The organism is Phaeobacter inhibens DSM 16374 (assembly GCF_000473105.1).
GTDB classification, from domain to species: Bacteria; Pseudomonadota; Alphaproteobacteria; order Rhodobacterales; family Rhodobacteraceae; genus Phaeobacter; species Phaeobacter inhibens.
Map to the genome: position 1 here is coordinate 1651790 of NZ_KI421498.1, position 456500 is coordinate 2108289.

A 456500-nucleotide genomic window follows, 5' to 3' on the forward strand; every position below is an offset into this window, starting at 1 on the left:
GCACAGGTGGCCTTGGTAACCGAACAATCCGCCACCGGCGTCTACTGGCAGGCCCAGCTGGCACCGCGTGTGCCCTACCGGCTGTGCAACCATCAGTTCAATGCGGTGCATCCCCTGATGCGCGAACCGGTGCCTGATGCCATCGTGATCGAACTGGGACGCAACACATTGGCGCAGGGCCTGCGTCTGCTGGCGGATCTGCGCGCCCGCGCGACCACCCGCAAATCCGTGGTCATTGCCGTCGTCCACCCCGCCGACCCCGCCATCGCCGCTGAGGCGCTGGACCGGGGGGCGCATGATGTGCTTCAGTCCGGCTTCGACGTCGCCGAGCTGGCGCTCCGGCTTGATAGCCAGCTGCGCAACAAGGCACGCATTGATCAGCTGCGCGACACCGTCCGCAACGGGCTGCGCGCCGCCGTTGAGGATCCGATGACCGGCCTCTTCAACCGCCGCTATGCCAAACCCTTCCTTGAGCGGGTCGCCAGCACCTCTGCCAAGACCGGCGAAACATTTGCAGTGATGCTGGCCGACCTTGACCATTTCAAACAGATCAATGACCTCTACGGCCACCCGGTCGGCGATGCTGTGCTGATCGAAGCAGCCAAACGCCTGCAAACCGCACTGCGCCCGGTCGATCTGCTGGCCCGCGTCGGTGGCGAAGAATTCATGATCGTGATGCCCGCAATTGGTGAGGCGATGGCCGAAGCCGCTGCCAGTGATCTCTGCAACCGGATCAACAGCAAACCGTTCCATATCCCCGGCGTTGACGCGCCGATCTATGTGACCATCAGCATTGGCGTTGTCATCGGCGGACGCGCCTCGGCTGTGGATCAGCGCGACGGCACCGATCTCGCGCCGCAGGATCACGACAGCGCCGTCAGCGCCCTGATCACCAATGCCGACCGCGCGCTCTATTCGGCCAAACATGCCGGACGCAATCAAGTCTCGCTGGCAGACCTCGCAGCCTGACAGCGACAACGCGGCCCGCGCCGCCAACGGCGCGGACAAAGACCACCAGACACGGGACAGTGTCACTGGGCGCCAGTTGCCACAGACCGGGACAACCCGGCAGACAACTGGCGCAAATACAGGCAGGACCGGCCGAGCAGCCATATGGTCCAGAAACATGAAACGGGGCAGCGATCCTCTCACTGCCCCGTTCGGTATTCCAGATAGCCATCGCCCCAGCTGACCGGTGATCAAAAACGGGTCGGTTCGACTTCCCTGCTCAGTGCCGCCAGTTGCGCCGTTTCGGGTGCTGGATACGCTGCTCAAGCTGGTCAGCATAGGCCGCCCGCTCGCCCGCAGTCATCGCAACGATCTGATCCAGCCAGGCCGTCTGAACGGAGCGCTGGAATTCATGCCGCCGTGTGGCCTGCGCCTCCAGCATCCCCCCCAGCGCCATCGCATCAAAAGGGCTGGCCCGCAGCAGCTCAACCACCTTGCCCCCTTCCGCACGCCGCCGCCCCTTGTAGCTGCCATGCTCGCCCTCAGCCGTGCTGCGAAGGCTGCGCCGGGTTTCAGCATCCAGATCCCGAAACAGCATGGCCCCGACCGGAGGCGGCATTCCGGCGCCTCTTTTGTGGTCGCTAAACCGCCAGGCCGCCCCGGCAACGACGCCAACCACCGCAAGGTTCAGCGCCAGCGACGCCATCAGCAGCCAGCGCAGGCGGCGGCTGGGTTTGGATTTGCGGGTCTCGTTGGTCATTCCATCTCCTCGCTCAGCACCACGGCCAGGTCGTAGCTATCATAGGGAAGGCTGTCATCAACCTGCTCCAGCCCCGCCAGGCTTACCGGGTCGGGCAGAAACGCAGGCGGCGCCAACCCGATCCACAGCCCGGCAGCACTGGCCGTGACCAATCCGCCAAGGGCAGGCCATCCACCAAGCCCGACCAACAAGTCCCGCAACCCGGCAAAAACTCCGCTGCCCGCAGCGCCCGGCTGCGCGGTCAGATCTGATCCCATTGCCTGACGCTCCAGGATCGCCGCCTGTGTCGCCGCAGCCTCGCTCAGGATCGCCTGCTCCAGCACCTCAGGGAGGGCGGCCGGGGCAGCGGTCCGCGCGCTGGCAAAAAGATCATCAAGCGCCAGCTCAGCCGCCACAAGATCCGCCGGGCCCAACCCGTCCCCGGCATCAGCGCCCGTCGGTGTGGGCGCGGTTTTTCCAGTTTTATCAACCATCACTATACCCCAGTTCGGCCCGGCGCCCGACCAGGATTGCCGCCAGCGCCCGCTTGCCCCGCGCGGTCAGACTTTCAACCGCCTCGACGCTGATGTCCATGATCCCGGCAATCTCCGGATTCGCCAGATCTTCGATGTGACGCAGCACCACCGCCTGCCGCTGACGCTCCGGCAAATGCATGAGTGCATCCTGCAACGCGTCCTGCCGCGCCCCGTCCTGCATCTGCTCCGCCGCGGATTTCGCAGGGTCCGGCGGGTCGGGAATGGCGTCCAGACCCAAATGTCCGCCCCGCAATCGGCGCTTATGATCAATACAGAGGTTCATCACCACCCGGTAGAGCCAAGTCGAAAGCCGCGCCCGCCCCGGCTCCCAATGTTCCGCCTGCCGCCACAGCCGTACCATCGCCTCCTGGGTGATGTCTTCGGCCTCTGCGCGATTGCCAAGCACCCGCAGTGCCACGCCTAGCGCCCGGGGGGCCAGCCGCGCCGTCAGCACAGCTGCGGCCTCCGGATCCCCAGCAGCAAAGCGGATCAGCAATGCCCCGTCCGGATCATCCACGCCCTCCGCCTTTGGCGTCGGCGGGCTTTCAGGCGGCGGCATCAGCGGGCCCTGCTCCGGGGCCCGCTCCGCAGTATTGGCAGATATATGCACCTGTCGTATCGGATCAGTTCTGCTCCACTTCGCCGCCCTGCATATCCCCACGTGGTTTATGACCGGCCCCATGGCGGCCCCGGAATTTTGCCCGCGCGCTCTCGAATTCTTCCTTGCTGATAGCACCATCGTCATTGGCGTCCACGCGGTCAAACATCTTTTCCATCCGGCGCGGCTTGGGCAGCTCATCAAGGCTGAGTGCGCCATCTTTGTCCACGTCCATCCGCTCCAGCATCGCAGCGGCGCGTGTTTTGGCACGGGCCTGTGCAGCGGCTTCCATTTCCGCCAGTGTCAGTTGACCATCACCATCGGTATCCGCCGCCGCGAAACGGGCCTCACGCAGCCCTTCCATCTCGGCCTTGGTCACCTGACCGTCGCCATTGATGTCCATCTCTTCAAAGCTCATGCGCGGACCATGACCCCCCTTGCCGCCAAAGCCCGGCTTCGCAATCGCACCCGTAGCTCCGATGACAGCTCCGACAGCGATAACGGCGGCGATAAACTTGGTATGTTTCATGTCTGCGGTTCCTTTTGCAGCAGGCAGCCCGTTGCTGCCGATCACAGAAACAAAACGCAGCCCCGGCAGAGTTCCGTCGCAAAAAAATCAAAAGCTCAGAAGAAATTTCCGGCAGCGCATTGCACCAAAGGTGCGGGCAGCGCACTCTTGCGGCATGCCGACGCACTACAGCGGACTGCCCCTTTAAACTTGCGGCCAATGCGCTCAAATATGCGGGCAAAAGATAGGATTTGTTATGACCGAGTCATCTGCGGCACTTTCAGCCGATCTCAAAACTGATACTCCGGAAGACCGCCCCACCATGCCCGCTGTGCTGCGCGGCTGGCGGTGCAAATGCCCCAATTGCGGCGAAGGCAAACTGTTGCATTCATATCTGAAGGTCAACGACAACTGCTCCAATTGCGGGCTCGACCTCACCAGCGCCCGCGCTGATGACGGCCCGGCGTATCTGACCATTCTGCTGGTCGGTCACATTATGGCGCCGCTGCTCCATGTGGTCTATTTCACCTGGCGGCCTGAGCCTATGGTTACTTTCACCGTGTTTTCGCTTGGCTGCCTGCTGTCATCGCTGTTTCTCCTGCCCCGGATGAAGGGTATCGTGATCGCCTATCAATGGGCGCGTCGGATGCACGGCTTCGGCAAGGAGAGCTGACTCGCCAGAGTTAAGGAAGACGCAGACATGAGCAAATCGCCCACCCCGGCCAAGGCGACCATCGACAACGGTTATGCCGATGCCGCCGCCGCGCGCCGGGACACCACTCCGATCCGCAATGCCGCGACAATTATCGCGGTGCGCGATCGGATGGGCGATGATCCTCAGGTCCTGATGGGCCAGCGCGGCGCCAAAGCTGCCTTTATGCCCAACAAAGTGGTGTTTCCCGGCGGCGCTGTCGATCCCGGGGACGCCCATGTGCCGCTCGCCAACCCGCTGCCGCAGCTCTGCCGGGACCGCCTGTCCGAACAATCCCCGGCGGGTCTGCATCACGCCCTCGCCGTCGCCGCCATTCGCGAACTGTGGGAGGAAACCGGCCTCATCCTCGGACAGCCCGGCACATGGGCCGCCACGCCTGAGGCAGACTGGATCGACTTCGCCGCCACCGACCACCTGCCTGCCGCCGAGACGCTGCAATTTGTCTTCCGCGCCATCACACCACCCGGCCGCCCGCGCCGGTTCGACGCCCGGTTTTTTCTGGTGGATGCGGCGCATATCAACAGCGATATCGACGATTTCTCCCGCGCCTCGGATGAGCTGTCGCATCTGCAATGGATCCCACTCAGCCAGGTCCGCACCTATGATCTGCCGTTCATCACCGAGGTGGTGCTGGCGGAGGTCACCCGACGCATCCGTCAGGATGGCCCACCCGAAAGCGTGCCATTCTTTCGCAACGATGATGAATCAAGCCATTTTCTGAGGCTGAAGGGCTATCCGATGCCCACGGACGACTGACCTGTCACCAAAGGCCGCAACACAGGCCGCTCAGATTGCCAGCAGCAGCGCCAGAATCGACAGGATCAGCAAACCCATGCCGACAATCTCGCGCCGGGTGATCTGCTCCTTGAAGAACAACACCGACGCCAGCAGTGACAGCAGCAATTCAATCTGCCCCAGAGCCTTCACATAGGCGGCGTTCTGCAAAGTGAAGGCCCAGAACCAGCAGAAGGATCCCGCCATGCTGGTCAGCCCGACCCAGATCGCCACCCGCCGCGCCGCCCAGACCCGCGCGATCTCTCCCGGCTCCCGCCACTTCAGCCAAACCAGCATGAACAGCGTCTGCAGGCTCACGACGATGGCCAGCGTCACACCGGCGCGAAACGCGGGTGCCAGCGCATCCAGTTCCAGCGAGGCCGCGCGATAACTCACCGCCGAGAAGGCAAACAGCACCCCCGACCCAAGCCCCAGCAGCGACGCCGGGCTGGACAGATGCCGCCACCACGGCCCCTTGCTCTGCGGTGTCTTCGACAGCACCAGCACCGCGCAAAGGCCGATCACAATCGCCACCCAGCCCAAGGGCGTGATCTGATCTCCCAGAACCACCAGCCCGACCAGCGCGGTCTGGATCACCTCGGTTTTCTTGAAGGTAATCCCGACAGCAAAATTGCGCTGCCGGAACAGGGCCACCACGCAGACTGTCGCAAGGATCTGCGCAGTGCCACCGATGGTGGCAAACATCCAGAACGTCGCAGACAGCGCTGGTATCTTCTGCCCTGACACCGCCAGATAGGCCAGCAGCCCGGCCCAGATCAGCGGCGCGGAATAGACAAATCTCGAAAACGTCGCCCCCGCCGTCGACAGCGTGACGCTGCTCAACACTTTTTGCAGCATAAAGCGGACGGTCTGAAAACTGGCAGCCGCGATGGCGATGGGGATCCACAATGTCATGTGCCCCTTATGGGCGCCTATTGCGGCTCTGACCAGATGGGATGTGCGACCGGGTCCTTTGCCCGCAGCGCATAGCGGCGCATGACCACACCATAGGAAGGGTAGGCATAGCCGTCATTCCGGGCCAGAAACTGCGCCCGCCGCCCCTGGTAGAGGCGCGGCAACTCATGCCAGGGCACCCCCGGATGGCAGTGATGCACCACATGCAGGTGATTGTTCAGAAACAGAAATCCAAGCACGCCGCCGCGCTCGATAATCACCGTACGCGCCGCCGGATCAAGATGCGCGCGATGCTCCAGGAAGGTGCGGATCTTCAAGATCGCCAGCCCCAGATAGGCCGCCAGAAGATAGGCCCAGAACGGCAGCGCGCTCTGCGCCACCAGCCACAGTGTCAGCCCCGCGCCGAGGAGATGCAGCAGCCAATCGCGCAGAACCGCTTCATCGCCGCGCCGGATCAATCGCCAGTCTTCGGCCATAAATCGGATCTGCCCCAGCATAGGCCCCAGCAACACCCGCCCCGCCAGCGTATTGTTGAGCCAGAGCAAGCCGCGCTGCGCGCCTCCCAACCGCCGCCACTGCGCCGGATCCAGATAATTGGTCTCCGGGTCATCATATGGATCGGTCAACCGCTCATCATGGTGATGGGCCAGATGGGTGTCGCGAAACCGCCCATAAGGAATCGCCAGATTGAGCGGCAGAAACATCAGCGCCTCATTCAACACCCGCAGGCGGAACGGATGGCCATGCAACGCCTCATGGCTGAGCGAGGACTGCAACGTGATCAGGCAGGCCAGAACCGGCACCGCCAGCCAGACCGATACCAGCGGCAGCCAAGCCAGCGCCGCCCCCCAGGCCGCATAACATCCCAGCATCAGCGCCAGCGTGCCCCATTCGACACGCCCCAATTGCACCTGCACCCGTTCCAGCGCGGCGCGCTCGCTCGGCACCGGAGGGCTGATCTGCAGATCAGACATGCCGCCGCCCCCAGCGCACCCCGGCCCAGATCCGTTCATACAGCAGGTAACACAGGAAGCCGACGCAGGTGTTGACCAGCGCCAGCGTCCCGCCAAGCGCAAGTGAACCGGTCAGCAGCCAGCCAACCCCCGCCATCATCGCCAGCCCCAGCAGATTCCAGATCACCGCTTTCACCACTGATCGTGCCCGTGTGTCCATCCGCAGCCTCCTGTTTTTCTTACCTTTCCTCTGGTCTACAGGGATGCCGGGCGATGCAGAATTCCGAATATGATTAACAAAATTCAGCAATCGTGATAAAATTCATCACATGATTGATATTATGGACAAACGCTTGCGCGCCGAGCAGTTTCGCCTACGACTCAACCGGGCGCTCCGCGACAGCGGTCTCAGCCAAAGCGCGCTCGCCCGCGCCATCGGGGTGGATCGCTCGACCATATCGCAGCTTCTGACCGATGCCGGGGCGCGGCTGCCCAATGCCCATGTGGTCGGTGCCTGTGCAGGCGCACTTGGGGTTTCTGCCGACTGGCTCCTCAGCCTGTCGGATCGCCCGGAAAACGCCGCAGATCTGGTCGCAGCCAGCCTGTCGATGGCCAAGGCTCCGCGCGCCTTGGTGGATGAACGCATCTTTGAATGGCACCAAGAGGCGCAGGGGTACAAGATCCGCCATGTCCCTGCCGCCCTGCCCGACATGCTCAAGACGCGGGCGCTGCTGGAATGGGAATATGCCCCGCATCTGGGGCGCACGGCCGATCAGGCCATCGGCGCCTCTGAGGATCGACTGACATGGATGCGGCAATCGGCCTCCGACTATGAAATCGCCATGCCAATCTATGAGTTGGACAGCTTTGCCCATGCGGTTGGATATTATGAAGGCCTGCCGCTGGACATCCGGCTACAGCAGCTCGACCATTTCGAACAGCTCTGCACCCAGCTTTATCCGCGCCTGCGGATCTATCTCTTTGATGCCAAGCGGCTCTATTCAGCGCCACTCACCGTCTTTGGCCCGCTGCTGTGCGTGTTTTACGCAGGCAGCCATTATCTCGCCTTCCGCGACAAGGAGCGGGTCGAGACCTTTAGCAGCCATTTCGACGATCTGGTGCGCGAGGCCGATATCACCGCGCGGCAATTGCCGGGGCGGCTCAGGGCGCTCAGGGCGGCGATCAGCAGTTAAACCTGTTTCGCCCGCCCTATCGGTTCTGCGACAGGTTTCATCAAACCGCAGGCCTTCCCCCCCCGCCGTCACATCATCACAGCTTCGGGTCCGGGTTCTCCGTATGGCCATCCACTGCGATCACCTGCCCTGACACCAGTCGCGCCGCATCGGACCCCAGAAACACCGCCATATTGGCAATATCCTGTGCTTCGACAAAGGACCGCATCGAGGTCCCAGAGGCATAGCCCTCATAGATCTGATCGCGGGTCATGCCCTTGGCCGCTGCCTCGCGCTCCAGCACGCCCTCCATCCGCGGGCCCTCGACTGCACCGGGACAGATCACATTGGCCCGGATGCCAAAAGGGCCCAGCTCCATCGCCAAGGTCTTCATCAGCCCGATCACCGCCCATTTCGCCGAAGCATAAGGCGCCCGGTTGGGATAGCCGTACAGCCCAGCGGTCGAAGACGTCACGATGATCGACCCGGCCCTCGCTGCCTTCATCAAAGGAGCCGCATATTTCGCCGCCAGAAAGCAGCCCTCCAGGTTGACGCTGACGCATTTGCGCCAATCCTCCAGCGCGATATCCTCAATCAGCGCGGTCGGCCCGGCAACACCTGCATTGGCGCACAACACATCCAGCCCGCCCCAGACCTCAGCGATCTCTGCGAACAGCACCTTCACGCCCGCCTCATCGGTGGCATCCACCACCGTTGTCCGCCACCCCTCAGGCACGTCAGCCAGCGCCACCGCGCTGACATCCGTGACCCAGACCTGATGCCCGGCGGCGGCGAATCCTTCCGCCATCGCCCGGCCAATCCCTGACCCGCCGGCGGTCACCAGAACACGGCGCATCCCTTCAGCGCTCACCGCGGCGCACCAATCGCGCGGCCCAGCCCCTCTGGCGCTGCCAGCGAAGCATGGGCTTCGGCCAGCTTCACCAGGTTGGCCTCGATATGCGCCGCAGGCGGAGCCGAACGGCGGGTCGCAAGATCCACATGCAGCAGCATATGCTCCCCCGTCGCCAGTAGCCGCTCGCCGGAATACATCTCGTGCCACAAATGCATTTTCTTGCCCGCGCCCATGATCACCCGCGTCCGCACCTGGATCGGATCTCCCGCATGCACCTCGTCGATGTGGCGGATATGGGTCTCGGCGGTGAAATAGCTGCCGCCACTGGCGATATACTCCGCATCGCAGCCGATGATCATCATCAGCCTGTCGGTGGACTGGGCAAAGGCATCCAGATAGCGGCTCTCGGTCATATGGCCGTTGTAGTCGGTCCAATCCAGCGGCACGATCCGGCTCTGCGTCAGCACCGGCTGGCTCAGGTCCTCCAGACCGTCCATCGACCGCACCAACCCAGCCTCCCCCTCGCGCTCCGCGTCATGGGCGTTCTGCAGCGCGCCTGCACCCCAGTCATTGGCGCCCAGCGCCCGCATCATACCCACAAGGTTATCGTCGCGAATACGCTCCAACGCGCGGATCGAGTGATGGCCAGACTGGTCATCCGACTGGCCCGCAATCAGATCGACCAGCTCATCCGTGAACTCCGGCACATCCATCAGCTTGGTCCAGGGCCATTTCAGTGCCGGGCCAAACTGCGCCATGAAATGCTTCATGCCCGCTTCACCGCCCGCCACGCGGTAGGTTTCAAACAGGCCCATCTGCGCCCAGCGGATACCAAAACCATAGCGGATCGCATTGTCGATCTCCTCGGTGGTGGCAATGCCGTCCTTGACCAGCCACAGTGCCTCGCGCCAGACCGCCTCAAGGAAGCGGTCGGCCACATGCGCGTCGATCTCTTTCTTCAGATGCAGCGGGTACATCCCGATCTCGGTGACAATAGCCTTGGCGCTGTCGATCACGCTGGCAGTGTTGGCCTCGGTTGTGACCAGTTCCACCAGCGGCATCAGATAGACCGGGTTGAACGGATGCGCGACCAAGATCTGGGCGGCATTGCTGAACCCATCCTGCAATTGCGACGGTTTGTAACCAGAGGTGGACGAACCGATGACAGCATCCGCCGCGACATGTGCCTGCAACGCGCCGTAGACTTTCTGTTTCAGTTCCAACCGCTCTGGCACGCTTTCCTGGATCCAGATCGCCCCGGCCACCGCCTCTTCAATGGTCGCATGGTAGCTGAGACCGCCCTCTGCAGGCAGCGCAACATTACCAAGGCCCGGCAAAGAGCGCCGCGCATTGGCAAGAACTTCGCCAATCTTGCGCTCTGCCTCCGGGTCCGGGTCGAACACCCGCACATCCCAGCCATTCAGCAGGAACCGCGCGGCCCAGCCGCCGCCAATAACCCCGCCACCGATGATTGCTGCTGTTTTTGTCATGACATTGTTCTCCAAAAGACATTGGCCCATGAACCACACGAGCACGTCACGCGGGTTAAGCGCGCATGGCTTCCTTGCCCGCTGGCAAGCAGGCAGTTTTCATTTTCATTGAATTCAAATGCGCTGGCAGCGCGAAACTTGTGATCTGCTTTAGATGAGGAAAGGCAGAACACTGAAGAACGCAAAACCGCCAAGGAAGGCGGTCCCGGCGATCCGGCCCGGGGACAGGGACTTTCGCAAAATCAGAGCAAGAACTGCTCCCAGACCGATAACCCCGGCACCAAGCCACGCCCCGGCTGCGATCCCCATGGCAGGTGGGGCAATGCTGTTTTCCACTACAGCGTCGGGCAGACCGACCGCGACCCCAAACCCGGCCAAAAACAGCACGAGCGCCGCAAGCGGCCCTTTCCACCAAGCGGCCTCGGACTGAAGGAAAGCGGTGAGGGACAGCATCGAGGCAGCGAAGAATGGAAGGAATATCATTCAACCAAGTAATCCAGTTCCTTTTTGAGCTTCAACCCTGAATTGTCGCCGCCCTGTGTCAGGGGGCACGTTTGCCCCCCTTTTTTTTGAAACCCGTATTACTTCGTCACCGGTGCGCGTTTCACCAGACCCAGCTGGGCGCGCACTTCATCGGGTCCCATCAAGGACGCGCCCATGTTTTCGATAATGGTGCCTGCACGTTCAACAAGCTGCCAGTTTTCCGCCAGCTGCCCCTTGCCGAGCCACAGGTTATCCTCCAATCCGACACGGACATTGCCGCCCGCCAGCACGGAGGCCGCCACATAGGCCATCTGATCGCGCCCAAGCGAAAACGCCGACCAGTCCCAGTCGTCCGGCACATTGTTCACCATCGCCATGAAGGTGTTGAGGTCATTGGGCGCGCCCCAAGGGACCCCCATGCACAGCTGGACCAAAGCGGGACTGTTCAGCACGCCTTCCTTCACCAGTTCTTTGGCGAACCACAGATGACCGGTGTCAAAGGCTTCGATCTCCGGCTTCACCCCCAGATCGGTCATCATCTGCCCCATTGCCCGCAACATGCCCGGCGTGTTGGTCATCACGTAATCGGCCTCGGCGAAATTCATCGTGCCGCAATCCAGCGTGCAGATCTCCGGCAGGCATTCGGCCACATGCGCCATCCGGGCGGTGGCGCCAATCATATCGGTGCCCGCCTCATTCAGCGGCAGCGGGTTTTCGGTATCGCCAAACACCATGTCACCGCCCATACCTGCGGTGAGGTTCAGCACCACATCGGTGTCGCTTTCACGGATCCGGTCAGTCACTTCGCGGTAAAGCGCCAGATCGCGCGAGGGCGCGCCGGTTTCCGGATCACGCACGTGGCAATGCACGATCGCCGCCCCGGCCTTGGCCGCCGCAATGGCGCTTTCAGCAATCGCCTCGGGCGATCTGGGCACATGCGGGCTGCGATCCTGAGTGCTGCCAGAGCCGGTGACGGCGCAGGTGATGAAGACGTCTTTGGCCATATTCAGAGGCATTTTGGTTTTCCCCTCGATGTACAGGGTTGTGCCCGAGTTATCCCCAAGCCTGCCCCCAGATTCCTGTTTGTGTTGTTTTCGACAGTGCCGCAGCCTTGGTGCACACACTAGGCAACATGCGAATCGAACTTGATGAAATCCGCAAAAAACATCCTCCAGCCCGAGAATCAGCCGCTCAAAACGGCCGTTTTAGTGCTTGATGAGAGCAATACGCTGTCCTTCGCCGCGGCCGTCGATCCGATGCGCGCCGCCAATCGGCTGGCCGGTCGCGGTGCGTTTGACTGGGACTATGTCACCGCAACCAGCGAGCCTGCGATGCTGACCAGCGGTCTCAGCGTCCCCGGCATCCCGCTCGCGCGACTGCAAAGCTGCGAGTTGCTGATCGTGATCGCCGGCTTCCAGCTGGCCCGCCACGCCACCCCCAGCCTGCTGGCTGGCCTGCGCCGTCTGGCGGCAGGTGGCGCGACCATCGCGGGCATCGACGGTGGCCCCTGGCTGATGGCCGAGGCCGGTCTGCTTGACGGCCACCCGGCCACCACCCATTGGGAAGATCTGGACAATTTCGCCAGCCGCTTCCCCGGTGTGCAATGCCGCAACGACCGCTTCACCCTCTCCGAGGGGCGCATGACCTCCGGCGGCGCGACACCTGCCATTGAAATGATGCTGCACATCATCGGCAGCCGCCATGGTGCAGGCTTTGCCTCACGCGTGGCCGGCCTGTTCCTCTATGACGGCCCCGGCTCCACCGAGCGCCCGCAAAGCCGTCTTGGCAGTTCCAAACATTCCTCCCTCACCGCACGGGCCAACGCCCTGATGGAGGCAGCGCTGGATGATCCCAAACCGCTGCGCGACATCGCCGACGAACTGGGCACCAGCACCCGCAGCCTGCAACAGCAGTTCCGCCTGCGGCTGAACACCACGCCGCAGGACCATTACCTGCAACTGCGTCTGGCTGAGGCCCGCCGGTTGGTCACCGACACAGATCTGCCGATCATGGAGGTGGCACTGGCAACCGGCTTCAACTCTCAGTCCAGCTTTGCCCGCGCCTTCCGCACCGCCCATGGCACCACAGCGCGCGAGTTGCGGCAGGCAAGCCTTGCAAGCGCCGCGCCCACACGTCTTGCCACCAGCAAACCGCTGTTCAGCCAGGCGCCTCTGTCACAAGGTCAAAGCCCCCTGCGCCAAAGCGGGCCACTGCCGCGCCATTCCACCGGCTCTTACTGAAGCTCGGGCGCAGATAGATCACACAAAAACGGGCGGCCCCATCGGGCTGCCCGTTTCGCTTTATCAGCAGTCCTAGTGATCAATAGGGCATGGGATGCGCACGATGGGCGATGTCGATCTCCTCCAGCACCTCCTGCGACAGGGTCAGATCCGCCCCCGCCAGCACATGCTCCAGCTGCGCCAACGTGGTCGCCCCAAAAATGGCCGAGGCCATGAACGGCCGCGTATGGCACCAGGCCAGCGCCATATGCACCGGATCCAAACCGTGACGCTTAGCGATCTCCAGATAGGCCGCCACCGCCGGATAGACCCGATCCGTGTCACGCCCGCCCAGTTCCGGGTTCAATGTCTTGCGCGAGGCCTCAGGCACCGCACCATCCTGATATTTCCCCGTGAGCAAACCCGTTGCCAACGGCGAAAACGCCAGCAGCCCCACGTCTTCGTAGAGGCTCGGCTCAGCCAGGTCGGTGTCATACAACCGGCACAGCAGCGAATATTCATTCTGGATTGACGCCACCCGTGGCCCGCCAGTCTGCTCGGCCAGCCGCAGCCAGTGCGCCGTGCCCCAGGCGCTCTCGTTTGACAGGCCAAAGGCGCGAATATTGCCCTTGTCCACCTGCGCCTTCAGCGCCTCCAGACATTCCGCCATATTGTCCAGCACCGCCGCCCGGTCATCGCCCCCCGGATCATACTGCCAGTTCTTGCGGAACATATAGCTGCCCCGATTGGGCCAGTGAAACTGATAGAGGTCGATGTAATCCGTCTGCAGCCGCCGCAAGGATCCTTCGATCGTGGGTGCGATGGTCTCCGCCGTAATCGGCGCCCCATCCCGCACCGCCTGCAGCCCTTCGCCGGAATGTTTGGTGGCAAGGATGTAATCCCCGCGCCGCCCGGTCTTGGCATTCCAGGTCCCGATGATTGCCTCGCTGTCACCGACCGTCTCCGCGCTGATCGGGTTCACCGGGTACATTTCCGCCGTATCAAGGAAATTCACCCCCGCCGCCAAGGCCGCATCAATCTGCGCATGGGCATCCTCCTCCCCCGTCTGGGTGCCAAAGGTCATGGTGCCGAGACAGATCTGCGACACCTCCATGCCGGTGCGGCCAAGCGGGTTCATCTTCATGATCGGGATCCTGTTGTTGCAACTCGCAACAGACCCTAGCCCACCCGCAGCCCAGTGCAACCAGCTGCGTCCCCCGCACATCGGGGCGTTAACCTTTCACGCACAATCCAGACATGAAACACGATGGATGTGATATGATTAAAATTGTCGCAAATCTAGAAAAGGAGAGTGACAACATGACGTTCTCTATGTCCAAAAGCTACAAAGACCTGATCGCAGAAGCTGAAGCCATCGTGGTGTCGATTTCCCCGGCAGAGGCGGCAGATCTGCATGACCGTGACGACAGCCTGTTTGTCGACCTGCGGGTTATCCGCGAAGTTGAACGCACCGGCGTCATCCCCGGAGCCCTGTCCTGCCCGCGCGGCCTGATGGAGTTCTGGATTGATCCATCCAGCCCCTACCACAAACCAGTCTTTGCCGAAGATCGGGCCTTCATCTTCTATTGTGACAACGGATGGCGGTCGGCCCTGGCTGCCAGGACCGCGCTGGAAATGGGATTGCAGCGGGCGGTCTTTTTGAAAGGCGGCTTTGATGCCTGGATCGCAGACGGGGGCGATGCCATCCCTTACAAGTGGTAACTAACCGGCTGACACCGGGCAAGCGGTGCTTGTCACCCCGGGCAAAACCCGGCAGCCTGTGCATCTAACAGCCAGAGGAAGCACAGCATGCCCCAAGCCATCACAAAAGGCGTCAAGGCGCTCCTTGACGAGGCCAACGCCGTTGTGGACACCATGTCCGTGGAGACCGCAAAAGAGGCCATCCATGATGACGCCTATGTCTTCATCGACCTGCGCGATATCCGCGAATTGCAGTCCAGCGGCATGATTCCAGGCGCCTTTTCCTGCCCGCGCGGGATGCTGGAATTCTGGATCGACCCTGACAGCCCCTACCACAAACCGGTGTTCAATCAGGACAAGACCTATGTGTTCTACTGCGCCAGCGCCTGGCGTTCTGCGCTGGCCGCCAAGGCCGCGATGGAAATGGGCCTTGCCCCGGTGATGCATCTTGAGGGCGGCTTTACCGCCTGGGCCAAATCGGGCGGAGAGATCGCCCAGCGCGACGACTGAGCCGCCCCCTCGTCCCGGTCCATGGCTGGCGGCGCGGCAAATCTGCCGCGCCGGGCACAAACCGGGCACAATACGACACGCCAATCGGGAAAATGTCGGAAACACCCGTGCAATCTGACCTCGCAGCGGTCATGACTGGCCATTATGCGGATGATGATTTCCTTTGCGGCGCTGTTTCTCTCTGTGATCCTGTTGCAGCTGTCGACCGGCGGCGTGGGTCCCTTGGATGCGCTCTCTGGTCTGACACTGGGATTTGACAAGGAACAGATCGGCTTTCTCGGCTCGGCGCATTTCCTTGGTTTTTTCATCGGTTGCTGGTGGGTACCGCGCCTGATGGGCAACGTCGGCCACAGCCGCGCCTTTGCGGTCTGTACGGCCCTTGGTGCCATGGGGTTGATCGGCCACACCCTGACCGAAGATCCGCTGGCCTGGGCCGTGATGCGCATGGCCTCCGGGCTCTGCGTCGCAGGGTGTTACACCGTGATTGAGGCCTGGCTGAACGCCAAGGTCACCAATGAAACCCGCGGGCGCGCCATGGGCACCTATCGCATCGTGGACCTCTCCGCCTCGCTGGTGGCGCAGCTGCTGATCGCGGTGCTGCCGCCTGCCTCTTACATTTCGTATAACCTGCTGGCGATCCTCTGCTGCGCGGCCCTCTTGCCGCTCACCATGACCAAGGTCAGCCAGCCCGACATTCCCGATGCCCCCCGGCTGCGCCCGAAACTGGCCTGGGCCTGCTCACCTCTGGCGGTTGCCGGTGTGATCGTCGCCGCCCTCAGCTCCGCATCCTTCCGTATGGTTGGCCCGATCTACGGCCAAGAAGTCGGGCTGGAGGTCGGGCAGATCGCCTTCTTCCTCGCGACATTTGTTCTGGGCGGCGCGCTGGCGCAATACCCGCTGGGCTGGCTCGCCGACAAATACGACCGCCGCTGGGTGCTGATCTGGCTGTCGGTGGTGGCCATCCTGTCCTGCGGCATCACCATGGCCGCCAGCGGCATGGGCACCTGGGCCGTTATGGCCTCAGCGGCCTTCTTTGGTTTTACCACCATGCCGATCTTCTCGGTCTCTGCCGCCCACGCCAATGACTTTGCCACCTCGCAGCAACGGATCGAACTGGCCGCCGCGCTGATGTTTTTCTACGCCCTTGGCGCCATCGCCTCGCCGCTGATCACCTCGGCGCTGATCGAAAACTACGGTCCCGGCGCGCTCTTTGCCTTTGTCGCAGTCGGCCACCTCGGACTGATTATCTTTGGCCTGGCCCGGATGCGCGCCCGCCCCGCGCCCGAGGACCGCACCCGCTACGTCTATGCTCCGCGCACCTCCTTCACCATTGGCCGCCTGCTCAAACGCTCCCGCGAGCGGCGCTAGACGGTCTGCGACACCCTTCAGAGCGGGGAAATTAGCCACAAGGTCCACAGCGGGGTTTTCGGCGGCAGCGCCATGCGCTAGACGGGCCAGCAAAGCTTTAGTTGGATGGATGATATGGCGCGCTTTCTCATTACCTCGGCGATCCCCTATATCAACGGGATCAAGCATCTGGGCAATCTGGTCGGCAGCCAGCTGCCCGCAGATCTCTACGCTCGCTACCAGCGCGCACGCGGCCATGAGGTGATGTTCCTCTGCGCCACCGACGAACACGGCACCCCTGCCGAGCTGGCCGCCGCCAAGGCAGGCAAACCGGTCGCGGATTACTGCGCCGAAATGCACGAAGTTCAGGCCGGTATCGCCAAGGGGTTCGGCCTCAGCTTTGACCATTTTGGGCGCTCCTCCAGCCCGCAGAATCACGCGTTGACCCAGCATTTCGCAGGCAAGCTGGCCGAGCAGGGGCTGATCCGTGAAGTGACCGAAAAACAGGTCTACTCCCACGCCGATGGCCGCTTCCTGCCCGACCGCTATATCGAAGGCACCTGTCCCAACTGCGGCTATGAACGCGCCCGCGGCGACCAGTGCGAGGAATGCACCAAGCAGCTGGACCCGACCGATCTGATCGACCCGCGCTCCGCGATTTCCGGCTCCACCGATCTGGAAGTGCGCGAGACCAAGCACCTGTACCTGTGCCAGTCGCAGCTGAAGGACCAGCTGGACGACTGGATCAACAGCAAATCAGACTGGCCGGTGCTGACCACCTCCATTGCCAAGAAATGGCTGCATGATGGCGACGGCCTGCAGGACCGTGGCATCACCCGTGATCTCGACTGGGGTGTGCCGGTCAGGAAGGGCGATGCGGACTGGCCCGGTATGGAGGGCAAGGTTTTCTACGTCTGGTTCGACGCCCCCATCGAATATATCGCCGCCTCGCGCGAATGGGCCGACGCCAACGGCAAGACCGACGCCGACTGGCAGCGCTGGTGGCGCACCGACATGGGCGCTGAGGACGTCAAATACGTCCAGTTCATGGGCAAGGATAACGTCCCCTTCCACACCCTGTCTTTCCCGGCCACCATCCTTGGTTCGGGAGAACCGTGGAAGATGGTCGACCACCTCAAATCCTTCAACTACCTGAACTATGACGGCGGTCAGTTCTCCACCTCGCAGGGGCGCGGCGTGTTCATGGATCAGGCGCTGGAGATCCTGCCGGCGGACTACTGGCGCTGGTGGCTGCTGAGCCACGCCCCCGAAAGCTCCGACTCCGAATTCACCTGGGAGAATTTCCAGCAATCTGTGAACAAGGATCTCGCCGACGTGCTGGGCAACTTCGTGTCCCGCATCACCAAATTCTGCCGCTCCAAATACGGCGAGGCGGTTCCCGCAGGCAATGACTACGGCGAGGCGGAACAGGCGCTGATTGATGAGATCAGCACCCGTGTTACCGCCTATGAAGGCCACATGGCCGCCATGGACGTGCGCAAATCCGCGCAGGAGCTGCGGGCGATCTGGGTCGCAGGCAATGAATACCTGCAATCCGTGGCGCCCTGGTCCGTCTTCAAAACCGACCCCGATCAGGCCGCCGCTCAGGTGCGTCTGGGACTGAACCTGATCCGGCTCTATGCGGTGCTGTCAGCCCCGTTCATCCCCGATGCGACCGAGCGTCTGCTGGCCGCCCTCCAGACCGAGGATCGCAGCTGGCCCGACGATGTCGCCGCCGCCCTCAGCGCGCTGCCCGCAGGTCATGCCTTTACCGTGCCGGAGGTGCTCTTTGCCAAGATCACCGACGAACAGCGCGAGGAATGGCAGGAGCGTTTCTCCGGCACCCGCGACTGATCTCAGGGCTGCGCCCTCTGCCAATGACCAAGGCCGCTCCACCGGGAGCGGCCTTTTTGCGTTCAAAGGTGGATACGCTCCCCTTCCGGCGGCGTCCGCAACCGCCAGCGCGGCGCCAGCTCTGCATGATGTTGCCGCAATACCTCCGGCCCCTCACGGTAGAGCGCATAGGTCGAATGATGGATCGGCAGTACTGCCTGCGGCTCCAGCTGCTGCGCAAACCCCGCCGCCTGCGCCCCATCCATGGAGATCTGCCCCAGCGCCCCCGCCCCGCCGACAGCGCCCAAATGCGGGACAAAGACATCCAGCAGACCTGCCTCCGCAACCTGCGCTGCTCTCAGAGCCTGCCAGACCGGCGGCACCAGAAAACTGTCGCCTGCCCAATAGATCCGCACCACGCCAAAGGCCGTCTCCACCTCGATCAGATAGCCGTTGCCCAGCCCCAGCAACCGCGCCACCTCCGGGTTCTCTGAATGAACCGCAGGCAGTGCCGTGATCTGCAGAACCCCCTCCGGTCCTTCAATGCGCCGCATCTCGCCATGGGCCAACGAGCTGGCGGCAAAGCCTTTCTGCCGCATCGCTGCAAGGTCATGCTGCGGCACCAGCATCGGCAACTGCGGGTCCAGCCAGGCCTGCGCCGCCTGATCGAAATGATCCTCATGGGCATGGCTCAGCAGCACCAGATCATAGCGGTCGTAGCGCAACCCCGGAAACGGCGTGAGCCGCGCATGTGACTTTATATTCGGCCCGCGCGCGAGGTCGAACATCTCATTCGGGTCCCCCATGACAAAGGCCTCAGGCCCCTCTCCCAGACAGGGGTCTGTCAGCACTCGAAGCCCCGCAGCCTCGATCTCCAGCATGGCGCCGCCCAACCAGCGCAGGGATACGCCCGGCTGCGCAGCCCGCACGACAGCGGGCAAGCCACCACCAAGGGTCAAGGCCGCGCCACTCTTCAGCAATTGACGTCTGTTCATCGTCTTCTCCTGTGATGTACGACAGGAGTAAGCGCTCGCATATTGCGGAATAATCGGTTTAATACTGAATACTTTGAATGGATATTTCGCTTAATGGATCGACTTCAGAACATAGAAACCTTTGCCGAGGTTGCAGATCAGCTCAGCTTTGCCGCTGCTGCGCGACGCCTCGGGCTACCAGCCTCCACGGTCACCAGCCGCATCCGCACCCTGGAACAGAGCCTGGGCGTGCGCCTGCTGGACCGCACCACCCGGCGCGTTGCCCTGACACCCGCCGGAGCACTATTTCTGGACCGCTGCCGCCGCGCGCTTGACGAGATCGACGCCGCCCGCGATCTGGTTGCAGCCGAGGCCAAGGCCAGCGGTCTGCTGCGCCTCTCGGTCCCCACCGCGCTGCCCATGGCCCCACTGGCAGCCCTCACATCTGCCTTTCTGCGTGATTATCCGCAGATCTCGATCACCATAACCGTGGATGACACCCCTGCCGACTTCATTGCCGACGGCATCGATCTGGCGCTGCGCGGCAACCGTCCGGGCAGCGACAGCCTGATTGCCCGTGTGCTGTCTCAGACGCCGGTGGTGCTGGCGGCGGCGCCGGGGCAGCTCGCAAATGAGGATCTGCCGATTCTCGGCCCGCTTGCGCGGCACCTGACGGACCGGCGCGCAGACAGCCGCATTACCTGTGAATCCTTTGCACTCGCTCTGGAACTGGTGCGGTCCGGTGCAGCGCGTGGCTGCTTTCCGCGCCCGATGTGCGATGCGGACTATGCGGCGGGGCAGCTGGATCTTGCCCCGCCGCCCGTCGGCGTGGAGACACAGCTCACTCTGTATCTGGTCTACCCGGACCGCCGTCCGCTGCCTCAGAGATTGCGACTCTTCATTGACAGGCTGGTGGCGGCTTACACCTCTTCCTGATGGCAGAAACCACCGGGCCATACGCTAAGGCGATCGGCAAAAAATCTTAATCTGACTAAAAAAGTCAGGTTGACGATTCTGATTAAATAAGTCAGGTATAGGGCAGTTCAGCCAACCTGTGATTGTGCAGCCAGCCCGACTGATAGCAAATCAACCGAGATCGCCCAATGTCGTTTCTTCTGCAATTCTTCTCCCTGCGCCACCGCCCTGTTGAAGGCACCCGCGCGTCGGTCAGCCTGCACGCCTACGGGCTGCCGCGTGGCGATCAGGGGTTTTGCCTGGAATGGTATCTGGATCGGTCGGAAAACCGAAACGGGTGACCCTGATGAACCAGATGACTTTTGACCACGCCGCCACCACCACAACCGCAGCCACCGAAGTCTTCCCGACCTACCACGCTGAGGAACTCGCCCGTGGCGGGAACCAGGCCCGCATCCTGCTCAATGGCCAGATCTACAGCCTGCGGATCACCCGCGCCGGAAAGCTGATCCTGACAAAATGATTTCCAACAGCACATCCGCCGCATCTGCGGCGCCACGGGGCGGGGCCACTGTTGGCCTGCTGACAGATTTGCCCGCCCTGGAGGCCCTGGCCGTGCGCAACCTGCGCCACTGGTTCAACGGTGCCGACAGCCGCATCGCGTTGCGTCAGGACCTACTGGCTGCACTTGGTCCGGTTCTGGGCCGTCAGGCCTATGAGAATTTTGGTCGCCTTTGCAATTTCTGCGTCACCGAGGGCCGCCGCCCACTGGTACGCCACGGCATGACCTGCACCTGCCTTGGAGCCGATGAAAACTGCTTTGCCAATCTGGTCGCCGCCGCCGCGCATGGCGAATATGAGGATGCCAATCTCTTCGCCGCCCTGATCGTCCAGCCACGACAGGCGCAACGCGCCACCGTTCTTGCCGCCAAAATAGGTCTGGTTCTGGATCAGCTCAGCGCCCAGACAACCGGCCCCGCCGCGCATCCCGCGCAGCTGCAGCCGCTCTCGACCACTCTTCACTGACGGTCCACTGCCTGACAGCCGCCGTTCCCCTGTAACCCGTTCATATCATAACATCTCGACTAACCCTTAAGGAACGCTCTTATGACATCGCATTTTCTCGCAGGTACCGCTGTTGCAGCGCTCGCCACAGTTGCGGCTCCCGCTTTTGCGGCAGACAAGGCTGAGGTGCTGACCACCTACGCAAATATTGCGCACGCCAAATATCAGGACAGCCTTGAGACGGCAAAAACCCTGCAAACAGCCGTGGACAGCCTGATCGCTGAACCCTCAGCCGAGGCCCTGGAAGCTGCCCGCAAGGCCTGGCTCGCGGCCCGCGTGCCCTATCAGCAGTCCGAGGTGTTCCGCTTTGGCAATGCCATCGTTGATGACTGGGAAGGCAAAGTGAACGCATGGCCGCTGGACGAGGGGCTGATCGATTATGTCGATGCCAGCTACGGCGGCCCGACCGATGAAAACACCCTTGCGGCGCTGAATATCGTTGCCAACCCCAGCTTTGAGCTGTCCGGCAAATCCATTGACACCAGCGCCATCACGCCTGAGCTGCTGGAAACCACCCTGCATGAGGCCGACGGCGTCGAGGCCAATGTCGCAACCGGCTATCACGCGATCGAATTTCTGCTTTGGGGTCAGGACCTGAACGGCACCGACCACGGCGCCGGCAGCCGCGCCTGGACCGACTATGCCGCAGGCGAGGATTGCACCAACGGCAACTGCGATCGCCGCGGCGAATACCTGAAGGCCGCGACCGATCTGCTGATCTCCGATCTGGAGTGGATGGCCGCACAGTGGAGCACCGAAGGCGAAGCCCGCGGCACGCTTTTGTCGGATGAAAACGCAGGCATCACCGCCATGCTGACCGGCATGGGCTCGCTCTCCTACGGGGAAACCGCCGGCGAACGCATGCGCCTAGGCCTGATGCTGAACGACCCCGAAGAAGAGCATGATTGCTTCTCCGACAACACCCACAACAGCCATTACTACGATGGTCTGGGCGTGCAGAACGTCTATCTCGGCGAATATATCCGCACCGACGGCAGCATGGTTTCCGGCGCGTCGCTCTCCGATCTGGTGCAGGAGATCGATCCGGCACTGGACGGCGAGATGCGCAGCAAGCTCTCGACCACCATGCGCGCGCTGGGTCAGATCAAGACCGCAGCCGAGGCGGGTTTCTCCTACGACCAGATGCTGGAACAGGGCAATGAAGCAGGCGAAGCGCTGGTCATGGGCGGCGTCAACGGTCTGGTCGATCAGACCCGCTCCATCGAACGCGTGGTGACAGCGCTCGATCTTGATGGCGTCGCCATCGAAGGCTCCGACTCGCTCGACAACCCAACGGCCGTTTTCCAGTAAGACAGGCCATAGGCTGCCACGGCAGCAAAAATACGGCAGGGGCGGCGCAATGCGCGGCCCCTGCCCTTGGCGTTTTGGCCCGGCCCGTTCGCGGCACCAATTCGCCCGAACAACCCGGACGAATTGTCCACCCTGCAAGAGTTGATGCCAGCTCCGGATCCTCCTATCCAAGGTCAGGAGGCCCCGCGCCCCGCCAATAGAAGTGATCCCTGCCCGCATGCGCGTTTCCCCGTCGCCCCACCGCCCGCATCTGTCCCAGCTGTTGATGGGCCTCAGCCTCCTCGCGCTGATCGCACCGCTCCCCACTCTGGCCGACACGCAAACCACTGCGCTGTCGGAAACCCTGGCAGGGGACGCGCCAGAGGGCGACGCAATCCACGCACAGGCGACGACGCCCTATACAGATCTCTCCGATCCGCATCTCGCCACCCTTCCCCGCACCGCGCAGGAACAGACCCGCATTCGCGCCGTCACCCGCCCAACAACGCAGTTCGACCAGCCCGAACCCTATGAGGCCCTGCCCGCAGGTGCGGCCACCGTGCGCGCCCGCACCGATGACGAGGCGTTTTCGCAGCACAGCGCCAACCTCAGCTTTGAGGAAGAGCTGGAATTCAAACTCGGCAATGGGCTGTTCAAGAAGATCTGGGTGTTCTCGCCCGCCTCCACCCTCGCCTCTGATGGGCTGGGGCCGCTCTATAATGCGCGCTCCTGCCAGCGCTGCCACCTGAAGGACGGGCGCGGCCATGTGCCGGATGGGCCGGACTATGCCTCAACCACGATGTTCCTGCGCGTCTCGGTTCCCGGCCCGGTGCCGGACCAGATGCAGGCCATTGCCGACTATATCGGCACCGCGCCAGAGCCGACCTATGGCGGCCAGATGCAGGATTTCTCCGCCCCCGGTATCGCCCCGGAATATCGCCTCGGCGTCACCTACAGCGAAGACACCATCGCGCTTGCAGGCGGCGAGACGGCCACCCTGCAACGCCCTGACTATAGCGCCAATACCCTCGGCTATGGTCCGCTGCACCCCGATGCCATGCTCTCCCCCCGCGTCGCCCCCAGCATGATCGGCCTCGGCCTGTTGGAGGCGATCCCCGCCGCTGATATTCTGGCGGGCGCCGACGAGGATGACAGCAACGGCGATGGCATCTCCGGGCGCGCCAATCTGGTCTGGTCGGTGGAACACAACCGGATCATGCTGGGCCGCTTTGGCTACAAGGCCGGACAGCCCACGGTGCATGAACAATCCGCCGCCGCCTTCTCCGGCGACATCGGCATCTCCACGCCGCTGTTTCCGGCTCATGCAGGCGATTGCACCACTGCGCAGACCAGCTGCCGCAACGCGCCCCATGGTGGTGATGACATCCGCGAGACCGAGATCGACCAGCCCAATATGGATCTGGTCACCTTCTACAGCCGCAACCTCGGCGTGCCTGCCCGTCGCACCCCGGACGACCCCGCCATCCTGCGCGGCAAGGCGCAATTCTACGGCGCAGGCTGCACCAGCTGTCATACGCCGAAATTCGTCACCAACCGGCTGGAGGCGCAACCCGCGCAGAGCTTCCAGCTGATCTGGCCCTATAGCGACCTCTTGCTGCACGACATGGGCGAGGGCCTTGCCGACAACCGCCCCGAAGCCCGCGCCACCGGGCGCGAATGGCGCACCGCGCCGCTCTGGGGGATCGGGCTGGTGCAGCAGGTCAATCCCCGCGCAGGTTTCCTGCATGATGGCCGCGCCCGCACCCTGCTGGAGGCGATCCTCTGGCATGGCGGCGAAGCCCAATCCGCCCGAGACACCGTGGTCGGCCTTGCCCCCGAAGACCGCGCCGATCTGATCCGCTTTCTGGAGTCGCTCTGATGCCGAACCCCCTTTCCCTGTCCCGCACACGCCTGTCGCGTGTTGCCGCCCTGACGGTTGCGACCGCTATGGTCTGCGCCGCCCTGCCGCCGCAAGCGGCCCTTGCGCAGACCGACACCACAGCTGTCAGCACGCCCAATACACCGCCCCAAACCCTGGCCCCGGCACATCAACTGGACTGGATCCTCACCCATCATATCCTCCCCGGCTTTGACAGGCTGGCACAGACCAGCGCCACCCTAGCCGAGGTCGCCGCCAGCCACTGCACACCGGATGACCCGGCCCTGCGCGCGGCCTTCGCCCACGCCTTTGATGCCTGGGTCAGAGTCAGCCACCTGCGCTTTGGTCCCACCGAAACCGACAACCGCGCCTTTGCCCTCGCCTTCTGGCCGGACAGCCGCAACAAAATCCCCGGCACCCTGCGCCGCGCCGTCACCGAAACCCCGCGCGAGCAGCTGGCTACACCGGAGGTCTTTGCCAGCCAATCCGTGGCCCTGCGCGGGTTCTATGCGCTGGAGTATCTCCTGTTCGACGACGCCATCCAGTCCGAAGGCAGCGCAGATCAGCGCTGCACCCTGGTCGCGGCCATCACCACCGATATCGCCCGCACCACCGCCGCGATCCGCGATGATTGGCACAACAGCTATGCCGTGACACTGGTCAGCCCCGGACCGGGCAACCGCTACCAGTCGGAGGTGGAGATCCGGCAGGAGCTGTTCAAAACCCTGACCACCGGGTTTCAGGTGCTGGTTGATATGCGGTTGGGGCGCCCCCTTGGCCAGTTCGACGCCCCCCGCCCCAACCGCGCCGAGGCCCGCCGCTCCGCCCGCAGCCAGCGCCACATCGTGCTGAACCTCACCGCGATGGAACCGCTCGCCCTTGCCCTTGCGGCGGGCGATCCCGCACTGATGCAGGAAATCGACGCAGGCTTTGCCAAGGCGTTGAAACGCGCCAGCGCGCTGGACGATCCCTCCCTCGCCGGGGTTGCCGATCCCGCCCGCCGCTTTCGTATCGAAGCCCTACAACAGGACATCAACGACCTGCGCAGCCTGATCACCACCCGGCTTGGCCCGAAGCTCGGCGTCACCGCAGGGTTCAACTCCCTCGACGGGGATTGATCCCATGGCAGGCCCCTCCCGTCGCGGTTTCCTCGCAGGGCTTCTGGCCGCAGGCATGGCCCCGCAGGCCAGCTGGGCCGACCTTGGCCACCCCGCCTATCTCTCGGCCGGAAAAGCCCCCGATGGCAGCTTCCTCCTCGCGGGTCTGGACCGCACCGGCACAATCCTGTTCCGCCACGCCCTGCCCGCCCGGGGCCATGCCGCAACCGCGCACCCCAGCCGCCCGGAGGCGGTCGCCTTTGCCCGCCGCCCCGGACAGTTCGCGGATGTGATCGACTGCCGCACCGGTGCGGCCCTGGCCCGGCTCACCCCCCCACCCGGGCATCACTTCTATGGCCATGGCGTATTCTCCCCGGACGGCAGGTCTCTCTTCACCACCGAAAACGCCTTTGAAAGCGGCGATGGCCGGATCGGCATCTGGGACGCCAGCGACGGCTACCGCCGGATTGGCGATCATGCCTCCGGCGGCATTGGCCCGCATGATATCAAGCTGCGCACCAGCCCTGACGGCCAGCACAATCTGGTGGTGGCCAACGGCGGCATTCAGACCCATCCCGACAGCGGCCGTGCGAAACTGAACCTCGCCACGATGCAGCCCAACCTCAGCTACCTCAGCCTTGAGGGCACCCTGCAGGATCAGCTGATCCTGAACGCCGATATGCGCCTGAACTCGATCCGCCACCTTGCCATCAGCGCCACAGGGACTGTTGGTTTTGCAATGCAGTGGCAGGGCGACGCGGGCGCGGACCTGCCGATCATCGGTCTGCACAATCCCGGCTCTGCCCACCGCCTGATGGCCGGGGAGGATCCCCGCCTACGCAACCTCAACGGCTATGGCGGCTCCGTCGCCTTTTCCCGCGATGGAACACAGATCGCCGTCACCTCCCCGCGCGGCGGTGTGGTGCAGATCGCCGGTTGCACCACCGGCGCGCTGCTGCGGGAACTCCGCCTCACGGATGTCTGCGGGCTGGCCAGTAACGCGGATGGCTTTGTGGTCACCACCGGTCAGGGGCTGCTGGCACAGCTGAGCACCAGCCAAGCTGATCGTCCGTCGCACATCCGGGCCCGCACAGATCTCGCCTGGGACAACCATCTGATTCCGATCGCCTGATCAGCCAGTCAAAAAAGCGAAACGAAAGCGAAACGAAAATAATCCGTGACTTTTCGCAACCGGAGGCCTAGATAGGCCTGCGAAAGGATCTCCCATGGACGCAAGCGACAGACAGGCCGCCATTCTGGACCTGCTGACCCGACAGGACCGGGTCGAGGTCGAGGACCTCGCGCAGCGATTTGGCGTCTCGCTGCAAACCATCCGCACCGACCTGCGCGATCTGGCTGCCCGTGGCGCGCTCTCCCGCGTGCACGGTGGTGCGGTCCGCAGCAGCAGTGGCGCCAGCCGCGACTACGCCGAACGGCGCAAGCTGAACGCCCGCGGCAAACGCGCCATGGCCGCGCTCGCCGCTGATCTGATCCCTGACAACTGCGCCATCACGCTCAATATCGGCACCTCCACCGAACAGGTCGCCCGCGCCCTTTCAGGCCATCGCGGGCTCACTGTTCTGTCTAACAATATCAATATTATCAATATGATGATGGAGGATGAGAGCAAGGAACTGGTACTTGTCGGCGGGGCCATCCGGCAAAGCGACGGCGCCATCGTCGGCGAGGACGCGCTGGAATTCATTGCCCGTTACAAGGTTGATATCGCTGTCATCGGCGCCTCGGCCATGGACGCAGACGGCGCCATTCTTGACCATGATCCGCGTGAAGTCTCCGTCGCCCGCGCCATCCTCAAAAACGCCCGCAAGCGCGTGCTGGTCTGCGATGGCAGCAAGTTCGAGCGCACCGCCCCGGTCCGCATCTGCGATATCTCCGATCTCGACGTAGTGGTCACCGACCGCCCCGTCCCCGCTGAATTTTCCCGCGCGGCAAAGGCCGCAGGCACGCAAATCCTCTGGGTTGGCGAAAACGAAAGTAGCGAAAATGTCTAACACAAACGCTCAAGACCAAATCACCGATCTTTTCATCATCGGCGGCGGCATCAATGGTTGCGGCATCGCCCGCGACGCCGCAGGGCGGGGCCTGTCCGTGGCGCTGGCTGAGATGAACGATCTTGCCTCCGCCACCTCCTCCGCCTCGACCAAGCTGTTTCACGGCGGATTGCGCTATCTTGAATACTTCGAATTCCGGCTGGTGCGTGAGGCGCTGATCGAACGCGAGGTGCTCTTGAAAGCGATGCCGCATATCTCTTGGCCAATGCGCTTTGTGCTGCCGTTTCATAAGGACATGCGCTTTGACAACACCACGCCGACGTCAAAACTGCTGACCACCATCATGCCGTGGATGAAGGGTCGGCGTCCGGCCTGGCTGATCCGTCTTGGCCTGTTCATGTACGACAGCCTCGGCAAACGCGGCATCCTTCCCGGCACCTCCAAACTGGATCTCGCCAGCGATCCCGCCGGCCGCCCGCTGGATCCGAAGTTCAAGACCGCTTTTGAATATTCCGACTGCTGGATCGAAGACGCACGGCTGGTGGTGCTGAATGCCCGCGACGCCGAGGCCCGCGGCGCCGAAATCATGACCCGCACCAAGGTGACAGGCGCCACCCGCAATGCGGACCACTGGGTGATTGACCTTGAAGACATCACAACGGGCGAAACCTCGCAGCGCCGCGCCAAGATGCTCGTCAATGCCGGCGGCCCTTGGGTTGCCGATGTGCTGCGTCAGAAGCTGGGCCAGAACAGCCGCGAAAGCGTCCGACTGGTGCGCGGCAGCCATATCGTGGTGCCCAAGCTCTATGATCACGGGCGCTGCTACTTTTTCCAGGGCACCGATGGGCGGATTATCTTCGCCATTCCCTACGAGGAAGACTACACGCTGATCGGCACCACTGACGCCGACCACCCCGACCCGCAGACCGCCCCGACCTGCACGCCCGAGGAACAGGATTACCTGATCAGTTTCGCCTCGCAGTATTTCGCCAATCCGCTCAGCCGTGACGATATCGTCTGGACCTATTCCGGCGTGCGTCCGCTTTATGACGATGGTGCCAGCTCTGCCACCGCCGCCACCCGCGAATATGTGCTGACCCTGAACGACAACGCCGCGCCGCTGCTGAATGTCTTTGGCGGCAAGATCACCACCTATCGCAAACTGGCCGAGGCCGCGCTGGAGAAGATCGCAACCGTGTTCCCGGATCTGCCTGACAACTGGACCGCAGGTGTCGCCCTGCCCGGCGGCGATTTCCCGGTCGGCGATGTGGCGAAACTCACCGCGAAACTGGCGCAGGACTATCCCTTCCTCAGCCCTTACGCGACCCGCCGCCTGATCCGCGCCTATGGGACAGAGGCCTGGGAGGTACTGGGGAATGCCACCTCGGCCGAGGATCTCGGCCAGGCCTTCGGCGCCACCATCACCGCCCGCGAACTCGACTGGACCATCGCCCGCGAATGGGTCCGCACTGGCGAGGATTACCTGCTGCGCCGCACCAAACTGGCCCTGCGCCTGACCGAGGCAGAGCGCGCCGCCGTCGACAGCTACATCCGCAGCAAAGCCGCAGATCTGGCCGCCTGAATGCGGTCCGTGGGGCGGGTGAGTACGGATCGTTTTAAGCCCCGACGCCTTAACCCGCCCGCAACACATCCAACCCCTATGCGCCCGCCCCCCGCGCAACGCCCACAAAAAGTATCAGCCCCCCTGCCCGATTGTTTCGCACGCGAAACATTTGGTCAGAGGGGCTGACATTATTGCCTGTGCCCTTTGGTCGTGGAAAGTGCGTAGCACGAGGCGCCAGCCCCTCCCGAGTGGCGCGCCATCTGTTCAGACGGCCCTTCAGGGCAATGCTGTCTCTCGTGATTTCAGGCTGACAGGCGCCTATCCGTTAAAGCTGATTTCGCTGGCCACGACACGACTGATCAGCCCACCGGTGTTCACCGCGCGGTAGATAGATCGCGGAGGGCGGGCAGCCTCATCCACGTGGCGATGCACCCATTTCCGGCCCTCCATCGTTTTCAGCGACTGAGACAAGGCGCGATCGGTAATCGTGCGCAGATTCCGCTTTATGTCATTGAAGTGGCTCGGCTCATGCAGTGCTGTCAGTACCGGCAAAGTCCACGAGCGCCGCAGCAAATCCTGATCTTCCTTGGCAGTGACACTGTGAATTTTATTGGCGGTGACGGCGGCGGAAATCCCCAGCGTCGTCAGTCGAAACTCCGGACGCAGCGGGTGACCATAACCGGGGTTTCGCTCCAGCAACCCGATTGAAATCAGGTGATCGATGCTTTGCGCAAACGCAGTCCTGCTTGCCCCGGTGGCCGTCAGCAGCGGCGCCTGTCGCCCGGCAATGCCTGCGTGCAGATGGGCCAAAATGGGGATGGCCCAAGCTCTTGAGGTGGTGTTGACAAACGTCTCAATGTCCATAAAGTATAGTTAGTATATTTTAGATCAAAAGGGAAGACCATGGCGCTTATTTCATTGGAAAAAACCATCACCATCTCGTTTTCGGTCAAGGATCGCCACGCCAGTGCGGATTGGTTCAAAACCATGCTTGGGTTTGATACGATCTACCATGCGGATGAGGCCGGATGGTCGGAGCTGCAGACTAATACGACCGGCGTCACAATCGGTCTGGGTGAGCATACCAAACCCGCCCCCGGAAACTGTGTTCCCGTCTTCGGCATCGCGGATCTGGATGCGGCACGGCAAAAACTGGAACAGGCCAAGGTGAAATTTGACGGCGAAACCGATGTCGTCGAAGGTATGGTCAAGACGGCAACCTTCTATGATCCTGACGGCAACGCGATGATGCTGGCTCAAGATTTGACCGGTGGCGCGTAGGGATGCGTCGGCTCTGCACAGCGTCTATCGCCCTGCTGTTTTCGGCGGGTGTCGCCTCCACAGCCCCCTTCGAGGAAGTCACCGTCGGGGTTCCCGTGGCCTCAATCACCGATGCAGAGGAATGGTACCTCGCCCTATTTGGCGCTGAGGTTGAGGTCCTAAGGCCTGTTCCGGGTGTTGTTGAATTTAAGGTGACACCCGAGACATGGTATCAGATTTTCGAAACCGATGATCCCCAGCCCTCCGGGGCCGTCGTCAGGTTTTTGGTGGACGATATGGCCGCGTCTCAGGCCAAATGGGCTGACGCTGGCATTGACACCGGCGAAGCAATCCAAATTCCAGATGTCGTGACCTATTCGGAGTTTACCGACCCTGATGGGAATGCCCTCGGGCTTTATGACCTGCCGTAAGCATTCAGGATTTCGCGACCGTTGAAAATCGCGGCTGCACCCGTTGTTGCGAGGTCCAATGCGAACCCTTACGGTTTCTCAATCCGGCGCAGTTCGGGCGGAACGCCCCCGCATTTCACAGCGGGGGCGTTCCATTTCCAGATTCTCACAACAGATCAGAATTCGACGCCTTTCTGGGCTTTGATACCGTCGCGGAAGGGGTGTTTGATCTGGCCCATCTCGGTGACCAGATCGGCAATCTCGATCAGCTCTTCCTTGGCGTTACGGCCGGTCAGCACCACATGGGTCATCGGCGGCTTTTCGGTTTCCAGAAACTCCACGACATCCGCAATGTCGATATAGTCATAGCGCAGGGCGATGTTGATCTCATCCAAGAGCACCATGGTATTGCGCTCATCGCGGATCATCTCCTTGGCCTTTTCCCAGCCCTTTTGCGCGGCGGCAATATCGCGGGCCTTGTCCTGGGTCTCCCAGGTAAAGCCTTCGCCCATCGCGTAAAACTGGCACAACTCGCTGAAGTTTTCTTCGATCAGCGTCCGTTCGCCGGTCTGCCAGGCGCCCTTGATGAACTGCACCACAGCTGAGGGCATTTTATGGGCAATGCAGCGCATGATCATGCCGAAACCAGAGCTGGATTTGCCCTTGCCCGGGCCGGTGTGGACGATGATCAGTCCTTTCTCGCCGTCCTTGTTTTGCATCATGCGGTCGCGGGCGGCCTTCTTCTTGGCCATCTTCGCCGCATGGCGTGCCGCTTCTGCTTCGGAAATGTCGGTCTCGGGCGTATCGCTCATGGGGGCTCTCCTACTGGTTCGCCCATGTCTTGACAAAGACAGGGGCAATGGCGCAAGGGGGTTTTGTTGGTTCCTGCCATTTGGCAGGCGAAGAGGGAATGTGACAGTTGGGCCATCAGGGTCCGGCCAAGCACAGCCGCCCCCGCGACCGTGACCGGAGAGGTCTCCGATGCCACTGAGGAAACTCGGGAAGGCAGGATGACCGTCAAGGCCCCAGGCCTTGGCATCCGCAAGCCGGGAGACCTGCCAACAAAAGAAACGCAACGGGCGGACGGGGTGTTCCGCGACTGGCTGGGATACCTGCGCGATCTTCGCGCCCCCGCTGGCTCGCAGCCCCCTCGCTGGAACCAAGTGAAGGGCGCTCATGGCCGAGGTAACACTGACGATCTGCACCACCTGCCGTCGCGGCGAGGTGACCGACCCGGAGGCCCCGCGCCCCGGCTCCCGCATGCTGGCCGCCCTGCAAGACGCCGATCTGCCGGAGGGCGTTGCGGTGCGCGGTGTCGAATGCCTGTCGGCCTGCACCCGTGGCTGCTCCATGGTGCTAAGCGGCGGCGACGCCCGCTGGAGCTACATCTACGGCGATCTTGATCCCGACGAACATGTGCCCGACATCCTGACCGGCGCTGCCGCCTATGCCGCCACCACGGATGGTCTGGTGCCCTGGCGCGAACGCCCCGTGGTGTTCCGCAAGCAATCCATCGCCCGCATCCCGCCCGCACCTGTGGCGGCGCCTTCCACTCCTCCATCGTTGTCCAAGGATTGACCCCATGAGCGACCTGAATAAAATCCCCGTCACCGTTATCACCGGCTTCCTTGGTGCGGGCAAAACCACCCTGATCCGCCACCTGATGCAGAATCCGCAGGGCAAGCGTCTGGCCGTCGTGGTCAATGAGTTTGGCACCGCTGGTGTGGACGGCGAAATCCTCAAATCCTGCGCCGATGACAACTGCCCGGCAGAGAACATCATGGAACTGGCCAATGGCTGCATCTGCTGCACTGTGGCCGATGATTTCATCCCGACCATCGAACAGCTGATGAACCTGCCGGAAAAACCCGACCACATCGTGATCGAGACCTCTGGTCTGGCGCTGCCGAAACCGCTGCTGAAGGCGTTTGACTGGCCCGCGATCCGGTCGCGCATCACCGTGGATGGCGTGGTAGCGCTGGCCGACGCCGAAGCGGTCGCCAAGGGTCAGTTCGCCACCGATCTGGATGCGGTGCAGGCCCAGCGCGAGGCCGATGAAGGCATCGACCACGAAACCCCGCTGTCGGAACTGTTCAAGGATCAGATCTCCTGCGCCGATATCATCCTGTTGTCCAAGGCCGATCTGGCCGGTGAGGAGGGTCTGGACAAGGCCCGCAGCATGATCGAGGCGGAAGCGCCGCGCAAATTGCCGATCCTGTCGATGTCCGAAGGCGTGATCGACCCGCGCGTCATTCTGGGGCTTGAGGCCGCCGCCGAAGATGATCTGGACGCGCGCCCCTCGCATCACGAACACCACCATCATCACGACGATGATCACGACCACCATCATGATCACGACCACAGCCATGACGATTTTGATACAATCGTGGTCGAAATGGGCGAAGTCTCCGATCCGCAACTGTTGCAGGATGCCATCGTGAAACTCGCCCGCGAGCGCAATATCCTGCGCGTCAAAGGCTATGTTGCGGTGGAAGGAAAACCGATGCGGATGCTCGTTCAGGCCGTGGGTGAACGCCTGCGCGCGCAATATGACCAGCCCTGGGGCGCACAGGCGCGCAAGACCGTTCTCGTGGTCATCGCCGAGCATGACAATATCGACGCCGAGGCCATCCGCGCCGAGCTGGGGGCCTGAAACGGATGCCTGCGAAGCGCCAGATTTTCGACGGTCTCGCCCACCCGGCCGGGCCGGGCGCGTGCAGGTTCGCCGTTTCCATATACCTCTTCAGGCAAGGAGCCTGACCCATGCATGTCGTCTTCCGCGAAAGCCACGGCCTCGACGAGAGTGATACACCACAGGATCTGGGGCAGACGCCTGCGGATCTTGTGGTGCTGTCCTTCTCCGACAGCGATCTCGGGGCCTTCGCGGCGGGCTGGCATCGCGGCAAGGACCGGCTGCCCTCACTGCGACTCGCCAATCTGGTGGCGTTGAAACACCCGCTCTCGGTGGACGTCTATGCCGAGCAGACACTGGAGGGCGCCAAGGGCGTCCTTGTGCGTCTTATCGGCGGCGAAAGCTATTGGTCCTACGGGCTTGCCACGTTGCAGGACATGGCCCGCCGCAAGGGCATCGCGCTGGCGATCCTGCCCGCTGACGGACGCGAAGATCCGCGTCTGGATGAGCTGTCGACCCTGCCGGTTTCAACCCTGCGCCGTCTGCAACATCTCTGCGATAGCGGCGGGGCCGTGGCCGCGCAGGCCGCACTGGCGCAACTGTCGCTGGCGGCGGGGCTCTATGCCGGTCCGGTGACGGGGCTGAAATCCGTGCCGCAATATGGCTGTTACGACCCGGATCGCGGCGTCTTGGCAGAGCTGCCAGAACAGGACAAACCGCTGGTTCTGGTCAGTTTTTACCGCTCCTATCTGACCGCCGCCGACACCGGGCCTGTCGATGCGCTGATCGGCGAGCTGCGCGGACGGGGCTATGCCGCCTATGGCGTCTTTGCCGCCAGCCTGAAGGCGCCGGAAGCTGCCGACTGGCTGCGCAGCGCCCTGCCCGATCTGGCCCCGGCTGCGATCATCAACGCCACGGCATTTTCCGCGCAGGGCAGCGACGGCAGCACCTCGCCGCTGTCCACCACCGGCTGCCCGGTGTTTCAGGTGGCCCTGTCGACCGCGCGGCGCAAGGACTGGGCCGAGGCCGACCGGGGTCTGTCACCAGCCGATCTGGCCATGCATGTGGTGCTGCCCGAGGTGGATGGCCGCATTTTCGCAGGGCTGGTCAGTTTCAAGGCGCCGGGCAAGAAAGACCCGGACCTGCAATATTCCCGCTTTGCCCATCGCGCCGACATGGACCGGGTAAAGGCCGCGGTGGACCGGATCGAAGGCTGGCTGCGGCTGGCGCAACTGCCCAATCATGACAAACGTCTGGCGCTGGTGCTGTCGACCTATCCGGGGCGCGATCACAATCTGGCCCATGCGGTGGGACTGGATGCGCTCGCCTCCTGCGATGAAATCCTGCGCGAGCTATGGGATCAGGGCTATGTGGTCGAACCGCTGGAAAGCACCGGCCTGCGCCTGATGGACGAAACGCTGAGCCTGCCGTTGCAGGACTACAGAACCGCCCTTGCAACCCTGCCGCAGGATCTACAGGACACCCTGGCTGCGGCTTGGGGCCAGCCGGAGGAAGACCCAGATTGCCGCGATGGGGCGTTTCATTTCAAAGCGTTGCGAGCAGGCAAGGCGCTGATCGCGCTGCAACCGGAGCGCGGCGAAGTGAAAACCCGCGTCGACGACTACCACGACCTCGACCGTACCCCGCGCCATGCCTATGTGGCGTTTTACATGTGGCTGCGGGCGCAGGCCGATGCCCTTGTGCACATCGGCGCCCATGGCACGCTGGAATGGCTGCCGGGCAAATCCGTCGCGCTTTCGGCTGCCTGCTGGCCCGAGGTGCTGACCGGCCCGTTGCCGGTTGCCTATCCCTTTATCGTCAATGATCCGGGCGAGGCCGCACAGGCCAAGCGCCGCATTGGCGCGGTTACACTTGGCCATCTGCCACCGCCACTGGCCCAGACCAATCTGCCGGACGGCATGGCGCGGCTGGAAAGCCTGCTGGATGAATATTCCACCGCCGACGGTCTGGACCCCGCCCGCCGCGACCGGCTGATCGACAGCATCCGAACCGAGGCGCAAGGAACAGGCGTGGAGGCTGATCTTGGCCTCACCTCAAACAGCTGCGCCGCCGAAGCGATCACCCGCATCGATGCCTTTGTCTGCGACATCAAGGAAAGCCAATATGGCGAGGGGTTGCACATCTTTGGCACCGGTCAATGTGGCGCCGAGGAACGCGCCGGTCTGATTGCAGCGCTGAACGGGCATATGGTGCCCCCCGGCCCGTCCGGTTCGCCGTATCGGGGTCGGGCGGATGTGATCCCGACCGGGCGCAACCTCTTTACCACGGATCCCCGCGCGGTGCCGTCGCGGGCGGCGCAGGCGCAAGGGGTCAAGCTGGCGGAAGAGCTGCTGCGCCGCCACCTTCAGGACCACGGTGACTGGCCCAAGGGCTTGGTGATTGATCTCTGGGGCTCTGCCACCATGCGCACCGCAGGCGAGGAATTTGCCATGGCGCTGCATCTTGCCGGGTTGGCGCCCAAATGGGACGAAGGCTCCGAGCGCGTCTCCGGTTTCGAAGTGCTGCCGCTCTCAATGCTGAACCGCCCGCGCATTGATGTCACCCTGCGGGTTTCCGGTCTGTTCCGCGATGTCTTCCCCGGCCTTGCCCAGATGTTCGAGACCGCCGCCGCCGCACTGGCGGCACGGGAAGAGAGCGCCGCAGACAATCCCTATCTGATCGAGACGCCCCGCGTCTTTGGTCCGAAACCGGGCCAGTATGGCCTGTCGATGAACCCGCATCTGGATGACTACACCGACGAGGCCCGCGCAGCAGCGGGCGAGGCCTGGCTCAATGCGTCTTCGCACGCGATTGATGCCAAGGGCGATATCAGTGAGGCACGCGCCGCGCTGGAGGCCCGGCTGCAAACCACGGATAGTTTTGTGCACCTGCAGGACCTGCCGGAAACCGACCTGCTGGTGGCGTCGGATTATGCCGCGCATGAGGCTGGATTTGCCGCCGCCATGGCGCGCATCGGCCAGGCCGCCCCTGCGCTTTACCACATGGATGCCACCCGCCCGGACAAACTGCAGGCGCGCAGCTTGGGTGAGGAGATCGCCCGCGTCACCCGTGCCCGTGCGGCCAACCCGGACTGGGCCACCTCGATGATGAACCACGGCTTTCGCGGCGCGGCGGAAATCGCGGCGACGCTGGATCACATGGCCGCCTTTGCGCATCTGGCACAGGTGGTGCAGCCGCATCTGTTTGATCTCTATTTCGAGGCCACTTTGGGCCGCGAGGATCTCGTTGAATTCATGAGCCGCGAAAACCCCGATGCGCTTCAGGCCATGCGCGACCGCTTTCGCGCGCTGTTTGACGCGGGTCTCTGGAGCACGCGGCGCAACTCCATCATGGCCGAACTGGAGGATGCGGTGTGACTGGCCAAGCCGCTTCTTCACCGCCCAAAGTCTATGGCTGGTGCCCCGGCGCGCTGCGTCCGATGATGTCGGGCGACGGGCTGGTGGTGCGGGTGCGCGCACCTTTGGGGCGGCTCACGCCTGAACAGGCGCGCGGTCTGGCCGAGCTGTCGCAGCATTATGGATCTGGCCTTGTCGATATTTCCGCCCGCGCCAACCTCCAATTGCGCGGCATCCGCGAAGACGCCCACCGCGCGCTGATCGCGGGACTGCGCGATCTGGATCTGGTGGATGAGGATGCAGGTGCCGAAGCGCGCCGCAATATCACCCTGACGCCGTTCTGGCGCGCAGGCGACGACAGCCACAAGATTGCACAGGATCTGGCCGCAGCGCTAACACAGGCCCGCGATCTGAAGTTGCCGGGTAAATTCGGTTTTGCCGTGGATTGCGGTGCTGCCCCGGTCCTGACGGACACCGCCGCCGATATCCGTATCGAACGTGGCCCCGACGGGCTAATCTTGCGTGCAGAGGGTGCAGACACGGGTCTGCCGGTCACCGCTGAAACTGCCGCAGGCGAAGCCCTCACGCTGGCCCGCTGGTTTCTCGACCAGGGCGGCGCCTCCGAGGGGCGTGGCAGAATGCACCAGTTGATTGCGCGCCGCACACCACCCGCAGTGCATGTCGCAGCCGCCCCCAGCGCAACGCAGATTGCACCACAGCAGCCGGGGGCAACCACATCAGGCCTGTTGGTGGCGCTGGAATTTGGCCAGTTGCCTGCCCGTGCGCTGGCAGCTTTAGCCGATCACGGCGCGCTGCGGCTGACTCCCTGGCGGATGCTGCTGGTGGAAGACATCAGCAGCCTGCCGCCCCTGCCCGGCCTGATCCTGGATGCAACGGATCCCCGCCTGCGGGTGAGCGCCTGCACCGGTGCACCCGGTTGCCCGCAGGCGCGCGCGGTCACGCGCGATCTGGCGCGTGATCTGGCCGCTGCGGTCCCCGTTGGTCAACACCTGCATATTTCCGGATGTGCCAAGGGTTGCGCCCACCCCCTCCCCGCCGATCTGGTTCTGACGGCGACCAACACTGACCGATTTGATCTGATCCGCAATGGCACTGCCGCGGATCACCCGCTAAACACCTCCCTGAGCGCCGATGCATTGCGCGCCGCTCCAGACCTTATGACAGAGGGCAGCTGATATGCTCCACACCTATGAGACCAACGGCGCCGCGATCTATGCCGAAAGCTTTGCCACCATCCGCCGCGAGGCCGATCTGGTGCGCTTCACCAAGGACGAGGAAGTTGTCGTCGTCCGCATGATCCACGCCGCCGGCATGGTGGGGCTGGAGGAGCATGTGCGGTTTTCCGACGGCATGGCAGAGACCGCCCGCGCAGCGCTTGCCAAGGGCGCGCCGATCCTCTGCGACGCCTATATGGTGAGCGAAGGCATCACCCGCCCGCGCCTGCCTGCGGACAATGAGGTGATCTGCACCCTGCGCGACCCGAAAGTGCCGGATATGGCCAAGGAAATGTCCAACACCCGCTCCGCTGCCGCGCTGGAACTGTGGCGCCCGAAACTGGAAGGCGCGGTTGTGGCCATCGGCAACGCCCCCACCGCGCTGTTCCATCTGCTGAATATGCTGCAAGACCCCGCGTGCCCCCGCCCCGCCGCAATCATCGGCTGCCCCGTGGGTTTTGTCGGTGCGATGGAATCCAAGGATGCGCTGATGGAGGACCTGCCGGTGCCGTCAATGATCGTCAAAGGGCGTTTGGGTGGCTCCGCTATCACCGTGGCTGCCGTCAACGCGCTGGCGAGCTGGAAAGAGTAAAAGATGACCATGTCCAAGGGTAAAGTCATCTGCGCGGGGCTCGGCCCCGGTGATCCCGATCTGATGAGCGTCCGCTCGCACCGGATGATCTCCGGCGCGCGTCACATCGCCTATTTCCGCAAGGCCGGCCGCAAGGGCCAGGCCCGCGCCATTGTCGAGGGTATGCTGGCCGAGGGCGTAACCGAACACGCGATGGAATACCCGGTGACGACCGAAATCCATTTCTCGGACCCTGAGTACAACCGGGTGCTGGCGGCGTTCTATGACCAGTGGGCCGACACATTGGCCGAGATTGCACAGACCGAAGACGTGGTGGTGCTCTGTGAGGGCGATCCGTTCCTCTATGGCTCCTACATGCATCTTTATACCCGCCTGCAGGGCCGTGCCGCGCAGGAAATCATTCCCGGCATCACCGGCATGTCCGGCTGCTGGACCGCCTCCGGCCAGCCGATCACCTGGGGGGACGATGTGCTGACGGTGGCGATGGCCACTCTCAGCGAGGATGAATTGGCCAAGCGCGCGGCGGAAACCGACGCGCTAGTGGTGATGAAGATCGGCCGCAACCTGCCCAAACTGCGCCGCGCGCTGGAACGCGCGGGCCGCGCCGAAGACGCCTGGCTGGTTGAACGCGGCACCATGCCCGGCCAGACCGTGCAGAAGCTGTCGGAGATCGACGGCGAGGTGCCTTATTTCTCCATCGTATTGGTTCACGGACAGGGGCGCCGGCCATGAAACTATCGCAAAACGGTTGGGTAGTGATTGCGGGGCTTGGCCCCGGCAATGAGGCGCTGGTGACGCAGGAAGTGCGTGACGTCATTGATGAGGCCACGGATATCGTCGGCTATATCCCCTATGTGAAGCGCATCGCGCCGCGCGAGGGGCTGACCCTGCACGCCACTGACAACCGGGTCGAAGTGGACCGCGCCACCCATGCGTTGGAAATGGCCGCTGAGGGCAAGCGCGTTGTTGTGGTGTCCTCTGGTGATCCCGGTGTGTTCGCCATGGCCTCTGCCGTGTTCGAAGCGCTTGAAAACAATGCAGAAAGCCGCCCCGAATGGCTGGATCTGGAGATCAAGGTGCTGCCCGGCATCACCGCAATGCTGGCCGCCGCGGCCGCCATCGGGGCGCCCTTGGGGCATGATTTTGCGGCCATCAACCTTAGCGATAATCTGAAGCCCTGGAGCCTGATTGAGAAGCGCCTGCAGCTGGTCGGCGAGGCCGGTCTGGCGATGGCGTTTTACAATCCGCGCTCGAAGTCGCGGCCGCATCAGTTTGCCCGCGCGCTGGAGATCCTGCGCGAGGCCTGCGGCGCGGAGACGCTGATCACATTTGCCCGCGACGTGACCAAGCCGGGGCAGGAACTGCTGACCGTGCCGCTGAAGGACGCGAAGCCCGAGATGGCCGATATGCGCACCGTAGTGATTGTCGGCAACCGCGACACCCGCCGGATTGGCAGCTACGTCTACACCCCCCGTTACGCGGCTGAGGGTTAAGCGGCGGAATGCGAAAGCCAGGCCATCACCTCTGCGACGCTGCCCTTGATGGGCCGCGCAGGCACGTCCGGTCTGCCGATCATGATGACGGGCAGGCCGAGGGTGCGCGCAGCGGTGAGTTTGGCCGCAGCCCCTGCGCCGCCTGCGTTCTTGGCCACCACATGGGTAATGCCGTGGCGCTGCATCAGGGCAGTGTCGCCCGCCACATCAAACGGCCCGCGGGCAATCTCAACCGTGGTGTGCGGCAGCGGCAGATTGGCCTCCGGCGCATCCACCAGCCGCAGCAGGTAGTGATGCTGGGGTTTCACTGCGAACTGGGTCAGGTTCTGCTTGCCGATGGCCAGAAACACCCGTGCCGCGGCGTCGGGCAAAGCGTTGACGGCTTCATCAATAGTCCCGGCGTGAACCCAAGCGTCGCCCTCCCCCGCTTGCCAGGCCGGGCGTTCGAAGGCGCAAAGCTTCACATCCGTCGCTTCGCAGGCGTGAACCGCATTGGTGCTCATCTGCGCGGCAAACGGGTGGGTGGCGTCGACCACATGGGTGATGCTTTCGGCCTTCAGATATTCCGAAAGCCTCTCCACGCCGCCGAAGCCGCCGACACGGGTGGGCAGCGGCTGGCTGACGGGCTTGGCTGTGCGGCCCGCGTAGGAAAACACCGCATCCGCGCCAGTTTCCGCAAGGGTTTTGGCCAATTGCGAGGCCTCGGTGGTACCGCCCAGAAGAAGGATGCGTGTCATGTCTAACCCGTGGCTCACAATCATTGGTCTGGGCGAAAATGGACTGGAAGGCTTGGGCGATGCAAGCCGGAAGGCGCTTGCGGAAGCCGAAGTGATCATAGGCGGCCCCCGGCATCTGGAATTGGCTGGCGCTGGCGGCAAAGGCCAGCCCTGGCCGGTGCCGTTTTCCATCGAACCAGTGCTGGCGGCGCGGGGGCGGCGCGTTGTTGTTCTGGCCTCGGGCGATCCGTTCTGGCATGGCGCTGGTGGCTCGCTGATGCGGGATCTGGAGGCGGGTGAGTGGGTGTCGCACCCCTCGCCATCGTGTTTTGCACTGGCGGCCAACCGGTTGGGCTGGAAGCTGGAAGAAGTGCTGTGCCTGGGACTGCATGCGGCGCCTTACGCGCGGCTGCTGCCGCTGCTGGGCCGGGGCGTTCGGGTGATCTGCACCCTGCGGGACGGGGCGGCGCCTGCGGAATTGGCGGCCTGGCTGGCTGCGAATGGCCAGCCGGGTGCGCGGCTGCATGTGATGGAGCGGCTTGGCGGCCCCAAGGAAAGGCTGTTCCATGCCACTGCCGAAGCTTGGGATCTGCCGCCGGGGGCAGCTCCGGTCCTTATGACCATCGAGGCCATGCGGCCCGGGCTGCCGCAGGCTTCGGGGCTGGCGGATAGTCTTTTTGCCAGTGACGGGCAGATCACCAAGCGGCCGATCCGGGCGCTGACGCTATCGACACTGGCCCCGCGTGCGGGTGAGCTGCTGTGGGACATCGGCGGCGGGTCCGGCTCGGTTTCGGTGGAATGGTGTCTGGCGGCGCGGGGTGCGCGGGCGATCACCTTTGAGCCGCGTGAGAGCCGGTTGGAGAATATCCGCGCCAATGCGGCGGGGTTTGGACTGGATCACCGGATGCAAGCCGTGCTGGGCAAGGCGCCGGATGTGCTGGATGGCCATCTCCTGCCCGATTGCGTTTTCATCGGTGGCGGCGGCTCGCAAGAGATGCTGGATCATTTGTGGGAGATCCTGCCGGAAGGAACCCGGCTTGTTGCAAATGGCGTCACGCTTGAGACGGAAACACTGCTGATGCAGGCCCATGCTGCGCGCGGCGGGCATCTGCTGAAGGCTGAGATCGCCGAGGCCGGCCCCTTGGGAACCATGCGCGACTGGCAGCGGGCGCGGCCCGTTATTCAGTGGAGCGTCACCCGATGAAAGTGGCGGGGATCGGTTTTCGCGAGGCTGCAACGGCAGCGGATTTGCAGGCCGCGCTGGCGCTGACTGGTGAGCATGTGGATGCCGTCGCCTCCATTGCAGAGAAGGCCCATGCCCCAGCCATGCAGGAGTTTGCACGCAGCATCGGCCTCCCGGTGATTGTATTGCAGGAAGCAGATATTGCCGGGGAGCAGACGCTGACCTGCTCGCCCCGGATCAAGGCGCGGTTCGGCACCGGGTCGCTGGCGGAAGCCGCGGCGCTGGCCGGGGCGCGCCATGGGGTGCCGGGCGCCAAATCGCGCCTTCTCGCCCCCAGAGTTGTCACCGCGGATGGGCTTGCCACCGCGGCCATAGCAGAGAGACTTGAGCCATGACCGTTCACTTCATTGGCGCCGGACCGGGCGCTGCCGACCTTCTTACCTTACGCGGGCGCGATATCCTCGCGGCCTGCCCGGTGTGCCTATATGCGGGTTCGCTGGTGCCGGAGGAAATCCTGAGCCACTGCCCAAAGGACGCCAAGGTAGTAAACACGGCGGCGATGGATCTGGACGCCATCGTGGGTGAAATCAAGGCCGCCCATGAAGCAGGTCAGGACGTGGCGCGGCTGCATTCCGGCGATCTGTCGGTGTGGTCCGCGATGGGCGAGCAGCTGCGCCGACTGAAGGCCGAGGGCATTCCGGTCAGCGTTACCCCCGGCGTGCCGTCCTTTGCCGCCGCTGCTGCTGCGCTGGGAACCGAGCTGACCCTACCGGGTCTGGGCCAGTCAGTGGTGCTGACACGAACACCGGGGCGGGCGTCTTCGATGCCTGCAGGCGAGTCGCTGGAGAATTTCGCCCGCACCGGCACCACGCTGGCGATCCACCTGTCGATCGGCAATCTGGATCATGTGGTGGAGAGCCTGACGCCGCATTACGGGGCTGATTGCCCGGTGGCGGTGGTCTACCGCGCCAGCTGGCCGGATCAGCAGATCATCCGCGCCACTTTGGACACCCTGAAGGCATCGCTGGACGAGAAGATTTCACGCACCGCGCTGGTTCTGGTAGGGCCGGTACTGAAGGGCGAAGGTTTTGACGAAAGCTGCCTTTACTCCACAGAATACGACCGCCGCTACCGGCCGCAAAGTGCTGAAAGCCCGTGGTCGAGCTGGAGCCACGGGGATGATTGATAGAATGGCTGATCCAATGACAGATATGAACCCTCCCGGCCTGATGATCTCAGCACCGTCTTCGGGTACCGGCAAGACCACGGTGATGCTGGGCCTGTTGCGGGCGCTGGCAGAGGACGGGCTGGTGGTGCAACCCTACAAAAGTGGGCCGGACTACATCGACCCGGCCTTCCACCTTGCGGCGGCGGGCAGGCCCAGTTTCAACCTCGACACTTGGGCCATGGATGCAGGCCTGCTGGATGCGGTCACGGGTCAGGCGGCGGGTGCGGAAATCTGCATCGGTGAAGGCTCCATGGGGCTTTATGACGGTGTTGCCACGCGCGGGCAGTCGGGTTTTGGCTCCTCTGCCGAGACCGCCAAGCGCATGGGCTGGCCGGTGGTGCTGGTGGTCGATGTGGGCGGTCAGGCGCAATCCGCTGCCGCCACGGCGCTTGGGTTCAAGAACTATGACACCGATGTGCCCTTTGCCGGGGTCATTCTGAACCGGGTGGCAAGCCCGCGCCATGAACGGCTGACGCGATTGGGCATGGAGAAGGCCGGGATCAAGGTGCTGGGTTCCCTGCCCCGACGCGGCGATCTGGCGCTGCCGGAGCGGCATCTGGGCCTCATTCAGGCGGTGGAGCATCCGGATCTGGAAGCGGCGATTGCAGGCTATGCGGCGTTCCTGCGCGAGAATGTCGATCTGGAGGCGATCAAGTCGGCGGCCCTCGCAGGTGCTGCTCCGGCGGCGGCAAAACTGCCTCTGCCTCCGGCGCAGCGAATTGCGCTGGCGCGGGATGCGGCGTTTTCCTTTACTTACCCGCATCTGCTGACCGGCTGGCGCGCGGCGGGGGCAGAGATCCTGCCGTTCTCGCCGCTGGCGGATGAAGCACCTGCGGCGGACGCCGATCTGGTCTGGCTGCCTGGCGGCTATCCGGAACTGCATGGTGGCACACTGGCGGCGGCAGAGACATTCCGCGCAGGGCTGCGCAAACACGCCGAGACCAAGCCGGTACATGGCGAATGCGGTGGTTACATGGCCCTCGGCGAGGCGCTGATCGACAAGGAAGGCAACCGGCACCAGATGGCCGGCCTTCTGGGTCTTGTGACCTCCTACGAGAAGCGCAAATTCCACCTTGGCTATCGCCGGGCTGTGCTACAGGCCGGAATGCCAGGCTTTGCAGCGGGCACGGCACTGCGGGGGCACGAATTCCACTATTCGACCATTCTGGACGAACCCGATGCGCCGCTGGCCAATGTCATGGATGCGGACGGCAACCCGGTGCCGGAAACCGGATCGATCAAAGGCCATGTCACCGGCACCTTCTTCCATCTGATTACCGGAGAGCAGGCATGAGCGGCTTTGTCAGCTTTGTGTCCTCCGGTCCCGGTGATCCGGAACTGCTGACCGTCAAGGCCGTCAAACGGCTGGAAGCGGCGGATGCGGTGCTGTTTGACGATCTGTCCTCAGGGCCGATCCTGACCCATGCCCGCGCGGATGCGGATCTGGTGGGTGTCGGCAAACGGGCCGGCCGCCCCTCGCCCAAGCAAGACCATGTAAGCCAGTTGCTGGTCGATTACGCCAATAGCGGGCTGCATGTTGTGCGGCTGAAATCCGGCGATTCCGGTGTCTTTGGCCGGTTGGAGGAAGAGATCACCGCGCTGCGGCAGGCCGGGATCGGGTTTGAGATCGTGCCCGGTGTCACAGCGGCCTCGGCAGCGGCGGCGGCGGCGAATATCCCGCTGACCCGACGGCTGACCGCGCGGCGGCTGCAGTTCATCACCGGTCACGACGTCACTGGCGGGCTGCCCGATCAGCTGAACCTCGCCGCACTGGCGGACCCGGATGCAACCACCGTGGTCTATATGGGCAAGCGGACCTTTGCCTCACTGGCGGAAAAGCTGCTGGAGGCAGGATTGCCACCTCAAACCCATGCGCTGATTGCACTGGGGGTTTCTACACCGGAGCAATCCTTGCATTGCCATACAGTCGGCGAGCTGCCGGAGGTGCTGCGTGCGATGGAGACCACGGCACCGGTGCTGATCCTCTACGGCCCGCTTGCCGATCAGCCTGCGGATCCCGCCCATGCCGGGGTCAGCGCAAAGGACGACGGCTAACCAGCCGGTCACCGCGCGGCCCCTGCGCCCGGACCAGAGGTCATCCCGCTCTGAGAGGCCACATCCTGCCCGTGTTTCGCGGGTGGGATATTTCTATTTTTCCGTGTTCATGGCAGCTGACCCAAGGGCGCGTCGCAATCGCCTTCTGCGGGGCCGGATTCAAACTTGACCGAGTCGGGGCGCAGGGGCCACATAGGCGGCATATGGTGTTCCAACGGCGCGAAGCGTCAGGACTGAAACGGGAATGAGGAACGGTGGACCCAATTGCGGCACCGAAGCCTCAACCGCCCCCGCGACTGTGAGCGGCGAGCAGCTTTCCAACACCCACTGGCCAACTGGCTGGGAAGGGGGAAAGCAAGCAGCGACCCGCGAGTCAGGAGACCGGCCATGCAACAACAACATCCCGTCGGGTGAGACGGAGAGGAGACAGTTATGCATATCGAACCAGGCATCGTTGATGCCACCAAAATCGGCTTGTCCTATGCCACGGCAGCCGGTGCTGCGACCTATGCCGCCAAGGAAACCTTTGCGGATCTGAAAAAGACCAATATCGCCTCCTACGCGCTGCGCGCCCTGGTCGCGACTGTTGGCGTGTTCCTGTTCTTTGAGGTGCTGCCGCATTTCCCCGTTGGCGTGTCCGAGGTGCATTTCATTCTCGGCTCGACCCTGTTTCTGATCCTTGGGTCCGCGCCTGCGGCCTTTGGTCTGGCCGTGGGTCTGCTGATTCAGGGTGTGTTCTTTGCGCCGTTTGATCTGCCGATGTATTTCATCAACCTGACCACGCTCCTGGTGCCGCTGTTTGCGCTGCAAGCGCTGGCCAGCCGTATCATCGCCCCGGGCACCGCCTATATCGATCTGAAATACAGTCAGGCGCTGGCGCTGAGCACCGCCTATCAGGGCGGCGTGGTGGCCTGGGTGGCGTTCTGGGCCTTCTACGGTCAGGGGTTTGGCGGCGAGACCGTGACCTCCGTGCTGACCTTTGGCGGTGCCTATATGCTGGTGATCCTGATTGAGCCAATTGCCGATCTGGCGGTTCTGGCTGGTGCCAAGGCGATGCGTGGCCTCAACGGCAGCGCGCTGGTGACACCACGCCTTTACAACAACGCCTGATCCTTGGCACATGAATGAACCGGCACGGCCCCGCCTTCGGGGCCGTGTTTTGTCTGAAAGGCCCCGCGATGATTGACCTCACCCTGATCGGTATCGGTACCGGCAACCCACAGCATCTGACCCTGCAGGCCGTTGAGGCACTGAACGCGCAGGATCTGATCCTGATCCCCAACAAAGGGGCCGGTAAGGACGATCTGGCAGGGCTGCGTCAAGCAATCTGCGCCGAGGCGATCCGGGATCACGGCCAGACCGATGAAGCCCCCCGTATCGTGGAATTCGACCTGCCGGTGCGGGATGAGGCGACACAGGATTACCGCCAGCGGGTGGATGACTGGCATGACGCCATCGCCGAAATCTGGTGGCAGACCATCACCGCCCATCTGCCCGAGGGCGGCGCGGTTGGGTTTCTGGTCTGGGGGGATCCCTCGCTCTATGACAGTACGATGCGGATTGCGGACCGGCTGAAAACACGGGCCGAGATTGCCCTGCGCGTCATTCCCGGCATCACCTCCATTCAGGCGCTGACGGCGGCGCATGCGATCCCGATCAATACCATCAACGGCCCCTTCACCATCACCACCGGGCGGCAGCTGCGCGATGCGGGCTGGCCAGCCAGTGCTGACACCGTGGTTGTGATGCTGGACGGGGCCTGTTCGTTCCAGTCGCTTGAGGCTGATGGCGTTGAAATCTGGTGGACGGCCTATGCCGGGATGGAAAACGAGATTTCGATTTCGGGTCCGCTGGCCGTGGTGGCGGATCGTATCATTGAGACCCGCGCCAAAGCCCGCGCCGATCATGGCTGGATCATGGATATCTATCTGCTGCGGCGCGGCTGACAACAACTGCGCTGATGTCCGGTCTCGCGCTCGGCGATGCCTGTGGCCATGCGCTTGAGCTTAGGGCGGCTGGAGTGGCGGGGAGACAGGGATTCGAACCCTGGGAACGCTCTCACGTTCAACGGTTTTCAAGACCGCCGCATTCGACCACTCTGCCACCTCCCCGGTCGGCGCCGGGTTTAGGCGCTGGCTGCCCGTCTGGCAAGAGGGAATTGCACCCCATTCCGTTTCACAGTGCCCATCGCCCGTCTTTGATGCCATGCGCCGCGTGCTGAACACGACGGGCTGCCACGCGGATCCGCGATATCCGAAAACTTGCCGAGCGGGCGGTGGCAGGGTTTCCTTGCGTTGGCGTGGCGGCTATGCTGCGCCCATCATAAGGGCGCCGGAACAACCGGCACAGAAACAGCTGACGCCGGACCAATCGGCACGGAGCGCAGGACAGCGCGCATAAGAAGGCGCAGAGCGCCGTCAGATACGGGCAAGGAAGCACACATGGTTCACGCTATGTCGACAGGGAAACACAGCGCCAGAGGCCAGGAGTCATCGCGCCGGGGCCTACGGCTTGCGGCGGCACTGACCGGGCTGATGGTCCTCGGCGCCTGCGAAGAGGGCCCGGGATTGGCCTTCCTCAAACCGAAAGCACAGGAGGACGGGGCCGTTACACCCTCCAGCAGCACCCGTCTGGTGGAACGCGAGGTGGAGGCACCGGAGGTGTTCCAGGTGACCGAAGCAGGTCTGTGGGATGGTCGTCCCTCGCTGGGCGGGGTCTGGGTAGCGCATCCCGATGCCGAGGATCCCGAACAGGTGATCATTCGCAATCAGGCCAATGGCAAATTCGTGATCGGTGCGCTGTTCCGGCGCGAGCGGGAAATTCCCGGTCCCCGGCTGCAGGTGTCCTCCGATGCGTCCGAGGCTCTGGGCATGTTGGCGGGTGCGCCGGTTGAACTGAATGTGACTGCGCTGCGCAGTGAAAAGGTCGCCGACCCGGAGCAGGCAGCGGAGGTGATCCTTGAGGATGCGGATGTCGCGCTTGCCGATGGCGGTGATATCGACACGCAGCCGCTCGACCCGATCGCCGGCGCTGCGGCGGCCATTGACGCGGCGGTCCCGACCGCAACGGCCCCCACGCAGACAGCCGCACCCGCGGTGACCACCGCGGCAACCAAGGCAGCGGCAGCCAGCTCCTCGCTGAGCAAACCCTATATCCAGATCGGCATCTTCAGCGTTGAGGCCAATGCCAAACGTACCGCCGATCAGATGCGCAATGCCGGGCTTCTGCCCTCAGTCCTGTCCCAGTCCAGCAACGGCAAACCGTTCTGGCGGGTGCTGGTCGGGCCGGCCCAATCGAAATCCGAACGCAGCCAGCTGCTGAAGAGCGTCAAGTCCATCGGCTTCTCTGATGCCTATGCGGTCACCAATTGACCTCGCTTGTGCGGCTCTGCCTGACGTGACCAACCGGAAAGACGCTCCTGTTATGACCTTTCTCCCCTCTCCGCTTCGCACTGCTTTGAAACTGACCTGTGCGGCTGGCCTGTTGGTCAGCCTTTCGGCGCTGTCGGCTGCGGCCTTTGATACCCGCGCCCGTGCCGCCTATGTGCTGGATCAGGAAACGGATACCGTGCTGCTGGCCAAGAACGCCGATCTGGCGCTGCCGCCTGCGTCGATGTCGAAACTGATGACGCTTTATGTGGCGTTTGAGGCGATCCGAGATGGCCGCCTGACGCTGGATGAACGGCTGCCGGTCAGTGAACACGCGATGAGCTACAAGGGCTCGACCATGTTCCTCAACACCCAGGACCGGGTCCGGGTGGAGGATCTGCTGCGCGGGATTATCGTGCTGTCGGGCAATGATGCCTGTGTGGTGCTGGCCGAAGCGCTGAGCCCGGATGGCACCGAGGCGGGGTTTGCCCGCTACATGACCAAACGAGCGCAGGAAATGGGGATGGAGAACTCCACCTTTGCCAATTCCAACGGCTGGCCCGCCGCCGGGCACCGTATGTCGGTGGAGGATCTGGCGATCCTTGCGGAGAAGCTGATCGAAGATTTCCCGCAGTATTACCCGCTGTTTGCCGAACGGGAGTTTGAATTTGATGGCCGCGCGCCCTCCAATGTGCGCAACCGCAACCCGCTGCTGGGTCTGGGCATCGGCGCGGACGGTCTGAAAACGGGGCACACATCCGAGGCGGGGTATGGTCTGGTGGGATCTGCCGCACAGGGTGACCGACGGGTGATTTTTGTGATCACCGGTCTGGACAGCACCACCGCCCGCGCAGAGGAGGCCGAGGCCATTGTTAACTGGTCGTTTCGCCAATTTGCCAAAAAAACGGTGGCTAAAGCGGGTGTTCCGGTCGCAGAAGCCGAGGTCTGGCGCGGGGCAGAGGCAACCGTAGGGCTGGTGCCTGCTGAGGATCTGAACGTGTTGTTGCCCGCGCTTGCCGGTCGCGAAATCACCGGTGAGGTGGTCTATACCGGGCCAATTGATGCGCCCATTGAGAAGGGCCAGAAACTGGCCGAACTGGTGCTGCAACCGGATGAGCTGCCGGAGGTGCGCCTGCCGCTGGTGGCGGAAAAGGACATTCCGACCGGCGGCTTTCCAGTGCGGGTGAAAACCGCAGCGCAGGTGCTGGTGAAACGTTTCATCAGCGGGCCTGAGGCCAGCCAGTGACACCGGCCAAGACCGGCGCCACAGCCGATGGCGCAGCCCCCTATCCTGGCCTGTTTGTCACCTTTGAAGGCATCGACGGCTCCGGCAAATCGACGCAATGTCGGCTGCTGGCCGAAGCGCTGCAGGCGCAGGGGATTGAGGTTGTCCTGACCCGTGAGCCGGGCGGATCAGATGGCGCGGAGGAGATCCGCCGTCTGGTGCTGGAGGGCGACCCGGACCGCTGGTCGGCGGAGACCGAGCTGCTGTTGTTCACGGCGGCACGACGCGATCATATGGAACGGCGCATCCTGCCTGCGCTGGCGGCGGGCAAGGTGGTGGTCTGTGACCGCTTTGCCGATAGCACCCGAATGTATCAGGGGCTATCGCGCGGGGACCTGCGCGCCAGCGTCGATCAGCTGCATGCCCTGATGATTGGCCATGAACCGGACCTGACCATCCTGATCGACATGGACCCGTCCAAGGGGCTGGCACGGGCCAAGGGCCGTCAGGGCAGCGAAGAGCGGTTCGAGGATTTCGGTCTGGATCTGCAACAGCGGATGCGCGCCGGGTTTCTCGCATTGGCGGAGGAATTTGCCGACCGGTTTCGCGTCATTGACGGGGACCGCCCGATTGAGCTGGTGGCGCAGGATGTGCTGGGGGTTGTCACCACCTCCCTACCTGCTTCCGATGGAGACGTCGGCGCATGAGCAAGGATGACGCCCCTCTGCGCGCAGATCAGACAGCCGGCGCGCCCCATCCGCGCGAAACGCTGCACCTGTTTGGGCAAGCGCAGGCAGAGCAGGATTTCCTGACCGCCTTCAACTCTGACCGTTTGCACCATGGCTGGCTGCTGACTGGCCCGCAGGGCGTGGGCAAGGCAACGCTGGCCTGGCGCATTGCGGCGTTTCTTCTGTCGCAGCCGCCTGCGGAGGATGCGGGGCTGTTCGGTGCGCCGCCGCCTGCCACCTCGCTTGATATCGGGATGGATCATCCGGTAATGCATCGCATTCAGGCGCTGGCGGAGCCGGGGCTGGCCTCCATCACCCGCAGCGTTAACGACAAAGGCAAGCTGCGCGATCAGATCGTGGTTGACGACATTCGCGCGCTGAACAAATTCTTTGGCCTGTCGGCAACTGACGGCGGACGTCGGGTGGTGATCGTTGATGCCGCGGACGAGATGAACACAAGTGCCGCCAATGCCCTGCTGAAGATGCTGGAAGAGCCGCCTGCCCGCACAACCCTGCTGCTGGTATCGCACCAGCCCTCCCGGCTGTTGCCGACGATCCGTTCGCGTTGTCGGCTGTTGCGGTTCGCGCCGCTGAGCCCTGAGGATATGCAGGCGGCGCTGACGCAGGCAGGCGCTGAGCTGCCAAAGCAAGCCGGCCATCTGGCCGCGCTGTCCAATGGTTCGGTCGGGGCGGCGCTGCGGCTGCTGAACCTCGGTGGCTTGCAGGCCTATAGCGATGTGGTGCGGCTGCTGGACAGCCTGCCCCGGCTGGATCGGCAGCGCGCGATGGCATTGGCGGAACAGGCCGCAGCGCGAGGAGGTGCCGATAAATTTGAGCTGCTGCTCACCCTGATTGATACGGCGCTGGCGCGGCTGGCACGCACCGGGGCCACCGGAATGCCGCCGCAGCCCGAAGCTGCTCCGCAGGAGGCAGCGGTGCTGTCACGGCTTTCACCGACGCCGCAAAAGGCGCGTGCCTGGGCGGATCTGGCAGCGCAGGTGACAGCCCGGATGCGCCACGGTCAGGCGGTGAACCTTGACCCCGCAGCACTTGTCCTAGATACGGTTTTCAAGATGCAGGACACTGCGGCGCGCTGATCCGGGCCACCGGACCGCCCCGCAGGACGCGACAGAGAGCAGTTATGACCGAGAGCCTTTCCCCCATGCCCCCGTCCATTACGGACAGCCATTGCCATCTGGATTTTCCCGATTTCGAGGGTGAGCTGGACGCGCTGATTGCGCGGGCAGCTGAGGCCGGTGTGACTCGCATGGTCACCATCTGCACCAAACTGCGCAACGAGCCCAGCGTAAGGGCCATCGCCGAGGCACATGCGCCGATCTTCTATGCGGCGGGCACCCACCCGATGAGTGCCGCAGACGAACCGCTGGTCTCAGTGGACGAGCTGGTGGCGCTGGCGCAGCATCCGAAATTTGTCGGCATTGGCGAGACCGGACTGGATTATCACTATACCGCCGACAGTGCGGAGGTGCAGAAGACCTCGCTCAGAACCCATATTACGGCGGCACGGGAAACCGGCCTGCCGCTGATCATCCACGCCCGCGCGGCGGATGACGATATGGCGATGATCCTGCGCGAGGAAATGGCCAAGGGCGCCTATACCTGTGTGATGCACTGTTTCTCCTCCTCGCCTGAACTGGCACGGGCGGCGCTGGATCTGGGGTTTTACCTGTCGATGTCGGGCATCGCCGCCTTTCCCAAGAGCCAGGAGCTGCGCGATATCTTTGCCGCTGCCCCAATGGAGCGGATTCTGGTGGAGACCGACGCGCCCTATCTGGCACCGCCGCCCTATCGCGGCAAACGCAATGAGCCGGCCTATACCGCACACACCGCCCGCGTGGGCGCAGAGGTGTTTGGTGTGGATTACGCCGATTTTGCGGCCCAGACGCAGGCGAATTTTGACCGGCTGTTCTGGAAAGCGGCGCAATATGAGGCCGCCGCCTGATGGGCGTGCTGCGCTTTACCATTCTGGGCTGCGGCTCCTCCGGTGGAGTGCCGCGTCTTGGCGGGCATTGGGGCGCCTGCGATCCGACCAATCCGCGCAACACCCGGCGGCGCTGTTCGCTGCTGGTGGAGCGTGAGGGGCCGGAGGGCACCACAACGGTGCTGATCGACACCTCCCCCGATATGCGCAGTCAGTTGCTGGACAGTGGTATCGGGCGGCTGGACGGTGTAGTCTACACCCATTCCCATGCCGACCATGTGCATGGCATCGACGATCTGCGAATGATCGTCTTCAACATGCGCGACCGTATTCCGGTCTATGCCGATGGTGACACGCAGAACGCGCTGTTGTCGCGGTTTGGCTATGCCTTTGTGCAGCCCGCAGGCTCTCCCTACCCGCCCATTCTGGACCTGCGCAGTATTGATGGGCCGCTGACTATATCCGGCCCCGGTGGCGATATCACTCTGCGCCCGTTTGAGGTCAATCATGGCTCCATGGACGCGCTGGGGTTCCGCATTGGCGATCTGGCCTATCTGCCGGATGTGGCCAAGATCCCCGACAGCGCGCTGGTGGAATTGCAGGATCTGCACTGCTGGATCCTTGATGCGCTGCGCCGCAAGCCGCACCCCACCCATCTGTCGCTGGACGAAGCGCTGGAGTGGATCGAGCGGATGGCGCCAAAGCGCGCGGTACTGACCAATATGCACATTGATCTGGATTACGCGCAGGTCGCCGCTGAGACCCCTGATCATATTGATCCCGCCTATGACGGGATGGTGATCGAATACCCGATCTGAGCCGCCACATAAGGCGCCCGCGACCCCGCCCACAGGAAGGCACATCATGTTTCAGAGCTTGATTGATGTCATCCTGCCGGTGTTTCTGGTCATCGGTGCGGGCTATGTCGCCACCCGTCGCGGGTATTTTCAGGCCAGCCATGTCGATGGGCTGATGAAATTCACCCAGAGCTTTGCCATCCCCTGCCTATTGTTTCGCGCGATTGCGACGCTGGACCTGTCGGCGAGTTTTGATCCGCGCCTGCTGATCAGTTTCTACACCGGTGCCGCGATCTGTTTCTGTCTGGGGATGGCCGGTGCGCGGCTGATTTTCAAACGCGACTGGGAGGATTGCGTGGCGATCGGCTTTTGCTGCCTGTTCTCCAATTCGGTGCTGCTGGGCCTGCCGATCACGGAGCGCGCCTATGGGGCCGACAATCTGACCGGCAACTACGCGATCATCGCCTTTCACTCGCCGTTTTGCTACGGGCTGGGGATCACGGTGATGGAGATCGTGCGCAACAAGGGCGCGGGCGGCTTTGCTACGGTGAGATCGGTTTTCAGCGCCATGTTCAAGAATGTGCTGATCCTCGGCATCGCCTTGGGCTTTGTCGTCAACCTCTCGGGCCTGTGGATCCCGCAGGCGGTGGATGAGGCGCTGTCGCTGGTCATTCGGGCGGCCCTGCCGACGGCGCTGTTCGCGCTTGGGGGTGTGCTGGTGCAATACCGCCCCGAAGGAGATCTGCGCGCCATCGGCTTTGTCTGCGCGATCTCATTAATGGTACATCCGGCGCTGGTCTGGAGCATGGGCAGCGCCTTGAAGGTGCAGCCGGATCTGTTCCGCTCTGCGGTGCTGAATGCCGCGATGGCGCCGGGGTTCAACGCCTATATCTTTGCCAATATGTATGGGCGCGCGAAACGGGTGGCGGCCTCCTCGGTGCTGATTGCCACGGGATCCTGTATCCTGACGGTCTGGCTGTGGCTGCTGATCCTGGGCTAAGCGGTCAAACAAACAGGGGCGCCGCAGCGCCCCCATTGATCTGTTCTAATGGCGGCTATCAATCGCCGTCGGCCACACCGCGCTGGCGCAGCCGCGCACGGCGGGCACGGTAGCTGGGCAGGATCACCAGAAGGGCCGCCAGCCCCAAGAGGCCGATGGTCATCGGGCGCTCCATCAGAAAGCCCAGCCCATCATAAAGCTGCATCGAGCGGGAGAAGTTATCCTCCAGCATTGAACCCAGAATGAAGCCGATCAGCAGGGGCGCGAGCGGATAGTCGGCAAAGCGCAGCACCGTGGCACAAATCCCCAGACCCACAAGGATCAGCAGTTCGGTCGCATTGTTCTGCCCGATATAGGCCCCCATCAACGTGAAGAAGAAGATGAAGGGGATCAGGTAGTTGCGCGGCACCGCCAGAACCTTGGCGATATAGGGAATCAGCGGCAGGTTCAGAACCAGAAGGATCAGATTGCCGACATACATGGAGATGATCACGGCCCAGAAGATCTCCGGCTCATCCACCATCAGGCGCGGGCCGGGCGAGACATTGAGCGCGATCAGCGCGCCCAGCAGGATCGCGGTGGTGCCGGAACCGGGGATGCCCAGCGTCAGCAGTGGCACAAAGGAACCTGTGCAGGCTGCGTTATTGGCGCTTTCGGGCGCGGCGAGGCCTTTGATCGAGCCGTTGCCGAACTCTTTCTGTTCGTCCTTCGGGGCGATATTGCGCTCCACCGCGTAGCCAAGGAAGGAGGCGATGGTGGCCCCTGCCCCCGGTAGGACACCGATCAGGAAGCCCTGAATCGACTGGCGACCAATCACCGGCGCGATGGACTTCGCCTCCGCCTTGGTGATGCGCAGATCCTTGATCTCATTGCTGCCGCCTTCGGTCTTGGAGCGGCTGGGATCCAGCACCAAGTACAGCGCCTCTGGCAGGGCAAACATCGCCATGGCCAAGGTTATGAAACCAAAGCCCGATTGCAGATCCATAATGCCCATGGTGAAGCGGGGCATATTGAACAGCGCGCCCTCACCCACCGTGGCCATGATCAGGCCAAGCACGGTCATCAACAGCGCCTTCACCACCTGACCGGTGCCCGCAAAGGCAGCGATGGCGGAGAGTCCCACAACCATCAGCGCGAAATATTCCGCCGAGTGGAACAGCAGGGCAACGCTGGCCAGTGCGGGCGCGAAGATCATCAGCAGGACAGCACCGATGCTGCCGCCACAGAAGGACGAAATCGCCGCCACGGTCAGCGCCTTGCCGGCCTTGCCCTGTCGCGCCAGCGGGTAGCCATCGAAGGACGTCGCCACTGTCGAGGCCACACCCGGCGCGTTGATCAGGATGGACGAAGTCGAGCCACCGAAGATGGCGCCATAGTAGACACCCGCCAGCAGGATCAGCGCGGCAGAGGGATCACCGATGGAGATCGCCACCGGGATCATGATGGAAATGATGCTCATCGGGCCGAGACCCGGCAACATGCCGATAAAGGTGCCGATGAGGCAGCCGCCGATCACCATCAGGAGGTTACTAAAGGAAAAGGCCGTGCTGAGGCCGATCAGAATACCGTCCAGCATATCAGCCCCCAGTTCCGAGGAAGAAGGGCAGCGGGCGCAGGTAGATGCCCAGCACCTGCTGCACCAGATACCAGACCACGCCAGCCGCCAGTACGGCGATGGGGATCAGGATATGCAGCTTGCGCTCGCCAAGGATCATGGCGCTGATCACCAGAAAGCCAACGGTGGCGATCAGGAACCCCACCGGACGCAGCGCCAGCGCGTAGAGAACCATCATCGCCAGAAGTGCCGTGGCCTGACCCAGCTTGTAATCCAGCAGACGGCGGTAATCGATGTCGCCGGCCTTTGGGCCCGCATCAGCTTTCTGCGGCGACAGCAGGATGATCAGCGCGCAGATCACCGCCATGACAGACAGCCCCTTGGGGAAGGTGCTGGGCCAGATGGCATTAAATTTCATGAACGGCGGTAGCCCTTCGTCCATGGTGAAAAAGGCCGTGTAGCCATAGGCGAGGCTGATCATGAGAATGACCAGCGCGATCCATCGGTCGAGCGCCATCGGGCTCTCCCCCCCTTTGGTGAGATATGTTCAAAGTGAAACCTGAGCGGCGGCGCGGCCTCCTCCCGAAGATGCGCGCCAGCGGTTTCTGTCGTCAGAGGCGGGCGCCCGGCACCTCTGGGACCGGACGCCTGTCTGCTCTGCCAGACTTAGAGGAAGCCGAGTTCCTGCATCAGGCTCTTGATGACCTCTTCCTGACCTTCCAGGAAGCTGACGAAATCATCACCGCTGTTGTGAATGTTGACCCACCCGTTGCGGGCGCGGACCTCTTCCCATTCGGGGGTGTCATACATCTTGGCCAGAGCGGCGCGATAGGCGTCGACCTTTTCCTGCGGAAGACCGGGTGCGCCAAAGAAACCGCGCCAGTTGACGAAGGTTGCGTCGATCCCCTGTTCTTTCATCGTGGGGGCGTCTGCATAGGCGGGCACGCGGTCCTCGGCGGTGACGCCGATGATTTTCACCTCGCCTGCGTTGGCGAGATCAATCGCCTCGGAGAAGCCGGTGGAGAGTGCTGCGATTTCACCGGACAGCAGTGCCGCCATGGCAACCCCGCCTGCATCATAGGGGATGTATTTCACCGCTGTTGGCTCTTCGCCTGCGGCCTTCATCACCATGGCGGCGACCAGATGATCCATGCCGCCGGGAACCGAACCACCGCCGATGGCGGTCTTGCGCGGATCGGCCTGATAGGCGGCGATCAGATCGGACATGGAGTTGATCGGGCTGTCCTTGCCCACCACGATGGCCGCGTAATCACCAATGGTACCTGCGACCATGGTGAGATCACGGAAGTTATGCGGGAAGACACCGGTCAGCGAGCGGATCACAATCGGGGTGGAGTTCACCATCAGGGTGCCATGGTTGCTCTCAGCGTTTTCGATCAGATAGCCGATCGCCTTGCCACCGCCGCCGCCGGACATGTTCTCAAAGGAGGCATTGCCCACAAGGCCCGCCTTGGTCAGCGCCTCACCGGTGCCGCGCGCGGTGCCGTCCCAGCCGCCGCCTGCGCCGCCGGGGATCAGAAAGTGGATGCTGTCCACCATCTCATCCGCAGAAACCGGCGCAGCAAAGGCCAGTGTCGCAGCGGTCACCGCCATCAGGGCGCGCCGGGTCAAAGTCATTTTCATCTGTTTGTCCTCCCATTTGACAAATGGCGGCTTGGCCGCTCATGACTGAAAGGGAACACGGCAAGCTGACACAAACCTGTCACACTCAATTTCACAGTCGCCACCCGCCCCTTTGATGGATAGATCCCCATGCGTTTCCTGCTGGTCGAAGACAATCTGAGCCTGGCCTCCGCCGTCGAAGACCGACTGCGGATGGATGGCCATGTGGTGGACCATGCCCCCGATCTGGCGGTGGCGGATGACTATGCCGCGACGGCGGATTATGATTTGATTTTGCTGGATATTATGCTGCCAGACGGGGACGGTCGCAGCTTTCTAAAGTCCCATCGCAGCCGCGAGGGCACAACGCCGGTGATCGTGCTGACTGCGCGATCCGAGGTGTCGGACCGGGTCGGTGTGCTGGATCTGGGGGCGGATGACTACATCACCAAACCCTTTGATTTCTCCGAGTTGGAGGCGCGTTGCCGGGCGGTCCTGCGGCGCCATGGTGGCGGCAGTTCCAACCAGAAACGATTCGGTGCGCTGGTGTTTGATCCGCTGGCGGGCACGCTGGTGGTGGGCGACAAAACCGTCTCCCTGCGCAACAAGGAGTTGCGCTTGCTGGAAATTTTCATCAATGCGCCGGACCGGATCTTCTCCAAATCCAAGCTGGTAGACCGGCTGTTTTCCTATGAGGAAGACGTCTCGGAAAATGCGATTGAGGTTTATGTCGCGCGCCTGCGCAAGCATCTGGCCGGGGCGGATGTGGAAATCACCACGGTGCGTGGGCTCGGCTACCGGATGTCGCTTGCATGAGCCGCGCGCTGCCGACCAGCGGGTCGATCAGGCGGCGGTTGACGTTGCAGCTGGTGGGTAGCGCCGCCTTTCTCGCCTCGCTGTTGTTTTTCATCGTATTGGTCTTCACCCGGGATGTGTCGCAGCGCACCCATGACAGCATCCTTCAGGCCTCGGCCACGTCGATTATGGATTCGGTCTCTGTCCGGTCGGGCGATGTGACGGTCGATATCCCCTATTCGGCGCTGTCAATGCTGGGCAATGTCAGCGATGATCGGGTGTTTTACCGGGTCGCACAAAATGACCGCCTGCTCACTGGCTACGGCGACCTGCCGCTGCCTGATCTGCTACCCCAGCGAGGGCAGCCGCGGTTTGATACGGCGCCATACAAGGGCGACAGCATCCGCATGGTGACGCTGGCGCGGCGGATCTCATTGAACGGTCAGGTGTCCGATGTGGTGATTTCAGTGGCGCAGACCCGCGAAGGACAGGCGGCGCAATTGGCAGAGCTGACGCGCACCGCGCTGCAACTTGGCCTGGGGTTCTTTATGATTGCGGCGTTTCTGGCGATCTGGGCTGCGCAATCCAGCATTCACCCGCTTGCCGAACTGGCCGAGGCCGTGTCGCGCCGTGGGCCGAAGGATCTGCGCCCGGTGCGCCGACCGGTGCCGTCCGAGATGATCCCGCTGGTGACGTCGCTCAATCGGTTTATTGAGCGGTTGCGGGTTTCTCTCTCGCGGTCGGAGGATTTTATTGCTGAGGCGGCTCACCGGGTGCGCACACCGCTGGCCACGGTGCGTGCGCAGGCGGAGATCACATTGAGGCGGGTTGAGCGGGACGAAAACCGCGCCTCGCTGCGCGAGATGATCCGCGCGATTGACGAAAGCTCCCGCGCGGCGGGGCAGCTGCTGGATCATGCAATGGTGACCTTTCGCACCGACAGCCTGCTGCGCGAAGAGGTGGATCTGGGGGCGCTATCTCGGGAACTGCTGAACCGGCTCCGTCCGATTGCGGAGCTGAAGGACATCGCGCTGCATTCCGACCTACCGCAAACACCGGCGCTGTCGGGGGATCCGATCCTGATCCAAAACGCGGTGCGCAACCTGTTGGACAATGCGATCAAATATGCGCCATCCGAGAGCGACATTCAGGTCATCCTGCGCAAGGAGGGGGCAGAGTTGCGGCTGAGCATTATCGACGAGGCAGGCGGTTTTCCCAGCGGCGATACCGATGCGCTGACGGCACGGTTTGCGCGGGGCACCAATGCTGAAGGGACGATTGGCTCGGGGCTTGGTCTCACCATTGCGCGCGAGGTGGTGGAAGCCCACGGCGGGCGGCTGACGATCGCGCCAAGCCAAGCCACTAGCGGACCTCCTGCCGCATCCCCAAGACGGGAGGGATCATGCGTTTCCTTGTATTTCCCAGTGCCATGACCGGCCCGATCCGCGCATTTTGTCTGGCGGTTCTTGCCCTTGTCCTGCCAGCGTTCGCCGTGCAGGCGTTTGAGGTCGAGGATCAGCGCCGATTTGGCCCCACCGCCGGTGAGGCAAGCGCGGATATCCTGCGGGTTCTGTCCACCACGGACACCGATCTGCTGGCCCCGCTGGTCGAGAGCTTTCTGCGCACCCGACCCACGGTGGTGGTGGACTATGTGTCGGTCAGCAGTTCAGAGCTGATGCGCGCGGTGGTGGAGGAAGGCGCGGGTTTTGACCTTGCCGTATCCTCGGCGCTGGATCTGCAGACCAAGCTTGCCAATGATGGCTATACCCGCGCGCATTCCCCCGGTGGGCGGCTGAAAATCCCGGATTGGGCGGTATGGCGCGATCATGTCTTTGCCTTCTCGCAGGAGCCTGCGTCGATTGTGTTGTCGCCCGCCGCCTTTGACGGGCTGGAGATGCCGCGCAGCCGTCAGGCGCTGATGTCGCTTTTGCGGCGCTATCCGAACCGGTTCCGGGGCCGCATCGGCACCTATGACGTGGAGAAAAGCGGCCTTGGCTATATGTTTGCGACGCAGGATCTGCGCACATCGGAGAGTTTCTGGCGGATGATGGAGATTTTCGGCAGTCTCGATTTGCGGCTCTATTGCTGTTCCGGCGAGATGATCGAGGCGGTCGCGCGCGGGGAACTGGCCATCGCCTACAACGTGCTGGGCAGCTATGCCCGTGCGCGCGACGATCTGGCGGATCTGATCGAAATTGTCGATCCGCAGGACTACACCAATATGATGCTGCGCACTGCTGTGGTGCTGCAGGGGGCAGAGCGGCCCGATCTGGCGGGGGCGTTCATCGATCACCTGTTGCGCGCCGCCTGGGGCGATGGGCGCGATCCGGCCTATCCTTTCCCGCGCTACGCCACCGCCGAGACCAGCCCCACCGCCGCGCTGCGCCCGATCCAGATGGGACCGGGGCTGCTGGTGTTTCTGGACCGGCTGAAACGGGCGCGTTTCCTTGAAGAATGGCGCAGTACCGTCCTGCAGAAATAGCGCACGCGCTTAGCGATAAAGCAGCGACTGGCCGTTGTGAAAGAGATGCAGCTTGGCCGGGTCAGCGTAGAGCCGCACAGAGGAGCCGCGCAACCCCTTGTGAATGCCGGGGAGTTTGGCAATCAGCGGGTCCTTCCCCTCTCCCGCCGCAATGTAGAGCACGGTGACCTCGCCCAGGGCCTCCACAATATCGACACGGCTGTCGATCAACGCGCCGCCTGTGCCCTCCTCAACCAGATCTTCGGGCCGAACCCCGACATTCACCGCGAGGCCCTGATCGGCGTCGGTTGTGGGGATATCGGCCATGACCTCCTCGCCGCTGTTGAGCCGCACGGTGGTCCGTGGGCCGGCGGCAATCACGCTGCCCGGGATCAGGTTCATGGCAGGTGAGCCGATGAACTGGGCCACAAATTCATTCTCCGGTCGCTGGTACAGCTCCAGTGGCGTGCCGACCTGTGCGATGCCTTTGTCGGCGAGCACCACAATACGGCTGGCCAGCGTCATCGCCTCCACCTGATCATGGGTCACATAGATCATGGTGCTGTCGGGCATCGCCTCTTTCAGCTGGGCGATTTCGATCCTTGTGGCGACCCGCAGGGCCGCGTCCAGATTTGAGAGTGGTTCATCAAAGAGATAAACCTTCGGATCGCGCACGATAGAGCGGCCGATGGCAACCCGCTGCCGCTGTCCGCCCGACAGCGCCTTGGGCAGGCGGTCGAGATAAGGCTCAAGCTGCAGGATCTTGGCAGCACGGTCGATGGCGGCGTCGATCTCTGGCTTGCTTTTCTTCGCGATTTTCAGCGCAAAGGCCATGTTGTCGCGGACGGTCATATGCGGATAGAGCGCGTAGGACTGGAACACCATCGCGATGCCCCGCTGGGCGGGCGGAATGTCATTCATCACCGCATCGTCGATTTCCAGCGTGCCGCCGCTGATCCGTTCCAGCCCCGCGATCATCCGCAGCAAGGTGGATTTGCCGCAGCCGGAGGGGCCGACAAAGACGATCAGCTCCCCCTGTTTGATATCAAGGTTGATATCTCTCAGGACCTCGACGCCGCCCCCGTAGGTCTTGGCGACATTGGTCAATTTCAGGTTTGCCATCTACTGGTCCCTCCCCTGCTCGTCGTTTCTGTCAGACCCGCACCGCGAGGCAGGCCTGCCACGGTGCCAGCACGACACGGGCGCCGCTTTGCGGCAGGTCGGCCAGGGCGATATCGGTGTCGGGCTTGCGCCATGTCCCCTCCGGCAGGGTGATCTCTGCCGGGGTGTCCCCCAGATTGAAGGCGCAGAAGATCACCTCGTCGCGGTCCTGTCGGGTGAAGAAGGCGACATTGCCCTCTGCCCGCAGCTGGTCATGGGTGCCCACCGCCAGCGCCGGATGCGCCTTGCGCAGGGCGATGGCACGGCGATAGTGGTGCAGCATGGCGTCCGGGTCGGTTTCTTGGCTGGCCACGCTCAGGTTCAGGTGCTCGGGCGAGACAGGCAGCCATGGCTTGCCCGCGCTAAAGCCACCAGAACCGTTGGAAGGCTCCCAGACCATCGGCGTGCGGCAGCCGTCGCGGCCCTTGAATTCGGGCCAGAACTCAATGCCATAAGGATCCTGTAGGTCTTCAAAGGCGATATCCGCCTCCGGCAGGCCCAGTTCCTCACCCTGATAGATGCAGGTGGTGCCGCGCAGGCACATCATCATGGTGGTGAACAGGCGCTGCGCCTCCGGGCTGAGATCCCAGCGGCTGCTGTGGCGGATCACATCGTGGTTCGAAAACGCCCAGCAGGCCCAGCCATTTGCGGCCACACGGTCCACCTCGGCAAAGACCTCGGCCAGACGGGACGCGGTCAGCACGTCCTTGGCCAGAAGCTCAAAAGCGTAGCACATGTGAACACCGGTGCTGCCTGCCGTGTAGCTGCCCATGATCTCAAGGCCGCGCTGCGCGTCGCCCACCTCCCCCACGGCGGCCTTTGCCGGGTATTCATCCAGAAGCGCGCGGAACCGACCAAGGAAGGCCAGATTTTCCGGCTGGTTCTTGGAATAGAGATGTTCCTGATGGTTATAGGGGTTCACCGAGGGGGCGATGGTGGCATTGCGATGCTCCGGCGGCAGGGCTGGATTGGAGCGCAACTCTGCATCGTGATAGTAGAAATTGATCGTATCAAGGCGGAAGCCGTCAACGCCACGCTCCAGCCAGAAGCGCGTCGCATCCAACAGCGCGTCCTGCACGGCGGGGCAGTGGAAATTCAGGTCCGGCTGCGAGACAAGGAAGTTGTGCAGGTAATACTGTTCCCGCCGGGGATCCCATTGCCAGGCAGAACCGCCAAAGATCGAAAGCCAGTTGTTCGGCGGTGTGCCATCGGGCTGCGGGTCGGCCCAGACGTACCAGTCAGCGCGGGCATTGTCGCGGCTCTGGCGGCTTTCGCCGAACCACGGGTGCTGGTCAGAGGTGTGCGACAGAACCAGATCAATCATCACGCGGAGGCCAAGACCATGCGCCGTTGCGACCAACTGATCAAAGTCGGACAGGCTGCCAAACATCGGATCGACGTCGCAATAGTCGGAGACGTCATAGCCGAAATCCTTCATCGGGGAGGTGAAGAAGGGAGAGATCCAGATCGCGTCCACCCCAAGCGATGCGATATGCGGCAGGCGCTCGGTGATGCCCCTGAGGTCACCTATGCCGTCGCCATTGCTGTCCTGATAGCTGCGCGGATAGATCTGATAGATCACCGCACCACGCCACCAATCGGGGTCAGCGGCGAGAAGCTGTGCCGGGTCGAGTTGAGCTTGAGCGTTCATGGCAGTTTTTCCATAGTCTTAGAATAAGGGCAGCGCCGGTGTGATCCGGCCTGCGGATCACGTCACTTGACCGAGCCTGCAAGGAGGCCACGGACGAGGTATTTCTGCATGGCAAAGAAGACGGCGAGCGGCACCGCAATCGAGACAAAGGCGGAGGTTGCGAGGATCTCCCAATTGCCGCCCCGGGTGCCCAGCAGTTCAACAATCTGCTTGGTCATAACCGTGGTTTCTCCGGTCGCGTCGATCAGGAACACCATCGCCACCAGAAGGTCATTCCAGGTCCACAGGAACTGAAAAATCGCAAAGGATGCCAGCGCCGGGAACGACAGGGGCAGGATGATGCGCACAAAGATCATGAAATCGGTCGCGCCATCCACGCGGGCGTTTTCGATGATGTCGCGGGGAATGCCGACCATGTAGTTGCGCAAAAGATAGATCGCGAGTGGTAGGCCAAAACCGGTGTGGGCCATCCAGACGCCGATGTATCCCTTGCCGATGCCGATCTCATTGTGGAACTTCAGCAGTGGGATCAGGGCCAGTTGCAATGGGACCACCAGCAGACCAACGATGGCCGCCACCAGCAGGGCGCGGCCCGGAAATTCCATCCACGCCAGCGCGTAGGCTGCAAAGGCCGCAACAAGGATCGGGATGATGGTTGCCGGGATGGTGACGGTCAGCGTGTTGAAAAACGCCTTGGCCATATTGTCGGTAGAATTGCCGGAGATGAGCACGGTTTCATAGTTCTCCAGCGTGAATTCCGGCGGCACGGTTGCGGTTACGAACACACGAGGGCCGCGTTTACCGCTGATTTCCTCAGCGCTTTCCAACCGGTAGGTCCCATCTGCCGCAACCGTCAGGGTGCCGCCACGGCGCAGCTCTGCACTGGTGCCGGGCTCATAGGCGGCAGGCTCACGCGCAGAGGTGCCCCAGGCGGAAATCTCGCTGCTGGTGCCTTCGGCAAAAAGACGCCCTTCGATCACATAGAGGTCGCCCTCCTGCATCTGTGTGCTGGGGGGATCGGTGCGCAGGGTCAGGTTCTGCTCGCTTGGAAACATCGCGCGCCACCAGCCGCTGGTTGCGATCTGATCTGAGGTGCGGAAGGAGGACACCAACAACCCCAGCGTCGGGAACAGCCACAGCCCCACAAGCAGTACCACAGACAGGCGCAGGGCCCAGATCAGCGCAGGTTTCTCTCCGGCAATCATATTCATCGCGGTCTCTCCTCAGCGCATTTCGCGGCGGGCGTTGTAGACGTTCCAGACCAGTATCGGCAGGACCAGAAGCATGATGACCATGGCGCTCGCAGAGCCGACGCCCCAGTCATTGGCGCGGAACAGTTTGTCGTACATGTAGTTGGCCAGAACCTGCGTCTCCCACTGGCCGTTGGTCATGGCAAAGACGATGTCAAAGACCTTGAGCACGACGATGGTGATGGTGGTCCAGACCACGACGATGGTGTCCATGATCTGCGGTACCTTGATCTTGAAGAAGATCTGAAACGGCCCGGCCCCATCCACGATGGCGGCCTCCACGGTTTCTTCCGGGATGCCGCGCAGGGCTGCCGACAGGATCACCATGGCAAAACCGGTCTGGATCCAGATCAGCACCATCATCAGAAAGAAACTGTTCCAGAAGGGAATGGTCAGCCACCGCATCGGCCCGTCGCCGCCGAAATAGATGTAGAGCGCGTTCAGAACGCCGATCTGGTCGGTGCCTTCGGGGCGGGCGTCATAGACCAATTTCCAGATCACCGCAGCGCCGACAAAGGAAATCGCCATCGGCATGAAGATCAGCGATTTGGCGATATTGCCCCAGACAAGGCGGTCCGTCAGCTGCGCCGCCAGCAGGCCAAAGGCGGTCGAGGCCGCAGGCACAACGAGGAGCCACAGAAAGTTGTTTTGGAGCGCCTCCCAGAATTTCGCCTCCGCCAGCATCTGCTGGTAATTTGCAAGGCCGACGAATTCCGATCCGCCGCCAGGAACCCGTTCTGTAACCGACAGGCGCAGGGTCTCAACCACCGGGTAGGCCAGATAGAGCCCCAACGCCAGCAGCGCGGGCAACAGGAACAGCCATGGCCGGATCATGTTGGCGCGGCGGATATTGCGGGCGATATGTGCGCCGCGTGCCGGAAAGATCACCCGGTCCAGCACGAGATTGGAAAAGTAGAAATAGCCGACACACCCACCAACGCCAAAGGCGATGGTCAAGAGGCCCTGAATAGCTGGATGCATGGGATATCTCCCTTTGTGGTGAAGCGTGGCCCCGGACAGGCATCCGACAGGTCACGCGGACGCGCAGATCGGCGTGTCTGCGAGGGCGGAAACAGGGATAATACGGCCGGCCCATCGGGGCCGACCCTATTGGTGACTTACTTCAGAGCATCCCAAGAGGACTGGATCTCTGCTGCGACCTCTTCGGCAGGGGTGCCGCCGGCATAGCCGACCATACCCGTCCAGAAGGATCCCGCACCAACACCACCCGGCATCAGATCCGATGCGTCAAAGCGGAAGGTATCGGCAGAGAGCAGGATCTCCCCCATCTTCTTCAGCGTATCGGTCGCATAGAGGTCGGTGTTCACGCCCTTATGCGGGGTCAGGAAGCCCTGTTGCGCCATCCAGACCTCATGCCCGATGGGAGATTTCAGGAACTCCATCAATGCGCGCGCGCCCTTGCTGTCGTTGGTGATCGACCACAGGGTCCCTGCCCCCAGAACCGGGCTGCCCAGGTCCTTTTCTGCATAGGCTGGGAAGTAGAAGAAATCAGCATCCAGACCGACTTCTGTCCCTTCGGGGAAGAACGCAGGGATGAACGAGGCCTGACGATGCATCAGACACTGCGGCGGGCTGGCGAACAGACCTTTGGGGCTGTCGCGGAAATCGGTGGAGGCCACGGCGCCCGCACCACCCGAGACGTAATCATCGTTGCGGGCGAAGTAACCGAATTCCTCGATGGCATTCACAACGCGCGGATCGGTGAAGGGGATTTCATTGCTGACCCATTGATCATAAACGCCCGGATCCTGGGTGCGCAGCATCATATCCTCAACCCAGTCGGTTGCAGGCCAGCCAGTGGCACCACCAGATCCCAGACCGATGCACCAGGGCGTGTTGCCATCAGCCACCATCTGATCGGTCAGTGTCTTCAGCTCCTCCATCGACCGGGGGATGTCATAGCCGAAATCTTCAAATGTTTCAGGAACGTACCAGACAAGGGATTTCACATCCACCTTGTAGAACAGACCAAAGACATCGTCATTGCCGTCCGGCCCCGTGAAGGTGCTGAGATCAACCCAGGAGTCGCCGGCCGCGTAGTTTTCACGCACCCAGTCTGCGGTCTCACTGCCCAAGGGTGCGATAAAGCCTCGCGCGGCCATGTCGGACACCAGACCCGGCTGTGGGAAAACGGCGACATTGGGCGCGGAGCCTGCCTCTGCATCGACCACGATCTGCTGCTCAAAACTGTCGGATCCAGTGTAACGCACGTCCGCACCGGTGGCTTCAGCGAAATAGGCGAGCACCTTCTCGACGACCTCCTGATCCGGGCCAAGCCATGGACCAAAAACCGTGACCTGCTCCCCCGACAGATCGGTTGCCTTCAGCGCCTCGAAGCTCTCCCAGTTAAACTCGCCCTCGCCGACCGGAAAGGTCAGCGCGCCTTCGGCCTGCGCAAGACCAGCAGACAGGGCAAAGACGCCGGCTGCTGCCAAAAGACTGCGTTTCATGATGTTTCCTCCCGAGTGTTCAACGCGCCTGCCGTTTGTCACGGTTTCAAAGTTTTCAAAGCGCTTTGGATTTCAGCAAAATCCCGGATTCGGATGGAACTGTCAACAATTTCTCATCATATCATCAAACAAGCATAAAAAATACGGGACTTGCCAGCCTAACCCCTGCCCTGCCATAACTGCGCAGGTGGCCCACGGTTGCCATGGGCATATACAATGGAATCAAAGCGCTTTGGAGTTTTCTGCGAATGAACCTGAAGGAATTGGCCGCATATCTGAACCTGTCGCAGACGACAGTGAGCCGTGCGCTCAACGGCTTTCCCGAGGTGAGCGAAGCAACCCGTAAGCGCGTGGCGGCCGCCGCAGAGCAACACAACTACCGCCCCAACACCCGCGCCAAAGCGCTGGCCACTGGGCGCGCAATGGCGATTGGTCACGTGATCCCGCTGTCGTCGCAGCATGAGATGGTGAACCCAATCTTCGGCGACTTCATCGCAGGTGCCGGCGAGAGCTACGCCGCGGCCGGCTATGACATGGTGTTGTCGCTGGTTGAGGATAAGAAGCAGGAGAAAGCCTATCGCGAGATGGCCTCCAAGCGGAATGTTGACGGCATCGTTTTACATGCGCCGCGCATGTCGGATCCCCGGATCGGACTGTTGCGTGAAATCGGCCTGCCCTTTGCCGTGCATGGCCGCGCCTCCGATCTTGCGGGGGAGTATTGCTGGCTCGATGTGAACAACAAAAGCGCCTTTGACCGGGCGACACGGTTTCTCATCGACCTTGGGCACCGGCGGATCTGCCTGGTGAACGGGTTGGAGAGCATGGATTTCGCCTGGCGTCGGCGGGCGGGCTATGAATACGCGCTAGAGGCCGCGGGCCTGCCGCTGGATCCCGCACTGATGTACGCGGAGGAAATGACCGAGAGCTATGGGTATCGCACCGTTGTGAAAACCCAGGCGATGGTAGATCCGCCCACCGCCTATCTGGTGTCGTCAATCATCCCCGCCATGGGGGTGCGCCGCGCGATTGAGGATTCGGGGCGTCAGATGGGGCGTGATATTTCGGTGATCACCCATGACGATGACCTGTCCTATCTGCGCAACGGCGATGAGGTGCCGCAATTCACCGCGACCGTGTCCTCCGTGCAGGAGGCAGGCCGGCAGCTGGCCAATCTGCTGTTGGACCAGATCCGCAATCCCGGTCAGCCGCTTCCCACCCGCCTGCTGGAGGCCCAGCTGACCGTTGGGCGTTCAACCGGACCTGCGCCCATTCTTCGCTGATTGCCCCCGACAGGAGCCCCTGCCCCATGTTCCGAAACAGCCGCGCTGATTTTCCCAAAGACTTCCTCTTTGGCACCGCGACCTCTGCCTATCAGATCGAAGGTCATGGATTTGGCGGTGCCGGGCTCACCCATTGGGACAGTTTCGCCGCCACCCCCGGCAACGTTGTGCACGCCGAACATGGCGGGCGGGCCTGCGACCACTATCACCGCTACGCCGAGGATCTTGATCTGGCGGCGGCAGCCGGGTTCGACTGCTATCGATTTTCCACCAGCTGGGCGCGGGTTATGCCCGAGGGACGCGGCGCACCGAACCCTGAGGGGCTGGATTTCTACGACCGGTTGACCGATGCGATACTGGAGCGCGGGCTGAAGCCCTGTGTGACGCTTTATCACTGGGAGCTGCCGCAGGCACTGGCGGATCTGGGCGGCTGGCGCAACGCGGAGATAGCCAACTGGTTTGGCGACTACGCCGAGGTGATCATGGGGCGGATCGGCGACCGGATGTATTCCGCAGCCCCGATCAATGAACCCTGGTGCGTGGGCTGGCTGTCGCATTTCCTTGGCCATCACGCGCCGGGGCTGCGCGACATTCGCGCCACCGCCCGGGCGATGCACCATGTGATGCTGGCCCATGGCACTGCCATTCAGGCGATGCGCGCCCTCGGCATGAGCAATCTCGGTGGCGTGTTCAATCTGGAATGGGCCACGCCCGTTGATGACAGCAAGGCCGCGCAGCAGGCCGCCGCACGCTATGATGCGATCTACAACGGCTTTTTCCTTGGCGGTGCCTTTCACGGGCGGTACCCGGATCTGGCGCTGGAAGGGCTGGAGCCGCATCTGCCAGAGGGCTGGCAGGATGATTTTGCCACCATCACCGCCCCGGTCGACTGGTGCGGGCTGAACTACTATACGCGCAAACAGATAGCCCCTGACGTAGGCCCATGGCCGCAGTATGCCGAGGTGGATGGCCCCCTGCCCAAAACCCAGATGGGCTGGGAAATATATCCGCAGGGGCTTTATGATTTCCTGACACGGACAGCGCGCGACTACACTGGTGATTTGCCGCTGATTGTGACGGAAAACGGCATGGCCAATGCGGATGTTGTGACAAAGGGCAAGGTGGAGGATGCGGCGCGCATCACCTTTGTCGATGACCACCTCGACGCCGTGCGTCGCGCGATTGCCGATGGTGTGCCCGTGCAGGGTTATTTCCTATGGTCGCTGCTGGACAATTACGAATGGGCGCTGGGGTATGAAAAACGCTTTGGCCTGGTGCATGTGGATTTTGAAACGCTGAAGCGCACACCGAAGGCGTCTTATCATGCGTTGCGATCTGCGCTTACGGGCGCATCCAAATAAGGGCGGTGCAGGAGCACAGGCGTCAGTCCGCCAGCCGCCCTGCCAATCGATTCAGCACAGTGAGGCATTGTGAGAGCTGATCAAGCGTCAGATATTCATCCGCCTTATGCGCCTGCGCAATGGATCCGGGGCCGCAGACGACCACATCCATCCCAAGCTCCTGAAACAACCCGGCCTCGGTGCCGAAGGGCACCAGCTCAGCAGCGTTGCTGCCGAGCAGATCTGCCATGAGTTCACGCGCCTCATTTTGAGTGCTGGGGGTGAGCCCGGCCACCTCGCCCACCACCTCAGTCTCTATGCTGGCCTCCGGGTAGATCGCCTGCATCGCGGGCAAGAGCGTGTCGCGGCAATAGCGTGCCATCGTGTCCTTGACATGATCCGCGTCCGAGGGCTGCACCGGTCGCATCTCCCAATCCACCTGCGCTTTTGACGCGATAACATTATGGGCGCTGCCGCCATTGAGGGCGCCGATGTTCAGCGTTGTCCAGGGCGGATCAAAGCGGCTGTCCGGTGGGGTACGCTGTTGCAGATCGCCGCGCAGGTCCAGCAGGCGGCTCACATAACGCGCGGCATATTCCACCGCATTGACGCCCCGCCCCGGATCGGATCCGTGCCCCTCAAGCCCCTGAAACCGCGTGCTGTATTCGTGGCAGCCTTTGTGCCCTTCAACGACTCGCATGCTGGTGGGTTCGCCGATGAGCGCCAGTCGCGGTTTCAGTCCGCGCTCACGCAGGGCCTGCACCAGATGACCGGCACCAATGCAGCCCACCTCCTCATCGTAGGTAAAGGCGAAATGGACAGGACGGCGGCTGATCTGCTCGGCGAACTCTGGGGCCATCGCCAATGTTGCGGCAATAAACCCCTTCATATCGCAGGTGCCGCGCCCGTAGAGCCGCCCATCCCGTTCCACCATTGCAAAAGGATCGCTGGTCCAGTCCTGATCGGTCACCGGCACCACGTCACTGTGGCCCGACAACACAATCCCGCCATCAGCGTCCGGGCCAAGCGTGGCGAAGAGATTTGCCTTCTGCCCGCTGGCATCAAACATCACATCGACCCGCGCGCCGCAGTCCTCAAGCCGGTTGGCCAGATAAGCGATCATCTCCAGATTGCTGTCGGCAGAGACCGTGGGATAGGCGATGAGATCCGATAGAATGCCGGTGGTCTGCTCCATCATCCCGTCACCCCTTCACGAAGAGTTTGCGCTCAATAGAGCAGAGCGGCTCAGCAGCGCCTGTGTCGCGGATCAGCAGGGTTTCGGTGGTCTCCAGCCCCCATGTATCCATCCAGAGCGCTGGCATGAAATGGAACACCATGCCGGGTTGCAGCACAGTTGTATCCTCGCTGCGGATCGACGCCGTGCGCTCCCCCCAATCCGGCGGATAGGACAGGCCAACCGGGTAGCCCATGCGGCCAGAACGCTCGATACCGTGTTTGGCCATCACCGCCATGAAGGCATTGGCAATATCGCAGGTGCGATTGCCCGCACGGGCCGCCTCGATCCCGGCGGCGATGCCTTCGATCTGCGCCGCCTCAATCCGCAACATTTCTTCTGACGGGGTGCCTAGAAACACAGTCCGTGACAGCGGCGCGTGGTAGCGGCGGTAACAACCGGAGAGTTCGAAGAAGGTTGCCTCGCCCTGCCGCATCGGGGTGCCGTCCCAGGTCAGATGCGCCGCTGTCGCATCCAGCCCGGAGGGGGTCAGTGGCACGATGGCCGGGTAGTCGCCCCAATCGTCCCCCACGCCAGTCACACCGGCATGCAGAATATCGGCCACCAGATCGTTTTTTCGCACGCCGGGTGCGGCCCGTTCGATGGCGGTGTGGATCACCTTATCGGTGATCCGCGCGGCCTTGCGCATAAAGCTGATCTCGGCATCTGATTTCACAAGCCGCTGCCAATTGACCAGTGCGGTGGCATCCACCAGGTCCGCCTGCGGCAGCTCTGCCGCCAATACGGCATGGGCCTTTGCCGAGTAGTAATAATTCTCCATCTCGACACCGATCCGGGCGCGTTCCAGCCCGAGAGCGCACAGATGCCCGGCAAGATCCTGCATCGGATGTCGGTCGGTTGATTGGACAAAGTGGTCGCCATAGCCCAGCAGCCTGTCCTGCGGCATCCAGCAGGTGCGGCGGGCGCCCATCATATCCATATGCCGCCCCCACCAGATCGGATCACCGTCTTGCGGGATGATCACCCCCTGATGCACGTAAAAAGACCAGCCATCATAGCCGGTGAGCCAAGCCTGATTAGAGGGATCCGTGACAAAGAGCGCGTCCAGCCCCGCAGCCGCCATCGCGGCGCGAGTCTTGTCCAGACGGTGCTGATATTCAGATTGTGTGAAGGGGGTCTGTGGTTTGGTCATCGCTCAGATCCTTTCCGCTCTTTACTCCGCCCCATCAGCCCAGCACCGCGGTGACGGCTCGATGGGTTGCGGCCACGACACGGTCCGCTTCATCCCGTGTCAGGCAAAATGGTGGCGCAAATCCAAGGATGTCCCCCTGCGGCATGGCCCGCGCGATCACGCTGTCCTGTTCCAGCAGTTTGGCGGCGATTTGCGGGCCGATCTTATCACTGGCGTCGAAGAAACGGCGATCATCGCGGTCAGCGACAAACTCCACTGCGCATAACATGCCCTCGCCCCGCAGATCGCCGACATTGGGGTGATCGCCCAGCGCCTTGCGCATTTCGTCGTTAAGATAGGCCCCAATGGCACCGGCATTTTCGACAAGACCAAGCTGGTCAATCAGTTTGAGGTTGGCCACCCCGGCGGCGGCCCCGATAGGATGCGCCGAATAGGTCCAGCCATGGCCGATGGGGCCGTTCTCATCTGTGCCCCGCTCCAGAACCTGCCACATCTTGTCCGACACGATAGAGCCCGACAGCGGTGCATAGGCCGAGGTCAACCCCTTGGCGATGGTGATAAGATCGGGTCGCATGCCGTAGTGATCCGAGCCGAACATCGTGCCCAACCGACCAAAACCGGTCACCACCTCATCTGCGACCAGCAGGATATCATGCCGTTCAAGCACCGCCTGAATGGCGGGCCAGTATCCTGCGGGCGGCGGGACGATGCCCCCGGTGCCCAGAACCGGCTCCCCGATGAAGGCGGCGATGGTATCGGCCCCTTCCCGCGCGATCAGGGCCTCCAGCTCTGCCACACAATGGGCAACAAAGTCGGCCGCGCTCTGGCTGAGGTCTTCACGGCGGAAATAATATGGGGCCTCGGTATGGACCACCTGCGCCAAGGGCAGATCGAACTTGTTATGGAACAGCTCCAACCCGGTCAGCGACCCGGTCATCAACCCCGACCCGTGATAGCCACGCCAGCGCGAGATGATCTTTTTCTTTTCCGGGCGGCCGAGGATGTTGTTGTAATACCAGATCAGCTTGATGTTGGTTTCATTGGCATCCGACCCCGAGAGACCGAAATAGACCTTGGACATATGATCAGGAGCGCGGTCCATGATCATCTTGGCCAGGGTGATAGACGCCTCAGTCCCATGTCCCACGTAAGAATGATAATAGGCCAGCTCGCGGGCCTGATCGGCAATGGCCTCGGCGATCTCAGGTCGGCCATAGCCCACATTCACGCAATAAAGTCCGGCAAAAGCATCTAGCATCCGATTGCCGTCTCGGTCCTCGATATGGCAGCCGGTGCCACCGGTCACCACGCGTTGAGGCAGATTTCCGCGGGCAAACTCAGCGAGATGCGTTGAAGGATGGAAAAAGCTATCACGGTCCCATTGGTCCAATTGGTCGTTACGTAGCATATGTGCTCACTCCTTGGCTGTGGCGGCGCGCCGCCTTTGGTCACATGAAGGGAGCCAGTTGCACGCGACAGACCAAGAGGCGGTCCGTTTTTGAGCAGAAAAGGCTCCGCTCACCCGGACAGCAGCGCGCAATGCCTTTATTGCCAGGGTCGTGTCACAGTTGGAGCATGGCGAGACCTCCCATGGCAACAGGTTTTTGTCAGCCGGCAGGTTGGCCAATGACACCGCGCTGCTATCTGCCGGACGGCCGCGCCAAGGACTGACGCGTGACAAGAGTCGTGCTGATGCAGACCGACTGCCCCTCGGACCTGCCTTCCACGATTGCAATCAGCTCTTGCGCCGCCTTGCGCCCCATCTCGCGGTGCGGGACATGCACGGTTGTCAGAGCGGGGCTGACGATTTCTGCCAGTTCGATATCATCGAACCCTGTGATGGAGACATCGTCAGGCACGGCGATGCCCCTGCTTCGCGCCTCGCGGAGCGCCCCTGCTGCCAAGACATCATTGCCGCACATCACCACGGTTGGGCGGGGCGCGCGTGACATCAGCTCTGCAAAGGCTGAGGCGCCCTTTTCAATCTCATAGGGGGCTTCGATCAATGTGAGCGCAGCCGGGTCGAGACCTCTGGAGCGCATGGCATCGCGAACACCGCTGACGCGATTTTGGGCACGGTCGTTGCCCTGCAAGATACCGGAGATCATCGCTATGTGGCGGTGCCCGGCATCAACAACCGCGTGGGCAAGATCCCGCATCGCGCCCTTGTTGCTGAAACCCACTGACGGCTGCAGCCGTTCAGGCGCATAAGACCAAGCAACAAGGACCGGTACCCGATGTTTCTCCAGATACTGGTAAATCTGCTCCTCCCGCTCATGACCAATCAGCAGCAAGCCATCTGCGCCACGCGCAACCAATGCACGGATCTGTTCCTTCTCCACCTCTGGGCTATATGCGGAACTGGACACCAGCAGCGTGTAGCCATCCTCCCGCAGTTGATCCTGAAACGCCTGCAGTCCGCGCGCGAAGATCGCGTTGTCCATCGTGGGAATAATCGCTCCGATGGTAAAGCTGCGTTTGGCCGCCATAACGCGGGCGGCAAAGTTTGGCGTATAGCCCAGTGATTCGACCGCCTGCATCACACGATGGCGGGTCGTTTCGATGACACGATCCGGTGAATTCAGGCAGCGCGACACTGTGGCGGTTGAGACGCCTGCGGCCTTGGCAACATCGTTAAGTGTTGGAGCGGAGGGGGTTTTTCCCATGTCGTACCTGTAATTTCCCTAGCTTATTTTAGCAGATTTCATGGCCACCGCCAGTCATCAATGTAAGCGCTTGCATTATCAATGTAAGCGCTTACAAATACTGTAGAGATAACAACGGGGATCTTTCGATGTTTCTGATGGCGTCTGTCTGCGTGTTTGCCGTGTTCTTTGCCAATGTTGCCATGGGCGCATTTGGTGGCGGCGGTTTTCTGAGCGACGTCGGTGAGATGGTGATCCTGTTTGCAGCGTCCATTCTGTTTGTGGCTGCAATTCTCAAAAAAGAAGCTGACCAAAAAAACCAAGGCGGCAGCTGATGGATTTCCAAGGGAGGAAGACAATGACGAATAGCAAGGATGGGCTCAAATCCGCAGAGCGCCGCAATTTTCTGAAACTGGCCTCAACCGGTTCTTTCACCGCAGCCCTGGTGGCGGGGGCCGGCGGAGTGCTCTGGTCAACAGAGGCGGTTGCACAAACCGCCAAGGAGGAAAAGGAACGTGAGGGTGCGGCCGAGCATATCATGACAGTGGCCACCGCCTATGTGCTGGGGGCATCGCGCAGCTATCCGATCATGCAGCTGGATCTAAAGGAAAACATCCAAAACGCCACCAACGGCAAGATCTATGTCAAACTGGCCCCCGGCGGACAGCTGGGCGCGGGCGGCGCATTGGTGCAGAAGGTGCAAGGCGGCACCATTCAGGCAGCACAGCATTCGCTGTCAAACTTCGCCCCCTTCGCCTCCACCGTAGATCTGATCAATATGCCCTATCTCTGCGGCTCCAACCAGCGGTTCACCAATCTGGTGACCTCCGATTTCTGGAACGCAGAGGTGCACCCCAAGGTGGAAGCCAATGGTTTCAAGGCTCTGTTCTATGTGAACATTGATCCCCGCGTGGTTGCCGTGCGCAAGGGCGGCAACGCGGTGACATCACCGGGTGACATGGCGGGCGTTAAATTCCGGGTGCCCGGTTCCAAGATGCTGCAACAATATTACCGCATGGTTGGCGCCAACCCCACGCCAGTGGCCTGGGGAGAGACACCATCGGCGATCAAACAAGGTGTGGCAGATGCGCTCGATCCGTCGGTTGGCGCGCTTTATGTCTTTGGCTTCAAGGACATTCTCAGCCATGTGACCTTCACCCAGGCGGTGCCGGACAGTCAGGTTTACTCCTGTAATCTTGAGTGGTTCAATTCCTTGCCTGCTGATGTGCAGGACGGCGTGATGTGGGGGTCGGAAATGACCGCGCATCAAAACCTCTCCAAGGTTCCCTCGGCCCGCGCCTATGCAATGGCGGAGCTGGCCAAGGCCGGTGTTGCCTTCCACACGCTCAGCGACGATCAGCTGGGTGAATGGCAAGAGGCCGGCGGCTATCAGCGCAGTGAATGGGATACGTTCAAGACAGAGCTGGCCGGGTCGATGGACAATTTTGCCAAGCTGGAAGAGGCCGCAGGCACGCAAGGCAAATACTACGTTCACGACGCGTAACGTGTCGCAAGACGTGGTGCCGGGGCTCCGGCGCCACGTTCCCTTTCCCTCATAGCCGCCTTCGACAGCCCGATTTGGACTGATTGATCAGGCGCGCCCAAACCTCGGGACGAGCGATGGAACTCTTGCGAAAAATTGACAAAAACGCCGAGCGCTGGCTGCTGCTGACCTTCTACGTGATGCTGGTTATCACCATGGCGGTTGAGGTTATCCGGCGCGAACTCTTTGCCTATTCCTCGATCTGGGGTGAGGAGATCGTGCGCTACTCCTTCATTTATCTCGCCTGGATCGGTGCCGCCGCCGCAGTGAAAGAGCGGGCCCATATCCGGATTGATGTGCTGATGCACTACCTTGGACCGCGTCCCAAGGCGCTGCTCTATATCTTTGGCGATTTGGTAATGTTCGTTGTCGCGTTGGTGGCGCTTTACTGGTCGTTCGAGACGGTGCTGGTGTCAGCCAAATTCGGCTCCGTCAGCCACGGGCTGCGCATTTCCATGGTTTGGTTTCTGATGGCGGTGCCAGCCGGGTTCGCCCTGATGGTCTGGCGGCTGCTGCAATCCTTCCTACGCGATTTTCGCAGCCTTCGGGACGGCTCGCCCGTCTTTGAGGGCGACAAGCTGTTTGATTGAAGGATCTGAGAGATGCTGTGGAATTCACTCAATCAAACGGTTGAACTGGGGTGGGACTTTTACCTGCCGGTGATCCTGTTCGTGGCCCTGATTGCGCTGGCGGTGCCGGTCTGGGCCGCCATCGGGGCGGCGGCCATCACCATGCTGGTGATGTCGGGCGATCTGCCGCTCAGTGCAATTGGAGAAAGCCTGTTCACCGGCATTGATGCCTTTGCGCTGACGGCGGTGCCGCTGTTCATCCTGACCGGCGATGTGCTGGTGCGCACCGGGCTGAGCAAGAAGTTCCTTGATGTGGCGGAGGCGTTGACCTGCTGGACGCGGGGCGGTTTCGGTTCGGCCACGGTGCTGGTCTGCGGCATGTTCGCGGCGATCTCAGGCTCTGATGCTGCGGGCGCTGCGGCAGTCGGCCGGATGACCATCGCCCGGCTGGTCGAAAGTGGCTACCCCCGCCCCTATGCCTGCGCGCTGGTCGCGGCGGGCGCCTGCACCGGCATCCTGATCCCGCCCTCCATCGCCTATATCATCATCGGTCTGGTGCTGGGCATCTCCGCCTCCACCCTATTTCTGGCGGCGCTGATCCCGGGGATTGCCATTCTGGTGTCGATCCTCGTCACCAACATCATCATGAACCGGCTCTATACCTATGAGACCGGGGGCAACATGGGGCTGGGCGAATGGCTGGGCAATCTGGGCCAGTCGCTGAAATCCGGCTGGTATGCCTTTATCGTGCCGGGGATCATTTTCTATGGCATCTTCTCCGGCCGCCTGACCCCGACCGAGGCGGGCGCCACCGCCGTGGTCGTCACGATCCTGATGGGCTTCCTGCTCGGCACTCTGAAACTGGCGGACTTCCCGGCGATGCTGGTCAGCTCGGCCAAGGTGAACGGAGTAATCCTGCCAATCATCGCCTTTTCTGCCCCGCTTGCAGAGGCACTGGCCATCATGGGCGTGCCGCAGGGGTTTGTGACGGCGGTGACCGGGCTGACCGATGATCCGTCAATTCTGATACTGCTGATGATCTGCATTCTGATTGCCGCGGGCTGCGTGATGGAGACGACGCCAAACATCGTGATCCTGGCGCCGATCCTGAAACCGCTCGCCGACAACATCGGCATGAACGAAATTCAGTTCTGCATCATGATGATCACCGCGCTGGGGGTGGGGTTCATTACTCCGCCGCTTGGCCTCAACCTGTTCGTGGTCTCCGGCATCACCGGCGAGTCCATCCTCAAGATCGCCGCCCGCGCCATTCCCTTTGTTCTGACCATGCTGATTGTGGTGCTGCTGATCGCTTATCTCCCTGCGATCTCAACCACGCTGCTCCCTGACATCTATAAATAGGACCCTTTGGACATGACCCGTGAGTACCTGAAGAAGGCGGCCCTGACCCCAAAATCTGATGCGTCCGAGACCCATAAGACCGTGCAGGGGATCCTTGATGATATTGAGGCAGGCGGCGACGCCAAAGCATTGGAATATGCGGCGAAATTCGACCGTTACGAGGGCAATGTGCTGCTGACGGACGAAGAGATTGAGGCGGCCTGCGCGCTGGTACCCGAGAAGCTGAAGGCCGATATCCGGTTTTCCCACGACAACGTACGGCGCTTTGCCGAGCTGCAGAAAAGCACGATGCAGAATGTGGAAACCGAAATCTGCCCCGGCTTCATCACCGGGCAGAAGGTGATCCCGGTTGATGCGGCGGGCTGCTACGTTCCCGGCGGACGCTACAGCCATATCGCCAGCGCGATCATGACCGTAACAACCGCCAAAGTGGCAGGTTGCAAGCATATCACCGCCTGCTCGCCGCCGCGCCCCGGCGTCGGCGTGGCGCCGGCCATCGTCTATGCCGCCCATATCTGCGGCGCCGATAAGATCATGGCGATGGGCGGCGTGCAGGGGGTTGCGGCGATGACCTTCGGCCTGTTCGGGCTGCCCAAGGCCAATATCCTCGTAGGTCCCGGCAATCAGTTCGTGGCGGAGGCCAAGCGCATCCTGTTCGGTCGTGTCGGTATCGACATGATCGCAGGCCCCACCGATAGCCTGATCCTGGCAGACAGAACGGCAGATGCTCATATCGTTGCCACCGATCTCGTCAGCCAGGCAGAGCATGGTTACAACTCCCCGGTCTGGCTGGTGACCGATGATCGGGCTTTGGCCGAGGAGGTGATGCGGCTGGTGCCCGGGCTGATCGACGATCTGCCCGAGGTGAACCGCGAGAACGCCGCTGCGGCCTGGCGCGATTATGCGGAGGTCATTCTATGTTCCGACCGCGAAGAGATGGGCGCCTGCTCCGACGACTATGCGCCCGAGCATCTGACCGTGCAGGCCGAGGATCTGGACTGGTGGCTGGGGCAGCTGACCTGCTACGGATCGCTGTTTCTGGGTGAGGAAACCACGGTGTCCTATGGCGACAAGGCGGCGGGCACCAACCATGTTCTGCCGACCTCGCGCGCGGCCAGCTACACCGGCGGGCTGTCGGTCCACAAATACATGAAGATCGTCACCTGGCAGCGCGCCACCCGCGAAGGCTCCAAACCGGTAGCCGAGGCCACCGCGCGGATCGCACGGCTGGAGGGGATGGAGGGCCACGCCCGTGCTGCCGACGTGCGGCTGGCCAAGTATTTCCCGGACGAAACATTTGACCTGACCGCCAATGGCTGACCCGCGCGCCCTGTTCGATCTGACAGGCCACACCGCCTGCATCACCGGCGCCAGTTCCGGCCTGGGGCGGCGGGCGGCCATCGCGCTGGCCGCTGCGGGGGCGCAGGTGGTGGCGGTGGCGCGCCGGGCGGAGGCGCTGGAAAGCCTCTGTGCGGAAATTAGGACAAGCGCGGCCCATGTCACCGCCGACGTTGCAGACAGAAGCACGCTGGATACGCTGCGGGATAGAGTCTCGGCCCCCTTTGGTCCGCCGGACATCCTGATCCACGCGGCAGGGGTGAACACGCGGCAACCCGCGGATCAGGTCACGGCTGAGGGCTGGGACCAGACAATTGCTCTCAACCTCTCGGCGCCATTCTTCCTTAGCCAAGCTCTGGTGCCAGCGATGAAGGACCGGGGCTGGGGGCGGATCGTCAATTTCGCCTCGCTCCAGACCTCCCGCGCCTTTCCCGGTGGCATGTCCTATGGCGCCAGCAAAGGCGGGATCGGCCAGCTGACCCGCGCCATGGCTGAGGCGTGGTCGTCTTTCGGCATCACTGCCAATGCCATCGGACCCGGTTTTTTCCCCACTGAACTGACGCAGGCTGTGTTCGAAGACGACGCCCGCGCCGCCCGCAACGCCGCGCAAACCTGCATCGGCCGCAACGGTCTGATGGAGGATCTCGACGGGCCGCTCTTGTTCCTGTGTTCGGAGGCGTCGGCCTATGTCACCGGGCAGCTCCTGATGGTTGATGGAGGGTTCACAGCGAAATGAAAGCCTTGGTTTATGAAGGGGTTGAGACGCTGGTGTTCCGCGACGTGCCGATGTTTGCAGCCCTGCCGGGCGAGCATCTGATCCGCATTCATGCCTCCGGCATCTGCGGGTCGGATATGCACGCCTATCTGGGCCATGACAACCGCAGACCTGCGCCGCTGATCCTGGGGCATGAGGCCGCCGGCGTGATTGAGGACGGACCGCAGAAGGGCCGCCGAGTGACAATCAATCCACTGGTCACCTGTGGCAGCTGCACGGCCTGCGCATCGGGGCGCGAAAACCTCTGCGCCAGCCGACAGATCATCTCCATGCCGCCGCGCGAAGGTGCCTTTGCCCAATTCGTGGCGATGCCAGACCGCAATCTGGTGACGGTGCCAGACAATGTGCCACTGGAGAAGGCGGCGCTGGCAGAACCCTTGGCCGTCAGCTGGCACGCCGCCCGGTTGGTGCTTGAGGCGCTGCACCCAGACACCGAACGCCACGCGCTGGTGATCGGCGGTGGCGCCATCGGGCTGGCGGCGGCACTGGCACTCAGAGCGATGGGGGTGAAGGACGTCACCATCCAGGAACCAAACGCTGCGCGCCGGGCCTTCCTGACGGACCGCTGCGGCCAGCAGGCGGTCGCAGAGTTTCAGGGGATGGTGCCGCTGGTGGTGGACGCCGTCGGCTATGCCGCCACCCGCGCCGCGGCCTCTGCCTGCGCCGCCCCCGGTGGTGTGATTGCCCATGTCGGCCTCGGTGAGGATGTCGGCGGTTTGGATCTCCGCCGCATGACGCTGCAGGAAATCACCTTCATCGGCACCTATACCTATACCGCGCAGGATTTTCGCGACACGTCACAAGCGATTTTTGATGGCCGATTAGGAACACTGGACTGGTCCGAGCTGCGCCCCTTGTCAGAAGGAGCCGCCGCGTTTCACGACCTGCGGTCCGGTACAGTGGCCGCGCCAAAGATCATTTTATCCCCCTGGGCCTAAGCCCTGAGCTGAGCAAACGGAGAGTACCATGTATGACAAGATCCTGGTTCCCATGGCCCTGGACCACGGGGTTTCCGGCACAACGCTGAAAGCTGCCGCGACCCTGTGCAACCCCGGCGGGCAAATCACCGCACTGCATGTCTATGAGGCACCGCAAGGCTCTGTCAGCGCCTATTTGGATGAGGACGCAGTACGTGAAGGGCTTGATAAGGCCCGCCAACAACTGACCAAGAAAACCGCTGACTATGGCGATGTCACAGCTGAAATCGTCAAAGGCCGCTCGTACCGGGCCATTGTTGAATATGCCGAACAGAACGGCACGGACTGCATCGTCGTTGGCTCACATAAACCCGGGCTCAGCGACTTTTTCCTCGGCTCGACTGCCGCCCGTGTTGTGCGCCACGCACCCTGCGCCGTGCATGTCTGCCGCACCCTCTGACCCCAACACCGAGACCTGAAGCAAAGGCAATCGACTATGAGCATAGACAAAAGGATCGCTGACGATCTGGCGGCCAACGGAGTCTCTTTCGTCACCACCGTGCCCTGTAAACAACTGGCGGGCGTGATTGAGGAAATTGACCAGCGCGATGACATTTTTCATATCCCCTCCAACAAGGAAGACGAGGGCATGGGCCTGTGCGCCGGAGCCTGGATGGGGGGGAAACGTCCGGCGATTATCATGCAGAACACCGCCATTGGGGTCACCATCAACACGCTGGCAACACTGATCCAATACTACCGGATGCCGCTGCCAATGCTGATCTCCTACCGTGGTGAGCTGCGCGAGCCAGTGGCCTGCCAGGTGGAGATGGCAGTGCATACCAAGGCGCTTCTGGCGCAGATGAATATCCCGACCTACCATTTCCATTGGCAAAAAGACGTCGAGGAATTCGATAACATCCTGAAATACACCTTCATGTGCAACAAACCCGTTGCCATCCTGACCGATGCCAATTTCTGGGGAGGCTATGGCGACCAATGATCCGTTCTGAAATACTGAAGGAAATCGCCCCTATCCTGCGGGATCAACTGGTGGTCTGCAATATCGGCATCCCTAGCCAAGAGCTGCATGCAATCGACGACCAGCCGAACAATTTCTACATGCTGGGCACCATGGGGCTGGCCTCCTCCATCGGGTTGGGGCTGGCGCTGGCGCAGGCGAAACCGGTGATTGTAATTGATGGTGATGGGTCCGTCCTAACCAACCTTGGAACCTTGCCAACGATCGCCAACAACGTCGCAGACAACTACATCCTGATGATCATCGACAATGGCTCCTATGGGTCGACGGGCGACCAGCCAACCTATACCGGCCGCAAGACATCGCTTGCTGAGATGGCACGTGGTGCTGGCTGCGAGAATGTGGTCGAAGTCGTGGATAAGGACACCGGGCCCGCACTGGAAACCGCTCTTGCAAGCGGCAAGATGACAGTGATGGTGGTCAAATGTGACAGCGGCAACGCCAAGATGCCGGTGATCACGATGGATCCGGTGGTCATCCGCGATCGCTTCATGAAGGCCGTGGCCAGCTGATGGATGCAGGCGCCATCCATTCCGCCGAGGATGCCCGCCGCCTCGCCCGGCGGCGGCTGCCCTGGATGGTGTTTGACTATATCGACGGGGCCGCCGGACAGGAAACCGGGGTGGCGCGGAATCGCGCCGCGCTGGATGGCATCGCCCTGCGGCCCCGTATCCTGCGCGATGTCAGTCAGCGCTCGCTTGCTACGCACGTCTTCGGCGCCGAGGCAGATCGCCCTTTTGGCATCGCCCCTATGGGCATGTGCAACCTCGCCGCTCCCGGCGCCGACCTGATGCTGGCCCGGCTGGCCGCGCGTTACCGGGTGCCGCATGGGGTTTCCACCGTCGCCTCGACCCCGCTGGAAGAGATCATCGAAACGGCCGAAGGCTATGCCTGGTTCCAGCTCTATTTCAGTGGCGACGGCAGCGGCACCTTCAAACTGGCAGAACGCGCCCGTGCAGTCGGCTATCATACGCTGGTGCTGACCGTTGATGTGCCCGAGGTGGGTCGCCGTCCGCGTGAGTTACGCCATGGCTTTACAATGCCTTTCCGTATCGGGCCACAGCAGTTCATCGACTTTGCCCTGCACCCGCGCTGGTCACTGACAACTCTGCTCAAAGGCAAGCCGGTGATGGCAAACTTCGAAATGGAGGGCTATGAATTTGACCGCACCCAAAGCCGGGCGCGGGCCACTTGGGATACGCTGGCCCGGCTGCGCGACCTTTGGCCCGGAAAGCTGGTGGTGAAAGGCGTGCTGGACGTCGAAGATGCCCGCGCGCTGGTGTCTGCCGGGGTTGATGCCATTCAGGTGTCCAGCCATGGCGCGCGACAACTGGAGGCCGCGCCCGCCCCGATAGAGATGTTGGCGAAGATCCGTGCAGATCTTGGGCCGAAGTTCCCGGTTTTCTATGACAGCGGTCTCCGATCGGGCGAGGATGTCCTGAAAGCGATCAAAATGGGCGCTGATTTTGTATTTCTGGGCCGCATCCTGCAATACGCTATTGCTGCAAGAGGCGAGACCGGGTTGGCACAGTTGTGGCATGCAATAAGCGAAGAGCTGAGCATTGCCATGGCACAAACCGGCCGCGTCTCACTGAACCATTGAGAGCGCGATGCAACGCGACATAGAAGGCCGAGCAAGGCCACCGTCGCGCGCATTCATGCTGCGTTTGCATCGCTGCGCTGATCCTTTGCGTCGACCGTAAGGTGGTAGGCCTGACAGATTTCACCGCCTGCTTCGAACCTCGGACCGGCCGAGGTGATCGACAGGCGCGCCCGACGCATCAGCAGCGCGGCTGTGACCGAGGTGATACACAAAAAGGCGTTGATTTTCCACTCCTGCGCGAGCCGGGACAGGCCGCGCTCCAGATGTCCGCGCACATGCATACGATCCCGCGCGCTTAGCGTGTCTTCGACAAAAAACCGGCTGACCTCCCAGATTGCAGCATCCTGTGGCGCCGCATGATCCAAGACATTTGACGGCAGGCCCGGCAGCAGCCCCAATTGCGCATCGCGCAACATATAGCTGGTGGTCATGCACTGCGCCGTCGTCGGAGTCACCCGGAAACCACCAAGAACCGTTTTTCCTTCATGAACAGTGCAGTAGATACTTTCCGGCGTGTCGTACTGGTCAAACTCCAACCCACGCACATTGGGCAGGTTCCAGCGTCGCAACTGAACAAAATGACGATACCGCGCGCGCAACATCTCAGTGAAGAGCCCACCGGTCTCCGCAAAATTGTCGAATGTAATTTCTGTCGACTGCATCGCAGATCCGGTCAGCTGTTCCAGCCCGAATGCAAATGTACATTCCGGCAATTTATCGAAAATTCGACTCAACCTATCCGGAAAGCGTAAATTTTGAATTAATTCAGAATGACAGCTCCGCTTTTTGCGACGGCTTCTCATATTCGGTTCGCATCAGTCGCAATGCGATCAGGCGGAGCGCGCCGCCGGTACCGATGTGATCTTGCGAATTTCCGAAAGCAGTACCGATTTCTTGACCGGTTTGGACAGATAGCTCACAGCGCCGAGCCGTAGGAACAGCTCCTGTTCTTCGGGCGCGGCGTTCGCCGTCAGCATAACCACCGGTGTCGCCCCAACCCGCCCGCCACGTCGCAGCATTTCCGTCAGGGTTTCCCGGCCATCCATCACCGGCATTTTCATGTCCAAAAGCACCAAATCAAACGGTTGTCGCTCTAAGGCGTCCAAAGCCTCAGCGCCATTTTCTGCATCGGTGATCCGCACTCCGCTGTTTTTCAGAAACGCCCGGACAACCAGACGATTGGATGTCGTGTCATCCACCAGCAGAATGGATAGATCGCCAAGCTCGCCCGTCTCTGCACGCGCAGTCTGCTGCGGCAGGACCTCCACCTCAGAGGCATCCAGCGCGGTAATAGGACACAAGAAAGTGAAGCAGCTGCCCCAGTCGCGGCCGGTCTGCACGGTGATATCGCCGCCCATGATGCGGGCCAGATGGCGGGCGATCGCCAGCCCCAATCCGGTACCAGGCACGTTGGGGGCATTCTTGTCCTTGGCGCGATAAAAATCCGTGAAGAGTTTGGCGCTCTGCTCAGGCGTCATGCCCCGACCAGTGTCAGACACTGCAACGCGCAGCATCATGCGCCCGCCAATATCTTCGCAATCGGCAACCACCTCAACCTGACCGGTTTCAGTGTATTTTACAGCGTTGGACACCAGGTTTCCGATCACCTGCCGCAACCGCAACGCATCACATTCTGCGTAGTCCGGGACACTCTGCGCCAGGCTGACGGCCAGCGCGAGCCCCTTTTCATCCGCCCGCGCGCGATACATTTCTACGGCGCTGGAGATCTCTTCCCGAGGGCTGGCAGTGGCAAGGTTCAGTTCGAACTGACCGGACTCAATCTTGGCGTGATCAAGAACATCATCAAGAATACCGGTGAGCGCCTGAGACGATTTTCGCAGGAGTTGCGTTTGCTCCCGCAGCGTATCGGATCCGGAATTTTCCTCTTCGATGAGTTCGGACATGCCGCAAATCGCATTCAGAGGTGTGCGAATTTCATGGCTCATCGCGGCGAGGAAGCGGCTCTTAGCGCGGCTCGCGGCCTCCGCCGCGCTTAACGCCTCGCGCAGCCGCGCGGTCAAATGGTGCTGCACCCACATGGCGTGCACCATATAGGCGGCTCCCAGCAAGAGAATGACCGCAGCAATGATCATCTCGCCGGGGCTCGCGACGCGCAGCAGCGTCGCACAAACCATATACCCCACGGTAAGGATAATCGGCACCGCAGTGATGATCCCAAAATAGAACCACGCAGAGCGCGCAACCACCGAATGATTGAGCGCGATGATAAGCAGCATCGCCCCCATCAGTTTCGGGAAGGGTTCTGGATGCAGGAACAACAGCAACGACAGAGAATTGAAAACGCAGACGCCAACAAACGCAGAACCGGCGAAGAGGACCATGCCGCCGAGCGTGACGCCAGAAGACAGCCGCCGGTAGACCCGCAGACCCACCAATTCGACCAAAACGTAAGCCGTGTAGACAACGGCAATGGTCTGCAAGGACAGAAAATAGAGTGACAGCAGCGACACCAGGGTGATCGAGGCAAATCGGGAGGGAAGGTCCGACCGAACAAGCTTGTTCTGGCTGGCAACGGAATTCACGAGGTCTGGCGATAATGAAAACAAACGCATCCTCCCTTCCGGTTTTCCCTGGCCACCTCCCCACCGTCGCGTTCACGCGTCAAAGGCGAGCATCACCTAATTTGACAACAGCTATCCGATTCGCTCGTACCGTTAAATTGCGGTCAAATGGTGACAGATGACTTAATATTGCCGAGCGGACCTTAACGACAGGCTGATCAAACTCAACTTTTAGCGAGAAAGACAGCCCCAACCCGGATAGGAATATCCCCCCACAAGAAACTCAACCATGGCGGCTTTGAGCCACATGATTTGTCACACAACCCCTCCCACGGGTGTCATGAAACCGAAGCTGTTTTGGGGTTATCTTTGGGTGCTATTGTTGCATTGTCTAGGCGCAACAATGCGCACCAGCCGCGGCCATCGCGACGCGTGTGAGAAGACACGAGGTTAAAAGCACGCCCTGTAAACGCACCCTAACAACGGTTAATTGGAAAGATGGTGCCCCCACACGGACTCGAACCGCGGACCTACTGATTACAAATCAGTTGCTCTACCAGCTGAGCTATAGGGGCCTTGGGCAGCGAGATAGCGCCTCTCGCGGGAGGGCGCAAGACGAAAAATTCGTCTCGCGACTGAGAATTTCATGGCGGTATTTGAGTGCATATTTTCCCGCGATAGATCCCGCCCCCTTTGCGGTCGGCCAACCGGATCTGTCAGGTCTGAATTCCACCAGTTTGCGCGATCATCCTGGAGTTGGCAGCTGTAGCCATTTTGGCTGGTCTTTTTGACCAGGCCTGCGTTGCGGTCGGGCCCCAAATGTCAAATCGATCCAAAGCGATGCTGGTGACTGACGCAGAAATATATGATCATGCCATCAACCAGCTGATAGGGGCTGTCGCGTGCCAGCCATAGCCACGTGCTGACCGCCCTGAATAACCGGAAGCAGCCGTATGACGGAAACACGTTTCAATATCATGATCGTCGGACAGGCGGGGCGGTTGCAATATGAGGCGGTGCTGTTTGCAGCCTCCCTGCGCCGATACGCCCCTGATTTTACAGGTCGGCTCTATGTGGCGGTTCCGCAACCTAGCGGGCTCTGGACCAAGGCCCCCAGCATTCGCAACAAGCCGGTGCTGGAAGCGCTGGAGGCTTTGGGAGCTGACATCTTGCCGTTTCAGTCGGTCGCCTTTGGCGAGAGCTATCCCTATGGCAACAAGATTGAGGCACTTCTGGCGCTGCCGGAGGGGGAGCCATTTGTGTTCTTTGACACCGACACGCTGATCACCGGTCCGCTCGACCAGCTACCGTTGGATTTTAGCCGCCCTTCTGCGTCCCTGCGCCGAGAGGGCACCTGGCCGAAGCCGACACTTTACGGTCCCGACATGACCGGAATCTGGCGGGCGCTCTACGATCGCTTTGGATTGGATTTTAACAGCAGCCTTGATCACAGCCAGCCTGAAAATTTCTGGCGCCGCTATCTCTATTTCAATGCCGGCTACTATTACGGAAGCTGTCCGCGCGTCTTTGGCCAGCGGTTTCTTGAGTATGCAGCGTCCATCCGCGACGATCTGCCAAAGGCATTGATCGGCCAGTCGCTGGATCCCTGGCTGGATCAGATCGCCCTGCCGCTGGTCATTCACAGCCTCGGCGGGGGGCGTGCGACACTGCCCGAGGGCTATCTTGATGGGGAGATGAGTTGCCATTACCGCAGTTTACCGCTGCTTTACGCTCGGGAAAGCGATGATGTCGTCGCCGCGCTCGAGACAGTGGCCAGCCCGAACAAGATCAAGAAAGTTCTGAAACAATATGAGCCGATGAAGCGAATGATCTATCAGGGCCGTGGTGCCAAGGTACGGGCGATGTTTGATCGCGACAACCTGCCCCGCAAGGAGCAGGCATTGCGCAACCGGATCAAATCCGCCGGTTTCTGGATGCGCTAACCAGCCTCTCCAACGCGCTGCCTCCGCGGAAGAGTGCCTTAATTGCCCCTGTCGGATCGTGAGCGACGCGAGGGTAGCGCCAATTTGCAGCTTGCCTTACGGGGCGTGGCAGAGTGTTCTTACGCGCGAAACAACTTCCGACCAGTGAGGTCGACTATCCAGGGGAGCACATCCAATGTCTGAAGCGCCAAGCTACGGGTTCGACACATTGCAAATTCACGCCGGCGCCAAGCCGGATCCGGCCACCGGAGCGCGACAGACGCCGATCTACCAGACCACGGCCTATGTGTTTCGCGATGCGGATCATGCGGCGGCCCTGTTCAACCTTCAGGAAGTCGGCTTCATCTATTCGCGCCTGACCAACCCGACCGTGGCCGTACTTCAGGAGCGCATTGCAACCCTGGAAGGCGGCGTCGGCGCGGTCTGCTGCTCCTCCGGCCATGCAGCACAGATCATGGCGTTGTTCCCGCTGATGGGACCGGGATGCAATGTGGTCGCCTCGACCCGGCTTTACGGGGGTACCGTCACCCAGTTCAGCCAGACTATCAAACGCTTTGGCTGGTCGGCTAAATTCGTGGACTTTGACGACCCTGAGGCTGTGGCCGCAGCCATTGATGACGACACGCGGGCAGTATTTGGCGAATCTGTTGCAAACCCTGGCGGCTACGTCACGGATATTCGCTCCATTGCGGATGTCGCGGATGCGGCGGGTGTCCCGCTGATCATCGACAACACCTCTGCCACGCCCTATCTCTGCAGTCCGATTGCTCATGGTGCGACGCTGGTTGTGCATTCCACCACGAAATACCTGACCGGCAATGGTACCGTCACCGGCGGTGTGATTGTCGATTCCGGAAAATTCGACTGGTCCGCAAATGACAAATTCCCGTCGCTGTCCCAGCCCGAGCCGGCCTATCACGGGCTGAAGTTCCACGAGACCTTTGGCGGGCTGGCCTTCACCTTCCATGGTATCGCCATCGGCCTGCGCGATCTGGGCATGACCATGAACCCACAGGCAGCGCATTATACGCTGATGGGGGTCGAGACCCTCAGCCTGCGGATGGAACGCCACTGCGAGAATGCAAAAACCGTTGCCTCCTGGCTGGAGCAAGATCCGCGCGTGGACTATGTGACCTACGCTGGTCTACCCTCGTCGCCATATCACGCCCGTGCCAAGGAGCACTATCCCAAGGGCACCGGCGGGCTGTTCACCTTTGCTGTGAAGGGCGGCTATGACGCCTGCGTCAAACTGGTGAACTCACTGGAAATCTTCAGCCATGTCGCCAACCTTGGCGATACCCGCTCGCTGATTATTCACTCTGCTTCGACCACCCATCGCCAGCTGACACCTGAACAGCAGGAGGCTGCCGGGGCCGGGGCGAATGTCGTGCGCGTCTCTATCGGCATTGAAAACGCCGATGACCTGATTGCCGATCTGGATCAGGCCCTGAGCAAGGCGAGCAGTTGAGCCGCCAATCTCGAGCCAGTGTTACACCCTAAGGAAAAGGCCGGGACGTCCCGGCCTTTTCTAGTTCTCAGTCGTTTGTCGGCAGTTTGATATCGTAAACCACGGAAACGCTATGGCTGAAATTCAGCTCCCCCGCCTCGATTGGCATTGGGGCGCTGCGGGCCATCTCCATCGCCATCATCGGCTGACCACCGCCGGTGTCGCGATCATGAATTGACCGCACAGGGCCCAGCTCAACTCCGGCGGCTTCTGCCAGTTGGGCTGCTTTGCGCCGCGCATCCTTCACAGCGGCGCCGCGGATCTGGTCCTGCACTTTGGCCGGATCGGCAACACCGAAACTCAACCCACGGAAATCATTGGCGCCAACCTTCAGCACCTGATCCAGCACCTCGCCCAGCCGATCCAGATCACGTATGCGCAGGGCCAGGGTATTGGAGGCATTGAACCCGGTGATTTTGCGGCGCCCGTCGGAATAACTGCGATCCTGCGACCATACAGGGTTCAGCGAAATCTGCTGGGTCTGCATATCTTCTGCGGCAATGCCGGCCGCGCGCAACTCATCGACCACCGCGACCATCTTGGTGGAGACGGCGGACATGGCCAGCGCGGCCTCTTCCGCCTCCTCGGTGACCCCGAGGGTGATTGTCGCCAGCGTCGGGGTGACGGCGATACGCGCCTCGCCGGTGACCGAGATCTGGCGATCCACCGGGGTTTCCTGCGCATGGGCAAGCCCTGTTGCCAGCAGAACCGCCAGCGCGGAGGCAAAGATATGTCTAGCTTTCATCGAACTGCTCCTTTTCTGGGGTGTAACATGGGGATGGCAATTGACCGCCTGCAAGGGGGAAATCGTGTCTTTTCCTTTCCCTTGCGCGCGCTCTGCCTTATGGTCTGCGCCAAGATCGCCCTGCCACACAGGGGTATGGGCATACTAAAGCTGAAGGCGTGTTTGCATCATGAAACCGGGGTTTGCACTTTCTCTGTCCTCCACCGGCGTTGGCCTATTGCAACGTGCCGCCGGGGGCTGGCGCCAGATTGGCACGGTTTCGCTGGATGTCGAAGATCTGAGCGCCGCACTGGCAGATCTGCGCCAGCTGGGCGAACGCTATGCCCAGGGACCAATCGCGTGCAAGCTGATCATCCCGAACGATCAGATTCGATACCTGACGCTTGACACCGGAACCACCGATCTCGACAGCCGCCGTGCCGCTGCCGAGCAGGGCCTGGATGGGGCGACCCCGTATCGCGTGGATGAGCTGGCCTTCGACCTGAGTGAGGACGGGGCAAAGACACATGTGGCTGCCGTCGCCCGCGAGACTTTGCAAGAGGCTGAAGATTTTGCGCTGATGCATGGGTTTCTGCCGGTGAGCTTTGTTGCGATGCCGCAGGAAATGAACTTTCTGGGGGAGCCGTTTTTCGGCGCGTCTCAGACCCTGCTGCAATCCGGGGAAGCCCCGGTTGAACCTGACGGTGTTGCGGTGGTTGATATCGGCCCGGCAGGTGCGCCGCCTGCCATCTCAGACACGGGTGCGGACGCTGAGGTAGATGCCGACACCCGCTTGGACGGAAACGCATCACCCGACGCGCCCGACGCTGATGATACCGCCCCCGCGGCCCCAGCCCCGTCAAAGCCCGTGTCAGAACTCGAAGACGCATCTACTGATGACAGTCCCATTGATGAGACTGAAACTGCTGCCGCGGAGAGCAAGCCGGTCGAACAGACCGGAGCTGAGCCGGATCATGTCCCTGACGACACGCCCGTTGCGGATACCGAAGATACACCGGCACCGCCAACAGCCATCGCTGCGAGCGGTTTTTCGACACGGCGACGCAAGGATGGGGAGCTGCGCGCACAGAAAGCGTCGGTACCAACGGCCGCCCCAGCATCGCCCAAAGCCGCCGCAGCGACCAAAACCGGTGCTGGGGCCAATACCGCAGCGCCGCATACAGATACCAAGCCAAAGGATGGCCCGCGCGTGGTGCCTCATGCTGCCTTTGGCTCCATTGCACTTGCCGACAGCCCGGCGGCGCTGGGAAAAGGTGACGTCAAAGCGCCGTCGCTGACCGCTCAGACAACCGGGCCGATCGTCCCCTCCCTCGCCGCCAAGGGCAGTATCCCCCCCGCTCCAAAAGCATCGGGCCCGGCGCCGGTTCTACCCCGTGATGACATAGGGGACATCCCACTCACGGAGAGGCCCAAAGACAAGAAATCCCTGCATGAGGCAGGCAAGGCATCCCTACTGGCCGGCGTCTCAAAGCAGAAGGTCGGCGGCAAGCCACGTTTCCTTGGCTTGGCTCTGGTGAGCGGCTTGCTAATTGTCATGGCGATTGTGGCGGCCTGGGCAATCCTTGCCGACAGGCAGTCCCGCAATGCCGTCAGTGACGCAACTGCGGTGCCATTAAGCAGCCCAGACACAAGCGGCTCCGGTGACATCGCGCCGCAGGTCAGCGCGATACCAGATCAGCCTGATGAGGGGGCGTTGTTGCCACTGGACGCAACGCCAGACGGCACATCGTCCAATGACGCAGCTGCGACTGCGAACGGTGATGAGGGGCTTTCCAGCACGGATACAGCCGTTCTGGACGCGCTGCGGTTGGAGCAGGACGCCACACCGACGGCAGATGAGACCCTTACTGAGGATCTGGACCAGGCCGAGCTGGCCCCGGAAGCGGATGAGGCTGCGGCGGCGGCCGATCAGGATACGCCGCTCACACGCGCGGCCCAATACGCTGCAACCGGCATCTGGCAACACGCGCCTGAAACGCCCGAGGCCCCGGGAACAGATACGCTTGAGACCCTCTATGTGGCGTCAATTGACCCAACGGATATCTCCAAAGACGCAACAGCCCTGCCTGATCAGACATTGTTCGCCACGGATCTGGAACTGGGCACGATCAGTACCCCCACTGCTGCCGGACAGCAGTTTGACCTGGATGAGCGCGGATTGGTCAAGGCCACCCCAGACGGGACGCTGAACCCGGACGGGATCATGGTGTTCCTCGGCCGTCCCGAAAAAGTCCCGCCACCGACCCCTGCCCGTCCAGACCCGGACGTTGCCGCCGCAGCGGAGGAAGCCGCGCGTCAGGTGATCCTGTCGGAACTTCGTCCCAAACAGCGCCCCAACGATCTCGTCGAACAAAACGAGCGTGCGCAGCTTGGCGGATTGAGCCGTGCTGAATTGGGCGCAATTCGCCCCCGTGGTCGCCCACCGGGATTGAAACCGCCAGAAGAGAACAGCCTGCCCGCAACCGCGCAGGCGATTGCACGCTCCGTTGTGCCCCGAGGGCGGCCAGCCAATTTTGCCAATCTGGTCGACCGTGCGCAGCGCAACCGTCAGCGCAATGCGGAGCCCAGCATCTCAGAGGCGGTCGCCAGCGCACCGCCGCGAACCGTTACACCACGAATCCCATCCAGCGCCTCGGTTGCGCGGCAGGCCACCGTCGACAATGCGATCAATCTGCGACGGGTGAACCTGATTGGTGTCTACGGCACCCCGTCAAATCGCCGCGCGCTGATCCTGATGCCCAACGGCCGCTACAGAAAGGTAAAGGTCGGAGATCGGATCGATGGTGGTCGTGTTGTGGCTATTGGCGACAGCCAGCTGCAATACCAAAAAGGCAATCGCAACCTGACGCTGAAAATCCCCAGTGGTTAAGGCCAACACAGTCAGCACACTGCGAACAAGGCGCAGAATACACGCCAAAAGATCGAACAAAAAAGCCGGACCAATCTTGGTCCGGCTTTTGTCGTTACGGTCTGCAAACGGCTGATCACTCAGCCTCTGCAAGCTCCCCATTGGCAATCTGTTCGCGTTCAATCGACTCGAACAGCGCCTTAAAATTGCCTTCGCCGAAGCCGTCGTCGCCCTTGCGCTGGATAAATTCGAAGAAGATCGGCCCAATCACAGTTTTGGAGAAGATTTGCAGCAGGATCTTGGTCTCCCCCCCGTCAACAACGCCTTCGCCGTCAATAAGGATGCCATGATTCTGCATCCGGTCCAGCGGCTCCTCATGGCCGATCACACGGTCGTGGCTCATCTCATAGTAGCTGGCCGGAGGGGCCGGCATGAACTTGATCCCGCGGTCTGAAATCTCATCCGTCGCGCCATAGATATCTTCGCTACCAACCGCGATGTGCTGGATACCCTCACCGTTGTATTTTTTCAGATAGGAGACAATCTGCCCGGTTTCGCCGCGATCTTCATTGATCGGGATGCGGATGCGCCCGCAAGGAGAGGTCAGTGCGCGGCTCAGCAACCCGGTGAATTTGCCTTCGATGTCAAAGAATCGGATTTCTTTGAAGTTGAACAACTCGCCATAGAACCTGAACCATTTGTCCATGTTGCCCTTGAAGACGTTATGGGTCAGGTGATCGAGGTAATAAAAGCCAACACCGCGCGGTTTTGACTGGGTGAGCCACTCGAACTCGGTGTTATAAGGCGAGGTGTCATAGTACTGGTCGATAAAGTAGATCAGCGAGCCACCAATCCCCTTAATCGCAGGGACGTCCATCGTCTTGTCGTCACCTTCATAAGCTTCTGCCCCCTTTGAGACGGCATGTTCGAAGGCCTGTTGCGCATCAACAACACGCCACCCCATGGATGGCGCACAAGGACCATGATCCGCCACGAAACGCTCGGCAAAGCTGCCTTTCTCGGCATTCAGGACATAGGTGATATCCCCCTGCTGCCACAGCTCGATGCCCGGCTTGCTCTTGTGGCGCGCCACCAGCTCATACCCCATGCGCGCAAAGAGATCGCGCAGCTCCTGTGGGTCGGGATGGGCAAATTCGACGAATTCAAACCCATCGGTCCCGGCCGGATTTTCTGGGCTGATGACGGATTTCGGTGCGTTATGCGGGAACGGGCCCATGCGGCTTCCTCCAAATAGGGAATAGTGTAGCTGCATTCAGAATACCGCAATTCAGATGCTTGTTTTGCGCATAGTTTAGGATATGCCAGTGTGAGGCGCGCAAATCACGCGCAATAATTCCAATATTCGTGAAAGTCCCGCACATGCTAGACATAACTGATCAGAAACTGCTCTCCGCACTGCAAAAAGACGCTCATCTGACGGCACAGCAGCTGGGGGAACTGCTGAACCTCTCAGCGAGTCAGGCCGGGCGACGCCGGCAGCGCCTGGAGGCCGACGGCTACATCCGCAGCTACGAAGCGCGTCTGGATCCTGACAAGCTGGGGTTGAGTGTTCAGGGGTTTGTGCAGGTCCATCTGGAAAGTCACGGACCCGAACAATCTGAACGATTTTCACGGCTGGTCCGGATGCGTCCTGAAATAACATCAGCCTGGACCATGACGGGCGAAGCCGATTATTTGCTTAGGGTATTCTGCACTGATCTTGCTGCGTTAAACCGGCTTTTGCATGAAATTCTGCTGCCGCACCCGACGGTCGCGCGGGTTCAGAGCCAGATTGTGATGGCACAATTAAAAAGCGATGGGCCGCTGCCGACTTAAGGTTCCGTGAACACTCGTGCGCTATACAAACACGGTACAGACTTAGAGATTGGATAGAGACCGTGTCCTTTGTAGATCGTCGCATTGAAAGCCGCCCCACCCGCGGCGAGGCTCCATTTGGGCTAAACGAGGTGTTCTTCTCCCGCACCGACAGCCGGGGGGTCATCATCGCCGGCAACTACGTGTTCCGCAGGGTGTCCCACTACGATTGGGAAGAACTGCTTGGCGCGCCACATCGCACCATTCGCCATCCCGACATGCCCAAGGGTGTGTTCCAATTGTTCTGGGACACCATCAAGAGCGGTCAGACCATGGGCGCCTACGTCAAGAACAAGTCGAAAGATGGGCTTTATTACTGGGTGTATGCTGTCGTGGTGCCCTGCGCTGACGGTTACCTGTCAGCGCGGATCAAACCCAGCAGCAAGATGTTCGACGATACCCGAAGCCTCTACGCCAAGCTGCTTGCGGCGGAGCAAAACGAAGGGCTGACACCCGAGGAAAGCGCCGAACGCCTGAAGGGCTGGATCGTCGATCATGGTTTTGACAACTATCGGCAATTCGCGACCAAAGCGATGAGTGAGGAACTGATCGCGCGCGATATCGGGCTGGACAATGAGCCGGATCAGATGATTGTCGATCTGTGTCAGATGTTGGACAACGCCAAGACACTCGTCGGTGAGACCGAAGGCCTGATCAAGGATTTCGACGCCATGCATACAATCCCGCATAACCTGCGGGTCATTGCGTCGCGTATTGAACCCTCGGGCGGACCGGTCACCGTGCTGTCGCAGAACTATGGCGCGATGTCGCGTGAAATGTCTGACTGGTTTGCAGCGCATGTCATGGGCAAGGACAGCAATTTCGCGGTGATCGAGGCGGCCGTGGACGATTCCCTGTTTGTGGAGTGCATGGTGCGTGTCCTGAAGGAATGCGACATCCAGCTGCAAAAGGAACGGCGCAGCTTGGGAGAAGTTGACATGCAGGGAGAACGCGACATCCTGGCTCAGCTGGTGGCCCAGCAGCTGGAACGCGCGGGCAATGGGCTCGACCAGGTGGAGCGCGAAGCCTCACGAATCATGCATGCCTGTCAGGTTATGCACCGCCACTTTCTAGGCCTCAGCTCGACCCGTGTTCTGTGCAAGATCGAAAGTGCCCGCCTACCGGAGTCAGGCGAAACACTGGCGGATATCATCGATCAGCTTGGCGTCTTTCAGGAGCGCATATCCCAACGGCTGGAGCGTATTGCAAAACTCAGTAATGAGATCCGCTCACTGGAACGCTGACGCGAGGCGCACGGGTTATGCACAAACCGGGGTCAGAATCCACTAATCTGCCAGCGCTGGTTTTCTGTTGTCCCTGATAAGAAATAGAGCCGCTGGAATAGCGGCTCTATCTCAAAGGCCTGAGAGACGTAACTCAGATGAGCCAGCTCGTGCCCGGACCTTTGAACTGCGGCAACGCAGAGGCATCGAGTTTTTTAGGTTGCGACCGCCAGTCCCGGCGCGCTCAAAACCTCTGTATTATTGCCCTTAGCGTGCCAGCAGTACTGCATTGATGGGTTCTGCCCTGGGGTGCCCCTCCTGCGGAGCCAAATACGCGTACCCTCCGTTTGGCGAGAGGCCCGACCGGTCCTGCGCGACGGTCAGGCCGTTCCGTGCAGGTTGTCTTTTCGGACAGATATGGTGCCGTAGCAGCAAATGGCAGCGCCGCCACACCGACCCGCGCCACCATCGCATGTTAAACGTTGCCAAGCCGGGCAGCGCTTGCGATACCAAAACCTATGGATGCATTTCTCTATCAGGCGACGATCTACCTTGCAGCCGCGGTGATTGCCGTGCCGATTGCCGCACGTCTCGGTCTTGGGTCGGTCTTGGGCTATCTGGCTGCCGGAATCATAATCGGACCGGTGTTCGGGTTCGTCGGAAGCGAAGCCGAAGATCTGCGCCATTTTGCCGAATTCGGCGTCGTCATGATGCTTTTTCTGATCGGGTTGGAGCTGGAGCCCCGCGCACTTTGGGCGATGCGGCATAAGCTGCTCGGCCTGGGCGGCCTCCAGATCCTTGTGAGCACGATGGCCCTGATGGGTGCAGCCATGCTAGCAGGGGAGACCTGGCAGGTGGGTCTGGCCATTGGCTTGGCGCTCTCGCTCTCCTCAACCGCCATCGTACTGCAAACCCTCTCTGAAAAGGGACTGATGCGGACCGGCGGGGGGCGGGCGACATTCTCGGTTTTGCTCACGCAGGACATTGCGGTCATCCCCATCCTTGCATTGCTGCCGCTGCTGGCCGCCCAACATGGCGCCCAGATCACCGGGAATGGATCCATCGCTCGCAGCGCGGATGATGCCCATGCCGCATCCAGCCACGCCACACTTTCGCTGGTCGAAGGGCTGCCGGGTTGGGCTGTAACCCTGGTGACCCTTGCCGCAATCGGGTCAATTGTGCTGGCCGGGGTCTATCTCGCCCGTCCGGTATTCCGGTTCATTCATGCCTCCAACCTGCGCGAGATGTACACGGCTTTGGCGCTGATGATCGTTGTTGGCATCTCGTTCCTGATGACGCTAGTCGGCCTCTCGCCTGCGCTTGGAGCCTTTCTGGCGGGGGTGGTTCTTGCCAACAGCGAATTCAGGCATGAGCTGGAAAGCGACCTCAACCCCTTCAAGGGCCTGCTGCTGGGGCTATTCTTCATCACTGTCGGCGCCGGTATCAACTATCGCTTGTTTCTGGCAGAGCCGGGCGATCTGATCGGCCTCGCCCTCCTGGTGATCATTGCAAAAGGCACCGTGCTTTACTTTGTGGGCAAAGCATTTGGCCTGAAGAAACGCGATCACTGGTTGTTTACGCTGGGCCTTGCGCAGGCGGGTGAATTTGGGTTCGTCCTGCTGGCATTTTCACGGCAGCTCAATGTTGTGCCGCCTGAGCTATCAGAAAAACTGCTTCTGGTGATCGCCCTGTCGATGCTGATCACCCCGCTGTTGTTCATTCTCTACGACCTGCTGTCGAAATACAGCAAGGACAGCCCAAAAGAGCAGACCCCCGATGAGATCGATGAAGAAGGCCCGGTCATCATTGCCGGGATTGGACGCTTCGGCCAGATCGTCAATCGCCTGGTCCGTGCCAGTGGGTTCAATACCGTTGTTCTGGACAGCAATATGGCATCCGTACAGCTGATGCGGCGGTTTGGCGTCAAGAGCTTCCTCGGTGATCCGACCCGCCCCGAACTGCTGAAAGCAGCTGGCATTGCAAAGGCCAAGGTCCTCGTTGTGGCGCTTGACGACAGAGAGGCTGCACTCAGGTTGGTTGCCCATGCCCGTCGTGGGTATCCGGATCTGCATATCATTGCCCGCGCATTTGATCGCAACCATGTGTTTGAACTCTACAAGGCAGGGGCGAATGACATTGTGCGCGAGATGTTCGACAGCTCCCTGCGTGCCGGGCGCTATGTTCTGGAGCAGATCGGGCTGAGCGAATATGAGGCGGCGCAGGCCGAACAGACCTTCTATGCGCATGATCGTCAAACCGTGCGCGAACTGGCAGGTCTCTGGATTCCCGGCACACCCGCCAGCGAAAATCCGGCTTATATCGCCCGTGCCCGTGAGCTGGAGAAAGATCTGGAAACAGCGCTCCTGGAGCTTGCCGAGGCCAAGAAGTCCTCAGATCAGAAATCAGCCTGAACCTCAGCTGCGCCCCCACCGCCAAACGGAGAGACAGCAAAGCGATACTGAGCCGTCTATCGGCAGCTCAGCTGCCGGAGACGCCCGCTTCCTCAAAGGTTGCCATACCGCTGTGGCACGCGACAGCGGCCCGCAGTACCTGGATGGCCAAAGCCGCACCAGATCCCTCTCCAAGGCGTAGATCCAGCGAGAGAAACGGTGGTTTGCCAAGATGGGTCAGCAATGCGGCATGGGCGCTTTCGGCGCTCTGGTGCCCTGCGACGACGTGATCCAGTGCAGCCGGGTGGGTCCGCATCAAGCAGGCCGCCGCCGCGCAGCAGATAAACCCGTCCAGAATGACAGGAATTTTCATCATGCGGGCCGCGGTCATCGCCCCGGCCATGGCGGCAATCTCGCGCCCGCCGAGACGGCGCAGCGCCTCAACCCCGTCAGTGATGGCCGGGCCATGCAGCGCCACCCCTTCCGCCACAACCCGGGTTTTATTTGCCAGGCCCGTGTCGTCGACACCGGTTCCACGTCCGGTCCAATCCCCGGCGTCCCCCCCGAACAGCGCGCACGCCAGCGCTGCGGCCGGTGTTGTATTGCCAATACCCATCTCGCCCACCACAAGCAGATCCGCGGAGGGATCAACCGATTTCCATCCAGTCTGCAACGCACTGAGTAGTTCGGCGCTGTCCATGGCCGCGTCTTTGGTAAAGTCCTTGGTTGGCGTTTCCAGATCAAGGCTATGAACATCGAGCCGGGCACCCGCCAGCTTTGCCAGCTGGTTGATCGCGGCGCCGCCGTGTTTGAAATTGGCGACCATCTGTGCGGTCACCTCGCTCGGGAAGGCCGAGACCCCTTGCTGCACGATGCCATGGTTGCCGGCAAAGACGATCACCTGCGGCGCTCGGATCACCGGGCGCTCGGTGCCACGCCAGCTGCCGTACCAGATCGCGAGATCCTCCAACCGCCCAAGCGAGCCCGGCGGCTTGGTCAATTGGCTGTTGCGTTCGGCCGCGGCCGTTTCAGCCCGTTCATCCACGCCCGGAGCCTGCGCAAGCTGCGCACGAAAGTGATCAAGCGAAAAGAGCGGTGACAGCATGGAAAGCCTCATTGCATCGAAGGGGTCGTCGCAGGTAAAGCGGATCATCCGTATGTACCGGTTCATCTTGACACCGCAAGCCCTCCGTGAGGCCCGCAAATGCGAAAAAACGACATATCTGGTGTAGATTTTCTGCTCGTGTTGATCTTGTTGACACGATTGCCCATGCCAAGGTTGCAAAAACAGCAGTTTGCGCGACATGCGCACGCGGCTTGGGCGTTTCCCTTTGCTGGGGTTGCCGTTGCGGTACCGGCGTGCCTGTTGGCGGTGATCGCGCAGGGCATGGGATTATCTCCGATGCTGGCTGCTGGGATCGCGCTGCTCACGCAGACACTTCTGACGGGCGCCATGCATGAAGATGGGCTCGCAGATACCGCAGATGGGTTCTGGGGTGGTTTCACCCGTGAGCGGCGGTTGGAGATCATGAAGGACAGCCAAATCGGCACCTATGGGGTTCTGGCTCTGATCATGACAATTGGTCTGCGCTGGATCGCCTATGCGAGTCTGCTGGCAGCTGACGCGGTGTGGGTGCTCTTGCCCGTGGCCATGCTGAGCCGGGCTATGATGCCAGTCGTTATGGCAGCGCTGCCGAATGCGCGCACCAACGGCCTGTCCTCCTCCGTGGGGCGCCCGCCCTGGAGGGTCTGCGGGCTGGGGCTGGCGATTGCAACCCTGGCTGCCGTACTGTTCCTCGGCTGGAACGCCTGGGGACCCTTGCTGGCGATGTGTGCGATCGCTGCCGTCATCGCTGCCACCGCCCGCACCAAGATCGGAGGACAGACCGGGGATGTGTTGGGGGCCACGCAGCAGTTGTGCGAGCTTGTCGCCCTGCTCGGCCTGTCCGCCGCCCTCAGCTGAGCACCGCTGCCGCTTACTCCACGCCGCTGGTGCGGATCTTCAGCTGTCCGCCACAGTGCTTACAATGCACCGCATCCACATCGTGGCGGGTCAGCCCGCATTGGCTGCAGGTATAGCGCACACGCTGCGGATTAAAGATCGCCTGCGCCAGCCGCACAAACAGGGTCACCCCCACCACCATGACAAACACCGAGAAGGTTTTGCCAGCAGGGGTCGCCATGGTGATGTCGCCAAAGCCGGTGGTGGTCAGCGTCGCGACCGTAAAATAGAGCGCATCGATATACGGATAGTCGCTGCCCGTGGTATCCATGAAGAAAACCAATGCCGTCATCGACGTCGCAAAGACAAAGATGAACAGGTTGATCCCGGCAATGATCGCATCTTCATGACGACGAAAAAACCGGCTGTCACGCCGCAGATCCTGCAGCAAATGGTAGGAGTGGATCAATCTTAGGCCCCGCAAGATGCGTAGGAACGCCAATCCTCCGGGCAGAATGGTCTCCAGCAACAGCGACACCAGAACGATGATGTCAGCGAGCGTGTAGATGCGCCAGAACAGCTTGCGGCGGTTGCTGCTGATCCAGAGCCGTGCCACCAGATCCAATGCGATGACCAGCCCCGCCAGCCAGCTCAGCCCAATCAGCCAAGGCCCGTGGGGGATATGAGCAGTGGACATGAAAAACAGGATGGTGATGACATCAAAGCCGATCAGCCCATAGCGAAACCGGACCGATGCGCTATCGGTACCACGATAGAGATCGGTCAGGCGAGTTTTTAGATCCGTCATGGATGTTCTCTGCTCGTTTTTTAGCCATGGTCGGGCGCGTCACCCAGTCAGATATACGCAGTGACATCGGGAGGGGCTAAATCATAGCCCAAAAATCAAAAAGGCCACGCCTTGAAGCGCAGCCTTTGTTTTTGATTTTTCGAATATAAGCTGGTTCGATCACCGCTGTTTCTGGGTAGAGATCACGCCGCAGCGCGGGAGGTCAGCACCTCGTCAACCTGCTTCGCGGCAGAGATTTCATCGCCACCGGAAACCGCTGCCACCTCACGCGTCAGGCGCTCAAGCGCAGCCTCATAGAGCTGACGCTCCGAGTAGCTCTGCTCGCGCTGATCATCGGTGCGGTGCAGGTCACGCACCACTTCGGCGATGGAAATCAGATCACCTGAGTTGATTTTCTGCTCATACTCTTGGGCACGGCGCGACCACATGGCGCGCTTTACTTTCGCCTTACCCTTGAGCGTGGTCATCGCCTTGGCGATCACATCGGGGGAGCTGAGCGACCGCATGCCAATTTCGGTTGCCTTGTTGGTCGGCACCCGCAGGGTCATCTTGTCCTTCTCGAAGGTGATCACAAACAGTTCCAGCGCGAAGCCGGCCACTTCCTGCTCCTCGATCGAAATGATCTGGCCAACGCCATGGGCGGGGTACACAACATAGTCGTCGGGGCGGAATTCAGGCTTCTTCGATTTAGTCATACAGGTCTTTCCTCGCTATGTGCCGATGTCAGGATCGGCTGGGCTGCCACAAGTCCAGGCGCGCGATGATCCGAAGACCCGCGCCGCAGACATGTCGCAGGAAAACCGCCAACAGACCCGTGCGACATTAGGCGCACAGCCAAGGCGGACATCCGTGATTGGTTATTTCCTGACTGAGTATATCACATTTTTTGCCTTACAAAAAGGCGAGGGTCCGTGAAACCTCACGGTGACGGGCTATCGGATCATAGAAAACACCGCGAAACGGACGGACCACCCCGCCTTCCTTGGCGGCAGCGCCAAGAACACCTGAGGTGAGTCGGCAGATCAAGTGCTCCGCAAGTCCCGGATAGAATCCTGGATCAGCCGCCTTCGCCCGGAGCCTCGGAGAAATATTTCTCCAACTTGCCCTCTTCGCCGTCACGCTCTTCAGCCTCGGGAAGCGGGTCTTTTTTGGAGACGATAACTGGCCACATTTCAGAATATTTGCGGTTGAACTCGACCCATTTGTCCATGTCCGGCTCCGTATCCGGGCGGATCGCATCCGCCGGGCATTCCGGTTCGCAAACACCGCAATCGATACATTCATCCGGATGGATCACCAACGTGTTCTCACCCTCATAGAAGCAATCGACCGGACAGACTTCGACGCAGTCGGTGTATTTGCAGGCGATGCAGTTATCCGTAACGACATAAGTCATGGTTGGCCGAGTCCCGTAGCTGTTTGGCTTGTAGCTAAATCACCGAAGCGCCGGCTTCAAGATGTCAAAACACACCATCCCGGCGACTAAGATCAAGCGCCCTGCGCTCTTTCTTATCCGGGCGACCTTTTCCCTCGTAGCGCGGGTTGCGCGGCACGGGGTCCTGTTTTTCGGTCAAATCAAAGTACAGCGCCTGTGCCTCTGGGGCCGGCCCGCGCCGTGTTCCGAGGGCTTCGATCCGCACGGTTCGGATGATGCGGCCCTGCGGGAAGGTCAGAACGTCCCCGGAAGAGACGTTCTGAGCCGGTTTTGCAATTTTATTGCCATTGAGACTAAGATGACCACCACTGACCATTTTGGCGGACAGGCTGCGGGTCTTGAAGAACCGCGCCTGCCACAGCCATTTGTCAATTCTGATCTTCTCGCTCACCAGCATCCTCTTCAGTTTCAGCGACCGACGATCAATCGGATTGCTTCAACCCCATCAGTGCTGCGGCAAAGGGGTTGTCGGGATCGATCTGCTTTTCCTTTTTCGGCGGGCGTGCCGAATAGGTCTTGCTGCCTTGATCCTGACGGCCACCCTTTTTGCCGGGCTTGCCATCGCGACCGCCAGGCTTACCGCCGCGCGGTTTGCCTTTGCCACGCGGGGCGTCGCCGCCGCGTTTGGCGCCACTGCGTTCGCCGCCAGCATCCTGACCACGCCGGTTGCCATTGCGGTTGCCGCCAGTCTTGCGAGCGCGGCCCCAGGTGAAGGTGTAGAATACCTCTGTTTCCTGCTCCTCGACCTTCGCATCCGCCGCATCGCCGACAGGTGTCTCGATTTCTGCGGTTTCTGGGATCGGATCCGCAGCAACCGGATCTGCCAGTTCTTCAGCCACGGGCGCGACGCCTGAGTCTTCGATCCCGGCGACCTCCGCTGGGACATCAGCGGGCGCGACCGGGTCCGCAACAACAGCATCAGTGGTTGCAGCAGTGTCAGCCTCATCCGGCGCAGCGGCTGGTGTGTTCTCCACCTGCTGAGCCGCATCCATAACAGGAACGTCAGCCTCCGGAGTGCCGGTTTCAGTAACCACGGCGTCAACGGCCTTGGCTTTCACCCGCTCGCCCTTGTCAGCCTGATAGCCAAGCCCCTGCATCAGGTCGGCAAACTGCTCAAGCGTCATGCCGGTGATCGACAGCATGTCGGCCTTGGCTTCAAAACCGCCACGGCTGTCTTCGGCCCGCAACATATCTGCAAGACGTTCCAGCATATCGATACGGATCATGCGTTCGCCTGCGTTGCGATAGCCGCACATGGTATCATACCCCTGCGGTGCATCCTTGATGACCGGCACGGTCACCAGGCCAGCTGGCGGCGCATCCGGGAATTCCCCCAGACCTTCTGAAAGTGCCCAGAGCACCAGACGCAAACGGGTCGGTGCCGGCTTCAGCAGCAGCGGCATGAAGATGGTGAACTGGCCAAACCGAATGCCGTGCTTGCGCAACGCGCCACGGGCATCCTGATCCAGATCCTTCACCTCTTGTGCGACGGCTCCACGCGGCAGCAGGCCCAGCCCCTCGACCATGCGGAAGGCAAAACCACGGGCAAGGCCAGTCAGTTCTTCGTCCCGTTGCAGGTTGAGCAGCGGCTCAAACAGCGCGTTGATCTTGCGGGAGATGAAATGCTGCAGGCGACGCTCGACCTTCTGCGCGACGTCAGCCCCCGCAGCATCATCGACAAAAACCTCAATACGTGGGTTCAGCGGATCTGCGCCGGCCACCAATTTGCCGACAGCATGTTCGCCCCACATCAGGCCGCCCTGATCGGTAAAATCAATTTCAGTATCCGGCGCGTTGTAGAAACGGTCAGCCCGGAGATGGAAATGCGGTGCGAGTGCTTGCAGGGAGGCGGATTTCAGCGCCTTTGCCTCGGCGCCCTGAGCGCTCTTGTCCGGCGAGAACCGGAACCCTTCAAGACGACCAACGAATTCACCTTCGACGGTCACTTCACCCTTGTCATTCACTTCGGCCAAAAGGGCCTCCTTCTGTTTGAGCCGGCGCAAAAGCACGGATGTGCGCCGGTCCACAAATCGCTGAGTCAGACGTTCGTGCAAGGCGTCCGACAATCTGTCTTCTACAGCGCGCGTCTCTCCGCGCCAATGACTTTCATCACGTACCCAGCCGTTCCGTTGTGCAACGTAGGTCCAGGTCCGGATAAAGGCCAAACGTTTCGACAATGCGTCAATGTCGCCATCAACCCTATCGATCCTTTTTATCTGCCGCGCCAGCCAATCGTCCGGCACAACCCCGGATCCGTGCAGATACTGGAACAAAACGCCCAAAAGGCCAGAATGTTCCGACTGAGAAATGCCGCGAAAATCGGGAATCCGGCAAACATCCCAAAGCAGTCGCACAGAGGAGGCATTGGTCGTCCGCGCCAGAATTTCATCCTGCTGGGAAAGCGATTTCAATGCGATAAGATCATCCGCTTCGCGTGCGCGAACCAAATTCTGATCCTCCGGCGCTGATTCGAGAGAGCGGATCAGCGCCTCCACAGTGCCAAATTGAAGCTTGGACGAGCGCCAGTTCAGCTTTTTCAGCGGCGTGAACCGATGCTCCATAATGGCCTGCGCCACGCCATCCTCCAGCGGCGGCGCATCGCCGGTTACCCCGAAACTGCCGTGGCTCATGCCGCGCCCTGCCCGTCCCGCAATCTGCGCCAGTTCATTGGGCGCCAGCTGCCGCATCCGGCGCCCGTCGAATTTGGTCAGCGAGGAAAAGGCTACGTGATCAATATCGAGATTGAGCCCCATGCCAATAGCATCGGTCGCAACCAGATAGTCCACCTCTCCATTCTGGTAGAGCTCCACCTGAGCGTTCCGCGTTCGCGGACTGAGCGCCCCCATGACCACCGCCGCGCCCCCCTTTTGGCGGCGCAACAGCTCAGCGATTGCGTAGACATTATCGATGGAAAATCCCACAATTGCTGTGCGCGCGGGCATTCGGCTGAGCTTCTTTGAACCTGAATAGACCAGATCAGAGAGCCGCTCGCGGCGCAGGAACTGGACACCGGGGACCAGTGCTGCTATCGGCCCGCGCATGGTATCCGCCCCCAGAAACAGCGTCTCCTGCGTGCCACGCGCCCGCAACAGCCGGTCGGTGAAAACATGGCCGCGTTCCGGGTCTGCGCAGAGCTGGATCTCATCCACCGCTAAAAAATCACAGCCCATGCCCTCAGGCATCGCCTCAACCGTGCAAATCCAATACTGCGCGCGGGGCGGAACGATGCGTTCTTCCCCGGTGACCAGCGCCACCACGGATGGGCCACGGGCCGCCACGACCTTGTCATAAACCTCCCGCGCCAGAAGCCGCAGCGGAAATCCCATGACACCGGTGCGATGTCCCAGCATGCGTTCGATCGCATAATGCGTCTTGCCGGTATTGGTCGGTCCCAAAACCGCCAGGACCCGGGCAGTCCCGGAACTCTGCATGCCTGTCATGATATCGCCCTCAACGCCCGAACCGCGTTCACTTGCCCGTTTTACAGCTCTCTGCCTTCAACCGTGGTCTTCAGCCGGTCGAGCGCGTTGGTTATCGCCTCGTGATGCGGATGTATAGCCTGCGCCCTTTTATAGGCCTCATAGGCGTTCTGCGGATCATTGAACTGTTCGAACATCGCCCCCAGCGCAAAGATCGCGTTGTAGTCATTGGGGTTCAACATCAGCGTTTGCTCCAGATCAGCCACCGCTGGCCCAAAAAGCCCCGCAGTAAAATAGGCCCGCGCACGTTCATACCAGCCAGTAGCAAATCCGGGCGCATGATCCGTCAGCGCTGTCAGGTGCTCGATAGCAATGCGGGTGTCGCCCCGGTCGAGCGCGTCTTTGCCACGTTTCAGCAAAAGGTCCATCGCCGGAGACCCACTGCTCCCCCAGAGGGCCTGTAAAGACCTGTCCAGGCTGATCGCCTCGTCCGGATCAGCTTTGGCCAAGGCCGCAAGCAATCCGGCCTCATCCGCAGGGGACTCCGCCCGCGCCTGTAAAGGCACGGAAAACAGGACTGTCAAAGACGTTGCCGCCACGATAGCTTTGAGATTGGAGAATTTTGCAACCATGATGGGTTAAGTGTAACCGCGCAGCCCGCGTTTTCCAGAGCCGGGGAGCCTTCCCTCACATAAATTTGCGAGCTGCGGATCAAATATGAGGACTAAACATGAGCGAAACGCTGACCCAAGCAGCAGAAACGCTGAACGAAAAAATGGACGGCGGCTTTGATGGCTCCGCCAAATTCGACATCACCGGGATGGGCACGATCATGCTCGACCAGAATGGTGCGCGCGTCGCAGACGAAGAAGCAGAAGTCACCATGACCGCCGATGCCGAGACGTTCCAGTCGATCATCGAAGGGGATTTGAACCCCACCACAGCTTTCATGAGCGGCAAGCTGACCATCGATGGTGACATGGGCACCGCGATGAAGCTGGCATCGGCAATGGCCTGATGGACGCGCACCTGATGGATCTGACCCCCGCCCCATTCTTTGCCGATATCGCGCGAGGACCCGACGGCGGGCAGGCTCATTGGGTGACCACCAGCGATGGCCTGCGCATCCGCGTGGGCCATTGGCACCCGGATGGTGCCAAAAAAGGCACGTTGCTACTGTTTCCGGGACGCACCGAATATATTGAGAAATACGGCGCGGCCGCCCAGGACCTGGCCAATCGCGGCTATGCCACACTGGCGGTTGACTGGCGCGGTCAGGGGCTTGCTGACCGGCTGCTGCCCGAGCGCCTTCTGGGCCATGTTGTTGCGTTTAGAGATTTTCAGAAAGATGTCGACGCGGCTGTAGATCTGGCCGAGCGGCTGGCGTTGCCAAAACCCTGGTTTGTACTTGGGCACTCCATGGGCGGGGCTATAGGGCTTCGCGCCGTGATGGAGGGGCTGCCAGTTAAGGCCTGCGTGTTTTCCGCCCCGATGTGGGGCATTCAGATCCCCCCGGCCCTGCGCCCTGTGGCGCGGCTGCTCAGCGCAATGGGCGACCGGTTCGGCATCGGCGCGATGCGGACCCCGACAACCACGCTTGCGCCCTATGTGCAGGCCAGCCCGTTTGAAGGCAATTCGCTCACCAATGATGCAGAGATGTATCGTCTCATGCAGGACCAGCTTGCTGCACAGCCGGATCTGTCGCTCGGCGGGCCAACGGTGCGATGGTTGGGTGAGAGTTTGCGTGAATGCGCTGATCTCGCCCAATTGCCCTCGCCCGCGCTGCCCTGCATCACCTTCCTCGGGACACAGGAGCAGATCGTCAACACCGCAGCCATCCACGATCGCATGGCCCGCTGGCCCGGTGGGGAACTGGATCTGGTCGAGGGCGCGCAGCACGAGGTGATGATGGAAGGGGCTGAAACACGCCGCACCATTTTTGACAAGATGACGCGGCTGTTTGACCAATACGCCGACTAGGCTGCCCCTTCGGATAAGGCAGGCTCAGAGCGCGCTGCCTGTTGCTGGGTATAAATCACTGCGACACGCAGGGCGGTTGCTTGTGATCCCCTGCCCTCACGCTTAGATGTCGAAGCAGACATAAAACAGCCTGAGGTGCCCTGATGATCAACGCTCCCTTCCTTGACCGCGACCTGATGCGAGACGTCAACGCCAATGCTGCAGGTGGGGCCGGGCCGGATGGGCTGGGCAATCTGCCCGAATGGGACCTCAGCGATCTCTATACCTCCGAGAATGCGTCTGAGCTGGAACGGGACCTGGCTTGGCTTGACGGGGAGTGCGCCAGCTTCGCCGCCGATTACGAAGGTAAGCTGGCTGATCTGGACGCTGATGGTCTGCTCACCTGTGTGCTGCGCAATGAAAAGATCAATGCGATTGCTGGCCGGATCATGTCCTTTGCCGGATTGCGTTATTACCAGCTGACCACGGACGCCGGCCGGGCAAAGTTCATGTCCGACATGCAGGAGAAGATCACCATCTTCACCACGCCGCTGGTGTTCTTCACGCTGGAGATCAACCGGCTTGAGGATGCTGTGTTGGAGAGCCACTTCGCCGCCAACAGTGATCTGGCCCGCTATAAGCCGATCTTCGACCGGATCCGCGCAATGAAACCCTATCAGCTATCGGATGAGCTGGAGAAATTCCTGCATGATCTCGGTGTGGTCGGGGATGCTTGGGAGCGGCTGTTTGACGAGACGATTGCCGGTCTCACCTTCACCGTGGATGGCGAAGAGCTGAACATTGAGGGCACGCTCAATCTCCTGACTGAGCAGGACCGCAGCAAACGCGAGGCCGCGGCGCGGGAGTTGGCGCGGGTTTTCTCCGACAACATCAAGATCTTCGCCCGCGTTCACAACACCCAGGCCAAGGAGAAGGAAATTCTCGACCGCTGGCGTGGGATGCCGTCGCCGCAAATGGGTCGCCACCTCTCCAACCACGTCGAGCCGGAGGTCGTGGAGGCACTGCGCGAAGCAGTGGTTGCGGCCTACCCCAAGCTGTCGCACCGCTATTATGAGCTGAAGCGCAAATGGCTGGGGCTGGACCGGATGCAGGTCTGGGACCGCAACGCGCCGCTGCCGATGGAGACCTCGCGTACCGTGAACTGGGACGAGGCACGCAAGATGGTGATGGATGCCTACAGCGCCTTTGACCCCCGCATGGGCGATCTGGCCGAGCCGTTTTTCGACAAGGGTTGGATTGATGCCGCGGTGAAACCGGGCAAGGCGCCCGGCGCATTTGCCCACCCGACCGTGACCGACGTGCACCCCTATGTGATGCTGAACTATCTCGGCAAACCGCGCGACGTGATGACCCTTGCGCATGAGCTGGGGCACGGCGTGCATCAGGTGCTGGCGGCCGATCAGGGTGAGATGCTATCTTCAACACCGCTCACACTGGCTGAGACTGCCTCTGTCTTTGGCGAGATGCTGACCTTCCGCAAGATGCTGGAAAACGCCAAGGATAAGACTGAGCGCAAGATCCTGCTGGCAGGCAAGGTCGAGGACATGATCAACACCGTCGTGCGCCAGATCGCGTTTTATGACTTTGAGTGCAAACTGCACGCCGCCCGCGCCGAGGGGGAACTGACGCCAGACGATATCAACGCGCTGTGGATGTCAGTGCAGGCCGAAAGCCTTGGCGAGGCCTTTGACTTCATGGAGGGCTATGAAACCTTCTGGACCTATGTGCCGCATTTCGTCCACTCCCCTTTCTACGTCTACGCCTATGCCTTTGGCGATGGCCTCGTAAATGCCCTCTATTCGGTCTATGCCGAGGGGGCTGAAGGATTTGAGGACAAGTACTTCGAGATGCTGAAGGCTGGTGGATCCAAACACCACAAGGAACTGCTGGCGCCCTTTGGCCTTGATGCTTCTGATCCCACGTTCTGGGACAAGGGGTTGAGCATGATCTCCGATATGATCGACGAATTGGAGGCGATGGAGGACTGATCCTCACGCATACCACCGGACGAAGAAAGGGCGTGGTCAATCGGCTGCGCCCTTTGCTTTTTGTTGGCGGTTATTTGAGCTGGCTATCCTTGCTGCCACGCCGGTTAATGCCGCCCCGCGCGCTGTAGGCGCTGTCGCGATCCTGCTGGCACTCAATACAGAGCTTTACCCCCGGAATGGCCTTGCGGCGGGGCTCCGGAATTGGTTCTTCGCAATCCGCGCAATGGGTCAGGCTCTCACCGACGGGCGCAGGCCGAGATTTAAGCCGCGCCAGTTCATCACTGATTGAAGCCTCGATCTGCTCGCTCACCGCGCCATCGCGCGCCCATCCTCCAGCCATGGTCCGTCTCCTCTCGTAGGGTTACATCCTATCACATCCGGCAGGCATATGCTGCAATTGCCACCTGACGTGATGCGATAGCTATGGGTGCAACACCTCACTTGACCCACTGGTTCCGGTCTCTGGTTGCACCGAAGCGCAACAGCGGCTGGGCATCTGGAACAAAAACACCGCCCAGACCGTTGGATACACGACGGCGGCAAAAAGGCTGCCGTTCCTTTAGCGACCGAACTCTGGTGGCCTACACGCCTTCCAGCCAAACCGAGACCGCCCCCCCCCTGCAAGGAGACGCCGCCCATGCTAACGATACATTGCCTCGCCTACTCGCGCGCAATCCGCCTGATCTGGCTGATGGAGGATCTGGGGCAGCCCTACACTGTCGTAACCTATGATCGCACCGCTTCCTTCAGAGCGCCGGACAGTCTGGCCAAAGTACATCCGTTGGGCAAATCACCCGTGATCGAGGATGGCGACACAATGATCGCGGAATCCGCGACCTGCCTGCGCTACATTTCCGACCAGTATGGTGATACGCAGCACCGCCCCTCTCCCGGGACCGCAGAAGCGGTGCACCACGACGAATTGCTAGACTATGTCGAAAGCTCCTTTGCCGAAGTTGCCATGGGCGTACTACTGCCTGTCCTGAAGAGCGAAGAGGCCGGTGACGAAGCCAAACGTGCCATGGCTCAGCACCTTGACTATCTCACCCAGAACCTCCCGGAACAGGGGCTGCTGTTTGGGGACACCGCCACCCTGGCAGATATCCAGTTTTCGTACATCCTTGCCAATCTGGCAGCGATTGGTGCGCTAGAGGACGCGCCTCGGGTGGCGCGCTACTGGACCGATCTGCAGAAACAGCCTGGCTATCAGGCCGCAGTGGCCAAGGTGGGGCCAATGGCTCCGTCTTTCTGAGCCGCCAGCTACTGCCCACCAAAATCTATCACTCGAAATGAGGAGACCACCATGCAAGTTCTCGTAGCCGGTGCCACTGGCAATACTGGTCGCCGTGTCGTTGAAAAACTCCAGCGCCTCGGCCACCACCCCATCGCCCTGATCCGCGAAGGGTCGGACACAAGCATCCTGCCGCGGGGCACAACCACCCGACACGGCGACCTCACGGATTTGCCTGCGGAGGCCTGCAACGGATGCGATAGCGTTGTTTTTGCAGCCGGATCCGGCGGTGACACCTCGGCGGAAATGACTGAGAAGGTAGACCGCGATGGTGCAAAAGCACTGATCGATCTGGCAAAGCATGCGGGCGTTTCCAAATTCGTCATGCTCAGCACCATCGGCGCGGATAATCCCAAGCCGGACAGCGACCTTGCCCATTATTTGCAGGCCAAACATGACGCAGATGAACACCTGATGCGGTCGGGACTGGACTACGCAATCCTGCGCCCGGTTCGCCTAACTGATGGCGATGGCAGCGGCGACATGCTTTTTGGTGAGGAGGTCGATCCCGAGGGCATCGCCGCGCGCGGCGATGTTGCCGCAACTCTTGCAGATGCAGTCAGCAACCCGTCGTGGACAGACAAGGCCGCACGGATGCAGTCGCTGTAATCATTTTGGATCGACCAAAAACCACAAACAAGCCCCGGTGCGCAGCAGCCCGGGGCTGACTATTTGCTACCGCAGGCGCTGCTCTGTCGCCCCGTCGAAGATGTATGCATCCGCATCGTCAAAGCCCAAGGCAACCGCCGTTCCCTCCGGTAAGGCTTCGTCACCGCGGGTTTCAACAATGAGCTTTTCACCGGTTGGCGTGCTCAGGTAGTCGTAGGACACACCGCCAAGACGCTCCCTGAGGTCCAGAACCAAGCTGCTGTCCGCAGCTGTCACGCTCAGATGCTGTGGGCGCAGACCCAACAGAACCTTGCTGCCATCTGCTGGCAGGGCCACGGAGGTCGCAACACGGCGGTTCTCAAGCGCGGGCACAACGACGCCGTCCCCCTGCACGGTGCCTTCAAGGAAGTTCATGCTGGGTGAGCCGATAAAGCCCGCAACGAAACGGTTATCAGGATCTGCATAAAGCTCCATCGGGCTGCCGACCTGCTCTACACGTCCGGCACGCAGCACCACAATTTTATCTGCCAGTGTCATCGCTTCGACCTGGTCATGGGTCACATAGATCATCGTCGCGCCGATTTCCTTGTGCAGGCGGGCGATCTCGACCCGCATGTCGACCCGCAATTCGGCGTCAAGATTGGACAGCGGTTCGTCGAATAGAAACACCTCAGGCCCCCGCACAATCGCACGGCCGATCGCAACCCGCTGACGCTGACCGCCTGACAGGGCCTTGGGCTTGCGTTTGAGATAGTCGTCCAGCTTCAGAATACGGCTGGCTTCGGTCACTTTTTCCCGGATCTTCTCCTTGGGGTGACCGTTCATCTTCAGTCCAAAGCCCATGTTGTCCTCCACCGTCATATGCGGGTAGAGCGCGTAGGACTGGAAGACCATCGCAACGCCGCGATCGGCCGCGTCAAGGCGAGTCACCTCCCGTTCGCCGATATGAATATTACCGCTGCTGGTTTCCTCCAGCCCGGCAATCATCCGCAACAATGTCGATTTCCCGCACCCCGACGGACCAACGAAGACACAAAATTCGCCGTCGTCAATGCTGAGATCCACATCATGGATCACCTGCACATCTCCATATTTCTTGACGGCCTTGGCCAAAGTGACCCCTGTCATGCGTCTTCTCCCCTTGGGTTAACTTGGAAATTGCCAGGTCTCGGCAGCGGTCGCGATGTCCTTGGCAGTTTGCAGCAGCGCCGGACGCAGGGCTGTCAGCCCCTCCAACGACTGGCGTTGCACAGATGATGTGATCGACAGCCCGCCCATGACCTTACCTGCCTCCGACAGGATCGGTGCGGCGATGCAGATGATACCCGGTTCATGCTCTTCTCGGTCAAAGGCCACGCCATCATGGCGGATCTCGGCAAGCTCGGTCAGCAGCGCCTCAGGTGTCGCAAGGGTGTGAGCGGTGTGGGCAAAAAACGCCTGCCTGCGAATCGCGTCGGCCTGCGCCTCGGCAGACAGATGGGCAATCATTGCCTTGCCAACACCGGTGCAATAGCCCGGCCCGATCTTTCCTGCCTGGCTGAACATTTCAATCGGCGTTTCTGCATTGCGCTTGTCGACATAAAGCACCTGCCCGCGATCAAGCTGCGCCAGATGAATGGTTTCCCCCACATCAGCAGACAGCTGATCCAGATAAGGACGTGCCACAGGTGCCAGTGCGCTTTGCCGCCAAGCCGCGTGGGCCAGCCGCACCAACCGCAGGCCCGGCGCGTATGTCTGGTGGGTCTCGTCGTAGGACAACATCCCCTGATTGGTCAGGGTCTGGACCAGCCGGTAAAGCGTTGCTTTCGGATGATCGGATGCGGCCAGCACCTCGCCAAACCGCATCGGGCGGCCAGCCTCGGCGATCTGATCCAGCACCGCAAGCGCCTTGCCGACGGTCCCATCCGCCTCTCGTGATTGGGGCGCAGCTCTCGCCATCACTGTCCTTTCCCTGGCCGAAACCGGCCGATGTAACTGTTGACATCCTTAGCTGGGTCCGGTCATAGTTTCAATAGTTGGAATTTGGTTCCACTATATGAAACCAAAGAACCCACGTCAACAGGGAGGACGTCATGAAGACTTTGAAAGGAACGGTTGCGGGTCTGGCTCTCAGCCTTGGCCTGGCCACCGCGGCACAGGCTGAATTGAGTGGCACGCTCAAGATTTTTTCGGACATGTCCAATCCTGCGCCCCGCGCAGTGATGGAACAAATGGCTGAGGAATTCGACGCAATGCACCCCGATCTGTCAGTCGAACTGACCGTGATCGACCGCGAAGCCTATAAGACACAAATCCGCAACTTCCTGTCGGCGAATCCGCCGGATGTGGCCAACTGGTATGCCGCGAACCGCATGCGGCCCTACGTCTCTGCAGGTCTTTTCGAAGATATAAGCGACCTATGGGCAGAGCCTGAAATCGCCGATGCGCTGGCCTCCACGAAAGGCGCGATGACGCTGGATGGTAAGCAATGGGGCGTACCCTACACTTACTACCAGTGGGGCGTTTACTACCGTGAAGACATCTACAATGAGCTCGGCCTTGAAGAGCCCAAGGACTGGGAAACCTTCAAGTCGAACTGCCAGAAGATCCTCGATTCGGGGCGCAAATGCTTCACGATCGGCACCAAGTTCCTGTGGACCGCGGGCGGCTGGTTTGACTACCTGAACATGCGCACGAATGGGTATGACTTCCACATGGCGCTGACCAACGGCGAAGTCGCCTGGACCGATGACCGCGTGAAGCAGACCTTCGCCAACTGGCGCGAACTGATCGACATGGGGGCCTTCATCGACAACCACCAGTCCTACAGCTGGCAGGAAGCCCTGCCGTTTATGGTTAAAGGGGAGGCCGCAGCCTATCTCATGGGCAACTTTGCAGTGGCGCCGCTACGCGAGGCAGGTCTGGGCAACGATCAGCTGGACTTCTACCAGTTCCCCAGCATCAACCCCGATGTTGAATTGGCAGAAGACGCGCCGACGGACACCTTCCATATTCCTTCCGGTGCGCAGAACAAGGAAGCTGCGCGGGCATTCCTGCGCTTCGTCGTGTCAGCTGACAATCAGACCAAAATCAATGGCGGCGCAGCCCTGGGTCAGTTGCCGGTCAACTCCGGCTCCTCCGTCGATGATGACGAGATGCTGAACCAGGGGTTTGAGATGCTGTCGTCCAATTCCCCGGGTGGCATTGCGCAGTTCTTTGATCGCGACGCGCCTGCCGAAATGGCCTCGGTCGCTATGGAAGGGTTCCAGGAGTTCATGGTGTTCCCGGACAACCTAGATGACATCCTGAACCGACTGGAGAAGGCACGCGCGCGCGTCTACTGAGTGCAGTCATTTCCCCCCAAAAGCAGCGAGGCCGACAGTCGTCGGCCTTGCCGCCCTCGCGATTTCGCGACGCCCTGACAACATATCGCTGTCCGTCTGTCGGGATCCGTGACCGAACCAAATTTTTGACGACAACAAGGGAGATTTCCCGTGGCTGAGATGAACCTCGCTCCAGAAACCGGATCGTCTGCCACCTCACCCGGTGCCAGTGAAAGTTGGCTTAGGCGCAACCGGCAGGCCCTTGCGCCTTGGCTGTTCCTCGCGCCCGGGGTGATCTTCTTTCTGTTCTATGTGATTTTCCCAATTTTGCAGAGCTTCAACCTGTCGTTCTACCGCTGGGATGGTCTGGGGGATCCGCAGTTCATCGGGATGGAAAATTACCGGGAATTGATGGATGATCGCGCATTCGAGGTGTCTCTCTGGAACAATCTCAAATGGCTTCTGCTCTATCTTCTGGCGATCCCGGCCGGCCTGTTCATCGCCTTGTTCCTCAATCAGACCGTGACAGGTATCCGCCTCTACAAATCATTGTTCTTCTTTCCGTTTGTGATCAGCCAAGTGGTTGTAGGATTGGTTTTCAGCTGGTTTTACGACCCCACATTCGGCCTCCTTAATCAGGTGTTGGCCTGGGTCGGCCTTGGTCCGATCAATGTGCTGGGCGATCCGACGCTGGTGACCTATGGCATTATCATTGCCGGCCTCTGGCCCCAGACGGCCTATTGCATGATCCTCTACCTCACTGGCCTCAATGCGGTTGACCCCGAACAGGTCGAGGCGGCGCGTCTGGATGGCGCAAAAGGCGCCAAGATGCTGTGGTATGTGATCATCCCGCAGTTGCGTCCGGCGACCTTCGTGGCGTTTGTCGTAACCATCATCGGCGCGCTGCGCAGTTTTGACCTCATCTCAATCATGACCAACGGCGGCCCATTTGGCTCAAGCCGGGTGCTGTCGTTCTACATGTTCGAAAAAGCCTTGTCCGAATATGGCTTCCGTATGGGCTATGGCGCCGCAATTGCCGTGGTGCTGTTCCTGATCATGCTCTGCTTCATCGCCTATTTCCTGTGGTCCATGTACCAAGACGACAAAGGGGGCCGCTGATGTTTCCGAAACCCATCCAGAACAGCTCGCGCGCGTGGCAGACAACCTATCAGGCGCTGGTCCCTGCGGCCCTTGTCATGTGGCTGCTGCCGCTGATCGCTGTGGCCATCTTCTCGATCAAACCAGAGGCCGATTTCACCACCGGGAACTACTGGGGGGTGCCCTCCTCCTTTGAGGGGCTCAGCAATTACGGCCGGGTCTTCTTTGGCTCCGACATGCCGCGCTACCTGCTGAACTCTGTCCTGATCACCGTACCGACCGTGATCGGTGCAGTAGCCCTGTCCTGCATGACGGGCTTTGCGCTTGGCGTGTATAAATTCCGCGGCAACCTATTGCTGTTCTTCATGTTTGTTGCTGGCAACTTCGTCCCATTCCAGATCCTGATGGTGCCAGTGCGCGATCTGACGCTGGACATGGGGCTCTACAACACAAAAACCGGCCTTGTTCTGTTCCACATTGCCTTTCAGACCGGGTTTTGCACGCTCTTCATGCGCAACTTCATCCGCGCCCTGCCTTTTGAGCTGATCGAAGCCGCCCGCGTCGAAGGAGTCGCGGAATGGCGGATCTTCTGGTTTGTGGTACTGCCCCTGATGAAACCCGCAATTGCGGCGCTGAGCGTACTGATCTTTACCTTCATCTGGAACGATTATTTCTGGGCGGTTGTCCTGACTCAGGGCGCCGAGAGCCAGCCGGTGACAGCAGGCATCACCTCTTTCAACGCGCAATACCGAGCGGCTTATCATCTGATGAGCGCAGGCAGCATCGTCGCGGCCCTGCCGCCGGTTGCAATGTTCTTCCTGATGCAGCGCCACTTTATCGCCGGTCTGACCCTGGGGGCCGTGAAGTGAGCACGGTGAGAGATATCCGCTGTTGGACACTTCACGATCAGAGGCAAAGCCTGATCCTCGCCGCCCATGGCACTGATCTGGCGGAGGTCATTTACTGGGGGCCGCGCCTGCCCGACGGCACCGATCTGGAAATGCTTGTTGCCGCCGCGCACATGGATGTGACGGGGGGGATGCTGGACGCCGTGCCGCCGCTGTCGATCTGCCCCGAGGCGCGCCGCAGCTTCCCCGGCCAGCCCGGCCTGTCACTGACGAACAGCGCAGGCGAGGCGCTGTTGCCCCGCTTCACCTTTGAACGTGCCGAGGAAGATGATCAGACCCTCACCCTTCTGTATCACGATGCGAAAAACGGGCTGCGCTATCGCGCGCGGTTCGAGCTGACGCTCGCAACAGGCATGATCCGCGCGACGGCCTCTCTCACGTCAGAGCAGCCAGTCAGTGTGAACTGGCTCTCTGCACCGGTCTTTCCGGCACCTCAGAACAGTCACGAGATGATCGACTTCCACGGCCGCTGGATCGGAGAGTTTCAGACCAGCCGCACGCCCTGGAGCGTTGGCGCGCGCCTCAGGGACAACCCCACAGGGCGCACCGGGCATGAGCATTTCCCCGGTCTGATCGTGCCCTGCACCGGTGCCACGAACAGCCAAGGATCTACCTATGCCTTTCACTACGGCTGGTCTGGTGGCCATAAAATGCTGGCAGAGGAACTGCCCGACGGGCGTCGCCAGATCCAATGGGGGCATGCAACAGGCAGCCGCCGCAGCCCCGGCACCCAGTTTGAAACCGCACCGCTTTATGCCGTGTTCTCGGATCAGGGGATCAATGGCTGCGCCATTGCCTTCCAGCGTCATCTGCGTGACGAGATCCTGCAGCCCCCTACACCTGCGCGCCCGCGACCGGTGCATTACAACTGCTGGGAAGCGGTATATTTCGACCATGATCACGCCACGCTCTGCGATATTGCAAGCCGGGCTGCGGCACTAGGGGCAGAGCGGTTTGTGTTGGATGATGGCTGGTTCGGCAGACGGGATGACGATACCACATCGCTCGGCGATTGGACAATTGACAGACGCAAATACCCCGATGGGCTGATGCCTCTGATCAACCACGTCCACGCAGAAGGCATGACATTTGGCATCTGGTTTGAACCGGAAATGATCAACCCGGACAGCGATCTGTTTCGCACCCATCCTGACTGGGTTCTGGGCGATCCTGATCAGGTCCTGGGCCGACAGCAGATGGTGCTGAATATCGCGCTGCCAGAGGTTCAGGCCTATCTCTACGAGCGCATCTCAGCCGTACTTGCCGACCATCCCATCGACTATGTGAAATGGGATCACAATCGCGTCCTCCCGGAACCAGACAGCGCGCAGGCCGAGGCGATTTATGTGCTCTTTGACAGGCTGCGGGCAGACTTCCCTACGGTGGAGTTTGAAAGTTGTTCATCAGGTGGCGGGCGTATTGACTTTGGCATCCTGTCGCGCACCCACCGCGTCTGGCTCTCTGACAGCAACGACCCGCTTGAGCGATTGCGCATCCAGCATGAAGCCGCGCTTTTCCTGCCGATGGTGGTCACCGGCAGCCACGTAGGCCCCCGAAAATGCCACACCTCTGGCCGGGTGACAGACATCCGCCTGCGCGCCTGGGTCGCGGCGCAGCGCCATATGGGCTTTGAAATGGACCCGCGCGAGCTGACCGAGGAGGAAGCAGACGTTCTGCGCCAGGTTACCCGCTGGTGGAAAGGCAATCGTCATTGGACAGAGCGGGCGGATATTCTACGGCTCGACAGCGACGATCCTGCGGTCATTGCGGAGTTGCAGCGCGCGGAGGATGGCAGTCGGTTCGTCGCCTTCGCCGGGCTGAGCGCGGCCAGTGCCCAGATCCTGCCCCGCCCTCTGCGCCTGACCGGGCTGGAGCCGGGTACACTGTATGAAATCAGCCTGCTGAACCGCGACGATGCCCCCGGCCTGTCGCGTGGCTCGCCGCTCCTGAAAACCGAAACCGCCCGTCTCAGCGGCCAATATCTGATGCACCAAGGGATCACCCTGCCCTGGACCTTCCCGGAGTCGATATGGGTGATTGAAGGAACACGCCTATGACCAAAGACAGACGAAATCGCGCCTGGTACGGCAAACTGGACAAAGACGGATTTATCCACCGCAGCTGGATGAAAAATCAGGGCTTTCCCGACCATGCCTTTGACGGTCGCCCGATTATCGGGATTTGCAATACATGGTCCGAACTGACGCCCTGCAACTCCGGCCTGCGCGATCTCGCCGAAGGGGTGAAGCGCGGCGTGTGGGAAGCGGGCGGCTTTCCTGTTGAATTCCCGGTCATGTCGCTGGGCGAAACCCAGATGAAGCCGACCGCAATGTTGTTCCGCAATCTCCTCGCGATGGATGTGGAAGAGTCGATCAGGGCCTACGGCATCGATGGTGTTGTCTTGCTCGGCGGCTGTGACAAGACCACACCGGGCCAGCTGATGGGGGCGGCCTCGGTCGATCTGCCTGCCATCGTGGTCAGCTCTGGTCCGATGTTGAACGGCAAATGGCAGGGCAAAGATATCGGCTCCGGCACAGATGTCTGGAAGTTTTCCGAAGCCGTGCGCGCGGGGGAAATGACGCTACAGGACTTCATGGCGGCAGAATCAGGCATGAGCCGGTCCAAGGGCGTGTGCATGACCATGGGCACGGCCTCCACTATGGCGTCCCTCGTCGAAGCGATGGGGATGAGCCTGCCCACCAACGCCGCCCTGCCCGCAGTGGATGCCCGTCGCATGGCGCTGGCGCATCTCACCGGCAAGCGGATCGTCGAGATGGTAGAGGAGGATATCAAACCGTCCGACGTGCTGACCCGCGAGGCCTTCGTCAACGCCATCATGGCCAACGCAGCGGTTGGCGGCTCCACCAATGCGGTTGTCCACCTTCTGGCGCTGGCTGGCCGCGTTGGTGCAGAACTGTCTCTGGACGATTTTGATCTGGGCAGCGACATCCCCCTCTTGGTGAACTGCATGCCCTCAGGCAAATATCTGATGGAAGATTTCTGCTATGCGGGCGGCATGCCTGTCGTGCTGAAGCAACTTGCCGATAATGGGCACCTGCGCAGCAACACCACCGTTCTGGGCGGCGATATCTTGGCCTATGCCGAGGGTGCCGAATGTTTCAACGACGACGTCATCAAGAGCTTTGATGAACCCGTCAAACCGGCAGCGGGCCTGCGTGTTCTGCGCGGCAATCTTGCGCCCAACGGGGCCATCGTCAAACCCTCAGCCGCGACCGATCATCTGCTGGAGCACGAAGGCGTCGCCCATGTTTTTGAGACCATTGAGGACATGAAAGCCAATATTGACCGCGACGATCTACCGGTGACCAAAGACAGCATTCTGGTGCTGAAAGGCGTCGGCCCCAAAGGCTATCCCGGCATGCCCGAGGTCGGTAATATGCCGATCCCCCGCAAACTGGTGCGCGAAGGCGTGCGTGACATGATCCGCATTTCCGATGGTCGCATGTCCGGTACGGCCTTTGGGACAGTTATTCTGCATGTCTCGCCAGAATCACAGGCTGGCGGCCCCCTTGGTCTGGTGCAGACCGGCGACCGGATCCGGGTCAGTGCAAAGAACGGCACGCTTGACCTTCTGGTTTCGGAGGAAGAGCTGACCGCGCGCCGGGAGGCCTGGCAGCCAGAGCCGCTGCATTACACGCGCGGCTATGCAAAACTCTATGTCGACAGCGTCCTTCAGGCTGAAAAAGGCGCTGACCTTGATTTCCTCGTGGGCAAAGATACCCGCCCCGTCACACGGGAGAGCCACTGATGAGCGATACTGCAATCTTTCCGGACCTGAAGGGCGCATCAGTTTTCATCACAGGCGGCGGTTCCGGCATCGGGGCCGCGCTGAGCGAAGGGTTTCTGCGGCAGGGCGCAAGGGTTGCCTTTGTCGGACGCTCTGACGCCTCTGGCTTTGTTGACCGCATGGAAGCCGAGACTGGCAACCGCCCCCTGTTCATTCAATGCGACATCACCGATATTCCGGCGCTGAAAGCGGCTATTAAGCAGGCAGCAGAGGCACATGGCCCGATCACCACACTGATGAACAACGCCGCCAACGATCAGCGCCATGCCACATTGGATGTGGACGAAGAGTTTTGGGATTGGGCGCAGGCGATCAACCTCAAAGCCTATTTCTTTGCCTGTCAGGCCGTATTGCCGGGGATGCAGGCTGCCGGTGGCGGGTCGATCATCAACTTCACCTCCATCAGCTACATGATGGGCAACAACGGCTACCCCGCCTACACCACCGCAAATGCAGGTATTAACGGGATGACCCGGAGCCTCGCACGCGAGTTCGGACCAGATCGCATAAGGGTCAACGCCTTAGCGCCGGGGTGGGTGCTGACGGATAAGCAGCTTGATCAATGGGCAACGCCCGAGGCGCTTGCAGCCCATCTGGAACGCCAGTGCCTGAAGGACCATCTGGCGCCTCAGGATATTGTTGGCTCCACCTTGTTCTTGGCCTCTGCAACAAGCCGCATGGTTACCGGCCAGACTCTGGTGGTGGACGGCGGGGTTGTGGTGACGGGATGACAACACCGCCCGATCTCCTGCCTGAGAAGACACCAGACACATCTGCACCTGTATGGATAGCGGCGGATTGGGGAACAACCCAGCTGCGGCTGTGGGTGATGGATGCCCAAAATCAAGTGATTGACCGCATCACCTCTGACCGCGGCATGTCGCGTCTACGTCCGCAGGACTATGAACCGACACTGCTGGGCCTGCTTGGTGGTCATCTGACACCTAGTGACTACAGCGATACCGATCCAATCCCAGTCATCTGCTGCGGGATGGCGGGATCCCGTCAGGGTTGGGCAGAGGCCCCTTATGCCACCGCGCCCTGCCCCCCGCCGGGAATAGCCGAGGCAACCCCACCGGTGATACAGGACAAACGCCTGACCGTTTACCTGCTGCCCGGCATCAAGACGACCGATCCGGCGGATGTGATGCGCGGGGAAGAAACCCAGATTGCGGGGTACCTCGCACAAGACAGCAATCAGACCGGGCCTCAGGTCATTTGCCTGCCCGGCACCCACAGCAAATGGGCCAAACTGGATCAAGGCCGGGTCATCAGCTTCTCGACCTTCATGACCGGCGAGATGTTTGCCCTTCTTCGCGGGCAATCCGTGCTGAAACACTGCGTGTCTGAGGAAGGTTGGGATGACACCGCTTTTACGCAGGCCATCACCGAGACTCTCGCAGCTCCGGCAGGGATCGCGGCACAGCTGTTTCGTCTGCGCGCAGATGCGTTGCTTTCCGGCCAGCGGCCAGAAACCGGCAGGGCACGTCTCTCGGGTCTGTTGATCGGGGCCGAGCTTGCCGCGACTGAAAATTACTGGTCACACAAATCCGTCACCATCCTGGGCACCGACACACTGGCCCGCTGCTATGAAACAGCCCTATCCGCGCTGGGGTGTACACCCCAGCGCGTTGATGCCGAAACCCTGACCCTTTCCGGCCTCTGCGCCGCCTATGACCAATTGCAAAAGAGCCGAACCCCATGAGCCGAAATATCATCGCCATCCTGCGCGGTCTGCGTCCCGAAGAGGCACGCGCCATGACCGACGCCCTGATCGCTGCAGGTATCACCAAGATCGAAGTGCCGCTGAACTCTCCTCATCCTTATGACAGCATCGCCGCCATGCTGGATCAGGCGAAGGGGCGCGCCACAGTCGGTGCTGGCACTGTGCTCAACACCGTTGCGGTTGCTCAGCTCTCAGCCATGGGGGCACAGATGGTGGTCTCGCCTGACTGCAATCCGGATGTGATCCGCGCTGCCAAAGCCGCAGGCATGTTGTCCTATCCGGGGGTTTTCACCGCATCAGAGTGTTTTTCGGCTCTCCGAGCCGGGGCTGATGGTCTGAAGTTCTTCCCTGCCTTCAAACTGGGGCTGGACGGTTTTTCTGCGCTGAAAGCGGTCCTGCCCGCTGATGCTGAAACCTACGCAGTTGGCGGTGTCGGGCCTGCGGATTTTGCCGATTGGCAAAAGGCGGGCATTACCGGTTTTGGCATCGGGTCCTCTCTCTACAAACCCGGCCGCACGGTCGAAGATGTCGCCCGCCTCGCCGCAGAAACCGTTGCCGCCTATGACGAGGCCTTTGATGGCAAGTGAACCGACAATCCACTCGGCGGTGGCGCAGGTCTTCAGCGAAACCCGCTGCACCCTTGGCGAAGGACCGCTGTGGCACCCAACCCGCAGGCAATTGTTCTGGTTTGATATCCTCGAAAAGCGGCTGCTCAGCGTTGCTGGGGGCAAGGAGATCATCTGGCAATTTGATGGCTGCGTGTCCGCCGCCGGTTGGGTCGATGAGACGACCCTGATCATGGCGAGCGCCCGAGCGCTTTGGCGGTTTGATATCGAAAGTGGCGCGCGGACCCATCTGATAGATCTGGAGGCGGATCAGCCCCTGACGCGCTCGAACGATGGCCGGGCAGATCCCTGGGGCGGCTTCTGGATCGGGACAATGGGCTACAATGCGGAGTTCGGCCTCGGCGCGATCTACCGCTACTATCGGGGCGAGCTGCGCCAGCTGGTTGCGAACCAGACCATCACCAATGCGATCTGTTTTGCCCCGGACAAATCATGCGCCTATTTCACCGACACCAAGACTGGCAAGATCATGCGTCAGCCGCTTGCCGCCGAAGACGGATGGCCGATTGGCGCGCCATCAGTATTTATTGATCTCAGCGGCGAAGATTTCGGCCCCGATGGCGCCATTGTCGACGCAGAAGGCCGGTTCTGGAACGCGCAATGGGGGGCAAGCCGTGTTGCCGTCTACACCCCAACGGGGGAGCTGACAGAGATCTATTCGGTCCCAACCGCGCAGGCCTCCTGCCCCGCACTTGGTGGGGAGTCCCTGTCATACCTGTTCATCACCACCGCCGCAGACGGGTTAGATGATCCGGCAGCGGGCAAGACCTACAGCATTCAAACGACGGCCAAAGGCCAGCGCGAACATCGCGTCATTCTCTGAGGACTTTCATGCAGCGCACACTTGGCACCTGCTACTATCCAGAACATTGGCCGGAAGACATCTGGCAGGAGGACGCCGCGCGCATGGTCGCGGCGGGGCTGACCTGGGTCCGCATTGGCGAGTTCTCCTGGTCACGAATAGAACCCAACCCCGGTGATCTGCAATGGGACTGGCTGGATCGCGCCATCGACACATTGGTCGCGGCGGGATTGAAAGTGGTGCTGGGCACCCCCACCGCCACCCCGCCCCGGTGGATGGTGGACCGCCACCCGGATATGTTTGCACTCGATGCAGATGGCAGATCGCGCGGCTTTGGCTCGCGTCGGCACTATTGTTTCAGCCATACAGGCTACCGTGCAGAGGCCCGGCGGATCGTCACCCTGATAGCGGAACGCTACGGCCCCGGCGATCGCATCGCCGCATGGCAAACGGACAATGAATACGGCTGCCACGACACCACGATCAGCTACTCCCCGGCCGCAGCCGCCGCCTTCACCCACTGGCTTGAGGTCCGTTTCAACGGTGACATTTGCGCGCTGAACGCTGCCTGGGGGAACGTGTTCTGGTCGATGGAGTATGAGCGCTTTGACCAGACCGGTCTGCCGAACCTCACCGTGACCGAACCAAACCCTGCCCATGTCCAGGCATTTAGGCGGTTTTCATCGGACCAGGTTGTCAGCTTCAACCGCGATCAGGTGGAGATCCTGCGCGCCCATTCCGACGCGCCTATTGCGCATAACTATATGGGACGAGTAACCGACTTTGACCACTACAAGGTCGGAGAGGATCTGGAGATCGCCAGCTGGGACAGCTACCCATTGGGCTTTCTTGAGGACCGGGTTGGTGCTAGCGCCGAGGATCAGCGCCGGTATGCGCGACAGGGTGACCCGGATTTTCAGGCCTTTCACCATGACCTCTACCGTGCCGTGGGGCGCGGGCGTTGGTGGGTGATGGAACAGCAGCCCGGCCCGGTAAACTGGGCGCCCTACAATCCCGCTCCCCTACCTGGCATGGTGCGGTTCTGGACCTGGGAGGCCTTTGCCCATGGGGCGGAGGCAGTGTGCTATTTCCGCTGGCGTCAGGCCCCTTTTGCGCAGGAGCAACTCCATGCCGGATTGCTGCGTCCCGATAGCGCAGAGACCCCCGCCATGATTGAGGCCCGTCAGGTTGCCGAAGAACTGGTCGGCGCAGATGAGGTTGCGCCATCGCAGGCTCCTGTGGCGCTGCTCTTCGATTATGATGCAGAATGGGCCTGGCAGGTGCAGCCACATGGTCAAGGTCTGAGTTACTTCGACCTCGTGCTGGATCACTACCGAGCCCTGCGTCGCGCGGGTCTGTCTGTTGACATCATCCCGCCGACCCAAACCGATTTCACCGGATATGAGCTGATCCTTGCCCCCGGTCTGGTGCACCTCCCGGATGACCTGCGTGGGGCACTGGCCGACGCGACAGGTCTGCGCCTCTATGGTCCGCGAACAGCTGCGCGGGATGAGGATTTCAGGATTCCAACCTCGCCGCTACCGCCTGCCCTGCAGGGGCTGGATATTGTCGTCGCAGCGGTCGAAAGCCTCCGACCGGATATGCCGCTGCCACTCGCAAACAGCGACGGCGCAGTTGTCGGCTATCTGGAAACACTGGATGGCGAGGGCAGTGTTCTGATCGAAACCTCAGCTGGGCACGCTGTCGCTGTCGCTGCGGACAATCAGGTCTATTGTGCCGGATGGCTGGATCCGTTGGGCCTGGACCACTTGATCGCAACGCTCTGCGCCCGTGCGGGCGTGAACATCCGCAAAATGCCCGAGGGTGTACGTATGCGCCAGACCGCGACGGAGGAATTCTGGTTCAACCACCTCGCCGAGCCGGTAGAAACAGAAGTCGGCACGCTCCCGCCTGCAGGAGTTCTGCGCAAGGCGCGCGAAGAGGCCTAAAACAAAATCCGCCGGAGCCTACGTCCCGGCGGATTTTTTCAATGTATATTCTGTGGCCTCAGACCGTACCGCCAAGGCTTCCCTCAAGCGTCGCCAGTTCCTGCCCGCCTGCCATCATATCCTGCAGTTCCTCGGCAGAGATGTCACCGCGCTGCGCAGTCCCAAGGGTCCTGCCCCGGTTCAGAACCGTGAACCGGTCGCCAACTGCAAGAGCATGACGCACATTGTGGGTGATGAACACCACGGCCACCCCCTGCCTGCGCACCTTGTCGATGGTGGCGAGCACATTGGCGGTCTGACGTACACCCAGCGCCGATGTCGGCTCATCCAGGATCAGCACCTTGGCGCCGAAATGCACCGCGCGGGCGATGGCTACGGTCTGACGCTCCCCCCCCGACAGGGTACCAACAGCCTGATCCGGCCCACGCAGATTGATGCCCATCTTGCGCATCTCTTCCATAGTGATGCGATTGGCGTAGTCATGGTCGAACAGCTTCAACGGGCCGATCTTGCGGATCGGCTCATTCCCCATGAAGAAATTGCGGCTGACTGACATCAGCGGGATCATCGCGAGATGCTGATGCACCGTGGCAATCCCTGCGGCAATCGCATCACGAGGATCCGCAAAATGGAGCGGCTGACCTTCAAACAGAATGTCGCCCTTGGTGGGTTTATGCACCCCCGACATGGTTTTGATGAAGGTAGATTTTCCGGCGCCATTGTCGCCAAGCAGGCAGTGGCATTCCCCCGGGAACACATCAACCGAGACACCCGCCAGCGCGATCACACTGCCAAAATGCTTCTCGATGCCCTGCATCCGGATCAAGGGTTGAGACATGGACATATCAGCGCTCCCCTGTAATGACGCGGCGAATATAGGTGTTGAGGATGACCGCAAACAGCAGGATCAGTCCGAGGAACACCCGGAACAGGGAACTCTCGACCCCGGCAAAGAACAATCCCTGCTGCACCACGCCAAAGATCAGCGCGCCTAGCGCGGCACCCAGAACCGAGCCATAGCCACCGGTTAGGAGCGCGCCACCAATCACCACCGCAATGATGGCCTCAAATTCTTTCAGCAAGCCGCGATCCGACCCGGCGCCGCCAAACTCCATCACCTGGCAGGTTGCAAAGACGGTTGCGCAAAAAGCCGTGAACATGAACATCAGGATTTTCACGCGGTTAACAGGCACCCCGGAGTTGCGCGCGGCCTCAGCGTCACCACCCGCCGCAAATATCCAGTTGCCAAACCGTGTTTTGGTCAGGATCACATGACCGATGATCACCAGCAGGATAGCCCAGACGATGAGCATCGGCAGACCCTCGACCACCGGCTGCCCCTTCCGGGTACCGCGTTCAAAAACAGCAATCCAGCCGTTGTCGCCAAACCACTGAAACAGGCCGGTCAGAATTTTACCCCCAAACAGCGCCGCCAACCAATCACCTTCGGCTGCGTCAGCCACACCACCGATAATGGTTTTACGTTCAATGGTTTGCGGCAGGTAGATAGCAAAGCCACGCAGAATGAAGAGAAACGCCAGTGTCACGATGAAACTGGGCAAACCCGTGCGCACCACGATAAATCCATTCAACGCACCGATGGCCGTCGCGATTGCAAAGGTCACCAGAATAGCCAACCAGACCGGCCAGCCCAGCGTTACGCTGAAAATGGCGATCAACATACCCGCAAAGCCAATCATTGAGCCGACAGACAGGTCGAATTCGCCCGCGATCATCAGCAGGCAGGCCCCGACCGCAATGATCATGAACTGGGCGGAGATCTGACTCCAGTTCATCACGCCCTGACTGTTGAACATGCCGCTGTCACCGGCAAAAATAAGGAACATCGCGAATACGGTGATGGTGCCGATTATGCCGCCCAATTCGGGTCGGATCATGGCTTCGCGGAATTTCGAACGGGTTTTGATCCGCTCGTCTTCCGCAAATTGGGTAGGTGCGTCAGACATTGTGCTCTCTCTGAAATAAGGGGCGGCCGATGTGTTTCAGCCGCCCGCACTTGGGGAGATGATTACCGGTACTCGCCCGCGAACTCTTCGACCTTTTCCAGGCCGTCCTTGGTCACAAAACCAGGGCCAGAGTTGATGTTGTTGCCGGGCAGCACGCCGTAGCGGTGGTAATTGGTCAGAACCACAACTGGCAGATAGGCCTGCAGGAAGGGCTGCTGATCGATACCCCAGTTGATGACACCGGCTTTCAGACCTTTGACGATTTCCTCACCCAGATCGAAGGTGCCGAAATAGATGTCGCCAGCCATGCCGTTTTCTTCCAGCGCCAGCAGGGTCGGATCCGCCGAAGTCGGGCCGAGTGTCAGAATCGCATCAGTTTCCGGGTTGGTGTTGAGATAGGCCAGAACGCGGTTCTTGATTTCCGCCGGATCCTGCCCGCTGTCGATCATCTGATCGCCGAGATCCACACCCAGCCCGTCGGCAAAGCCCTGACAGCGTTCTGTCGACGAGGGCGAACTGATGTAGTGGTTCACGCAAAGAAAGCTGCCGACGCCGTCCGCTTTGGCGCGCATACCCGCCGCATGGCCTGCGTCATATTCTGGCTGACCAACATACATCAGGGCGCCGACTTCGCGGGCCTGATCCGGGGTGCCGGAATTCATGATGATCACATCCACGCCGCTGTCCACAGCCGCTTTGATCGGGCCGGACAGCACATCATAGTCGGACAGGGTTGTGATGATGCCGTTGGGCCCTGAGGCCGCGGCCTGCTCAATGATCCGCGCCATATCGGCGAGGTCACCAGTCGGCGGGTTGCGGTACTCCACCTCCACGTTCATCTGCTCGCCCGCCAGGGCGATCCCGTTCTTGATGGTGTTCCACCAGCTGTCGCTGTCGGGGGCGTGGCTGACGAGGATATATTTTTCACCCTCGGCAGAGGCTGCTGTTGCCAGCATCATCGGCGCCGCTGCAACCGTTGTTGCGAGCATAAATGTCTTGAAGATTGACGTCATTCTTTCCTCCCAAAGTTTTACCGTCACGATCGCGTCCGGGCGGTCCCATTCGCGTCGGGGATCAGAATAACCACGAATCGATTTTTTTTGCAACCGGTTGCAATTTGTGGCAGCATTTTTTCTGCTGAACTCGAATTGGATCCGCGATAGATACTCTGATCCGGTGCGCAGCCGGTTGCACAGGTGGATGGGCCCCCGATGGCCCGGACAAGAGGAAGACCAGGAATGGCTGTAACGTTAAAAGAGGTGGCAGAACGGGCGCAGGTCTCACGATCAGCGGTGTCGCGCACATTCACCGATGGCGCATCCGTCTCCGAAAAGATGCGGCGCAAGGTCGAGAAGGCCGCGCAGGAACTTGGCTACAGTCCGAACGCATTGGCCTCCTCTCTGACAACCGGACGCACCAAACTGATTGGCCTTGTCTCCAACAACTTTCACAACCCGATTTTCCTTGAGGTCTTCGACCGGTTTACACGCCGCTTGCAGGATCGCGGCCTGCGACCACTGCTGGTAAATCTCTCCGATGAAACGGACCCGGAAAACTCGGTGCGGATGTTGCGACAGTATTCCGTGGATGGTGTCGTCGTAGCCTCATCTACCCTCCCACCAGGCTTTGCCAAGGCATTTCGCGATGCTGGCGTGCCGGTGGTTCACAGTTTTGGCCGCTCATCTTCCACACCGCAGGTACATGTTGTGGGGATCGACAACGTCGAATGCGGCCGCATGGCTGCACGCACACTTGTAGCCCGTGGATACAATAAGGTCGCTTTCATGGGCGGCCCGCAAAGCGCAACCTCAACTCAGGATCGTTGCAAGGGTTTCACATCCGAGATGGAGGCCCATCCAGAGATCACTGCAACGCATAGTTTTGCGGAGGATTATTCTTTCGAGGCAGGCCGCCGCGAAATGCTCCGCCTGCTACAAGACGACCCAGCAGAAGCCTATTTCTGCGGTGATGACGTCTTGTCGATCGGGGCGCTCAGTGCGATCCGTGAACAGGGCCTGCAGGTGCCGCAGGATGTTGGCGTTATCGGCCTCAACGACATGGAAATGGCGCGGTGGGAAAATATTGACCTCACCACTATTCACCAGCCGATTGAGCAGATCGTCAATTCCTCAATTGAGCTGGTCGCGGCTATGCTGGACGAACCCGATCGCTATCCAGAAGCCCGCATTTTCCCCTGCCATGTCGTGGAGCGCGGAACGCTGCGGCCGCAAAAGACCTGAACCACCCGGCAAAGAAGACAGGCGCCAGAAATCCGGCGCCTGCCCTCGAACCAACGCTTCAGCTAGCGAAACATAGGTGGGCGAGCATCCACCCAAGCCCCGTCTGTCGCGCCGCTTTCAGCCACCGCAAAAACCGCCGCCATGGAGCGCAACCCGTCCTCTGCCCGCGGGTAGAGGTCCGCAGCGGGATCTATCGGACGCCCCGTTTTTTCGGCTCTAATCGCTTCTGCCAAATCACTGTAAATATTGGCAAAAGCCAGCGGCATCCCCTCTGCATGACCGATGGTCACACGACTGGTGCGATCAGCCTCTGGGCTGAGATTGGCTTCACCACGTTCGATCACTTGCAAGCGCTCTCCCAGCGGCATCCAATAGAGCTGGTTCGGCTGTTCCTGCGACCAGCGCAGACCGCCCTTTTCACCGAATACCTGCAAGGTCAGCCCATGCTGGCGTCCAATCGCCACCGATGAGGTCCAGAGCCGCCCGACGGTGCCGCCATCAAAGCGCATATTGACCATGGCGTCATCTTCCAGAACCCGGCTTTCAATACAGCTGACTGTATCTGCTGACAGGCGTTCCAGCTCCTGACCAATGACAAAACTGGCCATATGCAGCGCGTGAATGCCGCAATCCGCGAATTGGGCCGAGACCCCGGCCTGCGCCGGATCATAGCGCCAGCGCACCCGCGGATTATCCGCATCGGCAGCATCCGCATGATGCCCATGGGCAAATTCCGCCTTCACGAGGCGGATTTTACCAAGATCACCGCGCGCGACCATCGCCTTCATATGACGGACCAGAGAATATCCGGAATAGCCATAATTCACGGCGCAGATCTTTCCCTGTGCCTTGGCGATTTTGACGATTTCCTCGCCTTCCTCAATGGTCATGGTCATCGGCTTTTCACACAGCACATGAAAACCCGCCTCAAGAAAGTTTTTGGTAATCTCAAAATGCGTGGCATTGGGAGTCGCCACAGTCACCAGATCAACCCGGTCGTCGCGATCGCGTTCGCCCTCCAGCATCTCCTGCCAGTCGCCATAGGCGCGATCCGCCGCAAGCCCCAGCCGCTGACCATAGGCGCGTCCCTCTTCTGGACGGTGATCCAAGGCCCCTGCCGCGAAATCGAAGGCACCATCCAGCCCCGCGCCCAGACGGTGAGCCGGCCCGATCTGGCTGCCTTCGCCGCCACCGATCATCCCCCATTTCAATTTTGTCATGGTGCCGCTCCCTAGTTGAAACCGATAGATTCAAGGTATTCGCGGTTCGCCCGTGCATCCCCTACCGGGTCGGGATCCAGTGTCGGGTCGCAATCCTGCTCAACCGTGCACCAGCCGGAAAATCCAGTATCCACAAGCAATTGCCGGACCGCTGGAAAGTCGACATCGCCCTCGCCCAGATTGCAGAAAATCCCCTGCCCGCAGGCATCATAGAAATTTGTCCGCTTGGCGATCACATCGGCCTTCACCTTGGGATCGATATCCTTGAAGTGCATGTAGCTGATACGGTCCATATGCCGTTTCATGAAGGCAACCGGATCAAATCCGGCATAGGAATGATGGCCGGTGTCGAAACAGATCTTTAGGATCTTGTCATCAACCTCGTTTAACAGCCGCTCAAGCTCCGGCTCAAAATCCATGAACCCCGCTGCATGGGCGTGGATGCCAACGGTCAACCCATATTCCTCAGTGCCGATCTGGGCCACGGTGGCCAGCCGGTCGCGGAATGCTGACCATTCTGCCTGGTTCATCTGCTCAGCCTCCGATGCGCGACCGGCAGTCGGCGCCCGGCGGGGCGAGATGGAATCAATCAGAACCAGATGCTGCGCTCCATGCGCCTGCAGCGCCTTGCAGGTGCGATGCGCTCCGTCCAGAACATCATCCCATTGGTCCGGATCATGGAAGGCACGGAAGACGACGCCGCCGATCAATTCCAGATCATATTCCGCCAGCGCATCTCGTAGGATCGCTGGATCTTCCGGCATATAGCCCACAGGACCCAGCTCAACCCCCTTATAGCCTGCCTCGGCGCAGTCCTTCAGAACGCTGCGCCATTCCGGGTTACGAGGGTCCTGCGCGAATTCTACCCCCCAGGAACATGGGGCATTGCCAATTCTGATCGTCATTTTGCAGTGCTTTCTTAGATGCTTAGAACGTGGATACAGTTTGCCAGGACCGCGCTTCAGAGGCGGCCATGGCAGCAGCAATCACCTGGTTTACGGCCATACCGTCCTCAAACGTTGGCCAGACCGGTGTCTGTGCTTCAATGGCGCGCAGGAAATCGCGCGCCTCGATCAGGATCTGATCCTGATAACCGGTGCCGTGCCCCGGCCCCTGGCAAAATGGCAGATAGTCGGGATGCGCAGGGCCAGTCAGGATCTTACGGAAACCACGCGTGGCCTCGTCGCCCTCGCTGAGATAGAGCCAAAGCGCGTTCTGATCCTCTTGATCGAACCGGATCGCACCTTTTGTTCCCGTAATTTCATAGGCATAGCCCATCTTGCGACCTGTCGCGATGCGGCTAAAGAACATCTGCCCCATCGCTCCATTGGCAAAACGGCACATCATCTGCCCCTGGTCGTCATTGGTGACACGGCCACCGGGGCGGTCCTTATGAACGGTCTCAACCTCTGCGATGAGTTCCGTGATCGGCCCGATCAGCGCCATCGCACCATTGATCATATGCGGCGCCAGATCGCCCATGGTCCCATTGGCTTCGCCCTCCGTGCGCCATGTCGCGGGGGCATCCGGGTCGGCATAGAAATCTTCGGTATGCTCGCCACGAAACCAGGTCACCTCTCCGATCAGGCCATCTGCAATCAGCTGACGCGCATATTGGCTGGCAGGGGTTCGAATGTAGTTGAACCCGACCATATTGGGGCATCCCGACGCCGCCGCCGCTGCCACCATGGCACGACTGTCAGCCAGTGATGCGCCCAGCGGCTTTTCGCAAAAAACGGGTTTGCCCAGCGCAAAGGCTGCTTCTGCGACGACACGATGGGTTTGCTGTGGAGATGCGATGACGATCGCCTCAACCTTGGGGTCGTTGACCAGCAGCTGCCAGTCGTCTGTTGCGCGTTGAAACCCATAGGCCCGCCGGTACCGCTCTGCACTGGCTGGGGTCGTGGCGCAGACCATTTCCAGACGCGGGCGCAAAGCGGTGTTGAACACAGCGCCCACTGCGGCCATGGCGACGGCATGCGCTTTGCCCATGTAGCCCCCGCCGAGAATTCCGATGCCGATTTCGGTCATTCTGGCCTCCCAAACCATCAAATTCAATTTGCAACCGGTTGCAAAACTTGTATCTTGGGATTCGACATCTCGCAAGATCAAATCGACCCGACCACAGACCATCCCAGGGATCCCTGCTTATGACGACGCCGCCGAAAACGATAAAACTGACCACCGCCCAGGCCATCATCCGATGGCTGTCCAATCAGTTCATAGAGGTCGATGGCGAGGAGTTGCGCCTTTGTGGCGGCGGCTTTGGCATCTTCGGTCATGGCAATGTGACCTGCCTGGGCGAAGCGCTCTACGAGGCGCGTGACGCGCTGCCGCTCTATCGCGGCCAGAATGAGCAAAGCATGGGCTTTGCAGCAGCTGGATATGCCAAGCAATGGCTGCGCCAGCGGTTCATGTTCTGCACCGCCAGTGCCGGCCCGGGCACATCAAACCTCCTCACCTCTGCGGCGCTGGCCCATGCCAACCGCTTGCCGATGCTGATGCTTTGTGGCGATACCTTTCTTACCCGCCTGCCGGATCCGGTCTTGCAGCAGATGGAGAATTTCAACGATCCGACCTTTGGCGTGAACGATGCCTTCAAGCCCGTGTCGCGCTATTGGGATCGCATCACGCATCCGGCGCAGATTCTTCAATCGCTGCCTGCCGCAATTGCGACCATGCTGGATCCCGGCGACTGCGGCCCCGCCTTCCTCGGTTTGCCGCAGGATGTGCAGGGATGGACCTATGATTACCCAGAGGTATTCTTTGAGAAGAAAATCCATCGCATTCGCCGTGTTACACCGGATGCTTCCGAGATTGCCGAGGCTGCTGCCGCGCTGCGTGGCGCCAAACGGCCGATGGTCATCGCAGGCGGCGGGGTGCAATACAGCCGCGCCGTGGCGGAGTTGACCGCCTTTGCCGAAGCACATCAGATCCCGGTTGTTGAAACCATCGCCGGTCGCGCCAACCTGCGCGACACCCATCCACTTAATGTCGGCCCTATCGGGGTCACCGGATCGGACAGCGCCAATGCGATTGCCGCGGAGGCGGATGTGATCCTTGCGGTGGGCACCCGGCTACAGGATTTCACGACCGGCTCCTGGACAGCATTTGCACAGGGTGCCCAATTTATCTCTGTCAACGCTGCCCGGCATGATGCAGGCAAGCACCGCTCGCTCCCCGTTGTCGGCGACGCTCAGCGCGCCCTGCGCGACCTTGGTGCCGCTTGCGAAGGGTACAGCACCCCGCAAGACTGGGTGGCCCGCGTGCAAGAAGAGCGCCACAGCTGGGTGGCCTATGTAGCTGACAATGTCTCCTACGGAGACAATCGACCCAATTCCTATGCACAGGCCATTGGCGTGGTAAATGCGCTCTGCAATCCGAAGGACCGTGTGGTTGCGGCGGCTGGTGGCCTTCCGGCCGAAGTGACCGCAAACTGGCGCACATTGGAGCCAGGCACCGTCGATGTGGAGTTCGGCTTCTCCTGCATGGGGTATGAAATTGCCGGGGCCTGGGGGGCACGCATCGCCCAGGCCGAGCGTGAACCAGACCGTGACACCATCGTCTTTGTCGGTGACGGATCCTACATGATGCTGAACTCTGATATCTATTCCAGCGTTCTCAGCCAGAAGAAACTGATCATTCTGGTCCTGGACAACGGCGGCTTTGCGGTCATCAACAAGTTACAGAACAACACTGGTAACGCCAGCTTCAACAACCTGCTGGAGGATTGCCCAACCATTCCCGAAGCCTTTGGCGTTGATTTTGCCAGCCATGCGGCCTCGATGGGGGCACTCACCGAAACCGTCGCCAACCCAGCAGAGCTGGGAGAGGCGTTCAAACGCGCGCAAGCAAGCGACCGTACCACAGTCATCGTGATGAAGGTGGACGCCTATGAGGGCTGGACCACCGAAGGCCACGCCTGGTGGGAGGTAGGCACGCCACATACCACCAATGACCCCAAAGTGCAGGAGGCCCATGTCGATTGGGAATCCAGCCGTAGCAAGCAGCGGCGGGGCGTATGATGGGTCACCCAAGCAAGACCCGCTCAGACCTGGCAGGTCGCAATTTTTTAGTCATAGGTCGGGTTGGCATGGACCTGTGCCCGACCCCTGCTGGCACTGCCACCGCTGATGCGCAGGACATGATGGTCGCCATGGGCGGCAGCAGCGCCAATATAGCGGCAGGGCTGGTCAAAATGGGGTGCAGATCCTCACTGGTCACCAGCGTGTCCGATGATGCCGTGGGGTGGTACTGCCTCAACCAGCTGGATCACTACGGTGTCGACCGGACTCACGTGAAACGCATCACCGGCGAGTATCGAACCTCGCTTGCGGTCTATGAAAGCCGGGTCGAAGACCACCAAAGCGTGATCTACCGCAACAACGCCGCCGATTTTCAGATGACCATCGCGGATGTGGAGGCGGTGGACTACAGCCAATACAGCGCACTGATCACCGCTGGCACGGTGTTTGCAGCCGAGCCATCACGCAGCGCCACCTTCCGCGCCTTCGACCTGGCCCGCGCGGCCGGGCTGCCGATCATCTTTGATGTGGACTACCGCCCCTATAGCTGGCCCTCACCTGAAGTGGCTGCTGATGTCCTGTCTCGCGCAGGCGCGATGTCCGATATCATTGTCGGCAATGACGAGGAATTCGGCTTCATGGCTGGCGGCATCGACAAAGGCCGCGCCAAAGCTCGCGCACTGGCGGAAACCAGCGCCTCTGTCGTGGTCTACAAGATGGGCCCCAAGGGCGCCGTCACCTTTGCTGATGGGCAGGAAATCCGCACCGGCATCTATCCCGTTGACGCGCTGAAACCAACCGGCGCCGGTGACAGTTTCATGGCCGGTTTTCTCGCCTCCCTCTCCGAAGGGCGTCCGATGAAGGATGCCATTCTACGTGGCTCGGCCTGTGCTTCCGTTGTGGTGGCCAAACCCGGCTGCGCCCCCGCCATGCCCGATCTTGCTGCGCTGGAGGCGTTTCTTGCAACGCACCCCGGCGCCACCGAACTTTGAAAGGACCCGCAAATGCATATCGCCCCTCATGACAACCAGAACAAAGCCATTGTAGAGGCCGAAAACGACCTAGTGCCACTGAACTATTTTAACATCGTCAAACTGACCAAGGGCCAAACCTTTGAGTATCAGGTCCCAGGATATGAGACCTGCATCGTCCCCGCGACGGGCACTGTCGATATCGAGGTCGAAGGCCTGAGCTACGCAGGCGTCGGCAAGCGCACCGTCGACGTCTGGGATGGTGAGCCGGAGGGCGTCTATATTCCCGTCGGGGCCAAGGTGACCATCACCTGCACAACAGATGCGACCGAAACCTTCATCGCCGGGGCCAAATATGACAAGGTGCTGGAACCTTTTGACGTGCGCGCAGGCGGCATTGACAAGGTCCAATACGGTTCTGACGACACCAAGACCCACCGCAAGATTAAACATATCTTGGGTCAGAAACAGCACGACAAGGTCGGCCGCTTGCTGGTGTCGGAACTGTTCACTGTGGGTCAGGGCGGCTGGTCCGGCTTTCCGGCGCACAAGCACGACACCGATCGCAAGGACGCGGATGGCAACATCATCGAAACGCGCCACGACGAAACCTATAACTTCCGCTTCCGTCCCAACCACGGCTCTGGCGTCCAGATCCTGCAACGCGAAGAGGGCAAGCCGGGGGACGCTTATCAGTTGATGGATGGCTCCACGATCATGATCGACAAGGGCTATCACCCCTGCGCCGTGATGCCAGGATATGAGATGTATTATTTCACCATCCTTGGCGGTCTGAGCCAGCGCAGCCTGATCCAGTATTTCCAGCCGACCCATGCCTATCAGGTCGAAACGATCCCCGGCATCAAAGACATGGTGGCCAAGTTTAAATGACCATTGCAACTCTGGCTGAGGTCCTACAACCGGCCCTGCGCGATGGCTATGCCGTCGCCGGGCTGGTGACGCTGGGCTGGGAAGACATGCGCGCCTATGTGGCTGCTGCTGAAGCCGAAGGCGTGCCGGTCATCCTGCAGGCCGGCCCGTCCTGTCGCGCCCATACGCCGCTACCGATCCTGGGCAAGATGTTCCGCCATCTGGCCGAAGGCGCATCGGTCCCAGTGGTCGCCCATCTCGACCATGGCTACACGGCTGAGGACTGCCGCATTGCCATCGACAGCGGCTTTACCTCTGTGATGTTCGATGGCTCGCGCAACGCTTTGGAAGACAACATCGCTGAAACCGCCGCCATCGTCGGTATGGCACATGCCGCAGGCGTGTCTTGCGAGGGAGAGATCGGCTTTGTCGGCTACTCGGGCGGCGAAGGATCCGCGGGTACCGACCCGGAGGAGGCACGGCAATTCGCACAGGAAACAGGCGTTGATGCCATGGCGATCTCGGTCGGCAATGTGCATCTGCAACAGGACAAGGAAGGCGGACTCGATATCGACCGCATCCGCGCCATTGAAGCTATCACCGAGGTGCCGCTGGTGATCCACGGCGGCTCCGGCGTGCCGGTAGCGCAGCGCAAGATGCTGGCCCGCGAGTCGCGTATCTGCAAATTCAATATCGGCACCGAATTGCGCATGGCCTTTGGGGCCGCAATGCGCGATGCGGTGAATAGCGACCCGGACCGTTTCGACAGGGTAAGCATCCTGTCCGAGACCCATGATCCGGTCGTTGCTGCGGCGCGAAGCGTTCTTCGCGCCTTCAAGGGAGAGACACAATGTTGAATATCGGCCTTCTGGGCTGCGGGCGCATCGGGCAGGTCCATGCGCGATCTGTAGGGCAATTGGACGGGGTACGCGTCACTGCGGTTGCTGACGCAATGCCGGATGCCGCGAATGCGCTGGCCAGCAAGATCGGCGCGGATGTGCGCGAAGCCTCAGCCCTGATCACCAGCGCGGACGTAGACGCGGTGGTCATCGGTACTCCAACCGATACGCATTACGACCTGATCCATCAGGCCGCTGCCGCAGGTAAGGCTATCTTCTGCGAGAAGCCCGTCGATATGTCCGCTGACCGCATTCGCGATTGCCAAAAGGTGGTGACAGAGGCTGGTGTTGCCTTCCTCACAGCGTTCAACCGTCGCTTCGACCCCAATTTTGCCAATCTGCAACAGCGCCTTCGGGCAGGCGAGATCGGTGATGTGGAGATCGTCTCGATCCTGTCACGCGATCCCTCTCCGCCGCCGATCAGCTATATCAAGACCTCTGGCGGACTGTTCCGGGACATGATGATCCATGATTTCGATATGGCGCGTTTCCTATTGGCCGAGGAACCCGTACAGGTCTTCGCGGTCGGCTCAGCGTTGGTTGATCCCGCCATTGGGGAGGCCGGCGATGTGGACACAGCCGCTGTCACGCTCACCACGGCCAGCGGTAAAATCTGCCAGATCTCTAACTCTCGGCGGGCCACATATGGCTACGATCAGCGGGTTGAAGTGCATGGCTCCAAGGGGATGCTCCGTGCAGCCAATATGCTGGAAAACACGGTGGAAGTGGCCGGGACCACCGGTTTTCAGACAGCCCCGGCCCAGCACTTCTTTCTTGAACGCTATGAAGCAGCCTATCGCAACGAGATGGCGCGATTTGTCGAAGCCGTACAGACCGGCAGCACCCCCTCTCCCAGCATCGACGACGGGCTGCGCGCCCAGATGTTGGCCGATGCCGCCGCCAAATCTCTTGAGACGGGGGCACCGGTCGCATTGTAAGCGATCAGATCCTTACGCTTGGCGGCGCATGTCCTGCGCCGCCAGCGCCTTGTTGAAACGCTCGGATGTCCACCCCTCGGCAAGGGCCTGATGAAACAGCCCGGCCTGTGTTTGAGGGGCCAAACCACCCACCGGCGGATCGCGGTCCAGATTGGTTGGGAAAGAATACCCCTCTGCGCAGGCTGCAATTGCTGCGGCATGATCAGCCTCACTCATGGCCCCCTCACGCTTCAGTTTGACCAGTGCCGGGAAAAGCCGTTCCGACATGCCGCGCCGATCCACGGTCTCCATTGCACGCCCAAAGGCAGACGAGACCTGCAACAGGTTCGCCATGCGCTGAATATCCTCCGACCGGTTGGCTCCGGCGGCATGAAACAAAGCCGGGTTGAAGAAGACAGCATCCCCCTTCGCCAAGGGCAACTGCACGCAATGTTCTTCGAAATAAGCCCGGAAGTCCGCGCGCCTCCAAGCTGCATAGCCCGCACGGTATTGCTGCGAAAACGGAAGCAGCTTGGTCGGACCACTTTCCACCGGCATATCGGTGTGGGCCACGGCCCCCTGCAACGTCAGAACCGGCGACAGATCATGCACATGGGCCGGATATTGCGCGGATGTGTCCGCCGTTTGAAAGCCCAGATGATAGTCACGATGCGCCTGCTGTGCGGCACCGCCCGGTCGCACCAGATTGATTTGCGCCGTCATCTGGTAGTTCGGCCCCAGCCAAGCTTCGCAAACCGCTGCGATAGATGTGTTACCGAAATAGCGAGCGAAAACATCTGGCGCTGCCTCACAGAGTTTTTGCAGCGCATTCCAGATCCGGTCATTTGCCCCTGCGGTGGCAAAATGATCTGCGCTCTCGCCGGTCGCGGCCTTCTCGTCTGCGATGATACGGTTATAGATGACGGTGGCCGCATCAATCGGCGCCAATTCCTGAAAGGCACCCTGTAAGATCAGAACACCCGCCCCGTATCGCAACCCATGCGCCCATTCCGCCATCAACCGCTGGCGCGCGTGGACATCGCTCAGCGTCTCGCCCAGCGCGGCCATGTCATAGATCGGGATATTCTTCTCAATCTTGCTGACCAGCGGAACTTGGTCGGGCGTCAGTTCCTGTTCAACCTGCGCAGCGAAATCACTCGGTGCACATCCTTCGGGATCAAAATAGGCCTGCTCCATCGGTGTAGCAGCAACTTTCATCGTGGCCTCCTCTCTGCCGTGTATTTTGCTATGAGGAGAGATTGCCGGGGCGGGCGCTTGTGGTCAGCGCGCAAATCCATCAAAAATACATCAATGAGTCATCCTTTCCCGATCAAGGATATCGCCCGACAATCCGGGCTCAGCACGGCAACTGTGGACCGTGTCCTGAACGAACGCGCCAATGTCAGTCCCCGCAGCCGGGCCCGTGTTAGCGCAGCCATCGCCGAACTGGAGGGGCAGGAACAACAACTCTCAGCACGCGGGCGGCGGCTTCATTTCGACGTCGTGGTGGAAGCGCCTGAACGGTTCAGCCGGGAAATTCGGCACGCGACTGAGGCCGTCCTGCCATCTATTGGTCCGGCGGTGATCCACACCCGCTATAGTTTTCGCCAGATCATGTCCGCGCCAGACTGCATCGCCCGGCTGCGGCAGATCGTCAAGCGTGGCAGTCACGGGGTCGTGTTGAAGGTACGGGATTTGCCTGAGATCAACGCGATGGTCGCGGAATTAGACGGCAAGGGCATTCCGGTTGTCTGCGTCTTTACGGACCTGCCCGGAAGTGTTCGCCGCGCCTATTGCGGCCCGGACAACTACGCCGCGGGCCAGTCGGCAGCCTATATGATCGACAAATGTCTGCCGGGAAGTCCATCGCCCGGGGCAACCATCCTCACCACGCTCAGCCAATTGGCGTTTCACGGCGAGGCCCAAAGGCGACGCGGCTTCCTCAGGCTGATGTCAAACCGCCGCCCAGATCTGCGGCTGATGACGGTTGAGGCCGGGGCCGGGCTTGCACTTGAAACCAGAGCGTTGCTGCAGGAGAAACTGTCCGCTCCGGACATTGGGCCGATACTGGGCGTCTATTCCATGGGCGGGGCCAATCGCGCCATATTGGAACTGCTGAAGAGTCATGGTCAGGTCCCCCGCGCCTATATCGCCCATGATCTGGATAGTGAGAACAGAACACTGTTGCGGCAGGGAAATATCACCGTCGCCTTGCAGCACGACATTGCCAGCGACATGCGCAATGCCTTCCTCAGCCTGCTCTACGCCAACCAGATCCTGAAGGCACCGCCCGTCGCGACTCAGAGCCGAATTTCCATGGTCACACCCTTTGACTGCGCTGAAAACTGATCTGGGCACGCTGCTTCTGGGCGGATCACCCCTCCGAAATAAAATCGCCGTCTGGCGGGTTTCAGCGGCGCCAAGCCGCATATGACCTTTTGAATGCATGCCCCAGCTGAGGACCTGTCAGAGCCGCGCGTCGAACAGCTATTTTTCACTCCGAAAGTTGCAATTTTTGTTCCTCTTTGCCGTCGTTCTTGGAATGCTCCCCCAAACAGCCAGCAGGGAGAGCGGCATGAAAGTAGGATTTATCGGTCTGGGAAACGTTGGCGGCAAGCTGAGTGGTAGCCTGCTGCGAAACGGCATTGATCTCAGCGTTTATGACTTGAATGAAGCGCTGGTTGCCAAGGCAGCGGAGGTCGGCGCTACAGCAGCAAATGACCCGGCAGAGTTGATGCGCAATTGCGACGCGGTGATCACCTGTCTGCCATCGCCCGCGGCCTCCGATCAGGTCATGCAACAGATGCTGCCGGAGATTGGCCCCGGCAAGATCTGGATGGAGATGTCCACCACAGATGAGGCCGAGGTCAAACGCCTTGGCGCCATGGTCGAACAGGCGGGTGGAACCGCGGTAGACTGCCCCGTATCCGGTGGTTGCCACCGGGCTGACACCGGCAATATCTCGATCTTCGCCGGCTGCGACCGTGAGACCTTTGAGCGGATCGCGCCGCTGCTGAAAACCATGGGCCGGCGTATCCTGCATACAGGGCCAATCGGCTCAGCTTCGGTCCTGAAGGTCATCACCAACTACCTGGCAACCGCCAATCTTCTGACCTGCTGTGAGGCCTTGGTGACCGCAAAAGCCGCCGGCATGGATCTCAATACCGCCTATGAAGCAATCAAGATCTCCTCCGGCACCTCATTTGTACATGAGACTGAAAGCCAAGTTATCTTGAACGGATCCCGCGACATCTCCTTCACTATGGACCTTGTGTCCAAGGACATTGGTCTGTTCCAAGCCGTCGCTGATCGCCACAACGTTCCGTTGGAGATCAACCCCTTGATGATCAAGATCTTCAAAGATGGTGAAGAGCGATTTGGCAGCCGTGAACTATCACCAAACATTATCAGACGGCTGGAAGAAGCCACTGGTCTGGAGATCACTGCACCCGGTTTCCCACCTGAAATGACCGATGATGAGCCTGAGGAACCCGGCTACGAGGTCATCCCCACCGGTCGCGATGGCAGCCCTGCCCGATAGGCCCTCTTGCGCTGAAACACTTCAGAGGCGGCGGCTTACTGCCGCCTCCCGCCTTGCGGCAGGCCCTGACGTGGGTCGGCGAAAAACCTTGCCAGATTCAATTTTCCCGAATTACGATACAAGTGTCCATATTCTGGGAATCGCATGCAGGACCGACAGATCCTTATTCTGGAAGCAGTAGCCTCCTCTGCCTCACCGGTAAGCGCAAGCGAACTGGCCCGGATGACAGCGACCCCCCGTGCCAGCCTTTATCGCCATATCGCAGCACTGCTCGAATGCGGTTTTCTGGAGGAGACCGAGACCGGCAGCCGGTATGTTCTGGGACTGCGGTTCGTCAAAATCGCGCTGACAGGAAAATCCGACACTCATGTCATCAACGCGGTCTCAGCCGTATTGCAACGAGTGGTGAAGGATCTGGGCGAGACCGCGTTTCTGGCGCGCTATCGCGGCGGTCGCGTTGATCTGATTCACACGCAGGTTCCGGCCGATCCCTCGGTTCCCTATATCTATCCAGGGTTAGGGGTCCGCCCGGTTCATGCCTGTTCTTCGGCCAAGGCAATTGCCGCCTTCCTCGCGCCGGAGCTTCAGGAAGACCTGATTGACACGTTGCCAATGCGCTTTACCGACAAGACACGCACCGACCCGGACCAGATTGCCCACGAGTTGCAGCAGGTGCGTCGCTATGGCTATGCCACCTGCGATGGTGAGATTGACATCGGGGTCACCAGTGTTGCAGTGCCGATCATTGTCGACCGGCTCGGCGCCATTTTCTCTATGGGTGTGGTGGGCCCAACCAGCCGTATCACACCTGCCATTCAGCCCAGAATTTTACCCATTCTAACAAAACAAGCCGTTCATGCCGCCGCGGCCATTCAACATTGCTCGGTCGTTGAGGCGGAAACCACCAATGCCAATTCACTGGCGGCTGCAAAGGAAAGGGCCAGCCAACAACACTGATTTTTTTGAAGGGAGAGAGAATATGAACAGAAGAGAATTTGGCGGGTTATCCGCCGCCGCGCTGGCCATGGCAGCGCCGTTTCGCGCCTTTGCCGATGAGACCTGTCAGTCCCCTTACATGCCCAAGATTACGGGTCAGGAAGAATTCGTCTACGTCTGGACCCTCGGAGTGGAGGGGATGGGAGACGAGCAGGATAAAATGGTAACAGTTGACCTGCGTCCCGACTCCCCAACCCGCGGAGAGGTCATACACAGCCTGTCGGTTGGTGGCCGAAATGAGGCCCATCATGGCGGCTTCTCCGCAGACCGTCGGTATTTCTGGACTGGCGGGCTTGATACCAATCGCATCTTCATCTTCGACATTCACAGCGACCCAGCAGCCCCCAAGCTGCATAAGGTGATTGAGACCTTCGTCACCGATTCCGGCGGTGTGGTTGGCCCCCACACGTTTTTTGCCCTGCCCGGCAGCATGATGATCACCGGGCTCAGCAATCAGGACGACCACGGCGGCCGAACGGCATTGGTCGAATACAATGATGACGGGGACTATGTCGCCACCTATTGGATGCCCACCGCCGATGACATGCAAGGGGCCGTCGCGGTGGATGGCGCGGTTGCGGATGGTTACGGCTATGACATTCGCGCCCTGATCCGCAAGAATGTGATGCTCACCTCCTCTTTCACGGGGTGGTCAAACTACATGATGGATTTCGGGCAGATGCTGCAGGACGCTGAGGCGATGAAACGCTTTGGCAACAGCATGGTGCTCTGGGATCTGCACACCCGTCAGCCCCGCAAGGTCTTCAACGTGCCCGGCGCGCCGCTCGAAGTGCGATTCCCTTGGGGGCCAAATGCCAATTATGCTTTCTCGACCACCGCACTCACCTCGCAGCTCTGGCTGATCTATGAGGATGACGATGGCGAATGGCAGGCCAAATCGGTGGCAGATATCGGCAATCCCGAAGACATCCCACTGCCCGTCGACATCTCCATCGCCGCCGATGATCAGACGCTTTGGGTCAATTCCTTCATGGATGGAAAGACCCGGCTGTTTGATATCTCCGACCCGCACAACCCGGCGCAGATCTATGAGAAAACCATTGATCGACAGGTCAATATGGTCAGTCAGAGCTGGGACGGCAAACGGGTCTATTTCTCCTCTTCCTTGCTCGCCAATTGGGACAAGAAGGGCGATGACGATGTGCAGTACCTGAGAGCTTACAACTGGGACGGCAAAGAGTTGGTCGAGGATTTCAACATCGACTTCTATGCCGCAGGCCTGGGTCGCGCGCATATTATGCGCTTTGGCAGCGCCGCGCTCTATTCCGCTTAAGAGACAGCTTTGGGGCGGTATGTTGCCGCCCCAACATTCCCTCGCGGACCTCAACTTGCCGGAGGATTTCCATGCGCAAGAGAACTCTCGCCGTTTCCATAACCGCTGCTGCGGCGTTGCTGACAGGTGTTGTGGCCCTGGCCGGAACCTGGCGCCCAGCGGATCTGATGGCGCGGTTGACGCCCGCTGCATTGCGGGCCAGTCCCGCCCGCCTCTCAGACGTATTCCCAAGCGACCCAGCCTTCCAGTTCAGCCCGCCGGAACCCGGATCGTACCGGCTGAACCGACTGAAACCTGCACCGGATGGCACGGTACTGACCGCCGATGGCACCACCGGTCAGCTGCATCAGCTGATCGATGGCAAGATCACGCTGGTCAGTTTTGTTTATCTGACATGCGGCGATGTTGATGGCTGTCCGCTGGCCTTCTCGACACTTTATGACATTCACGACGCCAGCGCACAGCTTCCGGATCTGCGACGGGACGTTCAACTGATGACCATCAGCTTCGACCCCGAGCGCGACACTGTCGAAGCCATCGCAGCCTTTGCGCATCCGGTGAGCAGCGATCCCGCCAGCACACAGAAACTGGATTGGCAAGTGCTGACCACACCGGATACCGCGGCGTTACAGCCCCTACTGGACGGGTTTGGCCAGGTCGTGGACCGTGGCAGCGCAGACGACCAGATCAACCATCTGCTGCGCATGTATCTGGTCGACCGACACGGCATGATCCGCAATGTTTACGGGCTGGGCCTGATTGACCCGCGTCTGTTGATGACGGATGTGGAAACACTGCTACTGGAAGAGGTCGGAAAGTGATCCGCCTCCCCGCCCTTCTGCGGCATTTCATGTCGTTCAATGCAGCCGCTGTGCTAGCGCTGGTTTTCGACGCGTCGATAGTTCTTGCCGACGGCGATACTCTGGCCGGGCCAAGCGATCTTCCGGTGCAAATCTCCGCTGACAGCTGTCCGCAGCCACCAGATGAAGACTGGGCGGAGAGAGCTGCCAAACGCAGTTTGACACCTCAGCTGGGGTTGCCGCCTCTGGTCTATCCGGCGGACAATCCTCCGACAGCGGCGCGGATTGCGCTGGGGCGGCAAATCTTCTTTGACCGCGCGCTGTCGATCAACAACACCATGTCCTGCGCCATGTGCCATGTGCCGGAACAGGGGTTTGCCAACTGGGAGCTCGCGACCTCGGTCGGCGTGGAGGGGCGCAGCGTGAAACGTAACGCTCCGAGCCTGATCAATGTCGGCCTACTAGATCCGCTGTTTCACGATGGCCGCGATCCAATGCTGGAAACTCAGTTTATCGGGCCGCTCACCGCCCGAAACGAGATGGCCAACCCATCCGCAGGGCGTGTCGTTTCCCACCTCCAAACCGACAGTGCTTATGACAGCTTGTTTAAGGAGGCTTTTGGTTCGCCCGCTTCACTAGACCGGATTGGCATGGCGCTGGCCGCCTACCAACGGGCGTTGACCGTCGGCAACAGCCCGTTTGACCAGTGGTTCTATGGCGGTGATCCAGCTGCCGTGTCACCCGCCGCAATACGCGGGTTCGAACTGTTTCGCAATAAAGCAGGATGTGTGTCCTGCCACAGCGTTGGCCCGGATGATGCGCTCTTCACCGATCAGCAATTCCACGACACAGGATATGGTCAGATGCGGGAGCTGGAGCGCCAAAATCCACCGAAAACCCTGCCTGTTCAGGTCGCACCCGGCGTGATCCATCATGTGGATTATGAACTGGTCCGCGCAGTCAGCAGCCCCCGGGATGCTGATCTTGGGCGCTATGAGGTGACCGAGGACCCGCAGGACCGATGGCAGTTCCGGACACCGACGCTGCGCAACCTTGTGGTCTCGCCACCCTATATGCATGACGGCGGGCTCAGTACGCTGGCTGATGTGATTGGCTACTATGACAGCGGCGGTGCGGGGCTGTCCGGTCAAGACACGCGTGTGCAACCGCTCGGCCTGAGCGACCAGGAAAAGACTGAGCTTCTAGCCTTTCTCACCACTCTGACGTCTTCGGGACTGGATTGTCTGGTCGCAGATGCCCGCCAGCCATGAGCCATTAATCCAGATGGTAACCGCGAAATTCTTTCACCGTGGACACCCCCAGCAGGGTCTTCATCTGCGCCACAGAGGGGATCTCCGACAATCGGTTGCGATAGAGTTTCTCATAAGCATCCGTATTGCGCGCAGCGACGCGCATCAGATAGTCGAATTCCCCCGAAATCAAATGGCACTCCAGCACCTCGGGCATATGTGAAATGGCATCTTCAAACGCCTGAATATTCTCCCGCTGCTGGCTGACCAGCTTGATCTCGATAAAGATTTGCAGCTCAAGACCAACCTTCTTGCGATCCAGCCGCGCCGCATAGCCTTCAATCATGCCATTGGCTTCCATCATCTTGACACGACGGTGGCATGCGGACAAAGACAGCCCAACTTTTTCCGACAGGCGGGCCATGGAGATCTGACCGTCTTGTTGCAAGGCGGAAAGAATGCGCGAATCCAGCTGGTCCATCGGAATTTTTCCCAATAGTTAATCGTTATCCGCACATTTTTCCGAAATTTTCCCAATGCGCAAGGAAATCGAGAACCTTTCCTATCAACAACGTCATAAAATTGAGACACTTCGTCACAGGGATGACGTAAACCAAGGGAGGGGCAGATGGCCTCAAAAATCGTAGTTGGCTACGACGGCAGCACGAGCGCACGTACCGCGCTCAACTTTGCGCTGGACGTGGCAAAGGCACAGGGCGGCAGCATCGTTGTCGCGCATGTCCTGGAATGGTCACCGTATTCTTTTCTCTCCGCAGCGGAGCTGGCAGAGCGCCACAAGCGCCGTACGGAAGAGCTGGAGCGCGCCGAAACGGCGTTGATTCAGCCCCTTCTCAAGGATCTGGAAACCAGCGGCGTGGATGTCACTGCCACCGTGAAATACGGCAATATTGCCGAAGTGCTGGTGTCCATCGCCAAATCCGAAGGCGCCAATCACGTCGTTATCGGACGCACCGGCCACTCCGCACTATCGTCGCGGCTGTTTGGTTCGGTTGCAGGCAGCCTGGCGCAGGCTGCGCCGGTTCCGGTCACCATTGTCCCATAACTGATCGACAGGGGTCATCATGAACACTCTATCAAAAGCGGCTGCTCTGGCCGTCCCCGGCGCCCTCGGGCTGTCGGGCCCGCTGATGGCACAGACCATCGACGAAAAGGTGAATGAGCTGTTTGCCAGCTCCACCGGCTGGTTTGTCAATTTCATCTTTAGCCCGTTCCCGGGCACCAGCTTTCCCTGGATCGTTGCGTGGCTGGTGATTGCGGCAACCATTTTCACCATCTACTTCGGACTGATCCAGTTCCGCGCCTTCCCGCATTCGATCTCCTTGGTCAAAGGCGACTATTCCGATCCGAATGACGCGGGTGAGGTGAGCCATTTCCAAGCGCTGGCCACCGCCCTCTCCGGCACCGTCGGCCTCGGCAATATCGCGGGCGTCGCGGTCGCCGTTGGCATCGGTGGTCCCGGTGCGACGTTCTGGATGATCCTCGCAGGCCTGATGGGCATGGCGTCGAAATTCACCGAATGTACGCTGGGCGTGAAGTACCGAAATGAATACCCTGATGGCACCGTCTCCGGTGGCCCGATGTATTACATGACCAAGGGTTTTGCCGCACGGGGCCTGCCGGGTGGCAAGTTCATGGCGGTTCTCTTCTCGATTTTCTGTATCCTCGGCGCCTTTGGTGGCGGCAACATGTTCCAGGCCAATCAGGCACATGCGCAGCTGACAAATGTTCTCGGCGATTATCCCGGTTGGATCACCGGCGTCATCTTTGCCGGTGTGGTTTTTGCCGTGATCATCGGCGGCCTGAAATCGATTGCCAGCGTCACCGAAAAAGTGGTGCCGTTCATGGGTGTCCTCTACGTGCTGACAGCGTTGGTGATCATTCTGCTGAACTTTGACAAAATCGGCTGGGCCTTTGGCCAGATCTTCGACGGTGCCTTTACCGGTCTCGGCGTTGCAGGCGGCATGGTCGGGGCCCTGATTCAGGGCTTCAAGCGCGCGGCCTTCTCCAACGAAGCCGGCGTTGGCTCGGCAGCGATTGCCCACTCCGCGGTGCGGACAAAAGAGCCGATCACCGAAGGTTTCGTCTCACTGCTGGAACCCTTCATCGATACCGTGGTTATCTGTACGATGACAGCGCTGGTGATCATCATCACAGGTCAGCTGGTCAGCGATCCTGAAACCGGTCTCTATGTGCTGAACGAAGCGGGCAGCGCCATCCAGACCGTCGATGGAAACTCCGGCGTGGCGCTGACATCTGCGGCGTTCTCTTCCTCATTTGGCTGGTTCAAATACATCCTGGCCATTGCGGTGATCCTGTTTGCTTTCTCCACCATGATCAGCTGGTCCTACTATGGCCTCAAGGCCTGGACCTTTCTGTTTGGTGAAGGCAAGACCACTGAACTGGTGTTCAAAGTGATCTTCTGCCTGTTCGTCATCATCGGCGCCGCAGCCAGCCTGGGTCCGGTCATCGACTTCTCCGATGCGGCAATCTTTGCCATGGCGGTCGTCAATATCGTGGCGCTCTACTTCCTGATGCCAATCGTCAAAGGCGAGCTGAACAGCTATCTGGCCCGCCTCAAGAGCGGCGAAATCAAGAAATACCAGTAAAGAATTCGACTCGGCTGCCAATCGTGGCCGGGTCGTCCTCCCCTGTTGGGGTATTACCTGATAGTGCCCCGACCTGAGGACAACAGCACACGCGCCTCATAGCTACGCAGCGATCGCCGCGCCGTAGGGAAGGCGCGCCCCATGCTCTCCAGCTCCGGGAAGAGATGGCACAATTCGGACCTCTGGGCCGCATCCATACCCGACAGCGTCAGATCGCCCGGCTGGAAACTCTCGCTCCAGGCCCCATCCACACAGACGATTTCATGCTGATCAAACAGCAGATGAATGTATGTTACGTCCATCGTCCGCGCACGACGGATATCGCGATCATTGAGCAGATGCACGGCCGCCACCAGCACCTCGTTGGACCCGAAGAGCAACTCGGCGCAGCTTCCGGTCAGCAACATCCGGTGCTGCGGTGAGACCATCAGATCCCGGTTCGGCACAAGTTCACCGCCATCGGACCCCAACGCGCCTGCTTCGATGAGGATGGGCTGGAACTGCGGTCGCCGTGTCAGGTCGGTATTGGTCACAGTCCGGCGCGCTGTCCAGCGCAGGGTCTGTGGTCCGCCATCGCGCGTCACCACCCGGTCGCCTACCTCAAGCGCTTCCACTGGCACCGCACCACCAGGGGTCAAAACAAGGCTGCCCGGCGTAAAACAGGGAATGACCTCTTCGATATTGGAGAAGGTCAGCCTGCTGACAAAGTCCCCCTGATCATTTCGGACCTCAACCCGACCATCTTCCCGGTCGGCACTGGTGTAGACCACACGCGTATCGCCCAGCGCACGTAACTCGCTGATATCAAGGCGGTCATAGTCATCCCCGCCTTCGCCGCCGTCAACGACGTCCCCGGCCCCACCAATAAACAAATCGCGATCGTCGTCACCGTAGAGGCTGTCAGCGCCGGTTCCACCGATGAGCGTATCCGCCCCGCCACCACCTTCGATGACATCATCTTCACTGCCGCCGTCCAGCGAGTCCCCGCCCGTGCCGCCGCTCAGCCGGTCATAGCCCTCGCCCCCCAGCAGCGTGTCATTTCCGACGCCGCTGTTCATCACATCGTTGCCACGACCACCTTCCCCGTAGAAGGATGATCCAGCGGAACCTCCGTCCAGAAAGTCATTGCCATCGTCGAGGAAAATGCGATCAGAATCTTCATAGACACCGATGAAGGCCAGATCGTCGCCGTCGCCGCCGTGAATCTCATCATTGCCCTGGCTGCCCGCCAGAATATCATTGCCGGCGCCGCCCCAAACGGTATCCGTTCCCATACTGCCGATCAGCGTGTCGTTGCCGCCTTCGCCATAGATCAGGTCATCCTGATCACGGCCAAAGACATGGTCGTCCCCCTCACCGGCATAAATCAGATCATTGCCATAAAGCCCTTCGAGCCGATCATTGCCGTCGCCTCCGTAGAGCGTGTCGTCGCCGTAGCCTGCGGTAATGGTATCGTCGCCATCGCCACCCAAGAGAAGGTCGTTATCGTCGCCACTGCTCAGTGAGTCATTGCCTGCGCCACCTTCCAGCGTGTCGCGTCCTGCGCCGCCCTCAAGCGTGTCGCCGTCAATTCCGCCTTGCAGCAGGTCATTGCCAGCCCCGCCTTGCAGCAGGTCACGTCCGCCACCGCCGAAGAGCGTGTCGTTGCCTGCGCCACCGTCAACAGAATCATTGCCTGTACCAGCATCAACGAAGTCGTCCCCCTCACCGGCAAGGACCGTATCATTGCCGCCGCCGACCACAATCACATCATCCTGAGAGCCGTCAGCCGCATCCCCATTATCGACACGATCCCCTTCGGGGTCGCCCAGATAATCGATATCGATCCGTTCGCCTGCATCCGTGCCTTCCACGACATAGTCTAGTGCGGGTGGAATTGAGAAGGTGAAGTCCGAAAGCCCGGCACCGCCAGAGATCGGCGCATCGCTGCCATTGTCAAAAATCACATCCAACTGCGAGATCGGCCCGTCAATCGCGACGCCGATATTGGCAGCTGTGCTGCCCTCCCCTTCGATGGAGACTGTCCCGTCCGCATTGATCGTCACCTGATGGTGGGTCACCCCGGTCAGTCCCGCAATGACCTGTGCCGCGGGAATCAGAACGCCGCTGGCATCCAGAACCCGCAGGGTGAATTTGTCGTCATGAGAACTGCCGTTGGAATTCACATGCTGCAGGTCAAACCGCAGATCGCTCACCGGATTGGAGAAACCATAGCTTGCGGTAATCGGCTCGCTGACACCAAAGGCACCGAAATCGGACACTTGGTAGCCGCTCTGGGAGCTGTCCCAGCTGCCCGGTGTGAAGGCCCCGGTCACGATGGTGGAGTTACCGCCTTCGCTCAGCGTTGTTGAACCGTTCTGCGCAGCACCGTTGGCGCCGGTCAACCAGATCACATTGTCAAGAGTGGCCATGTCTCACATCTACCTTGTACCTAACACTCACCCCCGCAGTGACAAAGCCTGCGGATACCTCACCGCCGCCCCTTCCAATGGAGCCGTCTGACATGTTGTCCCGTCCCACGACGCAATCGGCCGCCTGGCGCATAGGTCACAACACATCCCTTACGGAACGATTAACCCGCAAAGACGCCCGACGCAGGACCACTCTGGGGTCGACGCAAGTCCATTTTGCGTTGAGAATGTGGCGAAGGACGCAACCAGCAGCAGCCTCAAGGGTGGCTCGACGGACCTAGCCTCGAATTTGCACCGCAAAATCAATAGCCCTAGCAGCAAAAAACGGACTAAACTGCCACCAGGCAGCGCGCGGGTGTCCGCGTTTGCTGCTCAATAACAAAGTGGTTCGTTAACAGGGACAAGTAGCATGCTTCAGGAATTCAAAGACTTCATTGCCAAGGGCAATGTGATGGACATGGCCGTCGGCATCATCATCGGCGCAGCCTTTACGGCAATCGTCAAAAGCATGGTCAGCGACCTGATCAATCCGATCATCGGTGTCTTTACCGGCGGCGTCGATTTCACCAATTCTTATCTCGTACTGGCGGGCACTGTCCCTGAAGGCGCCAGCCTTGAGGCGGCACGAGAAGCCGGAGCCGCCGTTTTTGCCCACGGTGCCTTTTTGATGGCCGTCATCAATTTCCTGATCATTGCTTTCGTGGTGTTCATGCTCGTGCGTTATGTCAACCGGCTCAAAGACGCCGCCTTCAAGCAGGACGACGTTGCTCCAGCCGAGGAAGCCCCCGCTGGCCCAACCGAACTGGATGTGCTGTTGGAAATCCGCGACTCCCTGAAACGTTGATCTGCGGAAATCTGATCTGCGGATGACAGCCCAGCCGGGTCCGACTATGCCCGCAGCGAACGCACCGGCAACCGCCTGTTGCCGGTGATGGGTATTTCTATGAGATCGTGACAAGGACCAAACAACACTATGGAACAATGGATTGAACAGCTGGGTGCCCTTTGGCCCCTGCTCGTCAGCGCTGCCAAAGCGCTGGTCGTACTGGTTGTCGGCTGGATTGCAGCCGGCCTGATCAGCGGTGCAGTACGTCGTCGCATCAACGCCACCCCGCATCTCGACCAAACGCTCGGCAACTTTGCCGCCAGTGCAGTGCGTTGGGTGCTGCTGGCCATCGTGCTGGTCGCCGTTCTGGGCATATTCGGGATCGAAGCCACCAGCCTGGTTGCAATGCTCGGCGCTGCAACGCTTGCCATTGGCCTGGCCCTGCAGGGCACACTGAGCGATCTGGCTGCCGGGGTGATGCTGGTCATGTTCCGCCCCTATAAGCTGGGCCAATACGTCGATATTGGGGGCACCTCGGGAACAGTGGTGGATCTCAACCTCTTCGTGACAGAGCTGGTGACACCTGACAATGTTCAGATCATTATCCCCAACGGCCAGGCCTGGGGCGCGATCATCACCAACTACTCGGCGCATGATACGCGTCGCGTTGATATGGTCTTTGGCATCGACTACGGCGACAGCGCAGACGCGGCGAAGGAGATTATTCTCGATCTTGCGAACGCAGATGCGCGCGTCATGGCAGATCCTGCGCCTTGGGTGCGGGTTACCAATCTCGGCGACAGTTCGGTCGATCTGACAGCACGCCTGTGGTGCAAGGCGGCCGACTACTGGGAGCTGAAATTCGCAATGACGCAAGCGGTCAAGGAAGCCTTCGACGACAAGGGGATCTCCATCCCCTATCCGCACAGTGTGGAAATCAAGAAAGAAGCCTGACCCGGCAACAGCCGCCCCGCCAGATCTGCGGGGCGGCTCCTTACTCAAAAGGGTTAGCGCGTGATCGTCCGCGTCATGACCAGAGTAGGCTCCTCACGATAGAGCGCATCGTGGCTGGGCTGATACCCAAGTTTCTTGGCGACTTTCACCGAAGCTGCATTTTCGGGGTCCAGAAGACAGCAGGTGCGATCCCATTGCGTAGCCTCTGCGGCCCATTGATGCATCCGGTCAACCGCCTCTGTCGCCAGCCCTTTCCCGTGAGCTGCAGGCATCAGGGCCCAACCGGCCTCCGGTACCGCACCAATCGGCGGGTCAATGTCGCGGTGATAATCCGCAAACCCTGCCGCCCCGATGTAGCGCCCGTCCTCTCGCAGGGTCACCGCCCAGTAGCCAAAGCCAAGCGCCTGCCAGTGACCGATGTAGCGTAGCAACCGGGTCCAGGTCTCCTCGCGGCTGGCCGGGCGACCGATTGTGTGGCGCACCACCACAGGGTCCATCCACAACGCAAACAGAGCCTCGAAATCATCCAGCTGGTGCGGACGCAGAAGCAGGCGGTCCGTGGTCAGAGTTGGTCCCGTCACGCAGGCAGGCTCCCCTTCAGCACGTAGCGCAGGATTTCAACCACCTGCATCGGCTCCTTTGCCACCGCCAGTGCGGCAGCATGAACTTCCTTCAAGGCGTGCTGATGCTCATCCTGTGACAGCACGATCAACGACTTGCCAAGGGCTGCCGCATAACCGGCATCAAAAGCCGCGTTCCACTGTTTATACTTCTCACCAAATCGCACCACGACGATGTCGGCCTCTTCGATCCCCTTGCGGGTCCGGATCGCGTTGATCTTGGCTCCCTTGTGATCATGCCAGAATTTGTTTGGCTCCGCCCCAAGAATAGCAACACCGCAATCGTCGCTGGCGCCATGATCCGTCACCGGGCTGTTGAACTGCACGTCCAGATCCTTGGCCCCGGTGATAATCTGATCGCGCCAATCTGTGTGAATTTCACCTGAGAGATAAATGTTCAACGTCATGAAATGTCCTTTCCTGCGCCAGCAGTGAGGCTGCCGCGGCCATGCGGCCGTATCCGCCTCACTGCTGGGGTCGCTCATTCATTGATGCCATTGAACCAGGCACAGTACCCGGTCGGCAAGCAGGCGGAGTATTCACCAGTCGAGAGCCTTCGTCCACTGCCGACCTCAACGACGTCGGGCCACCAGGTAGCGGCCAGGGGTGGACGCCGGATAATTGCCGGTCTCAATGATCTCGAAACCCGCCTGTTCAACTGCAGCCTCCAGATCTGCCACGCTGAGGAAACGCACGTTGCTCGGGGCCTGTCCAACCAGACGCATAAGCGGGATCAAGGTCAGGAACATCCAATATTTGAAGCTGCCCCGTGCCTCGCCCAGACAGGGTGTTTTTGAGATGAACAGCTTGCCGCTGGGCAGACGTTTGGCCACCGATAACAGCGCAGCGTCCAAATCCGGTACCAGATGTAACAGGTTGAATGCCATCACGGCGTCAAACGGTCCGGCGGGCAACCTATCATCGCTGCATTGCTCAAACCGAATATTATCGGCTCCCGCCTGTGCAGCCCTGTCGCGGCCGATATCAAGCATAGCATCCGACAGATCGGTTGCGGTGACCCTCCCAACTGCATCCGACAGTGCGATTGCCGTCGACCCGGTCCCACAGCCGATTTCCAACGCATGATCCCCCACCGTGAGATAGGACCTGGTCCGTTCCAGTGTATATTGATAGGCGGCTTCGTCCCTTATCTTCGACTTGGCGTATTTTGGGGCTATCCGGTTCCAGAAATGGGCATCGGCTGTCATCACACTTCTCCTTGAATGATGGTAGCTTAGCCATACAGAAACCAGCAATAAATGGCTGAAATTCGCAAGAGTGCTATACATTTCCGTATGAATAATCCGGATTGGAACCACATTCGCGCCTTCCTGGCGACCGCTGAGACCGGCTCACTCTCAGCTGGGGCGCGCAAACTGGGCCTGACCCAACCAACCCTGTCCCGTCAGGTTGCAGCGCTTGAGGCGGACTTGGGGGTCTTGCTGTTCGAACGATTGGGGCGCGGTCTCACGCTGACTTCGGCGGGACATGACCTGCTGAACCACAGCCGCACAATGGGAGCGGCCGCCGAGGCACTGTCGCTCGCCGCCACCGGGCAAGCGCAGGCTATTGAGGGCACGGTCCGAATAACCGCAAGCGACCTCATGTCCGCCTATGTGCTCCCCCCGGCTCTCCACCAGCTGAGACAGCGCGCACCACGGCTGACGATTGATGTGGTGGCTGCAAATGACATTCGCGATCTGATGCGACGGGAGGCGGATATCGCCATCCGCCATGTGCGTCCGGACCAGCCCGAATTGATTACCCGTTTGGTCAGAGAGTCACATGCCCATTTCTACGCTGCCTCCAGTTACCTGGAGCGCCGGGGCCGCCCGCAATCACCCGAAGATATGTCACGTCATGATTTTGTGGGTTTCGCCGATCTGGAGCGGTCGATTGAATTCATGGCCCCACTCGGCATCCACCTGACAGCGCAGAATTTTCGGATCAAATCCACCAGTGGCCTTGCCTCTTGGGAGTTGGTCAAACAGGGGTTTGGCATCTGTCCGATGATGACAGCTGTGGCAGATCCAACCCCCGGAATCGAACGCCTGTTGCCCGGTCTGGACCCGATTACCTTCCCGATTTGGCTGACCACACATCGGGAATTGCACACCAGCCGAAGGATCCGGCTCGTTTTTGATCTGCTCGCAGACTTCCTCTGCCATATATAAAAACGCGCCCGGAACCGGGCGCGTTTTCCTCATGATACGATCGGACCGGACCAACTGTCCTGCATCCTCTGTTATCCGCGCAATGTGCCGCCGGTCGCCTTTGTGACCTTGGCCACAATCTTGGCGCTGACCGCTTCGATATCCTTTTCGGTCAGGGTCTTGTCAGTCGGTTGCAACCGCACGGTGATGGCCAGCGATTTGCTGCCTTCTCCCAGGCTGCCACCGATGAATTCGTCAAACACACGCACGTCATCGATCAGCGCCTTATCCGCGCCGACGGCGGCGTTGACCAGGGTCAGCGCTTCGACATCATCCGCCACGACAAAAGCAAAATCACGCTCCACCGCCTGCAGATCGCTTTGGACCAATGCACCTCGGTTGGCACCGGATTTGCGCGGCATCGGCACCTCATCAGGCCAGATGGTAAAGGCCACGGCGGATCCCTTGATGCCCATTTCGCTCAGCACTTTGGGGTGAAGTTCGCCGAAGACACCCAGCACCTTCTTCGGGCCAAGACAGATTTTGCCGTGGCGCCCCGGATGCCACCAGGATTGTGCCCCGCGCAGGATCTGGACCTTGGCAGGCGCACCGATCGCTGCCAAAACCGCCTCAATATCAGCCTTGGCATCAAAGGTGTCGACCGCACGGCTGGCGCCGTGCACATCCTTGGGACCGGTCCGCCCAACCAGCAGGCCCGAAATCAGGTTATGCTGCTCACCGGGCTCCCCCCCGTGGAAAGCAGGTCCTGCCTCGAACAACGCCAGATCCATGAAGCCCCGCGCCTGATTGCGCGCCGCAGCCTGCAACAGGCCGGGAAGCAGCGCAGGACGCATATGCGACATCTCGGACGAGATTGGATTGGCCAGCATGGTGGCATCATCACCACCGCCGAACAGCGCCGCAGAAGCCTTGTCAATGAACGTGTAGCTTACCACCTCATTGTAGCCGAGGCTGGCACAGGTCCGGCGTGCAATCTGCTGGCGGCGTTGTTGGGGTGTCATCACAGGCGCAGGCACACCATCGGTCAACCGCGGCAGAGGCTTGCCTTCCAGCTTTGTCAGCGAGGCAATCCGCGCCACTTCCTCAACCAGATCCGCCTCGCCCATCACATCAGGGCGCCAGCTCGGGACATGCGCCATATTGCCTTCCAGACGGAAGCCCAGCCGGGTCAATGTCTGGCGCTGTTCGGATTCCGGAATATCCATGCCGACCAGCGACTGAACCCGCTCCGGATCCAGCTTGTAAGCCCGCGCATGTTCCGGCACAGCACCTGCGGTCACCACATTCGACGGCTCACCGCCGCAGAGATCGAGGATCATGCGGGTAGCATGATCCAGCCCGTCGCGCGTGTATTCAGGGTCAACGCCCCGTTCAAACCGATAGCGCGCGTCAGAGTTGATTTTCAGCGCACGGCCTGTGGTCGCGATTTGAACGTGGTCCCAGAAAGCGCTCTCCAGGAACACATCGGCGGTCTCCTCGGTGCAGCCCGTGGCAACCCCGCCCATGATGCCTGCAATGCTCTCTGCGCCATTGTCGTCAGAGATCACCATCTGCCCCTCGGAGAGAGTGTAGTCCTTCTCATCCAGCGCTGTCAGCGTCTCGCCACCAACGGCACGGTGAACGCGCAGATTGCCTGCCACTTTCGCTGCATCAAACACATGCAACGGGCGGTTCTGATCGAAGGTGAAATAATTGGTGATATCGACCAGTGTCGAGATCGGACGCAATCCGATGGCGCTCAGCCGATCCTGCAGCCACTGCGGGCTTGGGCCGTTCTTGACGCCGCGGATCAGGCGACCGGTGAACAGCGGGCAACCATCCAGTGTATCCTCGGCAATATCAACCTTGAGCGGGCTCTCATAAACGCCGTCAACCGGCTCAATCGTGAGCGGTTTCAGCGTACCCAGACCGCGTGCGGCCAGATCACGGGCGATGCCGCGCACACCCAATGCATCCGGGCGGTTCGGAGTGATGGCAATTTCGATAACCGGATCCACCTTGGCCGGGGCATTCTGTGCCAACCAGTCAACAAACCGATCCCCGACCTCTCCCGAGGGCAGTTCGATAATGCCGTCATGTTCATCCGACAGCTCCAGCTCACGCTCGGAGGCCATCATGCCAAAGCTTTCGACACCGCGGATCTTGCCAACACCGATGGTGATATCGAGGCCCGGAATATACATGCCCGGTTTACACACCACCACGGTGATGCCCTCGCGGGCATTGGGGGCACCGCAGATGATTTGCATCTCACCTTCGTCAGTGTCGACCTTACACACCCGCAGTTTGTCCGCATCGGGGTGCTTCTCAGCATGTTTCACATAGCCCAGAGTAAAGTCCTTGAGCCGGTCGGCAGGGTTGGACACGCCCTCGACCTCGAGGCCGAGATCGGTCAGGGTTTCTGTGATATCCTCGACCGATGCGTCGGTCTCGAGGTGGTCTTTCAGCCAAGAAAGAGTGAATTTCATCGGTCCGGTTTCCTATGGCAAGCCATGCATGTTGCAGCAGGCAATGACAAAGATTGCCCCCATGTGCAAGCCTTGGCGCGGCTCGGGGCCTAAGGATAGCTGGGGGTGAGGCCCAAAAGCTCATCAAGCTGCCGCCCGATCCATCCGTGCGGAATGAAATGCCCACCGGGATACAGATCAAGCGTGACATCGCGCCCCGCGCAGCTCCAGCTGGTGCGAGAAAAAGTCAGGAAACTGCGTGCCTGCCAGTCCTTCTGCGGCGCGCCCGCGCCGTTACAACCAAAGGCCCGCCGCCACAGAGCCACCGGATAAGTCACGTCCCCTCCCGGCCCCATCGGAAAATCCATCACCTGATCAGCAAGACCATGCACATGGCGCACCTCTTCGGGGGCTTGCGGACAGGTCTCGGTCTGATCGATGCTCCCGGCAACGGCCAAAAGCGCCGCCACATCTGCGCCGCTTTGGCAGACATAGCGCCAGGCCATTGCCGACCCGTATGAGTAGCCGGACACATAGACCTTCTTCTGATCGACAGGATAGCGCCTGTTCACATCGTCCAGCACCGCGTCGGCAAAGGGCACATCTTCGGTGCCTGCAGTCCAGAAATTCCAACTCTTGCCGCGACCGTTGGGGGTCACCAGCAGGACCCCCCGCCGCTTGGCCGAGGCCCCTACCCGATCTGAGCGTTGCGCATGTTTTCCCGTCCGCGACCATCCGTGAAAATGCAGCAATACAGGCAACGGCGTCACCCCGTCCCAATCCTCCGGCTCCATCACGTGATAGCTACGCTCTCCCAGCTCACAGGCGAGATCTCCCCCGCAAGGAGCAGCATTGCCCTTCTAGGGTCCCATAGCAAGGGCGGAGGTGGCGCACATGTAAGCGGTTGAGAGCAAGAGGAGAAAACGTGTCATAGACGGGAGGCTACCCGACACCACGCCCCTGTCATTTCACATGTTTGTGGGGCGGTGAACCTAGGCCGCCAAACCAAAACGCCCGCCTCAGGTACGAGGCAGGCGTTCAGAAGTCCGTCATCCGGGCCTAGCGGCTCAGGCCACCGTGCAGTGTCGGCACATCCAGACACTGGAACCCGTAGTGGCGCAGCCAGCGCAGGTCGCTGTCGAAGAACGCGCGCAGATCGGGGATGCCGTATTTCAGCATTGCAATCCGGTCGATCCCCATCCCGAAGGCAAAGCCCTGATAGACATCGGGATCAATCCCACCCGCAGCGATCACCTTGGGGTGCACCATGCCGGAGCCGAGGATTTCCAGCCAGTCGTCGCCCTCACCGATTTTCAAGGTGCCATCTTTCCAGGAGCAGCGAATATCCACCTCTGCCGACGGCTCGGTGAAGGGGAAGTGCGAGGCCCGGAAGCGCAGATCGACGCTATCCACCTCAAAGTAGGATTTCACGAACTCTTCCAGCACCCACTTCAGGTTGGCCATGGAGATATTCTTGTCCAGCGCGAGGCCTTCGACCTGGTGGAACATCGGTGTGTGAGTCTGGTCATAGTCAGCGCGATAGACACCGCCCGGACAGATGATGCGCAGCGGCGCGCCCATCTTCTCCATTGAACGGATCTGCACCGGCGACGTATGGGTGCGCAGCACATGCGGCGGGCGGTCGTCGCCCTCAGCACGGTGCATGTAAAATGTATCCATCTCGGCGCGGGCCGGGTGATGGCCGGGAATATTCAGCGCATCGAAATTGTACCAGTCGGTGTCGATACGCGGGCCTTCGGCAACGGAGAACCCCAGCTCGGCAAAAATCGCCGTCAGCTCTTCGCTGGCCTGGCTGATCGGATGTAGCGAGCCATTGCGCGTCGGGCGGGTCGGCAGCGTGACATCTAGCCATTCCGTCCGCAGGCGTGCGTCCAGTGCGGCGTCCGCAAGCCCCGCCTTCTTGGCCGCCAGTGCGGCGTTGATCTCATCCTTCAGCGCGTTGAGAGCCGGACCTGCAACCTGCCGCTCTTCGGGCGTCATCTTGCCCAGCTCGCGCATCTTAAGGCTGACGTCGCCTTTTTTACCAACGGCTGCGACCCGGATGGCCTCCAGCGCGTTCTCATCGGCAGCATCGGCGATCTGCCCGAGATATTTTGCTTTAAGATCGTCCATGACGGTCCCCTGAATAATGCTGCCGCTCTGCTATCACAGCAGAGGCTGAAAGCAAGCATTTGCACCGGCTCTAAGCCAATCAGAACACAATCGCGACAATCCGGCAGCCCCAACGCACACCCGACGCCGCTGACCGGACGAAAGTGGCAAATAGGGTGCGACATGCAAAACGGGCCGCTCTTTCCAGAGCGGCCCGCTTGTGATCTTCCTGTGCCTGAACTTAGGCAGCCAGGGCGCTTTGTGCTTGCTTCACGATAGCACCGAAGGCTTCGGGTTCGTGGACGGCCAGATCGGCCAGCACTTTGCGGTCCACTTCGATACCGGCCAGGGTCAGGCCGTTGATGAAGCGGGAGTATGTCAGAGCCTCGTCATGGCTACGCACAGCTGCGTTGATCCGCTGGATCCACAGCGCGCGGAAATTCCGCTTGCGGTTCTTACGGTCGCGAGTTGCGTATTGATTTGCCTTGTCAACGGCCTGACGTGCTACCTTGAAGGTATTCTTACGACGGCCATAATAGCCTTTTGCGGCCTTGATGACTTTCTTGTGACGGGCGTGAGTTGTGGTACCACCTTTAACGCGGGACATATCTCAGATCTCCTCTTAGCGGTCGTAGGGCATGAAGCCCTTGACGATCTTTGCGTCGGGTGCCGACAGGGTAGTGGTGCCGCGAGCGTCGCGGATGAACTTGCGGGTCCGCTTGATCATGCCGTGGCGCTTGCCGGCCTGACCTGCGAGAACCTTGCCGGTCGCGGTCACTTTGAAGCGCTTCTTGGCGCTCGATTTTGTCTTCATTTTGGGCATTTCCGTCTCCTTCAATGCGGGTTCGGTCTATGCGCGACTCGGCATGCCACTCTGGGCCGGCCACGCGAACAGGGGTGCCGTTTACGCAAGCCAGGCTATAAGGGCAAGCAGATTCTTCATCTGAGACACCAAGATCTCACATTCAGGCCGGATGGGATCGGCTGCGGCAATCACCCCGCAACCACGGTCAGGTAAATCGGCCAATCACCCGGAAAATTGCCTTGGGAATATCATCGATCTGATAGCCCCCAGATTTGGTGCTGAAGGCATATAGTAGCAGACCAACCGCCAGGACAAGAAAAACCGCCGACACCCTGGGGGTGCGGCGGTCACTTGCGGCTGACAACAGCGATGGGATTGCCAGAAAGGCGAGCAAGAGCCCAAGCACCAGTGCCAGATCCGTATCCATGCTGCGCGCCCTCATTGAGATAAGACGCGACTAGGTTACTCCGGGTCGGTGCTGTAGATCAAACGTTCATCGCAGGGCGCCACGCGCAGGATGTTGGTGGTGCCCGGAACGTTGAACGGCACACCAGCCGTCACAACGATCTGATCCGTCTCCCCTGCGAAACCGCCAGACCGCGCGGCCCGTGCAGCACCGACTACGGCGCCCTTGAACCGTTCCTGATCCGGCGTCACCACACAGTTGCATCCCCAGCTCAGCGCCAGACGGCGGGCGGTGCGCGCCAGCGGCGTCAGCGCAATGATCGGCACGCCCGGACGTTCCCGCGCTGTCAAAAGCGCGGTGGTACCGCTCTGGGTGTAACAACAAATCGCCTTGATTTCGGTTTTCTCCGCGATCTCGCGCGCGGCAGCCACGATGGCATCTGCAACGGTATCACCCTTGGCAGAGCGTGACGCCGCGATGATCTGCACATAGGTCGGATCGACCTCAACCTCGGTCGCGACGTTGTCCATGGTCTGCACAGCCTCAATCGGATACTGACCTGCGGCTGATTCCGCTGACAGCATGATGGCATCCGCCCCCTCATAAATCGCCGTGGCCACGTCGGACACTTCTGCACGGGTCGGCATCGGGCTTTCGATCATGCTTTCCAGCATCTGGGTCGCCACGATCACCGGTTTGGCAGCTGCACGGCAGCGGCGCACCAGACGTTTCTGAATCGGCGGCACGGCAGAGACCGGCAACTCAACGCCCAGATCGCCGCGCGCAACCATGATCCCGTCGGAGGCATCCAGGATTTCATCAAAGTTATCAACGGCGGCTGGTTTTTCGATTTTCGACAGCACCGCCGCACGGCCATCGGCCAGACCACGTGCCTCATAAACGTCCTTCGCGCGCTGCACAAAGGAGAGTGCCAGCCAGTCGACGCCCAGCCCGCAGACAAATTCCAGATCCCCGCGATCCTTCTCAGAGAGCGCCGCCAGCGGCAGCACAACATCAGGGACGTTCACGCCCTTGCGGTTGGAGATGGTTCCGCCGGTGGTCACAATGCAATTGGCGAAATCATTGCCGCATGTCTCAACCTTGAGGCGGATCTTACCATCGTTGACCAGCAGATGAGCACCCGACTGCAGCGCCTCAAAGATCTCGGGATGCGGCAGGCAGACCCGATTTACGTCGCCCTCGGCCTGATCCAAATCCAGGCGGAAGGACGCGCCCTCAACCAGCTCTTCTGAGCCGTTGGCAAATACACCTACGCGCAGCTTCGGCCCCTGAAGGTCGGCGAGGATGGCGATGGAGCTGTCCAGATCGGCCTCGACCTTGCGAATGATCGCATGTTTGGCGGCAATCTCTTCGTGGCTACCGTGGGACATATTCAGACGAAACACATCTGCGCCAGCCTCATGCAGCGCACGGATGGTCTCATAGGTTTCGGATGCCGGCCCAAGGGTGGCAACAATCTTTACATTGCGCGATCTTCTCATGGGGTCATCCTCTTCATCGGCTGAAACTTTGTTATCGCAAACATTGCTGCGGCGCTTATCGCCTAATTCCCATTTTGCCGCAACTCCCCTAACGCTTCATCACCAAATGGCGACGTACGGATGACAGTTGGGGCGTATTTTTGACCCACCCGGCTACCCGCCGATTGATCTTCCCCTCCTGACCGTCTTGTCATCAGTTGCTCAGTCCAGACGCAGCTGTTAGTCACACTGATGATTTCACAGATGGAGCCCGACATGGACAAGCAAACCCAGATCGAACTCGAAGCAGCCGCCTTTCGCCGACTGCGCCAGCATCTGATGGAAGATCGCACGGACGTTCAGAACATCGACATGATGAACCTCGCTGGTTTTTGCCGCAACTGCCTGTCGCGCTGGTATCAGGAGGCGGCCAATGAGCGGGGCATCGAGATGGGCAAATCAGAAGCCCGCGAACTCTTCTACGGGATGACCATGGACGAGTGGAAGGCCAACTACCAGACCGACGCCTCTGCTGAGAAACAGGCGGCCTTTCAGACGGCTTTTGCAGACAACGTCGGCAAAGAAAATTCGTAACCGGTCAGCGCGACTTCGCAGATCATTCCCGACGTCCAGACAAAGGCCCCACTCGGGGCCTTAATCTTTGCCGCAGCACCGAGGCTAGGACCCGCTTGCTCAGATCACCCCGATCTCGGCAAGCGCCTGTGACAGTTCCGGCGGCAATGGCTTCTCCGCCGCTCGCCCCTTGGGCAGGTCCGGTGGCGTATCCTCCGGCTTCAGGTAGCGCCAACCCTGGAACGGACGACGCAGCGCGATCTGGGTCCGGTGGATTTCAGAGGCCAGAACGATGGCACAGCGCCGGACACCGTCGCCACCGATCACCTCATCCAATCGCAAAATCCGTTGGCGGCATTGGATTTGTCCCTTGATCACCCAATAGATCGACCCACCATTGACGATCTCCGCCTCTCGCTTGGGCCACATCCGCGTGACATGGCGCGGCAGCCCCTCAGGCAGTTGCTTGCGATACTCCGCCTGCCAGGCCGCCAGCCCATCAACGGTTTCAGTCCCAACAGAAAGTTTCACCAGATTGATATAGTTATCCACAAGATGCCCACAGAGTCGTCCAGAGTATGAACTCTATATTGTAGGTCAGACTGGCAGATCGACAAGGTGTTGTGGTATGATGATGATAAATTTATGCCTCAATGTGATTTCAGCGTTGAGGATCGCAGCGCGGCTGGTGTAGGCAGGCCGCCACCTTAGCCACGACCGACCATAGGGATTCGCCATATGAGCCGCTTTGCCGCCCCGATTGCCGAACAGATCTGGGACATGAAATACCGTTTCAAACAGGCCGATGGCACCCCCATCGACCAGACCGTTGAGGACAGCTGGCGCCGCATCGCACGCGATTTGGCGCGGGCTGAGAGCGACCCCAAAACTTGGGAAGACAAATTCTACGGTGCGCTTGAGGATTTCCAGTATCTGCCAGCCGGTCGTATCACCGCAGGTGCCGGCACCGCGCGACAGGTAACCCTGTTCAACTGCTTCGTCATGGGCACTGTTCCCGATAGCATGTCAGGCATTTTCGACATGCTGAAAGAGGCCGCGCTGACCATGCAGCAGGGCGGCGGCATCGGTTATGATTTCTCGACAATCCGTCCGCGCGGCGCAGATGTAAAAGGCGTCGCGGCAGACGCCTCCGGCCCGCTGTCATTCATGGACGTCTGGGACGCCATGTGCCGCACCATCATGTCGGCAGGCTCCCGTCGCGGCGCGATGATGGCGACCATGCGCTGCGATCACCCGGATATCGAAGCCTTCATCACCGCGAAATCCGACCCGGCTCGCCTGCGCATGTTCAACATGTCCGTACTGGTCACCGATCCGTTCATGGAGGCGGTGAAAGCCGATGGCTCCTGGGAGCTGATCTTTGACGGCAAGGTCTACCAGACCGTGCAGGCGCGGGATCTTTGGAACAAGATCATGCAGGCGACCTATGATTACGCAGAACCCGGCGTGATCTTTATCGACCGCATCAACAAGGCCAACAACCTGTCCTATGTGGAACAGATCGCAGCCACCAATCCCTGCGGCGAACAGCCCCTGCCCCCCTATGGTGCCTGTCTGCTGGGCTCCATCAACTTGGCACGTCTGGTCAAGAACCCGTTCGAGACGGAGTCCGAACTGGACCCCGAAGGGCTGAAAGATCTGGTCGCAACCGCCGTGCGGATGATGGACAATGTTGTCGATGTTTCCAAATTCCCGCTGGACGCACAGGCACAGGAAGCCCAGAACAAGCGCCGCATCGGCCTTGGCGTGACCGGTCTGGCCGACGCCTTGCTGATGCTGGGGTTGCGCTATGGCTCGGACGAAGCCGCGCGTCAGACCGAAGACTGGCTGCACGCGATCGCCCGCGCGGCCTATCTGGCGTCGGTGGACTTGGCCAAGGAAAAAGGCGCCTTCCCGCTGTTCGACGCGGACGCCTACTTGGCGTCGGGCACCATGATGGACATGGATGAGGACGTGCGCGACGCGATCCGCGAGCATGGCATCCGCAATGCGCTGCTGACCTCCATTGCCCCCACCGGTACCATCTCGCTTTATGCAGGCAACGTATCTTCCGGCATTGAGCCCGTCTTTGCCTATGCCTACACCCGCAAGGTCCTGCAGAAAGACGGCAGCCGCACCGAGGAAGAGGTCGTGGACTACGCTGTGCAGATGTGGCGTGACAAGTTTGGCGACAAGGAACTGCCCGACTATTTCGTCAACGCCCAGACGCTTTCCCCGTCCGAGCATGTCAAAATGCAGGCCGCGGCCCAGAAGTGGATCGACTCATCGATCTCTAAGACCATCAATTGCCCCGAAGACATTTCCTTTGACAGCTTCAAGGATGTCTACATGCAGGCCTGGGATCTGGGTTGCAAAGGCTGCACCACCTACCGCCCGAACGACGTGACCGGCTCCGTTCTCTCTGTGAGCGAAAGCGCAGACACCGCACCAGGTGAAACCGCCGACGCACCACATGAGGCCGATATCAGCGAGTCTGGCGCGGCAGAAGTGGTCTATATGTCCGAGCCGCTGGATCGTCCGCAATCTCTGGAGGGTCACACTTACAAGCTGAAGTGGCCAGACAGTGAGCATGCGATCTACCTCACTATCAACGACATCATAATCAACGGCCATCGCCGCCCGTTTGAGGTTTTCATCAACTCCAAGAACATGGAGCATTATGCCTGGACGCTGGCCCTGACCCGCATGATCTCAGCCGTGTTCCGCCGTGGCGGTGATGTATCCTTTGTCGTGGAAGAGCTGAAAGCGGTCTTCGATCCCCGTGGCGGTGCCTGGGTGCAGGGAAAATACATCCCCTCCATTCTCGCGGCGATCGGTGGCGTGATCGAAACCCATATGGTGGCAACCGGTTTCCTCGAAGGCGAAGGAATGGGCCTGAAGTCCGATCCAAAAGCAGAAGTGGTTTCCCTCAACGCCCCACGCGGCAAACCCTGTCCCAGCTGTGGCCAATATGATCTGCAAATGGTCGAAGGCTGCATGACCTGCCGCAGCTGCGGCCACTCCAAATGCGGCTGAGCAAGCGGTTGCTGCTTGTGTGGTGACAAGCTAAATTTGGCCATTTGTAGGAAGAAATGGCCATTTTACAAGCTTAGAGCGGCCATTGAGGAGAGACGCGTTTGCAGTGATATTCTGCCTGTAATTCGCGTGCTTCAGCCACCGTCAGCTTCTTGAAAGGAACATGGGTCCAAGCGTCAGTCAACGAAAATACAAACTCAAGTTTTTTCGAAGAATGGTGACCTTTGATGTCCGCAAAGATTGCAATGTAAAAATGAAGAAGGCCGCAGGAATACCTGCGGCCTTCGTTCGTTGTGGGGCTGGCTGACCTACAATCACGTCAGTTCGACCGGCGATACGATCCAAGGTGGAAACGGATCAGACGACATCAGCTCGCCTTCAGCCTGGCAACCTGTAGCTCACTATCGATGCGCGCAGCGAGAAGCTCACGCATTGCCAGAAGCTGGCGAAAATGCCGAAGGAGGTTTTCCAACTCAGTGCCGGTTGTCGACAGGATTGGGGCTGACTTGACATGGCCAATCGCGCCGAGCTTGGGGGTCATGTGTTCCGTCGAACACATTCTGATGCCCCAAGGTTTCGCGGCAAACGGCTGCCTCGAGGATGCTGGCTGCCTGACCGATGTGATTGCTCGCGCCGGGTCCAATTGGCCCCTCCTCACGCAAAGCAGCAAGGGAACCCAACAGTGTTGTGTGATCTGTTGCCGATAGGATCGGACCGCTGGATTGGACCGCATCATGCAGCACGTCCAGCCCCAGCAGGATGCGAGCCCAAAGCTCTTGGATCGACAGGTGATCGTGGTATTTCATGTTCAATTCCTTCCCTTGCGACATACGCTGATAGAGGTTCGCGGTTTCGCGCGCCCTATTTGACGAAATGACGGTATCAAGCGGCTTTCTGTTCGATTGGGGTGAGTACGCGCGCGCATTGCTGCTGCTTGGGGGCGCCGATCTTTTCCAGCAGCTCGTAGAGACGATCGGTGAGCAGACAAATCTCTTCCACCTCTGGGCTGCCCGGGTCCAAAACTGTCCACGGAGAAAGGTCCTGATCAAAACCATCCGAAATGGGATCGAGAGACAGGAGCCGATGCAAATCGACCAGTCTGCGCCGGAGCCCACGTTCAAGGGCTGTCGCCTGTCGCAAATCGGACATGAGCCGCAGGACACTTGCGGTGCCCGCATCCCCAGCGAGAATTCCCGCGGCACGACACAGCGCTGGACCATTTTCGCTGAAATGGGCGCGGGCGGCGGAGAGATTTGGGTCCGGCGATAGGGATTGGTTGGATATCTTACGCATCATGGTGTTCCTCCTTTGTGCGCATCTGCCCTTCTTGGCAGCATCAAGTCCGTCCGCTATCGGTAGTTTGGGAAGCGTTCCTCTATTCATGTCTGGGCCGACTGGCCCTGTACCATCGTGCAAAGAACATTGGCCACTTTCCTATTAGACGAAGAAAAAAACTTAGGTTCGGCGCAAGAATTTTGGCGGTTCAAATCATCTACTCGGACCTGGCATACTGGGAAAAGCTATGGGCGGCACATGCGAGCAGCGCGGTTTGCCAATATGAACCGCAATAGAGTGGCGGAGATGGCTTTTGGGCATTGGCCGCATTCCAAGCCGGTGGGGCAAAGAGAAAAGCCCTCGCAGTAGAGAGCTGCGAGGGCTATAGATGTAGTGGTTCAGATGTGATCTGATAGTTGGCCGTTTTTCCGGCGGCGTCTGTCAGGTCAAGTTCAGCTCAGGAACTTTTCCTTCCAGATCTCTTTCCCGTCGATCATAGTTTCGACAGGCGTTCTGCCGCAACACATTTTGCCCTGATGCGTGCGCAGGTGATTGTAATGGTGCAGCCATTCATCCAGATCGGCCTGCAGCATTTCGATGCTGTCATAGAGTTTCTTGCGAAAGGCGACTTGGTAGAACTCCTGCAGGATTGTCTTGTGAAAGCGCTCACAGATGCCGTTGGTCTGGGGTGATTTCACCTTGGTTTTGGTGTGGTCGATATCGTTGATTGCCAGGAAGAGCTGGTAGTCATGTTTGTCGACCCGGCCAAAATATTCCGTACCCCTGTCGGTCAAGATCCGCAGTACCGGCAGGTCATGCTCGTCATGGAACGGCAGCACCCGATCGTTGAGCAGATCGGCGGCGGTGATCGGCGTCTTGGTGGGGTAGAGTTTGGCGTGTGCCACCTTGCAATAGGTATCCACATAGGTCTGCTGATAGACACGCCCGACGCCCTTGAGGGTGCCGATGTAAAACGTGTCCTGACTGCCCAGATAGCCTGGGTGGGCCGTCTCAATCTCCCCGCAGGCTTCGTCATCCAACTTCTTTTTCTCAAGGGCCTGGACCTGCGCCTCGGTCAGGATGCCTCCTTCTTCCGCCACCTTGGCCTCCAGCGCTTTCAGGCGGGCCTTGAAGTTTGCCAGGTCGTTCAGCAGCCAGATCGAACGAACACCGGAGGGTGAAACGAAAACACCCAGTTTGCGCAGTTCGTTGGAGGTACGGGCCTGGCCGTAGGCCGGGAAATCTGTGGCGGATTTGATGACCGCCTGCTCGGTCGCGTCGTCCACCCGGTTCGCCAGATTGGGCTTGCGCCGGGTGCGCTCGAAAAGGGCTTCGACGCCGCCGTCTTCAACCGCCGATTTGTAACGGTAGAACGTGTCCCTGCTATAGCCCATCACCTGGCAGGCCTTTGAAACGTTGCCCAGCTCCTCGGCCAGGTTCAGCAATCCGGTTTTGTGTTTGATGATCTTGTCAGTAGAATTCAACATCGTGGCTTCCTCGTTTTGTGGTTGGTCAGCACCACCATCAAAACGGGCAACCATCATCTCCATCAAGAGATGCGCCGTCCCCATTTCAGCTTGCTGAGAAGGGGGCGGTGTCAGATCACATCGAGACTAATTCACTATAGATATTGTGATGACGAGTGAAAGCCTATCTGTCGTCCCAGCTCCATGTCTCTTCAATGGTATTCGTCGGAGCCCCGGAGGTATCGCCATCGTCAGAAGGCGGAGATTGCACGATACCGCTCACTACAGGCGCGGAACCTGCAACTTGCTTGTGCGCCGCAGGAGATTGCGATGTATCAAGCTCAATGCCGAGGCCGTCGAGGGCCGCTCGGAATGGTGTTAGGACCTGTCGCGGTTTGATGCCGCTCCTTTGAAAGCATTTATTGCATCAAAGGAGACGAGCTATGGGAACGAAACGGACGGACGAATTCCGCGCTGATGCGGTGCGGATCGCGCTGGCAAGCGGGCTAACACGCAAGCAGGTTGCATCTGATTTAGGTGTTGGTCTGTCGACGCTAAACAAATGGGTGACGGCCTATCGTGATACTGAGGTGGTGCCGGACAAAGACCTGGACCTTGCCCGCGAGAATGAGCGGCTTCGACGCGAGAACCGTATTCTCAAGGAAGAGAGGGATACTCTAAACTGAAGAAGGTCAGGAAAGGCCCCAGTGGGGCGTTTCCCCGATGAAGGCCACAGCCGTCTTTGTCGGGTTATGAATGTCAGCGAACGAGTCTTGCGCGACTATCGCAGCCGTCCCGCCAGCCGAAGGCCGCGAACCGACATGGTTATTCTGGCCCACATCAAGGAACAATCCCGTCTCGGCCCAGGGAGCTACGGTCGCCCGAGGATGACTGAAGAGCTGAAGGAACTTGGCCTGAACGTCGGACACCGTCACGTCGGCCGCTTGATGCGCGAGAACGGAATAAGGGTCGAACGCTCAAAGAAATACAAGGTAATGACCGACAGCAATCATGCCTTCAACATTGCGCCGAACCTTTTGAACCGGGACTTCTCAGCGGATCAGCCCAACCAGAAATGGGCGGGCGACATCAGCTACGTTTGGACACGGGAAGGCTGGCTCTATCTTGCCGTGATTTTGGATTTGCATTCCCGGTGTGTCATCGGCTGGGCCGTGAGCAACCGCATGAAGCGCGATCTGGCAATCCGAGCACTGAAGATGGCTATCGCCTTACGACAGCCACCAAAAGGCTGCATCCATCATACGGACCGCGGCAGCCAGTACTGTTCGCACGACTACCAGAAGATCCTGCGCCAGCATGAGTTCCAGGTGTCCCTCTCATGCATGTAAACATGCACTGCCGGGCAGTGGATGAACGGCAAGGGCAATTGCTACGATAACTCCGCTGTCGAAGCGTTCTTCAAAACCATCAAAGCCGAGCTGATCTGGCTCAGGTCATGGAAAACACGGCGGCAAGCGGAGATGGCGATCTTCGAATACATCAATGGCTTCTGCAATTCACGCCGCCGCCACTCAGCACTGGGCTGGAAAAGCCCGGTCACGTTCGACCGGAAAGTGGCCTAAACGAGCACCAGAGGCGGCACAAAACGGGACACGTCCAGTTAACCGCTTGCCTGAACCTGTCGCCCGTTTTCCCGGTGCCAGGCACCGACATCAAAAGATACGTGATCGCCAAAGCTATCTATCCGGGTTTCCTGCGGCAGGTTGGCCGGGCAGTAGCTGGCTTGGGCGGTCGGCAAATGTTGTACATTGGATTGCGTCGCAAGCCACCTGTCTGCGGAAAACAGCGTGCTTTGACGCAAGACCACATTCCAGATGAAGTAGTGGTGCGGGATAACGACGCGCGGTTCTGTCTGGCGGATAATGTCCTCGGCCATTGGATAGCCAAGGACATGCTCTGAATCGTCGACGGGCAGCAGCAGAATGTCGATGTGCCCTAGCTGCTCCCAGATATGTTTCGGAGGATTGTGCCGGTTGTCACCCCAATGAAGAATGCGCAGCCCGCCGGTTTCCACCAAAAGCATGCAATTGTCCCAGCTACGGGCATTGTTCGGCGGCAGTACGGGGTTGCCGCCGAAATAGGCGTTGATTTTCTGGAAGTCGTAAGGCGCGAAAGTTTCGTCGGTGGCGTGTTTGTCAGCGATACCGGTGATTTTCAGGTCGCCAAAACCATAAGTTCCGATCAACCGGTCCAGCAGTACGCTGGCGTCCAGCCGGTGCAGCGCGTCATGATCGAAATGAGCATGGGTCGATGCGCCAATGTCCACGCTGGTTTCCGGAAAGTCATGAAAGAACCAGTCAGCTTTGCCGGTCGGCAGGTTACGCCAGGGGTCGATCATCAACGTGATACCGGCAGGCGTGGTGATCCTAAAGGCAGATCCGCCGAAATAGGCAATCTCCACGTCATCCTGTTGCGACTGGCAATCTTGCCGATATTCCATCATCCGGTTGTGGTTTCTGGCTGAACGCCAGGCCGAAAGCCCCGAGTTTATTGTCATGATGCTCCGCCCGCCATGTTACTCTGCCAGATGGCAGGCAACCCGGCTGCCATTAATGTTGCGCATCTGTGGACGGACTTGTGAGCACTGCGCGGTTGCAATCGGACAGCGCGGATGGAACGCGCAGCCAGACGGCGGATTGATCGGGTCGGGAATTTCGCCTTGGGGTGGCTCCACCTCACGGCCAAACGCGTCCATTTTAGGTGCCGCTGCCAACAGCATCTGAGTATAGGGGTGTTTGGGGGCCTCAAACAGATCGTCGGGGGCTGCCTCCTCGACCAGGCGGCCCAGATACAGCACGCCAATCCTGTCGGAGATATGACGCACCACCGTCAGATCATGGCTGATGAACAGATAGGTGAGGCCGAGGTCGTCCTTAAGATCGCTCATAAGGTTCAGCACTTGTGCCTGCACTGAAACATCAAGTGCCGAGGTCGGTTCATCGCAGACGATCAGCCGGGGCTGGGAGGCCAACGAACGGGCGATGCAGATCCGCTGGCGCTGGCCGCCGGAAAACTCATGCGGGAACTTGTCTGCGTCTTCTGCCGAAAGGCCAACCTGCTCCAGCAGACGCTCCGCCAGCTCTTTGGTTTCTCCGCCCTTGGCGGCGACAGGCTCAGCGATAATGTCGCGCACCCGCCAGCGCGGATTCATCGACGCATAGGGATCCTGAAAGATCATCTGGATCGCGTCGCGTGCTTTGGTAATCGCAACGGCATCCGTTTCCCGGTTCAGGTCCACGCCCGAAACTTTGACGGCGCCGCTAGAGTTTTCCAAAAGGCCGACCACCATCTTGCCGATGGTAGACTTGCCAGATCCGCTTTCGCCCACCAGCGAGTAAACGGTCTTTTCCTTGATGTCGAAGCTGACATCCGAGACCGCAGTCAAATGCGATTTGGGCAACCGTTCCAGCACCCGGTTCAGCCAGGGTTTGGAAACGTCGAAGACCCGGGTCAGCTCATTGACGGAAACGATGGCGTTCATGCTGCGCCCTCCAGTTTGATTGCATGCCAGCAGGCCGAACGTCCACTGTCGGCCTCAAGCGTGGGCGGCGAGCCGTTGCGGCAGCGTTCAGTTGCCCGTTCACAGCGCGGCGAAAAAGCACAACCCGGCGGCAGGCTGTGCAGCCGCGGCATAGCGCCGGGGATCTGGCGCAGGCGGTGCTGCCCGGCCGATGCCGAAGGTGTCGAACCCATCAACCCGTCCGTATAAGGGTGGCGCGGTCGGGTGACTACGTCACGCACATCGCCGATTTCAGCCATGCGGCCCGCATACATCACCGCCACACGGTCAGCAGCTTCTGCAATTACCCCCATGTCATGGGTGATCAGCATCACCGCAGTACCGCGTTCACGGCACAACCGTTTGAGCAGCGCGATGATCTGCGCCTGCACCGAAACATCCAGCGCGGTCGTAGGCTCATCTGCGATGATCAAGGAGGGCTCGGCGCACAGGGCAAGCGCAATCACAACCCGCTGGCGCATACCGCCGGAAAACTCGTGCGGGTAGCTGTCGATACGCTCGGAAGCTGCCGGGATGCCGACTTCTTCCAACGCAGCAATAGCGCGGGCACGGGCCTCAGGCTTGGTCAGCTCCAGATGCTCCATCATGGTTTCGGTTAGCTGATCGCCGATCCGCAACAGCGGGTTGAGCGAGGTCAGCGGATCCTGGAAGATCATGCCGATCTCTTTGCCGCGCAGCCGCCGCATTTTTTCACGCGGGAGGTTGTCGATACGCTGCCCGTTCAGCCGGATCTCACCTCCGGTGATGCGGGCAGGCGGGTTCAAAAGGCCTATGACTGCATTGCCGGCCATGGACTTGCCTGCGCCGCTCTCGCCGACGACGCCGAGGATTTCGCCCGGGGCAATGTCATAGCTGACCTTGTCGGTGGCGCAGAGCCGCGCATGACGGGTTGGAATTTCGACCACAAGGTCACGAATGGAAAGGACAGGATCAGTCATTAGCGCAACTTCGGATTGAGGGCATCGCGCAGCCAGTCACCCAGCATGTTCACGCTCAGCGCAAGTGTTAGGAGGGTCAGGGCGGGGAACAGAAGGATCCACCACTCACCGGAGAACAGGAAACCCTGGCCAATCCGGATCAAAGTGCCCAGCGAAGGCTGTGTAGGCGGCGCACCGACACCCAAAAAGCTGAGTGTAGCTTCGGCGATAATGGCCAGCGCCAGGGAGATCGTCGCAATGACCAGAACCGGAGACAGGACGTTAGGGAGGAGATGGCGGATCATGATGACCCACTTGGAACGTCCGATCAGCCGCGCCGCCTGCACATACTCCCGGTTTTTTTCGACGAGCGTCGCACCGCGGACCACACGGGCGAATTGGACCCATTCACCCAGGCCGATGGCCAGGATCAGGACCCAGATCGCCATCTGGTCGCGGTATTCAACCGGGGTAACCCCTTTGACGATCCCGAAAATCAGCATGGCGACCAAGATTGAAGGGAAGGTGAGCTGCACATCGGCAACCCGCATGATGATGGTTTCGGTCCAGCCGCCGACATAGCCGGCAAGCAAGCCAAGGATAATGCCCAGAACCATCGCAAATGTAACGGACAGAACGCCGACCATCAGCGAAATGCGCATGCCGTATAGAATGGTTGAAAACACGTCCCGGCCCTGATCGTCAGTTCCCAGCAGGAAGACTTCCCCGGTGAATTCATTGGGGTGCATCGGTTTTGAAAAACCGTTCATCAGGTTCAGGGTTGCCGGGTCGAACGGGTTGTGCGGTGCGATAAGCGGAGCAAGGATCACTGCCAGTGCCAAGACCAGCACGATCAGTGCGGACACCACCGCGACGGGAGAGTTTCGGAAGTTCCAGGCGAGGTCGGAATGCCAGATGTTTTTGAGTTTTTGCATTAGTGAGCTCCTGCCTTGCTGGTCCGCAGGCGCGGGTCGATAAGGAAGTAAAGAAGGTCAACAATCAGGTTGATGCCAACAAAGAGAACCGAAATCAGCATCAGATAAGCTGCCATTACAGGGATATCGACGAACTGAACCGCGTTGATGAACAACAGTCCTACGCCCGGCCACTGAAAGACGGTCTCGGTGATGATCGCAAAAGCAATGATGCTGCCCAATTGCAGGCCGATGATGGTGATGACAGGCACCATGGTGTTGACTAGCGCATGGCGGAAGTAGACTGCCCTTTCCCCTAGGCCCCGGGCCCGGGCAAACCGGATGTAGTCGGTGCGCAGAACTTCCAGCATTTCCGAACGGACAAGCCGCATGATCAGCGTCATCTGGTATAGGCCAAGCGTGATGCTGGGCAGAACCAGAGACATAAGGCCGCTTTTGGTCAGAAACCCGGTGGACCATTGTCCAAGCATCACCGTCTCTCCGCGCCCGAAGGAGGGCAGCCAGCCCAATTCAACCGAAAACACATAAATCAGCAGTATACCGATCAGGAAGGTTGGCAGGGAGACCCCTATCAGGGAGGCGGTCATAATGGTATTCGCCAGCCAGCCATCCCGCCGGATGGCCGTGAGGACCCCCAGTCCGATACCAAGCACCATAGCCAGGGTGCCCGAAACCAGCGCCAATTCAAGTGTGGCGGGCGCGCGCTCAATCAGGATGTCTGCGACGGGCCGCCCCTGACGGTAACTGAGACCGAAATTGCCCTGGGCGGCGTTTTCAAGAAAGCGCCAGTATTGGACCGGAAACGGTTGATCCAATCCCAGGTCGGCGCGCAGGCGTACAACGTCTTCGGTGGTGCGCTCCTGTCCCAGCATGTTCTCGATCGGGTCGCCCACAAAGCGGAACATGGAAAAGGCGACAAGACCGACCACAAACAGGACCAGAACGGACTGCATTATGCGGCGGATGATATAGGCTAACATTGACTTTGATCTCCCTGACCGAAGATTGCGGCAGTCCGCGGGGATGTTCCCCGCAAGCGGACGCGTGCTCCGGCGCAGGCACCCTCACACAGGGGTGCCTGACTGGTTTTCCTTATTTGAAGGCGAAGTATTTGAACTTCGGGCTGTCTTCCGGATCGACGATTGCGTCGACATGGGACTTCATGCCCCAGTTCAGCACCTGATGGTGAATCGGGAGGTACAGCACATCTTCCTGCACCTGGTCCCAGATCGCGCCAATCGATTCATTGCGTGCGGCGATATTGGTCTCGCTCGCCAGTGCCTCGATTGCTTTGTCCAGTTCGGCGTTTGAATAGCGTGTGCTGTTCCACGACCCATAAGCCTCGCCTTTGGAATGAACCAGAAAGTTGAAGATGTACTCTGAGTCATAGGTCGGAACACCCCAGCCCAGCATGTAGAAGTCGGATTCCAGATTGTTGATCAGCGGAAAATGCTGGGCCTTGGGTTTCGCATCCAGGTTCACGTTGATGCCGATCTGAGCGAACATACCGACCGAAGCCTGGCAGATTGCCTCATCATTGATGTAGCGATCGTTCGGGCAGTCCAGCTTGATTGAGAAACCGTCGCCGTATCCCGCCTCTTCCATCAGCGCCTTTGCCGCTGCGATATCTGTTGCCGGAACCTTGTCCAATTCGGCAGTCCAGCCGTTCACGAAGGGCGGCAGCGCCACGCCCGCAGGCTCCGATTGGCCGCGCATCACGATTTTCTGGATGGCTTCGCGGTTGATTGCCATGTTCATCGCCTGGCGCACGCGCACGTCTGACAGCGGGTTCCTGCCATCGACATTGTCGTTGGCCAGATCCGCATCGCCCTGGTTCATGCCAAAGAAGATCACCCGGTTCTGCGGTGCCTTGCGCACGTCCAGGCCTTCTGAACCGTCCACACGGGAAAGATCCTGCACTGGCACGTCCTGGATGAAGTCCACTTCACCGGACAGAAGGGCAGCGACACGGGTCGCCGGATTCTGGATCGGCGATGCTTCAATCCGGGTCACTTGCAGCGGGAACTGCCCCAGGCCCCAGTAGCCGTCAAAACGCTCCAGCACGGTTTTCACGTCCGGCTCGCGGCTGACCACCTTATAGGGGCCTGTGCCGTTAGCATTTTTGGCAGCATAGGTGCTTTCGCCGCCCTCATAGTCCTGCACATCGACAGCATCGTTGGCCTCGGCCCACCCCTTGTCCATGATCAAGAGGTTGGTGAGGTTGTTCGGCATGATCGGGTTCGGACCCTTAGTCACGATCTCAACCCTGTAGGGGCCCGTGGCGCGGACTTCGGCGACCGAAGCAAGAACCTCGCGGTAGTTGCTTTTTTCGGTCATTGCCCTGTTTATCGAAAACACGACATCTTCACTGTCAAAATCCGCACCATCGTGGAATTTAACGCCGTCACGCAGCGTGAAAGTCCAGACATTGGGATCGCTTTCAGAAGGTCTCCATTCGGTCGCCAGTCCAGGAACCAGCCCGCCCTTCATATCGCGGTCCACGAGCGGTTCCATGATTTGGCGGCCGAGTGTGATCGTCGGACCCTCGTTCTGAGCATGTGGATCCAGGGTCAGTGCATCGCCTGCGCGTGCCCATTTCAGGGTTTCGGCTTCAGCCGAACACACGGCTCCTGCGTAAAACACGCTTGTAAGCAGCAGTGATTTGAGTTTCATATTTTTCCTCCATGTTGCCCCCAAAATGCAAGGCGTGACCGTTCGGCAAATCATCGGATTTGCCGCTAAGCGCCTTCAGCGGAGCCATATTATTGAGACAAAGCCTTGCGTCCCTCCACGATACGCAAGACAGCTTCATTTATACGCGACGGCCTACAAGACAGAGCTGCGTGTAGACAGGTTACCTAAGGTTTGAAGTAATAATGAACGCAATAATTGAAGTTTTGGGAAAATTTTCTATCAAATGACCCGTTATTTCAAGAACAACAGATCAAGGCCGCAGAATTCAAAGTTACCTGATGGGCGGCTGGACGTAGCTACTAACTTAGCTTGCGCGTTGTGATATTTTTTTCCGAAAACCGCGCACCAGGGTCGGCTAGCAGAGGTTTTTTTTCCTCATACGACTCCTCAGATCCAATCCGCCGGAGCTGAAATGCTACCAACAATTGGCGGATTCTTTCCGCAGACGCAGGTTTCTCTGGATCGGAATAGTGCGTGTTAGGTATTATCTGCCGTTAGGGTGCAGTGCACGAACGGCAGGAAAGTCCGGCTCCTTGTTAGCAGATCCTGGCTGCAGCGAAGGAACGGCCTAAATTCCTCACCTCAGAGTGGCTTTGAATGGCCGGTCTCGTGACATCGGCCGCAACGCAGCGATGAGCCTACCGCACCTGCAAGCGAATGCTGCGTCAGCAAACACCTGTAACGGCAATGGCAGCAATGCCCCGCTCACTGCCAATCCAAGCCCGACCAAGTGATGGGCCTCTATGTCTCGGCCATCTGCCGTTTGATCCTAGCTGTATGAAGTTCAGCTTTTTCCATTCAGATAGTCCAGCTTGTTGGTAGTTCGGGGCGAGAGTGCCCCCTATGAGTGCGAACAAATGAGCACGGGACCTTATTCAATTGATCAAAAACGGGGCCAGCTCTGCCGTCCTCGCCGCAAAGAAAATCGTGATTACTTCAAAGTATCCTACCCGGTACACTTGCACAGCTAAAGCGGAATTTCTGATATGCCCATGCAGCTTATGGGAGATTTTAGACTTGAGTTGCGTGGGGGGCCAGTTGGTTGTGGCACGATATGACAACGACAGCTAGTTCATGGAGCCCGACGAGAAGTTTCGTGCAAAGGCATTTCGACCTTCACTGCGTTCTGCCAAAGCCAAGGGTCGGCAGGGCGTGCAGCAGACTTTCTGCTTCGGTCCGGGCATCTCTCAGAGCGCTTTGAACACGCTTGGTTTAGCAGCGCTAAAAAATGTTCCAAGACTGGGTACAAATCAACCACCTCATGGTGCGGTGGTTTGTGCGTGTTGTGACATGCCAATGACCTCTTGCTAGCCAAGACGCGGCACTGGCAAGCGATACTCCTACTTCTGGCGCCCGACACATGCATGCTCTGAGTACCGCAAGAATATCCGCGCTGAGAAAGTTTAAGCTGGGTTTGAGGAAGTTCTGAGTGCCATGTCGCCAACCGAAAATGTTCTCTCAGTGGCGATGTCGATGCTAGTGGATGCATCAGGCCAGAGCGATCAACATACCAAACAGGCAAAGACTGCGCTGAAACGCCAAATCACTGAACTGGACAATCAGCAGGATGTCATGGTGGAGCGGTTGATCGAAACATCGAACCCCAAAGTCATAGCGGCACTGGAAACCAAAATTGCAAAGCTGGACGAAGACAAGCTGCGTCTGGGTGACTAAGTCACGCAAAACACCAAACCAAAAGCGAGCATGGGTCAGATTTTCGAAATTTTGCGCGAATTCCTGCCAAACCCTTGGAAAATATATGATAAAGGGTCGCTAGCCTTGAAGAAAACCATTCTCAAAACGGCATTCAAAGCGCCTTTGGCCTATGATGGCCAAAACGGTTTTCGAACTCCGCGAGTGTCTGAAGTTTTTGAGTTTTTGGGGATATTCACATCAAAATGTGAAATGGTGCGGTCGAGAGGAACCATGCACCCGTTGCAGGCTGTTGCCATTGATCTCCTTTCGAGCAATGGTGCCAGACACTTAACGGGAAATCTGTTGCAGGCTGTCGCACGCGAAAGCCTGAAATCGCGTCTCAATTGTGGGGCTAATTGTGGGGCTGAGAGGGGGCCGGAATGTCTAGGGCGAAAAACAAGCTGACAGCTATGCAGATCAAGAAGGCCGGTCCTGGCACCTATCAGGACGGCGGCGGGCTGTCCTTGAAGAAGACGGAAACGGCAGGAAAGTGGATCTATCGCTATTCGATTTCCGGGCGCCGCCGCGACATGGGCCTTGGAACGCTCGCCGACGTTTCGCTTTCAGAGGCCCGTCAGCAGCGGGACAAATGGCAGGCAGTGTTAGGCAGCGGCAAAGACCCGATTGCAGAGCGGGACCGCCAGCTTGCCGCAGAGCTCGCCGAACTCGATCGGCAAGATCCAACGCTGGAAGAGGTCGCGAAGACTGTCTTTGAAGCGCGAAAGGCCGGACTGCGCGGCGACGGTGAGCGCGGGCGATGGTTCTCACCGATCCAACTCTATGTTCTGCCAGAACTCGGCGACCGGCGCATTTCAGAGATCCACCAGAAAGACATTCACAAAGCCTTGTCGCAGGTCTGGCGGTCGAAGCCTCCCACCGCCGAGAAGGCGATTCAGCGTCTCGGGATCATCTTTAAGCAGGCGCGGCTGATGGGCCTTGACGTCGACCCGTTCACCGTCGATGCAGCCAGGCACATGCTTGGAGAGGTAAGGCACAAGACGAAGTCGATCACGGCAACGCCTTGGCAGGAGATCCCCGACCTCTACCCCAAATTAGAGGGGCTGGGATCTTCGCGGCTGGCCCTGCGGTTCCTAATCCTTACAGCGGTGCGGGGAATGGGTGTGCGCGGCGCGCGGTTCGATGAAATCGACGGCGACCTCTGGACGGTTCCGGCAGATCGCATCAAGGGCCGCGAGGGACGTGTCGAAGATTTCCGAGTTCCGTTGTCGTTTGAGGCCTTGAAGGTCGTAGAGGAAGCAAAGGCGACGCGGCGATCTGACTACCTGTTTCCCAGCTATCGAAGCGGCTGCATTACCGATGTGGCGGTCGCAAAGGTGCTGAACCAACTCGGCGAGGCGGGTAGGCCGCACGGTTTCCGCACATCGTTTCGAACGTGGGTCCAGGATACCGAGGCCAGCAGCTATGACGTCGCAGAGACGGCCCTCGGCCACATTCTCGGCAATAAGGTCGAGCGTTCTTATGCCCGCTCCGATTTGCTGGATCAGCGCCGGATTCTCATGCAGAGGTGGGCGGACTTTGTCACAGGTGCAGAGGCTAAGGTGATCCCTTTGCGCGGGGTCCGCTAAATCAACGGCTCAGCCGTGATCGCAGTGCGATAGCCTCCGCTGTCGAGGCTGTGCTCTGCCTTAGTGATCAGCCATTCCTCGTCGACGTAGGACCGGAACCCGGCCACCGACAGCTTTGCCTCGGCCATCGCATCCGGATCGCCCGGCATGGTGACAGATAGGCCTCGCCCTGCCCTCTTGAGCCGCTGCAACTCCGACGCCGCGGCCTGCTCTGCTGCATCCTTGTTCGGGAACCGGCGCTTGAGGCGTTGCTTTGGCTCGCCCTCACCCGCGATACATTCGACCGATTTGCCTTTGCCGTGATCCTGATAGACCGCAACGACAGAGCCCGCTTTCTCGCGGGTTGAATTTTGGTACTGCCAACGACTGATTTTCTTCGGCGTGATGCTGAGCACCGGCATAGGTGCGCCGGATGCCGTCAGGCTTTCGCCACGCTTTGCCATGATCAGTCGGCCATTCCCCGGCTTTGCGATTGCATCATGGTCCCGCGCGATCCGGGACAGGAGATTGATATCGCTCTCGTCAATCTGGTCGATATGAGACAGAGTCACCTTTGCCAGGCTCTCAGAAACCGCATACTCGAGGCCATGCTCTCCCGCGATCTTCTGCACCAGGGCGCTGATCGTGGTCCCGCTGGGCCAGCTGCGTTTCTTCTGATCGGTCAGCGCGGTCTTGCCGCTTGAGGTTTCGCCGTTCACCGACGCAATACCGGTGATCGTCATCTGATCTGGCGGCCCTCCGACAATTACGTTGTCCGCGATAAACAGACCCATGTATTTCAGCTGAAAGGGATATCCGAGCCAGACCCGGATCTCGGCACCGGCCTTTGGCTCAGCCAGCCGCCCGAACAAGGTGGTGTCACTCAGGGTGATCTGCACATTGTCAGACTGGACACCAGCTGCGTCGGTCAGGGAAAGGCTGATCAGCCTGGGGGCCAAGGTGCTGCTGATGTCTTTTCCGTCCACCTCGACCCGAAAAAACGGCCTAAAATCCATCAATCCCATAGACGGATCGCCTCCGCTTCCTTGGGGGTGTCAATTTCCGGCAGCCTGATCCGAGTACCCAGTGGCAGCACCGGCCCCAGAGCCGCAAGCCCTGGGTTGGCCTCGAGCACGATCTCAAGCGCCCCGGCTATGCGGTTGCCGTAATGGCGCCAGACGATTTCGTCTGCGGTTTCACCCTCTTTAGAACGGTAGAAGACTGCGGAGTCCGCCATCATATCTCCTGATGCTGATCGTAAATTCCTGTCGAAGCGGAGCGCCTTGGGTCGCAAATATGCGTTGCCCCTCGCTAACGGATTCAATCACCCAAATGCCAAGCACCCGACCAGTGCCAGCGACAAGCGGCAGCGGAAAGCCAAGCGAGGCGGTGCGACGCATCTTGTCGACCTGCCCCAGTCCACCCCGAAAATGCGGATAGATCACTCCCTGCAGAGTGATGGTGTCGGACCCGAACCCGGTGAACTGCAGAGCGTCCGAAGCGCCGACCCGCTCCTGTGCCGCCCAGCGGTATTCGGTCGAGCGTTGCAAGCTCTGATATGCAGCATTGTTGATGCTGAATTGATAGGTGCCGAGCTGCAGCATTGTTCCTGCCATCATGCGCCCCCGTATTGGCCATAATCATGCGCCTGGTCGTAAAGCGCGCCAGCCTGAGCCGCTCTTCCCCTGCGCTCCAATTCTTCGGCGATCTCGTTCGCCGTCATATGTTGCGCGTTGATCTGGGCATAGATGGTTACTGGTGCAGCTGCCGCAGGGGATGGCGCGGGTTGTACTGCCGGGGCTATGCGATCTGCTGCCAGCTGAACCTGCTGTATCATGGGCGTCGACACGTTCTCCGCTTTGGACATTGCGGATCGTAGCCCGCCCCCAATCGCATCTAGCAGCGGTCCGGTGCGCTCAGACAAGCGGGCAAGCCGTTCGGTTGCATTGGCATGCGCGACATAGCCCCCTTTTGAGGTCCAGATCGTTTCGGGGCCCTGCTCTCCTACCTCGCGGAACCCACGGCCGATGCTGCCCCCTAGATAAGATCCAGAGACCTTTTTTGGGACAGCTTTGCCTGAGCGCGGGTTTTGGGCCGCTGGGGGCTGGGTTGGTCCAGACGGATCACCACCAGCCGCGGGCTCTTGCCCCGGATCCTCACCAGTCCACAAGCTTCGGAATCCCGATCCGATATCCTGAATACCGGCAACAGCCCCAGCGCCCTTATCGCGCAGCCAAGACAGGCCATCCAGAACCGGTTGCAGCTTTCCCATGAGCCAGTCAAATTTCTCTGCCAGCCACTCGATCACCGCGCCCACTGCGGTTCTGACCTCATCCCACGCCGCAGAGATCCCCCCCGTGGATCCCAGCGCGTCGATCACTGGCTTGATTGTGCCGTTGTAGCCCTTCTGCAGAATAGACCCGATGCCGCTCACCACGGTGCCGATGGTCGCCTCAGCGCCCTCCCATGCCGTCGTGATGGCGTCCGTGACCCCAAGCTTATCCGTTACCGGCTTGATGACGTTGACCCAGGCGGCCTTAAATACGGAACCGATCCCATCAAGCACCGTGGTCAGGTAGCCTTTGGCCGCCTCCCAAGCGGTCGACAGGCCGTCCGCTGCAGCGTCCCAATCTCCGCGCCATACCCCAGTGATGAACCCGCCAATGCCGGAAAAGGTCTGTTTGACGTTCCCCCAGAGCTTCCCGAACCAAGGGCCGACCTGGTCCCAGTGCTTGTAGATCAGATATGCGGATCCGGCGATGGCTCCGACAGCAAGCCCGATTGGGTTCATCATCAGCGCACGGCCCACGGTGATAATGCCGGTTTTCACCAGCGCCAGACCACCTGACAGCACGCCCATCGCCGCGCCCGCGCCGGTGGCAAGCGGTACGAGCGCGGCGACAGACACGCCCAGCCGTGCAACCGCAAAGCCAAAACTGAGGACGCTGCCAATTGTCCGCGCGGCAAAGAGGCCGCCAATGATCATGCCAAAGTTTTCCCAGCCGCCGACCATCGTGGCTACCTTGGAAATCACCCCGCCGATGGTGGTGGATACCTTACCCATCCCCTCAACCACCTGCCCGATCACTGGCAACGCAGCCTCTAGCTTGCGCGCGGCGGTGTCTGCAAAATCGGCAACATCCTCGCGGTTCGATATCGCCCAGGCGCTGAAGGTCTTCATGGACCGCGTCACAACCGGCATCAGCTCCGCGCCGATGGTGTTTTTCAGGCCCTTGACCGTCAATTGTGCATCAAGTTGAGCATCGGCAAAGGCCTCTGCGTCGCGGGCGGCTTTTTCGCTCAGCACATACCCCGTCTTGCGCGCGTCTTCGCGGAGCTGTCGCAGGGCCTCAGAACCGCCGCCCAGCATGTTGATCATGCCAATCCCTGCTCGGCTGAACAGCGCCGACGCGATGGCCGCGCGCTCTGCAGGGTTCTCGATGGTCTGCAGTTTATCCGCGATCTGACCCATGGCGCGCTCTGGCCCCATCGCAACCAGGTCTTTTGCAGACAAGCCCATTTGGTCGAGCGCCTTCTTGGCAGCGCCGGAGCCCTTTGCGGCCTCGCCAAGCCGTTTTTGCATTGCCGTCAAAGAGCTATCGAATGTGTCGGTTGAAACCCCGGAACGCTCAGCAGCGTATCTGTATTCCTGCAGTGCCTCGATGCCGATGCCCAACTTGCCCGCAGTTTTGGCGACCTGATCGCCATAAGATGCCGTCGAGCTTGCCAGCGCAAACACGCCAGCGCCGACGGCTGCGACGCCAGCACCAACGCGGCGGCCCATCCGCCCAAAGTTGCTGACCATGCGGTCGAAACTCTCACCAACCCGACGGCTGTCGCGCATAGCGCGTTCCCAGCGTCGCTGCTTTCGGGCCAAAGCCTCCAAGGTGCGCTCTAGGTCTTCATATTCACGGTCGAGCGCTTCCACCGACCGGCCCTGTTTGACCAGATCCACGCGCTGCCGCGACAGCTCTTTCTGCCGGGCCTTTACCGACTTGATACTATCGCCAATGTTCTCGAAGCCTGACCGGATCAGGCCAATGTTCTTTTTGAAGGATTTCTCGAGAACGCCGCCGATTGTGATGCTGGCGCTAAGGCGTTGTTTTGCCATTGATACCCCCCAGCCACCATTTGAACTGGCTGACGCTCATTGCGGTGATCTCGGTACGTGACCACCCGGTATGTCGGGCAAGGATCAAAACCCCTGCCCGGCAGGATTCAGGCGTCAGCCATTCAAAAAACCCAGCGCCTCTTGCAGCCGGTCGTAGTCTTTCATCTTGGCCACTTTGATTGCGTCGGGTGGCACCTCCGCAAGGTTTGCAATCAAGATGACCTCGGCAAGGGCGTTGTCATTCTTCCCCGTTTGGCGCGCGGCGATATGATCGCCCACGCTTGGCTCGCGCAATGTCAGGGTTGTGCGCTTTTCACCGTCGACGGTCACACCTTTCAGCAGGGAAACGGAAATGGAATCCTCTTCCCCGTTTGAGTGCAGGGTTAGGTAGTCAGGCAATTCGTCCATGAGAGCTCCTTAGATGCCCAGTGCTGCGCGGATCTGGGCGAGGCGATCCACGCCGCCGGTTCTGCGCACCATGTTGATGATGTCGATTTCAGTGATCAGCTGACCACCGATGGTTTCCTTGAACGCCTCAAGCGTCATGTTGACGGTGAGGCTGGCAGTCTGACCGGGAGACCAGGTGCCCCGGTCAGGCTGGATGATCTTGCCGCGCATGTTGTGAATGACCGGCGTTACAGTCCCGTCCTCGCTTTCCAGCGCACCGCGGGCGGTTACAGGGATCAACACCCCCGGCGCGATGCCCCAGAGGGACAACACGTCCGCGCTGTAGTTGCGCAGCACAAAACTGGTGGTCATCTTCTCAGTGCCCATATCGATATCGATGGGGCCATCCATGCCACCGGCGCGGTATTCTTCAGCGGCGATTGACGGGCTGGCCGGGGTGTAATCCCCGATCTCACCCGCAAAGCCGCGCCCGTCGACAAAGAGATTGAAGTTTTTCAGGATGTTCCGAATAGCCATCAGCCCAGTGCCTCCGCGATGTATTCATTGGTGAGGTGAGAGCGGAACGTCACCCGCTCGGCAGGATAAGGCGGCGTGAAGTCGAAATTGAACCACACCTGCCCGTTCTGAATGCTGGTCGGCGTATTCAAATCCGGATCCGCCCAGCAGCTGCCGCCCAGCAACGCACCCTGGGCAATCAGCGTGGCGATGAACCCGTTCACCCCCTCGACGACGTCGTCCATGTAGGTTTTCGTGATTGCCCGGTCGACGGCCCACATATGCGCGCGCTGAATGCTCTCGTTGAGGACGTCAGCGGTGCGGCGCACACACAGGAACTGCCATTTAGGGTCAGCTGTCGGGACCCGGTTGCCCCAGAGGCGATAGCCATCTTGGCGGATGATGGTGGCGACGTCGTTTTCGTTCAGAAGGTTGGCCCGGCTGGCCTTATCCCCGAGTTTGAAATCAACCGGCCGCGATGTGCCGATAATGCCAAAAATGCCTTGGTTTGATGGCGAAACCCAAAACCCCCGGTCATTGTCAGTGCGTGCGATCACACCAGCCACGCGGGCCGATGCCGGTTGATCTACCGGAGTGCCGTCGCTGCCGAGCACCTTGACCCATGGGTCAACCACATAGATGCGGCCGGAAGTGCCCCAGTCGCCAGCGTAGGCCTGCGCTGCGGCGTCGGTTGTGTTGGGCCCATCCGAGATGATCACTGCGCCGATGCGATCCGCGATCCCTTCCAATTCGGCCACAACCGGGTTCGCAAGATAGGTGCCAGGATTGCCGCTATCCTCAAGGCGTTGATGCGTCCAGCCGGGCGCACAAAGGATACGCGGGGCATGGCCGACAACGCTCTCAGCCCCCAAGAGCGCATGCACCCCCTCAAACTGTCCCGTTGTGGCGTTCACGCCGCCAATCATGTTCGCGAGTGTTTCGGTGTCGTCGGCCCCTTCCTCGACGCGGACGGCGATCACGACTGCGCCAATCTGGTCGAAGATGCCATCGAGCGCGCCCGGCAGCGTCCCGCCACCGGTGCCGTCAGCCGTCATATCCAGCTTTGCGGCCTCAGAACGGCTACCCGCGATCAAAACGGGCTTATTGAGGGGGAAGGCGTCCGCATCAGCTGCGGGCGCAGTGCCCACAATACCGATAACGCCGGTCGAGATTGTGCGGATCGGGCGCGGGCCTGTGTCGATCTCGAGCACCTCGACGCCGTGAAGAAAACCAGACATTAGAGCCTCGCTGATGATTGCAGTTCCCTTCGATCATGCGAGGTTGGCAACCTCATTCCCTCTGGCGCATTTTCCGAACGCACGCCCGCCCGATAAGCGTCAACCCTCCTGCGGCCAGGCGGCCAGCATGGCGGCCTTGTGTTCCGTGGTGGCGTAATCTGCTGCGATCAGGCCATCCAAGAAAATGCCGACAACCGCGTGCTCTCGGCGAATGCTCTGGGGCACATCGGTTTCCCACTTCATCCACAGCAGCTTGATTGCGGGATCTTCCCGCATGGCCAGCTCGCCCGCGTCATCCATGCCGGTGATGTGCCGGAACAGGGTCATGGCTTCCAGCTTGGTCAGGGGGCGGTAGACCGGATCGCGGGGCGGCAGCGACTCAACCGTCCAGTTGCCATCCTGCCAGTCCAGCCGCTCGGTGGCCGGATCATAGGCGGGTTTTGCCGGTTCCAGCTCATATCCCGCAGCCGTCAGATCAGCCTCAGTGTAGGGGGCAGTCCGCCAGCGACCATTGGGCAGGCGCAGCTTTGCCGGTGGCAGGGCCGGGCGCGCACCATTCAGCGAATAGAGGGGCTGTGTCATCAGCTTGCCTTTCAGTAATGGACGTAAAGGTTGGAGTAATCGCCGCCGGTCTTGTGGGAGTACATAACCCCCTGCGGCGCATAGAGCAGCGTGGCGTATGAGGCTGCGCTGTAATAGAGAGTGGTTCCCAGGTCATTGGGGGGCTGTGACCAATCGCCGTCTGGACGATAGAAGGTTCGTCCAACATCGGTGAACACGTTGTTGTTGTGCAGCCGCAGACCAAAACTCGCGCCGACCCCGGCATAAAGGACCTTGGTATCGCCCTCGGTCGCCAGATCCATCCCGGAGAAATCCCACGCCGGAACGGCCCATGTATGCACGTAATGCGGGGCGGAACTACCTGACCCGTCCAAAGTCAGTTTCATGACCATGGTGCCATCCGGGGAAACATCCGTGTCGTGACCCGACAACATGCCACCGGGGCTGGAACGGGCCGGAACATGCGCCAGAGTGGTCACGTCCCAAGGCGTTGTCATTTCATAGACCTGCAACGCCCGGTCCACGATGAACCGGCCATCCAGACTGACCTTGAGCATCCGCGAATCACTGCTGACCGTCACAGCATAGAAGTCAGCCTTGGTGATGTAGCTGATGGTCGAGTTGGCCGGGTCTGTCAGGTCACGTGGGTTTTGCAGGTCATAGCTGAGGACATATTCGCCCGAATTGTAGCCCGATTGATCATAGGAAAAGGTGATCACCCGGCAGGCCGTTTCGCTGGTTGGCGCAAGAGCCATCCAAGCAATATTTTTGGTGGTGGGCGATCCCGGCACCTGTCTGAACTTATAGCTGCCGCGATACCGCAGACCTGTGGACAGGACATATTCGGGATCAAAGACGCTACCACCGCCCCCGGCCTGACCCGCGCCGCCCAGCGACAGCAACGGGCTGCTCAGCGCGCCGTCATGACCGACAACACGTCTCATGCGGGCACCGGACGGTCATGATAGCTGACCCAGACATCAAGGGCAGCGTCGTCACTGGAAACAAAGCGCAGCACGTCACCGGCCAAGAGTGTGCCGGGGCCGACGATACTGGCGCGGGCGTCGCCCTCGGTGATGGTCTGGGCGGGCGTCACTTTGTAGGTCTCGCCGCCTGCGTCGATTTCGCAGGTCAGAATAACACCGGATGCCGCGTCATTGCTGGTCTGGATGGTGGCGATATGGCGGGTGTGATCCGCCGGAACCGGCGGCATGGCGACCCCGGCTTGCGTGACATGCGCCAGAAAACGGCTTGGGATAATGCTCATGGGGTCAGGCTCCTGCGATCATGGCGAGGTGTTCGGTGTCGTTCATTGTTTGGAGCGCGCCTGGATCAAGGGACAGATTAAGATTGCCGGAAAGGTCTCCACCGCCGACCAGACCTGATCCGGTGTCAATGCGACGCTCTTCTGGCACCAGAGACCCCGGTGTAAGAACATTGATATTGAGGTTCTCGAGATCCGAAAAGGCGACCATAATGTCAAAGGTCAGCGCAAAATTCAGCGGCTTAGGCATCGGCACCGGGTAGGTAACAATTGCCAGCATATTGCCCGCGGCATCGAACAACCCCGCCTCACTGATGATATAGGGGCCATCTTGTGCCGCGAAATCATGGCGGAAAAACGCGACGCTGCTGTTGTCCGGATGGATCCCGGAAGCGATCACCGGGGCACGCCCAGTTTCATTCTCAAGCGAGATTTCCCCACCGGTGATTGCACGGGCACCCGTGCCCCAAGCGATCTCGGCAACGTTCAGTGCAGTTCCGTTTGCCAGGGCGGCAGCTTCCAGCTGGCGGCCCTTATTCGTCAGAAAGCCATAGGGTTCGCTCATGCTGGCGCCTCCAATATTGGTGAATAGATGTATCCTCGGCCACTGGCAGTAATGCCGTAATGCCGAAAGGCCGTAATATCCGGGGCATCGGGTATGCTGACGCTATTCCCAAGACGGGCTTTGATGATGACCGGGGCGGCCCGGCCATAGGTTTGCAGTGCGACCGGCGGTGCATCTGGTATACGCGCAGTGTTGAAGGTGGCCCCTTTTGCGGTCGTGAACGCACCACAATAAACTGGGGCTGGGCCGGTCACCCTCGCATGTGCAGTGTAGTGACTGCGTACCGGTTTGGCCGCATCGATCGCGCGCCGCAGTTTTACCAGTTCGGCGGGTAGATCAGCACCGTTGCGCAGCATCGCCCGCAGATCCAACCATACTTTGAAGGTGTAAGGCGCTGATCCATCTTCGAACCATTCAATGATCTCTGCAGGCGTGCCGATGGCCTGCAAAGCACGCTTCACTGCACCAACGGTTCCCTTGCGGCGATGAACCTGCACGGACTGTCGAACAACGTCGCGCTTGGCGGCCTCACTCCAAGATGGGTCCCATTCGTCGACTGAAAACGCAAACGCAAGCCAGGGCAGAAATTCAACAGGGCACGTATCCGGGTCCCAGATTGCCCGCAACGGCACCGGCGGCAAAAGGCCTGCGCGGATCACGGCCTCGAGCGCGCGCTCTTCGACCGTTGCATTATGAGGAAGCAAGCTTTCAGACACCGGATCCCCCAACGGTTACGCTGATCCCGGTGCAAAAGGCCGCGCCGTCATTGCCAATCACGATATCCGCTGCTGGACTTGTGAGCGTCACGTTTTGAACGCCCGGCTGGTGCAGCGCAGCGTAGATGCCTGACAATGTCACATCCCGCCCCAGTCGATGCTGCGTGGCGGCATAAGATATAGCCGCCTCTTGAGCCGCGCTGCGTGCCACCTCACTATCTGGCCCTGGCAACACAGTGAGGCTGGCATCAATAGAATATGGGGTAATAGCGGCGCTCTGGACAGTCACCATATCGGCAAGCGGTCGCACGTCGTCGGCGCTCAACACCTCGAGCGTGGATGCCTGCAGTTCCGGGCTTGCAGCACCATCGGCGACGCGCGTCAGGATCGTGACAAGCACCTCGCCCGGCGCCGGGCTTTCGACGCTTGCGTCGGCAATATCGGGGTGAGCGCTCAGAGCGTGGAAGATATAGGATCCTGCAGAGCCTGCGGTCGTAAGCCCCTCAAAAGCGACCAGCATTCGGCGCCGGAAATCATCATCACTTTCGAGAACCGCCGGGGCTGGCGGCAATGCCTCTGGATTACCCGGATCAATCACCTGTCGTGCAACCCCGTAACGGGCCGCGATATTGTCCAGATCCGCACCATTTGCTGTCGCGGGCATGACCGCCCGACCTGCATCGTTGATCTGCTGCAGCGTCAGAGTTTGGAAAAACGCGGCAAGCTCAACCAGTTTGAATGCCGGGTCACTTTCAACCAGCGCATCAAAGGCCGGGGCCCGCGCGCGCAACTCACCCAGCATGGCTGATAATGCTGCCTCATAATCGACAGACTGAACCAGATCCGGCGCTGGCAACAGCGACATATCGATGGCAGAGAATCCACCAGCCATCAGCGCACCTCAATGCCGTCGAGTGTTACCGGCTCACCGGTCGGCAAGTATTGGCCCTGGATGGACACAATGACCCCGCCCGGCTCAGGCATATCAACTGCAACCTGATCCAGCTGCAGCCGCGGCTCCCATGTTTCAAGCGCCTCATAGGTCGCCGCCATCATCTCAAGGCGGGTCGCATCATTCATCGGGGCGTCCACCAAGCGATATAGCCGACTGCCATAGTCGCGCCGCATCACGCGGGTGCCGATGGGAGTGGTCAGGATATCGCGCACGGACTGGCGCAGATGAGCCAGACCCGAAAGCGGTTTTCCCGTGGATGCGTTGATGCCGTTCATGTCGCCATGATGGCGCAGACCGTGACACCCGGTCCTCTGGCGATTTTCCCTACCCCCCGGCGAATACATCCCCGGAACCGCTCGCGACAGCTGACCCACAATCGACAGGATCACCAATCCGGCCCAGCTGTTTGCCATTTGCATATACCGTACTGGACCCTGCTCCAAGACTGCCGCCGTGGCACACGGGTTGTGGATCACAATGCACCGCCCAGGCGTCGCCCTGCCTATGCCCGGCGATACCATTGATGAAGACTGACCCACTGCCGCCGGTGCTGGCGCGCGGCGGAAAGGCACCATGGCCGGTGCAGCTGTCACCTTTTCTGGTCACGCCCGGCATCAGTTCAGATCGATCCGAACGCCGTTGATGGAAACGCCGTCCGCATCAAGCACCACCGTCGACCCGTTGCACGCCAGGGTGATGGCATCGGCGGTGATGGTAATCGATGAGCCTGCGATCTTCACACGGTGCGTGGCTTCATTGGTTCCGGGACCCGGGTTATTGCTGCTGAACACGGATCCAAGAATGACGCCCTGCGCCGTATCTCCGGATTCGGACAGGATGACGACTTGTTCGCCAATACTGACCGGCGCCCAGATCGAGATCTCTGCGGCCCGCTCTGCCATCCACGCCAGCCAGTCACTCTCGCTTTCACCGCCAAAGGACACTTTTGCCCGGGCCCGCCCCGTGTCCACCGCAGTAACAACGCCAAACCGGACTATGCCTTCCCGAACCTGCTCGTTTCGCGCAACTGAATAACTCATGAATTGCCCCCAAGTTCGCTGTAATCACCTTCCTGACCCGGCCCAATTTTCGGCGCGTAGCCGATCATCACGCGATCCGGTGTGACTCCCTCGCCGGTCCATACACTTTGCCCCAGATCGATTTGCTGGTCCCACTCGACGGCCCAGACCTCGTATTTGTCCAACTCAGGAGAAAAGGCATCTGGCCCGATATAGGTGACCTGGGCCGGGCCCATTTGCATGCTCCAGCGGTTTTGATGCACCAACACCCCCAACGCTGCGGCAAATTTGCGGATCTCTCGTTTCACATTCTCGGTGCGGAAACTCATGATGATGCGCGCAACCCATTTGGATACGACCGCCAGCTGTTCCGTGCCCGGGTCGCTATCTGGATCCGCCTCCATGTCCACCAACTCGATCAGTATGGCAGGGGCCATCAGATCTTTGCGATCTGTGTCATAGTCCTCGACAGTCGACACCGTCGGGAAGTTATCGGCAATTTCGAGCTTTACCGCATCGTGAAACTTATCGAGATCGATAGATCGCGTCATGCTTTATCCTTTGCCGATGCCATAGAGAGTACGAGCCCGAACCTCGGCTCGGAACACCTTGAAAAAGACCTCTTCGAAATCGTCAAGAACCTGGTCTTCAATGTAAGTTTGGGCCTTATCATTGACCGGCATGACTTCCTCTTTGATTGGCCAAGCCCTATGTCCCGCCCGGCGCATGATGGTCTGCTTTCCTTTCCTGTTACGTCCAACAAACGCACCTGGGAAATCCTGCCCCGCAAACCTCGCACCAGACGCTGTTCTCGAAGCCCGGCCTTTAAAAGCTGAGACACGCATATCATTCAGGCCGAACCACATTCGAACCTCACCGAGGTCATAGGCCCCACGCTTGTAACGGAACCCGTAAAGGCGCTTCCTGATCTCGGCCGCATTTCTCAGCTCAAGCTCGGTTCGCAGTTCCTTGCGCGCGCGAGTCTTTATGGCCTGCGCTGTCCGTTTCAAAGCTCTGGAAAATGAAGCTCGCAGAACATCCTTATCCGCATCAAATTCGTCGGCGATTCTACGCAGCTCGCTCTCATCGATTTCGAAAGGCAGCATACTTATTCTCGCGCGAGGGCTAGAACCGCCATGCCGGTGCCGTCCTCTTGCGGATTGCTCAGCAGGTAGTAGTTCTGGCCATTGATGGTGACCTGGTCGCGTTCACGCAGATCGACCACGTCCGCCGCCTTGCAAGTGAGCCGGGGCTGCGTGGCGTCTACCTCGTATTCGCCCAGCTGTGCGTTGAAATACGGCTCGTCGAATACCCCCTTGATCTGACGCGGAACGCCTCCCCGCGGCGTGACGGTCGCCTCGATGGCGAAATCGTCAACCTGCAGGAAGGCGTCCAGATCATCCCAGGCGGGCGAAACCATCAGCTGCCTTTACCGGGATCTTGCTGGGGCGCGGCAGGTTTGCTGTTTGCAGCCTTCTTGGCAGGCGCCTGACGCCCGGTGCCCTCTTCAATCTTGCCGCGCTTGATCAGCCCATGAGCTTCTGTTTTCGTCAGCGACACTTTCATTCCGGGTTTCTGGATCTTGCCACCCCAGATAAACGCGCTCGCGACCTTGTAATCGGACTTCTGGGCCTTGGTTTGTTTTTCCATCTTCTCACATCCTTTCAGGGAGCATTCAGGCCCCGGCCCTATGAGGGCCAAGGCACAGGATTTGTTCGCAGTCGTTAGCTGGCGTCGGTGCCGTAGCAGAGGCCCGCAGGATGGCGCAGAACGTAGTCAGCATCCTGCATCGCAACCAGACGCAGGCGACCACGGCGGCTGTGCGTATAGGGGTCGACAGTGAGATCCAGGCCACCCCACATGCCAACAAGCACATTCCCAAAGTCGCCGTGGAATACATCACCATTCTTGACCTGGTTGGTGACTTCGCCGCGATACCCGTTGACGGTGTTGTCGCTTTCCCAGATCGGCGCCCCGTTGGTGCCAGTAAACTTCTGTTTGCTCTTGAAGTGACCGCGCATCTTGGCGTTCTGGACGTAGGCCATGCGGTCAACATCCGCATTGGCGGCCGCAATCTCGCTTTCCATCTGAATGACGTCGTCCCACGTCGGCATCGCCGCGCCACCACCGGAACCCGCGCCGCCAAAGTCGACCACATTCACACCATTGGTGTTGGCGATCCCCAGGGGCTGATCATCCGTGCCGGTACCGTAGAACCCCGCAAAGTCCAGCGATGTCGCAAGTGCGAGCGCCAAATCACTGCGGACCAGTGCCTCGATATCCATGCTGGTCTGTTTCAACGTGCGGCGCGTGATTTCGGAATAGGCGGCCACGGTCTTTGGCGAGAACTGACGTTGGCCAAGGCTCAGGATATCCTCGGCGGCCTCGCCATCTTCGCCAATCCAGTAGCCAGTCGCGCCACCTTCCTGCGTCGGGATATCGGGATTGCCGACCAGCCCCATAAGAGGCGTCGCAAGGCGCAGCAGGATCGTGCGAACCCGCAGCATCTGAATAAAGCTCTGGCTCAGCAGCGGGTTTGCAATCGCATTGCCGCCAGTATCGCCAGCCCCGACGCCACCGGTGCCGGTGTTGAGCGGGGCACGCATCAGAACATTCATCGGAACCATGATGCCCTGTGCATCCCGGCCTTGCGCTTCAGCGGCGGCGTCGGAGGCTTCGAATTCGAACGCCGCGGCTTCCTGGGCCGCCCGGTCTGTCGGATTGGCCAGCGCACGGATTGCACGCAGGAAAGAAAATTGATCGGCCTCGTCATCCGTCATACCGATATCGGAACGGTCCATGATCTGACGGTGATTGGTGCTGCGCTGGTGCAGATGGTCCAGCAGTCGGGCGTTCATATCCTCGACACCTTGACCGCTGCGGATCAATTCCAACGCCAGATCCTCTGCATCATACTGACTGCCAATCTCGGTCAGTTCGCGCACCCGGGTTGCTTCCTGCTCGCGCCCGCGTTGCAGCAGGGCCGCATCACCTGCACCTGCCCGTTCAAGCATTTCCACGACTTCGACAATATTGCCGTTATCGTCAACTTTTGCCCGGACAAGATTGCCCTCATTGTCGCGGGTGATGATGGTTTTCATCTCAAATTCCCTTTGCTGATTACCTGCGGCCTCGTTGCCCGCGCCTGTTTCATTCTCTGCAATCTGCCCGGTATCGTCCCCCGTCACCTCTGGCAGATTTTCTCCGGAACGCCCGACGCCCACGGTCTGATCTGCAGGGACTGCAACCATTGAAACTTCAAAAGGAGCCCAGCGGGTGACGGTCACCAGATTGGCCTGGCCGTCCCGTTTTTCTTCTTTGATCTCGCTGACGGAGTAACCAACCGACACGTGGCTGCGGATACCGTCCACCACGTCTTGAAAGATCTCATCGGCCCGCGCGCTGCGACTGAACCGAACGACAGCACGGCCAACCTGATCGGCATCGATCCGGGACGACACAATGACGCCGACCTGGTCGCGCCAATTGTGGTCCATCAAAAGCGCGCCACCATTGTTCAGCCGCTCAAGATCGACCGCTCCTGGTCCATGGGAAAGGACTTCCTCACCGAACCACCGCATGACCGGCGTCGTGGACGAAAACGCGAGCTCAACTGTGCGCGCCCCTTCGTCAATGGTGACAACCTCGGCCACCCGCTGCAGGCCCTGGCCTCCGCCACGCTGCCCAGCGTTGATCTGTTCAGGTGTCAGCGACCGCGTCAGGGATTTCCCGATCAGGTCACTCGGCTTACGCACTGTCGTTTCCTCCGCCTGCAACGGTTTCATCGGAGTCGGTTTCGACTGCTGGGACACTTGGGGACCCTCCTTTTGATTTCGCGGTGATCAGCGCTGCTATGACTTCGGGCGGGATGCCTTCGTCTTTCATCGCCTGAATGTCCTCGGCAAATTCGCGATACACATCACGCGGGTTGCGGCCCCGCTCGCGGATCACTTGGCCGCGGGACTTGAACAGGTTGTCGACCGCATCCGCGTCGGCCTTCACATCCTTGGAAGGGTCCATCCAATCCCACCGGCGGGCATGGAAAATGGCATCGAGGTATTTGGACAGGTGGCGAGGTGACAACGCCGCGCCGTTGCCCAAAGTGATCTTTCCGGCAACCAGCGAATACTCGAGCCATTTCTCAAAAACCTCTGAGACAAAGCTCTCGATCAGGCTTTCCTGGAGCTCTTTCCAGCGGTCCCGCTCAGCCTGCATGCCATGGCGCATGCTCGACAGGTTCACGCCCTCGAGGTCATTGGCGAGATCGTTGTAAGCCGCCCCCAGCCCAGAGGCGACGCCGCGCAGGTTGTGCTTAGAAAACACGGCCATTTCACCATTGGGATACGGGCTCTCAACCCGTTTGAGACGCTGGCCTTGCAGCATCTCATGATAGATCCCCTCTTCACTGCTGAGCTCTACCTCTGCAGCCTCGCCGTCATCATCATCGCTTTCAGGCTCTGGCCCGAAACCTTCATCCCACTCAATCACGCCCAGCTTGTTCGCGCTCTCGCGCGCATTGGTCAGCGCCGCGCGCTCGAATTGATCCAGTTGACGCATCCGCAGAAGTGCCGTTGCCATCCAGGGCAACCCCCGCTTTTGCCCGATCAGATCCTCTTCGAACCAGTGAATGATCTGATCCGCAGGCACCCGAATGAAGGCGCGGCCTGCATGGGAATAGTCAGACTGCGACACATCGAGCGTGTGGAAGTAGTAATAAACCGGCCGCCCCATTTTGGTGTACTCGATGCCCGCCCGGATAAAACGACCATTGGGACGGCGGTCCTCATCGAAATCGACGGGGCAGTTGACCGGATCGAGGATCTGCAGCCCATAGCCCCAAGGCCCCGCGTCTCGGCCATAGACGTGACGTACCATGAATTCGCCATCGCTCGGCAGCCCGTTAACCAGTGTTTTCTGGATCTGCAGGAAGGATCTAACCCCCTTCACATCGCAGTTCTTGGCCTTGCTCCACGTCTTAAACGCCGCCTCAATTGCGCGGTTTGCATCTGCATCAGGCTTACCATCAGCACCTTGCACCTGAGCCTGCAGGATGAACCCTTTTTGACCGATGACATTGCGGCGCACGCTGCGCTGAAACGCCTTGCCATAACTGTTGTTCACCAGCTGTTCACGGGAGCGAGCAACCAGCGCGCGCCAGTTCCGGCGCACAATCTGATCAGCAGGAAGCGGTGACGTTGACCAACCAGACGTAACCCGATCCGCCTGCGCTGCCTGATACAATCGCGCGCCGCGTCGACGCGCTGGCGCAATCATGGGCGGCGCTCCCCGCTGCACCTCATCGGCGACTGTTGCTGGAGAACGGCGGAACCATTTTCCGATCATGGCATGCGCACCTTGATTGTGCGGCCCATGCCCCGGCGCTTACGGCTCGCACTCTTCGATGCCAGCTCTGCCCGATAGCGGGAACGCAGCTTCAACAGCTCATTCAGTGGCGTCCGCTGCAGGGACCGGTTGTTGATTTGGTAGCTCTGCTGATCGATGCTGGCCCGGTTTTCGATCACGGCCTCAATCGCATCGAGCACCTTGCGCACGTGGTCACGATTGTCGACACCAGCACCCTGCGCCGAAAGATCCGGCGCGATCCGCAGCTCGCCCACCTCGACCGTGATCACGTCTGAACCATCGGCCACCCGTAGTTCATAGCGGTAGTGACCGGGCAACCAACCGGCAGTCTCGCTGGCCGCTGCATGTAGGTTGTGATTTTCGCCGTCACTATCCGCCACCAGATCAATCTGGCTGGCGCCGCGCATGATCAGCGAAAGTCCCCATTCCGTCGCAGGGTAGACCGGCAGGCATACAGTCGCCCGAAAGGTAACCCCTGCCCCGATTTCAGCTGGTAGTGCGCCCACGTTTTTGCCCTATTCAAGGTTATGGCGCCGCCTGCGTTTTCGTCGGTTCGTCCGTCGGCGCTTTGGGCCACTGTCGGAGTTTGCGGGCAATGTATCCTCTGGCATATTTTCCGGCGCCTCGCTTTGCGGTGCCTGATCAAGGTCTTGATCCTCGCCCCCCTGAACCTCCAAAGCCGTCAACAAGCGCTTTATGTTGGGTCGCAAGATGCTGAGTGCGGCATAAGCGTAGACGCGGCAATCAAAGGCCTCGTTTCGCGGACGCACCTTCTGCCATTCCCGCATCGGGAAGCCTTTCAGATATTTGGTACGCAACGTCTCCGCCGTGAACATGTCATACCAGGCAGGATCTCGAGTTACCGGGAAGTGACAATGACCGGGGCCCGGGGCCGGGATCCGCGCCAGCTGAGCCACCACAACTTTGGCCTCATCCACACCAATCGAATGGAGCCATACCGGGCGCACGCCGCGCTGACGGATCTTGCTGGGTTGGGTCACGATGGGGCGACCCCAGCCCCCAACGCCTTTCACAGCAAAGATTTTGCGGCCCAGCCGCTCGCGCGCGTAATCATAGGCGGCCTGCGTCCGCCCGCCCTCGCCGCCGGTGTCCAGACAGGCGGCAGAGATCCGTAACTCTGCCCCGCTCTCATGGGTCCAGGTTTCCGCGAGCACCTCGTCCAGTTCATCCCAGACGTCCCCCTGCAGCGGATCGCCCCACAGGACCTTGTAATCGACAGACCACGACTCTTCGCCCAACCCCCAAGCCACGATTTCGACTTCCAGCCGGTCATTCTGCATGTCGATCCCGGCGGTCAAAACCCCAGCGCCCATTGGCACCGGTGCACGGAATTCCTCCGCGCGCGCCATCAGAACTGATGATTCCAGCTGGTCGCCTGCCTCTTCCCACGTTTCGGCCAGCGACACGTTCACAAACGTCTGAAGATCCCCGGCAGCGCGTTTGTCCAGGAATGACTGCACAACGTCTTTCAGATACCGAAAGCAGCTGTAGAGCTCCGACAGATGATAAGAGGCATGGCCGCGAAACGGCTTCTTTGCGATCCACCCGCCGCCTTGGTCTTCTGCATTGCGGATCGCGGCGCACCGCTCGGCATCATTCCAAGCAGTGTGGCAACCCGCACCTTCGCAAAGATAGGTAGCGGTTTCTGGCAGGTGCTGCCCGTCGTCGTCTTTACACCAAGAAACCTGAGACCATTTCAGCGTCTGTTTATGGCTGCAATGAGGGCAAACAACGTGGAAGTGTCGCTGATCCCCCTCAAGAAAGGCGGTTTCAATCCAGCTCTCGCCCTTGATGGTCGGGGTGCTGATCTCCAACAGGAGTTTCTGATCGCCGAAGGTCGCAGCCCGTTGCCACAGAAGGCCAACCGGATGGCCCTCACCGGTTCGATCATAGCCGTCTGTTTCGTCGCAGACGATGAATGGCGCCGACCGGCCACGCATGGTCTTGGGCGATCCTGACCAGCTGAACATCAAGAACCCGCCGGGGTAGCTTTTCATCCGCTGGTTATTCACACCGTCGCGGCCACGTGGTTTTGCCAGAACGTTCTGCAATCCCTCGTTGGCCTCAACCATTGGATTGAACTTGGTTTCCAGCCACGTGGTAAGGTCGCCCTGGCTAGGCTGCATCATCATCTGCGAAACAGGGTTGAAACCAATCCGGTAGGCCTGCGCGGCAAGCGCAGTCTGCGTCTTCCCAACCTGCGCGCCCCACATCAACGTGATGCGATCGCACCGCGAGTTGGCGGTCATGTCGATCACTTCACGCTGATACGGCGCATTGTCAAAGCGCATCGGTCCCGGCACGGCATTGCCGACCGGGATCTTGATATTTGCCTCCGCCCAATCTGAGGGTTTCAGATCCGGTGGCGGCCGGAGAAATTCACGCGCGCGCCGGGTTGCCTGAACCACCGCGCGTGCATTGGAGAAATCAGCCCGGGCGTTCACTCACCGTCCGCCCCCTCGCCCTCATCGTCTGCAAGCGCGATATCCGACTCCTCAACCAGATCCCGATCTGCAAGCGCCTCGAGTACGTGGTCGACCTCCTCCCGCAACACATCCTTGAACCTGGTTTCGTCGCTCTCGCCCATCAGTCGACGCGCGGCCCGTTGCGGCAGGACGTTGCGCAGACCCGCCCGCACCTCACCAAAAGCCTTCGTCAGGGCCCGTTCATATTGCTCGACCGGCACAACCTGTTCCTTGGCTTTCGCTAGGTCCAGTTCCGCCTGCTCTGTTTCCGCCGCCAACTTGCGCAGCAGCAACTCGCTCTTTGACGCATTTCCGGTGTGGCTTGTCTGGGCCCGAATATCGTCATCGCGCCAGCTGCGCACATCCGCCGTATTGAAGATCCACGCCCGACCGCGAGCCCCATGCTGAATGACAGGGCAGCCGCGGCTCACCCAGTCGTCAACCGTTGGCATGGACACGCCGTTGATTTCAGCCAGTTCGGTCCGGTTTACATTCCGCCCACGTGATTTTTTATTTTTTACAGACACTTAACGCCTCGCGAGAAAAAACCGGGCAGTCGCCCAAACCTGCCGCCACTTTACATTTCGGATCTGGATTGCTGTTTTATTTCAAACGCTTGGGCGATCTATATAATAAACAACCCTATACCCCAGCCGCACCCACACATAAATTTCTGCGCATATGCATACCCACAGGCCTTACCCCCCAGAGAGGGACCCGCGAAAAGGTCTGGCGATCAGAGCGACGAACGCGGCGCCGATCTGTTGTGGTGTCGGCAGCAGCCAGCCAATCAGAGCCACCAGCAGCAACCACGCTGGCGGATCTTCTCGCAGGATCACGGTCTCAACGCGCTCAGTTCTGAGCTGAGTATCTCCGGAACTCTGTTCGATATTGCGGGCTTGCGTGTCATCGATCCGCTGATCCTGCAGCGTGGTTTGCCCAACGGTCTGGGCATTGGTACTGCCCGCCTGAACATTGGCGGCCACATTGGGACCACCTGCAATCGCACCGGCGATAATCCCCGCCCCCTTGGCACAGGATGCCAGAACAACGCAGAGCATCAGCAGCGAGAGAGTGCGCATTACGTGAACCCCTGCAGGCAGAGTGTTGCTTTGCTATCGGCCCGTCGGTTCGACAGGCCACGCACGTGCTTGCCGCCCGCAATCACCCAACGTCGTAGTTCGTCACACGCGAGGCGATAATTGCCCGCATTGGCCAGACGCATCATCGTGGACCGACACACCGGACGTGATCCCACATTGAAGGCCAGTTCGAGCATTGATGCCTGAACCCCAGCCGGAATATCCGGATTTGTCATGCAGGCCGCGATTTCGGAATAGAAAGCCTGGACATCCTGTTCGAGCCGGTCGACGCATTCGCCCATGGTTGCCGTATCACCCAACCGCACACCATGCGTATCGCCGAAACAAATGGTCGGCACGCCGACAATATCGCGGTAGGCCTCAAGCCTGACACCTTCCCATTTCGCGATGAATGGCGTGGCCAAGGCAATGACCAGCGCGCCCGCTCCCACCTGTTTGACAAACCGGGTACCCACCGCCCCCGATGTATCACGTCGGAATTCGGACAGCAGGTCGGTAAATCCAACCTGGGCGATCAGGCGCGCGGGAATAGCAAGGGCATTGATCACCATCGAAACTGCCGCGAAAATCACCGGGTCGATACCCAGCAAGCCAGGAGACAAAAGCGAGAGGAAAACAGGGACGGCTGACACCAGGCACGCGATTGCGATCAGACGAATTGACCACGCCCCTTTAAGCGTTTGCTTCCAGTTTTTAATGAGCTGCATGGCAAAGATCTCCTTTCACCCCAAGCGGGGCATTGCCCCGGTTATCTGCGGTGAAGGAATTCGCGGATCTCGCGAACATCCGTTCTGACGTCGGAAAGGGCCTCGCGATCCTCGTCACGCTGCTTATCGCGCGCCTCGAGCGATTGCTGCAGGATCTCAATCTGCTTTTGATTGGTGAAAATCCGACGGACAAGCCAGACAGCACCCGACGCCGCCGCGGTCATTGCTGTCACTGCAATGCCGGTTGATGCCTGCTCTATGCGTTCGATAAGCGTCATGCGCGCGACCCTCTGCCCTTTTTGGACAGGATCGCGCGTTTACGGGGCTGTCACCTCTGGCGGATTTTCTGAACGACCAAAGCCGACACGACTTTCGCTATGGGCCGTTTGGCGCAGATAGTAACCTTTGCAAAGTCGGGGTGATCGGGCGCACTTGTTAACCCGATCGGCCCTGAGCCGACTTTCACGCCAGGCGCGGCTGGTGACCGGTCCCGGCAGCATGCTATTGATGGCGACGGGGGATCTGTTGCGCAACAGCGAAAAGGCGATCAAGATACGTAGGTCGCACGCCGTGCCGAAACTGCGCCACAAGGCGCAGTGGTCTCTAGGCGGGCTGCCAAATTGATGAAATAAGACGCTACTAAATATATACTGGCTAACTCACTAGGACTCCCAATGGAAATCATCCGAGGCACAACACAGAAGCCTGCAACGTCCGAGCTCCTCGCTGCAGTTACTACCGATGCCTTCGGCTCCGAAGACGGCGTCCTTTACATCGGCTATCCGATTTTATCCTCCGCGGATGGCCGAGAAACGATCGACGCGCTATGGATATCCAAGGATCGAGGCCTGATCGCAATTCAAATGATAGAAGGTCGTGAGGTAGGAAACTTTGAAGAAAGCCAGGATGAATTAGCCAGTTTGCTTGAGGCAAAATTATTGCCTCATCGCGTCCTCAAGGCTGGTCGCCATCTGAAGTCTCCACCCAGGACGATTACGTTCGCACCTCTCGCTACCGAATTATATACCGATGACAATTATATCCTGGCAAACAAAGAAACGATAATTGAGGCGATCAAGGGGATCGAGTGGACGACACCCGAACTCTACGAGCCAAGTCTTTCTATAATTCAATCGATCTCGACAATTCGAAAGACTTTGTCACCTCGAAAGATTACCAGAGAGCAATCACATGGGAGCGCACTTAAAGCTCTTGAGGATTCAATCGCAAACCTAGACTCTAGGCAGAGCCAAGCCGTCATTGAAACGGTTGATGGAGTGCAACGTATCCGTGGGCTCGCAGGTTCCGGAAAAACTATTATCCTTGCACTGAAGGCCGCATATCTCCACGCTCAAAATCCTCACTGGAAGATCGCTGTTACTTTCAACACACGATCTCTCAAAAATCACTTCAACCACCTCATTGACACGTTTGTCCGAGACCAAACCGGATCAAGGCCTAACGAGAACCTTCAGGTCATAAACGCATGGGGTGCGCCCGGTGGTGCGACACGAACTGGTATCTATTATCAGTTCTGCGCCGAAAATGGTGCGACCTATTTTGACTTCAGGAGTGCGAAGGCAAAGTATGGTTTCGATGGAGCTTTTCGAGGTGTGGTGGAGGCCGCACTCAACGAAGTCCCGCATCCGCGCAAGCTCTTTGACGCAATATTGGTCGATGAGGCGCAAGACTTTGATCCCGCCTTTCTGAGAATGTGTTACGCTTCTCTAGATGAAAAGCGACGTCTCGTTTTTGCCTACGATGAGCTTCAATCACTTACAGAGAGCAGTCTTCCTCCTGTAGAGGAAATCTTTGGCCTTCGGGAAGATGGAACCGCTGAAGTTGCATTGCCGCTCAATGCAGATGGCTCCTCGAGTCATGATATTATTCTAGAAAAATGCTACCGCAACTCACGCCCTATCTTGACCACCGCCCACGCACTAGGGTTTGGCATTTACCGCGATGTTGATCCGAAATTGGGAACTGGCCTTGTTCAAATGTTTGATCGGCCTGAACTTTGGGAGGAGGTTGGGTATGAGGTCGAGGCAGGAGCACTGCGTGATAATCACCAAGTGACGCTCGTTCGCCCCACTCGTTCCAGCCCCGAATTCTTGGAGGCGCCAGGTCAAGTTGAACCCCTATTGCAGAAAATACAATTTCCATCTGAACTTGATCAGGCTCAGTGGGTAGCATCCCAGATAGAAAAAAATCTGCGTGAAGATGATCTTCGGCCAGAGGACATCATTGTCATCAACCCGAATCCACTGACTACGAACAGGCAAGTCGGCCCGATCCGAAAAATTCTCTTTGAAAGAGGGATCCAAAGCCACGTTGCCGGTGTCGATACGGACTCAGATATTTTCTTCAAGCCAGAAGAGGGTTCCGTCGCCTTCACCGGAATTTTTCGAGCTAAAGGAAACGAGGCGGGTATGGTTTATATCGTGAACGCCCAAGATTGCTTTGAATCGTTTAGCGGTGTGGGGCGCGTGAGGAACCAGCTTTTCACGGCCATCACGCGAAGTAAGGCATGGGTTAAGATACTCGGACATGGGCCAAACATGGCTAAGCTTACAGAAGAAATTGAAAAAATTGAGGCGAACGACTTTAAGTTGAACTTCAAGTATCCGGATGCTCCACTTCGGAAAAAATTGCGGGTTGTAAATAGAGATCGCAGCGCAGATGAGCAACGTGCTCTCAGGAGGAGTAAAAGCTCCTTGTCTGATATGGCGGCCGACCTGGCCGCGGGTAGACTCCAGCCGGAAGACTTCTCGAAAGAAGATATCGACCTGCTCAAGAAACTTCTTGGCCCGTAATGAATTATGCGAAGGCTGTGGAGGCCGAAATCTCACACATTACTTCTAAACTTGTAGAAGTGGGACTTTGCGCAGATCAGAACTGGCCGAGCGTGCGTACTGCGAACCACGAGGACGGCCAGATTGCTATTGTCGGAATTGACGCAGTCGACAGCCTCTCTTTCGCTTTGAAGAATGTCGAGTATCAGGAGACTTACGAAGAACTCAAGCGGCGTCGATGCTACAATTTCTCAATGGTCGACGGCGGCCTCGTGCAGCTCATGTATCGTTTCCAGAAAAATGCATTGATCTCTCACACTGTGGGTTTCTGGCCGTCGCCTGACTTATTAGACTTTCAGAACAATGCCGAAGTCTACCAGGAAGATGTTTTGTATTCTGAAGTTATTGAGAGGAACATAATCGTAGCGCCGCTGCGCATCGACTTTGATCCACAAAACTTTAGGGAATACCATCACCCACGCACTCACTTAACAATAGGGCAGTTTAAGAACTGCAGAATTCCAGTCTCTGCTCCATTCACTCCTTATCAATTCATGAACCTGGTTCTACGAGCATTTTACAATACGGCATTCAATTCATACTGCGCCACCTTGACGCCGAAAGCTCCCCATTTTGAAGAGTGCATAACTGCTTTCGAGCAGTCCCTTCCACACCTCCGTTCTTGCGTTTGACCCAGAAGGCATCCACTTGACCGCGGCATGCGTTGGGGAAGTCGGTTTTGAGAGAAAGCTGCCGTTCGTGCTTTGCGCAGCGAACGGCAGCTCTCCGCCCCACTTGCCTGGACGGTCCAGTGCTGCCGGTGCACAGATCACGTCCGCTTCGGGCTGGCTGGCGTCCTCTGAGGACCGGGAACATGTGCGCGCACGCTGCAACTCTGCTGGTGCATCGCCGCAAGGCAGCAATGAGCCCTTAGCCGTCATTAGGGTGTCATGACGTGGCGCTAAGTGGCATTGGTTGAAAACTGTTCGGCCTGCAACGGATTGTTGCGGCCCTTTCTTTGAGACCTGAAATGCAACCAGTCCACCTTCAAACAGAACGTCTGACGTTTCGTATGCCGAATGCTTCGGATCTTATTCCCTACACTTCGTATTGCCTAAGTGATCGGTCCGGGTTCGTTGGTGGACCGTTCGACAGCGTTCAGGCTTTTGAGAAGCTGGCGGCCATGGTCGGGCACTGGGAGCTTCGAGGCTTTGGCCGACTTATATTCACTGATCGTAGCACCGGTCGAGCGTTGGGGCATGTTGGTGCTTTGCACCTCAACGAAGGCGAAGTTCCCGAGTTTACTTGGACCATCTGGTCAAGTGATGACGAGAGGAAAGGCTACGCCACCGAAGCTTGCAGGGCCTATCTGGATCATGCGCGCAACGGGCTGGGTTTGTCCGCCATGATCGCCCGCATAGTGCAGGATAATCTCCCGTCGCGGAGATTGGCGGAGCGTATCGGAGGTATTCAGAACATGAATGCCTTGCCACCGAAGTGGCTCGCGAATTCAGTCACCTATGATTTTGCGATGCAAACCAGAGAGTCCTCAGCGTCCTAAATTCTACGAGCGGCAGCTTCGTCCCGCATCACGTCCGTTCGATGATGGTTGGTGGCTGCACTTGCGGCGAAGGTCTGCTCCATCCGTTGCTCGTGCAGCATGGGACCGCCGTCCGGCTGGCAGATTTCACGACTTTGCAAAGGTCTCTATCTGCGCATCTCTAACCTTCGAGCGGGGTGCAGCATCGTCCTGGCCAGCTGAGCTAGCCTGAAGGTCCGCTCTCGGGAAGTCTGGCGGGATCCTTCGCGTCTGCAGCGAGGGCGTCGCAGGCCTCGTGCGAATGTCCGAATTGGGCTGACTGGCGCCATCCGGGTTCGAGTCCCAGGGGCGGATTTGCCGTGCGTCAGCAATAGCACCTCCGCAAGGCAGCTTTGAGGCCAAACTACCTCATGCTGAACCACGAGCGAACGTCAGATGTCTACCGCAGGCAGTTTCGCTTCTCTCGCAGCTTGACGCACCCTAAATGTTCCCTATTTGTTCGAAACATGTGGACCATGCGAAAAACGGTAATCGGCAGCGTAGTCGGCGAAAATGATTGGGTGATCACTTGGAACGGCCGTTCGGTGGGCCGGATAAGTCTGGATGCCTTTCCATATAATGGCTCCAAGCCCTGGACATGGGCGACATGGGTCCATCCAGCAGAGCACGGTCGGGTAGACACTATGGAAGAGGCCAGAGAGAAAGTGCGAAAGGTAGTATTGCGCGTGTTGGCCAACGAAGAATAACGCCGCTCCAATTCTAGACCTCTATCGAACCGTATCCGTGCGGAGAACATCTTCCAGACACTCTACAGCAGACCGTGGCGCGCCACAGCTGGGGCACCGGTCTTGGCTGGATGCTGTCCCGCAATAGGCGCACCGAATTGGTACACTCAGCGGCTTTTCAGTCGGTTGTCGCGGCCCCCAAGACATTACCCCTCCCCCCTACACCAACCGCGGCGCCCAGTAGTCCGCCAGATCCAGCAGGTTTGCGACCGTCTTGCGCTCGACCCCGAGCTCTGAGGCGATCTCGGCCTGATCCGCACCCTGCCCTGCCATTTTGATCACTACGTCGGCCAGATAGGCTTTTCTCAGACCGTGGCAGCTGGGCAATTCCAGAACGCTGTTTGCATGGCTGAAACTCAGCGCCTGTGCAGCCTCCCAGCCGATCAGGGAAACGATCCGGTGATCTTCCGGCATGTCGCTTGGAATGTAGAGGTGACGCCGCCAGCGGCGCGTGCCGCGCTGACGTGTGCCCTCCACCAGCTTGACCGCATTTTCACGGCCTACAACTTCCGCAATCTCCTGTACCAACTCAGGCAGGGGAACCTTGCAGCCGCGACCGGCTGCGAATTGCGCCAAGGGGAAGCGAACAACGTCCGGCATCTGGAGTTGCTGCGCCACGACTGCCGGTGATGCGCGCGACGGTGCAGATCGCCCAGCGCGTTGCGCTTGGTCGAGCAGTTTGCGCATATTCGCAAGTTCGTGTTTCAGATCGTCTTCAACACCCATACCCTGCCCTCACCCCTTCGCACGGGTGATCAGCAGTTCAATGCCCTGAGCCGCGAGTACTGACTTCACCAGTTTGAATTTGTCGGTCTCATGCCCCTTGCGATCCTCAACGACAGTGACGCCCAGCGCGTTGTCGACGTAGACGAAATCAGCCCGGTAAACCCGCTGCTGGTTGCCGCTGTCGGTCATGATCGGGCCATCCCGGCCGATGAGAGGGATCGGGGCTTGCCGACGCAGACCACAGATCGCACCGCTCGCCTGCAACAGTTTCAGCTCTTCCCAGCGATCCGCCTCAGTCTTGCTGTCGTGGGTGATGCCGTCAGCGGTCGTGGTGCGCTTTGTGCCGCGCACCCGGCGTCTGTCTTCCCCCTGCCCCTCCGCAGCGCGCTGGGCGGCCTTGTAGTCTGCAGCTGTCATGCGTTCCATGTGTCTGCCTCACCCCATGCCCAGCGCTTCTTTGTACATTTCGAGGACTGCCTCTTCCTCGGCGATATCGTCCTTGTCGCGCTTACGCAGGGCGATCACCTTTCGGATGACCTTGGTGTCGTAGCCGCGGGCCTTGGCCTCTGCCATGACCTCTTTCTGTTGTTCAGCCAGTTCTTTCTTCTCAGCGTCCAGGCGTTCGAACCGTTCGATGAACTGGCGCAGCTCGCCTGCCGTCACCCGGTATGTGGTATCTGCGGCATTGTCGAAATCCGGGTCCGCCTTCATCGGGGGCTTACCAGAGGCCTTGCGTTGCTCCGCGTGCTTGGCTTTGAGTTGCTGGCCACCGATATCGTCACAGGCTGCTGTCAGCATCTTCACAACGGTTTCGCGGTCTGCGTCATCGGGGATGGCGGATTGCAGGGACAGGACGGTGCGGATCGTTTCAATCGTCGCCACCTCGCGCTTTCCCACATTATCAGGGGCAGATACGATTCCTGCCTCTTCCATGCGTTCGATCAGACGCGCGGCCTTGTTGTAGCCGATTGCGAGCTTGCGCTGCACAAAGCTGGTGCTGGCTTTCCCCTCACTGACGACAACTGCCGCAGCGCGGAAATAGAGCGCATCGCCATCGGACTTTAGCGGGCCTTCGCTGGCAGATGTATCAACGCCCTGAAAGGTATTGGGCCCCACGCGCATTGACACCCCTTCCCCGCGCGACACATGCCCCGGATCAGCTTTCTGGATGGGCGTAACGATTTCCTTGATCAGGGCGGTTTGATCATCGGCGCTGCGGATATCATCCCAGCGCTTGACCAGAGCTGCCCAGTAGGCGTTGACGTCGGTCATCATCGACAGTTGATCCCGTAAGCCAGGCACAGCATCCAACAGACGCTCACAGCGCCCGAAATCGGCACCATCCAGCGGGTAGTCACCGCTCTGCTCGCCCTCACCCGTCACACGCGCAGCGATGGCTTCTGATGACGCGCCTGTCACGTTGTCCCAGATCTCAGTGGCGCGCTCTATCTGCGCGTTGGACGGTTCCTGTTGATCAAGCATTTCTCTGCCCTTTCGTTTGGTGTCTTGCGCCCTGTGCGGCGCTCAGCGTCTTTCCAGCGAATTCCAGCGCTGCCGCGATGTCTTTGGCGTGGGGGTACTGATCCGGTACACGCGCAGCGAGGCGGCTTTGGGTGCGGTAGGCCCCGCGGATCTCATCAAGGCTGTTCAGGCGTATGCGCTTGGGGCTGGTGCAGATCGGGCCGGGCTGCGGGGCGATAACGATGCAATCGCCCAGTGCGGCGTCGACGGTCACCACCACCCGGCCAAACTGCACGCCGTGGGTCTCTGGGTCCGAATGCGGCGACATCACAGCGACACCCCGACCTGTCTGCAATCCTGCTCGGTCACCAGTCCCGCGCTCAGGCATTCCCGAGCCATGGACGGCGACACACGACCGCGCATGTGGGGCTTGGCCTCAAGGATCTCTTTCGCCCAGTAGGCCAGCACCTCGGATTGATCAGCCTGCGCCTTGGGGCTGATGACGTGTTGGCGCCAGCGTTTCTCAGCGATCCAGTTCTCGGAGAGCTTCACATACCGCGGGGCGTTGCCATCCTGCTCGACAGCATAGGCGCGGGCACCAGCCAGGATCTCCGCCGGGGCGGCCCCCTCGCCCAGCGCCGTGCGCAGTGCGTCCTCGGTCGCCTCTGGCAGGCCCATCCGAGGATAGGCAGCCGAGAACTGGGCAACGAAACCATCAAAATCAAATTCAGGATTGTGCGGGGCGTCAGCCGCGCAACTTGTTTGTTGGTCTTTTTGTTTTGTTGTTCTTCTTAAGGAGCCGGTTTTACCGGCGGGCGGGTTGCACCGGCGGGCGGTTTTTTCCGGCTCACGGTGAAACAATTCGGACTGTTCCACGCCGGGAGCTGGTTTTTCCGGCTCACGGTTAGCCGCCGCATTCACAACATCTTGTGACTCGTTCCCGCCTTGTTCTCCCTCATGTTGAGGCTGGGGAGTGTCGAACACTTCCCAAATGTAGCCATCTAGGCGCCCATCGGCCCCCTGTTTGGGCTGAACCTTCAGGTAACCGGCATTGATGACCTCTCTTCTGATCTTCTGCCATTTGTCCTTTTTGCATCCCAGCACCTCCTGGCACTTGGAGACATAGAAGGTCCAATCATCACTGCAGGACATCACGTAGCACAGCAACAACCGTGCATCCGCGGATATCGACGTGTCTCGGATCAAGGCATTCGGAATGGTCGAAAACCCCGACCGCCGCCTGACCGTGACCCTGCCGCTTGGCTTGTCTGTCATGACGTCACCTCACATGTGTTTTCCGCCCAGCGCTGGGCGTTGTTTTTCTTGGTTGCTGCCGACCTGCCGACGAACTCGGTGCGCCCGTGGCTCCCTGCTGTGAACAGATGCCAGGCGCAGTTGTCTTTTCCCGTGTGCTTGCTGCCCTCAATCCACTTCACCCGCCCGACCGAGACGATCTTGCGGCAGTGGCGCAGGTACGGCTGTGCCTGCAGCGTGTGGCACCAGTCCGCATCAAACAGCAGCCACGTCGGGCACAGACCTGCCCAGCGCAATATCAGCGGGTGCAGGATCTCCCGCGACCAGGGCGGGTTTGTGATGATGTAATCAAGCGGACGGCGCGGCTTAGCCTTTGGCGTCCAGTGCAAAGCGTTGCCCTGCGTGACGTCCCCTCGCCCCGGATTGATATCGACCGCCTCTGTGCAGGTGCCGCCGATCCATCGAAGGTGATCAATCAGCCGCCCGTTTCCGGCGCATGGTTCGGCATATCGGAATCGTGTGGGCAGATGGGGCGCCAGCAGCGGCACCGGATCCCATGGCGTGCGGTACAGGTCGTTCTTGCGGCGTTTGAAGGTGCTGCGCTTACCCATGACCGCCATCGATGCTGCGTTTGATCGAGTTCGAGACAACCGAGATTGGAGCGGCTGAGATAGTCAACCCATCCTCGGTGAACATCAGGATCCCGAGATTAGAAGAGATCTCCACCCCATCTTCGGTGATCTTGATGCGGTCGTCGTGCTTGCGAGGCTCCGTCATTTCAAGGCCTCTTGGTCCTTGGCGAACTGGTCCAATGGGGGAAGCAAAATACCCTTTTCACGCGCCAACTTAAGGGCAGTCCGATGGACCTTCGCAGCCGTTGACAGATGTATTTCTCGCCCCTTATGACGTTCGTCTTCAAACTTTCCGAGAGTGTTGGTTGCAACGCCAGAGGCTACGCTTAAAGCAGCAGGTTTAATTCCCAACCTGCTCTTCACCACCTTTAGCCATGCCCTAAACTCGTCGGAGTCAGGAAAGAAGGTCTCATTATCGCCCTTTGCTTTCATGGCTAACCTCAAAAGTTGCTTTTATCACCTTTTGAGGTTATATGTGCCCCTTTGAGGTCTGTAAACAACCTTTTTGGTATATTCAATTTCACCCCGAAAGGTGAAATAGTGCCGGTGAAGTCTACAACGGATCGTCGACATGGATGATATTTGGGATAAACGACGCGCGAACTTGGGAGCGTTGATCGGTTACAAAGGGAAAAAGGCTGCGCAGATCTGCGCAGACGCTGGTATCGCGCCAAACACACTCGGTAAGTTCATGCGTGGTGAGAGCAAAACGCTTTCTCAAAAGAGTCTTGAGGAAATCCTACGGGTACTCGGATCGAACCTCGCAGCACTAGATTCGAACAACCCTCTTTCCAACACGAAAACAGAGCTGTTTAAGCTGATTGACGGGATGTCTGAAGAAGAAGCCTTGAAGGAACTGGAAAGGCTATCCAGTTCTACTGACGAGAGCTCAGCTTCTTAAGCTCTTCGAGATAAACTTGAGCCTCGGCTTCGGTCATTTTTCCCACAAGTTCTTTCAAAATCTCTTTGGCCGACAGCACGTTATCACGCATATCAAATATCCATCCACGGTAAACGCGCCCAAGCTGCACAACTTACACTTGCGGTTCAATACCTAAAATGGCATCCTTCACCTCAAAAGGTGAAAAATAGAGAATTTGATGCATTTCTTTTCAGACGTTCCCGACCTCTTATTTGATGTCGCGCCTCAGGGCTTCGCCCTTGGTGTTGGTTCTTTCAAAACGGGCGAAATCGACGTTCACACAAGTTACAGCGAACAGTGGCAGGAACTTTACCATAACCGCGGCTGGTTAGCCCAAGATCCGGCTGTCACAAGCGGACTTCGGGGCCCGGGGGTTCATCAGTGGAATGCTACCTCTATTACCGAGCCTGATTTTAAGGATGCCTGTTTCGGTTACGGACTCAGGTCAGGTAGTTCAATCACGGATACAGTCGCAGGAAGTCTCTGCCTGGTAGGTCTGACCACGCAGAAGGATCTGACAGACGCTGCGTCTCAAGCCGCTTGCCGAGCTGTGAGGCAAGCTCACATGGGGTACTTGACCAGTAAGGCGCGGTTACTGCACGCTCAGCATATTGACGTTGTTTATCTTGCGGCGAAAGGTCTTAGAGCAAAGGAAATCTCTGCAAAACTCGACATTTCTGAAGAGACCGTCAAACAACGAAAGACCACTGTGCAAAGGCAAATCGGGGTCAACAATTTCGTCGCAGCGGTGAACATTTGTGCAATCGCAGGGCTAACACTTCACCCCATAAAGTAGAGGCGCTTCCCGTAAAAGGAGTGCAATTCTTTCTCCCAGTTTGCAACTTGGAGAATATCAATGCAGCACTCTATTGTTTCCTGGGAAACGATTCACGAACACGGACAACTCTGGTGGCTTCACATGGCCATGCGCAAACGACTATTTGTCGATGAAATGCACTGGGACGTTCCCCATACTGGTGACGCTGAAGCAGACCAATATGATACGCCCCGTACAAAATATGTGATCTCCCATGTAAACGGCATGCCTCTCGCAGCCTCAAGGTTGAACCCGACAAGGGGCAAGTTCGGAACTTGGTCCTACATGATCAATGATGCCTGCGAGGGGAAGCTGGACGGCATACCTTCGGGCCTGTTGGAAACACCCCCACAAGCTGCAAACATCTGGGAGGCCACCCGCTTTACAGTCGCCCCTGAAGTTCATCCCAAAGAGCGCAATTCGATACTCGCTGACAACGCCAAGGCCCTCACCTGCGCAGCACGAGAGTTAGGCGCCACAAAGCTAATTGCGCTGATGTCTCCAGCATATATCAGATGGTTATCGTCTATTGGCCTCCCAACGAAAAAGGCTGGTCCGACTCTGAAAGATGGTCAGGGAAAACGGATCTGCGTCATGGAAATGTCAGTGTAGAAAAATACCCCGAAAGGTTTGCTTTACCCTTTCGGGGTTTACTGTCACCTTTTGAGGTGATAGCGTCCTTCTCGAACATGGAGGACATAATGCCAACACCGCATATTATGAACAGAGGTAAAGCGAAAACAGGCCACGACGACTTGGTTTCCACAAACCAATTGCGGGACCTCTCATCGATGGACCCCGCCACGTCGCTGGCGACTTTGCCCGATGAGGAACTGGCCGCGATGGCGCGCCATCTGCTCCCCGATATGGCGGGTGAGCTGCTGGGTCACCGCCTCGCGGCGTTGGCAGGGTCTGCCGAGGTTGCTCCGGCGCGGCTCCGTTTCTCCAATGGCTTGACCCGCATTCTCGCTGGACGCGAAGGTGTAACCGTCAAGGCGGGATCGGTGGCATGAGCGCCGCAACCACAGCAGCCCGCTTTGCGCAGACCATTGCCCAGCTGCAGGGCCGTGAACGCCGTGACGCTGTGGCCTGCGCGGTGATCGAAACCGGTGGACTCTACCCCTTCCCCTTTCCAAAGCGCGCGTTGGTGGAAATCCAGCTGTACGGCGTCTGCGCGACCGGCATCGGCGAGGATGAGGCGATCAGCAATTGGATCGCCAAGCTGTCGCCTCAGGTAGAACCTCACGAGGTTGCCGCATGATGCCCGCCAGCGTTCAAGAGGTCTATGCCGCAGCGCTAGCGATGGAACATCGTGGCGTGTTTGGGCGGGCAACCCTGCTGCGCACGCTTGGCGGCACCGCGCGCCCGATCACGCCCGGTGTTCCGGCCCATGAGGCGCATTGGCGCGTGGACCTTCTGGGCATCAGCGTAGACGGCATTGACCTGCCCAGCGCGCTGTCTGCGTGGATCAGCGCGGCCCGTATGTCGTGCCGACTGACCCCGGCCCGCCGCGCCACCGACTGGCGGCCTGACTGCCCCTACAACGGACAGGCGCCGCTGCCACCGGAGGCACCATGACCATTGCAACAGTCGAGGGAGACGAAATCGTGATCCACATCCCGGTCACAGCGATATCCTGCCAACCCGAACCGCGCGGCTTTCTTGTGACGGATGCCGCCGCCCTCGTGCTGCATGTGGCGCGCGAGATCAGCGGCGAAGATACAGGCGAACGACCGTGGATCGAGCCGCTTGTTGAGGCGGCAATCCCACTCACGGAAACCGGCCGCGCCCAAATGGAACCATGCACCGAAAGGCCCTAAGATGAACGCTCACAGTGAAATCAAGACTGATGTCGCCACCAAATCACTCAAGGTCGACATCTCAGAACTTCGCGCCGCCCTCGCTTGGGTCAACAAGGTGCGGGAAACGTGGTCACGCATCCCGATCTTGAGCCAGAACCTGTTTCAGGTTGAAGGCGGCCAGCTAGCTATCACTGCCACCTGCCTTGATCGCGAAGCACGGCAGACACTCTCCTGCGACACCTCTGACGCTTGGTCATTTGTGATGAACGGCCACCGAGTGATGAAAGTCACGGCAGGTCTGTCCGGCACCGTCACCATTGAGCATGACGTTGCCAAGGATCTCCTCACTCTGACGGCTGACGGCATGTCCCTTGCCATGAATGTCATGGCACCGCCCGAGGACTGGCCAACTATCAATAAGCAAGAGCCCCTGGGCGGCATTGAGGTCGGCGAAAACACCCTCCTCCGAGCGCTTAACTTGGTCAAATCGTGTATCTCGACCGAAGAAACCCGGTACTATCTGAACGGGATCTACTGGACTTCACACGACGGTGCGTCACGCATGGTGACGACGAACGGACATCGGCTTGCGCGCCTGGATCTCAAAGCGCCAAATCCGCCATTTGATGTGATCTTCCCGCGGATCGGCATAACGCCGCTTTCAGCCATGCTGACCGCAAACGGCAATCAGCTTGCCAAGATCACTTATCGCGGTGCCGATAAGACGCCCACCCTTCTTAGTATTGAGATGGGCGACCGCGAACTGCACTGCAAACTGATCGATGGCACATATCCGGATTACAACCGGGTCATCCCCTCAGTCGACGGGGAACAGGCGTTCGATATCATCATTCCCAAATCCGCCACTCAGCGCCTTCGTTTGATGGCCGGACCGCATGACCTTGGCTGCAAGATTTCCCCTGAAAAGGGCACCATGACGATTGGCCGAGAGGATCACGATGGCAAGATGTCAGTGACTTATGCCGCCAAGGGCAAGTCCGGGCCAGATATCGGTTTCAACACTCTCTACCTGGCCCAGACAACGGCAACGATGGGGAACATTCGCTTACGCGCGAAAGACAATGGCGCACCTGCCTTGGCCACCAGTGAGGCACATACGGATCTGATCATGGTCCTGATGCCGATGCGAGTTTGAACTTTCTTATAACCCGGAAACCGCACCCCTTTGATGGAGCCATAAAATGCGAAAATTCAACACCCGAATTGATGACCGCCACTTTCAGGAAATCCATCATGCGCTGGGTTGCCCGTGGCCGGACGAGATCATGGGCGAGACGTACCGCAACTACTTCTGCACTGGCGACGACGCCGAGACTGCGGAACGAATGCGCGCATCCCCGCATTGGACCAGCGGCAACAAAGCTCATGGCTCGACCTATTTCAGCGTCACTGGTGAAGGGCGGTCGGCTCTGCGAGATTACATCCTCGAAAACCTCCACGTCCCTGCGCGGTATGCTGTGACCTACAAGGGCCATGGTGATTACCCACCAAGCCTGTTGCCAGCCAAGAGCCACTCTGCCGCAAGGTATGCGGCATATCTACACTCGGAATGCGAATGGCCCTTGGTGGAATTCATGGCCGAGATCGCATCGGTCAAGATCCATTCCAGAGCGATCAACCCCCACCTTTCCTACTAACCCCAACCACGAAACGCACCGGAGGCCGCATGTCACCCCAGAAGCCCCGTTTCAATGACCGGATCATCAAGGATGGATTTCCTGATGGCTGGTTCATTCAAGATCGGATCTGCCAGAACGAGGCGCTGCTCTGCCGGAGATCAGATTTTTCGCCAGGTGGAATCACGTGCATCTGCACCCGCCCACGCGCAATGGAAACCGACGACTGGGTTCTGCATGCGCAAATCATCGCCTTCGGATTTGAGGCGGAGAACAACCGCCGCATCCAAGGGCGCAAGTCCTGCTAAACCTAACCCCGGAGGCACCATGACAGACGATGACCTGCCCAAATGCGCCAACTGCGGCACTGTCATGACTGACTATGACGCGCTGCATGACCGGGACGATGCCGACCCGGAGAATGACGTTCCCGACTACGCCAAATGCAAGGTGTGCTGGGAAGTCCACCGCATCGAAGACTGATCCAGAAATAGCCGGAGAAACGCACCATGAGCGAACAACCTATCTATGTGCCGGTGACCGATTCCAAGAAAGTGTTCTCGGTTTCCCGCGATACGATCTATCGGGCTGCGAAAAAGGGATTGATCACAATTCACAAGGCGCAGGGCCGGTCTCTGCTGAAAGTGTCCGAGGTCTGCGCTTGGATTGAGGGTAGCGCCGAAAGCACCTAAACGCTTGTGGGGCTATTTGTGGGGCCATTCTAGGCCCGCCACCAGCAGCGCCAATAAATACAGGTACTTAAGGGAAAGTTTTGGTGCGGTCGAGAAGACTCGAACTTCCACGGGTGTTACCCCACAGCGACCTCAACGCTGCGCGTCTACCAATTCCGCCACGACCGCACTGTCTTGACTTGGTGTAGCGGCGTATAGACGAGCGTGGCGCGGTTGTGAAGATGCAAAATGACCATTTTGCAGGGTTTTCTATTGCCTCCAAATGTAACGGGGGCGGATGTGTATTCCGCCCCCGACACTAGCTGTGGTTGCTCTGTGAAAACTCAGTCAGTTGAGAAGCTCGGCAGGGCAGCGGCGGTGCTGGATGCCGGAACCGGCTGCGCGATTGTGCCGGTGAGCCCGGCTGACGCTGCCTTGATCAGCGCCAGACGTTCCGGCTGACCTGGAGCGAAAACCGGTTCGGACCCCGTCTCCAGGGCTGCGATGGCTGTCTGGTACCAGCCCTGCGCCTGTTCCGGCGACTTTGCCACACCGAACCCCTGTGCCAGATGGTGGCCGATCAACTCGGCGTAGGGACGCTGTCCAACACCAACCATGATCAAGGCCGCGCCAAGCGCCACCTCCATGTTATCACGGCGGTACCCGGAGAACAGGCAGATACCCGCCGTATTGGAGAGCTGCTCGATCGACATGTTGGACTGCAAGACGAATTTCTGCAGATCGGAGACCAGCGCGTCGCTGCCTGTGCTGCCCAGCTTGGCAAGATAGGGCTGCACGACAGGACCAAAGGCATCGCATTGACTATCGACTTGCGCCTGGCTCACGCCCTGCACTTTGGCGACGAGGGCTTCGCCGGAGTTGATCGCGTAGGAGCGCGTCAGGCAGAACTGTTCACCAAGCGCCAACTCAGGATCACGCAGATTGGACACGGTCATATAACCACCGTTGGAGCTGGTGAGCAGGCTGACTTTGCTACAATGGCTGGTGAGAGAGGCTGTATTCGCCGCCGGTGCCGGTTGCTGGAACAGCTGGAGCGCCGCGAGACCACCAGCCGCAGGAGCAGGAGCCGCGACCTGTGGCGCGGAAGCGAGCACCGTGCCGCCCACGCTGCCACCAGGTGCTGGTGCCGGCGCGGGCGTCGGCGCGCCCGCTTGGACTGTGCCGGACGCCGGTTCGTCGCTCATCCGGCACACCCCCTGGTGACAGGAGAAATTCGCCGTGGTGACGCCACGCGCCATAAAATCATTGCGCTGATAGCCCTGCGGAGTTGAGGCAAACACCATGACAGAGCAATGCGACGCCCCACACCAGAAGGAACTGCCCGACACCGAGGTGTCGATCATATAATCGTTCTTACCGTCCCCATTCAGATCCGCCAGTTGCATAAATCCGGACCGCTGCAACAATTGCTCGGCACTGGGATCGGCACTGGCGGCGATTTCGTCCACGGCCTTGCTGACCTCGAAGGGCAACCCCCCATAGCTGCCATAGCCGCCAGCGCCAGCGCTACGGGTGCCGGTGGCCTCATCCCGCCAGGTGCGCAGAAGGCCACGCACGCCATTCGGCCCCTGCATCGCCTTGATCACCTGCGGACCGCCGATTTGCGCCCGACTGTAGGACGACACCAGAAAATCACGTTCATATTGGGTCAGCTGGCCCGTTGCAGGAAACCCCATGTGGCCCTGATACTGTGCCACGGCGGCGCGGGATTTGCGCCCCATCACACCGTCAGGAGAACCTGCTTGGAAACCGAAATAATTGAGTGCGGTTTGCGTTTCACGGTTCTGGGCACGCGCCGGAGAATAGGTGCGTTTGCGCGTAACCGGTTGTTTGCGCGCACGGTTCTTATGCGCTTCGTTGACGATTACACCGCCGATGATGCTACCGACCAGCGCCGCGCCAAGGTTATCGGCAACAGCGGGTGCTGCCCCTGAGGTTGCCAGAACTGATGCGGCCAATGTCGTTTTAAGTGATTTTGAGAACATATTACGCGCCCCCCTATTGATGAAAACATGCAATCACGGTAGCGCACCACCTGCAGGGCAGGCCAGAAAATTCGGCGCGCCGCGCTATACTGGTTACAAAAGTCGTAACAAAGGACACCGTCGATGGTTGAATGGATCACCACCTCAGGCCTGACCGGCTATGACGAGGCCGTCGCCTTCATGGAAGACCGTGCCGCTGGGATCGCCGCGGGAACCCAAGAGGAGTGCATCTGGCTGGTTGAGCATCCGCCGCTTTATACCGCCGGCACCTCAGCCCAGCCCGAAGATCTGACAGATCCTGACCGCTTTCCTGTGTATCCGAGCAAGCGTGGCGGGCAGTATACCTATCACGGGCCGGGGCAGCGCGTGATCTATGTCATGCTGGATGTCGCCAAGCGCGGCCGTGATGTGCGGTGCTTCGTGCGCCAACTGGAACGTTGGGTGATCCTGGCGCTTGATCGCTTCAATGTGACCGGTCATATCCGCGATGGTCGAGTTGGTGTCTGGGTCGAACGTGACGACAAGCCCCTGCGTGCCAATGGTGAAAAGACCGAAGACAAGATCGCGGCCATCGGTATCCGCCTGCGCAAATGGGTCAGCTTTCACGGCATCTCGATCAATGTCGAACCGGATCTCAGCCATTTTGATGGTATCGTGCCTTGTGGCATCACCGAGTTTGGCGTCACCAGCCTGGTGGATCTGGGCCTGCCTGTGACCATGACCGATGTCGATGTGGCATTGAAGCAGTGCTTCGATGTGGCATTTGCCACAGCTGACACCTGCCCTACAGATTAGGCCAGCCTACAAAATCGGCAGTGTATCCGCGCTTACGAGGGGATGCGCTGCCGCAAATCCTCAATCGCCGCGAACACCAGTTCCGGCTGCGCATAAAGCAGCATGGTCCCAGCCCGTTTGCTGATACGGATTTGCAGATCCGCACTGCCGGGGCCAAGCGCCGCCTGCAAGCGCTCCGCTGGGGTCACCGTATCTTCACCACCATGCAGATATATGGTGGGCGCTGCCTTGGCACTGTGGCGTGTGTCACGCGAGCGCGCTGCCAGCCGCAAATCCGTCTCATATCCGCCGCGCCCATGCTGCATCATCATCCTGTGGCTCTGTTCCAGCACGGCGCTCAATCCGGGATCCGCCAGCAATCTCCGATCCGCGCTGTCTTTTGCTATCTGGCGCGAGACCAGTACCTGTGGTCCTTTCTGACGCACCGACCGGGACCAGCTGCGCACCACCAACGGCAATACCGCCCTGGCATGAACCGCGCTGAGCGCCATGGCGCGCTGATGCCCGCGCAAAGCTCCGGCCTGCCCTATGCTGGGCAACGGCAGTGTCGCGCCAACACCGACAACTCCGCCTAAACGGTCCCGCAGCCGACGCCCCGCTGCGGCGGTGAACATGCAGCCACTGCGATGCCCGAGGAGAATAGGTCGCTCCAGACCCTCGGCATCGATCAGCGCCTCAAGCTGCGTTATGAACAGATCAACAGGATCAGCCTGCCGCGGCAATCGGTCCGACGCTCCGTATCCACAGCGCAATGGCGCCAGCACCTGCAAACCGCGCGCGCGCAGCATAGGCTGCAACCTCTGCACCCCCGCGATACCGTCGAAGATCCCGTGAACAAAAATCACCGCCTGCCCACGTTCCGCGCCAAAACGCAGATAGCGCGAACTTAGCCCACACGGCAGAGAGAGCCATTTTTGCGGCGGCGAGGCGACCCCTGCGGCGATCTTGTAGTCCTCCACCGTCTGGGCAATCAGATGCGCCAGAAAACGCAGCATTTCCGGACAACTCGGTGCCGCCGTCTTGGTCAGCATCCGGCCCAGAACAGCCAGCTCGGGACCACGCTGGCCACCTGTGCCTATTCGCAATTCGATCCAATCGTCACTGGTCAGCAGACGCCGCAGCAGCGACATTTCCTGCTGGCCGAAGCCAAACCGCTTTGCGATCAGGGTTGCGGCCATATCGGACCAGGCGGTCTGCACTTGCTCCACCAAGAATGCAGGCGCGGCCAGATCTGCCGCTCCGAGGGGGCGCAAAGGCCGATCCACACGCCCCGAACCAATCTGATCAGAACCGGAAAAACCATCGGTCATGTTGGAGAAAACCGCACGCCCACCAAGGGGCTGACACATCAGTAGGCGCCCCCCAGCAGCCCGCAAGAGGACAAGCGCGGGGCGCCGCGCACCAGCGTCAAAGAGGTTTTGCCACTTTGGCAGATCAGCATCCTTGATCTGCAACTTTTCGGACATAAACGGATCAGTGACGCGCCCGCTACCGGGCCAGTCGCCCCCTGCGGCCAGAACCTCGGCCTCGTGCGAGACCAGTGTCCAATTGCGATCACCGCAAGGAAGCACGGTCTGAAGTTCAGGCCAAAAGCCATGATTTTGCGCGGCTGCCAATCGACTTCTGAGGTAAATCGCCCTGTCGAAGTGGCGCCCGATCAGAACAGGGCCTGTTGCTTCCCCCTCAGCCGAAAAAACTGAGGTGAGATCTATGTCACTCGCCTGTGTCTTGAGACCCTCCCAGCCCACCGTAGCCGCAGTCTGCCTGCTGGCGTGGCCAGAACCAATCGCCGATCGGGAGGCCAGTTCAGAAACATCATCATAACCGGCCCGGTTCAACCGGTCGCGCCAGGCCTCGGCATTGGCCGCGCCCAGAACCGAAGCATATACTGCGGCTGCCACTGTTTCGTCTGACAAACCATCTGAAACACTATTATCCCCTGCCGTCTTACCCACGGCCCCTCCTCAGCAACATACACAGGCAAAACGCCCGTCACTTTGCAAACCTGCAGCGATCAAACGCGTGCAGGACAACCACAATTAGCCCTGATCTCACCAAAGCAGCAGCGTGCCTTGGTCAGGGTTCCATCCCCCAATTGGCCAAACGCTCCGGCAGCAGCACTGTGAGCGCTCCCCGGAACGCACCATCCGTATCGGAACGCACCATCTGTGCGCTCCGGTACTTTGTTGACGCGGCAAAACCCAAAATTTTGAGGACTTCGTGAAAATTTTGGTGACCGTAGAATAAACGGGCCACACATATCAATCATTTTTTCGCGTCAAGGTAGAATAACTTAGGACCACGACCTACGGCACGTCTCAAACGCAGATCTCCGCATCCAAGAGTAGCCCCGACTACTGGTCAACTTGCAGCTATTGCCGCACGCATTTTTTCGGCGTGCTCGGATAAGACGCCGGGGTCTGCCATAATACCCGGTGGCCGCACCGTGTCCCCGCCGCGACGGGGAAGGATATGGAAATGGAGATGGAAAACCTCCTGCCCCCCTTCAGCCTCATTGAACTGCTGCACCGTGACGCCCTGCGCATCGAACGCGCGCATCGCAACATGGCTCATCTTCTGCGCCGTGGCCATCACAGCGGCCAGCTGCTCAGCTGAAGCATCCAGCAGATTGCGGCACGGCGTCTTGGGGATGACCAGCATATGACCGTCAGATCGAGGCATGATATCCATAAAGACGAAGGTCGCCTCATCCTCATACACTTTGTAAGAAGGAAGCTCTCCGCGCAGAATTTTCGCGAAGATATTGTTTGGATCGTATTGCGCCACTATCTGCACTCCGTGAGGTCGTCAGATGGACTTTCGCGCCGCTGGCCATCAGGGTCAAGCGCGCCACGGCATCTTGATTGACAAAACAGTATCGCGTTGCGGTATTGGCGATGAATTATGCGGGCGCCAAAACGCAGGCCGGCCCGCGACACCCGACGGGAGTCCGTGCAGCCCGAAACGGAGCTGCCCGCGACAATTATTCTTGATCCATATCAAACTCCGCCATTGAAGGCCTGTTGCGGGCGAACTAAAACGCAAGATGAGTCTAGGCCCACCTATACGGTTTTTTGGGGCCTATCGTTATGCAACAGGAGGCACCTTAATGGCAGATGCAGCCATTCATGGTCACGGCCACGAAGACGAGCGCGGTTTCTTTACCCGCTGGTTCATGAGCACGAACCATAAGGATATCGGCATTCTCTACCTGATCGTTTCGGCGATCGTTGGTTTCATCTCCGTCGCGTTCACCGTTTATATGCGGCTTGAACTGATGGATCCCGGCGTTCAGTACATGTGCCTCGAAGGTGCACGTCTTTTTGCAGATGCGTCTGCGGAATGTACCCCCAATGGGCACCTCTGGAACGTTTTGATCACCGGCCACGGCATCCTGATGATGTTCTTCGTGGTTATTCCCGCGCTTTTCGGCGGGTTCGGCAACTACTTCATGCCCTTGCAGATCGGCGCGCCGGACATGGCGTTCCCGCGGATGAACAACCTGTCGTTCTGGATGTATGTCGCGGGTACCTCGCTGGCGGTTGCCTCGGTCCTCGCACCGGGCGGCAACGATCAGGCCGGTTCCGGCGTCGGCTGGGTTCTCTACCCGCCGCTGTCCACCAACGAAGGCGGCTTCTCCATGGACCTGGCGATCTTCGCCGTTCACGTCTCTGGTGCGTCCTCGATCCTGGGTGCGATCAACATGATCACCACCTTCCTGAACATGCGTGCCCCTGGCATGACCCTGTTCAAGGTGCCGCTGTTCTCCTGGTCGATCTTCGTCACCTCCTGGCTGATCCTGCTGTCCCTGCCGGTTCTGGCGGGTGCGATCACCATGCTGCTGATGGACCGTAACTTTGGGTTCACCTTCTTTGACCCTGCCGGCGGCGGCGACCCGATCCTGTATCAGCACATCCTGTGGTTCTTTGGCCATCCGGAAGTGTACATCGTGATTCTGCCGGGTTTTGGCATCATCTCCCACGTGATCGCGACCTTCGCACGCAAGCCGGTCTTCGGCTATCTGCCGATGGTCTGGGCGATCATCGCGATTGGTGTTCTGGGCTTCGTCGTATGGGCGCACCACATGTACACCGTCGGTATGTCGCTGAACCAGCAGGCCTACTTTATGCTGGCCACAATGGTCATCGCGGTTCCGACCGGGGTTAAGGTGTTCTCCTGGATCGCCACCATGTGGGGCGGCTCGATCGAGTTCAAAGCACCTATGATGTTTGCGTTCGGCTTCCTGTTCCTGTTCACCGTTGGTGGTGTGACCGGTGTGGTTCTGTCGCAGGCGTCGGTCGACCGTGCTTATCACGACACCTATTATGTGGTTGCGCATTTCCACTACGTGATGTCGCTGGGCGCTGTCTTCGCGATCTTCTCGGGCATCTACTTCTATTTCGGCAAGATGACCGGTCGTCAGTACAACGAGCTGGGCGCCCAGATCCACTTCTGGATGTTCTTCATCGGCGCAAACCTGACTTTCTTCCCGCAGCACTTCCTCGGGCGTCAGGGCATGCCGCGTCGTTACATCGACTATCCGGAGGGCTTCGCCTACTGGAACAAGATCTCGTCCTATGGCGCGTTCCTGTCCTTTGCATCGTTCCTGCTGTTCTTTGGCGTTGTGATCTACTCGCTGCTGCGTGGCGCTCGCATCACCCAGAACAACTACTGGAACGAATATGCCGACACGCTGGAGTGGACCCTGCCCTCTCCGCCGCCAGAGCATACCTTCGAAATCCTGCCCAAGCAGGAAGACTGGGATCGCTCCCATTCGCACTAGGGTGCTGATGAGCTGAAACACCGGCAGGCCCCGAAGCACCCGCTTCGGGGCCTTCTTCTTGGCATCAGCACATCCTCGCACATTGCTGAAGATGTCTGCCCCGGAGTGCTGGACAGCCTCTGCCGAGACGCTAAATTCACGCCATGCCCTACCAATGGACCACCGCCCGGACTGACAGTCACCAAGAGCTGCATCTTTGGCCGTATCAATCGCTGCCACCGGAGGGGTATGTGCGTTTTCTCGGAACGCTCGCTGCGCTGATCACCATTCCGATGATCCCGCTCCTCGGCAGCGCTGCGCTATGGGGCGTTCTGCCCTTTGTGACTGCCACGCTGTTTGCGGTAAAATGGGCGCTGGACCGCAGCCGCCGCGACCGTCATGTGCTGGAGGTGCTGACCCTTGACCCAAGCGAAGCGCACCTGGAGCGCATCAATCCGACTGGCAAGAGGCAGAACTGGAGCTGCAATCGGTATTGGACCGAGGTCGAGTTGCACACAGATGATGGCCCGGTTCCCAACTATGTCACCCTGCGCGGCAGCGGTCGCGAGGTGGAAATCGGTGCCTTCCTGTCAGAGGATGAACGCAAGGCGCTCTATGATGAGTTGCAGGCCGCATTTCGCAAGGCATGACAGGCCTTCGACCTGCAGCCCTTTGACATAGACACTCAGCCCGGCTATGGCTGCCATATGACCAATGCAAACCTGATCTTTTCGACCGTCTATTATCCGCTGTTTCCATAACGGCGGACGCATTCTCATTTCTTTGATGTTTATCCCGCCGCGATCCGGCGGTCTTAGGCATCATCTCCCATCCTTTCCATCGGCATCGCGGCACAGACCGGAGCCCGATTTCGATGCCCCAACCTCCTCAATTCTCCCGTATAGGCCTGATCGGCTTTGGTGCCTTCGGGCGGCTGATTGCCCGTCACCTGTCACCGCTGCTGCCGATCTGCGTATATGATCCGGTACAAACCGATGAGAGACCACGCCACCCATCGCTTCGGTTCGTCTCCCTCGCTGAGACCGCCGCTTGTCCCTTGGTGATCCTCGCCGTGCCTGTTGGCGCGATGGAACCGCTATGCCACACGCTTGCGCCACTGGTCAGGCCCGGGACATGGGTCCTGGATGTCGGATCGGTGAAAATGGCCCCCGCCGACGTGATGCAACGCGTCCTGCCACCAGAGGTCAATCTGCTTGGCACCCATCCGCTCTTTGGTCCCGAAAGCACCCGGCAGGGGCTCGCGGGTCAGAAAATCGCGCTCTGCCCCCTCCGCGGCGGTCGCCCGTTGCGCTTGGCGGCAGTGCTACGGCATATCTTCCGGCTTGAAGTGATCTGGACCACGCCCGAAGCGCATGATCGTGAACTGGCGACGGTACAGGGGCTGACCCACCTGATCGCCCAGGCCCTCAATCAGGTTGCGCCGGAGACCCTGCGGATGACCACCGCCAGTTTCGAGCTGATGCAGCAGGCCAGCCGGATGGTAACCGGAGATGCCCCCGGTGTGCTGGAGGCCATCCTGCGCGACAATCCGTTTGCGGCAGACATACGGGACAGCTTCCTAGAGCGCGCCGCCGACCTAGGCCGACACCCCGTCACGCCTCGCACACAACAAAGCCCGCCAAACGCGGCGGGCTTCTGATCTCTACACCGATATCCGCCAGTCAGCGGCAGGTCAGCAATCGCCCCCTTGGCAAAGCTGATCCTTGACCAGTGGGCCAACCTTGCCGAAATCCATCTGGCCGGTGTATTTGCCCTTCAGCGCGCCCATCACCTTTCCCATATCCCGGATCGATTGGGCACCGGTGTCGACAACAGCGGCCTTTACGGCCTCCGCCACCTCGTCATCGCTCAACTGTTTGGGCAGGAATTCTTCGATGATTGAAATCTCGCCCAATTCACGCTCGGCCAGATCCAGCCGCCCGCCCTCTTCATAGGCGCGCGCGCTTTCATTGCGCTGCTTGGTCATCTTACCTAGAATCGCGAGGATCTCAGCATCGCCGATCCCACCCGCTTCGCCATCCACCCGCTCGGCAATTTCGCGGTCCTTGATCGCGGCATTGATCAGACGCAGGGTTGCCAGTCGGGCTGCTGCGCGGTCCTTCATGGCCTGTTTCAGGGCCATATTGACCCGAGTTCGCGTATCCATTTATCTGTCCATTCCCACGGAGTCGGAAGCCGGATCTTTACCTAATGTGGTAGGGCAATTCAAGTTGCGGCCTTTCGAATGACGTTGGGGCACTCCCAAGCGGCCATCAAACGCGCAGCCGAGCCAGAAGACTGCCCGAACACCGCCGTATCACGTCCACGCAGGCTTGACGCCTTGCGGCCCTCCCCTTACAAGCCCATGAATTTTGCCCAGATTGGAGAGTCGCGCCATGGCCGATACCGTCACGCCCAAACCCACCGCATGTTTGGCGCTCGCAGATGGCACCATCTTTTACGGAAACGGCTTCGGAGCATACGGCGAAACAGTTGCAGAACTGTGCTTCAACACCGCCATGACCGGCTATCAGGAGATCATGACTGATCCCTCCTATGCTGGGCAGATCGTAACCTTCACTTTCCCTCATATCGGCAATACCGGCGTCACCCCGGAAGACGACGAAACCGCTGACCCGGTCGCGGCAGGCATGGTGGTGAAATGGGATCCGACACTGGCCTCCAACTGGCGCGCCACCGAAGAGCTGAAAGACTGGCTGACCCGGACCAACCGTATCGCAATCGGCGGCATTGACACCCGCCGGCTCACCCGCGCAATCCGCCAGCTCGGCGCGCCGCATGTGGCACTGGCCCATGACCCTGACGGCAACTTCGACATCGAAGCCCTTGTCGCCAAGGCCCGCGCATGGTCCGGTCTGGAAGGACTGGATCTGGCCAAAGACGTGACCTGCTCCCAGAGTTACCGCTGGGATGAGATGCGGTGGGCTTGGCCTGAGGGCTACACCCGGCAGGAGGCCCCGAAGCATAAAGTCGTCGCCATCGACTATGGCGCGAAACGCAACATCCTGCGGTGCCTTGCTTCTGCAGGATGCGACGTTACCGTGCTGCCCGCCTCCGCCACCGCTGAGGAGGTGCTGGCGCACAGCCCTGATGGTGTCTTCCTCTCCAATGGCCCCGGTGATCCCGCCGCCACAGGTGAATATGCCGTGCCGATGATCCAGCAGATCCTCGACACCACCGATCTGCCAATGTTCGGGATCTGCCTCGGCCACCAGATGCTGGCGCTGGCGCTTGGCGGCAAGACCGTCAAGATGAACCACGGCCATCACGGCGCCAATCACCCGGTGAAGGAAAACGCCACCGGCAAGGTTGAGATCACCTCAATGAACCATGGCTTTGCCGTGGACGGTCAGAGCCTGCCCGATGGCGTTGAAGAGACCCATGTCTCACTGTTTGACGGCTCCAACTGTGGTATTCGCATCTCAGATCGTCCGGTTTATTCCGTCCAGCACCACCCGGAGGCCAGCCCCGGACCGCAGGACAGTTTCTACCTGTTTGAGCGTTTCGCCGAAGCGATGGCAGCGCGCAAATCCGCGTAAACCTACACAGCTTTAGATAAGCCTGCGCAAAAAATACAGATCCATGGCGAGTTTTCGCCATGGATAACAGGGGTCTGGACAATAGCCCCGGGAAAAATCTCTTGCCCGAATCCAAGACCGCATAAACTGTTCAGTCATGGCCGAACACAACCTAAGACTGATTGACGCCGCGCGCCCTCTGATCAGGCGAGAGCGCCAAACGTCGTTTGAACGGCGTCTGGTTGAACATCACGCCGTCAGCAAAGATCACCTGATGCGGGCGCTGGTTCTACGCCAGCATCAGCGTGTTCCGATTGATCACATCCTTGTTTCCGAAGGATGGGCCAGTCAGGAGCAGGTTCTGGATGCGCTGTCGTCCGAGCATGGAATGCAACGGGTTGATCTGGGTGGCCATCGCCCTCAGGCGCGTCTGCTCGCGCGCAAACCCGCCCGGTTCTGGCTGCGTCGCTGTGCGCTGCCATATATGCAACTGGGGCAGACACTTGTGGTGGCGATTGCGCATCCGGCCGGTCTTGCAGAGCTGCAACGCGACCTTGCGGAGAGTTTTGGCGATATCCGACCGGTCATCGCCAGTGAGGCCCAGATCACCGAGCTGCTGACCGCGCATTTTCGTGACGATCTCGCCCGCCATGCCAGCGCCTGTGTGCCGCTGACCTACAGCTGCCGTACCCTGGGCCAGCCGAACTGGCTCGGTCTGCCACTCATCATCGGTCTGGCGACCCTTGCACTTGTCACCATCATGCCGAGGGTGGTTTTCACCTTGCTCTGCGGCCTTGCCCTTTTGACACTGCTGCTGTTCGTGCTGCTGAAATGCGCAGGTTTTTTGTCCCATCTTCAGGATCGACGCAGGCAACGTCTGCATCAAAGGGCCCGACCACAGCCCATAACCCCGCTCCGCTCCGATCAGGTGCTGGGCGTGCCGACAACACAGCGACGCTTGCCGCGGATCTCCGTTCTGGTGCCCTTGTACAAGGAAGCGGAGATTGGCCGCGCCCTGTTGAGGCGGCTGTGCAAACTCACCTACCCGCGCAGTCTGCTAGAGGTTCTTCTGGTGCTGGAAGAGGATGACGAGGTTACCCGCAATGCCATCCGCTGCGCTGATCTGCCTGAGTGGTTCCGGGTAATCGAGGTACCCGCCCACGGCGGCCTCACCACCAAACCGCGGGCCATGAACTACGCGCTGAACTACTGCCGGGGTGAGATTATCGGCGTATGGGATGCCGAGGACGCACCGGAGCCCGACCAGCTGGAGCAGGTCGCAAGCGCCTTTGCGCTAGGGGACAATGATCTGGCTTGCCTGCAGGGCGCGCTGGACTACTACAACCCCGGCCAGAACTGGATTTCGCGCTGCTTCACGCTTGAATACGCCAGCTGGTTCCGCATCGTGCTGCCGGGCATTGCGCGCCTCGGGTTGGTGGTACCACTGGGCGGCACCACACTCTTCATCCGCCGCGACGTTCTTGAGCAACTGGGCGGCTGGGACGCTCATAACGTGACCGAGGATGCCGATCTCGGCGTCCGTCTCTGCCGTCTTGGCTACCGCACGGAGATGCTGCCCACCACCACCTATGAGGAGGCAAACTGCCGCCCGTGGGCGTGGGTCAAGCAACGATCACGCTGGCTGAAGGGCTTCATGGTCACCTATCTGGTCCATATGCGCCGCCCCATTGTGCTGGCCCAGCAACTGGGCTGGCGGCAATTTCTTGGCTTACAGGCTTTCTTCCTTGGAACGGTCGGTCAGTTCTTGCTGGCACCCTGCCTCTGGACCTTCTGGCTGATCACCCTCGGGTTCGACCATCCCAGCACACCGCTGCTGCCCGCCGGGGCGCCCTATCTGGCTGCTGCGGTTCTGGTATTTTTCGAATTGCTTGGCATCACGATCGGGATCACCGCTGCTTTCGCCAGCGGACGGCGCTGGCTGGCGCTCTGGACACCCAGCATGATCCTGTATTTCCCGATGGGCGTGATCGCCGTCTACAAGGCGCTCTATGAGCTGATCTTCAAACCGTTTTTTTGGGACAAGACCGCGCATGGACAGTCGCAGAAACAACCGAAAACACCGCTTCCCCGAACATAGGGTGAGGGCAGCGGGTGCCCTATCCCTTGCTGCGATCCCCAGCGTCCTGTTTCAGCCGGGTCATGAAGGCCACCGAGATATGATCCTTCAGCGCCCTTCCCGCCGCCTCCTCGTCGCGTCGCTCAATGGCATTCACAATGTTCTTATGTTCCGCCTGCGCAATCCGCCCCCGGCCCTCTGCGGCCAGTGACGTGGTTGCCATCAGTGCCATGGTGCGATGCACAAGATTCAGCTGCTGCACCAGATAACGGTTGTGGGAGGCAAGATGGATCTGCTCATGGAAACGACGGTTCGCCTTGGCCAGCTCCGTCGGAGTGTCGACAAAGGCATCATCCGAGGTAACCATCTCCTGCAACACCCGAATTTCCTCTTCGGTGGCGTGGCGTGCGGCAAGGCTGGCGGCCAGCCCTTCCAACTCACGCCGCACCACATACAGCTCCGCCATCTGGTTGTGGTCCAGCGAGGCAACAATCAGCGACCGGCCATCACGTTCCAGCAAGGACTGCGTCTCCAGCCGCTGCAAGGCCTCGCGGATCGGGGTGCGCGACACGCCAAACCGTTCAGCAAGGTCGCTTTCGACCAGACGATCACCGGGGCGGTAGACCCCGACATCAATGGCTTCAAGGATCAGCGCATAAGCGTCGGTCTGGCTGGTGCTGCGAGTGAGGCTCATGTCGATCCTTGGATTGTTGCTCACCGATGTCTACAGGCCTCGCCGCCGTGCAATCAACCCCGGCCCGGCCAAGCGGTTAAGATCCGGCTGCTTATTCCTGCCAAAGAGCGCGTTTCGACCACATCTAGTCCGCCGGCAATGCTTGCAATTGCACAGGTCGCGGCCTAGGTCCCACGCCATGGTATCGCAATCTTTCTCTCACGTCCGCCACTGGGTGTTCGACCTCGACAACACCCTCTATCACCCGTCCGCCCGGCTGTTTGACCAGATTGAGGTCAAGATGACGGATTATGTCATGGCTGCCCTTGGCGTTGACCAGAAGATGGCCAACAAGCTGCGCGATGACTACTGGCGCGAGCATGGCACCACCCTTGCCGGGCTGATGGCACACCATGATCTGGATCCAGATCCCTTCTTGCTCGAGGTCCACGATATCAACTTCGATCAGCTGGAACCGGACATCCTGCTGGCCGAACGGATCAGAACCCTGCCCGGCAAACGGATCATTTATACCAATGGCACCGCGCCGTATGCCGAGCAGGTGCTGGCCGCGCGAGGGCTTGAGGGGTGCTTTGACGAAATCTACGGCGTTGAGCACGCGAACTATCGCCCCAAACCGGAGCGCCAGGCCTTTGACATCGTCTTTGCCAAGGCCGACATCGATACAGCGAAGGCCGCGATGTTTGAGGATGATCCACGCAACCTCCAGGCCCCGCATGATCTGGGCATGCGGACCGTCCATGTCGCGCCCGAGGCTACAGCCGGCGCGCATATTCATCACCATACAGACGATTTAACCCGGTTCCTCGGATTGCTCTGAGGGCAAGCGGGCTATCACGACCTCTAGTTGCGCATCCTGTCGCACCCCTGTGGCGCGCCGCCGCACCGGCCTTTTGTTGGGGTCGTGAAGGTATATATGGCTGGCATCTTTGACGCGCGCCCGTAGCTTCTTGCTGCTGTGATCCGCGCAGATTGCCCAGACCAAGGATGCCGCCCAATGAATGACATGACTTTTGACCACACCCAGCACCCGACAGCGCCCTCGGCCACCGCACCATCACCTGTGAGGCCGCCTGAAACCCGCAATCAGGCCAATGCGACGAAGGCTCTGCTGGCCATTCTGCTCTATGTGCTGCTCTGGGGACTTGCCGTCGCCATCTGGGGTCTGCCTGCACTATTCCTGCCTGCGGTGGCCAAAACAGCCGTCATGTTCGTGATCCTGGTGAGCATCACGCGCGGTTAGGCGTCGGCAACCGCAGTCAACGGCACCATCAAAAAGGACAGTATGTCGCTTGTCATTCTGACCAGCACCGGCCTATCTCAGACGTAGAGACGAAAGGCGGGTTCATGGCTGACAGTTGCGACATTCTGATTTCCGGCGGCGGCATCGCAGGGTTGACCGCCGCGGCGACACTGGGCGCTGCCGGGTTCAAGGTGATCTGCGTCGACCCGACGCCACCAGTGACGCTGCGCGATGATGCCGGGGCCGATCTGCGCACCACCGCAATTCTTCAACCGGCCAAGGCACTGCTGCAAGAGGCCGGGATATGGACCCGGCTTGACAGCCACGCCGCCCCGCTGGACATCATGCGGATCATTGATGCAGGCGGCGCTGAGCCTGTGGCCCGCGTCACCAAGGATTTCAAATCTGCCGACATTTCTGATCAGCCTTTTGGCTGGAACCTGCCCAACTGGCTACTGCGCCGGGAACTTCTGGCGCGCCTTGATGACCTCGCAACTGTGGATTTCCGTCCCGGCCTTGGTACCAGCGGCCTGTTCACACGCACAAATGCCGCACAGGTCACCCTGAGTGACGGCACCTGCGTCACCGCGAGGCTGGTCCTGGCCTGCGATGGACGTGACAGCCCCATGCGACGCGCGGCGGGCATCCCCGTACGAACAACCCGCTACGGGCAAAAAGCGCTGGCGTTTGCCGTCACACACGCGCTGCCACATCAGAATGTCTCAACCGAGATCCACCGCTCTGGCGGGCCGTTCACACTGGTCCCGCTGCCGGATCACAACGGCCAGCCCTCTTCCGCCATTGTCTGGATGGAGCGCGGCCCACGAGCGCAAGCGCTGCAGCGCATGGATGTGGACGCTTTCGAGACTGAAATGAACCGCCGCAGCTGTGGCGTTCTGGGACAGCTGCATCTTGCCTCCCGCCGCAGCATCTGGCCCATCATCAGCCAATCAGCCGCCCGCATGAGCGCTGAGCGCCTTGCACTGATGGCCGAAGCAGCCCATGTCGTGCCGCCTATTGGGGCGCAGGGACTGAACATGTCTCTGGGTGATCTGCGCGTTCTGCTGGATTTGGCGCAGGCCCGCCCCGAGGGGCTAGGTGATGCCGCCATGTTAGAAAGCTATCATAAGGCCCGCCACAGCGAGATTATGATGCGGGTGAAGGGGATCGATCTCTTGAACCGGACCTCCATGCTGACCCCGCGTCCGCTGCGCGACCTGCGCGCTTTTGGGCTCAATGCGCTCTACTCCATGGCGCCGGTACGCAAAACGCTGATGCAGATGGGGCTGGGTGTCAAATAAGATGCCATTTCTACGGCGTGTCATCACAGGACATTGGCAGCTGATCTGCCTGACGCTGATGATCGTGCTGCTCTGGTCCACGCCAGCAGTTCTGCCACTGCGTATCCTGACCGTCTTCCTGCACGAAACGTCTCATGCCATTGTCACACTGGCCACCGGCGGTGAGGTGCTCAACCTCACCATAGACCCCTATGAAGGTGGCAGCGTGACGTCGCGGGGCGGCAACCGCTTTCTGACGCTGTCAGCCGGGTATACCGGTTCGCTGTTCATTGGGGCTGCGTTGTTTGTCATCGCTCTGCGCACCGATTGGGACCGTAGGATTCTGGCCCTGTTTGGGGCGTTGACGCTGTTTGTTGCAGCCCTCTATATCCGTGACCTCTTCGCATTCGGTTTCACCTTGGTGACAGGCGCAATGATGTTGGCCACCGCCCGCTATCTCAGCCTTGCCGCCAATGACATGACCCTGCGGATTATCGGCATCAGCAGCATGATCTATGCGCCCCTCGACATCTGGGACGATACGATCGCGCGCTCTTACCTGCGCTCAGATGCCCGTATGATGGCCGAGGACATCGGCGGTACGACCGTAGTTTGGGGTGGTCTATGGCTGGCAATCAGTCTGGCAGTGATTGGGATCACGCTCCGATATGGGCTTGGCAAATCCAGCAATATCTCACTGCGCCGCAAGGTGTAGATCACCCCAGCGGGCCCGGCCTGCGTTCCTCGCTCAACAGCACATTTGCATCAACACTGCCCACGCCGGGCAGCGTCATCACCCGTCGCCGCAGCACCCGCTCGAAATCGGCAATATCCCGAGCGGTGACTCGCAGGCGGTAATCATACATGCCCAGAATATGCTCGACCGTTTGCACCTCGGGGATAGCAGACACTGCGCGTTCGAAATCTTCCAGGCTGACCCGCCCCTTGGTGGCCAGCTTGATGCCCAGAAAAACAGTCACACCAAAGCCCAGTTTGCCTGCATCCAGATCAAGTTTGCGCCCGGTGATAATACCTGCCTCCTGCAACCGGCGAATGCGGCGCCACGCCGCCGGCTGACTAAGGCCCAGCGCGCGCCCCAAAGCCCCCGCCGTTTGCGTGGCATCCCGGCTGAGAGCGCGCAAGAACGCATGATCAATCTCGTCTAACTGGATCATATCGGCAGCGCCTCGTTCGATTTGATCCGCGCCACATGCATCAGCGCCTCGATATCGGTGATATGCGGCAAGGTCAGGATCGCCGCACGGTAGATCTGCTGATAATGCGGCATGTCCCGCGCAATCACCGAAAGCCGCACATCCACCTGCCCCAGAAAGGTCTGGATCTCCAGCACCTCAGGGATCTCGCGTGCGGCGGGAATAAACTCATCAAAGGCCCGCGGATTGGTCTTGTCCAGCGTGATGCGCAGGGAGACCTCTACTTCATAGCCCAAGGCCCGCCAGTCGATCACCGCCCGCTGACCAAGGATCACGCCTCCCTCGCGCAGCTTCTCCAGTCGCCGCGACAGCCGCGACGCAGTCAGGCCAAGGCGGTCCCCCAGATCAGGCAGCGATTGTTCCGGATCCGCCTGCAGGTGGCGAAGTATGCGTCGGTCAAGGTCATCAAGCATGAAATATACGATATAGCCTCGTATGAAGAATAGCCATTGCATAATCGATACGATTTTCATCCCCATTAGGACTACTTTGCCTGCTAGCACCCCCTATGATGCCTTCAAACACGAACAAGAGGAATGTTATCATGCGTGTATACTATGACCGCGACTGCGACGTTAACCTGATCAAGGACAAGAAAGTGGCCATCCTGGGCTACGGCTCCCAGGGTCACGCCCACGCGCTGAACCTGCGCGATTCCGGTGCCAAGAACCTTGTTGTTGCGCTGCGCGAAGGCTCTGCCTCCGCCAAGAAAGCCGAAGGCGAAGGCCTTCAGGTCATGGGTATCGCCGAAGCCGCAGCCTGGTGTGACGTGATCATGTTCACCATGCCCGACGAACTGCAGGCCGAAACCTACAAGAAATACGTCCATGACAACATCAAGCCCGGTGCAGCCATCGCATTTGCCCACGGCCTGAACGTGCACTTTGGCCTGATTGAGCCGAAAGAAGGCGTTGACGTCATCATGATGGCCCCCAAAGGCCCCGGCCACACCGTGCGCGGCGAATACACCAAAGGCGGCGGCGTGCCCTGCCTCGTGGCTGTTGACACCGACGCCACCGGCAAAGCGCTGGAAATCGGCCTCTCCTACTGCTCCGCCATCGGTGGCGGCCGCTCCGGCATCATCGAGACCAACTTCCGCGAAGAATGTGAAACCGACCTCTTCGGCGAACAGGCCGTTCTGTGCGGCGGCATCGTTGAGCTGATCCGTTGCGGTTTTGAGACCTTGGTCGAAGCAGGCTACGCGCCTGAAATGGCCTATTTCGAGTGCCTGCACGAAACCAAGCTGATCGTTGACCTGATCTACGAAGGCGGCATCGCCAACATGGATTACTCGATCTCCAACACCGCAGAATACGGCCAGTACGTCACCGGCCCGCGCATCCTGCCCTACGAGCAGACCAAGAAAGCCATGAAGGACGTCCTGACAGACATCCAGCAAGGCAAATTCGTGCGCGACTTCATGCTGGAAAACGCTGTGGGCCAGCCCACAATCAAAGCCTCGCGTCGTGCCAACGACGAACACCAGATCGAAGTGGTCGGCGGCAAGCTGCGCGACATGATGCCTTGGATCTCGGCTGGCAAGATGGTCGACAAAGAGAAGAACTAAGGCGCCCGCGGATCCTTCCGCAGCTTTTTCCTCTGCAGGGCGCTCCGCATTGGGGCGCCCTTTTTATTTGAACCGATTGAGGCTTTCCCATGTCAGATTCTCCAAGTGGCGCCAATTGGGCCAAGCTTTTGTTCCTCGGTGTGATCTGGGGCGCCTCCTTCATGGCGGTGTCGCTGGCACTCAGGGGCTTCCCACCGATGACCATCGCCGCGCTCAGAATTCTGATCGGCGCGCTGTGCCTGCTTGCTGTGATCAGGGTCATGGGAATTCAACTGCCTACGCTGCGCACACATGATGGACGGATTATCTGGGCCTGCGCTTTTGGCATGGGGTTCTTCAGCAACGCTCTGCCGTTCACCTTGCTCAGCTGGGGGCAGACCTATGTGGCCAGCGGCTTTGCCGGGGTTTGCATGGCGGTGGTGCCGCTGTTTGTTCTGCCGCTGGCGCATCTTCTGGTGCCCGGCGAGCATATGACCCTGCGCCGCACTATCAGCTTTCTCATTGGCTTTGCCGGCGTGGTCGTACTGATCGGGCTGGACGCCTTCCGCTCTGCGGGTACGGATTTCGAATCCCTCGCCCGGCTCGCCTGCCTTGGCGCAGCGCTGTGCTATGCCATCGGTTCAATCATTACCCGGCTTTGCCCGAAGGTGAACATGCTGTCCCTCTCTGCCGCGGCGCTCCTCTGCGGTGCCGCCATGATGACGCCCGCCGCGCTCTGGGCCGAAGGCATGCCGAACCTGCCTGCCATCCAGCCGCTTGCCGCCGTGATCTACCTCGGCTTGCTGCCCACAGCCCTCGCTCAGGTGCTGCTGGTTCAGGTCGCCCGCAGCGCAGGTCCGGCGTTCCTGTCCACCGTGAACTATCAGGTGCCCGTCTGGTCGGTGATCTTCGGTGCCGCCCTGCTTGGCGAAACCCTGCCGCCGCAGCTCTTTGCTGCACTGGCGCTGATCCTCGGCGGATTGCTTCTCAGCCGCCGCCGACGCCCGCGCACGGCCTGCCCATGAAAACTGTTCGATAGATAACAAAGCAATTGTCATTGACCCAACGCGCCTGGCGGGGTTTTGTCGCGCGGTGAACCGGCGGAGGACCCTATGCCCAATATCGCACCGCGCTACTGGCTGATGATCGCCATCCTCGGCTTTGTCTGGGGCGGGACATTCCTGCTGATCAAGCTTGCGCTAGAGGGCACCACCCCGTTCTGGCTGGCGGCCAGCCGCATCGGGTTTGCAGCACTTCTGCTCAGTGCAATCTGGGGCGCGCGCGGGTTCAAGCTTTTCAAAGATCAGACAAACTGGCCGTCGCTGACCCTGATCGGCATCCTCAGCACCGCCCTGCCCTTCATGCTGATCTCGTGGGGGCAGCAGCATGTTTCCTCCGGATTTACCGGCGTCAGCATGGCCGCCATCCCGCTGATGGTACTGCCGCTGGCGCATGTTTTCATCCCAGGAGAGCAAATGAGCCTGCGCCGGGTGATCGGATTTGCCATCGGCTTCGGCGGGGTTGCAGTCCTGCTCGGCAGCAAAGCATTTGAAAGCAGTGGCGCGGCGCTTGAAGGCTATGGTCGCGCCGCCTGTCTTGCCGCTGCCGCCTGCTACTCGGTCAGCTCCATCCTGACGCGCCGCCTGCCGCCCGTGGATCCGTTGGGGCTGGCGGCCATCCTCCTGCTCATCGGGTCCGCGCTCATCATCCCCGTCGCCTGGCTGGCAGAGGGGCCGCCGGTGATCCCTGACACTCAAACCCTCTGCATTGCTGCAGTCCTGGGCCTGATCCCGACTGCCGCCGCAAACCTCTTGCGCGTTATCGTGGTCCGTGAGGCCGGTCCCACCTTCATGACACTGACGAATTATCAGGTGCCGGTTTGGGCCGTCGTGTTGGGCGCATTTTTTCTGGGCGAGGATCTGCCGCCTGCGATGCTAATGGCGCTACTGCTGATCCTCAGCGGCCTTTGCATCAGCCAGTTTGGCGCCCTGACACGGCTGTTTGGGCGCACCAAAAAATAGTCCATAGGATAAAAAGTGCCCGCCAGCTGACACATCAGCAGCGGGCAATTCCAGCCAGTCTCGTCGCAATCCCAAGACAGCTTTATTCGGCGACAGCCGCCTCAACCGCAGCGACCACGCTGTCCACCGCTGCCGTCAGCACCTTGGCGTCTTCACACTCTGCCATGACCCTAACCAGCGGTTCAGTGCCTGATTTGCGAATCAAAAGACGGCCCTGTCCGGCCAGCGTTTCCTCTGCCACCCTGATCGCCGTCTGAACCTGATCGCTTTCCAGTGGAGTCTGCCCGGCAGCAAAGCGTACGTTTTTCAACAGCTGTGGCACAGGAGCAAATTGCTGCGCGAGCTGAGAGGCCGGTTTGTCGGCGCGCACCATCTCCGCCAGGAAATGCAGCCCGGCCATCAACCCGTCACCGGTGGTGGCATAATCCGTCATCACGATATGGCCGGATTGCTCACCGCCAAGGTTGAACCCGCCCTCACGCATCCGCTCCACCACATAGCGGTCGCCGACAGCCGTGCGTTCAAGGGCAATGCCGCGCGCCGCAAGATGACGCTCCAACCCAAGGTTCGACATGACGGTTGATACCAGCGCATTCCCCGCCAGTACCCCGTCCTCAGCCCAGCGAGTTGCCAGCAGTGCCATCAACTGATCGCCGTCGGCCACCTTGCCCGTTTCATCAATAATGATCACCCGGTCCGCATCACCGTCCAGACAGATCCCGACATGGGCGCCATGAGCGACAACGGTCTCCGCCGCCGTGCCCGGATGGGTCGATCCGCAATCGCGGTTGATATTGGTGCCATCCGGCGAAACCCCCACCGGGATCACCTCCGCCCCCAGCTCCCACAGGATCTCCGGTGCGGCCCTGTGCGCGGCACCATTGGCGCAATCGATCACAACTTTCAGCCCATCCAGACGGATATCGCGGGGCAACGAGCTTTTGACACGCTCGCCATAACGGAACCGGGCATCGTCGATCCGTTTGGCGCGGCCAATATTCTGCGCTTGCGCAGGCTCAACACCCGCTTCGATCAGCGCTTCCAACTCCATCTCGACTGTGTCGGACAGTTTGAACCCGTCGGGGCCAAAAAATTTGATCCCATTATCCGCCGCCGGATTGTGGCTGGCAGAGATCATCACGCCCAGATCAGCCCGCATCGACCGTGTCATCAGGCCGACAGCCGGCGTCGGCACCGGGCCAAGCAACAGCACATTCATACCGGTAGAAGCCAAACCCGCCGTCAGCGCGCTTTCGAACATGTAGCCCGACAGGCGCGTATCCTTGCCAATCACAACACGATGCACACCAGAGGCATCACGACGAAAATACCGCCCCACGGCGGCGCCGATGCGCAGCGCCATGTCCGCAGTCATAGGGTGAATATTGGCGGTGCCGCGCACGCCATCAGTGCCAAAGAATTTGCGCATATCAGCCCTTTCGGTCGGGGTCTTATCGGACGGCCTGCCACAGGCGAACCGCCTGCACCGTCTCAGCAACATCATGCACCCGCAGGAATTGCACGCCTTGGGCCAGGGCTGCAAGCCCTACCGCAATAGAGCCCGGCGCGCGGGCGGCGGCATCCGGCTCATGCCCCAGCTTGCCAATGAACCCCTTGCGGGACACGCCCAGCAGGATCGGACAGCCAAGGCCGTGAAACAGGCTGAGACTACGCAACAGGATCAGATTGTGCTCCAGCGTCTTGCCGAAGCCGATACCGGGATCAATCACGATCTGTTCGCGCACGACACCGATATCCTCCAGCCGGTCAATCTGCGCTTTGAGAAAGTCATAGACGTCGAGCAACACATTGTCATAGGTCGGACTGTCCTGCATCGTCGCGGGATCGCCCTGCGCATGCATGATACAGGCAGGTACCCCGGCCTGGGCCGTCAACGGGGCCAGCGCCGGGTCAAAGGTAAAGCCGGACACATCATTGGTGAGGCTTGCACCAGCTTCCAGCGCCTCTGCCAGCACCACGGCCTTGCGGGTGTCGATGGAAATCGGAACCTGCGACTTGGCTCGGATCGCGGCGATCACCGGCGCGGTGCGACGAATCTCCTCCTCCTCAGGGACCAGAACAGCACCGGGGCGGGTGGATTCGCCGCCAACATCGATAATACTGGCACCATCAGCCACCATCTGCAGCGCAATCGCGCAGGCCGTGCCAACCTCATCGTGCTGACCACCATCGGAAAAACTGTCAGGCGTCACATTCAGAATGCCCATGATCTGCGGCTGGGTCATATCCAGCCCAGCGATCGTCGCGCGGCGCGCGGTCAGCCGGTGCCGGACATCTTCGGGCAGCAGCCCTGCAGGCATCAGCCGTGGCGGCGCACCGCGGTCCAGAACTTCGACTTGAGTAAACCAAAGAGCGCCACTGATCAGCGACAACGCTCCCTCGGGGCGGTTTTCCCCGTGCTGAACCAGCGGCCGGTAATAACTCACAGTTGGGTCTGCTCCACATCCACAGCGCGCAGTGGCACCCCTGGATTATCAGGCAGTGCAGCGCCAATCACGATCATTTCGCCAGCCTCAAATGTGGCAGCGAACCACGCAGCCAGCGCCACCGCATCGGAGGGCGCCGCTGAGGGGCCATCTACGGCATCCAAAACGATTTTTGACGGCGCCCAGACGCAAATCTGCCCGTTTTTCATGCCCCAGTCCAGCTCCGTCCGCGTGGAAACAACAACGCAGCGGTCATCCTTTGCGGCCAGCCGCCAGGCGTTCTGTTCAATGGCCAACAGATCAATCCGCCGCTGGGTCCATTTATGACCCGTTTGCGGTGTTGCCAGCTCATGCGCGCCTACACAGAGGATCAGCGGACGCTGGCGGCATTCCATCTGGTCAATCCAGCCGGTCAGACCGTCGCTGTCGATGGCGCTATTGGACAGATACATCAGCCGTGGGTGCGGGCGTTCTTCGCTGTCCACCTCGCTGGCAACCTGATCGCGCGCGCGCACAATCTCGACGCCGAGCGCACCGGGGCCGCGGTCCAGCTTTTCGATCCGCACAAAGGCGCGCACCGCCTGCGGTTCCAGAAGGATCCGCTCCGCGACCCGCTCCGCCAGGGTTTCCAGCAGGTTCAGCCGCTCCTCCGACAACTCATGCGCAATCGCCTCAGTCACACGGTCATAAGACAGAATGCGGTCAACATCGTCGTCCAGATCCGCAGGCAGCGGTGCAATTTCCACAACCACGTTAAAGCAGATCCGCTGGGTCGTGCCGCGCTCCGCCTGAAACGCACCGATCTCGACTTCTACGGTATGATCACGCAGGGAAATCCGGTCCAGTGGCCCACGAGACGCAGTGGCCTCAGACCGTTCCGAGGGGTGCGCAAATGCGAGACGAATTTCTGACGACATAACGATCGGGCCCCTGACTGGCTATCTGGCGGTGAGGTTCCAGCATAAACATGCGGCGCCCGCATAACAGGCCTTCATGCGCCATACCAGTGGCCGAAAGCGGCGCCGCCGAGGATTCCACCCCGGCAGCTCTACAGTGAAACACGTCTTAGTTGTTGAGGGCAGTCCGGAACCGATCATCACGGTAGAACAGATGCACGCCGATCCGAGCGGTCTTGGTGAAGCTTTTGCTCCAGCGCGGGCGTACCGCCGTGGTGTGATAGTAGGTGGCGCCATCCGTAATCCCGGTGGTTGCCCCGTCCATCACCAGACGCGCCACTTTTGAGACCCGCTCAAAGGCGGTTTTTTCGCGGATCACTTCCTTGTGGCCATCGCAGGTGTAGGTGAACTGGCACTGATACTTGCGCCCGGTCCCCTGGTTGATCACGCCGCAAAGGCTATCGGGGAACTGCGAGGATTTCACGCGGTTCATGATCACCTCGGCAACGGCGAACTGGCCCTTCACGGTCTCACCGCGCGCCTCGAAATACAGCGCCTCGGCAAGACAGGCGAAATTGTCGCCACCTTTGGCGACGGGAACAGTGTCCAGCCAGGCCTTGGTAAATTTAACTTCGGTCGGCTTGGCCTTCTTGCCAGAGCGGTTGAAGTTGAAAAAATTGTTCAAACGCCCGGTCGGTACGGCGTTCAGGGTGGATTGCTCACGCTTGAACAACGCGTCCAAACCGGAATCCGCATATACATCTTTGGCCGCTGCCAAGGCGGCAGCAAACACGGCAGCTACTGTCAGAATCTTCATCAGGGTATCCCCACTAGAAAGGTCGCGCACGGCCATCCCAACGTCACGCGATCGCACCTCCTAGTGGAAATCCCTCCAAACGTCCAGCGACGGGACAGCGCACCCCTCAGCCCGCTGGGTCGGCGTCAATCCGCCCGCATATCTCCCCCTTGGGAAAGTCCCTTGTTTTTCTTAGGATTTTAAGGATTCGGGTGGAGATTTTCCGGTTTGGCTGGAAATCGCCAACTGCGCCGCAGCAAGCCGAGCGACAGGCACCCGGAACGGGGAACAGGAGACGTAATCGAACCCTGCTTCGCGACAAAACGCAATCGATTCGGGGTTGCCGCCGTGCTCGCCACAGATCGACAGGGTGATATCCGGGTTTTCCGCCCGTCCCCGTTGCACCCCCAGTTTCAACAGCTCGCCCACACCATCGGTGTCCAACACGTGGAACGGATCCTCGGGAAAGACCCCCTGATTGACATAGGCTGACATGAACCGCCCGGCGTCGTCGCGCGACAGGCCATAGGTCATCTGTGTCAGATCATTGGTTCCAAAGCTCAAAAACGCCGTATGCGGTGATATCTCACCGGCCCGCAGCGCCGCCCGTGGCGTCTCCACCATAACGCCCAGACGATAGGTGAAATCCTCACCGCGTTCGGCCTTCACCGCCAGAGCGACGGCATCAATGCGCGCCTTGACCAGCTCCACCTCACGCTTGGCAGACACCAGCGGGATCATGATCTCCGGCACCACCGGATCGCCCTCCTTGGAGGCATCCAGAGTGGCCTCAAAAATCGCGCGCGCCTGCATGTCGTAGATTTCCGGCACCGTGACCCCCAGCCGTACGCCGCGCAGGCCGAGCATGGGGTTGTATTCCTCCATCTCTTCAACCCGCCGGGTCACATCACTCACCGGGATACCCAGCGCCTCAGACAACTCACGCTGCCCCGATTTGGAGGTCGGCAGGAATTCATGCAGCGGCGGGTCAAACAACCGGATACAGACCGGCAACCCTTCCATGATGCGAAACAGCGCAAAGAAATCCTCCCGCTGCATCGGCAACAACCGCGCCAGTACCGCCGCACGACCCTCCGAGGTCTCGGCAAAGATCATCTCCCGCATCACCGTCAACCGGCCGGGATCAAAGAACATATGCTCGGTGCGGCAAAGGCCGATCCCTTGCGCATTGAACTTGCGCGCGGTTTCGGCATCTTCCGGCGTATCCGCATTGGCGCGGATGCCGATGTCACGCACCTCATCGGCCCAGGTCAACAATGTCTGGAAGGCGCCGTCTTCAGCCGCCTCCAGCATCTCCGGCTGTCCGGCCAGAACTTCGCCGCTGCTGCCATCAATCGTAATTGTGTCGCCACGCGTGAACACACGCCCATCCGTCGCAATCAACTGCTTGCGTTTGCTGTGAAATTTCAGATTGGACGCCCCGACGATACAGGGCAGGCCCAGCCCACGACCGATCACCGCCGCATGGCTCGTGATGCCACCCCGTTCTGTCAGCACCCCAACCGCAGCATGCATGCCACGCACATCCTCGGGCGAAGTTTCACGCCGCACCAGAATACACGGCTCACCCCGCGCCGCACTGGCCTGCGCCTCCGCCGCCGTAAACACCAATCGCCCGGTGGCCGCACCGGGACTGGCCGCAATGCCCCGCCCAATCACATCGCGGGTCGCATCCGGGGCCACCTGCCGATGCAGCAGCTCGGTCAGGATATGGGCATCCACCCGCATGATCGCTTCCTCACGCGGGATGATACCATCCTCGGCCAGAGCCACCGCAATCCGCACGGCAGCCTGCGCCGATCGGGTGACGCGCACCCCGTCAAGGATATGCACCGCCCCGCTGACGATTACAAATTCCACCTGCATCTCTTCGCGCAGACGTTGGCGCATCAGCCGGGCATGGGATTTCAGATCGGCAAAGGCTTCCGGCGCGGAGTCTTCCAGCGACGGCCCCGCGTGGATCCCGCTCCAGATACAGCGCCTCTGCCCCCGCACCCAGCGCATCGCGTCCTTGACTCTGGCTCAGGTACCGTCCGGTGATCTGCGGTTGCCCGGTCTTGGTATTGACCAGCTGCAACACGCCCGAACCGCATTCGCCCTGACCAAAACCGGGCACCATTTCCTGTACCACCAGTCCCAGCCCCGCATCCGCAGGCGCGCCCTTGGCCCTGCCGCAACAGCCGGGCCGAGGTGCCTTCCCAAGCCCGCGCCATCGAACGCAGAACCGCCGCCAACTGTTCCGCCGGGTCCTGCGGAAACGGCTCGTCGGTCTCGGCTTCATAGGCGTGCAGAACCTCGCTCAGCGCATCCGGGCCACCGTCTTCGACATCGTCAAACACATCCGGATCCAGCCGCGCCACATGCACCGCATAAGACTGCACAAACCGCAGATAGAGCGCCGCTGCCCCATCTCGCCCCAGACTGTCGCACAGGTCAACGTAGCGCGCGTCATTCATGCCGATGTTCAGGATCGCACCAGGACCGCCCCAATCCGGGTCCTGTGACGAAGGCCGCACACAGAGCAGCGCATCAGCCGGAAACGCCTCAACAATAGAAGCCATATCGGGCATCTCGCCCTGCGCGATCCCATGCACCGCCCGAAACGACAACGCCACGGTGCGCGGCACCGGCAGATCCAGTCGCACCAAACGCTGCAGACATTTCGCCCGTCCACCATGGGTGTGGTTGGCAATCGGCGCCACCGGCGTGATCAGCACGGAATCCGGCGTCTCATCGTGGGTGGGGCCTCCCATGTCTTGATCATATTTCTGCACTGCGGCACCTTTCCTTTGCTATGCAGCATAGCCCTGTCGCCCATTCCCGCAAGGAAAAGCACGTGGCCCAAAAGGAGAAAACCGGGACGACCCTGAGATCGCCCCGGTTTCCAGATGTCTTGCTGTCACGGACCGCGCGGCTAAGTCGCGCCCCATGGGGGAGATCAGCCCTCGATCCGGGTCAGATCGGCGACCTGACCGCAGACTTTGCGGATCTGGCTCAGCAGGTTCAGACGGTTGCGGCGCACCACTTCATTGTCGGAATTGACCTGAACCGCCTCGAAAAACGCATCCACGGGGGCGCGCAATGCAGCCATGCTGCCCATGGCAGCCGCGAAATCTTCGGCCTCGATGGCCGAAGAAATCGCCCCCTCGCTCTGCGCCAGCGCGTCGAACAGGGCAATCTCGCTGTCATCCTCGGCGAATTTCTTGTCCGCCCCATAGGAATACTCGACGCCATCCTTCTCCTCGGCCTGCGCCAGAATGTTGTTGGCGCGTTTGAAGCCCTGCAACAGGTTGGGGCCGTCGTCAGACGCCATAAAGTCCTCCAGCGCACGGGCGCGTTTGACCAGCAGCGTGAGGTCATCGTTGCCCTCCATCGCGATGCAGGCGTCGATCACGTCATGACGGATGCCCTGATCACGCAGGAAGACCTTGAGGCGGTCGTGGAAGAAGGACAGAAGATCAGACGACACATCCGGCAGCTGCTTCTTCAGCCGCTCGATATGTTTGGGCAGATCCCCGTCGAAGGCATCCAGCACCGTTCGCACAGCAGAACCAAAGACACCGTGATCGGCGATCTCGTTTAGCATGTCCTGCATCAACCCGGTGGCAACCGGGTCACCACCGTTCTGGGCCATTTCATGGCGCAGCAAATGGGCATCAATTGCCCCGTCCAGCCGCATCCGCACATCATTCTCCAGCACCAGGCGGATCACCCCCAGCGCAGCGCGGCGCAGGGCGAAGGGATCTTTGGAACCGGTGGGTTTTTCATCAATCGCCCAGAACCCAGTCAGCGTGTCCAGCTTGTCCGCCAGCGCCACGGCAACTGACACCGGCTCTGTCGGCACGTCATCCGACGGGCCAAGCGGCGAATAATGCGCTTCGCAGGCATTGGCAACGTCCTGCGGCAGGCCAGCCGCCTCCGCGTAGTAGCGCCCCATAAGGCCCTGCAACTCGGGGAATTCATAGACCATTTCAGAACTGAGGTCGGCCTTGGCAACCCGTGCGGCCTGCTCTGCCAGATCGGCATCGGCGCCGACAACCGGCGCAATCTCGCGGGCCAGCGCGGCAATGCGGTCAATCCGCGCCGCCTGCGTGCCCAGCTTGTTGTGGAAGGTCACATTGCCTAGCTTCGCCACCCAGGGCTCAAACCCCTGCTCGGTCACCGTGCGCAGATCATTCTCCCAGAAGAACTTCGCGTCCGCCAGCCGTGCCGACAGAACTTTTTGGTTGCCCGCCAGAATGGTCGCACCATTGTCGGCGGTCTCGCGGTTGGCGACGGTGATGAATTTCTCAATCCGCCCGGTCTTGGGATTGCGCACCGAGAAGAACTTCTGATGTTCCTTCATCGAGGTCTGCAAAACCTCCGGTGGCAGCGCCAGGAATTCATCGTCAATGGCGCCCATCAGCACCACCGGCCATTCCACCAGTCCAGCGACCTCGGCCAGAAGACCCTTGTCCTCAACCACCTCCAGCCCGCTGGCAAAGGCCTGATTGGTGGCCTCCTGCCGGATTGCCGCTTCCCGCTCGGCCGGGTCCAGCACCACATGGGCGCGCTTCAGCTTGGCGGCATAATCGTCGAACCCAGTGACGGTGATCTGATCCGGCGCCATGAAACGATGGCCGTACGTGGTGTTGCCCGAGGCAATGCCGTCGATATTCAGCGGCACAACCTCAGCACCGTCTTCCTTTGACAGGAGACAGACGATTGACTGCAAAGGACGCACCCAGCGCAAACTGCCGGTGCCCCAGCGCATGGACTTTGACCAGGGGAAGTTCCGGATGGTGTCTTCCAGCACCTCGGCAATGATCTCTGCCGCTGGGCGGCCCGGCTTTTCGATCAGTGCGAAATAGACCGCGCCCTTAGGTGTTTCGCGCTCTTCCAGCTGGTCACGGGTCAGGCCCGCCCCGCGCAGGAAGCCTTCGATCGCCTTGTCCGGCGCCCCCACTTTCGGCCCCTTGCGTTCTTCGCGCACGGTTGGGGAATGCTCCAGCAGCCCTTCCATGGCCAGCGTCAGACGACGCGGCGTCGACAGCGCATGCGCGCCCGCATAGGTCAGACCTGCCTCAACCAGACCATCGGTAATACGCTTTTTCAGATCCTCAGCCGCACGCGCTTGCATACGGGCCGGGATTTCTTCGGAAAAGAGTTCAATCAGCAGATCGGGCATCGGGTGTCCTCAGAAATTCACAATCGCCTGGATGACGATGGCATTGGCGATATCAACAAAGAAGGCGGATACAAGGGGGAGCACAACAAAAGCAATAGGCGACGGGCCATAGCGTTTGGTCACAGCCGTCATATTGGCAATGGCCGTTGGGGTAGCGCCCAGCGCAAAGCCGCCAAAACCGGCGGCCAGCACAGCGGCGCGATAGCCCCGCCCCAAGAGCGGAAACAGCACAAACAGGACGAAGGCGACAGTGAACACGGTCTGAGCCAGCATAATGACGGCAATGGCCAGGCCCAGGCTGGAGAGTGTCCACAACTGCAGGCTCATCAGCGACATGGCAAGGAAGGCACCGAGTGAGAACTCGGATATCAGCGCCAGCGCAGGCGCGCGCGCCACCGGGGCGGCATTCGGCATCAGAACCGTGCGCAGATTGGCCAGCACGATGCCCGCGATCAGGCAGGGCACAAACAGCGGCAGCTTCAGCCCGGCGGCGTCCAGCGCAAAGGAGGAGAAGTAGCCGATGATAATGGCAATGTTCAGATGCAGCATCACCCGCATCAGGGACAGATGATCAATCGTAGGAACATCTTCGGAATCATGGGCCAGACCTACGGTCGGCTCCTCATCCGGGCGCGCCGGGGTCAGCCCGTGACGGTTGATCAGGAACCGCGCAACCGGCCCGCCAACCAAGGCCGCCAGCACCAGCCCCAGCGTGGCCACCGCTACGCCCAGTTCTGCTGCGCCAGTCAAACCGGTTTGCGCCGCCACATCCGGTGCCCAGGCAATCGCAGTACCATGGCCGCCAATCAGCGCGGCGGACCCGAACAGCACCGAGACCTGTAGCGGGTAGCCAAACAACAACGCTCCAGCTGCGCCAATCACATTCTGCGCCAGGATCGCAAGAAAGGTCAGGATCAACAGCAGCACCAGCGGGCGACCACCGGCCACCAGATCCGCCAATCGGGCATTCAAACCAATGCCCGCAAAGAACAGCACCAACAGATAGTCACGCGTCGCCATTTCAAACGTAATAGCCCAACCACCGACACTATAGATGATCATCACGACCACAGCCGCCAATAGCCCGCCGCTGACGGGTTCGGGAATATTGAACCGGCGCAAGACAGGGACACGTTCATTAAGCCGCGCCCCAAGCAGGTAAACAGCAAATCCCAACGTCAGCGAGATAAAGTCCGGTATGTTGATCTGCGCATCCATATCGGGTGAGGATCAGCCTTTCACAGCGGGTCGTCTGGTGGGCATCAGCATATGCGGGCTGACAGAACCGTCGTGTCAGAAAAGACCGCACACGTCCGCCACGCAGTCTTTCCTATTTATCTCAGTTATCTTCGCCAGCCTCGGGTCGGGGTGGGCATTCCTCACCCACGACCGTGCCGTCATAGGCTTTCTGGCCGCAATCATTCAGCTCGTGCCAGACATAGCCGCGCCCGGTGTCGGTCACCGCCACGATCCGGTCTACGCCGTAGGAGATATTCTTGACCGACAGGAAGCTTTCAGCGCGGCCCTCTGCCAGAGCCTGACCAATCGCTTCGGCATCAAAACAGTCAAACCAGCCCGGCGCATTGCGCGGCTCCTTTTGATCCGACAGCACAAACAATTGCGCCAGCTCTTCGGGCTTTAGATCGGTTGCGAAACAGGCGCGATAGCGAATGGGAGAACTCTCCGCGTCGATCGCCTCGAACCCGCTGTAACGGATCGGCAACGGCTCGCCGTCCCCAAGCGGCATCAACAGGACATCGCGGCCCGACTGCAGCTCGACGTCCTCGTAAAAACCATAGACCTGAAGGTAATACATCGCCGCCCCGGCCAGGAGACCGGAGAGGATCAGGATCAGCGAAAGGAACTTGCCCATATCCGTGGACTCCTACTGAAAGCGCGGCGCAGCTTACGCTGCGTGGCCGCCGGCTTCGGTCTGCACAAAGGCATCGGCACATTGCTTGGCCAGCGCCCTCACACGACCGATATAGGCCTGTCGCTCGGTCACCGAAATCACGCCGCGCGCATCAAGCAGGTTGAACACATGGCTGGCCTTGATGCATTGGTCATACGCGGGATGCGCCATGATGATGCGTTTGCCGGTCTTAGGGTCGATATGCTCCTGCGCCAGAATGGCAGCGCATTCGGCCTCGGCCTCCTCGAAATGACGCAGCAGAACCTCGGTATTGGCCACGTCAAAGTTCCAGCGGGCGTATTCTTCTTCGGTCTGTTTGAACACATCGCCATAGCTCAGCGGGATCAGCGCGTCCGGGTCGTTGAACGGCATGTCCATCACGTGATCAACGCCCAGAATATACATCGCCAGACGTTCCAGACCATAGGTCAGCTCGCCCGATACCGGGTGACAATCGTGGCCGCCGACCTGCTGGAAATAGGTGAACTGGCTGACTTCCATCCCGTCGCACCAGACCTCCCAGCCCAGCCCCCAGGCGCCAAGCGTCGGGCTTTCCCAATCGTCCTCGACAAAACGGATGTCGTGCATGTCCATATCGACGCCGATTGCCTCCAGCGAGCCGAGATACAGCTCCTGCAGGTTCGGCGGCGAGGGTTTGATCAACACCTGATACTGGTAGTAGTGCTGCAACCGGTTGGGGTTTTCGCCATAGCGGCCATCGGTCGGACGGCGCGAGGGCTGCACATAGGCCGCGGCCCAGGCCTTGGACCCCAGCGAGCGCAGCGTGGTCGCGGGGTGGAAGGTGCCGGCGCCGACTTCCATGTCATACGGCTGCATCACCGCACAGCCCTTGGCGGCCCAGTAATTCTGGAGCCTCAGAATAATCTCTTGGAATGAGCGCGGGGCGCCTTTGGTGTCGGTCATGTTTCTTCCCTATGGGGGCAGCAAATCCGGGGTTCTTCCTATGCAAGCCCCGGCCTAGGGTCAACGGCGCATCGCGGCACAGGTCCGTCCAACCGCCTCGAAGCGCGCCCACAGGCCCACTTCCCCCGTCAGACACCCGCCAAGCCGACGTCAAAGCCCGGATCTGGCATCAAGCGCGTGGTTTTCCCCCTGCGAACAGGAGTTCCCTTCACCTCGCGAAAGTGGTTATGTGCGCGCCAACAACAGATCACCCGGATAGAGGCCATTTGATGAAGACTTTGATAGCTACGCTGGCGCTTGCCCTGATGACGTTGGCATCCGCCTTTTCGGGCGTTGCTCATGCCCAGCAATCCTCGCAGGACACTGTCTGGATCCAGGTCGCCGCGCGCGCCTCATTGCGCGAAGCTCAGGCCGAGGCACAGGAGTTTGCGGCACGTCTGCCCGATGTCTCCGGTTTCGCACTCGGCGGTGGCTGGTACGGTATCGTACTTGGCCCCTATGCGCGCACCGACGCGGATCGGGTGCTGCAGGTCTATCGCTCAGAACGTCAGATCCCGCGCGACAGTTTCATCGCCTTTGGCCGCAACCTCGGCAATCAGTTTTACCCGACAGCGGCCAGCGCAAATACCGAACCGCAGCCAACCGTCGAAAGCCCGGTTCTGGAACCCATCGACCCCGCAGTGGTGACCGAAGCGCCGGCAGAACCCGTGCAAACCACCCTGCCCGATGAAACCCCGGCAGAGGCACGCCGCAGCGAATCCCGCCTCACCCGCGAGGAACGCAAAGATCTTCAGACCGCGCTGAAGGCGGCCGGGTTCTATACCTCCACCATCGACGGGGCCTTTGGTCGTGGCACCCGCGGCTCCATGTCGGACTGGCAGTCGGCCCGCGGCTACGCCCCTACCGGTGTGCTGACCACTGCCCAGCGCCAGGCGCTGATGGATGAATACAACGCTCCGCTGATTTCGGTGGGTATGGCGCCGCTTACTGACACAAAGGCCGGGATCGCGCTGAAAATCCCCGCCGGTGAGGTCACCTTTGACCGCTATGAATCGCCGTTCGCCCTGTTCAAGAGCAGCGGCGACCTCGGCGCGCAGGTGCTCCTGATCAGCCAGCCCGGCGACAAACGCACGCTCTATGGTCTTTATGACATCATGCAGACGCTGAAGATCGTGCCGCTCGAAGGCCCGCGCCAGCGCAGTGGCAACAGCTTCACCCTTGAAGGGCGCGGCAATGGCATTGTCTCCTACACCGAAGCCCGGCTTGCCAACGGGGAAATCAAAGGCTTCACACTGGTCTGGCCCATGGGCGACGATGACCGCCGCGCCCGTGTGCTGGCGGAAATGCAAACCAGCTTTGAGCGTATCGATGGCGTGCTTGACCCGGCTGCCGGCGCGGATGCGCCGCAGAATGTCGATCTGGTCTCCGGTCTCGACGTGCGTAAACCGCGGCTTTCGCGCTCGGGCTTCTATGTCGATGCCAAAGGCAGCGTCGTCACCACCTCCGACGTGGTTGCTGGCTGCGCCCGGGTTACGCTGGATCACGAATATCAGGCCGAGGTTGCCTTCAATGACAGCGCCGCCGGGATTGCCGTGTTGCGCCCGGTTGAGCCCCTCGCGCCGATGGCCGTTGCCAATCTCGCCAGCGCCTCTGCCCGCCTCCAGTCCGATATCGCCGTGTCCGGTTTTTCCTATGAGGGTGTTTTGGGTGCCCCCAGCCTCAGCTGGGGCAGCTTGCAGGATGTGAAAGACCTGACCGGCAACGCAGGTGTCTCGCGCCTGCAACTGACCAGCCAGCCCGGCGATGCAGGCGGTCCGGTGCTGACCACTGATGGCGCCGTTCAGGGCATGTTGCTGAGCCAGAGTAAAAGCGCCACCCAGCTGCCCGAAGGCGTCAGCTTCGCCGCCAATGCCGAGAGCCTGCGCAGCGCTCTCAGCAGCGCAGGAGTGACCCCCAAAGACGCCAGCGCCGGGGCAACAGCCCTGCCCGTCGGCGCCCTCACCCGTCAGGCCAGCGGCATGACCGTACTGGTCAGCTGCTGGGAGTGATCAGTCGCTGCCAAGCCACTCCAAAAACAGCAAAGGCCGGAGCATCCGCTCCGGCCTTTTTCGTATCTCCTGATGCGCCCGCGCAATGGTTCGCGCGGCACCGTTCAATAGACATGGGTCAATAGGCGTGGATACGCCCGTCCCAAGTGTGAAAACATCCGGTGGTTTCTGTGCTCAGCACATCAAATTCATGCATCAAGCCTGCAACGGATTCCTGCACCGAAATATCACCTTCATCGCCCCCCATATCGGTGCGGACCCAACCGGGATGATAGATCCCGACTGCAATCCCCTCCGGCAGCAGATCGGTGGCCAGATTGCGCCCGATATTCAGCGCCGCCGCCTTAGAGGCGCGATAGGCATAGCTGCCACCGGGCGCACGGGCGTGGCTCGCCATCTGTGAGGAAATGATTGCGATCTTCGGGTCCGATGCCAGCCGCAGGTTCGGCAGCAGCGCCTGCACCGTCAGGAAGACACCGGTGACATTTGCGGCCAGCGTCTTGCCCCAGACCTCAGCAGAGTAATCCTCCAGCGCCATCGATTTATCGAGATAGACCCCGGCATTGCAGACCAGAAGGTCCACCGGACGCCCCTTCAGCTGCGCGGCAAACCGCGCCTGCTGGCCGGGGTCGGTCACATCCAGTCGCACACCAGAGGAATGATCCCGCGAGGTGCCCGTCACCTCGTGTCCGTCCCCCCGCAGCTTGGCCACCAATTCACGGCCAATGCCCCGGCTGGTTCCTGTCACGACGACATGCATAAACGGTCTTCCTTCAATTGGTTTTTCTATTGGGCAGGAAGGGCAGCGGCAGCACCGGCACCCCCTCTTCGATCAGCGCCTTGGCCTCTTCCGGCTTGGCCTCACCGTGGATCGCCCGCTCCGGCGTATCGCCCAAATGCATGGCGCGCGCCTCACTGGCAAAATCCTTACCGACATAATCTGAATTGCTCTCGACCTTGCGCCGCAGTTCAGCGACCGCCGCCTCCAACTCTCCCGATGGGGTGCTCAGCGCGCCTGCTCCCGGCGCCACCGCAGCCGCTTGGTGCGACGCCGCAGAGGTGGCTGGCGCCTGCGGTGACGTTTTGGCAGAGGCCGTTCCGCGTGGCTCGGCCTCCCCGACTTGGGACACTGCCTTGCGACCAGGGCGCACCCGAGGGGCCATAATCGCTTTTTCAACCTGACTGGAGCCGCACTGCGCACAGGACACCATCCCCGCCGCTGCCAACTTGTCAAAAGCGGCAGCCGACTGGAACCAGCTGTCAAAACGATGCCCTTCGGCGCATTTCAGAGCGTATTGTATCATCACCATCACTCTTATCAGGAGGGGATGATTAAATCTTCAATCCCCTAAAGTGCAAGGGCAGAAGCGCCCGCGCCACAGTTCACGTCACATCGGTGCCTCTGGTCCGGGCCGCGACCAGAATCTAACGCGGGGCCAGTAACCTGTCTTGAAGGCGCGCAACCAGGACCTCATGCGGCTGATCCGCCGCAACGGCAAGTCGGCGCAGCCCGAAATGCACCCGCGCCATTTCCTGATAGTAGCCCGCATAGACAAAATTGGTCGTGGCCCCCGCCACCGCACCCAGCACCGGTACGGCCTGTGCCGCCAGTTTCTGGCCCAGAACCACACTGAGCCGGGGCGCCACCTGGGCAATCAACTTTTGAACCGCGCCGCCGGTCAGACCCAGCCGCAGCGACAGAAACCCCAGATCCGCACCGTCATCCGCCGCCAGTGGTCCTGCCGCTGCAAACACCCGGATACAGTCAAAGCGCACGCCATCTGCTTCGGGGTCGAAGCCTTCTTCGGCGGCCACCCCCTGAATGCTGCGCAACAGGAAGGCGGTTGTTGCCGGAAGCTCAACCAGCGCACCCGGCAGACCGCCCATGCCCCCCGCAGCGCCCATGGCAGCGCTCACGGCGCGGTTGACACCCGAAGGTTGGTCCGGAACCACCCGCCGTGATCCGCTGGCCCCCTGCATCGCCAATTGCAACGCCTGCTCGGTCGCCCCGTCCAACCGGCTCCGCACCGGGGCGGGCAGTTTGTCCAAAAGCCCGTCGACAGAGCCGCCAAGGAGGTTCAGGATCTGGATCCCAAGCCCACCGGCCGCGCGATAGCGTTCAGCCAACGCCGTGAGCTCCGCCTCCACGGCGGCAGCATCCAGTGGTCTGGTCAGGGCCGTATCAGGGGTCAGGATCTCACTCATAGCGCACCTCTTGTTGCAGAAAATGTTTGTATTCCCGCCCCGTATTTCAAGATCGCAACGGTCCGATCCCAAAATCGCGCCCCACAGATCAGGGTGTCAGCCCGGCGTCTGCGTCCCGCTCCAGCGCAGCACCTGACCGCGTACGTCCGTCCAACCCTCAGACACCAGATCCAACCCCAGCACACGATCCGGGTTGGTCGGCGGCGGCATTTCGACCCCGCACAGCGGAGTGAAGCCGAAGCGAACATAATAGGGCGCATCCCCGACCAGCAAGGCCCGGCTCCAGCCGCGCTCTGCCGCCTTAGCAAGACTGTCGCGGATCAGCGCACCACCCAGCCCTTCGCCCTGATGGGTCGGGTGGACAGCCACCGGCCCCAGGAGCAGCGCAGGCCATCCCGCCTCGCCGATCCGCACCGGCCAAAATCGGATCGCACCGGCCAGAAGACCGTCCGTATCCCGCGCCACCTGGCTTAGCCCGCTGACCGGCGGCACATCTTCGCGCAGCCGATAGGACGACAGTGCCTCGCGACCCGGCGCAAAACACAGATCATATAGCGCCTCGACCTCCCAGCGGTCTTCGGGCTGCTCTGCCTTCAATTCAATCACGCGCCGCCTCCACGCCCGTCACCGTCCCTGCTGGCACTGATCATAACTGTCGCACCTGCGGGCTTTGTCCCACAGCGCGCGGCAATCTCTCCCGGCAGGCTGGTCATCGGCCTAACACGGGCGTAAGCCTTGGGCAAACCCCGGCGACCGGATCAGCGAGCAAAACCAGCGCGCTACCGCCTCCGCCACGATATTGGAGACCCGCAGATGTTCTATCGCCCCGAAGATGGCCACGGCCTGCCGCACAACCCGTTCAACGCCATTGTGACCCCGCGCCCCATTGGCTGGATCTCGTCGCGCGGGGCAGACGGCAGCAACAATCTCGCGCCCTATTCCTTTTTCAACGCGGTCGCCTATGAACCGCCGCAGGTGATGTTTGCCTCCACCTCCGCCAAGGCGGATCGCGACGGCACCAAGGACAGCGTCGCCAATATCGAGGAAACCGGCGTGTTCTGCGTCAACGTAGTGTCTTATGCGCTGCGTGATGCGATGAACGCCAGCTCCGCACCGCTACCGAAGGCTATCAATGAGTTCGAACATGCCGGGCTTGAGATGTCCCCCTGCGAAACCATCAACTGTGGCCGTGTCGCCGCCGCGCCCGCCGCGCTGGAATGCAAACTGACCCAGATCGTCACCCTGCCGGGCGCCGCAAACAAGGTGGTGTTCGGCGAGGTGGTCGGCGTCCATCTGGATGATAACTGCCTGAACGACGGCACGTTTGATGTCACCCGGTTCCAGCCACTGGCGCGCCTGGGCTACCGCGACTACTCTGTGGTGCGGGACCTGTTTTCTCTCACCCGCCCGGATGAATGAGGCCCCGATATGCCGTTACCTGATCCAAAGAAACGCCATCCGATCACCCTGCCCGATGGCAGCGCCCACGCCGGCACGGTAATGCTGGCCGAGGCGATTGATCACCCGAACTTCACCATCGGCGCCTTCACCTATGCCTCCGCCTTTGAGCCGCCATCGGACTGGGCCAGCCGACTGGCTCCCTACCTCTTTGCCGGATCGCGCGAGCGGGTGGTGATCGGCAGGTTCTGCCAGATCGCCGAGGGCGTGCGCATCATCACCGCCTCTGCCAATCACGCGCAGGACGGGCTCAGTTGCTACCCTTTTCCGGTATTCGATCAGACGCAGATCACGGGATTTCAACCCGACACCCGCGACACGGTTATCGGCAATGATGTCTGGATCGGCTATGGCGCGATGATCCTGCCGGGGGCGCGCATCGGGGATGGCGCCATCATCGGTGCCGGTGCGGTGGTGCGCGGGTCGATCCCGCCCTATGCCATCGTGACCGGCAACCCCGGCACCGTCCACAGCTACCGTTTCACCAAACCGCAGATCGCCCGTCTCCTTGGCCTGAAATGGTGGGACTGGCCCGCCGACCTGATCTCCCGCGCTGAACCTGCGCTCTTGTCCGGTGACCTCGACATGCTGGAGACACTGGCACCGGACTGACCAAGCATTGCCCGAGAGCACAGTTCAATCACCGCAAAACGAGAAAACCCGCGACGCCCATGGTGCCGCGGGTTTCTTCTTTCAGATGCTCTGGGACAGCTTAGTGGCCGCCCAGGATCCCGGTCTTGACCGAGTAGTCCACCGCCAGCGCATAGTCAGGGTCATCGTCACTGTCGACCATCAGATGCCCGGCCTTGGTCAGAAGCTGATGGCAATCGCGGCTGAGATGCCGCAGCACCAGCGCCTTGCCCTCGGCCTCATACTTGCCCGCCAGCGCCTCGATCGCCTGTAGCGCCGACTGGTCCACCACCCGGCTGCGGGCAAAGTCCACAATCACATGATCCGGGTCACCTGCCACATCGAACAGCTCGATGAATCCATCGGTGGAGCCAAAGAACAGCGGCCCTTCGATCTCATAAACCTTGGCGCCCTTATCGCTCTCGGATTCGCGGGTATAGGCATGAATGCGGCGCGCGTTGTTCCAGGCATAGGCCAGCGCCGAGACGATCACGCCCACAACCACCGCAATCGCAAGGTCGGTCATCACCGTCACCACGGTCACCAGCACGATGACAAAGGCATCCATCAGCGGCACTTTGGTCATCACCTTGAAGCTGTTCCAGGCAAAGGTTCCAATCACCACCATGAACATCACGCCCACCAGCGCCGCCAGCGGGATCTGCTCAATCAAGGGCGAGGCCACCACGATAAACGCCAGCAGAAACAGCGCCGCGGCAATGCCGGCAATCCGCGTCCGGCCACCGGATTTCACGTTGATCATCGACTGGCCGATCATCGCACAGCCACCCATGCCGCCAAAGAAACCAGTCACCACATTGGACGCACCCTGCGCGATACATTCCTGGCTTGCCCCACCTCGCTTGCCGGTGATCTCGCCCACCAGATTCAGCGTCAGCAGGCTTTCAATCAGGCCAATCGCCGCCAGGATCACCGCATAAGGCAGAATGATCCACATCGTCTCCAGCGTGAACGGCGCCAGCGCGGTGCCATAGAGCCCCTCACCCGTGCCAAACGGATTGTGGAAGGAGGGGAACCCGCCCTTGATCGAGGCCATATCGCCAACGGTCGGGACATTGATCCCAAAGGCAATCACCAGCGCCGCCACGATGCCGATCCCGGCAAGTGGTGCCGGAATGATCGCGGTAATCTTGGGCGTGCCCCAGATGATCAACATGGTCAGCCCCACCAGCCCCAGCATCATGATCAGCTGCGATCCCGCCAGCCAGGCCTCGGTATTGTCCGGATCCTTGAACTGTGTGAGCTGCGCCAGGAAAATCACGATTGCCAGACCATTCACAAAACCCAGCATCACCGGATGCGGCACCAGACGGATGAATTTGCCCCAATGCATGACACCGGCAATGATCTGCAGGATCCCCATCAAGACCACGGTCGCAAACAGATACTCGACCCCGTGCTGCGCCACCAGCGCCACCATCACCACCGCCAGCGCGCCCGTCGCGCCCGAGATCATGCCGGGCCGGCCGCCAAACACAGCCGTGATCAGCCCCACCATAAAGGCCGCATAAAGCCCCACCAGCGGATGAACCCCGGCGACAAAGGCAAAGGCCACCGCCTCCGGCACCAGCGCCAGCGCCACGGTCAGGCCGGACAGCAGTTCGGTGCGCACCCGAGAGACGGTAAAGCCCTCATCCTGCATAATGGAGAGATTGGGCGGTGAAATCTGCTTGGCGAGCGTCGCCATAATGCCGCGTGTCATGGGGTCACCTGTGATCGGGAAAGGGTATCGTTAGCGCCGCCCCTAGCGGAATTCCGCCATTGGGGCAAGGGCGCGGCCCTCCCCGACCTATTCACAGCCCAATTGGTCACCCCTCCTGCCTGTCATTTTTTAGTCCCGCCAGTTTCTGACCTGCCTGTCATCTTTCCTCAAATACTCTCGCCGAAGGCCTTGATGCCGCCCACTGGGCGGTATCAATCATACTATCCAGATGCCGCCGATCGGGCGGTATCAATCAAATCCCCGCTGACGCTTGTCAAATCAGGCCCTCCTAAGGCAGAACCGAATGAGCAGCATCAGGGGACAGATCACGTGACACAGGAAACAATGATTGCGATCATCGGCGGCAGCGGCCTTTATGACATCGACGGGCTGCAAAACGCCGAATGGGTCACGGTGGAAACGCCCTGGGGGGCGCCCTCCGATCAGATCCTGACCGGGACCCTCGATGGCGTGAAGATGGCCTTCCTGCCCCGCCACGGACGCGGCCATGTGCATTCCCCGACCGAAGTCCCCTATCGCGCCAATATCGACGCGCTGAAACGTCTTGGGGTGACGGATGTGTTCTCGATCTCCGCCTGTGGCTCCTTCCGCGAGGAGATGGCGCCGGGGGATTTTGTTATTGTCGATCAGTTCATCGACCGCACATTCGCGCGCGAGAAGAGCTTTTTCGGCACCGGCTGCGTCGCCCATGTCAGCGTGGCCCATCCCACCTGCGAGCGGCTGTCCGATGCGGCAGAGACCGCAGCGCGGGACGCGGGCATCAATGTGCATCGCGGCGGCACCTATCTCTGTATGGAAGGGCCGCAGTTTTCCTCCATGGCCGAAAGCAAAATGTACCGCAGCTGGGGCTGTGACGTGATCGGCATGACCAATATGCCAGAGGCAAAACTCGCCCGCGAGGCCGAGCTTTGCTATGCCTCCATCGCCATGGTGACCGATTTCGACAGCTGGCATCCGGATCACGGCGCCGTGGAGATCACTGACATCATCGCCACCCTCACCGGCAACTCCGCCAAGGGCCGCGCGCTGGTACAGCGCCTGCCAGCCCTGCTGGGCCAGACCCGCGCCGCCTGCCCGCACGGCTGCGATACCGCGCTGGAACATGCCATCATGACCGCCCCGGAAAAACGCAGCGCCGCCCTAGTGGCCAAACTGGATGCCGTCGCAGGTCGCGTTCTGGGCTAGGCTCACCGCGATGGGGGCGCGCGGCTGGTTCCGAAAGGTCACAGCCACGCCCCGTAACCCTACCACCTGCGCCCCACACTTGCCTGCATCCCCGGCATCGGCGACATATTCTAGGTCCCGCTGCCCGCACCGGTCGCCGGTGACACAGATAGACACCCAGACGACCACAAAAGGGGACACCCCATGGCCCGCAAGACCGCTGTCAAAGACTACATCCGCACCATCGTGGATTTCCCCCATGAGGGCATCATGTTCCGCGATGTCACCACGCTGTTTGCCGATCCGCGCGGGTTTCGAATGGCCATCGACCAGATGTTGCACCCCTATGCGGGCGAGCAGATCGACAAGGTTGTGGGGCTTGAGGCGCGCGGCTTCATCCTTGGTGGGGCCATTGCCCATCAGCTGAGTGTCGGCTTCGTGCCGATCCGCAAAAAGGGCAAGCTGCCCGGAACCACCATCAGCCAGGAGTACAAACTGGAATACGGCGAGGCGATCATGGAAATCCATGACGACGCGATCCAGCCCGGAGAGAAGGTTCTCGTGGTCGATGACCTTCTGGCCACCGGCGGCACCGCGGCAGCGGGCATCAAGCTGATCGAGCGGCTTGGCGGTGAGATCGTCTCCTGTGCCTTCATCATCGACCTGCCGGAGCTTGGCGGCCGCAAGGTGCTTGAGGACCTTGGCATGGATGTCACCGTGCTCTGCGAGTTCGAGGGCGCCTGAGCCCCTGCAACTGGGGCTGGATCACCTCCTTATGATCGAAAGATCGCCCCTTTCAATCACATAAATGTGAGTGGAACTTCTACAGGCGCGCGGCTTAGGCGGCGCGCTTTTTTTGTCAACTTGCGCCCGGCGAAAACCCGCCAGATCCAAACCGCAATCCTCGCCGTAACCCCATCAATGCCAGCTTGGGCATACAATCAAAACAGAGGAATGTACTCATGATCCGCAAGACACTTCTGACCGCTGCCGCCACTCTCGCTCTGACCACCTCCGCCTTTGCGGGTGGCCATGCCAAGGATATTGTCGACACTGCTGCGGGGGCTGGAGATTTCTCGACACTGGTTGCTGCCGTGCAGGCCGCTGGTCTGGTTGACACCCTCAAAGGCGACGGCCCCTTTACCGTCTTTGCCCCGACCGATGCCGCCTTTGCCGCCCTGCCCGCAGGCACTGTCGAGGAGCTTCTGAAGCCTGAAAACAAGGACAAGCTGGTCGAAATCCTGACCTACCACGTGGTCCCCGGCAAAGTAATGTCCGGTGATCTGGTTGACGACATGAAGGCCGCGACCGTTCAGGGTAGCGAAATCACCATTGATCTGGACAGCGGCGTGATGGTTGACGAGGCAACGGTCACAACCGCTGATATCGAGGCTGAAAACGGCGTGATCCACGTCATCGACACCGTTATAATGCCCTAAGTTTCAGGCGGGTGGCCAGCGAAGCGGTTCGCGCGCCCCCCCACCCCTGAGTGGCGCGCCCGTTCCTGTGGTCTTTTTCCTTTCGGACCATGGGTAGGGGTTGTGGCCACGGTCGGCAGCGACGGCCCGAGATACCGCTGCCGACATAATCTGCGGCGATTGACACCCCTGCCGTCCCTCTCCCCTCTTGGAAGGGGTGAAAACCGTTGCAGCGTGTCGGCCCGTCTCATAGCGTGCCGACATGTCTACATCCGCAATCCTCGACAGCCGTTATTCCTGGACCAGGCTTCTGGTGACACTGGCCATTGCCACAGTGGCCAATGTTGGCATGTGGGCAGTGATTGTGGTGATGCCTGCGGTCGAGGTCGAATTTGGCGCGGATCGCGCTGCGGCCTCTCTTCCCTATACGTTGACGATGATCGGCTTTGCTGTTGGCAATCTGGTGATTGGCCGGCTGGTCGACCGGTTTGGCATCACGCTGGCGCTCTGCGCAGCGGCACTGCTCAGCGCGATCAGCTACGGGTTGGCGATGCTGGCGCCGGATATGATCTGGCTGTCGGCAGCGCATCTTTTTCTGGGGCTGGGCACGGCAGCCGGGTTTGGGCCTTTGATCGCCGATATCTCGCATTGGTTTCAACGACGGCGCGGCATCGCTGTGGCACTGGTCGCCAGCGGCAATTACCTCTCCGGTGCGATCTGGCCCACGGCGCTGGCCGATATGCTGGCCGAGAGCGGCTGGCGCAGTGTCTATGCGACACTGGCTGTCGTCACACTTCTGGTGGTGGTTCCCCTCTCCTTGGTGCTGCGGCGACGGATCGCATTCGACGCGCAGGGCGACAGCGCGGCGGTTTCCGCCAGCAATGCCGCACGGGTGGGGCTCTCTCCGCGTCAATTGCAATGGATATTGGGGTTGGCAGGCATCGGCTGCTGCGTCGCTATGTCGATGCCCCAAGTTCATATCGTCGCCTATTGCGTTGGTCTTGGCTATGGCCCCACGGTCGGCGCCGAGATGCTGTCGCTGATGCTGCTGGGCGGTGTGGTCAGCCGGGTGATTTCGGGGCTGGTCGCGGATCGGTTCGGCGGGGTACGCACGCTGCTGGTGGGGTCCATCCTGCAATGTATCGCGCTATTTCTGTACCTGCCGTACGACGGTATGGTCTCGCTCTATCTGGTCAGCGCCATCTTCGGGCTGGCACAGGGCGGGATCGTCCCCAGCTATGCACTGGTGGTGCGGGAATATATGCCCCCGCAGGAGGCAGGCACCCGCGTGGGTTTCGTGATGATGATGACCATCCTCGGCATGGCGCTGGGGGGATGGATGTCGGGCTGGATCTACGACGTCAGCGGATCCTATCAGCTGGCCTTTGTGAATGGCATTTTCTGGAACGGGCTCAATATCGCGATCATGGTGCTGCTGTTGATGCGCAGCCGACCGGCGCGGCCCCGGATGCAACCGGCCTAGCGACGGTACCGCCGCTGCCTAGTCTGCCCGTGGCACCACGGCGCCGGGGTTCATGATGCCATGGGGATCCAGCGCCTGTTTGATCGCCTGCATCGCCGCCAGTTTCACCGGATCGCCATAGCGCTGCAGATCCGCGACCTTCAGCCGTCCGATGCCATGTTCAGCACTGACCGAGCCGTCGTATTCATGGGTCAGATCATGCACGCAACGCTTCACGTCATCTCTCAGATGCTCATAAGCTCTACGGTCCTTCCCTTGCGCGGGAAAGACGTTGTAGTGCAAATTACCATCGCCCAGATGACCAAAGCAATTGATCCGCATATCCCCCAGCGCTGCCAGACGCTTACCACCCTCGACAATGAAATCGGGAATACGTGAAATCGGGACCGAGATGTCGTGGCTGGAGACCGAGCCGATGCGGCGGTTGCCCTCTGGGATATGCTCGCGCACGGACCACAGCGCCTGCCGCTGCGCCTCTGACTGGGCGATAACGCCATCGGCGCAAAGCCCGGCCTCAAGTGCGCTCTCGAACACTGCCGCCAGCGTCTCCGCCGGGCTGCGCCCCCAGGGCAGACCAAGATCAATCAGCACACACCATTCTGGCAAATCGTCAAAGGGCAGGCGCAGATCCGGCAGGGTTTCGCGCAGGAACTCAAGCCCCTGCCGGTGGATCAGTTCAAAGGCGCTGATTGTCTCGCCCAGTTGATCACGCGCCATTGCCAAAAGGTCAATCGCTGCTGCCGGGGAGGCCACCGTCAGGATCGCGGTGCCCTCTTCCGCCGGGATCGGCGAAAGCTTCAGCGACGCGGCAGTGATAATCCCCAGCGTGCCCTCCGCCCCGATCAGAAGGTTTCGCAGATCATACCCAGTGTTGTCCTTGCGCAGGCGGCTGAGCCCATGCCAGATCTCGCCGGTTGGCAGGACGGCCTCCAGCCCCAGACAGAGATCGCGGGCGTTGCCATAGCGCAGAACATTGACGCCCCCGGCATTGGTCGCCAGCGTGCCGCCGATGCGCGCGGTACCTTCTGCGGCCAGTGACAGCGGGAACAGTCGGCCCGCTTCCGTAGCGGCGCGTTGTACCTCGGCCAAGATCATGCCCGCCTCAACCGCGATAACGTTCTCCTGCGGGTAAACTCCGCGCAGGGCGGTCATGCGCTCCAGCGAAATCACCAGCGGCGCCGGCCCCGCCGCCCCCATGATCTGCCCGCCAACAAGCCCGGTGCCACCGCCATAGGGCACCACCGGCACACGGGCGGTATGGGCCGCGCGCAGAAGCGTCGCAACCTCTTCGGTGCTGCGCGGCAGGGCAATGACACCCGCCTGCCCCTGATAGCGGCCGCGCGGTTCTTCCAGATAACGCGGCTCAGCCGGGCGCAGGGTATCGGCAGGCAGCACCGCGCGCAGATGGTCGACAAAACTGGTGTCCGCGGGGTTCAGGGTCATGCGCATCTCTCCTAATACCTTGCTGTAGGGTCGGCCCCGGCGTTGACTGCGCCCGTCGGGGCGTCAGGCCTGGCCGACCTGCGTGCGTCCGCGCCGATCATGGCGCAAGGATGCATATAGGACATGTGTGCGCCAGCGCCCGTTGATTTGCAGATAGGATTGCGCCACGCCTTCATATTTGAAGCCCGCGCTCTCCAACAGCCCGCGTGAGGCGGCGTTTTCCGGCAGGCAGGCCGCCTCGATCCGGCTGAGATCTAACTTGGTAAAGGCGTGATGCACCACCGCCCCGATCGCCTCGCGCATATACCCATGCCGGGCGAAGGGCTGACCGGTCCAATACCCCAATGTGCCCGCCTGCGCGGGACCACGGCGGATATTGTCCAATGTGATCGCCCCGACCAGCAACTGATCGCTGCGCCGGATCAGGAACAGCGGCAGCGCCGAACCAGAGCTGACCGCCCGGCGCGCCCAGTAGACCCGGTTGGTAAAGCTCTTGCGGCTCAGATGATCCGCCGCCCAGCTGGGTTCCCACGGGGTGAGATAACCCAGGCTGTGCTGACGCAATGCAGCCCAGTCGCGAAAATCCGCATGGATCGGCGGCCTGAGCGTCAGGCGTTCGGTCTCGATACGCACCTTGCGTCCGGTCAGCAACATTAGGCCGCGCGCCTCTCCTGCAGAGCGGCCAGCGGGGCGGCATCGCCCACCGGACCATAGAGCGCCAAGGCCATTGAGGCACGGTGGGCCATATCCTCGGCCATGGCGCGCACATCGGCGGTGGTGACCGCATCAATCCGCGCCACCGTGTCCTCCAGTGGCGGCACCTCGTCCCAGATCTGCACCAGACGGGCCAGCCGTTCGGCGCGGTTGGTCGGGCTTTCCAGCCCCATCAGCATCCCCGCCTTCATCTGCGCGCGCGCCCGGTCCACCTCGGCATCGCTCATGTCGCTGGCGGCACGCTTCATCTCGTCGATGGTGATGCCAGCCAATTCATCCAGCTGATCGCCAGACGTGCCCGCATAAAGCGTCAGCGTGCCGGTGTCGGCATAGGCACCGGTCTGGGCAAAGATCGTGTAGCACAGCCCGCGTTTTTCGCGCACCTCCTGGAACAGGCGGCTCGACATGCCGCCGCCCAAGGCGCTGGAATAAATCTGCGCGGTATAGATCGCATCGTCGCGGTATCCCGGTCCCTCGAATGCCAGCGCGATATGGGCCTGTTCCAGAGCCTTCTCCTGCCGCGCCTCACCACCGGTGAAGGTTGCCGCCGCAGGCATAACCAGCGTCTTGGGGGCCATGCTGCCGAACAGCTCTTCGGCCAGCTTCACGATTGTGTCGTGGTCCACGGCACCGGAGGCCGCGAGGATCATCTGACCTGGTCCATAATGTTCACCCACGAACCGCTCCAGATCTTCACGATCAAAGGCGCGCACCCGTTCGGCGGGGCCAAGGATGGTGCGCCCGATGGGTTGGTCATGATAGCTTTCTTCCTGTAGCCAGTCGAAAATCACATCATCAGGCGTATCCAGCGCCTGACCGATTTCCTGCAGGATCACCCCACGCTCAATCTCGATCTCACGCGGGTCGAACACCGGGTTCAGCACGATATCGGCCACGACATCCAGCGCCAGGGGTACGTCCTCCTGCAACACACGGGCATAATAGGCGGTCACTTCGCGGCTGGTGTAGGCGTTGATATACCCGCCCACATCCTCAATCGCCTCAGCAATCTCCAGCGCGCTGCGCCGCTTGGTGCCTTTGAACGCCATATGCTCAAGAAAATGAGCGATGCCGTTCTGCTCGATCCGCTCGTTCCGCCCGCCTGCGGTCACCCAGACGCCGATGGCAGCAGATTGCAGCCCCGGCATGGTTTCGGTGACGATCCTGAACCCGTTGGCGAGTTGGTGTTGTTGAACTGTCAATGCGCGATGTGCTTTCTGATATGTGTCTCAAGAGTGGTCAGGTCATTAGCGATCCGTGTCACCCGTTCCGATCTGTCATACAGATCTGCCATGCGCGGGGGAAGAGGCGGATGAATGCCGCTGGCCTCTTCTACCGCCGCCGGGAATTTCGCCGGGTGCGCCGTGGCGAGCGTCACCATCGGGACCGCTGCGTCGCGCTGTTCATTCGCAACTTTCACGCCAATGGCGCTGTGTGGGCAGAGCAGCTCACCCGAGGCGGCGCGCTCCGATTTGATGGTGGCCGAGGTTTCTTCTTCCGAGCAGCGACCAGACACGTAATGTTCCTGCAAGGCCTGCATGGCGCCCTGGCTCACCTCGAAACCGCCTGTTTTCAGCTCGTCCATCAGCTGAGCCACTGCCGCGCCATCCTGCCCGTAGGCATAGAACAGCGCGCGTTCAAAGTTAGACGAGACCTGAATGTCCATCGACGGCGAGATCGACGGGATGGTTTCGCCCTTGTGATAGCCCTGCCCGCTCAGGCAGCGGTGCAGAATGTCGTTCTGATTGGTGGCCACCACCAGCTGGTCAATCGGCAGGCCCATTTGCTTGGCGATGAAACCTGCGAAGATGTCGCCGAAATTGCCGGTCGGCACGGTGAAGCTCACCTTGCGCTCTGGTGCGCCCAGCGACACGGCGGAGGTGAAGTAATAGACCACCTGTGCCAGCACGCGGGCAAAGTTGATCGAGTTCACGCCGGCCAATCTGACCTCATCCCGGAAGTCGAAGTCGTTGAACATATCCTTCAGCGCGGCCTGGCAATCGTCAAAATCACCATCCACGGCAAGCGCATGCACATTGGCATCGGTGGGCGTGGTCATCTGGCGGCGCTGCACCTCGGACACCCGGCCATGCGGATAGAGGATGAAGACATTGACCGCATCCAAGCCACCAAAGGCCTGAATGGCCGCAGAGCCGGTATCGCCGGAGGTCGCGCCGACGATGGTCACGCTTTCGCCGCGCCGCTTCAACGCGGTTTCAAACAGCTGGCCGATCAGCTGCATGGCAAAATCTTTGAACGCCAGTGTTGGGCCGTGAAACAGCTCCAGCAGGAAATGGTTCGGCGCCAGCTGCACCAGCGGCGCACGGGCGGCATGGCCAAAGCCGTCATAGGCGCGGGCGATGATGCCGCGGAATTCCTCGTCCGTGAAGCAATCGCCAAGGAACGGGCGCATCACGCGAAACGCGACCTCCTCATAGGAGAGACCGGCAAGGGCCGCGATCTCATCCTTGGACATGGTCGGGATTTCGGCCGGAACATAAAGCCCGCCGTCGCGGGCAAGCCCGGTCAGCATAGCATCTTCAAAGGTCAGCTCAGGCGCCTGGCCCCGGGTCGAGATATATTTCATCGCTTCAGCCTTCGGATTTTGGGCGCGAGCGCCACAGGAAATAGGTGGTCATAGCGGCCCAGATCAGGGCCAGCGAAAACCAGGTGATCGCGTATTGCAAGTGATTGTTCTGGATACCTGCCGTAGTCACCGGCTGCGGCGTCACATCCGCGTCACCAGAGGCACTGCGGGCCACGACCAGCACCGGCTCAGTACCCAGACGTTCGGCCATATAGGCGACATCGCGGGCATAAAGGATATTGGTATCAACCTCGGGCGACGGGGTGGTCCAGTCGCCCTCATCCGGCCACAGCAGGTTACCGATGATCGAAGTCGCGCCGGTGGCGCGATCGCCGTCCTTGGCGGCGGCGGGAACAAAACCACGGTCCAACAGCACCCGGCGGCCATCCTCGGTCAGCAAGGGTGCGATGATGCGATATCCGGTCTCAGCCGTCTTGGTGACCCAGAACACATGCAGTTCCGCCGCTTCAACCTCGCCGGTGACCGACACCGCGCGGTAGCGGTCCTGCGCCTGCGTCGGGGCCTCGGGCAGGGCAACCGGGGCCGCCGCAATCCGGGCCTCGATGGTGCGCAGCAGGTCTTCTTTCCAAGCCAGTCGCTGGATCTGCCAGATCCCCAGCGCCATCAGTGCCGCAAGGCCCAGACCGCCAACAAGGGATAGAAAGATCAACCGTCGCATCACGCTGTCCTTGCGAATGAGAAAGCGCGCGGAGCATGGCTCCGCGCGCTGCATGTCTTACGGTGTCAGGTCGGGATTCGAAACCACAAACCTGTACCCGTGACAATTCGGGTGCGCCTTAGTGCGCCAGACCTGCGGTGCCCCAGACGTAAACCGCCACAAAGAGGAACAGCCAGACCACGTCAACGAAGTGCCAGTACCAGGCGGCTGCCTCGAAACCGACGTGCTGCTCGGGGGTGAAATCCCCCTTCATCGCGCGGATCAGGCAGACGGTCAGGAAGATGGTCCCGATGATCACGTGGAAACCGTGGAAGCCGGTGGCCATGAAGAAGTTCGAGTAGAACTCATCGCCGCCGAATTCCCAGCCTTCGTGCAGCAGGTGAACGTATTCATAACCCTGCAGGAAGGTAAAGAAGACACCCAGCACGATACCAATGGACAGGCCCTGGATCAGCGCCTTGCGGTCATTGTTGTGTACCAGCGCGTGGTGCGCCCAGGTGACAGCACAGCCCGACAGCAGCAGCACCAGCGTGTTGATCAGCGGCAGGTGGAAGGCATCGACCGGATAGATGCTCGGTGCCACATATTCGGTGCCGATATAGGTCTCCATCGGGTAGATCGCATGTTTGAAGAACGACCAGAACCAGGCGAAGAAGAACATCACTTCGGACATCACGAAAAGGATGAACCCGTAGCGCAGACCAATGCGAACCACCGGGGTGTGATCGCCCTGACGTGCCTCGGCAACGACCTCAGCCCACCAGGCATAGGCGCTGTAGACCACCATGATGAAGCCGCCCCAGAACGCATAGGCTGTAATGCCATGCATCCACAGAACCGCGCCAAACAACATGATGAAGGTACCGAGCGAGCTGAGCAGCGGCCAGATCGACGGCGGAAGAATATGATAGTCGTGATTTTTTGCGTGCGCCATTTAAGTGTCCCTCACCAAAGCGGCCTAGTTCGTGTTTGTGCCTGCCCCGGCTGTATCACCGGTTTCAAGGGCGGCATACCCTTCTGGCAGATCGATTTCGTAGAATGTGTACGACAGCGTGATCGTATGCACGTATTTTCCGTCCCGATCCTCGACAATTTCTGGATCGACAAAGAAGGTCACAGGCATTTCCACCCGTTCCCCCGGTTGCAGCACCTGCTCCTCAAAGCAGAAACAGGCGATCTTCTCGAAGAAGGCGCCGGCCGAATAGGGCGTCACGTTGTAGGACGCCTGCCCGGCAACGGGGCGGTCGGTCGGGTTGTAGGCCTCGTAGAAGGCCAGCCCGGTTTCCCCGATCTTGATCTCCATCTCACGCTCAACCGGGGTGAATTGCCACGGCATATCGCGCTCCTTGGAGGCGTCAAAGCGCACGGTGATGGTCTGATTCAGAACGGTATCCGACCCCTGTTCGGCAACGCCCGTCACGCCGCCAAAGCCGGTCACCCGGCAGAACCAGTCATAGAACGGCACCGATGCCCAGGCGAGGCCGCCCATCAGGACAACAACACCAACCAGCTGTACGACGGTTTTCTGTGGTCCCTGCAATGCCATCAGCCCTGCCCCTCACTCTGCTCTGCGGCGGAGGTGTTCGGGAATTTGAACCCCGCCGATGTGACCTTGACGATGGTCAGCGCCAGCACCAGCACCACAAAAGACCCCAGCAGAACGCCGACGCCGATATTGCGTCCCTTCCGTCTCTGGTGCAGCTCATGTTCTTTGCGCAGGCTCATATTACCAGCCTCCCAATCCGTAGGGTTTCAGAACCGCCTCGGCCAGGATCGCGCCAAAATGCAGGAAGAGATACAGCAGCGACAGCTTGAAGAAACTGCGCTCAACCTTGAAGTTGTCGGCCTCGCTGTCGTCTTCATCGCGGCGCGAAATCTTCCATGCGCCATGCAAGAACAGCGCGTTCAGCACCAGCGCCACCACCAGATAGATCGGACCACCCACGCCAGAGAACGCGGTACCAACCGCCAGCAGCGCCAGCAGGGCGGTGTAGATCAGAATATGTTTACGGGTCGACCGGCGACCATGGGTCACGGTCAGCATCGGCACGCCCGCATCGTCGTAATCCGAGCGCATGAACAGCGCCAGCGCCCAGAAATGCGGCGGTGTCCACATAAACGTCAGGGCAAACATCAGCCAGGGTTCAACCGCCATGGAGCCGGTCGCCGCAATCCAGCCGATCACCGGCGGGAAGGCACCTGCGGCACCGCCAATGACGATGTTCTGCGGCGTCGCGCGTTTCAGCCACATGGTGTAGATCACCACATAGAAAAAGATGGTGAAGGCCAGAAACGCCCCGGCAAACACATTGGTCGCCAGCGCAAGCATGATCACCGACAGGCCCGACAGCGCCAGCCCCAGCGACAGCGCCTCGCCCGGTTCGACCTTGCCCGCAGGGATCGGGCGGCTCTTGGTGCGTTTCATCACCTGATCGATATCCGCGTCCCACCACATGTTCAGCGCGCCGGAGGCACCGCCACCGATGGCAATGAACAGGATGGCGCTGAAACCGATGACAGGGTGCACGCCAACCGGCGCGGCCAGAAGACCAACCAGCGCCGTGAACACCACAAGGGACATCACACGCGGTTTGAGCAGGGCAAAGTAATCCCCGAACTCCGCGTCCCCTTGCTGGACGGTGCTGGCGTTGATGCTTGCGTCAGTCATGGTGCTCTCTTTTGTCGTGATCTGTCTTAGCGAAAGCGGGCGCGCAGCGACTGCGCGGCCCGATCCGTTTTCACGTGATAGCTAGGTGGCACCCGCCGGGAGGCAAGCGCCAATCGTATCGCTCAGTTGGAGGCGACCTGATAAGACTGGGGCAGACCGGCGTATTCTTCGATCGCGCCTTCCAGCCAGGCATCATAGGCCTCTTGGCTCACCACTTTTACAGTGATCGGCATGTAGGCGTGGTCTTTGCCGCAGAGTTCGGAACACTGACCAAAGTAGATGCCTTCCTTGTCAGCCTTGAACCACAGCTCCGCCAGACGGCCGGGAACCGCATCCTGTTTCACGCCGAACGCCGGGATGGTCCAGGAGTGGATCACGTCCGCACCGGTCACCTGCATCACAACTGTCTTGCCGACGGGCACAACAACGGCAGTGTCGGTGGCCAGCAGATATTCGTCTTCGGCATAGCCGTTGTCAGCCAGATCTTCCTTGGCCAGCATGAAGCTTTCAAAGCCGAATTCGTGATCGACATATTCATAGCCCCAGTACCACTGGTAGCCGGTCACCTTGATGGTGATGTCGCCCTCGGGGATTTCCTGCTGACGGAACAGCTCCGGCAGCGAGAAGGACCCGATGAAGACCAGGATCAGGATCGGCACAACGGTCCATGCGATTTCAATCGGCGTGTTGTGGGTGAACTGTGACGCATTGGGGTTGGCGCGACGGTTAAACCGCACGATTGCATAGAGCAGCAGCCCCCCGACAAATACACAGACAGCGGTGATGATCACCAGAATCATGTAGTCCAGAGAATGGATGCCTTCGGCAAGCTCGGTCGCTGCCGGCTGAAAGCCAAGGCCGCCGTCAACCGGCTTGCCAATGGTTTCCAGACCTTCTTGCGCCATAGCTGGAAGGCTCGAGAGGCCCGAGAAAAGGCCTGAAAGCATCAAAGCGTTCTTCATGTCATGTCCTGATCAGTTGATCGGTTGATCGAGTTGTTCCTGCGCCGACGTCCTATGTCGGAACTTTGATTCCACAAAACGCGCCGGACCCGTTGTCTTTGACGCTGCTAAAAATCATATTCCATCGTGCAGTTAAAGAGGAATGCTCGCGTCAAAGCGTCGCTTTCTTGATTTAGATCAAAAAAACCGAGGTCAAACCATGGATACCGCAGCCTTCCGCCCGTTTGAAACCACCCTGCCCGAGGACGAGGCCCTGGGGGTCCTGCGTTCGGCCCTTGCGGGGGCCGATGATGGGGAGATCTTTGTCGAGCGGCGCAAGTCGGAGGCGCTGGTTTTTGATGATGGCCGCCTGCGCAACGCCAGCTATGACGCCGCCGAAGGATTTGGCCTGCGTGCAGTCAACGGCGAGGTGGCTGGCTATGCCCATTCCACCGACGTCTCTATCGCCGGGCTAAAGCGTGCTGCTGAAACCGCGCGTTTGGCGGTGGGTGATGGCGGTGGCACCATGGCCCCGCCACCGCCCCGCACCAACACCCGCCTCTATACCGACGACGATCCCATTGGCGCGATGCCCTTTGCCGTAAAGGTGGAGACCCTGCGCGAGATCGACGCCTTTGCCCGCGCCCAGGACTCGCGGGTGGTGCAGGTCTCCGCGATGCTGGCGGCTTCGCTTCAAGAGGTGGAAATCCTACGCGCCGATGGCACCCGCGTCCGCGATGTGCGTCCGATGACCCGGCTCAATGTCTCCGTGATTGTCGAACAGGACGGCCGCCGCGAGAGCGGCTCTGCCGGCGGCGGCGGGCGCGTGGGGTTGGACGGTCTGGTGGATCCCGCCGATTGGCAGAACAAGGTCCGCGAAGCGCTGCGCGTCGCCTGCGTCAACTTGGAGGCCGTCCCTGCCCCCGCCGGTGAAATGGACGTGGTGCTTGGCCCCGGCTGGCCCGGTATTCTCCTGCATGAGGCCATCGGCCATGGGCTGGAAGGCGATTTTAACCGCAAGGGGTCTTCCGCCTTCGCAGGCCTCATGGGTCAGCAGATCGCCGCCAAGGGGGTAACGGTGCTGGATGACGGCACTCTTGCCGACCGGCGCGGCTCCATCACCGTGGACGACGAAGGCACCCCCAGCCAGAAAACCACCCTGATTGAGGATGGCAAGTTGGTCGGTTTCATGCAGGACCGTCAGAACGCGCGCCTTATGGGCGTGGAGAGCACCGGCAACGGACGTCGCCAAAGCTACGCCCACGCGCCAATGCCACGGATGACCAACACCTATATGCTGGGTGGCGATGCCAACCCCGACGATCTGGTCGCCTCCATCAAGGATGGCATCTGGGCTGTCGGCTTTGGCGGTGGTCAGGTCGACATTACCAACGGTAAATTTGTGTTCTCCTGCACCGAGGCCTACCGGGTGAAGGATGGTAAGGTCGGCGCCCCGGTCAAAGGCGCGACATTAATTGGTGATGGTGCCACGGCGCTGAACAAGATCCGCGCGCTTGGCAATGACATGGCGCTGGACCCCGGCATGGGCAATTGCGGCAAACAGGGCCAATGGGTGCCGGTTGGAGTTGGCCAGCCCACGGTCCTGATGGGCGGGCTCACCGTTGGAGGCTCCGCCACCTAAACCCCGCGCGAGAGAGGGCAGCGGCATCATCGCCAGACCACTCGCCTGACTCGCAGCCTGACTCGCCACAAGAATCGCCGCCGTGTCGCTAAACTGTCGACTCGGCGGCATTTTTCGATGTTTTGACGGTATCCAGACCTCACAAGACGACAGGGCGCGTGGCGCAGTTTTGGCCGCGCGCTTTAGTGGAGGCGATTTTTCGCTTATGGCAGAATGAGTTAGAATTGAGTTTGTTAAAATATTTCCTTTAATTCTCCACGTTCATCACCTGTTAACCACTCAAGAGCTAATCATAGTCTTGCAACAAGGCGGAGCGCAGGATGACCGAAGAAGCACATTCTTCCACTCACCCCCCACTCCCACCCACCACGGAAGATATTCGGATTTCCTGGCTCCGTCTTTTGCGCTCAAGACGTGTTGGCGCGGTGACGTTTCACCGTCTCCTCGCGAAATATGGATCAGCGCAGAACGCGCTATCCGCGTTGCCTGAAATGGCGCGCGCCGCTGGCATTAAAGGGTATGAAATATGCTCTGCCGACGCGGCACTGGCCGAAATCAAGGCCGCAGAAGCCGCCAATGCGCGGCTTTTGTGCTTTGGTGAGGCCGACTACCCGTCTCATCTGGCCGTGCTGCGCGACGCCCCGCCCCTGCTGTGGGCGGTAGGTGATCCCGCGCATCTCAACCAACCCACCATCGCCATTGTCGGTGCCCGCAATGCGTCCTCGCTTGGCGTTCGCATGGCCCGCGCTTTGGCTCGGGAACTGGGAGAGGCCGGGTACTGCATCATCTCAGGACTGGCGCGCGGCATTGACACCGCCGCCCATATGGCCGCCCTGCGCACCGGCACCTGTGCCGTGATGGCCGGCGGTGTCGATGTGGTCTACCCAACCGAAAACACCCGGCTGGCCGGGGATATCGCCGAACAGGGCGTGATGATCTCCGAACACCCTATGGGCATGTCCCCCCGTGCGCGGCATTTTCCGGCCCGCAACCGCATCATCGCCGGCGCCGCTCAGGCTGTGGTGGTGGTGGAAGGCGCCGCGAAATCCGGCTCGCTGATCACCGCGCGCGACGCGCTGGATCTGGGTCGCGATGTGCTGGCGGTGCCCGGCCACCCGTTTGATGCCCGTGCTGCGGGCTGCAATATGCTGATCCGCGACGGTGCCCAGTTGGTGCGCAACGCACAGGACGTGATTGAGGCGCTGCCACCGATGGATCTGTCGCACCGCGTGGTGGCCGAACTCTCCGACCGCCCAGTGCCACCGCCGGAGGCCGCAGCCAGCGCCCGCCTCACCGAACTGCCGCCACCACCGAAGGAGCAGCGCAGTCTGAGCGACACTGCAGCACTGCACCAGCTGATCCTCGACCGGCTCGGCCCTGCCCCCACGGCGGAGGATCAGCTGGTCCGCGATCTGGCCATCCCCTCTCGCGATCTGGCACCGGCGCTCACCGATCTGGAACTCTCCGGCGCAGTCGCCCGCGCGGCAGGTGGCCTCTTGATCCGGGGGGATTTCGATCCGGACCCAAAGGGCGCAGCTGGGCCCAAATCCCAACGCTGATTGACGCCACAGCGCATCGTCATTCGAAGCCGGATTGACAATCTCCCCTTGCACCCCACATGTTGCCCCGCCATAGAACGCCCGCAGCCCGTCCCACAGAGGTTTACGAATTTATGCCCGTTGTTGTTGTAGAATCCCCAGCTAAAGCCAAGACAATCAACAAATATCTTGGCTCAGACTACACAGTTCTGGCTTCTTACGGACACGTGCGCGACCTGCCTGCCAAGAACGGATCCGTCGAACCCGACGATGATTTTGCAATGACCTGGGAAGTCGGCGCCGACAGCCGCAAACACGTCAAGGCCATCGCCGATGCGCTGAAAGACGACAATGCACTGATCCTCGCGACTGACCCCGATCGCGAAGGCGAGGCGATCAGCTGGCACCTGCAGGAGGCGCTGACCAAGCGCCGCTCGATCAAGAAGGACACCGCTGTCTCCCGCGTGACCTTCAACGCGATCACCAAGGAGGCCGTCACCGAGGCGATGAAGAACCCGCGCCAGGTTGACCTGCCGCTGGTGGAAGCCTATCTGGCCCGCCGCGCGCTGGACTATCTGGTCGGCTTCAACCTCTCACCCGTGCTCTGGCGCAAACTGCCCGGTGCGCGCTCTGCCGGTCGCGTGCAGTCGGTCTGCCTGCGCCTGATTGTTGAGCGTGAGATGGAGATCGAGGCCTTCAAACCTCAGGAATACTGGTCCGTAAAGGCAAGCCTCGCGACACCGCGCGGACAGGAGTTCGAGGCCCGTCTGACGGTTCTGGGCGGTGACAAGCTGGACAAATACGCGCTGGCCAATTCCACGGCAGCCGAGTTGGCAGTGCAGGCCGTTGCCAGCCGGACCCTGACCGTGCAGTCGGTCGAGGCAAAACCCGCCTCACGCAATCCATCAGCGCCCTTCATGACCTCAACCCTGCAGCAGGAAGCCAGCCGCAAATTCGGCATGGGCGCGAAGCAGTGTATGAACGCCGCACAGCGGCTCTATGAGGCTGGCTACATCACCTATATGCGAACCGATGGCATCGACATGGCGCCAGAGGCCGTGCAGGAAGCCCGCGCCGAAATCGCCAATCGCTACGGTGCCGAATACGTGCCGGGATCGCCCCGGATCTACAAGAACAAGGCCAAGAATGCACAAGAGGCGCATGAATGTATCCGCCCCACCGACATGAGCCGCGACGCCAAGAGCCTGAAAGTCTCCGAGGATGACCAGCGCAAGCTTTATGATCTGATCTGGAAGCGGACCCTCGCCTGCCAGATGGAAGGCGCCCGTTTGGAGCGGACCACGGTTGATATCGGCTCAAACGACGGCCAAGTGGTGCTGCGCGCCACGGGTCAGGTGATGTTGTTCGACGGCTTCCTGCGTGTCTACGAAGAAGGCCGCGATGATGTTGTCGACGATGACGACAAGCGCCTGCCGCAGATCATGCAGGGCGAGTCGCTGAAATTCGCAGCGTCACTGGCGGCGCAGGCGGAGAAAGCCGACACTGGCGGCGCCATCCTGTCAGATGACAAGGCGGTTTTGGGCCTGCAGCACCACACCCAACCACCCCCCCGCTTTACCGAAGCGACATTGGTCAAACGCATGGAAGAGCTGGGCATCGGCCGCCCCTCCACCTATGCCTCTGTGATCACCACGATCCAGGACCGCGAATATGTCCGCAAGGACAAGAACCGCCTGTTCCCTGAGGACAAGGGCCGGATCGTCACCATCTTCCTGCTGAATTTCTTTCGCACCTATGTGGGGTATGAGTTTACCGCCAATCTGGAAGGTGAACTGGACGACGTCAGCGCAGGTGATCGCGACTACAAGGATCTGTTGAGCCGGTTCTGGCGCGATTTCTCCGCCGCGATCTCGGAGACCTCCGATCTGCGCATCACCGAAGTGCTGGATGTGCTGGATGACGCGCTGGCCCCGCAACTCTATCCGCCGCGCGAAGATGGCGTTGATCCCCGCGTCTGCCCCAAATGCGGCGCTGGTCAGCTGCATCTGAAAACCTCGCGCACCGGCGGGTTTGTCGGCTGCGGCAACTACCCCGAATGCAACTACACCCGCCCGATCTCCGGGGAGGGCGCCGAAGGGTATGAGCGTATTCTGGGCGAGGATGACGGCGATGAGATTCACCTGAAATCCGGCCGTTTCGGCCCCTATGTGCAGCGCGGTGAAGCCACGCCCGAGAACAAGAAACCGCCGCGCTCCTCGCTGCCCAAACAAGGCAAGGATTTCCTGCCGGGCTGGGGCCCGAATGAGGTCACCCTGGAACAGGCCGTCACCCTGCTGACCCTGCCCCGCGAGATCGGCCAGCACCCTGAGGGCGGCGCGATCCAGGCCAACCTCGGTCGGTTCGGCCCCTATATCGCGCATCAGAAGCCTGACGAGGAAAAGCCGGTTTACGTAAACCTCAAGGAAACACTCGACGTCTTTGAGATCGGCATGAACCGGGCGGTGGAAATGCTGGCGGAGAAGCGCGCCAACCCCGGTCGTGGCCGTCGCGCCGCTGCCAAGGCGCTGAAAGAGCTGGGTGATCACCCCGAGAGTGGCGGTGCCATCAGCATCATGGACGGGCGCTATGGGCCATACGTCAAATGGGAAAAGGTGAACGCCACCCTGCCCAAGGATGTCGAACCCAAAGATGTCACAGTCGAGATGGCCGTGCAGCTGATCACCGAGAAAGCTGGAAAATCCGGCGCCAAGAAGAAGGCCCCGGCAAAGAAAGCTGCCGCTAAAAAGACCACGGCGAAAAAGACGGCAGCGAAGAAACCCGCCGCCAAAAAGAAGGCGGAGACCAGCAGCGACGAGGGGTGACCGCTTGCAGTCTTAAAACCTGTCGCGACGGTATTGATCTGACACCCGTGACCGTCGCGCCGGGCCTTCTGGCCCCGCCCCTGAACAAAGCACTCCCGCCCGGTCAGCCCCGTCTCGCGACGGGACCTTGACCCGTTGGGCGTGGCGCCGCTGACGCGGCGCACTGCGCCGCCCCATCCGTCACCCTGCGCCCCCGTCCGTAGAAATACCTGTCTTTCTCCGTATCGTTGACTCTGCCCCCGGCGGGCGTCAGAACTTTGCCAACCTGGCTGATGATCATGGGAGATGGATATGAAAAAGGTTTATTCCAACGCTGCCGAAGCGCTGGACGGTGTGCTGCACGATGGCATGTTCATCGCCGCAGGCGGGTTCGGGCTCTGCGGTATTCCGGAACTGCTGCTTGACGCGATCAAGGACGCAGGCACCAAGGATCTCACCTTTGCCTCCAACAACGCGGGCGTCGATGACTTCGGTATCGGCATTCTGCTGCAGACCAAGCAGGTGAAGAAAATGATCTCCTCCTATGTCGGGGAAAACGCCGAGTTCATGCGCCAGTATCTGTCCGGTGAGCTGGAGCTGGAATTCAACCCGCAAGGCACATTGGCCGAGCGTATGCGCGCCGGTGGCGCAGGTATTCCCGGCTTCTTCACCAAGACCGGCGTCGGCACCGTGATTGCCGAGGGCAAGATGGAGAAGCAATTCCCCACCGGGACCGATGGCGCCATGGAAGACTACATCATGGAAGAGGGCATCTTTGCCGATCTTGCCATCGTGAAGGCCTGGAAAGCGGACGAGACCGGCAATCTGGTGTTCCGCAAAACCGCCCGCAATTTCAACGTGCCTGCCGCCACCTGCGGCAAGATCTGCGTTGCGGAAGTTGAGGAAATCGTCCCCGTCGGCAGCCTCGATCCGGATTCCATCCACCTGCCCGGCATATATGTGCATCGCATCATTCAAGGCGATCACGAGAAACGCATCGAACAGCGCACCACGCGCCCCGCAGCACAGTAAGGAGACCGCGACATGGCATGGGACCGCAATCAAATGGCCGCCCGCGCGGCACAGGAACTGCAGGACGGCTGGTATGTAAACCTCGGCATCGGCATTCCGACGCTGGTCAGCAACCACATCCCCGAAGGCGTCAACGTGACGCTGCAATCTGAGAACGGCATGCTGGGCATGGGCCCCTTCCCGATTGAGGGCGAGGAGGATGCAGACCTGATCAACGCCGGCAAGCAGACCATCACCGAACTGCCGCAGACCGCCTATTTCGACAGCGCGCAATCCTTCGCGATGATCCGCGGTGGCAAGATCGCCATGGCGATCCTCGGCGCGATGGAAGTGGCCGAAAACGGTGATCTGGCAAACTGGATGATCCCCGGCAAGCTGGTGAAGGGCATGGGTGGCGCGATGGATCTCGTCGCAGGCGTCGGACGTGTGGTTGTGGTCATGGACCACACCAACAAGCACGGCGACAGCAAGGTGCTGAAAGACTGCACCCTGCCGCTGACCGGCAAGGGCGTTGTGGATCGCATCATCACCAATCTTGGCGTGCTGGATGTGGTCGATGGCGGCCTGAAGATCGTCGAGACCGCCGAGGGCGTCTCCGAGGATGAGCTGCGCGCGGCAACACAAGCGACCATCGTCAACTGATCGCCGTAAGGCACCGCATAATTGAAACGGCCCGCCAGATAATCTGACGGGCCGTTTTTCATTCTACACGCCGGCAAGCTGATCTTGTGGCGGCAAATTTGGTCGCCCCCGTGGCCGCAAGGAGGACCACAACGGCAATTCCGCCGGGTTCAGGATCTCATACATATAGACGCGTTTGTCGTACCAGTTGACGCTCATCTCGCGGCCCGCCTCGAACACCAGCACACAATAGCTGTCACTGGCCAGATCGCAGCTGTCGCGTCCCAGCACGGTCACAACAACCGGATCGACAAGATGGCGCTTGAACAGCACCTGCGCCTTGACGGTTTTGCCCGACAGATGCAGCGCACCGGCAAACAGCGCCACCGCCACCAGAATATGGCCATAGCCGGAAAAGTTGCCGAGCGGATTGGCATTTGCCAGCCCCGGACCAAAGGCCACAAAGATCAGTCGGCCGAAAAAACCAACAAATGCGATGGTGCCGAACATGACAATATTGTCAGTCACCGCATGTGACCCCGCAGCCAATGCCGTCGGATCAATACCTAACTCCAATGCCTGTCTCCATAATTTACTTCAGGTAGAATACCCCCGTCGTAAATCAGCCAAATCGGGCGAAAAAATGATCCCGGCAGTCAGATCGCGACAATTTTCCTAAAAACTGCGAGAGCCTCAGCCCCCTAGACCTGCGTCTATTTCATCTGGCGAAAGACACAGCCATCGGTGATCAGTTCCGGTGGTGTCATACAAAGACCGCGCGCCACCTGAAACGCCGCCAGAACCTTGGGCACGTAATCGCGCGTCTCAGCAAAGGGCGGCACACCCGCGTGGCTGTGCACCGAACCTTCGCCTGCATTATACCCTGCCAGCACCAGAATCGGATCGTGGTTGAACTCTCCCATCAGCCAGTTGAGGTATTTCACGCCCCCCGCGATGTTCTCGCCACTGTCCAGAGCGTCACTGACCCCGAACCGTACCGCCGTGTCCGGCATCAACTGCATCAGTCCTTGCGCGCCCGCGCCGCTGATGGCCTCGGCCTTGCCTGCCGATTCCACCGCGATCACCGCCAGCACCAATGCGGGCGAGACGTCAGTCCCCACACTGGCGGTCAGGATCTGCACCCCGCGCTCGCCTGCGATATCCTGCAACAGCTGCAAGCGGGGCGCCGCCACCGGTGTATCACCATCCAGCGCCCGCAGCGCCTGGGCCAGCCGTCCCGGACCGCCGTCCGCCAGTTTGTCAGAGATGTTCTGCCAGAACCCGGTATAGCGCCCCGTCTGCGTCGCGGGCGCGGGGGTCTCATCTCCCGACACGGGCGCCGTGGGCGCGACAACAGACGGTTCGATCTGAATGGTGATGCGCTGCTTGGCACCGGGCTTGGGCGGGCGTATCCGCTTTGCCTCAAATTTGGGGAAGGGTGCCGGAGCCACCTTGCTTGCTTCTTGCGCACCGCTCTTTCCCGCACCGCCGCCCCAGACAGCGATGGAGACGGCCAGTACCACCGCCACTCCACTGCGCAACCACAGCCCCTCAGCGACGCATCCGTCGACTCGGGGTTTTCTGCGCGGTTCCGCCAATGCACGGCAGGCCAAACGGCCAGAAATGGATCGCCAAAGACTCATCGGGCTGCTCTGCCTCTGTTTTTCGCCGCCGAGACTCGCTGAAGCGCCGACAAAAATCCAGTTTTGCGCCCCAGATTCTGGCAGATTTGCCATATTTACCAAGATCTGCCGCCCCAGAGCCACGGATGTTGACAAGAAGTAAAATTAATAATCTTTTGAAATCATGTATTTAGATAGATCATTGGCGAAAAGTTAAAGTAGGGCAAATGAGTCCGCGTTTCAGCCCAAATCCTGCCACGCTCCGCTGGCTATATAGCCTCACACCAAGTCGAACAGAGCCGAGCAGGAGAGAGCAGGCTCACAAACGTACGGCAAGGTTGAAACACACTTTTAGATCCTTTGGAGGGACGAACCATGATCAAATTCATCAAAAACTTCCGTAAAGACGACTCTGGCGCCGTGACCGTTGACTGGGTTGTTCTGACCGCTGCTGTGGCCGCTCTGGCAGGTGTTGTTTACACCTCGATCGAAAACGGCGCGTCGAACCTGACATCCGCGACCGGCTCCTACCTGGGCACCAAAGGTCCGTCCGACTCCTAAGTCGCTTTTGACCTGACGAGTTTGAGGGCCGCGCCTTTTGCATAAGGTGCGGCCCTTTGCCCAAGGAACCTTCGGTTAGCGAGGTCCAGTATGAACAGGTTCAAGCAATTCATTGCCAAAGACGACGGCGCAGTCACCGTTGACTGGGTGGTTCTGACCGCTGCGATCGTTGGGTTGGTTGTGCTCATCGCCGCCTCTATGGAGGATGGCGCATTGGGACTGGCCGACCTGCTGGCAGCCTATATGACCAATTGGTCGTTTAGCTGATCGGGACGCAGCAACGCGTCTTGTCCGCCGGTGGCAAATGGCATCGGCGGCAGCACTGGGACAGAACGCCCGGTTCAGGCAACGGTTTGACCGACCCAGGCACCGGTGTTGCATCCGCAACGCCGGCAGCCCTTGATGAGAGGTACCACCATGCGTGCAGTATTCGGACTTGTCCTCATTGTCGGAGTCGCCCTCGCCGGGGGGGCTGTGATGATGGCCAAGAACTATATCACCGCTTACCAAAACGAACTCGCCCGTGAGCGCGCCTCGCGGGGAGAGAACATTCCGTTGGTCGATATCTTTATCGCCAACACGCAACTGAAATACGGCGAACGGCTGACCAAGGAGCATATCCGCTCCGTTCGCTGGCCCGAGAACGCCATTCCCGAAGGCGCCTTCCTGACCATGGATGCGCTGTTCCCGCCGCAATACCCCGATGATCATCGCGTGGTGCTGCGCCGCATGGAAAAGGATGAGGCGATTCTGGCGGTCAAAGTCACCAAACCCGGTGAAGACGCGGGCATCACCTCGCGCCTGTCCAAGGGCATGCGCGCCTTTGCAATCCGGGTTGACGTCTCCTCCGGCGTGTCCGGTTTTCTGCGCCCCGGTGACCATGTCGACGTCTACTGGACTGGCTCGCTCAATGATCAGAACGGTGGGCGGAATGGCGAATTCACCCGTCTGATCCAGACCAATATCGAACTGATTGCCGTTGATCAGACCGCCGGTGGCGATCTCGATGGCGCAGTGATCGCGCGTACCGTCACTGCCGCCGTACGCCCCGAACAGGTGGCCGCGCTGGCGCAGGCGCAATCAACCGGGCGGCTGTCGCTGTCGCTTGTGGGCGCGGGCGATGATACCGTGGCCTCGGTGATTGAGGTGGATCAGCGCAGCCTGCTGGGACTTGGTGCCATCGAGGCGCCACAACAGGCTGAGCAGGAAAAGGTTTGCACCATCCGCACCCGTCGCGGCGCCGAGGTGGTCGAGATCCCGATTCCCTGCACCAACTGAGCCGCGACCGCGCATTCCTGCAAAGGTTTCAGATGGATAACTTATCAAACACCGTCCCTCAGTGGGCGGTGTTTTTGTGTGATTGTTGCCGACACTCCACAGGTCCCCCACTGTAGCTGCATCCCGGAAGCCTTTGATTCTTGCAAAAATTCGCCGATGCGCGCAGAGTGGCGCAAAGAATGGGCAAAAAGACCCAGTATCGAGGCGTGATCGGAAAGGCAGGTCACATGGCTTTTAGACGGTATGTTGCGGCGGCCCTCACGGGGCTTTCGCTGGTGTGTTTCCCGGTTGCAGATGCAGCCTGGGGGAATGGCTTGCGCGTGGTCAAAAAGGGCACCGCCGCCAATCTTGAGGTGCCGATGAATCGGGCGGTGGTGGTCGAAAGCGACGTACCCTTCTCTGAACTCAGCATCGCCAACCCCAGTATCGCCGATATTTCCTCGCTGTCGGATCGCACGATCTACGTTCTGGGCAAGGCCCCGGGTCTCACCACCCTGACCCTGCTGGATGCCTCCGGTCGCCTGATCACCAACGTCGATGTCCGCGTGGCCGCCGATGTCAGCGAATTCAAGGAACGTCTGCGGCAGATCCTGCCCGGCGAAAAGATTGAAGTGCGTACCGCCAATGACGGCATCGTGCTGTCCGGTGTTGTGTCCAGCTCCTCTCGTCTGCAACGTGCATTGGACCTGGCCGAACGCTACGCCCCCGAACGGGTCAGCAACCTGATGTCCGTCGGCGGCGTGCAGCAGGTCATGCTGAAGGTGCGCTTTGCCGAAATGCAGCGCACCGTTTCCAAATCCCTCAGCGCCTCGCTCGGCGTGAAGGGCGGCAACAGCGTCGGCGTCAATGGCGGCACCAGCACCCTCAACACCCAAGGCGCGCTGACAAACAGCCTGTCCGGCAATATCCCTGCTGGCAACGACAACACCGGTGCCTTTGTCTTCGGTTTCAACGCCGGGGCCTTTCAGGTGAACCTCCTGCTGGAGGCGCTGGAACAGAAGGGCGTCGTCCGCACGCTGGCCGAACCCAATCTCTCTGCCCTGTCCGGCCAAGAGGCCAAATTCCTCGCCGGGGGCGAATATCCCATCCCCGTCGCACAGGAAGACGGCATCATTACAATTGAGTTCAAACCCTTCGGGATCGAACTGAACTTTGTGCCACGGGTGGTGGATGCCGATGTTATCAATCTCGAAATGAAGGCTGCGGTTTCGGCCATTGACCCCACCAATTCGATTGAACTGAATGGCCTCAGCATCGCTGCTTTCTCGCGGCGCGAGACCTCTACCACCGTGGAGCTACGAGATGGTGAGAGCTTTGCAATCGCTGGTCTGATCCGCGATGAATTCCGCGACAGCTCCTCGCAGCTGCCCTGGATCGGCGATGTGCCGGTGCTGGGCTCGCTGTTCCGCAGCGCCAACTACCAGCGCGCGCAGACCGAACTGGTGATCATCGTCAGCGCCCATTTGGTGACGCCGACACGCGGCGAGGCGCTAAGCCTGCCCACCGACCGTATCCGTCCCCCAAGCGAGAGCGAATTATTCCTGATGGGCCGGGTTGCCAAGGGCCAAAAAGGCCCCGCCAGCGAAGTTGCCAAGCAGGACTTCAACGGCTCTTACGGCTATGTGATGGATTAAGCAGAGGGATATGGGGCAGATGATCAGATATGCAGCACTCTTTGGCCTGTCCCTGACAGTGGCCGCCTGTGAATACGAGGCGGGCGAACCGCTGGATCGCTCGGTCTTTGGCAATGCCACCAATTCCAACGCAGCTGTAATGGCGGGCGAACGGGATTTCGCGATCCAGCTGGCGACCCGTTTTGCCGAGGAAGTGCCGACCACCATCACCTTTGCCTTTGACAGCGCCCAGCTGGATGGCAACGCCCGTGCCGTGCTGGATCAGCAGGCTCATTGGATCCGGCAGTTCCCCGAGGTGCGATTCCGTGTCTTTGGCCATACCGACGCCGTCGGCTCTGCCAGTTACAACAAATCACTTGGCCTCCGCCGCGCCCGCGCGGCAGTAAACTATCTTGTGTCGCGCGGCATCAGCCGCAGCCGCCTGCAGGCCGTCGTCTCCTTCGGCGAGACGCAGCCCCTGATTCCGACCTCTGACCGCGAACGCCGCAACCGACGCACCGTGACCGAGGTCAGCGGCTTCCTAAAGCGTCATCCCACTGTTTTGGATGGAAAATACGCACAGGTCATCTACCGCGAATACATCGAAAGCGCCGTACCGCGGACCTCGCTGACCAGCGAACGCTCAATCAAAACAACGCTCGAATAAGCGTGGCTAAACAGGGATAACTACAGTTAACCCTGTTTAGCCCTCATTAAGAATACCCCAGAAATGGGCGGCCTTGGCCCCAATCTCGCCCAGATCTTCACCGACATTGTTCTCAAGAGGTAATGTGCGTCCATCATTAGGATGTGCGTGCTAGCGTAGTCCGGCCAATATGGCGTGACACGCCCCGAGAGAAGGATAACGGTGATGAGCAGCGGAATGCCGCAGACAGAAGCGAATGCGATTGTTGCCTGTACAATCAGTCGGGACGTGCAGAACTTCGACCTGCTGATCGAAGACATGGAAGCGACAATGGGCGAATCCTGGGGCGACCTGGGCTTCACCGAGGCGCTGGCCTTCTTCAATCAAAGCGAAGCCGAAGCATTGGAATTTGTCGCCCTCGCCCTGGACAGCGGCGATGAGGACAACCTGCCGCTGATGGGCACCATCATCACCGAGGCAAAGACCCGCAATATCAAGGTGATCCTGATCGCCGAGGATGTGACCCCCGCCGCCCTGCACAACCTGCTGCGTCAGGGCGCGGATGAATTCATCCCCTACCCTCTGCCGGAAGGCGAACTGCAAGCCGCCATTGAGCGCCTGCGCCTGGCAGAGGCCGAACGCACCGCCGAGCCCCAGCACGTGCTTAAAACCGGAAGTCAGCGCGATGGCGCCGTCATCGTCTGCCACGGTCTGGCCGGCGGCAGCGGTTCGACCACACTGGCCGTCAACCTCGCCTGGGAGCTGGCGCAGCTCTCCACCAGCGAGACACCCCGTGTCTGTCTCCTCGACTTCGATCTACAATATGGCTCGGTCGCAACCTACCTCGACCTGCCGCGCCGCGAAGTGGTGATGGAGATGCTCAGCGACACCGAAAACCTCGACGAAGATGTCTTTGGTCAGGCGCTGGTCACCTATGAGGACAAGCTGCAGGTGCTGACCGCGCCGGTGGATATGATCCCGCTGGAGTTCATCACCCCCGAAGATATCGAGCGGGTGGTCACGCTGGCGCGCAGTCACTTCGATTTTGTGGTCATCGACATGCCCCACACGCTGGTGCAGTGGTCGGAAACCATTCTCAATATGGCGCATGTCTATTTCTCCATGGTGGAGCTGGACATGCGGTCGGCGCAGAACGCGCTGCGCCTGAAACGGGCGCTGCAATCCGAGGACCTGCCGTTTGAAAAACTGCGGTTTGCGCTGAACCGGGCTCCGAAATTCACGGACCTGAGTGGCAAGAGCCGTGTGAAACGCATGGCGGAATCCTTGGGCATTTCCATCGACCTGCAATTGCCCGATGGCGGCAAGCAGGTGGCGCAGAGCTCCGATCATGGCAATCCGCTGGCCAGTTCAGCTGCCAAAAACCCACTGCGCAAGGAAATTCTGAAACTGGCCCAATCGTTGCATGACCTCGGTCAAAGCGACGCAGCTGCGGCCTGAACCCAGATTTAACCAGGGGCGTTCTTTCCATGTTCTCCAAGTACAAAAAACAGTCTGCCACACCACGCGCTGCCGCGCAGCCGGCCCCTGCGGCCGCGCCCGCGCCGCAAAAGGCCCCCGCCCCGGCCGCCAGCATGCGCAAACCCATGGCCCGTACGGCTGCGGAGGCCGCCCCGGCGGACAAGGAACGCAAGCGCAAGGAGCGGATGGGCGAGATCAAGATCCAGCTCCACCGCGAGCTTCTGGACAACCTCAACCTCGCCGCGCTGGAACGCGCCAGCGAAGCTGAGCTGCGCGCCGAGATTTCCTCTATCGCCACCGAAATCCTTGAGGAAAAAGGCATCGTTCTCAACCGCGAGGACCGCCAGACCCTGACCAAGGAACTCTATGACGAGGTCACCGGCCTCGGCCCGCTGGAAACCCTGCTTCAGGACGACACCGTCAACGATATTCTGGTCAACGGCCCGCAGCAGGTCTTTGTCGAACGTGACGGCAAACTCCAGCTCAGCGATGTGACCTTCAAGGATGAGAAGCACCTGATGCGGATCATCGACAAAATCGTCTCCGCCGTGGGTCGCCGTGTCGATGAAAGCAACCCCTACGTGGACGCCCGTCTTGCTGATGGCTCGCGTTTCAACGCGATGGTGCCGCCGGTTGCTGTCGATGGCTCGCTGGTGTCGATCCGTAAATTCAAGAAGGACAAGCTGGGCATTGATGATCTGGTCAGCTTCGGCGCCTTCACCGAGGAGATGGCCGCCTATCTTCAGGCCGCGGTTTCCACGCGCCTGAATGTCATCGTCTCCGGTGGTACCGGCTCTGGTAAGACCACAACGCTCAACGCGCTATCGTCCTTCATCGACAACGCCGAACGCATCCTGACCATCGAGGATACGGCGGAACTTCAGCTGCAACAGACCCATGTGGGCCGGATGGAAAGCCGCCCGCCCAACGTCGAGGGTCGCGGCGAGGTTTCCCCCCGCGACTGTCTGAAAAACGCCCTGCGGATGCGCCCGGACCGGATCATCGTGGGCGAGACCCGCGGCGAGGAGGTGATCGACATGTTGCAGGCGATGAACACCGGCCACGACGGGTCCATGACCACGATCCACGCCAACTCCGCCCGCGACGGCATCTCGCGCCTGGAAAACATGATCGCCATGGCCGGCATCGAAATGCCGATCAAGGCGGTGCGCAGCCAGATCGCATCGGCCGTCAACATCATCGTGCAGGCCTCGCGTCTACAGGACGGCTCCCGCCGCATGACCTCCATCACCGAAATCACCGGCATGGAAGGTGATGTGATCTCCATGCAGGAAATCTTCCGGTTCCAGCGCGTGGGCCTCACGCCTGAGAACAAGATCATCGGCCATTTCACCGCCACCGGCGTGCGCAGCCACTACTCCGAGCGCTTCCGCCTCTGGGGCTATGACCTGCCGTCCTCGATCTATGAACCCACCGTGATGGAGGCGCGCTGATGCAACTGAGTGCAGAACCAATCATCTATGGTCTGATCTTCATCGGCGTCTTGGTGCTGGTCGAAGGTCTCTATCTGGTGACATTTGGCAAATCCATCAGCCTCAACAGCCGCGTCAACCGCCGCCTGGAGATGATGGACAAAGGCGGCAATCGCGAACAGGTGCTGGAACAGCTGCGCAAGGAAATGCGCCAGCACATGAGCGCCAAGTCGATCCCGCTCTATTCTCTTCTGGCCGAACGCGCGCAGAAGGCCGCCATTGCCTTCTCACCACGTCAGCTGATCCTGATCATGGGCGGCGTCGCGGCCATCGCCTTCGTTGGCCTCAGCGTTGGCACCAGCGCCGAACTGCCGCTGCGTCTGCTGGCCTCGGTGATCATCGGCGTCGGCGCCGTGTTCTTTTGGGTCAACAAAAAAGCCGCCAAACGCATGGCCATGATCGAAGAACAGCTGCCCGATGCGGTCGAACTGATGGTGCGCTCCCTGCGGGTCGGCCATCCCTTCTCCTCTGCCGTGCAGATCGTCGCCAATGAGGTTGAGGACCCGCTGGCCACCGAATTCGGCGTCATCGCCGACGAAAGCGCTTATGGCCGCGATGTGGGCGAGGCGCTGAAGGAAATGGCCGAACGGCTGGACATGCAGGACATGCGCTTTCTCGCCGTCGCGGTGACCATCCAGCAGCAATCCGGTGGTAACCTCGCCGAGGTGCTGGCCGGTCTGGCCAAGGTGATCCGCGCCCGCTTCCGCCTGTTCCGCCGCGTGAAGGCCATCACCGCCGAGGCGCAGTGGTCCGGAAAATTTCTCTCCGGCTTTCCGCTGTTCTGTCTGGGCGGCATTCTGGCCAAGGACCCCGGCTACTATGACAGCGTGATCGACCATCCCTGGTTCATCCCCGCCTGTTTCGTCGTGGGCGCCATGCTGACCGTCAATCTCTTTGTCATGCGCATGCTGACAAACATCAAGGTGTGAGGCAAAATCCATGACATCCCTAAGCGATATCAATGACCTGCTGGTAACACACCTCGGCCCCTTCGGCCCGCTTCTGGTCATTGGCCTCATTGGCCTCTTCATGATCCTGCTGGCCATTCCTCTGCTGCTGAACCAGCCAGAGGACCCGCTGAAGAAGCTGCAGAAAAGCATGTCTGCCAGCACCCAGACCAAACCCAAGAAGGAACGCCTGCGGCAGGCCGATCGCAACGAACAGCTGCAGAAATTCGCGTCCTTTCTGGAACCACAGGACGCCGCCGAACTCTCCAAGATGGAGCTGAAGCTGCGTCAGGCCGGCTACCAGTCCAAGGATTCGGTTCGGTTCTTCCACTTCGCCCAGTTCGCATTGGGGCTGATCGGTCTCGCATTGGGTCTGTTCTACGTCTACGTGCTGAATGCGGACATGGAGTATGACAGCCAGCAGATGGTGATCCGCATCATCGGCCCCGGTGCCGCCGCCTATATGCTGCCGAAATACTGGATCACCCGCCGCATCGAAGAGCGCAAGCAAGAGATCACCTCCGGTTTTCCCGACGCGCTCGACATGATGCTGGTCTGCGTCGAGGCTGGCCAGTCGCTGGATCAGGCCATCGTGCGCGTGGCCAAGGAACTCCATGCCTCCTACCCGGCGCTAGCCGATGAATTCGACATTGTGGCCCAGGAAATGAAGGCCGGTAAGGACAAGGACAAGGTCATGCGCGACATGGGCACCCGCTGCGGTGTGCAGGATGTGTCCTCCTTTGTGACCGTGATGATCCAATCGGCCACCTTCGGCACCTCAATTGCCGAGGCGCTGCGGGTCTACGCCGGCGAAATGCGGGACAAACGGGTGATGCGCGCCGAAGAGGCCGCAAACAAGTTGCCAACCAAAATGACCCTTGCCACAATGACCCTTACGGTGCCGCCGCTGCTGATCATTCTGGTCGGGCCTTCAGCGCAGGGCATCGCCAATCTGGGCAATATGAGCAAATAACACATGATGACATTGGGTTGGGCCATCCCGTCCCGTCTCTGTCGGCTGATCACCGCCACCCTCGCGCTTGCGTTGGTGGCGGCTTGCATGTCGCCGGGTGGCAAACCGGACCCGAAGGATCCACTGGGCGGCCCGGCCTTGCCCGGCGTTGATCCCCGTGGCACCGCCGAAAGCGGCCTCATTGTCGGACATCGGCTGATGGCTGCGGCGGAATATGAGCTGGCGCTGGACGCCTTCACCCGTGCCGCACTAGAGGACGGCCTCAGCGCCGAGGTGCTCTCCGGCCTTGGCACCGCCAACCTGGGACTGGGGCGTCTGGGGCAGGCCGAAACCCATCTGCGCCGCGCGGTGGAGCGTGACCCCGACTGGCCCGCCGCCATGAACAACCTCGGCGTGGTGCTGATGGAACGGCAAAAATACCCGGAGGCCGAGCAGATCCTGCGCCGTGCCTTCGCGCTTGATAATGGCGAAAGTGACGCAATCCGCGAAAATTTCCGCCTTGCCCTCGCAAAACTTGACCAGAGCACGCATAGTGATCCGCAACAAAAAGGCTACGCATTGGTGCAGCGCGGAGGGGGCAGTTACCTGATTCGCACGTCCCGGTGACGCAAGGCCTAGAGGCAGAGCAGCACAGAGGACGCAAAAAATGCGCCAGCAGATTTTCGTATCCGCATGTCTGGTCGGTGGGCTTGTCCTGTCGGCCTGCGCCAAGGACGACACCGAAGCCGTGGACCGCGCCTTTCAGGAGGTGAACGTCGTCGATGAAAGCAATCTCAACGATGTGATGCTGACGGTTGCCGACCCGAATGAGGCCGTCACCTATTTCCAGCGCACGGTGAAATCCGCGCCCGAGCGGATCGACCTTAACCGCGGACTGGCGCTCTCGCTGATCCGCGCCAAGCGCAACACCGAGGCGGTCACCGCCTGGAAAAAGGTCGTCTCCCTCCCCGAGGCCACCGATGCTGACCGAGTCGAACTGGCCGACGCGCTGATCCGCACCAGCAATTGGGACGAGGCCAAGGCTACGCTCGACAAGGTGCCGCCCACCCACGAGACCTTCAAACGCTATCGGCTGGAGGCGATGGTGGCCGATTCCGAGCAGAATTGGAAACGCTCCGACAGCTTTTACCAGACCGCCGTTGGCCTCACCACGCAGCCCGCCCGCGTGATGAACAACTGGGGTTACTCCAAACTGACCCGTGGTGACTATGCCGAGGCCGAGCGCCTGTTCGGCGACGCCATCCGTCAGGATCAATCACTGTTCACCGCCAAGAACAATCTGGTGCTGGCCCGTGGCGCACAGCGCAACTACACCCTGCCGGTGATCCCGATGGACCAGAGCGAACGCGCCCAGCTGCTGCACACGCTGGCGCTATCAGCTGTGAAACAGGGCGACGTCCAGACCGGCGAAAGCCTGCTGCGTCAGGCGATCTCTACCCATCCGCAGCATTTCGATGCCGCCGCCCGCGCGCTTGCTGCGCTGGAAAACGGCTAACCACCGGAGCCTGCTGTCCATGTTGATCTCGGCCCATGTCGCCCTGTGGTTTCTGCCCTTCGTTGTGCCCCTCTGCTGTGTGGTCGCGCTCAATGACCTGCGCCATATGCGAATCCCCAACTGGACCGTGGATCTTCTCGGTGCGATTTTTGTCATTGTTGGCCCCTTCCTGATGAGCTGGACGGACTATGGCTGGCAGTTGCTGCATCTGCCCATCGGCATCGGCCTTGGTTTCCTGTGCTACAGCGCGGGTATGGTCGGGGCGGGGGACGCCAAATTTGCCGGGGCCGCAGCCCCCTTTGTTGTCTTTGGCGATCTGTCTGTGGTGGTGATGATTTTCTCCGCCATGCTGCTGGCTGGCTTCCTGACGCATCGCATTGCCAAATACACGCCCCTGCGCCGTCTCGCCCCCCATTGGAAGAGCTGGGATGTCGGCAGCAAATTCCCGATGGGCCTCTGCCTTGGCGGCACCTTGGTATTCTATCTGGTCCTGGGCAGCCAGCTGGGCCAGACCGCCCCCGTCTGAGACGTCTCAGACCAGATCGGATCTGCCTGACAATTTTCTAAAATGCGTGACATGTGATCTGCCGCTTCGCGGAAATGCACCAGCTTTGCCCCGCTTGTGCCACAGTGCTGAATAAACTCTTGCCTGGAACACCCGCGCGCCATCCGGCGTGCCCTTGTGCAACCGAGACAGGCAGGCCGCAGCATGAATATGGAAACCTCCGCCGTAATGGCGCCCCCCTCTCCGCGCGGGCTGGAGCAAATGCAGCTCCCCATGGTGATGATGCGGGATATCCTGCTGAAAACGATCTTTCGCAAGACCTGCGAAAACGTCAGCGAAATCGCCGCCGCAATCTGCCTGCCGATCCCGGTGACACAGGAACTGGTGGATATTGCCCGCGAACAGAAACTGCTGGAGGCCACCGGTACACTGAACGCCAACAGCGGCAACGAAATGGGCTATCAGCTGACCGAAGCAGGCAAGGCCCGCGCGCTGGATGCTCTCAGCCAGTCGGAGTACTACGGCGCCATGCCGGTGCCGCTGGACATCTACCGCGAGCAGGTCAAACGCCAGTCGATCCGCAATATTCTGGTCACCCGTCAGCAGCTTTTGGGCGCGATGGGGCATCTGGTGCTGCCCGACAGCCTGCTGGACCACCTTGGCCCCGCCGTCAGCGCCGGTCGCTCCATCCTGATGTATGGCCCACCCGGCAACGGTAAATCCTCCATCTCCAACGGCATCCGCGACGCGCTGGGGGACCATGTCTATGTGCCCCGCGCCATCGAATATGCAGGTCAGGTGATCACGGTCTATGATCCCATCGTGCACACCGCCGTGCCCCTACCAGAGGACGACCCCAACAGCCTGCGCCGCGCGCGCCGCTTTGACAGCCGCTATGTGATGTGTGAACGCCCCACGGTTGTCACCGGCGGCGAGCTGTCCCTGTCGATGCTGGATCTGGTCTACAACCCCACCGCGCGCACCTATCAGGCACCGCTGCAGCTGAAATCCACCGGCGGCATCTTCATCGTCGATGACCTTGGCCGACAGGCGGAATCACCGCAGGCGCTGGTCAACCGCTGGATCGTGCCGCTGGAAGAGGGACGCGATATCCTCTCCCTGCAATCGGGCGAGAAATTCGAAGTGCCATTCGACACGCTGGTGATTTTCTCCACCAACTTCCACCCCAATGAAATCTTCGATCAGGCTGCCCTGCGCCGGATCTTCTTCAAGATCAAAATCGACGGCCCCGATCAGGAAAACTTCCTCAAGATCTTTGCCATGGTCGCGCAGAAAAAAGGCATCCCGCTTGATGAGGCCGCGCTGGTGCACCTGCTCAAACACAAATACCCGACCATCGACAATATCTACGCCAATTATCAGCCGGTGTTCCTGATCGACCAGATGAAGGCGATCTGCGATTTCGAAGGCATCCCCTACCAGATGTCTCCCGACCTCATCGACCGCGCCTGGGCCAATATGTTCGTGAAGGACGAACACATCGTCAAATGAGCCACCCCAAAGTTTTTTGAAAACTTTGGCCAGAACTTTTAGAAAAGTTCTGCCACCGCGCCTACATAAGTCGGATGAGCAGGCTTCCCGATGTCATCACGGATTGGTTCAGCACCCGTGGCTGGACCATTCATCCCCACCAGCAAGAGATGCTGGCGCGCGCCGATGATCCGGCGACATTGCTGATTGCCCCCACCGGTGGTGGCAAAACGATGGCTGGTTTCCTGCCAACGCTGGCTGATCTCGCCACCGGCGACCACCAGGGTCTGCACACGCTCTATGTCTCGCCGCTGAAGGCGCTGGCGGCGGATATCAAACGCAACCTGGGCACCCCGGTTGACGACATCGGCCTGCCCATCCGCATTGATGACCGCACCGGTGACACCCCCGCCAGCCGCAAGCGCAGCCAGCGCGCCGATCCCCCCCACATCCTGCTCACCACACCTGAAAGCCTTGCCCTGCTCACCTCTTACGAGGACGCGCCGCGCATGTTTGCGGGGCTGAAACGGGTGGTGCTGGATGAAATCCACGCCCTCGCCGACAGCAAACGCGGCGATCAACTGATGCTCGCCCTGACCCGGCTGCAAGCGATCTGCCCCGACATGCGCCGGGTCGGCCTTTCCGCCACCGTCGATGACCCCGGCGCCATCGCGCAATATCTGGCCCGCCACCCGGACCCCTGTGATATCGTGCTGGCCGATCCCGGCCCCGCCCCCGACATCCGGATGCTGCACACAGACGCGGCCCCGCCCTGGGCCGGTGGCGGTGCCGCCCATGCCATCCCTGCCGTGCTGGAACAGATCAAAGCGCACAGGACCACGCTGATCTTCCACAACACCCGCGCCCAGGCCGAAATCTTCTTTCGCAATCTCTGGCTCGCCAATGATGACGCGCTGCCGATTGGCATCCACCACGGCTCGCTTGATCGGGTGCAGCGCGACCGGGTGGAGGCGGCAATGGTTCGGGGAGAGTTGCGCGCCGTAGTCTGCACCGGCTCACTTGATCTGGGCATCGACTGGGGGGATGTGGATCTGGTGATCCAGATCGGCGCGCCAAAAAACGTCAAGCGACTGGTGCAGCGCATCGGACGCGCCAACCACCGCTACAACGCCCCCTCCAAGGCGCTGCTGGTGCCCGCCAACCGGTTTGAGGTGGTGGAATGCCGCGCCGCCCTTGAGGCGGTTGAGGCAGGCACGCTGGACGGATCGCCACGCTCCCCCGGCCCCCGCGACGTCCTGTGTCAGCACATCCTGATCCACGCGTGCGCCGGTCCCTTTGCTGCCCATGATCTGTTTGCTGAGGTCACCGGCGCTGGCGCCTATGCCAGCCTCACCCGCGCAGAGTTCGACGCCTGCCTCGACTTCTGCGCCACCGGCGGCTACGCGCTACGGGTCTATGACCAATGGCAACGGCTGCTGCAGCGCCCCGACGGGCTGTGGCAGCTGCGGGACCCCCGCGCCGCCCGCCGTATCCGCATGAATATCGGCACCATTCAGGACGCCGACCTCCTGAAAGTCAGGCTCAAACGCAGCCGTGGTGGCAAACCGCTGGGGGAAATTGAGGAAGCCTTTGCCGCCACTCTGACCCCCGGAGATACCTTTCTCATCGGTGGGCAGGTGGTACGCTATGAGAGCTTGCGTGAAATGACGGTGGAGGTCAGTCGCAATGCCAGCAAGACGCCCAAGGTGGCAGTCTTCTCCGGCACCAAATTTGCCACCTCGACCCAGCTCAGCACCCGCATTCTGGATATCTTGCAACGCGACAGCTGGCCCGATCTGCCACCGCACACCGCTGATTGGCTGGCCTTGCAACGCGAGGTCTCGCAGTTGCCCCGCCGGGGCCAGCTGCTGCTCGAAAGCTTCCCCTTCCGGGGCCGCGAACACCTTTGCATCTACGGCTTTGCCGGGCGCAATGCGATGCAGACCCTCGGTCTGTTGCTGACCAAACGCATGGAGGAGCTGTCGCTCGACCCGCTGGGCTTTGTCGCCACCGATTATGCCACGCTGATCTGGGGTCTCAGCCCGGTTGACGACCCCGCCCCCCTGTTCGACCCGGACAAACTGCGCGCCGGTCTCGATGGCTGGCTGGCGGACAACGCGGTGATGAAACGCAGCTTTCGCGCGGTGGCCAATATCGCAGGCCTCATCGAACGCAACACCCCCGGCCAGCGCAAGAGCGGCCGTCAGGCGACGTTCTCCTCTGACATCCTCTACGACACATTGCGCAAATATGATCCCGATCACCTGCTTCTGGACATCACACGGCAGGAGGCGCTTGGCGGTCTGGTGGACTTCGGCCGTATTGAGGAGATGCTGACGCGCATCAACGGAAACATCACCCTCAACCGCCTGTCGCAGATCTCGCCCCTTGCAGCCCCCCTGCTGCTTGAGGTCGGCAAGGTCCCGGTAAAAGGCGCGGCACAGGAAAAATTGCTGCAACGCGAGACCGAAGATCTGATGCGACTCGCCGGGCTGGCAGCGCTTGAAGCCCCGGCCGCACCAGAGCTTTGACTCCGATAGACAGACTTGCACCGTCCCGAAAAACCAGCGATCAGAGCAGCCATGACCGGCTATGATTTCTCCCTCGCAGACCAGCAGCTCACAGCGCTTGGCTCCGGCGCGCTCTGGTGGCAGGCGCGCAGACTGCTCTGCGTCGCCGATCTTCACTTGGGAAAATCCGAACGCCAGCTCAGACGCGGCGGCACCGCCCTGCCCCCCTATGAGACTCGCGACACGCTTGAGCGTCTCGCAGCGGTGATCGACCAGACACGCCCCGAAACGGTCATCTGCCTCGGCGACAGTTTCGACGATAATGCCGCAACCGCAGCCTTGTCAGATGCCGACCAAACCCGTCTCGACCAGCTGATCGCGGCCCACCGCTGGATCTGGATCACCGGCAACCATGACCCCGCCCCCACCGGGTTGGCGGGCGAGGCACATGACAGCCTGACCCTCGGCCCGCTGCTGTTTCGTCACATCGCCGAACCCACATTTACAAGCGAGAGCGCAACAGACGTCACCGCTGAAATCTCCGGGCATTACCACCCCAAGGCCCGCCTGCGTGGCAACGCGCGACCGGCATTTCTCGCAGATCACCAGCGCCTGATCCTGCCCGCCTTCGGCACCTATACCGGCGGCCTCTGCACCACCCATGACGCGCTGCGGGATCTGATGTCGCCACGGGCCCTGGCGATTCTCACCGGCCCGCGCCCACTGCCCTGCCCGATGCCGCGCTGACCCTCTGCAATAGATCTGCGCGCAGCGTCACATCCCCATCGCAGCATGCGTGGTCTATGCTGGCTGCACATGTGAAAGGGACCGCCATGATCGAACAGCGCATCCGCGACAGTTTTGCCAAACAGACCATGATGCAGACGCTGGGCGCAAATATTGCAGAGGTCGGCGAAGGCACCGTCACCATCTCCGCGCCCATCCTGCCGGGCAGCCGCCAGCAACACGGGGTGGCCCATGCCGCCCTCAGCTTTGCCATCGGTGACAGTGCCGCAGGTTACGCCGCCCTCACCCTGATGCCCGAGGACAGCGAGGTCATGACAGCCGAGATGAAGATCAACCTCCTCGCACCGGGCGCGGGCGATCTTCTGCGTGCCACCGGCAAGGTCATCAAACCCGGCCGCCGCCTGATCATCGTCACCGCCGAAGTCTATGCCATCACCGGCGCAGAGGAAAAACTGATCGCCGTTCTGCAGGGCACAATGGTGCCGGTGTCAGTCTAAGCGCCGCTACCCGTCACCTTTCCCAAAAATACTCCCGCCCGCTGCCCGTCAGGCGGCTTTGCCGCTGAGAGGGGGGCATCCGACAGGAGTATCAAACGTTACCGTTGTGGTTTTGCGCGGGGTTTACGCAGTCAGGCCTTCCGGCTCTGCCAGCCCATTGGCGCGGCAGCAGGCGGTCACGGTGTTGGCCAACAGGCAGGCAATGGTCATCGGGCCAACGCCGCCGGGCACCGGGGTGATCGCGCCTGCGCGCTCGGCGCAGCTGGCGTAATCCACATCCCCCACCAGCTTCATCTTGCCTTCGCCCTTTTCAGGCGCGGGGATACGGTTGATGCCCACGTCGATCACGGTGGCGCCTTCCTTGATCCAATCGCCCGGCACCATTTCCGGACGACCCACAGCAGCAACCACGATATCCGCGCGGCGAACAACATCCGGCAAATCCTTGGTGCGGGAATGCGCGATGGTCACGGTGCAGCTGTCCCCCAAGAGGAGCTGCGCCATCGGCTTGCCGACGATATTGGAACGGCCAATCACAACCGCGTCCATGCCCGACAGCGAGCCGTGATAGTCGCGCAGCATCATCAGGCAGCCCAAGGGCGTGCAGGGCACCATGCTCTTTTGACCCGTGCCCAGCAGACCCACGTTGGAAATGTGGAACCCGTCCACGTCCTTCTCCGGCGCGATGGAATTGATGATCAGATCTTCGTTCAAATGACCGGGCAGCGGCAGCTGAACCAGAATACCATGGACCGAGGGGTCGTTGTTCAGCGTGTCAACAACCGCCAGAAGATCCGCCTCAGAGGTGTCAGCATCCATCTTATGTTCAAAGGAATTCATGCCAACTTCAACGGTCTGCTTGCCTTTGGAGCGCACATAGACCTGGCTTGCCGGGTCTTCGCCCACCAGCACCACGGCCAGACCGGGGGTGATGTCGTGCTCTTCCTTCAGCCGGGCCACGTGGCCTGCCACCTTTTCACGTACGGTGGCGGCAAAGGCCTTCCCGTCGATGATATTCGCTGCCATTGCTTTTGTCCTCTTGCTGCGCGCCACATAGGGCTGCGCGTTACTCCTCGCGGATCACCCGTGCCTCACGGGCAATCGACCATTCTACCAGCTGGCGCCACAAGCTCTCGACCAGATCGGGGTCTAGCCCCGCAGCGCTGGCCGTGGTCCGGGCGTTTGCAACCACCTCTTCGACGCGGGCCGGAATGCGCGCAGGCCAGTTGTTGGCCGTCTTCAGCGCGATCGCGCGGTCGATATAGCCCGCCCGTTCTGCCAGCAGCGCAATCAGATCCCGGTCCAGCCTGTCGATCTGCTGCCGCAGTGCTGGCATATCAGCACAGTCTTGTGGCGGGTGTCGGTCAGTCATCTTCAAACTCCTGCGGCCCGGGGAGGCTCCCCGGGCCGCAGATTGCCTATTTCAGGCCTTAGAACAAGCCTTCGATCTGGCCATCATCGTTCAGGCGGATGCTTTCCGACGCAGGTTTACGTGGCAGACCCGGCATGGTCATGATCTCGCCGCAGACTGCGACGATGAAACCGGCACCCGCCGACAGACGTACTTCACGGACAGGAACCGAATGGCCGGTTGGTGCGCCGCGCAGGGACGGATCGGTCGAGAAGGAATACTGGGTTTTCGCCATGCAGACCGGCAGGTTGCCATAGCCCGCTTCTTCCCATTCTTTCAGCTGGTTGCGGATCTTGTTGTCGGCCAGAACCTCGTCAGCACGGTAGATGCGCTTGGCGATGGTTTCGATCTTCTCAAACAGCGGCATGTCGTCGGGGTAGATCGGTGCAAAGTTGGCCGAGCCACCTTCGATGATTTCCACGACTTTTTCGGCCAGCGGTGCCGAGCCTTCAGATCCCAGTTCCCAGTGGCGCGACAGCACCGCTTCAACACCATGAGTGGCGGCGTAGGCTTTAACGGCCTCCACTTCCGCATCAGTGTCGGTCACGAAGTGGTTGATTGCGACAACAACCGGCACACCAAAGGATTTGATGTTCTCGATGTGGCGACCAAGGTTGGCACAGCCGGAGTTCACGGCGTCGACATTCTCAGCGCCCAGATCCGCCTTGGCGACGCCGCCGTTCATCTTCATCGCGCGCACGGTGGCAACCAGCACAACCGCGGACGGTGCGATGCCTGCCTTGCGGCATTTGATGTTCATGAACTTCTCGGCACCAAGATCCGCACCAAAGCCTGCTTCGGTGACGACATAGTCGGCGACTTTCAGCGCGGTCTTGGTTGCGATCACGGAGTTACAGCCATGTGCGATGTTCGCGAACGGGCCACCGTGGACAAAGGCCGGGTTGTTTTCGAGGGTCTGCACCAGGTTCGGCTGCATTGCGTCTTTCAGCAGAACGGTCATTGCGCCTTCTGCCTTGATGTCGCGGCAGTAAACCGGGGTCTTGTCGCGGCGATAGGCCACGATGATGTCGCCCAGACGCTTTTCCAGATCCTTCAGATCATTGGCCAGGCAGAGGATCGCCATAACTTCGGATGCCACGGTGATGTCAAAGCCGGTTTCGCGCGGGAAGCCGTTCGACACCCCACCGAGCGAGGCAGTGATCTGACGCAGGGCGCGGTCGTTCATGTCGACCACACGACGCCATGCCACACGACGGATGTCGATTTCGCACTCATTGCCCCAGTAGATGTGGTTGTCGATCATCGCCGACAGCAGCGAGTGGGCAGAGGTGATGGCGTGGAAGTCACCGGTGAAGTGGAGGTTCATTTCCTCCATCGGAACAACCTGTGCGTAACCGCCACCTGCGGCGCCCCCCTTCATACCGAAGTTCGGGCCGAGGCTCGCTTCGCGGATACAGATCATCGCGTTTTTGCCGATGCGGTTCAGGCCGTCGCCCAGACCCACGGTGGTGGTGGTCTTGCCTTCGCCCGCCGGGGTCGGGTTGATCGCGGTTACCAGGATCAGCTTGCCGTCTTCCTTCGACTGCACCGAGTTGATGAACTCCTGGCTCACCTTCGCCTTGTCGTGGCCATAGGGCAGCAGATCGTCGCTGGAGATGCCGATCTTTTCACCGATTTCCTGGATCGGACGCTTCTGCGCCTCGCGGGCGATTTCGATGTCACTCTTGTAGCTCATGGCCGGGTTCCTGAATTGTGAGGTCTCGAATGGACAGGCACAGCCGTGCCGGTTTCCCGCAAGACTTAGCCCTTCTGCGACATTCGATGCGCGTGATTTCCGACATGATCAGGCATTGAAACGGCGTTCACTCACCCTAGGGCAGCCAAAGATCGCCAATCGTGTCAGGCCGACGCCTATACGCAACCCCGATGGGCAGATTGGCCCGACTCAAGCCGGACCTCAGGGCGCCCAGGCCGGTTGATCCGGCACAAACAGGCGCAGGGTTTCCCCCGCTTTCAGCACGCCGGGCCGTTCCACCCAGGCCATCACACCGCGTCTGCCGGTGGCTGCTGGCTTGAACTTCGGACCAAAGCCCGCGTGGTCCTTCTCGATTTCCTTGGCCGGGAAAATGCAGGGACGGTTTTCAATATCCACCGTCAGGGTCACCCCATCCGGCCCCTGCAACCGGCTGGACGGCGGCAGATGGCTGAGGTCGGGAATACCGCGCAGCACCAGCGTCGCCCCAAGATGGACGGGATCAATCCGCTCCATCCCCATATCAGAGGCGATCAACGCCAGCTCTTCTTCCGACAGGATGCTGATCTGGCGCAGGTTGCGGATTTCCGTGCCCTCGGGATGCAGGTTGCGCACCCGCACACAGGAGGCCCGCAAGGCACCTTCGTGGCGCTCACCCGCGATACCGTCAAAGCCCAGCGTCAGCTGATCCTGCTGTTCGGACCGCAGCCCACCGGTGGCAGCCGGAACATAGCCGATCCAGGTCACCTCTCCCTGAAACTCGGTTTCGCGCATCACTGGCATGGGGGCATCTCCACTGCAAAATATCCTGACAAATCAGCGCCACCATAGGCACGCACCCTGTTCCTGACCAGCCCCGGAACAACCTCTGTGGGTCACTGTCAGCCGACCAAAGGCAGCGCATCAAAAAACCCGGCCACCTGTGGGGTGACCGGGTCTGATTGTGCAGTATTCCGGGTGCCTTACCGTCAGGAGGACGGCTCCGGCGCCATGCCGTCATCCGATGTGGATTTCTTCGGCTTGGCCTTCGGAATCGCGGTGACAGAGGCGCCGCCGGTATCGGCATCGTCGCCCTCATCCTCGCCCGCCTGCGGCGGTTCGCCCTTCATGACGCGTTTGATCTCGTCACCGGTGAGGGTCTCATACTCCAGCAGCCCCTGCGCCAGCCGTTCCCATTCCTCATTCTTATCCTTGAGGATCTGCAACGCCTGATCATAGCCCTGCTGGATAAAGCGCTTCACCTCATCCTCGATCAGCTCTTTGGTGTTGGCTGAGACCGAGAAGCCAGCCGTATTGCCGGAGTAGCCCTCATGCGCTTCGGCGTAGTCGATATTGCCGACCTTGTCCGACATACCCCAGCGCAGCACCATGGCACGCGCCAGCTGGCTGGCCTGCTGGATGTCGCCCGCCGGACCGTTGGAGACATGGTCCTCACCGTATTTGATCACCTCAGCAGCCTTACCCGCCATGGTCATCGCCAGTTTCTGCTGACATTCATCACGGTGATAGTTCAGACGGTCCATTTCTGGCAGTGACACCACCATACCCAGCGCACCACCGCGCGGGATGATCGTCGCCTTGTAGACCGGATCGCACAGCGGCAGCGCCATACCCACGACGGCATGACCCGATTCATGATAGGCGGTTTTTTCCTTCTGGTCCTGCGTCAGCACCATGGAGCGGCGCTCCGCCCCCATCATCACCTTGTCCTTGGCTGATTCGAAATCTTCCATGGTGACAAAGCGACGACCGACACGGGCCGCCATCAGCGCCGCCTCATTCACAAGGTTGGCCAGATCCGCGCCCGAGAACCCGGGGGTACCGCGGGCGATGATGCGCAGATCAACGTCGGGACCAAGCGGAGTTTTGCGCGCATGCACGCCGAGGATCTTCTCACGGCCCTTGATGTCAGGGTTGCCGACGGTGACGTTACGGTCAAACCGGCCCGGACGCAGCAAGGCAGGGTCCAGAACATCCTTGCGGTTGGTGGCCGCCAGGATGATCACGCCTTCGTTGGCCTCAAAACCGTCCATCTCAACCAGCAGCTGGTTCAGCGTCTGCTCACGCTCATCATTGCCGCCGCCGTAACCGGCGCCACGGTGGCGACCCACCGCGTCGATCTCGTCGATGAAGACAATACAAGGCGCGTTTTTCTTCGCCTGTTCGAACATGTCGCGCACACGGGATGCACCGACACCGACGAACATCTCAACAAAGTCGGAACCGGAGATGGTGAAGAACGGCACACCCGCCTCACCGGCAATGGCCCGCGCCAGCAGCGTTTTACCAGTGCCCGGAGGGCCCACCAGCAAGGCGCCTTTGGGGATCTTGCCGCCGAGGCGCGAGAATTTCTGCGGGTTGCGCAGGAATTCAACGATCTCTTCCAGCTCTTCCTTGGCCTCATCAATGCCCGCAACATCGTCGAAGGTCACGCGACCGTGCTTTTCGGTCAGCATCTTGGCCTTTGACTTGCCAAAGCCCATGGCGCCACCTTTGCCGCCACCCTGCATCCGGTTCATGAAATAGATCCAGACACCAATCAGCAGCAGGAAGGGCAACAGCGTCAGCAGGAATGACTGAAACCCGGACTGCTGCTGTTTTTCAGCGCGCACCGGGATGTTGTTGTCGATCAACAGCGTGGTCACCTCGGCATCGCCGGGTTTGATGGTCATGAAATTCTGGCCGTCCGACGTGGTGTAGCGAACCTGTTCGCCATCCAGCGTCACAGTGCTGACATTGCCGTTTTCAACCGCGCTGACAAAATCAGAAAAAGTCTTCTCTCGGCTCTGCATGGTGCTGCCGGAACCACTGAACAAGTTGAACAGCGCCAAGACGAGCACAAACAGAACAACCCAAAAGGCGATATTGCGTACGTTGCCCAAGGAAAGTCTCCCAATATGCGAGGCGCACCTGGCAGGCCGCCTTCGTTGCCTCTAAAATAGGGATACTTCACTGAGGTTCAATGCGATAAAAGAGCTGTGAAGAACTCTTCGCTGTTCTGGACCAGTTCTGCGGACCATCCGTTGCCATTTCCCGCCAATGGGGCGGCAATCAGCTGATCCTGTTTCCACACCGCCGGTGTCGCCTGCAAAACCGCGCCCGGCACCTCGGCCCGGCGCCAGTCAGGGCAATGCAGCAACCCCTCCGGCCCCAGCGCGCGCACCTCGTGGTCCGTCACCTCTCCGCCAAAAACCCGCCAGCGCTGGTCCCAGATTTTGCCCGGCAGCGCCACCTCTTCGGCAACCGGCTTATATTCGCGGCAAATCCAGGTGCGCTGCCTGCGGGTGATCATCCGGCAGCCCCCAAGGGTGAAGGACCCCCCGTGGCGCACCGCGTCGCGCGCCTTGACCATCGGTTCCCGGCGTGGCGGATGCACCGCCCCGCTGACCCATTGCACCGACCGCACCAACAGCCGATGGGCGATTTCATCCGGCAGGGTGCGGAACTGGCGCTGATCGATCACAATCGCGCCATCGCGCACCTCGGCCATGTCCCGGGCAGCCAAAAACGTATACCAATCCAGCGCTTCACGGGCGGTGCCCATATTGCGCGCCACGGCCGCCAGCCGCTCCACCGTCAGCCCCAGCGGTGCCAGCGCGTCCATTGCCTGACGCACCCTGACCCGTTCAAATCGGGCATCCTCATTGCTGGGATCCTCGACCCAGCAGCACTCGCGGGTACGCAGATACGCGCGCAGCTCTTCGCGTGTGACCTCCAATAGCGGGCGCAGCAGCGTCACACCCTCCATTGCCCGGCTACGCGACATGGCCGACAGCCCAGAGACGCCCGACGACCGGCCCAGCCGCATTAGCAGCGTTTCAGCCTGATCATCCGCCGTATGACCCAGCGCCACCGTGGAGATGTCATTCAACTGCGCCCAGGAGGTCAGCAGCGCATAGCGCGCATTGCGGGCCTGTTCCTGCAGGTTGCCCGCCTGCCCTGCCGTCGGACGGTCGCACCATTGCAGGATGTCATGGGCCATGCCCAGTTTGGCAGCGGCGCCCGCAACCATCTGCGCCTCTTCACCGGAGGTCGGGCGCAACCCGTGATCCACGGTCGCAACACAGATCTCGACGCCAACATCGGCAAAACACTCATGCAGCAAATGCATGAGCGCCATCGAATCACCTCCCCCGGAGACCGCGACCCCTAGCCTCGCAGGCAGGGCAGATCGGAACTGCTCCTGCACGATGGCCAGGATATCCCGGTCGGGGCGGGTCAATTGCAGGCCAGTTTGGCGCGCTCCGCCTCCGCTGCGGCCGTCTCGGCGACGCCGGGGAACCGGCTGCCAACTTCGGCGAGGGTCACGCAGGCCTGACTGGTCTGTCCCAGCCGTCCCAGAGCTGCGCCAAGTTCAAACAACGCTTTTGGCGCGGTCTCACCCGTGGCATTGCCGGAGAAGGACGCCAGATAGGCCCGCGCGGCCTCACGGGTGTCGCCCAACCCATCAAGCGCCTTGCCACGGTTATATTCCACCGCAGCGGCCAAGGGGCTGCCCGGATAAGCCTGCGTGAAGGCTGCAAATTTCTCCGCCGCCTCCTGATAGGCGCCGCTGTCCAGCGCCGCTTTGGCGGCATCGAAATCCGCCTGTTCCCCCACGGCCAGCTCAGAGGTGGTATCAACAGCCGTGCCCGGCGTCGCCGGCAGGGCCGGTGCGCCGCCTTCCGGCAATTCCCCACCGCCAAGCGTGGTGGTTTCGCCCAGCTGCGAGATATCGCCGCCTTCCAGCTCCACCAGCCGGAATTCCAGATCACCGATCCGGTTGGTGCCATCCTGCACCACGCGATCCACCCGGTAAGACAGCTGTTCGGTCTGCGCGGTCAGCCGCTGCAGCTCGGCCTCGATGGCGCTGACCCGATCCAGCACGCTGTCACCTGCGACATTGGTCTGCGGGCTGCCAGTGGTCGACATTTCCCGCTTCAGCCGCTGGATTTCGACGTGCAGCACCGTCAGCTCCTGACGAATATCGGCGAGGGTCTGTTCATCCTGCGCCCGCGCCATCAGCGGCGGCATGGCCAGGGTCAGTGCAAGGGCGGCAATCGCAAAAGGGCGCAGTTGCATGATCGCTTACCCCGTCAGACCACCCGCCAGCACGGTGACCGCGCGACGGTTCTTGGTGTAACAAGCCTCATTCGAGCAGATCTCCAGCGGGCGTTCCTTGCCAAAGCTGACGACTTGCAGGCGGTTGCCCGCCACTCCTTGCGACAGCAGATATTCCCGCGCGGCATTGGCGCGGCGCGCCCCGAGGGCGAGGTTATATTCCCGCGTGCCCTGCTCATCCGCGTGGCCTTCGATAGTGACCACATAGTCCGGGTTCGCGGTCAGCCAGCGCGCCTGCCCCTGCAGAACGCTCTGCGCGGCGGGCGAAAGGGTCGACTGGTCAACCGCAAACAACACCCGGTCTCCAACGGTCTGCTGGAAATAAGCCGGGCTGCTGGGATCAAGCTGTCCCGCGGCGCCTGCGCCCGCTCCCGCACCGGAGCCATTGCCTCCTGCCGTATCGTCCCAGGGATTGCCTGCACAGGCACTCAGTCCCAATGCCGCTGCCACCAGCATCGCTTTTGTCAAACCACTCATGATGTCCGCCTCGTCCCGTTTCCATATCTTGCACCAGATTTATCACAGCGCTGGTGCCGCTGCCACTTTGGTCTTCGTTCCTGGCGCGCGCATCGGGCCGGCATGGCAGACGCGCGACACCTCAGTTCTGCAGCGGCGACCATGCCGGGTCCGACGCGCCATCCGGGGTGCGCACAGGTTTCAGGTTGCGCCCTGAAACATCCACCGAATAAAGCAGCGCCCGGCCGCTGGCACCCTGCGTTTCGCGGGTGAACATGATCACCCGGCCATTGGGCGACCAGGTTGGCCCCTCATCGAGGAAAGACGCCGTCAGCAAGCGTTCTTCGCTGCCATCGGTGCGCATCACACCAATGTGGAACCGGCCCTTGTTCTGTTTGGTAAAGGCGATCATATCGCCGCGCGGTGACCAGACCGGGGTGCCGTAGCGCCCCGCGCCAAAGCTGATCCGCCGGGCCTCGCCGCCGGTGGCAGCCATCACATAAAGCTGCGGCGCGCCGGAACGGTCGCTTTCAAAAACAATCTGACTGCCATCCGGCGAAAACGACGGGGCCGTTTCAATCGACGGTGCGCTGGTCAGACGAGTGCGGGCGCCGGTGTCGATATTCATGGTAAAAATATCGGTATTGCCGCCCTGCGATTGCGAATAAACCACCGTGCGCCCATCCGGGGCAAAGCGCGGCGCAAAGCTCATTATGCCATTGTCCGCCGACAGAACCCGGCGTTGAACGCTGCCCACATCCAGCACATGGATCTGCGGAAAGCCGCTCTCATAGCTGGTGTAAAGCACCCGGTCACCGGTGGGCGAGAACCGCGGCGCCAGCACGATGGAGGCGCTGTTGGTCAGATACTGCACGTTGGCGCCATCGTAATCCATGATCGCCAAGCGCTTGCGTCGGTCATTCTTCGGCCCGCTTTCGGAGACGAACACCACGCGGCTGTCGAAATAGCCGCTCTCGCCGGTGATGCGGCTGTAGATCACATCCGCCACCTTATGCGCCATACGCCGCCAGCCATCGGTGGTGCCGGAAAATTGCAGCCCCGTGCCGAGTTCCTTCTCCGCAAAGACATCATGCCCACGAAACCGCACTGTCAGCCGATTGCCATTGACGCTGAGCGCGCCGGTGATCAGCGCCTGCGCATTCACAGCCTTCCAGTCGGCATAGGACACCGCAGCGTCAAAATCGGTTACTTTGGAGATATGCGCCGAGGCCGGCACCTCACGAAACAGGCCGGTGCCGCTCAGATCCGCTGCGATCACCCGCGAGATATCGCGCGCCAGTTCAGCAGCGGCAGGGGTTTCGGGCACAAAGCCGGGCACCGCATAGGGCAAGGGTTCGATCACCCCGTCGGTGATTTCGATCCTGAGCGGGCCATCCTGTGCCTGCGCAGGCACAACCGGTGCCATCACCGCCGCTCCCAGCAGGGTCGCGCCCATCACGAGCGTTGCCAGATATGTCCTCATTTGATCCGCATCCTTTCGGGATTGAAGGTCATTTCGATATTACGCCATTGGGCATATTTGTCAGACGGAAGTTGAAAGCCGCGCGCACCGCAGCGCAAAATCGCCCGCCGTGCCGCGCCAAAGGCCTGATTGGCCGCCGAACCTGATCCGCCAGTGCTGGACAGCATTCGAATGCTGCCCTCCTCCGGTCGGCCATCCTGTGTCAATGCGACGGAGACCACCACGGTGGTGCGCAGTGCCTCCGATGACAGCGAGCCGACGTTCCAGCATTGCTGCACCGCAACCCGCAATGCGTCCTTCTCTCCGCTGGTCAGCGGCGGACCGGAGGGTTCCGGCGCTTCCACCTCGCCGCCACCGGCAAGGGCTGCGGCCAATGCATCCTCCACCGCATCAGAGCGATCCGGGGATGGGGCGGTTTCAGGTTCCGCCGCATTGGGCTCCGGTTCGGGCTGCGCCACCGGTTCAGGGCGATCAGGTCGCCGCCTCGGGCGCAAGGACTGCGCGGGGGCGGCGCTGGCCACCTGATCGGTCTCGGCCTCGACCTCCTCGGTCACGATCCGGTCATTGGCCGCCGCTTCGGCGGTGGCCTGCTGGGATTCCTGTGCAGGTTCGGTCCCGACCTCATCGGACACCTCGGGCTGGGCTACATCGGCAATCTGCGTGTCTGGTTCCGGCGGTGCGACAGGTGTTGGTGCAACCCGATCAACCGGGCGCAGCTGCGGGCGCTCGGTCAATTGCGGCGTCACAGTCGTTGCATCAGGCACATCCGGCGGCGTCGGCGCGGCGACCGGCGGGGCCGGCTCGACCGGCTGCGGTTCTGGCCGCTCGCCCAACTCGGCATCCGGTTCAGGCGGGGTCACCGGCTCAGGCTGGGTGATCTGCGGCTCTGGATCCGGCTCTGGCGGTGACGTTAGCTCCGGGCGCGGCTCTAGTTCGGGCTGGGTCAGATCACCTGCGGAATCCGCCACAACTGGCGCGGCGCGCTGCTGGCTCAGCTTGGCAAACTCCTCCGAACTGATCAGCGCCACATCCTGCACCGCAAGCGGCAAGGGTTCAGACGGAAACCAGGCGCCGAACACGACCCAGCCCGCCAGCAGTGCGTGGCCTGCAACAGAGATCTTGGTTCCGGTTTGCACACCCGTGCCCCGCCTATTGTCCGGTATCGTCGACGGCACGCCCGTCAAGGCTCGGGCCACCCACATCGGTCACCAGTCCAACGCTGGAAAACCCACCGGCGTTCAGCGCGCCCATCACCTGCATCACCGCCTCGTAGGGGATCGCCCCATCGGCGCGCAGGAACACCTGATCCGAAGACCGCTCTGCCGCGATGGCGCGCAGTTTGGCGATCAGCTCATCCGGGGCCACGGCAGTGGTCTGGATCTGGATCTCGCCGCTGGCGGTCATGGTCACGGTCAGCGGTTCCTCCTCATCGCCCGGCAATGCGCCTGCGGCGGTCTTTGGCAGCTCCACCGGCACACCAACCGTCATCAACGGGGCGGCCACCATAAAGATGATCAGCAGCACCAGCATCACATCGACAAAGGGCGTGACGTTGATTTCCGCCATCGGCCGCGCACGACTGCGCCGCCGTCCCCGGCGGCGCCCATTGGCGGCATTGGGTTGAACCGAGGCGCCCATGGATCAGGAATCCAGCTGGCGGCTGAGGATGGTGGAAAACTCATCGGCAAAGGCTTCGTAGCTGCCGATGATGCGGTCGCTGTCCGCGCTCAGCTTGTTGTAGAAAATCACCGCAGGGATCGCCGCCAGAAGCCCCAGACCGGTCGCCATCAGCGCCTCGGCAATGCCCGGCGCCACAACAGCGAGGTTGGTGTTCTGCTGCTCCGCAATCTCAATAAAGGCGGTCATGATGCCCCAGACGGTGCCGAACAGCCCGACAAACGGCGCGGTGGAGCCAACAGTGGCCAGGATCGACAGACCGCTCTGGACATGCTCGCTTTCCTTGGCGATGGCCACATCCATCGACCGTTCGATCCGCGCCTGTGCGCCCGCAATCAGCGCCCCGTCGGTGCGGTGACTGCGCCGCCATTCGGTCATGCCAGCGGCAAAGATCCGTTGCGACTGCCCCTTGGGCTGCGGGCCGATCTGATCGAACAGACCGTCCAGCGGCTCTCCTGACCAGAAGGCACGGTCGAACTCCGCTGCCTCACGCCGGGCAAGGCGGTAATTAATCAGTTTCTGCAAGATGATCGCCCAGGACCAAACGGAGGCGACGACCAGCATCAGCATCACCAATTTGACCGTCAGGGTTGCCCGCGCGAATAGCCCCCACATGGAGAAATCAATCTCCTGCGCCAACGCCAGAGTTTCTGCTTCCATGGACCTGCTCTATGTTTTTGGCCGTTTTTCAGCCGTTTCCCGGCTTTGATTTGGCAAAAGGCTATCGCAGTTCAAGGCCAAAAGCCAATGAAACAGCCGTGAGAGCAGGAATTGTTACAGCAATGCGCGAATCTCTGCCGGCAGGCGGATGGGCGCGCCACTCTCTGCATTGACGCAAACCACGGTGACGATGGCGCGAAACAGCTCCGTCTCGCCGCGAAACACCTGCTGTGACATGGTGAGCCGTGCAGGCGTGACCTTCTGCACCTCGGTCTCGATCCGCAGCTCTTCGTCGAATTTGGCAGGGGCGAGGTAATCCGCCTCAATCCGGCGCACCACCCAGATCAGCCCGGCCTCGCGCATGGCGTTCTGATCATTGCCGAGGTTGCGCACCCAGTCGCTGCGCGCCCGTTCGATGAACCGCAGATAATTGGCGTGATAGACAATGCCGCCCATGTCGGTGTCTTCGTAATATACCCGAACCGGAAAGCGATGGATCATCTGTCTTGGCCTTTCTGGAGACGGCTCAGTGCGTGGTCGGGGCGGCGTCATCTGCGGGTGGCGTCACCGGCGCCTGAAGCCGCGCAAACAGACGCAGCGCATGGGAACTGTCGGCGGCAGAAACCGGCATCATCCGATCATAGGCCGCCGCGATCACCCCGGCAATCTCGGGCCGCAGAATGGTGGCGCCGGTGTCCGGCAACACCGCCAGCGGCGAGGTCTCGGCAAAGGCGCTGTCGCCCCAGGTCAGCATCGCCTGCACCGCCTGCGTCAGGGCGAGGGTTTCTGCGGGCAGCCTGGCCATGTCACCCGACATGCGCAGGAAGGTAAAGCAGGCCTGGATGCCGCCCTGATCGTCAAACCGGAAGGCGCGGTACTGGCTGGCATCCGCCTGTTTCAGACGCGCCACCAGCGGATCGAGATCCGGGATCAACCGGCCAAGGTCCGGCACCTCCAACAGCTCGTCCCAATCGCGGAAAAAGAACAGCATCAGATTGGCGCCCAGCTCGGGATCGGTCTCTGCCATCTGGTGTCCCGCCAGCGTCACAACCGCCTCCAGCGCGCCCTTGACGGTTTTCAGCGTCTCATCCTCAACCCCAAAGACGATCGGCGCAATCGGCCGCCCCCAGCGGGCAAAGGCATAAGCGCCGTCCGCGCGGGTAAACAGGGCTTCGATCTCGGCTGGGGTCATCATGCGGTTCTCTACTCAGACTGCGGTCTTGAAAGGGCTTAATGCCCGCTCGCGGGATCAACGGCAAGGGTTGCGACCGGGGATCGCCGTGCATCTACTGGCCACAGATATCCCCCGCCAGAGGCAGCGCCGCGTCTCGCGCGGCGCCGTGATCTCGTTCGCACGGGGAATGTCAGCACCACTGACCAAATGTTTCGCACGCGAAACATACGCTAAAATTGACTCTAATTCTTCAAACCCATTTTAACGCTTTCAGGCTGTTTTGACGCCAACCCGCACGCATGATGACGCGGGGCCACATCAGATGGCGCCCTATAGCAACAGGTCGCCCTGACCGCGTGGCGGCGTCAGTCCAAGGTGGGTCCAGGCTTTATGTGCCAGCATTCGGCCGCGCGGCGTGCGCTGGATCAGCCCCTGTTGCAGCAGGTAAGGTTCAATCACCTCCTCCAGCGCGTCGCGGCTTTCGCTCAGTGCCGCTGACATGGTTTCGATCCCCACGGGTCCGCCGCCATAGTTCTCTGCCACCATCCGCAGATAGCGCCGGTCGGCGCCGTCCAGCCCCAACTGATCCACCCCCAGCCGCGTCAGCGCGCCATCGGCCAGCTCCCGGGTGATGGTGCCATCGCCCTCGACAACCGCGAAGTCCACGACGCGGCGCAGGAGCCGTCCGGCGATCCTGGGTGTGCCGCGGGCGCGCCGCGCGATCTCGCGGGCGCCGTCGTCATCGGCGGGAGCCCCCAGTTTGCGGGCATTGCGGCTGACAATCTCAAACAGCTCATCAATGGTGTAGAATTGCAACCGCGTCGGAATGCCAAAGCGGTCGCGCAGCGGTGTCGTCAGCAGGCCCATGCGGGTGGTGGCACCAACAAGGGTGAAGGGCTGCAATTCAATGCGCACAGTGCGCGCGGCAGGGCCTTCGCCGATCACCAGATCCAACTCGAAATCCTCCATCGCCGGGTAGAGCACCTCCTCCACCGCCGGGTTCAGCCGGTGGATTTCGTCGATGAACAGGACGTCGCGGGATTCCAGATTTGTGAGGATCGCCGCCAGATCGCCGGCCTTGGCCAAGACCGGGCCTGAAGTCATGCGAAAGTTCACGCCCAGTTCGCGGGCGACGATCTGCGCGAGCGTGGTTTTACCCAGACCCGGGGGGCCATGGAACAGCGTGTGATCCATCGCCTCACCCCGGCGGCGGGCGCTCTCGATGAACACACGCAGATTGGCGCGGGCTTCGGCCTGACCGATGAATTCGCCCAGCCCCTGCGGCCGCAGGGCACGGTCGTTTTCGGCGGCGCTGTCTTCGGGCAGAGGCGTGGGGCGCAGGGTGGGATCGGCGTCAATCATTCTGATGAATCCAATCTGGTTTCTTTAAACCCTACTCCGGCCGGCAGGCCGGACAGTGCCCGTCCGCCCCCATGGGCGAGCACTTCGTTTCCGCCCGCGGACGGGCACTGTCCTATCTTTTTCAATACTCTCACACGATCACCCCTTCGGCGCCAGAAGACGCAGGGCGGCGCGGATCAGTTCGGCCTCATTGGCGTCGGGGTAGGTTGCGGCGGCCTCGGCCACGGCGGCGGCGGCGTCCGACGGACCATAACCCAGATTGCCAAGCGCAGAGAGCGCCCCCGCAGAGGCAGCTGCGGCACCGGAGGGGGCCTTGGGTGGCGCCTTGCGGGGTTTCTTGGCCGTGCTCACCGGCTCGGCAGGTTCGACCACATCCAGCCCCGGCCCATCCATAGCGTCAGCGATGGTGCCGCCCATGGCCATCACACCCGGTGCCTTGTCCTTCAGATCCAACACGATGCGCTGCGCCGTTTTTGGGCCAACGCCTTTGGCCGCCTTCACGGTCGCCCAATCACCAAGGGCAATGGCGCGGCTGACGCCTTCGGGACCAAGCGCGCCAAGGATCGCCAGTGAGACCTTGGCCCCAACCCCCTGCACGGAGGTCAGCAGGCGGTGCCATTCCTTTTCCATCAACGAGGGAAAGCCATAGAGCTGCATCAGATCCTCGCGCACCACCATATCGGTATAAAGTGCCACCGCCTCTCCCGTGCCGGGGAGCGTGGCCATCGTGCGGTCGGAGCAATAGACGATATAGCCGACGCCGCGCACATCGATCAGCACGTGATCGCTGCTGCGGTATTCCAGTCGTCCGGTGAGTTTTCCGATCACGCGCGCTTCTCCTTCAGCTGGCGTTGTTGCGTGCCCCCATAAAACGCATGACAGATGGCAATGGCCAGAGCATCTGCCGCATCGGCGTTCTTGGGCAGGCAGCCGGGCAGCTGAAGTTTCACCATGTGGAGGATCTGCTCCTTGGCCGCATGACCCACGCCGACCACAGTTTTCTTGACGCGGTTCGGCGCGTATTCACCCACCGGCAGACCGGCCTGCGCCAATGTCATCAGGGCTACGCCACGGGCCTGACCCAGTTTCAGCGTGCCCGCACCATCTTTGTTCACGAAGGTCTGTTCGATGGCGGCCTGATCGGGACGGTAGGCCGCGATCACTTCGATCACCTGATTGTGGAGCGACAACAGCCGTTCGCCCAGATCATCGCCATCGGAGGTGCAGACGCCATTTGCGACATGGCTGAGACGGGTGCCATGTGATTCGATCACCCCCCAACCGAGGTTCCGCAACCCCGGATCGATGCCCAATATTCGCATGTCTGCCCTATCCCTACCCGATGTGGAGGTGTAATTTTCCTCAGGATTAGCACAAAAGGCGAACATGTCCAATCGCTTTGCTGGCCCGCATTCTGTGCCCTGCAGGGATGCCGCGCGGCACCTGTGGCGCAAAAACCTACAAATCCTGTTCTGAAAACGACCCTCTTCCGAGGCGAAACCGACATTCCTTTCGAACAGCTAAAAATGCATCCAATTCCCTTGTTTATATGGACAATCAGCCATGCGTTTTTCGCATATGACACATGCAATTTCAGCGATTGTCAGGGCCAATTCACATGACTAAGTGCCGTCCATCGCCGCAACGCGGTTCACTGAATTCAACCTCCGAAAGGACGAGGACATGGCTGCTTTTGACACCACCCGCACCACCTATGGCACCAGCAGCCTGTTTGGCCGCTTTAGCGCCATGACCGCCAGCCTGCTGGCGGCAATCGTCGACTGGAACGATGCCCGCGCGACCCGCCAGACCCTGGGTCAGCTGAACGACCGGGAACTGGCCGACATTGGCCTGTGCCGCGCAGATATCGACCGCATTGCCGAAGGCAAGCCCGTCTTCTGAGACAGGCTGCCGTCCCGGCAGCGCCGGGGGCTACAGACCACCTGACATATGAAAAACGCCGCCTCCTGACGGAGCGCGGCGTTTTCTATAGGTCTGGTTTGCAGATCTGCGCCTCGGCGACACCCTGCTGCGTCGGACATGACTGCGCGACCGTTTTATGTCGGATGCCCCCCAGCGCCCGACATCTGGCCCGCCAGCCTGCCCCTCTACCGCAGCACAGGCCCGATCTTCTCGGCCAGGAACTGCGACACGGGATCCCGCTGCATCACAAATGCACCGGCTTTCTCCAGCCCGGTTCCTGCCCGCAGCTGATCGACACGATAGTCGTAGCTGCCAAATCCCAGCGCCGCCATCAAGAACCCCTTGAACAGCAGAAACGCCGCGACAAACAAGATCACTGACCGGCCGGAAATCCGCGACTGTACCCGTCGCGGCGCCACCACGATCAACCCATCCGCGCGCACCTTAGCGGTGTAGCCGCGCGACATGGCCCCGTGTTTGCGTTCCAATCGGTCAAGCCGAGCGTAGAAATTGTTACTCTGTTCACCCATAACCAAAACCCTGCAATGGCTCCCACCATCCACATCTTAATGCTTAGGTAGGTAATGAGACCATTTTGGGGTGGGTCGTTAAAATGCTCAACAAACTTGAACGATTCAGCCCGTTTTCTGCAAAAGCAGCGTCGTCCAGTCACCAATCTCGCTGCGTTGCACCAGATTGATGCCGTTCTGTGCATAAACGCCCTGCACCTCGTCGGCCTGTTCGTTGAGAAGACCGGAGAGAATCGCATAGCCATCGGCGCGCAGATGCGCCGCCACGTCAGGCGCCAATGCAACCAGAGGGCCCTTCAGGATATTGGCGAAGATCAGATCAAAGGGTGCGGCCTCGGCCAAGGCCGGGGCGTCAAAGCCCGCCGCCTCGAGACAGTGCACACGGCCTTCCATGTCGTTGGCCTTCAGATTGGCCTCGGCCACGTCAACCGCGACCTGATCAATGTCGCTGGCCAGGATCTGCCCGTCCCAGACGCGTGCAGCCGCCATCGCCAGCACCGCCGTGCCACAGCCGATATCGGCGACTTTTTCGCCGACGAAGCCATCCTCGATCAGCTTGTCCAGCGCCTTCAGACAGCCCAGCGTGGTGCCGTGATGGCCGGTGCCAAAGGCCATCGCAGCCTCAATCAAAAGAGGAATGCGATCGGCGGGCAGTTTGTCGGCGTCATGGCTGCCGTAGACAAAGAAACGACCGGCCTCGACCGGGGCCAGTTCGCGGCGCACATGGGCGACCCAGTCGGTTTCTGGCAGTTCTGAGATCACAAAAGGCTGGGCGTCGAACATGGTTGCCAGCAGCGCCAGACCGGCCTCATCCGGGCTCTCGGTGAAATAGCCGCCAACCTCCCACAGGCCGGAGCCGTCTTCGACCTCGAACACGCCCAGACCGGTCGGCTCCGGCGTCAGACGCTCCATCGCCGCGCCGAGCGCTTCGGCAGGGGCTTTTCCGGTCAGGGTGGTGAGGGCGGTGAAGGTGGGCATAGCGGTCTCCGGGCAAAGGTTGCACAGCGCCTAGGCCCGTCGGCGGCGCAGGTCAAGAGCTGGCAGCGCGGGTCCAGGAGCGCCGCCTGTAGCTCAGCGCGCCCTTGAGGCTGGGCCTGCCCTTCGCGGGGCAGGCTTACTCCGCCGGGGCAGCGCTGCGCCACTTCACAAAGATCGTCTCATTGCCCGGCTCCGGGTGGCGCGGGATCAACAATGACAGCGTCAGCGAGATCAGCGCCATACAGGCCGCCAGTGCAAAGACCGCAGCCGGGGAGACCACCCACAGCAAGCCCAGCGTCACCGGCAGCACCACCGCGGCAATATGGTTGATGGTAAAGGCCACGGCGGCGGTCGGCGCAATATCAGACGGGTCGGCGATCTTCTGAAAATAGGTCTTCAGCGCCAGCGCCAGACCAAACAGGATATGGTCCACCACATAGAGCACCCCGGCCAGCACCACGCCCCAGCTGAACCAATAGAGCCCGCCGTAAGCGGCAAAAACCAGTGCCAGCCCGGTGTATTCAAAAATCAGCGTCCGGCGTTCACCAAAGCGGGCCACAGCACGACCCAGCAGCGGTGCGGCGATCATATTGATTACCAGATTGATCAAATAAAGGCTGGTCAGTTCATGCACCGCAAAGCCGAACTTCTCCACCATCATGAAGCCGGCAAAGACAACGAAGATCTGCCGCCGCGCGCCGGCCATGAACTGCAACGCATAATAGAGCCAATAGCGGCGACGCAGGATCAGACGTTTGGTCTGCGGATGCGGGGCATCGAATTGCGGATAGGCCAGCAGGCAGAAAATAGCCAGAATCGTGGTGGTGCCCCCTGCCAGCAGGAAGACGATATTGTAGGTGAGGCCCAGCGGCTCCCACAGCAGCGCGATCAGGCTGTAGACCACCAGCGTTGCCGCCGATCCCGCCGCCACCAGCCAGCCCAGGATCTGCGGCGCCTGCAGCTTGGGCAGCCATTGCAACTGCAGCGATTGGTTGACCGTCTCGTAATAGTGAAACCCGATCGAGCTTAGCAGCGTGATGGTCAGCAGCCCGCCAAGGCTGGGAAACCACGCCGTGACCGCCGTCGCCACGCCCAGCATCATCAGAGAGACCAGCCCCAGCACCTGTTCGCGCACAAACAGGATCACCGCAATAACGCCAATGGCCAGAAAGCCAGGGATCTCGCGCACCGTGTGCAGCAGGCCAATGTCAGCGCCGTCGAAATTCGCGGCCTCAATGACAAAGTTGTTCAGCAGCGCGCTCCAGGTGTTGAAGGCGATGGGCATGGTGAGCGCCATCACAAACAGCAGAGTTGTGGGGCGGCGCCACAGCGGCAGGGAAGCGGCGGCTTCGGTGGGGACAGGTTTGAACATGCCCCAGCAAATACGCCCATACGCCCCTTCAGGCGAGGGAAAAAGCGCTGCGCACATCTGATCTGCATCAATGCACGGAGCAACCTGATCTCATATTCAGATTTCCGAATGACAACGAGAGGCTGATGTGATGCCGGAACTGGCTGAGATCATGGACTGGGCAGGCGAGCCGGTGACAGCGGCGTTGCTAGGCCTGTTGACCGGCGGGATTTTTGGCGTCGCGGCGCAGCGATCGCGGTTTTGCCTGCGGGCGGCAACCGTGGAATTTGCCCGTGGCCGACTGGGAGACCGGGTGGCGGTCTGGCTTCTGACCTTTTCCACCGCGCTGGTCTGGGTGCAGGCCGGGCGGCTGCTGGGCTGGATCGACACCGATGAGGCGCGGATGATGGCGGTGCCCGGCAGCTGGTCCGGGGCCATCATCGGCGGGCTGATCTTTGGCGTAGGTATGGTGCTGGCGCGGGGTTGCTCCGGGCGGCTTTTGGTGCTGGCGGCGACCGGCAATCTGCGCAGCGTGGTCTCCGGGCTGATTTTTGCAGTGGTCGCACAGATGAGCCTCGCCGGGTATCTGGCGCCTGTGCGCGACTATCTGGCAGGCCTCTGGATCACCTCTGGCGGGCGCAATCTGGATCTGCTGACAGCGCTGAGCCTGCCGGATTGGTCCGGGCTGGCGCTGGGGGTGGGCATGGCGGGTCTGGCCCTTGGGGTCTCGCTGCACAACCGCATCGGGGCGGCGCGGCTGATCTTTGCCTCTGGCGTCGGCTTTGCGGTGGCGCTTGGCTGGGCGCTGACATCGGCGCTGGCACAGGTGGCGTTTGATCCCGTGCAGATCGAAAGCGTGACCTTCACCGGTCCTTCGGCGCGCATGTTGATGTTCTTTCTGGATCGCGCCGCGGTGCTGGAATTTGATATCGGGCTGGTGGCCGGGGTGTTTGGTGGCGCGATGCTCGCAGCCGCATTGACAGGCGAGATGCGCATTCAGGCCTTCGATGGGGCAGTGACCATGCGCAAGGCAATGATCGGCGCGGCTTTGATGGGGTTTGGCGGCATGTTGGCCGGCGGCTGCGCCATCGGGGCCGGTGTCACCGGTGGGTCGATCTTCGCGGGCACCGCCTGGCTGGCGCTGTTTTCGATGTGGGTTGGGGCAGTGCTGACAGATCTGCTGGTGGACCAGCGCAGCCTAGCGGCGACCGCTTAGACAGGGTGCGAGGCGCTGCCTCGCGCTCCGGGATATTTGGAGCCAGAAGATACCTGAGGTCCGCTCATCTTCTGGCGGGAAATATCCCGGGGGAGGCCGAGAGGCCGGGGGCAGAGCCCCCATGGGATTCTTCAGAAGAAATTCTGCGGATCAATATCGACCGACAGACGCAGATCCCCCTTGAGGCGCGCCGGTTTGATCCAGCGGGCAATGGCGTCTTGCAAGGGCGTTCCCTTACTGGCCTTGATCAGCAGTCGCACCCGGTGGCGACCGCGGATGCGGGCAATTGGCGCCGGGGCCGGGCCAAAGACCTGCGCGCCGATCTGGCGCAACGGCCCATCGTTGCGCGCAAGGGCCATCCCCAGATCCATAACCGCAGGCAGCTCCGGCCCGGACAGCACGATACCTGCCATGCGCCCATAAGGCGGCACGCCTGCGGCCTGTCGTTCAGCGGCTTCAGCGCGCCAGAAGGCTTCCTCATCCCCCGACAGAATTGCGCGAATGACCGGGTGTTCCGGCTGGAAGGTCTGCATCAGCGCCTCGCCCGGTTTATCGGCCCGCCCGGCCCGCCCTGCGACCTGCCGCATCAGCTGAAAGGTGCGCTCTGCCGCGCGCAGGTCGGACCCTTGCAGGCCAAGATCCGCGTCGATCACACCAACCAGTGTGAGCAGGGGGAAGTTATGCCCCTTGGCCACCAGCTGGGTGCCAAGGATAATGTCAGCCTCGCCTGCGGCGATCTCCTCGATCCGTTGTTTCAGGGCGCGGGCTGAGGCAAAGAGGTCAGACGACAGCACCGCAATTCGGGCCTCTGGGAACAGCGCGGCGGTTTCCTCACCCAGCCGTTCGATGCCGGGACCGACGGGGGCCATCTTGCCCTCGACCTGACAGGTCGGACAGGCGTCGGGTACGGGTTTGGTCTCGCCGCATTGGTGGCACATCAGGCGCTTCATGAAGCGGTGTTCCACCATACGGGAATCGCAGTGGTCGCAGGTCACATGGCCGCCGCAGGCGCGGCAGATGGTGACCGGCGCAAAGCCCCGGCGATTGAGAAACAACAGCGATTGTTCACCCCGTTCGATCCGCGCGGTCATCGCCTGTTTCAACGTCGGTGAGATCCAGGTTGAGGCGGGCAGTTTTTCCGCCCGCATATCGATCGCGCGCATCTCTGGCAGGACGGCTGACCCAAATCGTGCCGCGAGATCAAGCCGTTTGTATTTGCCTGCCTCGGCATTGGCCCAGGTTTCCAGCGATGGCGTCGCCGAAGCCAGCACCACCTGCGCCGAACACATGGCCGCGCGCAGCACCGCCATGTCGCGGGCATTATAACAGACGCCCTCATCCTGTTTGTACGAGGTGTCATGTTCCTCATCCACGATGATGAGGCCGAGATTCTGATAGGGCAGGAACAGGGCTGAGCGCGCGCCGATCACCAGCTGCGCCTTACCCTGCCCGACCATGCGCCAGACCCGGCGGCGTTCGGTCATGGTCGCGCCCGAGTGCCATTCGGCCGGGGTCGCACCAAAGCGCTGCTCGACCCGTTTCAGGAATTCAGCCGTCAAGGCAATTTCCGGCAAGAGCACCAGCGCCTGACGCCCTGCACGCAAGGTGGCGGCGACTGCCTCCAGATAGACCTCAGTCTTGCCAGAACCGGTCACGCCTTTCAGGAGTGTGGTGCCATAGCGGCCGCCCGCGACCCCTTCGCCCAGAGTGTTGGCGGCCGCAGCCTGATCCTCGGTCAGGGTCTTGCCGGGGAGATCCGGGTCCAGTCGGGGATAGGGCAGATCACGTGGGGCTTCTTCCTCGCGCAGGGCGCCTTGTTTCACCAGCCCCTTGACCACCGAAGTTGTGACCCCGGCGAGATCGGCCAGTTCCTTCGCCGTGAACGCCAGACCGCCGTATTCATCCACCGCCGAGAGCACCCGTTCGCGGGCATCGGTCATGCGGTCCGGCATCTGGCCGGTGGGGCGCAGCACCTTGCGCATGGAGACGGGATCCGACAGGCCCGGCGCGCGGGTGGCCAGCCGCAGCATCGCCGGCAGAGGGGTCAGCGTGTAGTCGGCAGATTTGCTCAGGAACTGGCGCATCTCATCGCGCATCGGGGCCACATCCAGCACCCGATTCACCGGGCGCAGTTTGGCCGAATCGAAATCACCCGCCCCCGGCCCCCAAATCACCCCGAGGACGCGGCGCGGGCCAAGCGGCACCTCGACATAGGCGCCCAGATGACAGCCACCTTCTGGGGCGCGATAGTCCAGACAGCGGTCCAGCGGCTGCGTTGTCAGCACGCCAACCCGTTCGCCTTCGTTGAAAAATGCCTGCTCCTGCACGCGGTCTGCCTCTTTTGCCCGTTGGGGATGATGACCCCCAAAGCGATGCCCTGCAATCGACGCCGGGCGCACGGGGGGTTTTTAAAGCCCGTCCCATCAGGTAAAGGCTAGCGCAATCAAGGCCAACCCATCCAGAGGACCCTAGCCGATGAAATTTTTTGTAGACACCGCCGAAATCGATGCCATTGCCGAGCTGAACGATCTGGGCATGGTGGATGGTGTGACCACCAACCCGTCGCTGATCAAGAAATCCGGTCGTGATATCATCGAAGTGACCAAAGAAATCTGTGATCTGGTCGATGGTCCGGTCTCTGCCGAGGTGACCGCAACCGACGCCGAGACCATGATTGCCGAAGGCCGCAAGCTGGTTGAGATCGCCGAAAACATCGCCGTCAAAGTGCCGCTGACCTGGGACGGCCTGAAGGCCTGCAAAACCCTGACCGACGATGGCCATATGGTGAATGTGACCCTGTGCTTCTCCGCCAATCAGGCGTTGCTGGCGGCCAAGGCCGGCGCGACCTTCATCTCGCCCTTCATTGGCCGTCTGGACGACATCAACCTGGATGGGATGGACCTGATCGAAGACATCCGCACCGTCTATGACAACTACGGGTTTACGACCGAGATCCTCGCCGCCTCCATCCGCAGCGCCAACCACGTGCTGGAAAGCGCGCGCATCGGTGCGGATGTGATCACCGCGCCGCCCGCCGTGATCAAAGGCATGATCAACCACCCGCTGACCGACAAGGGTCTGGATGCCTTCCTCGCCGACATCAAGGCCGCGAACATCAAGATCCTGTAAGCCGCAGGGCATCTGACAGGTTTCAGGAGGGGCGGCCCGGCGGGCGGCCCCTTTTTCGTTGGCTGAGGCCCCCTGCCCTGTACAGGCGACGGTGCGCCGGTGGCGGGGAATTTTTTGCCACCCCTGCGCGAAACCCGTGTTATAACACCGTCAAAACCCATCAGAGGTCATAAAGAGCAGCACATGAGCACGACGGCAGAACTGGAAGACAATCTGCGCCAGGCGATCCTGGCCAAACCCGACGCCCTGTTGGAAGATCAGAGCGTGATGAACGCGTTGGTCAGCGCCAATGAGCGCGCAATGGGGTCCAATATCGTGGACCTGCGCGGCATCGCCATGGAGCGGATGGAGGCCCGGCTGGACCGGCTGGAGGACACCCATCGCTCTGTAATTGCTGCAGCTTATGAGAACCTTGCAGGGACCAACCAGATCCACCGCGCGGTGCTGCGGCTACTGGATCCGATGGATTTTGAGAGCTATCTCGGCAACCTTGGTGGTGAGCTGGCGGAAATTCTGCGGGTGGATTCGGTAACGCTGGTGCTGGAAACGGCACATCCCGAACAGGACGCCGCCGTGCAGCGCATGGATCAGGTTCTGAAGGTGGTCGAGCCGGGATTCGTAGAACAATACATCAATCCGCAGCGCAATGGCCCTGACCGCCAGGTCACCCTGCGGCAGATGCAATCTGGCCACGCCCGCACCCATGGGGCCAAGGCTGATTTCATCCGGTCCGAGGCCTGTCTGAAACTGGAACTGGGCGAAGGCCGCCTGCCCGGTCTGCTGGTTCTGGGGTCAGAGGATCCGCATCAGTTCACCCCGCAGCATGGCACCGATCTGCTGGCATTTTTTGCCGGCGTCTTTGAACGGTCGATGCGCCACTGGTTGTCGTGACGACACCAGCCACAACGCTGATTTCCCCGGCCTGCCGCGATGCGCTTGAGCAGTGGCTGGCCGGGCTGGCAGCCCTTCAGGGCGCGGCCGAGAACACCGTCACCGCCTATCGCGGCGATGTGGTGGAGTTTCTCGCATTTATGACCCACCATTTTGGCGGCCCGCAGGGGCTGGGTGCGCTGGCGGAGATTTCCACCGGCGACATGCGCGCCTGGATGGCAGCCACCCGCGCCACCGGGACCGGGGCGCGCTCATTGGCGCGCAAGTTGTCGGCGGTCAAAAGTTTTTATACCTGGCTGGCGGAACGGCAGGGGTTTGAGCCCACAGCCGTCTTGTCGGCGCGCAGTCCCAAGTTTCAGAAGAAACTGCCCCGCCCGCTGGCAGAAGATGCCGCGCGCGCCGTGATCGAGACCGTGGAGTTTCAGTCCACCACCGATTGGGTCGCCGCCCGCGATGTGGCGGTGGTGACCCTGCTCTATGGCTGCGGGCTGCGAATTTCCGAGGCGTTGGGTCTGACCGGGGCAGACGCGCCGCTACCGGCGGTGCTGCGGATCACCGGCAAGGGCGGTAAGGAACGGATCGTGCCGGTGTTACCCGCCGCACGCGCGGCGGTCGACCGGTATCTGCGGCTTTGCCCGCATCCGCAGGAGCGCGCGGCACCGTTGTTTCGCGGTGTACGCGGCGGGGCGCTGAATGCGCGGCTTATTCGCAGCGCCATGGCGCAGGCGCGCGCCCAGCTGGGTCTGCCTGCCAGTGCCACGCCACATGCGTTGCGGCACAGCTTTGCCACCCATCTGCTGGAAGCCGGTGGCGATCTGCGCGCCATTCAGGAGCTGCTCGGCCATGCCTCTCTGTCGACAACGCAGGCCTATACCGCAGTCGATACGGCGCATCTGATGGATGTCTACAACCGCGCCCATCCGAAAGCGTAAGACCTACGTAAAACATGGCGCTAGGGGGCTGGATTTAACCCCGTAGTAAGGGGCGTGCGACAGATTTCTGGCGTCAAATCCAGAAGGAGCCCCCGTGATGAGTATCGTTGCCCAAAGCCATACAACAGACGCCGCGCCGCTTGGCGCGCCCTACAATCCCGCCAATCGTAGTGCCGCCAATGCCAGCACATCCGATATTGGCGATGTGGATTTCAGCCAGTTTTATGAGCAGCTTCTGGCGGATCTGGACAGCGATGGCGATCGCCAGATTTCGGATCAGGAATGGGCGACCTATCGCGCAGGAAAGGCCGCGCGCGGTGAATTTGTCGCCGCCCCCGGACCATCTGATACAGGCGATGGCCCCCAGCTGGTCGACAGCCGCGCCCTGACCGAGACCTTATTTCGCAAGGCGCTGATGGAGGACCTTGCCGACCAGTGAAACGGGGACCCGTTGTGGCTGTCTCAGGTGACCAGCGGCTGAGAGGTTGGTGGCGCGCAGGTGGCATCGACACCACCAAAGACCCGAATTTCCGCGCATAGGCGAGACGTTTTTCCATTGACCACTTGCGAGGGTGCGGGAAATTCGCCATCAGGGGCCTATGACACCTCAGTATCGTGCCCTCTCCGTTCACCTGCTGACCGCCACCGGCGCGGTCTTTGCTATCCTTGCCATGTTGGCCGCAGCTGATGCCAAGTGGAGCCTGATGTTTGTCTGGCTTGTTGTGGCCTTTGCCGTGGATGGCATTGATGGACCGCTGGCACGGCACTATGAGGTGAAGCGCTACGCGCCAGAGTTTGATGGTGTGCTGCTGGATCTGATCATCGACTATCTCACCTATGTGTTCATCCCGGCCTTCGCCCTGTTCAAATCCGGGCTGATGGCGGGCTGGACCGGTTGGGTGGCGCTGATTGTGATCACCTTTGCCAGTGCCTTGTATTTTGCCGACACCCGAATGAAGACCAAGGATAACTCCTTCTCCGGCTTTCCCGGATGCTGGAATATGCTGGTGCTGGTGATCTTTGCGCTGGAGCCGAGCCACTGGACCAGCCTGACGCTGGTCACCCTGCTGGCGATCGCGATGTTCCTGCCGCTGAAGTTCATTCACCCGGTGCGCACCGAACGCTGGCGCAAGGTGTCGCTGCCGATGGCATTGGCCTGGACCTTTTTTGCTGGCTGGGCCGCCTGGGTCGATTTCCACCCGGCAAGCTGGGCGCATTGGGGGCTGGTGCTGACCTCGGTCTATCTGATTTTTGTCGGCATCGCGCAGCAGATCATCCCCGAGAGCAAGGGCTGAGCAGACCGTCTCAGCCCGATATCACCAGACTGCGGGTGTCATGAAACCCGGCATCTAAACGCTGGGGCATCCCGGAATTGAGGCATCTGATGCCTGGAAATCCGGGTGCAAGTGTCGAGCCCGAGCCCGTCGCGCGATGCCCCGGCATGCCACCGCCACCAAGATCGGCCTCTGTTAGGGCGGGCTTGATCAGGCTACAGCCTGTGACGGATGATCAGCGCCATCGCTTCAGATCAGCAATCCCGCCGCCCCTTCGTGACGCAGAAGCGTGACTTTGGTCTCAACCCCGCCCGCACCGGAAAATCCCCCAAGACCTGAGGCGCCAAGCACCCGGTGGCAAGGGATAATCACCGGGATCGGATTGGCCCCGCAGGCGTTGCCAACGGGCTGTGCGGCTGCGCCCAGATCCTTTGCGATGTCGCCATAGGTGCGGGTTTCACCAAGCGGGATCGCTGACATCGCGGCGCAGACCGCGCGCTGAAAATCGCTGCCCGCCACCGCCAGCGGCAGGTCGAATTCAGTCAGCTCATGCGCGAAATAGGCGCGCAGCTGGGTCAGGGCCTCAGCTGTCAGCACCGACCCCGATGCGCCAACCGGCGCGGCCTGCCAGCTCAGGCGAACAATGGCCCCGTCGCGTTCCACAACGCAGAGCGTGCCGACAGGTGTTTCAAGACTGGCCTCTGCCATCTGCTCTGTCTCGGTTTCAGGAAAGTGCACGGGTCTGGTGATCCTTACGCTTGATGCTGTCACATCCTGGCCAGCGTCTGCGGGATCCTGCTCAGCGTCAAGGAGGAACCGTTATCCGGCCTCTGGACCTAACCTTTGGGATAGGAGGCTATGCCTTCGGCAGGGTCGGCTAACCTCAGGCGTTCATGCAATTGCACTAAATTTTAGTAAAGATGGATCTCAAGTTACGAAAAAGGTCATCACGTCATGCAAGTCACCGGTCCAGGAAATGTCAGCGTCTATCGTATGTTGAATGGTCACGCGAATGGGCAGGCCGCAGCGCAGCAGGCGCAAGCCCAGCAGACCGGTGAGCAGATGGGGGGGCTTGATACCGCGGCCTCTCCCGCAAAGCAGGCGGCAGCGACAAGCACACAGGCCGCGCTGACCGGTCCCATTGAAGGCGCAAGCCTGGTGCCGGGAACACAGTATCTTCGCACCGTGGTGCAGCAGAAGCTACAGGATCTACAATCGGGCTGCCACGCTGGGCCGCTTCCGGCAAGTGAAGTGATCGCCCAAAATCAATATCGCGCGGCGCAGCAGGTGATCGGCTGATCCGGCCCGGATCGTCTCCCTCGCGCTGACCCGAAAACCCCCGGCGTTCTTTGACACCATACCCCCGTCAAAGACGTCAAAAGAAGCGCGCCGCCCGCCCCATCGAGGAGCGGGCGGCGCGCAGATCCAGTCTGGGATCTGAAATCACCGCTATCCGGGCCGGATCATCTGCCGATCCGGACTGATCCCTGCCTTAGCTGAGCGCTGCGTCGCAACGACCACAGACGCCCGCGTGGCTGTGGTTGCCCACATCCGGCAGGATTTTCCAGCAACGCTGGCACTTGTCACCATCGGCCTTCTCAAACACCACCGATACGCCGTCCACCTCGGGCATGCGGAAGGCTTCTGCCGGGGCCGGATCACCGCTGAGGGCAATATCAGAGGTGATGCAGACATCAGCGAAATTCACCGATTTCAGCGCCGCCAGCACCTCCGCGTCGCGCACATGCACCACCGGCGCGGCCTCCAGCGAGGCGCCGATCACCTTGTCGACGCGCTGCACCTCAAGGGCGGCGGTGACGACGCGGCGGGCCTGACGGACCTTGGCCCATTTCGCGGCCAGCGGTTCATTCAGCCAATCCGCAGGGGTTGCGGGAATATCCTGCAGATGCAGCGAGCTGTCATCACCGGGGAAACGCTCCAGCCAGACCTCTTCCATGGTGAAGACCAGGATCGGGGCCAGCCAGGTGGTCAGGCGGTGGAACAGGATGTCCAGCACGGTGCGGGCCGCACGGGCGTTCAGCGTGTCACCATCGCAGTAAAGCGCATCCTTACGAACATCGAAGTAGAAGGCCGACAGATCCACGGTGGCAAAGTTGAACACCGCCGAGAACACGCCCTGAAAATCATAGGCCTGATAGCCGGTGCGGACCTTGTGATCCAGCTCGGCCAGACGGTGCAGGACCCATTGTTCCAGCTCCGGCATATCCGCCGGATCCACCCGCTGATCTTCGGAGAAATCCGCAAGGCTGCCGAGCATGTAGCGCATGGTATTGCGCAGGCGGCGATAGCCATCGGCGACGCCTTTGAGGATCTCCGCCCCGATCCGCTGGTCGGCGGTGTAGTCGGTCTGCGCCACCCAGAGACGCAGGATATCAGCGCCATACTGCTGGACGATTTTCTCGGGCACGATGGTGTTGCCGAGCGATTTGGACATCTTGTTGCCCTTCTCGTCCAGCGTGAAGCCATGGGTGACCACGTTGCGATAGGGCGCGCGGCCTTTGGTGCCACAGGCCTGCAACAGCGAGGAGTGGAACCAGCCACGGTGCTGATCGGTGCCTTCCATGTAGACGTCGGCGATACCGTCCTCGGTGCCGTCCTCGCGGTCGCGCAGCACAAAGGCGTGGGTGGAACCGCTGTCGAACCACACGTCCAGCACGTCAAACACCTGATCATAATCCTCAGGGTTCGCGATGCCGTCGAGCATCTTGTCCTTGAAGCCATCCGTGTACCAGACATCGGCGCCGTGTTCTTCGAATGCGGCCACGATGCGGGTGTTCAGCGCCTCATTGCGCAGAAGGAAATCGGGATCGGTCGGCAGCAGGCCCTTCCTGGTGAAGCAGGTGAGCGGCACGCCCCAGGCGCGCTGGCGCGACAGCACCCAGTCCGGGCGGCTCTCGATCATGGAATAGAGACGGTTGCGGCCGGTCTGCGGGGTCCACTGCACCAGCTGGTCGATGGAGTTCAGCGCACGGGTGCGGATGGTGTCGCCCATCTCGCCCATGCCGTCGTCCAGCTCGCGGTCGACGCTGGCAAACCACTGCGGCGTGTTGCGGAACACGATCGGCGCCTTGGAGCGCCAGGAATGCGGGTAGCTGTGGGTGACGCGGCCGCGGGCGATGATGCCGTCGGCCTCGACCAGCTTGGCGATCACAGCGGTGTTGGCTTTGCCTTCCTTGCCCTTTTTGTCAAAGACCTGAAGCCCGGCAAAGAACGGCACATGCGGCAGGAACTCGGATTCTTCGCCCACGTTATGGGTCATCCGGTCAATCCAGTTGCGCGCCACGAAACATTCGTAGTCGTCCGCACCATGGCTGGGCGCGGTGTGCACGAAACCGGTGCCCGCATCATCGGTGACGTGGTCGCCGTCGATCATCGGCACGTCATAATCCCAGAAGCCATCTGCTCCCTCGATGCCCTTGAACGGATGGTTCAGGGTCAAGCCATCGAGTTCGGAGGCCTCCACATCGCGGACCTTGGTGAATTCGGTCACGCGGGATTTCTCCAGCACGTCTGCGGCCAGCGCATCGGCAAAGAGATACAGCTCACCCGGTTTGGTCCAGCTCTCTTCCTGCGTGGCGTCGACGCGGTAGAGGCCATAAGCCACCTTCGGATTATAGGCGACGGCCTTGTTCGACGGGATGGTCCAGGGGGTCGTGGTCCAAATCACGACGCGGGCCTTCGCCAGATCGCCAGTTGCATTGGCAGTACCGAACGGCACCCAGATGGTATGCGACTTGTGGTCGTGATACTCAATCTCGGCCTCTGCCAGGGCGGTTTTCTCAACCGGCGACCACATCACGGGCTTGGAGCCCTGATAGAGCGTGCCGTTCATCAGGAATTTCTGGAACTCCCCCGCGATCACCGCCTCGGCGTGGTAGTTCATGGTGAGGTACGGATCATCCCAATTGCCGGTGATGCCCAGACGCTTGAACTCCTCGCGCTGGATGCCAACCCATTCATCGGCAAAGGCCCGGCATTCCTGACGGAAGTCAACAACCGGCACCTCGTCTTTGTTCTTGCCCTTCTTGCGGTACTGCTCTTCGATCTTCCATTCGATGGGCAGGCCGTGGCAATCCCAGCCCGGCACGTAGCGCGCATCAAAGCCCATCATCTGGTGCGAGCGCACGATCATGTCCTTGATCGTCTTGTTCAGCGCGTGGCCGATGTGCAGGTGACCGTTGGCGTAGGGAGGGCCATCGTGCAGGGTGAAGGGCTTGCGTTCCGCATCGGTGCCCTTGGCGGCGGCGGCCTTTTCGCGGAGTTTGTCATAGACGCCAATCTGGGCCCAACGCTCCAGCCAGCCCGGCTCCCGCTTGGGCAGGCCCGCGCGCATCGGGAAATCGGTTTTGGGCAGATTGAGGGTGTCTTTGTACTCAGGCGTCTGAGGCGTGTCGGCACACATGTGCAGCGTCCTTTGGATGATCTGGTCGTGTTTTGGGATATTCGGTTCGGTGCGATGGCTCAAGCACCTTTGCCCGGCGGCTCACGTCTTCAGAGCGCCGGGGATATAATTCGAATAATGATGGCCGCAACATGGGACATGGGGGCCTTATAGGGCTGCGCGGCAGGAGGGTAAAGCGGCTTGGCACTGCGAAGATGATACGCAATGCTGTGCAGATTGTTTTCAGATCATTCAGCGGTATCGCATATGGCCACCACAGACACAGTTTCCCTGACACTCCCGCTCACCTGGCATCAGCTGACACTATTGCTGGCCGCTGCGGGCTTCACCCTGCTGGTGCTGCTGACCTGGCTCGCCATTTCCGCCCCAGCCCAGGCAGCCAAAGAGCGCCGCTGGAGCAGCAACGGCTTACTGCTGGGCTATAGCCTCTGCCTGCTGCCGGTCTGGGCATTCCTGCTTTTTGAAACATGCGCCGCTTTGTGGATGCTGACGGTCAGGCTTTCGCCTGACGCCCAGAGCACGGATTTACGCTGGCATGTGCTGGGTTTTGTCGGGCTGGTGACCGCCACCGGTGGCTTAGTTGGCGCCCCCTTGGCGCTGTTGCGCGTCTGGGCAAATGAGCGTCAGACCCGAACCGCCGAACAGAACCATATGACGGACCGCATCACCAAAGCTGTGGAACAGCTTGGTGCAGAAAAGACCATCAAACGCATCATAGGTAATGAAGCTAGTGAAGTCGGATCCGCGCTTTCGCAGATGCTAGCAACACCAAAACCAGTCATCGAGGAAGTTACCGAGCCAAACATCGAAGTCCGTATTGGTGGGTTGCTTGCGTTGGAGCGAATATCACGGGATTCGATCACATATGATCGCGGCCGGGACCACCTGTTGGTCATGGACATTCTCTGCGCCTATGTCTGCAATAACTCGCCGCTGAGCACCGCCGAGGATGTTGCCGAAGGGCGTTTCATCCGCATGAAAAACAACCATGCGATCACAAATCCGGTTGACCTACCGGAGTCTGAGTACACGGATATCCACGAGAGAGTTTTCGAGATACCAAGCCCTCGCTCCGACATCGCTTTTGCGATCAAGATTCTCGGGCGCCGTACCCCTGAACAGATCCAGCATGAAAGGCGGCATGGCTACCGCCCGACACTATCACGCTGCAATCTTCAGCGAGCGGATTTCTCGGACGGTGACTATTCATACATGAGTTTCTTCGAGTCACGTATGGAATGAGCCTATCTGAATCGCGCCAATTTCTCTCACTGCAACCTGTCAGGAGCAGTTGTGACACGAGGGTTTCTTAGCAACACAACACTCGACTTCGCAAAACTCCATCACACAGATTTCAGCCACGCTCAGCTGAATGCAAGTTCTTTGGTCAAATGTTCTTATAGTTGTACATATTTCGATCAGACCCATATCGATAGAACCCTTTTCGAAATCGACTCGACACCAGGTTCAGAAAACCATTTCAAACTGATCCGACCTTTTCTCCACTCTGTTAGGTTCCAAGGTATGCTGGACTACATGCTCAGTGGGGAAATGAAACCAGTTCGAAAACATGTACCGCGCAAATGGAGCGCCGTTGTTTTCAGGAATGCGACGGTTTCCTCCGCTGCGCTGCATTTTTTTGACCCTCATCGCACCTTTGGGGATGGCTCTGTCACTCTGACGAGTGGACAACGGCCGGACCATTGGGTCGATGAAAGGTTGGACGATTTTGCATTTGATGACGCAGTGCAGGTCTGGGGACAAACCTATGAGAGATTGCCTGAGGAAGACGGTGACACAGGATTACCACGGTAGAAATAATTGCACAATTGGTCGCAGGGATTGCCCCGCGCGGTGGGTGTACCGGCGGGGCGCTCTGGTGTAGCGACGGGGTGGAAAGGCGGAGTTCACATGACCCAGACGTCCCTCGCGCGGTTTGATATTACGGCGGAACAGATCGCCTATGTGGTGGATATATTCTATGCTCGCGTGCGCGGCGATGCGGTGCTGGGGCCGGTGTTTTCGGCGCATGTGGAGGATTGGCCGGAGCATGAGGCGCTGATCACCCGGTTCTGGCGCAATGCGATCCTGCGGGAGAAATGCTATGGCGGCAATCCGATGCGGGTGCATGTCAGCAGGCCGGATGTTAGGCCGGAGCATTTTGCGATCTGGTTGGGCCTGTTTCACGAGGTCTTGCAGGCGGAGCTGCCGGAACGAACCGCGCTGCAATGGGGCGCTCTGGCGGACCGGATCGGCGAAGGGTTTCGCACCGGGATCGTCGCCATGCGCCAGCCAAAAAACGCCCCACCCAAGCTGTTCTGATCCTGAGACGCAGGCCCTCCCGCGTCTTAGGATGCCCTCGCATCCTTGCGGTCTTGGGCGTGGCTCATGCTCTGCATGAGCCTGAGGCGTGTGGTTAGGCGGCCTTGGTGAACAGGCCGGTGAGGGCGCGCTGAATAACCTTGCGGGTCCGGGGTTTCTGCGCCTTGGAGAAGGCCATCGGGCGGCAGACTTCCATGGCGGCGATGCCGACGCGGGCGGAGAGCGCGCCATTCACCAGACCTTCGCCAAAGCGGCGGGAGAGCTTTGACAGGAGCGATCCGCCGAGCACCGGTTCCAGCAGGTCATCGCCAACTGCAACAGCGCCGGTCGTCACCAGATGGGCGAGCACCGCGCGGGTGAGGCGCCAGGAGCTGAAGAAGCCGGACCGCCCGCCGTAGATCTCGGCGATGCGGCGGATCATCCGCAGCGAGGTCACCAGCGCCGTCACCACATCCGCCAGCGCCAAGGGCACCAGCGCGGTGACCGTTGCGACCTGCCGCGCGCCCCCTTCGACCACGCGCAGGGCGCGGGCATCCAGCGGCGCAAGCAACTCCGCCTCTGCCAGCTGTAGCAGCCCGTCGGCGTCCATGATGTCGCTCTTGCGCTCCCCCAGCCGGGCCAGTCCCCATGTGAGATCCTTGCGCCCGCGATAAAACCGTTCCAGCCCCGCCACATAGCTGCGTGCAGCCTTCAGATCAGCGGTGGCATCAGCCGGCTGGCCCGCGGCGGGGGCGGAGGGATCCGTTGAGAGCAGCGGCTGCGCGTTGCGCAGGCTCTCGACCCGGCGCAGCCGCGACAGGGCCGCGAGTTCACGCAGGCCCATCAGGAGGGCAAGAAGAACGGCCACGGCAAAGCCTGCGGTGATCGCCCAGCCCAAGAGCGGCACGCGGTCAATCAGCCCGGTGACGAAATCCCAGGCCGCAACCGAGATGACAGCGCCGATCAGTGCTGTCAGACAAGCCCAGAACCAGCGGGCCAGTCGCGATGGGCGACGGCTGGCCAGCGCGGCGGCCTGCGCCAGTGCGGGCTGTGGCAGGTCGCTGCTGGCGCCATCCAGATCCGGGACCGGCGGCGCGCTGGCCACATCCGGGGCGGTGTCTGCGGTGGCGCTGTCCGTGAGGTCGAAGAGGACGGCATCCTTACGGGTCATGGCGTGTCTTTCTTCGGGCGATCCGGTTTGTCGGCTGAGGGCTTTGTCACTGCGGCGGCGCGGGGTTTGAGTTCAGGCTTCGACGAGGGTGCGGGCCAGATGTATTGAATATCCGGCAACCCTTCGTCGTTGCGCGCGCCATCGGTGCGGGTCTGTTCGACGAAACCTTCGCGCAGATAGAACCGCTGCGCGCCTTCGTTGGCCTGAAACGTCCAGAGCTGGAGCGGCGACTGCACCGATTTGGCATAGTCCAGCAGCAAGCGGCCAAGCCCCTGCCCGCGCGCCGTGTCGCGCACATAAAGCGCGCAGATCTCCGCGCCTTCAAGGGCCAGAAACCCCTCTACCCGCCCGTCGATCTGCGCGATGGTGACCCAACCGCGATCAATCATGGTGCCGCAAAAGCTGATCGCCTCTGCGCCGGTGTGTTGCTTGGGCATCCAGGGGGTATCGACCTCGAAGAGGTGCAGGATCTCGGCGATCTTGCCGGCATCGGTACTGCGCGCGGCGCGCAGGATGGGCTGGGATGAGGTTGTCATAGGCGATCTCCGATCAGGAATTCCGCTGCCCGGTCCAGGCGGATGTGAGGCGGGCCATCGCCGGGGCGCAGGGTCAGAGGTGCCGGGGCAAAGGCCATGGCCTGATACTCCCCGTCGAGCCAGCTTTCGGCGCCCTGACGGGCCGGGGTCAGCAGATGCGAGGGATCCTGTGGCAGTGCGCCGGGATAAAACGCGGCGGGCTTGCCACTGTCAAGAAGGGTGCCGCGCACGCAGGGCAGATCACTGCCGTTGTGGCTGCGCAGCTCCTCCGTCGTGGCGCGCAGAGCAGCGAGTGACAGGGCCGCTGTCTCAGCCCCGGCGAAGCGGGCGCGGTCACGGGCATCGCGGGTCAGCGCCTCGATGATGGCGGTCAACTGCGGATGTTGCTGGTGGTGCAGGTGATCGGCCTTGGTCGCCGCGAACAGGATCTTTTCCACCCTTTTGCCGCGCAGGATCTGGCGCAGAAACCCGTTGCGGCCCGGACGGAAGGCCGCAAGGATATCGGTCATCGCATGCCGCAGATCCTCCACTGCGCGAGGACCAGAATGGATCGCGCTGAGCGCATCGACCAGAACCACCTGCCGGTCAATGCGGGCGAAGTGATCGCGAAAGAAGGGTTTGACGACCTTGGATTTATAAGCCTCAAAGCGGCGCTCCATCTCGCGGTGAAGCGACCGGCGGGGGGGGCTGTCCGACAGCGGGATCGGGGCAAAGGTCAGCACCGGAGAGCCCGCCAGATCACCCGGTAGCAGGAACCGCCCCGGCGTGCAGTCATAGTAGCCAGCGGCGCGGGCGGCCTGCAGATAGGCCGCGAAGGCCCCGGCCAGCTCCTGCGCCAGCGGCTCGTCATGCGGGGCAGTGGCGTCGGCTTTCTGCGCCAGATCCAGAAAGCCCTGCGCCTGCGATCGACCGCGGATGCGGGTCAGCACCTCATCGCACCACTGAGCATATGATTTATCCAACAACGCCAGATCCAGCAGCCATTCGCCGGGATAATCCACGATATCCAGATGCAACGTACGCGGCCCTTGCAGGCCCGACAGCAGACCGTTGGGCTGAACCCTGAGGCTGAGGCGCAGCTCGGAGACGGCCCGGGTGCTGTCGGGCCAATAGGGGCGCGGACCTGTGAGGGCGCCAAGGTGGTTTTCGTAGTCAAAGCGGGGCACGGTATCGTCCGGCTGGGGTTGCAGAAACGCGGTCTCGATCCGGCCTTCCCGCGCAGCGGAAAGCTGCACCATACGGCCCCGGTTCATCAGATTGGCCACCAGTGAGGTGATGAACACTGTCTTGCCCGCACGGGCCAGCCCGGTGACCCCGAGGCGGATCGACGGTTCAAACAGGCTCTCCGATAGCGAGGCGCCCGCGCCTTCGACGCTGCGCAAAACCCCGTCTGCCAGTGATGATAGTCCCAAAGGTTTGCCCCGCCCTGCCGACCCTGCCAAAGGCCGGATCCGTGTTCAATTTGACCAAGATAGGGGCTGGCGGAGCGTGATACCACCCCGGTCAGCTGCTGTCGGGGACTTGTGCCGCAGCCCCGGCCGCGTTACTTGCCCGCCCATGCCGCGTTTTGCTCTGAAAGTCGAATATCACGGCGCGCCCTTCGCCGGGTGGCAGCGCCAGAAGGATCAACCCTCGGTTCAGGGGGCGATCGAGGATGCGCTTGCGCGGCTGGAGCCGGGACCGCACACGATTGCGGCGGCGGGGCGCACGGACACCGGCGTGCATGGTCTGGGTCAGGTTGCCCATTGCGATATGGTGAAGGACTGGGATCCCTTCCGCCTGTCCGAGGCGTTGAATTTCCATCTGAAACCAGCCCCGGTGGCGATTGTCGATTGCGCCCGTGCCGAGGATGACTGGCACGCGCGGTTTTCTGCGGTTGAGCGGCAGTATCTGTTTCGCATCCTGATCCGGCGCGCACCGGCAACCCATGATGCAGGGCAGGTCTGGCAGCTCAATCATGATCTGGACGCCGGATCCATGCAGGAGGCAGCCAATCATCTGATTGGCCAGCATGATTTCACCACCTTCCGCTCGTCGATCTGTCAGGCCGCCAGCCCGCTGAAGACACTGGACGAACTGCGGATTGAGCGGGTTCAAGGCTTCTCCGGGCCGGAGATTCATTTCCATGTGCGCGCACGGTCTTTCCTGCACAATCAGGTGCGCAGCTTCGTCGGTACGCTGGAGCGGGTCGGCGCGGGGGCGTGGTCGCCTGAGGATGTGAAATCTGCGCTAGAGGCCGAGGATCGCGCCGCCTGCGGTCCCGTCTGCCCCGGTCACGGGCTCTATCTGGCACGCGTGGGCTATCCTGAAAACCCCTTTGAAGTCGCGTAATTAGTTCCCCGAACCAGGCCACATTTGGCTGCTCTGGCCAAATCTGAACCACGTGCGTAATTTTTTTGCTCGCGACCGGGAACCAATTCTCACCCCGTGCGTTTTCTTCCCAGGTTTGGGTCCGGAACAAACGGGTGGCTACGTGGACAAAGAAATGAATCTTCTTGGCAGTCTGCTGCGATATTCTTCGTTGCCTCTGTCGCTGATCAACCCGGAAGCGGAGGAGTTGGAGTTGTCCTTCGTCAATCCGGCCTTTGAAAAAGCGACCGGCTACAGGGCTGAGGACGTGCTTGATCGCCCTTGCCCGCTGTTCGATGGGCCGGCGGTGAAGCAGAATACGATCAGTGAGCTGAAAATCGCCCGCGACCGCTGCAAACGCATCTCGCGTACGCTCTGGAATTATGATGCCAGCGGACGCCCCTTCGAATGCCTGACCTACATCGATCCAATCACCGTCACACCCGGCAATATCGTCTTGCTGGGGTGTCATTTTATGCTGTCACCGGAGCTATCGTCATCCCCGCCTCTGACTCACACGGAAGATACAGGTGTTGCGGATCGGGTATCCGCCCATGGGTCTTCCGGTCGCGAGTCGGAGCGCGCGGCTGAACTGCATGATCTGGAGAACCAGAAGGACGAGCTGTTGGATTATGCGCGCAAGGCGCTGCTGCGCTGTCTGGAGATGCGACGCAACACGCTCTACAGTCGGATTGATCTCTACTTCAACCGCCATCGCGGCAATCTTCTTGGGGCCGACAGCGCCGATATGGACGCCGCTGCAATGATCCGGGATCCGCTACTGGGGCAGCGTGAAAATCAGGCCTGACGGCCTGATTTCGGGGTCCTGCGCCTGCAGCACCGGGTCAGCCGCGACCGCGGTAAGGGGGTACGCCCTGATCAGGGATCCAGACGCCTTCGGGCAGAGGACCGGTTTGCCAGAACACATCAATCGGGATGCCTCCACGCGGATACCAATAACCGCCGATCCGCAGCCACTGCGGATCAAGGAAATCTGCCAGACGGCGCGCAATGGACACCGTGCAATCCTCATGGAATGCTCCGTGGTTTCGGAACGACCCCAAGAACAGCTTCAGGGATTTGCTCTCCACCAGCCATTTCCCCGGCACATAGTCGATCACCAGATGGGCAAAGTCGGGCTGGCCGGTCATCGGGCAGAGCGATGTAAACTCCGGCGCGGTGAAGCGTATGTTGTAGGCCACATCAGCCTGCGGATTGGGCACCCGCTCCAGTTCAGCCTCTTCGGGGCTCGCGGGCATCACAGTAGCACCGCCCAGTTGTTTCAGGTTTTTATAGATATCATCAGTCATCTTGTTGTCTCCTCGTTCCGCGCGTTCAGACGCCGCGTTTGTTGCCCCAGACCAGCACATGCAGCTGCGGCAGCACACGGGGGGCAAACCAGCGGTCAGCGGTTACTTTTTCAATCAGCCAATGCAGCCGTTCGGTGGCGGCGGTCAGATCCACCGGAGTCTCTGGATCGACCTCCGGGTTGCCCGGTTGCAGGTAAAGCGGCAGGTCAGGCCAACGATTTGCCACCGCCTTGGCCCAGTCGTAATCGCAGTCATCGAAGATCACGATTTTCAGCACGATCTGATCACAGCCCTTGGCGGCTGCTAGGCAGTGGTCGAACTTCTGCCAGTCCACACGGTGACCGCTGGAGGGAGGTTTCGGGCTAAGCACAAGGGTGTCGAGCGCGGCAAACCAGGGCTGGCTGATGGAGCCTTGCGTCTCGCAGGCGAAGCGATAGCCGGCCTCCTTGCCCTGGGCGATCAGCGGCGCGAAATTCTGGATTGCCGGGTTGCCACCTGAGAGCGAGACCGTCAGCGGCTGACCACCGCTGAGGCGGGTCACCTCCTGCCAGACCTCATCCGTGGCCATCGGGACCCAGGTGTCGCGATAGCGGCTGTCGACCGCATGCAGGCTGTCGCACCAGCTGCAGCGATAGTCACAGCCCCCCGCGCGGACAAACACGGTGGGTTCACCAATCAGCGCACCTTCGCCCTGGATCGTCGGGCCAAAGATCTCCGCGATTCGCAGGGTGGTCGGCGCCGACCGACTGGCCCCCTGCCTGTTCACAGGGGATGATGTGTCACCTGCCGCACGCACGGCACGCGGTATCAAAACCTCGGTCATGGGCGGTACTCAGCCCATGTTTTCGGGGTCTCCGACACCCGTACTGCGGCGGTTTCGGGCCAGCGCGCGACACACCATTCGTAAAAATGACGGGCCATGTTCTCAGCGGTGGAGGGGCCCTCCATCACATCGTTCAGATGGCGATGATCGAAGCTGCCGTCGATGTAATTCTTCAGCGGCGCCAACTCGTGATAATCGCGGACAAAACCATCGCTGTTCAGCTCAGCGCCCGCCAATTCGACCACGACGATGTAATTGTGCCCATGCAACCGCGCGCATTGGTGATCAGCTGGCAGATGGGACAGCTGATGCGATGCGGAGAAGTGGAATTCTTTGGTAATCCGGAACATCAGGCGGCTCCTTCTTTGACCGCGGTGCGCCAGAAGTCGGGGTCCGCGTAGACTGTCGGATCCTCAACGCCTGCCAGATCGAAGGCCTCACGGCGTTCAACGCAGGTGCCACAGCGCCCGCAGTGATGTTCGCCACCCTTGTAGCAGGACCATGTCTCGGCAAAGGGGGTTTTCACGGCTGCGCCTGCGGCGACAATATCCCCTTTGGAGCGATGCACGAAAGGCGTCACCAGCGCCACATCGGCATAGCCATCCAGCGCCATGCGCTGCATCACATCGAAAGCATCGGTGAAGGCCGGGCGGCAGTCCGGGTAGATGAAGTGATCGCCGCCATGCACCGCCGTTGCCACGGCCGTATCGCCCTTGGCGGCGGCAATTCCATACGCAATGGTCAGCATGATGGCATTCCGGTTGGGCACGACTGTGACCTTCATGGTCTCTTCGGCGTAGTGCCCGTCCGGCACATCAATATCATCGGTCAGCGCCGAGCCGCTGAGCGCGGCGCCGATCGAACGCATATCAATGATCTCGTGGGGAACACCAAGCCGTTGCCCGCAGGCGGCGGCATAGTCGAGTTCCTTGCGGTGGCGCTGTCCATAGTCGAACGACACCAGGCGCGAGAGCTGCCCTTTGGCAGCAAGAACATGGGCAAGGGACACGGAATCGAGCCCGCCCGAGCAGATGACAAGTGTTTTCAAGTTTTCAGTCCTTGTTTTGATATCCGGGTAGGCTGCGACCGGAAGGCGTGCGTATAGCGACTGCCGTTAACCACGGCAAGATATCCACAGAAAATTTCCGCGACGTCAGGATCTGGAGCGTTCGAATTTCTTGTGACCTATTTTTGTTTTATTTTCAGCGCATTAATCCAAACACAAAAAGCGCCCTCCTGATGAAGGACGCCTGAGAGTGATTTTGGAGATCCGTTTCGCCAGAGATCCGCGAGGATCCCGGGCAGAATGTTAACCGAGATCTTCCTGGCTGTAGGCTTTCAACTCAGCCCGCGCGACCTGCCTGCGGTGCACCGCATCCGGCCCATCGGCGAGACGCAGGGTGCGCACATGGGTCCAGGCCTGCGCCAGCGGCGTGTCCTGGCTGATGCCCTGCCCGCCGTGCATCTGCACCGCCTCGTCGATCACCTTCAACGCGACGCGTGGGGCAACCACTTTGATCTGGCTGATCCAGGGTGCTGCTGCGCGGGCATCCCCCTGATCCATATACCACGCCGCCTTGAGACAGAGGAGACGGGCCATTTCGATCTCCATCCGGCATTCGGCGATGATGTCGTAGTTGGCGCCAAGCTGGGCCAGCGGCTTGCCAAAGGCCTCGCGGCGCAGCGAGCGGCGGCAGAGCTGTTCCAGCGCGCTTTCGGCCTGACCGATGGCACGCATGCAATGGTGAATGCGGCCCGGCCCAAGGCGACCCTGCGCGATTTCAAATCCTCGCCCCTCTCCCAGCAACATATGGTCTGCCGGAATGCGCACATCTGAGAAGCGGATATGCATATGACCATGGGGCGCGTCATCGTGACCGTAGACCTCCATCGGGCGCAGCACCTCGATCCCTGGCGCATCCGCAGGCACCACGATCATCGACTGGCGCTTGTGTTTGGGCAGGTCGTCGCCGCCGGTGCGCACCATCACGATATAGACCTTGCAGCGCGGATCCCCAGCGCCTGAGGCCCACCATTTTTCGCCGTTCAGCACATAGTCATCGCCGTCGCGCACGCAGGACATGGCAATATTGGTGGCATCCGAGCTGGCGACATCCGGCTCCGTCATCAGATAGGCCGAGCGGATCTCACCCTGCAGGAGCGAGGCGAGCCATTGCTGTTTCATCGCCTCGGTGCCGTAACGTTCGAACACTTCCATATTGCCGGTATCGGGTGCTGAGCAGTTGAAGACCTCTGCCCCCAGCGGCGTCTTACCCATTTCCTCAGCAAAGTAGGCATATTCGACGGTCGAGAGGCCAAAGCCCTTGTCACTGTCGGTGAGCCAGAAGTTCCACAGGCCCTGCGCCTTGGCCTCGGCTTTCAGGCCTTCGAGGATTTCGGCCTGCCGGTCGGTGTATTGCCAGCGGTCGCCCTTGCCGATTTCGGCGTGATACTCAGCCTCCAGCGGCATGATTTCATCGCGGATCATCGCCGCCACCCGGTCCAGAAGCGCGCGGTTTTCGCTCCGCATACCCAAGTTCATGTCCATCCCGGCGCCTCTTTGTGTTGTTTCCCTTGGGTGCAGCATGGCGCGGGGGTTGTGGCGCTGTCCAGCCGGGTGACGGGACGTCACGGGAGTATGACCGCAGCGAGACAAAAGAAAACGGGCCCCGAAGGGCCCGTTTCGTAAGCGGTTACTCTGCCGCCTCGGCGTAGTCTTCCATCGGCGGGCAGGTGCAGACCAGATGGCGGTCGCCATAGGCATTGTCGACGCGGTTCACCGGCGGCCAGTATTTGTCGACCCGGAAGGCCCCCGGAGGGAAGCAGCCCTGTTCGCGGGAATAGGGGCGATCCCAGTCTTTCACGAGGTCTTCCATCGTGTGGGGAGCGTTTTTCAGCGCGTTATTGTCCGCATCCATCTCGCCTGCCTCAACCGCGCGGATTTCCTCGCGGATCGATAGCATCGCCTCGCAGAACCGGTCCAGTTCGGCCTTGGTCTCGGACTCGGTGGGTTCTACCATCAGGGTGCCCGCGACGGGCCAGGACATGGTCGGTGCGTGAAAACCGCTGTCGATCAGGCGCTTGGCCACATCATCCACGGTGACATTGGCGCTGGCCTCAAACGGGCGGGTGTCCAGAATACACTCATGCGCGACGCGGCCCGTGGGGCCCTTGTAGAGCACGTCATAGGCGCCTTCGAGGCGCTTGGCGATGTAGTTGGCGTTGAGGATTGCCACCTTCGTCGCCTGCGTCAGGCCCGCACCGCCCATCATCAGGCAGTAGGCCCAGCTGATGGTCAGAATGGAGGCAGAGCCGAAGGGCGCGGCCGAGACCGGACCTTCCTGACCGCCGGTTTCCGGGTGGCCGGGCAGATGTGGTTGCAGATGCGCCTTCACGCCAATCGGGCCCATGCCGGGGCCGCCACCGCCGTGGGGAATGGCAAAGGTCTTGTGCAGGTTCAGGTGGCTGACGTCGCCGCCCAGATCGCCGGGACGGGACAGGCCCACCATGGCGTTCATATTGGCACCGTCGATATAGACCTGACCGCCGTGATCATGGGTGATCTTGCAGACCTCATGCACGGTTTCTTCGAACACGCCGTGGGTCGAGGGGTAGGTGATCATGCAGCCTGCAAGGTTTTCGGCGTGTTTCTCTGCCTTTTCGCGAAAATCCTCGAGGTCGATATCGCCGTTTTCTGCGGATTTCACCACGACAACCTTCCACCCCACCATCTGGGCAGAGGCCGGGTTGGTGCCATGGGCCGACATCGGGATCAGACAGATGTTGCGATGGCCCTGACCGTTGGCCCGGTGATAGGCCGCAATAGACAGAAGGCCTGCGTATTCGCCCTGCGCGCCAGAGTTGGGCTGCATGGAGATCGCATCATAGCCAGTGATCTGGCACAGTTTCGCGGAGAGATCGCTGACCATCTCGGCATAGCCCTGCATCTGGTCAGCAGGGGCAAAGGGGTGGATGTTGGCAAATTCCGGCCAGCTGAGCGGCATCATCTCTGCTGCGGCATTGAGCTTCATCGTGCAGGAGCCAAGCGGGATCATGGCCCGGTCCAGCGCCAGATCACGATCTGCGAGGCGGCGCATGTAGCGCATCATCTCGGTTTCGGCCCGGTTCATGTGGAAAATCGGATGGGTCAGATAGTCAGACGTGCGGTGCATATTTTCCGGCACGCGATACTCAGGCGTGAAATCATCGTCGCTGCGGCGAATACCAAAGGCGCGCCAGACCGCTTCTATGGTTTCCGAGCGGGTCACCTCATCCAGGGTGATGCCAATGCGGGTTTCACCAACCCGGCGCAGGTTCAGCCCCTCGTCCACGGCAGATTTCAACACCGCCTCCTGCAAGGGGCCGACGTCCACGGTGATCGTGTCGAAGAAGGATCTGGGATCCACCTTGAAGCCCGCTTCCTCCAGCCCCTTGGCCAGACGCACGGTCTTGCGGTGGATGCGCTGCGCAATGGCTTTCAGGCCTTTGGGGCCATGGAAGACCGCATACATAGACGCCATCACCGCCAGCAGCGCCTGTGCGGTACAGACGTTGGAGGTCGCCTTCTCGCGGCGGATGTGCTGTTCGCGGGTTTGCAGCGACAGGCGATAGGCGCGGTTGCCATGAGCATCAACCGACACCCCGACAATGCGGCCCGGGATCGCGCGTTTATAGGCATCCTTGGTCGCCATATAGGCCGCATGCGGGCCACCGGCGCCGACCGGCACGCCAAAGCGCTGGGTCGAGCCGACAGCTATGTCTGCACCCATCGCGCCCGGTTCCTTCAGCAGGGTCAACGACAGCGGATCTGCCGCGACAACGCCGATGGCCTTATGTGCGTGCAGCTGGGCGATGTGATCGGTGAAATCGCGCACATGGCCATAGGTGCCGGGGTATTGGAACAATGCGCCAAAGACCGCTGAGGCATCCAGCTTATCCGGGTTGCCGACAATCACCTCGATCCCCAGCGGCGCGGCGCGGGTCTGGATCACGGCGATGTTCTGCGGGTGACAGTCGCGGTCGACAAAAAACGCCTTGGCCTTCGATTTGGAGACCCTCTGCGCCACAGTCATCGCCTCGGCGCAGGCGGTGGCCTCATCCAGCAGAGAGGCATTGGCGATTTCCAGACCGGTCAGATCCGAAATCATGGTCTGGAAGTTCAACAGCGCCTCAAGACGGCCCTGCGAGATTTCGGGCTGGTAGGGCGTGTAGGCGGTGTACCAGGCCGGGTTTTCCAGAATGTTGCGCTGAATGGCGGGTGGGGTCACGGTGCCGTGGTAGCCCTGCCCGATCAGCGAGGTTTTCAGAACGTTCTTCCCTGCAACCTCACGCATGTGATGTAGCAGTTCCCGTTCCGACAGAGGGCGGCCAAACTCCAGCGCGGCGGCCTGACGGATGGTGGCAGGCACGGTGTCGTCAATCAGCGCGTCCAGATTCTTGGCGCCGACCACGGCAAGCATGTCGTCCATCTCTTCGGGAGACGGGCCGATGTGGCGGCGATTGGCAAAGTCGTACGGCAGGTAGTCCGTGGGTTCAAAAGACATATGTCGCCCTCTTCAGTAACAGGAGGTTAAGGCAGCAGGATGCTGCGGGCAGGCCCGATCTTGCGGCTGATGGCCACGATCTATGCGGGAACAGCGATCAAAAAACCCCGCCGCGCAAGAGGCGCAGGCGGGGCAGAAAGATCAGCCGATGAAGTCCTTGTATCCGGCTTCATCCATGTAATCGTCCATCGGGGACAGATCAGCAGGTTTGATCTTGAAGAACCAGGCGTCGCCCTGCGGATCCTCGTTGATCTTGCCGGGATTGTCGGCCAGTGCCTCGTTCACCTCGACGATCTCACCGTCCAGCGGCGCCAGAATATCGGAAGCGGCTTTGACGGACTCGATCACAACGATTTCGTCATCCTTGGAAACCTCGGTGCCGACCTCGGGCAGCTCCACAAACACGACATCACCCAGCTGCTCAGCTGCGTGGCTGGTGATGCCCACTGTGATCAAATCGTCGCCTTCCGGCAGCAGCCATTCGTGTTCTTCGGTAAATTTCATCAGTCTCTTCCTTTGGAGGTGGCGCTGGCGTCAGCGTCTGCAGCGGCCCGCCCGGTTGGACGGTCGCGGTTTGGTGGTAATTATCTGCGGCATCATGGGGATGATATCGGCGGCCTCTGCCCGGTCCCGACCGACAAGGTCGACGCAGGGCAGACGAACGGCGGGGACCCCACGCACATCGGCGAGGGGGATATCTGGTTGTCCCGAGGTCTCAGCAACCATGCCGATCCATCCCATGTGTTTCAGGGCCGGTCCGATCCGCTGTGGTGGCTTGGTCCCGGCATCAAATCGTGCGCGCAGGCAATACCTGCACGATGTGATGCCCCCTCTGTCCCTTTGCCTGAGATCGTTATCCCTTCGGCGCCCTGATGTGGTCAGGATCTCTCCAGAGTGTGTTGCGCCTGCGGTCCCTGTGGCCTGAGAGTTTCCGGGGCGGTTGCTCCTTCGGCACCAAAGTCGGCGATAAATTATCGCCGCGCTGGTTCTCCCGCATACGCCTGTATACGCTACCAATAATATCGTTTCTCTTCAAGTTGCAATGCCGTCATCAGGTGGCATTTCCGACAGCTGGCACCGCCAAATCCGACAGCCGCCAAGCACCGGAATAGTGTGGTGCATAACCGTCAGTAAAGATTGAAATATTCGGCCTGTTCCCACTCACTTACCGTATCCAGATAGCGGGCCCACTCGACCTCCTTCAGATGGGTGAGATAGTCGACCACATCTTCCCCAAGCGCGCTGCGAAACAGCTCCGATGAAGAGAAGGCCTGCAACGCCTGACCAAGCGAACGCGGCAGCTTCTCCGCGTCGTCAGAATAGGGAGAGGCGGTGGGGGCCGGCGCGCGCCGACCGGCCATCATCCCCTCGCTGCCCGCGATAATCTGGGCAGCCAGCGCAAAATATGGATTGGCGGTGCTGTCGGGCGCGCGATTCTCCACCCGGCTGGTGGGATCACCGGGCCGCATGAGACCCCGCAGCATCGCACCGCGGTTGTCTTCCCCCCATTGCACACGATTGGGGGCCAGTTGATAGGGCAGATAACGTTTGTAGCTGTTCACGGTTGGCGCCACCAGAAGTGAGGCGGCCTCCGCATGGGCAAGCAATCCCGCAATCCAGCCGCTGGCTTCGGCGGTCAGCTCGCCCGCAACCTCTGGCATGAAGAGGTTGCGTCCGCTCACGGTGTCGATCAGCGATTGATGGATATGCCAGCCGTTGGCCATGGCGTGGTCCTGCCGGGGCTTTGCCATGAAACTGGCATGCAGCCCGTTTGCGGCACAGACCTCCTTTGCCATGGTGCGAAACATCACCATAGCATCTGCCTGCGTCATGGGGTCAGCGGGATCAAAGGTGAACTCGAACTGGCTCGGCCCCATCTCGATCTCCACGGTGCGCACCGGCAAGCCAAGTGCCTGCGCATGACGCCGCAGGGCATCAAGAATACCCTCGGCCTCAGCGTAGCGGGTTTCGGTCAGATACTGATACCCTTGGATAAGGTTGCGTGTCTCAATCGGGGCCCCCGGCATGCCCTGCTGGGCGTGGCCCAACGCAGGGTCGACCCGCTCAAAAATCTGGAACTCGACCTCCAGCCCGACGACCGTCTGAAGGCCCTGCTCCGCCAGCGTTGCCACCGCACGCTCCAGCACATGGGCCGAGCCGAAGGGCACGGTTGCACCGTCATGAAAGGCCACATGACAGAAAATCCAGGCCGAATGCGGCGACCAGGGCAGCACGCGAAAGGTCTCCGGACGTGGCACCAGCAATACGTCACTGGCGCCCTGCATCGGCGTCACCACCTCCTCCGGGTTTTCGCTCCACACCGGGAAGACGGTGCGATGCGCGGTGTCTTTCAGCAGCAGCGTCGACGGCACCGCAATCCCCTGCTCGAACAGCGGCCGCAGACCTGCGGCAACCAAGGTCTTGCCCCGCAGAATGCCATGTTGATCGGCAAACAGCACCCGCACGGTTTCCACCCGCGCGGCCTCGCATTGCGCCAGCACCACCTCTGCGTCGTGACAGGCCTGGTCCGAAAGCAGCCCGTTGCGCGCCAGCGCGCCCCTGTTGAGCGATGTTGTCATCTTATGATCCGGCCTTCTTCCTGTCCGCGCCTTCGAAATCTTCACCGCCAACAGTGACGTTGCGTCCGATGAGCCCATAGCACAACCTCTGCCACAATTCTGTTATGCAAATGGATAATTTAAGCTTGAACTAAAAAACTAGTTCAGGTCCAGTCTCTTATCAGGAGCCAAGTGGAAAAACCGCAAATTTAGCAAAGATTTCCGCACGTAGCCAAAGAACAAAACCAACATACTACCCAAGGTGGCGAAAACAGGGACACTAATAACCGCGCCGATCATGCAACAGGTCCAGTGGACGTCGCGCTAGCTGCGCACAGGCCTGAAACGTTCCAGTTTGATTGCATGTTTCGGCGAACGGAGGGGCGCTGCCGCGTATTTGTGGAAGAGACAATGAGTGAACAAGACCGAAATATTTCCTCCAGCTTTGCCAAGGGGCTGGCTGTTCTGGCTGCATTCGATGCTGCAACGCCAACGCTGACGCTGGCTGATATTGCCCGGCGCACGGGCCAGGACCGCGCCACCGCGCGGCGCGGGGCGCTGACGCTTGTGCAGGCGGGTTATCTGCGCCAGCAAGGCCGTGTCCTGTCGCTGACGCCACAGGTGCTTGCGCTGTCGGGCGGTTTTCTTCAGGCCAATCAGTTCGGCCGCAAGGTGCAGCCGGTGCTCAACCGTCATGCGCGCAGTCTGGGTGCGGAAATCACCCTTGCAACGCTGGATCAGGGGCGCGTACTGCTGCTCGCACAGTCCACTGTCGAACATGCGCCTGTCACTTATGGATTTACGGCCGGCGCACATATCCCGCTGGTTCACACCAGTTTGGGCCGGATGCTGATGGGGTGCCTGCCGGAAGAAGACGCCGCTGAAACGCTGGCGACTGCGGATATACCCCGCCATACCGAACAATCGCTAACCCAGCCGGATCAGATCCTTGAGCGAGTCGCAACGGCGCGACAGCAGGGGTATGCAGTCACCGACAGCGAGTTTGAAACCGGCATTATCGGCTATGCGGTGCCAGTGTCGCGCCCGGAGCAACGGCCGATTGTTGTTGGCAGCTCATCTCCGCGTGGGGTGAACCCGGCGCGGGATACAGAACAGTCCCTGCGGGCCCTGCAACTTTGCGCCGCCGAACTGCGCCAGAGCCAGGCGTTGGCGGACCTCTAACCAGAGATGCGGCGAATGGGGGCAGATGCGCGCGCGGCCCTGTTTCACGATTCGCCTCTGCTGCCGCCAGTCGCGCGCCTGTCGTCCGATATTCAAAATTTCGCGAAGGATGTTATCCGCAGCGCCCCCCTTGGAGCGCCCCGCGCAAGCCCGCATAAATGCGGTGTGCATCACGAAAGGACCGCCGATGACCGCGCCGCGCTATTACACCCCTCAGGGAGGCCACCCCGGTCAGGAGCAGCTGCTGACCGACCGCGCCATGTTCACCGATGCCTATGCGGTCATCCCCAAGGGAACGATGCGCGATATCACCACATCCTATCTGCCGGGTTGGCAGGGCATGCGCATGTGGGTCATCGCCCGCCCTTTGAGCGGCTTTGCCGAGACTTTCTCGCAATATATCGTCGAGCTGCAGCCCGGTGGCGGGTCCGACGCCCCCGAACATGACATCGCCGCACAATCCGTGCTTTTCGTGACAGAGGGCGAGATTGGTCTGACCCTAGACGGGGCACAGCATACCCTGACGCCGGGCGGTTATGCCTATATTCCGGCAGGCGCGGGCTGGACCCTGCACAACAGCAGCGGCAGCGCGGCAGGGTTTCACTGGATCCGCAAACGCTGGGAGGCGGCGCCGGGTGTCGAGAGGCCCGCGCCGCTGATCACCAACGAGCGCGACCTTGCTCCGACAGTGATGCCGGACACCGAAGGCCGCTGGGCCACCACCCGCTTTGTTGATCCGGCGGACATGTCCCATGATATGCATGTCACCATCGTGACCTTTGAACCCGGTGGCGTCATTCCGTTTCCGGAGACCCATGTGATGGAACACGGGCTCTTTGTACTGGAGGGCAAGGCCGTCTATCGCCTTAACCAGGATTGGGTTGAGGTGGAGGCAGGTGACTTCATGTGGTTGCGCGCCTTCTGCCCGCAAGCCTGCTACGCTGGTGGGCCGGGGCGCTTCCGCTATCTACTTTACAAAGACGTCAACCGGCATATGCCGCTGAGCCCACCGCGCTAACCAAGGGCACGCACAACCATTGCCAGAACGCGCAGCACCGTTAAGGTGTCAGGAGAACCTGAACCCTTGAACGCGGGCCGGTCCCGGCCCGCCCAGATGGAGCCTGCGCCCATGTCGATCTTATCTGCCGCGTTCACAGTCTTGGCTCTGGGGCTATCGGCCCTGCTGGCGGGTCTCGGTAGCCATCACAGACAACCAGCATCTCTTGTCGCTTCTGCCCGGCCAAGGCCCGGCCCCCCGCGCAGACGATCAGCGCGGCGCGTGGTTGGTCTCGCCCTCGTGGCCGCCCTCGGCCCCGCCATGCTGACCCTGCCCACCGCAGCCGGTGCCGGATCAGACCCGACGGCGCAGGTGAGCGTGGTTCAGGTTCTGGGTCGCAGCTGGCATGTCGCCCCGATGGCTGAAATGCAAAGCGAGAGCGGTCGTCTCAGCTCCGGGCGCTACATGGCGCAGCGCCAGAATGCAGAGCTTGATCCGCTGCGCCCACCTGCGGTTCTGACCGCCAAACAGGCCGTCCGTGCGTTTTACGCGGCAACCGGTTGCCGCGCACGGATCGACACCATGGTCCGCTCGATCAACGGGACATATTTCGCAGATCTGGTCTGTCGTTAGGCCCCGGTCAGACAGGCAGCGGCCCATTGAAACACGACGCGGGAAAATGTGACCGAAACGGAGGGCCGATTGCCGCTGTTGCGGATTGAGCCGGATGCCGCGCCCTGTCATAGCTTGGCCATGAAACTTGCCATCAATGGATTCGGCCGCATCGGCCGCGCTATTCTGCGCCAGATCCTGACGACGCCGCGCGGCGTCGGGATTGAGCTGGTTTGCATCAATGATATCGCGCCCTTGGACATGTGCGCCTATCTGTTTCAATACGACAGCACCTTTGGCCCCTATCCCGATGCGGTAGTAGTCGACGGTGACAGCCTGCGCATTGCCGACCGTGTGATCCGCTTTCACCAGAGCGCTGATCTCAGCAAACTGGACCTGTCGGGTGTTGATGTGGTGCTGGAATGCACCGGCATCGCGCGAACCTCGGATGTGGCCGGGCGCGGCCTGTCTGCCGGGGCGCGCAAGGTGCTGATCTCAGGCCCCTCCCCGGCGGCTGAACGTACGGTTGTTCTGGGCGCAAACGAGGCGGATCTGGGGGATGGCAGGATCATCTCCAACGCCTCTTGCACCACCAATGGGCTGGCGCCGCTGGTCAAACTGCTGGACGCAGAGCTCGGCATCACCAGCGCCCATATGACCACGATCCATTGCTATACGAATTCACAACCGATGGTCGATGCACCGCGGGGGGATTTTGCCCGCTCGCGAGGTGGCGCGCTGTCGATGGTCCCGACCACGACCTCCGCGACCCATCTGATCGACGAGGTGCTGCCGCATCTGGCGGGCCGGATCAGCGGCGCTGCTGTACGGGTCCCCACTGCCAGCGTATCCGCCGTGGATCTGGTGGTACAGACAGAGCGCCCGATGCAGGGCGATCAGGTTCAGAAGGCCCTGCGCGCCGCCGTTGAGGCCGCCCCGGTGCTGGGCTGGACCGATCAACCGCTGGTCTCGTCTGATCTGCGGGCGCGCCCGGAATCTCTGGTTATTGCCGGACCGGAAACCCGGGTGACGGGCCCCCATCAGCTGCGGATGTTTGGCTGGTACGACAATGAATGGGGGTTCTCCGCGCGGATGCTGGATATGGCCCGGCTGATGGCTGGGGACGCATAACAAGCAAAGCCCTACCAGACCGGTTTGGTATCTTCTCCACAAAGAATGAGGGCCGCGCAAATCTGCTGCGGCCCCTTTTATTGTTCTGGCCTAGGCCAGCCAGCGCTATTCCCCCGGTAGGCTGCCCCGACCCTGTCCTGACAGACCTCCGGAAACCTCTTCCGTGGACTCGCTGGCAAGCTCCTGCGGCAGCACCAGGTTCAGGACAATGGCGATCAGCGCTGCCGGCAGCAGGCCCGAGGTCATCAGGATCCGTAACGTGTCCGGCAGATGCTGCACCGCGCCCGGCTCCAGCTGCAGCCCAAGCCCGATGGAGAGCGAGATCGCAAAGATCACCATATTGCGGCGGTTCCAGTCCACATCCGACAGCATCGAAATCCCGGCAGCCACAACCATGCCGAACATGACAATAACGCCGCCGCCCAGCACCTCAATCGGAATGGTGCGAATGATCGCGCCAACCTTGGGCACCAGCCCGCAGAGGATCAGGAACAGCGCGCCGATGGTGACCACATGGCGGCTCATGACGCCGGTCATGGCGATCAGACCAACGTTCTGACTGAAGGAGGTATTGGGCAAGCCGCCAAATACACCCGCCACAGCCGAGCCGAAACCATCAGCATAGGTCGCACCTGCGATCTCACGATCCGTGGCTTCGCGGCCTGCACCCCCGCGAGCAATCCCGCTGACATCGCCGACGGTTTCCACTGCGGACACCAGCCCCATCAGGCAAAAGCCGACAATCGCGGCAAACGAAAACTCGATCCCGTATTTGAACGGCACAGGCAGCGCAAAGGCGCTGGCCCGCGACCAACTGTTGCCGATCGCCTCAGCCGTGACCATGCCCATCATCATCGCATAGAGATATCCCACGATCAGCCCCAGCAGCACCGCCGAGATCGACAGCATCCCGCGGGCAAAGAACTTCAGCCCCAGGGTGACGATGACCACCACCAGCGCCGCTGACCAGTTGAGCAGCGAGCCATATTCGGGTGTGCCAATCGCAGGCACCCCGCCGGCCGCGTATTGAATGCCGACCTTGACCAGCGCCAGACCGATCATGGTGACCACCAACCCGGTGACCAACGGTGGCAGGGCAAAGCGGATGCGCCCGATCACCAGCCCCAATGCGGCATGAAACAACCCGCCGATCAGCACACCGCCGAACAGCGCCGCCAGCGCATCAACGCCCTTGCCCGCGACCAGCGGGATCATGATCGGCAAGAAGGCAAAGCTGGTGCCCTGTACAATCGGCAGCGCTGCGCCAACCGGCCCGATGGTCAGCGTCTGCAGCAGCGTTGCCGCGCCCGCAAACAGCATCGACATCTGGATCAGATAAAGCAACTCGGGAAAATCCGGGGAGTTGGAGCCAAAGCCAAATCCCGCCGCTCCGGCCACGATGATAGCAGGGGTGACGTTTGATACGAACATCGCCAGCACGTGCTGGATGCCCAGAGGCACCGCCTTTGCCAGCGGTGGGGTGTAGTTGGGATCGCGCAGCTGGGCTGGCGTTCCGATTGAGCCGTCGGCCATGAATCTGTCCCTCTCTGTTGATATGCGGTCTGTTGGTCTTGGTCGGTGTTGTGATGACACTCTCATTTGGCGGAGTGCCTGTTGCTAAAGAAAAAGGCGAAGGCCCGGTGGGGCACTGCGCCTTTGTTTGTGAGGTTACGGTCGGATCACCTGATAGGGGGTGTCGAACCAGTGCTCTTCCAGATTGGCGCCCTCTCCGATCCGATCCACCACGGCAAACAGGCCCGGCGCCGTCAGGGGCGTCAGCACCCCGTGCCAGGTGCCCCGGTGGAAGTTGATCGCCTGTCCGGGTTGCGTTTCAAAGGCAAGCGGCTCCCCTGGTGCGCCGCCTGCATCCGGGGCGACGATCACCAGAAATCCAGTCTCGCTCATCGGGATGAAGGCCTGGCTGCCCTCCGGGTGACGTTCCACCATCGACAGAGGCATCGGCAGCGCCCGCGGTTCGGCGTTGAAGAGGCTAAGCCCCGCGCGACCGGTGGTGAACGCCAGCTGCGCGCGGTCATGGTACCGCCCACACAATCCCTGATTGATGATCTTGTCCGGTGCCCCGGTGCAGTCGATCAGATCCCCAAAGGGGGCAAACCCCTCAGCGCTGATGGGCCGGATTTCAACGGTTTTCATCGCGGGTCCCCGCATATTGGGCACCCCAAGGACGATGGGCAAGTCATGGCAGCAGATCCTTCAGCCGGAATTCCGCGATCCGCTCCACCTGTCGGCAGGCTTCGGCAAATTCGCGGGTCCGATCATGGCCGATACGCCGCTCAAAGGCGGCCAAAATCGACGCCTTATCGTGGTCGCGTACTGCAATAATGAAGGGAAAGCCGTGTTTTTCCACATATGCCGTGTTCAGCTGCGTAAACCGTGTGCGTTCCGCGTCAGTCAGCGCATCCAGTCCGGCCGAGGCCTGCTCATTCGTGCTCTCTGCCGTGAGACGTTTGGCGGCGGCCAGTTTGCCCGCCAGATCAGGGTGCGCGGTCAGCACACCCAACCGCTCCTCCTCGCTGGCGGAGCGGAACATCCGACACAGCGCATTATGCAGCCCCGCCGCGCGGTCATGGGCCGGTCCCAGTTCCAGATCATGCGCCCGTTCGGCAATCCAAGGGGAGTGTTCAAAGATCCCGCCATACGCCTCAACAAACCGCGCGCGGCTCATCTGACGGGGCAGCTCGCGGCGCTGATGCGGATGGGTTTTGGCCCAATGGTCAGCGATATCGATACGGCGCGGACACCACACGCCGTCAAAGCCCTGAATATAATCGATAAACCGCTTCAACCCGGCCGCTTTGCCCGGGCGCCCGATCAGGCGACAGTGCAGCCCGACCGACATCATCTTTGGCGCGCCCGCTTCGCCCTCGGCGTAGAGCAGGTCAAAGGCGTCCTTCAGATACTGATAGAACTGTTCGCCAGTGATGTAGCCGGGCGCGGTGGCAAAGCGCATGTCGTTGGCTTCCAGCGTATAGGGAATGATCAGCTGATCGCGTTCGCCAACCTCAAGCCAATAGGGCAGATCATCGTCATAGGTGTCCGAGATATAGTCAAAGCCCCCCTCCTCAGCCACCAGACGGACGGTGTTCTCACTGCAGCGCCCCGTGTACCAGCCGCGCGGGCGCGTGCCGACAACCTCCGTATGCAGGCGGATCGCCTCGGCAATAGCGGCGCGCTCCTCCTCTTCGGGCATGTCCTTGTGTTCGACCCATTTCAGCCCGTGGGAAGCGATTTCCCAATCGGCGGCCTTCATCGCGGCGACCTGTTCGGGCGACCGCGCCAGCGCGCTGGCAACGCCGTAGATGGTAAGCGGGATATTGGCGGCGGTGAACATACGGTGCAGCCGCCAAAAGCCGGCCCGCGCGCCATAATCGTAGATCGACTCCATGTTCCAGTGTCGTTGTCCCGGCCAGGAAGCTGCGCCTGCGATGTCGGAAAGGAAAGCCTCAGAGCCAGCATCGCCATGCAGGACGTTGTTCTCGCCGCCCTCTTCATAGTTCAACACGAACTGCACCGCGACCTTCGCCGCGCCCGGCCAGGCTGCATCGGGCGGCGTTGCGCCATATCCGATCATGTTGCGGGGATATCTGTTCATTGCCGGGGGCCTCTTTGCAAACGACTGTCAGTCATTAATATGGCAGAAGATCATCGCGATTTTTCAAATATTCCCGAATACACTATCTGATCTCACAGGTTTGCAGCCCCCGGCCCCATCGGGCAGAGGTAGCGCGACAGCAGGAGGATACAGAATGACCACAAGGACTGAACCCGGTTATCTCACCACACATGTGCTGGACACCGCACGGGGCTGCCCGGCGGCGGGGCTGCCGATCCGGCTCTATCGGCTGGACGGGCGCGGACGGACGGAGCTGGCCAGCATGCTGACCAACGCTGACGGGCGCACCGACAGTCCGATCCTGCCAAAGAAGGACTTTGTGACCGGCAATTATGAGTTGGTGTTTGAGGCCGGCGAGTACCTGCGGGCCAGCGGGCAGGCCTCCGGTGAAGTGCTGTTTCTGGATGACGTTCCCATTCGTTTTGGCATCACCGATGACAGCGCGCATTACCACGTGCCTCTGCTGTTGTCGCCGTTTGGATATTCCACCTACCGCGGCAGCTGAACGCCGCCGCGCCCTGGCGCGGCCATGCCCAACGGCCTCGGCCCTCCGGCAGGAGGGCTGCGGCGGGCGGGAGTGGCTGTTGTCCTAAACGGTTGGCGTCTTAGTCTGATCAGTCCCGGAACCGTCGTCGATGTTGCGATCCGAGGGGGCCTCATCGGATCGCAGGGCAGAGACCAACCGGGCGGTCATATACTCCATGAACAGGCGCGTTTTAGGGTCCTGATGGCGGCGATGCGTATAAAGACAGGCCAGTTGCACCGGCACCGGCGGTGTCGCCTCCGCAACCGGAACCAATCGCCCGGCGGCCAGATGTTCGGCCACTTCAAACAGGGGTTTCAGCACCACGCCCTCCCCTGCCAGCGCCCAATCGGTCAGCACATCGCCATCATCGCATTCATAGCGACCGCTCACCGCAAAACGGCGCGGTCCTTCGCTGGTCTGCAGTAGCCACTGAAACTCGCTCGCGCCCGGATAGCGCAGGTTCAGACAGTCGTGATCCTCCCGCAACAATGCGGCGCCGTCCTCTGGCATCCCCCGTCGGGCCACATAATCGGGTGCTGCACACAGCACGCGCTGGCAATCGGCAATTTTGCGGATCCGCAAGTTGCTATCCTCGGGCTGGCCAAGGAAAAACGCCAGATCCAGCCCCTCGCTGGTCAGATCCACGGCCCGATCAGACAGGCGCAGGCGCAGGTTGATTTCGGGATATGTCGCCAGAAACTCCGGCGTCTGTGGCGCCAGCAGCCGTCGCCCAAGCCCCAGAGGCGCCGCCACAAACAGGGTGCCACGTGGCGTATCGGTCAGATGCATCACCTTGGCCTCGGCCACATCGACCGCGTCCAGCACCGCAACAGCCCCGTCATAGAAGGCGCGTCCCTGCTCGGTTGCGGTCAGATTGCGGGTGGTGCGCTGAAACAGACGCACGCCGAGGTATTCCTCCAGCTGCGATATCCGCGCTGAGGTCACAGCAGGCGACACCCGGAGGTCACGGCCAGCCGCCGACATCGACCCCAGTTCATAGACCCGGACAAAGGTGCGGATATTGTCGAGATAAGACATGACAGAGGCCTGCGATTGTTCCAGAATTTTTGATACAGTTTGGCAGTATATGGGAATACCGAAGAAACCCCGGTTTGCCTAGTGTGGCTGGGCCGCATTGTCCCTGGTGTCTTTGGCATTCATCCAATCGTCGGCGATGATTTTTACCCTGCCCAGGCTGATATTGGCCATGAGAGGCGACAAAGGACCGGATTTGAATGTTTGAGCTGTTGATGATGTGGGATTGGCTGGGCTTTGCCATCCGTTGGCTGCATGTGATCACCGCCATCGCCTGGATCGGCTCCTCCTTTTATTTCATCGCGCTGGATCTGGGGCTGCGCAAGGCACCGGACCTGCCGGTTGGCGCCCATGGCGAGGAATGGCAGGTCCATGGCGGCGGCTTCTATCATATACGCAAGTATCTGGTGGCCCCGGCCGAGATGCCCGATCACCTGACCTGGTTCAAATGGGAGAGCTATATGACATGGCTCTCGGGGTTTGCCTTGTTGATGGTGGTCTATTGGGTCGGGGGAGAGCTGTATCTGATTGATCAGTCCAAGGCAGATCTGGCGCTGTGGCAGGGGATCCTGATTTCAGCCGCGACGCTATCAGTTGGCTGGCTGGTCTATGACCGGCTGTGCAAATCAGGCCTTGCCGAGCGTCCGACCCTGCTGATGGTGCTGTTGTTCGTGATGCTGGTGGCGATGGGCTGGGGTCTCAATCAGGTGTTTACAGGTCGCGCCATGATGCTGCATCTCGGTGCCTTTACCGCCACGATCATGACAGCCAATGTGTTTTTCATCATCATGCCGAACCAGCGCATCGTGGTGAAGGATCTGCAGGAAGGCCGCGCGCCTGACGCCAAATATGGCAAGATCGCCAAGCTGCGCTCGACCCATAACAACTATCTGACGCTGCCGGTGGTGTTTCTGATGCTGTCGAACCACTACCCGCTGGCCTTTGCCAGTGAATACAACTGGCTGATCGCCGCGCTTGTGTTTTTGATGGGGGTCACCATCCGGCATTACTTCAACACGCGCCATGCCCGCGCCGGGAATCCCACCTGGACCTGGCTGGCTACGGCGCTGCTGTTTCTGGGTGTGATCATCCTCTCCTCGCTGGGGCTTGAGCATGAGGGCGGCGATGCGCGGGAAGAAGCGGCGCTGAGCGGTACCGCGCTGGCGATGGCCAACACCGAAGGCTTTGAGCAGGTCCATGAGATCGTCATGGGGCGGTGCAGCATGTGCCACGCGCGCGAGCCGTTCTGGGATGGCATCCGCACCGCACCCAAGGGTGTGCTGCTGGAAACCGAAGCAGATGTGGCCCGTCGTGCGGGTGAGATCTACCTGCAGGCCGGTGTGACCCATGCGATGCCACCGGCGAATATCACCTATATGGAACCAGAGGATCGCGCTGCGATCCGGGCCTGGTTCCGCGCTGCGCAGATGTAAACCGCCCCCTGCGACGCCTGACATCCGGGCCATTGGTTCTGCGTCCAGAGCCACAGGCTGGAACGCACGGACTGCTTTCGGAGAGTTGAACGGAAAATACCCGGGAACTCTTCATGCTCCATTGACGTTACACTTCGGGTTTGCCCTATGCTAGGTGTGATCCCGGTCCCCATGTTTGCCAGCGGCACCAGATATCCGCCGGAGGCTCAAGGCCGATTTTGTCTGTTCGGAGCCTTTATGTTCTACTGCCGCGCCCTCCTCCGCTCCGTTTTCGATATGCCCCGCCGCAGCCGTTTGGGCCAATTTGGTCGCTGCATCATTTGTGCTGCGAGCCTGAGCTTCGGCAGCGCTGCGGCGCTGTCGGCGGCAGAAGCCCGGCTGGTTGCGCCCGGATCGGACGGTGATCTGAGTGACCTGTTGCAGGATGCCTCTGCCACGCTGGCCACCAGTGCCCGGGGGGAGACCGGTGTCCAGCCCTTGATGGCGGCAGCGTTGTCGGATTACCGGACGCTGGTTCAGGTGCTTTATGATCAGGGGTATTTCTCGCCTGTGGTGCAGATCCGCGTGGATGGGCGCGAGGCGGCACGGATCCAGCCACTGAATCTGCCGCGCGAGATAAAATCCATTGAGATAACAGTGAAAGCAGGGCAGAAATTTACCTTCGGCACCGCCGAGATCACCCCCCTGCCGCAGAAACGCACTGTCGATATTCCCGAAGATTTTGCCACCGGGCGCACCGCAACCACCGCGGTGCTACGCGACGCGGCGAATGCAGGGGTCGAGAACTGGCGCTATGCCGGCCACCCGCAGGCCGAGGTCGGCGGCCAGTCGATCACCGCCAACCACGTTGCCGCACGGCTTGACGCCCGTCTGCGTCTGGCGCCCGGCCCGCAGCTGCGCTTTGGCCGGTTTCAACTGGCCAACCCCTCCGCCGTGCGGGCCGAGGCGATCCAGCGGATCGCGGGCTTCCCGACCGGTGAGGTGTTTCACCCCGATCTACTGTCCAGATCCGCCACCCGGCTGCGCCGCACGGGCGCGTTTTCCGCTGTCACCATTCGGCCCGCCGAACGCGCCAATCCTGACGGCACCCTGGACTATGTTGCCCGGATCGAAGATCAACCGCCCCGGCGCTTCACCTTCGGGGCTGAGCTGAGTTCCTCCGACGGCCTGGAGGTGAGCGGCTCCTGGATGCACCGCAACCTCTTTGGCGGGGCGGAGCGGCTCAGGTTTGAGGCCCGGCTTTCGGGAATTGGCAGCGCCAATGACCTCGACGGGCGTGTCGCTGTGCGTCTGGATCGGCCTGCGGCCTTTGGCCCTGATGACAGCCAGTTCTACCTGCTTGAGGCAGAGAAGCTGGATGAGGAACATTACTCTGCCACCCGTGGATTGGGTGCCGTGGGTGTCCGGCGGGTCTACTCGGATAGACTCTTCGCCGAGGCCGCCCTGGGGTTCGAAAGCGTCCTGGCTGAAGATGTCTTTGGCAAGCGGCGGTTCAAGTATCTGGTCGGGCAGCTGCGGGCGGAATATGACGGGCGCGACAGCAGCCTGAGCGCCACCAGCGGCTATTACCTTGATGCCCGCGCTGTCCCTTTCATCGGGATTGACGGCAGCAAGTCCGGGGTGCAGCTGAAATTTGACGGCCGCGCCTACAAAGGTTTTGGCAGTGACGACCGTATCGTGCTGGCGGGACGGCTGCAGATGGGATCGGTGATCGGCCCGTCGCTGTCCGAAGTATCCCCCACCCTGCTTTTCTACTCCGGTGGTGCGGGCTCTGTGCGTGGTCACGAGTTCCAGTCACTGGGCGTGCCTGCGGGTGGCGGCACCTCAGGCGGGCGCGGATATCTGGCGCTGTCGGGCGAAGTGCGAGGCCGTATCGGTGAAAAGTTCACCCTTGTCGGGTTCTATGACGTCGGACTGGTGGACGCGGATAGTTTTGTCTCCTCGGACTCGGCCCGCCATGCCGGGGCCGGCGTTGGTCTGCGTTATGACGTGGCCGGAATCGGTGCCATTCGTCTGGACCTTGCCTATCCGGTGGACGGTGGCAGCGACGATGGTTTGCAATTCTATATCGGCATAGGACAGGCATTTTGAAACATCTCCTCGCAGCCCTTCGCCCTGCCGCCTTGCTGTCGCCACTGCTGATCGCAACCACGCTGACCCTCGCCCCGACGCAAACCTTGGCGCAGGAGCGTGAAGAGTCCGGTGGCCTGTTGGTCGATTTTCTGGAAGACACACTCTCCGGTGAAAGCCGCGCCATCCGCGTTACCGGACTGGAAGGGGCGCTGTCCTCGCAGGCCACGCTCGAAAAGCTGACGGTGGCCGATAGCGAGGGCATCTGGCTGACCATTGAGGGCGCTGAGCTGGACTGGAACCGGCTGGGCCTGCTGCGCGGCGATTTTTCCGTTAATACACTGAAGGCGGATCGCATCCACGTTGCGCGCGCCCCGGCGGCACCGCTGGAAGACCCCGATCTGCCAACCCCCGAAGCAGCGCCGTTCCAGTTGCCTGAGCTGCCAGTGTCGATCAATATCGGCGAAATCAAGGTGGGGCGCCTCACTCTTGGGCAGGATCTGATCGGGGTGGCGGCTGTGCTGAGACTCGATGGATCCTTGAGCCTGGCCGAAGGCACGCTCGACAGCGCCTTGCAGATCGCCCGCCTTGACCGTGACAGCGACCGGCTCGATCTCAAGGCCGGGTTTGCCAATGATACCGGCAATATCACCATTGATATGGTCCTGGAGGAGGACGATGGCGGGTTGGTCTCCACCGCATTGGCCCTGCCCGGTGGCCCCGACATCCGTCTTGCCCTGCAAGGCAGCGGCCCGGTTGAGGATTTCAGCGCCGATTTGACGCTGGACACGGATGGGGCACGCCGCATCGGCGGCACTGTGGTGCTTGCCGCAGCAGGCGATGCCCCTGCGGACCCGACCCTAGGCCGCCGCCCGATCGGATTTCGTGCCGATCTGACTGGAGATATCACGGCACTGGTTGATCCGGTCTATCAACCCTTTTTCGGTCCAGATATGCGCGCCCGGCTGCGCGGCCAGACCCGCGCCATGGGCGGCGTCATGATCGACGATCTGGCCCTCACCACGCAGGCGCTGGACATCTCGGGCTTTGTAGAGGTTGCTGCCGGTGGGGCGTTGGAAAGTGCCGGTTTGCGCACCGATGTGACCCCACCGCCCGGACAAGAGGCCGTCGTGCTGCCGGTGGCTGGCGGCTCCACAACCGTCACCGACCTGTCCCTACGCGCGCAAAAACCGGCGGGCCGCGATTGGACCGTGGCCGCACAAATGGAACGGCTCAACAATCCGGACCTGCGTATTGCCCGCGCTGAACTGGAGATGACCGGCACCCTTGATCAAAGTCAGGGCCTGTCGCTGGATGGGCAAATCGCGGCGGCGCTGACCGGACTGGTGCCAACAGATCCCGCGCTGGCAGAGGCTCTTGGCGCGGCGCTTACCTTTGACGGGCGGGTGACCACGGATGGCCCCGGTGCGCTGCGGATCACAGATATGCTGCTCTTGGGTACAGACTATGGCGCCACCGGTGCGGTGACCATCGACGGGCTGGAAAGCGGGTTGCGCATTGCGGCCGATATCGAAGCAAACGCCCAGAACCTCGCGCGGTTCTCAGGTCTTGCCGGGCAATCGCTGAACGGACGGATGACTGCCACCGCTGCTGGCTCTGCGACCCCGCTGTCAGGGGCGTTTGACATTGAGCTGTCGGTGTTGGGTCAGGATCTCTCTGCCGGGCTGAAGCCAGTTGACGATCTGATTGGCGGCACCACTACCATCGCGCTGAAAGCCGCGCGCGATGAGGCCGGGCTGCGCATTGATCGGTTCGAGCTGGACGCAAAGGCGCTGACCGCCCAGGCAAATGGGCAATTGGGCAGTACCTCTGGCCAGCTTTCCCTGAACGCAACGCTGAAACAGCTGGAAAAAATCCTGCCACAAGCGCCCGGCCCCTTGGAGTTCAGCGCCGATATTACCCGTGAAAACCAAATTTTCTCCGGCAGTGCAGAGCTGCGAGGGCCCAAATCCTCCCGTGCGGAGCTGACCGGTCAGATGACCACCAATGGCGATGGCGATCTCCAGTTCGATGCGGCAATCAATGCGCTGGAACGCTTTGTGCCCACCCTTGCAGGCTCCCTGAGCGCCAAGGGTACCGCCAGCCGCCGCGCCGGGGTCTGGACCTTTGATGGCGCAGCTGAAGGGCCGGCGGGATTGTCTGCGGATCTTGATGGCACGGTCTCAGAGAACAAGGGGGACGCCGATATCACCTTTGACGCGCTGGTGGCCGAAGTGCAGCGGTTTGTACCCGGATTGCCGGGACGGTTGACCGCCGAGGGCACCGCACGTCGCCGCGACGGTATCTGGCAGATCAATAGCCGCGCCATTGGCCCGGCAGGTGTCACCAGCACCGTTGCAGGCAGCTGGGATGAGGTGCAAGGCCGCGCTGATATCGATGCCAAAGGGCAGTTACGGCTGGAGGGTCTGAACCCGTTCATCTCACCCAATCTGATCCGTGGCCCGGCGCAATTCGATCTGTCGCTGAAGGGAGAGCCATCGCTGGCAAATCTGAGCGGTCAGATCCGCACCAGCGGTACCTCGCTGGCCATTCCAGCAGCGGCGCAACGGATCGATGCCATCAACGCAACAGTCTCTATTGCGCGGTCCAGAGCCAATATCCAGCTGACAGCTGCGCCCCGCGATGGTGGCCAGCTGCGCGTCACCGGACCAGTCGGATTGACCGCGCCCTTTGATGCGCAGTTGCAGATCGCCCTCGCCAATATCGGGCTGAGCGACCAACTCTCCTATGAAACTGAGCTGTCCGGTGCGCTGACGCTCTCTGGTGGCCTGATCGGCACCAACCGCCTGTCCGGGCGGATCGATGTGGGTGAGACCAATATCAACCTGGCCACCGCTGGTGGTTCCGTGACCGCAGCGCCGATCCCCGATATTCGACATCAGGGCGAACCTGCCGAGGTGCGCCGCACCCGTGCCCGGGCCGGGCTGATCGACAGTGGCAATGGCGGCGGCGACGGATCCGGTCGGACCTTGCTGGATGTACTGATCAGCGCCCCCAATCGCATCAATGCCCGCGGGCGCGGTGTCCGCGCCGAGCTGGGTGGCCAGATCCAGCTGCGCGGCAGCACCGCCAATCTGGCCCCCGCGGGCCAGATCAGTCTGATCCGGGGCACCTTCGACATTCTGGGACGGCGGTTGGCGCTTGATGAGGGGCGGATCACCCTTCAGGGGGATTTGAGGCCTTATCTGCTGCTGCGCTCCTCGGCTGCGACTTCTGAAGGCACTGCAACGCTGGAACTCTCAGGCCTGATCGACAGCCCTTCCATCAAAGTGACCTCCGACCCAGAACGGCCCAGTGAAGAGGCGTTGGCGCTGTTGCTGTTCGGGGATAATATTCAGGATCTGTCACCCTTGGCCCTGGCCCGGCTGGCCGGATCCGTCGCCACCCTCAGCGGGCGCGGTGGCAGCAACCGCGCTGAGGGCAAGCTGCGGGACGAAACCGGGGCCAGCAATGTGGAACTCGGGCTCGACAACCTTGGCGCAGGGCTTCTGGATATCGGCGGCTATGTCTCGGAGAACGTCTATACCGATTTCAATGTCAACACCCGCGGCGACAGCGAGTTGAGCATCAATCTGGATGTCAGCAAAAGCCTGACCGTCACAGGCAAGGTTGATGGCGAGGGCGAAACCGGCGTTGGTCTCTTCTTCAAGCGCGATTACTGACGTGCCCTCGTCCACCCTCCTGGATCAGCTCTTGCGACCGGCTCTTTCAAGCGCGAAACGCGCCGCACCGCTGACACCGGCTGCATCATCGGTGATCAGCCAGAGCGGCGTGGTTTCACAGCGGCTCTGTACCCCGGTGGCGGGTTGCAGGAAACTGTTGAGGAACACCTCACAGGCGGCGGTGCCAAGAATGCCACGTGCCACGCTGCCAGCAAAGAAAATCCCCTGCCCCGGCATATAGGTCGGCACCAGCTCGCGGGCAAAATCACCCAGGAGCCGCGCCCAGCTGGTTACGGTTTTGGCCGCAGGGCTGTCGCCATCGGCGAGGTAATCCGCCACGATCTGCGCGCCACCTTCGGCCGCGATACCGTGCAGCGCCTGATGATACCGCACCAGCCCCCGCCCCGAAAACAGGTCTTCATTGGTGGCGAACTCACCTGCCCGGTCGCCAAGCAGATCCGTCAGACCACGTGTAACAGGGGCCGAAAGGCTGGTGTGGCCCATCTCCGCCTCTGCGGTGTGACCATCCACTGACAGCGACACATTAAAACCGGTGCCAATGCCCGCCACCAGCGCCTGCGTTCCCCGCTGATGCCCTGCACGCAGCGACGACAGCTGGCCCGGGATCAGCGCGGGCAGCGAATGTCCAAGCGCGGCCAGATCGTTGATCACATCAACCCGTGCGCCCGCACCAAGCTGCAACTGCTGAGCGAGATCTGCAGCACTGCCCTGCCAGTTGCGATTGGTCAGCTGATACTCATTGCCATAAACAGGCCCCGCAACGGCGATGCAGGCACCAGCCAGCGGCGGCAGGTCAGGCTGCGCACAATAGGCAAGCAAGACGTTTTCCAGACTAGAAAAGCTATCGTTGGCAAAGCTTTGCAGGGCAGTGACCCCGATTTCAGGCCCGGCGAGGGCCAGCCGGGTATTGCTACCGCCCACGTCGCCAACCAGCACTGTCATATCCGAGCCCATATGCTCTGCCTTTCTGAATGTTCGATTTTCGCGAGACACTGCCGTATTCAGAGCCGAAATGCAATTCTGTGACCGCCTTAATTTTAGCGCTAACATTACCAGCGACGCCACGCAATATGCTTGCCACAGATGGTTGTTTTGAACAGTTTGGGTCTGTCAGACAGGAGTTCCGATGACCGGCACAACAGATACCCTCCGCACCGCAGCCCTGGTCCGGACCAGCGGCATGCCTGGCCGGGTGCTGTCGCGTCTCTCGGGGTGGCTCGACAGCAAGATCGGCCTGCCGTTTGACCGGTTGCGATTTCGCGTTTCGCTCCGGCATCTGTCGGGACCTCGGAAAATTGACCTGCCGCGCGAGGCTGTTACCGTGGTCGCGCTGGTCCGTGATGGCGCGTATTACCTTGATGTGTTCCTGGCCCACTACCGCGCGCTTGGGGTGTCGCATTTCGTCTTCTGCGACACCGGATCAACCGACGGCACGCTGGCACAGCTGGCACAGGAACCGGATGTTACGGTGCTGCAATCCCGCCTGCCCTGGGGGCGGTTCGAGAATATCTTTCGCGGATATGCGGCGCGGACATTCTCTGCGGATCGCTGGTGTCTTTTTGCCGATATGGACGAAATTCTTGAATTCGAGGGGCAAGCACAGCTGGGCCTGAACGGGCTGGTACGCTACCTCAACCGGCATGGCTATAGCGCGATGATGGCCCAGATGCTGGAGATGTTCCCGCAGGCCCCGTTGCGGTCGGTGGCGCAGCAATCCTACCCTGAAGTGCAGCAAAGTTTTTGCCATTATGATATCAGCGCCGTCCGGGCCCTGCCCTATCATGATCCGGCAACCGGGCTGGGTTTTTTCCTATCCCGAAACCAGATCCCCGATGCGCCGCCGCCCAAGATGCAGTTTGGCGGCATTCGTGGTGCTGTCTTCGGGGAGCGCTGCTGCCTGAGCAAACACCCGCTGGTTTTTGTTGATGCGGACACCGATCCGGCGGTGCATCCGCATGTGTCGACCGGCGTCCGGGTTGCGGACACGATGGCGGTACTGAAACACTATAAATTTGCCAATGATCCGATGGCGCGGGATCAGGCCTCACTGGAGGCGGCTTCCATCCCCCATGGTGAGGATGCACTGCGGGTTGCGGGCTTTGCCAAAAGACCCGATCTGACATTGTGGTCGCAAACTGCGCAGAAATACAATGGTCCCGAAACCGGACCTGAAGCGCTGCGCGAGGCCGGGTTTCTGCAGGTCTCAGCGCGCTATCTGACGGAGATTTTAGACTAGTGCCTGATCTATCCTCTCCTCCCCCCCCGGTTCCCACACCCCCAATCGTCGACGCGGTGGTGATTGGCCGCAACGAGGGAGCCCGGCTGGTCGCGTGCCTGCAGAGCCTGCAAGGGCAGGTCCGCCGGGTGATCTATGTCGACAGCGGATCAACTGACGGATCGGTTGCCGCCGCCGAGGCGATGGGGATTGAGGTCATTAGCCTCGACATGAGCCAGCGGTTTACAGCGGCCCGTGCCCGAAACGCAGGTCTGGCCCATCTTGATGGCGACTGTGACTACGTGCAGCTGGTTGACGGCGACTGCGAAGTGGTGCCCGGTTGGATCGCCACCGCAACCGCACGGCTGGAGGCTGACCCGCAACTGGCAGTCGTATGCGGACGGCGGCGGGAACGCGCCCCTGACGCCTCGATCTACAATCAACTTTGCGACGACGAATGGAACACGCCCATCGGCCCGTCCAAAGCCTGCGGAGGCGATGCGCTGATGCGGCTGCGCGCCCTGCAGGAGGTGGGCGGCTATCGCAACGATCTGATTGCTGGTGAAGAGCCTGAGCTGTGCCTGCGGCTGGCACGGGTCGGTTGGGGTATCTGGCGGCTGGATGCGGAGATGACGCTGCACGACGCGCAGATGCACCGATTTTCGCAATGGTGGCAACGCAGTCGTCGTGCCGGTTTTGCTTTCGCCGAAGGCGCAGCGCTGCATGGCGCAGGTCCCGAACATCATTGGGTTGCGGAAACCCGGCGCGCATTGCTTTGGGGGGCCGGTATCCCGTTACTGACTCTGATACTCCTGCCATTTTCAGGCTGGGCGCTGGTCCTGCTGCTGATGTATCCCGCGCAGGTTCTGCGGCTGACGCATCGGATGGGCCGCACCCGCGCTCTCTATTCCGTGCTGGGCAAATTTGCCGAGGCGCAGGGTGCGTTGGAATATCATTGGCTGCGGCTGCGCGGACGCAATCGCGGGCTACTGGAATACAAGTAGTGGCTGAGCGTCCACCCGATCAGGGATGGCGCAGCCGCAACGCGTGCAGCAGCTGGCCCGGAAGGATGGCGATGCAGCGCAAATAGCGCGGTCCCAGACGACGCGGGCTGCTCAGCGCGCGCCACAACCATTCCAGTGCCAGTCCGCGCACCCAGGCGGGCGCGCGTTTTTGGTGCCCACCAAGGAAGTCCAATCCTGCCCCAACCGAGGCAAAACCGACCTCCGGCGCCAAGGCGCGGCCACGAGCGGCCATGATTTCCTGTTTCGGCGCGCCAAGGGCCAGAAAACACAAGCCAATTTGCTGACGCGCCAACTCGGACAGGATTTTCTCTGCCTCCTGGCTGTTGGGGTCAAACACACCGGAAGGTGCGTGGCACCAGGCCACCTCAAGCCCCGGCACCTCAGCCTGCAAGGCGCGGGAGGCATCCTGAAGTGCAACGTCGGTGCTGCCCACCAAGGCGATGGGCACCCCGGCGCGCGCGGCCCAACGACAAAGCGGCAGCACCATATCCGAGCCCGGCATCAACGCCACGGGCCGCTGTGCAAGCTGCGACAACCAGACGATCGGGCGGCCATCCGCGACCACGAAATCCTGCGCGGCATAGGCCTTCAGAAACGCGGGCGAACTGCGCATTTTCACCAGATGGTCAAGGTTGACCGTCGCCAATGCAAAGCCGCGGCGGGTCTGGAAATGCCCCATCACCGCCTGCTCCAGTCGTGCTGGATCGGCAATATTCACATCAATCCGCGTGCCCTTTATGTCAAAATACACCCGCTTCCCCCCAATGCGCCAGAACCAGCCTTCTCCTCGATCACATGGCCCCGCCTCCGTTTCAAGAGTTTACCTCAGAATACGAATGCGGGCGACAGCGCAGGCATCTGGGGCTAAACTTATGTTCATAGGGGCAAATAGGAGCCTGAGGTCCGCACGCGATGCCAAATGCATTAGCCTATCTGATGCTGATCGCCTGGCCGGTGATCACATATAAGCTGTTTCAGCGGGTGTCGCTGCAACAGGCTATTTTGTGGTGCGTGATCGGCGGCTATCTGTTCCTGCCCCCCCTTGCCGTGTTCGACCTGCCATTGGTGCCGGATATGGACAAGGATTCCATCCCGGCTGTCGTTGCCTTTGTTATCTGTGCCTATATCCTGCGCAAACGGGTTGAAATCTGGCCGCGCCATCCGGTGATGCGGGCGCTTGTGGCGATCTTTCTGGGATCGGTGATTGCCACCGTGCTGACCAACGGAGACCCAATCGTATTCCGCGTGATCGAAAACGCCGAGCCCATCGTCTTTCCGACCTACGCCCTGCCCGGCCTGCGCTGGCGCGATCTCGGCTCGGTGATGATCAACCAGATGATCGTGCTGTTGCCTTTCTTTCTGGCGCGGCGCTACCTGTCGCATCCCGACCAGCAACGGCAATTGGTCATGGTGCTGATGGTGGCAGGGTTGGTCTACTCCGTCCCTTCCTTGTTTGAGGTCCGATTCAGCCCGCAGATCAACACCTGGGTCTATGGCTTTTTCCAGCATGATTTCAGCCAGACCATGCGCCAGGGCGGGTTCCGCCCCATCGTGTTCCTGCCTCACAGCCTGTGGCTGGCGCTATTCGTGCTGATGTCAGTGCTGGCCGCAACATCTCTGGCCCGCAGTGCAGAAGGCCCAGACAAGCGACGCTATACCATGGCGGCGATTTACCTTTTTGCGGTGCTGATCCTGTGCAAGAGCATCGCTTCGCTGATCTATGGCCTGATCTTCACCCCCTTTGTCGCCATGGCATCTTACCGGATGCAGATGCGGCTTGCTCTCGCACTGGGCGTGGTGGCGATTGTCTACCCGATGTTGCGTAACCTCGGGCTGGTGCCTGTAGATGCCATCCTTGCGCAGGCGCAGGCCTTCAGTCCCGAACGGGCGCAGTCGCTGGGCTTTCGGTTCACCAACGAGGCGCTGATGCTGGATCGCGCCGCCGACAAACCCTGGTTTGGCTGGGGCGGCTGGGGCCGCAATCTGGTCCGCAACCTCGAAAGCGGCGAGATCGAGTCGATCCCTGACGGGCGCTGGATCCTTGTTTTCGGCACCTTTGGCTGGGTCGGCTATATCGCTGAGATGGGCCTGTTGGCCGGGCCGCTGGTTCTGCTGTGGCAGCAGGTGCGCCGTCATGCGGCGTCTAGCCTGTCGCCTTTTGCGGCCCCTCTGGCGCTGATGCTTGCTGCAACATTGGTCGACATGTTGCTGAATGCCACGCTGACGCCGGTGACGTGGCTCTGCGCCGGGTCGGTTCTGGGATATGCTGAGCGGTTGCGATATCCCGGTCTCTTCACACCCAAACGGCAGCTGTTCGATGGCCATCAGGCGTTGGCCACCGCGCCGCCGCCGCGCAAACGGCGCAGCGTGCTATGATGCCGCATTATCTTCGCAATTTTGGCAGGATTGGACACAATCCGTCCCTAACGATACCGTATATCTTTTGCAGGGTTCACACTGCGCACAGGGTTTTCCGTCGGCTTGGGGGCCAGCGGGCGAACGCCCTGTTCACAGATTGGGGACCAATTCGTGCCACTGTTGCAAGACCACCCGGATAGGGCGGTCAGTGTTGTTAATTGGTTGGGGCTATGTCCAGTGCTGCATTCAGGGCCGGGCACATGATTTAAGGACGATTGGGGCAATTGAAGACATCTGGGAAAACCACGGATCGCACTCCGTTCGATGCCTCGCGGTACAGCGGGGATATCGCCATTGTGGGTATGTCGCTCTGCGTGCCGGGCGCTCAGTCCCCCGGCGTGTTCTGGCAGAATCTGCGCGACGGTGTGGAATCGATCCGCCCTGTCAGCGAAGACGACCTGCTGGCCGCAGGCGAAGACCCCGAGACACTGTCCGACCCCAACTATGTTGCCGCCACCGCAGCGCTGGAGGGGTACGCCGAGTTTGACGCCGACTTCTTCGGCTTCAGCCCGAAAGAAGCCGCGATCCTCGATCCGCAGCACCGCAAATTCCTGGAGGTGGCCTGGAGCGCAATGGAGGATGCCGGTCATCCCCCCGAGAGTCTTGACGGTCCGATCGGGGTCTATGCCGGCTGCGGCATGGGGAGTTACTTCTACTTCAACATCTGCTCCAACAAGCCGCTGGTCGATGATGTGGGTATGTTCCTGCTGCGCCATACTGGCAACGACAAGGATTTCCTGTCCACCCGCGTCAGCCATGTGTTCGATCTAAAAGGCCCGTCGGTGAACATTCAGACCGCCTGCTCAACCTCGCTGGTGGCAGTGCATTACGCCAGCAAGGCGCTGCGCGAGGGCGAGTGTGAGATGGCCCTTGCCGGAGGCGTCACGATTGAGCTGCCGCAGGGCCGGGGCTACCTGTTCAAAGAGAACGAGATCCTGTCGCCGGACGGCCACTGCCATGCATTTGACCACCGTGCGCAGGGGACCGTTTTTGGCTCCGGCGCGGGGGCGGTTGCATTGCGCCGTCTGGAGGATGCGCTGGCGGATGGCGATCACATCTGGGCCGTCATCAAGGGTTCGGCGATCAACAATGACGGCGCCGACAAGGCGGGCTATCTCGCCCCCTCGGTTGAAGGGCAGGCCAGCGCCGTGCGACAGGCGCTGCGCGCCGCCAAGACCCCGCCGGATACCATCGACTATGTCGAATGCCACGGCACCGGAACCTATCTGGGCGACCCGATTGAAGTCACTGCCCTGACCGAAGCCTACCGCGAGACCACGCCCGCGGTCGGCTATTGCCGCATCGGCTCGGTGAAGACCAATATCGGGCACCTTGATACTGCCGCCGGTGTTGCCGGGTTAATCAAGACAACGCTCGCACTGCACCACGGCCAGATCCCGCCCAGTCTGGGGTATGAGGCACCGAACCCGGCCATTGATTTTGAAACCTCGCCTTTTGTGGTCAACGACCATTTGCGCGACTGGACCTCTGCCAAAGGGCCCCGCCGCGCGGCGATCAATGCGCTCGGGGTTGGCGGCACCAACGCCCATGCGGTGCTGGAACAAGCCGCCCCCCGTCCCGCCTCAGATGAGAGCGATTTCCCGTTCCACGTGCTGTGCCTTTCCGGCCATTCGAAAGCAGCGCTCGATGCCAATGCCACCGCTCTTGCGGCGCATCTACGCGCCAATCCCGATCTGCCGCTGGCGGATGTCGCCTATACGCTGAAGGAAGGCCGCCGCGGCTTTGCCAAGCGTCGGACATTGGTCGCCGAAACCCCGGAGGAGGCGGCCACCCTGCTCGAGGCGGGCGATCCGAGGCGCGTGTTTGACCATACTTGCGCAGAAAGCACACCTGAGGTGGTCTTCATGTTCCCCGGCGGCGGCGCGCAATATGCGGGCATGGCGCGGGATCTTTATGAAACTGAACCGGTTTTTGCCGATTGGATGGACCGGGGATTGGATCACCTTGAGAGCCAGCTAGACTATGACATTCGCGCGCTCTGGCTGCCTGATCCGGGACAGGAGGGCGCCGCCAATGCGCGCCTGCAACAGCCATCTGTGCAACTGCCGCTGATCATGATCGTTGAATTCGCGCTGGCGCAACTGTGGCTCAGCTGGGGCGTACGCCCCGCCGCGCTGGTGGGTCACTCCATGGGGGAGAACACCGCAGCTTGTCTGGCCGGGGTGCTGTCGTTTGAGGATTGCATCGATCTGGTGCTGCTGCGTGGACGGTTGTTCGACAAGGTGCCTGCGGGCGGCATGCTGTCGATCTCGCTGCCGCTGGAGGAGGTGGAGGCCAGATTGCCACCGGAGCTGGACATTGCCAGCGTCAATGCCCCGCGCCTCACAGCCGTCTCCGGACCGCAGGAGGCACTGGATGCGCTGGCGGCGCAGCTGACGGCGGATGAGGTGGATCATCAACGCATCCAGATCGACATTGCCGCTCACAGCCGCATGCTGGAGGGTATCCTGGAAGAGTATCGCCAGTTCCTGCGCGGGTTGACCCTGACAGCACCCGGTCGCCCGATCCTGTCCAACCGCAGCGGCAGGATCTTGAGTGACGCCGAGGCCACCGACCCCGAATACTGGGTCGGTCAGCTGCGCAATACGGTGATGTTTTCTGCCTGCCTGGACACGCTCGCCGAGCAGCCGAACCGGCTCTATCTTGAGGTTGGCCCCGGCAAGGCCTTGTCCTCTCTGGCGCAGATGGCCCCGGCAATCAAACCCGGTCAGGTGCTCAGCTCGCTGCGCCATCCCGACCAGACGATGGCCGATGACGCCTATTTCTTTGGCGTGATCGGACGGCTCTGGGCCGCCGGACTGGAGGCAGATTGGGATCAGATCTGGGGTGATGCCCGCCGCCAGCGTCTTCCGCTGCCAACTTATGCGTTTCAGCGCAGCCGCTATTTCATCGAACCCGCGGCCCCGACCACTGCGGAAACCGCAATCAGCACGCCTCTGCGCCACGACGATCTGTCACAATGGGGATCGCGCCCCAGCTGGCGACCGGCGCTGGCCAGCTGCGATCTCGACGTCACGGCGGAATTGGATCAACAGCCTGAAACCTGGCTGCTGTTTGAGGGCGACACCGGACTTTGCGCAGATCTGGCGCCACGGCTGGAGCAGGCAGGCCACAGAGTGGTACGGGTGGCCCCCGGCGACACCTATGCACAGCTGAGCGAGAGCCGCTATATGCTGGCCCCCGAACAGGGGCGCGCGGGCTATGATGCGCTGCTTGCCGATCTGGCGCTGGCGGATCTTCTGCCCAGTCGGATCGGCCATTTCTGGCTGGTCACTGAGGGCGAGAGCTTCCGTCCCGGCGCCTCCTTCTTTGATCGCAATCTGGAGATGGGCTTTTATGCGCTGACCGCCTTGGGGCAGGCTCTGGCCCAGATCGATCTGCCGCAGCCTGTGCATATGACGGTTTTCACCACCGGGGCAGCACAGCTGCGCAACGAGCCGCTGCCCTACCCGGAAAAGGCAATGATTGCCGGCCCTGCGGGCGTACTGCCGCGCGAGATCCCCGGCCTGACCTGCGCCACGGTGGATATCGAGCTACCAACCCGCCCCAATGGTCTGCGCCGCTGGCTGTCGGAGGACGCTCCGGTGCCGATTACCGACCGCCTGCTGGAGGAGGTGCTGGCGGACCCGGCAAACGACACGGCACTCTGGCGCGGCGACAAGCGTTATGCCTTGCGGTGGCGCCCCGTGGCGCTGCCAGACAGCGAGCAAGCACCATCGTCCAACCCTGCCTTCCGCGAAGGCGGCACCTATCTGATCACCGGCGGTTACGGTGGGATCGGGCGCACGATTGCGGCGGATCTGATGCTGAGCTACGGCGCCAATGTCGTGCTGGTCTCGCGCGGCGGGTTGCCACCGCGCGATAACTGGGAAAGCTATCTCAATCGTCACAGCCCGGCCAATACAACCGCGCAACGCATCCGCGCGGTGATGGCACTGGACGCGATCGGCAGGGGACGGGTGTTGCCGCTGGCCGCGGATGTCTGCAACAGTGAGCAAATGCGCGCCGCTGTTGCAACGGCTGAGGAGACCTTTGGCCCGATCACCGGCGTCATCCACGGCGCCGGGCAGATCAACGATGCGCCGGTTCTCGCCAAGACAGAAGACGATATCGCCCAGGTTCTCGCTCCAAAGGTCAGCGGCCTCAGGGTACTGGACTCCATTTTCGGCACGGGTCAGCTGGAGTTGATGGTGCTGTTTTCCTCCTCCTCGACGGTGACGCGCCCGATTGGTCAGGTGGATTATGTCGCGGCCAATGAATACCTCAACGCCTTTGCCAAACATTGCACGGCTCTCTCCTCACCAGATCAGAGAACACATGTGGTCGCTGTCGACTGGGGGGTCTGGGCGGACGTCGGGATGGCGGCGGATGCCCTCGGCTCACACCAGCCCGAGGCAGGCAGTGACCCAAGCCCCTGCGATCAGCCGCTGTTGGACAGCCGTCAGTTTTCCCATGACGGCAGCTTGCTGTTTCACCGCCGATTGACCAGCGATCAGTGGGTTCTGGATGAGCATCGCACCAAGAATGGCACCGCGCTGGTCCCCGGTACTGGTTATATCGAATATGCCGCTGAAGCGCTGGCAGAGTTGGGGCATGACGCGCCTTTCGCGCTGCGCGATCTCTATTTCCTGCGGCCTCTGGTGGTCACTGGAGCACCTTGCGATATGACCGTCCGGTTGACCCCGGTGGAACGCGGCTATGACTTTGCGGTCTACAGCCGCACCGCGGAAGGCTACGCCCTTCATGTGCAGGCGCTACTGGAAACCGATATCAATGGGGGCACGCCTGCGCCGGTCGATATCGCCGAGCTGAGGCTCCGCACGCCAGAGATATCGGTGGCCACCCCCGCAGAACGACTGAAAACACCGCAGGAAGCGCATCTGAAATTCGGTCCTCGCTGGCATGTTCTGGAAGAAACACGCCACAGTGCTGCAGAAGGTCTTGCCCAGCTGAAACTGCCGCAGATTGCCGAAGAAGACGGCACACTGCTGCCCCCCGGGCTGTTGGATCTGGCCACCGGCTGGGCCATTGATCTGGCCCCAGCCTATCGGGGCACCGCGCTTTGGGTGCCGGTATCCTATGACAGCATCCAGATTTTTGCCCCGCTGCCCGTTGAGTTGCTGAGCCATATGCGGCTGGTCGACAGCACCGCAAGTAGCGCACGGTTTGACATCACGCTGGCGGCAGCTGATGGCACTGTTGTGGCAGAAATCCGTGGGTTTCAAATGCAGCATCTGCCCGGCGCGACCAATCTGGCCCCGGCAGAGGGCGCAGACGCCAGCGCTGAGGATCTGGGCCTGATCGCTCCCGGCAGCGCGCAGCCCTTGTCACCGGAGGAACGTCGCCTTCACCGCAATATCGCCCAAGGGATCCGCGCCGAGGACGGCCCCGAGGCTCTGCGCCGTGCGCTCGCCACCGGGCTGTCGCAGGTGGTGGTCTCTTCTCTGGCGCTGCCGGATCTGATTGCACAGGCCGATCAACCGCCGCCGCAGAATGCCGACACCAGCCAGAGCTTTGAGCGACCACAACTGGACACCGATTACCTTGCCCCGCGCAATTCGGTCGAGGAAGAGATCGCGGCTCAGTTCGCACGGCTCCTTGGAGTGGCGCAGGTTGGGGTCGAAGACAGTTTCTTTGACCTCGGAGGTCATTCCCTGATCGCGGTCCGGCTCTTTGCACAGATCAAGCGAAGCTTTGGCGTTGATCTGGCGATCTCCACCCTGTTTGAGGCCCCCTCGGTTGCCAAGCTGGCAGAGCTGGTGATTGCGCGCACCGGTGGCGGTCTCACCACCGAGGCTCCGATTGATGCCGCAGGCGACACACCGACTGAGGCCCCCAGCTATACCCATCTGGTCCAGCTGCACCCCGGTGATGGCACCGGGCGGCGACCGTTCTTCCTGGTCGCTGGCATGTTTGGCAATGTGCTGAATCTGCGCCATCTGGCATTGATGGTTGGGAAGGACCGCCCCGTTTACGGGCTGCAGGCCCGCGGCCTGATCGGCGAGGATGCGCCACATGACCGTTTGGACGAGGCCGCACGCGATTATCTTGTCGAAATCCGCAGCGTCCAGCCCGACGGCCCCTATCTGCTGGGCGGCTTCTCCGGCGGCGGGCTGACCGCCTATGAGATTGCCCAGCAATTGCAGGCTGAGGGTAAAGAGACTGCCGCGCTGATCCTTTTGGACACGCCGCTGCCGCTGCGCCCGGAGCTGTCGCGCCGCGACAAGGCGCTGATCAAATGGGCCGAACTGCGCAGCAAGGGGATCAGCTACCTGGGCGAATGGATCGGCAATCGTATCGCCTGGGAGATCGAGAAACGTCGCTATGCTGCCAGCGGCGACAGCGCAGCACCGGTGTTCAACAACCGCAAGGTCGAACTGGCCTTCCGCGCCGCCCTGCCCGCTTATGACCTGCAGCCTTGGTCCGGGCCACTGACGCTGTTCCGCCCGCCGCTGGACCGGCACTGGCAGGTCTCTGCCGGGAATTGGGTCAGCCGCGAGCGGGAATATGTCTTTGATGACAACGACTGGACCCGCTGGGCCCCCGCAGTTGAGGTGGTCGAAGTCCCCGGCGATCACGACAGTATGGTTCTGGTGCCCAATGTCAGTGTATTGGCAGGAGAGGTGAAGGCGCGGCTGGATGCCGCCGACGCCGCAGCGCTGGCCCGCAGCACAGCAGAGGCCGCAGAATGATCAAAGCCGCCGCTCCCTCCGCCGCGCCGCCTTTGGACACCTCCTCGGGTGGTGCAGAAGCGCGCATTCTGACCATCATCCTGAATTACAAGACGCCTCAGATGACGCTGGACTGCGCCGCCGCCGCGCTGGAGCAGATGGAAGAGCTGCCCGGTGAAGTGGTGATCATCGACAACGGCTCCGCCGATGGCTCTTATGAGCAGTTGCTCACGGCGGTGCAGGCGCGCGGCTGGCTGGACAGCGGCCGCCTGCGCCTGATCGCCAGCGACCGCAACGGCGGGTTTGGGGCGGGGATGAACATCGGCTTTCGCCTCGGTCTCGCCGATGGCAGCGCGCCTGAGTTCTATTATCTGCTGAACTCGGATGCCTTTGTGCAGCCAGGCGCGATCCGCGCATTGCGGGATTTCTTGCTGGCCACGCCAACCGCCGGGCTTGTTGGCTCCTACGTGCGGGGCACTGATGGGACGCCTCATTGCACCGCCTTTCGCTTTCCCACCATCGCGGGCGAGTTTGAATCCTCGGTGCGAACCGGCATTGTGACGCGCCTGCTGAAAGATGCCGTGGTGCCGATGGAGATCCCCACCGAGCCGACACAGCTGGATTGGACCGCTGGCGCCAGCCTGATGATCCGTCGCGAGGTGATTGATGCGGTTGGAGGTTTTGACGAGACATTCTTTCTCTACTTTGAGGAAACCGAGCTGTGCCATCGCGCTGCCCGCGCCGGGTGGAGCACGCATTATCTGCCCACAAGCGAGGTCGCCCATGTGGGATCCGCCTCAACCGGGATGAAGGATTGGCAGCGCACACCGCAATACTGGTTCGACAGCCGGTTGCACTACTTTCTCAGCACCCATGGGCGCGCTTACACGGTCGGGGCCACATTAGCGCTGATTAGCGGCAGCCTGCTCTATGGGCTGCGCCGGCTGGTGTCGGACAAACCGGCCTCGGACCCGCCGTATTTTCTGCGGGATCTGATCGTTCATCATAGCCGCGCGATCTTTCGCCGCCGCAAAACCCAGCCTATGGAAACCCGCCAGACCCCGTCTCAACCGGAGGAGCAGAAATGACCCCATTCTCCTGTATCGTTCTTGGCAATGAATCACTGCTTGTCGCCTGCGCGGACACATTGCTGGCCCGCGGCCACAGCATCGCCGCCGTGGTAACCAAAGACGCCGAAATCCGCCAGTGGGCCGCTGACAAGGGCCTGAGCGTGCTGGAGGATGCACGCGACTTTGGTGGATCCGTGGACTGGCTGCTGTCCATCGCCAACCTTGAGATCATCCCCGACAGCGTGCTGGCCCGCGCAGCGAATGGCGGCGTCAATTTTCACGACGGTCCGTTGCCGCGCTATGCCGGCCTCAACACGCCGAACTGGGCCCTGATCGAAGGGGCCACGGAGTACGGCATCACCTGGCACATGATCGAGGGCGGGGTGGATGAGGGCGACATCCTCGCCCAGCGCCTGTTTGCGATTGCCGGGGATGAGACGGCCTATAGCCTCAACGCTAAATGCTACGCTGCCGCGATGGACAGCTTCGGCGATGTGCTGGGCCAGCTGGAAACCGGCACACTGGCGCGGCAGGCGCAGGATTTCAGCACCCGCAAGCTCTATACACGGGCCAACCGACCCGAAGCGGGCGCCCTGCTGGATCTGGCGCAGCCTGCAACCGATTTGCACCGGTTGATACGTGCGCTTGATTTCAACGGTTACTGGAACCCGCTCTGCGCCGCCAAGGTGCAGTTGAGTGCGAACAGTGGCGTGCCGATAGCGCTGATCGGCACCGCAGAGATCGCAGAAGGATCCGGAGTGCCGGGCACCGTGCTGAGCGTCGACGCCAAGACGGTGACACTGGCCTGCGGCGACGGTGCGCTGCGGCTTGGCGGATTGCACCACAGCGACGGGCGCCCGATCCGCGCCACCGATCATGTCCAAACGGGGGATGTTCTGCCGTCCCTTGATGCAGAAGACCGCCGCGATCTGACCCGACAACTGACAGCAACCCAGGCGAGCGAGAGCAAATGGCGCAAGGCGCTGGCCGCCCTGCCCGCTGTGGATCTGCCGTTGGCAGGTCCAGCAATTGATGCCCCCGCGGACATTACGCATCACACACTCTCCCATAATGTGGCCCTGACAGAGATTGATGTGCTAAGCGTCGCCCTTGCCCTCACGCTGTGCAGTTCCGGAGCGGAGGCTGCCGGGATCGCGCTCAGCACCGATGCGCTGCAGGAGGCTGCCATCGCCGGGATGATCTGTGACTGGGTGCCGGTGCAGGCCCGCCGCGATGCACCCTTTGACGATTTGCGATCCCGGTTGACTGCGGAGTTGGACAGCACCCGCAACAGCGGTGGATTTGCGGCCGATCTGATCGCCCGCGCGCCGGAGCTGCGACAGACCGGGGGCAGCGGCCTCTGCCCGGATATCGGCTGCATGCTGGGGCGCGCGCAACATATAGACGGATGTGTGGCGACCCTTTCCCTGTCAGAGCGCGCGCTGGCCCTGCATATCGATACAGCCCGACTGGATGCGCAAGCGACCAAGCTGTTGGTGGGCCGGGTCGAAATGCTGATCGACGCGCTGGCCTCGGCGTCCGGTGGCACCATGGCCGATCTACCCGTCCTGCCAGAGGCCGAACGGCGGCAGATGTTGCTGGACTGGAACAGCACCGCCCGTTCCGACACCGGGCAAAGCACCATACCGGCGGAGTTTGCGGCCCAGGTTGCACAAACCCCGGAGGCCACGGCGCTGGTTTATGAGGGCGAGAGCCTGACCTATGCCGAACTCTCCGCGCAGGTCGATGATCTGGCTGCCATCCTGCGTGACCGCGGCGTGGCACCGGGCAGCCATGTCGGCATCTATCTGGGACGCGGACCTGATCTGGTGATTGCCGCCCTCGCCACGATGGCGGCGGGCGGGGCCTATGTGCCGCTGGATCCGGCCTATCCGGCGGATCGCATCGCACATTTCATCACCGATAGCGCCGCAAGCGTGATCCTGACCGACAGCGGACACCGGGACCAGCTGCCCGGCACATTGTCAGCCGATATCCTATGCCTTGACGCCCTGCCCGAAGTGCCCGCCGCGGCTGAAACGGCTGCCACAGCGCCCGGCCCACAGGATCTGGCCTATCTGATCTACACGTCCGGCTCCACCGGCACGCCCAAAGGCGTGATGGTGCGCCATGGCAATGTTGCGAATTTCTTTGCCGCCATGGATGACCGCATCCCACATCAGCCGGGCGATTGCTGGCTGGCGGTGACGAGCCTGTCATTCGACATCTCTGTGCTGGAACTGTTCTGGACCCTGTCGCGCGGCTTCAAACTGGTGCTGTCCAGTGATGAGGCGCGGTTGCAACTCTCCAATGGGCCGATTGCCACCAGCGACCGGGGCATGGACTTCAACCTGTTTTACTGGGGCAATGACGACGGCCCCGGTCCGCGCAAATATGAACTGCTGCTGGAGGGTGCGAAATTCGCCGATCAGCACGGGTTCAACGCCGTCTGGACACCGGAGCGGCATTTCCACGCTTTTGGCGGCCCCTATCCGAACCCGGCGGTGACCGGCGCGGCGGTGGCTGCGGTCACGAAAAATATCGGTGTGCGTGCGGGCTCCTGCGTGGCGCCGCTGCATCACCCGGCCCGCATTGCCGAGGAATGGTCAGTGATCGACAACCTGACCGACGGCCGCGCCGGTATTGGTTTTGCCTCTGGCTGGCAGCCGGATGATTTCATCCTGCGCCCCGAAAACACCCCCCCCGCCAACAAACCTGCGCTGTTTGAGGCGATCGAGACCGTGCGCAAGCTCTGGCGCGGCGAAGAGGTTGCCTTCCCGCGCAAGGATGGGGGCGACCACGCGGTGCTGACCCAGCCGCGCCCGGTGTCAAAGGAGCTACCCGTCTGGGTCACCACTGCCGGCAACCCAGAAACCTGGCGCGAGGCGGGCAGTATCGGGGCCAATGTGCTGACCCATCTGCTGGGCCAGAGCATCGAAGAGGTCGCGGGCAAGATCACCATCTATCACGACGCCCTGCGTGCCGCCGGTCACGATCCGCGCGATCACAAGGTCACGTTGATGCTGCACAGCTATCTGGCCGACACCCGCGAAAACGCGCGCGCCACCGCACGTGAACCGATGAAGGATTACCTGCGCGCAGCGGCTGGTCTGATCAAGCAATACGCCTGGGCCTTTCCTGCGTTCAAGAAACCTGAAGGGGTGAAAAACCCGTTTGAGATGGACCTCGGCATGCTGTCGGCAGAAGAGCTGGAGGCCATTCTGGACTTCGCCTTTGAGCGGTATTTTGAAGACTCCGGCCTGTTTGGCACCATTGCCGATGCCCTACAACGGGTGGAGCAGCTCAAGCAGATCGGCGTTGATGAGATTGCCTGTCTGATCGACTATGGCATCGCGCCGGAGATCGTACTGGAGGGGCTAAAGCCCCTTGCGGAGGTGCTGCGCCTTGCCAACGCCCCGCAAGAACTGGCGGCGGAGGATGTCTCGCTTGCGGCGCAGATCCTGCGCCATGGCGTCACCCATATGCAATGCACCCCGTCGATGGCGCGGATGATCACCGCGGATGCCGATGCGCGCCCGGTGCTGGGGCGGCTGTCGCATCTGCTGATCGGAGGGGAGGCGCTGCCGGGCGACCTAGTGGCCAGCCTCCGCGCGACAACCCGTGCCGAAATCCACAATATGTATGGGCCGACAGAGACCACGATCTGGTCAACCATGCAGACCCTATCCGGCGTGCCCGCCGGGACCGCGCAAATCGGGGCGCCGATTGCCAATACCACTGTTTATGTCGTCACGGACGATCTGACTCCTCAGCCAGTTGGTGTGCCCGGCGAATTGCTGATCGGCGGCGCCGGTGTAACCGCCGGTTACTGGCAGCGCCCCGAGCTGACGGCGGAGCGTTTCATCCCTGATCCCTTTGCCGATGCGGGGACGCATGTGCCCTCAACCCACCTATACCGTACCGGGGATCTGGTGCGCTGGCGTGGTGACGGTCAGCTGGAATTCCTTGGCCGCAGCGATCATCAGGTAAAAATCCGCGGCCAGCGGATCGAACTGGGTGAAATCGAGGCCGCGCTGGCAGCGCTGGACGGAATCACTGGGGCTGTTGTCGTCGCCCGCGAAACCGCAGGTGACACCCGGCTGATCGCCTATGTAACCGGGCCTGTGGCACCGGATCAGGCGGTGCTGAAGACCGCGCTCACGCAACAACTGGCTGCAGTCATGGTGCCGAGCCATATCGAACATCTCGCTGCCTTCCCGCTGACCCCAAACAAGAAGATCGACCGCAAGGCCCTGCCGGATCCCAAGCCGGTACAGATTTCCGTACCCACCTCCGACGCGCCGCTCAGCGCCGGGGCCCAGAGCAAGATTGCCGAAATCTGGAGTGACATCCTTGGCATCAGTGGTATTGGGGCTGAGGATAATTTCTTCACCCTCGGTGGCCATTCCCTGCTGGCGGTACAGGCCCACCGCGATATTCGCGGCGCGCTTGATGTACCAAAGCTGTCGATTACCGATATTTTCCGCTTCCCGACGCTGTCAGGATTGGCCGGGCATATCGACGCGCTGACAGGGGCCCCTGCGACGGAGGACGCGACAGTAGCCCCGGCGGTTGATCCGGCCGCGAAATCCGACATGATGTCCAAGCGCCGCGCAATGCGGGCCAACCGAAAGGCACGCAGCGGATGACCCTGGTTGAGCCATCCTTGCGCAGCGTCCGGCACCGGGAGCTAATCCGTCCGCTGTTTGATGGCAGCGTTGCAGTCGAGGTCTGTGACCCGCAGGCCGATCCACCTCCGCCCTTCCCTGAGGAGGCCACCTGCCTGTCACCAAACGCAGTGGAAAAACGGCGGCGCGAGTTCGCAGCGGGCCGCGCCGCTGCGCATCAGGCGATGGCAACGCTGGGCCTGACACCAAGCGCGATTCCCGTCAGCCCCAAACGCGCGCCGATCTGGCCGTCTGGGCTGGTCGGGTCGATCAGCCATTGTCGCAGCACCGCCGTTGCCGTCGTCGCCCTGCCGCAGCAAATGCGGGGGCTTGGCGTTGATGTCGAGGAGGACACGCCACTCGCCGATGATCTGATCCCGCAGATCTGCCGCCCGGCGGAGCGTCTTTGGCTGGCACAGCAGAACAATCCTGGCCAGTTGGCCAAAGTGATATTCTCCGCCAAGGAAGCCGCGTATAAATGCCAGTATCGCCTGAGCGAGCGGTTTTTCGGCTTTGACGGGATGGAACTGGAGATGAATGTGGCAGACGACACCGATCAGATCAGCGGGCAGTTTTCGGCGCGGTTTACGGCTGATCAGCCGCCCTTCCTGACGGGGGATAGGATTGAGGGAGGATTTGTCATTGGGGAGGGGCTGATCGCGACCGCCGCACAGCTGCCACAGGTGCGATGATCGGACGGCGCGGTTTTCTTGCACTCCTGTCTCTGCTACCGATCGGCGCGCAGGCGACACCCTTTGCGCTGCCACAGCTAAGCCCCCCGGCAGGGCCGATGCAGGTGTTTCACCTCGGCCACTCACTGGTGGGTCCGGATATGCCACATATGGTGCAACAGCTGGCGCCGGAGGGGCATCGTTATAACAGCCAGCTTGGCTCCGGCACGCCCCTGCAGGATCACTGGGAGCCGGATCTGGATATCCTGCATTTCGATCAGGTGAACACGCCTCCGGTCTGGCGCGACGCGCGCGAGGCGGTTGGATCGGGCGATTATGACGCCGTCGTCCTGACAGAGATGGTCGAGCTACGCGATGCGTTGCGTTATTTCAAAGGCGCGCGGTATTTTCGTCGCTGGGCGGATCTGGCCCGCGATGGCGCGCCGGAAACGCGGATCTATCTTTATGAGACCTGGCACCCGCTGGACACCGCTGATGGCTGGCTGTCGCGGATCGACAACGATCTGGATCAGCTGTGGCTTGGCGGGCTGGCCGGGTCTGACAGCCGCCGCAACCCGAAGCGCCCTGCCTATCTGATCCCTGCGGGACAGGTGATGGCGGCGGTTGTGCGCGCTGCTGAGGCCGGACAAATCGACGGGTTGACCCGCCGCGAAGACCTCTTTGCCCGCACCGATGAGGGCGCGCTGGATCAGATCCATATCAACGATCTGGGCGCCTATATCGTGGCGCTTACCCATGTCAGCACATTGTATCATCGCTCCCCGGTTGGCTTGCCCCATCAACTGCAACGGCCCGATGGCACTCCGGCTGACGCCTTTAGCGCTGAGGGCGCGCGGCAGGTGCAGGATATCGTCTGGCAGGTGGTCACCAGCCACCCCCGCACTGGTGTGTCCCCATGACGCTGGCGGATCTGGTCGCCAGTGTGGTCATGGTCGGGCACTCCCTGTTCGGCCCCGACAATCCGGTGATGCTAGAGCAGCTGCTGGCGCAGCAACCTGCCCTTACCTCCGGGCAGACCGGGGACACCATCACAGTCGAGGCGCAAATCATCAATGGCGCTCCGCTCAGCTATAATTGGGCCCATGCTGATCAGGCCGAGGGGATCAACGCCCGCACCCGGTTAACGGACGGCATCGATGTGCTGATCGTGACCGAAGCGATCCCACTGGCCAACCATCTGAAATGGAGCGACACCGAGGGGGCGCTGGCAGAGTTCTACACGCTTGCCTATGGTGCCAATCCCGAGGTGGAGGTCTATCTGCAGGAGACCTGGCACAGTCTGAGCAGCGGCACCGGAGCTGAGGTGCCGTTCGACGCCGGCGCAGCGATACCATGGCGTGACCGTTTGTCAGCGGATCTGCCCCGCTGGCAGAACGTTGTCGATACGGTCAACCGCAAAACCGGCGGCGATATCAAACTGCTGAAGGCGGGACAGGCGATGGCCAGGCTGGATGACGCCATTCAGGCAGGAACCGTGCCGGGCCTGAGCCGGATCGGAGAGGTCTTCGCCGACGACATTCACCCCAATGATCTGGGGTTCTATTTCCTCTCTGCCCTGCAATATGCGGTGTTGACTGGCCAGTCGCCAGTTGGTCTGCCGCATCAGCTGCGTTCGGCGTGGGGTGGTCGCTACGAGGCGCCCGCGCCTGCACTGGCGCGACGGCTGCAGGAAATCGCCTGGGATGCGGCATGGGACCGGGTTCAACGGGCATCGCTGCCCTCAGATCCACCGCCCCTGCCCGCGGATCCGGTTCTGCCCGCCTTGAACCGGCCTGTGCAGGCCAGTCAGACCATTGCATCTGACGCAGCCACGGTGAGGACAGACCCCGCTCTGATCGACGTGCCCAGGCAGCCGATTGGTATGAACCTTGCCTCTATCGCCGATTGGAGCCCGCAGGCCCCCTTCCTTGATCACTTCAAGACCGCGCGCCCTTGGATTGGGCATCTCGCAGGTCAATGGGGGGGCGCGGATTACTCTGATCTGGCGGCAGCGGGATATCTGGATCGGGACGGCTGGCCCACTGCCATCCCGCCGGAACTGGGCTCAGTCGGAACCTTGATCCTCACGGATCTGCCGGAAGAGGCCAGCAGCCTCACAGGGCGGTATGTGCTGCAGTTTGAAGGCGACGGGATTGTCGAGGTCACGGGCCGGGCAAGAAACATCCGCTACGGCAAAAGCGAAATCCGATTTGACTATGCGCCAGGGCCCGGCGCGGTTGAAATCCGCATTCAGCGCAGTGACCGGCAAGGTGTCGGCGACTACATTCGTAACATCACTGTGGTGATGGAAAGACACCTGCCCGACTGGCAGGCCGGGGCCGTGTTCAACCCGGATTGGATCGCCCGGATGCGCGGGTTTGCTGCGCTGCGTTTCATGGACTGGATGGCCACCAACGACAGCACTCAGGTGGGATGGGAGGATCGCCCGCGAGTGCAGGACTACAGCTGGACCGCGAAAGGCGCCCCGGCGGAGGTGCTGGTGGACCTGGCCAATCGCCTGCAGGCCGATCCGTGGTTCACGCTGCCGCATATGGCCGACGATGTCTATATCCGCAACTATGCCCGACTGGTCCGCGACCAGCTGGATCCGGGACTGACCGCCTATGTGGAATACTCCAACGAGGTCTGGAACTGGCAGTTCGAACAGGCGGTCTGGGCCGATGATCAGGCGCGCGCGCGCTGGGGCGGGCAGGATCTGTGGATGCAGTTCTACGGGGGCCGCGCCGCCGAGGTTGCGATGATCTGGACCGAGGTATTCGGCGACGCGGCAGAGGACCGTCTGGTGCGTGTCGTCTCTACCCAGACCGGTTGGTTGGGGCTTGAAGAGCAAATACTGGCCGCTCCCCTGTGGGTGGCCGAAGACCCGACGCGGCGCCCACCCGCGCGCCTTTTTGATGCCTATGCGGTGACTGGTTACTTTGGTGGCATTCTCGGTCTGCCCGACCGCGCGCCCACCCTGCGCGCCTGGATCGCACAAAGCCGGGAACAAGCGGCGGCGGCAGCTGAGGCCAAGGGTCTGCACGGGGCTGCAGCTGCGGAGTTTGTGGAGGCTCACCAATATGATGCCGCCAGCGCCCTGGCTGCCGCAGAGTTGCGCGACGGGCTTGTCTCCGGCAGTTCCGAGGATACTGTCAGCGATCTTGTGGGGCGGGTCCTGCCCTATCATGCCAAGGTCGCCGAGGCGCATGGGCTTGACCTGATCATGTATGAGGGCGGCAGCCATGTGGTGGGTCTGGGCGCGATGGTGGATGATGAAATGCTGACCGGGTTCTTCAGCCATTTCAACTACACCGAGGAGATGGGCGCGCTGTACCGCAGTCTTCTGGCAGGCTGGCCGGACTTGGGCGGCAGCCTGTTCACCGCCTATTCGGATGTCTCATCCCCCGGCAAATGGGGAAGCTGGGGCAGCCTGCGCTATGTGAGCGATGACAACCCGCGCTGGCGCGCGCTGGAGGCCGCAAAATGACACTGCTTTTGAGCGTGCTGATACCGGCCCACAATGAGGCAGGCTATATCGGGGCCTGCCTATCGGCGCTATTTGCAAGCGATCCGCTACCAGCCGGTGCAACGGGAGAGGTGCTGGTGATCGCCAATGGCTGCGCCGACACCACCGTCGCAGAGGCCCGTGCCGTAACTGCGCCGCAGGGGTGGACCTGTAGAGTGATCGACCGGGCCGAGGGTGGAAAGATCGGCGCACTTGCAGATGGCGAGGCGCGGGCCACGGGATCTGTTCTGGTCTATCTTGATGCGGATGTGATCGTATCCCCCCCTTTGCTGGCGCAGATCTGCGCCGCGTTGAAGGGGGATCGGCCACGCTATGCCAGCGGCGCCCCACAGTTGTCTCCTGCCCGCAGTCAGGTCAGCCGTCTATATGGGCGGTTCTGGGCCAAGCTGCCCTTTGTTCGCGAAGGGGTGCCGGGGTTCGGCCTCTTTGCGATGAACCGCGCCGGGCGGGCGCGCTGGGAGCAATGGCCGGATATAATCGCTGACGATATCTTTGCCCGGCTTCGCTTTGATCCGGCAGAGCGGATCCGGGTGCAGGCCAGCTATCAATGGCCGCTGATCGAGGGGTTTCGCAATCTGGTACGGGTGCGCCGCCGCCAGAATGCCGGGGTAGCGGAGATTGCAGAACGGTTTCCCGCTCTGCTGACCAACGAGGACGTTCACCGACCAGGCCTGGCTGTAATCCTGCGGCTGGCGCTGCGTGATCCGGCGGGGTTTATGACCTATTCTGCCGTGGCGCTGGCTGTGAAATCACCGCTGTTTCGCACCCGAAATGAGGCGCGCTGGACCCGTGGGCGATAGGTATATCAGGTCGAGGGCCTAGCCCGGTTCCCGTGGCAGGGCGGCTTGGAAGTGCTGCGCCAGTTTCGCCGCCTCGATATCACTGTCGTGACGCTGCAGCACACGGGCGCGCCCGGCCTGTCCCATGGCAACCCGCTCAGCATGGGGCGTGGCGGCAAGGTCCCGGATTGCCTGCGCCAAAACGCCCGGATCCCCAGCTGGCACCAGCCAGCCGGTTTCTCCCGGCAGCACCAGTTCCGGCGTCCCTGCAATATAGGTTGCAATCACCGGGCGTGCCGCGGCCATGGCTTCCATCACCACCATCGGCAGGCCTTCGGCGAAGGAAGGCATCACAAGCGCCTGCGCGCGCGCCAGCTCTCCCCTCACCTCTGCCTCAGAGAGCCACCCGGTCAGCGTCACATGATCGCCCAACCCATGGCGTGCAATGGCCGCCTCAAGATCGGGGCGCATTTCACCATCGCCGATCAACGCCAGATGCAGGTGAGGGTAATCCGCGACCAGCTGCGCCATCGCCTCAATCAGCACCATCTGGCCCTTCTGTTCCACAAACCGACCAATCGCGGCAAGGCGAAGCGGTCCCTCGGGCAAAGGCGCTGGATCGGCAAAGCGCGCGGGTTCAATCCCGCAATGTACCACCTTCAGTCGCTCCCAGCTGCCAAAGGCAGCCCAGCGGCTCAACTGACTGCGGCCAAAACTGCTGATGGCGACAGCAAATCTGGCGCGGTCGACTTTCTCCCCCAGCGACAGCGGCTCAGGCGCGTCGAATTCCTCCGGGCCATGGGTGGTGAAACTGTAACCCGGCGCCCCCAGAACCTCTGCCAGCATTGCAACTGCCGTTGCGTTGGTGCCGAAATGTGCATGCAGATGGGCGATCTGATGTTGGACGGCATAATCGGCGACATAGGCCGCCTCAGCCAGATAAATCAGGTGACGCAATCGACCAACCTGCGAGGCAGCGCCCAGCCGCCAGGCCATACGCAATGCAGATATCACCGAACCGGGCGCCCGGATACAGGACCGCAGCAGTGCCGCGGCCAATTTCGGCGCTCCGGCCTCAAGCACATAGGTGGTGCGGTCCTGTTCAGCCTGATCACCGGGATCGACCAAAGGCGCGCCGGACCGGCGCATGGCGATCCGGTGGATCATATGGCCCTGACGCTCCAGTGCCTGCACCTCGCGCCGGATGAAACTATGCGACGGCTGCGGATAGGTATTCAGTATATACGCTATTTTCACGAGGACGACGGCCCATTTTATGCAAGAGTTATCGTAGGGTATCGTCAGTTGCGGCGCTTGCCCAGCATTGCCGCGAAGGTGCCGTGGAATTGACGCCTTTGAGGATCAGTGTCGCAAGTGTATCGCAAAAATTCGAGGATATTGATGCAGCAAGTCCTGTCGCTCTTCCAAGGTGAAAGCCTCGCAGCGCGCGTACTGCGCTCGGCCTCGTGGCTGATGATGGGCTATGGCGGCAGTCAGGCCCTGCGGCTGGCGGCCAATCTGGTGATGACGCGCCTGCTGTTTCCTGAAGCGTTCGGCCTGATGGCGCTGGTCAGTGTTGTGATCACCGGGCTGGCGCTGTTCTCGGACATGGGGATCGGGCCGTCGATCGCGCAGAGCAAACGCGGTGACGATCCGGATTTCCTCGACACGGCCTGGAGCGTTCAGGTGGTGCGCGGTTTCGCGCTCTGGGGGCTGACGCTGCTCTTGGCCTGGCCGGTGTCGCAATTTTACGATGCGCCCGAACTGCTGTGGTATCTGCCGATTGCCGGGATCGCGTTGGTGATCAACGGCTTTGATCCGATCCGTGTCGAGACCGCGCATCGGCATCTTCTGGTCGGGCGACTGACGGCGCTGGAGCTGCTCAGCCAAGCCATTGGTATCGGCGCCATGGTCCTCTTGGCCTGGTGGACACAATCGGTTCTAGCGCTGGTACTTGGCAGTGTTCTGCAGGCGGCAGCGTTTCTGCTTGCGGTGCATCTGGGACTGCCCGGACGACGCAGCCAGTTTCGTTGGGAGGCCAAGGCGCTGAAGGAGTTGCTGCATTTTGGCAAATGGATCTTTCTGTCCACCGCCTTCTGGTTTCTGACGTCTCAGGGGGATCGGGCCATTCTGGGCAAATTTGTCCCGCTGGATGTCCTGGGCATCTATAATATCGGTTTTTTCCTGGCGAGTTTCCCGATGGCACTGGGGCATGCAGTGAACCAGCGGCTGATGATTCCGGTCTATCGCGACAAGCCTGCACATGTCGCACCTGAATACCGTCGAAAACAACGACAGCTACGGGCCGGCCTCAGCGCGATGATCCTGACTATTCTGCTGTCGATGGCCTGGCTTGGCCCATGGCTTGTCGATCTGCTCTATGATGCGCGCTATGCCTATGCCGGTCCTATGGTGGTGCTGATTGCGCTGGCGATGGTGCCTGCGGTCATCACCATGACCTATGATCAGGCCGCCCTGGCTGCTGGGGACAGCCGATCATTCTTTTTCTTTACCGCCGCGCGGGCGATGGCGCAGACCGGGCTGTTTCTGGCCGGGGTGATCCTGTTTGGCCTAACCGGCGGGATTGCCGCACTCGCGCTGGCGATGGTGCTGGCCTATCCGGTGATGATCTGGCTGGCGACCAAACATCATGTCTGGGACCCGCTGCATGACCTGTTGTTCACCGGTCTGGCAGCGGTTGTTGGACTGTCGGCGATCTGGTGGCACTGGGGACGGCTGGCAGAGATGATCAACGCGGTCGGTTGACGCCTGCCATCTGCCGACCTTGCGTGGCTGAGCTCAACCGCTTGGCTCGGTCCCTGACCGTCGCCGCCCGCCAAAAGCCATGCGCAGCCGCGCAAAGAAGCCGCGGCGTTTGGAAGAGGTGTCGAGATAGGGGATTGCGACAACAGGTGTCAGACCGGTTTCCCGCTCCATCTGTACCACGCTGCGCAAAACCGGACGCCGCAGTTCCAACAGAAACGCAATGCCCAACGCCAATCCGATACTGGCAACACCGCCCATCAGGGCCTTTTTCTTACGCCCGCCTGTGGCAGGGTAATCTGGCAGCGGTGCAGATTCGATCACCGTCAGGCGCTCTGACTGGCGTGACGCTTCCAGACGGAAGCCGACCTCTGCCTCGGTGCGGCGCTGGGAGATCAGTTCCAGTTCAGTCTGCAGCTGACCCATCCGGCGCTCATAAACCCCCAACTGGCGTTCCACCTCCGGCGTGGTTTCCAGCGAACGCTCCAGAGCGCTGCGACGGTTCAGCAGCAAATCCCGCTGAGCATCAAGCGTGGCCAATTTCTCCTCAAAAACTTCGAGCATCCGCTGTGCGGTTGCCTGACGCTGGTTCGAGGTGGTCTGATCCGCCTGTCTGCGCAATTCGATCTGCTCACGCTCGATCTCCAGCAGGCCGGTGTTCAGGGTCGAAATCTCTTCCCGTCGCATCTCAATCCCGCCGGGCAATGCAACATTATTGGCATTGCGATAAGCGGTGATTTCATTCTCCAGCTCAGCCACTTCGCTGATGAGGGCGGTTTCCTTCTCCACGAAGAAGGTCAGGGTCTCGCGCGCCTGCTCAATCCGGGATGTTTGACTGAGTTCGATCGTACGGGTGGCAAATTCGCTGGCGACCGCCTGTGCCTGCTCCGGCGTCGGCATCAGGGCGGAGATGGTCAGCACCGATATCGTGCCATCATCGGCAAACCCCTCCCGCGCGGCGGCCACCCCGGTGAGCGATACGGATTCCCGCAACAAGGCCACCTTCTCCGATGGGACCAGACCCGGCAGGTCCTTATAGAGGCCGAATTTTTCGATGATATCCAGAACCGACCCCCGGGCCATCAGGCGCTGTTCGATCAGCTGTAAGCGACGTGCGGACGACCCATCGACGGTGGATTTGGCCAACTCATCAGCGATCTTTGGCCGGGTGATCTGCAGGACTGCCGAGCTTTCGTAGAAATGCTGCTGCTTGGCCGCCACCCATAACGACACCATAGCGCCAAGGAGGATGACCCAGAAGATCACCGACGCGCGCCGACGCAGCATGTCCAATATGTCATCCAGAGTGCGGATCGGTCCCATGTCTCGGCTCGTCGTTGGTTACGGTTAGGTGAATGTCAGATTGCAGGGCGGCACCGGGGCCTGTGGCGGCATCTACTGGCCATATTGCAGCAGGCCAGCGCCGCGCGCCCGGTTCAGGCTGACGCCAAGCAGCTGGGTCTGGCCGTCGATCAGCTTCTCACAGGCGGCAAGATGTTTGGCAGTGGTGCGGGTGCCGTCGGCGATCAGCAGAACCCCGTCCACCTGCGGCAGGAAGGCCGCGGCATCATCATGTTCGAGGACCGGCGGTAGATCGAACAATGCGACATCGGCGCCGGTGCTTAGCACCATGTCATCGATCACACTGGCGCAGCGCCCGTCATGGAGGATTTCAGCAGCGTTGCGATCTGGCGCCGCCGTCAGCCCGACCGCAAGCGAGGCGGCTGGCCGGATCAGGTGTTCAGGCAGCGTCAGCTCCCCGGCCAAAAATCCCGGCATGTCCCCTGATGGCGGCAGTTTCAGCGCTGCCGCAACACCAGGTCGACGGAAATTCAAATCCATCAACACAGTGCGAGTGCCGGGAACCCGCGCCATGCTGAGTGCAAGGTTGACGGCGGAAAACGTTGCACCGCAGCCCGCTGTCGGCGCTGCGATAGCCACGCGTTTCCAGCCCTGAACCTTCAGACTGTGCAGCAACCGCGTGCGCAGGAGATCAAAGGCATTTGCAGTTGGTGAGTTGCGGAAGAAATTGACCAGCGGAGAGCGCGCGACCTGATGCCCGCGGATATCCAGTGGCACCCGGTGGAGCCGTTCCCAGACTTCAGGCAGGGGCGCCGGCAGGCGCGGTGGCTGGGGGTCAGTCTCCGCAAGCCCCTCAATCGGTTGTCTCCTGCCAGTTTTTGGGCGGCGGGCAAAGCGGTTATGCTCCCCGTCCTGCGACAGGCGCGAGGTGGCTTTGACGGCTGAGGCCGCCATATTACGGGCGCTTGTTTCGCTGCTGTGCGAAGTCGGTGATACAGAGTCGGCCTGCCCGGACAGAGCGGAGTCATGCTCTGGTGCCGAGGTGTCGCGCCCTTTGCGGCGGCGAAATCTCTTGAAGCCTTGTTGCGTCATCGCGAAGGGATCGTCCCATTCCAGTTTCTGTGCACAGCTGCCTAGGGTCTCCGGTCCGGTCATCACATCTTTCATGAAACCCCCTCGCAGTTCTACCACGTTCGGCAGAACGCGCCTATAGCCCGGCCATCACAGTTAGCCCAGGACGGTTAATATCCCGTACCCCGCAGAACGACGCCCACGGTGCGCCAGATGAGATCGACATCAGCGCGCAGGCAGAGATCACCGTGATAGTCAGCATCAGCACGGGCTCGCACAGCAAAACCACTCTCGTTGCGAACGGAAACCTGCCACAATCCGGTAATTCCGGGCTTGAGATCGAAATAGGCGGTGGCATCACCATAGAGCGGCAGCTGATCCGGCATCATTGGGCGCGGGCCGACAAGGCTCATCTCGCCAATCAGTACGTTCCAAAGCTGCGGCAGCTCATCCAGCGAAGTTGTGCGCAAAAAGCGACCAACCGGGGTGATGCGTGGATCCTCTTTCAGTTTCTGCGTCTCATCCCATTCACGCCGCATCGCCGGATCGCTGGCCAGATGGCGTTCCAGCAGCTGTTCAGCGTTGCGAACCATGGTGCGCAGTTTCAAGATAGAGAACACCCGACCGCGCTGACCAAGACGGTCCTGCGTATAAAACGGATTGCCACCCTCGAGCCACAGCGCAAGCGCTGCCATCAGGATCAGAGGCAGGCTGATCGGCAAAGTCAGAAGCACCAAGGCAATATCCAGACAGCGCTTTCCAAAGATGGCATAGCCACTCTGCGACGTAACGCCCGCTCCCCCACCGACTGCACCAGCCACAGCATGCGACATCTTCAGAGAACCGGTTGCGCTCCGCCGTGGCGACGCTGGCGACGCCGAAAGCTCAGCGTTCATATTGGCAACACCCGTCCCAATGAGGGGGGCATCACCCACGAGAGCAACCAGACAACCGTTGCCGAGTGACGGCCAACGGGACCAATTGGCCCGACCGGTCACAGCACCGGACGGGCGTGCAGCCCCCTCTTGCACGAAATCCTTCATCTCCAACCCCAATCTGGAGCCGCCCCCGCGGCCCTTCACCTCTGCGCTGAAACAACAGCGTCTTTGCCCCCGCAAAAAGCGGGCGCACTCGCACCAATCTGAGTATCCCGACACGGCAGCGCCTCGGGTCCCAAGTCCAACAAGATCGATGGTTTTCCTCCAGCCACACCCCCATGCGGCTGGAACCTTCGTCCCAATCAGGCGGCCCTTTTAGGTCGCCATCCAAGCCGCAGTTGCGGCAATTTCTTAATAAAGCAATTTTAGACAAATCTCAGTAAAAACCGAGAGAGGGCGCTATTTGCTCAAATTTGAGTAAATCAGGGCGCCAGTTGAGAAACAATTCCTCAAAAGGATAGGAACTATCCGCACAGCCTACCCAAAAGTATAAGGAATCAGCCAAGACTCAGGGATAATTTCGAGTCAAACCAGAACACAGCCCAAAGGCGATATTAATCATACCTTTCGCGCCATAGGTTTTGTTAACCTATTTTGACACATCGGACGGGCAATTCAGCGAGCACATCTGAGGGTGTCAGGACCAGCGTTGATCATCGGCCCTAAGATTGGCAAGGAGAGCGGGAGTGCCACCGCCATCTGGTGCCGCCGTATTCCCGAAATGCCGCTGGCACCCTACCTCGCGATCAGGACCAAAGGACGAAACTATGTGCGCCGCATCTGCCGACCCATCATCCGCCTCTCCCGCCGGATACCCCGCTATCAAGTCTGCCAACTGGATCGCGGCGGATCATGCAGACGGGCGGATCATGGTCTGGCTGATGCACGAGGGGGAGGCGCGACAGCAGGTCTCCGCCCAATCAAGCGGCGAGTTGATGGCGGATGTCACTGCCGCGATCAGCGAGCTGCGCGATTGCCCTGCTGATACGCCGATCCTGCTCAGCGATGACAGTCTGCGCGGCGGCGATACCGGGACCATCACAGTGCCTGCGAAAGTGGCGGCGCGGCCCATGGGCGATGCCACGCTTGGGACGCATCCGCTACGGTTGCTCGGCGGGCTGTCACAAGCCACCCCGCCCGCAGTGATGCGCGGTGCCTGCAATCGCATTGCCGGGTTTCTCAGTCTCAACCCGGATTGGGACGGCGTGATCTGTGTCGCCGGAGCGACAACCCATTGGGCGTTAATCAGTGCAAATGAGGTGGTCAGTTTTCAAAGCTTTCTGACGCCGCAGCTTTGGCACGGCCTGGCCCCGTGCCTCGGCATCGGCGGCACGCCCGTATATGATCGCGCACAGCGCGCTGAGTTGACGGCATCTATGGACACCGTTCAATCAAAGCCGGAGGCGCTGGCGGCGCGGTTGGCGGAGCTACAAGCCACACAGGGGGCGCAAGGCAATACGGGTGCCGCCCGTTTGTGGGGACTGCTTCTTGGGGCCGAACTGTCCGCAGCGCGCCCCTATTGGCTGGGGCAGAATGTTGCCCTGATTGCGCCCGCACCGCTCGACACGCTCTATCAGGCGGCACTTGACCATCAGGGGGTGCCGGTGACGCGGACGGATGCCGACCGCATGGCCCTGGCGGGCCTTGTCAGCGCCTGGCGCGCGATGACTTCCTGACCCTGGCCCCTCCTCACTGCGGGCTCTACTCCTAGGGGAGCGGACCCGTCTGGAACAGGCGGATCTTCAACCCGCCGTGGGCCACCGGAGGGCCGAAGGGTTTGAACGGCAACTGAGTGGCCTTGGCCAATGAGGTTTCGCTGGTGACAATACCAACCCGCCAGCCTCTGAAACGGGCCATCAACGTCTCCCCAAGGGCGGCGTACAGCGCGTAGAGCAGCTTCTTGTTACCGATACGTGCGCCATAGGGCGGGTTCACGATCACCAGTCCCGGCGTCTCATTCGGACCGAGATCTGGCGGCGTCAAATCGCTGACCGCCTGCTGTGTGATCTGGACCAAATCCGCAACGCCTGCGCGCTCTGCATTGGCGGCGGCCATCTCAACAGCACCGGCGTTACGGTCTGACCCGAAGCAGCGGGCGCGGGTCGCGCGTGGTGTTTCCTGCGCCCGCAACGCCGCCCAGCCTTCGGGATCGAAGCTGGCCATCTGTTCGAAGGCAAAGCTGCGGCTGCGCCCCGGCAACAGGCCAAGCGCGATTTCCGCGGCCTCAATCACAAAGGTGCCGGAACCGCACATCGGATCCACCACGGGTTCCTGCCCGTCATAACCGCAGTCCCGCAGGAACAGGGCCGCGAGGTTCTCGCGCATCGGCGCCTTGCCCACGGCCGTCTTGTGGCCGCGCTTGTGCAACCCCTCGCCCGAAGTATCGACGCTGAAGGTGCAGAGGTTATCCTCAATCCGCAGCTTCACCGTGATGGGCGCATCGGCGCTAATCGGTGCCCCGAGCTCTTCGGTTATGGCCCGTTCGATCCGCTGGGTGGCGGCGCCGGCGTGGTAGATCTTCGACTTCTTATTGGTCGTGGTTTCAACCCGTACCGGGACATCGGGGCGGAGCACATCGGCCCAGGGAAATTTGCGCGCCCGTTTGTCCAGTTGGGCGAGGTGAAAGGCCCGGAATGATCCGATCCGCGCCAAGACCCGCGCGGCGCCGCGCAATTGCAGGTTGGCGCGCCAGACATCGTGCCAGTCCCCCTCAAAAGTGACGCCGCCGGGCACGGTTTTTGCATCTGCAAACCCGGCCTCCGCCGCTTCGCGCTGGAGGGTCTGCTCCATCCCCGGCGGGGCGGTCAGGAAAATTTCGAATGTATCGTTTGTGTCCATGGCCTCTCCTTAACGGTAAAAACCATTGTCAGCGACGTCAAAGTGTACCCGCTTCCCTGCCCGCCCCAGCCGCCAGCGACCACCCGCAACTTGGTTCGGATCCCGCACATTGGGATTCCTGCCGCATTTGCCGCAACGCAGCACGGGCAATCCCTGCGAGGCGATTGAAGAACTCACCCTAAAGGAGAATTCATTGTACTTTAAAATCATATCGTTACGTCAAACTAAAAAATTAGTTTGACAAGGCAGACCCCGGTGTGGAACCTGTTTGTCAGCCGGGTGCAACGAGGCATCTCTGGCCACAATAAATCACTAGGGAGGAGAAAGATGCGTAAGTATCTTTTGTCCGCAGCCGCGGTTATTGCCGTGGTCGCGGGACAGGCAGCCTATGCCGATGAGGCCGCTGCCAAGAAATGGATCGACGAAGAATTCCAGCCCTCGGTTCTGACCAAGGACGAACAGCTGTCGGAAATGCAGTGGTTCATCAAAGCGTCCGAACCGTTCTCGGGTATGGAAATCAACGTCCTGTCTGAAGGCATTCCGACGCATAGCTATGAGTCCGAAGTTCTGACCAAGGCATTTGAGGAAATCACCGGCATCAAGGTGAACCATCAGATCCTCGGCGAGGGCGAAGTGGTTCAGGCTGTGCAGACCCAGATGCAGACCAAGCGGAACCTCTATGACGCCTATGTCAACGATTCCGACCTGATCGGCACCCACTCGCGTCTGCAGCTGGCGTATAACCTGACCGACATGATGGAAGGTGATTTCTTTGACGTCACCAACCCAGAACTCGATCTGGGCGACTTCATGGGCACGCAGTTCACAACCGGTCCCGATGGCGACCTGTATCAGCTGCCAGACCAGCAGTTTGCGAACCTCTACTGGTTCCGCAAGGACTGGTTTGACCGCGAAGACCTGCAGGCCGCGTTCAAGGAAAAATACGGCTACGATCTGGGTGTTCCGGTCAACTGGTCCGCATATGAAGACATCGCCGAATTCTTCTCGAACGACGTGAAGGAAATCGACGGGACCACAATCTTTGGTCACATGGACTACGGTAAGCGCGCGCCTGACCTTGGCTGGCGTATGACCGATGCCTGGCTGTCGATGGCCGGTGCCGGTTCGAAAGGTGAGCCGAACGGTGTGCCGATCGACGAATGGGGCATCCGCATGGAAGCGGATTCCTGTAACCCTGCCGGTGCAAGCGTGACCCGCGGTGGTGCTGCCAACGGTCCGGCTGCGGTCTATGCGATCCGCAAGTGGGATGAATGGCTGCGCAAATTCGCCCCTCCGGGTGCCGCATCCTATGACTTCTACCAGTCGCTGCCCGCCCTGGCACAAGGCAACGTTGCTCAGCAGATCTTCTGGTACACTGCGTTCACCGCCGATATGGTGAAGCCGCAATCCGAAGGCAACAACACTGTTGACGGCGAGGGCAACCCGCTGTGGCGGATGGCGCCCAGCCCGCATGGTCCCTACTGGGAAGAAGGCCAGAAGGTTGGCTATCAGGACGTTGGATCCTGGACCTTCCTGAAATCCACCCCGGTGGATCGCGCCAAAGCGGCCTGGCTCTATGCCCAGTTTGTTGTGTCCAAGACCGTCGACGTGAAAAAATCCCACGTTGGTCTGACCTTCATTCGGGACTCCTCCGTGAACCACGAGAGCTTCACCGAGCGCGCACCCAAGCTGGGTGGTCTGGTCGAATTCTACCGTTCGCCCGACCGCGTTGCATGGTCCCCGACCGGCGTGAACGTGCCTGACTATCCGAAGCTGGCCCAGATCTGGTGGCAGCAGATTGGTGACGTCAACTCCGGCGCCTTCACTCCGCAGGAAGCCATGGACCGTCTGGCCGAAGAAATGGACATCACCATGGCCCGTATGCAGCGTGCAGACGAGCAGGCAAGTGTCTACGGTGGCTGCGGCCCGCGTCTGAACGAAGAGAAAGACGCCGAGTGGTGGTATGCCAACGGTGGCGCCAAGCCGAAACTGGAGAACGAGAAGCCTCAGGGTCAGACCGTCAACTATGACGAGCTGGTTGCCCGCTGGGCGTCTGAGTAACCCCTCCTCCCCGTGGGGAGCGTGCGGATCTATCCGCTGCGCTCCCTACTTTCGCCCCGGAGCTTGGCTGGCCCGCTCCGGGGCACCCCCTTCCCCTAAAAATGATCGCGCATGCCGCGCGCAACAGGCCGTCCGCCGGAAAGTCAAAGCAAGATGGCACTCGAACTCATAAATGTGACCAAACGCGTCGGCGCCCAGCTGCATATCAAGGAAACCTCCCTTGTGCTGGAACCGGGTCACTTCAACGTCCTTCTGGGCGCCACCGGGTCTGGCAAGACCTCTCTCATCAAGATGATGGCCGGCCTCGACCCGATTGCCAGCGGACAGGTGGTGATGGATGGCCAGGACGTGACCGCGCTCAGCACCCAAAAACGCAACATCAGCCTGGTGCATCAGTTCTTCATCAACTACCCCCATATGACTGTCTACGAAAACATCGCCTCGCCGCTAAAAGTGGCTGGAATGGCGAAGTCCGAGATTGAAGGCCGGGTCGAAGAAGCCGCCGATATCCTGCAGCTGCGCCCGATGCTGCATCGCCGCCCGCATGAATTGTCCGGTGGTCAGCAGCAGCGAACCGCGCTGGCCCGTGCGATTGCAAAGGAAAGCCGTGCAGTTTTTCTGGATGAGCCGCTGGCGAACCTGGACTACAAACTGCGCGAGGAACTGCGTGATCAGCTGCCTGAGCTATTCGCCGGGCGTGGCGCCGTAGTGGTTTATGCAACCTCCGAACCGGAAGAAGCGCTGCTGCTAGGGGGCAAAACCGCCCTGATGCAGGATGGGCGCGTAACCCAGTTTGGCACCACCGCTGATATCTATCGCAATCCCGACAATGTAGCAGCGGCCCGCGTGTTCTCTGATCCGCCGATCAACACAGCCCCCATCGTGAAACAGGGCAGCACTGCGCGCCTTGGCCCGGATGTCAGCTGGTCCCTGACCGGCGCAGCGGCAGATCTTGCGGATGGGCCCTACACGATTGCGATCAGGCCCTACCACGTGCTGCCGGTGGCGACACCGCTTACCACGGTGCAGCTGTCTGGTCAGGTGCAGGTGACGGAGCTGTCGGGGTCCGAAAGCAGCGCCCATTTCGACATGGGGCTGGATATGGACCACGGCAGCTGGGTTTCCCTTTCGGCAGGCGTTCACCCCTACGAAGTGGGTGAGCAGCATGACTTCTATATGGATCCGTCGGCGGCATATGTGTTTGCCCCTGATGGCTCCCGCGTGGCGTGAGGCGCAAATGGCTAAGATTACACTCTCAAAACTGCGGCACAGCTATATGCCGACCCCGTCAAGCGCGTCCGACTACGCCCTGAAGGAAATCGATCTGGACTGGACCGACGGTGGTGCCTATGCGCTGCTTGGTCCGTCCGGCTGTGGAAAATCCACGCTACTGAACATCATCTCCGGCCTTTTGGTGCCATCCGAAGGACAGATCCTGTTTGACGGCAAGGATGTCACCAAGCTGCCACCAGATCAGCGCAACATTGCGCAGGTGTTCCAGTTCCCGGTGATTTACGACACGATGACCGTTTACGATAACTTGGCCTTTCCGCTGCGCAACCGCGGTCGGGACGAGGCCACGGTCAAAGAGCGCGTGATGGCCATTGCCGAAATGCTGGAAGTGACCGATCTCTTGACGATGCGGGCCGCGGGCCTGTCACCGGATAACAAGCAAAAGATCTCCATGGGTCGCGGACTGGTCCGTGAGGATGTGAATGTGGTGATGTTCGACGAACCGCTCACTGTGATCGACCCACATCTAAAGTGGAAGTTGCGCTCAAAGCTGAAAGAACTCCATCAGCGCGTGAAGGCCACGATGATTTACGTGACCCACGACCAGACAGAGGCGCTGACCTTTGCCGATCAGGTTGTGGTGATGCAGCTGGGCGAAGTGGTTCAGATCGGTACGCCGGTTGAACTGTTCGAACGCCCCGCACATACGTTTGTTGGCCATTTCATCGGCTCGCCGGGTATGAACGTGCTGCCTTGCGACCTGCGCGCCGGTCAGCCCTATATCGGCGCCCATCCTGTCGCACTGGAAGGCCCGATTAAAGGGGACGCCGCAGGCAAGACCGAGGTCGGCATCCGGCCAGAGTTTGTTTCCCTCACTAACAGCGGCCTGCCCGCAACCGTGACCAAGGTTTCGGATGTTGGCCGCCACACAGTTGTGGAATGCGAAGCCGAAGGTCAGCGGATCAACGCTGTGGTCGAAGGCGCAGGCCCAGCCAAGGGTGCGGCCGTCCACCTGTCCTTCCGTCAGGATCAGACCCGGCTCTATGTCGATGGCTGGATCGCGACAGAAGCTGCCCAATCTGCCACCGAGACCAAGACTGAGACCGAGGAGCAGGCATAATGAAAACCGAAAACCAAAAGGCGTGGTTCTTTGTCCTGCCTGTCCTTCTGCTCGTTGCCTTCAACGCGCTGATCCCGATGATGACCGTCGTCAACTACTCCGTTCAGGAGACATTCGGCGACAACGTCTTTTTCTGGCAGGGACTGGACTGGTTCCAGCAGATCCTGAGGTCGGACCGGTTCCATGCGGCGCTTGGCCGTCAGTTCATGTTCACCTTCCTGATCCTGATCATCGAAATCCCGCTGGGCATCGCCATTGCGCTGTCGATGCCGCGCAAGGGGTTCTGGGTGCCGGTGTGCCTGGTGCTGATGGCGCTGCCGATGCTGATCCCATGGAATGTGGTCGGTGCGATGTGGAACATCTTCACACTGCCCGACATCGGCCTGCTGGGCTACTTCCTGAACCACACGCTGGGCATCAACTATGACATGACACAGGATCCGATTGCGGCCTGGGTGACCATCATCACTATGGATGTCTGGCACTGGACCTCGCTGGTGGTACTGCTGAGCTATGCCGGTCTTGTGTCGATCCCCGACGCATATTACCAGGCGGCCAAGATCGACGGCGCCTCCAATTGGGCTGTCTTCCGTTTCATTCAGCTGCCGAAGATGAAAACCGTTCTGACCATCGCGATCCTGTTGCGGTTTATGGACAGTTTCAACATCTACACCGAGCCGTTTGTCCTGACCGGCGGTGGCCCCGGCAACTCCACCACGCTCCTGTCGATTGATCTGGTGAAAATCGCCCTTGGCCAGTTCGACCTCGGTCCAGCGGCCGCGATGAGCCTCATCTACTTTGCAATTACGCTTCTGGTCAGCTGGCTGTTTTACACCGTCATGACCAAAGACGATCAAAACTAAAGGAGGATACTTCGATGCAAAAACGTACCATCGTCCCCATCGTTTATATCCTGTTCCTCATGCTGCCGATCTATTGGCTGGTCGCGATGAGCTTCAAGACGACGAATGAAATCCTGTCCGGCTTCTCGCTGTTTCCGCAGACCTTCACGCTGGAAAACTATGCCACGATCTTCACCGATCCGAGCTGGTACTGGGGCTACATCAACTCGATCATCTATGTGTCGATCAATACGGTGATCTCTGTCGCTGTTGCCCTACCTGCGGCCTATGCGTTCTCGCGTTACCGCTTTCTGGGCGACAAGCAGCTGTTCTTCTGGCTGCTGACCAACCGGATGGCGCCGGCTGCGGTGTTCGCGCTGCCGTTCTTCCAGCTTTATTCCGCTGTCGGCCTGTTCGACACCCATCTCGCGGTAGCTCTGGCGCATTGCCTGTTCAACATTCCGCTGGCAGTCTGGATCCTGGAAGGGTTCATGGGTGGCATCCCCAAGGAACTGGACGAAACCGCCTATGTGGACGGCTATTCCTTCCCCCGCTTCTTTGCCACGATCTTCATTCCGTCGATCAAGGCAGGCGTCGGTGTGGCAGCGTTCTTCTGCTTCATGTTCTCCTGGGTGGAGCTGCTGCTGGCCAAGACATTGACCGCCGTTGCCGCAAAACCCATTGCGGCCACCATGACCAAGACCGCCTCAAGCGCTGGCTATGAGCTGGGCCTGCTGGCGGCTGCCGGTACACTGACAATCATTCCGGGCGCGATCGTGATCTATTTCGTCCGCAACTACATCGCAAAAGGCTTTGCGATGGGGAGGGTATAATGCTGAGTTGGATGGCCTGGACCTGGCCCACGGCACTGGTCTTTATCGGGATCTTTTCGGCCATCGGCCTGCTGATCGTTTTGGAAGTCCGCAGTCCCGGTGGTGACACCCGCAAAGGTGTGCTGGGACTGGTCACTACCCGCGGTGACCGGCTGTTCATCAGCCTGCTGGGCACCTCCTACATTTTCCTGGCCTGGCTGGGACTGGTGGGAATGCCGCTGTGGTGGCCGCTGGGCCTGTCGATTGCTTGGTTCGCCTTCACGTTCTGGAAAGTGTGAAACTGAACAGAAGGGGCCCTGTCTGCAGGGCCCCTTGTCACATACCGTTCTGCCTGACACCTGCGGCCTGGGTGCTGAACTTCTAAAAAAATAGTTTTCAAATGCACCTGCGATCCCCTAGCATGATCAAAGCCTAAGAGAACCGGACACCACACGATGCGAAAGAAACAGGACAACCCGCTTTTGACAGAGGTTGAACTCGAGTTCATGACCGTTGTTTGGGAAACCGGCGGCGGTACGGTGCGCGATATTCTGGCCGAATTGAACAAACGTCAGGAACGCGCCTATACTTCGGTCGCAACCGTGCTGAAAATTATGGAACAAAAAGGGTTTCTGACCAGCGAACGAGCTGACAGATCCTTGGTCTACCGCCCAGCGGTACCCAAGGCAGATTATCAGAAAACCACTCTCAAGAACCTTTCGAGCAAGCTCTTCAACGGCGCCCCGGCGGCCCTAGTAGCCCGCCTGGTGGACGATGAAGATGTCACCGACGAGATGCTCGTGGAGATACGGGCCTTGCTGAATGAAAGGTTGGGGGACGATGAACGCTGAGAGTTTTCTGAACGCCTATATTGACCTGAATCTGCTGCTTATTGCTGGCATTGCGCTTTGGCTGACCCTACGGGCAGTTCTGACTCGCAGCCGTTTAGGCCCCGCGTTCCGCCCGCAGCTGCGCCTGCTAAATGGCATGACGCTTTTGCTGACTTTGTCCCCGATGCTGGTGGTCGCACTGACAACCTATGTTGTGTCACAGCCACCGACCCTGTCGGACATGCTGGTGTCGCAATACCTGCAGGGCAATGTCAACATGAGCGCCACACGGTTTGAGAGCATTCTTGGCCTGCGCGAGGATCTGGTACGGACCTTGATGGCACAGAGCAGTCTCTGGGCCCAGCTTGCGATAGCAGCGCTGATCATCGGGGCCTTAGTATCGGTGGCGCAGGTGACATTGGCGGCATTGCGGCTGCGGGCATCGCTGCAACAGGCCTATGTCTGGAAACATCTGGGCGGCGTTCAGATTCGTATCAGCGATAAGAGTACCGTTGCCTTCTCCACCCGCGGCCTGTTCACCCGCTACGTTGTGCTGCCATCGGCGCTGATCACCAACCCGTCGGATCTACGGTTGAGCGTGGCCCATGAGCTGCAACATTTCCGTCAGCGGGACGTTGAATGCGAATTCCTTCTGGAGGCACTGCGGCCGCTTCTGTTCTGGAACCCGGCCTATCACCTCTGGCGGCGCGAAGTCCGTATGCTGCGGGAATTCGCCTGCGATCAGGCGCTGATGACCCGCGGGCAGCGTGATATTCGCGCCTATTGCGAATGCCTGATCCGGGCCTGCGCACTGGCGGCGCAGGATCCGATCCGGTTTGTGCAGCGCAGCCCGTCGGTGGCCTTGGTTGATCGGCGCGAGGTGCGCCGCGGGGCAACATTGGCGCGGCGGATTGATGTGGTCACCGCAGCGCAACCACAGGACACGCATCTGTTCGGCTGGATGCTGGTTTCCGCCATGCTGGCGACGGGTGTGCTGGCCACCGCCTTGCTAATGCAACGCCCCGGCGATTGGAGCCATGACCGCATCATGCTGTCGACGATCGTCAATCTTGAGCGTATGGCCCATCGTAACGCCGTGCCTGAGACTAGCCAGACGGCGGTGACGGCGCTGCAAGGTGGGTTCATGACCCTGAGTAAATAGGCCTGCCGGGCTCATTGTTGAACTAAGCCGAGTCAGCCCGATCTGACAGGGTCGATGCGCGAGCGCAGTCGACATTACCCCAGATGCGGCCAGTCAGATCGTGCATGTTGCCAAGCGTATCCATTTTGACGGGCCCATCACAGGTCAGCCATAGGAGTGGGCCCCTTTTCCGGCATCATCAACCGTTCCCCAGTCGTCTACATTGTCATGCGCGGCACCATTTCCAAGTTGAAACCGCGACACCACTCCGGTAAGCGCCTGCGCTTCATTCTGGAGCAGCTGGCTGGCGGCGGAGGCTTCTTCGGACATCGCTGCGTTCTGCTGGGTGGTACTATCCAAGCGCCCAACGGCATTGTTGATGTTTTCCAAGCCCTTGGATTGCTTCTGCACGCCTTCTGCGATTTCGGTGATAAGGTCAGAGACATTTGTGACCTTGTCGATGATCCCGCTCAGCGCATCGCCCGCGCGGCCAACCATGGCGACACCGTTTGCGACATGCTCCTCGCTGGCCGTGGTCAGTCCCTTGATCTCACCCGCCGCTTTGGAAGCCCGCATAGCAAGGGCGCGCACCTCTGAAGCCACAACCGCGAAGCCTGCGCCCGCTTCGCCCGCGCGCGCGGCCTCCACGCCAGCGTTCAGCGCCAGCAGATTGGTCTGAAAGGCGATATCGTCGATCATATTGATGATCTGCGAAATCTGTTGCGAGGCCTCCTGAATTTGGTCCATCGCCTGCACCGCCGAGGTGACGATGTGGTTGCTGTGCTCGGCCTCATTGCGAGTGCCGCGCATGGTTTCATCCACTTGCCCAGCCCGGTCAGCGGTCTCGCGAATACTATTGGTCAGATCCTGTAGCGCTGAGGCCGTCTCCTCGAGAGTGCCCGCTTGAGATTCTGTCCGGTGCGCCATTTCCTCCGCAGAGGCGCGCTGCTCTTCCGAGAACTTATCGACGTTATGGGCGGCGTCCACCACCTCCGCGAGCGAGTCACGCAGATTGACAAGGCTGCGATTGAAATTCTCCCGCAGGATTTCGTAATGCTCAACAAAAGGTTGCCCGATATCACAGGCCAGATTGCCCCGTTGCAGTTCGGCCAGGGCACCACTCATTTCCTCAACCACTGCGGCGGTCTGTTTAGCCGCCTCTTCCTCACGGTCTGCCGCCTCATCAGCGACCAGCAATTTGTCACGGAAGGTGTCCAGGCTTCGAGCCAGATCACCCAACTCATCGCCGCGATCACGACCGCTGATCTCACTCGCATAGTCTTCTTCGGCCAGCGCATTGGTCGCCTCGCGCAGGGCCAGGATAGGGCGAGTGACATGGCGCGCGGCTACAAAAGACACCACAATCGCAATCAAAACCGAGACACCGATCATCAGCATGGCTACGAGCCGGATCTCCGTCACCTCGGCAAAGGCTTCCTGCTCATCAGTCTGAAGCACCAAAGACCAGTCGAACCCATTAATATTCAAAGGGTTAACCAAAGCGATCACCTGTTCGCCGGACACCGATGTCGAGCCTTCAAACATCCCGGCCTCACCGGCGCTGGCTGCCTTGATTTCGGCACTGTCGGGCAGCTGGTCACCCGTGGCGAACTGACCTTCGATGACGGAGGGGCTGCGCGCGATACCGTCTCTGCCCACCAGGAAGATGTTCTGATGCCCATCAACCTTCATGTTGGATGTCAGCGCCGTCACAACTGACGCACTGGAGATCTGCACCGCCATCACGCCAATGACTTCTTTCTTCTTGTTAAAAACCGGCACTCCCATGAAGGCGCCAGCAGCACCGCCCCCTGGCGTGTAGGCCGCAAAATCAGCGGTCACCACCTGACCGGCTTCAGCATTGAGCGCGGCATTGAAGACCTGCCCCAGACCGCTATCCGCATTGTCCCCAGAGCCAAATTGCTGAATGAAATCCTCACGCTTCTTGACCGAATAGAGTAATTGACCAGACGCGTTCAGAAGATAGAGATCCTCATAGCCATTGACCTGCAAAGACTGCAGAAACGTCGGGTGGTAGGTGGCATGCGACTGGCTGTAATACGATCCGTCGCCTGGGTCGCTCAGCAAATGACGTTCATTCGCGGCATTGGGATTTTCTTCGATGTAGTGACGCCGCAAGAAGCCGACCGGCTCCTCTTCGATCATCTTGTACACGCGGTCAAAGTTGTTGATGGCGCGGAACACTGTCGGCTGAGAGGCATTGATCGACAGGTCGCGGCGCGCGGCCTCCATCATAAACGTCAGCGCCTGCTCACCGGAGCGGGCCGTGGTCTCCTTCGAGGCGTAGACAAAATCGCGAATGCTCTTTTCCGCCATCGAGTAGACGAGAAATGAGACTGTCACCAGAAACGTTGCTGTCAGGGCCACCATGATCAGGGGCAATTTCAGCTTGAGCGAAAGTTTCGGGGCCTTGGGCATGACGCGCATGTCTCCTCCTTGATAGTGCCGATTCTGTCGCCATGCGACCGAATGACCCAAGAGATAGCCATGCAATTCCTTCGATTTCGTTCACGGTCGGTTTGCGCACATTGTGAGCGAAGGCGACGTTCTGCCCTGTCTCGCAGCCGTATCAAGGTTGAATCCGTGTCAAGATATCAGAAACGGTCCGGCGCAAACGGCGCCAGATCAATTGCCGGATCCCGCCTGAGCACCAGATCGGCGACCAGCTCCGCCGTGGCGGCCGATTGGGTTAGCCCGACGTGACCATGACCAAAGGCATAGACCACCCGCGCATCGTTCTTGGCGCTACCAATCACCGGCAGGCTATCAGGCAGTGACGGACGAAACCCCATCCAGCGGGTGCCATCTGCCGTGTCCAGCTCCGGCATGAACCGCGCGGCCTTCGCCAGAAGCGTATCGGCGCGTTTGAAGTTCGCAGGCCGTTTCAGCCCTCCGAGTTCGACCGCGCCCCCGACCCGGACACCACCGCGGATACGGCTAACCACAAAGCCATGACGGCAAAAGGTGATATGCGTCCGCAGATCGAAGCAGCCTGCGGGCAAGGTCGTGTTGTAGCCGCGCTCCGTCTCCAGCGGCAGCCAGTCACCCAGACCACGGGTCAGATGATGCGACCACGCACCTGCGGCCACGACCACGTTGTTGGCCCGCACACTCTCACCATCGGTCAGAAGACACAGGTCCTCACCGCCAGTTTCCAGATCACGCACCTCTGCCCGGCGCAACTGACCGCCCCGCGCCATGAAAATCTGAAAGAGGTGCTCGACCCAGGCTTTCGGATCGCAGGTGTTCATCCAGTCGGGGGTGAAACCTGCATGGGTAAACCGGGGACTGAGCCCCGGCTGGATCTCGGCAATTTCGGCAGGGCTATGCAACAGGGTGAACCGGATGCCGTGATCACGGCGCAGTTGCCAGCCGCGCTGGCTGGCGGCGAACTCACCTTCGGATTCGTAGAGCTGCAAAGCACCGTCGCGCTGCATCATTGCCTCGCCCTTGGTATCGGTGATCTGGCGTTCGGTCGCCGCCTGCGCCAGCTGCATCAGGGATGCCTGGGCGCTGACCACCTTCTGATATCGGTCCCGCCAGCTGGCCCGCCAAAAGCGGATCAGCCAAGGCGTCAATTGCAGAGCGTAAGCCGGCGGCACCGACAGCGGGCCAAGCGGATCCAGCAGCCAGGCCGGGGCCTTTTTCATGATCCCCGGTGTGGCAAGTGGTTCGAGATCGGTGAATGCAAAAGCTCCGGCATTGCCAGCAGATGTTTCTTCGGCGACGCCCTTGCGATCCAGCAGGATGACCTGCCCGCCCGTTGGCGCCAGCTCGCTCTGCAGGCGCAGCGCGGCGCTGACACCAACAACACCCGCTCCAATAACCACAACTGTCTTTGTCATCTGCCCCGCCTTCATAGCGATGGCGAGGCTCTCACCCCGCCACCTGACCGTCTTTACGCAAGGGTATAGGCGGTTTTGACCTTGGTATAGAACTCTTTCGCATGGCTGCCCTGTTCACGGGCACCAAAGCTGGACCCCTTCGTGCCGCCGAAGGGCACGTGATAGTCAACCCCCGCAGTGGGCAGGTTCACCATCGCCATGCCGGCCTCGGCATGTGCCTTGAAATGCGTGGCATATTTCAGAGATCCAGTGCAAATCCCCGCACTGAGACCGAAAGGCGTGTCATTGGCCACCACCAGGGCCTCGTCATAGTCCGCCACGCGAATCACCGAAGCGAGCGGACCAAAGACTTCCTCCTGATTGATCCGCATATCATTCGACGTTTCAGTGACAAGCGCGGGCGCCAGATAGAACCCCTTCGTACTGCGCTGAAGCGTCTGACCACCAAGCACCTGCCCGCCCTCGCTGGCGGCTACGTCGAGATAGTAGAGATCCTTCTCCAACTGCCGCTCATCCACAACCGGGCCGATCTGAGTGCTGTCGTCCAGAGCGTTGCCAACCCGCAGGCCCGTCATCCGCTCCCCAAGCGCCGCAACAAACCGGTCGTGAATTCCCTCGGTCACAATCAAACGCGAGGATGCGGTACAGCGCTGACCCGTGGAGAAAAACGCACCGTTGAGGCTGGCGTCCACCGCCGTCTCCAGATCTGCGTCATCCAACACCACCATCGGGTTCTTACCACCCATCTCCAACTGTAGCTTCTTGCGCTGCGCCCCACAGGCCGCCGCGATGGCGCTGCCGGTTTCAACCGAACCGGTGAAAGATATGGCATCCACATGACGGCTTTGCACCAGCGTCTGACCAACCGTGCTGCCTGTGCCGAACACAATGTTGAATACACCCTCCGGCAAACCCGAGCGACTGATGATCTCCGCCAGAGCATGGGCGCATCCCGGCGTCAACTCAGCCGGTTTCAGGACGACGGCATTGCCGTAGGCCAGGGCCGGCGCGATCTTCCAAGCGGGAATGGCGATGGGAAAGTTCCACGGGGTGATCAGGCCGACCACGCCCACTGGAGAACGCGTCACCTCGACACCGACACCGGGCCGCACTGACCCAAGGATTTCCCCCGCCTGCCGCAGGGTTTCACCTGCAAAGAACTTGAAGATCTGCCCGGCCCGCGCGGCCTCACCAATCCCTTCGGGCAGGGTCTTACCCTCCTCGCGAGAGAGCAGCTTTCCCAGCTCAGCCTTGCGGGCCAAAATTTCGGTTCCGATGGCGTCCAGCACATCAAATCGTTGTTGCGGTGTGCTGGACGCCCATCCCGGGGCAGCGTCGCGGGCAGCAGCAATCGCGCGTTCCATATCCTCCGCCGGGCTATTGGCGGCGTATCCCAACACGTCCTGCGTATCGGAGGGATTGATATTTGCGGCGGCGGCAACGGTCTCTGACCAGTCGCCTGCGATCAGGTTCTTGTATTCCATCAGTATACCTCTTGGCTGGTGATCCCCGCCCGGTAAGGGTCGGCAGGATCAAAGTTCAAAACAGTGTCGCCGGTCACAAAGGCCGTGCCGGTTATCGTCGCAATCACGCCTCCGGTAGGGCCTGGGCGATAGTGCAGCGCATAGGTGCTGCTGATCACGCTCTCCTGTATCCAGGTCACACCCGGCGCGAGGTCCCCGTCTGCTGCCAGACAGGCCAGCTTTGCCGCAGACCCGGTGCCGCAGGGGGAGCGGTCGTAAGCCGTGCCGGGGCAGAGAACAAAGTTGCGCGCATGGCCGATGCTGGTCAGGGGTGGTCCGACAAATTCGATGTGATCAATCATGGCCCCATCGCGGCCGGTGATCCCCTGCTCGGCCAAGGCTTGCCGTAAGGCCACAGCGCTGGTGGTCAGCCGGTCGACATGCGCCAGCGTTAACGGTGCCGGGACATCAGAAGTCAGAAAGAACCAATTGCCGCCCCAGGCGATATCACCGGAGATCCGTCCCTGCCCCGGCACCTCCACCGCAACACCCGCGCGATATCGATCACTCTCAACATTTTCGACGGCAGCCCTGTTCGCTGTCTGCAAATGCACGCCAACGGTGCCGACCGGCGTCTCGATATGATGTCGCCCCAGATCAAGACGGCCCAGATGATGCAGACTCGCGGCCGCCCCAATGGTGGCGTGACCACACATGCCCAGAGGCCCAATCGGATTGAAGTAAATCACCGCTGCCGCGGCGATCGGATCGGTGGGCGGTACCAATAAGGCACCCACCATAGCGTCGTGACCGCGCGGCTCGGACAGCACCGCACTGCAGAAATCGCGGTGATCGCGAAACAGCCGGTGCGCCCGGTCCGTCAGCGATCCGTCGCCGAGGTCCGGCCCGCCAGACAGGATCAGGCGGGTCGGTTCTCCGCCGGTATGGCTGTCGATTACGCGCATAGGGCGGCAATGTCGGGCTGCTGGCTCCAATCCGCATACCAGCTGCGAAACAGCGCGTATTGTGCCTCGACATAGGCCTGCTGGCTGGCGCTCAATCGGTCACTTTCGTTGAAGTGCAGGCGGTATTCGCCATCCCCATTCAGCACCATCAAATGCTTATAGTACAGGACCAAATCCGCGCCCTCATCAAAGGAAGAGAGAACCGCCAGCGCTGCTTCCAGCTCCAGGGCCTGACGCCGTGCGGTGGCGTTCCCTTTCGCTGCGAGTTGGCAAAGGGCGACAAGATGCAGAACCTCATCCGGCAGCGCATTCCCGATACCCGTGATCGCGCCCCCGGCCCCACAATTGACGTAGCCGTGGAATACAGTGGTATCGACACCAATCATCAGGGTGACGCTGCTGTCCTGGGAGGTAATGTTTTCGGCCGCATAACGCAGATCATCAGCGCCACCGAACTCCTTGAACCCGATCAAATTTGGATGATCCTGACGCAGATCAAAAAACAGATCCGCCCGGGTGGCGAACCCATAGTAGGGGCTGTTGTAGATCACCGCCGGCAGCGTTGGCGCAGCAGACAGCACAGCGGCAAAGTGGTCGCGTTGTGCGGCCACCGAGCTGCCTCGTGACAAGACGCGCGGGATCACCATAAGACCGGCGGCCCCGACTTCAGCAGCATGGGCGGCATGGGCTGCGGCCTGTGTGGTGTTGACAGCACCAGTGCCGACAATCGTCGGAACGCCAGCCGCAACCAGGCGGGCCACCCCCTCCATCCGCTCAGCATCGCTGATCAGTGGCCAATCACCCATGGAGCCACAGTAGACCACTGCGGACATGCCTTTGGCGATCAGCTCCTGCCCCTTTTTCACCAGCCCATCAAAATCCGGGCGCCGGTCGGCAGTACACGGAGTCATCAGGGCCGGAATGCAGCCGGAAAATACAGGGTTTGTCATGATTGGATCCTCTCCAATGGATTTGAACCCGAGCCCGAAAGGGGTGCCCGGCGCTGATGGGATCTTCATAATGCATATTGGATCCAATATTCAATATCTGATTTATGCCTACTTCCCCCACGACCATGATCAGGGATATAACGGCGACAGGGAGCGCAGATATGAAGTTGAAATCCGTAGATATATCCAAGACCGCCTCCGCCTCGGCGATTGTTTTCGACGCCCTGCGCAAGGCCATCATCGAGGGCGACCTGAAGGAAGGCGAACCGCTGCGGCAGGATGAAATCGCCCAGATGTTCAACACCAGCAGAATCCCCGTACGCGAAGCAATTTCGCGGCTGGAAGAACAGGGGCTGGTGAAAACCCAGCGCTATAAAGGCGCCGTGGTCTCTGGGCTCTCAGCCCAGGAAGCCCAGGAGATTTTCGATTTCCGGGCTGTGTTGGAATCTGAGGTTATCCGCCGCGCGGTACCGCGCATGTCACCCACAGCTATTTCCAGCGCGAAAGCGTGTCTGGAGGCGTTCTCGCAATCCGAAGACCCGATGACCTGGGGTGATCTGAATCGCGACTTCCACTCCACGCTCTACCGGGAGAGTGGGTTGCAGTATCATATGGATGTGATCGACAATGCGATGGACCGCGTCGACAGTTATCTGCGTGCGCAATTGGTGCTGTCCAACGGCAACGAACGGGCCAATGCCGAGCACCTCGCGATCTGGGACGCCTGCGTTGCCGGAGACGCTGACCTTGCAGCGGCGCTCACACGCGACCACATTACCGGCGCTTGCAAAACTTTGTTGGACACGCTGAAGGACCTCGGATGAGGGTTTTAAACGATGCTCTGGTGGAGTTTAGACGGTTTTGAGCGCTTTCTTGAGACGGCGGCGTTCGGATAGGGCAAATCCCAGCACCCATGAGGGGTGTTTCAAGGCTGAGATCCCGAGCTTTCGAAGTCCACCTTCCAGATAGCATCGGCGCAATTGTCGCTCCTCCAGTCGGCGACGCATGGCCTTCACAATTGGATCCTCTTCACCAAGACCGAAAACCTGCGCATCTGCAAGCCGCTGTCGCAGAAGGAAAATCTCTCGACCGACCTCAATCAGACGCTTGTTTCGAAAAGCTGCTGCATCCGCAATGCGACGAGCTGTGCTGGTCTGCCCCATACCGACCCGATAGATAATAAGTTCCTCGTCGATGAATGCCACCCTGCCCTCAAGCGCCGCACGAAAACCAAGAACAAGATCCTCGTAGCAATCTGCAAACTGAATAGGACCATACTTGCGAAAAAGATCTTTGTGCCATGCGCAGGTTGCACCGAGGAACAATTGCATGGAGCAAGCGGCGGACATCGCATCGGTTCGGGTATAGAAGGTGGCTTTAGCATAGGTTTTCGGCATCGGTTTGCCGTCCAATGTCTCTACCTGACCATGTGAGAAGGACAGAAGCGGATCGTCTCGCTCAAAGACCTCAATGGTACGCGCAATGCGACCTGGCAGAGAGATATCGTCACCAGAGGCCGCAATGATCACGTCGCCGGAACTAAGCTCAAAACACCGTTCGATATGTTTGTTCACGCCCAAATTCTGCGGATTTTTGTTCAATACAACGGAATGTGGACCCGTGTAGTCGGCAACCAGAGTCTCCATAACTTCAAAAGTGTCATCCTGTGAGCAATCGTCCGACAGAAGAATCTCGATCGGGTCGCTGTCCTGCGCAAGAACCGCCTCAACCGCCTCTTTCACATAGTCCTGCTGATTGTAGGTAAGAAGCACAACTGAATAGCGGTATTTTTTCATTTCACCCAATCCCACCTGCACCCTCGCGCAGAAAATCCATTGCTTTTGCCGCTGCCTCCCACGCCGGGGTCCTGGCCATACGCATTCTATTTGCGATGTGCCGGTGACACCAACCTGAGAGCCGAAGCTGCACCCAATCAATAGAACAGTTCGCTCCGCGGGGCCATGGCCGACGACGGTTGCCAGCCGCGCCTGCCTCCTCTCTCAGCTGTGAGGTGGGCGGCATGGTCCGGAATGGGTGAACGGCGTCCTGCGCAAGGAGAGCCTTTGCCTGAGCAAAGCCTCGCAGCTCATCTGCGATATGTCCAATTCGATTGATCAGGGGCGACAATATGATAGACAACTGAGCCAATAGATCAGACCGGATCGCACTCTTGTGGTGAGCAATCCGACGCCTGTTCCGATCAGCTGCGACAAGCGGGTCGATGTCACAATACCGGAGTACGGATTTGCCCCTCAGCGACTGCAAATTTATCGACTTGCCCAAGATCGAAGATGCCCGCGGCAACCTGACATTTGTCGAAGGGATGAACCACATCCCGTTTGATATCAAACGGGTCTACTACCTTTATGATGTGCCCGGCGGATCTGATCGCGGCGCCCATGCCCATAAGGGTCTGCACCAGTTCATGATTGCGATGTCGGGCAGCTTTGATGTGGTTCTGGATGACGGGGTCAATGAAAAACGCTTCCATCTCAATCGCTCCTATTTCGGCATTTATATCTGCCCGATGATGTGGCGCTATCTCGACAACTTTTCGTCGGGCGCGGTCTGTATGGTCATGGCCTCCGCCCCCTATGACGAAGCAGATTATATCCGCGACTACGGCGAATTCCGCGAAGCGGTCGGGGTCAAGTGATGCAGGTTCCCTTTCTCGACCTGAAGGCCGCGTATGATGAGCTCGCAGAGCATAGTGAACCGAAGATGCTGGAGAGCCTGCGATCTGGCTGGTACATTCTCGGCCCTGAGGTCTCCCAGTTTGAGCAGGATTTTGCCCGCTACTGCGAAGTCTCACACGCACTTGGCGTGGCCAATGGGCTGGACGCCCTGAGGCTCGCATTGGTGGCGCTGGACATCGGACCGGGTGACCGCGTCCTCGTCCCCTCCAACACGTATATCGCCACCTGGCTCGCGGTCTCTCAATGTGGCGCAATCCCGGTTCCGGTGGAGCCTGACCCGGCTAGCCACAATATCACCGCGGACGGCATTCGGGCTGCCATGGCCCCCGGCATCAAGGCCGTCATACCCGTCCACTTATACGGGCAACCTGCGGATATGACCGCCATTATGGCGGCCGCGCGCGATCTTGGGCTAAAGGTCATCGAAGATGCCGCCCAGGCGCATGGGTCATGCTGGGATGGACGCCGCATCGGCGGTGCCGGTGATATCGTCTGCTGGAGCTTTTATCCGGGCAAGAATCTCGGCGCGCTGGGGGATGGCGGTGCGGTCACCACCAATTGCGACACCCTGGCAGAGCGGCTGATGCTGCTGCGGAATTACGGCTCGCGGGAGAAATACCGCAATGAGGTCGCAGGCTTCAACAGCCGCCTCGATCCGGTTCAGGCCGCCTTCCTGTCGGTCAAACTTGCGGTGCTGGATGACTGGAATACGAGACGCGGTGCGATTGCAGCCCGCTATCTGTCAGAGCTGGATGGGCTGGATCTGACCCTGCCGCATGTCGCCGCAAAGGCGGATCCGGTCTGGCATCTGTTCGTGGTGCGTCATCCAGAGCGCGACCGGCTGGCCGCCGATCTGGCGAAGGTCGGCATTCAGACGCTGGTGCACTACCCCATCCCGCCGCATGCTCAGGCAGCCTACCACGATATGGGCCTGACAGATGAGGCGCTGCCGCTGGCGACCACCCTGGCACGGGAAGTGCTCAGCCTGCCGATCGGCCCGCATCTGAGCACTGCGCAGATCGACCATGTGATCAAGAGCCTCAGACAGCTGGTCTGATCATTCCCCCTTGAGCGCTGTCAGGGAGTGATCGGCAGGAAATCATTGTCGAGATGCTCGACCACCTCCACACTCGGAGGCTGGCGCAGCAGCTTGGCATATTTGTATTTGAACGCACCACTGGACAGGGCAACAATCTGCTGCGCAACCCAAGCAGGTTCCAGCATGGTCGACGTATCCGTGTCGCTCCCCGCCCAGAACTTCGTTTGGATACCGGACGGCGCAACAACCAGCGCCTTGCCGATCCCGTCGCCCCGGACCAGCGCTGCGCCCAGCATACCAAAGCCAGCCTTGGTCGCGCAGTAAGCGGGCATTTCGGGCTGCGGTTTATATTGCGAGCTGGAGGTCACCAACATCAGCTTGAGCGGGCCCGATGCCTGACGAACAAGGCGCTGGATCAACATCATTGGCGCAAGCAGCCCGACATTCGTCATCTGCAAAAGCGCCGCATCCTCCAGCATAGCAATTGATCCGCGCTGCAAAAAACCGGCGCAGTAGATCAGAGTCTGCACGCCCCCGACCCGTGTGACCAGTTCGTTAAGCTGAGCAGTCAGGCCTGCAACATCATCAGTGATCGATAGCGCGTGAAACTGCACGCCAGCGCAACCCGGATCAATCCGGCCGGTGATCGTGACGCGATGCCCCTCGCAAGCATAGTGTCGCGCCAATTCGAGGCCAACCCCCGAGGAGCCCCCAACAATCAGAATGTTCTTTTTCAAAGTGACCTCTTACCACCACCTGCAAGTCACGAATAGCGCTCAGCAAACGCAACAACAACAGCCCGATCACGCATACCTCGGGGTGCGGCTAGTACCTATTCATAGCTGTATACAAATGTTTGGGTGGCGGAGACGAAGGGATTCGAACCCTCGAGACCCTTCCGGGCCTACTCCCTTAGCAGGGGAGCGCCTTCGACCACTCGGCCACGTCTCCGCTGACCCGTATATTTGCCAGAGCTTAGAGAAACAAGGCGTTTTTTCAAATTTTTGCCGCGTCAGAAAAACAGGGGGATTTCCACGGTTTTTCGGGAATTTTTACGGAACTGCACGTAACTCGCCTGCAGAACACATGCAGCCGTGTTCGCATGATGCTCACGGCAACCGGCCTGAAATTATTCCCCTCTGCTCCAGCTGTAATGACAGCTGCCAAGGCGAGCGCTGCTGTGGAAGAAGCGCTCGCGATCCTCAACACCGCGTTGGTGGGCATCGGCAAGCGCAGTGATCTCATCACGCTTCACCTTGGCTCTACTACCACATGCAAGATCGGATGCTGTTTTCGCTGAGAGGCCACGTGAGATCTCACGTCGTTGCAGCATATTCGGACTGGACAGTGCCAACCTTCCTCAGGCCAATTCCTATTTGCCCAATCAGCCCAAAACAGACATCTTTACCAAGCGCAGCGCGCACTCCGTTACGGACGCGAAAGATCCGCCCAAACTTCCCGATAGCGGACCTTCAGGCTTGCTCCTCTGGCCAGTACAATGCTGCAAGCGGCGCAGATGTCTTCGAAGCGTAGAATAGCGGTCCGCCTTTCGGCCTAGAAACACAGCCTGTGACCGCTGCAATGCCGCGTGAAAAGCGGTCATTGATGAGAGGTGAGGCGCGATCTGGAGATAGGAGGGCAGCAGTGCGGTCAAGTGGGTCGCAGTCCCAGTGCTCTGATAAAGGGCTTTGTTGCACAAATCGGGGTTTGAGCAGACTTCGCCCTTGTCCAGACGGACTTATCCTAGGGACTCTTTGAGGGGTAGGCCAAGAGCGGTGTAGCGGTTCAGCACAGCGATCCGGATCTGGAGTTCAGCCCCTGAAGGACTTGCTGGGAAAGAACTGACGACACCGAACATGCGACGGGCTGCAGCACGCAAAGCGATGCGGGATCATGACACCTAGCAACATCGGGCATGCAGGCTTGTTGGTGTCGATCCCAAGACCGACCGGCGTGACAAACCGCCAGATAATCCTGAAGTTGGCAAAGAGATGAAGGCGATTGCCAATAAACGCCACCGGTTTGGTTGTCGGCGGATTGGTGTGATGCTGGAACGCAAAGACATGACCATGAATCACAAAAAGCTGTATCGCCTGTACACAGAAGAAAAGCTGGGCGTCAGGCGACAAAGGGGGCGAAAACGGGCGCGTGGATCACGCTCACCGATGCCAATGGCGTGACGGCCTGGCCCGCGCTGGTCACTAGATTTGCTGTCAGACATGTTTGGTACGTCGCGCAAGCTCCGCATTTTGGCAGTGAATGATGATTGCTGTCGTGAGGACCGGTGCCTCATGGCCGACACCAACATCTCTGGTGCGCGTGTCGCCTGTGAATTGGATGCGCTGGTTAGGATCTACAGCAAACCTGCCAGCATTGTCAGCGAGCGCGACCTTGTCCGCCATTGGTCCGAGGACAATGATCGCGCGGAACCGAGTTCACCAGTCGCGCGATCCTGAAATGGGCGAATGAGAGCGATATCGAGCGATACTAAATCGATCCGGGGAAGCCGCAGCAGAACGCCTTCAGTGAGGCATTCAACGGCAGCCTATGCGACGAGTTGCTGAACGAAGAATGGTTCGACAGCTTGGAGGGCGCCCGCCGCAAGCTGGCGCTCTGGCGATACGGTTACAACAACGTCAGCCCCCACTCATCACTGGAAAACCAAACACCGCTGAAGCGGGTCGAGCGCCTGAGCAACTTGAGAGCTCCGCGCAGCACGCGCTTGCCCAAAACGAAGACGACGAATATGAAAAACACGTCCACAAACTCTCGCTATGAATAAGGGAGCATTGGGGGGGGCACCTGTGTGGTTAGGCAGACCAAGCTCCTCAATAGGGTACGTTTCAAGCCATTGCTCAATCCGTTTCGGAGTGAAGCCTGGCAATTGCCCCAAGCGGCGTTCATCTTCCGTCAGTTCAGTGAAGAACTCGACCCAGTTCACCGCCTAGGGGCGTAAGCCGGCTTTCCTTGAGGGCAACCAAAGCGTCGGCCGCAAGCCGACGCGCTCATCCTACAGCATCGCCGTTCGGTATCGTGAACAGACCTGGCTGGTAAATTTCATAAAGGCCAATGGCTTCCGCAATAATTCTCGCCGGTCACCGCGTTCCGGGGCCTTCTACAGGAAACCATTCTCAGCAGGCTCCTTTGCCAGAGCATAAGCTTAAGCGACGAACATACCTTCAGCAGTATCCAAATCAGAGCCCATGATTTCTGCCGCATCACGGACACACCTCTCGTTCGCCCCGCGCGTGAAGTCTTGAAGACGGTTACTGGCTTCAAGGGCCGCGTATACTGCCAGACCTGCGGGCGAGCGCGCAAGCAAACCACGGCCTAGACGTCGAACCGTATTGTGGCCGTTCGGAAAACTGTCTGCTGTTGGCGCGAAATCAGCAAGCACAAGGTTGCTCGACACGGCAGAAGAAGTCGGCTCGGCATAGTAACGGCAATTGTGTGCTCCGCCGGGGTTCCCGCCTTGCGGCGGTTCATCCCATCGGAACACGCGGTTGTCATATGCTACGTGGCTGCCACGCACCTTGGCATCATCTTGAGAGCGTCGGATGTATTGCACAATCTCTAGAGCTTCCTGCCGAAACTGATTTATCAATCGCGCAAAAGCCCGAACGAGGGGTTCTTCCATGGCTGTTCACAGTGGCCGCAACCGCTACGGATGGTTTTGATATTCGCAGAAAATACTCTCAAGGCACGCGTCCCATACGTCGAGTACTTCTGCCTTTGCATCTAACACATCCCGCAAATCAGCTTCGGATCAGTTGGCACCGTGTCAGGCGGGGTCAGCGCGGTCAGGAGCATCCGAGTGTTTTCGGAACTTACCTGTTCGAGGCGTTCGCTGAAATCGGCCCGTAGAGAGATGTGTAGTTAGAAAATGTCGATTTGTGCGACAATTCTACGCGGCTGCCATTCAGCTGACCGTGTCGCTGCGCGATCTCGTACCGGCCGTCACCGCCGTGCCTTAAAAAATGGCTGAAACTGTGCTGCATGGAACCTGCGAGAACGTGCCGGACATGTTCTATTCACAATCGGTAAAGAAAGCCAAAGACCACCGTTCGCAACATTTTACGGGGAGAAACGCATCCTGCTTGCGATAGAAACAAACATTCATACACGGCGCAGCATTCGTAGAAATGGGCTCGAAGCCGACATGTGGCGGTACAGCACCGAGAATCCAGCACCAGCCTGCCCCAGGCAGGTTGTGATCGGCTCAACCCAGCCCGAAGCGGTCGTAGATATGGCGACGGGGGCAATGATGCTGTCGGTACAAAATTCCATGGCCACTTTCTCTCAAGCGGGCGCTCAGCAGAGCTGAGCTGTTTCAGGTGAGGCTGCGAGTTGCACTAGGGGCATCGGAGCGCAGGAAGCGACCTTTGCAAAGTCGGGGCGGACAGCAAGGGCCCAACGGCGTGATCGGCCCTTTGCTGCCGTTCGGCAGGTCGCCATTGGCCGCAGCGCGGCTTCCCCGTACCGGGCCTTCTCTGCCGGGCGACCGAAGCTAACGGTCGCGGCGCAGGTGAAAGCCACGCTAAAGAATCTCAAAAATCGGGTTTTCAGGATTTTGTCGATGACGACACAACGCCCACAGCCGAAGCCCGGCCGCCCCAAATATCACGATTTCATTACTGACATCGAGAAGGGCATCATCAAAACTCCGGAGTTCCAGCGCGAGTCTGCGTGGCCCATTGAGAAGACCACGGCACTCCTAGACAGCATTGTGAAAAGTTAGCCAATCGGCACCTTCATCCTCTGGAAGACCAATCAGCGAATGGGGGACGTGAAGGACATGGGCAACCTCCCGCTACTCGTCACGCCTGATGATAGGCAGGTCGAATATGTCCTCGGCGGGCAGCAGCGAATGACCTCGTTACTCGCTGCGTATTGATGCGCGAAGATACCGCGCGGGGTAAAAAAGGTGACCGATTTCGCCGACATTTATGTGAACCCCAATCCTATGCTGCCAGATAATCCCCACAAATATGTATAGCTCAAGGATATTCTGTCATCGAACTGAGAGGTTGAGAAGCGACTCGTCGCCAGTCTTGGATTGACCGATGACGACCTCGACATCGCCGACAAGTTCAAACAGGCCTTCACAATATATGATTTTGGCCTGGTCACACTGACGTGTGATGACATCGACAGCGCTATTGAGGTCTTCACACGCATCAAAACTGGCGCTTAACTGTGCATTCCTGATGCTTAGAAAACGGATAGCCGGTGGGAGGCCCAAATGTGAGCCTCCCATATTCATTTAGATCTCAACCGAAACACTGCCGATGGGGTTAGAGCAGCACGCCAGGATGTACCCCGCTTCGATGTCATCCTCTGAAATGCCGCCATTGTGCACCATATGCACCTCACCTTCGGTTTTCTTGACCTTGCACGTGCCGCAGACTCCGAACGTGCAGCCCGAGGGAATGTTCAGCCCAGCCGCTTTGGCCGCCCCCAGGACCGTATCAGTTTCAGCGCATTTATGCGTAACATCAGATAGGCTGAAATGCAGCTCAGCTGTTGTGGCACTATCTGGCACCACGTCATCCAGATCCGGGGCGTCGGCTTCAGTTGCGACCGGTGCTCCAAAGCTCTCTTGATGGTAATTCTCCATGTCAAAGCCAAGCCCAGTCAGCGCCTCGCGCACGGCCTGCATGAAAGGTTCCGGACCGCAGCAATAGACTTCGCGGTCGAGATAATCCGGCGCCATCAAGCCCAACATCAGCTGGTTGAAATAGCCCTGATATCCGGTCCAAGGGCGGTACGAGTCCGGCTCTTCCACAACGAATTTCAGATCCAACCCCGGTGTGCGGCTGGCCATTTGCTCCAATCGCTGGCGGAATATGATCTCGGATGGGCGGCTGGCACAGTTGATGAACACCACGTCCAGATTGCCCCCTTCATCCCACATGCAGGTTGTCATGGACATCATTGGCGTGATGCCGGAGCCAGCCGAAATAAACAGGTATTTCTGCGCCCGGCTCCCAGCATTGCTGAACAGCCCGGCCGGGCCGATCGCCCGTATCGTCATACCCGGCTTCAGATTGTCCAACATCCAGCGTGTCCCAATACTGTCTGGCTGGGCTTTGGCGGTGATGGTGATAGACCGCGGCCGTGAAGGCGACGACGAGATTGTATAGGTCCGATGCACCATGCCTCCCGGCTGATCCAGCGCCGGAATTTCCAAGGTCAGAAACTGGCCCGGATCATAGGCAAAAAGTGCCCCCGACGGTGCACGAAAGGAGAAACTTGCCGTGTTGGGCATTTCCGGAACAACTGACACGCATTCCAACAACTCACTGTCGGACCAGATGGCCGGTGCGGATTTTTGGCTGAGTTCATTCATCTTCTCACTCCGCCGCAATCAGGTTACGCCCGGTCAGGCGGCGTGTCAGCTGGCTTGCATACCAATCTCCGAACTGGATGACACCACTTTCCTGCGATGGCGAATACGGCCCTGGCGTATAGACGGGTGAATTGATGCCCTGCTGGTTGTCTTCCACCACAATGCGATCCTCGTCGTTGGTAGCAATCCAGACCTCAGTCAGGCGTTTGAGGTCATAGTCCACGCCCTCTTCGGCGTCCTTGTGGACCAGCCATTTGGTGGTGACTTCGGTTTCGGTCGGACTGACTGGATTGATACAGAACACAATAGAATGATCCGGGAGGAAGTGATTCCATGTGCTCGGATAGTGAAATTGCAAAAGCGTGCCTGCATCGGCAAACGGAATTTTGCCTAAATTTTTGCTGACGGCAGCTTTGCCATTCATGGTAAAACTGACAGCGCCATCCAACAACGGCATGCGCGCGACGCGAAACTGCCCGCGATTTTGATCCAGCTGGAATCGTGCTGCGACGCCAACGGCTTCAATCCGGTCAAAATGGTCCTGTACCTTAGGCGGGACACCGTCTTCTGAGACCCCTGTCACTGCGGGATCTTCGGGATAGCTGCGGCACAGCGACGGGTGATTTCCCGCACAGTGATAACACTCACGATTGTTCTCCCAGACCAATTTCCAATTGCCGTTCTCGACGATGGAACTTTCGAAGGCGACTTTGGCATTTCCAAGATCATGAGGGGCCAAATAGGGGCGCACCAAATCTGCAAATACCTCAAAATCCGGCGCTTCATCCGCGAGACAGATGTAGATCAACCCTTCAAGATCACGACAATGAACCGTTTTCAAACCGTGTTGCGAGGGGTTGAAATCCGGCCCCATATCACGCGCCCACAACAGCGTTCCATCCAATTCATAGGTCCATTGGTGATAGGGGCAGACCAGCTTGGGGGTATTTCCCTTTTTGGCTTTGCACACAACCGAACCACGGTGTCGGCATGCATTGTGAAATGCCCGTACCAGGCCATCGACACCGCGTACGATAATCACGTTGTAGGCGCCAACCTGATGGGTGACGAAGCTGCCTGACTTAGGCAGCTCGCACGCTGGAATGGCAAATAGCCATTCGCGGTAGAACACCTCTCGCATATCCAGATCGAATACACCGGGATCATTGTAGAACGCTTGTTCAAGGGAATAATTTTTTTGACGGCCCATAAGTTTGGCCAAGATCTCGCTGTCGTGGAGCATAAGCACCCCTCTTTGCCGCAACCCCGCGGCGTTTCGCTAGGATGGATGACATAAGAGACCGCTTCGGAAGCGCACGAGGAGCACGTCCGACATCAGCCCCCACCGCCACCCGCAGTTTGACATATTCGCAAGGCTGGTTTCCGGACTTAGAAGGGGTTGACGGTCTGCAGCACCTTCCCGGGATCCTCGTCCCAGTGGTTTTTGCCGCAGTACACCTTCTTTACCGTTGCGGGGGCAGTGCCGGATTCTCACCGACTTCCCAATTATCCGCCGCGCCAAGAAGCGACAGCGGCACCTTACACGCACAAACTATGCAAGACGCGTGTTTTTGCAGGAATGCAAACGACACATACCAAACCAAAAACGGACGAACTGTCAAAATACCGGAGCGTCATTCAGCCCAGACTCCGGGCAAAAATTTAGCTGGCCGCTTTCGGACCGATAACCGTGAAGGCACCCTTCGTGCGGGTCTCTGGTGTGTCAGGACGACAGCGGGGTACTTTCGCTTGCCAGCAGTTCTGATGCTGCCTACCGTGCGGAATATCAAATAGAAAAGTTATTGTTATGCTGGAAATCGGTCTGCCTCTTCTTGGGCTATTGGGTTTGGTGATTGTAGTTGGAGTGCCATATCTACTGGTGTCTCACGCGCGACTAAAGGCACGGGTGGCTGTCTTGGAAGCCAGCCACGCTAGCGGTAAGGCTCCAGGCAGAACAGAAGCAAAAAACGTCGAAGAGATTGCTAACCCTGCGCCGAGCGGCAAGGACGAAGAAAATGCGGTCGAACCATGGGATGGTGCGTCTAGAGCGGCGCTGCAATCCCCAGCAACAACCAGTGTCCAATCTACCACTGAAACGGTTAGCTCGGATATGCCCTCCCCCAACATATCAATTGCCAACCAGGAAGCGCAGCCGCAAGAAACGCCACGCGCGTTTGTCTTTCAAGAAGACACCTACAGAAAGCTCAATCAGTGGCTGCGCGAAAACTGGGTACTCACGGCTGGGGCTGCATCGCTGGCGCTTGCTGGAGTCTTTATGGTGCAGTACGGCGCCGAACACGGATTACTGACCCCTTTCTGGAGGGTCATGGCGGCTCTCGGATTCGGCACCGCACTTATTGCAGGTGGTGAGGTGATCCGCCGCCGCTTTGGGGATGATGTCGAGGGTAGCGTGCAGTACCTTCCGTCCGCTCTTGCGGGGGCCGGACTGATTGCACTTTTCTCGGGTATCATTTCTGCGCGGGCAATGTATGGCTTGCTGGATCCTGGTTCGACTTTTGCGGCGCTCTGCTTGGTGTCAATTCTGGCAATGATACTAGGATGGTTTTACGGACCATTGCTCAGCGCACTTGGGCTAATAGGAGCCACTGCAGCACCTTTTCTAGTTGGCGGACAATCCGACTCCCCATGGTTATTCTACTACTACTTCGCACTGATCGCGATGGTTGGCTTGGCGGTTGATACGGTTAAACGCTGGGCATGGGTGTCCGTTCTGGCACTGTTTGCCACTATATCAGCGAACTTACTGCTGTTCCTGACAGATGCGGGTGGGCTGCATTTTTTGATTGCAACACTGCTGATTGCAGGCGCCGCAATTGTTATTCCAGAGCGGAGCCTGACGCCGCATCATAGCGGTTCCTCCTTGCTGGATATGCGCCGTTTGGTGAATGGAACGCAGAAGTTTCCTGAATTCACAACTCGTCTATCCGCCGCCGTCACCGGTGCTGCGTCAGCCAGTGCGATGCTGGTGGTTCTCGATGCAGGAAAACCGGAAGAGGTGTATCTTGGTATCGCCACTCTGATGATACTCTTGATCGCCACGATGATTTGGATGCGCCAAGCGCCTGCACTGTTCGATCATGCGCTGCTTCCCGGTTTGGCGATTCTGGCAGTGCCAGTGATCGAAGCAATTTCTTTCGGACCGCTGTTCCGCGAGTTCTTGGCAGGAGCCCAACGCCCGCCTGAGACTTCCGCACCCTCAACTGTATGGATCTTAACTACAATTGGTGGGTTTGGCTCCTTGCTCGCATTTTTCCGTATGCAGCAGGTCGAGGGGGCCAGCAACGCCGGAGACAATACTCCGGTCTTTTGGGCCTTGGCAGCGGCTGTCTACGCGCCGACTATGATGCTGGTGCTGGAGTTCCTCTGGCAACCCGCTGCCGTCACCACCGCATACCCCTGGGCTCTGGCGGTTATCGCGATGGCGGCCCTAATGACTCTGTTGGCCGAGCGGACTGCACGAGGTCGCGACATCGAGCAGCGCGCTCTGAGGGTCGCTCTGTTTGCCATCGCCGCACTGACGCTGATCGCGCTGGCATTCTTCTTGCTCCTCGCCAAAAACGCCCTGACCTTAGCTTTGGCAGTAATGGTGCTTCTGACAGTGCTCATTGATCGCAAATTTGATCTTCCCGCTCTAGGCCTTTTCGCTCAAGTTGGCTCCGCGATCATTACCTACAGGTTGGTTATCGATCCAGGGGTCCCATGGGCTACTGACTTTGAACTGGTTGAACAGATCTCGGTGCCCAACTCGCCAATTTCTCAAGTGCTGATGGCTTACATTGGCACGCTGACTTTGATGATAGGAGCATGGTATTTCGCGCGAGATATCAGACCAAAGGTCGCTCTAATTCTAGAAAGCACCCTTGCTACGATCGGCGCCGTGTTTATTAGCGTTATGATCGTCCGGGTGATTTCGGGACCCGGTGGCGGCAGTCATCCCGATATCGGACTGATGGCAACTGTCTGGGCGGCCTCGATGGTCAACCAACTGTACCGCATGCAGAGCAGCGGCCGCTTCAGCCTTTACGTTCGAGGCGGGTTGGCCGCTATCTATGGGCTGGCATCGTTGTTCTTGCTGATCGCGCTGTTCGGGGACGCAAACCCACTCATAAGCAGTTATGAACTAGTCTCTGGGCCGCCGATCTTGGATTCACTTGCTGCAGCGTTTCTACCGCTCAGCTGCATCTTCGCAGTGGCAGCATGGAAGGTGGCGCATTTTGGCCACCGGGTGAGGGCCTCGTTTACCGCTGCATCCAGCTTCTTGATCGCATGGTATACTGCCTTGGAAATCAGACGTTTATGGCGTGGAAACGATCTGACGGTCCCTGGCATAACTGACCCCGAACTTTATACATATACGCTTGCGTTGTTAGTCACATCGATAGCCATCCTAACCGTTGCGTTCTGGCGCCGTTCGAACCTGTTGCGAAAATTCGCCTTGGGAGGAGTGGTGCTGACAATCGCTAAGGTGTTCCTGATCGATATGAGCGGACTTTCTGGGCTAATACGGGTTTTCTCATTTATGGGGCTGGGACTGGTCCTTATCGGGTTGGCATGGATTAACCGCATCATGAAAGCGCAATGGAACAAGGGCAAACCCGCAACCGACTAAGTGTTACGGCGTTCTACGGTAGCAATGGCTTTGCTGCACAAACGGCGTGAGGGATTCCATGTTTGAATCCAGTGGGGTAGCAATACCAGTGGGCAGTTGGTCACCTACGACGTACAAGACCAGGAACTAGCCTTCGTACAACACGGCGCTGAGGCAGCGCGGTTCGCTATCGATCTGGTTTGATCCCGATATGGGATGGTAAGCTCCGGCGACCGGCAAGCGCACTCGTCAGCGCGCGTTCAGCGACGCGGCAATCCAGATTTGTCTCACGATGAAGATACTATTCGGCATGCCCCTTCGCCAGACGAGCGGCGTCCTCGAAAGCTTGTTGCGGCTGGCAGGCTTTGACTGGAAGCCACCGAACTTCAGCACTCTGTGCCGCCGCCGCGTAAGAATGCCCAATTATGGAAGCCTACCACGGCAGGAGCCATCGCACGAAACGATGCCGTGAGGGCCTGCAAATATCCTAGACGGGCACTCTGGCGAAAGTTGAATGGCTATCACCGTCGAAGCCTCGCAGAAAGCAACCCTCTCGGGACAGTGCTGCGCACTGCTCTGCCGGTCAGCGGATGGACTGTGTCAAACGTGTTGACCAAGACATCATGGCACGAGACTTCGACCGACAGGTCGCTGATCTCCAGATCCCGATCGCTGTGCTCGACCGCTACACCGCTCTTGGCATACCACTCACAGAGCCCGCATGATAAGTCCTTTGGGAAAAGGAAAAATGCGCTTTTCAGGAAAAAATCCACACGTTCAGCCGAGGGTACAAAACCAATATCGCCCCGCCGCGATTTCATGCGGCGGGGCGATATAAAACTCTGTTTGCAAAGACCTGCGGGAGGCCGCTCGCGCGGCTTACGGCAGGATGGCGAGCCGCTTCAGGAAGAGCGATTTCACTGCATCTGCATCAACGCCCATGTAGACATCGATGGGCAAGCGGGCACTGTCAGCGGCGAGGCGGGTTTCGCCCGAGGTCTCACCTTCGCAGGACACTTCCATCGCCACTGCACGTGCGGTGAACAACTCCGGATGGGTACAGGCAATGACCGCAGCCGGATCGTGCAGCGAGCAGCCATCGAACTTTCCAACGGTTTCGTAAAAATGCAGATAGAAAACCGACATTTCCTGCAGCATACCGCCCAGTTCCGGTGACGTCGCCGCGATAGCGGAAAAATCTTCCTTGGTGCACAGGATGCGATGGGTCACATCAAGGCCCACCATTTCGACCTTTGCACCAGAGCCAAAGACGACGTCAGCGGCATGGGGGTCATGATAGATGTTGGCCTCGGCGTGCGGGGTGATATTTCCGCCCTCCTCAAGCGAGCCACCCATGATGACAATGCGTTTCACGTTCTTGGCGAACTCAGCATCGCGCTGAATGGCGTGGGCGATATTGGTCAAGGGACCAATCGGGCAAACCACCAACTCACCCTTGTGTTCACGCGCCATGCGGATCAGGAAATCAGCCGCGTCTTCGTCCAGGGCCTGTCCCTTGGGTGTCTTGGCCGGGATATCACCAAAACCTTCAGCACCGTGCACATGGGCCGATGGCGTGAAGGGCGGCAGCACCAACGGAGTCTCCGCGCCATGCGCAACGGGCAGGTCCAGACCAGCAGCTTCCAGCAAACGCAACGCGTTGCGGGTCGCCGTTTTGGTGGTCACATTGCCAAAGATCGTGGTGAGCCCCAATAGATCAATGTCAGGCGCTGCCGCTGCGTAGAAAATCGCCATGGCATCGTCGATACCGGGATCCGTGTCGATGATCAGCTTTGTCATTTTTATCCTTCCGACTGATTAATCGTGGGGGTTTAGCATTTTCGTTAGCGATAACTCAAGCCTGCCACTTTCAGGAATAGGCGACAACTCTATCAAGAAAATGCCCGCCTTCGCGAGAAGACGGGCATCAAATGCTCTGTGAGTTCTGCGAGGATCAGGTGTTGAACAGGAAGTGCAGCACATCGCCATCCTTGACGACATAGCCCTTGCCTTCGGCGCGCATTTTGCCCGCTTCCTTGGCGCCTTGCTCACCGTTGTGTGCGATGAAGTCTTCATAAGCGATGGTTTCGGCGCGGATGAAGCCCTTCTCGAAGTCGCCATGGATGACGCCCGCAGCCTGCGGTGCCGCGGTCCCCGTGCGGATGGTCCACGCGCGCGCCTCCTTAGGTCCGACGGTGAAGTAGGTTTCCAGATGCAACAGCTCGTAGCCCGCACGGATCAGGCGATCCAGACCTGCCTCGGCCAGCCCCATTTCAGAAAGAAACATTTCTGCCTCTTCCGGCTCAAGCTGGCTGATCTCTTCCTCGATCTGAGCGGATATGATTACATGGGAATTGCCCTGGCCTGCCGCCATCTCAGCCACTTTGGCAGAGTATTCATTGCCTTCGACAGACTCACTCTCACCGACGTTGCAGACGTAAAGCACCGGCTTGGTGGTCAGCAGCTGCAACATTTTCCAGGCCTTGGCATCTTCGGCGTCGACCTCAACCAAACGGGCAGGTTTCCCCTCCTCCAGCATCGCTTGTGCGTCCGCCAAAAGACGATCCTGCTGCTGGGCTTCTTTGTCATTTCCCTTCAGCTTGCGCACCAGATTGGCGCGACGCTTCTCGATGCTTTCAAGATCGGAGAGCATCAGCTCAGTCTCGATCACCTCGGCATCGGCCACCGGATCGACGCGGCCATCCACATGGGTCACGTCGCCGTCCTCAAAACAACGCAGCACATGGGCAATGGCATCGGTTTCACGGATATTGGCCAGGAACTGATTGCCCAGGCCTTCACCTTGTGAAGCGCCTTTGACGAGGCCTGCGATATCAACAAAAGTCATCCGGGTCGGAATGATCTGTTTGGATCCGGCAATCGCGGCCAGCTTGTCCAGCCGGGCGTCCGGCACGCCAACTTCGCCGACGTTTGGTTCGATGGTGCAAAACGGAAAGTTCGCCGCCTGCGCCGATGCGGTTTTCGTCAATGCGTTGAACAGGGTCGACTTACCGACGTTCGGCAGACCCACGATTCCCATTTTAAAGCCCATTCCGGCCTCCTGATGCCACTTGGGAGGTGCTTCTAGGCAGCATTTTGCAGTGACGCAAGCGGCCATCGCCCGACATGCCTAAAGGCCGCCGTGCGTATTGCACATTAGGGCCGCAACCGGGCGTCCATGACGTTGGCCGGAAAACAAAAGCAGATTTTGTGCAACTATTTGGTGACAGTTGCGTTTCTGTGACGGGATCGTGACCAGATAAGCCTGCTGCCTTATGGACTTTTTCCCAACTTATAGGATCATTTCAGCCAAGCTGACCAACACGAGATTATCATCATGAGCATTCGCACCTTCGTTACAGCAGCCTATATTGCCAGCGCGTTCACACTGGCCAGCGCACTGCCTGCTGCTGCACAAGACTGGATTTTTAGCGCAGGGTATTCAAGTTTTTCACGTGCAGGCGCTGAAGACAGTGCACTTGTCTCAGTCGAATATCAGCACGACGCCTTTTGGCAGCGCGGCAACTTTGACGCATTGTTCGGTGCCGCACTTGATGTGCAGACAACAGGTGATCTGTTCGTCGGCGCGGGCGTAGTTGGCAAATGGCACTTACGGCAAGGTTGGTTCATTGAGACCAGCGTCATGCCCGGAGCCTATGCGGAAAGCGTGAGACTGAATGACCTTGGCTCTACGTTTGAAATCCGCAGCGCATTGGCCGTTGGTAAGACTTTTGAGAACGGCCGGGCGCTATCGCTGGCGTTGACCCATAAGTCCAATGCGTCGACGGCGGATATCAACCCTGGGGTAAATTCTCTGCTTCTGCGCTGGCATGTTCCATTCAAAGGCTGAGTGATACCGCAGGCTGATCCATCACAGTAAGGCTGTGCACGGGATTGATTTCCGCCGAAACATTCGGCACACCGGGGCAGACACTCTTAAAAGGCCCGATCATGACCCGCATTGACGCCAAATTCGCTGACTTAAAAGCTGCCAATAAAAAGGCCTTTGTCGCCTATGTTATGGCGGGTGACCCTGATTTTGAAACCTCACTTGAGTTGATCAAAGGCCTGCCCGGCGCCGGTGTAGACGTGATCGAACTGGGCCTGCCCTTTACCGATCCAATGGCAGACGGTCCAACCATCCAGCTGGCAGGCCAGCGCGCCTTGGAAGCGGGCATGACGCTACAGCGTACTTTGGATCTTGCCCGTACCTTCCGCAAAGAAGACAACACTACGCCAATCGTGATGATGGGCTACTACAACCCAATCTACAGCCGGGGCGTCGAAACCTTTTTGAAGGATGCCAAAGAAGCCGGTATCGACGGTCTGATCGTTGTGGATCTGCCGCCCGAAGAAGACAGCGAACTCTGCCTGCCTGCACAGCAGGCCGGCCTGAATTTTATCCGGCTGGCCACCCCAACCACAGATGACAAGCGCCTGCCCCGTGTGCTGCAAAACACCTCAGGCTTTGTCTACTATGTGTCGATCACTGGGATTACCGGCGCCGCCGAGGCAGAAGCCACCAATGTCGGCCCAGAAGTGGCACGGATCAAAGTCAAGACCGATCTGCCTGTAATTGTCGGCTTTGGCATCAATACGCCGGAGAAATCAAAAGCCATCGCATCCGTTGCAGATGGCGCCGTGGTCGGCTCGGCGATTGTCAGCCAGATTGGCGCTGGCAAACCCGTGGGAGAGGTCCTCAGCTTCGTCAAGTCTCTCGCAGACGGTGCGCACTCCGCCTAACTCACTATTCAGCAAAGATCTTTGTAAAGGCCGCGCCGGATTGGTGCGGCCTTTTTGCTGTGTCGAAATCATGGATTGCGCTTTCGTCCTCCAATTGGTAAAAATTTATTACCAACTCAGGGTGAGGACAAAGCCGTGCCGGTCATTACCAATATCAACGATCTGAAACGCATCTACGAACGCCGCGTCCCGCAGATGTTCTATGACTATGCAGAAAGTGGTAGCTGGACCGAGCAGACCTTTCGCGACAATACCAACGACTTTGAAAAAATCCGCCTGCGCCAGCGGGTGGCCGTAGATATGGCTGGGCGCAGCACAGCCAGTCAGATGATTGGGCAGGACGTGTCGATGCCAGTCGCCCTCGCCCCGGTCGGCCTGATGGGAATGCAGCACGCAGATGGCGAGATCAAAGCCGCGCGCGCGGCCGAAGCCTTCGGTGTGCCCTTCACGCTGTCGACCATGTCCATCAACTCGATCGAGGAAGTGGCCGAAGCGACGACGCAACCTTTCTGGTTCCAGCTCTATACTATGAAGGACGAGGACTATGTGAGACGCCTGATTGCCCGCGCGAAGGCAGCAAAATGCTCGGCGCTGGTGATCACGCTGGACCTGCAGATCCTGGGACAACGCCACAAGGATCTGAAAAACGGCCTCTCCGCCCCGCCAAAGCTCACGCCCAAGACCATTGCCAACCTGATGACGAAATGGACATGGGGGCTGCAAATGCTAGGCGCCAAACGGCGCAACTTCGGCAATATCGTCGGCCATGTGGAGGGGATTTCCGATGCGTCCTCTCTTGGTGCTTGGACGGCGGAACAGTTTGATCCCTCGCTTGATTGGAGCAAAATCGCCAAGCTCATCGAACTCTGGGACGGCAAAGTCATTCTTAAGGGCATTCTGGATGTCGAAGATGCCAAAATAGCCGCCAAGCTTGGCGCGGATGCCATTGTAGTGTCCAACCATGGTGGCCGCCAACTCGACGGGGCGCTCAGCTCAATTCAGATGCTGCCCGCAATCATGGATGCGGTTGGTGATCAGATTGAAGTTCATCTGGACAGCGGTATTCGCTCAGGGCAGGACGTATTGAAAGCCCTGGCGCTGGGGGCCAAGGGCACCATGATCGGACGCGCCTTTGTCTACGGATTGGGCGCTATGGGTCAGCACGGAGTGACACGCGCGCTGGAGGTCCTGCACAAGGAACTGGATACCACCATGGCGTTATGCGGAGAGAAATCCGTCGCAGATCTTGGCCGCCACAATCTCTTGGTACCGGAAGATTTCGGCGGGCGCTGGCAGAAATAGACGGCATCGCATCAGCCCTCGTCTGGTTTGCGACTTGCAATATCGGCCAATCCGGTCTATGCGCACGGCTTCACGCGGGGTGACAGCCTTGGAGGCACCCCCATTATCAAATTGGAGAATTATCATGGCTGGTCAGATTCCTGATCTTGTTTGCCAAGAACGTACGGGGTCGGGCAAGGGCGCCGCTCGTGCAGCACGTCGTGCTGGCATGGTTCCTGGTGTTGTATTTGGTGGCGACGCGGACCCCGTGTCCATCCAGATCCCCTTCAACGAACTGCTGAAAAAACTGAAAGCCGGTCGCTTCAAGTCCACGCTGTGGAACCTGAAAGTGGAAGGCCAGGAAGACGTGCGCGTGATCTGCCGCGACGTACAGCGTGATGTTGTAAAAGACCTGCCTACGCACTTCGACCTGATGCGTCTGCGTCGCACCTCGAAAGTGAATCTCTTCGTTCCTGTTGAGTTCATCAACGAAGAAGAAGCGCCCGGTATCAAGCGTGGCGGCGTTCTGACCGCTGTGCGTCCCGAGGTAGAGCTGGTTGTGACCGCCGGTGACATCCCCGAGAAGCTGGTTGTTGACCTGGCCGGTCTGAACGTTGGCGACACCGTCACCATCTCGGCGATCAAGCTGCCCGAAGGTGCAAAGCCGACCATCGACCGTGACTTCGTCGTGGCCAACATCTCTGCTCCGTCGGGCCTGAAGTCCGCAGACAACGAAGCGTCTGACGACGAAGCCGAAGCGGCCGCAGAAGAATAAGCTCCAACCGAAAGGTTTGGAACGTGAGAGCGAGGCCAGTATTGGCCTCGCTTTTTTTGTCTGCACTTAAGATAGGGCATGTCGCACTGACCACCTGCTCACACAGAATTATTTGCAGGGTCTGGATTTTTATCCTGAAACGCGCGATGTAGCGCCATAAGACAGTTCCCCATCCCAAACACATCGTTGAAGTGTGCATGAAACTATTTGTTGGCCTTGGAAATCCCGGTGCGAAATACGCAGGCAACCGGCATAATATTGGCTTCATGGCTCTGGATCAGATCGCCAGCGACCATGGGTTCTCGCCCTGGAAGTCCAAGTTTCAGGCTCAGATCAGCGAAGGCGTTCTTGGCCGCACCAAAGTGCTGCTGCTGAAACCGCAGACCTTTATGAACCTATCCGGCCAATCCGTTGGCGAGGCTATGCGGTTTTACAAACTGACCCCTGCTGATGTGACTGTCCTTCACGACGAGTTGGACCTGGCACCGGGCAAAGCCCGGGTCAAACAAGGCGGCGGACATGCCGGTCACAACGGGTTGCGCTCGATCCATTCGCACATTGGCGCCGACTATGGCCGTGTCCGCCTAGGCATTGGCCATCCCGGTCATAAGGACGCTGTCGCAGGCTATGTGCTGCGTGATTTTACCAAGGCAGATGAAACCTGGCTCGACGACCTGATGCGCGGTATTTCCGATGGCGCCGCTCAACTCGCCGCAGGTGATGGCGGGAAATTCATGAATGCCGTGGCGCTGCGCGTCGCACCACCGCGCAGCTCTTCTGGTTCAGGCGCTGCAGCCAAAGGGCGCACCGATGCCCCCAGCTCAAAAAAAACGGCACAGCCCGACAGGTCTGACGCCCAGAAGACGCCCCCCATTGCCGCAGAGCCGTCCGCTGTGCAGAGCGCTGATGAAACCGCGCCGTCCGCCATTGAACGGCTTCTAAACAAATTTAAGTAACCAAAGTTTCCGTTGCGTCCTGTTTGCGCGCGCGGGCTACGGCTGACTAGGCTCAGCCGTGTCCGAGGAGGATGATTATGCATCGATATTTAAAGTTATTTTCGTATTTTCTTATTATCTTACTGATATTCGCTGCGGCTCTCGCCTATTGGCAACGCGAGTCGCTGAGCCGGTTGATGGCCGTAAACACGCTGTTTGACGAAGATCGCATTGTTTCCAATTTCTCAAATATGGAAGGTGCATTTTTGACCGCGCCGCTTGATCGCGGCGATGGCCCGGTGAGCGCACTCCCCTCCGGAGTAGAGATGACCCTCCCCCCCGGCTCGCAAGACTGGATCAGCCACAGTAACGTGACCTCCCTGCTGGTGTTAAAAGGCGGCCAGATCCGTCACGAGAGCTACTATCAGGGCACGGGCCCGGATGACCTGCGGATCTCTTGGTCGATGGCGAAAAGCTATCTCTCCGCACTCCTCGGCGTTCTGCTGCGAGAGGACAAGATCCGCTCACTCGATGATCTGGTCATCGACTATGCGCCAGAGCTGAAGGGCAGCGCGTATGAAACGGCCAGCATCCGCAATGTGCTGAACATGGCCAGCGGCGTGAAGTTCAACGAAGATTACCTGGACTACGATTCCGATATCAATCGGATGGGCCGCACCCTCGCGCTTGGTGGGACGCTGGATGATTTCACCGCCGACCTGAACGAGACCATCGGAGGGCCGGGCGAGGCCTGGCAGTATGTATCCATCGACACCCATGTTCTGGGCATGGTTATTCGTGGCGCAACGGGGCGTCCTATCCCTGATTTGCTCTCCGAGAAAATACTGCGGCATTTGGGGCTGGAACGCGCTGGTTACTACCTGACTGACGGCGAAGGCGTCGCGTTCGTTCTCGGCGGTATCAATCAAACCACACGCGACTACGGGCGTTTCGGCCAGATGATCGCCCAAAACGGCCGCTACAACGGCAGACAGGTTGTACCACAGGCCTGGATCGCCGCCTCGACCCGCCCATCCGCCCCGACCGATGCAGGTCGGATTGGATACGGGTTTCAATGGTGGATCCCGAAGAACGCCGTTCCAGGTGAATTTCTGGCCAGAGGGGTCTATGGGCAATATATCTATATCAACCAAGGCCGCGACGTCGTCGTTGTTGTCACCAGCGCTGATCGGGGATTTCGCAAACCCGGTGTTGCGGATGAAAACGTCAAAATGCTGCGCGCGTTGGCGAAATCACTGTAGGATATACCCATGGATCAAGACGACAGCGTAAATGTGTTCGGGGAAGCACTGGCACCCTGTTCCACCACCCCCTTGACCGGGTTCTTCCGGGACGGCCTTTGCAACACCTGCGCGCAGGATCAAGGCAGCCATACGGTCTGCGCCGTCATGACTGACGAATTTCTGGCATATTCCAAATATGTCGGCAACGATCTGTCCACCTCGCGACCTGAATTTGGTTTTGCGGGATTGAAAGCCGGGGACAGCTGGTGCCTCTGTGCCGGACGTTTCCTGCAGGCCGCTGACGAGGGCTGCGCGCCGCAGGTCAATCTGGCAGCGACCCATAAACGTGCGCTGGAGATCGTGCCGCTCAGCGTACTGGAAAGCCATGCTTTGCCGGGTGATGTGGCCTAGGGTCAGGAGCCCTTACTAGAAATGAAGAAAGGCACCTGCTATGCGAGGCGCCTTTCGCTTTCTTCGCTCTGCCAAGATCAGTCGCTGTCGCGACCTTCGGTGTCCGACATATCAAAGCCGAGGTGACGCGCGACGGTAAAGATATCCTTGTCGCCGCGGCCACACATGTTCATCACAATGATATGGTCCTTAGGCAAGTCGGGCGCGATCTTCATCACATGGGCCAGCGCATGACTCGGCTCAAGTGCCGGAATGATGCCTTCCATAGCGCAGGATAGCTGGAACGCCTCCAGCGCTTCCTTGTCAGTGATGGAGACATAATCGGCCCGGCCGATATCGTTCAACCAGGCATGCTCCGGACCGATACCGGGATAATCGAGCCCGGCAGAGATGGAAAAGCCTTCCAGAATTTGTCCATCATCATCCTGCAATAGGTAGGTGCGGTTGCCATGCAGCACGCCAGGGCGACCACCGGTGAGCGAGGCACAATGCTGCATCTTCTCATCGACACCTTTGCCACCGGCCTCAACACCAATGATGTTCACCGACTTGTCGTCCAGGAATGGGTAGAACAGGCCCATGGCGTTTGACCCGCCACCAATTGCTGCGATTACGGTGTCCGGCAGACGTCCCTCGCCCTCCTGCTCTGCCAGCTGCCAGCGTACTTCTTTACCGATCACCGACTGGAAATCTCGCACCATTGCCGGATAGGGATGCGGTCCCGCCACTGTGCCGATGCAGTAGAAGGTGTCGTGGACATTGGTCACCCAATCCCGCAGGGCATCGTTCATGGCATCCTTCAACGTGCCGCGGCCAGAGGTCACCGGAATGACTTCGGCACCCAGAAGGCGCATACGGAAGACATTGGGCGCCTGACGCTGCACATCATGCGCACCCATATAGACCACGCATTTCAGCCCAAATTTGGCACAGACCGTGGCAGTAGCGACGCCATGCTGGCCCGCGCCGGTTTCCGCAATGATCCGATCCTTACCCATGCGACGGGCCAGCAGGATCTGTCCCAGCACATTGTTAATCTTATGCGCGCCGGTATGGTTCAGCTCATCCCGTTTTAAATAGATCTTCGCGCCGCCCAGATGCTCAGTCAGCCGCTCGGCGAAATAGAGCGGACTGGGCCGACCAACATAGTTTTTCCAGAGATCGTCCATCTCGGCCCAGAAACTCGGGTCGTCCTTGGCGCGATCATATTCCTCTTCCAGGCTGAGGATCAGCGGCATCAAAGTCTCGCTGACGAACCGCCCTCCGAAAATACCAAACCGCCCCTGTTCATCGGGACCGTTCATGAAGCTGTTGAATAGATCTTCGGCCATGGTTCTTTCCTTCTTCGCGGCGCTCGATATGAGTATAGCGCGGCCTGCGCCGGGTAAAGAGAGGTGCGACGGATTCTACGAAATGTCGCGGAAAGGGGCAGGTGTAAAAGACCGACATGCACGCCTCTCAGCGACGTGGCGCACCGGCGGCCTCACAGAAGGCGCGAATACGCGCAGGATCCTTTACGCCGGGCGCACTCTCGGCACCTGAGGCTACATCGACCTGACGCGCACCGGTGACGCGGATCGCCTCTGCGACATTCTCAGGCGTCAGCCCGCCGGCCAGCATCCAAGGGGTGCGCCAGTATTTCTTGCGTGCCAGAAGCCCCCAATCAAAGGTGACGCCATTTCCGCCCGGCAAGACAGCGCCCTTCGGCGCCTTGGCGTCCACCAGAATCTGATCGGCAACGGCCTCATAGGCCTCGATCCTTTGGATATCCTCGGCAGTGGACACCCCAAGCACCTTCATTACAGGCAGACCATAGCGCGCCTTAACCTCAGCCACGCGCTCCGGCGTCTCCTGCCCGTGCAGCTGGATCATATCCAATGGAACAGCGCTGGTGATTTCATCCAGCATGGCGTCATCCGGATTGACCACCAAAGCCACTTTGCACAAACCAACAGGCGCCTCGACTGCGAGCGCCGTGGCTTCCTCTACGGTCACAGAGCGAGGGGATTTTGCAAAGAAATTGAACCCGATATAAGCCGCCCCGGCATCAGCCGCGGCCACGATGTCCTGCGGTGTTTTCAGTCCGCAGATCTTAACCCGAATGTCCATCATGAGTGCGTTAGCTTGCTTCGTCGAGTATAGCGAGGACCTCGTCCTTGCCCTCGTGCTTCTGCTTTTTCAGGCGATTGACCTCGCGCGAGAGCTTCTTCGCCTCGCGGGCTTTCAGATCTGCCTCACGACGGTGTTTGTGTTCACGCAACCATTCAATGATGAAGCCGATAATCAGACCAACAGCGATACCCCCTAGCACAACCACAAACAGGGGGAGTTCGATGCGGAAATTATAGCCCAAGAACTCGGCGAAGGCCGTGGGCATGAGCTTAAGCTCAACCAAACCCCGATTTGCCAAAGAGACCGAGATAAGGGCGATGGCAATCACCCCAAGATAGGCATAGCGAATATAGCGCATCAGGCTTTTCCGTTCAGGCGGTCCCTCAAGAGTTTACCTGTCTTGAAGAACGGCACGTGTTTTTCCTCAACATGGACCGTTTCACCCGTGCGGGGATTGCGACCAACTCGCGCATCCCGCTGTTTCACTGAGAAGGCGCCAAAGCCCCGCAGCTCCACACGGTCGCCGCGCGCCATTGCGTCGGTCACCTCCTCGAACACCGTATTCACGATCCGCTCCACATCACGCTGATACAGGTGCGGGTTTTCGTCTGCAATCTTCTGGATCAATTCCGAGCGGATCATTTCTCGGCCCTCCCAAGCCAAGCTAGGCACAGTTTCTATTGAACGACTATAGGTACAAAACCTCGAACCGGGAACAGTGGATGCAGGCCTGCCCCGCAAATAAGTCAGCGTTTGCCTATCATTAGGCGGGTTCTGGCGGTTTCTGCCCACAAAGCAGAGATGGGGCCCCCTCGATTCAGCTGCAAGGGTTGCAATTGCATTTGTGATTCGCAGCAGTATCTGAATGCGGTTTTTCATCCATACCCCGCTCTAGGTCGGGAAGAGCAACCTGCGACAAAAAGAAACGGCCCCACCCCAAAAGGGCAGGACCGTTCAAAATTTTCAGCCTAGGCTGGCTGCTGAAATCAGTCGCCTGTTTTCAGCGCTGCGCCCAGAATGTCGCCCAGAGACGCGCCGGAATCGGAGGAGCCATACTGTTCAACGGCTTCTTTTTCTTCCGCGATTTCGCGTGCTTTGATCGACAGACCCAGACGGCGGGTCTTGCCGTCCACGTTGGTCACGCGCACGTCAACCTTGTCACCAACCGAGAAACGCTCAGGGCGCTGTTCGGCACGGTCACGGGAGAGATCGGAGCGGCGGATGAAGGACTTCATGCCTTCGTATTCCACTTCGATGCCGCCTTCTTCAATGGCGGTGACGTTCACGGTCACGATGGAACCGCGCTTCACGCCGCCAACGGCTTCAGCGAACTTGTCGCCGCCGAGGGCTTTGATCGACAGAGAAATACGCTCTTTCTCGACGTCCACTTCGGAGACAACAGCCGAAACCATGTCGCCTTTGCGGTAGTTCTGGATCGCGTCTTCGCCGCGCTCGTCCCAGGACAGGTCGGAGAGGTGAACCATGCCGTCGATGTCGCCGTCGAGGCCGATGAACAGACCGAATTCGGTGATGTTCTTGACTTCGCCTTCGACCTGAGTGCCCTCGGGGTGTGTTTCTGCAAACACTTCCCATGGGTTACGCATGGTCTGCTTGAGGCCCAGGGAAACGCGGCGCTTGGCACCGTCGATTTCCAGAACCATGACGTCGACTTCCTGCGAAGTGGAGACGATTTTGCCCGGGTGGACGTTTTTCTTGGTCCAGGACATCTCGGAGACGTGAACCAGACCTTCGACGCCCGGCTCCAGTTCAACAAATGCACCGTAATCGGTGATGTTGGTGACACGACCTTTGTGCACGGAGGACAGCGGGTACTTGGCGCCAACCAGATCCCACGGGTCTTCCTGCAGCTGCTTCATGCCGAGGGAGATACGGTGAGTCTCTTTGTTGATCTTGATGACCTGAACCTTGACGGTTTCGCCGATCGACAGGATCTCGGAGGGGTGGTTCACACGGCGCCATGCCATGTCGGTGACGTGCAGCAGGCCGTCAACGCCGCCCAGGTCAACAAACGCACCGTATTCGGTGATGTTCTTGACCACACCATCCACGGCCTGACCTTCGGACAGGTTGCCGATGACTTCGGCACGCTGCTCGGCGCGGGACTCTTCGAGGATTGCACGACGGGACACAACGATGTTGCCACGACGACGGTCCATCTTCAGGATCTGGAACGGCTGCTTCAGACCCATCAGCGGGCCGGCGTCGCGCACGGGGCGGACGTCAACCTGCGAACCGGGCAGGAATGCAACAGCGCCGCCCAGGTCGACGGTGAAGCCGCCTTTGACGCGACCGAAGATAGCACCTTCGACGCGCTGGTCGTCTGCGTATGCTTTTTCCAGGCGATCCCATGCTTCTTCGCGGCGGGCCATCTCGCGGGAGATAACAGCTTCGCCACGGGCGTTCTCAGCAGCGCGCAGATAGACTTCTACTTCATCGCCAACAGAGATTTCGGGAGCTTCGCCAGGGTTTGCGAATTCTTTGAGCTCAACGCGGCCTTCCATTTTGTAGCCGACGTCGATGATGGCCTGGCCCGCTTCGATTGCGATGACCTTGCCTTTGACAACGGAACCCTCTTCGGGGGTGTCCATTTCGAAGCTTTCGTTCAGGAGGGCTTCGAATTCCTCCATCGATGTGTCTTGAGCCATGTGGTCTCAGGTTTCCTTTACAAATCGGTTTTATCTGGCCGGGCGGTTGTCTCCGCCGGTCTTGAAGATTGGTCCTTACGAGGCGCAGCACAGGCCGGTCTGATCAGACAAACACAAAGGGCCGAGGTATGCCTCGACCCTGCTCAGAATGCCGTCCGTGCGTTAACCGCCTCTATAGTGACAGCGCGCTTAGTATGCGGATTCCCGCTTCGGCGCAAGGGAAACCGTCACCAGATACCAAGGAGCGGCGAACGGTCACAAGTTCACAGCAGGGTCAGAAGGCGCGTGATCACGGGTCGTGGGGCCGTTACAGCGACCGGATCAAGCTAGTGACGCGCATCAATCGCCGCGATTGCCGTCGCCACGGCCTCATCAATCGTGAGCGCACTGGTATCGATCAGCACCGCATCGCTCGCAGGTTTCAACGGCGATTCCAAACGGTTGGTATCGCGCGCGTCCCGCGCCTTCACATCTTCCAGCACCTCAGCATAGCTGGTGGGATTGCCCGCTGCCATCAACTCCTGCAAGCGGCGCTGCGCACGGACTTCGGCGCTCGCTGTCACGAAGAGCTTGGCCTGCGCGCGCGGGCAGATCACCGTGCCGATATCCCGCCCGTCCAGAACCGCCCCGCCTGCACGGCGGGCAAAAGCGCGCTGAAAATCGACCAATGCCGCGCGCACCTCAGCGATCACCGCCACCTTAGACGCGGCCTGCGCCACTTGCGCGGTGCGCAGTTCTGGCCGTTCAAGATCATCCGGCAGCAGCGCAAGGGCGGCATCAATCGGCTTATCCCCGGCAAGCATCCGCGCCCCGACCGCACGGTAGAGCAGGCCCGTATCCAGATGGCCAAACCCGAAATGGGCCGCCACTGCCCGGGAAATCGTGCCCTTGCCTGCGGCAGCCGGGCCGTCAACTGCAACAGTAAAGCTCATGCCGTCGTCTCTAGCCGCGCCCCCAGCGTGGTCATCAGCGGGGTGAAGATCGGGAAGGACGTGGCAATAGGCGTGCCATCATCGACAGTCACGGGTTTCTGGGCCCCCATACCCATCACCATGAAAGACATCGCGATCCGATGATCCAGGAAACTCTCACAGGTGCCGCCGCCGGGCACGCCTTCCGGTCCCAGACCGGTGACGGCCCACCAATCGTCACCCTCTTCAACCATCACGCCATTTGCCCGCAAACCGCGCGCCATCGCGTCGATCCGGTCACTTTCCTTCACCCGCAGTTCCTTGACGCCGGTCATCATGGTTTTGCCCGTCGCAAAGGAAGCCACAACCGAAAGCACCGGATATTCATCAATCATCGAAGCCGCGCGCTCCGGTGGGACGTCGATCCCCTTCATATCAGGCGAGTACCGCGCGCGCAGATCCGCAACCGGCTCACCGCCCTCTTCCCGCATATTTTCAAAAGTGAGATCCGCGCCCATATCCTGCAAGGTATAGAACAGCCCCGCCCGCGTCGGGTTCAGGCCGATACCCGGTACCAGCACATCGGACCCTGGCGTAATCAATGCTGCGCAAACCGGGAAAGCCGCGCTTGAGGGGTCACGTGGCACCGCAATGACCTGCGGTTTCAGTTCAGGCTGCCCAGTCAGTGTGATGACCCGGCCTTCATCCGTATCTTCTACAGTGATCTCGGCGCCGAACCCCGCGAGCATGCGCTCAGAATGGTCTCGGGTGGCCTCTTTCTCGATCACAACTGTCTGCCCCGGAGCATTCAGTCCCGCCAGAAGGACCGCGGATTTCACCTGCGCGGAGGGCACCGGAACTGTGTAGCGCACCGGTGTCGGCTCCGCAGCTCCGACGCTTGTCATTGGCAGACGCCCACCGGACCGACCAACAGATTGGGTCCCAAACAGGGCCAGCGGATCGGTCACCCGGGCCATTGGTCGTTTGTTGAGGCTGGCATCCCCCGTGAAGGTAACCGTGATAGGAGAAGTCGCCATGACCCCCATGATCAGCCGCACACCGGTGCCGGAGTTGCCGCAATCAATCACCTGCTCCGGCTCAGCCAGACCACCGACGCCGACACCATGCACAGACCAATTGCCACCACCATGATTGATGACCTCGGCGCCCATTGCCTGCATTGCCTTGGCGGTGTCCAGTACATCTTCCCCCTCGAGCAGACCCGAAATCTTGGTCTCTCCCACGGCCAGGGCGCCCAAGATCAGCGAGCGGTGAGAGATCGATTTATCGCCCGGAACCTCGGCAATGCCGGTCAGAGGATCCGCGCGGTGCGAAGTCATCGGGATGGGCGTACCGTGTCCGGACATGAGGAGCCTTTCGAAATGCTAGCGTTCACAATTGGACTACCCAATCGCTTGGTGTCGGTCCAGCGCGTTTTCCCATTGGCGCCACGCCCCGCAAGATATTGCACCACGCAAAGAGCAGGGCCAGGCAGCAGGATCAGAGGCGACGGAATGTCATATAGTGAGGTGTGCGACCTTCGCGCAGGGCCTTTTGCTCATATCGGGTTGAGATCCAGTCATCCCATGCCACACGCCAGTCATCCGGTCCTTCTGCCAGCCACTCGAACCCGGCCTGCGGCACCTCTTCCATGGTCTGGCGAACATAGTCGGGAATATCCGTTGCCACCCGAAAGATCGCGCCTGGCTTCAGGCATTTTGCGAGTGGCTCCAGATGTTCCTGCGTAACAAAACGGCGCCGATGGTGGCGTGCCTTTGGCCAGGGATCAGGGTAGAGCAGAAACGCACGGGAAATCGACTGTTCCGGCAAGACATCCATCAGGTCACGGGCATCGCCGGGATGGACCTTGATGTTATCCGCCCCTGCGCGGCGAATTTTGCCCAGAAGCATTGCAACCCCGTTGATATAGGGTTCTGCCCCGATGATGCCGACATCAGGATTCGATTTGGCCTGATGCACCAAATGTTCGCCACCGCCAAAACCAACCTCTAGCCAGACGTCGCGCCCGCCGAACATTTCCTTGAGCTCCAAAGGGGTGCGATCTGGGTTCACATCCCACCCCACCGCGCCGGGGCTGAGTGAGGCAAGATCCTCATCAATGTAGCGCTGCTGGCTGTCTTTAAGTTGCTTGCCCTTCAGGCGTCCGTAGAAGTTACGCCAAGGCGCGCCACTCTGATGTTTATCAACCGCGTTGGGCCGGCTGTCGCCGGAGGGCGCCTGGTCGGGTTTGCTGTCATCAGACATCGGGGATTTTTCCTATCGAGCGTTCAAAACCTGGCCGCCCCTCTGCCCGATGCAGCCGTCTGGGTCAAGCCAGCCACCGCGACGACCCCGCTCTAGGGGGTCTCGCGCAGCACCCCCGCCGCCATCAGGCGCAGCCGAGTCGGGTACCAGACATCCTCGGGTTTGGTTTTCAGAGTCTCAATCGCAAAGGCCGGATCCACACCGCGCTGCATCATATACTTCAGATGGCGAAAAACTTCTGACTGCGTGTCACGATAAATCCAGGTCCCGAATTCAAACGGTGTGGCCCAGTTTTCATCCTTGCGCCACAGACGATAGTAGCTCTGCACCGCTTTCGGTGCCCAATCACGCTGGTGAAAGCCAATCTTCGAACCGAGAGTCATCTGACGTCGATTGCCGGCTAGGAAAATATCGACACAGGCGCTGATGCATTCTCCGACCACCCAGGTATCCAGCGCGTGACCCTGCACGATATCGGCGATCGACTCACCTGCATAGACACTGCCTCCACCGCTGTTCAGCTGGAGCCGCGTTATGGCGGGGTTGGCATCCAGAATATCGCGAAAGGGTTCTATATCCTCATCGCTGATCTCACCGATTTCAGCCTGTTGCGTGCCATCAACCTGTTGTGAAACCAGATTATCGGTATCATAAATCAGCGTCGTCCCATCAATCTTGAATTTGGTGGGAAGCGTCTGACGGGCCTCCGCCGGGTGGGGCATCAGCGAGATCCCCAGAAGACAGGCCAACGCAAGCTGCCGACACGCGCGCAGGTGGAGAATGAACCGGCAGCGAGAACCCATCAAGGTCAGCTCCATAACAATACAATCACTGGTCTATACTGCCCGCAAAATGCCCGGATCTCCAAGCGCTTTGCGCGCCTGAAATCGCAGTATACGGCGCCCAGATGAAAAAAGGCGGGGACATCCCCGCCTGTTCTATATGCAAATGAGAGAGGTCGATCTCGATCAGATCGCTTTTGCCAGCGCCTCTACCAAATCAGTCCGCTCCCAGCTGAACCCGCCATCCGCATCCGGTTCCCGGCCAAAATGACCATAGGCCGCCGTGCGTTCATAGATCGGTTTATTCAGCCCAAGGTGATGACGAATACCGCGTGGCGTCAGATCCATGATCCGATCAATCGCCGCCTCAATTTTGGCCGCATCCACGTCGCCCGTGCCATGGGTATCGGCATAGATCGACAGCGGTTTGGCAACACCAATCGCATAGGACAGCTGAATGGTGCATTTATCTGCAAGCCCCGCCGCCACCACATTCTTGGCAAGATAGCGCGCTGCATAGGCTGCCGAGCGGTCAACTTTGGTCGGGTCTTTACCGGAGAATGCGCCGCCACCATGAGGTGCTGCGCCGCCGTAGGTGTCGACGATGATCTTGCGCCCTGTCAGGCCCGCATCCCCGTCTGGACCACCGATAACGAATTTACCGGTTGGATTGACGTGCCAGATGGTTTCATCGGTCAGCCACCCCTCGGGCAGGGTCTCGTGGAAATAGGGTTCGACTATGGCACGTATATCGTTGGAGGTCAGCGTCTCATCCAGATGCTGGGTCGACAGCACCAGCGAGCTGACACGCACCGGTTTGCCATTTTCGTAGACCACCGAAAGCTGCGACTTCGCATCCGGGCCAAGCGCCGGTTCCGCGCCGTTTTTGCGCACCTCGGCGAGACGACGCAGGATTGCATGGCTGTACTGGATCGGTGCTGGCATCAGCGCGGGCGTTTCATTGGTCGCGAAACCAAACATGATGCCCTGATCCCCTGCGCCTTCTTCTTTATCAACTGCGGCATCAACGCCCTGTGCAATATGAGCGGATTGCTCGTGCAGCAGGTTGGTGATCTCCACCGTCTCATGATGGAACTTATCCTGCTCGTAGCCGATATCCTTGATGCAGGCGCGGGCGATCTCATCGATACGGCCCATGTAATCGTGCAGTTTGTCTTGGTCCGACAAACCCACTTCCCCCCCGATGACCACGCGGTTCGTGGTTGCAAAGGTTTCGGCCGCTACGCGGGCTTCGGGCTCTTCGCTCAGAAAGGCGTCCAGAACGGCATCCGAAATACGGTCACAGACCTTATCCGGGTGTCCCTCGGAAACCGATTCCGAGGTGAAAGTATAATTCGTGCGGGTCATGAAAGGTGCTCCGTTGGGTTTAGCCTGCCACGCCAGGAAGCCGTTGTGGCAGTAATCGATCCGCAGTACGCGGGGAGACGTGTGTCGTCAATCTATAATGCCCAGAGGTTAAGCAGCTATGACCCGCGCGCAAGTGTGGTGCTGCGTCGCAGCGCCAGCCCGCCAAGGGCGATGCAGAAAAGAAACACTGGCAGATCTCCGGTCCGTGCATAAAGGGTTCGCGGCAGCGGTGCAGGCAGCGCCACATCCAGATAGCCCGCAACGCCCAAAGGCAGGGCGTCCAAAATCCGTCCATAGGGATCAATCATGGCCGAGATCCCGGTATTTGCGACGCGCGCCATGGGCAAGCCCTGCTCAATCGCGCGCATCCGTGCCTGAACCAGATGCTGATAGGGGCCGGAATAGGTGCCGAACCACGCATCATTGGTGATCTGGATCAGCAGGTCGGCCCGCCCCGGTGCGGCATTCACATCCTGCGGAAACACGGCCTCATAGCAGATCAACGGCAGCGCCTTTCCCACCGGCAAATCCAAGAGCCGAGGCCCCGGCCCCGCCGCATAACCCGCCCCGGCCTGCGACGCAAAACCATGCACACCGAAGCGCGCCATCAGATTGCCCGCCGGAATATACTCTCCAAAGGGGACCAAGTGCGCCTTGTCATAGATCTGAGCGGGAACGTTGCTGCCCTGCAAGACAATCGCCGAGTTGTGGTATTGCCCATCAGTTCTGCGCTGGATGCCCAACATGACCGGCGTATCCCCAGCCGCAGATACAACCTCATCCAAGACATCTTCCGCGTAGTTCAACATCAGGGGAATAGCCGTTTCCGGCCAGAGGATGAGATCCACCGCAGATCCGTCAGCCGTAGGAGCACGCGAATACTCCAACTGCCGGTCGACAAACGACCAGCGCAGGTCCGGGTGCCATTTCTCGTCCTGAGGTGCATTGGGCTGTACAAGGCGCAGCGTATGCTCGGTCAGGACGGCGACAGGTGGTTTCGGCAGAAGCCCCACGATGGCCCCCACTGCAAAGACCGGTAGCAGCGCAACTACCGGGCGGCGGCGGATCAAGCCAAGTGGGACCGTGGCACTCAAAGTCAGAAAACCCAGGCCATGCGGTCCGATCCAAGGCAGCAGTTGGGCAGCAGGCGTATCAATCCAGAACTGCCCGAAGGCGGCCCAAGGCAGACCGGTCAGGACATAGGCGCGCGCAAATTCCCCAAGCGAGAGCAGTGCGATGAACAGCGGCAGCCTAGTAGCCCCTTGCCCAAACCGAACCGCAACACCAAACGCCAGCGCCCAAAACAACGCCAGCCCGCCCGCAAGACCTACAACGGCAAAAGGCGCCATCCAGGCATAGCGATCTGCATCAACCTGAAATGGTTCATAGATCCAGATCATACCGACGGAAAAATATGCCGTTCCCAACAACCAGCCAAACAGCGCGCCACGGCGGATAGAGGATACCTGAAGCAGCTGATATCCGACCACCCCAAGACAAAGCGGCACCAACCAAAGCACGTGGAATGGCGCCAGCGCAAAGGCCAGCAACCCGCCAGCGGCAACAGCGGTCGCGACAGATAGGAACGCGGACCGTAGGCTGGTCGCCGACCAGGCCTTAGTGATCATCCTGAACAATCCGGCAGCCGTACCCGCAATCGCTTGATCCGGCGCGGATCGGCGTCCATTACCTCAAATTCAGGTCCATCAGGATGCTGAATGACTTCGCCCCGTGCAGGCACCCGCCCCGACAGCATAAAGACCAGCCCGCCAAGGGAATCGATTTCTTCGCCGTCGACATCCTCGTGATTGGTCAGTGAACGGCCGATTTCATTCTCGAATTCATCCAGCGGGGTGCGGGCCTGTGCGATGTAGCAGCCCTGTTTTTCGCGAAACCAGGTCTGATCCTCACCAGCATCATGTTCATCCTCGATCTCGCCAACAACCTGCTCAATCAGGTCTTCGATGGTCAGCAGGCCGTCGACCCCGCCATATTCGTCGATCACCAGCGCCATATGGCGCCGCTCGGCCTGCATCTTGGTCAGCAAAACACCAATTGTCATGGAGGGCGGCACGAACAGAAGCGGCCGCACCATGCCTTCAAGGCCGAAATCTGCTTCGGTGCCATTGAAGCCATGCATTAGGGCGAAGTCTTTGAGATGGACAAAGCCGATCGGCGTATCCAACGTGCCCTCATAGACGGGAATCCGGGTAAAACCGCTTTCGCGGAAGATCTGAACCAGTTCGTCCTTGGGTGTAGAAACCGGGATCGCAACAATCTCCGCGGCGGGGATGGCCACATCCTCAACCCGCAAGCGGCGGAGGTTGATCATCCCATGCGGTTGGTTCGGCAGACGTGTGTCCGGACCGGCAGTCACGCCTTCTTCAGTTTCTGCCGGAGCAAAGGAACCGAAAATACGCCCCAGAAACCCCGTTGATTGTGCAGCCGCTACACTGTTGTCCGCGCTGCCCTTGTTCTCCAGCGCGCCCTGCGCTGCGTTAGAACTTCCGTCGATATCGTCCATCGTTCCTATCCGATACGCCCATGATTGGGGCTGTCATCTAAAGTATATGGGTCATCAATACCCATTTTGCCAAGTATCTGCACCTCAAGACGTTCCATCAAAGTGGCGTCAGGGTCACGAATGTGATCATAACCCAAAAGATGCAACACTCCGTGAACGATCAAATGGCGCAAGTGATCCGCCAGAGATTTGCCGGCATCCTCAGCCTCACGCGCGCAGGTCTCATAGGCAATCGCAATGTCACCAAGCGGAATTTCGCCAGTGAAATCCGCCTCAGGCAGCAGTGGCTCGTCGCCCGCCTCCTCAGACGAAAGATCCTCCGCAGGCCAACTGAGCACGTTTGTAGGCTTCGCTTTCTGGCGAAACTCAGTGTTCAGCTCCATGATCCGTGCATCATCGCAGGCCAGCAAAGACAGTTCGCAGTCGTCGGCATCCAGACCAAAATGCCCAAGCACCGCATGGATCGCCTGCACCGCATGTGTAGTGAGGTCGGCGTCCTGCCAACGGGTATCCTCTATGGAGATGTCGAGGGTCATTATCCAAATCTCACAGCCAAGGCAGTCCGCCGTCGCAGGCGATGTCAGCTCGGGTTCCAGATGGCAGCGCCTTGGGACCCGAGCTCCTATCGCCCTAACAAAATCAATCCGTGACGGATGTGATCAGGCGGGTTTCTCATCCGCCTCATAGGCTTCGATGATGGCGGCGACAAGCGGATGCCGCACCACGTCGCGCGACGTGAAGTAATTGAAGCTCACCTTGGGAATGCTGCTCAGCAATCGTTCGGCATCTGCCAGACCTGATGCGACCCCGCGCGGCAGATCGACCTGGCTGCGGTCGCCAGTGATCACCATACGCGATCCTTCGCCCAGACGCGTCAGAAACATCTTCATCTGCATCGTTGTGGCATTCTGCGCCTCGTCCAGCACGACAAAGGCATTGGACAGCGTGCGACCGCGCATGAAGGCCAGCGGGGCAATCTCGATCTGTTTTTCTTCCAGCAGCTTCGCCAATTGCTTACCCGGCAGGAAATCGTTCAGCGCATCGTAGAGCGGCTGCATATAGGGATCGACTTTGTCCTTCATGTCGCCGGGCAGATAACCAAGCTTCTCGCCAGCCTCTACGGCGGGACGGCTAAGAATGATCTTGTCGACATGGCCAGTGATAAACATGCTGACCCCAACCGCGACGGCCAGATAGGTTTTACCAGTACCGGCCGGACCGATGCCAAATGCCAGCTCATGTTCGAATAGAGACTGAACATAGGCTTTTTGCGCATCGGTGCGTGGCTCGACCAGCTTCTTGCGGGTCTTGATCTCGACCTTGCCCCCCCGGAACATCTCCAGCTGGCTGCCGGGGTCGGCGACCTGCTCCTGCCCCATCCGCAACTCGCGATCAATGTCACCGGCCTCTACGCTTCGGCCAGTTTCCAACCGATCATACAGTGCGGCCAGAACTGCTGCCGCCTGGTCGCGCGCGGCTTCTTCGCCCAGCACCGAAAGCTGGTTGCCACGCCGGACGATCTGCACACCGAGCTTTTGCTCAAGCGTCGCAAGATTGCGGTCATATTCTCCGCACAGATCAATCAGCAGTCGGTTATCGGGAAATTCAAGCAGCGCCTCGTGGGAGGCATCCTGCTCCTGCGATGGGGTCAAAGTGCCAATGGCCAATCCGGTCTCCTGTCTTTGACGGTGTTCACTCAGTGTGCCCCTCGACTCGCCCCGGCGCAAGCTGCGCATCCGCAATTTCACGCGATTGAAACAAAATGGCCGCCCCGGAAGGACGGCCACACGGCAGTGATCTGTAGCTGTGGGTGCATCCGATCAGATCGGATCCTCGACACTGGAGCCTGATTTGAACGGGCCAGTTGCAGTATTTGGTGGTGCAACCCCAGAACATACCGGACGCCCATCCGGCGCCAGACGTTGCGACAGATAACCTTCCACACCGTCGTCGATGATCCAGTGATCGCAGCCGGTTGGGTCCACCCAGATGCCTGCCTTCAACTGAGAGAGATCCTTGCTGTCGAAACCGCGATCCACGGTTTTGTCGACCTTTTCGTCGCAGGCCGCGAGACCAATCGCCACGGATGCCAGCAACGCTGCTTTAATGAATGACATAGACGTGCTCCTCAGCGCAGGCAGATGATTTCAACGCGGCGGTTCTGCGCCATGTTGGCGGCAGAATCATTGGGGACACGCGGATCGCGTTCGCCGTAACCACGCGCCTCGAGGATGCGCGCGCCAACCGATTGGCCGACCTTGGCGACCGCATTTGCCCGGCGCTGAGACAGGCGCATGTTGTACTCATCCGATGCGCGACTGTCGGTATGGCCGGTGATGATGAACGAACGCGCATTGGCGGATTGGAAGAAGTCGCGCAGGCGCTGCTGTCCCGCCGCGCTAATACGGTGCCTGTTGGTCGCAAAGAACTGATCGCTCGGCATTACGCCGCAGATGTCACCACGACGGCAAACCGGTTTGCCATCCCGGGTAACATGCGGTGTCATGAAGCCTTCGGCGCCATCGTCCATCACCCAGTGTTCGCAACCATCGGGATCAACCCAGATGGTTGGAATATAGCTTTGACCGATCACACCGGCATCCTGCGCCAGCAGAGCGCCCACATTCAAGCCGACAGTTGCGACAACGGTGGCCACGAGTCCGCAGAGTTGTTTCCGCATTGGTTTCAACACACTCAATATCCCCCTTACACCAGTCATTCGCAGGCGTCATTCTAGCGGCCACGCAGGCTTTGCGCGGGCCGTTACCGTGATATTCGCAGGTATAGAACGCAAATTGCAATCATTTGCTTAAGGAAATCAGAAGTTTCACGGCCCATGTCGCGGTGGGGGCGCAATCGTCTGCGCGACCGCCCCCGCCCATAAATCAGTCGATCAGCGCACCCGCCAGCGAGTTGGCGCCGGAGGACAGGATCCGCACGCGGGCAAGATCCCCGATAGCCCGGTCGCAATCCGCGACATGGACCGCATGCAGATAGTCGGATTTCCCAACCATCTGCCCGGGGAACCGTCCCGCTTTCTCGAACAGCACGGTGACGTCACGGCCTACCATGCTGTCCTGAACCTCGCGTTGCTGCTTCGTCAGCAGGGCCTGCAGGCGCTGAAGCCGGTCGTCTGCCTCTTTGGGATCGACCTGCGGACGTTCCGCCGCCGGGGTGCCCGGACGGGTGGAGTATTTGAAGGAATAGGCGGTACCATATTTCACCCCTTCCACCAGATCCAAAGTGGCCTGGAAATCCGCCTCGGTCTCTTCCGGGAAGCCAACGATAAAATCGCCAGAGATCAGGATATCAGGCCGCGCGGCGCGGATGCGCTCGATCAAGCGGAGATAGCTTTCGGCGGTATGTGCACGGTTCATCCGTTTGAGGATCTTGTCGGATCCCGCCTGCACCGGCAGGTGCAGATAAGGCATCAGTTTGGCACAGGTGCCATGCGCCTCAATCAGGTCATCCTGCATGTCGTTGGGATGCGACGTGGTGAAGCGGATGCGCTCCAGCCCGTCGACCTTGTCCAACTCCCAGATCAGCTGCGCCAGCGTCATGTCGCCATTGGCGCCGGCACCGTGATAGGCGTTCACATTCTGACCCAGGAGGGTGATTTCGCGCACCCCACGCTCGACCAGATCCTGCGCCTCTCGCAGAATACGGTCTGCCGGGCGCGAGACCTCGGCGCCGCGGGTATAGGGCACCACGCAGAAAGCGCAGAATTTGTCGCAGCCTTCCTGCACCGTCAGAAACGCGGTGGGGCCGCGCTTGGCCTTGGGGCGGTTTTTCAGCTTCTCGAATTTGTCTTCTTCGGGAAAGTCGGTGTCGAGCACCTTCTCCCCTTCCCGCGCCTTGGCTTCCATTTCTGGCAGGCGGTGATAGCTTTGCGGGCCAACCACCAGATCAACCAGCGGCTGACGGCGCATGATTTCCTGTCCCTCGGCCTGCGCAACGCAGCCTGCGACGCCGATCTTCAGATCCGGTTTCTCCGCCTTCAGCCCCTTGAAGCGGCCCAGTTCGGAATAGACTTTTTCAGCGGCCTTCTCCCGGATGTGGCAGGTGTTCAGCAGGATCATGTCCGCATCATCAGGCGATTTGGTTTCAACATAGCCTTCGCCGCCCAGCGCCTCGGCCATGCGTTCACTGTCATAGACATTCATCTGACAGCCATAGGTCTTGATAAACAGCTTCTTCGGGGCGCTCATGGGGACAACCTTTTCAGCGGAGGGTCGCAACAGCGGCGTGGCATAGCCGGAAACGGCTCTGCTTGCAATGCCGCCCCGATTACCCGATTTTAGCAGCAACCGCCAGATAAGGGCGTCGGCAGAGAGCAGTAGGCAATCGGATATGATGCATTCATCACTTGAGGGATTTCTAGGACATGCCAAAACGGCCCTGGCAAAAGGGCCTGTCGCCCTGATCTTTGTTGAGGATAAGGTTGAGATCGCAACAACCCTACGCCACCACCTTGATCTAGGTTTCGCGACGGTCGTGGTGTTTATGCCCGATGCCTTTGATATCCCCTATGATCTGGAAACACGCATCGAGCGCGTGCCATATGATTGCAGCAAGCGAGACGCCGTATTCGATGCGATAAACAAAGTCATCGCGGCCGCCGCACCCGGATGTTGGCTCTACTACTGTTATAACGCCGAATACCTGTTTTATCCCTTCTGCGAGAGCCGGAACGTTGTGGAACTGCTAGGCTTTCATGCAGAAGAACGCCGTGACGCGATGCTGAGCTATGTCATCGACCTCTACGCGGGGGATCTTGTGGCAGCGCCGAATGGCGTTTCGCTGGACACCGCGCATCTGGACAAATCCGGCTACTATGCCCAATCCCGCAACGATCCGCAGACAGGTCACCCGCTGGACCGTCAGCTGGATTTCTACGGCGGCGTGCGTTGGCGGTATGAGGAACACATTCCCGCAGCCAGTCGGAAGATCGACCGGATTTCGCTATTTCGCGCCAAACCTGATCTGCACCTGTTCGACGATCACCGCTTTAGCGAGCCTGAGTACAACACCTACGCCTGTCCCTGGCATCACAATCTGACGGCAGCCATCTGCTCCTTCCGGACGGCCAAGGCGCTGAAACGCAATCCCGGGTCATCATTTGAGATTGATAACTTTCGCTGGCATAATTCTGCCCCGTTTGACTGGCACTCGCGCCAGCTTCTTGATCTGGGACTGATGGAACCCGGGCAGTGGTTCTGAAGGTCTGAGCCGTCACGCCGGCTCAGACCCTGATATCAGTCAGCGTTGTAACAGAACCGGGAACCAATCCTCGCGCAGGATCTGACCTGGTGTCATCTCGTGACCCGGATATGGCGGCGACGTGGGACCGGGACGTTCGATGTAGCGCGCATCGTCGCCGACAAGACGCAGCGAAAAGGCACGACGACGGGAGTTGCTGGTATTGGCGCGCGCACCATGCAGTGTGCGATAGTTGAATGCGACCGCGTCACCAGGCTGCATCTCCCATTCTTTAACGGTCATGCCGTCGGCGTCCGGGTCCGGAACCGGCATGTACTGACCCTCATCGACAAAGAAGCCTTCTTCAGACACCCAACGTGTCGGCAGGACTTCTTTCTCCCACCGATGAGAGCCAGCAACACAGCGCAGCGATGCATCCGTGACCGAGTCAAGCGGCGACCAGAAGCTGATGGTCTGCTGGCCTTCGACAAAGTAGTAGGGCCCATCCTGATGCCAGGGCGTCGCCATAGAGGTGCCCGGCTCCTTCACCAGGACATGGTCATGAAACATCTGAACGCGCTTCGATTGCATCAGATCTGCCGCCACCTCGGCGACGGGTGAGTGTTTGATCGCCTTTTCGAACTGAGGGATACGGGTCCAGTTGCAATAGTCGTCAAAGAAACGCCCTGTCTGGCCCCTTTTTTCGTTATTGGAGGCATAGGGGCCCGGCTCGGCCATATTGGCCTCCACACCGTCGCGGAGCAGTTTCACCTGATCCGCGAAGAGCCCGCGGATCAGCACCACGCCGTCGCGTTGGAACTGATCAATATGATCCTGAGTGATAAGGGGATGAGGCATGGTGATAGTCCTTGGGATCGAAATTCCGGGCTGCGACGGCGGGCGCTGCGGCCCGTTTGCCCTTGATCCTGCGCACAGAGACTGCGCATGCTAAAATAATATCTCGATATAAGAAAAATAATCTGATGTTATATTTAACCCTGCGCCACTACGAATACGTCTGTGCTATTGCGCAGTATGGCAGCCTCTCAGCAGCGGCAGCGGCGGTGCATGTCAGCCAGCCTGCGCTGTCCACCGCACTCGCACGGATTGAGGCACAGTTGGGCGAAACCTTGTTTCTGCGTCGTCGTGGCGCTGCGGTGGTTCTCACACCGCAGGGACGCAGCTTTGCTGCGCGTGCGCAGGCGATTCTGGAGCAGGCTGCACAGTTGGAACGCCAAGGCAGCGAAGATACGACTGGCCAGCAACTGACTGTTGGCTGGTTCACTGATCTTGCACCATTCCTACTCGCGCCCGCTCTTCAGCGCCTTCGCGTTGCCCTCCCGGGTGTTGCGATCCATTACAAGGTTGATCATTTTGAACCATTGATCGCTGCAATGATCGCCGGGAATGTTGACTTGGCCATCAGCTACGACCTTGGCGTGGATGCCAGTTTCATGCGCCAGGAACTGTCACGCCGGTCTCCCGTTGCACTGCTGCCGCGACGCCATCCACTGGCAGGCCTAGACCACCTCGCGCTAGCCGATCTCGCTGAGCAGCCGCTGATTCTATCAGAAGAAGGGCACTCCGTGCGCCATATGCTTGGGCTGTTCAAATCGATCGGCACCCTGCCCCGCATCGCCCATCGCGCCGCGTCGGTAGAGCTGTTGTGCAGCTTGGCCGCCCACGGCGAGGGCATTGGTATCACCTACAGCAGGCCACCGGGTACGTATTCCTATGACGGACCGGGGTTGGTCTCAGTTCCGATCAGGGACACATCTGCAGAAGAGCCTCTTGTGCTGATCAGCCACACCCGACCTGCCCGCGGCAGCGTAATTCAGCGGGCACAAGACATTTTGGTGGACGTGGTAACAGCCAATTCGCCGGACCAGTGAAGGACTCAGATCTTGCGCAGTCGGATCACAACATCAACAGAAGCGATCTCAACCCCCTGCGGTGCCGCAGGAAGGCTCTTGATCACCAACTGGTCGGATGGCGCATCTGACAGACGCCCCTCATCCTCCCAATAGAAGTGGGGATGATCATGAGTGTTGGTGTCAAAATAGCTTTTGGAGCCGTCCACAGTGATTTCCTGCAAAACACCGGCATCGCAAAATGCGCGAAGGGTATTGTAAACGGTCGCCAGGGACACCGCGGCCCCCTTATCCTTGGCCGCGTCGAACAGGCTTTCAGCGGTGACATGACGATGCTTACCATCGCCCACGAGCAATTCTGCCAGCGCCACCCTCTGGCGAGTCGGGCGCAATCCGGCTGTTTCCAGCCAGTTGGTAGCGATATCTGCGGGTGTTGGCGTCATAAAGCAGGTCCTGCATAGCGTTGCTGGACCTATTTATAGGCCGAAAGGGTCGCTGTATTCAATTCAATTTGCGCGACCTCAGTATCTCCTCCTAGACTGTTACAGTTGAAAAACCTGAAGGCCACAGCCGGGATGCCGGTTGTCCCACTGCGCCCGGAACCCTTGCAGGAGAGTCGAAACGGGTGCTACAGGGGGCCAGATAGACGATGATAACATAGGCAGGAGAAGCGCCAGCATGGCCGATTACCCCAGCAGCTTTGACAAAGACGATTTGCTAAAATGCGCCAGAGGCGAGCTGTTTGGCCCTGGCAATGCACAGCTGCCCGCCCCTCCCATGCTGATGATGGATCGCATCACTGATGTGTCCGCAGATGGCGGTGCCCATGGCAAAGGTCACATCACAGCCGAGTTCGACATCACCCCTGAGCTGTGGTTTTTTGACTGCCATTTTCCCGGCAATCCGATCATGCCTGGCTGTCTTGGTCTTGATGGCCTCTGGCAGCTGACCGGCTTCAACCTCGGTTGGCGTGGCTGGCAGGGACGTGGCTATGCATTGGGTGTTGGCGAGGTCAAACTGACCGGCATGGTGCGCCCCGATCGCAAGCTGCTGACCTACAAGATCGACTTTACCAAGGCGATCCAGACCCGCCGCCTGACCATGGGTGTTGCCGATGGGATCGTAGAGGCAGATGGCGAAGTCATCTACCAGGTCAAAGACATGAAGGTGGCCCTGTCCGAGAGCTGATCCACAGCTTTCCTCTGGCCCTCTGAAACAGCATAGGAGTACGCAGCATGCGTCGTGTCGTCGTCACCGGTCTGGGCATCGTATCGTCCATCGGGAACAATGCCGAAGAGGTCCTTGCCTCTCTCAAAGCAGGAAAATCCGGCATCGAAGCCAGCCCTGAAATGGCTGAACATGGCTTTCGCAGCCAGATCGCTGGCACGCTCAAGCTGAATGTGGCGGATCATGTCGACAAACGCACCCTACGCTTCATGGGGGCTGGCGCGGCCTATGCTCATATCGCAATGAGCCAGGCTATTGCTGATGCCGGTCTGTCCGAAGAGCAGGTGGTAAATGAGCGCACAGGCCTCGTTGCGGGGTCGGGCGGGCCATCCACATCGGCCATGCTAACCGCCCATCAGACAGTTCTGAAGACCGGCGCGACCAAGCGTATCGGGCCGTTTGCAGTGCCCAAATGTATGTCCTCCACCATCTCCGCCAACCTTGCGACCGCGTTCAAGATCAAGGGCATCAACTACTCCATCACGTCCGCCTGCTCCACCTCGCTGCATTGCATCGGCAACGCAGCTGAGCAAATCATGATGGGCAAACAGGATGTGATGTTTGCAGGCGGCGGCGAGGAGCTGGACTGGACGCTTTCGTGCCTGTTCGACGCGATGGGCGCAATGTCGTCGAAATATAACGATACCCCAGAGAAAGCCTCGCGTGCCTTCGATCAGGATCGCGACGGGTTTGTGATTTCCGGCGGCGGCGGCATTGTCGTGCTGGAAGATCTGGATCACGCTTTGGCGCGCGGTGCCAAGATTTATGCTGAGGTAAACGGATTTGCCGCGACCTCGGATGGTCACGACATGGTTGCCCCCTCTGGCGAGGGCGGCGAACGCGCCATGCGTCTGGCCCTTCAATCGCTGCCGGACGGCCGCAAGGTAGACTACATCAATGCCCATGGCACCTCGACCCCGGTTGGCGATGTCGGTGAGATCGAAGCGGCCCGCCGGGTCTTCGGTGCGGGCAATGTCCCTCCGATTTCGTCCACCAAATCAATGACTGGTCACGCACAGGGCGCGGCTGGCGCCTTGGAGGCAATTTTCTGTCTTCTGATGCTGGACAACGACTTCATCACCCCGTCGATCAACGTCGACACCCTGGCCGAGGGTATTGAACCCGCAGAGGTCGCAACCCAGCTGGTGGAAAACGCCGGTCTGGACAGCGTGATGACCAACAGCTTCGGCTTTGGTGGCACCAACGGCTCAATGGTCTTGAGC

The 456500-nt window shown here is 60.5% G+C and carries 430 protein-coding genes, 4 tRNA genes, 5 pseudogenes and 6 riboswitches (2 of these 445 running past the window's edge); of the genes and pseudogenes, 218 read left to right on the plus strand and 221 right to left on the minus strand.

Translation table 11 applies throughout. The features are described from left to right. Positions 1 to 969, plus strand: partial view of a diguanylate cyclase domain-containing protein gene (locus tag INHI_RS0111630; protein WP_014879449.1) — the 3' portion only. 462 nt of this gene lie to the left of the window's left edge; only the last 969 of its 1431 coding nucleotides appear in the window; its start codon lies beyond the left edge, outside the window; the stop codon is at positions 967 to 969. A gap of 259 nt (positions 970 to 1228) precedes the next feature. Here INHI_RS0111630 and INHI_RS0111635 read toward each other — a convergent pair whose 3' ends face one another. The 4 genes from INHI_RS0111635 to INHI_RS0111650 form a co-directional block, all read right to left on the minus strand. Continuing rightward, positions 1229 to 1708, minus strand: a complete 480-nt coding sequence (locus INHI_RS0111635; protein ID WP_027247730.1) for a periplasmic heavy metal sensor — start codon at positions 1706 to 1708, stop codon at positions 1229 to 1231. Then, positions 1705 to 2181: a hypothetical protein gene (locus INHI_RS20725; RefSeq protein WP_027247731.1), complete on the minus strand. Its 477-nt coding sequence runs from the start codon at positions 2179 to 2181 to the stop codon at positions 1705 to 1707. The genes INHI_RS0111635 and INHI_RS20725 overlap by 4 nt, the downstream gene beginning before the upstream one ends. Beyond that, on the minus strand, positions 2174 to 2782 hold the full coding sequence (locus INHI_RS0111645; protein WP_051338998.1) for an RNA polymerase sigma factor: 609 nt from the start codon (positions 2780 to 2782) through the stop codon (positions 2174 to 2176). Before INHI_RS0111645 ends, INHI_RS20725 begins: the two co-directional genes overlap by 8 nt. A 64-nt stretch (positions 2783 to 2846) precedes the next feature. After that, positions 2847 to 3350, minus strand: a complete 504-nt coding sequence (locus INHI_RS0111650) for an EF-hand domain-containing protein (protein WP_027247733.1) — start codon at positions 3348 to 3350, stop codon at positions 2847 to 2849. Positions 3351 to 3585: 235 nt separating this feature from the next. On the opposite strand from INHI_RS0111650, the gene INHI_RS0111655 reads away from it, so the two are divergent. Both INHI_RS0111655 and INHI_RS0111660 read left to right on the plus strand, forming a co-directional pair. Then, positions 3586 to 4002 carry a DUF983 domain-containing protein gene (locus tag INHI_RS0111655; protein WP_014879444.1) on the plus strand — a complete coding sequence of 139 codons (417 nt, stop codon included), beginning with the start codon at positions 3586 to 3588 and terminating at the stop codon, positions 4000 to 4002. A gap of 27 nt (positions 4003 to 4029) precedes the next feature. Beyond that, positions 4030 to 4797, plus strand: a complete 768-nt coding sequence (locus INHI_RS0111660) for an NUDIX hydrolase (protein ID WP_027247734.1) — start codon at positions 4030 to 4032, stop codon at positions 4795 to 4797. Positions 4798 to 4827: 30 nt separating this feature from the next. Here the strand turns inward: INHI_RS0111660 and INHI_RS0111665 are convergent, their stop codons facing one another. From INHI_RS0111665 to INHI_RS0111675, 3 genes are read right to left on the minus strand one after another with little or no spacing between them, the layout of a single operon-like run. After that, the gene (locus tag INHI_RS0111665) at positions 4828 to 5730 is read right to left on the minus strand and encodes an EamA family transporter (protein ID WP_027247735.1); all 903 of its coding nucleotides are present in this window, start codon (positions 5728 to 5730) and stop codon (positions 4828 to 4830) included. A gap of 17 nt (positions 5731 to 5747) precedes the next feature. Then, entirely contained in the window at positions 5748 to 6704 is a 957-nt protein-coding gene (locus INHI_RS0111670) for a fatty acid desaturase (protein WP_027247736.1), read from the minus strand. Next, positions 6697 to 6903: a DUF2061 domain-containing protein gene (locus INHI_RS0111675; RefSeq protein ID WP_014873956.1), complete on the minus strand. Its 207-nt coding sequence runs from the start codon at positions 6901 to 6903 to the stop codon at positions 6697 to 6699. The genes INHI_RS0111670 and INHI_RS0111675 overlap by 8 nt, the downstream gene beginning before the upstream one ends. A 109-nt stretch (positions 6904 to 7012) precedes the next feature. Here INHI_RS0111675 and INHI_RS0111680 point away from each other — a divergent pair, with 109 nt between their 5' ends. Next, positions 7013 to 7876, plus strand: coding sequence for a helix-turn-helix domain-containing protein (locus tag INHI_RS0111680; RefSeq protein ID WP_014873955.1), 864 nt, complete (start codon positions 7013 to 7015; stop codon positions 7874 to 7876). Between the two features lie 76 nt (positions 7877 to 7952). On the opposite strand, the gene INHI_RS0111685 is transcribed toward INHI_RS0111680, so the two are convergent. The 4 genes from INHI_RS0111685 to bcoG all read right to left on the minus strand — a co-directional run bounded on the left by INHI_RS0111685 (position 7953) and on the right by bcoG (position 11697). Further along, positions 7953 to 8711 (minus strand): SDR family oxidoreductase, encoded by a 759-nt coding sequence (locus tag INHI_RS0111685; protein WP_027247737.1) that lies wholly within the window; start codon positions 8709 to 8711, stop codon positions 7953 to 7955. A gap of 11 nt (positions 8712 to 8722) precedes the next feature. Beyond that, on the minus strand, positions 8723 to 10198 hold the full coding sequence (locus tag INHI_RS0111690; protein ID WP_027247738.1) for a carnitine 3-dehydrogenase: 1476 nt from the start codon (positions 10196 to 10198) through the stop codon (positions 8723 to 8725). A 150-nt stretch (positions 10199 to 10348) separates the two neighbouring features. Further along, the gene (locus INHI_RS0111695) at positions 10349 to 10681 is read right to left on the minus strand and encodes a hypothetical protein (RefSeq protein WP_027247739.1); all 333 of its coding nucleotides are present in this window, start codon (positions 10679 to 10681) and stop codon (positions 10349 to 10351) included. 98 nt (positions 10682 to 10779) lie between these two features. Then, on the minus strand, positions 10780 to 11697 hold the full coding sequence (gene bcoG, locus INHI_RS0111700; RefSeq protein ID WP_027247740.1) for a 3-dehydrocarnitine:acetyl-CoA trimethylamine transferase BcoG: 918 nt from the start codon (positions 11695 to 11697) through the stop codon (positions 10780 to 10782). A gap of 132 nt (positions 11698 to 11829) precedes the next feature. On the opposite strand from bcoG, the gene INHI_RS0111705 reads away from it, so the two are divergent. Continuing rightward, the gene (locus tag INHI_RS0111705) at positions 11830 to 12921 is read left to right on the plus strand and encodes a GlxA family transcriptional regulator (protein ID WP_014873951.1); all 1092 of its coding nucleotides are present in this window, start codon (positions 11830 to 11832) and stop codon (positions 12919 to 12921) included. Positions 12922 to 13000: 79 nt separating this feature from the next. Here INHI_RS0111705 and INHI_RS0111710 read toward each other — a convergent pair whose 3' ends face one another. Continuing rightward, positions 13001 to 14044, minus strand: a complete 1044-nt coding sequence (locus INHI_RS0111710) for an aldo/keto reductase (protein WP_027247741.1) — start codon at positions 14042 to 14044, stop codon at positions 13001 to 13003. 176 nt (positions 14045 to 14220) lie between these two features. Here INHI_RS0111710 and INHI_RS0111715 point away from each other — a divergent pair, with 176 nt between their 5' ends. From INHI_RS0111715 to metG, 4 genes are all read left to right on the plus strand, one after another. Beyond that, positions 14221 to 14622 (plus strand): rhodanese-like domain-containing protein, encoded by a 402-nt coding sequence (locus INHI_RS0111715; protein ID WP_027247742.1) that lies wholly within the window; start codon positions 14221 to 14223, stop codon positions 14620 to 14622. Positions 14623 to 14709: 87 nt separating this feature from the next. Continuing rightward, complete coding sequence (locus tag INHI_RS0111720) at positions 14710 to 15111, plus strand: rhodanese-like domain-containing protein (protein WP_027247743.1); 402 nt, start codon at positions 14710 to 14712, stop codon at positions 15109 to 15111. Positions 15112 to 15255: 144 nt separating this feature from the next. Next, positions 15256 to 16479, plus strand: coding sequence for an MFS transporter (locus INHI_RS0111725; RefSeq protein ID WP_027247744.1), 1224 nt, complete (start codon positions 15256 to 15258; stop codon positions 16477 to 16479). Positions 16480 to 16593: 114 nt separating this feature from the next. Continuing rightward, positions 16594 to 18312 carry a methionine--tRNA ligase gene (gene metG, locus INHI_RS0111730; RefSeq protein ID WP_027247745.1) on the plus strand — a complete coding sequence of 573 codons (1719 nt, stop codon included), beginning with the start codon at positions 16594 to 16596 and terminating at the stop codon, positions 18310 to 18312. Positions 18313 to 18374: 62 nt separating this feature from the next. On the opposite strand, the gene INHI_RS0111735 is transcribed toward metG, so the two are convergent. After that, positions 18375 to 19286, minus strand: coding sequence for an MBL fold metallo-hydrolase (locus INHI_RS0111735; protein WP_027247746.1), 912 nt, complete (start codon positions 19284 to 19286; stop codon positions 18375 to 18377). Positions 19287 to 19379: 93 nt separating this feature from the next. Between INHI_RS0111735 and INHI_RS0111740 the strand changes: the two genes are divergently transcribed. The 10 genes from INHI_RS0111740 to glpD all read left to right on the plus strand — a co-directional run bounded on the left by INHI_RS0111740 (position 19380) and on the right by glpD (position 29105). Further along, the gene (locus tag INHI_RS0111740; protein ID WP_027247747.1) at positions 19380 to 20201 is read left to right on the plus strand and encodes a LysR family transcriptional regulator; all 822 of its coding nucleotides are present in this window, start codon (positions 19380 to 19382) and stop codon (positions 20199 to 20201) included. A gap of 167 nt (positions 20202 to 20368) precedes the next feature. Beyond that, positions 20369 to 20521 carry a hypothetical protein gene (locus INHI_RS21090; protein WP_155805589.1) on the plus strand — a complete coding sequence of 51 codons (153 nt, stop codon included), beginning with the start codon at positions 20369 to 20371 and terminating at the stop codon, positions 20519 to 20521. 5 nt (positions 20522 to 20526) lie between these two features. After that, complete coding sequence (hemP, locus tag INHI_RS20495; protein ID WP_036767300.1) at positions 20527 to 20703, plus strand: hemin uptake protein HemP; 177 nt, start codon at positions 20527 to 20529, stop codon at positions 20701 to 20703. After that, the gene (locus INHI_RS0111755) at positions 20700 to 21206 is read left to right on the plus strand and encodes a hypothetical protein (RefSeq protein ID WP_027247748.1); all 507 of its coding nucleotides are present in this window, start codon (positions 20700 to 20702) and stop codon (positions 21204 to 21206) included. The genes hemP and INHI_RS0111755 overlap by 4 nt, the downstream gene beginning before the upstream one ends. A gap of 81 nt (positions 21207 to 21287) precedes the next feature. Then, the gene (locus INHI_RS0111760; protein ID WP_027247749.1) at positions 21288 to 22556 is read left to right on the plus strand and encodes an imelysin family protein; all 1269 of its coding nucleotides are present in this window, start codon (positions 21288 to 21290) and stop codon (positions 22554 to 22556) included. Between the two features lie 217 nt (positions 22557 to 22773). Further along, positions 22774 to 24414: a di-heme oxidoreductase family protein gene (locus INHI_RS0111765; protein ID WP_254656871.1), complete on the plus strand. Its 1641-nt coding sequence runs from the start codon at positions 22774 to 22776 to the stop codon at positions 24412 to 24414. Then, the gene (locus tag INHI_RS0111770; protein ID WP_027247751.1) at positions 24414 to 25532 is read left to right on the plus strand and encodes an imelysin family protein; all 1119 of its coding nucleotides are present in this window, start codon (positions 24414 to 24416) and stop codon (positions 25530 to 25532) included. Before INHI_RS0111765 ends, INHI_RS0111770 begins: the two co-directional genes overlap by 1 nt. Positions 25533 to 25536: 4 nt before the next feature. Then, positions 25537 to 26643 (plus strand): DUF1513 domain-containing protein, encoded by a 1107-nt coding sequence (locus tag INHI_RS0111775; protein ID WP_027247752.1) that lies wholly within the window; start codon positions 25537 to 25539, stop codon positions 26641 to 26643. Between the two features lie 94 nt (positions 26644 to 26737). Then, entirely contained in the window at positions 26738 to 27523 is a 786-nt protein-coding gene (locus INHI_RS0111780; protein WP_027247753.1) for a DeoR/GlpR family DNA-binding transcription regulator, read from the plus strand. Next, positions 27516 to 29105 carry a glycerol-3-phosphate dehydrogenase gene (gene glpD / locus INHI_RS0111785; RefSeq protein ID WP_027247754.1) on the plus strand — a complete coding sequence of 530 codons (1590 nt, stop codon included), beginning with the start codon at positions 27516 to 27518 and terminating at the stop codon, positions 29103 to 29105. Before INHI_RS0111780 ends, glpD begins: the two co-directional genes overlap by 8 nt. A 300-nt stretch (positions 29106 to 29405) precedes the next feature. Here glpD and INHI_RS0111790 read toward each other — a convergent pair whose 3' ends face one another. Next, entirely contained in the window at positions 29406 to 29951 is a 546-nt protein-coding gene (locus tag INHI_RS0111790; RefSeq protein WP_027247755.1) for a winged helix-turn-helix transcriptional regulator, read from the minus strand. 39 nt (positions 29952 to 29990) lie between these two features. On the opposite strand from INHI_RS0111790, the gene INHI_RS0111795 reads away from it, so the two are divergent. Next, entirely contained in the window at positions 29991 to 30368 is a 378-nt protein-coding gene (locus INHI_RS0111795; protein WP_027247756.1) for a VOC family protein, read from the plus strand. Between the two features lie 2 nt (positions 30369 to 30370). Continuing rightward, complete coding sequence (locus INHI_RS0111800; RefSeq protein ID WP_027247757.1) at positions 30371 to 30778, plus strand: VOC family protein; 408 nt, start codon at positions 30371 to 30373, stop codon at positions 30776 to 30778. A gap of 155 nt (positions 30779 to 30933) precedes the next feature. Here INHI_RS0111800 and cobO read toward each other — a convergent pair whose 3' ends face one another. Further along, positions 30934 to 31569: a cob(I)yrinic acid a,c-diamide adenosyltransferase gene (gene cobO / locus INHI_RS0111805; protein WP_027247758.1), complete on the minus strand. Its 636-nt coding sequence runs from the start codon at positions 31567 to 31569 to the stop codon at positions 30934 to 30936. Positions 31570 to 31619: 50 nt separating this feature from the next. Next, positions 31620 to 31834: riboswitch (cobalamin riboswitch) on the plus strand. Positions 31835 to 31933: 99 nt separating this feature from the next. Here cobO and INHI_RS0111810 point away from each other — a divergent pair. From INHI_RS0111810 to cobJ, 7 genes are all read left to right on the plus strand, one after another. Further along, positions 31934 to 32335 carry a DUF1636 family protein gene (locus tag INHI_RS0111810; protein WP_027247759.1) on the plus strand — a complete coding sequence of 134 codons (402 nt, stop codon included), beginning with the start codon at positions 31934 to 31936 and terminating at the stop codon, positions 32333 to 32335. Positions 32336 to 32339: 4 nt separating this feature from the next. Next, positions 32340 to 33410: a cobalamin biosynthesis protein CobW gene (gene cobW / locus INHI_RS0111815; protein WP_027247760.1), complete on the plus strand. Its 1071-nt coding sequence runs from the start codon at positions 32340 to 32342 to the stop codon at positions 33408 to 33410. 110 nt (positions 33411 to 33520) lie between these two features. Then, a complete protein-coding gene (gene cobN, locus INHI_RS0111820) occupies positions 33521 to 36766 on the plus strand; it encodes a cobaltochelatase subunit CobN (protein ID WP_027247761.1) in 3246 nt (1081 codons plus the stop codon). Then, complete coding sequence (gene cobG, locus INHI_RS0111825) at positions 36763 to 37941, plus strand: precorrin-3B synthase (RefSeq protein WP_027247762.1); 1179 nt, start codon at positions 36763 to 36765, stop codon at positions 37939 to 37941. Before cobN ends, cobG begins: the two co-directional genes overlap by 4 nt. Before the next feature lies 1 nt (position 37942). Beyond that, positions 37943 to 38572, plus strand: a complete 630-nt coding sequence (locus INHI_RS0111830) for a precorrin-8X methylmutase (RefSeq protein ID WP_027247763.1) — start codon at positions 37943 to 37945, stop codon at positions 38570 to 38572. A 3-nt stretch (positions 38573 to 38575) separates the two neighbouring features. Then, a complete protein-coding gene (locus tag INHI_RS0111835; protein WP_027247764.1) occupies positions 38576 to 39304 on the plus strand; it encodes a precorrin-2 C(20)-methyltransferase in 729 nt (242 codons plus the stop codon). Next, positions 39301 to 40065 (plus strand): precorrin-3B C(17)-methyltransferase, encoded by a 765-nt coding sequence (gene cobJ, locus INHI_RS0111840; protein ID WP_027247765.1) that lies wholly within the window; start codon positions 39301 to 39303, stop codon positions 40063 to 40065. Before INHI_RS0111835 ends, cobJ begins: the two co-directional genes overlap by 4 nt. Here the strand turns inward: cobJ and INHI_RS0111845 are convergent. Then, positions 40062 to 40802: a cobalt-precorrin-6A reductase gene (locus INHI_RS0111845; RefSeq protein ID WP_027247766.1), complete on the minus strand. Its 741-nt coding sequence runs from the start codon at positions 40800 to 40802 to the stop codon at positions 40062 to 40064. The genes cobJ and INHI_RS0111845 overlap by 4 nt on opposite strands. Here INHI_RS0111845 and INHI_RS0111850 point away from each other — a divergent pair. From INHI_RS0111850 to cobF, 7 genes are all read left to right on the plus strand, one after another. Continuing rightward, positions 40801 to 41985 carry a bifunctional cobalt-precorrin-7 (C(5))-methyltransferase/cobalt-precorrin-6B (C(15))-methyltransferase gene (locus tag INHI_RS0111850; RefSeq protein ID WP_027247767.1) on the plus strand — a complete coding sequence of 395 codons (1185 nt, stop codon included), beginning with the start codon at positions 40801 to 40803 and terminating at the stop codon, positions 41983 to 41985. The two genes, INHI_RS0111845 and INHI_RS0111850, sit on opposite strands and share 2 nt — an antisense overlap. Then, positions 41982 to 42359: a cobalamin biosynthesis protein gene (locus INHI_RS0111855; protein WP_027247768.1), complete on the plus strand. Its 378-nt coding sequence runs from the start codon at positions 41982 to 41984 to the stop codon at positions 42357 to 42359. The genes INHI_RS0111850 and INHI_RS0111855 overlap by 4 nt, the downstream gene beginning before the upstream one ends. Continuing rightward, positions 42356 to 43150 carry a precorrin-4 C(11)-methyltransferase gene (cobM, locus tag INHI_RS0111860; protein ID WP_027247769.1) on the plus strand — a complete coding sequence of 265 codons (795 nt, stop codon included), beginning with the start codon at positions 42356 to 42358 and terminating at the stop codon, positions 43148 to 43150. The genes INHI_RS0111855 and cobM overlap by 4 nt, the downstream gene beginning before the upstream one ends. Positions 43151 to 43166: 16 nt before the next feature. Next, the gene (locus tag INHI_RS0111865) at positions 43167 to 44486 is read left to right on the plus strand and encodes a cobyrinic acid a,c-diamide synthase CobB (RefSeq protein WP_027247770.1); all 1320 of its coding nucleotides are present in this window, start codon (positions 43167 to 43169) and stop codon (positions 44484 to 44486) included. After that, positions 44483 to 45247 (plus strand): uroporphyrinogen-III C-methyltransferase, encoded by a 765-nt coding sequence (gene cobA, locus INHI_RS0111870; protein WP_027247771.1) that lies wholly within the window; start codon positions 44483 to 44485, stop codon positions 45245 to 45247. Before INHI_RS0111865 ends, cobA begins: the two co-directional genes overlap by 4 nt. A gap of 187 nt (positions 45248 to 45434) precedes the next feature. Next, positions 45435 to 45651, plus strand: a riboswitch (cobalamin riboswitch). Between the two features lie 28 nt (positions 45652 to 45679). Next, the gene (locus INHI_RS0111875) at positions 45680 to 46357 is read left to right on the plus strand and encodes an energy-coupling factor ABC transporter permease (RefSeq protein ID WP_027247772.1); all 678 of its coding nucleotides are present in this window, start codon (positions 45680 to 45682) and stop codon (positions 46355 to 46357) included. Between the two features lie 68 nt (positions 46358 to 46425). Further along, positions 46426 to 47193: a precorrin-6A synthase (deacetylating) gene (gene cobF, locus INHI_RS0111880; RefSeq protein ID WP_027247773.1), complete on the plus strand. Its 768-nt coding sequence runs from the start codon at positions 46426 to 46428 to the stop codon at positions 47191 to 47193. A 75-nt stretch (positions 47194 to 47268) separates the two neighbouring features. On the opposite strand, the gene INHI_RS0111885 is transcribed toward cobF, so the two are convergent. Next, a tRNA-Ser gene (locus INHI_RS0111885) sits at positions 47269 to 47358 on the minus strand. Positions 47359 to 47688: 330 nt separating this feature from the next. Between INHI_RS0111885 and INHI_RS0111890 the strand changes: the two genes are divergently transcribed. Genes INHI_RS0111890 through INHI_RS0111920 form a run of 7 tightly spaced genes read left to right on the plus strand, consistent with a single transcriptional unit; the run spans position 47689 to position 54307 of the window. Beyond that, positions 47689 to 48618, plus strand: coding sequence for an SPOR domain-containing protein (locus INHI_RS0111890; protein WP_027247774.1), 930 nt, complete (start codon positions 47689 to 47691; stop codon positions 48616 to 48618). A gap of 52 nt (positions 48619 to 48670) precedes the next feature. Then, positions 48671 to 49861: a D-alanyl-D-alanine carboxypeptidase family protein gene (locus INHI_RS0111895; RefSeq protein WP_014879402.1), complete on the plus strand. Its 1191-nt coding sequence runs from the start codon at positions 48671 to 48673 to the stop codon at positions 49859 to 49861. Beyond that, positions 49858 to 50547 carry a dTMP kinase gene (tmk, locus tag INHI_RS0111900; protein WP_036767038.1) on the plus strand — a complete coding sequence of 230 codons (690 nt, stop codon included), beginning with the start codon at positions 49858 to 49860 and terminating at the stop codon, positions 50545 to 50547. The genes INHI_RS0111895 and tmk overlap by 4 nt, the downstream gene beginning before the upstream one ends. After that, entirely contained in the window at positions 50544 to 51665 is a 1122-nt protein-coding gene (locus tag INHI_RS0111905) for a DNA polymerase III subunit delta' (RefSeq protein WP_027247776.1), read from the plus strand. Before tmk ends, INHI_RS0111905 begins: the two co-directional genes overlap by 4 nt. Before the next feature lie 44 nt (positions 51666 to 51709). Beyond that, positions 51710 to 52531 carry a TatD family hydrolase gene (locus INHI_RS0111910; RefSeq protein ID WP_027247777.1) on the plus strand — a complete coding sequence of 274 codons (822 nt, stop codon included), beginning with the start codon at positions 51710 to 51712 and terminating at the stop codon, positions 52529 to 52531. Beyond that, complete coding sequence (locus tag INHI_RS0111915; RefSeq protein WP_027247778.1) at positions 52531 to 53328, plus strand: MBL fold metallo-hydrolase; 798 nt, start codon at positions 52531 to 52533, stop codon at positions 53326 to 53328. Before INHI_RS0111910 ends, INHI_RS0111915 begins: the two co-directional genes overlap by 1 nt. A 46-nt stretch (positions 53329 to 53374) precedes the next feature. Then, a complete protein-coding gene (locus INHI_RS0111920) occupies positions 53375 to 54307 on the plus strand; it encodes an AEC family transporter (protein WP_027247779.1) in 933 nt (310 codons plus the stop codon). Positions 54308 to 54365: 58 nt separating this feature from the next. Here the strand turns inward: INHI_RS0111920 and INHI_RS0111925 are convergent, their stop codons facing one another. The 3 genes from INHI_RS0111925 to INHI_RS0111935 all read right to left on the minus strand — a co-directional run bounded on the left by INHI_RS0111925 (position 54366) and on the right by INHI_RS0111935 (position 57506). Beyond that, positions 54366 to 55883, minus strand: coding sequence for a tripartite tricarboxylate transporter permease (locus INHI_RS0111925; protein WP_027247780.1), 1518 nt, complete (start codon positions 55881 to 55883; stop codon positions 54366 to 54368). A 1-nt stretch (position 55884) separates the two neighbouring features. After that, the gene (locus INHI_RS0111930; protein ID WP_014873910.1) at positions 55885 to 56379 is read right to left on the minus strand and encodes a tripartite tricarboxylate transporter TctB family protein; all 495 of its coding nucleotides are present in this window, start codon (positions 56377 to 56379) and stop codon (positions 55885 to 55887) included. A gap of 149 nt (positions 56380 to 56528) precedes the next feature. After that, on the minus strand, positions 56529 to 57506 hold the full coding sequence (locus INHI_RS0111935; protein ID WP_014873909.1) for a Bug family tripartite tricarboxylate transporter substrate binding protein: 978 nt from the start codon (positions 57504 to 57506) through the stop codon (positions 56529 to 56531). A gap of 129 nt (positions 57507 to 57635) precedes the next feature. Here INHI_RS0111935 and INHI_RS0111940 point away from each other — a divergent pair, with 129 nt between their 5' ends. The 3 genes from INHI_RS0111940 to INHI_RS0111950 are packed head-to-tail and all read left to right on the plus strand — an operon-like array spanning position 57636 to position 60762. Continuing rightward, positions 57636 to 58301, plus strand: a complete 666-nt coding sequence (locus INHI_RS0111940) for a response regulator transcription factor (RefSeq protein ID WP_014873908.1) — start codon at positions 57636 to 57638, stop codon at positions 58299 to 58301. Then, the gene (locus INHI_RS0111945) at positions 58298 to 59713 is read left to right on the plus strand and encodes a sensor histidine kinase (protein ID WP_027247781.1); all 1416 of its coding nucleotides are present in this window, start codon (positions 58298 to 58300) and stop codon (positions 59711 to 59713) included. Before INHI_RS0111940 ends, INHI_RS0111945 begins: the two co-directional genes overlap by 4 nt. Further along, a complete protein-coding gene (locus tag INHI_RS0111950) occupies positions 59683 to 60762 on the plus strand; it encodes an ABC transporter substrate-binding protein (protein WP_027247782.1) in 1080 nt (359 codons plus the stop codon). Before INHI_RS0111945 ends, INHI_RS0111950 begins: the two co-directional genes overlap by 31 nt. A 9-nt stretch (positions 60763 to 60771) precedes the next feature. On the opposite strand, the gene INHI_RS0111955 is transcribed toward INHI_RS0111950, so the two are convergent. The 5 genes from INHI_RS0111955 to INHI_RS0111975 all read right to left on the minus strand — a co-directional run bounded on the left by INHI_RS0111955 (position 60772) and on the right by INHI_RS0111975 (position 67274). After that, positions 60772 to 61863, minus strand: coding sequence for an ABC transporter ATP-binding protein (locus INHI_RS0111955; protein ID WP_027247783.1), 1092 nt, complete (start codon positions 61861 to 61863; stop codon positions 60772 to 60774). Between the two features lie 31 nt (positions 61864 to 61894). Next, positions 61895 to 63553: an alpha-amylase family glycosyl hydrolase gene (locus tag INHI_RS0111960; protein WP_027247784.1), complete on the minus strand. Its 1659-nt coding sequence runs from the start codon at positions 63551 to 63553 to the stop codon at positions 61895 to 61897. A gap of 62 nt (positions 63554 to 63615) precedes the next feature. Beyond that, positions 63616 to 64764, minus strand: a complete 1149-nt coding sequence (locus tag INHI_RS0111965; RefSeq protein WP_027247785.1) for a carbohydrate ABC transporter permease — start codon at positions 64762 to 64764, stop codon at positions 63616 to 63618. 12 nt (positions 64765 to 64776) lie between these two features. Next, a complete protein-coding gene (locus INHI_RS0111970) occupies positions 64777 to 65784 on the minus strand; it encodes a carbohydrate ABC transporter permease (RefSeq protein WP_027247786.1) in 1008 nt (335 codons plus the stop codon). A gap of 137 nt (positions 65785 to 65921) precedes the next feature. Next, positions 65922 to 67274 (minus strand): ABC transporter substrate-binding protein, encoded by a 1353-nt coding sequence (locus INHI_RS0111975; RefSeq protein WP_027247787.1) that lies wholly within the window; start codon positions 67272 to 67274, stop codon positions 65922 to 65924. A gap of 248 nt (positions 67275 to 67522) precedes the next feature. Between INHI_RS0111975 and INHI_RS0111980 the strand changes: the two genes are divergently transcribed. Then, the gene (locus INHI_RS0111980) at positions 67523 to 68554 is read left to right on the plus strand and encodes a LacI family DNA-binding transcriptional regulator (RefSeq protein ID WP_027247788.1); all 1032 of its coding nucleotides are present in this window, start codon (positions 67523 to 67525) and stop codon (positions 68552 to 68554) included. Positions 68555 to 68580: 26 nt separating this feature from the next. Beyond that, positions 68581 to 69915: a GH1 family beta-glucosidase gene (locus INHI_RS0111985; RefSeq protein WP_027247789.1), complete on the plus strand. Its 1335-nt coding sequence runs from the start codon at positions 68581 to 68583 to the stop codon at positions 69913 to 69915. 22 nt (positions 69916 to 69937) lie between these two features. Here the strand turns inward: INHI_RS0111985 and argE are convergent, their stop codons facing one another. The 4 genes from argE to INHI_RS0112005 form a co-directional block, all read right to left on the minus strand. After that, positions 69938 to 71092: an acetylornithine deacetylase gene (gene argE / locus INHI_RS0111990; protein WP_027247790.1), complete on the minus strand. Its 1155-nt coding sequence runs from the start codon at positions 71090 to 71092 to the stop codon at positions 69938 to 69940. A gap of 4 nt (positions 71093 to 71096) precedes the next feature. Beyond that, the gene (locus INHI_RS0111995; protein ID WP_027247791.1) at positions 71097 to 72281 is read right to left on the minus strand and encodes a M24 family metallopeptidase; all 1185 of its coding nucleotides are present in this window, start codon (positions 72279 to 72281) and stop codon (positions 71097 to 71099) included. Between the two features lie 34 nt (positions 72282 to 72315). After that, a complete protein-coding gene (locus INHI_RS0112000; protein ID WP_027247792.1) occupies positions 72316 to 73689 on the minus strand; it encodes an aspartate aminotransferase family protein in 1374 nt (457 codons plus the stop codon). A gap of 232 nt (positions 73690 to 73921) precedes the next feature. Further along, positions 73922 to 74947, minus strand: a complete 1026-nt coding sequence (locus INHI_RS0112005) for a LacI family DNA-binding transcriptional regulator (protein WP_027247793.1) — start codon at positions 74945 to 74947, stop codon at positions 73922 to 73924. A gap of 128 nt (positions 74948 to 75075) precedes the next feature. Between INHI_RS0112005 and INHI_RS0112010 the strand changes: the two genes are divergently transcribed. The 11 genes from INHI_RS0112010 (at position 75076) to INHI_RS0112060 (ending at position 84075) form a co-directional block, all read left to right on the plus strand. After that, positions 75076 to 75261, plus strand: coding sequence for a hypothetical protein (locus INHI_RS0112010; protein WP_027247794.1), 186 nt, complete (start codon positions 75076 to 75078; stop codon positions 75259 to 75261). A 23-nt stretch (positions 75262 to 75284) separates the two neighbouring features. Then, complete coding sequence (locus INHI_RS0112015) at positions 75285 to 76430, plus strand: TRAP transporter substrate-binding protein (protein ID WP_014879382.1); 1146 nt, start codon at positions 75285 to 75287, stop codon at positions 76428 to 76430. Between the two features lie 116 nt (positions 76431 to 76546). Further along, a complete protein-coding gene (locus INHI_RS0112020) occupies positions 76547 to 77059 on the plus strand; it encodes a TRAP transporter small permease (protein ID WP_027247795.1) in 513 nt (170 codons plus the stop codon). A gap of 12 nt (positions 77060 to 77071) precedes the next feature. Beyond that, complete coding sequence (locus INHI_RS0112025; protein ID WP_014879380.1) at positions 77072 to 78400, plus strand: TRAP transporter large permease; 1329 nt, start codon at positions 77072 to 77074, stop codon at positions 78398 to 78400. A 12-nt stretch (positions 78401 to 78412) separates the two neighbouring features. Then, on the plus strand, positions 78413 to 79720 hold the full coding sequence (gene hisD, locus INHI_RS0112030) for a histidinol dehydrogenase (RefSeq protein ID WP_027247796.1): 1308 nt from the start codon (positions 78413 to 78415) through the stop codon (positions 79718 to 79720). After that, the gene (locus tag INHI_RS0112035; protein WP_014879378.1) at positions 79713 to 80474 is read left to right on the plus strand and encodes an SDR family NAD(P)-dependent oxidoreductase; all 762 of its coding nucleotides are present in this window, start codon (positions 79713 to 79715) and stop codon (positions 80472 to 80474) included. The genes hisD and INHI_RS0112035 overlap by 8 nt, the downstream gene beginning before the upstream one ends. Beyond that, on the plus strand, positions 80471 to 81451 hold the full coding sequence (locus INHI_RS0112040; protein ID WP_027247797.1) for an alcohol dehydrogenase catalytic domain-containing protein: 981 nt from the start codon (positions 80471 to 80473) through the stop codon (positions 81449 to 81451). Before INHI_RS0112035 ends, INHI_RS0112040 begins: the two co-directional genes overlap by 4 nt. A gap of 28 nt (positions 81452 to 81479) precedes the next feature. Beyond that, positions 81480 to 81890 carry a universal stress protein gene (locus INHI_RS0112045; protein ID WP_014873887.1) on the plus strand — a complete coding sequence of 137 codons (411 nt, stop codon included), beginning with the start codon at positions 81480 to 81482 and terminating at the stop codon, positions 81888 to 81890. 36 nt (positions 81891 to 81926) lie between these two features. Then, on the plus strand, positions 81927 to 82433 hold the full coding sequence (comD, locus tag INHI_RS0112050) for a sulfopyruvate decarboxylase subunit alpha (RefSeq protein WP_014873886.1): 507 nt from the start codon (positions 81927 to 81929) through the stop codon (positions 82431 to 82433). Next, the gene (gene comE / locus INHI_RS0112055) at positions 82430 to 82984 is read left to right on the plus strand and encodes a sulfopyruvate decarboxylase subunit beta (RefSeq protein WP_027247798.1); all 555 of its coding nucleotides are present in this window, start codon (positions 82430 to 82432) and stop codon (positions 82982 to 82984) included. The genes comD and comE overlap by 4 nt, the downstream gene beginning before the upstream one ends. Beyond that, positions 82984 to 84075: an alpha-hydroxy acid oxidase gene (locus INHI_RS0112060; protein WP_027247799.1), complete on the plus strand. Its 1092-nt coding sequence runs from the start codon at positions 82984 to 82986 to the stop codon at positions 84073 to 84075. Before comE ends, INHI_RS0112060 begins: the two co-directional genes overlap by 1 nt. A 53-nt stretch (positions 84076 to 84128) precedes the next feature. Here INHI_RS0112060 and INHI_RS0112065 read toward each other — a convergent pair whose 3' ends face one another. From INHI_RS0112065 to INHI_RS0112075, 3 genes are all read right to left on the minus strand, one after another. After that, positions 84129 to 84737, minus strand: coding sequence for an acyl-homoserine-lactone synthase (locus INHI_RS0112065; protein ID WP_027247800.1), 609 nt, complete (start codon positions 84735 to 84737; stop codon positions 84129 to 84131). A 168-nt stretch (positions 84738 to 84905) separates the two neighbouring features. Beyond that, positions 84906 to 86648 carry an ATP-binding protein gene (locus INHI_RS0112070; RefSeq protein WP_036767040.1) on the minus strand — a complete coding sequence of 581 codons (1743 nt, stop codon included), beginning with the start codon at positions 86646 to 86648 and terminating at the stop codon, positions 84906 to 84908. A 448-nt stretch (positions 86649 to 87096) separates the two neighbouring features. After that, positions 87097 to 87172, minus strand: a tRNA-Thr gene (locus tag INHI_RS0112075). 378 nt (positions 87173 to 87550) lie between these two features. On the opposite strand from INHI_RS0112075, the gene INHI_RS0112080 reads away from it, so the two are divergent. Both INHI_RS0112080 and INHI_RS0112085 read left to right on the plus strand, forming a co-directional pair. Then, a complete protein-coding gene (locus INHI_RS0112080) occupies positions 87551 to 88540 on the plus strand; it encodes a GT-B fold glycosyltransferase domain-containing protein (protein ID WP_027247802.1) in 990 nt (329 codons plus the stop codon). A 175-nt stretch (positions 88541 to 88715) separates the two neighbouring features. After that, positions 88716 to 90008: an O-acetylhomoserine aminocarboxypropyltransferase/cysteine synthase family protein gene (locus tag INHI_RS0112085; RefSeq protein WP_027247803.1), complete on the plus strand. Its 1293-nt coding sequence runs from the start codon at positions 88716 to 88718 to the stop codon at positions 90006 to 90008. A gap of 67 nt (positions 90009 to 90075) precedes the next feature. On the opposite strand, the gene INHI_RS0112090 is transcribed toward INHI_RS0112085, so the two are convergent. Continuing rightward, entirely contained in the window at positions 90076 to 90792 is a 717-nt protein-coding gene (locus INHI_RS0112090; RefSeq protein ID WP_014879368.1) for an SIMPL domain-containing protein, read from the minus strand. Between the two features lie 169 nt (positions 90793 to 90961). Here INHI_RS0112090 and INHI_RS0112095 point away from each other — a divergent pair, with 169 nt between their 5' ends. After that, entirely contained in the window at positions 90962 to 93661 is a 2700-nt protein-coding gene (locus INHI_RS0112095) for a hypothetical protein (protein WP_027247804.1), read from the plus strand. A 115-nt stretch (positions 93662 to 93776) separates the two neighbouring features. On the opposite strand, the gene hppD is transcribed toward INHI_RS0112095, so the two are convergent. Continuing rightward, complete coding sequence (hppD, locus tag INHI_RS0112100; RefSeq protein ID WP_027247805.1) at positions 93777 to 94877, minus strand: 4-hydroxyphenylpyruvate dioxygenase; 1101 nt, start codon at positions 94875 to 94877, stop codon at positions 93777 to 93779. Between the two features lie 143 nt (positions 94878 to 95020). Here hppD and INHI_RS0112105 point away from each other — a divergent pair, with 143 nt between their 5' ends. The 3 genes from INHI_RS0112105 to INHI_RS0112115 all read left to right on the plus strand — a co-directional run bounded on the left by INHI_RS0112105 (position 95021) and on the right by INHI_RS0112115 (position 99149). Next, a complete protein-coding gene (locus INHI_RS0112105; protein WP_014873850.1) occupies positions 95021 to 95476 on the plus strand; it encodes an Lrp/AsnC family transcriptional regulator in 456 nt (151 codons plus the stop codon). A 62-nt stretch (positions 95477 to 95538) separates the two neighbouring features. Beyond that, positions 95539 to 96759, plus strand: coding sequence for a PAS domain-containing protein (locus INHI_RS0112110; RefSeq protein ID WP_014879364.1), 1221 nt, complete (start codon positions 95539 to 95541; stop codon positions 96757 to 96759). 497 nt (positions 96760 to 97256) lie between these two features. Next, positions 97257 to 99149 (plus strand): monovalent cation:proton antiporter-2 (CPA2) family protein, encoded by a 1893-nt coding sequence (locus tag INHI_RS0112115; protein WP_014879363.1) that lies wholly within the window; start codon positions 97257 to 97259, stop codon positions 99147 to 99149. 67 nt (positions 99150 to 99216) lie between these two features. Here the strand turns inward: INHI_RS0112115 and cobT are convergent, their stop codons facing one another. Further along, positions 99217 to 100233, minus strand: coding sequence for a nicotinate-nucleotide--dimethylbenzimidazole phosphoribosyltransferase (cobT, locus tag INHI_RS0112120; RefSeq protein ID WP_014879362.1), 1017 nt, complete (start codon positions 100231 to 100233; stop codon positions 99217 to 99219). A 99-nt stretch (positions 100234 to 100332) separates the two neighbouring features. On the opposite strand from cobT, the gene cobS reads away from it, so the two are divergent. After that, the gene (cobS, locus tag INHI_RS0112125) at positions 100333 to 101091 is read left to right on the plus strand and encodes an adenosylcobinamide-GDP ribazoletransferase (RefSeq protein ID WP_027247806.1); all 759 of its coding nucleotides are present in this window, start codon (positions 100333 to 100335) and stop codon (positions 101089 to 101091) included. 13 nt (positions 101092 to 101104) lie between these two features. On the opposite strand, the gene INHI_RS0112130 is transcribed toward cobS, so the two are convergent. The 6 genes from INHI_RS0112130 to INHI_RS0112155 form a co-directional block, all read right to left on the minus strand. After that, a complete protein-coding gene (locus INHI_RS0112130) occupies positions 101105 to 101878 on the minus strand; it encodes an ion channel (protein WP_027247807.1) in 774 nt (257 codons plus the stop codon). A 182-nt stretch (positions 101879 to 102060) separates the two neighbouring features. Next, entirely contained in the window at positions 102061 to 102573 is a 513-nt protein-coding gene (locus INHI_RS0112135) for a CarD family transcriptional regulator (RefSeq protein ID WP_014873844.1), read from the minus strand. Between the two features lie 362 nt (positions 102574 to 102935). Beyond that, complete coding sequence (gene fdxA, locus INHI_RS0112140) at positions 102936 to 103274, minus strand: ferredoxin FdxA (protein ID WP_014873843.1); 339 nt, start codon at positions 103272 to 103274, stop codon at positions 102936 to 102938. Positions 103275 to 103338: 64 nt separating this feature from the next. Then, on the minus strand, positions 103339 to 103710 hold the full coding sequence (locus INHI_RS0112145) for an RNA-binding S4 domain-containing protein (protein ID WP_036767042.1): 372 nt from the start codon (positions 103708 to 103710) through the stop codon (positions 103339 to 103341). A gap of 25 nt (positions 103711 to 103735) precedes the next feature. Further along, positions 103736 to 106753 carry a helicase-related protein gene (locus tag INHI_RS0112150; RefSeq protein ID WP_027247808.1) on the minus strand — a complete coding sequence of 1006 codons (3018 nt, stop codon included), beginning with the start codon at positions 106751 to 106753 and terminating at the stop codon, positions 103736 to 103738. Positions 106754 to 106794: 41 nt separating this feature from the next. Next, positions 106795 to 107364 (minus strand): tetratricopeptide repeat protein, encoded by a 570-nt coding sequence (locus INHI_RS0112155; protein ID WP_027247809.1) that lies wholly within the window; start codon positions 107362 to 107364, stop codon positions 106795 to 106797. A 98-nt stretch (positions 107365 to 107462) separates the two neighbouring features. Between INHI_RS0112155 and INHI_RS0112160 the strand changes: the two genes are divergently transcribed. The 3 genes from INHI_RS0112160 (at position 107463) to INHI_RS0112170 (ending at position 110700) form a co-directional block, all read left to right on the plus strand. Beyond that, on the plus strand, positions 107463 to 107750 hold the full coding sequence (locus INHI_RS0112160; protein WP_014873839.1) for an SCP2 sterol-binding domain-containing protein: 288 nt from the start codon (positions 107463 to 107465) through the stop codon (positions 107748 to 107750). Continuing rightward, the gene (locus tag INHI_RS0112165; RefSeq protein ID WP_027247810.1) at positions 107750 to 108712 is read left to right on the plus strand and encodes an alpha/beta hydrolase; all 963 of its coding nucleotides are present in this window, start codon (positions 107750 to 107752) and stop codon (positions 108710 to 108712) included. The genes INHI_RS0112160 and INHI_RS0112165 overlap by 1 nt, the downstream gene beginning before the upstream one ends. Before the next feature lie 143 nt (positions 108713 to 108855). Then, complete coding sequence (locus INHI_RS0112170; RefSeq protein WP_027247811.1) at positions 108856 to 110700, plus strand: M3 family oligoendopeptidase; 1845 nt, start codon at positions 108856 to 108858, stop codon at positions 110698 to 110700. A gap of 70 nt (positions 110701 to 110770) precedes the next feature. Here INHI_RS0112170 and INHI_RS0112175 read toward each other — a convergent pair whose 3' ends face one another. Further along, on the minus strand, positions 110771 to 111040 hold the full coding sequence (locus tag INHI_RS0112175; RefSeq protein WP_014873836.1) for a DksA/TraR family C4-type zinc finger protein: 270 nt from the start codon (positions 111038 to 111040) through the stop codon (positions 110771 to 110773). Positions 111041 to 111337: 297 nt separating this feature from the next. On the opposite strand from INHI_RS0112175, the gene INHI_RS0112180 reads away from it, so the two are divergent. Together INHI_RS0112180 and INHI_RS0112185 are read left to right on the plus strand one after the other, a co-directional pair. After that, positions 111338 to 111952, plus strand: coding sequence for a glutathione S-transferase family protein (locus tag INHI_RS0112180; RefSeq protein WP_014879353.1), 615 nt, complete (start codon positions 111338 to 111340; stop codon positions 111950 to 111952). A 51-nt stretch (positions 111953 to 112003) separates the two neighbouring features. Continuing rightward, on the plus strand, positions 112004 to 112600 hold the full coding sequence (locus INHI_RS0112185) for an SDR family oxidoreductase (RefSeq protein WP_014873834.1): 597 nt from the start codon (positions 112004 to 112006) through the stop codon (positions 112598 to 112600). Between the two features lie 66 nt (positions 112601 to 112666). On the opposite strand, the gene INHI_RS0112190 is transcribed toward INHI_RS0112185, so the two are convergent. Beyond that, on the minus strand, positions 112667 to 113728 hold the full coding sequence (locus tag INHI_RS0112190) for an ABC transporter ATP-binding protein (RefSeq protein ID WP_027247812.1): 1062 nt from the start codon (positions 113726 to 113728) through the stop codon (positions 112667 to 112669). Positions 113729 to 113746: 18 nt separating this feature from the next. Continuing rightward, entirely contained in the window at positions 113747 to 114538 is a 792-nt protein-coding gene (locus INHI_RS0112195; protein ID WP_027247813.1) for an IclR family transcriptional regulator, read from the minus strand. A gap of 134 nt (positions 114539 to 114672) precedes the next feature. Between INHI_RS0112195 and INHI_RS0112200 the strand changes: the two genes are divergently transcribed. The 10 genes from INHI_RS0112200 to INHI_RS0112245 all read left to right on the plus strand — a co-directional run bounded on the left by INHI_RS0112200 (position 114673) and on the right by INHI_RS0112245 (position 126819). Further along, entirely contained in the window at positions 114673 to 115923 is a 1251-nt protein-coding gene (locus INHI_RS0112200) for an ABC transporter substrate-binding protein (RefSeq protein ID WP_014873831.1), read from the plus strand. Between the two features lie 159 nt (positions 115924 to 116082). Continuing rightward, positions 116083 to 117021 carry a carbohydrate ABC transporter permease gene (locus tag INHI_RS0112205; RefSeq protein WP_173677688.1) on the plus strand — a complete coding sequence of 313 codons (939 nt, stop codon included), beginning with the start codon at positions 116083 to 116085 and terminating at the stop codon, positions 117019 to 117021. Then, on the plus strand, positions 117021 to 117869 hold the full coding sequence (locus INHI_RS0112210) for a carbohydrate ABC transporter permease (RefSeq protein WP_014873829.1): 849 nt from the start codon (positions 117021 to 117023) through the stop codon (positions 117867 to 117869). The genes INHI_RS0112205 and INHI_RS0112210 overlap by 1 nt, the downstream gene beginning before the upstream one ends. Then, positions 117866 to 119965, plus strand: a complete 2100-nt coding sequence (locus tag INHI_RS0112215; RefSeq protein ID WP_027247814.1) for an alpha-galactosidase — start codon at positions 117866 to 117868, stop codon at positions 119963 to 119965. Before INHI_RS0112210 ends, INHI_RS0112215 begins: the two co-directional genes overlap by 4 nt. Next, a complete protein-coding gene (locus INHI_RS0112220) occupies positions 119962 to 121677 on the plus strand; it encodes an IlvD/Edd family dehydratase (protein WP_014879348.1) in 1716 nt (571 codons plus the stop codon). The genes INHI_RS0112215 and INHI_RS0112220 overlap by 4 nt, the downstream gene beginning before the upstream one ends. Next, positions 121677 to 122447: an SDR family NAD(P)-dependent oxidoreductase gene (locus INHI_RS0112225; protein ID WP_027247815.1), complete on the plus strand. Its 771-nt coding sequence runs from the start codon at positions 121677 to 121679 to the stop codon at positions 122445 to 122447. The genes INHI_RS0112220 and INHI_RS0112225 overlap by 1 nt, the downstream gene beginning before the upstream one ends. Then, on the plus strand, positions 122444 to 123421 hold the full coding sequence (locus INHI_RS0112230) for a 2-dehydro-3-deoxygalactonokinase (protein WP_036767045.1): 978 nt from the start codon (positions 122444 to 122446) through the stop codon (positions 123419 to 123421). Before INHI_RS0112225 ends, INHI_RS0112230 begins: the two co-directional genes overlap by 4 nt. Next, positions 123418 to 124029 (plus strand): 2-dehydro-3-deoxy-6-phosphogalactonate aldolase, encoded by a 612-nt coding sequence (locus INHI_RS0112235; RefSeq protein ID WP_027247817.1) that lies wholly within the window; start codon positions 123418 to 123420, stop codon positions 124027 to 124029. Before INHI_RS0112230 ends, INHI_RS0112235 begins: the two co-directional genes overlap by 4 nt. Beyond that, positions 124019 to 124891, plus strand: coding sequence for an SMP-30/gluconolactonase/LRE family protein (locus INHI_RS0112240; protein ID WP_036767047.1), 873 nt, complete (start codon positions 124019 to 124021; stop codon positions 124889 to 124891). The genes INHI_RS0112235 and INHI_RS0112240 overlap by 11 nt, the downstream gene beginning before the upstream one ends. A gap of 8 nt (positions 124892 to 124899) precedes the next feature. Further along, on the plus strand, positions 124900 to 126819 hold the full coding sequence (locus INHI_RS0112245; RefSeq protein WP_027247819.1) for a beta-galactosidase: 1920 nt from the start codon (positions 124900 to 124902) through the stop codon (positions 126817 to 126819). Positions 126820 to 126877: 58 nt separating this feature from the next. Here INHI_RS0112245 and INHI_RS0112250 read toward each other — a convergent pair whose 3' ends face one another. The 3 genes from INHI_RS0112250 to INHI_RS0112260 form a co-directional block, all read right to left on the minus strand. Further along, complete coding sequence (locus INHI_RS0112250; protein WP_027247820.1) at positions 126878 to 127663, minus strand: ATP-binding cassette domain-containing protein; 786 nt, start codon at positions 127661 to 127663, stop codon at positions 126878 to 126880. Between the two features lies 1 nt (position 127664). Further along, entirely contained in the window at positions 127665 to 128786 is a 1122-nt protein-coding gene (locus tag INHI_RS0112255; protein WP_014873820.1) for an ABC transporter permease, read from the minus strand. A gap of 62 nt (positions 128787 to 128848) precedes the next feature. Then, the gene (locus INHI_RS0112260) at positions 128849 to 129799 is read right to left on the minus strand and encodes a sugar ABC transporter substrate-binding protein (protein WP_027247821.1); all 951 of its coding nucleotides are present in this window, start codon (positions 129797 to 129799) and stop codon (positions 128849 to 128851) included. 225 nt (positions 129800 to 130024) lie between these two features. On the opposite strand from INHI_RS0112260, the gene INHI_RS0112265 reads away from it, so the two are divergent. Further along, positions 130025 to 131026: a LacI family DNA-binding transcriptional regulator gene (locus INHI_RS0112265; RefSeq protein ID WP_027247822.1), complete on the plus strand. Its 1002-nt coding sequence runs from the start codon at positions 130025 to 130027 to the stop codon at positions 131024 to 131026. A 62-nt stretch (positions 131027 to 131088) separates the two neighbouring features. Here INHI_RS0112265 and INHI_RS0112270 read toward each other — a convergent pair whose 3' ends face one another. The 3 genes from INHI_RS0112270 to INHI_RS0112280 are packed head-to-tail and all read right to left on the minus strand — an operon-like array spanning position 131089 to position 134277. Beyond that, entirely contained in the window at positions 131089 to 132246 is a 1158-nt protein-coding gene (locus tag INHI_RS0112270; RefSeq protein ID WP_027247823.1) for a Gfo/Idh/MocA family protein, read from the minus strand. An 11-nt stretch (positions 132247 to 132257) separates the two neighbouring features. Further along, complete coding sequence (locus tag INHI_RS0112275) at positions 132258 to 133151, minus strand: sugar phosphate isomerase/epimerase family protein (protein WP_027247824.1); 894 nt, start codon at positions 133149 to 133151, stop codon at positions 132258 to 132260. A 22-nt stretch (positions 133152 to 133173) separates the two neighbouring features. Beyond that, complete coding sequence (locus INHI_RS0112280) at positions 133174 to 134277, minus strand: Gfo/Idh/MocA family protein (RefSeq protein WP_211233567.1); 1104 nt, start codon at positions 134275 to 134277, stop codon at positions 133174 to 133176. Positions 134278 to 134396: 119 nt separating this feature from the next. On the opposite strand from INHI_RS0112280, the gene iolD reads away from it, so the two are divergent. From iolD to iolG, 5 genes are read left to right on the plus strand one after another with little or no spacing between them, the layout of a single operon-like run. Next, positions 134397 to 136271 carry a 3D-(3,5/4)-trihydroxycyclohexane-1,2-dione acylhydrolase (decyclizing) gene (iolD, locus tag INHI_RS0112285; RefSeq protein ID WP_027247826.1) on the plus strand — a complete coding sequence of 625 codons (1875 nt, stop codon included), beginning with the start codon at positions 134397 to 134399 and terminating at the stop codon, positions 136269 to 136271. Further along, a complete protein-coding gene (gene iolC, locus INHI_RS0112290; protein WP_051339000.1) occupies positions 136271 to 137263 on the plus strand; it encodes a 5-dehydro-2-deoxygluconokinase in 993 nt (330 codons plus the stop codon). Before iolD ends, iolC begins: the two co-directional genes overlap by 1 nt. 12 nt (positions 137264 to 137275) lie before the next feature. Continuing rightward, on the plus strand, positions 137276 to 138133 hold the full coding sequence (locus tag INHI_RS0112295; protein WP_014873812.1) for a 5-deoxy-glucuronate isomerase: 858 nt from the start codon (positions 137276 to 137278) through the stop codon (positions 138131 to 138133). Continuing rightward, the gene (locus INHI_RS0112300) at positions 138130 to 138969 is read left to right on the plus strand and encodes a class II fructose-bisphosphate aldolase (protein ID WP_014873811.1); all 840 of its coding nucleotides are present in this window, start codon (positions 138130 to 138132) and stop codon (positions 138967 to 138969) included. Before INHI_RS0112295 ends, INHI_RS0112300 begins: the two co-directional genes overlap by 4 nt. Next, positions 138963 to 139949 (plus strand): inositol 2-dehydrogenase, encoded by a 987-nt coding sequence (gene iolG, locus INHI_RS0112305; RefSeq protein WP_027247828.1) that lies wholly within the window; start codon positions 138963 to 138965, stop codon positions 139947 to 139949. Before INHI_RS0112300 ends, iolG begins: the two co-directional genes overlap by 7 nt. Before the next feature lie 12 nt (positions 139950 to 139961). On the opposite strand, the gene INHI_RS0112310 is transcribed toward iolG, so the two are convergent. After that, a complete protein-coding gene (locus INHI_RS0112310) occupies positions 139962 to 141146 on the minus strand; it encodes a phytanoyl-CoA dioxygenase family protein (protein WP_027247829.1) in 1185 nt (394 codons plus the stop codon). Between the two features lie 93 nt (positions 141147 to 141239). On the opposite strand from INHI_RS0112310, the gene INHI_RS0112315 reads away from it, so the two are divergent. The 6 genes from INHI_RS0112315 (at position 141240) to INHI_RS0112340 (ending at position 147830) form a co-directional block, all read left to right on the plus strand. Continuing rightward, entirely contained in the window at positions 141240 to 142277 is a 1038-nt protein-coding gene (locus tag INHI_RS0112315; protein WP_254656872.1) for a LacI family DNA-binding transcriptional regulator, read from the plus strand. Between the two features lie 226 nt (positions 142278 to 142503). Continuing rightward, a complete protein-coding gene (locus tag INHI_RS0112320; protein WP_027247831.1) occupies positions 142504 to 143469 on the plus strand; it encodes an NAD(P)-dependent oxidoreductase in 966 nt (321 codons plus the stop codon). Positions 143470 to 143613: 144 nt separating this feature from the next. Next, positions 143614 to 144426 (plus strand): IclR family transcriptional regulator, encoded by an 813-nt coding sequence (locus tag INHI_RS0112325; protein ID WP_027247832.1) that lies wholly within the window; start codon positions 143614 to 143616, stop codon positions 144424 to 144426. Positions 144427 to 144448: 22 nt separating this feature from the next. Beyond that, entirely contained in the window at positions 144449 to 145759 is a 1311-nt protein-coding gene (gene mtoX / locus INHI_RS0112330; protein WP_014879330.1) for a methanethiol oxidase, read from the plus strand. Positions 145760 to 145830: 71 nt separating this feature from the next. After that, positions 145831 to 146580, plus strand: a complete 750-nt coding sequence (locus INHI_RS0112335; protein ID WP_027247833.1) for an SCO family protein — start codon at positions 145831 to 145833, stop codon at positions 146578 to 146580. Continuing rightward, positions 146577 to 147830 (plus strand): cytochrome-c peroxidase, encoded by a 1254-nt coding sequence (locus INHI_RS0112340; RefSeq protein WP_027247834.1) that lies wholly within the window; start codon positions 146577 to 146579, stop codon positions 147828 to 147830. The genes INHI_RS0112335 and INHI_RS0112340 overlap by 4 nt, the downstream gene beginning before the upstream one ends. Before the next feature lie 4 nt (positions 147831 to 147834). On the opposite strand, the gene INHI_RS0112345 is transcribed toward INHI_RS0112340, so the two are convergent. Then, entirely contained in the window at positions 147835 to 148290 is a 456-nt protein-coding gene (locus INHI_RS0112345; protein ID WP_014873802.1) for an Lrp/AsnC family transcriptional regulator, read from the minus strand. Positions 148291 to 148437: 147 nt separating this feature from the next. Here INHI_RS0112345 and INHI_RS0112350 point away from each other — a divergent pair, with 147 nt between their 5' ends. Together INHI_RS0112350 and INHI_RS0112355 are read left to right on the plus strand one after the other, a co-directional pair. Beyond that, positions 148438 to 148872, plus strand: a complete 435-nt coding sequence (locus tag INHI_RS0112350; RefSeq protein WP_014873801.1) for a universal stress protein — start codon at positions 148438 to 148440, stop codon at positions 148870 to 148872. A gap of 19 nt (positions 148873 to 148891) precedes the next feature. Continuing rightward, positions 148892 to 150436 (plus strand): alanine/glycine:cation symporter family protein, encoded by a 1545-nt coding sequence (locus INHI_RS0112355; protein ID WP_014873800.1) that lies wholly within the window; start codon positions 148892 to 148894, stop codon positions 150434 to 150436. 53 nt (positions 150437 to 150489) lie between these two features. Here INHI_RS0112355 and INHI_RS0112360 read toward each other — a convergent pair whose 3' ends face one another. After that, on the minus strand, positions 150490 to 152847 hold the full coding sequence (locus tag INHI_RS0112360; protein WP_027247835.1) for a Hint domain-containing protein: 2358 nt from the start codon (positions 152845 to 152847) through the stop codon (positions 150490 to 150492). Positions 152848 to 153256: 409 nt separating this feature from the next. Between INHI_RS0112360 and mscL the strand changes: the two genes are divergently transcribed. Beyond that, positions 153257 to 153691, plus strand: a complete 435-nt coding sequence (mscL, locus tag INHI_RS0112365; RefSeq protein WP_027247836.1) for a large conductance mechanosensitive channel protein MscL — start codon at positions 153257 to 153259, stop codon at positions 153689 to 153691. A gap of 129 nt (positions 153692 to 153820) precedes the next feature. Beyond that, positions 153821 to 154627 carry a mechanosensitive ion channel family protein gene (locus tag INHI_RS0112370; RefSeq protein WP_024098148.1) on the plus strand — a complete coding sequence of 269 codons (807 nt, stop codon included), beginning with the start codon at positions 153821 to 153823 and terminating at the stop codon, positions 154625 to 154627. A 53-nt stretch (positions 154628 to 154680) separates the two neighbouring features. Here the strand turns inward: INHI_RS0112370 and INHI_RS0112375 are convergent, their stop codons facing one another. From INHI_RS0112375 to INHI_RS0112385, 3 genes are all read right to left on the minus strand, one after another. Continuing rightward, complete coding sequence (locus INHI_RS0112375) at positions 154681 to 155208, minus strand: GNAT family N-acetyltransferase (RefSeq protein ID WP_027247837.1); 528 nt, start codon at positions 155206 to 155208, stop codon at positions 154681 to 154683. Continuing rightward, entirely contained in the window at positions 155205 to 155654 is a 450-nt protein-coding gene (locus INHI_RS0112380; RefSeq protein WP_027247838.1) for a YtoQ family protein, read from the minus strand. The genes INHI_RS0112375 and INHI_RS0112380 overlap by 4 nt, the downstream gene beginning before the upstream one ends. 165 nt (positions 155655 to 155819) lie before the next feature. Beyond that, a complete protein-coding gene (locus INHI_RS0112385; protein WP_027247839.1) occupies positions 155820 to 156455 on the minus strand; it encodes a class I SAM-dependent methyltransferase in 636 nt (211 codons plus the stop codon). An 87-nt stretch (positions 156456 to 156542) separates the two neighbouring features. Between INHI_RS0112385 and INHI_RS0112390 the strand changes: the two genes are divergently transcribed. Then, positions 156543 to 157421 (plus strand): LysR family transcriptional regulator, encoded by an 879-nt coding sequence (locus INHI_RS0112390; protein ID WP_027247840.1) that lies wholly within the window; start codon positions 156543 to 156545, stop codon positions 157419 to 157421. A gap of 71 nt (positions 157422 to 157492) precedes the next feature. Here INHI_RS0112390 and pheT read toward each other — a convergent pair whose 3' ends face one another. From pheT to pyk, 7 genes are all read right to left on the minus strand, one after another. Next, positions 157493 to 159889, minus strand: coding sequence for a phenylalanine--tRNA ligase subunit beta (gene pheT / locus INHI_RS0112395; RefSeq protein ID WP_027247841.1), 2397 nt, complete (start codon positions 159887 to 159889; stop codon positions 157493 to 157495). A gap of 89 nt (positions 159890 to 159978) precedes the next feature. Further along, on the minus strand, positions 159979 to 160527 hold the full coding sequence (locus INHI_RS20500) for an alpha/beta hydrolase family protein (protein ID WP_254656873.1): 549 nt from the start codon (positions 160525 to 160527) through the stop codon (positions 159979 to 159981). A 400-nt stretch (positions 160528 to 160927) separates the two neighbouring features. Next, positions 160928 to 162001, minus strand: a complete 1074-nt coding sequence (gene pheS, locus INHI_RS0112405) for a phenylalanine--tRNA ligase subunit alpha (protein ID WP_027247842.1) — start codon at positions 161999 to 162001, stop codon at positions 160928 to 160930. A 220-nt stretch (positions 162002 to 162221) separates the two neighbouring features. Then, positions 162222 to 162587: a 50S ribosomal protein L20 gene (gene rplT / locus INHI_RS0112410; protein ID WP_014873789.1), complete on the minus strand. Its 366-nt coding sequence runs from the start codon at positions 162585 to 162587 to the stop codon at positions 162222 to 162224. Positions 162588 to 162602: 15 nt separating this feature from the next. Further along, positions 162603 to 162803, minus strand: a complete 201-nt coding sequence (gene rpmI / locus INHI_RS0112415) for a 50S ribosomal protein L35 (protein ID WP_014873788.1) — start codon at positions 162801 to 162803, stop codon at positions 162603 to 162605. 187 nt (positions 162804 to 162990) lie between these two features. Further along, positions 162991 to 163212 (minus strand): hypothetical protein, encoded by a 222-nt coding sequence (locus INHI_RS0112420; protein WP_027247843.1) that lies wholly within the window; start codon positions 163210 to 163212, stop codon positions 162991 to 162993. A gap of 35 nt (positions 163213 to 163247) precedes the next feature. Next, entirely contained in the window at positions 163248 to 164693 is a 1446-nt protein-coding gene (gene pyk / locus INHI_RS0112425) for a pyruvate kinase (RefSeq protein ID WP_027247844.1), read from the minus strand. Between the two features lie 255 nt (positions 164694 to 164948). Between pyk and INHI_RS0112430 the strand changes: the two genes are divergently transcribed. Then, positions 164949 to 165266, plus strand: a complete 318-nt coding sequence (locus INHI_RS0112430; RefSeq protein WP_014873786.1) for a DUF1244 domain-containing protein — start codon at positions 164949 to 164951, stop codon at positions 165264 to 165266. A gap of 99 nt (positions 165267 to 165365) precedes the next feature. On the opposite strand, the gene INHI_RS0112435 is transcribed toward INHI_RS0112430, so the two are convergent. Further along, positions 165366 to 165797: a DUF1489 family protein gene (locus INHI_RS0112435; protein WP_027247845.1), complete on the minus strand. Its 432-nt coding sequence runs from the start codon at positions 165795 to 165797 to the stop codon at positions 165366 to 165368. A 186-nt stretch (positions 165798 to 165983) separates the two neighbouring features. On the opposite strand from INHI_RS0112435, the gene INHI_RS0112440 reads away from it, so the two are divergent. Continuing rightward, a complete protein-coding gene (locus tag INHI_RS0112440) occupies positions 165984 to 168281 on the plus strand; it encodes an adenosylcobalamin-dependent ribonucleoside-diphosphate reductase (RefSeq protein WP_027247846.1) in 2298 nt (765 codons plus the stop codon). 367 nt (positions 168282 to 168648) lie between these two features. Here INHI_RS0112440 and INHI_RS21095 read toward each other — a convergent pair whose 3' ends face one another. The 3 genes from INHI_RS21095 to INHI_RS0112455 all read right to left on the minus strand — a co-directional run bounded on the left by INHI_RS21095 (position 168649) and on the right by INHI_RS0112455 (position 171043). Then, complete coding sequence (locus tag INHI_RS21095; RefSeq protein WP_155805592.1) at positions 168649 to 168822, minus strand: hypothetical protein; 174 nt, start codon at positions 168820 to 168822, stop codon at positions 168649 to 168651. A gap of 341 nt (positions 168823 to 169163) precedes the next feature. Continuing rightward, entirely contained in the window at positions 169164 to 169577 is a 414-nt protein-coding gene (locus INHI_RS20910; RefSeq protein ID WP_081698698.1) for a hypothetical protein, read from the minus strand. 431 nt (positions 169578 to 170008) lie between these two features. Further along, on the minus strand, positions 170009 to 171043 hold the full coding sequence (locus INHI_RS0112455; RefSeq protein ID WP_027247849.1) for an IS481 family transposase: 1035 nt from the start codon (positions 171041 to 171043) through the stop codon (positions 170009 to 170011). 422 nt (positions 171044 to 171465) lie between these two features. On the opposite strand from INHI_RS0112455, the pseudogene INHI_RS21100 reads away from it, so the two are divergent. After that, a pseudogene (locus tag INHI_RS21100) lies at positions 171466 to 172605 on the plus strand (IS3 family transposase). A gap of 38 nt (positions 172606 to 172643) precedes the next feature. On the opposite strand, the gene INHI_RS0112470 reads toward INHI_RS21100, so the two are convergent. The 6 genes from INHI_RS0112470 to INHI_RS0112495 form a co-directional block, all read right to left on the minus strand. Beyond that, complete coding sequence (locus INHI_RS0112470; protein WP_036767056.1) at positions 172644 to 173540, minus strand: MBL fold metallo-hydrolase; 897 nt, start codon at positions 173538 to 173540, stop codon at positions 172644 to 172646. Positions 173541 to 173558: 18 nt separating this feature from the next. Continuing rightward, positions 173559 to 174524 (minus strand): ABC transporter ATP-binding protein, encoded by a 966-nt coding sequence (locus INHI_RS0112475; RefSeq protein WP_014879304.1) that lies wholly within the window; start codon positions 174522 to 174524, stop codon positions 173559 to 173561. Beyond that, positions 174521 to 175501, minus strand: a complete 981-nt coding sequence (locus INHI_RS0112480; protein ID WP_027247852.1) for an ABC transporter ATP-binding protein — start codon at positions 175499 to 175501, stop codon at positions 174521 to 174523. The genes INHI_RS0112475 and INHI_RS0112480 overlap by 4 nt, the downstream gene beginning before the upstream one ends. Further along, positions 175501 to 176415 carry an ABC transporter permease gene (locus INHI_RS0112485; RefSeq protein ID WP_014879302.1) on the minus strand — a complete coding sequence of 305 codons (915 nt, stop codon included), beginning with the start codon at positions 176413 to 176415 and terminating at the stop codon, positions 175501 to 175503. Before INHI_RS0112485 ends, INHI_RS0112480 begins: the two co-directional genes overlap by 1 nt. After that, the gene (locus INHI_RS0112490) at positions 176415 to 177395 is read right to left on the minus strand and encodes an ABC transporter permease (protein WP_014873774.1); all 981 of its coding nucleotides are present in this window, start codon (positions 177393 to 177395) and stop codon (positions 176415 to 176417) included. Before INHI_RS0112490 ends, INHI_RS0112485 begins: the two co-directional genes overlap by 1 nt. A gap of 112 nt (positions 177396 to 177507) precedes the next feature. Beyond that, entirely contained in the window at positions 177508 to 179088 is a 1581-nt protein-coding gene (locus tag INHI_RS0112495; protein WP_027247853.1) for an ABC transporter substrate-binding protein, read from the minus strand. 1455 nt (positions 179089 to 180543) lie between these two features. On the opposite strand from INHI_RS0112495, the gene INHI_RS0112500 reads away from it, so the two are divergent. Together INHI_RS0112500 and INHI_RS0112505 are read left to right on the plus strand one after the other, a co-directional pair. Next, positions 180544 to 180783: a hypothetical protein gene (locus INHI_RS0112500; RefSeq protein ID WP_014879300.1), complete on the plus strand. Its 240-nt coding sequence runs from the start codon at positions 180544 to 180546 to the stop codon at positions 180781 to 180783. A gap of 431 nt (positions 180784 to 181214) precedes the next feature. Beyond that, positions 181215 to 182390, plus strand: coding sequence for a tyrosine-type recombinase/integrase (locus INHI_RS0112505; protein WP_254656874.1), 1176 nt, complete (start codon positions 181215 to 181217; stop codon positions 182388 to 182390). On the opposite strand, the gene INHI_RS0112510 is transcribed toward INHI_RS0112505, so the two are convergent. The 28 genes from INHI_RS0112510 to INHI_RS0112645 all read right to left on the minus strand — a co-directional run bounded on the left by INHI_RS0112510 (position 182387) and on the right by INHI_RS0112645 (position 203639). Continuing rightward, positions 182387 to 183394, minus strand: coding sequence for a phage late control D family protein (locus INHI_RS0112510; RefSeq protein ID WP_027247855.1), 1008 nt, complete (start codon positions 183392 to 183394; stop codon positions 182387 to 182389). The genes INHI_RS0112505 and INHI_RS0112510 overlap by 4 nt on opposite strands. Further along, on the minus strand, positions 183385 to 183606 hold the full coding sequence (locus INHI_RS0112515) for a tail protein X (protein ID WP_027247856.1): 222 nt from the start codon (positions 183604 to 183606) through the stop codon (positions 183385 to 183387). Before INHI_RS0112515 ends, INHI_RS0112510 begins: the two co-directional genes overlap by 10 nt. Continuing rightward, positions 183575 to 183973 (minus strand): phage tail protein, encoded by a 399-nt coding sequence (locus INHI_RS0112520; RefSeq protein WP_254656875.1) that lies wholly within the window; start codon positions 183971 to 183973, stop codon positions 183575 to 183577. The genes INHI_RS0112515 and INHI_RS0112520 overlap by 32 nt, the downstream gene beginning before the upstream one ends. An 11-nt stretch (positions 183974 to 183984) precedes the next feature. Beyond that, entirely contained in the window at positions 183985 to 186480 is a 2496-nt protein-coding gene (locus INHI_RS0112525; RefSeq protein WP_027247858.1) for a phage tail tape measure protein, read from the minus strand. A gap of 114 nt (positions 186481 to 186594) precedes the next feature. Continuing rightward, the gene (locus INHI_RS0112530; protein ID WP_027247859.1) at positions 186595 to 186888 is read right to left on the minus strand and encodes a phage tail assembly protein; all 294 of its coding nucleotides are present in this window, start codon (positions 186886 to 186888) and stop codon (positions 186595 to 186597) included. Positions 186889 to 186897: 9 nt separating this feature from the next. Beyond that, entirely contained in the window at positions 186898 to 187404 is a 507-nt protein-coding gene (locus INHI_RS0112535; protein WP_014880200.1) for a phage major tail tube protein, read from the minus strand. Continuing rightward, entirely contained in the window at positions 187404 to 188621 is a 1218-nt protein-coding gene (locus tag INHI_RS0112540; RefSeq protein ID WP_027247860.1) for a phage tail sheath C-terminal domain-containing protein, read from the minus strand. The genes INHI_RS0112535 and INHI_RS0112540 overlap by 1 nt, the downstream gene beginning before the upstream one ends. Before the next feature lie 99 nt (positions 188622 to 188720). Next, positions 188721 to 189203, minus strand: a complete 483-nt coding sequence (locus INHI_RS0112545; protein ID WP_027247861.1) for a hypothetical protein — start codon at positions 189201 to 189203, stop codon at positions 188721 to 188723. 11 nt (positions 189204 to 189214) lie between these two features. After that, positions 189215 to 190126, minus strand: coding sequence for a hypothetical protein (locus INHI_RS0112550; protein WP_027247862.1), 912 nt, complete (start codon positions 190124 to 190126; stop codon positions 189215 to 189217). Then, positions 190123 to 190449 carry a hypothetical protein gene (locus INHI_RS0112555; RefSeq protein ID WP_027247863.1) on the minus strand — a complete coding sequence of 109 codons (327 nt, stop codon included), beginning with the start codon at positions 190447 to 190449 and terminating at the stop codon, positions 190123 to 190125. The genes INHI_RS0112550 and INHI_RS0112555 overlap by 4 nt, the downstream gene beginning before the upstream one ends. A gap of 4 nt (positions 190450 to 190453) precedes the next feature. Further along, entirely contained in the window at positions 190454 to 191011 is a 558-nt protein-coding gene (locus INHI_RS0112560) for a phage tail-collar fiber domain-containing protein (protein WP_027247864.1), read from the minus strand. Further along, positions 191008 to 191727, minus strand: coding sequence for a phage tail protein I (locus tag INHI_RS20730; protein WP_081698722.1), 720 nt, complete (start codon positions 191725 to 191727; stop codon positions 191008 to 191010). The genes INHI_RS0112560 and INHI_RS20730 overlap by 4 nt, the downstream gene beginning before the upstream one ends. Continuing rightward, positions 191720 to 192619, minus strand: a complete 900-nt coding sequence (locus INHI_RS0112570; RefSeq protein ID WP_036767060.1) for a baseplate assembly protein — start codon at positions 192617 to 192619, stop codon at positions 191720 to 191722. The genes INHI_RS20730 and INHI_RS0112570 overlap by 8 nt, the downstream gene beginning before the upstream one ends. Beyond that, on the minus strand, positions 192619 to 193095 hold the full coding sequence (locus INHI_RS0112575) for a GPW/gp25 family protein (protein ID WP_254656876.1): 477 nt from the start codon (positions 193093 to 193095) through the stop codon (positions 192619 to 192621). Before INHI_RS0112575 ends, INHI_RS0112570 begins: the two co-directional genes overlap by 1 nt. After that, positions 193007 to 193297, minus strand: coding sequence for a PAAR domain-containing protein (locus tag INHI_RS21410; RefSeq protein ID WP_027247867.1), 291 nt, complete (start codon positions 193295 to 193297; stop codon positions 193007 to 193009). The genes INHI_RS0112575 and INHI_RS21410 overlap by 89 nt, the downstream gene beginning before the upstream one ends. Beyond that, positions 193297 to 193722 carry a phage baseplate assembly protein V gene (locus INHI_RS0112585; protein WP_027247868.1) on the minus strand — a complete coding sequence of 142 codons (426 nt, stop codon included), beginning with the start codon at positions 193720 to 193722 and terminating at the stop codon, positions 193297 to 193299. Before INHI_RS0112585 ends, INHI_RS21410 begins: the two co-directional genes overlap by 1 nt. Next, complete coding sequence (locus INHI_RS0112590; RefSeq protein ID WP_027247869.1) at positions 193719 to 194252, minus strand: hypothetical protein; 534 nt, start codon at positions 194250 to 194252, stop codon at positions 193719 to 193721. The genes INHI_RS0112585 and INHI_RS0112590 overlap by 4 nt, the downstream gene beginning before the upstream one ends. 3 nt (positions 194253 to 194255) lie before the next feature. Next, positions 194256 to 194807, minus strand: coding sequence for a hypothetical protein (locus INHI_RS0112595; RefSeq protein ID WP_027247870.1), 552 nt, complete (start codon positions 194805 to 194807; stop codon positions 194256 to 194258). 2 nt (positions 194808 to 194809) lie between these two features. After that, on the minus strand, positions 194810 to 195121 hold the full coding sequence (locus INHI_RS0112600; protein ID WP_014880212.1) for a head-tail joining protein: 312 nt from the start codon (positions 195119 to 195121) through the stop codon (positions 194810 to 194812). Beyond that, positions 195121 to 195351, minus strand: a complete 231-nt coding sequence (locus INHI_RS0112605; RefSeq protein ID WP_027247871.1) for a hypothetical protein — start codon at positions 195349 to 195351, stop codon at positions 195121 to 195123. The genes INHI_RS0112600 and INHI_RS0112605 overlap by 1 nt, the downstream gene beginning before the upstream one ends. Before the next feature lie 74 nt (positions 195352 to 195425). Then, positions 195426 to 197513 carry a phage major capsid protein gene (locus tag INHI_RS0112610; protein WP_254656877.1) on the minus strand — a complete coding sequence of 696 codons (2088 nt, stop codon included), beginning with the start codon at positions 197511 to 197513 and terminating at the stop codon, positions 195426 to 195428. Next, positions 197449 to 198975 (minus strand): phage portal protein, encoded by a 1527-nt coding sequence (locus INHI_RS0112615; protein WP_027247873.1) that lies wholly within the window; start codon positions 198973 to 198975, stop codon positions 197449 to 197451. The genes INHI_RS0112610 and INHI_RS0112615 overlap by 65 nt, the downstream gene beginning before the upstream one ends. Before the next feature lie 65 nt (positions 198976 to 199040). Further along, on the minus strand, positions 199041 to 199571 hold the full coding sequence (locus INHI_RS0112620) for a hypothetical protein (RefSeq protein ID WP_027247874.1): 531 nt from the start codon (positions 199569 to 199571) through the stop codon (positions 199041 to 199043). 9 nt (positions 199572 to 199580) lie between these two features. Beyond that, positions 199581 to 201530, minus strand: a complete 1950-nt coding sequence (locus INHI_RS0112625) for a phage terminase large subunit family protein (RefSeq protein WP_027247875.1) — start codon at positions 201528 to 201530, stop codon at positions 199581 to 199583. After that, positions 201527 to 202078, minus strand: a complete 552-nt coding sequence (locus INHI_RS0112630; protein WP_027247876.1) for a DUF1441 family protein — start codon at positions 202076 to 202078, stop codon at positions 201527 to 201529. Before INHI_RS0112630 ends, INHI_RS0112625 begins: the two co-directional genes overlap by 4 nt. A 171-nt stretch (positions 202079 to 202249) precedes the next feature. Further along, positions 202250 to 202633, minus strand: a complete 384-nt coding sequence (locus INHI_RS0112635; protein WP_027247877.1) for a bacteriophage spanin2 family protein — start codon at positions 202631 to 202633, stop codon at positions 202250 to 202252. Beyond that, positions 202633 to 203361: a lysozyme gene (locus INHI_RS20735; RefSeq protein ID WP_051338964.1), complete on the minus strand. Its 729-nt coding sequence runs from the start codon at positions 203359 to 203361 to the stop codon at positions 202633 to 202635. The genes INHI_RS0112635 and INHI_RS20735 overlap by 1 nt, the downstream gene beginning before the upstream one ends. Positions 203362 to 203402: 41 nt before the next feature. Next, positions 203403 to 203639 carry a hypothetical protein gene (locus tag INHI_RS0112645; RefSeq protein WP_027247879.1) on the minus strand — a complete coding sequence of 79 codons (237 nt, stop codon included), beginning with the start codon at positions 203637 to 203639 and terminating at the stop codon, positions 203403 to 203405. Between the two features lie 396 nt (positions 203640 to 204035). Between INHI_RS0112645 and INHI_RS0112650 the strand changes: the two genes are divergently transcribed. The 3 genes from INHI_RS0112650 to INHI_RS20515 all read left to right on the plus strand — a co-directional run bounded on the left by INHI_RS0112650 (position 204036) and on the right by INHI_RS20515 (position 207714). Continuing rightward, a complete protein-coding gene (locus INHI_RS0112650; RefSeq protein ID WP_027247880.1) occupies positions 204036 to 206174 on the plus strand; it encodes a DEAD/DEAH box helicase in 2139 nt (712 codons plus the stop codon). After that, complete coding sequence (locus INHI_RS0112655; RefSeq protein ID WP_027247881.1) at positions 206174 to 206845, plus strand: DUF2290 domain-containing protein; 672 nt, start codon at positions 206174 to 206176, stop codon at positions 206843 to 206845. The genes INHI_RS0112650 and INHI_RS0112655 overlap by 1 nt, the downstream gene beginning before the upstream one ends. A 338-nt stretch (positions 206846 to 207183) precedes the next feature. Beyond that, positions 207184 to 207714 carry a GNAT family N-acetyltransferase gene (locus tag INHI_RS20515; protein ID WP_051338965.1) on the plus strand — a complete coding sequence of 177 codons (531 nt, stop codon included), beginning with the start codon at positions 207184 to 207186 and terminating at the stop codon, positions 207712 to 207714. A 923-nt stretch (positions 207715 to 208637) separates the two neighbouring features. On the opposite strand, the gene INHI_RS0112665 is transcribed toward INHI_RS20515, so the two are convergent. The 9 genes and pseudogenes from INHI_RS0112665 to INHI_RS0112700 form a co-directional block, all read right to left on the minus strand. Beyond that, positions 208638 to 209204 carry a hypothetical protein gene (locus INHI_RS0112665; protein ID WP_027247882.1) on the minus strand — a complete coding sequence of 189 codons (567 nt, stop codon included), beginning with the start codon at positions 209202 to 209204 and terminating at the stop codon, positions 208638 to 208640. Positions 209205 to 209213: 9 nt separating this feature from the next. Further along, positions 209214 to 209630, minus strand: coding sequence for a DUF1064 domain-containing protein (locus tag INHI_RS20520; RefSeq protein WP_027247883.1), 417 nt, complete (start codon positions 209628 to 209630; stop codon positions 209214 to 209216). A gap of 9 nt (positions 209631 to 209639) precedes the next feature. Further along, the gene (locus tag INHI_RS21215; protein WP_027247884.1) at positions 209640 to 209915 is read right to left on the minus strand and encodes a DUF2312 domain-containing protein; all 276 of its coding nucleotides are present in this window, start codon (positions 209913 to 209915) and stop codon (positions 209640 to 209642) included. Positions 209916 to 210092: 177 nt separating this feature from the next. Then, a pseudogene (locus INHI_RS21415) lies at positions 210093 to 210686 on the minus strand (DNA translocase FtsK); the annotation flags it as partial. Beyond that, positions 210679 to 210993, minus strand: a complete 315-nt coding sequence (locus INHI_RS0112680; RefSeq protein ID WP_027247885.1) for a hypothetical protein — start codon at positions 210991 to 210993, stop codon at positions 210679 to 210681. The pseudogene INHI_RS21415 and the gene INHI_RS0112680, both read right to left, overlap by 8 nt. After that, positions 210993 to 211940 carry a helix-turn-helix domain-containing protein gene (locus tag INHI_RS0112685; RefSeq protein ID WP_027247886.1) on the minus strand — a complete coding sequence of 316 codons (948 nt, stop codon included), beginning with the start codon at positions 211938 to 211940 and terminating at the stop codon, positions 210993 to 210995. The genes INHI_RS0112680 and INHI_RS0112685 overlap by 1 nt, the downstream gene beginning before the upstream one ends. Beyond that, positions 211937 to 212530 (minus strand): class I SAM-dependent methyltransferase, encoded by a 594-nt coding sequence (locus tag INHI_RS0112690; RefSeq protein ID WP_254656878.1) that lies wholly within the window; start codon positions 212528 to 212530, stop codon positions 211937 to 211939. The genes INHI_RS0112685 and INHI_RS0112690 overlap by 4 nt, the downstream gene beginning before the upstream one ends. Then, complete coding sequence (locus INHI_RS21105) at positions 212523 to 212696, minus strand: hypothetical protein (protein WP_155805595.1); 174 nt, start codon at positions 212694 to 212696, stop codon at positions 212523 to 212525. The genes INHI_RS0112690 and INHI_RS21105 overlap by 8 nt, the downstream gene beginning before the upstream one ends. Further along, positions 212693 to 212983: a hypothetical protein gene (locus tag INHI_RS0112700; RefSeq protein ID WP_027247888.1), complete on the minus strand. Its 291-nt coding sequence runs from the start codon at positions 212981 to 212983 to the stop codon at positions 212693 to 212695. The genes INHI_RS21105 and INHI_RS0112700 overlap by 4 nt, the downstream gene beginning before the upstream one ends. Before the next feature lie 139 nt (positions 212984 to 213122). Here INHI_RS0112700 and INHI_RS0112705 point away from each other — a divergent pair, with 139 nt between their 5' ends. The 12 genes from INHI_RS0112705 (at position 213123) to INHI_RS20540 (ending at position 218421) form a co-directional block, all read left to right on the plus strand. Next, entirely contained in the window at positions 213123 to 213452 is a 330-nt protein-coding gene (locus INHI_RS0112705; RefSeq protein ID WP_027247889.1) for a hypothetical protein, read from the plus strand. 199 nt (positions 213453 to 213651) lie between these two features. Further along, positions 213652 to 214269: a helix-turn-helix transcriptional regulator gene (locus INHI_RS0112710; protein WP_027247890.1), complete on the plus strand. Its 618-nt coding sequence runs from the start codon at positions 213652 to 213654 to the stop codon at positions 214267 to 214269. 60 nt (positions 214270 to 214329) lie between these two features. Then, entirely contained in the window at positions 214330 to 214902 is a 573-nt protein-coding gene (locus INHI_RS20525; protein WP_051338966.1) for an acyl-homoserine-lactone synthase, read from the plus strand. A 179-nt stretch (positions 214903 to 215081) separates the two neighbouring features. After that, on the plus strand, positions 215082 to 215303 hold the full coding sequence (locus tag INHI_RS0112720) for a hypothetical protein (RefSeq protein WP_027247891.1): 222 nt from the start codon (positions 215082 to 215084) through the stop codon (positions 215301 to 215303). Then, positions 215300 to 215551 carry a hypothetical protein gene (locus tag INHI_RS0112725; RefSeq protein WP_027247892.1) on the plus strand — a complete coding sequence of 84 codons (252 nt, stop codon included), beginning with the start codon at positions 215300 to 215302 and terminating at the stop codon, positions 215549 to 215551. The genes INHI_RS0112720 and INHI_RS0112725 overlap by 4 nt, the downstream gene beginning before the upstream one ends. After that, positions 215548 to 215868: a hypothetical protein gene (locus INHI_RS20740; RefSeq protein ID WP_051338967.1), complete on the plus strand. Its 321-nt coding sequence runs from the start codon at positions 215548 to 215550 to the stop codon at positions 215866 to 215868. The genes INHI_RS0112725 and INHI_RS20740 overlap by 4 nt, the downstream gene beginning before the upstream one ends. Beyond that, entirely contained in the window at positions 215865 to 216110 is a 246-nt protein-coding gene (locus INHI_RS21155) for a hypothetical protein (protein ID WP_027247893.1), read from the plus strand. The genes INHI_RS20740 and INHI_RS21155 overlap by 4 nt, the downstream gene beginning before the upstream one ends. A gap of 1 nt (position 216111) precedes the next feature. Beyond that, positions 216112 to 217248, plus strand: a complete 1137-nt coding sequence (locus INHI_RS0112740) for a DNA polymerase III subunit beta (protein WP_027247894.1) — start codon at positions 216112 to 216114, stop codon at positions 217246 to 217248. 46 nt (positions 217249 to 217294) lie between these two features. Continuing rightward, positions 217295 to 217750 carry a hypothetical protein gene (locus INHI_RS20745; protein ID WP_051338968.1) on the plus strand — a complete coding sequence of 152 codons (456 nt, stop codon included), beginning with the start codon at positions 217295 to 217297 and terminating at the stop codon, positions 217748 to 217750. Positions 217751 to 217779: 29 nt separating this feature from the next. Further along, on the plus strand, positions 217780 to 218037 hold the full coding sequence (locus tag INHI_RS0112750) for a hypothetical protein (protein WP_027247895.1): 258 nt from the start codon (positions 217780 to 217782) through the stop codon (positions 218035 to 218037). A 19-nt stretch (positions 218038 to 218056) separates the two neighbouring features. After that, positions 218057 to 218212: a hypothetical protein gene (locus tag INHI_RS21110; protein WP_155805599.1), complete on the plus strand. Its 156-nt coding sequence runs from the start codon at positions 218057 to 218059 to the stop codon at positions 218210 to 218212. A 26-nt stretch (positions 218213 to 218238) separates the two neighbouring features. Continuing rightward, a complete protein-coding gene (locus INHI_RS20540) occupies positions 218239 to 218421 on the plus strand; it encodes a hypothetical protein (protein ID WP_036767062.1) in 183 nt (60 codons plus the stop codon). Positions 218422 to 218502: 81 nt separating this feature from the next. Here the strand turns inward: INHI_RS20540 and INHI_RS0112765 are convergent. Beyond that, a tRNA-Leu gene (locus tag INHI_RS0112765) sits at positions 218503 to 218589 on the minus strand. A 155-nt stretch (positions 218590 to 218744) separates the two neighbouring features. After that, positions 218745 to 220406 carry a peptidoglycan-binding domain-containing protein gene (locus tag INHI_RS0112770; RefSeq protein ID WP_027247896.1) on the minus strand — a complete coding sequence of 554 codons (1662 nt, stop codon included), beginning with the start codon at positions 220404 to 220406 and terminating at the stop codon, positions 218745 to 218747. A gap of 123 nt (positions 220407 to 220529) precedes the next feature. On the opposite strand from INHI_RS0112770, the gene lipB reads away from it, so the two are divergent. Next, positions 220530 to 221201 carry a lipoyl(octanoyl) transferase LipB gene (gene lipB, locus INHI_RS0112775; protein WP_014873770.1) on the plus strand — a complete coding sequence of 224 codons (672 nt, stop codon included), beginning with the start codon at positions 220530 to 220532 and terminating at the stop codon, positions 221199 to 221201. Between the two features lie 32 nt (positions 221202 to 221233). On the opposite strand, the gene INHI_RS0112780 is transcribed toward lipB, so the two are convergent. After that, entirely contained in the window at positions 221234 to 223156 is a 1923-nt protein-coding gene (locus INHI_RS0112780; RefSeq protein ID WP_027247897.1) for an alpha/beta fold hydrolase, read from the minus strand. 406 nt (positions 223157 to 223562) lie between these two features. Beyond that, on the minus strand, positions 223563 to 223988 hold the full coding sequence (locus INHI_RS0112785) for an HIT family protein (protein ID WP_014873768.1): 426 nt from the start codon (positions 223986 to 223988) through the stop codon (positions 223563 to 223565). 322 nt (positions 223989 to 224310) lie between these two features. Here INHI_RS0112785 and ctaD point away from each other — a divergent pair, with 322 nt between their 5' ends. The 3 genes from ctaD (at position 224311) to INHI_RS0112800 (ending at position 227623) form a co-directional block, all read left to right on the plus strand. Next, positions 224311 to 225984, plus strand: a complete 1674-nt coding sequence (ctaD, locus tag INHI_RS0112790; RefSeq protein ID WP_014873767.1) for a cytochrome c oxidase subunit I — start codon at positions 224311 to 224313, stop codon at positions 225982 to 225984. A 143-nt stretch (positions 225985 to 226127) separates the two neighbouring features. After that, a complete protein-coding gene (locus INHI_RS0112795) occupies positions 226128 to 226613 on the plus strand; it encodes a DUF2244 domain-containing protein (RefSeq protein ID WP_027247898.1) in 486 nt (161 codons plus the stop codon). 224 nt (positions 226614 to 226837) lie between these two features. Beyond that, entirely contained in the window at positions 226838 to 227623 is a 786-nt protein-coding gene (locus INHI_RS0112800) for a prephenate dehydrogenase (RefSeq protein WP_027247899.1), read from the plus strand. 33 nt (positions 227624 to 227656) lie between these two features. Here INHI_RS0112800 and INHI_RS0112805 read toward each other — a convergent pair whose 3' ends face one another. Continuing rightward, on the minus strand, positions 227657 to 228130 hold the full coding sequence (locus INHI_RS0112805) for a GatB/YqeY domain-containing protein (RefSeq protein ID WP_014873764.1): 474 nt from the start codon (positions 228128 to 228130) through the stop codon (positions 227657 to 227659). A gap of 229 nt (positions 228131 to 228359) precedes the next feature. Here INHI_RS0112805 and carA point away from each other — a divergent pair, with 229 nt between their 5' ends. Continuing rightward, positions 228360 to 229523 (plus strand): glutamine-hydrolyzing carbamoyl-phosphate synthase small subunit, encoded by a 1164-nt coding sequence (gene carA, locus INHI_RS0112810; protein ID WP_027247900.1) that lies wholly within the window; start codon positions 228360 to 228362, stop codon positions 229521 to 229523. A gap of 253 nt (positions 229524 to 229776) precedes the next feature. Next, a complete protein-coding gene (locus tag INHI_RS0112815; protein WP_036767322.1) occupies positions 229777 to 231600 on the plus strand; it encodes a glycosyltransferase in 1824 nt (607 codons plus the stop codon). A gap of 19 nt (positions 231601 to 231619) precedes the next feature. On the opposite strand, the gene INHI_RS0112820 is transcribed toward INHI_RS0112815, so the two are convergent. Beyond that, a complete protein-coding gene (locus tag INHI_RS0112820; RefSeq protein WP_014873761.1) occupies positions 231620 to 232273 on the minus strand; it encodes a GntR family transcriptional regulator in 654 nt (217 codons plus the stop codon). A gap of 178 nt (positions 232274 to 232451) precedes the next feature. Here INHI_RS0112820 and INHI_RS0112825 point away from each other — a divergent pair, with 178 nt between their 5' ends. The 4 genes from INHI_RS0112825 to INHI_RS0112840 all read left to right on the plus strand — a co-directional run bounded on the left by INHI_RS0112825 (position 232452) and on the right by INHI_RS0112840 (position 235511). Further along, a complete protein-coding gene (locus INHI_RS0112825) occupies positions 232452 to 233093 on the plus strand; it encodes a pyrimidine 5'-nucleotidase (protein WP_014873760.1) in 642 nt (213 codons plus the stop codon). Positions 233094 to 233270: 177 nt separating this feature from the next. Next, the gene (locus INHI_RS0112830) at positions 233271 to 233516 is read left to right on the plus strand and encodes a hypothetical protein (RefSeq protein ID WP_014873759.1); all 246 of its coding nucleotides are present in this window, start codon (positions 233271 to 233273) and stop codon (positions 233514 to 233516) included. Between the two features lie 104 nt (positions 233517 to 233620). Next, positions 233621 to 234817, plus strand: coding sequence for a UbiH/UbiF family hydroxylase (locus tag INHI_RS0112835; RefSeq protein WP_027247902.1), 1197 nt, complete (start codon positions 233621 to 233623; stop codon positions 234815 to 234817). A 1-nt stretch (position 234818) separates the two neighbouring features. Further along, positions 234819 to 235511, plus strand: a complete 693-nt coding sequence (locus INHI_RS0112840) for a M50 family metallopeptidase (RefSeq protein ID WP_014879293.1) — start codon at positions 234819 to 234821, stop codon at positions 235509 to 235511. Position 235512: 1 nt separating this feature from the next. Here INHI_RS0112840 and INHI_RS0112845 read toward each other — a convergent pair whose 3' ends face one another. Both INHI_RS0112845 and INHI_RS0112850 read right to left on the minus strand, forming a co-directional pair. Further along, a complete protein-coding gene (locus tag INHI_RS0112845) occupies positions 235513 to 235971 on the minus strand; it encodes an Lrp/AsnC family transcriptional regulator (RefSeq protein ID WP_014879292.1) in 459 nt (152 codons plus the stop codon). Next, positions 235968 to 236423, minus strand: a complete 456-nt coding sequence (locus INHI_RS0112850; protein WP_014879291.1) for an Lrp/AsnC family transcriptional regulator — start codon at positions 236421 to 236423, stop codon at positions 235968 to 235970. The genes INHI_RS0112845 and INHI_RS0112850 overlap by 4 nt, the downstream gene beginning before the upstream one ends. Before the next feature lie 131 nt (positions 236424 to 236554). Here INHI_RS0112850 and ilvC point away from each other — a divergent pair, with 131 nt between their 5' ends. The 3 genes from ilvC to INHI_RS0112865 all read left to right on the plus strand — a co-directional run bounded on the left by ilvC (position 236555) and on the right by INHI_RS0112865 (position 239577). Next, positions 236555 to 237577: a ketol-acid reductoisomerase gene (ilvC, locus tag INHI_RS0112855; protein ID WP_014873754.1), complete on the plus strand. Its 1023-nt coding sequence runs from the start codon at positions 236555 to 236557 to the stop codon at positions 237575 to 237577. Between the two features lie 89 nt (positions 237578 to 237666). Next, complete coding sequence (locus tag INHI_RS0112860) at positions 237667 to 238581, plus strand: DMT family transporter (protein WP_027247903.1); 915 nt, start codon at positions 237667 to 237669, stop codon at positions 238579 to 238581. 87 nt (positions 238582 to 238668) lie between these two features. Next, the gene (locus tag INHI_RS0112865) at positions 238669 to 239577 is read left to right on the plus strand and encodes a DMT family transporter (protein ID WP_027247904.1); all 909 of its coding nucleotides are present in this window, start codon (positions 238669 to 238671) and stop codon (positions 239575 to 239577) included. An 82-nt stretch (positions 239578 to 239659) separates the two neighbouring features. Here INHI_RS0112865 and glmM read toward each other — a convergent pair whose 3' ends face one another. The 9 genes and pseudogenes from glmM to INHI_RS0112910 form a co-directional block, all read right to left on the minus strand. Further along, positions 239660 to 241006 carry a phosphoglucosamine mutase gene (glmM, locus tag INHI_RS0112870; protein ID WP_027247905.1) on the minus strand — a complete coding sequence of 449 codons (1347 nt, stop codon included), beginning with the start codon at positions 241004 to 241006 and terminating at the stop codon, positions 239660 to 239662. A 22-nt stretch (positions 241007 to 241028) separates the two neighbouring features. Beyond that, entirely contained in the window at positions 241029 to 242024 is a 996-nt protein-coding gene (folP, locus tag INHI_RS0112875; protein ID WP_027247906.1) for a dihydropteroate synthase, read from the minus strand. Continuing rightward, positions 242021 to 242941 (minus strand): dihydroneopterin aldolase, encoded by a 921-nt coding sequence (locus INHI_RS0112880; protein ID WP_027247907.1) that lies wholly within the window; start codon positions 242939 to 242941, stop codon positions 242021 to 242023. Before INHI_RS0112880 ends, folP begins: the two co-directional genes overlap by 4 nt. A gap of 148 nt (positions 242942 to 243089) precedes the next feature. Next, a complete protein-coding gene (locus tag INHI_RS0112885; RefSeq protein WP_014873748.1) occupies positions 243090 to 243773 on the minus strand; it encodes a cell wall hydrolase in 684 nt (227 codons plus the stop codon). 135 nt (positions 243774 to 243908) lie between these two features. Next, positions 243909 to 246490: pseudogene (locus tag INHI_RS20545) on the minus strand (pyruvate, phosphate dikinase). Positions 246491 to 246675: 185 nt separating this feature from the next. Further along, positions 246676 to 248904 (minus strand): glycine--tRNA ligase subunit beta, encoded by a 2229-nt coding sequence (glyS, locus tag INHI_RS0112895; RefSeq protein ID WP_027247908.1) that lies wholly within the window; start codon positions 248902 to 248904, stop codon positions 246676 to 246678. A gap of 9 nt (positions 248905 to 248913) precedes the next feature. Then, the gene (gltS, locus tag INHI_RS0112900) at positions 248914 to 250122 is read right to left on the minus strand and encodes a sodium/glutamate symporter (protein ID WP_027247909.1); all 1209 of its coding nucleotides are present in this window, start codon (positions 250120 to 250122) and stop codon (positions 248914 to 248916) included. A 121-nt stretch (positions 250123 to 250243) separates the two neighbouring features. Continuing rightward, positions 250244 to 250777 carry a DUF6446 family protein gene (locus INHI_RS0112905; RefSeq protein ID WP_027247910.1) on the minus strand — a complete coding sequence of 178 codons (534 nt, stop codon included), beginning with the start codon at positions 250775 to 250777 and terminating at the stop codon, positions 250244 to 250246. Between the two features lie 33 nt (positions 250778 to 250810). Beyond that, positions 250811 to 251740, minus strand: coding sequence for a glycine--tRNA ligase subunit alpha (locus INHI_RS0112910; RefSeq protein WP_014873743.1), 930 nt, complete (start codon positions 251738 to 251740; stop codon positions 250811 to 250813). A gap of 269 nt (positions 251741 to 252009) precedes the next feature. On the opposite strand from INHI_RS0112910, the gene INHI_RS0112915 reads away from it, so the two are divergent. Further along, positions 252010 to 253788 carry a serine protease gene (locus INHI_RS0112915; protein WP_027247911.1) on the plus strand — a complete coding sequence of 593 codons (1779 nt, stop codon included), beginning with the start codon at positions 252010 to 252012 and terminating at the stop codon, positions 253786 to 253788. 118 nt (positions 253789 to 253906) lie between these two features. Here the strand turns inward: INHI_RS0112915 and INHI_RS0112920 are convergent, their stop codons facing one another. The 4 genes from INHI_RS0112920 to INHI_RS0112935 all read right to left on the minus strand — a co-directional run bounded on the left by INHI_RS0112920 (position 253907) and on the right by INHI_RS0112935 (position 256599). Further along, entirely contained in the window at positions 253907 to 254548 is a 642-nt protein-coding gene (locus INHI_RS0112920; RefSeq protein WP_027247912.1) for an SDR family oxidoreductase, read from the minus strand. Positions 254549 to 254561: 13 nt separating this feature from the next. Next, positions 254562 to 255092, minus strand: coding sequence for a DUF1178 family protein (locus tag INHI_RS0112925; RefSeq protein ID WP_014879278.1), 531 nt, complete (start codon positions 255090 to 255092; stop codon positions 254562 to 254564). 121 nt (positions 255093 to 255213) lie between these two features. Further along, complete coding sequence (locus tag INHI_RS0112930) at positions 255214 to 255993, minus strand: EcsC family protein (protein WP_014873739.1); 780 nt, start codon at positions 255991 to 255993, stop codon at positions 255214 to 255216. 96 nt (positions 255994 to 256089) lie between these two features. Next, on the minus strand, positions 256090 to 256599 hold the full coding sequence (locus tag INHI_RS0112935) for a GNAT family N-acetyltransferase (protein ID WP_014879277.1): 510 nt from the start codon (positions 256597 to 256599) through the stop codon (positions 256090 to 256092). A gap of 207 nt (positions 256600 to 256806) precedes the next feature. Between INHI_RS0112935 and INHI_RS0112940 the strand changes: the two genes are divergently transcribed. Beyond that, a complete protein-coding gene (locus INHI_RS0112940) occupies positions 256807 to 257412 on the plus strand; it encodes a flavin reductase family protein (RefSeq protein ID WP_027247914.1) in 606 nt (201 codons plus the stop codon). Between the two features lie 9 nt (positions 257413 to 257421). Next, entirely contained in the window at positions 257422 to 258063 is a 642-nt protein-coding gene (locus INHI_RS0112945; RefSeq protein ID WP_014873736.1) for a CatB-related O-acetyltransferase, read from the plus strand. A 100-nt stretch (positions 258064 to 258163) separates the two neighbouring features. Here INHI_RS0112945 and INHI_RS0112950 read toward each other — a convergent pair whose 3' ends face one another. Then, on the minus strand, positions 258164 to 259804 hold the full coding sequence (locus INHI_RS0112950) for a SulP family inorganic anion transporter (protein ID WP_027247915.1): 1641 nt from the start codon (positions 259802 to 259804) through the stop codon (positions 258164 to 258166). A 330-nt stretch (positions 259805 to 260134) separates the two neighbouring features. Between INHI_RS0112950 and INHI_RS0112955 the strand changes: the two genes are divergently transcribed. The 4 genes from INHI_RS0112955 to INHI_RS0112970 all read left to right on the plus strand — a co-directional run bounded on the left by INHI_RS0112955 (position 260135) and on the right by INHI_RS0112970 (position 263890). After that, entirely contained in the window at positions 260135 to 261010 is an 876-nt protein-coding gene (locus tag INHI_RS0112955) for an S-methyl-5'-thioadenosine phosphorylase (protein ID WP_027247916.1), read from the plus strand. A 183-nt stretch (positions 261011 to 261193) separates the two neighbouring features. Further along, positions 261194 to 261733 (plus strand): adenine phosphoribosyltransferase, encoded by a 540-nt coding sequence (locus tag INHI_RS0112960; protein ID WP_008563170.1) that lies wholly within the window; start codon positions 261194 to 261196, stop codon positions 261731 to 261733. A 218-nt stretch (positions 261734 to 261951) separates the two neighbouring features. Next, complete coding sequence (locus INHI_RS0112965) at positions 261952 to 262428, plus strand: fasciclin domain-containing protein (RefSeq protein WP_014873733.1); 477 nt, start codon at positions 261952 to 261954, stop codon at positions 262426 to 262428. A gap of 241 nt (positions 262429 to 262669) precedes the next feature. After that, a complete protein-coding gene (locus tag INHI_RS0112970; protein WP_027247917.1) occupies positions 262670 to 263890 on the plus strand; it encodes an MFS transporter in 1221 nt (406 codons plus the stop codon). Between the two features lie 18 nt (positions 263891 to 263908). Here INHI_RS0112970 and INHI_RS0112975 read toward each other — a convergent pair whose 3' ends face one another. The 10 genes from INHI_RS0112975 to coxB form a co-directional block, all read right to left on the minus strand. After that, complete coding sequence (locus tag INHI_RS0112975) at positions 263909 to 265333, minus strand: FAD-binding oxidoreductase (RefSeq protein WP_027247918.1); 1425 nt, start codon at positions 265331 to 265333, stop codon at positions 263909 to 263911. A gap of 63 nt (positions 265334 to 265396) precedes the next feature. After that, the gene (locus INHI_RS0112980; RefSeq protein WP_014879268.1) at positions 265397 to 265987 is read right to left on the minus strand and encodes a GNAT family N-acetyltransferase; all 591 of its coding nucleotides are present in this window, start codon (positions 265985 to 265987) and stop codon (positions 265397 to 265399) included. Continuing rightward, positions 265987 to 267249, minus strand: coding sequence for a M16 family metallopeptidase (locus INHI_RS0112985; protein ID WP_027247919.1), 1263 nt, complete (start codon positions 267247 to 267249; stop codon positions 265987 to 265989). Before INHI_RS0112985 ends, INHI_RS0112980 begins: the two co-directional genes overlap by 1 nt. After that, positions 267246 to 268634 carry a threonine synthase gene (gene thrC / locus INHI_RS0112990; protein ID WP_027247920.1) on the minus strand — a complete coding sequence of 463 codons (1389 nt, stop codon included), beginning with the start codon at positions 268632 to 268634 and terminating at the stop codon, positions 267246 to 267248. The genes INHI_RS0112985 and thrC overlap by 4 nt, the downstream gene beginning before the upstream one ends. A gap of 4 nt (positions 268635 to 268638) precedes the next feature. Then, complete coding sequence (locus tag INHI_RS0112995) at positions 268639 to 269313, minus strand: SURF1 family protein (protein ID WP_014873727.1); 675 nt, start codon at positions 269311 to 269313, stop codon at positions 268639 to 268641. 118 nt (positions 269314 to 269431) lie between these two features. Continuing rightward, the gene (locus tag INHI_RS0113000) at positions 269432 to 270247 is read right to left on the minus strand and encodes a cytochrome c oxidase subunit 3 (protein ID WP_014873726.1); all 816 of its coding nucleotides are present in this window, start codon (positions 270245 to 270247) and stop codon (positions 269432 to 269434) included. A gap of 24 nt (positions 270248 to 270271) precedes the next feature. Beyond that, complete coding sequence (locus INHI_RS0113005) at positions 270272 to 270859, minus strand: cytochrome c oxidase assembly protein (RefSeq protein ID WP_014879265.1); 588 nt, start codon at positions 270857 to 270859, stop codon at positions 270272 to 270274. Next, a complete protein-coding gene (locus tag INHI_RS0113010) occupies positions 270859 to 271038 on the minus strand; it encodes a cytochrome c oxidase system small membrane protein (protein ID WP_014873724.1) in 180 nt (59 codons plus the stop codon). The genes INHI_RS0113005 and INHI_RS0113010 overlap by 1 nt, the downstream gene beginning before the upstream one ends. A gap of 1 nt (position 271039) precedes the next feature. Then, positions 271040 to 271981, minus strand: a complete 942-nt coding sequence (gene cyoE, locus INHI_RS0113015) for a heme o synthase (RefSeq protein ID WP_014873723.1) — start codon at positions 271979 to 271981, stop codon at positions 271040 to 271042. A gap of 122 nt (positions 271982 to 272103) precedes the next feature. Further along, positions 272104 to 272943: a cytochrome c oxidase subunit II gene (gene coxB, locus INHI_RS0113020; protein WP_014873722.1), complete on the minus strand. Its 840-nt coding sequence runs from the start codon at positions 272941 to 272943 to the stop codon at positions 272104 to 272106. Positions 272944 to 273142: 199 nt separating this feature from the next. Between coxB and tldD the strand changes: the two genes are divergently transcribed. The 5 genes from tldD to INHI_RS0113045 all read left to right on the plus strand — a co-directional run bounded on the left by tldD (position 273143) and on the right by INHI_RS0113045 (position 280577). After that, positions 273143 to 274564: a metalloprotease TldD gene (gene tldD / locus INHI_RS0113025; protein ID WP_027247921.1), complete on the plus strand. Its 1422-nt coding sequence runs from the start codon at positions 273143 to 273145 to the stop codon at positions 274562 to 274564. Between the two features lie 320 nt (positions 274565 to 274884). Then, on the plus strand, positions 274885 to 276123 hold the full coding sequence (dprA, locus tag INHI_RS20550) for a DNA-processing protein DprA (protein ID WP_036767070.1): 1239 nt from the start codon (positions 274885 to 274887) through the stop codon (positions 276121 to 276123). A gap of 113 nt (positions 276124 to 276236) precedes the next feature. After that, the gene (topA, locus tag INHI_RS0113035) at positions 276237 to 278924 is read left to right on the plus strand and encodes a type I DNA topoisomerase (RefSeq protein WP_027247922.1); all 2688 of its coding nucleotides are present in this window, start codon (positions 276237 to 276239) and stop codon (positions 278922 to 278924) included. Positions 278925 to 279215: 291 nt separating this feature from the next. Beyond that, positions 279216 to 279935, plus strand: coding sequence for a CoA transferase subunit A (locus INHI_RS0113040; protein ID WP_014873718.1), 720 nt, complete (start codon positions 279216 to 279218; stop codon positions 279933 to 279935). Between the two features lie 12 nt (positions 279936 to 279947). Further along, on the plus strand, positions 279948 to 280577 hold the full coding sequence (locus INHI_RS0113045; RefSeq protein WP_027247923.1) for a 3-oxoacid CoA-transferase subunit B: 630 nt from the start codon (positions 279948 to 279950) through the stop codon (positions 280575 to 280577). Positions 280578 to 280640: 63 nt separating this feature from the next. Here the strand turns inward: INHI_RS0113045 and INHI_RS0113050 are convergent, their stop codons facing one another. Further along, on the minus strand, positions 280641 to 281132 hold the full coding sequence (locus INHI_RS0113050) for a hypothetical protein (protein WP_027247924.1): 492 nt from the start codon (positions 281130 to 281132) through the stop codon (positions 280641 to 280643). A gap of 137 nt (positions 281133 to 281269) precedes the next feature. Next, positions 281270 to 282199 (minus strand): lytic transglycosylase domain-containing protein, encoded by a 930-nt coding sequence (locus tag INHI_RS0113055; protein WP_027247925.1) that lies wholly within the window; start codon positions 282197 to 282199, stop codon positions 281270 to 281272. A 354-nt stretch (positions 282200 to 282553) separates the two neighbouring features. On the opposite strand from INHI_RS0113055, the gene INHI_RS0113060 reads away from it, so the two are divergent. The 16 genes from INHI_RS0113060 to INHI_RS0113135 all read left to right on the plus strand — a co-directional run bounded on the left by INHI_RS0113060 (position 282554) and on the right by INHI_RS0113135 (position 298413). After that, positions 282554 to 282739 (plus strand): hypothetical protein, encoded by a 186-nt coding sequence (locus tag INHI_RS0113060; protein WP_014873714.1) that lies wholly within the window; start codon positions 282554 to 282556, stop codon positions 282737 to 282739. A gap of 90 nt (positions 282740 to 282829) precedes the next feature. Then, the gene (locus INHI_RS21225; protein WP_014873713.1) at positions 282830 to 283006 is read left to right on the plus strand and encodes a hypothetical protein; all 177 of its coding nucleotides are present in this window, start codon (positions 282830 to 282832) and stop codon (positions 283004 to 283006) included. 150 nt (positions 283007 to 283156) lie between these two features. After that, positions 283157 to 284017: a Flp pilus assembly protein CpaB gene (gene cpaB, locus INHI_RS0113070; RefSeq protein WP_027247926.1), complete on the plus strand. Its 861-nt coding sequence runs from the start codon at positions 283157 to 283159 to the stop codon at positions 284015 to 284017. Positions 284018 to 284244: 227 nt separating this feature from the next. Continuing rightward, positions 284245 to 285651, plus strand: coding sequence for a type II and III secretion system protein family protein (locus INHI_RS0113075; RefSeq protein WP_036767325.1), 1407 nt, complete (start codon positions 284245 to 284247; stop codon positions 285649 to 285651). A gap of 19 nt (positions 285652 to 285670) precedes the next feature. Next, entirely contained in the window at positions 285671 to 286297 is a 627-nt protein-coding gene (locus INHI_RS0113080) for an OmpA family protein (protein ID WP_027247928.1), read from the plus strand. A 204-nt stretch (positions 286298 to 286501) separates the two neighbouring features. Next, on the plus strand, positions 286502 to 287734 hold the full coding sequence (locus INHI_RS0113085; RefSeq protein WP_014873709.1) for a CpaE/TadZ family protein: 1233 nt from the start codon (positions 286502 to 286504) through the stop codon (positions 287732 to 287734). A gap of 29 nt (positions 287735 to 287763) precedes the next feature. Beyond that, positions 287764 to 289209: a TadA family conjugal transfer-associated ATPase gene (locus INHI_RS0113090; RefSeq protein WP_014879253.1), complete on the plus strand. Its 1446-nt coding sequence runs from the start codon at positions 287764 to 287766 to the stop codon at positions 289207 to 289209. Next, entirely contained in the window at positions 289209 to 290177 is a 969-nt protein-coding gene (locus INHI_RS0113095) for a type II secretion system F family protein (protein WP_014873707.1), read from the plus strand. The genes INHI_RS0113090 and INHI_RS0113095 overlap by 1 nt, the downstream gene beginning before the upstream one ends. Positions 290178 to 290187: 10 nt before the next feature. After that, a complete protein-coding gene (locus tag INHI_RS0113100; RefSeq protein ID WP_027247929.1) occupies positions 290188 to 291168 on the plus strand; it encodes a type II secretion system F family protein in 981 nt (326 codons plus the stop codon). 3 nt (positions 291169 to 291171) lie between these two features. Next, positions 291172 to 291774 carry a tetratricopeptide repeat protein gene (locus INHI_RS0113105; RefSeq protein ID WP_014873705.1) on the plus strand — a complete coding sequence of 201 codons (603 nt, stop codon included), beginning with the start codon at positions 291172 to 291174 and terminating at the stop codon, positions 291772 to 291774. A gap of 40 nt (positions 291775 to 291814) precedes the next feature. Continuing rightward, positions 291815 to 292663, plus strand: coding sequence for a tetratricopeptide repeat protein (locus INHI_RS0113110; RefSeq protein WP_027247930.1), 849 nt, complete (start codon positions 291815 to 291817; stop codon positions 292661 to 292663). 19 nt (positions 292664 to 292682) lie between these two features. Continuing rightward, positions 292683 to 293189 carry an A24 family peptidase gene (locus INHI_RS0113115; protein ID WP_014873703.1) on the plus strand — a complete coding sequence of 169 codons (507 nt, stop codon included), beginning with the start codon at positions 292683 to 292685 and terminating at the stop codon, positions 293187 to 293189. Positions 293190 to 293372: 183 nt separating this feature from the next. Next, on the plus strand, positions 293373 to 294680 hold the full coding sequence (locus INHI_RS0113120; RefSeq protein WP_014879249.1) for a DUF8689 domain-containing protein: 1308 nt from the start codon (positions 293373 to 293375) through the stop codon (positions 294678 to 294680). 74 nt (positions 294681 to 294754) lie between these two features. Then, positions 294755 to 297190: a ligase-associated DNA damage response DEXH box helicase gene (locus INHI_RS0113125; RefSeq protein WP_027247931.1), complete on the plus strand. Its 2436-nt coding sequence runs from the start codon at positions 294755 to 294757 to the stop codon at positions 297188 to 297190. A 51-nt stretch (positions 297191 to 297241) separates the two neighbouring features. Next, the gene (gene pdeM, locus INHI_RS0113130) at positions 297242 to 297916 is read left to right on the plus strand and encodes a ligase-associated DNA damage response endonuclease PdeM (protein WP_027247932.1); all 675 of its coding nucleotides are present in this window, start codon (positions 297242 to 297244) and stop codon (positions 297914 to 297916) included. A gap of 86 nt (positions 297917 to 298002) precedes the next feature. Continuing rightward, positions 298003 to 298413 carry a PaaI family thioesterase gene (locus tag INHI_RS0113135; RefSeq protein ID WP_027247933.1) on the plus strand — a complete coding sequence of 137 codons (411 nt, stop codon included), beginning with the start codon at positions 298003 to 298005 and terminating at the stop codon, positions 298411 to 298413. Positions 298414 to 298536: 123 nt separating this feature from the next. Here the strand turns inward: INHI_RS0113135 and folD are convergent, their stop codons facing one another. The 17 genes from folD to ruvC all read right to left on the minus strand — a co-directional run bounded on the left by folD (position 298537) and on the right by ruvC (position 314772). Beyond that, on the minus strand, positions 298537 to 299439 hold the full coding sequence (gene folD / locus INHI_RS0113140) for a bifunctional methylenetetrahydrofolate dehydrogenase/methenyltetrahydrofolate cyclohydrolase FolD (protein ID WP_027247934.1): 903 nt from the start codon (positions 299437 to 299439) through the stop codon (positions 298537 to 298539). A 40-nt stretch (positions 299440 to 299479) separates the two neighbouring features. After that, positions 299480 to 299785, minus strand: coding sequence for a chorismate mutase (locus tag INHI_RS0113145; RefSeq protein ID WP_014873697.1), 306 nt, complete (start codon positions 299783 to 299785; stop codon positions 299480 to 299482). A 58-nt stretch (positions 299786 to 299843) separates the two neighbouring features. Beyond that, a complete protein-coding gene (locus INHI_RS0113150) occupies positions 299844 to 301520 on the minus strand; it encodes a formate--tetrahydrofolate ligase (protein WP_014873696.1) in 1677 nt (558 codons plus the stop codon). A 222-nt stretch (positions 301521 to 301742) separates the two neighbouring features. Further along, positions 301743 to 302321, minus strand: a complete 579-nt coding sequence (locus tag INHI_RS0113155; protein ID WP_014879242.1) for an MOSC domain-containing protein — start codon at positions 302319 to 302321, stop codon at positions 301743 to 301745. Between the two features lie 185 nt (positions 302322 to 302506). Continuing rightward, positions 302507 to 304420 (minus strand): ATP-dependent zinc metalloprotease FtsH, encoded by a 1914-nt coding sequence (gene ftsH / locus INHI_RS0113160; protein WP_014873694.1) that lies wholly within the window; start codon positions 304418 to 304420, stop codon positions 302507 to 302509. 77 nt (positions 304421 to 304497) lie between these two features. Then, the gene (tilS, locus tag INHI_RS0113165) at positions 304498 to 305703 is read right to left on the minus strand and encodes a tRNA lysidine(34) synthetase TilS (RefSeq protein ID WP_302621424.1); all 1206 of its coding nucleotides are present in this window, start codon (positions 305701 to 305703) and stop codon (positions 304498 to 304500) included. A gap of 53 nt (positions 305704 to 305756) precedes the next feature. After that, positions 305757 to 306599 (minus strand): tol-pal system protein YbgF, encoded by an 843-nt coding sequence (ybgF, locus tag INHI_RS0113170; RefSeq protein WP_014873692.1) that lies wholly within the window; start codon positions 306597 to 306599, stop codon positions 305757 to 305759. A 6-nt stretch (positions 306600 to 306605) separates the two neighbouring features. Next, a complete protein-coding gene (pal, locus tag INHI_RS0113175) occupies positions 306606 to 307115 on the minus strand; it encodes a peptidoglycan-associated lipoprotein Pal (RefSeq protein WP_014879240.1) in 510 nt (169 codons plus the stop codon). A 121-nt stretch (positions 307116 to 307236) separates the two neighbouring features. Further along, a complete protein-coding gene (tolB, locus tag INHI_RS0113180; protein ID WP_027247936.1) occupies positions 307237 to 308577 on the minus strand; it encodes a Tol-Pal system beta propeller repeat protein TolB in 1341 nt (446 codons plus the stop codon). Then, a complete protein-coding gene (gene tolA, locus INHI_RS0113185; protein WP_027247937.1) occupies positions 308574 to 309713 on the minus strand; it encodes a cell envelope integrity protein TolA in 1140 nt (379 codons plus the stop codon). Before tolA ends, tolB begins: the two co-directional genes overlap by 4 nt. Before the next feature lie 13 nt (positions 309714 to 309726). Continuing rightward, complete coding sequence (gene tolR / locus INHI_RS0113190) at positions 309727 to 310215, minus strand: protein TolR (protein ID WP_027247938.1); 489 nt, start codon at positions 310213 to 310215, stop codon at positions 309727 to 309729. 3 nt (positions 310216 to 310218) lie between these two features. After that, the gene (gene tolQ / locus INHI_RS0113195) at positions 310219 to 310914 is read right to left on the minus strand and encodes a protein TolQ (protein WP_027247939.1); all 696 of its coding nucleotides are present in this window, start codon (positions 310912 to 310914) and stop codon (positions 310219 to 310221) included. 114 nt (positions 310915 to 311028) lie between these two features. After that, on the minus strand, positions 311029 to 311415 hold the full coding sequence (gene ybgC, locus INHI_RS0113200) for a tol-pal system-associated acyl-CoA thioesterase (protein WP_014879236.1): 387 nt from the start codon (positions 311413 to 311415) through the stop codon (positions 311029 to 311031). Positions 311416 to 311440: 25 nt separating this feature from the next. Beyond that, positions 311441 to 312109: a hypothetical protein gene (locus tag INHI_RS0113205; RefSeq protein WP_027247940.1), complete on the minus strand. Its 669-nt coding sequence runs from the start codon at positions 312107 to 312109 to the stop codon at positions 311441 to 311443. A 309-nt stretch (positions 312110 to 312418) separates the two neighbouring features. Next, positions 312419 to 313450 carry a Holliday junction branch migration DNA helicase RuvB gene (gene ruvB, locus INHI_RS0113210; RefSeq protein ID WP_027247941.1) on the minus strand — a complete coding sequence of 344 codons (1032 nt, stop codon included), beginning with the start codon at positions 313448 to 313450 and terminating at the stop codon, positions 312419 to 312421. Between the two features lie 138 nt (positions 313451 to 313588). Next, on the minus strand, positions 313589 to 314278 hold the full coding sequence (gene ruvA, locus INHI_RS0113215) for a Holliday junction branch migration protein RuvA (protein ID WP_027247942.1): 690 nt from the start codon (positions 314276 to 314278) through the stop codon (positions 313589 to 313591). After that, a complete protein-coding gene (gene ruvC, locus INHI_RS0113220) occupies positions 314275 to 314772 on the minus strand; it encodes a crossover junction endodeoxyribonuclease RuvC (protein ID WP_014873682.1) in 498 nt (165 codons plus the stop codon). Before ruvC ends, ruvA begins: the two co-directional genes overlap by 4 nt. Before the next feature lie 361 nt (positions 314773 to 315133). Between ruvC and INHI_RS0113225 the strand changes: the two genes are divergently transcribed. Further along, positions 315134 to 315352: a DUF1127 domain-containing protein gene (locus INHI_RS0113225; RefSeq protein WP_014873681.1), complete on the plus strand. Its 219-nt coding sequence runs from the start codon at positions 315134 to 315136 to the stop codon at positions 315350 to 315352. A gap of 206 nt (positions 315353 to 315558) precedes the next feature. Here the strand turns inward: INHI_RS0113225 and INHI_RS0113230 are convergent, their stop codons facing one another. The 3 genes from INHI_RS0113230 to INHI_RS0113240 form a co-directional block, all read right to left on the minus strand. Continuing rightward, positions 315559 to 315903, minus strand: a complete 345-nt coding sequence (locus INHI_RS0113230) for a hypothetical protein (protein WP_014873680.1) — start codon at positions 315901 to 315903, stop codon at positions 315559 to 315561. A 105-nt stretch (positions 315904 to 316008) separates the two neighbouring features. Further along, entirely contained in the window at positions 316009 to 316881 is an 873-nt protein-coding gene (locus INHI_RS0113235; RefSeq protein ID WP_027247943.1) for a 50S ribosomal protein L11 methyltransferase, read from the minus strand. 136 nt (positions 316882 to 317017) lie between these two features. Continuing rightward, positions 317018 to 318253: an MFS transporter gene (locus INHI_RS0113240; RefSeq protein ID WP_027247944.1), complete on the minus strand. Its 1236-nt coding sequence runs from the start codon at positions 318251 to 318253 to the stop codon at positions 317018 to 317020. A 130-nt stretch (positions 318254 to 318383) separates the two neighbouring features. Here INHI_RS0113240 and INHI_RS0113245 point away from each other — a divergent pair, with 130 nt between their 5' ends. Then, complete coding sequence (locus tag INHI_RS0113245; RefSeq protein WP_027247945.1) at positions 318384 to 319448, plus strand: YeeE/YedE family protein; 1065 nt, start codon at positions 318384 to 318386, stop codon at positions 319446 to 319448. 131 nt (positions 319449 to 319579) lie between these two features. Here the strand turns inward: INHI_RS0113245 and INHI_RS0113250 are convergent, their stop codons facing one another. Continuing rightward, positions 319580 to 321775, minus strand: a complete 2196-nt coding sequence (locus INHI_RS0113250; RefSeq protein WP_027247946.1) for a primosomal protein N' — start codon at positions 321773 to 321775, stop codon at positions 319580 to 319582. Positions 321776 to 321923: 148 nt separating this feature from the next. On the opposite strand from INHI_RS0113250, the gene fsa reads away from it, so the two are divergent. The 5 genes from fsa (at position 321924) to INHI_RS0113275 (ending at position 325695) form a co-directional block, all read left to right on the plus strand. Beyond that, positions 321924 to 322577, plus strand: coding sequence for a fructose-6-phosphate aldolase (gene fsa / locus INHI_RS0113255; protein WP_014873675.1), 654 nt, complete (start codon positions 321924 to 321926; stop codon positions 322575 to 322577). A gap of 183 nt (positions 322578 to 322760) precedes the next feature. Beyond that, entirely contained in the window at positions 322761 to 323468 is a 708-nt protein-coding gene (locus INHI_RS0113260) for a DUF484 family protein (protein ID WP_014879225.1), read from the plus strand. Further along, positions 323465 to 324400, plus strand: coding sequence for a tyrosine recombinase XerC (locus tag INHI_RS0113265; RefSeq protein ID WP_027247947.1), 936 nt, complete (start codon positions 323465 to 323467; stop codon positions 324398 to 324400). The genes INHI_RS0113260 and INHI_RS0113265 overlap by 4 nt, the downstream gene beginning before the upstream one ends. 97 nt (positions 324401 to 324497) lie before the next feature. After that, complete coding sequence (locus INHI_RS0113270; RefSeq protein ID WP_014879223.1) at positions 324498 to 324839, plus strand: hypothetical protein; 342 nt, start codon at positions 324498 to 324500, stop codon at positions 324837 to 324839. Between the two features lie 160 nt (positions 324840 to 324999). After that, positions 325000 to 325695 (plus strand): CDP-alcohol phosphatidyltransferase family protein, encoded by a 696-nt coding sequence (locus INHI_RS0113275; RefSeq protein ID WP_014873671.1) that lies wholly within the window; start codon positions 325000 to 325002, stop codon positions 325693 to 325695. Positions 325696 to 325923: 228 nt separating this feature from the next. On the opposite strand, the gene INHI_RS0113280 is transcribed toward INHI_RS0113275, so the two are convergent. Beyond that, the gene (locus INHI_RS0113280; protein WP_027247948.1) at positions 325924 to 326382 is read right to left on the minus strand and encodes a methylated-DNA--[protein]-cysteine S-methyltransferase; all 459 of its coding nucleotides are present in this window, start codon (positions 326380 to 326382) and stop codon (positions 325924 to 325926) included. 246 nt (positions 326383 to 326628) lie between these two features. Between INHI_RS0113280 and INHI_RS0113285 the strand changes: the two genes are divergently transcribed. Further along, on the plus strand, positions 326629 to 326973 hold the full coding sequence (locus tag INHI_RS0113285) for a hypothetical protein (RefSeq protein ID WP_027247949.1): 345 nt from the start codon (positions 326629 to 326631) through the stop codon (positions 326971 to 326973). 193 nt (positions 326974 to 327166) lie between these two features. Here the strand turns inward: INHI_RS0113285 and ileS are convergent, their stop codons facing one another. Then, on the minus strand, positions 327167 to 330097 hold the full coding sequence (ileS, locus tag INHI_RS0113290; RefSeq protein WP_027247950.1) for an isoleucine--tRNA ligase: 2931 nt from the start codon (positions 330095 to 330097) through the stop codon (positions 327167 to 327169). A gap of 246 nt (positions 330098 to 330343) precedes the next feature. Between ileS and INHI_RS0113295 the strand changes: the two genes are divergently transcribed. The 3 genes from INHI_RS0113295 to INHI_RS0113305 all read left to right on the plus strand — a co-directional run bounded on the left by INHI_RS0113295 (position 330344) and on the right by INHI_RS0113305 (position 332419). Continuing rightward, positions 330344 to 331339 carry a hypothetical protein gene (locus tag INHI_RS0113295; RefSeq protein WP_027247951.1) on the plus strand — a complete coding sequence of 332 codons (996 nt, stop codon included), beginning with the start codon at positions 330344 to 330346 and terminating at the stop codon, positions 331337 to 331339. A gap of 6 nt (positions 331340 to 331345) precedes the next feature. After that, on the plus strand, positions 331346 to 331912 hold the full coding sequence (locus INHI_RS20930) for a pentapeptide repeat-containing protein (protein WP_081698705.1): 567 nt from the start codon (positions 331346 to 331348) through the stop codon (positions 331910 to 331912). Positions 331913 to 332008: 96 nt separating this feature from the next. Beyond that, entirely contained in the window at positions 332009 to 332419 is a 411-nt protein-coding gene (locus tag INHI_RS0113305; protein WP_027247953.1) for a group III truncated hemoglobin, read from the plus strand. Between the two features lie 94 nt (positions 332420 to 332513). On the opposite strand, the gene INHI_RS0113310 is transcribed toward INHI_RS0113305, so the two are convergent. From INHI_RS0113310 to INHI_RS0113320, 3 genes are read right to left on the minus strand one after another with little or no spacing between them, the layout of a single operon-like run. Continuing rightward, positions 332514 to 333569, minus strand: coding sequence for a YcjF family protein (locus tag INHI_RS0113310; RefSeq protein ID WP_027247954.1), 1056 nt, complete (start codon positions 333567 to 333569; stop codon positions 332514 to 332516). Next, complete coding sequence (locus INHI_RS0113315; protein ID WP_027247955.1) at positions 333566 to 334105, minus strand: GNAT family N-acetyltransferase; 540 nt, start codon at positions 334103 to 334105, stop codon at positions 333566 to 333568. Before INHI_RS0113315 ends, INHI_RS0113310 begins: the two co-directional genes overlap by 4 nt. Further along, positions 334102 to 335517: a YcjX family GTP-binding protein gene (locus tag INHI_RS0113320; protein ID WP_027247956.1), complete on the minus strand. Its 1416-nt coding sequence runs from the start codon at positions 335515 to 335517 to the stop codon at positions 334102 to 334104. Before INHI_RS0113320 ends, INHI_RS0113315 begins: the two co-directional genes overlap by 4 nt. A 145-nt stretch (positions 335518 to 335662) precedes the next feature. On the opposite strand from INHI_RS0113320, the gene truA reads away from it, so the two are divergent. Together truA and INHI_RS0113330 are read left to right on the plus strand one after the other, a co-directional pair. Then, positions 335663 to 336436 (plus strand): tRNA pseudouridine(38-40) synthase TruA, encoded by a 774-nt coding sequence (gene truA / locus INHI_RS0113325; RefSeq protein ID WP_014879213.1) that lies wholly within the window; start codon positions 335663 to 335665, stop codon positions 336434 to 336436. A gap of 154 nt (positions 336437 to 336590) precedes the next feature. After that, positions 336591 to 337262, plus strand: a complete 672-nt coding sequence (locus INHI_RS0113330) for a PAS domain-containing protein (protein ID WP_027247957.1) — start codon at positions 336591 to 336593, stop codon at positions 337260 to 337262. A gap of 37 nt (positions 337263 to 337299) precedes the next feature. Here the strand turns inward: INHI_RS0113330 and queF are convergent, their stop codons facing one another. The 8 genes from queF to INHI_RS0113375 form a co-directional block, all read right to left on the minus strand. Beyond that, positions 337300 to 337764, minus strand: coding sequence for a preQ(1) synthase (gene queF / locus INHI_RS0113335; RefSeq protein WP_014879211.1), 465 nt, complete (start codon positions 337762 to 337764; stop codon positions 337300 to 337302). A 25-nt stretch (positions 337765 to 337789) separates the two neighbouring features. Continuing rightward, positions 337790 to 338587, minus strand: coding sequence for a 7-carboxy-7-deazaguanine synthase QueE (gene queE, locus INHI_RS0113340; protein ID WP_254656880.1), 798 nt, complete (start codon positions 338585 to 338587; stop codon positions 337790 to 337792). Then, the gene (gene queD, locus INHI_RS0113345; protein ID WP_027247959.1) at positions 338584 to 338937 is read right to left on the minus strand and encodes a 6-carboxytetrahydropterin synthase QueD; all 354 of its coding nucleotides are present in this window, start codon (positions 338935 to 338937) and stop codon (positions 338584 to 338586) included. The genes queE and queD overlap by 4 nt, the downstream gene beginning before the upstream one ends. Beyond that, entirely contained in the window at positions 338937 to 339635 is a 699-nt protein-coding gene (queC, locus tag INHI_RS0113350; RefSeq protein ID WP_027247960.1) for a 7-cyano-7-deazaguanine synthase QueC, read from the minus strand. The genes queD and queC overlap by 1 nt, the downstream gene beginning before the upstream one ends. 261 nt (positions 339636 to 339896) lie before the next feature. Further along, positions 339897 to 341135: an acyl-CoA dehydrogenase family protein gene (locus INHI_RS0113355; RefSeq protein ID WP_027247961.1), complete on the minus strand. Its 1239-nt coding sequence runs from the start codon at positions 341133 to 341135 to the stop codon at positions 339897 to 339899. Between the two features lie 145 nt (positions 341136 to 341280). Continuing rightward, positions 341281 to 344130 (minus strand): aminomethyl-transferring glycine dehydrogenase, encoded by a 2850-nt coding sequence (gcvP, locus tag INHI_RS0113360; RefSeq protein WP_027247962.1) that lies wholly within the window; start codon positions 344128 to 344130, stop codon positions 341281 to 341283. A gap of 141 nt (positions 344131 to 344271) precedes the next feature. Continuing rightward, complete coding sequence (gcvH, locus tag INHI_RS0113365; protein WP_014873653.1) at positions 344272 to 344634, minus strand: glycine cleavage system protein GcvH; 363 nt, start codon at positions 344632 to 344634, stop codon at positions 344272 to 344274. A gap of 324 nt (positions 344635 to 344958) precedes the next feature. Then, a riboswitch (glycine riboswitch) is annotated at positions 344959 to 345027 on the minus strand. 1 nt (position 345028) lies between these two features. Continuing rightward, a riboswitch (glycine riboswitch) is annotated at positions 345029 to 345134 on the minus strand. A gap of 123 nt (positions 345135 to 345257) precedes the next feature. After that, positions 345258 to 346709 (minus strand): glutamine synthetase family protein, encoded by a 1452-nt coding sequence (locus INHI_RS0113375; RefSeq protein ID WP_027247964.1) that lies wholly within the window; start codon positions 346707 to 346709, stop codon positions 345258 to 345260. Positions 346710 to 347051: 342 nt separating this feature from the next. Between INHI_RS0113375 and INHI_RS0113380 the strand changes: the two genes are divergently transcribed. From INHI_RS0113380 to INHI_RS0113400, 4 genes are all read left to right on the plus strand, one after another. Next, entirely contained in the window at positions 347052 to 347870 is an 819-nt protein-coding gene (locus tag INHI_RS0113380) for an IclR family transcriptional regulator domain-containing protein (RefSeq protein WP_027247965.1), read from the plus strand. Between the two features lie 187 nt (positions 347871 to 348057). Further along, entirely contained in the window at positions 348058 to 348888 is an 831-nt protein-coding gene (locus INHI_RS0113385) for a bifunctional allantoicase/(S)-ureidoglycine aminohydrolase (protein WP_027247966.1), read from the plus strand. 261 nt (positions 348889 to 349149) lie between these two features. Next, complete coding sequence (locus INHI_RS0113395; protein ID WP_244915641.1) at positions 349150 to 349500, plus strand: hypothetical protein; 351 nt, start codon at positions 349150 to 349152, stop codon at positions 349498 to 349500. 48 nt (positions 349501 to 349548) lie between these two features. Beyond that, complete coding sequence (locus INHI_RS0113400) at positions 349549 to 350610, plus strand: type I glyceraldehyde-3-phosphate dehydrogenase (RefSeq protein WP_036767082.1); 1062 nt, start codon at positions 349549 to 349551, stop codon at positions 350608 to 350610. Between the two features lie 105 nt (positions 350611 to 350715). Here the strand turns inward: INHI_RS0113400 and INHI_RS0113405 are convergent, their stop codons facing one another. The 3 genes from INHI_RS0113405 to puuE form a co-directional block, all read right to left on the minus strand. After that, positions 350716 to 352143, minus strand: coding sequence for a uracil-xanthine permease family protein (locus INHI_RS0113405; RefSeq protein ID WP_027247968.1), 1428 nt, complete (start codon positions 352141 to 352143; stop codon positions 350716 to 350718). Positions 352144 to 352278: 135 nt separating this feature from the next. After that, complete coding sequence (locus INHI_RS0113410) at positions 352279 to 352764, minus strand: ureidoglycolate lyase (protein WP_027247969.1); 486 nt, start codon at positions 352762 to 352764, stop codon at positions 352279 to 352281. A gap of 43 nt (positions 352765 to 352807) precedes the next feature. Continuing rightward, positions 352808 to 354223 (minus strand): allantoinase PuuE, encoded by a 1416-nt coding sequence (gene puuE / locus INHI_RS0113415; RefSeq protein WP_027247970.1) that lies wholly within the window; start codon positions 354221 to 354223, stop codon positions 352808 to 352810. 154 nt (positions 354224 to 354377) lie between these two features. On the opposite strand from puuE, the gene uraH reads away from it, so the two are divergent. Continuing rightward, on the plus strand, positions 354378 to 354749 hold the full coding sequence (gene uraH / locus INHI_RS0113420; protein ID WP_014879198.1) for a hydroxyisourate hydrolase: 372 nt from the start codon (positions 354378 to 354380) through the stop codon (positions 354747 to 354749). Positions 354750 to 354833: 84 nt separating this feature from the next. On the opposite strand, the gene INHI_RS0113425 is transcribed toward uraH, so the two are convergent. After that, the gene (locus tag INHI_RS0113425) at positions 354834 to 355808 is read right to left on the minus strand and encodes a LysR family transcriptional regulator (protein ID WP_014879197.1); all 975 of its coding nucleotides are present in this window, start codon (positions 355806 to 355808) and stop codon (positions 354834 to 354836) included. Positions 355809 to 356005: 197 nt separating this feature from the next. Between INHI_RS0113425 and INHI_RS0113435 the strand changes: the two genes are divergently transcribed. The 3 genes from INHI_RS0113435 (at position 356006) to INHI_RS0113445 (ending at position 362991) form a co-directional block, all read left to right on the plus strand. Continuing rightward, a complete protein-coding gene (locus tag INHI_RS0113435) occupies positions 356006 to 357238 on the plus strand; it encodes a urate hydroxylase PuuD (protein ID WP_027247971.1) in 1233 nt (410 codons plus the stop codon). A gap of 147 nt (positions 357239 to 357385) precedes the next feature. Beyond that, positions 357386 to 359329, plus strand: coding sequence for an autotransporter assembly complex protein TamA (locus tag INHI_RS0113440; RefSeq protein WP_027247972.1), 1944 nt, complete (start codon positions 357386 to 357388; stop codon positions 359327 to 359329). Beyond that, positions 359326 to 362991 (plus strand): translocation/assembly module TamB domain-containing protein, encoded by a 3666-nt coding sequence (locus tag INHI_RS0113445; RefSeq protein ID WP_027247973.1) that lies wholly within the window; start codon positions 359326 to 359328, stop codon positions 362989 to 362991. The genes INHI_RS0113440 and INHI_RS0113445 overlap by 4 nt, the downstream gene beginning before the upstream one ends. 24 nt (positions 362992 to 363015) lie before the next feature. Here the strand turns inward: INHI_RS0113445 and INHI_RS0113450 are convergent, their stop codons facing one another. After that, a complete protein-coding gene (locus tag INHI_RS0113450) occupies positions 363016 to 363954 on the minus strand; it encodes a glucokinase (RefSeq protein ID WP_254656883.1) in 939 nt (312 codons plus the stop codon). A gap of 184 nt (positions 363955 to 364138) precedes the next feature. On the opposite strand from INHI_RS0113450, the gene INHI_RS0113455 reads away from it, so the two are divergent. Continuing rightward, on the plus strand, positions 364139 to 365248 hold the full coding sequence (locus tag INHI_RS0113455; protein ID WP_027247975.1) for a glycosyltransferase family 2 protein: 1110 nt from the start codon (positions 364139 to 364141) through the stop codon (positions 365246 to 365248). Then, positions 365248 to 366231 carry a glycosyltransferase family 2 protein gene (locus tag INHI_RS0113460; protein ID WP_027247976.1) on the plus strand — a complete coding sequence of 328 codons (984 nt, stop codon included), beginning with the start codon at positions 365248 to 365250 and terminating at the stop codon, positions 366229 to 366231. The genes INHI_RS0113455 and INHI_RS0113460 overlap by 1 nt, the downstream gene beginning before the upstream one ends. A gap of 19 nt (positions 366232 to 366250) precedes the next feature. Here the strand turns inward: INHI_RS0113460 and INHI_RS0113465 are convergent, their stop codons facing one another. Then, the gene (locus tag INHI_RS0113465; protein WP_027247977.1) at positions 366251 to 367003 is read right to left on the minus strand and encodes a WecB/TagA/CpsF family glycosyltransferase; all 753 of its coding nucleotides are present in this window, start codon (positions 367001 to 367003) and stop codon (positions 366251 to 366253) included. Between the two features lie 161 nt (positions 367004 to 367164). On the opposite strand from INHI_RS0113465, the gene INHI_RS0113470 reads away from it, so the two are divergent. The 8 genes from INHI_RS0113470 (at position 367165) to INHI_RS0113505 (ending at position 386096) form a co-directional block, all read left to right on the plus strand. Next, entirely contained in the window at positions 367165 to 368628 is a 1464-nt protein-coding gene (locus INHI_RS0113470) for an O-antigen ligase family protein (protein ID WP_027247978.1), read from the plus strand. A gap of 266 nt (positions 368629 to 368894) precedes the next feature. Beyond that, positions 368895 to 375383 carry a type I polyketide synthase gene (locus INHI_RS0113475; protein WP_027247979.1) on the plus strand — a complete coding sequence of 2163 codons (6489 nt, stop codon included), beginning with the start codon at positions 368895 to 368897 and terminating at the stop codon, positions 375381 to 375383. Beyond that, complete coding sequence (locus tag INHI_RS0113480; RefSeq protein ID WP_027247980.1) at positions 375380 to 376450, plus strand: glycosyltransferase family 2 protein; 1071 nt, start codon at positions 375380 to 375382, stop codon at positions 376448 to 376450. The genes INHI_RS0113475 and INHI_RS0113480 overlap by 4 nt, the downstream gene beginning before the upstream one ends. After that, positions 376447 to 381081, plus strand: a complete 4635-nt coding sequence (locus tag INHI_RS0113485) for a MupA/Atu3671 family FMN-dependent luciferase-like monooxygenase (RefSeq protein ID WP_027247981.1) — start codon at positions 376447 to 376449, stop codon at positions 381079 to 381081. The genes INHI_RS0113480 and INHI_RS0113485 overlap by 4 nt, the downstream gene beginning before the upstream one ends. After that, entirely contained in the window at positions 381078 to 381791 is a 714-nt protein-coding gene (locus INHI_RS0113490; protein ID WP_027247982.1) for a 4'-phosphopantetheinyl transferase family protein, read from the plus strand. Before INHI_RS0113485 ends, INHI_RS0113490 begins: the two co-directional genes overlap by 4 nt. Continuing rightward, positions 381788 to 382690: a hypothetical protein gene (locus tag INHI_RS0113495; protein WP_027247983.1), complete on the plus strand. Its 903-nt coding sequence runs from the start codon at positions 381788 to 381790 to the stop codon at positions 382688 to 382690. Before INHI_RS0113490 ends, INHI_RS0113495 begins: the two co-directional genes overlap by 4 nt. Further along, complete coding sequence (locus INHI_RS0113500) at positions 382687 to 385257, plus strand: hypothetical protein (protein WP_027247984.1); 2571 nt, start codon at positions 382687 to 382689, stop codon at positions 385255 to 385257. Before INHI_RS0113495 ends, INHI_RS0113500 begins: the two co-directional genes overlap by 4 nt. Then, positions 385254 to 386096, plus strand: coding sequence for a glycosyltransferase family 2 protein (locus INHI_RS0113505; protein ID WP_027247985.1), 843 nt, complete (start codon positions 385254 to 385256; stop codon positions 386094 to 386096). Before INHI_RS0113500 ends, INHI_RS0113505 begins: the two co-directional genes overlap by 4 nt. Before the next feature lie 18 nt (positions 386097 to 386114). On the opposite strand, the gene INHI_RS0113510 is transcribed toward INHI_RS0113505, so the two are convergent. After that, positions 386115 to 387332 (minus strand): glycosyltransferase, encoded by a 1218-nt coding sequence (locus INHI_RS0113510; protein ID WP_027247986.1) that lies wholly within the window; start codon positions 387330 to 387332, stop codon positions 386115 to 386117. A gap of 144 nt (positions 387333 to 387476) precedes the next feature. Here INHI_RS0113510 and INHI_RS0113515 point away from each other — a divergent pair, with 144 nt between their 5' ends. Continuing rightward, entirely contained in the window at positions 387477 to 388841 is a 1365-nt protein-coding gene (locus INHI_RS0113515) for an oligosaccharide flippase family protein (protein ID WP_014879180.1), read from the plus strand. 33 nt (positions 388842 to 388874) lie between these two features. On the opposite strand, the gene INHI_RS0113520 is transcribed toward INHI_RS0113515, so the two are convergent. From INHI_RS0113520 to INHI_RS0113530, 3 genes are all read right to left on the minus strand, one after another. Then, complete coding sequence (locus INHI_RS0113520) at positions 388875 to 390161, minus strand: GumC family protein (protein ID WP_027247987.1); 1287 nt, start codon at positions 390159 to 390161, stop codon at positions 388875 to 388877. A 72-nt stretch (positions 390162 to 390233) separates the two neighbouring features. Beyond that, positions 390234 to 391307, minus strand: coding sequence for a CpsD/CapB family tyrosine-protein kinase (locus INHI_RS0113525; RefSeq protein ID WP_027247988.1), 1074 nt, complete (start codon positions 391305 to 391307; stop codon positions 390234 to 390236). Between the two features lie 74 nt (positions 391308 to 391381). After that, a complete protein-coding gene (locus tag INHI_RS0113530) occupies positions 391382 to 392107 on the minus strand; it encodes a sugar transferase (protein ID WP_027247989.1) in 726 nt (241 codons plus the stop codon). Between the two features lie 809 nt (positions 392108 to 392916). On the opposite strand from INHI_RS0113530, the gene INHI_RS0113535 reads away from it, so the two are divergent. Further along, positions 392917 to 393825, plus strand: a complete 909-nt coding sequence (locus INHI_RS0113535; protein WP_036767087.1) for a 2-dehydro-3-deoxygalactonokinase — start codon at positions 392917 to 392919, stop codon at positions 393823 to 393825. A 31-nt stretch (positions 393826 to 393856) separates the two neighbouring features. Here INHI_RS0113535 and INHI_RS0113540 read toward each other — a convergent pair whose 3' ends face one another. Beyond that, complete coding sequence (locus INHI_RS0113540; RefSeq protein ID WP_027247991.1) at positions 393857 to 394987, minus strand: THUMP domain-containing class I SAM-dependent RNA methyltransferase; 1131 nt, start codon at positions 394985 to 394987, stop codon at positions 393857 to 393859. A gap of 327 nt (positions 394988 to 395314) precedes the next feature. Between INHI_RS0113540 and INHI_RS0113545 the strand changes: the two genes are divergently transcribed. The 8 genes from INHI_RS0113545 to INHI_RS0113580 all read left to right on the plus strand — a co-directional run bounded on the left by INHI_RS0113545 (position 395315) and on the right by INHI_RS0113580 (position 403047). After that, positions 395315 to 397048, plus strand: a complete 1734-nt coding sequence (locus tag INHI_RS0113545; RefSeq protein WP_027247992.1) for an ABC transporter substrate-binding protein — start codon at positions 395315 to 395317, stop codon at positions 397046 to 397048. A 153-nt stretch (positions 397049 to 397201) separates the two neighbouring features. Then, positions 397202 to 398278 carry an ABC transporter ATP-binding protein gene (locus INHI_RS0113550; protein WP_027247993.1) on the plus strand — a complete coding sequence of 359 codons (1077 nt, stop codon included), beginning with the start codon at positions 397202 to 397204 and terminating at the stop codon, positions 398276 to 398278. Positions 398279 to 398285: 7 nt separating this feature from the next. Further along, on the plus strand, positions 398286 to 399401 hold the full coding sequence (locus INHI_RS0113555; RefSeq protein WP_014873618.1) for an ABC transporter ATP-binding protein: 1116 nt from the start codon (positions 398286 to 398288) through the stop codon (positions 399399 to 399401). Further along, on the plus strand, positions 399401 to 400264 hold the full coding sequence (locus tag INHI_RS0113560) for a carbohydrate ABC transporter permease (protein WP_014873617.1): 864 nt from the start codon (positions 399401 to 399403) through the stop codon (positions 400262 to 400264). Before INHI_RS0113555 ends, INHI_RS0113560 begins: the two co-directional genes overlap by 1 nt. 14 nt (positions 400265 to 400278) lie before the next feature. Then, complete coding sequence (locus INHI_RS0113565) at positions 400279 to 401076, plus strand: carbohydrate ABC transporter permease (protein ID WP_008561997.1); 798 nt, start codon at positions 400279 to 400281, stop codon at positions 401074 to 401076. Then, positions 401076 to 401354, plus strand: coding sequence for a DUF2160 domain-containing protein (locus INHI_RS0113570; protein WP_027247994.1), 279 nt, complete (start codon positions 401076 to 401078; stop codon positions 401352 to 401354). Before INHI_RS0113565 ends, INHI_RS0113570 begins: the two co-directional genes overlap by 1 nt. A gap of 156 nt (positions 401355 to 401510) precedes the next feature. Continuing rightward, positions 401511 to 401906, plus strand: coding sequence for a BlaI/MecI/CopY family transcriptional regulator (locus tag INHI_RS0113575; protein WP_014873615.1), 396 nt, complete (start codon positions 401511 to 401513; stop codon positions 401904 to 401906). Beyond that, the gene (locus INHI_RS0113580) at positions 401896 to 403047 is read left to right on the plus strand and encodes a M56 family metallopeptidase (protein WP_027247995.1); all 1152 of its coding nucleotides are present in this window, start codon (positions 401896 to 401898) and stop codon (positions 403045 to 403047) included. Before INHI_RS0113575 ends, INHI_RS0113580 begins: the two co-directional genes overlap by 11 nt. A gap of 144 nt (positions 403048 to 403191) precedes the next feature. Here INHI_RS0113580 and INHI_RS0113585 read toward each other — a convergent pair whose 3' ends face one another. The 5 genes from INHI_RS0113585 to INHI_RS0113605 all read right to left on the minus strand — a co-directional run bounded on the left by INHI_RS0113585 (position 403192) and on the right by INHI_RS0113605 (position 410270). Further along, positions 403192 to 405474, minus strand: a complete 2283-nt coding sequence (locus INHI_RS0113585) for a methyl-accepting chemotaxis protein (protein WP_027247996.1) — start codon at positions 405472 to 405474, stop codon at positions 403192 to 403194. 167 nt (positions 405475 to 405641) lie between these two features. Then, complete coding sequence (locus INHI_RS0113590; RefSeq protein WP_027247997.1) at positions 405642 to 406892, minus strand: NAD(P)/FAD-dependent oxidoreductase; 1251 nt, start codon at positions 406890 to 406892, stop codon at positions 405642 to 405644. A gap of 53 nt (positions 406893 to 406945) precedes the next feature. Then, positions 406946 to 408376, minus strand: coding sequence for an aldehyde dehydrogenase family protein (locus tag INHI_RS0113595; protein ID WP_027247998.1), 1431 nt, complete (start codon positions 408374 to 408376; stop codon positions 406946 to 406948). Then, on the minus strand, positions 408376 to 409320 hold the full coding sequence (locus tag INHI_RS0113600; RefSeq protein WP_014879167.1) for a proline racemase family protein: 945 nt from the start codon (positions 409318 to 409320) through the stop codon (positions 408376 to 408378). Before INHI_RS0113600 ends, INHI_RS0113595 begins: the two co-directional genes overlap by 1 nt. Further along, positions 409311 to 410270: a dihydrodipicolinate synthase family protein gene (locus INHI_RS0113605; RefSeq protein WP_014879166.1), complete on the minus strand. Its 960-nt coding sequence runs from the start codon at positions 410268 to 410270 to the stop codon at positions 409311 to 409313. Before INHI_RS0113605 ends, INHI_RS0113600 begins: the two co-directional genes overlap by 10 nt. Positions 410271 to 410431: 161 nt before the next feature. Between INHI_RS0113605 and INHI_RS0113610 the strand changes: the two genes are divergently transcribed. Further along, positions 410432 to 411094, plus strand: coding sequence for a GntR family transcriptional regulator (locus INHI_RS0113610; protein WP_014873608.1), 663 nt, complete (start codon positions 410432 to 410434; stop codon positions 411092 to 411094). A 27-nt stretch (positions 411095 to 411121) separates the two neighbouring features. On the opposite strand, the gene INHI_RS0113615 is transcribed toward INHI_RS0113610, so the two are convergent. Further along, positions 411122 to 412066: a glycosyltransferase gene (locus INHI_RS0113615; RefSeq protein WP_014879165.1), complete on the minus strand. Its 945-nt coding sequence runs from the start codon at positions 412064 to 412066 to the stop codon at positions 411122 to 411124. Positions 412067 to 412491: 425 nt separating this feature from the next. Here INHI_RS0113615 and INHI_RS0113620 point away from each other — a divergent pair, with 425 nt between their 5' ends. Then, positions 412492 to 412926 (plus strand): sugar 3,4-ketoisomerase, encoded by a 435-nt coding sequence (locus INHI_RS0113620; protein WP_036767090.1) that lies wholly within the window; start codon positions 412492 to 412494, stop codon positions 412924 to 412926. Next, the gene (locus INHI_RS0113625) at positions 412926 to 414023 is read left to right on the plus strand and encodes a DegT/DnrJ/EryC1/StrS family aminotransferase (protein WP_027248000.1); all 1098 of its coding nucleotides are present in this window, start codon (positions 412926 to 412928) and stop codon (positions 414021 to 414023) included. The genes INHI_RS0113620 and INHI_RS0113625 overlap by 1 nt, the downstream gene beginning before the upstream one ends. 20 nt (positions 414024 to 414043) lie before the next feature. Here the strand turns inward: INHI_RS0113625 and INHI_RS0113630 are convergent, their stop codons facing one another. Next, a complete protein-coding gene (locus INHI_RS0113630) occupies positions 414044 to 414742 on the minus strand; it encodes an SDR family NAD(P)-dependent oxidoreductase (protein WP_027248001.1) in 699 nt (232 codons plus the stop codon). Between the two features lie 124 nt (positions 414743 to 414866). After that, positions 414867 to 414956: transfer RNA gene (locus INHI_RS0113635), tRNA-Ser, on the minus strand. Between the two features lie 151 nt (positions 414957 to 415107). On the opposite strand from INHI_RS0113635, the gene INHI_RS0113640 reads away from it, so the two are divergent. Together INHI_RS0113640 and INHI_RS20555 are read left to right on the plus strand one after the other, a co-directional pair. Continuing rightward, positions 415108 to 415305 (plus strand): hypothetical protein, encoded by a 198-nt coding sequence (locus INHI_RS0113640; protein ID WP_027248002.1) that lies wholly within the window; start codon positions 415108 to 415110, stop codon positions 415303 to 415305. Positions 415306 to 415831: 526 nt separating this feature from the next. Beyond that, a pseudogene (locus INHI_RS20555) lies at positions 415832 to 416783 on the plus strand (IS3 family transposase); the annotation flags it as partial. A 382-nt stretch (positions 416784 to 417165) separates the two neighbouring features. On the opposite strand, the gene INHI_RS21115 reads toward INHI_RS20555, so the two are convergent. After that, entirely contained in the window at positions 417166 to 417642 is a 477-nt protein-coding gene (locus INHI_RS21115) for a putative phage head morphogenesis protein (RefSeq protein ID WP_027248004.1), read from the minus strand. 939 nt (positions 417643 to 418581) lie between these two features. Here INHI_RS21115 and INHI_RS21120 point away from each other — a divergent pair. After that, the gene (locus INHI_RS21120) at positions 418582 to 418743 is read left to right on the plus strand and encodes a hypothetical protein (protein WP_155805602.1); all 162 of its coding nucleotides are present in this window, start codon (positions 418582 to 418584) and stop codon (positions 418741 to 418743) included. Between the two features lie 525 nt (positions 418744 to 419268). Here INHI_RS21120 and INHI_RS0113675 read toward each other — a convergent pair. Both INHI_RS0113675 and INHI_RS0113680 read right to left on the minus strand, forming a co-directional pair. Continuing rightward, positions 419269 to 420354, minus strand: a complete 1086-nt coding sequence (locus INHI_RS0113675) for an FAD-binding oxidoreductase (RefSeq protein ID WP_027248005.1) — start codon at positions 420352 to 420354, stop codon at positions 419269 to 419271. Between the two features lie 4 nt (positions 420355 to 420358). After that, on the minus strand, positions 420359 to 421597 hold the full coding sequence (locus INHI_RS0113680; RefSeq protein ID WP_027248006.1) for an aromatic ring-hydroxylating oxygenase subunit alpha: 1239 nt from the start codon (positions 421595 to 421597) through the stop codon (positions 420359 to 420361). A gap of 114 nt (positions 421598 to 421711) precedes the next feature. Beyond that, a riboswitch (cobalamin riboswitch) is annotated at positions 421712 to 421911 on the minus strand. A gap of 250 nt (positions 421912 to 422161) precedes the next feature. Here INHI_RS0113680 and INHI_RS0113685 point away from each other — a divergent pair. Then, the gene (locus INHI_RS0113685; protein WP_027248007.1) at positions 422162 to 424984 is read left to right on the plus strand and encodes a DUF2339 domain-containing protein; all 2823 of its coding nucleotides are present in this window, start codon (positions 422162 to 422164) and stop codon (positions 424982 to 424984) included. Between the two features lie 148 nt (positions 424985 to 425132). Continuing rightward, a pseudogene (locus tag INHI_RS20940) lies at positions 425133 to 425688 on the plus strand (transposase). 154 nt (positions 425689 to 425842) lie between these two features. On the opposite strand, the gene INHI_RS0113695 reads toward INHI_RS20940, so the two are convergent. Beyond that, positions 425843 to 426763 (minus strand): nucleoside hydrolase, encoded by a 921-nt coding sequence (locus INHI_RS0113695; RefSeq protein WP_014873596.1) that lies wholly within the window; start codon positions 426761 to 426763, stop codon positions 425843 to 425845. Positions 426764 to 426917: 154 nt separating this feature from the next. Continuing rightward, positions 426918 to 428015 carry a redox-regulated ATPase YchF gene (ychF, locus tag INHI_RS0113700; RefSeq protein WP_014879156.1) on the minus strand — a complete coding sequence of 366 codons (1098 nt, stop codon included), beginning with the start codon at positions 428013 to 428015 and terminating at the stop codon, positions 426918 to 426920. A 285-nt stretch (positions 428016 to 428300) separates the two neighbouring features. On the opposite strand from ychF, the gene INHI_RS0113705 reads away from it, so the two are divergent. From INHI_RS0113705 to INHI_RS0113735, 7 genes are all read left to right on the plus strand, one after another. After that, on the plus strand, positions 428301 to 428813 hold the full coding sequence (locus INHI_RS0113705; RefSeq protein ID WP_027248009.1) for an acyloxyacyl hydrolase: 513 nt from the start codon (positions 428301 to 428303) through the stop codon (positions 428811 to 428813). A gap of 101 nt (positions 428814 to 428914) precedes the next feature. Continuing rightward, positions 428915 to 429706 carry a tryptophan synthase subunit alpha gene (gene trpA, locus INHI_RS0113710; protein WP_027248010.1) on the plus strand — a complete coding sequence of 264 codons (792 nt, stop codon included), beginning with the start codon at positions 428915 to 428917 and terminating at the stop codon, positions 429704 to 429706. 135 nt (positions 429707 to 429841) lie between these two features. Continuing rightward, complete coding sequence (locus tag INHI_RS0113715) at positions 429842 to 431008, plus strand: alpha-hydroxy acid oxidase (RefSeq protein ID WP_027248011.1); 1167 nt, start codon at positions 429842 to 429844, stop codon at positions 431006 to 431008. Positions 431009 to 431132: 124 nt separating this feature from the next. Beyond that, positions 431133 to 431762, plus strand: coding sequence for a 50S ribosomal protein L25/general stress protein Ctc (locus tag INHI_RS0113720; protein WP_014873591.1), 630 nt, complete (start codon positions 431133 to 431135; stop codon positions 431760 to 431762). 197 nt (positions 431763 to 431959) lie between these two features. Then, a complete protein-coding gene (gene pth, locus INHI_RS0113725) occupies positions 431960 to 432718 on the plus strand; it encodes an aminoacyl-tRNA hydrolase (protein WP_027248012.1) in 759 nt (252 codons plus the stop codon). A 77-nt stretch (positions 432719 to 432795) separates the two neighbouring features. After that, the gene (locus INHI_RS0113730; RefSeq protein WP_014879151.1) at positions 432796 to 433959 is read left to right on the plus strand and encodes a serine hydrolase domain-containing protein; all 1164 of its coding nucleotides are present in this window, start codon (positions 432796 to 432798) and stop codon (positions 433957 to 433959) included. 9 nt (positions 433960 to 433968) lie between these two features. Further along, positions 433969 to 434352: a DUF2237 family protein gene (locus INHI_RS0113735; protein WP_014873588.1), complete on the plus strand. Its 384-nt coding sequence runs from the start codon at positions 433969 to 433971 to the stop codon at positions 434350 to 434352. 77 nt (positions 434353 to 434429) lie between these two features. Here INHI_RS0113735 and trpB read toward each other — a convergent pair whose 3' ends face one another. The 17 genes from trpB to miaB all read right to left on the minus strand — a co-directional run bounded on the left by trpB (position 434430) and on the right by miaB (position 451188). Then, complete coding sequence (gene trpB, locus INHI_RS0113740; protein WP_014879150.1) at positions 434430 to 435683, minus strand: tryptophan synthase subunit beta; 1254 nt, start codon at positions 435681 to 435683, stop codon at positions 434430 to 434432. Positions 435684 to 435810: 127 nt separating this feature from the next. Next, complete coding sequence (locus tag INHI_RS0113745) at positions 435811 to 436464, minus strand: phosphoribosylanthranilate isomerase (protein WP_014879149.1); 654 nt, start codon at positions 436462 to 436464, stop codon at positions 435811 to 435813. 7 nt (positions 436465 to 436471) lie between these two features. Continuing rightward, on the minus strand, positions 436472 to 436822 hold the full coding sequence (locus tag INHI_RS0113750; protein ID WP_014879148.1) for a lipopolysaccharide assembly protein LapA domain-containing protein: 351 nt from the start codon (positions 436820 to 436822) through the stop codon (positions 436472 to 436474). Next, positions 436822 to 437106, minus strand: coding sequence for an integration host factor subunit beta (gene ihfB / locus INHI_RS0113755; protein WP_008560927.1), 285 nt, complete (start codon positions 437104 to 437106; stop codon positions 436822 to 436824). The genes INHI_RS0113750 and ihfB overlap by 1 nt, the downstream gene beginning before the upstream one ends. A 344-nt stretch (positions 437107 to 437450) precedes the next feature. After that, complete coding sequence (rpsA, locus tag INHI_RS0113760) at positions 437451 to 439130, minus strand: 30S ribosomal protein S1 (protein ID WP_014873584.1); 1680 nt, start codon at positions 439128 to 439130, stop codon at positions 437451 to 437453. Positions 439131 to 439456: 326 nt separating this feature from the next. Continuing rightward, positions 439457 to 440062: a (d)CMP kinase gene (gene cmk / locus INHI_RS0113765; RefSeq protein ID WP_027248013.1), complete on the minus strand. Its 606-nt coding sequence runs from the start codon at positions 440060 to 440062 to the stop codon at positions 439457 to 439459. Further along, on the minus strand, positions 440059 to 441408 hold the full coding sequence (aroA, locus tag INHI_RS0113770) for a 3-phosphoshikimate 1-carboxyvinyltransferase (protein ID WP_027248014.1): 1350 nt from the start codon (positions 441406 to 441408) through the stop codon (positions 440059 to 440061). Before aroA ends, cmk begins: the two co-directional genes overlap by 4 nt. A 133-nt stretch (positions 441409 to 441541) precedes the next feature. Beyond that, the gene (gene trmB, locus INHI_RS0113775; protein WP_014879146.1) at positions 441542 to 442306 is read right to left on the minus strand and encodes a tRNA (guanine(46)-N(7))-methyltransferase TrmB; all 765 of its coding nucleotides are present in this window, start codon (positions 442304 to 442306) and stop codon (positions 441542 to 441544) included. A 92-nt stretch (positions 442307 to 442398) separates the two neighbouring features. Continuing rightward, positions 442399 to 443109: a COG3904 family protein gene (locus INHI_RS0113780; protein ID WP_027248015.1), complete on the minus strand. Its 711-nt coding sequence runs from the start codon at positions 443107 to 443109 to the stop codon at positions 442399 to 442401. Between the two features lie 165 nt (positions 443110 to 443274). Beyond that, a complete protein-coding gene (metK, locus tag INHI_RS0113785) occupies positions 443275 to 444456 on the minus strand; it encodes a methionine adenosyltransferase (RefSeq protein ID WP_027248016.1) in 1182 nt (393 codons plus the stop codon). Between the two features lie 6 nt (positions 444457 to 444462). Next, positions 444463 to 444511: riboswitch (SAM-SAH riboswitch) on the minus strand. 61 nt (positions 444512 to 444572) lie between these two features. Further along, positions 444573 to 446084 (minus strand): apolipoprotein N-acyltransferase, encoded by a 1512-nt coding sequence (lnt, locus tag INHI_RS0113790; RefSeq protein ID WP_014879144.1) that lies wholly within the window; start codon positions 446082 to 446084, stop codon positions 444573 to 444575. After that, positions 446081 to 446980, minus strand: coding sequence for a hemolysin family protein (locus tag INHI_RS0113795; protein WP_014873577.1), 900 nt, complete (start codon positions 446978 to 446980; stop codon positions 446081 to 446083). Before INHI_RS0113795 ends, lnt begins: the two co-directional genes overlap by 4 nt. Positions 446981 to 446985: 5 nt before the next feature. Beyond that, positions 446986 to 447516 carry an rRNA maturation RNase YbeY gene (ybeY, locus tag INHI_RS0113800; protein ID WP_014879143.1) on the minus strand — a complete coding sequence of 177 codons (531 nt, stop codon included), beginning with the start codon at positions 447514 to 447516 and terminating at the stop codon, positions 446986 to 446988. Between the two features lie 123 nt (positions 447517 to 447639). Further along, positions 447640 to 448647, minus strand: a complete 1008-nt coding sequence (locus INHI_RS0113805) for a PhoH family protein (protein WP_027248017.1) — start codon at positions 448645 to 448647, stop codon at positions 447640 to 447642. A 153-nt stretch (positions 448648 to 448800) separates the two neighbouring features. Continuing rightward, positions 448801 to 449097 (minus strand): hypothetical protein, encoded by a 297-nt coding sequence (locus INHI_RS0113810; RefSeq protein WP_014873574.1) that lies wholly within the window; start codon positions 449095 to 449097, stop codon positions 448801 to 448803. An 11-nt stretch (positions 449098 to 449108) separates the two neighbouring features. Further along, positions 449109 to 449660, minus strand: a complete 552-nt coding sequence (locus tag INHI_RS0113815; protein WP_027248018.1) for an OmpA family protein — start codon at positions 449658 to 449660, stop codon at positions 449109 to 449111. Between the two features lie 205 nt (positions 449661 to 449865). After that, on the minus strand, positions 449866 to 451188 hold the full coding sequence (miaB, locus tag INHI_RS0113820; protein ID WP_027248019.1) for a tRNA (N6-isopentenyl adenosine(37)-C2)-methylthiotransferase MiaB: 1323 nt from the start codon (positions 451186 to 451188) through the stop codon (positions 449866 to 449868). Between the two features lie 142 nt (positions 451189 to 451330). Between miaB and INHI_RS0113825 the strand changes: the two genes are divergently transcribed. Continuing rightward, a complete protein-coding gene (locus INHI_RS0113825) occupies positions 451331 to 452200 on the plus strand; it encodes a glycosyltransferase family protein (RefSeq protein ID WP_027248020.1) in 870 nt (289 codons plus the stop codon). Positions 452201 to 452239: 39 nt separating this feature from the next. On the opposite strand, the gene INHI_RS0113830 is transcribed toward INHI_RS0113825, so the two are convergent. Then, positions 452240 to 453037 (minus strand): phytanoyl-CoA dioxygenase family protein, encoded by a 798-nt coding sequence (locus INHI_RS0113830; RefSeq protein ID WP_027248021.1) that lies wholly within the window; start codon positions 453035 to 453037, stop codon positions 452240 to 452242. Between the two features lie 125 nt (positions 453038 to 453162). On the opposite strand from INHI_RS0113830, the gene INHI_RS0113835 reads away from it, so the two are divergent. Beyond that, positions 453163 to 454071 (plus strand): LysR family transcriptional regulator, encoded by a 909-nt coding sequence (locus INHI_RS0113835; protein ID WP_027248022.1) that lies wholly within the window; start codon positions 453163 to 453165, stop codon positions 454069 to 454071. A 5-nt stretch (positions 454072 to 454076) separates the two neighbouring features. Here INHI_RS0113835 and irrA read toward each other — a convergent pair whose 3' ends face one another. Next, complete coding sequence (gene irrA / locus INHI_RS0113840; protein ID WP_014873568.1) at positions 454077 to 454493, minus strand: iron response transcriptional regulator IrrA; 417 nt, start codon at positions 454491 to 454493, stop codon at positions 454077 to 454079. Between the two features lie 235 nt (positions 454494 to 454728). On the opposite strand from irrA, the gene fabA reads away from it, so the two are divergent. Both fabA and fabB read left to right on the plus strand, forming a co-directional pair. Beyond that, entirely contained in the window at positions 454729 to 455238 is a 510-nt protein-coding gene (gene fabA, locus INHI_RS0113845; RefSeq protein WP_014879135.1) for a bifunctional 3-hydroxydecanoyl-ACP dehydratase/trans-2-decenoyl-ACP isomerase, read from the plus strand. A 47-nt stretch (positions 455239 to 455285) separates the two neighbouring features. Next, positions 455286 to 456500: the 5' portion of a beta-ketoacyl-ACP synthase I gene (fabB, locus tag INHI_RS0113850; protein ID WP_027248023.1), read on the plus strand. It continues 15 nt past the right edge of the window; 1215 of the gene's 1230 nt are visible here — the first part of the coding sequence; its start codon is at positions 455286 to 455288; the stop codon falls past the right edge of the window.

What these genes read in the sequence shown, in the direction of transcription:
- INHI_RS0113545 (WP_027247992.1), top strand. Translation starts at nt 395,315, where the DNA reads ATGCGTAAGTATCTTTTGTCCGCAGCCGCGGTTATTGCCGTGGTCGCG.
- INHI_RS0113720 (WP_014873591.1), top strand. Translation starts at nt 431,133, where the DNA reads ATGGCTGGTCAGATTCCTGATCTTGTTTGCCAAGAACGTACGGGGTCG.
- mtoX (WP_014879330.1), top strand. Translation starts at nt 144,449, where the DNA reads ATGAACAGAAGAGAATTTGGCGGGTTATCCGCCGCCGCGCTGGCCATG.
- INHI_RS0111995 (WP_027247791.1), bottom strand. Translation starts at nt 72,281, where the DNA reads ATGACCAAACCACAGACCCCCTTCACACAATCTGAATATCAGCACCGT.
- hemP (WP_036767300.1), top strand. Translation starts at nt 20,527, where the DNA reads ATGAACCAGATGACTTTTGACCACGCCGCCACCACCACAACCGCAGCC.
- INHI_RS0113000 (WP_014873726.1), bottom strand. Translation starts at nt 270,247, where the DNA reads ATGGCGCACGCAAAAAATCACGACTATCATATTCTTCCGCCGTCGATC.
- INHI_RS0113010 (WP_014873724.1), bottom strand. Translation starts at nt 271,038, where the DNA reads ATGAGCCTGCGCAAAGAACATGAGCTGCACCAGAGACGGAAGGGACGC.
- INHI_RS0112725 (WP_027247892.1), top strand. Translation starts at nt 215,300, where the DNA reads ATGAGCGCCGCAACCACAGCAGCCCGCTTTGCGCAGACCATTGCCCAG.
- INHI_RS0112510 (WP_027247855.1), bottom strand. Translation starts at nt 183,394, where the DNA reads ATGGGATTGATGGATTTTAGGCCGTTTTTTCGGGTCGAGGTGGACGGA.
- INHI_RS0112130 (WP_027247807.1), bottom strand. Translation starts at nt 101,878, where the DNA reads ATGACGGATCTAAAAACTCGCCTGACCGATCTCTATCGTGGTACCGAT.
- ctaD (WP_014873767.1), top strand. Translation starts at nt 224,311, where the DNA reads ATGGCAGATGCAGCCATTCATGGTCACGGCCACGAAGACGAGCGCGGT.
- INHI_RS0113490 (WP_027247982.1), top strand. Translation starts at nt 381,078, where the DNA reads ATGACCCTGGTTGAGCCATCCTTGCGCAGCGTCCGGCACCGGGAGCTA.
- INHI_RS0113530 (WP_027247989.1), bottom strand. Translation starts at nt 392,107, where the DNA reads ATGAACGCTGAGCTTTCGGCGTCGCCAGCGTCGCCACGGCGGAGCGCA.
- INHI_RS0112665 (WP_027247882.1), bottom strand. Translation starts at nt 209,204, where the DNA reads ATGGGTGTTGAAGACGATCTGAAACACGAACTTGCGAATATGCGCAAA.
- INHI_RS0112240 (WP_036767047.1), top strand. Translation starts at nt 124,019, where the DNA reads ATGGCAAGTGAACCGACAATCCACTCGGCGGTGGCGCAGGTCTTCAGC.
- INHI_RS0112950 (WP_027247915.1), bottom strand. Translation starts at nt 259,804, where the DNA reads ATGACACGCGGCATTATGGCGACGCTCGCCAAGCAGATTTCACCGCCC.
- INHI_RS0113795 (WP_014873577.1), bottom strand. Translation starts at nt 446,980, where the DNA reads ATGGACGATATCGACGGAAGTTCTAACGCAGCGCAGGGCGCGCTGGAG.
- INHI_RS0112555 (WP_027247863.1), bottom strand. Translation starts at nt 190,449, where the DNA reads ATGAGCATTATCCCAAGCCGTTTTCTGGCGCATGTCACGCAAGCCGGG.
- INHI_RS0112535 (WP_014880200.1), bottom strand. Translation starts at nt 187,404, where the DNA reads ATGGCTATTCGGAACATCCTGAAAAACTTCAATCTCTTTGTCGACGGG.
- INHI_RS0113730 (WP_014879151.1), top strand. Translation starts at nt 432,796, where the DNA reads ATGCATCGATATTTAAAGTTATTTTCGTATTTTCTTATTATCTTACTG.
- INHI_RS0113155 (WP_014879242.1), bottom strand. Translation starts at nt 302,321, where the DNA reads ATGCCAGTGATGCGCGAAACCGAGTTTCAGGGAGAGGTGACCTGGATC.
- INHI_RS0113695 (WP_014873596.1), bottom strand. Translation starts at nt 426,763, where the DNA reads ATGACAAAGCTGATCATCGACACGGATCCCGGTATCGACGATGCCATG.
- INHI_RS0111835 (WP_027247764.1), top strand. Translation starts at nt 38,576, where the DNA reads ATGACCATGTCCAAGGGTAAAGTCATCTGCGCGGGGCTCGGCCCCGGT.
- INHI_RS0111935 (WP_014873909.1), bottom strand. Translation starts at nt 57,506, where the DNA reads ATGAAAATGACTTTGACCCGGCGCGCCCTGATGGCGGTGACCGCTGCG.
- INHI_RS21225 (WP_014873713.1), top strand. Translation starts at nt 282,830, where the DNA reads ATGAACAGGTTCAAGCAATTCATTGCCAAAGACGACGGCGCAGTCACC.
- INHI_RS0112815 (WP_036767322.1), top strand. Translation starts at nt 229,777, where the DNA reads ATGCGGGCGCTGGTTCTACGCCAGCATCAGCGTGTTCCGATTGATCAC.
- INHI_RS0113045 (WP_027247923.1), top strand. Translation starts at nt 279,948, where the DNA reads ATGGCATGGGACCGCAATCAAATGGCCGCCCGCGCGGCACAGGAACTG.
- INHI_RS0113745 (WP_014879149.1), bottom strand. Translation starts at nt 436,464, where the DNA reads ATGATGGACATTCGGGTTAAGATCTGCGGACTGAAAACACCGCAGGAC.
- gcvH (WP_014873653.1), bottom strand. Translation starts at nt 344,634, where the DNA reads ATGAAATTTACCGAAGAACACGAATGGCTGCTGCCGGAAGGCGACGAT.
- pheS (WP_027247842.1), bottom strand. Translation starts at nt 162,001, where the DNA reads ATGGACGATCTTAAAGCAAAATATCTCGGGCAGATCGCCGATGCTGCC.
- INHI_RS0112260 (WP_027247821.1), bottom strand. Translation starts at nt 129,799, where the DNA reads ATGACGTCAATCTTCAAGACATTTATGCTCGCAACAACGGTTGCAGCG.
- INHI_RS0112390 (WP_027247840.1), top strand. Translation starts at nt 156,543, where the DNA reads ATGAATAATCCGGATTGGAACCACATTCGCGCCTTCCTGGCGACCGCT.
- INHI_RS0112490 (WP_014873774.1), bottom strand. Translation starts at nt 177,395, where the DNA reads ATGTTAGCCTATATCATCCGCCGCATAATGCAGTCCGTTCTGGTCCTG.
- INHI_RS0112245 (WP_027247819.1), top strand. Translation starts at nt 124,900, where the DNA reads ATGCAGCGCACACTTGGCACCTGCTACTATCCAGAACATTGGCCGGAA.
- INHI_RS20735 (WP_051338964.1), bottom strand. Translation starts at nt 203,361, where the DNA reads ATGCAGCTCATTAAAAACTGGAAGCAAACGCTTAAAGGGGCGTGGTCA.
- INHI_RS0111905 (WP_027247776.1), top strand. Translation starts at nt 50,544, where the DNA reads ATGAGCAAGGATGACGCCCCTCTGCGCGCAGATCAGACAGCCGGCGCG.
- INHI_RS0112590 (WP_027247869.1), bottom strand. Translation starts at nt 194,252, where the DNA reads ATGACGCGATCTATCGATCTCGATAAGTTTCACGATGCGGTAAAGCTC.
- INHI_RS0112995 (WP_014873727.1), bottom strand. Translation starts at nt 269,313, where the DNA reads ATGCGACGGTTGATCTTTCTATCCCTTGTTGGCGGTCTGGGCCTTGCG.
- INHI_RS0113450 (WP_254656883.1), bottom strand. Translation starts at nt 363,954, where the DNA reads ATGACAGTGCTGGTTGGCGACGTGGGCGGTAGCAATACCCGGCTGGCC.
- INHI_RS0113295 (WP_027247951.1), top strand. Translation starts at nt 330,344, where the DNA reads ATGGCCACCACAGACACAGTTTCCCTGACACTCCCGCTCACCTGGCAT.
- cobO (WP_027247758.1), bottom strand. Translation starts at nt 31,569, where the DNA reads ATGAGCGATACGCCCGAGACCGACATTTCCGAAGCAGAAGCGGCACGC.
- INHI_RS0111765 (WP_254656871.1), top strand. Translation starts at nt 22,774, where the DNA reads ATGCGCGTTTCCCCGTCGCCCCACCGCCCGCATCTGTCCCAGCTGTTG.
- INHI_RS0112705 (WP_027247889.1), top strand. Translation starts at nt 213,123, where the DNA reads ATGGATGATATTTGGGATAAACGACGCGCGAACTTGGGAGCGTTGATC.
- uraH (WP_014879198.1), top strand. Translation starts at nt 354,378, where the DNA reads ATGACCACAAGGACTGAACCCGGTTATCTCACCACACATGTGCTGGAC.
- INHI_RS0113405 (WP_027247968.1), bottom strand. Translation starts at nt 352,143, where the DNA reads ATGGCCGACGGCTCAATCGGAACGCCAGCCCAGCTGCGCGATCCCAAC.
- INHI_RS0112495 (WP_027247853.1), bottom strand. Translation starts at nt 179,088, where the DNA reads ATGAAACTCAAATCACTGCTGCTTACAAGCGTGTTTTACGCAGGAGCC.
- INHI_RS0111710 (WP_027247741.1), bottom strand. Translation starts at nt 14,044, where the DNA reads ATGAAGATGAACCCGCTTGGCCGCACCGGCATGGAGGTGTCGCAGATC.
- INHI_RS0112980 (WP_014879268.1), bottom strand. Translation starts at nt 265,987, where the DNA reads ATGTTGCTGACCGGACGCAAGGTGCGTATCGAGACCGAACGCCTGACG.
- INHI_RS0113735 (WP_014873588.1), top strand. Translation starts at nt 433,969, where the DNA reads ATGGATCAAGACGACAGCGTAAATGTGTTCGGGGAAGCACTGGCACCC.
- trpB (WP_014879150.1), bottom strand. Translation starts at nt 435,683, where the DNA reads ATGGCCGAAGATCTATTCAACAGCTTCATGAACGGTCCCGATGAACAG.
- INHI_RS0111975 (WP_027247787.1), bottom strand. Translation starts at nt 67,274, where the DNA reads ATGAAACGCAGTCTTTTGGCAGCAGCCGGCGTCTTTGCCCTGTCTGCT.
- INHI_RS0111770 (WP_027247751.1), top strand. Translation starts at nt 24,414, where the DNA reads ATGCCGAACCCCCTTTCCCTGTCCCGCACACGCCTGTCGCGTGTTGCC.
- INHI_RS0111855 (WP_027247768.1), top strand. Translation starts at nt 41,982, where the DNA reads ATGAAAGTGGCGGGGATCGGTTTTCGCGAGGCTGCAACGGCAGCGGAT.
- coxB (WP_014873722.1), bottom strand. Translation starts at nt 272,943, where the DNA reads ATGAAGAACGCTTTGATGCTTTCAGGCCTTTTCTCGGGCCTCTCGAGC.
- INHI_RS0112355 (WP_014873800.1), top strand. Translation starts at nt 148,892, where the DNA reads ATGAACACTCTATCAAAAGCGGCTGCTCTGGCCGTCCCCGGCGCCCTC.
- INHI_RS0112635 (WP_027247877.1), bottom strand. Translation starts at nt 202,633, where the DNA reads ATGCGCACTCTCTCGCTGCTGATGCTCTGCGTTGTTCTGGCATCCTGT.
- INHI_RS0112650 (WP_027247880.1), top strand. Translation starts at nt 204,036, where the DNA reads ATGGAAATCATCCGAGGCACAACACAGAAGCCTGCAACGTCCGAGCTC.
- INHI_RS0112915 (WP_027247911.1), top strand. Translation starts at nt 252,010, where the DNA reads ATGAAGACTTTGATAGCTACGCTGGCGCTTGCCCTGATGACGTTGGCA.
- INHI_RS0112825 (WP_014873760.1), top strand. Translation starts at nt 232,452, where the DNA reads ATGGTATCGCAATCTTTCTCTCACGTCCGCCACTGGGTGTTCGACCTC.
- INHI_RS20525 (WP_051338966.1), top strand. Translation starts at nt 214,330, where the DNA reads ATGCAGCACTCTATTGTTTCCTGGGAAACGATTCACGAACACGGACAA.
- INHI_RS0111945 (WP_027247781.1), top strand. Translation starts at nt 58,298, where the DNA reads ATGAGCCGCGCGCTGCCGACCAGCGGGTCGATCAGGCGGCGGTTGACG.
- INHI_RS0112035 (WP_014879378.1), top strand. Translation starts at nt 79,713, where the DNA reads ATGGCTGACCCGCGCGCCCTGTTCGATCTGACAGGCCACACCGCCTGC.
- tolQ (WP_027247939.1), bottom strand. Translation starts at nt 310,914, where the DNA reads ATGGAAGCAGAAACTCTGGCGTTGGCGCAGGAGATTGATTTCTCCATG.
- rpsA (WP_014873584.1), bottom strand. Translation starts at nt 439,130, where the DNA reads ATGGCTCAAGACACATCGATGGAGGAATTCGAAGCCCTCCTGAACGAA.
- INHI_RS0112200 (WP_014873831.1), top strand. Translation starts at nt 114,673, where the DNA reads ATGAAGACTTTGAAAGGAACGGTTGCGGGTCTGGCTCTCAGCCTTGGC.
- INHI_RS0113235 (WP_027247943.1), bottom strand. Translation starts at nt 316,881, where the DNA reads ATGCCCACCTTCACCGCCCTCACCACCCTGACCGGAAAAGCCCCTGCC.
- INHI_RS0112250 (WP_027247820.1), bottom strand. Translation starts at nt 127,663, where the DNA reads ATGTCCATGTCTCAACCCTTGATCCGGATGCAGGGCATCGAGAAGCAT.
- INHI_RS0112805 (WP_014873764.1), bottom strand. Translation starts at nt 228,130, where the DNA reads ATGGATACGCGAACTCGGGTCAATATGGCCCTGAAACAGGCCATGAAG.
- INHI_RS0113230 (WP_014873680.1), bottom strand. Translation starts at nt 315,903, where the DNA reads ATGGGTGAACAGAGTAACAATTTCTACGCTCGGCTTGACCGATTGGAA.
- INHI_RS20745 (WP_051338968.1), top strand. Translation starts at nt 217,295, where the DNA reads ATGCGAAAATTCAACACCCGAATTGATGACCGCCACTTTCAGGAAATC.
- cobS (WP_027247806.1), top strand. Translation starts at nt 100,333, where the DNA reads ATGCGAAAAAACGACATATCTGGTGTAGATTTTCTGCTCGTGTTGATC.
- INHI_RS0112010 (WP_027247794.1), top strand. Translation starts at nt 75,076, where the DNA reads ATGTTTCTGATGGCGTCTGTCTGCGTGTTTGCCGTGTTCTTTGCCAAT.
- INHI_RS0111950 (WP_027247782.1), top strand. Translation starts at nt 59,683, where the DNA reads ATGCGTTTCCTTGTATTTCCCAGTGCCATGACCGGCCCGATCCGCGCA.
- INHI_RS0113060 (WP_014873714.1), top strand. Translation starts at nt 282,554, where the DNA reads ATGATCAAATTCATCAAAAACTTCCGTAAAGACGACTCTGGCGCCGTG.
- INHI_RS0112685 (WP_027247886.1), bottom strand. Translation starts at nt 211,940, where the DNA reads ATGACAGACAAGCCAAGCGGCAGGGTCACGGTCAGGCGGCGGTCGGGG.
- tldD (WP_027247921.1), top strand. Translation starts at nt 273,143, where the DNA reads ATGGATACCGCAGCCTTCCGCCCGTTTGAAACCACCCTGCCCGAGGAC.
- fabA (WP_014879135.1), top strand. Translation starts at nt 454,729, where the DNA reads ATGGCCGATTACCCCAGCAGCTTTGACAAAGACGATTTGCTAAAATGC.
- INHI_RS0111760 (WP_027247749.1), top strand. Translation starts at nt 21,288, where the DNA reads ATGACATCGCATTTTCTCGCAGGTACCGCTGTTGCAGCGCTCGCCACA.
- INHI_RS0113240 (WP_027247944.1), bottom strand. Translation starts at nt 318,253, where the DNA reads ATGTTCAAACCTGTCCCCACCGAAGCCGCCGCTTCCCTGCCGCTGTGG.
- ruvC (WP_014873682.1), bottom strand. Translation starts at nt 314,772, where the DNA reads ATGCGAATATTGGGCATCGATCCGGGGTTGCGGAACCTCGGTTGGGGG.
- INHI_RS0113455 (WP_027247975.1), top strand. Translation starts at nt 364,139, where the DNA reads ATGACCGGCACAACAGATACCCTCCGCACCGCAGCCCTGGTCCGGACC.
- INHI_RS0113040 (WP_014873718.1), top strand. Translation starts at nt 279,216, where the DNA reads ATGAAAAAGGTTTATTCCAACGCTGCCGAAGCGCTGGACGGTGTGCTG.
- INHI_RS0113380 (WP_027247965.1), top strand. Translation starts at nt 347,052, where the DNA reads ATGTTTCGGCGAACGGAGGGGCGCTGCCGCGTATTTGTGGAAGAGACA.
- INHI_RS0112820 (WP_014873761.1), bottom strand. Translation starts at nt 232,273, where the DNA reads ATGAGCCTCACTCGCAGCACCAGCCAGACCGACGCTTATGCGCTGATC.
- INHI_RS0112280 (WP_211233567.1), bottom strand. Translation starts at nt 134,277, where the DNA reads ATGACCGAAATCGGCATCGGAATTCTCGGCGGGGGCTACATGGGCAAA.
- puuE (WP_027247970.1), bottom strand. Translation starts at nt 354,223, where the DNA reads ATGAACAGATATCCCCGCAACATGATCGGATATGGCGCAACGCCGCCC.
- INHI_RS0112300 (WP_014873811.1), top strand. Translation starts at nt 138,130, where the DNA reads ATGACCATTGCAACTCTGGCTGAGGTCCTACAACCGGCCCTGCGCGAT.
- INHI_RS0112470 (WP_036767056.1), bottom strand. Translation starts at nt 173,540, where the DNA reads ATGACAATAAACTCGGGGCTTTCGGCCTGGCGTTCAGCCAGAAACCAC.
- INHI_RS0112525 (WP_027247858.1), bottom strand. Translation starts at nt 186,480, where the DNA reads ATGGCAAAACAACGCCTTAGCGCCAGCATCACAATCGGCGGCGTTCTC.
- INHI_RS0112540 (WP_027247860.1), bottom strand. Translation starts at nt 188,621, where the DNA reads ATGTCTGGTTTTCTTCACGGCGTCGAGGTGCTCGAGATCGACACAGGC.
- INHI_RS0111915 (WP_027247778.1), top strand. Translation starts at nt 52,531, where the DNA reads ATGGGCGTGCTGCGCTTTACCATTCTGGGCTGCGGCTCCTCCGGTGGA.
- dprA (WP_036767070.1), top strand. Translation starts at nt 274,885, where the DNA reads ATGACCGAAGAAGCACATTCTTCCACTCACCCCCCACTCCCACCCACC.
- INHI_RS0112195 (WP_027247813.1), bottom strand. Translation starts at nt 114,538, where the DNA reads ATGGCGAGAGCTGCGCCCCAATCACGAGAGGCGGATGGGACCGTCGGC.
- INHI_RS0111680 (WP_014873955.1), top strand. Translation starts at nt 7,013, where the DNA reads ATGATTGATATTATGGACAAACGCTTGCGCGCCGAGCAGTTTCGCCTA.
- INHI_RS0111830 (WP_027247763.1), top strand. Translation starts at nt 37,943, where the DNA reads ATGCTCCACACCTATGAGACCAACGGCGCCGCGATCTATGCCGAAAGC.
- pyk (WP_027247844.1), bottom strand. Translation starts at nt 164,693, where the DNA reads ATGAGAAGATCGCGCAATGTAAAGATTGTTGCCACCCTTGGGCCGGCA.
- INHI_RS0112160 (WP_014873839.1), top strand. Translation starts at nt 107,463, where the DNA reads ATGAGCGAAACGCTGACCCAAGCAGCAGAAACGCTGAACGAAAAAATG.
- glyS (WP_027247908.1), bottom strand. Translation starts at nt 248,904, where the DNA reads ATGCCCGATCTGCTGATTGAACTCTTTTCCGAAGAAATCCCGGCCCGT.
- INHI_RS0111645 (WP_051338998.1), bottom strand. Translation starts at nt 2,782, where the DNA reads ATGCCGCCGCCTGAAAGCCCGCCGACGCCAAAGGCGGAGGGCGTGGAT.
- INHI_RS0112865 (WP_027247904.1), top strand. Translation starts at nt 238,669, where the DNA reads ATGCCCAATATCGCACCGCGCTACTGGCTGATGATCGCCATCCTCGGC.
- comE (WP_027247798.1), top strand. Translation starts at nt 82,430, where the DNA reads ATGATCCGTTCTGAAATACTGAAGGAAATCGCCCCTATCCTGCGGGAT.
- INHI_RS0112475 (WP_014879304.1), bottom strand. Translation starts at nt 174,524, where the DNA reads ATGAACGCCATCGTTTCCGTCAATGAGCTGACCCGGGTCTTCGACGTT.
- INHI_RS0111960 (WP_027247784.1), bottom strand. Translation starts at nt 63,553, where the DNA reads ATGAACGCTCAAGCTCAACTCGACCCGGCACAGCTTCTCGCCGCTGAC.
- INHI_RS0112645 (WP_027247879.1), bottom strand. Translation starts at nt 203,639, where the DNA reads ATGACGCTTATCGAACGCATAGAGCAGGCATCAACCGGCATTGCAGTG.
- queE (WP_254656880.1), bottom strand. Translation starts at nt 338,587, where the DNA reads ATGACCGAGGTTTTGATACCGCGTGCCGTGCGTGCGGCAGGTGACACA.
- metG (WP_027247745.1), top strand. Translation starts at nt 16,594, where the DNA reads ATGGCGCGCTTTCTCATTACCTCGGCGATCCCCTATATCAACGGGATC.
- pal (WP_014879240.1), bottom strand. Translation starts at nt 307,115, where the DNA reads ATGAGTGGTTTGACAAAAGCGATGCTGGTGGCAGCGGCATTGGGACTG.
- INHI_RS0112070 (WP_036767040.1), bottom strand. Translation starts at nt 86,648, where the DNA reads ATGCGTTTGTTTTCATTATCGCCAGACCTCGTGAATTCCGTTGCCAGC.
- INHI_RS0112310 (WP_027247829.1), bottom strand. Translation starts at nt 141,146, where the DNA reads ATGAAAGTTGCTGCTACACCGATGGAGCAGGCCTATTTTGATCCCGAA.
- INHI_RS0112930 (WP_014873739.1), bottom strand. Translation starts at nt 255,993, where the DNA reads ATGAGTGAGATCCTGACCCCTGATACGGCCCTGACCAGACCACTGGAT.
- cyoE (WP_014873723.1), bottom strand. Translation starts at nt 271,981, where the DNA reads ATGACTGACGCAAGCATCAACGCCAGCACCGTCCAGCAAGGGGACGCG.
- carA (WP_027247900.1), top strand. Translation starts at nt 228,360, where the DNA reads ATGGCCGATACCGTCACGCCCAAACCCACCGCATGTTTGGCGCTCGCA.
- INHI_RS0112800 (WP_027247899.1), top strand. Translation starts at nt 226,838, where the DNA reads ATGCCCCAACCTCCTCAATTCTCCCGTATAGGCCTGATCGGCTTTGGT.
- INHI_RS21110 (WP_155805599.1), top strand. Translation starts at nt 218,057, where the DNA reads ATGACAGACGATGACCTGCCCAAATGCGCCAACTGCGGCACTGTCATG.
- INHI_RS0113525 (WP_027247988.1), bottom strand. Translation starts at nt 391,307, where the DNA reads ATGAAAGATGTGATGACCGGACCGGAGACCCTAGGCAGCTGTGCACAG.
- INHI_RS0111675 (WP_014873956.1), bottom strand. Translation starts at nt 6,903, where the DNA reads ATGGACACACGGGCACGATCAGTGGTGAAAGCGGTGATCTGGAATCTG.
- INHI_RS0112515 (WP_027247856.1), bottom strand. Translation starts at nt 183,606, where the DNA reads ATGGCGGACTCCGCAGTCTTCTACCGTTCTAAAGAGGGTGAAACCGCA.
- INHI_RS0113120 (WP_014879249.1), top strand. Translation starts at nt 293,373, where the DNA reads ATGAATATGGAAACCTCCGCCGTAATGGCGCCCCCCTCTCCGCGCGGG.
- INHI_RS0111695 (WP_027247739.1), bottom strand. Translation starts at nt 10,681, where the DNA reads ATGATATTCCTTCCATTCTTCGCTGCCTCGATGCTGTCCCTCACCGCT.
- INHI_RS0112360 (WP_027247835.1), bottom strand. Translation starts at nt 152,847, where the DNA reads ATGGCCACTCTTGACAATGTGATCTGGTTGACCGGCGCCAACGGTGCT.
- INHI_RS0111655 (WP_014879444.1), top strand. Translation starts at nt 3,586, where the DNA reads ATGACCGAGTCATCTGCGGCACTTTCAGCCGATCTCAAAACTGATACT.
- INHI_RS0111735 (WP_027247746.1), bottom strand. Translation starts at nt 19,286, where the DNA reads ATGAACAGACGTCAATTGCTGAAGAGTGGCGCGGCCTTGACCCTTGGT.
- INHI_RS0113605 (WP_014879166.1), bottom strand. Translation starts at nt 410,270, where the DNA reads ATGACAAACCCTGTATTTTCCGGCTGCATTCCGGCCCTGATGACTCCG.
- INHI_RS0112500 (WP_014879300.1), top strand. Translation starts at nt 180,544, where the DNA reads ATGTCGCCAACCGAAAATGTTCTCTCAGTGGCGATGTCGATGCTAGTG.
- INHI_RS0112175 (WP_014873836.1), bottom strand. Translation starts at nt 111,040, where the DNA reads ATGGCTGGAGGATGGGCGCGCGATGGCGCGGTGAGCGAGCAGATCGAG.
- INHI_RS0111910 (WP_027247777.1), top strand. Translation starts at nt 51,710, where the DNA reads ATGACCGAGAGCCTTTCCCCCATGCCCCCGTCCATTACGGACAGCCAT.
- INHI_RS0111970 (WP_027247786.1), bottom strand. Translation starts at nt 65,784, where the DNA reads ATGCATCCAGCTATTCAGGGCCTCTTGACCATCGCCTTTGGCGTTGGT.
- INHI_RS0111930 (WP_014873910.1), bottom strand. Translation starts at nt 56,379, where the DNA reads ATGGCGCTCGACCGATGGATCGCGCTGGTCATTCTCATGATCAGCCTC.
- INHI_RS21120 (WP_155805602.1), top strand. Translation starts at nt 418,582, where the DNA reads ATGACGACACAACGCCCACAGCCGAAGCCCGGCCGCCCCAAATATCAC.
- cpaB (WP_027247926.1), top strand. Translation starts at nt 283,157, where the DNA reads ATGCGTGCAGTATTCGGACTTGTCCTCATTGTCGGAGTCGCCCTCGCC.
- INHI_RS0111790 (WP_027247755.1), bottom strand. Translation starts at nt 29,951, where the DNA reads ATGGACATTGAGACGTTTGTCAACACCACCTCAAGAGCTTGGGCCATC.
- INHI_RS0113280 (WP_027247948.1), bottom strand. Translation starts at nt 326,382, where the DNA reads ATGGCAGAGGCCAGTCTTGAAACACCTGTCGGCACGCTCTGCGTTGTG.
- INHI_RS0113305 (WP_027247953.1), top strand. Translation starts at nt 332,009, where the DNA reads ATGACCCAGACGTCCCTCGCGCGGTTTGATATTACGGCGGAACAGATC.
- INHI_RS0113705 (WP_027248009.1), top strand. Translation starts at nt 428,301, where the DNA reads ATGAGCATTCGCACCTTCGTTACAGCAGCCTATATTGCCAGCGCGTTC.
- INHI_RS0111940 (WP_014873908.1), top strand. Translation starts at nt 57,636, where the DNA reads ATGCGTTTCCTGCTGGTCGAAGACAATCTGAGCCTGGCCTCCGCCGTC.
- INHI_RS0111670 (WP_027247736.1), bottom strand. Translation starts at nt 6,704, where the DNA reads ATGTCTGATCTGCAGATCAGCCCTCCGGTGCCGAGCGAGCGCGCCGCG.
- INHI_RS0112975 (WP_027247918.1), bottom strand. Translation starts at nt 265,333, where the DNA reads ATGACCCTGAACCCCGCGGACACCAGTTTTGTCGACCATCTGCGCGCG.
- INHI_RS0112520 (WP_254656875.1), bottom strand. Translation starts at nt 183,973, where the DNA reads ATGCTGCAGCTCGGCACCTATCAATTCAGCATCAACAATGCTGCATAT.
- INHI_RS0112710 (WP_027247890.1), top strand. Translation starts at nt 213,652, where the DNA reads ATGCATTTCTTTTCAGACGTTCCCGACCTCTTATTTGATGTCGCGCCT.
- cmk (WP_027248013.1), bottom strand. Translation starts at nt 440,062, where the DNA reads ATGAGCTTTACTGTTGCAGTTGACGGCCCGGCTGCCGCAGGCAAGGGC.
- INHI_RS0113835 (WP_027248022.1), top strand. Translation starts at nt 453,163, where the DNA reads ATGTTATATTTAACCCTGCGCCACTACGAATACGTCTGTGCTATTGCG.
- INHI_RS0113115 (WP_014873703.1), top strand. Translation starts at nt 292,683, where the DNA reads ATGTTGATCTCGGCCCATGTCGCCCTGTGGTTTCTGCCCTTCGTTGTG.
- INHI_RS0112530 (WP_027247859.1), bottom strand. Translation starts at nt 186,888, where the DNA reads ATGGACGAATTGCCTGACTACCTAACCCTGCACTCAAACGGGGAAGAG.
- INHI_RS20515 (WP_051338965.1), top strand. Translation starts at nt 207,184, where the DNA reads ATGCAACCAGTCCACCTTCAAACAGAACGTCTGACGTTTCGTATGCCG.
- INHI_RS0113580 (WP_027247995.1), top strand. Translation starts at nt 401,896, where the DNA reads ATGAACGCTGAGAGTTTTCTGAACGCCTATATTGACCTGAATCTGCTG.
- INHI_RS0113570 (WP_027247994.1), top strand. Translation starts at nt 401,076, where the DNA reads ATGCTGAGTTGGATGGCCTGGACCTGGCCCACGGCACTGGTCTTTATC.
- INHI_RS0112965 (WP_014873733.1), top strand. Translation starts at nt 261,952, where the DNA reads ATGATCCGCAAGACACTTCTGACCGCTGCCGCCACTCTCGCTCTGACC.
- INHI_RS0111955 (WP_027247783.1), bottom strand. Translation starts at nt 61,863, where the DNA reads ATGGCAAACCTGAAATTGACCAATGTCGCCAAGACCTACGGGGGCGGC.
- INHI_RS0112560 (WP_027247864.1), bottom strand. Translation starts at nt 191,011, where the DNA reads ATGAGCGAACCCTATGGCTTTCTGACGAATAAGGGCCGCCAGCTGGAA.
- queF (WP_014879211.1), bottom strand. Translation starts at nt 337,764, where the DNA reads ATGACTGATGATATCTATAAAAACCTGAAACAACTGGGCGGTGCTACT.
- INHI_RS0112345 (WP_014873802.1), bottom strand. Translation starts at nt 148,290, where the DNA reads ATGGACCAGCTGGATTCGCGCATTCTTTCCGCCTTGCAACAAGACGGT.
- INHI_RS0111865 (WP_027247770.1), top strand. Translation starts at nt 43,167, where the DNA reads ATGACAGATATGAACCCTCCCGGCCTGATGATCTCAGCACCGTCTTCG.
- tolR (WP_027247938.1), bottom strand. Translation starts at nt 310,215, where the DNA reads ATGGGCGCCTCGGTTCAACCCAATGCCGCCAATGGGCGCCGCCGGGGA.
- INHI_RS0112605 (WP_027247871.1), bottom strand. Translation starts at nt 195,351, where the DNA reads ATGGAAAAACAAACCAAGGCCCAGAAGTCCGATTACAAGGTCGCGAGC.
- INHI_RS0112370 (WP_024098148.1), top strand. Translation starts at nt 153,821, where the DNA reads ATGGAACAATGGATTGAACAGCTGGGTGCCCTTTGGCCCCTGCTCGTC.
- pheT (WP_027247841.1), bottom strand. Translation starts at nt 159,889, where the DNA reads ATGAAATTCACTCTTTCTTGGCTGAAAGACCACCTCGAGACCGACGCA.
- INHI_RS0113815 (WP_027248018.1), bottom strand. Translation starts at nt 449,660, where the DNA reads ATGCGGAAACAACTCTGCGGACTCGTGGCCACCGTTGTCGCAACTGTC.
- INHI_RS0113825 (WP_027248020.1), top strand. Translation starts at nt 451,331, where the DNA reads ATGATGCATTCATCACTTGAGGGATTTCTAGGACATGCCAAAACGGCC.
- INHI_RS0113540 (WP_027247991.1), bottom strand. Translation starts at nt 394,987, where the DNA reads ATGGACACAAACGATACATTCGAAATTTTCCTGACCGCCCCGCCGGGG.
- INHI_RS0113150 (WP_014873696.1), bottom strand. Translation starts at nt 301,520, where the DNA reads ATGAGCTACAAGAGTGACATCGAAATCGCCCGCGAGGCGCAGAAGCGT.
- pdeM (WP_027247932.1), top strand. Translation starts at nt 297,242, where the DNA reads ATGACCGGCTATGATTTCTCCCTCGCAGACCAGCAGCTCACAGCGCTT.
- INHI_RS0113080 (WP_027247928.1), top strand. Translation starts at nt 285,671, where the DNA reads ATGATCAGATATGCAGCACTCTTTGGCCTGTCCCTGACAGTGGCCGCC.
- INHI_RS21095 (WP_155805592.1), bottom strand. Translation starts at nt 168,822, where the DNA reads ATGACCCCCAAGCTCGGCGCGATTGGCCATGTCAAGTCAGCCCCAATC.
- INHI_RS0113485 (WP_027247981.1), top strand. Translation starts at nt 376,447, where the DNA reads ATGACCCCATTCTCCTGTATCGTTCTTGGCAATGAATCACTGCTTGTC.
- INHI_RS0112885 (WP_014873748.1), bottom strand. Translation starts at nt 243,773, where the DNA reads ATGGCCGTGCGCGACCTTTCTAGTGGGGATACCCTGATGAAGATTCTG.
- fdxA (WP_014873843.1), bottom strand. Translation starts at nt 103,274, where the DNA reads ATGACTTATGTCGTTACGGATAACTGCATCGCCTGCAAATACACCGAC.
- INHI_RS0113075 (WP_036767325.1), top strand. Translation starts at nt 284,245, where the DNA reads ATGGCTTTTAGACGGTATGTTGCGGCGGCCCTCACGGGGCTTTCGCTG.
- INHI_RS0111780 (WP_027247753.1), top strand. Translation starts at nt 26,738, where the DNA reads ATGGACGCAAGCGACAGACAGGCCGCCATTCTGGACCTGCTGACCCGA.
- cobF (WP_027247773.1), top strand. Translation starts at nt 46,426, where the DNA reads ATGATTGACCTCACCCTGATCGGTATCGGTACCGGCAACCCACAGCAT.
- INHI_RS0111685 (WP_027247737.1), bottom strand. Translation starts at nt 8,711, where the DNA reads ATGCGCCGTGTTCTGGTGACCGCCGGCGGGTCAGGGATTGGCCGGGCG.
- INHI_RS0112905 (WP_027247910.1), bottom strand. Translation starts at nt 250,777, where the DNA reads ATGGGCAAGTTCCTTTCGCTGATCCTGATCCTCTCCGGTCTCCTGGCC.
- INHI_RS0112480 (WP_027247852.1), bottom strand. Translation starts at nt 175,501, where the DNA reads ATGACTGATCCTGTCCTTTCCATTCGTGACCTTGTGGTCGAAATTCCA.
- INHI_RS0113615 (WP_014879165.1), bottom strand. Translation starts at nt 412,066, where the DNA reads ATGAAAAAATACCGCTATTCAGTTGTGCTTCTTACCTACAATCAGCAG.
- INHI_RS0112970 (WP_027247917.1), top strand. Translation starts at nt 262,670, where the DNA reads ATGTCTACATCCGCAATCCTCGACAGCCGTTATTCCTGGACCAGGCTT.
- INHI_RS20910 (WP_081698698.1), bottom strand. Translation starts at nt 169,577, where the DNA reads ATGATGCGTAAGATATCCAACCAATCCCTATCGCCGGACCCAAATCTC.
- INHI_RS0112840 (WP_014879293.1), top strand. Translation starts at nt 234,819, where the DNA reads ATGCCATTTCTACGGCGTGTCATCACAGGACATTGGCAGCTGATCTGC.
- INHI_RS20725 (WP_027247731.1), bottom strand. Translation starts at nt 2,181, where the DNA reads ATGGTTGATAAAACTGGAAAAACCGCGCCCACACCGACGGGCGCTGAT.
- glpD (WP_027247754.1), top strand. Translation starts at nt 27,516, where the DNA reads ATGTCTAACACAAACGCTCAAGACCAAATCACCGATCTTTTCATCATC.
- INHI_RS0111895 (WP_014879402.1), top strand. Translation starts at nt 48,671, where the DNA reads ATGACCTTTCTCCCCTCTCCGCTTCGCACTGCTTTGAAACTGACCTGT.
- INHI_RS0112770 (WP_027247896.1), bottom strand. Translation starts at nt 220,406, where the DNA reads ATGTTCTCAAAATCACTTAAAACGACATTGGCCGCATCAGTTCTGGCA.
- INHI_RS0112085 (WP_027247803.1), top strand. Translation starts at nt 88,716, where the DNA reads ATGTCTGAAGCGCCAAGCTACGGGTTCGACACATTGCAAATTCACGCC.
- INHI_RS0113315 (WP_027247955.1), bottom strand. Translation starts at nt 334,105, where the DNA reads ATGACAACCTCATCCCAGCCCATCCTGCGCGCCGCGCGCAGTACCGAT.
- cobJ (WP_027247765.1), top strand. Translation starts at nt 39,301, where the DNA reads ATGAAACTATCGCAAAACGGTTGGGTAGTGATTGCGGGGCTTGGCCCC.
- INHI_RS0111755 (WP_027247748.1), top strand. Translation starts at nt 20,700, where the DNA reads ATGATTTCCAACAGCACATCCGCCGCATCTGCGGCGCCACGGGGCGGG.
- INHI_RS0112940 (WP_027247914.1), top strand. Translation starts at nt 256,807, where the DNA reads ATGTTCTATCGCCCCGAAGATGGCCACGGCCTGCCGCACAACCCGTTC.
- INHI_RS0113105 (WP_014873705.1), top strand. Translation starts at nt 291,172, where the DNA reads ATGATGACATTGGGTTGGGCCATCCCGTCCCGTCTCTGTCGGCTGATC.
- INHI_RS0113095 (WP_014873707.1), top strand. Translation starts at nt 289,209, where the DNA reads ATGCAACTGAGTGCAGAACCAATCATCTATGGTCTGATCTTCATCGGC.
- INHI_RS0112210 (WP_014873829.1), top strand. Translation starts at nt 117,021, where the DNA reads ATGTTTCCGAAACCCATCCAGAACAGCTCGCGCGCGTGGCAGACAACC.
- INHI_RS0111800 (WP_027247757.1), top strand. Translation starts at nt 30,371, where the DNA reads ATGCGTCGGCTCTGCACAGCGTCTATCGCCCTGCTGTTTTCGGCGGGT.
- glmM (WP_027247905.1), bottom strand. Translation starts at nt 241,006, where the DNA reads ATGCGCAAATTCTTTGGCACTGATGGCGTGCGCGGCACCGCCAATATT.
- INHI_RS0111775 (WP_027247752.1), top strand. Translation starts at nt 25,537, where the DNA reads ATGGCAGGCCCCTCCCGTCGCGGTTTCCTCGCAGGGCTTCTGGCCGCA.
- INHI_RS0112220 (WP_014879348.1), top strand. Translation starts at nt 119,962, where the DNA reads ATGACCAAAGACAGACGAAATCGCGCCTGGTACGGCAAACTGGACAAA.
- INHI_RS0113480 (WP_027247980.1), top strand. Translation starts at nt 375,380, where the DNA reads ATGATCAAAGCCGCCGCTCCCTCCGCCGCGCCGCCTTTGGACACCTCC.
- INHI_RS0113555 (WP_014873618.1), top strand. Translation starts at nt 398,286, where the DNA reads ATGGCTAAGATTACACTCTCAAAACTGCGGCACAGCTATATGCCGACC.
- INHI_RS0113085 (WP_014873709.1), top strand. Translation starts at nt 286,502, where the DNA reads ATGAGCAGCGGAATGCCGCAGACAGAAGCGAATGCGATTGTTGCCTGT.
- INHI_RS0112150 (WP_027247808.1), bottom strand. Translation starts at nt 106,753, where the DNA reads ATGACAGGCATGCAGAGTTCCGGGACTGCCCGGGTCCTGGCGGTTTTG.
- INHI_RS0113750 (WP_014879148.1), bottom strand. Translation starts at nt 436,822, where the DNA reads ATGCGCTATATTCGCTATGCCTATCTTGGGGTGATTGCCATCGCCCTT.
- cobW (WP_027247760.1), top strand. Translation starts at nt 32,340, where the DNA reads ATGAGCGACCTGAATAAAATCCCCGTCACCGTTATCACCGGCTTCCTT.
- INHI_RS0113135 (WP_027247933.1), top strand. Translation starts at nt 298,003, where the DNA reads ATGATCGAACAGCGCATCCGCGACAGTTTTGCCAAACAGACCATGATG.
- metK (WP_027248016.1), bottom strand. Translation starts at nt 444,456, where the DNA reads ATGACCCGCACGAATTATACTTTCACCTCGGAATCGGTTTCCGAGGGA.
- INHI_RS0112065 (WP_027247800.1), bottom strand. Translation starts at nt 84,737, where the DNA reads ATGCAGTCGACAGAAATTACATTCGACAATTTTGCGGAGACCGGTGGG.
- INHI_RS0113470 (WP_027247978.1), top strand. Translation starts at nt 367,165, where the DNA reads ATGCCAAATGCATTAGCCTATCTGATGCTGATCGCCTGGCCGGTGATC.
- cobM (WP_027247769.1), top strand. Translation starts at nt 42,356, where the DNA reads ATGACCGTTCACTTCATTGGCGCCGGACCGGGCGCTGCCGACCTTCTT.
- INHI_RS0113355 (WP_027247961.1), bottom strand. Translation starts at nt 341,135, where the DNA reads ATGGACATGAACTTGGGTATGCGGAGCGAAAACCGCGCGCTTCTGGAC.
- INHI_RS0113810 (WP_014873574.1), bottom strand. Translation starts at nt 449,097, where the DNA reads ATGTCATTCATTAAAGCAGCGTTGCTGGCATCCGTGGCGATTGGTCTC.
- INHI_RS0112315 (WP_254656872.1), top strand. Translation starts at nt 141,240, where the DNA reads ATGAGTCATCCTTTCCCGATCAAGGATATCGCCCGACAATCCGGGCTC.
- INHI_RS0113410 (WP_027247969.1), bottom strand. Translation starts at nt 352,764, where the DNA reads ATGAAAACCGTTGAAATCCGGCCCATCAGCGCTGAGGGGTTTGCCCCC.
- trmB (WP_014879146.1), bottom strand. Translation starts at nt 442,306, where the DNA reads ATGTCTGATGACAGCAAACCCGACCAGGCGCCCTCCGGCGACAGCCGG.
- iolD (WP_027247826.1), top strand. Translation starts at nt 134,397, where the DNA reads ATGACGACGCCGCCGAAAACGATAAAACTGACCACCGCCCAGGCCATC.
- INHI_RS0112440 (WP_027247846.1), top strand. Translation starts at nt 165,984, where the DNA reads ATGAGCCGCTTTGCCGCCCCGATTGCCGAACAGATCTGGGACATGAAA.
- INHI_RS0113275 (WP_014873671.1), top strand. Translation starts at nt 325,000, where the DNA reads ATGACACCTCAGTATCGTGCCCTCTCCGTTCACCTGCTGACCGCCACC.
- INHI_RS0112600 (WP_014880212.1), bottom strand. Translation starts at nt 195,121, where the DNA reads ATGGTTTCGCCCGCCTGGGATGATCTGGACGCCTTCCTGCAGGTTGAC.
- gcvP (WP_027247962.1), bottom strand. Translation starts at nt 344,130, where the DNA reads ATGTCTTTTGAACCCACGGACTACCTGCCGTACGACTTTGCCAATCGC.
- INHI_RS0113515 (WP_014879180.1), top strand. Translation starts at nt 387,477, where the DNA reads ATGCAGCAAGTCCTGTCGCTCTTCCAAGGTGAAAGCCTCGCAGCGCGC.
- INHI_RS0112420 (WP_027247843.1), bottom strand. Translation starts at nt 163,212, where the DNA reads ATGGATACGGATCTGGCACTGGTGCTTGGGCTCTTGCTCGCCTTTCTG.
- INHI_RS0113610 (WP_014873608.1), top strand. Translation starts at nt 410,432, where the DNA reads ATGAAGTTGAAATCCGTAGATATATCCAAGACCGCCTCCGCCTCGGCG.
- INHI_RS0113590 (WP_027247997.1), bottom strand. Translation starts at nt 406,892, where the DNA reads ATGACAAAGACAGTTGTGGTTATTGGAGCGGGTGTTGTTGGTGTCAGC.
- INHI_RS0112750 (WP_027247895.1), top strand. Translation starts at nt 217,780, where the DNA reads ATGTCACCCCAGAAGCCCCGTTTCAATGACCGGATCATCAAGGATGGA.
- iolG (WP_027247828.1), top strand. Translation starts at nt 138,963, where the DNA reads ATGTTGAATATCGGCCTTCTGGGCTGCGGGCGCATCGGGCAGGTCCAT.
- INHI_RS0113680 (WP_027248006.1), bottom strand. Translation starts at nt 421,597, where the DNA reads ATGCTCCACGACAGCGAGATCTTGGCCAAACTTATGGGCCGTCAAAAA.
- INHI_RS0111810 (WP_027247759.1), top strand. Translation starts at nt 31,934, where the DNA reads ATGGCCGAGGTAACACTGACGATCTGCACCACCTGCCGTCGCGGCGAG.
- INHI_RS0111650 (WP_027247733.1), bottom strand. Translation starts at nt 3,350, where the DNA reads ATGAAACATACCAAGTTTATCGCCGCCGTTATCGCTGTCGGAGCTGTC.
- INHI_RS0112325 (WP_027247832.1), top strand. Translation starts at nt 143,614, where the DNA reads ATGCAGGACCGACAGATCCTTATTCTGGAAGCAGTAGCCTCCTCTGCC.
- INHI_RS0112235 (WP_027247817.1), top strand. Translation starts at nt 123,418, where the DNA reads ATGAGCCGAAATATCATCGCCATCCTGCGCGGTCTGCGTCCCGAAGAG.
- INHI_RS0113550 (WP_027247993.1), top strand. Translation starts at nt 397,202, where the DNA reads ATGGCACTCGAACTCATAAATGTGACCAAACGCGTCGGCGCCCAGCTG.
- INHI_RS20540 (WP_036767062.1), top strand. Translation starts at nt 218,239, where the DNA reads ATGAGCGAACAACCTATCTATGTGCCGGTGACCGATTCCAAGAAAGTG.
- ybgC (WP_014879236.1), bottom strand. Translation starts at nt 311,415, where the DNA reads ATGATCCATCGCTTTCCGGTTCGGGTATATTACGAAGACACCGACATG.
- bcoG (WP_027247740.1), bottom strand. Translation starts at nt 11,697, where the DNA reads ATGCCTCTGAATATGGCCAAAGACGTCTTCATCACCTGCGCCGTCACC.
- INHI_RS0112060 (WP_027247799.1), top strand. Translation starts at nt 82,984, where the DNA reads ATGGATGCAGGCGCCATCCATTCCGCCGAGGATGCCCGCCGCCTCGCC.
- INHI_RS0111985 (WP_027247789.1), top strand. Translation starts at nt 68,581, where the DNA reads ATGTTCCGAAACAGCCGCGCTGATTTTCCCAAAGACTTCCTCTTTGGC.
- INHI_RS0112655 (WP_027247881.1), top strand. Translation starts at nt 206,174, where the DNA reads ATGAATTATGCGAAGGCTGTGGAGGCCGAAATCTCACACATTACTTCT.
- ileS (WP_027247950.1), bottom strand. Translation starts at nt 330,097, where the DNA reads ATGTGTGCCGACACGCCTCAGACGCCTGAGTACAAAGACACCCTCAAT.
- irrA (WP_014873568.1), bottom strand. Translation starts at nt 454,493, where the DNA reads ATGACGCCAACACCCGCAGATATCGCTACCAACTGGCTGGAAACAGCC.
- ilvC (WP_014873754.1), top strand. Translation starts at nt 236,555, where the DNA reads ATGCGTGTATACTATGACCGCGACTGCGACGTTAACCTGATCAAGGAC.
- INHI_RS0112485 (WP_014879302.1), bottom strand. Translation starts at nt 176,415, where the DNA reads ATGCAAAAACTCAAAAACATCTGGCATTCCGACCTCGCCTGGAACTTC.
- INHI_RS0113385 (WP_027247966.1), top strand. Translation starts at nt 348,058, where the DNA reads ATGACCGCGCCGCGCTATTACACCCCTCAGGGAGGCCACCCCGGTCAG.
- INHI_RS0113245 (WP_027247945.1), top strand. Translation starts at nt 318,384, where the DNA reads ATGCCGGAACTGGCTGAGATCATGGACTGGGCAGGCGAGCCGGTGACA.
- INHI_RS0113125 (WP_027247931.1), top strand. Translation starts at nt 294,755, where the DNA reads ATGAGCAGGCTTCCCGATGTCATCACGGATTGGTTCAGCACCCGTGGC.
- INHI_RS0112180 (WP_014879353.1), top strand. Translation starts at nt 111,338, where the DNA reads ATGCTAACGATACATTGCCTCGCCTACTCGCGCGCAATCCGCCTGATC.
- cobA (WP_027247771.1), top strand. Translation starts at nt 44,483, where the DNA reads ATGAGCGGCTTTGTCAGCTTTGTGTCCTCCGGTCCCGGTGATCCGGAA.
- INHI_RS0113090 (WP_014879253.1), top strand. Translation starts at nt 287,764, where the DNA reads ATGTTCTCCAAGTACAAAAAACAGTCTGCCACACCACGCGCTGCCGCG.
- INHI_RS0112795 (WP_027247898.1), top strand. Translation starts at nt 226,128, where the DNA reads ATGCCCTACCAATGGACCACCGCCCGGACTGACAGTCACCAAGAGCTG.
- INHI_RS0112270 (WP_027247823.1), bottom strand. Translation starts at nt 132,246, where the DNA reads ATGACAAAATTGAAATGGGGGATGATCGGTGGCGGCGAAGGCAGCCAG.
- ybeY (WP_014879143.1), bottom strand. Translation starts at nt 447,516, where the DNA reads ATGACCCTCGACATCTCCATAGAGGATACCCGTTGGCAGGACGCCGAC.
- INHI_RS0112155 (WP_027247809.1), bottom strand. Translation starts at nt 107,364, where the DNA reads ATGGTTGCAAAATTCTCCAATCTCAAAGCTATCGTGGCGGCAACGTCT.
- INHI_RS0112000 (WP_027247792.1), bottom strand. Translation starts at nt 73,689, where the DNA reads ATGCTACGTAACGACCAATTGGACCAATGGGACCGTGATAGCTTTTTC.
- INHI_RS0112835 (WP_027247902.1), top strand. Translation starts at nt 233,621, where the DNA reads ATGGCTGACAGTTGCGACATTCTGATTTCCGGCGGCGGCATCGCAGGG.
- INHI_RS0113560 (WP_014873617.1), top strand. Translation starts at nt 399,401, where the DNA reads ATGAAAACCGAAAACCAAAAGGCGTGGTTCTTTGTCCTGCCTGTCCTT.
- hisD (WP_027247796.1), top strand. Translation starts at nt 78,413, where the DNA reads ATGACCCGTGAGTACCTGAAGAAGGCGGCCCTGACCCCAAAATCTGAT.
- INHI_RS0112505 (WP_254656874.1), top strand. Translation starts at nt 181,215, where the DNA reads ATGCAGATCAAGAAGGCCGGTCCTGGCACCTATCAGGACGGCGGCGGG.
- iolC (WP_051339000.1), top strand. Translation starts at nt 136,271, where the DNA reads ATGGGTCACCCAAGCAAGACCCGCTCAGACCTGGCAGGTCGCAATTTT.
- INHI_RS0112145 (WP_036767042.1), bottom strand. Translation starts at nt 103,710, where the DNA reads ATGCTGGTGAGCGAGAAGATCAGAATTGACAAATGGCTGTGGCAGGCG.
- INHI_RS0112025 (WP_014879380.1), top strand. Translation starts at nt 77,072, where the DNA reads ATGCTGTGGAATTCACTCAATCAAACGGTTGAACTGGGGTGGGACTTT.
- INHI_RS0112020 (WP_027247795.1), top strand. Translation starts at nt 76,547, where the DNA reads ATGGAACTCTTGCGAAAAATTGACAAAAACGCCGAGCGCTGGCTGCTG.
- INHI_RS0112385 (WP_027247839.1), bottom strand. Translation starts at nt 156,455, where the DNA reads ATGACAGCCGATGCCCATTTCTGGAACCGGATAGCCCCAAAATACGCC.
- INHI_RS0112265 (WP_027247822.1), top strand. Translation starts at nt 130,025, where the DNA reads ATGGCTGTAACGTTAAAAGAGGTGGCAGAACGGGCGCAGGTCTCACGA.
- INHI_RS0111720 (WP_027247743.1), top strand. Translation starts at nt 14,710, where the DNA reads ATGCCCCAAGCCATCACAAAAGGCGTCAAGGCGCTCCTTGACGAGGCC.
- INHI_RS21115 (WP_027248004.1), bottom strand. Translation starts at nt 417,642, where the DNA reads ATGGAAGAACCCCTCGTTCGGGCTTTTGCGCGATTGATAAATCAGTTT.
- INHI_RS0113520 (WP_027247987.1), bottom strand. Translation starts at nt 390,161, where the DNA reads ATGGGACCGATCCGCACTCTGGATGACATATTGGACATGCTGCGTCGG.
- INHI_RS0113100 (WP_027247929.1), top strand. Translation starts at nt 290,188, where the DNA reads ATGACATCCCTAAGCGATATCAATGACCTGCTGGTAACACACCTCGGC.
- INHI_RS0112595 (WP_027247870.1), bottom strand. Translation starts at nt 194,807, where the DNA reads ATGCTGCCTTTCGAAATCGATGAGAGCGAGCTGCGTAGAATCGCCGAC.
- INHI_RS0112850 (WP_014879291.1), bottom strand. Translation starts at nt 236,423, where the DNA reads ATGCTTGATGACCTTGACCGACGCATACTTCGCCACCTGCAGGCGGAT.
- INHI_RS0112040 (WP_027247797.1), top strand. Translation starts at nt 80,471, where the DNA reads ATGAAAGCCTTGGTTTATGAAGGGGTTGAGACGCTGGTGTTCCGCGAC.
- INHI_RS0112005 (WP_027247793.1), bottom strand. Translation starts at nt 74,947, where the DNA reads ATGGGAAAAACCCCCTCCGCTCCAACACTTAACGATGTTGCCAAGGCC.
- lipB (WP_014873770.1), top strand. Translation starts at nt 220,530, where the DNA reads ATGGTTGAATGGATCACCACCTCAGGCCTGACCGGCTATGACGAGGCC.
- INHI_RS20520 (WP_027247883.1), bottom strand. Translation starts at nt 209,630, where the DNA reads ATGGAACGCATGACAGCTGCAGACTACAAGGCCGCCCAGCGCGCTGCG.
- INHI_RS0113495 (WP_027247983.1), top strand. Translation starts at nt 381,788, where the DNA reads ATGATCGGACGGCGCGGTTTTCTTGCACTCCTGTCTCTGCTACCGATC.
- aroA (WP_027248014.1), bottom strand. Translation starts at nt 441,408, where the DNA reads ATGTCCGGACACGGTACGCCCATCCCGATGACTTCGCACCGCGCGGAT.
- topA (WP_027247922.1), top strand. Translation starts at nt 276,237, where the DNA reads ATGCCCGTTGTTGTTGTAGAATCCCCAGCTAAAGCCAAGACAATCAAC.
- INHI_RS0111715 (WP_027247742.1), top strand. Translation starts at nt 14,221, where the DNA reads ATGACGTTCTCTATGTCCAAAAGCTACAAAGACCTGATCGCAGAAGCT.
- INHI_RS0111660 (WP_027247734.1), top strand. Translation starts at nt 4,030, where the DNA reads ATGAGCAAATCGCCCACCCCGGCCAAGGCGACCATCGACAACGGTTAT.
- INHI_RS0113435 (WP_027247971.1), top strand. Translation starts at nt 356,006, where the DNA reads ATGTTTGAGCTGTTGATGATGTGGGATTGGCTGGGCTTTGCCATCCGT.
- INHI_RS0111980 (WP_027247788.1), top strand. Translation starts at nt 67,523, where the DNA reads ATGAACCTGAAGGAATTGGCCGCATATCTGAACCTGTCGCAGACGACA.
- INHI_RS0111725 (WP_027247744.1), top strand. Translation starts at nt 15,256, where the DNA reads ATGCGGATGATGATTTCCTTTGCGGCGCTGTTTCTCTCTGTGATCCTG.
- INHI_RS0112350 (WP_014873801.1), top strand. Translation starts at nt 148,438, where the DNA reads ATGGCCTCAAAAATCGTAGTTGGCTACGACGGCAGCACGAGCGCACGT.
- INHI_RS0112575 (WP_254656876.1), bottom strand. Translation starts at nt 193,095, where the DNA reads ATGGCAAACAGCTGGGCCGGATTGGTGATCCTGTCGATTGTGGGTCAG.
- argE (WP_027247790.1), bottom strand. Translation starts at nt 71,092, where the DNA reads ATGATGGAGCAGACCACCGGCATTCTATCGGATCTCATCGCCTATCCC.
- INHI_RS21410 (WP_027247867.1), bottom strand. Translation starts at nt 193,297, where the DNA reads ATGCCGGGCGTGACCAGAAAAGGTGACAGCTGCACCGGCCATGGTGCC.
- INHI_RS0111920 (WP_027247779.1), top strand. Translation starts at nt 53,375, where the DNA reads ATGTTTCAGAGCTTGATTGATGTCATCCTGCCGGTGTTTCTGGTCATC.
- INHI_RS0112615 (WP_027247873.1), bottom strand. Translation starts at nt 198,975, where the DNA reads ATGATTGCGCCAGCGCGTCGACGCGGCGCGCGATTGTATCAGGCAGCG.
- INHI_RS0111845 (WP_027247766.1), bottom strand. Translation starts at nt 40,802, where the DNA reads ATGACACGCATCCTTCTTCTGGGCGGTACCACCGAGGCCTCGCAATTG.
- INHI_RS0112135 (WP_014873844.1), bottom strand. Translation starts at nt 102,573, where the DNA reads ATGACTAAATCGAAGAAGCCTGAATTCCGCCCCGACGACTATGTTGTG.
- INHI_RS0113285 (WP_027247949.1), top strand. Translation starts at nt 326,629, where the DNA reads ATGCAAGTCACCGGTCCAGGAAATGTCAGCGTCTATCGTATGTTGAAT.
- INHI_RS0112335 (WP_027247833.1), top strand. Translation starts at nt 145,831, where the DNA reads ATGCGCAAGAGAACTCTCGCCGTTTCCATAACCGCTGCTGCGGCGTTG.
- tolB (WP_027247936.1), bottom strand. Translation starts at nt 308,577, where the DNA reads ATGAGGACATATCTGGCAACGCTCGTGATGGGCGCGACCCTGCTGGGA.
- INHI_RS0112830 (WP_014873759.1), top strand. Translation starts at nt 233,271, where the DNA reads ATGAATGACATGACTTTTGACCACACCCAGCACCCGACAGCGCCCTCG.
- INHI_RS0112570 (WP_036767060.1), bottom strand. Translation starts at nt 192,619, where the DNA reads ATGGCTGGTGGATTCTCTGCCATCGATATGTCGCTGTTGCCAGCGCCG.
- INHI_RS0111875 (WP_027247772.1), top strand. Translation starts at nt 45,680, where the DNA reads ATGCATATCGAACCAGGCATCGTTGATGCCACCAAAATCGGCTTGTCC.
- INHI_RS0112920 (WP_027247912.1), bottom strand. Translation starts at nt 254,548, where the DNA reads ATGCATGTCGTCGTGACAGGAACCAGCCGGGGCATTGGCCGTGAATTG.
- INHI_RS0113620 (WP_036767090.1), top strand. Translation starts at nt 412,492, where the DNA reads ATGTCACAATACCGGAGTACGGATTTGCCCCTCAGCGACTGCAAATTT.
- INHI_RS0112190 (WP_027247812.1), bottom strand. Translation starts at nt 113,728, where the DNA reads ATGACAGGGGTCACTTTGGCCAAGGCCGTCAAGAAATATGGAGATGTG.
- mscL (WP_027247836.1), top strand. Translation starts at nt 153,257, where the DNA reads ATGCTTCAGGAATTCAAAGACTTCATTGCCAAGGGCAATGTGATGGAC.
- comD (WP_014873886.1), top strand. Translation starts at nt 81,927, where the DNA reads ATGAGCATAGACAAAAGGATCGCTGACGATCTGGCGGCCAACGGAGTC.
- INHI_RS0112925 (WP_014879278.1), bottom strand. Translation starts at nt 255,092, where the DNA reads ATGATACAATACGCTCTGAAATGCGCCGAAGGGCATCGTTTTGACAGC.
- INHI_RS0113505 (WP_027247985.1), top strand. Translation starts at nt 385,254, where the DNA reads ATGACACTGCTTTTGAGCGTGCTGATACCGGCCCACAATGAGGCAGGC.
- trpA (WP_027248010.1), top strand. Translation starts at nt 428,915, where the DNA reads ATGACCCGCATTGACGCCAAATTCGCTGACTTAAAAGCTGCCAATAAA.
- INHI_RS0113625 (WP_027248000.1), top strand. Translation starts at nt 412,926, where the DNA reads ATGCAGGTTCCCTTTCTCGACCTGAAGGCCGCGTATGATGAGCTCGCA.
- INHI_RS0113640 (WP_027248002.1), top strand. Translation starts at nt 415,108, where the DNA reads ATGATGCTCACGGCAACCGGCCTGAAATTATTCCCCTCTGCTCCAGCT.
- INHI_RS0113575 (WP_014873615.1), top strand. Translation starts at nt 401,511, where the DNA reads ATGCGAAAGAAACAGGACAACCCGCTTTTGACAGAGGTTGAACTCGAG.
- ychF (WP_014879156.1), bottom strand. Translation starts at nt 428,015, where the DNA reads ATGGGCTTTAAAATGGGAATCGTGGGTCTGCCGAACGTCGGTAAGTCG.
- INHI_RS0112080 (WP_027247802.1), top strand. Translation starts at nt 87,551, where the DNA reads ATGACGGAAACACGTTTCAATATCATGATCGTCGGACAGGCGGGGCGG.
- INHI_RS0113675 (WP_027248005.1), bottom strand. Translation starts at nt 420,354, where the DNA reads ATGAATGAACTCAGCCAAAAATCCGCACCGGCCATCTGGTCCGACAGT.
- queD (WP_027247959.1), bottom strand. Translation starts at nt 338,937, where the DNA reads ATGTTCCGGATTACCAAAGAATTCCACTTCTCCGCATCGCATCAGCTG.
- INHI_RS0112225 (WP_027247815.1), top strand. Translation starts at nt 121,677, where the DNA reads ATGAGCGATACTGCAATCTTTCCGGACCTGAAGGGCGCATCAGTTTTC.
- INHI_RS0113055 (WP_027247925.1), bottom strand. Translation starts at nt 282,199, where the DNA reads ATGAGTCTTTGGCGATCCATTTCTGGCCGTTTGGCCTGCCGTGCATTG.
- INHI_RS0113270 (WP_014879223.1), top strand. Translation starts at nt 324,498, where the DNA reads ATGAGTATCGTTGCCCAAAGCCATACAACAGACGCCGCGCCGCTTGGC.
- INHI_RS0113005 (WP_014879265.1), bottom strand. Translation starts at nt 270,859, where the DNA reads ATGGCATTGCAGGGACCACAGAAAACCGTCGTACAGCTGGTTGGTGTT.
- INHI_RS0111795 (WP_027247756.1), top strand. Translation starts at nt 29,991, where the DNA reads ATGGCGCTTATTTCATTGGAAAAAACCATCACCATCTCGTTTTCGGTC.
- INHI_RS0112455 (WP_027247849.1), bottom strand. Translation starts at nt 171,043, where the DNA reads ATGTTGAATTCTACTGACAAGATCATCAAACACAAAACCGGATTGCTG.
- INHI_RS0113500 (WP_027247984.1), top strand. Translation starts at nt 382,687, where the DNA reads ATGACGCTGGCGGATCTGGTCGCCAGTGTGGTCATGGTCGGGCACTCC.
- INHI_RS0112700 (WP_027247888.1), bottom strand. Translation starts at nt 212,983, where the DNA reads ATGAAAGCAAAGGGCGATAATGAGACCTTCTTTCCTGACTCCGACGAG.
- INHI_RS0112185 (WP_014873834.1), top strand. Translation starts at nt 112,004, where the DNA reads ATGCAAGTTCTCGTAGCCGGTGCCACTGGCAATACTGGTCGCCGTGTC.
- INHI_RS0112095 (WP_027247804.1), top strand. Translation starts at nt 90,962, where the DNA reads ATGAAACCGGGGTTTGCACTTTCTCTGTCCTCCACCGGCGTTGGCCTA.
- INHI_RS0112720 (WP_027247891.1), top strand. Translation starts at nt 215,082, where the DNA reads ATGGACCCCGCCACGTCGCTGGCGACTTTGCCCGATGAGGAACTGGCC.
- hppD (WP_027247805.1), bottom strand. Translation starts at nt 94,877, where the DNA reads ATGGGCCCGTTCCCGCATAACGCACCGAAATCCGTCATCAGCCCAGAA.
- cobN (WP_027247761.1), top strand. Translation starts at nt 33,521, where the DNA reads ATGCATGTCGTCTTCCGCGAAAGCCACGGCCTCGACGAGAGTGATACA.
- INHI_RS0111850 (WP_027247767.1), top strand. Translation starts at nt 40,801, where the DNA reads ATGTCTAACCCGTGGCTCACAATCATTGGTCTGGGCGAAAATGGACTG.
- pth (WP_027248012.1), top strand. Translation starts at nt 431,960, where the DNA reads ATGAAACTATTTGTTGGCCTTGGAAATCCCGGTGCGAAATACGCAGGC.
- INHI_RS0111635 (WP_027247730.1), bottom strand. Translation starts at nt 1,708, where the DNA reads ATGACCAACGAGACCCGCAAATCCAAACCCAGCCGCCGCCTGCGCTGG.
- ybgF (WP_014873692.1), bottom strand. Translation starts at nt 306,599, where the DNA reads ATGCAACTGCGCCCTTTTGCGATTGCCGCCCTTGCACTGACCCTGGCC.
- INHI_RS0112960 (WP_008563170.1), top strand. Translation starts at nt 261,194, where the DNA reads ATGGCCCGCAAGACCGCTGTCAAAGACTACATCCGCACCATCGTGGAT.
- INHI_RS0112295 (WP_014873812.1), top strand. Translation starts at nt 137,276, where the DNA reads ATGCATATCGCCCCTCATGACAACCAGAACAAAGCCATTGTAGAGGCC.
- INHI_RS0111965 (WP_027247785.1), bottom strand. Translation starts at nt 64,764, where the DNA reads ATGAATATGATTGCCGGAGAGAAACCTGCGCTGATCTGGGCCCTGCGC.
- cobT (WP_014879362.1), bottom strand. Translation starts at nt 100,233, where the DNA reads ATGCTGTCACCGCTCTTTTCGCTTGATCACTTTCGTGCGCAGCTTGCG.
- INHI_RS0113205 (WP_027247940.1), bottom strand. Translation starts at nt 312,109, where the DNA reads ATGATGACCCCAGCCGAGATCGAAGCCCTGTTTACCCGCGCGGACGGC.
- INHI_RS0112550 (WP_027247862.1), bottom strand. Translation starts at nt 190,126, where the DNA reads ATGAGACGTGTTGTCGGTCATGACGGCGCGCTGAGCAGCCCGTTGCTG.
- INHI_RS0112165 (WP_027247810.1), top strand. Translation starts at nt 107,750, where the DNA reads ATGGACGCGCACCTGATGGATCTGACCCCCGCCCCATTCTTTGCCGAT.
- INHI_RS0111925 (WP_027247780.1), bottom strand. Translation starts at nt 55,883, where the DNA reads ATGCTGGACGGTATTCTGATCGGCCTCAGCACGGCCTTTTCCTTTAGT.
- INHI_RS0113330 (WP_027247957.1), top strand. Translation starts at nt 336,591, where the DNA reads ATGAATCTTCTTGGCAGTCTGCTGCGATATTCTTCGTTGCCTCTGTCG.
- ihfB (WP_008560927.1), bottom strand. Translation starts at nt 437,106, where the DNA reads ATGATCCGCTCGGAATTGATCCAGAAGATTGCAGACGAAAACCCGCAC.
- INHI_RS0113780 (WP_027248015.1), bottom strand. Translation starts at nt 443,109, where the DNA reads ATGGGTTCTCGCTGCCGGTTCATTCTCCACCTGCGCGCGTGTCGGCAG.
- INHI_RS0112545 (WP_027247861.1), bottom strand. Translation starts at nt 189,203, where the DNA reads ATGACACAGCCCCTCTATTCGCTGAATGGTGCGCGCCCGGCCCTGCCA.
- INHI_RS0112880 (WP_027247907.1), bottom strand. Translation starts at nt 242,941, where the DNA reads ATGTCGTCAGAAATTCGTCTCGCATTTGCGCACCCCTCGGAACGGTCT.
- INHI_RS0112115 (WP_014879363.1), top strand. Translation starts at nt 97,257, where the DNA reads ATGGATGCATTTCTCTATCAGGCGACGATCTACCTTGCAGCCGCGGTG.
- INHI_RS0113830 (WP_027248021.1), bottom strand. Translation starts at nt 453,037, where the DNA reads ATGCCTCATCCCCTTATCACTCAGGATCATATTGATCAGTTCCAACGC.
- INHI_RS0112845 (WP_014879292.1), bottom strand. Translation starts at nt 235,971, where the DNA reads ATGATCCAGTTAGACGAGATTGATCATGCGTTCTTGCGCGCTCTCAGC.
- folD (WP_027247934.1), bottom strand. Translation starts at nt 299,439, where the DNA reads ATGGCAGCGAATATCATCGACGGGAAGGCCTTTGCCGCCACCGTACGT.
- INHI_RS0113595 (WP_027247998.1), bottom strand. Translation starts at nt 408,376, where the DNA reads ATGGAATACAAGAACCTGATCGCAGGCGACTGGTCAGAGACCGTTGCC.
- rplT (WP_014873789.1), bottom strand. Translation starts at nt 162,587, where the DNA reads ATGTCCCGCGTTAAAGGTGGTACCACAACTCACGCCCGTCACAAGAAA.
- INHI_RS0113585 (WP_027247996.1), bottom strand. Translation starts at nt 405,474, where the DNA reads ATGCGCGTCATGCCCAAGGCCCCGAAACTTTCGCTCAAGCTGAAATTG.
- INHI_RS0112585 (WP_027247868.1), bottom strand. Translation starts at nt 193,722, where the DNA reads ATGAGTTATTCAGTTGCGCGAAACGAGCAGGTTCGGGAAGGCATAGTC.
- INHI_RS0112430 (WP_014873786.1), top strand. Translation starts at nt 164,949, where the DNA reads ATGGACAAGCAAACCCAGATCGAACTCGAAGCAGCCGCCTTTCGCCGA.
- INHI_RS0113225 (WP_014873681.1), top strand. Translation starts at nt 315,134, where the DNA reads ATGGCTGCTTTTGACACCACCCGCACCACCTATGGCACCAGCAGCCTG.
- INHI_RS0112860 (WP_027247903.1), top strand. Translation starts at nt 237,667, where the DNA reads ATGTCAGATTCTCCAAGTGGCGCCAATTGGGCCAAGCTTTTGTTCCTC.
- INHI_RS0112170 (WP_027247811.1), top strand. Translation starts at nt 108,856, where the DNA reads ATGATCAACGCTCCCTTCCTTGACCGCGACCTGATGCGAGACGTCAAC.
- INHI_RS0112230 (WP_036767045.1), top strand. Translation starts at nt 122,444, where the DNA reads ATGACAACACCGCCCGATCTCCTGCCTGAGAAGACACCAGACACATCT.
- INHI_RS0113375 (WP_027247964.1), bottom strand. Translation starts at nt 346,709, where the DNA reads ATGACAACATCGCTCAACAGGGGCGCGCTGGCGCGCAACGGGCTGCTT.
- INHI_RS21215 (WP_027247884.1), bottom strand. Translation starts at nt 209,915, where the DNA reads ATGAAGGCGGACCCGGATTTCGACAATGCCGCAGATACCACATACCGG.
- INHI_RS0111740 (WP_027247747.1), top strand. Translation starts at nt 19,380, where the DNA reads ATGGATCGACTTCAGAACATAGAAACCTTTGCCGAGGTTGCAGATCAG.
- INHI_RS0113425 (WP_014879197.1), bottom strand. Translation starts at nt 355,808, where the DNA reads ATGTCTTATCTCGACAATATCCGCACCTTTGTCCGGGTCTATGAACTG.
- INHI_RS0112740 (WP_027247894.1), top strand. Translation starts at nt 216,112, where the DNA reads ATGAACGCTCACAGTGAAATCAAGACTGATGTCGCCACCAAATCACTC.
- INHI_RS0112255 (WP_014873820.1), bottom strand. Translation starts at nt 128,786, where the DNA reads ATGTCTGACGCACCTACCCAATTTGCGGAAGACGAGCGGATCAAAACC.
- INHI_RS0112945 (WP_014873736.1), top strand. Translation starts at nt 257,422, where the DNA reads ATGCCGTTACCTGATCCAAAGAAACGCCATCCGATCACCCTGCCCGAT.
- thrC (WP_027247920.1), bottom strand. Translation starts at nt 268,634, where the DNA reads ATGAAATATATCTCGACCCGGGGCCAGGCGCCTGAGCTGACCTTTGAA.
- INHI_RS0112380 (WP_027247838.1), bottom strand. Translation starts at nt 155,654, where the DNA reads ATGACGTTGAACATTTATCTCTCAGGTGAAATTCACACAGATTGGCGC.
- INHI_RS0112045 (WP_014873887.1), top strand. Translation starts at nt 81,480, where the DNA reads ATGTATGACAAGATCCTGGTTCCCATGGCCCTGGACCACGGGGTTTCC.
- INHI_RS21155 (WP_027247893.1), top strand. Translation starts at nt 215,865, where the DNA reads ATGACCATTGCAACAGTCGAGGGAGACGAAATCGTGATCCACATCCCG.
- rpmI (WP_014873788.1), bottom strand. Translation starts at nt 162,803, where the DNA reads ATGCCCAAAATGAAGACAAAATCGAGCGCCAAGAAGCGCTTCAAAGTG.
- fsa (WP_014873675.1), top strand. Translation starts at nt 321,924, where the DNA reads ATGAAATTTTTTGTAGACACCGCCGAAATCGATGCCATTGCCGAGCTG.
- INHI_RS20740 (WP_051338967.1), top strand. Translation starts at nt 215,548, where the DNA reads ATGATGCCCGCCAGCGTTCAAGAGGTCTATGCCGCAGCGCTAGCGATG.
- miaB (WP_027248019.1), bottom strand. Translation starts at nt 451,188, where the DNA reads ATGAGCGCCCCGAAGAAGCTGTTTATCAAGACCTATGGCTGTCAGATG.
- INHI_RS0111705 (WP_014873951.1), top strand. Translation starts at nt 11,830, where the DNA reads ATGAAATCCGCAAAAAACATCCTCCAGCCCGAGAATCAGCCGCTCAAA.
- INHI_RS0113145 (WP_014873697.1), bottom strand. Translation starts at nt 299,785, where the DNA reads ATGACTGACCGACACCCGCCACAAGACTGTGCTGATATGCCAGCACTG.
- INHI_RS0113565 (WP_008561997.1), top strand. Translation starts at nt 400,279, where the DNA reads ATGCAAAAACGTACCATCGTCCCCATCGTTTATATCCTGTTCCTCATG.
- INHI_RS0113110 (WP_027247930.1), top strand. Translation starts at nt 291,815, where the DNA reads ATGCGCCAGCAGATTTTCGTATCCGCATGTCTGGTCGGTGGGCTTGTC.
- INHI_RS0113535 (WP_036767087.1), top strand. Translation starts at nt 392,917, where the DNA reads ATGTGCGCCGCATCTGCCGACCCATCATCCGCCTCTCCCGCCGGATAC.
- INHI_RS0112205 (WP_173677688.1), top strand. Translation starts at nt 116,083, where the DNA reads ATGAACCTCGCTCCAGAAACCGGATCGTCTGCCACCTCACCCGGTGCC.
- INHI_RS0111890 (WP_027247774.1), top strand. Translation starts at nt 47,689, where the DNA reads ATGGTTCACGCTATGTCGACAGGGAAACACAGCGCCAGAGGCCAGGAG.
- truA (WP_014879213.1), top strand. Translation starts at nt 335,663, where the DNA reads ATGCCGCGTTTTGCTCTGAAAGTCGAATATCACGGCGCGCCCTTCGCC.
- ruvB (WP_027247941.1), bottom strand. Translation starts at nt 313,450, where the DNA reads ATGATTGACGCCGATCCCACCCTGCGCCCCACGCCTCTGCCCGAAGAC.
- INHI_RS0112090 (WP_014879368.1), bottom strand. Translation starts at nt 90,792, where the DNA reads ATGAAAGCTAGACATATCTTTGCCTCCGCGCTGGCGGTTCTGCTGGCA.
- INHI_RS21105 (WP_155805595.1), bottom strand. Translation starts at nt 212,696, where the DNA reads ATGACGGAGCCTCGCAAGCACGACGACCGCATCAAGATCACCGAAGAT.
- INHI_RS0112680 (WP_027247885.1), bottom strand. Translation starts at nt 210,993, where the DNA reads ATGTCGCCGCATTCGGACCCAGAGACCCACGGCGTGCAGTTTGGCCGG.
- INHI_RS0112320 (WP_027247831.1), top strand. Translation starts at nt 142,504, where the DNA reads ATGAAAGTAGGATTTATCGGTCTGGGAAACGTTGGCGGCAAGCTGAGT.
- INHI_RS0112105 (WP_014873850.1), top strand. Translation starts at nt 95,021, where the DNA reads ATGCTAGACATAACTGATCAGAAACTGCTCTCCGCACTGCAAAAAGAC.
- INHI_RS0112690 (WP_254656878.1), bottom strand. Translation starts at nt 212,530, where the DNA reads ATGGGTAAGCGCAGCACCTTCAAACGCCGCAAGAACGACCTGTACCGC.
- INHI_RS0112910 (WP_014873743.1), bottom strand. Translation starts at nt 251,740, where the DNA reads ATGACCGACACCAAAGGCGCCCCGCGCTCATTCCAAGAGATTATTCTG.
- INHI_RS0113440 (WP_027247972.1), top strand. Translation starts at nt 357,386, where the DNA reads ATGCTAGGTGTGATCCCGGTCCCCATGTTTGCCAGCGGCACCAGATAT.
- lnt (WP_014879144.1), bottom strand. Translation starts at nt 446,084, where the DNA reads ATGATCACTAAGGCCTGGTCGGCGACCAGCCTACGGTCCGCGTTCCTA.
- INHI_RS0113600 (WP_014879167.1), bottom strand. Translation starts at nt 409,320, where the DNA reads ATGCGCGTAATCGACAGCCATACCGGCGGAGAACCGACCCGCCTGATC.
- INHI_RS0113260 (WP_014879225.1), top strand. Translation starts at nt 322,761, where the DNA reads ATGAGCACGACGGCAGAACTGGAAGACAATCTGCGCCAGGCGATCCTG.
- INHI_RS21090 (WP_155805589.1), top strand. Translation starts at nt 20,369, where the DNA reads ATGTCGTTTCTTCTGCAATTCTTCTCCCTGCGCCACCGCCCTGTTGAA.
- INHI_RS0111665 (WP_027247735.1), bottom strand. Translation starts at nt 5,730, where the DNA reads ATGACATTGTGGATCCCCATCGCCATCGCGGCTGCCAGTTTTCAGACC.
- INHI_RS0113310 (WP_027247954.1), bottom strand. Translation starts at nt 333,569, where the DNA reads ATGACCCGTAAGGATGCCGTCCTCTTCGACCTCACGGACAGCGCCACC.
- INHI_RS0112015 (WP_014879382.1), top strand. Translation starts at nt 75,285, where the DNA reads ATGACGAATAGCAAGGATGGGCTCAAATCCGCAGAGCGCCGCAATTTT.
- INHI_RS0112275 (WP_027247824.1), bottom strand. Translation starts at nt 133,151, where the DNA reads ATGACGATCAGAATTGGCAATGCCCCATGTTCCTGGGGGGTAGAATTC.
- gltS (WP_027247909.1), bottom strand. Translation starts at nt 250,122, where the DNA reads ATGGATGCGCAGATCAACATACCGGACTTTATCTCGCTGACGTTGGGA.
- INHI_RS0113685 (WP_027248007.1), top strand. Translation starts at nt 422,162, where the DNA reads ATGCTGGAAATCGGTCTGCCTCTTCTTGGGCTATTGGGTTTGGTGATT.
- INHI_RS0111690 (WP_027247738.1), bottom strand. Translation starts at nt 10,198, where the DNA reads ATGACAAAAACAGCAGCAATCATCGGTGGCGGGGTTATTGGCGGCGGC.